A 458,517-nucleotide genomic window follows, 5' to 3' on the forward strand; every position below is an offset into this window, starting at 1 on the left:
TTGGGGCAGCTGATCGGGTTCCAGTAGCTGCCGTGGTCCAGCGCCGCCACCAGAGCCACCACCTCTTCGGCAGGCCGGGACAGGTCGATGCGGGCCGCCGCGGCGGGCCGGTCCAGGCGCGCGTGGTAGGTGCGCTGGCTCAGGTCCTGGGGGCGGCGTTGGGGGCCTGCACCGTGCAGATCCGCCAGCAACTCGGAGAAGCTTTCGATGGCTGCTTCGTAGCAGCGGGTGTTCAGCGTGAGCGCCGTTTCGTTGGGCGCCATGTCGAAGAGGCGCTGCTTGACGATGTCACCTTCGTCAATGCCGCCTTCGATCATGTGCCAGGTCACGCCATGCTGCTTTTCCCGAGCCAGGATGGCCCAGACGGGCGCGTTCAGGCCGGCGTGGCGCGGCAGGGGGCCGTCGTGGAAGTTGATGGCGCCGCGCGTGGCTTTGGCCAGCACCGGCTGGGGAATGACCGACAGGTTGGCAATGCTGAAGAACCAGTCGAAGTGCACGTCGGCCAGCCGCTCGGCAAGCCCTTCACCAGGCGCTTCCACACGCAGCCTGTGGTTGGCCGCCCACGAGCGGATGTCGAGGTTGCGTGTGACCACCGCGCCGATGCGGTCGCCCGCCCGCAGGAGTTGTTCGGCACATTCGATCAGCAGGGACTCATTGCCCATCACCACACAGGAAAAACTGCTCATGGGGGACTCCGGGATTGGTCAGTTCGGAAAATTCAGATGGAGGCGGCTTCGGGGCGGCCGACCAACCGGCGGTGCCACGCGCAGCGCAGTGCGTGCGACACCAGGTCGCCGAGGAAGCGCTCGGGCTGGTCGGAGCGCTTCCTCTGAACAAGTCGGCGGGATCTGAAAATCAGGGCGCCCGCCACATGGGCCAGCGTGGCCAGGGCCGCGTAGAGGACGCCATGGTTCTTGGTGAAGTACCACAGCCGCGAATCGAACCAGAACGGGGGAATGCGCTTCCAGGACTTCATGCCGGTGGAGACCGAGCCGATGTGCATCACGCGGCTCTCCGGGAGGTAGACAGACTGCCACCCGGCCCGGTGTGCCCGCAGGCTCAGGTCGGTTTCTTCGAAGTACAGGAAGAAGCGCTCGTCGAACCCGCCGGTCTCCTCCAAGACGCGGTGGCGGACCATGAGGCTGGCCCCGGCCAGCCAGTCCACTTCCTGCACCTCGTCGGTCTCCGGCAGGGCCACGATGTAGCGGCGCAGCAGGCGCGAGATGGGGCCTGTGGCCGCGGCGGTCTCGAACTCGCTGAACACGGTCGGAAAGCGGAACGCTGTCTGGTGGTAGGCGCCGTCTTCGCCGTGCAGGCGGCTGCCGGCAAAGCCCACCCGGGGATGGGCGTCCAGATACTCGGCGAGCACGCGGATCGCGCCGGGTTCGGGAAAAGCGTCGGAGTTCAGGATGTAGATGTAGTCGGGCGATGAGCCGTCGGGCAGGCCTTGGCGGACGCCAAAGTTGTTGCCTGCGCCGTAGCCGCCATTGCGACCAGACTGCAGCACCCGCACGCGGTTCCAGCCGCGCTCCCGGACCGCCTGCGTGAGTTTCTCGAACGACCCGTCACCCGAATCGTTGTCCACCACGGTGATGCCACCTTCCAGCCCTTCCATCTCGCGCAACGCAGCCTCCACCGACCGCAGCGTCAGCTCGGGCGTGCGGTAGTTGAGCACGATCGTCAGCACGCGGGCCTTCGTGGGCTGGCTCATGGGCGGGCCTCCGGTTGTCGGACGGCCTCGATGCAGTCACGCATCAGACCCGCCAGCACGCGCACATTGGGTTCCAGCACCATGGAGTCGTGGTCGCCGGGCACCTCCAGCACGCGCAGCGACGGCAGGTAGCGCGTCCAGTCGTTGTCGGCGTACACATATTCGCGTTCGGCCGAGACCCAGCGCCCACCCGTCACCTTCCAGCGCAGGTCGAGGGGCGGGCGGAAGAGCACGGCGTTGCCGTTCCAGACCTGCAGCTGGTAGCGGGGCAACGCCGCCAGGAACGCCGCCTGGATGGCTTCGTTGTTCAACTGGTTCGTGCGGGGCTGGATCGGCGCGGCATTCCTGTTGCGCAGGCGGTTGAGTTCCCAGTCCAGGCGCCCGCGTGCCCAGGTCCACAGGTAGCCCAAACCCTTCTTGCGCAGTTCCGCCAGCTTGATGATGGCCTTGTCCAGCCGGTTGATCTGGGGCCGTACCGGCAGCGGTGTGTCCAGCAGCACGAGCAGGCGGACCTGCTCGCCAGCCGCTTCCAGCTGGCGAGCGATCTCGTAGGCGGTAATGCCACCGCCCGAGAAGCCGCCCAGAAGGTAGGGGCCGTGCGGCTGCACCTGGCGCATCTCGGCGATGTAGTCGGCCGCCGCCGCTTCAAAGGTCTCGTGCGGTGCCTGGTCACCATAGAGACCCCGCGCCTGCAGGCCGTAGAACGGCCGTTCGGTGCCGAGCAGGCGCGCCAGATGCCGCAGGTTCAGCACGTTGCCGAACATGCCCGCCACCAGGAAGAACGGTGTCTGTTCGCCGCCTTCGCCGTCGTGCATCGGCACCAGGTGGACGAAGCGGCGCCGGGCGGGTGTGGCCACGCTGGCTTCGCCGGCCGGGGCGTCTGCCGTGCCACCGCTATCGCCAATGCGTTCGCGGATCAGGGCGGCGCACAGGGCAATGGTGGGGGCCTCGAACAGCACGGAAATCGGAAACTCGACCCGGTAGGCCTTCTTGATCATGGCGAACAGGCGCACTGCGATCAGCGAATGCCCGCCCAGGTCGAAGAAGCTGTCCTGCACACCCACCTGATCGACGCCCAGGAGCTCTTCCCAGAAACCGACCAGCGTGCGTTCCACATCGTTGGTGGGTGCCACGTAGTCGCTGTCGAGGTCGGGGCGCTGGAATTTCTGGCCGAACGCCGTGTCGGCTTGCGCCACCTCGCTGGCCTTGTGCACCAGCGCGTCCAGGCTCATGGAAGAAACGATGACCTGCGGCAGACCCGTGGCCAGCGCGCGGCCAAAAGCATCAGCGCCTTCATGCGGCAGGATGCCCTGCGACATCGCGTGCTGGAGTTGCTCTTCCGCCGGTGACAGCCGGCTATGCGCGCTGTCACCGGCGCTCTTCTCGAACAACACCTCGCGCGCATCAAGCCGGCTGTTCGAGGCCGAGAAGCCGCCTTCCTGCAGCCGCTTGATGGAGAAGCCGCGCACCTCGACACAGACCTCGCCCTGGGCGTCGCACAGCGTCACGTCGAACACGGCGAAGGGCGCGTCGGCGTGGTTGGCCTGGGCGTTGCGCACCCAGCTCCAGACCGTGCCGGGCAGGGGGCGGTGCACCTGGACCGACTGGTACGACACCGGCACCCACAGGTGATCGGCCCGGTAGCCGTCGATCAGGTGCATGGCCCAGCCGGTGGCCAGGTCGAGCAGGGCTGGGTACAGCAGGTAGCCGGCGCTCAGATCGCCTTCAAACGCGGGCGGCAACTGCAGCAGTGCGATGCCCTCGTTGTCACCATAGGCCACGGAGCGCAGCACGCGCCAGCGCGGCCCGAAGTTCAGGTGTTCTTCCTGGGGCGACCTCAGGCCATCTGCGGCTTCGTCCCGCTGGCGGGCGCACCGGGCCTGCAGCGCTGCGGTGTCCACCCGCGCCGCGGCCGGCAGCGCGCCCGGCACCAGCGTGGCCTGCGCATTGAGCTGGAAGCCCTTGCGCCCTTCGTACTGCACATCGCTGCGCACTTCCAGGGCATAGCCCTCGTCGCTGCGCGCCAGCTTGACGCGCACCTCGCGTGTCTGGTCGTCGTTGACTTCCAGCGGGCGGAAGAAATACAGGTCTCTGATGGTGAACGGGCCGGTCTCGCCGTTGCCCCGGAGCGCTTGGGCCGCCAGCTCCAGATAACCCGTTCCGGGCAGCAGGGCCTGGCCTGCCTTGGTGCGGTGGCCATCCAGGATCCAGCGGTTGCTGGTCTGCCAGCTCGCAGTGAACAGTCGGTGCCCTGCAGCGTCGAAGGTCGCTTCGTCCAGCAAGGGACTGCCGGCGGGATGGCGCGGAGGCGGTGCGGCGTCGCCCAGGCGGCTGGCCATGGCCTTCGCGGCCATGCCGACCTCGTTCCAGATGCCCCAGTCGATGGCCAGCACCTTGGTGCGCTGCCCGGCGCGGCTGGCGGCGTAGGCATTGAGGTACTCGTTGGCCGCCACGTAGTCGACCTGGCCGGCCGGAGCCGTCACCGTGCTGGTCGACGAGAACAGCACCAGCCAGTCGATGCTGCCGTCCGGGAACAGGTCGTGCAGGATCTGCACCCCGTGCACCTTGGGTGCGAACACCTCTTCCACACCGCCCGAGGTCTTGGTCATCAGCGGGCCGTCGTCCACCACGCCCGCAGCGTGGATCACTACCTCGATGCGGCCGAAGCGCTGCCGCGCCTGTTCGGCGGCATCGCGCATGTCCTTGACGTTGCACACGTCGGCCGCCACCACCAGCACTTCTGCGCCCAGGCCTTGCAGACGGCGCACGGCCGTGATTCGCTGGACCACCGGGTCCAGTGGGTCGTTGCTGCGCAGGCAGGCGTCCCAGGTGTCGGCCGGCGGCAGGGGCTGGCGCGCGAGCAGCACCAGGCGCGCCTGCTTCTCGCGCGCCAGTCGCTCGGCCAGCGTCAGTGCAATGCCACCCAGGCCACCGGTGAGCAGGCAGACACAGCCCTTGGGGAGTCCGGCCAGCTCTTCGGACGGTGGAAGGTGCAGGGGGACGTGCGTCAGCTCGAAGCGCTTGTCGGCCCGGATCGCCGCCACGCAGTTGTCAGGGGCAGCAAAGAGCTCCTCCAGCACGCGATCGGTCAGGGCCGACCAGTCCTGTGCATTGGGTTTGGCGCGCCAGCCCTTGTCGACAGTGGGCAACACCAGGTCCAGCACCGAGCAGGTCAGACCCGGCAATTCCCGCGGGGCGACCTTGGCAGGTCCCATGAGGGTCGACTTTTCCGGGTAGCGCAGTGTTTCGTTGCGCACGCGCACGGCGTCGGAGCTCAGCACGGTCAGGTGCTGGGGGCGCGGCAGGTTTTCTTCTGCCATCGCCTGGACCAGGAACAGCAGGCTGAAGAAACCCTGTTCGATGTTCCGGTGAAAAAAGCTGCTGCCGGGACGGAAGCGCTCTTCCTGGGTGACCAGCCAGGCGTGCACGATGTGCTGGGGCGTGTTGCCCGAGGCCACCAGGTCGCGCAGGAGTTCGTCGTAGCCCTCGCGGCCACGTTCCGGCGCCAACAGGTACTCGTTGTCGTTCAGGCGTGCGAAGAGGTCACCGGCCCGCACCACGGTGACGCGGTGGGAGGCGTCCCGCAAGCGGGCCACGAGCCGGTCGGCAAGGCCTGCTTCATCGGCAAACACCAGCCAGTTTTGAGGAGACGTTTGGCCCAGGTCCAGGGTCACGTCGATGTCGACATTGGCCTGCCGCGGGCGCCAGCGGGGCTGGTAGCCCCATGCGCCGACGTCGTCGTTTCGCAGCAGTTGCGGCGCTTCTTCCGCGGCGGCCCGGGCCTTGCCGGGCTCGATGAAGTAGGGCTTGCGCTGGAAGGCGTAGGTGGGCAAGGGGACACGAAGCCTGCGGGCCTCGCCCCAGATGGGTTCCCAGTCCACCCGGACCCCGTTGGCCCACAGGCGGCCCAGGGTGCCCAAGAACCACATGTCGTCGGGCACCACGTGGTCTGCATGGCGCAGCGAATTGATCACCTGGGAGGAGGGGACTCCGTTGGCCTGCGCAAGCGAGCCCAGCGCCTTGCCGGGGCCGACCTCCAGATAGACCCGTTGACTGGTTTTCTTCAGCGTGGTGAGGCAGTCGGCGAACTGCACCGTGTTGCGCAGGTGCCGCACCCAGTACAGCGGATCGATGGCGTCGGCCGCGCTCAGCGGCTGCCCGTCGCGGTTGGAGATGATGGGAATCTTGGGAGGGTTGAGACGGATGCTGCGCAGGTAGGCCTCGAAGCGGCCCAGGATCGGCTCCAGCATGCGCGAGTGCGCTGCGATGTCGATCTGTATGCGCTGCGGCTCCACCTCGCGCGCGCGCAGCCGCGCTTCCAGCGCGTCCAGCGCCGCCTGCGGGCCCGAGACCACGCACAGCTCCGGCGCGTTCACGCTGGCCATGTCCAGCTCCGGCCCCAGCAGGCCACGCACCTCGTCCGCAGCCAGCGGGACGCTGAGCATCCCGCCCGGCGGCACCGTGTCGAAGAGCCGGCCGCGCAGAAGCACCAGGCCGATGCAGTCCTCGAACGACATCACACCCGCCAGACACGCCGCCGTGTTCTCGCCCATGCTGTGCCCGACCAGTGCCGCCGGCTTGACACCCCAGGACATCCAGAGCTGCGCCAGCGCGTACTCGACGATCATGATCAGCGGCAGCTGCACCGAGGGCTGCTTGAGCTTCTCGACCGCTGCCGCGTGGTTCTCGGCGTCGGGCAGCCAGAGGGCGCGCACGTCGTAGTCCAGTTGCCGCTGAAGAATCTCCAGCCCGCGGTCCATCCAGTCCTGGAAGACCGGTTCGGTTGCATACAGCTCCCGGGCCATGCCGGCGTACTGCGCGCCGCCGCCCGGGAACATGAACACCACCTCCGGATCGTCTTCCAGATGGGTGTGGGTGAACACCCGCCGGGTGTCGCTCCCTTCCAGCAGGGCGGCGGCTTCTTCGTGGCTCTCGGCCACGAGCACGCGCCGGTGCTCGAACGCGCGCCGACCTTCCTTCAGCGTGAACGCTACGTCCGCGAGGGCTTGCTCCGGGTGGGCCCTGAGGTGGGCCGCCAGTGCCTTGGCGTTGGCATCCAGCGCGGCCCGCGTCCGGCCCGACACGACCAGCAACTGGAAGGGCCAGTCCGACGGGGGAGAGGGCTCGCGCGCGGGTGCCTCCTCGACCACGGCGTGGGCATTCGTGCCTCCCACGCCCAACGAGTTCACGCCGGCGCGGCGCGGACCCTTGTGCGAGTGCCAGGGACTCAGGGCATGGTTGACCTGGAACGGGCTGGACTCGAAGTCGATCGAGGGGTTGGGCTTCTCATAGCCCAGGCTCGGAGGGATTTCCTGGTGTTTGAGCGCCAGCGCCACCTTGATCAGGCTTGCGACCCCCGCGGCCGTATCGGTGTGGCCGATGTTGGTCTTGACAGAACCGATGCGGCAGAAGCCCGTGTCCTGCGTCGTCTCCCGGAATGCCTGCGTCAGGGCGGCCACTTCGATGGGGTCGCCCAGGTAGGTGCCGGTGCCATGGCATTCGATGTAGTCGATGGTGTCGGCGCTGACACCGGCCACGGCCTGCGCTTCGGCGATCGCCTTGGCCTGACCGTCCACGCTTGGCGCCAGGTAACCGGCTTTGGCCGCGCCGTCGTTGTTGATGGCTGTGCCCTTGACGACGGCCCAGATGTGGTCGCCATCCTTGAGGGCATCGGCCAGACGGCGCAACACCACCACGCCGGCGCCCGAGCCGAACACGGTGCCCTGGGCCCTGTGGTCGAAAGCGTGGCAGTGGCCGTCTGGCGAGAGGATTTCGCCCTCTTGAAAGATGTAGCCGCGCGCGTGAGGCAGTTCGATGGTGACCCCGCCAGCCAGGGCCATGTCGCACTCGCCCAGCAACAGGGACTGGCAGGCCTGGTGCACCGCCACCAGCGAGGTCGAGCAGGCCGTCTGGATGTTGACGCTGGGACCCTTGAGGTCAAAGATGTGGCTCACCCGGGTGGACAGGAAATCCTTGTCGTTGCCGGTGTGGCGCAGCAGAAACATGCCTGTGCTGGCCACCAGGTCGGGGTTGGAGCAGATGTTGAAGTAGAAGTAGCTCCCCATGCCACAGCCGGCGTACACGGCGATGGGACCGGAGAAGGTCTCGGGCGGGTGCCCGGCGTTCTCCAGCGCCTCCCAGGCCACCTCCAGAAACTGGCGGTGTTGGGGGTCCATGATCGCGGCTTCCTTGGGGCTGAAACCGAAGAAGTCCGCATCGAACTGTTCGAACCCGTCCAGCGGCGCTGCGGCTGGCACATAGTTGCGATGCCGCATGCGTTCGGGACTTTCACCCGCAGCCAGCAACTCGCTTTCGCTCAGTCGCCGAATGGACTCCACCCCCTCCCGCAGGTTGGACCAATAGGCCGTCAGGTTGGCGGCGCCTGGTAGATGGGCGGCCATGCCGACAATGGCGATGTCGTTCGAATCTTCTGAAGGCGTGGTCACACAGATCTCTCAGGTATGGCACCCGGTCCTACTCCCATCGGGTAAACCATTATGACTCAACAAATTGTTACCTCACGTGAGGCAACTCACACTTTTGGGGGATCTGATGCGGAGGGGAAATTGCTATCCCCCCATTGGCTGTTGCCAGTCTGTCCGACGTTGAAATTGGTGTCGCCCAGCACGCCGTAGTCGCTGCGGTCCCGCAGCACTTCATCGATCACATGGACGTCGATCAGCCTTGCTTCCGACGCAAATCCGTACACCAAGGCCATGTCGCAAAGGATGTTGATGCTTCGGGGGATGCCGTGAGTCGCTTTGGCAATCTTTGCCGCCGCGTACGGCGTGAACAATTGCCTGTCACGGCCGGCCACTTTCAGCCGGTGCTCGATGTAGTCCCCGACCTCGACCGTATTCAGCGGCGAAATGAAAAAATCGGCCGCCACTCTCTGGGCGAACTGTTGCAGTTCGGGGCGCCTGAGCAAATCGCGCAACTGGGGCTGTCCGACCAGCACCACTTGCAGCAACTGGTCCTTGTCAGCATTGATGTTGGAGAGCATGCGCAAAGACTCCATCGCGGCGGAGCTCAGGTTCTGCGCCTCGTCGACGATCAGAACCACCCTGCGATTCTTCCCGTACTCACTGATGAGATACCGCTGGAAGGCATCGTACCGCGCGACCGGTGACAGGCCATCGTAGGGGAGGCCAAAGGCCAGCATGATCCACTCTGTCAGGTCGGCCAGGTCGGGATGGGTGTTGGTGACCAGTCCCACCGACACCTCGTCCCCGAGCTCCCGCAGAAGGCGGCGGATCAAGGTCGTCTTGCCGCAGCCGATGTCACCACAGATGACCGTGAAACCAGCGCGGTTGTAGATCGCGTACTGCAGCATCGTGTAGGCCAGCGAATGGCGCTTGCCCATGTAGAGGAAGTCCGGGTCCGGCTGGATGGAGAACGGCTTCTCTCGAAGCCCATAAAAGTGTTCGTACACGCTGAAGCCTTGAAAATTGTGCTGACTACCAGTGTCCTGCACACACGCTAGTTGCCATCTTTGCTTGTGCTTTGATGTACACGACGAGATCAAATCCGTGTTGTGCTGCCGTCAGCGCACTTGCCACGCGGTGCAATCTTATGAACGAAATTCCTCTGAGGAATGGCCAATCAGATCAGTGACGTGAGGTCTCGACGCGGGGCTTGAAGCAATCTCGGAGCAGCAACCCAAGGCCGGCGGGGTAGTGCACAAGATAGCGCCTCCACAAGCGACCGGGTTCTCTCGTCAGCCGGAACAGCCATTCCAGGCCTGCGTTCTGCATCCACCGGGGGGCTCGACCGCCCTGCGGACCCAGAATTTCAAAGCTGCCGCCAATGCCTGCGACGACCAGATCTGGCACGGCCTTTCTGAGCGTGAACGCCAACTGGTCCTGTTTTTCGCCACCCAGGGCCAAGAAAAGCATTCTCACTTCCTTCTCACGCAGCGCACCCGCAAACTCCTGGACTTGGTCGGCACTCAGGTCCACCCGACCATCAAACAGATATCGACAGGCTCGAACGGCTGGCTCTCCATACAGAGCCAAGGTGGCCGCCGGATCGACACCACCAATGACTGCGTAGGCCGGAATGGAGGGGAGCCTGAGGTAGGCGTCCACCAGGTCCACCCCCGTCGTGCGTTCGGGGATCGCTTGGTCCGGTCCTTTGAATCGGGATGCCCAGACCAGGGGCATGCCGTCGGCGGTGATGATGTCCGCCTGGGACAGGAGATCGTGGGAGCTTGGATTGCGCGCGAAGCGCGCAATCATTTCGGTGTTGAGAGTGAGGACCCAGGTTCCCCTTTTCTGGCCTATGCGCGCAAGGATCTCTTCCAGCGTTTGCTTCATGTGCGCTCGCGAAACGGGCAACCCGCACAGGACACAGTGTTCACTCATGGTCGGTATTCCAGTTGGATGGAGCCAGGGAGGGCTGCTTCAGCCCGTCCGCCAACATTCCTTTTGCACAAGGTCTGCACCACCCCATCCCCGATGCAGAAACCCCCTTGAGTATTGTCCACCTACTTGTATTCGATGATGTGGCGGGTTTGGCCTCTTAGGCGCGAGAGGTGGAATTTCACGGCTCCCTGGGCCTCGGCGAACTTGCCCAGAATCATGAAGGTGCTTTCCCGAGCAGAGCCGTTTCGCGCCAGCAGGCGTACCCACTGCAATGGATAGATGGCCGCAAGGAGCCCCGCAGGGGCCCCAGCCAGGAGCATGGCAAGGCCGATTGAAGCAGGGATCCACACTCCCCAGAACCAGGCGCGACGGGCCTCCCGAATCCAGAAGCGTTCCGGTGACGATCCATGCAGCCAAGCCCCTTCGGCAAAAGCATGGCCTGACCGCACCGTGCGCACCCACCATTGCCGCAAACGCGTGATGTTCGCATCGTGCAGCGTCATGTCTCTGTCAAGCCGGTGGATGTGCCAGCCGGCCTGGCGCAGACGAAAGCACAACTCCGGCTCTTCCCCGGCAATCATGCTGTCACGGTAGCCTGAGGCGGCCTTGAGCGCGTCGACCCGCATCATGGCGTCACCACCACAGGTCTGGGTGTCGCCGATGGGGGTGTCCCACTCCCGGTCGCACATCGCGTTGTACATGGAGCGTTCAGGGTGGCGCTCGCGGCGTCTGCCGCACACCACGGCATATGTTGGGCGCTCCGCCAGGAAACTGCGCGCCGCCTCCAGCCAGCCGGGCACCACTTCACAATCCCCATCCACAAACTGGACGAGGGTGACATCGGGGAACTGCTGAAGCAACTGCTGAAAGCCGGTATTTCTGGCTCGCGCAGCTGTGAATGGTTGCGACATGTCGAGATCAACAACCACCGCTCCCATTTCGGCGGCCATCTGGCTGGAGCCATCAGTGGATCCCGAGTCGACGTAGACGGTGGCTGGCACCACTGGCAGCAGAGACAGCAGGCACCTGCGCAGTCGCTCCCCTTCGTTGCGCCCGATCGCAACCACGCCCAGCTTGTGTTCTTGCATGTGAATTGACTTCCCGATGACCGGGAGAGCGACAGACGCAACGCCTTCCGCATTTGCCGGAGTTCAGAAGTATTAAAACTTCCGTTCAATCCTAGCATTGATCTCGAGGTCACCCGGAGTGCCTGCAATGGCTCTCTTGGGCTCATTGTTCGCGGGCCGCGCTCGCCTATGTGGCAGGCAGAATATGGCAACTGATGCAGGCGCGCAACGCCTCATGGCTTCGCTGCGGAGCCTGTAAGCGTTTCGTAGTGCCGGTGCTATGCTGCCGGCGAGCTTCCCCCGAGTTGCGTGTCAATGAACCACAGGTGCTGAGAATGCAGATATCCAAGTTGCGTGCAACCGGTCTGATTCGGCGAAATTCCCTCTCCTTTATAGAGAATGTATTTGCGCTGAACGAGAAGCGCCAGCCGCTGGTCAGCTTTCAGGATGAGGCCTCTGCCAAGGAGCCGGTGGGCATCGCCATTGATGACTGCATCGTTCCCGAAGCGGGGGGAGGCTGGTTCCGGCAGCAGCATGCGTTGATCCGTGACGATCTTCCTGCGCAGGTGACCTTCACGTCGGGCACCGAGGGCAAACCCAAGGGCATTGTGCTCAGCTATGCCAATCTGGCAGACGCTGCCGACAGGATCATCGACCAGATGCAGCTGACGGCGGAGGTTCGCGAGTACGTCGGTGTTCCCGTCACACACAGCTTCGGCATGGCGCGCATTCGCGTCATCAGTGCCGTGGGGGGTCAGTCTTTCATACCCTCGCGCGGCTTCGACCCACTGGAACTGGCGCGCATGCTAGAGGCCGGCGAAGTTAATTCGCTTTCTGCTGTGCCGACCCTTCTTCGGATCCTGCTTCAGAAGCCGCAGGTCATCGGAGAGGCGGGCAAGAAGCTTCGCTGGATGGAGATCGGTTCCCAATACATGACCGCCGCGGAAAAACGGGGTGTCCGTGACCTCTTTCCCAACGCGCGAATCGTCCAGCACTATGGGTTGACAGAAGCTTCGCGCAGCACGTTCTTGCTGATTTCGGACGTTTCGGACGAGTTGCTCGAATCGGTGGGCCGGGCGGTTGGAAAAACCGAGGTGGGTATCTCCCCTGAGGGGCGCATCCGGATACGCGGCCCACACGTGGCCCAGTGGCGCATCGAAGGTGACCACTTGCAGGCGCTACCGGGAGCAGATGGCTGGCTGGTCACCGGTGATCTGGGGCATTTGAAGGACGGCTATCTGTTTTTTGACGGGAGAGCCGACGATCTGATCAACAGCGGTGGCGTGAAGATCAATCCGGACCTCCTGGAAGAGAAGATCGGCAAACTGCTGCCTCAAAGCGGGCGGCTGGTCGTGGCCAAGGTGCCCGATGCCATGCGAGGTGAGGGCGTTCTGGTGGTGGCGGAGTCGGCGGACATGGATTCCGCACAATTGCAGACAGCCGCGAACCAGGCCTTGAAAATGCTCGGTCTGGAGGTTGGTGATGCCCTGCACGTCAAGGTCATGGCCTCCATTCCGCAGACGGCGACTGGAAAGCCATTGCGTCGTCTGCTGACCGAGGCATTCGTCGCCGAGAACAAGGACTCTCGCAACAAACCTGACACTCGAGACCCGGCCGGGCAGCCAAGGGCGGACGATGTCATGGGCTTCTTCCAGCAGTTCTTTCCTGGACGCAAGATTGACGCAGGCGCGAGCTTTGAAGCGCTTGGTGGCGACTCCCTGGGCTATATCCAGTTTTCAATGGGATTCGAGGACCGGTTTGGTCCGCTGCCCAGCGGATGGGAATCGCTGACGGTCGCGCAACTGCAAAGCAGCGTTCAGTCTGAACCTCAAACTTCCTTCCTGCGTCTGGAAGCGGCCACGCTGACGCGGGCGTTTTTCATGATCTGCATCGTGGCCCTGCATCTGGACACGTTCGTCTACAGCAACAACTGGGGGGCTGCCTATTTCCTGTTCTTGCTCGCTGGCTACAGCGTGATGCGCTTCCAATGGCCTGAAATCAGCAGGACCGGGAAGGTGAGGACGATACTGGGAACGGTGGTGAGAATCGCTGTTCCGACCGTGATGGTGGTTGCGGCGCTGCAGATCTGGGCGCATGAGGCCGAGTTGAAACCCCTGTTGCTGATATCGAATCTTTTTGATCCGCGCGAATACCATGTTGCATATTTCTATTTTGCAGAAATGTACATGCAACTATTGCTTCTGGTTGCATTTTTGTTTTCTTTCAAGGCTGCGAGGGATGCATTCAGGAAGAGTCCGTTGATCAGTGGAACTGTGCTGCTTGTTTTTGCGATGGTGTTGAGCTACTTCGCCGAGCTTGTATGGGACACAAATTACATCTACCACCGCACTCCGACCTGGTATCTGTGGACTGTGGCGTGCGGCATGTTGATCGCCAGTGCCGGTGCACGTGATGTGCTGACACGCTTGTTGGTGATGGCCATTGTGTCGATCGCCGTGGTGATGCACCATGGGTTCACGTCGGCAACCTACTACATCTGCGCCGGGTGTGCGCTGTTGCTTTTCTGGCCCGAGATTTCGGTTCCTGCCCCCGTCAAGCGGGTGGTCGGTGAGATCGCCGGGGCCTCCATGTTCATGTATCTCAGTCACTACCAGGTCAAATCTGTGGTGACGCGATTGTTTCACGGGCCAATGCCCTGGGTTGCCCTGTGTGCAGCAATTCTCGCGGGCATTGTGTTTGCTCGCGTTTATTATTGGGGTGAAGGTCGGGCGCTTGCTTTTGGGCGGCAGCGGGGATGGTGGGGGCGGCAATGAGTTGCGACGGGTTCAGGCTTTATGTGGGAGCTCAGCCAGTTTCCGCATTTGATCTCTTATTGTGCCCGTGTAGGCCACGCAGATCCCCAGAAGAGGCCAGTACACCACAGGGATCGCAATGATGCTGCTTACCGTGTAGATGATAAACATGGTGGCTGACACTGCGGCGAACAACGAGCGACCCATGACGGAAACTCGCGGTTCCAACTGTCGCGCAACCCTTGCGTGCTTTCGAATTTGAAGGAGGGTGCTCAAAAAAATTCCAAGAAAAAGCACCAATCCAATCATGCCAGAGTACAAGGCGACGCCGATATATGAGTTGACGACGTCGATGATTTTTTCACCCTGCATCATTACTTGCAGTTCAGGGGCGCTCAGGAAATCAAACGAACCCAGCATGAGATGCCGTTCAATAACCGGCAAGGCAGAGGTGATGAGGTTGGCGCGGTACTCGACATTGCCTTGATCGGCAGTTCCTATAACTGGCAGCATGTCGATAAATAGCTGACCGCCCGGGATCAGGCTCATAAGAAGAAATGCAGCAACGACGCCCAGCCCCAATCCTCCCACGCGTTTGACAGCCTTGGGGCCGATGGCTATGAAGCTCGCTACAAGTAGCAAAGAACCCACCCAGGGGCCTCTCGACAATGAGGCGACAATGCCTCCAGCGAGCAGAGCCAGCCCTAGAAATCTGTGCAAGGGGCTGGATAAGAGCTCCTTCAGGTAGAGAAAGAAGCCCAGTGCAACCACCAAGACATATCCGAGGACGATCGAGTTGCCCACCGTTGCATTCGGTCGCAAGAAGCCTGATCGCATGAGATAGCCACCGAACATCCATTCGTTCACGCCCAATGCTCCGAGAACGGCTGAGTAGAGTTTCCAGCCGCGAAGCATTTCAAAGATCGCAACCAATGACAGGATCATTGACGCGACGACGAATCCGGTCATGGCGTGCCGGAGCCCCTCTTCGTTGCGAATGCTCCTGCTGGCCACATAGTACGGAAGAAAGATGTCGATCCAAAGCGACAGAACGGTCCGGAGCCCGCTGGTGACATTGCCCGGGCGAAATGCAAGCAACGACATGAGAGCGAGGTAGCCCAGCACCCACCAATCCACCGGCGAGCTGCCAACACGCGGGGTGCTTGCTCTCTGGAAAAGCGCAAACGCCACCGGCAGCAGCAGCGTCACACCAAGCAGTCTGTAGTGGTCCAGCACCCATAGATGGTCGATGATGCCCAGTCCCGGTATCTCTGCCGGTACCGGTGGAGATACGAACAGCAGAAAAAAATACAGCCCCATGACATGTTCTTCGCGCCTTCGGTAGAGAAGGAGCAGGGCTCCGGTGACCAGGATGCAAACCCACACGCTGTTCGATAGGAACAGTGCCAGCGTGGCCGCTACCCAGAGATTGCGCCAGCGCCTGAAGGTCGCCTCTGGAATCAATTGAGAAACCGCGCCTCGGACCACCTGGAAGAACACCAGGCTGAGTGCCATCAGCACGATCAGCGCACGCACATGTTCAGCCATAGCAGGGGAGTCGTGGGCTCATGTCAGGAGTTGGGGCGGTGATAGGCCCGATGGCAGCCATCGGTGGATGGCCAAGAAATACTGGGCACATCGGCTACGTGTGGCCAAGGTGCGGCCTCTGTCGGGCAAGAAGTCAGTAGTAGGCGTTCTGGGTGGGCGACTCGTCCTTGTTCAGCACGATACCCATCAGGTTGGCTTTCGAAAGCCGATTCATGGCTTCCTCGATCTCTGTCTGGGTGGACACACCACTGCCAACCACCATCAGAACGCAGTCAACCCTGGGAAGCACACTCATGACGTCATCTGCTGCCAGAACAGGTGGTAGATCAAAGATGACGATGCGGTCGCTGTAGCGTTCGCGCAGGTCTTTTATCAACTTGCCCACTTTTGCAGACGCCAGCAACTCCGACGCGCCATTGACTGGTCGGTTGGTCGGCAGCACAACAAAACGTTCAATGCCAGGGTTGACCAGCGCCTCTGCAAGGTTTGCATGCCCATCAAGAAAATCATTGAGTGACTTCGGGCGGTTCAAGCCCAGGGAGCGGGCAACACTTGGGCGGCGCAAGTCAAAATCCACCAGTAGCGCCGTGCGGTTGGTCTGCTGGGCAATGCTGATGGCCAAGTTGATGGCTACCACTGTCTTGCCGGATTCCACGCTGGGGGATGTGATTGCCAACGTCCGCCAACCGGACTCATCCATTTTCTGGAGCACTTGGGTTCGCAACACGTCGAAAGCCCAGCTCGCTGGATGGGCCTTCTGATGTGCGACAACGCGGTGGCGTTCCAGGTGTACGGGATCCATGGACACCACGGCGGTCTGTGCATACTGCACGGCACCCAGATCGTCGGGCGTGTCCTCGTCTCTTTCGGGCGAGTCGTGCTCGATGAATATTCCTGCATCGCCTGGGTGGTGCGATGAACTGCTGTTCGGTGACAACAGATCCGTCCTGGAGGCCTTCGCCTTCTCGATTGCAAGCTTGATGCGTTCCATGTGACAGCTTTCCTTCAACCCAGATGGGAGAACAAGGAGATCAAAAGGGTCTGAAGGGGGATTACCAGGAAGTGGATCGCAGCAATTCCAACCACGGCAAGGACGGCGGCAAGCTTTACAAGCCGCTTTCGCAAAACTTGAGTGGACTGGATTTCATCGGCCGTCGTGATGTATGGCACCACCACCATGGGGCGTTGACCCGTCAAGGCTGTGAGCGAGTTGACGCCGCGCACGCGCGCGAAGATCAGCTCCAGCACGGCAACAACGGCCGCTGCAGCGGCCAGCGCAAGGAAGAAGCCCAATGCGACGATCTTGCGGCGGTCAGGCTTGATCGGGTATTCGGGCAGCAAGGGTGGCTCCAGCAGGGTGAAGCGTTCGCCTTGCTGTCCACCCTCCAGGTTCTGAACGATCTGCGCGGATAGTTGCTTGGACCGGAGGTCTTCGTACTTGGCCCGGGTCGCGTCATAGTCACGCTGGAGGGCGGCCAGGTCCCGTTCCACCTGCGGGGCACGTGACACCTGGGCTCTTTGCTGGGCAATGGCACTGCGAAGGCTCCTTTGCTGCTCTGCCAGCAGGTCTGCACGCGCCCGTGCGGTGCGGCTCTGTGCTTCAAGGCGGGACACGGCCAGCTTGGCCTGTGCAGCGATGGCGTCGCGTGTCGGACTGCTGGCGGTGGCCTCAGAGCGCACGGCGCGTTCCAGAAGATCGATCTTTTGCCGCTGAGCCCTGACATCCGGGTGGTCGTCTGTGTATGTGCCTCGCAGGCGGGCCAGCTCTGCCCGGGCGCGCTCCAGATCCTGTTCTGCGGCAGACGGGCCCGATGGCGTGACCGTTCCGGGTGCCAGCACACCTGCACGCGCGCCTGCCAGCTCCACTTCCAGTGTCTGTAACTCATCCAGAGCCATTCGATGCTCACGCTCAGCGGCTCTCAGATCGCTCTCAAGCGTCTGAATGTTCGCCAGCGCGACCACTGGGCTGTCTTCCGAGACGCCTCCTTGCGAACGCTTGTAGGCAGCGATGCGTTGCTCCAGGCTCTCCAACTGGGCCTTGACCCGATCGGCTTCCTGACTCAGAAACTCGTTGGCCCTGGACGCCTGCTCGACCCGTTCCCGCACGCTGCTTTCAAGAAACAACTGGATCAGAGCGTTGGTGACTTCCAGCGCTTTCTCCGGCTCGCTGTGCTGAAAAGACACGGAGAACGCAAGGTTGTTGGTGGGTCGTTCCCAAGCCGGCATGTTTCCGACCTGCACATTGACACCAATGCTTGCACGCATTGCAGTTGCGATGTCGGTGTCTTTCAGCACGACGCCTGGGGGTGGTTCAAATACACGATGTTCGGCCGCAATGCGCAGCAGGCTCTCGCGGGTCATGATCCGCTGGCGCAGCGCCTGAACCCGTTGTTCAGCGTTGCCGCCCGAAGGCGGCTGCACCACTTCTCCTGCAATCTGTGGACCCTCTGCCAGCAGTGTTCCGCTGGCTTGGTAGGCCCGCGGCAGTATCAGCGCCACCACTACCGAGGCGCCAAGCACGACAACAAAGGTCAGGACAATCACCCAGGCACGGCGTCGGATGATGGACAGGTAGTCGTTCAGGCTCAGTTGGTAGTCGGCCGGCATGAGGAATCGTGAAATTAGAAGTCAGGGTGCGAATACACCAGCCCCACGGCCACCGAGTGGCCTTTGGCTGTGGGTCCGCCGGAGGGCTTGGCTCGCCGCTGCTCCAGGCTCATGGAAATGGCCCAGAACCTGGTGAGCTCGGATTGGATCCGTGCGTACATCATGGAGCCGGTGTCACGGTCTCCATCGAGGGACTGGGCATGGCTTACACCCAGCGAGAAGGATGTATCGATGGTAAGGGGATAGGTTGCAGAGGCGTCAAAAACCTGCGACCGCGTGTACCCAGCGACCGCACCGTCTGCACTCACCTCTCGGGACCATGCAACGGCATAGCCGATGCGTTCTCCCGTGTAGGTCAGACGCAGCAAACCGACAGGCGCCGTCTTGCCTCTCGCAGTGTTGGCGCGGACGACTCCTGCCGCTGCGTTCAGAACAAGGCCTTCACTGAGATCTCTTTCGTACCCGAGGCCGAGTTCGCTTCGTGACTCCCGCTCGCGGTCTCCGTCTGGCGTTAGGCGCGAAGCGCCCGCTGTCAGCGAATACCGTGCATTGGAGCTTGCCGAGATGCGATAGGCGACCGATCCACTCGTTTCCCCGTGGTTCACAAGCAGCGGTGTGTCGTAGGTGACGCGCTCATGCGAGAGATCCATCTCAAGGGCCGTTCCGGCCGTCAGGTTGTAGGTCCAGGTGCCTCCGACGGATCCCGTGCGTTCCTTGCTGTCCAGTGTCACCCGGCCAAAGTCGGCAAATTCTGTCTCGCGCGTGGACGCTTCTTCCAGGGAGGCCCGCAGTCCAAAGACCGCCACAGGGCTTGAGTTCTCCCAGAGCACGCGGACGCTGGGTAAGCTGCGATTGGCGCTCAGATCGGTGTTGCCAGATCGTTCGATCAGCGCACCCAGCGCCAGCTCGGTGCTGGAGGCTCCTTGGGTGGTCCGCAGCGTGAACTGCGGGTGCATCCGAAACAGAGTGACACTACCGCGGCTTTCGGGCGAGAGGTCGGGATTGCTGATCCGAACGGCCTCCAAGGGCACGGTCAGCGAATTTTGCGCAATGGCAGGAGACCAGACGAAGGCCTGGAGGACGAATGCCAGAGGGGGTGTGAGTCGTGCGTTCATGTTCAAGGAACCAGAATGGTGTCGCCGGGCATCAGAACCACGTTGGTGTCGAGCTGGTTCCCCTTGACCAGATCGTCGTAGCGAACCGGCAGCACCCGGTTGCCCTGAGGCGAACTGCGCAAGACCCGGATCGAGTTGCCATCGGCAAACCGATCCAGCCCCCCGACCTGACTGAGCATTTGCAGCACCGTGGTCTCCGATGACGTCAAGGTCACCGCTCCGGGGCGCACCACCTTGCCGAGCACAAACACCTGATTGCCATCCGTGGCTGTGATCGCCACGGTCACGACGGGCTCAGGAATGTACTTCTTGAGCCTCTCGGCCACCTTGGCTTCGACTTCCGGGGTGCTCAGTCCCACCACCGAAACACGCCCGGCCAGCGGAAAGGTGATGCTGCCGTCGGGCAGAACGCGCACCTCCATCCGCAAGGCTTCGTCCTTCCAGACCGAGACCATCAGGGCGTCGCCATGCCGCAACTTGTAAGCAGCATCAGACTGAGCCATCAAGGAACCGCTGGCGGTCAGCAAAACTGCGGTCGTCACTAAGCTGGACAGTACAGACATGGCAATCTCCAAGGATCAGAGTGGTTGCAGGGAACCCGTTGACTAGGCAGAAGATGAAATTCTCCATGCTCAGACATGGCGAGGTTTCAAAATATTACGAACTTTATCTTAAGCCAAGTCGACAAGGTCGCGGTTTCCGCAATCGTCATCCGTACCCTCCAAGGGAGTAGCGGGACCCGGGTATCCGCCCTCAGCGGGGCAAGTTGCGGGCCGTATCTCACAAACGCTTGGGACTGTTGCAGACAACGACGCTCCATCATGGTCATGGTTCTGTTGCTGCGGGGTGCGGGAATGACTCAAGGCAAAAAAAAACCCCAAGTGATCGAATCACTTGGGGCATGTTCTGGCGGAGAGGGCGGGATTCGAACCCGCGGTGGGGATTAGCCCACACACGCTTTCCAGGCGTGCGACTTAAACCGCTCATCCACCTCTCCGCGAAGCCTGCGATTGTAGCAGGCCGCAGAGCGCGTTTTTCACTCCTTGGCCTTGGTCGTGCCGATCATCTTCATGGCCGACCCGATGAGGGCCGAGACCTCGCTCATGTTGCCGGGGACGATGAGCGTGGTGGTGGCGTCGGCAGCCACCTTGCCGTAGGCGTCCACAGCCCGTTCGGCCACTTTGAGCTGGACGGCCTGCTCGCCGCCAGGCTGTCGGATGGCGGTGGCAATGCGCTCGATGGCCTGGGCCGTGGCGTCGGCCACCGCCGTGATCGCGGCGGCCTCACCCTGGGCCTGGTTGATGGCTGCCTGCTTTTCGCCCTCGGAGCGGGCAATGAAAGCTTCGCGTTCACCAGTGGCAATGTTGATCTGCTCCTGACGGCGGCCCTCGGAGGCGGCAATCAGTGCGCGCTTTTCGCGCTCGGCCGTGATCTGCTGCTGCATGGCGTGCAGGATCTCCTTGGGTGGCGTCAGGTCCTTGATCTCGTAGCGCAGCACCTTGACCCCCCAGTTCAGCGCCGCCTCGTCGATGGCCTGCACCACCTGCGCGTTGATGATGTCGCGCTCCTCGAAAGTCTTGTCGAGTTCCAGCTTGCCGATCACCGAGCGCAGCGAGGTCTGTGCGAGTTGGGTCACGGCGACGATGTAGTTGGAAGAGCCGTAGCTGGCGCGCATCGGGTCGGTCACCTGGAAGTAGAGGATGCCGTCCACCTGCAGCTGGGTGTTGTCGCGTGTGATGCAGACTTGGCTGGGCACATCCAGCGGGATCTCCTTGAGGCTGTGCTTGTAGGCGACTTTGTCGATGAAGGGCACCAGAAAGTTGAGACCCGGTGCCAACGATGCGTGGTACTTGCCCAGGCGTTCGACCACCCAGGCATTCTGCTGGGGCACGACCTTGACTGCCCGGATGATGAAGATCGCCGCGATGATGAAAAGAAACAGTGCGATTTCCATGGTGATGTCCCTGTACGGTTGGAAGATTGATGATGGAAGGTTGTTGGGAGATCAGGCCTTCTCGACCTTGAGCCGGTTGCCCACCAGTTCCGTGACCCTGTAATTGCCGGCTTCCGCCACCTGGCCTTGTTCAAGCACGGCGGTCCACTGTGCGCCCCGGTAGCGCACGCTGGCGGTGCCATCGGACTGCCAGTTGTCCACGTGCAGCGTTTCCCCGACGTCCAGGTTTACGCTGCGCAGGGACCGGACCGATGGATCTCCTTTGCGTTTGCGGCGTTGCAGGTGCCCGATGACCACGGCTGCCGCCCCGATCAAGGCTGCAGCCACCAGCTGTCCGGAGAAAGAGAGTCCCAGGTGGGCGGCGAGGGCACCGGCAGCCAGCCCGACCGCCAGCATGAGCAGGTAGAAGGTGCCGGTAAAAAGCTCAAGCGCCACCAGCGCCGCAGCCATCAACCACCACATGGTCGACTCGTCCATTGAACATCCTCCTCGATAGATGCCACACCATGTCTGGCAAGCGCCACATTCTGCGTCAAAAGCCCTGCGACAGAAGTTCAGCGTCATGTGATTTCCGTACACTTGCCCGCTTCCTGGCCCTTCCCACCCGCCCCGGCTCGCACCGGCTGGAGATACGCGATGAAATTCCGCTTTCCCATCGTCATCATCGACGAGGACTTCCGTTCCGAAAACACGTCTGGCCTGGGGATCCGCGCCCTGGCACAGGCCATTGAAAGCGAAGGCTTCGAAGTGGTGGGCGTGACGAGCTACGGCGACCTTTCACAGTTTGCGCAGCAGCAGTCGCGCGCCAGCGCCTTCATCCTGTCCATCGACGACGAGGAGTTCACCCCGGGGCCTGATCTGGACCCAGCGGTGCTGAATCTTCGCAACTTCATCGAGGAAGTGCGCCGCAAGAACGCCGAAGTGCCGATCTACGTGCATGGCGAGACCAAGACCAGCCGCCACCTGCCCAACGACGTGCTGCGCGAGCTGCATGGCTTCATCCACATGTTCGAGGACACGCCGGAGTTCGTGGCGCGCCACATCATCCGCGAGGCCAAGAGCTATCTCGAAGGCATCCAGCCGCCGTTTTTCAAGGCCCTGCTGGACTATGCGGAAGATGGTTCTTATTCATGGCACTGCCCTGGTCACTCGGGTGGAGTGGCTTTCCTCAAGAGTCCGGTGGGCCAGATGTACCACCAGTTCTATGGTGAGAACATGCTGCGCGCCGACGTGTGCAACGCGGTGGAGGAGCTCGGCCAGCTGCTGGACCACAACGGCGCCATTGGTGCGAGCGAGCGCAACGCCGCACGCATCTTCAATGCCGACCACTGCTACTTCGTGACCAACGGCACGTCGACGTCGAACAAGATGGTCTGGCACCACACAGTGGCGCCGGGCGATGTGGTGGTGGTGGACCGGAACTGCCACAAGTCCATCCTGCACTCGATCATCATGACGGGTGCGATACCCGTGTTCCTCAAACCCACGCGCAACCACTACGGCATCATCGGTCCGATCCCGCAGGCCGAGTTCGAGGTCGATGCCATCAAGGCCAAGATTCGCGCCAATCCGCTGCTCGCCGGAGTGGATGCCGACAAGGTCAAGCCGCGCATCCTGACACTGACGCAGTCCACCTACGACGGCGTGCTCTACAACACTGAGACCATCAAGAACCTGCTCGATGGCTGGGTGGACAACCTCCACTTCGATGAGGCCTGGCTGCCGCACGCGGCCTTCCATCCCTTCTACGGCAGCTTCCACGCCATGGGCAAGAAGCGCGCGCGTCCGCAGCATTCGGTGGTGTACGCCACGCAGTCCATCCACAAGCTGCTGGCCGGCATCAGCCAGGCCAGCCATGTGCTGGTGCAGGACTCCCAGAGCACCAAGCTGGACAGGCATCTGTTCAACGAGGCCTACCTGATGCACACCAGCACCAGCCCGCAGTACAGCATCATCGCCAGCTGCGACGTGGCCGCTGCCATGATGGAGCCGCCGGGCGGCACGGCGCTCGTGGAAGAGAGCATTGCCGAGGCGCTCGACTTCAGACGTGCCATGCGCAAGGTGGAGGCCGAGTTCGGGCAGGACGACTGGTGGTTCCAGGTCTGGGGGCCGGACAGCCTGGTGGAGGAGGGCGTGGGCAGGGCCAGCGACTGGGTGCTCAAACGCACCGACGCAGATGGCGTGCAGCCCTCGGATGGTGAGGAGGCCTGGCACGGCTTCGGCGACATGGCGCCGGGCTTCAACATGCTCGATCCGATCAAGGCCACCATCGTGACGCCGGGCCTGAACCTCAAGGGTGACTTTGCGGCCACCGGCATCCCGGCGTCCATCGTCACCAAGTTCCTCGCCGAACACGGTGTGGTGGTGGAGAAGACCGGGCTGTATTCCTTCTTCATCATGTTCACCATCGGGATCACCAAGGGCCGCTGGAACACGCTGCTGACGGCGCTGCAGCAGTTCAAGGACGACTATGCCAAGAACCAGCCGATGTGGCGGATCATGCCGGAGTTCTGCGCCAAGCAGCCGCGCTACGAGCAGATGGGTCTTCGCGACCTGTGCCAGCATGTGCACGCGCTTTACGCCAAGTACGACATCGCCCGTCTGACCACCGACATGTACCTGAGCGACCACACGCCGGCCATGAAGCCCAGCGATGCGTTCGCGCACATCGCCCACCGCACGACGCAGCGCGTGCCGATCGACGATCTGGAAGGGCGCATCACCACCAGCCTGGTGACGCCGTACCCGCCGGGCATTCCGCTGCTGATTCCGGGTGAGGTGTTCAACAAGAAGATCGTGGACTACCTCAAGTTCAACCGCGAGTTTGCCCGTGAATGCCCTGGGTTCGAGACCGATATCCATGGCTTGGTGCAGGAGGTCGGGCTCGACGGCGTGGTCAGCTACTTTGCGGACTGTGTGAAGGCGGGGTAAGCTGGCATCCCGACACCAGAGGAGCACCGATGTTTCCCGAATACCGCGATCTGATCACAAGCCTCAAGGGCCACGATCACCACTTCACCCGGCTGTTCGACAAGCACAACGAGCTCGATCAGCAGATCAGGAACAAGGAAGCCCACATCGAACCGGGCACGCAGCTGGAGATCGAGCGGCTGAAAAAGGAAAAGCTCGCCCTCAAGGACCAGATCTACGCGCACCTGCGCCAGGTGTCTGGCGCCTGACGGACAAAGTCAGCGGGCGGGTGGCCGGTAGTCCGGGCGCTCGCGCAGGAAGCTGGCGAACCGGGGCAGCCCGCTGTCGTGCAGACCCCGGTAGCGGTAGGTGATCCAGCTGCCGACGGAGGGCGGACGTTCACGCTGCGCGTCTGAGAAACCCGTGCCCAGCCGGAAGCGCTGGCCGTCGGGCGTCTCGACCCACAGCGCACCCATCCGCCCGGCATGCCGTCCTTTGCCGGGCACGTAGGACAGTACGCGCGCCTCGGCATCGTCAAACGGCTTGAGCTTGACCAGGTCGTCGCCCCGCACCGCGCGGTAGGGCGAATCTCCTCGGTGCAGCATCAGGCCCTCGGCGCCCGCCTGTATGTCGGTCTTGAGCCGGCGCTGCAGCGTGGTGTGGTCGGTGATTTTCTCCTGGGGCACGGCCACCACCCACGGCAGATCAAGCTGGCGCACCAGCGCCTGGTAAGCCGCCAGCCGCTCATCGAACAGGCCTGGATGGGCGGGCAGATCGAACACCATGAAGCGGATGCGACGCCAGGCCTCGTCGCTGGCCTGCAACTGGCGCACGGTGCCACTGACTTCCTCGAAACGGCCGCGCCCGGCCCACAGCTCGCCGTCCATGGGCGTGGGTGGCCAACCCTGCGTGAACCAGACGGGTGGCGACAGCGGCTCACCACCCCGGGTCCACAGGCGCTGCCCGTCCCAGTAGCCACGCACGCCGTCGTATTTTTCACTGACCCAGTAGGCCGAAAGATCCAGTCCGGGCCGGTACTTGCCCGCCAGCATCAGGGCCGGTGGCGCGTCGGCCGCCAGCGATGCCAAAGGGCACAAAAAAACACCGGCGATGGCAGCGAGGACGCTGCGTCGACCGGTGCCCATGGTAGTCATCGCGAAGGAAAAAGAACGGTCAGGAGACCGACTCGCTGTCCTTGCTGATGCCGGCGGTCTGGCTGAAGCCGCAGTCCACGTAGGTGATTTCGGACGTCACGCCCGAGGCCAGGTCCGACAGCAGGAAGGCGGCCACGTTGCCGACGTCCTCGATCGTGACGTTGCGGCGCAGCGGGGAGGCCGCGGCCACATAGCCCAGCAGTTTGCCGAAGTCCTTGATGCCGCTGGCGGCCAGGGTCTTGATCGGGCCGGCGCTGATGCCGTTGACCCGCATGCCGCGCGGGCCCAGCGATTCCGCCAGGTAGCGCACGCTGGCTTCCAGGCTGGCCTTGGCCAGGCCCATGGTGTTGTAGTTCGGGATGGTGCGCAGCGCGCCCAGGTAGCTCAGCGTCAGCAGCGCCGCGTTGGCATTGAGGTAGGGCAGGGCGGCTTTGGCCATGGCCGGGAAGCTGTAGGCGCTGATGTCGTGTGCGATGCGGAAGTTCTCGCGGGTCAGGCCGTCGAGGAAGTCGCCGGCGATCGCCTCGCGCGGTGCGAAGCCGATGCTGTGCACGAAGCCGTCGAACTTGGGCCAGGTCTGCGACAGATCGGCAAACAGTCTCTCGATCTGGGCATCGTCGCCGACGTCGCAATCGAAGATGAGGTTCGAGTTGAAATCGGCCGCAAATTCGGTGATGCGGTCCTTGAAGCGTTCGCCCACGTAGCTGAAGGCCAGCTCGGCCCCTTGCGCATGACAGGCCTTGGCAATGCCGTAGGCGATGGACCGGTTGGACAGCACGCCCGTGATCAGCAGTTTCTTGCCGGCGAGAAAACCCATTGTTCAGACTCCAGAAAAATTTCCCGCAGAATTGTCGCATGCAAGCCCATCGAGCCTTTTCCCTTCGCCTGTGGCGCCTTCTGGTGGCCGTCGGCGTTGCGATGGCTTCGCTGCCGGCCTGGGCCGCACACGGCTATGCGCTCTGGGGTGAACTGCGGTATCCGCCTGGCTTCACGCACTTCGCCTATGTGAATCCCGATGCGCCCAAGGGCGGTGAACTGCGCCTGGTCAGCAACCTGCGGGTCTCCACCTTCGACAAGTACAACCCGTTCACCCTGCGCGGCAATGCGCCGGCTTACCTGTCGTCGCTGATGTTCGACAGCCTGCTCACAGGGGCGCTGGACGAAAACGGCTCGGCCTACGGCCTGCTGGCCTCGGATGTGGTGCTGGCGCCCGACCGGCTGTCGGTGACCTTCCGCATCCGGCCGGAGGCGCGGTTTCACAACGGCCAGCCGGTGCTGGCCGCAGACTTGAAGCACAGCTACGAGACGCTGATCGGCCCCCACACCTCGCCGGCTTACAAGACGATCCTGGAAGATGTGGCCGGCGTCGATGTGGTCGACGACCGCACGGTGCGCTACCGCTTCAAGAAATTCAACCGCGAGCTGCCGCTGACGGTGGGCGGCCTGCCGGTGTTCAGCCGCGCCTGGGGCGACGAGAAAGATCCGAAGACCGGCCAGCGCAAGAGCTTCGACCAGGTGGTGATGGACATCCCCATCGGCAGCGGGCCCTACAAGATCGGGCCGGTGCGCTTCGGCAAGGACATCACCTACGTGCGCGATCCGGCCTACTGGGCCAAAGACCTGCCGGTGCGCCGCGGTACGGCCAACTTCGACCGCGTCACCGTCAAGATCTACAAGGACAACACCGCGCGGCTGGAGGCGCTCAAGGCCGGCGAGTTCGACCTGATGCGCTTCTTTTCGGCCGGCGACTGGGCGCGGCGCGTCAACGGCAAGCGCTTTGACAGCGGCGAACTGGTCAAGGCCGAGTTCGTTCACAAACAGCCCACCGGTTTCCAGAGCTATGTGCTCAACACCCGCCGCCCGCCGCTCGACGACATCCGCGTGCGGCAGGCGCTGGGCTTGGCGCTGGACTACGAATGGATGAACCGGCAAATGTTCTACGGCGCCTACCAGCGGGTGCAGGGCCTGTTCGGCAACACCGACTGCTCAGCCGAGGGGGCACCGTCCCCGGCCGAGCTGGCTCTGTTGTCACCCTGGCGTGCGCAACTGCCGCCCGCCGTCTTCGGCCCGGCCTACCGCTCGCCGCGCACCGACGGGGATGACTCGCTGCGCGGCAACCTTCGCAAGGCACAGGCCCTGCTGCGCGAGGCCGGCTGGGCGGTGAAAGACGGCGCGCTGCGCAACGCGAAGGGCGAGGCCATGGTGCTGGAGTACCTGGACAGCCAGGAAACGGGTGCGCGCGTGGTGACGCCCTGGTCGCGCAACCTCGCCAAGCTGGGCGTCCAGCTGAGTTTTCGTCCGGTGGATTTCGCGCTGTATCAGCAGCGCTTGCGCACGTTCAACTTCGACATCACATCGATCGCGTACGGTGGCACGCACAACCCCGGTCCGGAATACGCCGACCTGTTCGGCAGCAAGGCCGCCGACATCGAAGACTCGGGCAACATGGCCGGCGTGAAAAGCCCGGCAGTCGACGACCTGATCGGCCGAATGGTCGGCGCCGACACCCGCCCCGAGTTCCTGGCCGCCTGCCGTTCGCTGGAGCGTGTCATCACGCACAGCCACTACCTGGTGCCGCAATGGTCTTCCAGCACGCACCGCATGGTCTACAACGCCTGGCGCCTCGCCCGTCCGGATGCCATGCCTCCCTATGCCACCGGCGAGGACTGGGCGATCGACACCTGGTGGGCGAAACCCTGATATGTGGTCCTACATCCTCAAGCGCTTGCTGTTGATGATCCCGACGCTGTTCGGGGTGCTGCTGCTGACTTTCGTCGTGATCCAGTTCGTGCCCGGCGGGCCGGTGGAGCAGTACCTGGCGGAGGCCCGTGCCGGAGCAGGCACGGGCGCGGAAGGCGGCTCGGTTTACCGGGGTGCCCAGGGCGTGGACCCGCAGCGGCTGGAGCAGATCAAGGCCCTCTACGGCTTTGACAAACCCGCGCACGAGCGCTTCTTCCAGATGCTGGGCCAGTTCGCGCGCTTCGACCTCGGCACCAGCTTCTTCCAGAACAAGGCGGTCTCGCAGCTGATCATCGAAAAGCTGCCGGTGTCGGTCAGCCTCGGGCTCTGGACCTTTCTGATCAGCTACCTGGTGGCGGTGCCGCTGGGCGTGGCCAAGGCGGTGCGCGCCGGGTCTCGCTTCGATCTGGTGACCACATTGTTGGTGCTGGTGGGGTATGCGATACCGGGCTTCGTGCTCGGGGTGGCTTTGCTCGTGATCTTTGGTGGCCAACTGCAGTGGTTTCCGCTGCGGGGCCTGACCTCGTCGAACTGGGAGGAGCTGAGCTGGGGCGCTCGCATCGTCGACTACCTCTGGCACATCACGCTGCCGGTGACTGCGATGGTGCTGGGCAGCTTCGCCGTGACGGCCATGCTCACCAAGAACTCGTTCCTCGAAGAGATCCGCAAACAGTATGTGATGACGGCCCGCGCCAAGGGTCTGAGCGAGCGGCAGGTGCTGTGGAAGCACGTGTTCCGCAACGCCCTGATCCCCATCGTGACCGGCTTTCCGGCCGCCTTCATCGGCGCCTTCTTCACTGGCGCTTTGCTGATCGAGACCCAGTTCTCTCTCGACGGGCTGGGCCTGCTCGGCTACGAGAGCGTGATACGACGCGACTACCCCGTGGTCATGGGCACGCTGTTCCTGTTTACCCTGATCGGCCTGATCACCAAGCTGGTGTCCGATCTCTGCTACGTGTGGGTGGATCCGCGCGTGAAGTTCGACTGATGGCCGCCGCCTCGCTGTCCCCCTCCCGCCGCGCCTGGCAACGTTTCAAGCGCAACCGCCTGGGCTACTGGAGCCTGGTGCTGTTCTGCACCCTGGTGGTGCTGAGCCTGTTCGCCGAGCTGATCTCCAACGACCGGCCGCTGGTCGTGCGCTACGAAGGCAAGACCTATTTCCCGATGGTCCAGGACCTGCCGGAAACCACCTTCGGTGGTGATTTCGAGTCCGACACTGACTACCTCGATCCCTTCATCCGCGAGCGCATCACCCAGGGGGACAGCTGGGCGATCTACGCGCCCAACCCCTACGGCCCCAAGACGCTGAACTACTTCGCGAAAGAGCCCAACCCGTCCCGCCCGACCGCCGAGAACTGGCTGGGCACCGACGACCGCGGGCGCGACCTGCTGGCGCAGCTGATCTACGGTTTCCGTGTCAGCGTGCTATTCGCCCTGGCGCTCACCTTCATCGGCACTGTGCTGGGCATCCTCACCGGTGCGATCCAGGGTTTCTTTGGCGGGAAGACCGATCTGGCCTTCCAGCGTTTCATCGAAATCTGGTCCTCCATGCCCGAGCTGTACCTGCTGATCATCTTCTCGGCCGTGCTGTCCCCGAGCATTGGCCTGCTGCTGGTGCTGCTGAGCCTGTTCGGCTGGATGGGGCTGTCCGACTACGTGCGCGCCGAGTTCCTGCGCAACCGGCAGATGGATTACGTGCGCGCGGCACGCGCCATGGGGATGTCCAACGGGCAGATCATCTGGCGCCATGTGCTGCCCAATAGCCTGACGCCGGTGGTCACCTTCCTGCCGTTCCGCATGAGCGCGGCCATCCTGGCGCTGACCTCGCTGGACTTCCTGGGCCTGGGCGTGCCGCCGGGCACGCCGTCGCTGGGCGAGCTGCTGAGCCAGGGCAAGAACAACATTGACGCCTGGTGGATCTCGCTCTCGACCTTCGGCGTTCTGGTCATCACGCTGCTGCTGCTGACCTTCATGGGTGACGCGCTGCGGGACGCGCTCGATCCGCGAAAGGCCGACCAATGACGCCGCTGCTGGAGGTCAAGGGCCTGAGCGTCTCGTTCGGTGGCCACGAGGTGGTGCATGGCATCGACTTCTCGCTCGCAGCTGGTGAGAAGCTGGCGCTGGTGGGCGAGTCGGGCTCCGGCAAGACCGTCTCGGCACTGTCGCTGCTGCGGCTGATCCACAACGCCGAGGTGCGCGGCACCGCCCACTTCGGCGGCACCGACCTGCTGTCCCTGAACGAACACGCGCTGCGCGGCATCCGGGGCGATCGCATCGCGGTGATCTTCCAGGAGCCGATGACCGCGCTCAACCCGCTCTACAGCGTGGGCGAGCAGATCGTCGAGGTGCTCCAGCTCAAGAAAGGGCTGACCACCGCGCAGGCCCGGTCAGGCGCCATCGAGTTGCTGGCCTCGACTGGCATCCCCGAGCCCGCCCGGCGCGCCGGGGCGTTTCCGCACCAGCTCAGCGGCGGTCAGCGCCAGCGCGCCATGATCGCCATGGCGCTGGCGGCCCAGCCGAAGTTGCTGATCGCCGACGAGCCGACCACTGCCCTGGACGTCACGGTGCGGGCCCAGATCCTGGCCCTGCTCTCGGATCTGCAGCGCCAGCACGGCATGGCGGTGCTGCTCATCACCCACGACCTGAACCTGGTGCGGCGCTTCGCTGACCGGGTGGCTGTGATGGAAAAAGGGCATCTGGTGGAGCAGGGCGGGGTGGAGTCGGTGTATGAGGCGCCTCAGCATGCCTACACGCGCCGCCTGCTGGCCAGCGAGGCTCGGCGGGATGTGGCCGAGCCAACCGCAGATGCGCCGACGGTGATGCGGGCGCAGGGCCTGCGTGTGAGCTATCCGGTGCCGCTGCCCGGGCTCCGGGGCTGGTTCCGGCGCGGCAGTTTCGTCGCGCTGGAGGGGGCCGATTTTGCGATTCCGTCCGGCGGCACACTCGGGGTGGTTGGTGAGTCCGGGTCGGGCAAATCAACCCTGGCTCTGGCTGCGCTGGGCCTGCTGCCGCACAGCGGCGATCTGCATATCGGCGACACCGGCTGGGAGCAAGCGCGCCAGACCGGCGCCGAAAAAGCGCTTCGCCGCCAGGTCCAGGTGGTGTTCCAGGACCCGTTTTCCTCTCTGTCCCCGCGCATGACGGTGGAGCAGATCGTCGGGGAGGGGCTCGTCGTTCACGAGCCGGCGTTGGATGCGGCGCAGCGCCGCGAACGGGTGAGGGCGGCGCTGGCCGACGTCGGGCTGGTGTCCGAACCCAGTCAAGCCGACGACTGGCTGCAGCGCTACCCGCACGAATTTTCCGGCGGGCAGCGCCAGCGCCTGGCCATCGCGCGCGCGCTGATCGTCGAGCCGCAGCTGCTGGTGCTGGACGAGCCCACCAGCGCGCTGGACGTGACCGTCCAGCAACAGGTGCTGACCCTTCTGCAGCGCCTGCAGCGAGAGCGCGGCCTGAGCTACCTGCTGATCACCCACGACATCGCGGTGATCCGGGCCATGGCCCACGAGGTGCTGGTGCTCAAGGATGGTGTCGTGATGGAGCGGGGCCCCGTCGAGCAGGTCCTCCGTGCGCCAAACAACGCCTACACACAGGCGCTTGTCAGGGCCGCGTCCTGAGCTTCCATTAGGATCGGTTGCGGCGCAATCGCGTCTTGTCGAACGCACCGACCACGTCCAAACGCTGCTTTTCATGACCCAAGCCTCCAAGCCCGCGACGACACGGACCATGCCCGTGGACATGATTTCGCCGACCCGCTGGATCGAGCGCGGCTGGGAAGACCTGCGGGCCAACCCGCTTCCGGGCATGCTGCACGGGCTGGCGCTGGCACTCTTTGGCTGGCTGTTGCTCTGGCTGGCACGGGACCGCTTCTGGCTGCTGGCGGGTGCGTTTTCGGGTTTCCTCATCGTGGCACCGGTGCTGGCCACAGGTCTCTATCACATCAGCCGAGAACGCGCGGCCGGCCGCAAGGCGGGGCTGCGAGATGTCTTCGCGCTGTGGAAGTCCTTCGATGGCCGTCTGGTGCGTTTCGGCGTCTTGCTGGGCCTGGCCGGAACAGGTTGGGTGATGGCTTCGGCTGGTCTGATCACGCTTTGGTCCCCGACACCCATCCTCAAGCCGGTGGACTTTTTCCGCCACGTGGTGCTCGTCAAGGAGGTCGGCCTGTTTGAGGTTTGGCTTGTGCTGGGGTCCCTGCTGGCGGCACCTGTATTTGCATCCAGCGTGGTCGCCATTCCCATGCTGATCGACAAGAGCGTGCCCGTGAGCATGGCGGTCACGGCCAGCTGGCGCGCGGTGGCCGACTACCCGGGGCCGCTGGTCTGGTGGGCCGTGCTGATCACGATGCTGGTCGGGCTCGGCATGGTCACCGCACTGGTGGGACTGGTGGTGGTCATACCGCTGATCGCCCACGCGAGCTGGCATGCCTACTGCGACCTCACCGCGACCCCATCGCCGGTTTCGGCCCACTGAGTCCGGCCCATTTCCCAGTCATGGAAAACACGATATTTGGTCTGACCGAGGGTCAGATTGCCCAGTTCGGCCTGACCTTCGGGGTGGGGGCCTTCATTCTCTACATGCTGTTCATCGTGCTGAATCTGGCCCTGGAGTCCAAGGCCGGCAAATTCGGCACCTTCATCATCTTTCTGGTGCTGTCCCTGGGCATGATGGGTTTCATGGCCAAAAACGTCATTCAGTGGGTGCTCGGCATCTGACGCATTCCTGGTAGGTGCTATTGCAAGAACGGTGCCGCACAGAGTACAATGCTGGCTTCACGACCAAATGGGCGGGTTACTACCGGCCCATTTTTTTTGTCCAAACGCTTTCCGGAATCTCGATTCCATTCACCACAAGGCTTCAATACACCCGATGAGCTGGCAAGACACCATTGCGCAAACCGTGACCGGACTGGGTTTTGACCTGGTGGATCTGGAGCGTTCGGCTGGTGGCTTGCTCCGGGTGACGATCGATCTGCCCTGGCAGGCCCCGCAGCCCGGTGAACCCGCAGGCCCCGAACAGTTCGTGACCGTGGAAGATTGCGAAACGGTCACCCGGCAGCTGCAGTATCTGCTGGAGGTCGAGGGTCTCGATTACCGGCGCCTCGAAGTGGGTTCGCCTGGTATCGACCGGCCGCTGCGGCACGAGGCCGACTATCAGCGGTTCCAGGGGCAGGTCATTGATCTCACGCTCAAGGCGCCCATCGGCGCCACCGGCGGCGCCGTGGCGGCCAACAGGAAGAAGTTTCGCGGCACGCTGGAGCGGGCCGCCGACGGGGTGATGTGGCAGGTGGTTTGGAGTGACGAGCCGCCCGTCAAACCAGGGCAGCGCGTGAGCAAAAAGCGCGAGCCCGCACCTCTTCAGGCGCTGACGTTTGCGCTGGGCGATGTCCAGCAGGCCAGGCTGGCTCCCATTGTGAATTTCAAGGGGCGGCGTGCCGGCTCCTGAGTTTTTTTGTGATTTGAGAGAAGAGATACGGAAAGGTAGGCGACTGATATGAATCGCGAAATGTTGATGCTGATCGATGCCATCTCGCGCGAGAAGAACGTCGAACGCGACGTCGTGCTTGGTGCGGTCGAACAGGCGCTGGCCTCGGCGACCAAAAAACTCTACAAGGGTGAGGTCGACATCCGTGTTGCGATGGACCCGGACACGGGTGCTTACGAAACCTTCCGCCGCTGGCTGGTTGTGCCTGATTCGGCGGGCCTGCAGAACCCGGATGCCGAGGAGTTGCTGAGCGATGCCCGTGACGACATCCCGGACATCGAAGAGGGCGACTACATCGAGAAGCCGGTGGAAAGCGTGCCGATCGGCCGCATCGGCGCCATGGCCGCCAAGCAGGTGATCCTGCAAAAAATCCGTGACGCCGAGCGCGAAATGCTGCTCAACGACTTCATGAGCCGCGGCGACAAGATCTTTGTCGGCACCGTCAAGCGCATGGACAAGGGCGACCTGATCGTCGAGAGCGGTCGTGTCGAAGGCCGCCTCAAGCGCGGCGAGATGATCCCGAAGGAAAACTTCCGCACCGGCGACCGCGTGCGCGCCATGATCATGGAGGTCGACCTGACACTGCGTGGCGCGCCCATCCTGCTGTCGCGTTCCGCACCCTCGTTCATGATCGAGCTGTTCCGCCAGGAAGTGCCGGAGATCGAGCAAGGCCTGCTGGAGATCAAGACCTGTGCCCGCGACCCCGGTTCGCGCGCCAAGATCGCCGTTCTGTCGCATGACAAGCGCATTGACCCCATCGGCACCTGCGTCGGTGTGCGTGGCTCGCGTGTCAATGCGGTGACCAACGAGCTGGCGGGCGAGCGCGTGGACATCGTGCTTTGGTCCGAAGATCCCGCGCAGTTCGTGATCGGTGCACTCGCACCGGCCAACGTGGTGTCCATCGTGGTTGACGAAGAGCGCCATGCCATGGACGTGGTGGTGGACGAGGAGAACCTCGCGATCGCCATCGGCCGCGGTGGCCAGAACGTCCGCCTTGCGTCCGATCTGACCGGCTGGCGCATCAACATCATGACCGCCGACGAGTCTGCGCAGAAGCAGGCCGAAGAGGCCGACGGCATCCGCAAGCTGTTCATGGCCAAGCTTGACGTGGATCAGGAGATCGCCGACATCCTGATCGAGGAGGGCTTCACCAGTCTGGAAGAGGTGGCCTATGTGCCTCTGCAGGAGATGCTGGAAATCGAGTCCTTCGACGAGGACACGGTCAACGAGCTGCGTGCCCGCGCCAAGGACGCGCTGCTGACGATGGAAATCGCCCGCGAAGAAAGTGTGGAAGAGGTGTCGCAGGATCTGCGGGACCTGGAGGGGATGACCCCCGACCTGGTCGCCAAACTGGCCGACGGCGGCGTGCACACCCGCGACGAACTGGCCGATCTGGCCACCGACGAACTCACCGACATGACCGGCCAGACGCCCGAAGAGGCGACCAGCCTGATCATGCGCGCCCGCGCTCACTGGTTCTCCGGTGAGGAGACGCCTGCGTCCAACTGACCCGTGCAGGCACGAGCGGAGAACAAACACCTATGACCAGTACCACCGTTGCCGAATTGGCCGCTGAGCTGAACAAGCCCACCACCACCCTGCTGGAGCAGCTGTCTGCTGCCGGGGTGCCCAAAACCGCAGGGACCGATGTGGTCACCGAGACCGACAAGCAGAAGCTGCTGGGCCACCTCAAGGCCAGTCACGGTACCGCCGGCGCCGAGCGCAAGAAGATCACGCTGGTGAAGAAGTCCACCACGGAGATCAAGCAGGCCGACGCCACCGGGCGCGCCCGCACCATCCAGGTCGAAGTACGCAAGAAGCGCACTTTCGTCAAGCGCGACGATGAGGTGGTGGTCCCGGACGTGCCGACGGAGGCCGTCGAGCCAGCCGCACCGGCGGTGGATCCGGCCGAGTTGGCACGTCGCGAGGAAGAAGCCCGCCGTCAGGCCGAGCTGCTGCGGCGCCAGGAAGAAGAACTGCTGATCAAGCGCCAGCAGCGCGAAGCAGAAGAGGCCCGCCAGGCGGAACTCGCGCGCCAGGCCGCAGAGGCCGAAGAGGCCGCAGCCCAGGCGCGGCAACAGGCGGCGGCGAAATCCGCCGCTTCTGTCGACTCTGCCAAGGAAGAGGCTGCCAAGGAAGACCAGCGCCGTGCCGCTGCCGCGGCCGAGCGTGAAGCTGCTGCCAAGGCGGAGGCCGACAAGCAGGCCGAAGCCCGCAAGGCGGAAGAGTCGCGCGCGCAGGATCTGCTGGAGCGTCGGCGCAAGGCCGAGGCCGAGGCCGCCAACATCCGCGCGATGATGGCTGCACCGGCCAAGACCCTCGTGGCCAAGAAGCCGGAACCCACGCCCGATCCCAAGGCCATCAAGGGCACACTGCACAAGCCTGCTGGCACGCCTGCCGCCAAGACGGCCGCGGGTGCAGCGGCCGCGCCTGGCGCCGGTGGCAAGAAGGAAATCAAGTCCGAAAACCTGTCGTCGACCTGGAAGGACGACGCAGCGAAGAAGAAGGAAATCAAGACCCGTGGCGACACCAGCGCTGGTCGTTCCAACTGGCGCAGCGGCCCCAAGGGCGGCGGCCGCCGTGGCGACCGCGACAGCCGTGACAGCGCCCAGAGCAGCTTTGTGGCCCCGACGGAAGCCAAGGTCATCGAGGTGCACGTGCCGGAAACCATCACGGTGGCCGAACTCGCGCACAAGATGAGCCTGAAGTCCTCCGAAGTGATCAAGCAACTGATGAAGCTGGGCCAGATGGTCACCATCAACCAGCCGCTGGACCAGGACACCGCCATGATCGTGGTGGAAGAACTGGGGCACACCGCGGTGGTGGCGGCGTTGGATGATCCGGAAGCCTTCACCGACGAGGAAGCAGGCCAGCACCAAGCCGAACTCAAGCCCCGTGCGCCTGTGGTCACCGTCATGGGCCACGTGGACCACGGCAAGACCTCGCTGCTGGACTACATCCGTCGCGCCAAGGTGGCAGCAGGCGAGGCCGGTGGCATCACGCAGCACATCGGTGCTTACCACGTGGAAACGCCGCGCGGCATGGTGTCTTTCCTCGATACCCCGGGTCACGAGGCGTTCACCGCCATGCGTGCCCGTGGTGCCCAGGCCACCGACATCGTCATTCTGGTGTGTGCGGCCGACGACGGCGTGATGCCGCAGACCAAGGAAGCCATCAAGCACGCGAAAGCGGCCGGTGTGCCCATGGTCGTGGCCTTGACCAAGATCGACAAGCCGGGCATCAACCTCGAGCGTGTGCGCTCGGAACTGGTGGCCGAAGAGGTCGTGCCTGAAGAGTTCGGTGGTGACGTGCCTTTCGTGGGTGTGTCCGCCAAGACCGGCGAAGGCATCGACGCCTTGCTGGAGCAGGTGTTGCTTCAGGCCGAGGTGCTGGAACTCAAGGCGCCGGTGGATGCGATGGCCAAGGGTCTGGTGATCGAAGCCCGTCTGGACAAGGGCCGCGGCTCGGTCGCGACCGTTCTGGTGCAAAGCGGCACGCTCAAGACCGGCGACGTGGTGCTGGTCGGCCAGACGTCTGGCCGTGTGCGTGCCATGCTGGATGAAAACGGCAAGCCCATCAAGGAAGCCGGGCCGTCCATTCCAGTGGAAATCCAGGGTCTGTCCGAAGTGCCGCAGGCCGGCGATGACTTCATGGTGATGACCGACGAGCGCCGCGCGCGCGAGATCGCCACCTACCGTGCGGGCAAGTTCCGCAACACCAAGCTGGCCAAGCAACAGGCCGCCAAGCTGGAGAACATGTTCACCGACATGACGGCTGGCGAAGTCAAAGTGCTGCCCATCATCATCAAGGCCGACGTGCAAGGTTCGCAGGAAGCCCTGGGCGCCTCGCTGCTCAAGCTCTCGACTGACGAGGTCAAGGTGCAGCTGGTGTTCTCCGGCGTGGGCGGCATCAGCGAGTCCGATGTCAACCTGGCGATCGCCTCCAAGGCGGTCATCATTGGCTTCAACGTGCGCGCCGACGTCGGCGCGCGCAAGCTGGCCGAAGGCAATGACGTCGACCTGCGCTACTACAACATCATCTACGACGCCGTGGACGATCTGAAGGCGGCCATGTCCGGCCTGCTGGCACCCGAGAAGCGGGAAGAGGTCATCGGCTCGGCAGAGATCCGCACCGTGTTCGTGGCGTCCAAGATCGGCACCGTGGCCGGCTGTATGGTCACGTCCGGCATGGTCACCCGCAACGCCCACTTCCGCCTGCTGCGCGACAACGTGGTGGTCTACACCGGCGAGATCGACACCCTCAAGCGCCTCAAGGACGACGTGCGCGAAGTCAAGGAAGGCTTCGAGTGCGGTATCAAGCTCAAGAACTACAGCGACATCAAGGAAGGTGACCAGCTGGAGTTCTTCGAGGTCAAGGAAGTGGCCCGCACGCTGTAAGGATCGAGCACCACCATGCCCCGCAAGGCTTCTTCCGTCCCCAACCGCGGTTTCCGCGTGGCCGACCAGATCCAGCGCGATCTGGCCGAGCTGATCGCGCGCGAGCTCAAGGATCCGCGGGTGGGCATGGTCACGATCAACGCGGTCGAGGTCACACCCGATTACGCCCACGCCAAGGTGTTTTTCAGCCTTCTCACCGGCAATCCGGACGAGACGACACAGGGCCTGAACGCCGCCGCCGGGTTCCTGCGCAATGGCTTGTTCAAGCGCCTGCACATCCACACCGTGCCGACGCTGCACTTCGTGTTCGACCGCACCACCGAGCGGGCGGCGGACATGAACGCGCTGATCTCAAAGGCCGTTGCGTCGCGTTCCAAGAACGAGGAATGACCATGCAGCGCCACAGCACCAGGGTGCCACGGCGCCCTGTGCATGGGGTGCTGTTGCTTGACAAACCGCTGGGCTTCTCCAGCAACCAGGCCTTGCAGAAAGCCAAATGGCTGCTGCGCGCCGAAAAGGCCGGGCATACCGGGACGCTGGATCCTCTGGCCACAGGCGTGCTCCCGATCTGCTTCGGCGCAGCCACCAAGTTCAGCCAGCTGCACCTGAACGCCGACAAGAGCTACGAAACCGTGGTCCGCCTGGGTGTGACCACGACCACCGGCGACGCCGAGGGCGATGTTCTGGAGAGCCGTCCGGTGACCTGCAGCGTCGGGCAAGTGGTAGAGGTGCTGGATCGCTTCACCGGGCCCATCACCCAGATTCCGCCCATGCACAGCGCCCTCAAGAAGGATGGCAAGGCGCTGTATGAGTACGCCCGTGAAGGCGTCACGGTGGAGCGTGAGCCGCGCGCAGTCACCATCCACGAACTGGAACTTGTGGACCTGCGCCTCGAGGGACATGAGCCCTTCCTGCGCTTGCGCGTGCGCTGCTCCAAGGGCACCTACATCCGCACGCTGGGCGAAGACATTGCGGCGGCCCTGGGCTGCGGCGGGCATCTGAGCCTGCTGCGGCGGGTGCAAACCGGCCCCTTCGACGCCGGCCAGTGCATCACGGTCGAGGCCCTGGAGGCCTTGCCCGATGAGCAGCGCCTGCAAAGGCTGCTGCCGGTGCAGGCGCTGCTGCCCGACCACACGGCTGTCACGCTCGACAGCGACAATGCCGCGCGCTTTCTCAGCGGTGTGCGCCGCCGCGGGACCTGGTCCGACCTGTCCCGGGTGGCGATCTACGGCCCGCCAGTGGGCACCTCCCACACGCCGGTCCTGCTGGGCAGTGGCCACACACAGGCCGGCGAACTCATCCCGGGGCGGCTGCTGAGCCCCATCGAAATACAGCAAATCCTGGAACCTGCAACATGAGCAAACAGATCCGCAACATCGCCATCATCGCCCACGTCGACCACGGCAAGACCACCATGGTCGACCAGCTGCTGCGCCAGTCGGGCACCTTCGCTGAGCACGAAAAGGTCGTGGACACGGTGATGGACAACAACGCCATCGAACGCGAGCGCGGCATCACCATCCTGGCCAAGAACTGCGCCGTGAGCTGGCAGGGCACCCACATCAACATCGTCGACACGCCTGGGCACGCGGACTTTGGCGGTGAGGTGGAGCGGGCACTGTCCATGGTGGACGGCGTGGTGCTGCTGATCGACGCCCAGGAAGGCCCGATGCCGCAGACCCGCTTCGTGACCAAGAAGGCCCTGGCCCTGGGGCTCAAGCCCATCGTGGTGGTCAACAAGGTGGACAAGCCCGGCGCCAACCCGACCAAGGTGATCAACGAAGCCTTCGATCTATTTGCGAACCTCGGCGCGACCGACGAGCAGCTGGAATTCCCGGTGGTCTACGCCTCGGGTATCAACGGCTGGACCTCGCTGGAAGAGGGTGCGCCTGGCGAACAGTGGGGCCCCAACATGTCGGCCCTGTTCGACACCGTGCTCAAGCATGTGCCGGCCCACCAGGGTGACCCGGACGCGCCGCTGCAGCTGCAGATCTCCGCGCTGGACTTCTCCACCTTCGTCGGCCGCATCGGCGTCGGTCGTATCAGTGCCGGCAAGATCCGTCCCGGCATGGACGTACTGGTGATGGAGGGCGAAGACGGCAAGAGCATCAAGGGCCGCATCAACCAGGTCCTGACCTTCCAGGGGCTCGACCGCGTGCAGGTGACCGAGGCCGGCCCTGGCGACATCGTGCTGATCAACGGCATCGCCGACATCGGCATCGGCGTGACCGTCACCGACCCGTCCAATCCGACGCCGCTGCCCATGCTCAAGGTGGACGAGCCCACGCTGACCATGAACTTCTGCGTCAACACCAGCCCGCTGGCCGGGCGCGAAGGCAAGTTCGTCACCAGCCGCCAGATCTGGGACCGCCTGCAGAAAGAGCTGCAGCACAACGTGGCCCTGCGCGTGAAGGAAACCGACGAGGACGGCATCTTCGAGGTGTCTGGTCGAGGCGAACTGCACCTGACCATCCTGCTGGAAAACATGCGCCGCGAAGGCTACGAGCTGGCCGTGTCCAAGCCGCGCGTGGTGTTCCGCGAGATCAACGGCGAGAAGTGCGAACCGATCGAGCTGGTGACGGCCGACATCGAGGAAGGCCACCAGGGCGGCGTGATGCAGGCCCTGGGTGAGCGCAAGGGCGAACTGGTCAACATGGTGCCGGACGGCAAGGGCCGCGTGCGCCTGGAATACCGGATCCCGGCGCGTGGCCTGATCGGCTTCTCCAACGAGTTCCTGAACCTGACCCGCGGTTCCGGCCTGATCAGCAACATCTTCGACGGCTACGAACCGCACAAGGGCGAGATCGCCAGCCGCAAGAATGGTGTGCTGATCTCCATGGACGACGGCGAGATCTTCACTTACGCCCTGGGCAAGCTCGACGACCGCGGCCGCATGTTCGTCAAACCCAACGACCCGGTGTACGAGGGCATGATCGTCGGCATTCACAGCCGCGACAACGACCTGGTGGTCAACGCCACCCGCACCAAGCAGCTGACCAACTTCCGTGTCAGCGGCAAGGAAGACGCGATCAAGATCACGCCGCCCATCGACCTGACGCTGGAATACGGCGTTGAGTTCATCGAGGACGACGAGCTGGTCGAGATCACGCCCAAGAGCGTGCGCCTGCGCAAGCGCCATCTCAAGGAACACGATCGCAAGCGCGCTTCGCGCGAAGCTTGACCCGCCGGGCAGCCGTTGGCTGCCCGCCAAGGTCCACTCACACCCATGCCCTTCAAGCTGCTCAACCGTCTGACTCACACCCAGGCGGTGTTCCTCATGGTCGCGGTGACCCTGATGTGGTCGATCGCCGGCGTGGTCTCGCGCCAGCTGGAGTCGGCCGCGCGTTTCGAAGTCACCTTCTGGCGCAGCGCATTCACCTTTGTGTCGCTGCTGCTCATCCTGCCCCTGTGGCGCGCAGCAGACCGTGCGTCTGGAGCCCTCCGTGGTGTCCCGACGAGTCAAGGTGCGCTGCAGCGCCACTGGGGCATCCTCGCCGGATCGCGCGCCTTCTGGGTGTCCGGTGTCTGCTGGAGCGTGATGTTCACCGCCTTCATGCTGGCTCTGACCTTCACCAGTGTCGCCAACGTTCTGGTGATCATGGCGGCGGGGCCGCTGTTCACCGCGGTCATCGCCCGGGTGTTCATTGGCCAGCGTCTGCCCGGGCGCACCTGGGCCGCCATCGTGACGGCCGGCGCCGGCATCGTGTACATGTACGGCAGCCAGATGTGGGCCGCCTTCACCGACCCGGCAGCGAATGCATCAGGCCTGGTCCTGGGATCGCTGGCATCGCTCTGCGTGCCGGTGGGCGGCGCGATCAACTGGACCGTTGTGCAGCGCAGCCAGCAGCATGGGGAGTCCATCGACCTCGTGCCGTCGGTGCTGGTGGGGGCGTTGATCTCGAGCGTGCTCACCCTGCCTCTGGCATTCCCGTTTCTGGCCACAGGCAGCGACATCGCGTGGCTGGCCCTGCTGGGTCTGGTGCAGCTCGCGATTCCTTGCGCGCTGGCGGTGGTCTGCGCCCGTTCGCTCAAGGCCCCCGAAGTGTCGCTGCTGGCGCTGCTGGAGGTGATCTTTGGCATCGTTTGGGCCTGGCTCTGGGCCAACGAGACGCCTGGGAGCGAGGTGCTGCTCGGCGGCAGTGTGGTGATCGCCGCCTTGCTGCTCAACGAACTGGCCGGCTGGCGTGACCGCCAGGGTGCACTGCGCATTCAGACCCTCAGCGCCAGGAATACCGAGACATCCGTTGGAGAAACGCCATGAATGGGTCCGAACAGTTCATCATCACCGAAGTCCGTGGTCGCGTCGGTTGCATCACGCTCAACCGGCCCAAGGCGCTGAACGCGCTCTCGCTGGGCATGATCCGCGACATCAGTGCCGCCTTGCTGGCCTGGCGCGAAGACCCGCAGGTGCTGGCAGTGGCGATCCGTGGCACGGGCAAGGAGGGCGCGTTCGGCAGTTTCTGCGCGGGCGGTGACATCCGCTTCTTTCACCAGGCTGCGCTCGCGGGCAACCCAGAACTTGAGGACTTCTTCACCGAGGAGTACGCACTCAACCACCTGATCCACACCTACCCCAAGCCCTACATCGCGTTCATGGACGGCATCTGCATGGGCGGGGGCATGGGCATCAGTCAGGGAGCGAGCCTGCGAATCGTCACCGAACGCAGCAAGATCGCCATGCCCGAAACCGGCATCGGCCTGTTTCCGGACGTGGGCGGCGGCTACTTCCTCAGCCGCTGCCCGGGTCGACTGGGTGAGTACCTGGCCCTGACCGGTCTGGTGCTTGACGGCGCTCATGCGCTGGCGGCCGGCCTGGCCGACGCGGTGATGGACAGCGGCCGCCTTGCGGGCCTGTGGGACAGCCTGGGTCAGACGCCCTACGAGAGCGGCGTGGCGGTGGAGCGCTGGTGTCTCAATCACGTCCAGAAGGTGCCGCCGAAGGCGCACTTTCCGCAGGCGGACATCGACCGCGTATTTGCATTGGACAACGTGAAGGCGGTGGTTCAGGCGCTGGAGCAGGCCCAAGGCGAGTGGGCCAGCGAAACCGCACAGTTGCTGCGCAAGCGTTCACCGCTGATGCTGCATGTGGTGCTGGAGCAGGTTCGCCGGGCACGGGGTATGGGGCTGGCCGACGAACTGCGCATGGAGCGCGACCTGGTCCGTCGCTGCTTCCACCTGCGCCCGGGCGCCGCGAGCGAAACCGTTGAAGGGATCCGCGCACTGGCGGTAGACAAGGACCACGCCCCGCGCTGGAACCCGTCCTGCATCGAAGAGGTGAGCGATGCACAGGTGGTCGAATTCTTTGTTTCGCCCTGGCCTGCTCACGCGCATCCGCTGCACTCGCTGCGGTGACAGCGGGCCGGCTTTCATTCGAGCCGCGGCCTTCTCGGAGCCGATGGGCTTCGTTATATGAAAAGTCGCAGCATTTGCGTGAGATTTATTCTCAAAGTTATATTTCCGAGTTGAGTTCAATCCAACTGTCTGTTGGTTGAGCGGCTGGTCACCTCGTTTGCAGCAGCGTTCGTTTTCTTCAGGCCGTTGGGTGTGCACTTCGCATCCAGTGGCGCCCCGCGTCGGTGGACAACACCACTCGAAACTTGGAGAAAACCATGTCGCGCATCCCCCCGCTTTCCCGTCTGTCCCTGCTCGCCGCCGCGCTGGCGCTGAGCGCATGTGGCCAGAAAGAGGAAACACCTTCCCCAGCCGCCACACCCGAGGTGGCACAGACCTCCGTCTGCGGCAAGGTCACGGTGGCCAACATGAACTGGCAGTCGGCCGAGGTACTGGCCCACATCGACAACATCATTCTGTCCAAGGGCTACGGTTGCGAGGTTGAACTGGTGCCGGGTGACACCATGCCCACGCTGACCGCCATGATGGAGAAGGGGCAACCCGACGTGGCACCCGAAGCGTGGATCAACGCCGTGCGCCAACCGCTGGACGCCGCGGTGAAGGAAGGCAAGCTGCACTACGCCGCCAAATCGCTTGCGGATGGAGGCGTCGAGGGCTGGTGGATTCCGAAGTACCTGGCCGATGCCCATCCGGACATCAAGACCATCGACGATGCCCTCAAGCACCCGGAGCTGTTTCCGTCGGCCGAGAACAAGCGGAAGGGCGCGGTGCACAACTGCCCCTCGGGCTGGAACTGCCAGTTGACCACTGGCAACGCGTTCAAGGCCTGGGACGCGGCCGACAAGGGCTTCCTGCTGGTGGACACCGGCTCGGCCGCAGGGCTGGACGGTTCGATCGCCAAGGCGTATGAGCGCAAGCAGGGCTGGCTGGGGTACTACTGGGCGCCCACATCCATCCTGGGCAAGTACGAGATGGTCAAGCTAGACGCCGGTGTGCCACACGACAAAGAGGCATGGGAAGCCTGCAATGCCAAGGCGGAGTGCGACAACCCCAAGAAGAGCGACTGGGCGCGCGCCGAGGTGTTCACCGTGCTCACCGACCGCTTCCAGAAAGCCGGCGGTCCCGCTGTGGACTACCTGAACAAACGCAGCTGGAGCAACGACACGGTCAATGGCCTGCTGGCCTGGATGAGCGACCAGCAGGCCACCGGGGCCGACGGGGCAGCACATTTCCTCAAGACCCAGCCCGAGATCTGGGGAGCCTGGGTAACGCCCGAGGTGGCAGAGAAAGTGAAGTCGGCGCTCTGAGGCATCACACGCCGAGACAACAGATGGCCCGCACCAGTGACGGGCCGTTTCCCTGATTCCTGCCGGAGGAGATGCCATGACATGGCTTGATAGATTCCCCGCGCTGGGTACCGAACAGCTGTCTGCCTTGCGCCGTTTTATCGATGGTGCCTTTCGCGCATTCACGCGCGAACATGGCCAGGCCATGGAGCAACTGTTCGAACCCCTGCGCCAGTTCCTGCTCGCATCCGAGCGCCTGCTGACCCAGACACCCTGGCCGGTGGTGGTGGGTGTCATCGCCGTGGTCGCCTGGGTGGCTTCGCGCAACTGGAAAATCGTTCTCGGTGCCATTCTGTCGCTGTTGGTCATCGGCTGGCTGGGCATGTGGGACGACACCATGAAGACCATTTCGATGATCTTCGTGAGCACCGTGGTGGCGCTGGTGGTGGGCCTGCCCATCGGTATCCTGATGAGTAGATGGGATCGGATGCAGCGCATCGTCAATCCGGCGCTGGACGTGATGCAGACCATGCCCAGCTTTGTGTACCTGATCCCGGTGGTCATGCTGCTGGGCATCGGCCGTGTGCCCGGTCTGATCGCGGTGGTCATCTACGCCGTCGCACCGGTGATCCGCTTCACCAACCTGGGCATCCGGCTGGTCGACAAGGACCTGCTGGAGGCGGCCGACGCTTTTGGCTCGTCGGCCTGGCAGAAGATGCGCCAGGTGCAGCTGCCACTGGCGCTGCCCACCATCATGGCCGGCATCAACCAGACCATCATGCTCGCGCTGTCGATGGTGGTCATCGCCTCGATGATCGGTGTGCAGGGCCTTGGCCAGCCGGTGCTCAAGGCCATCTCCAACCAGTACTTCACGATGGGCATCCTCAACGGCATGGCCATCGTCGCGATCGCGATCATCTTCGACCGCGTCTCGCAAGCCTACGGCAAGCGTCTGCAGAAGCATCTGGAGGTAGTGCATGGCTGATCCCGTCATCCAGCAAGCGGCTGCGTCTGGCAATGCGGCGGTGGGCGTGAGCATCCGTGGCCTTTACAAGATCTTCGGTCCCACGCCGGAGCGCTTCATCGACGCGGTGCGCGGCGGCATGAGCAAGCAGGAACTGCGCGATGTGCATGGTCACGTGCTGGGTCTGCGCGACATCCACATCGACATGCCTGCCGGTGGAATTCAGGTGGTGATGGGCCTGTCCGGCTCGGGCAAGTCCACGCTGATACGCCACATCAACCGCCTGATCGACCCGACCACCGGCGAGGTGTTGGTGCAGGTGAACGATCAAAGCGTGGATGTGGTCAAGATGAACCCGGCGCGACTGCGCCAGTTCCGCCGTGAGCAGACCGCCATGGTGTTCCAGAAGTTTGCGCTGTTCCCACACCTGACGGTGCGGGAAAACACCGAGTACGGCCTGCAGGTGCAGGGCGTGGCGCGCAAGGTCAGGCGTGAACGGGCGCAGCGCTGGATCGAGCGTGTCGGCCTCAAGGGTTACGAGGACAGCTATCCGAACCAGCTCTCGGGCGGTATGCAGCAGCGCGTGGGACTTGCAAGGGCACTCACCAACGATGCGCCCATCCTGCTGATGGATGAGGCGTTCTCGGCGCTGGACCCGCTGATACGCAGCGACATGCAGGGCGTGCTTCTGGACATCCAGCAGGAGATCGGCAAAACCATCGTGTTCATCACACACGACCTTGACGAGGCTTTGCGCCTGGGGGATCGCATCGCCATCCTGCGCGACGGCGAGGTGGTGCAGCAGGGCTCAGGCCAGCAGATCGTACTGCAGCCGGCAGACGACTACATCGCCAACTTCGTCAAGGACGTCAACCGCGGCCGCGTGATCCGCAGCAGGACCTTGATGCGACCCGACACACCGGTCGAAGGACCGACGGTGGACATCAGTACTGTGATCGAGGAGGTCGCCCGTGTGCTCAGTGCTGAGGGGCGGGAGGTTGCCAATGTCGTCAACAGCAAAGGGCACCACCTGGGCACCCTTTCGATGGGCGACATCATTGCTGCCATGGTGCCGCCACGATCCGACTTGTCCTATCCCAATACATGACACAAGGAGAGTTCGCATGATTCAGACGCTGGCGGGCCGGGCATTCATCACCGCGATCATCGTGGTCGGTGCCTGGCTTCTGCCCGGTCCTGTTGCCCACGCGCAGCGGTTGGTGAGCATAGAAGGAGCGGAAGTGAACATGCGCTCGGGCCCAGGGACGGGCCACGAGGTGTTGTGGGTGCTTAACAAGGGCTACCCCCTCAAGGTACTGCGGCGCCAGGGGCGCTGGCTTGAGGTTCAGGACTTCGAGAACGACAAAGGTTGGGTTGCACGAGCCCTGACCGGGCGAACGCCTCACCACGTGGTCAAGTCCCGGATCGTCAACATCCGGAAAGGTCCGGGGACGGGGCACCCGATCATTGGCCAGGCGGAATACGGTGAAGTGCTGCGGACCCGCAGCAAACGGCGCGACTGGGTTCAGGTCGAACGGGCCGAGGGTCAGCCTGGCTGGGTGTCCAGGCGCCTGCTCTGGGGTTGGTGAGCACCGTCGCCCGGCAACGATCAGGCCACGCGCCGGGGCCTTCTTCGATGATGCTCAGCGCTGGCGCTGTTTCATGGCCCGCTCGACCTCCCGCTTGCCTTCGCGGTCCTTGATGGTGTCGCGCTTGTCGTGCTCGGCCTTGCCTTTGGCCAGAGCGATCTCGCATTTCACCTTGCCGCTTTTCCAGTGGAGATTCAGTGGCACCAGGGTGTGGCCCTTCTGCTCGACCTTGCCGATCAGTCGCCGGATCTGGTCTTTGTGCAGCAGCAGCTTCTTGGTTCGCACCGAGTCGGGGCTGACGTGGGTCGACGCCGTCCGCAGAGGGTTGATCTGGCAGCCGATCAGGAACAGTTCGCCTTCCCGGATCACCACGTAGCCGTAGGTGAGTTGCACCTTGCCCTCGCGCAGCGCTTTCACCTCCCAACCCTGCAGCACCATTCCTGCCTCGAAGCGCTCCTCGATGGCGTAGTTGAACAAGGCCTTCTTGTTGTCCGCGATGCGGCTGTCGGTGGTCTTGGCGGCGGATTTGCTGGGTTTGGTGGACATGGGGCGGTAAATGGGGCCGCAGGCGACCCATACAATGGGCGCCGATTGTATGAAAACGATTCAGAAGTCCGTCCTGCTCTGGCACAGCGCCCATGAGATGTTTGCGCTGGTCACCGATGTTCAGCACTACCCGCAGTTCCTTCCATGGTGCGATCACAGCGAGGTGATGGAGCGCGATGAACGCGGCATGGTGGCCCGCGTCGGCATCGCCTTCAGCGGTCTGAAGCAGAGCTTCACCACCCGCAATCAGCACCTCGATGACCGGCAGGTGCTGATGGAACTGGTGGATGGTCCTTTCTCCCATCTGGAAGGGATCTGGAACTTCACGCCGCTGGGCGATGGCAGCCAGCGGGCCTGCAAGGTCGAGTTCACGCTGACCTATGGCTTTTCAAGCCAGGCCCTTGCCACCTTGGTGGGGCCTGTATTCGACCGGATCGCGGGCAGCCTCGTGGACGCATTTGTCAAACGCGCTGACCAGGTGTACGGCGCATGATTTCCGTGGTGCTGGTTCGTTCACCCAAACCCCGAACGGTGGAAGAGCTGCATCTGCAGCTTCCGGATGGTGCCTCTGTCGCTGAGGCCCTGGCCATGGCCGGCTGGTCGATGAATATGGACGGCCCGCAGGAGCACAGGTGGACGTGCGGGGTCTGGGGCCACAAGGCTTTACCAGAAAGCGTGCTCAGGGATGGTGATCGCGTCGAGCTGTACCGGGACCTGAGGGTCGATCCCAAGGTGGCCCGCAGAGAGCGCTTCGTCGGTCAGGGTTCACGCAACGCCGGGCTGTTCGCCCAGCGGCGGCCCAACTCCAAGGCCGGCTACTGATCAGGTGCCAGCCAAGGGCCTCAGTTGACGTTCTGTGCAGATGCCGACGCAGGGCCACAATCCGAACGGATGACGCCGTCGATGCGCTGCAGTTCGGCCGCACGCGCCTTGTCGTCCATGATTTCGCGCTCGCCCTTGGCATTGGTGGTGGCAATGCGCACGCCTGAATCCAGCGTGGCCTTGGCGCGCTTGGCTCGCTCGCAGTTGCCGGCACGGGCTGCAGCAATGCGGTCGTCCTCGGCCTTCTTTTTGGCCTGTGCCGCCTCCTGGGCCTGTTTTTCAGCCTGCTTCTTCTTTGACTCCAGCTGTTCGTCGCGGCCAGTCACCTTCGGCACCTCGGCTGACTGCGCAGCGGGCTGGCCAGCTGCGGCGGGGTCTGTTCCGGTCGGCGCTGGAATTGCAGGCCCGGTCTGGCGCACGGCTCCAGGTGTGCGAAGAATGCTCTTCTCGGGCGTACCAGGCGGCGGTGCCGTGTCGCTGAAAACCTTGTTGCCGGAAGAGTCCACCCAGACCCACTGAGCCCAGGTCGATCCACTGAACAGGGCGGCTGAGGCTGCGAATGCGAGAACTCGCCAGAAAGAGGTGTGTGTGTGACGGCTAGGCATGCGAACCAGTTTAACCCGGGGCCTTCCGGCCGCACACTACACGCCCAATGCCAGGTGACGAAGTAGCACTTTTGCCGGCTTGACGGAGCTTGGGGCCCGATGTGGTGGCGTTCGCGAGGCAGCTGCTCCCCCGGTTGGACGCCGGGTACAATCGTGTTTTTGGAGCTTTACCTCATGCGCCTCCTCGGCAAAGCGCTCACTTTCGACGACGTTCTGCTCGTCCCCGCGTACTCCCAGGTCCTGCCCAAGGACACCTCTCTCGCCACCCAGTTCACCCGCAACATCCGCCTGAACCTGCCCCTGGTTTCTGCGGCCATGGACACCGTGACGGAGGCCCGGCTGGCCATCGCCATTGCCCAGGAAGGCGGCATCGGCATCGTCCACAAGAACCTCTCGGCGCAGGAACAGGCCGCCCACGTGGCCAAGGTCAAGCGCTACGAGTCCGGCGTGCTGCGTGACCCAGTGGTCATCAGCCCCTCGACCACCGTGCGCCAGGTCATGAAGCTGTCCGACGACCTGGGGGTGTCTGGCTTCCCGGTGGTGGATGCAGGCAAGGTGGTTGGTATCGTCACCGGCCGCGATCTGCGCTTTGAAAGCCGCTACGACCTGCCGGTCAGCGAGATCATGACGCCGCGAGAGCGCCTGATCACCGTGCCCGAAGGCACCACGCCGGAGCAGGCCAAGGCGCTGCTGAACAAGCACAAGCTCGAGCGCCTGTTGCTGGTGAACGACGCCTTTGAGCTCAAGGGCCTGATCACCGTCAAGGACATCACCAAGCAGCTGAACTTCCCGAACGCCGCGCGCGACGCCGCCGGCCGACTGCGCGTGGGCGCTGCGGTGGGGGTTGGCGAAGGCACCGAAGAACGCGTGGAAGCGCTGGTCAAGGCCGGCGTGGACGCCATCGTGGTGGACACGGCCCATGGCCACAGCAAGGGTGTGATCGACCGCGTGCGCTGGGTCAAGCAGAACTACCCTCAGGTGGACGTGATCGGCGGCAACATCGCCACCGGCAGCGCCGCCCTGGCCTTGGTGGAAGCGGGCGCCGATGGCGTCAAGGTCGGTATCGGCCCCGGCTCCATCTGCACCACCCGCATCGTGGCGGGCGTGGGCGTGCCGCAGATCATGGCCATCGACAACGTGGCCACCGCACTGCAGACCACCGGCGTTCCCATGATCGCCGACGGCGGCATCCGCTACAGCGGTGACATCGCCAAGGCCATTGCGGCCGGCGCCAACACCGTGATGATGGGCGGCATGTTTGCCGGTACCGAAGAGGCCCCTGGCGAGATCGTGCTTTTCCAGGGCCGCAGTTACAAGAGCTACCGCGGCATGGGCTCCATCGGCGCCATGCAGCAGGGCAGCGCCGACCGCTACTTCCAGGAAAGCAGCACCGGCAACCCCAACGCCGACAAGCTGGTGCCCGAAGGCATCGAAGGGCGCGTGCCCTACAAGGGCTCGGTGGTGTCGATCATTTTCCAGATGGCCGGCGGTATCCGCGCCTCCATGGGCTATTGCGGCTGTCCGACCATCGAACACATGCGCGCCAAGGCGGAGTTTGTCGAGATCACTTCGGCCGGCATCCGCGAAAGCCACGTGCACGACGTGCAAATTACCAAGGAAGCCCCGAACTACCGCGCGGACTGACCGGTTCCGCTCCTCAGGCCGTCCACCGCGACGGCCTTTTTCTTTTCCCTGCAGACATCCCCGAACGCCATGCAGCACCAGAAAATCCTCATTCTCGATTTCGGTTCCCAGGTCACCCAGCTCATCGCACGCCGCGTGCGCGAAGCGCACGTGTACTGCGAAGTTCACCCCTGCGACGTCAGCAGCGAGTGGGTGCGCGAGTTCGCCGCCGATGGCCAGCTCAAGGGCGTGATCCTCTCGGGCAGCCACGCCAGCGTCTATGAGGTGGACGACAAGGCCCCCGATGCGGTGTTCGAGCTGGGAGTGCCGGTGCTGGGCATCTGCTACGGCATGCAGACCATGGCCCAGCAGCTGGGCGGCAAGGTCGAGGCGGGCAAGACGCGCGAGTTCGGTTACGCCGAGGTCCGCGCCCGTGGACACACCGCCCTGCTCAAGGACATCGCCGACTTCACCACGCCCGAAGGCCACGGCATGCTCAAGGTCTGGATGAGCCACGGTGACAAGGTCACCGAAATGCCGCCGGGCTTCAAGCTCATGGCCAGCACCGACGCCTGCCCGATCGCCGGCATGGCCGACGAATCGCGCGGTTACTACGCGGTGCAGTTCCACCCCGAGGTGACGCACACGGTGCAGGGCAGGGCGCTGCTGGAGCGCTTCGTGCTGGAAATCTGCGGCACGCGCCCCGACTGGATCATGCGCGACCATATCGAGGAAGCCGTGCAGAAGATCCGCGAACAGGTGGGGGATGAGGAAGTGATCCTCGGGCTGTCCGGTGGCGTGGACTCGTCGGTGGCCGCCGCCCTGATCCACCGGGCCATCGGCGACCAGCTGACCTGCGTGTTCGTGGACCATGGCCTGCTGCGCCTGCACGAGGGCGACATGGTGATGGACATGTTTGTCGGCAAGCTGCACGCGAAGGTCATCCGGGTTGACGCGGCGGACCAGTTCCTCGGCCACTTGGCCGGGGTGAGCGATCCGGAAGCCAAGCGCAAGATCATCGGCCGCGAGTTTGTCGAGGTGTTCAAGGCCGAGGCCGCCAAACTCATTTCAAGTGGTGCTTCAACAAAAGGCGCCAAGTGGTTGGCACAAGGAACAATTTATCCAGACGTGATCGAGTCTGGCGGCGCCAAGAGCAAGAAGGCCGTGACCATCAAGAGCCACCACAACGTGGGCGGACTGCCCGAGCAGTTGGGCCTGAAGCTGCTGGAGCCGCTGCGCGACCTGTTCAAGGACGAGGTGCGTGAACTGGGCGTGGCCCTGGGCCTTCCGCACGACATGGTCTACCGCCACCCGTTCCCGGGGCCTGGTCTGGGCGTGCGCATCCTGGGCGAGGTGAAGAAGGAATACGCCGACCTGTTGCGCCGGGCCGACGCGATCTTCATCGAAGAGCTGCGCTCGACCATCGACCACCACAGCGGCAAGAGCTGGTACGACCTGACCAGCCAGGCCTTCACCGTGTTCCTGCCGGTCAAGAGCGTGGGCGTGATGGGCGACGGCCGCACCTACGACTACGTGGTGGCGCTGCGCGCGGTGCAGACCAGCGACTTCATGACCGCCGACTGGGCCGAGCTGCCGTACGCGCTGCTCAAGAAGGTGTCCAGCCGCATCATCAACGAGGTGCGTGGCATCAACCGCGTGACCTATGACGTGAGCAGCAAGCCGCCAGCAACCATCGAGTGGGAGTGATGTCGATACAGCTACTGTACAAGTATACAGTTGTTGTGCAGAATGGTACCCCCGCAATCGCAGCCCAAGGAGGTGTTGCATGGGTATCCGCCATGATCTTTACTACATGCTGCACCTGCCTTGGGCCGTCGCACAGGACATTGACCGGTTGTCCCAGTTGTTGAACCGCTCGTACCACGGACCTTCCAAGCCCATGGCCGCTGAGCGGCTGCACACCACACTGGTGCCTCTGGGGTCGTACGAAGACCGCATTCCTCCCGAAATCCTGGCGCTTGTCTTGCGTGTGGGCCCGCAGCTGGACGCGGCGCCATTCCGCGTCTGTTTTGACACCGTGCAGTCGCGCGGCCCTCAGCGTGAGGTCGGCACTGTCGAGCTGGCAGGTCACGGTGTCGGCGTTCGGCCCTTGTTCCTTCTGCGACGGCAACTGGTCACGGCCTTGCGCTCGCTCGGATGGCCCGAGGCTTGGATACGGCCCAGCTTTTATCCACACATCACGCTGGACTACGGGCGGGCGCCGGTCGGTTCCCGGCGAATCACCCCTCTGGCCTGGGACGTGACCGAAGTGCGGCTTGTCGACAGTCTCTATGGGCAGGGGCTCCATGAGGTGCTGGCAAGCTGGCCCCTGCAGGACCGGCAGCCGTCGCTGTTCGATTGACGATGGCACCCAAAGGGTGCGGGACAATGACGGCATGAACGACGCCGAGTACATGGGCCTGGCCCTGAAAGAAGCCCAGGCCGCTCGCGCCGCGGGCGAGGTGCCGGTCGGTGCGGTGATCGTGCACCAGGGCAGGGTGGTGGGCGTCGGGCGCAACGCGCCCATCGCTGCGCACGACCCGACAGCCCATGCAGAAATCGTCGCCCTTCGCGCGGCAGCGCAGACCCTGGGCAACTACCGCCTCGACGACTGCGAGTTGTTCGTGACGCTGGAGCCATGCGCCATGTGCAGCGGCGCGCTGCTGCATTCGCGCCTGCGGCGGGTGGTCTTCGGTGCACATGATCCGAAGACCGGTGCAGCCGGCTCGGTGGTGGACCTGTTCGGTCAGGCTCAGCTGAACCACCACACCCAGGTCTTGGGCGGTGTGCGGGCCGACGAGTGCGGCAGCATGCTCAGCGATTTCTTCAGGTCCCGCCGTGACCAGCAGCGTCGCGAGGGCCAGCCTCTGCGAGACGACGCGCTGCGCACGCCCGAACGCCGTTTCGACGGTTTGCCGGGATACCCCTGGTCGCCGCACTACCTGAGCGATCTCCCGTCGCTGGGCGGCCTTCGCCTGCACTACCTGGACGAAGGGCCGTCGGACGCGCCGCGCACCTGGCTGTGCCTGCACGGCAACCCGGCGTGGAGCTATCTCTACCGCAAAATGATTCCAGTCTTCACCGAGGCGGGAGATCGTGTGGTGGCGCCCGACCTGATCGGCTTTGGCAAGAGCGATAAACCCAAGAAGGACGCGTTCCACCGTTTCAACTGGCACCGCAACGTGCTGCTCGAGTTCGTTGATCGGCTGGACCTGGGCAACGTGGTGCTGGTGGTGCAGGACTGGGGTGGGCTGCTCGGGTTGACCTTGCCGATGGCCTCACCGGGGCGCTACGCCGGCCTGCTCGTCATGAACACCCTGCTGGCCACTGGCGGCGAGACACTGTCTCCGGGGTTCTTGGCGTGGCGCAAGATGTGCGCAGAGAAGCCGCTGTACGACGTCGGCCGCCTGCTCGCGCGCGGCAACCCGCACCTGGATGCCGCCGAATGCGAGGCGTACAACGCGCCGTTTCCCGACGCGGGCCATCGCGCCGCACTGCGCGCCTTTCCGAATCTGGTGCCGGAGCACGCCGAAGACGAAGGCGCAGCCATATCCCGCGAGGCCCTGCTGTTCTGGCGAGAGCGCTGGCAGGGCCGGACGCTGATGGTGGTCGGAGCACGCGACCCCGTGTTGGGTGAGCCTGTCATGCAAGCCCTGGCACGCAACATCCGGGGCTGCCCGCCACCTTGGCTGATTTCCGACGCAGGGCACTTCGTTCCCGAGCGGGGCGAGCAGATTGCACGCGCGGCCTGTCAACACTTTTCCAACTATCCCGTTTCTTTCAACGAGCCATGAGCCACATCTACATCTACTCTCCTTCCAGCGCCGTGCGCGACAAGGCCGCCTTCCGGCGCGGGGTGAAACGGCTGCAGCAACTCGGCCACGAGGTCGAGATCGACGAGGCTGCGCTCAGCAGCCACATGCGGTTTGCGGGCGACGACGCCACCCGCATCGCGGCCATCGGCCGTGCAGCGGCCAGCGGTGCCGACGTGGCGCTGATTTCACGCGGCGGATATGGCCTCACGCGCCTTCTGCCCGAATTGCCCTACAAGCAGCTCGCGAAAGCCATCGGCAAGGGCACGCAGTTCGTGGGACTGAGCGACTTCACCGCGCTGCAATGCGCGCTGCTGGCCAAGACGGGCGCCGTGACCTGGGCGGGCCCGGCACTGGGGGAGGACTTTGGCGCCGAAGAGCCTGACGACATCATGGAAGCCTGCTTTGACGACCTGCTCGATGGACATGGCGAGGGCGCAGGCTGGGTGCTGCCCAAAAAGGACCTGCCCTGTCTGCCCACGACCGCCAGGGAAGAAGCCCCGTCGCTGCACCTTCACAAGGCCCAGCTGTGGGGCGGCAACCTGTCGGTGCTGTGTTCATTGGTCGGCACGCCCTGGTTGCCCGATGTGAAGGGCGGCGTGCTGTTTCTGGAGGATGTCAACGAGCATCCCTACCGCATCGAACGACAGCTGACGCAACTGTTGCATGCGGGCATCCTGGGACGTCAGAAGCTGATCGTGCTGGGCAGTTTCAACCGCTTCAAGCCGGTTCCACACGACCGCGGGTTCAAGCTGCAGACGGTGGTCGACTGGCTTCGGAGTCAGACCCGGACGCCTGTGCTGACGGGCCTGCCGTTCGGGCACGTTCCCACCAAGGTGTTGTTGCCGGTGGGCCGGGACGTGGAGGTGATGGTGCAGGGGCGCGAGGCGCTGATGTTCTGGGGATGAGCTTGGGCTCGCAAACGCCTCAGCGTGCCGAGCGGGTGGATTCCAGGAGACCTTTGGGCAGGAGGCCATTGAACACCGGGGTCACGCTGCGGACCAGATCGACCGCCCGTGCCTCGCCATGAAGACGGCTGAGTACGGCCACCATCTCGGCCCGGGCATACCAGAGCGCTTGCACATCGTGCACATACATGAGGCGGTGTTTGAGCCTGGGATTGGCCTGGGCCCCTGCTTCACCCAGAACAGACAGCATGGCCTGGCGGACCGGCTCGAGCGACTCCGGTGCATGCTTGCGCACCTCGGTGCCCAGCAAGGCGGAGATGCTGTGGCGAATGGTGGGTTTGATCCAGCGCATTTGCGATCCCAACGATATGAAGTTATGGGGGCAGGATACGTCCGGGGAGCCCCTCGGGCAAGGCCTTGAGCTTGAGGAAAGTCAAGAAAACAACAGCCAAATCAAGCGGTTAGAAAGACTGTTTAAGATATTGCGTGTACAGGTCTGGTGACGATGCCAGTAATTGCCCCGGAAAGTGTTCAATGACGGCCGGTTCGTTTAGGTCCTTTGGGCTCAGCCATGTGGAAACGTCCAACAGCGGTACTGGGTCACGTCATTTCTGGTGCTCAAATGACTGGATGTGTGATAAACCACACACCTTGTTACCATCCACCAGCTTGTCCTTGCTTCGGTTGACACCACCAGCACCCGGCCTCGCCCAGGCCGATTTCTACTATTTTTCATGGCCGAACTGACGATTGCCTTCGTGGACCTGACCGGCAGCGTCTCCGTGTTTGAAACACTGGGCAACGACCGCGCCGCCAAGGCGGTGACCAAGCTGACCCAGTGGATCGGGGCCATGGGTCTGGAACACAACGGCAAGGTCGTCAAGATGCTGGGCGACGGCGTTCTGCTCTCGTTCACCAACAACCGGCTTGCTGTCGAGTGCATGAGCACCATTCAGCAGGAGCACTCTCAACGGGTGGCCCAGTGGCCCAACCGGCTCAAGCTGATGATGCAGATCGGCATGGCGCGCGGGCAGGTGGTGCAGGTCGACGGCGATTGCTTCGGCGATGCGGTCAACGTGGCGTCGCGTCTGAGCGATCTGGCAGGGCCGGAGCAGATCCTGGTCAACGACCTGGTGATTCGCAAGCTGGGCAAGGGGCATAACGTGCGCAGCCGCAGCCTCGGGCCAATCCGGATCAAGGGGCGCGTGGAGCCAACAGAGGTCTTCCGCATCGAGTGGCAGACCGAGATGCTGTCAGAGTTCCTGACGCTTCCAGCCGACCTGCACGCCCTGAGAAAAAGCACCGAATCGGTGTTCGGGGGCATCGAGCTGGGCTGGCTGGACACCAGCCAGTCTTTCAATCTCACGGACTTACCGTTGAAGATCGGCCGGGTGCCCGAGGCCGATTTTGTGGTGAACGATCCGCGGGTCTCCCGGATGCATGCTTCCATCGACATCCGCTCGGGCAACTACCTTCTTGAAGACACCAGCAGCTACGGCACCTGGGTTCGTTTTGCCGGCACGGACAATGCCATTGCATTGAGGCGGCAGGAGTGCCTGCTGCACAGCGATGGCGAGTTCTCGATGGGTGCACCCTTCACGGACATCAGCGCACCCACGGTGAGTTTCCGCCTGGTGGATGGCCAGATGGTGCTCGGGCACGGTCGCACGCGCGTCTGAGCCAGTCGCACGTCCGATGCACGAGCGGCACGACGCCGCTACCATCGCTCCAGCCTTGGAGGTGCTGATGCGCTGGTTGACCCGTTTTTTCTTTCTGTTGCTGCTGCTGATCCTGCTCGGAGCAGTGGCGTTGTCGATCTATGCCTGGCGCAGCCAGCCCCAGACGGATGGGGATCTGAGCCTGCCTGGGTTGCGCGGTGCCGTGCAGGTGCAACGCGACGGCAGCGATGTGGCGCACATTCTGGCCACCGACCCGCGGGACGCCTGGATGGCGATGGGTTATGTGCACGCGCAGGAACGCGGATGGCAGCTGGAGTTCAACCGCCGCCTGATGCGAGGACGGCTGTCCGAGGTGTTTGGCCGCTCCACGCTGGAGACCGACCTGCTCATGCGCACGCTGGGCATCCGGCAGGCGGCCCAGGCGCAACTTGCTGGTATGAGCGAAGAGGGGCGTGCAGCGCTGAAGGCCTACAGCGACGGCGTGAACGCATTCTTTGCTGGCCGCCAGCAAGCGCTGTCGCCCGAGTTCCAGATCCTGCGCATCGACCCACGGGACGAAGCGGCCGCCGGCCGCTACTGGGAGCCCGAGGACAGCGCTGGCTGGGCCCTGATGATGGCGCTGGACCTGGGCGGCAACTGGGGCAACGAGCTGGCCCGGCTGTCCGCGCTGCAGGTGCTGGACACCCCGTCCCTGTGGCAGCTGTTTCCGCCGTATCCGGGCGAGGCGCCCGCGGCCTCGGCCGATCTGGCAGAGCTGTACCGTGCCATGCGCGTGTTTCCGTCTGCTGAAGGCAGACAGTCGCGCGCCACCGAGAGCAGTCCTGGTGTGGATGCCCTGGCACAGGGGGTGATCGAGTGGACCCGCTCCCTTGGAGAAGTGGAGGGCAAGGGCTCGAACAACTGGGTGGTGTCGGGCGCGCGCAGCGCCAGCGGCAAGCCGCTGCTGGCCAACGACCCGCACCTGGGCCTGAGCGCGCCGGCAATCTGGTACTTCGCCCGCCTGCAGTCGCCCGACGTGCCCGGACTCAAGGGCATGGATGTGATCGGGGCGACCCTGCCGGGCACACCGTTCGTGGTGCTCGGGCGCACACCCGACGTGGCCTGGGGCTTCACCAACACCGGCCCCGATGTGCAAGACCTGTACCTGGAGCAGCTGGACCCCAGCGACCCGACCCGCTATCGCCTCCCGGCACCCGCGGGGCAGGAAGCCTGGGCGCGCTTTGACGAGCGCGTCGAAACCATCCGCGTCAAGGGCGAGCCCGACGTGGTGCACACGGTGCGCAGCAGCCGACACGGCCCCGTGCTCAGCGATGCACCGGGTCGTGCGCGTGACCTCATCGACACCGGGCGCTTCGCGCTGTCGCTGCGCTGGACCGCGCTGGAGGCGGACAACCGCAATGTGGAGGCCACCCTGGCCTCCAACCGCGCGCGCTCGGTTGACGATTTGCTGGAGGCGTACCGCCACTTTCACGCACCGATGCAGAACGCGGTGATGGCCGACCGCAGTGGCCGCATCCTGTTCAAGGCGGTGGGCAAGGTGCCCCTGCGGTCGCCGGACAACCGCATCCGCGGTGTGGCTCCCTCGCCGGGCTGGGACGCCCGCTACGACTGGACGGGCTACCTGCCTTACGAAGACACCCCGCAGGACGACGGCGCCAAGGGCTGGATTGCCACCGCCAATCAGCGCATCCATGCGGCCGACTACCCGCATTTCCTGACCCAGGACTGGGCGGCGCCGTACCGCCAGGAACGCATCGAGGTCCTGCTGGCTCAGACGGAGAAGCACGACGCGGCCAGCTTCCGCGCCATGCACGGCGATCTGCATTCGGAGGCGACGCTGCGCCTGCTGCCCCACCTGAGCAAGACCGCGTCCAGCCACCCGCTCGCCGCTGCGGCACTGGCTTCGCTCAAGGACTTCACCGGCGGCATGTCTGCCGATGCGGCTGCGCCGCTGGTCTACAGCGTCTGGATCGACGAGTTCACGCGCGGTGTGGTGGGCCAGCGCCTGGGCGTGGAGCGGTTCGAAAAGCTCTATGGCAAGCGCCTGTTCCGCAACGCGGTCGAGGGGATTCTGGAGCGCGACGACCACGACTGGTGCGGCCCGCAGGGCTGCGCTGCGGCCAGCACGGCGGCGCTGGACCGGGCACTGGACCGCATCAGTGCGCAGCAGGGAAGGGATGTGTCGCGCTGGCGCTGGGGCACGGCCCACCCGGCGATTTCCGTGCACCGTCCGTTCAGCAACGTCGGTGCGCTGGCACCCATGTTCGAGGTGCGAAAGGAAACGGGCGGTGACCCATTCACCGTGAACGTCGGCCAGTACCACCTGGACAAGGCCGATGCGCCGTTTGCCAACCGGCATGCCGCCAGCCTGCGCGCCATCTACGACCTGGCGGAGCCGGAGAACTCGCTGTTCATCTACCAGACGGGGCAGAGCGGCAACGCGCTTTCCAGCCGTTACCGCGACATGAGCGACGCCTGGGCTGCCGTGGAATACCGGCCGCTGCAAATGGCGCCCACGCAGTGGCGCAGCCGCCTGGAGCTCAAGCCCTGATCGCCGCCAGGCGTCAGGCGGATTCGTGGAGGCTGCCGCCGCTCAGCGAGGCGAGGGTGGTGTCGTTGTAGCGCTTGCTGGCGGCTTCGGCCTGGGCGCTCAGCTTGGCCACGTAGGCATTCAGCTCGGCGCCCGAAATGTCGCCGCTGCCATCGGTGTCGACGGTCTGCATGAGGGCCTGCAAGGAAGCGTCCTCGGTCTCGGCAGTCGCCTCTTCGGTTTTGGCGAACTCCGGGCCTTCTTCCGGCGTGGTGACCGCATGCACGGGAGCCTTGGTCGCCGGTGCCGTGGGGTTGGTGGCGCCAACGAGCGAGCCGGCCCCCCCGGACATCACTTCCTGTGTGGTCGTGATCACGGTCGTGGTCTGCACCACCGTGGTTTCGATGGCGGGTGTGATGCCGAACTCGGCCATCGAGATCTGGCCATCGTTGTCGGCATCGAGCTCGGCGAACCGGGCCTCATCGCCGCGCTGCTGGACAAACGCCTGGGTGTTTGAGGCGGACGAAAACAGGTTCTGCAGCAGGGTGCCCACCTCGGCGCCATTCAGCGCGCCATCCTTGTTGGCATCGAGCGAGGCATACAGCTCCGAGGCGCCCTGGCCGACTTCGACGCCCAGCTTGCCAGCGACCTTTTCAAGCGCCGCCTGGAACTCGCTCTGGCTGACGCCACCATCGCCGTCGGCGTCCATCTTCTTGTGCATCTTGTCCTGCAGGTAGCTGGACATGGCGCCACTCAGGGACGACAGGGTCTGGGACCAGGCGCTGGAGTTGCTGGTGTCGACGGTGCTCATGGAGAGGTTCCTTTCTGGCGGGTGGTTCCGGGATGGAGCAATGCTCTCCCATCCGGACCCCACAGAAACCCGCCAACAGCGGGACGGAAACCCCGCTGTTCGGCCGATTGGCGAACCTCGCCGCCGACTTACTTGAGCTTGCCCGAGAGGAACTGGGACAGCCGCTCGGACTTGGGGTTGACCAGCACTTCGCGCGGATTGCCCTGTTCCTCGATGCGGCCCTGGTGCAGGAACAGCACATGGTTGCTGACCTCGCGCGCAAAACCCATCTCGTGGGTCACCACCACCATGGTGCGGCCTTCTTCGGCCAAGGTGCGCATCACGCGCAGCACCTCGGTGACGAGTTCGGGGTCGAGCGCGCTGGTCGGCTCGTCGAACAGCATCACCTCGGGCTCCATCGCCAGCGCACGGGCGATCGCCACGCGCTGCTGCTGACCGCCCGACATGTGGGCCGGGTATTTGCCCTCGACGTCGCGCAGGCCGACCTTCTCCAGGTACTTGCGGGCGGTGGCAATGGCTTCGTCCTTGCCCTTGCCGAGCACATGCATGGGCGCCTCGATCACGTTTTCCAGCACCGTCAGGTGCGACCAGAGATTGAAGTGCTGGAACACCATGGTCAGCTTGGCACGCAGGCGCTGCAGCTGTTTTTCGTCGGCCGCCTTGAGCATGCCGTCCTTGGCGGTGACCAGCTTGAGCTCTTCGCCGGCCACGACGATGCGGCCCTGCTGCGGCCGTTCCAGCAGGTTCATGCAGCGCAGGAAGGTGGATTTGCCGGAACCGGACGAGCCGATGATGCTGATCACGTCGCCGGCCTTGGCCGTCAGGGAAATGCCCTTGAGCACCTCGTGCGAGCCGTAGCTCTTGCGGATGTCGATCGCTTCGAGTTTGGTGGTCATGGTGCGTGGGTCTGTCAGGGGCTCAGCAGGTTGCCGGAGCGGATCGGTGTTCGGCCGGCGACACGGCAAAGCTCCATGCCCGCCGTGGCCCAGCGCAGGCTGTGGCGGGCGTAGACGATGCCATCGATGCTGCTGCGGATGTCGGTTTCGCGCGGTGTCAGCGGGTCGACCACCCGCGCCAGCAGCTGGCCAGCGGCCACACGCTCGCCGACCTGGGCTACGAAGTCGATCACGCCCGGGTGCGGCGCGTGGGAGGCTTCCGTGCCGGCCAGCGGTGTCGGCTCGCACCGCGGATCGGGCAGGGCAGGGGTGGGGCCAGCCATCACGCCGACATGGCGCAGGTAACCGACGATGGCCTGGGCATCCTGGCTGGCCAGGGCGTCCGACACATCCGTCTGGCTGCGCAGCTCGACGGTGGTGCTGGCGCAGCCCAGGGGGATCGGCGCCTGGTCGGCGAAGTGATCGCGCAAACGCCACCATGGGCCGGACAGCGCCTCGTCGAACGAGATCGAAGGACCCGAGCCCCGCGCCCACAGCAGCGCCTTGGCGCCAAGCAGTCGCGCCAGCGGCGCCATCTGGTCGAGCATGGGCTGCTCGACGTACATATGAAGAATGGCCTCGAAGTCGCAGTGCAGGTCCAGCACCACGTCGGCGTCGCAGGCAAGGCCCATCAGCACCCGGCGAAGGCTCTCCAGCTCGGTGGTCACCGGCTGTTCCTGCAGCACCTCGTGCATGGCGGCCCGCACGATGCCTTTGTTTGTCTCCACATCCTGCGTGAGTTTCGGAGCGATCCGGTCTTTCACCAGATTGAAGAAGTCCGGGTAGTTCCGGTTGAAGTTCTCCATGGTCAGCAGCTCGAAGCGGCCGACCTGGTGGTGCATCAGGCTCTGGTCCAGCCCGATCGGGTTGCACACCGGCACCAGCACGACCTCGCCGGGGATCTCGCCGGCTGTCTCGGCCGCGGCCAGAAGGCCCCGCAGCTTGTGCGCGGTGAGCATGCCGGGCAGCTCGTCGGCGTGCAGGCTGGACTGGATGTAGGCCTTGCGGCCATTGGTGGCCTGACCAAAGTGCAGGCTGGTGACCTGGCGCTGGGTGCCCAGCGACGGAGAGAGCAGGGGGTGTTGGAGCTGTCGCATCCGGAGGAAGAGAAAACGGGATCAGTGAGTGCGTGGGCGCAGATAGGCCAGGAAGCGCTTTTCCAGCAGCCGGAACACATAGACCAGGGCGAAGGTCAGTATGAAATACAGCACCGCGACCACGATGAACGGCTGGAAGGCCAGGTAGTAGGTCTTGTAGATCGCGTAGGCGGCGTTGGTCAGGTCGTACAGCGCCGGTACCACGCTGGCCAGCGAGGTGGCGTGCAGCATCATCACGACTTCGTTCGAGTAGCCGGGAAGGGTGCGGCGCAGCGCACTGGGCAGCACCAGACGGAACATCATGTTCCATTTGCTGTAGCCGGCGGCCTGTGCGGCCTCGATTTCACCAGCGGGCGTTTCCTTGATGGCGCCCGCCAGCATCTCGACCGTGTAGGCGCAGGTGTTGAGCGAAAACGCCGCCACAGCGCAGAAAAACGGGTCCTTGAACATCGTCCAGGGCCAGACCGTGTCCCACATCGCCTGCACCCACTCCAGCTGGGCGATGCCGTAATAGATGAAATAGACCTGGATCAGCAGCGGTGTGCCGCGCACCACATAGGTGAACAGCCAGACCGGCGTGGAGACCCAGCGGTTGCGCGAGACCCGCATCAGCGTCAGTGGCAACGTCAGCAGCCCACCGGCCAGCAGACTGATGGCCAGCAACTCCATGGTCGCCAGGAACCCCGTCCAGTAGAGGGCCAGGTTCTGCGGCTGGAAGATGATCGCAAACTTGTCCATCAGAACTCACCCCGCTTCACGCCCACGGAGTAGCGGGCCTCGGCCTTGCGCAGCAGGATCAGGCTGATGGTGGAGATCAGGAGGTAGAGAAAACCGGCGAAGGCCATGAAGATGATGGCGGCACCGGGGATGTCGCCGCGAGCGGCCGCGCCGGCCTGCTTGGCGAGGTTGGTGATGTCGGCCAGTCCGATCACCGAGACGAGGGCGGTGGCCTTGAGCAGCACCAGCCAGTTGTTCGTGAAACTGGGCAGTGCGAACCGCACCATCTGCGGCAGCACCATGCGGCGGAAGGTGTAGAACCGGCTCATGCCGTAGGCCCAGCCGGCCTCCGACTGTCCCTTGGGCACGCTCATGATGGCGCCCCGGAAGGTTTCCGTCATGTAGGCGCCGTAGACGAAACCGATGGTCAGCACCCCTGCCACAAAGGGGTTGATCTGCGGGCCACTGCGGTAGCCCATGGCTTCAAATATGTCGTTGATCAGGATCTGCCCGCCGAAGTACAGCAGCAGCATCCACACCAGATCCGGGACACCCCGGATCACGGTGGAATAGATGTCGCCGACCCAGTTGAGCCAGCGGTAAGGCGAGAGTTTGGCCGCCGCGCCGGCCAGGCCGAGCACGGCGGCGACAACCAGCGCGCCCAGCGAGACGCCGAGTGTGACCAGCAGGCCCTGGAGGATCTGGATGAAATAGGTCGTCATCGGCGCTCGCGGTTCAGCTCAGTGGATCAGGAACCCCAGATGTCCACGCCAGGGACGTGCTTCTCGGACAGTTCCTTCCACTTGCCGTTGTCGCGAATGGCCTTGATGCCCGCGTCCAGCGCGTCGCGCAGGGCGGTGTCTTCCTTGCGGATGGCCACGCCCGCGCCAGCGCCGAAGTACTTGGCGTCGAACTCGACCGGAATGCGGCCACCGGCGCAGCTGTAGTCCTTGCCGTCCGGTGTGGACAGGAAGCCACCCTGGACTTCGACCACGTCGGCCACGGTACCGTCCAGACGGCCGGACTTGATGTCCAGATAGACCTGATCCTGGGCGTCGTAAGGCACGACGGTCGCCCCTGCGGGCTTGAGCTCACCCATGGCGTACTTTTCCTGGGTAGAAGCCTTCAGCACGCCCAGCTTCTTGCCCTTGAAACCCGCGGCTTCGGCGCCCAGGTTCAGTGCGGTCTTGACGACCACGCAGGACGGCGTGTTGTAGTACTTGCCCGTGAAATCAACCGACTGCTTGCGCTCTTCGGTGATCGACATCGAGGAAATGATGGCGTCGTACTTCTTGGCCAGCAGACCGGGAATCATGCCGTCCCAGGCCTGCTCGACGAACACGCACTTGCTCTTGAGTTCGTCGCAAAGGGCCTTGGCCACGTCCACGTCGAAACCAGCGGGCTCGCCCGCGTCGGTCTTGTAGGTGAAGGGCTTGTAGGTGGGGTCGATGGCCACGCGCAGTTCTGGCCACTGGCTGGCGGGAGCGGGTGCCGGTGCTTCGGCGGTGGGCGCAGGCGCCGGAGCGGCCGGCGCGGGGGCTTCGGTCTTGCCACAGCCCACCAGGGTGGCGGCGCCGATCATGCTGAGGGTCAGAAACAGATGCTTCATGAACGTCCTTGAGAGGGTTGAATGGAACTGGCCGGATTGGACTCCTGCCGGTGGGCGACATTGTAGGTGTGGGCAGTCCAATTAGCGGGCGCACCAAGCTGGTGTTTCCCCGGATGCATGGGGCTGCTCACGAGAGCAGGAGCAACATTTGGGCCGAACCTTGAATCATGGATTTGATGGCTCAATAATTTAACATAATATACATCGTGGAATATTGAGAAGGCCGTAAAAACGGGCCTGAGCCCGTTCAACTTTCCACGCTGTCTGCACAACTTTTGATCAGATGCCACAACTGATGTGTGACGCCCTTCGCAGGTCCCAAGCAAGTTGGTTTCCCCTGATGCACGGTTGCAATGTAGTCATCATGACTGACTCTGTCAAACTTTTTCAACGCTCCCTGTCAGATCTACCAGCCATCCAGCACCTGCGGTTCAAACGAGCTTGAGGACCGGGTTGACCGGTGGCACAGGCACGACCCAGCGGTCCGGCTGAGTGAGCACCACGGCGCTGAGTTTGCCCACAGGTACGCCACCGCGCCCAATGACCTGGTACTTAAGGATGTTGACCTTGCCGGGCCCCATCAGATGCCATCCCGACTTGATCACTTCGCGCTGCACCTGCAGCGCCTGTGCGTCGACCTGGGCATCACTGGCTGCAACAGTTTCTGCGGCGTAGGTACGAAATACCAGCGGTGAGACCAGCGCCATGCCCTCGGCCACGAAATGCACCAGCGCGCCCGTCTCGTTGTACTTCAAGGCCCGGCTGGACAGGCCTTGCTGCAGCCATTCGATGAAGCCAACTGCAGCAGGAGTGGGTTCGCTGGGCCTGCCGGCGGTCTCATGCGGCAGCTCTGGCAGGAATGGACTGAGAATGACTGGCGCAGTCTGGAACTGTGTGGGAGCCGCCCTGGCAAGTACCTCGGGCGGCTGCCCAGAGCGAGCCAGCAGCGGTCGAACTGCTGGCAGCGGAGGCAGGCTTGGAAGCGCCTCTGTGGTACGGATTGCGCCAGTGTCGGGCGATGTGGCCGCGTCTGCTCCAGGTTTGGATGCACGTTTGCCCGCTGATGCAGGTGCCTTTGGCGGTGCGGTCGCGACCGACGGCCCTCGCGGTGCGGCTTTTTGCGTTTCCAGGGGTTGATGCGGCAGCTTCGGGAAGTCTTTGAACGCTGCAGCGTCGTCCTCGAAATCCAGCCACTTGTCCAGCGGAGGCTCCAGACTCGAAGCAGCCGCCGCAGGTGATGAGGTTGGTGGTACCTGCCGTGACTCGGTCGGGCGCTGCTCACCACGCGGTGGCATGTTCGTTGGGGCGCTTGTTGCCCGTGGCGTGCCTTGAACCGGATCGCCAGGTTTGGGGCCGCCCGCCGCCTTGGTCGCTTCGGCTGGCTTGCCCGGCCGCTTGAAGGCAGGCGCTCGCAGTTGTTCGGCCTTGGGTTTGGCCTGCTTGGCCGCGCCAGAGGTCTCCTGATGACCCGCGCCGGGAGTCGGTGGCCGGGTGGCCTGGTCGACATTGCTGTTCGATGGCGCATCTGCACCCTCACTCAGAGCCGACTGGATTCCCGATCCAGAATCCTGTCGAGGCGCTGGCTCAGCGGACGATTCGTTGGCCGCCTCGCCCGAAGCTGCTCCACGTTTGACCTGCACCTCAATGCGCCCGCGCATCGGGGGTGGGTATGCCACTGCTTCCTCGAACACCTTGTCCAGCGGGAATCTGAGCATGGTCAGCGAGTGACTGTAGGCCCCATCGTTCTCCCCTGCCCCTTGCACAGGAGCCACTGCAACAGACTCGGAACCGTCCACGGCCGAACCCTGCACCAGCACATACCAGATGGCCTGTCCGCTTTGCGGGTTGGGCTGGATGCAGCCGTACTCCTGCCAGGTATCGAACAGCCGATCATTCTTGTTCTCGCCTGGCACAGCTTCATCCGGGTGGTGCTGTCGTATGTGCTGCCTCACCGCATCGGCCAGTCGCTTGGCCACAAACCAGATGCTCCCGTCGTAGACCCAGCCAGCGGCACCGGAACGGTTCAGCGGCAAGGCGGTGCCGCTCCTGAGCATCTCGCGCACCGATTGCATCAGCAGATCGATCAGCGGGATGCTCGTGGCGGTCGTGAAGCGCTCGCGGCTGCCTTTGGCCAGCGCCTGCTGTGTCGAGGTCTGGTCTGCCTTGCGCACCAGCTGGGCCAGCATGCTGCTCTTGTCACTGCCAGAGAGGTACTGCGTCAGAGCCTCGAACGCTTGCGGCCGGCGCGCCAGAAAGCTCAGTGCCGTGGCCGGCGCCACCTGTTGCAGCAGGATCGCGGCCAGGCGGGAATGTGCCGCATAGTCCCGCGCAGACTTCGGTGTGAACTCCACCAGATACTCACCACCACGCCGTGATTGCACCATGGCGGTCAGCGGCCCGGACATCGGGACCCAACGCAGCGGCGCTCCGATGCCGGTGCAGATCCAGTTGATGCGAAGGTCCGCCATGATCTTGCCCACGTCGTGAAGCAGCGCTGCGAAGAAAACCACATAGGTCCACTCGTCGCGCTGAGCGTCCATCTCCTCGACGCTTGCACCTTCCGGGAAGAAGTGACCGTTGCGCCAGGTCATCGCCGCCAGCGTCATTTCCAGCGTGTGCGACAGCAGCCCACCGACATGGGCGTGGTGATGCGACTCGGAAGCGGGCATGAGCTGCACAAACTCCGCATAGCGGTGGACCGCTGGCAACAAGTCCCGCTCCCAGACGATCTGCGCCAGACGCGACTGGCGCCACATGGTGTCAAGTGCCTTTCCGCCATGCACCACGCGCAGCAGGTCGGTCGCAGGCAGAACCCTCAGCCACCCCTCGGCGTGGCCACGGACCACCGGCATGGGGGGATTCACCTCATCGGGTGCCGCACGCGGCGGGATGGCGGTGCCTGATGCAACGCTGGATGCCGGGCGTGGCGAACGTGGGTCCCAGCGTTTGATCCAGCGCATGCAGTGACCGATCATGACCAATGCCTCAGCGCTCCAGCAGGTAGGCCATGAGCTGTTGGCGGATCTGACGTCCCTTGCGGTTGATATGTAAGGTGGCGTGGTCAGGCAGGACGATGTGCTGCCCCAGGAACGTCAGCCAGGGCTGCTCCAGCGGATTCCACGGGATGTCCATGGGCAAATCCTTGAACCTGCGTTCGAGCTTCCAGCGCGCGCCGAACAGTGTCACAGGCGAATTGGTCAGCAACACGGCGAGCCGGAACCGCAACGCCGCGGGGTCCTGTTCGGGTTGGGTGGCGCCGCTGCGCTTGCGCATGACCTCCTCGCGCAGGTCCAGGTCCGCCATGCAGGCCGCTTCGGGCATGCCGGTCTCCATCCACCGTGCCACGCCGTCGTACATGCGCAGGAAGCCGAAAACGCGCGGCAACCAGTCGACCATGCCCAACTCGTGCAGCGAGGCCGCCACCAGATAAGGTGCGTGCTGAGCATCATGGACGCTGCGCCCATCGGCCATGTGCAGGGTGTTGGCAAAACCCATCTTGGGCGAGAGCGGCTGGCGCGTGGTCATTGTTGTGAATCCGTGCGAAAAAAGACCGGATCACTCTAGGCACACCAGCCCTTTCATTCAACTCAAAACCTGCCAGCACGTGCGGCAGGTTTTCGCTTGACGCCCGCGCGCTGTTTTGCTACCCGCATCCGAGTGCAGCCGCACGCCCCGCCGTGCGGCTGCACTGCCTGTGCCCGTATCCCCCGCATTGCCCGTTCCAGTAGGCCCTTTGGCCCCCGAAACCTTGGGAGGGGGGCGCCCTTTGGATAGGGCCATTAACCGGTAAACCGCCTTTGCCCGTCCCTGCCCCGCCCTCGGGGCAGCGCACCTTTGTCGTCACTTTGCCACGACTGGAAATGGCGGATACCGCTAAAGCATTGCCCTGTCAAGCGAAAACCTGCCTTTTCTGCGGCAGGTTTTCGGTGGCGACAAACCCTCCCGATTCAGAAACTGCCCTGCACTGGCGACGCATCTCCTGGGGGCGTCATGTTTGCCTGGTGGCCCTCGCGGGTCACCAGGCGCTTTCTTCCCAGCAGGTCCCAGGCGCGTCCAGTGATTTCAACCAGTGAAGAGGCGGGTCCATGTCATTCAAAGCACTTTTCTCCCTTGTGTTGCTGGCCGTGGTCGCGGCGACAGCTCATCCCGTTCTCGCGCAGACCGTCACCCCTGACGGCAGCCAGGTCCAGGTGGGGCGCTACACCACGCAGGCGGGAGCGCCCACCGAGAGCCTGTCGGACCCGCTGTCGGTGTACGCGCAGCTGAGCTACCCGCGCCAGACGGTCAACACGGTGGGCGAGGCGCTGGCACACACCCTGGTGCGCACGGGTTTTCGGCTGGTCCCCGCCGAGGCGCTGGATGAAACCGCGCGCAACTTCCTCGCCCTGCCCTTGCCCGAGTCGCAGCGGCGCATAGGTCCGCACCGTGTGAGCGACCTGCTCAAGACCTTGCTGGGTCCCGCCTGGCAACTGCACAGCGATCCGGTGAGCCGCCAGGTTTGGTTCACCCGCTCGGCTTTCAAGGGCACCCCAGCGCCTCAACCGCCCAGACCTCAGGCGCAAGCCGTGGAGGCAGAACGTCGCGCTGATGTCTTCGGCTCGCCCTGAACCCTGCTCGCCGCGCACCGCATTCAGTTCCCTTTCGACCACTTTTCACATTCGCCGTGAGGACCGCCATGGACCCAGATGCAGAAATGCAGGAGTTTCAGCGCCAGCAGGACGACGAGTTCTGGGACAACAAACGCCGCGATGCCGAGCAGTCACGCGCGTCACGTTCCCCCCGTGCTAAGGCCGCTGCCCATCAATCCGAGGGCGAGTTGCCCGATCCGCCCGAGCCGGCACGCAGCAGCACAGACCCGACCTTCGTGCGCTCGACGTCCGTGAGCGCCGCGCCGGTCAAAAAGGGCAAGCCGGTGCTGACCGGTGCCCTGGTCCTCCTACTCATTCTGGCATCGGTGGCCGCGTTCATGATGTGGTCCTCGGACGGATTGCCATTCGCTCGCAAGAAGGAGGCATCGCCCGCAGTGGCTGCGCTGGCTGACCCCACTGCGCAGGCGGCCCCGGGTCTGCCACCTGCCTTGCCGACCACAGCGCCGGCCGAGGCCGTGCCTGTTGCATCGGTTGCGCAAGACCCCAAGCTGCAGGAACAGCTGGAGCGTCTGGAGAACCGACTGGACCAGCTGGTCGCCGGCTTCAAGGCTCAGGGCTACATCAAGGAAGGCGCCGGCCAGGATGGCGCGGGTTTGCAGGTGGCCGACTTCCTGCCCCACCCCTCGATCCTGCCGCCGCCGGCCGCACCGCAGACGGTCGCATCAGCGGCGGCAAGCCGTCCGGCGCCGCGCAAACCCGCAGTGCGCCGCCCGGTCGCTGCCGTGGCTCCCCGGCCGACCCACCAGGTGCTCAGCGTAGACATGTGGGACGGCCGGCCTTCGGTGTTGGTCGGTGAAGTCGGAGGCAACCCGGCGCAAGTGCGAGTGCTCTCGCCCGGCGATTCCTACCAGGGTGTGACGCTGACCTCCGTGGATGTGGCCGGCCAACGCGCGACGTTCAGCGACGGTGCCCGTTCGGTGAGCATCGCCGTGGAGCGTCAGCCATGAGGACCCCGCTACTTCGCCCGGTGCTGGGCTATGTGGGCGTGCTGGGCGCCGCATGCCTGCTGATGTGGGTGCTGGTGCAGCCGGCAGGGGCGCAAACCGCCACCACACGCATTCAGGAGGCCCAGACGCAACTGGGTCAGACCAATGCGCAACGCATCGCCCAGGCGCATTCGCGCCTGGATGCCAACGATCTGCTGGTGGCTCAAATCTGGGGCCTGAGCGAGGAAGAGATGATCCGCGCCAAGGTCCTGCTCAAGGGACCCCGGGCCGCGTTCTCCGTCGAAAACCTTTCTCCCGTGGAGGCCCTGGGCATCCACGCACGCGATGACGCGGAGCGCCAGCGCTACGCCGAGATGTTCGCCCGTGCCCTGCAGGCCGATGTCGAGCGCTCGCTGGCTTGGAACCGCGCGTTCCAGCAGGCCCAGTCGCGCCTGTACCCGAACCAGAAGGTCGTGGATTTCGAGGGGCTGCCCATGGTGGAGGGGCCAACCTCAGCCGCCGATCTGCTGGGCATTCCGCGCAAGCTGGTCAAGGACCCATCCCGTCCCTTGGCTCCAGCCAAGGCCGCACCCCGCCGCTGAGCCAGAAAACGGACATGCAAGCTCAGCACCACCTTTTGTCCCTCTCGAACCGCCCAGTGTTCAGGCGCGTGGGCGCGTGGGTGCTGTGCGTCGGCGCGGCCCTGGTGGGGACGCAACCCTATGCGCAGGAGTCCGAGCAGGGTGCGGCATGGATCAGCGGTGCGGAACATCAGCGCGTGATCCTGCCCCGGATGAGCAAGCAGCCCGCAGCACGGAGCCACACGGCCGCACGAGGTCTTTCTGAGCCTGTGCCGGTGGGCACAACCCTCCCCTCTGCGACCTCCGACACGGCGGCAGACGTGGCCGAGCAGCTGCTGCAGCGGCCCGTGCAAGCCAAAAGACGGGGGCGCCAGATGACCCCGGAGATGGCACAGATGCTCCAGCGAGCGTCTCACCACTTCGCGGTCGATACACACCTGGTGCAGGCGGTGATCCATGCCGAGTCGGCCTTCAATCCCCATGCCGTCAGTCCCAAGAACGCCATCGGGCTGATGCAGGTGCTGCCATCCACCGCGCGCGATCTGGGTCTGCAAGATTTGCAGGGTCTGTCGGTGGAGCAGTTGTTGGCCGACCCGCGCGTGAGCATCGTGTTGGGCACCAAGTACTTGGCCGAGCAACTGGCCCGCTTCGGCGGCGATGTCGAGCTCGCCGTCGCTGCCTACAACGCCGGACCGGGAGCGGTCATAAAGGCGGGCCACCGGGTGCCCAACTACCCGGAGACGCGGCACTACGTGCGCCGTGTGCTCAGTCTGGCGCAGACGTACCGCCGTCAGGGCTCGCGTCAAGGCTCACTGGGAGCGCCGGCATGAAGGCCATGCGCTTGGTCGCCGCCTCGTTCTGGTGTCTCATGGGAATGGGTCTACCAACGATGGTGCTGTCGCAACCGGTGGTCATTCACTCGGGGGCCGGTGCCGTACCCATGGGCACCTACCTCGGTCACCTGGTGGCAGGGGTGGACCAGGCCGGCGTGCTCGAAGGCGTGCGATTCCCGATCCGCTCGGGCATGGTGCCGGGCGTGCTCTCCGAAGCGCAGGCCCGCACCGCCAGCGGCCTGTTCCGGCCCGAATGGCTGGCTCATCCGGTGTTCCTGGTTGGCACCGATCCGCTCAGCCGCCAATGGCTGTCGCAGCACCGTCAGGCCCTGATTGCCCTGGGGGCGTCCGGTCTTGTGGTGCAGGCCGAATCCGAACGCGCTTTCAAGCAGGTCCAGCAGCTCGCTGGTGGCGCATCGCTGGCCCCCATGGTGGGCGACTGGCTCACCACCACGCTGCGACGGGCAGGCATGCAGACCTATCCGCTGCTGGTGCTCGCCGATGGGCGCCTGACCAGCTCGCCCCCTCGCGCGGCGGGCGCCTCGCCCACTGCGGCGCCGATGCAGGAGGCCAGGCCGTGAAGCCCGACGACGCACTCGAAGCGCTGCTGCGGCCTCCGGTGGAGCTGTGGAGCACGATGACCGTCTGGGGCGTGGCCCTGGTGGCCATCGTGGCGCCGTGGGCGCTGATGATGCCGCCGTGGATGGGCTGGGTGCTCGCGGCCATCGCGGGCTACTTCGGGTGGGTGCGCTGCAAGCAGGCGCTGCACATCCTGAAGTACCAGCACGGGATGAAGTATTACCCCGTGACGCGCATGGCGCCTCACGAAATCCCGGTCGAGCCCGGGCAGTTCTACCTCGGGCACGGCTTCGAGTGGTCCCAGCAGCACACCCAGCGCAAGCACGAGGCCAGCCGGCCGGACGCCGAGCGCTTCGTCAAGCCGCAAGCGCGAGAAAAGGCCCTGCGACAGCTGGGCACACGCCTGTCCGCCTGGAGCCAGGAGGCCGCAGTGGCGGCCACCTCCGATCAGGCCCCGCCCTCAAAGTTCATCAGTATCCGCATGGGTGTGGCGGGCCTGACCGCCCAGATGGTTCAGTGGGACCACTGGCTCAACCCGCTCAAGGCCTATGACGACCTGGGCGGCTCCCCGTTGCTCCATGGCGTGGGCGCCCTGGAGGAACGTCCCATCACCATGCGGCAGGCCTCGCGCACGGGCCACATGATCGTGCTGGGCACCACGCGCGTGGGCAAGTCGCGGCTGCTCGAAGTGCTGGCCACGCAGGACATTCACGCGGGCCATGTGGTGATCGTGATAGATCCCAAGGGGGACGCCGATCTGATGATGCGGCTGTACGCCGAAGCGCACCGGGCCGGCCGCGGCAACCAGTTCTACCTGTTCCACCTGGGCTATCCCGACATCTCTGCCCGCTACAACGGCATCGGCAACTTCTCCCGCATCACCGAGGTGGCCGCCCGTGCCACCAACGCCCTGCCCTCCTCGGGCAATTCGGCCGCGTTCAAGGAGTTCAGCTGGCGCTTCACCAACCTGGTGGCGCAAGCCCAGGTGGCGCTGGGCCGGGTGCCGACCTACGAGAGCCTGCTGGCCGACGTCACGGGCATCGACCCCCTCTTCATGGACTACGCCCACATGGTGTTTCGCCAGAAGGCAGCAGAGGGCCAGTACACCGATTACCAAGACCGGCTGGGCCATCTGGAGGGCCTGATCGAGAAGAAGAAATACCCGGTCTCGCGCGCGCTCTCCGACCGCGATCCGCCGCTGGTGGCCATGATCTCTCTGATCAAGGAGCTGCGGGTGCCTGACAAGGTGCTCACGGGCCTGGCGGCGGCGGTGTCCTACGAGCGGTCCTTCTACGAGAAGATCATCGCCAGTCTCGGTCCGTTCCTGGAGAAGCTGACCTCCGGCGCCGTGGGTAAGCTCATCAGCCCGGACTACTTCGACCCCCACGACAAGCGCCCGATCTTCGACTGGATGAGCGTCATCCGCCAGGGCGGAATCGTCTACTGCGGGCTGGACGCGCTGACCGACTCGGTCGTGTCCTCTGCCGTGGGCAACAGCATGCTGGCCGATCTGGTCAGCGTCGGCGGCAAGCTCTACAAGACGGGTCTGGACCCGCACCACCCCACGGGCAAGATCGTGCTGCCCACGATCTGCTGCCACTTCGACGAGGTCAACGAGATCGCCGGCCCCGAGTTCGTGCCCATGGTCAACAAGCTCGGTGGCTCGGGCTTTCGGATCACGGCCTATACCCAGTCGATGTTCGACATCGAGGCCAAGGTGGGCGACAAGGCAAAGGCCGGCCAGATCCTAGACAACTTCAACCACCTGGTGATGCTGCGGGTGCGCTCGGTCAACACGGCCAACCTGCTGGCCGAGCAGGTGCCGCAGGTGGACGTGGTGCACATCACACCCAGTACCGGTGTGAGCGACAGCGCGGCCGACGGCAGCGGCGTGGACTTCACCTCGCGCAACGTGGACATCGTCACCAGCACCAAGGTGCCGATGATCCAGCCGGCCGACATCCTGAGTCTGCCGCAGGGTCAGGCGTTCGCCCTGCTCGAAGGCAACCGGCGATTCAAGCTGCGCATCCCCCTGCCCAGGAAGGATGCCGACCCGTTCGTGCCCGAGTCCATCCGGCAGGTGGCGCTGGACATGAAGGCGCGCTACCGGACCTCCGAGCAGTGGGCGCGCGAGACCGACTGGCTGGGCAACCAGCCCATCGGCCTGGCTGGCGGCGGGGTGATCGACACGGCACTGGCGCTGCGCGACCAGATCCAGGACGAGCAGGAAGACTCGGACGGCGATGACAGCTTGGCAACGCGAACCGAGCCGCGCGAGATGGACTTCAACAGCTCGGCCAACGCCACGGGGGTGCTGGAATGAGTGCCATGGTCGCCAAGACGCCGGGCCGGCCGCGCGCACGTGGTCCGGTCGAGCTGGGCCTGGAGATGGGCTTTGGTCTGTTGTTCATCACCCTCTTCGCCTGGTTCATCGGAATGATGATCGAGATCGTGGGCTCGTTCACGCTCTGGCGCGATCTGCAGGAGAACCACGCACAGCAGATCGTGGAGCAGGACCTGGAGTACATCGCCCAGGCGCCACGCAGCCTGCTGGTGCGCGATACCGTGGCCTGGTCCGAGCAGCTGGTGCGCAATGTGCGCCTGCCCTACGAGCGGCTGGGGGTGATTGCCTGGTATGAGCGTCAGCAGGCGATCTTCCAGGCCGCGCAGGATGCGCCCTCGGGCGATCTGCGCCACAACGCCGCCCGCGCCAACCGCTCCATGCAGATTCTGCTCAGCCGCTGGGCGGTGACTTCCATGTACGTGCTGCAGGACGTGCTGCTGCGCCTGTCGGTGGCGGCGTTTGCCGCCCCGGCCTTCATCCTGGCCTGCCTCGTGGGTGTGGTCGATGGCCTGGTGCGCCGCGACCTGCGCCGCTGGGGGGGCGGGCGCGAAAGCTCCTTCGTTTACCACCACGCCAAGCGCTACACGGCCTGGGCGCTGACCGGAGGTTTCGGCCTGTACCTGGCTTGGCCGTTCGGCAACTTCAACCCATCCCACATGGTGATCGTCTTCACCGTGCTGGTCGCGTTCGCCATGTCCACCACGGTGGCCACCTTCAAGAAGTACGTCTGATGCTGCCCAGCTACCCAGCCCATCGAACCACGTCGCACTGCATCCCGTCGCTCTTCGAGCCCGGCGCCGCGCAGATCCCCCCTGTTCCAGCCCAAGGAGTCCCGATGAACACTTCTGTTTCCATGCTCCCGTCCCCGTCGCCCCTGCAGGCCACCCCAGGCACGCGCGTGCGCCGCAGCTGGGTGCTCGCAGTGCTCTATGTGGCGCTGAGCGCCACCAACGCCCAGGCGGGCGACGCCGACACCGAGCGCGAGAACCTGGCGCGCATCGCCTCGGAGATCGAGCGCGTGCAGGTGATGGTCTCCGAAGCCGCGCAGACCGCGCCCACGGGCGAGCGGGTGAAGTTCCGCTACGACTGGCTGCTGCGCGACCTGGGCCAGTTGCGAGAGGGCATCACCTCGCACGTGGACGCGCCGCGCCAGCCGCGCCCGGTGCCGCCGTTGCGTGGCGACTACCGCCAGTGAGCCCACCTCTCCCCTTTCCGACAGGAGCTGCTGCATGGACCCCACGATGAGTCTGGCATTCGAGGCGGGATCAGGTGTCTCGCCCACCGCCCTGAGGACCACGGTCCAGCTCATTGCCAGCGGCGTGATCCTGCTGGTCTTCGCCTGGGCCATGTTGGCCATCTTCAACGCCTACAAGGAAGAGCGCGCCTCACTGATGTCGGCCACCTGGTCGGCGCTGAAGGTGATGGTGATCCTGGCGGTTCTGTTCTTCGCGGTGTTCCGGTGACGCGAGTGATGTTCTGACCCATCCACCGGTTTTCCTTCCCTCATCCATCACTTCTTCAACTTCAAGGAGCACACCCATGACCCAGCGTCAACACCCACCCGCCCGGCAGGCCGCTGCCGCAGGGTTCAAACACTTGGGCGACCGCCTGCAGCGCTGGGCGCTGGCACCGGTCGTGGCCGTGATGTGCAGCCCGGCCCTGGCCGCGCTACCCACCATGCCCACCCCCGGAACGGACATGAACGGCGCCACCTGCGCCGCTGGCGACTGGATGTGCGCCATGAGCGCCTACTTCAAGGCGGGTATGGCCATCCTCGGCCTGGTGCTGGTCGCCCTGGGATTTCTCTACGTGGTCGGCGGTGCGCTGTCCAAGTGGCGCGAGTACACGGCCGGCCGCGCGCAGATCGCCGACCTCAAGGAGTATTTCATCATGGGGATGATCCTCACGGTGTTCCTCGTGATCCTGGTGACCTACGCCTTCCAGGTGATCGGGCAGACCTGACCGTCCCGCGTAGCAAATCACATCCAGGTTCAAGCAAGGGAACAGGTCATGAGCAGCACACCGACGGCGTCCGACGACACCCAGCGCAGCGCCGAGCGCAGCCATGCGCCCGAGCGGGTGCCACTGACCCACCGCGTCAACGTGGAACCGTCCGTGCTTCGCGGCATGACGGTGACCGAGGCCAAGGTCATGGCGGCGATCTCCATTCCCGTCTGCTTGCTCCTGGGTTTGGTGTTGCTGCTGTTCACGGGCCTGTGGCAGCTGATGCTGCTGCCGGCCATCTTCGGGCCGATTGCCGCCCTGTGGTTCGGATCGGCCAAGCTGCAGGACCTCAAGCGCGGTCGGCCCGACGGCTACTACACCCAGGCGCTGCACCTGTGGTTTACGCGCAAGGGCCTGAGCAAGAGCCGCTTTCTCACCTACCACGGGCAGTGGTCGCTGGGTCGCTCTCTGCCGTTCTCGCTGAGTCACCTCCTGGACCCACAGGCCGGCCGTTCCCTCTGGCGCCGACTGGCGCGGCTGCGCCGCACGCCCCATGAATCCTGAGTTTTACCAACGAGCCGATCACCATGTCCAGATACCTTGATGCCCTTGCCGCCGAACGCGCCCACAACGCCCGCCTGTTCCGGGCTCTCGTGGTGATCGGCCTGGTGGCCGTCGTCGGGATGGCCCTGCTGTGGGCCAGGCCGCGCCAGATCGACCTGCACATCAACCCTGACCTGCGCGCCGGGGAGCGCGTGTCGGTCACCGGTGGCGTGGCGCCCGTGCCCAACCCCAACGTGTACAGCTTCGCCTACTACGTCTGGCAGCAGGTCAACCGCTGGCAGAGCGATGGCGGCAAGGACTACGGCAAGCAGATCTACGACTTTCAGTCCTATCTGACTCCGCGCTGCCAGGCGCAGTTGCAGGGTGACATCGACAACCGCAACCGGGCTGGCGAGCTGCACCAGCGCACGCGTCAGATCAGCGAAATTCCCGGCCTGGGATTCCAGGACAACCGGGTGATCGGTGAAGGTCCCTCGGCCTGGACCGTGCTGCTGGACATGCAGGTGACCGAGACTTTCCGAGGCCAGGCGGTCAAGGACGCCTTCATCCGCTATCCCGTTCGCGTGGTGCGCTACGACGTCGACCGCGAGCGCAACCCGTTCAGGCTGGCCGTGGACTGTTTCGGCTCTGCCGCGCCCGCCCGGCTGGACATCAAGGACAGCGCCATAGGCGCCGCTCAGGGACTGACCCCTGCAGCACTGCCAGCGATCAGCGCCCAGGCACCGATTGCGGTGTCGCCATCGCCGACCACGACACCGCTCGCTGCCGAAAGCGCCAACACCGCGACCGGTGCGCCAGCAACCACCCCCTCCGCACCGGCATCGAGCCGATGAAACGCCATCCCCCTCTGCGCTGCAGCAGGCCATTCCACCCAAAGGACGACCCATGTCTGATCACACCCCAACCCTTGCGGGCCATGTCCTGCGCGTCAGCCTGGCGGCGCTGGCCGTGTTCGCAGCCGTGCCGTCGCTGGCGCAGCAGGTGCAGGACATCGCGCCTGCTGCGACCCAGCCACCGCTGATCGCCCTGCCTGCTGCAGGCCAGAAGCCGGTACCGGCATCGAGCACCGCCTCCCCTCCCGTGGTCGCCGAGGTGGATCTGGGACAGGCCGGCGCCGTCGCTGCCGGCGCTTTACCCGCTCCCATGCCCCAGGGCGTGGCCGCGCGCGCTGCCGCTGCGGCCCGCGACTCGGGAACGCCTGCGTCTTCGAACCAGGCCGCGCCCACCCCCAAGGCCAAGCCAGCTACCAAGAATGCCAACCGCGCGGCAGCATCGTCCGGCGCTGCTGCGCCGTCGGATCGCCCCGGTGTGGAGCGGGCGGTCTTCAACCGGCAGCCCGTTCGGGTCGGCCTGCCGGTTCAGCGCGAGCGCTTGATCACGCTCCCCGGCCCTGCCGCCCTTCATGTGCCCGCCGACATCGAGTCGGTGGCTCGCGTGGAGGCCATCGACCGCACCATCTATGTCACCGCGCTGGTGCCCTTCGCCCAAATCCGCATCGTGGCCGAGCTGATCGACGGTGGACGGCAGATCCCGCTGGACCTGGTGGCCAATGCCCAGACCTCGGGCGCCAGCGCCGAACTGGAGGTTTTCCTGGACCGATCCGGCAGCCGTGAGGCGTCTGTCGGCGCAGCAGCGGCCACCGAGGCCGGCCCACCGGCTGCGGACATGGTCGAACTCACGCGCTTTGCCTCCCGCATGCTGTATGCGCCACGTCGCCTGGCCACCACGCGGCCCGGCATCTCCCAGGTGCAGGTCAGCACCAAACCGGTACCCGGCTTGGTTCGCGGTGGCTTGGTCGAGACAGTGCCGCTGGGTCAGTGGCGCTCGGCCGGCCTGTATGTCACGGCGGTTCGCGTGACCAACAAATCGACTCAGCCCTTCGAGCTGCCACTGGAGCACCTGCGTGGGCGCTGGCTCGCAGTGACCGCGCAGCACGGGCGCATCGGTCCCGCTGGCAGCGAGACGGACACCACGGCGCTGTACCTGATCTGCGACCGTGCCTTTGACGCCTGTCTCTGAGCGGAGGAACTGTTCATGGCCATCAAACAGAACACCTTGCTGCCCGTCCTGGGCGTGCTCTCCCTGCTGATCGTGGGGGTCATCCTGTACCAGCAGTTCAGCGGCTCGCAGGGCGGCGCACCCGCTGCACCCATGAAGGCGGTGCCCCAGCCCAGCGAGCTGCCGCCCACCAAAGGCGCCGACAACGACAACGCGGGCGAGACCCTGGCCACGGTGGTGGCCAGCAACGCCGAGTTGCGCAAGCAAGTGGCCGACATCGTCGAGCGCAACAAGAAGCTCGAAGAGGAAGCGGCCCGGCGCGGCGCAGCGCGCCCAAGCGCGGGGTCTGGCCAGAAAGACGGGGAGTTCGGGGCGACCGTGGACGCTGCTGGCCAGGCCGCTGAATCGCTGCTGGGCGCTTTGCCCACCCTGCCCACGTCGCGACCTACGCCAGGTTCGCAGGTCGGTCGCACGGTCAATGGTGGTGCCGCAGCGCCCATCACGGCGGACCTGAACCTGGGCGAGCAGGAGGCGGCGCCAGGCGCCGTGGCCTACAAGACCGTGGCGCCCATGGGCTACGCGGCCTTCGAGGACACGCGCAACCGTAATCAGGGACCTCCCTCGACGCGCTACGTGCGCACCAACGCCAGCGCCCGCACCGGCACAGAACCGGCAGTTGCAGGTGGCGCGGCCACCGGGGGCGCGGCGGGTGCCGCCGAGGCAGAACAGGACGAGGCCTACTTCACGCTGCCCGAGAACTCGACGCTGGTGGGTGCAAAGGCCATGACCGCCATCATCGGCCGGGTGCCGATTGACGGCCGGGTGACCGATCCGATGCAGTTCAAGCTGATCGTCGGGCGCGAGAACCTCGCGGCCAATGGCTGGGAGCTGCCCGAAGACATCGCCGGCATGATCCTCACCGGTGTGGCCATCGGCGACATGGCGCTGTCCTGCTCCGAGGGCAAGATCCGCTCGGCCACCTTCGTGTTCAACGACGGCACCATCCGCACCGTCTCCTCGCGCGGTCGCGGAACGGCGGCCGGATCAAGCGGCGACCTGGGCTTCATCAGCGACCCGCGCGGCAACCCCTGCATCGTCGGCAAGTTCGTCACCAACGCGCCAGCGTACCTGACCGACATCATCGGTGCCAAGACCCTGGGAGTGGCAGGCCAGGCCTACGCCGATGCCGCCAAGCTGGTCACCCAGAACGCCCTGGGCTCGACCACCACCCAGATCACCGATACCAGCCGCTACGTCATGGGCCAGGCCGTCAGCGGCGCCACCGACGAGTTCACGGCCTGGCTGCTCTCGCGCCTGAAGAACTCCTTCGACGCGGTGGTCACCCCCTCGGGCCACGAGGTGGTAATCCACCTGGATCAGGAGCTGCGCCTGGACAAGGCCGTCGCCGCCCGAAAGATCGCGCACCGCGCCCAGAACACCAGCAACGCCCAACGCGGAGGAAACCATGGCCTCGAATGACACCCCACGCCACACCCACCACCGCTGGCATCGCCCAGCGCTGCTCACCCTGTCGGTGCTGGTGCCACTGGTCCTGGCCGCATGTTCGGCAGCTGGTCCGCGCGAGTCGCCTCTGATCGGCGCCACCGAGGGCAGTCCCACGGTGACCGAGGTCTACCGCGACCAGCAGTCGGGTCAGGGCGCTCAGGGCCGCAACCTGCAGGCCCGCGACAACCTGCAACTGGCCAGCCGCGCCCGCACGGTGGACGGGCGCGATGCGCGTCAGAGCAAGCACTGGGACCCGCTCAATCCCAAGCAGCAGCGCTTTGCCCGTGTGCCCAACCCCGACCTGGTGATGGTGGTCTACCCCCACCTGGCCAAGGGCAAGTACCCGGTGCCGGGCTACGTGACGGTGTTTCCCATGTACGAGACGGTGGAGTACGCCCTGCCCGGTGAGATCGAGCAGGAAGACAGCCAGGCGCGCGAGCGCTTCATCCCGTCCCGCTGAGCCGCAGAACAACCCCACCGAATCCAACCACCCGCCCATCAAGAGGGACGCCGTCCATGGCTGCTACACAAAAACTCGGTCTGTTGTCCGTGGTCCAGGCCCTGGGTCTGATGCCCAAGGGGCGTGCTGGTGCCGCAGACGCTGCGGGCACGGAGCCGAAGAAACCCAGCGCTGCCCGTCAGGAGCCCAAAGACGCTGCACCGCGCGAGCCCATGACCGTGGGACGCCGTCAGGGCATGGCCCAGCGTCCGCCTTCGTTCACCGACCTGCTGCCGTATGTCAGCTACGAGGCCGATGCGAAAACCTTCGTCCTCGGCGACGGCACCACGCTGGGCGCGCTGTTCGAGCTGGGTGCGGTGCCCACAGAGGCCCAGGCCCCGGCCTACCTGATCGACAAGGCCCGCAAGGTGCAGGAGGCCCTGCAGGCGCTGCCCGAGTCCACCGACACCCCGTGGATCGTCCAGTTCTTCGTCAACGACGACCGCGATATCAGCGGCTTGAACACCTACCTGCGCGACTACATCGCCCAGGTGCACGAGCGGTATCCCGAGCGGCGCGACGCCATCCTGAGTTCCCCCTACACCCAGGCGGTGCTCAAGGAGTTCGAGAAGCACCTGGCCCTGGTCTCTCGGCCGCAAGGGCTGTTCACCGACACCCTGGTCAGCGGGCAGCCCTGGCGCGGGCAGCATCGACGCGTGCGCTGCGCGGTCTACAAGCGCTTCACCCGCCTGTCCGAGGACCCCTCGCCCGCGCAGCAACAGATCGAGGCGGTTTCGGTCACCCTGATGGCCACGCTGCAGGAGTCGGGCGTCCAGGCCCGCCGCTGCAGCTCGCGCGAGTTCTACGAATGGCTGCTGCCCTTCTTCAATCGCAAGGTGCCTTGGGCCAGCCGCCACACCGGAGACCTGCTGGAGCAGCTGCCCTACCCCGGCGATCAGTCCCCCGCACTCGATGCCGACGGCCGCGAGGCGGCGCCGGTTTTCGGGTGGGATATGGCCGATCTGCTGAGCGTGAGCCCACCCGTCTCGGATGCCGAGGCGGGCCTGTTCGAGTTCGATGGCGTGCCAGTCAAGGCACTCACCCTCGACGGCATGCGCACCAACCCGAACATCGGGCACTTCACAGCCGAGCGCAGCCTGGGCAAGGAAGCCTTTGCGCGCTTTGACCGGCTGCCGGCCGGCTGCATGCTCTCCATCACCGTGACCGTGGAGCCGCAACACCGGCTGGACGAGCACATCGCCCGCATCCGCGACGCCTCGCGCGCCCAGACGCCGCTGGCAATGGAGACGCACAAGGAGTGCGTGCAGGTGCTCAAGCGCATGATCGAGGGCGACAAGCTGTATCCGATGCTCATGACGCTGTACGTCACGGCACCCACCCGCGAGGATCTGGGCGCCGTGATCTCGCAGGTCAATGCCCAGCTCGTGCCTTCTGGCCTTCGCTTCATCGACGCCCGCCAGGACCTAGTGGCCCTGGACAGCTTCATCCGGGGTCTGCCCTTCGCCTTCGATCCGGCCTTCGATGCCAAGCAGCTGCGCCGCACCCGCCTGACCTTCGCCTCGCAGATCGCAGCCCTGCTGCCGGTCTACGGCCGCTCGCGTGGCACGCCGCATCCGGGCATGTGGTTCTGGAACCGGGGCGGTGAACCCCTGTGGGTCGATCCGCTCAACCGGCACGACCGCAAGAAGAACGCCCACATGCTGGTGCTGGGCCCAACCGGTGCCGGCAAGAGCGCAACCTTGAACTACATCGCCATGCTGACCATGGCGGTGCACCGCCCTCGCCTGGTCATTGCCGACGCTGGCCGGTCCTTCTCCCTGCTCATGGACTACTTCAAGACCATGGGCCTGTCCACCTACAGCGTGACGCTGACCAACGAGGCGGACGTGTCCCTGCCGCCGTTCTTCCACGCCCACCGGCTGCTGGGCGACCAGGACGTGATGTCCTCCTACCGCGCCGCCGAGCAGCAGGCCCGGCAGAACGCCGGCATGCCCGACGATGCCAGCCTGGATGCGCTACTGGACGACAAGAAGCCGGACGAGATCGAGCGCGAGCCCACGGCCGCAAGTGGTGATGAGGCCGACGCCGACGACGAAGGCACCGACAAGCGCGATCTGCTGGGAGAAATGCTGATCGCTGCGATCATGATGATCACCGGTGGCGAGCAGCAGGAGGTCGAGCGCATGTCCCGCGCCGACCGATACCTGATCACCAACGCCATCATCCGCGCTGCCACCCGATCCGCAGCCGACGGCCGCAAGCACCCGCTGACGCACGACGTGGCCATCGCCCTCATGGGCATGCACGCCGATACCACGCTCTCCCCTGCACGCCAGGCGCGCGCCGAAGAAATGGGTCAGGCCATGATGAGCTTCACCCAGGGCCTGCGCGGCAAGCTCTTCAACCGCGAGGGCGTGGACTGGCCCGATGCCGATGTGACCCTGGTGGAGATGGGCACACTGACCCAGGACGGCTACGGCGATGCGCTGGCCGTGGCCTACACCAGCCTGATCGACTCGGTGCAGTCGCGCGGTGAGCGCGCACAAGCCGAGGACCGGCCGCTGATCATGCTCACCGACGAGGGGCACCTGATCACCACCAATGAGCTACTGGGGCCCAAGATCGCCAAAGGCACCAAGATGTGGCGCAAGCTCAACATCTGGTTCTGGCTGGCCACGCAGAACCTTAAGGACTTCCCCGACAGCATGAGCCGCGTGCTGTCGATGTGCGAATACTGGATGCTGCTGACCATGGACCGCTCCGAGATCGAGGAGGTGGCGCGGTTTCGCAGTCTCACTCCCGAACAGCGCGCCCTCATGGAGTCGGCTCGCAAGGAGCCGCCCAAGTACACCGAGGGCGTGCTCATCTCGGCTTCGGACCAGGCGCTGTTTCGCAACGTGCCACCGGCCCTGCCGATTGCCCTGGCCATGACCGAGGGCCACGAAAAAGCCCATCGACGCCGCCTGATGGATCAGCACGGCTGCTCCGAGATGCAGGCCGCTCAGATTGTGGCCGACGAACTGACCGCCAAGCGCGGCTGATCGAAAAAGGACGGACCATGGACCAGGAAATCACCAGCTTCAACGCCGCCCGCTGGAACGAGCAGTGCGTGCAGTTAGCCGCGCAGGCCTCGCGCAGTTGTGGCAGCGCCCATGACCGCTATCAGCGCCTGTTCTCCGAACTGGTGGACGAGCGCCTCAGGGCGATTCCCGAGGTGCATCACGCGGCGGCACTGGAAGTGGCCTACCGCTGGGACTATCTGGACCCGGAAGGTCGCGAGAAAGCGCTCCAGGAATTCGACACCGGGGGACGCTGAAATGACTCATCAAGAGGTCAACACGTTCGGTCTCAGCGCAGGTGTCGTCCGCTCTGCCCTGCTTTGCATCCTGCTGGTGATGCTGGCGCTTGGCAGCGGCATCGTCCAGGCGCAGTCCAGAGCAGCGGTCGTGGACCGGGCCGTCGCGATTTTTCAGAAGCTCCAGGGGAATTGACATGCTCATGCACAAGCCAACCACTGAGTCGAACAGGCAGCTAGCCAGAGCGCGCCGCATGCCCTGGCTAGCAGGCTGGATCCTGGCCGCTTCCGTCCACGCCCAACCTGCCTCCACGGACCTCTACCGGGGCATCACCAAGGTCGAGGTGTTTGCCAACTCGGCCATGGTCATCACCGGGGGTGAACCCCTGCGTTACCAGTTGGCCATCTACCGGCTCGACGCGCTCAAGAACGTCGAGGCGGCGATCAACCAGCGCCTGCCCAAGACCGAAGCGGCCGCGCGCGCGTACTTCCAGGCCAACCAGGCCGAAATCAAGAAGCAGATCACCCCGCATGTGCTCAGTGCCGCCAACGGCATCGCGCTGGCCAGGCACTACAAGATCGACCGTCTGCCGGCCATCGTCGTGGATGGCGCCAACGTCATCTATGGGGTGCCCGACGTACCACAGGCCCTGGCGCTGGTGCAGCAGCACCGCGCCGCAGCCGCCAAGCGCTGAATGGAGATCCTCCTTGACACGACGGCTCGACCCACTCACCCGCGCCGCCCAGGCGCTCCTGCGTGGCCTGGTGTGTGCCCTGGTGCTGGCACGGCCGGCCTGGGCCCAGTCGCCCGCACCGCCTCCGAGCACCAACACGCTCGGCGTGCTGGCCGCGACCGCTGCTTCAGCACCCAGTTGCATCTCCTACATGGTCACCGGGGTGTGCTTCTTCCTGCGCTGCACACCGTTCGGCTGCACGGTGGAAACCTCCATCCGGGTCAGCCACTACATGCCCGACGTGGTGGTCAGCACCTACAACGACCAGTACATCCACCCCTGGCGCGACGTGGGCAGGGCCGTATCCAGCATCGGCGACCGCATCGGCGCCTCAATCTTGGGAAGCCCGTTGGATGCAACAGCCAACACGTCGGCCAAGCGGCGCGGCGCGGCCGAACCCGTGACCATGAAAACGGTCGACGCCATCGGCAATCCTGCGGTACTCATCAACAACTCGGGCACGCGCATGGTGGTGCCCGGCATCACCGAGCTGATGAGCTTTCCCTCCACGCTGCCCGACATCCTGGCCGAGTGGGCCGTGGCGCCCGTGGGCCTGATGCAGCAGGCCGGCGAAGGAGTCATCAACCTGCTGACCAACCCCAGCGCCTTGATGAACACCGTGACCGGCGTTGCTAACCTCATGGGCAACGTGGGCCCCGACATGAGCAGCATGGGACCCGCTGCCTCAGGTGGGATGGACTCGGCCAGTCAGGGCGGTTTTCAGGAGCAACTGGGCCAGCTGCGCGGCATGCTCGAAGGCGCGGCCGACGCTGGCGGCGGCAACGACTTCCTGTGTCCCAGCTCGGCCGATGCCTTCGGCGTGTATTTCAGCTCCGACGTCGACTCCCTGTTCTGGCGCAGCATGATCCCGCTGGAGCTGCTCTACGTGGGCTCCTGGTTTCCCGGTTACAAGGAAGTCTCGCAGACACCGGTTTTCAGCACGTGGGGCAGCAAGTACCCCCGTATTGGCGAGGTGGTCCAGCAGCACCCGGTCAAGGCCTCGGCCGTACTGGCCGAGCGCTCGGCCCAGATCATCCTCAAGCCCTCGCAGCCGCACATCTATGCGCACCTGCGGCCCAAGAGCCCGCACTCCTACGTGTGGTTTGCCCAAGTGGCCGACCCCAAGTGGTCCATGGTGCACCCCTACCCCTCGGGCTGCCACACCTTCGGTGCTAACGACTCGGTGGCCTTGCTCGGATACGGCGACTACCGCAATACGCCCAACAACAGCTTCGTCTGGAACCTCTGGACTCGGTACGAGTGCTGCCGGCGCCGCACCGAAATCTTCCTGTTCGCGGTCCCTTGAGGCGCCGTGACGCGCGACCCCACTTCTTCCTGGAACCACCATGACCCACAACCGACTCCGTTTTCGTGTGCGGCCCCTGCTGGCCGGCTTCGTCCTGGCCGGCCTGGTGGCACTGACCTGGTCCGCGCCCGCCAGCGCGCAGGCCTCGCGCGGCGCGCTGTACTACCAGCTCGGCGGCAACTCGCCGGGTGGCAACGCCAACTACCGCTCCCAGATCCCGCTGCAGCTAAGCCTCGCGGCCAACCTGCGGCTGAACTACTCCTGCGGCAAGTTCGACATCGGTCTGTCCTGGCAGACGTTGATGAACAATATCGAGCAGTTCGGCGACACGCTCTCCAACGCCATTCGCGCCGGCATCGCTGCGCTGCCGATGTACATCTTTGAGCGTGCCCAGCCCGGTCTCTACCAGCTGTTCCAGACCTACTCGCTCAAGGCCGACGCCATGATCGCAGCTGCCTTGAAGACCTGCGAGGAGATGGAGGCCGCAATCAAGCAGGGCGACAACCCCTACGAGGAATGGGCGGGCATTGCCAAGGGTGAGTCCTGGCGCATGCGCGCCTCCCTCAACGGCGACGTGGTCGAGGCCAAACGGGCCATCAACGAGCAGGAGGAAGGCCACCGCAACGGCGTGAGCTGGATCTTCGGACAGCGGGCTGGAGGGGTTGGTACCCAGCCGCTGCGGCCGGTACGCGACCTCTCGGTCGCGGGCTACAACGTCACTCTCAACCGCCAGCCTGGCTCCTCCGGTGGTGGCCCAGCAGACGCCCGGATGGTGGCCGCGTTCCCAACGTCGGACGCGCTGGCGGTGTTCACCACCAAGGTGCTGGGCGACCAGCAGATCTACCTGTGCGAGGGCATCGCCAACTGCCCAGCGGCCACATCCACCTCGACCGCCACCGGTCTGGGTCCTCTGCTGGAGGAAGAGATCGCCCTGGTGCGCCCGCGCCTGGAGGCCATCGTCAACGGCACCACCATCCCCACCAGCGCGGCCCTCGCCGAAATCGGCGCACCTGGCATCACCGTCAACGCCCAGGTCGTGCAGGCCCTGCGCAACATGCCCGCAGAGAACCGCACCCTGGCCTCCAGCCGCCTGGCCCATGAGCTGGGCATGCAGCGGGTGGTGGACAAGGCCCTGATCGCGCGCAACGCGCTGATCACCGGCATGAGCCTGCCCGAGGTCACAGCAGCCGGCAAGGTCTCACAGGACATGCAAAGCAAGGTCGCACGCATGACGCAGCACATCGAGGACCTGATGTTCGAGCACCGCATCCGAAAGGAAATCACCGCCAACAACGCGCTGGCCATCCTGGAATCGGGCACCCAACGCGATGGCCAGGCCACCCGCGTACCGCCAGCCGGCCGCCTCGATCCCGCACCGCTCGATGGTGGCCGCGTGCGAACCACTCCCTGAGCCGAGGTACTCATGAACAACCCCCTCCCCGTCCAACCCATGCCCAGTACCAGCCGCTCAAAGCGCTGGCTGCGCAAGCTGCTGCCCGCCCTAAGCATGCTGGCGCTGGTGCTGCTCATCGGCGTGATCGTCGCCATCTTCCTCGCCCTGGACGTCCAGCTGGAGACGCAGCTGGATACGGTTCGGGTGCTCAAGCCCTGGGGCATCGCCATCCAGGGCGCGTTGATCGTGCTCATCGGCTTGGGCTGGACGCAGGTGGTGAACTGGGGGCGCCGCCGCGGCATCGTCCAGGAGTGGGAGTACGAGCAAGCCCTTGCGGCGCGCGGCAAGGGCTTGCTGATGATGCTGGCCTACTGGCTCTTGATCCCGGTGGGACCCGCGACCTTGCTGCGGGTGCTTGGCGGCTGACACAGGAAGGATCGAACCATGCAACTGGACTCCTACCTGGAAATCTTCACCACCATGTACGGCTGGGCCTTCGCCAACATCATTGGCGAGGCCCTGACGGGCACCGGCCTGGTCGTGCTGCCCTTCATGGTCATGGCCTTCAACGCCTGGCGCCAGGCCAAGGAACAGGGCGCCGAGCAGATCGGCGTCTTCGGCCTGGTCGACAGCATCGGCACCCAGCTCATCGTGGGCCTGTTCGTCTTCATGACCTGCTTTGCGACCAGCCCGCTGACCTCGCTGCATTCGATCAACCTGCGCTACCAGCCGCCGCCCACGGCGCTGGAGCCCAACCCACCCGAAGTCTCCCGCGACAGCGGGACGGGATCGACCTACGACGCGGCGCTGGTCGATGCTATCGACGGCAGCATGAGCAACGTCAGCGGATCACTGGCCCACGTGCCTGCCTGGTGGATGACGGTGTTGGCGATCTCCTCAGGCATGAACCACTCGATCAAAGCGGGACTGAATGCCAGCCAGAGCGAGTTGCGCGCGGTCGAGGAATTGGCGCGCATCGCCACCATTGAAGACCCGCGCCTGTTGCACAACATCCAGCGCTTCTACAGCGAGTGCTTCGTGCCGGCGCAAAGCCGGTTCATCCAGATGGACCCTGCGGACCTCACGGCTGCCGGCCGCGCAATCATCGCCACCACCAACACCGAGTACGGACCGGACGACACCGGCTGGATGGGCTCGCAGCTGTTCCGCACCGAGCCGGGCTTCTACAGCGACATGCGCTCGGTCAACCCGGTCACCGGCTTTGCCGTCGACTTCGGGCGCGATGTCGACTACTACAACCCCTCTTCGGGCGAGCCCTTGCCGTTCGAGGGCTTCGCCAATCCCGACTGGGGACGCCCGACCTGCCGCGAGTGGTGGGAGGACACCCGCATCGGACTGCGCGAGGCCATGATCACCCATTCTTCCGACTGGCAGGCCTTGTGGGGGCGGGCGCGCACGCTGTTCTCCAGCGAGGACCGGACCAAGGACGAGTTGGCCCGCCTGGCCCAGGTCAAGGCCAACCCGATGTTCGTCGATCCGACACAGGCGTTGGGCGACCGCTGGTACCAGAACGCACGCATCAGCGACCCAGCCGGCATCGCCGATGGCGTGGCCAGGACGGCCGGAGGTGTGCTCTCAAACGTCGGGCTGGGCATCGTCTCGTTGCTGAGCTACATCACCTCAGGGCCGCTCAAGAACGGGCTGCTGATGATGCAGGCGCTGATCCTCATGGGGATGTACATGTTCCTGCCCCTGGTGACCTTCTTCTCCGGCTACAACCTCAAGGTGATGCTCTACGGCGCCATCGGCGTCTTCACGGTGAAGTTCTGGGGCGCCCTGTGGGCGATCACGGTGTGGGTGGATGCCCACCTGATCCGCGCCATGTACCCGGTCGGCAGCTTCACCCTGACCGACATCTTCGGGTCGGCCATGCAGGGTCACAAGCGGATGCTGCTGAACCTGCTGATGCTGGGGATGTTCATCGGGTTGCCGCTGCTCTGGACGGGGATGATGGCTTGGATCGGGATCAACATCAATGCGAGCCTGACGGACATCGTCAAGGGCGCAGATGGGACCGCCCGCAACATCACTTCATCATCGGCAGGAAGAGGCAGAAGATGAAACTACTTACGGCCAACCGTGTGGCCGTAAGTAGCATCCCAATTCAGATGGGTCACGTCCGTCGCGTCCGGGAAATCGCTTCCTAGTACCGCCTCGTTTCGGCTTCCGTGCGCTGCTCCACGAGCCATACCATCGAGAACTGCACCCCCGACCGCAGGCCCGAGCACGGTCGCAGCGCGGTAGACCTTCTCGGCTGCCGCATCGACCAGGCGATAGAAGAGCTTTGCAGACATGGTGTTCTCCCTTTGGGTTTGAGGGGGATTTTCGTCGAGTCCTTCCCAGTGCGCAACCTACGTCGGCACGCGTCAATCGCTGTGATTGATCTTCACCGGTTTGCGCGGCGCCGTCACCAGCCGGAAATACTTCCAGGCCTCCGCCGGCACGGCCGTCATCGCTGCCAGGCACCAGTAGCGCCGGTCGGCCTCGGATAAGCCGTTCCACCAGGCCATGCCGGCGACGTCCAGATCCTGCATGGTGCCTTCCACAGGCGCCTCGATGTCGTCAGCGCCGGACTTGTTCAACAACATGCCCTCCTCATTGGCCAATCTGGCTGGACTCCCAAGGGTTCAAGAGCTTGAGCCCTGGGATCTGGAAGTCCGCGACGTTGCGGGTGACCAAGGTGAAACGATGCTCCAGCGCAGTCGCGGCAATCATCGAATCGCGATACGGCCGCTTGTCGGGAACATGCAGCGGTGCGCACACTATCGCGGTGGTCTCCGCGAAGGGCAGGATGCGCTGGGCAAACTCCTCGAATACCTGCGTGCACCAAGCGCGCAGTCTCTGGCCCTGCGCCGCGTCCTTGCGCTCCATGGTTCGCACCCCGACTTCCAGCTCGAACACGGTGACCGCCGAAAGGTACAGCATGGCCACGTCCTGCCCTCTCGCCCAGGCGAGCACGTGCTCATTGCGCACTGGCTTGCCTTGCCGTAGCTCGGAAACGACATTGGTGTCCAGCAGAAACATCGGGCTCAATCGAACGACGCGGGCTTGAACTCGCCGTCCATGCGGGGCACCTCGAAGTCGAAGTCACCACCCGGAATTGCGTCCATGACCTCCAGCAGGCTTCTTGGCTTGGTCTTGCTCAAGCGGTAGTAGTCCTCGATTTTGAGCAGTGCAAAGGCAGGTTTGCCCCGGTCCGTGATGAAGACCGGCCCGTCGCTGGCCAGGCGCTTGGCATTGCTCACGTCCCGGGCGAAGTCTCGGCTTGGCAGTGTGTGAACAGACATCTTGATCTCCATTGAACCCGGCAACGGGTTGATGTCGGCATGTTACGACAACAGAGCACTAAAAAACAAGTGATTTGTAATGCACAATACAAAGAATGAAGCAAGAGGGCTCCACTCCAACGGCCCAGAACTACACGGAGCTGCAGCGGGCCTACGACCACTTCAACCAGGCGCTGTTCGAGAGCGCGCTCCCGGCGTGCCTGATCACCCTGCAGCGGGAGAAGCGCACCTGCGGGTACTTCTCGCACCAGCGCTTTGCGGATCTGGACGGACGCACCACCGACGAGATCGCGCTGAACCCGGCCTACTTCGCCGTGGTCCCCCTGGTCGAGACCATGCAGACCCTGGTCCATGAGATGGTCCACCTGTGGCAAGCCCACTTTGACAAGCCTGGTCGAGGCCGGTATCACAACGGCCAGTGGGCCGACAAGATGGAGGCCATTGGCCTGATGCCCTCCTCTACCGGCAAGCCAGGTGGCCAACGGACCGGTGACTGTATGGCCGACTACGCCATCGAGGGCGGCCGCTTCCTGCAGGCTTGCGCGGCGCTGGTGACGGCTGACTTCCGGATCAGCTGGTACGACCGGTTCCCTGCGCCGGAAGTGGTGGCCGCTGGCCAGCAGTGCGAGGCGATGCAGCTGAGTGCGGCCGTCGGCGGCGGCTCGACGCCGGCGCAAGCATTGCCGGTTGCCACCAGCCTGGTGGTGCAGCCGACCGTGACCAACGGGGTTGCCGCGCCGGCCACAAACAAGTCCAACCGGGTGAAGTTCACCTGCGGCTGCGGGCAGAACATCTGGGGAAAGCCGTCCCTGCGTGTGCTGTGTATGGCGTGCGGCACTCCCTTTCGGGAGTTCCTACCAACGAATCCGACAGCTGCAGCAACCTTTGACCTAATCAACTGACGGGTGTTGTTCAACGTCGCACATGCAGCGATTGCTGCCGGTGGGTGTAGCCAGGCGAACTCACGCTACCCGCCACGAAGCGGCAGTAGGGTACAGTGACCGGGGACGGCACGAATGGCAGTTGTGCGATGTACTGCGGTCATAGAGCATTCGCGAGCGGTTGGCGCCGCGCCACCTACTGCTTCGACTGGTTCCCGACTCCAAACATCGGCTTTCACGCGCAGGGGAACCAGCGATCAACGTCGAGCCCAATCGGCCTTGCCAAGGATGTGAACCGCCGGGACGATTCGCAGCTCGATAAATTGTTCGGCAAAGTGGAGTTGTTGATGGTGCGCGAGAGCAAGCAAATCGAATTCACTTTCTAGGCCTCGCATTTCAAGCCGGGCGTCGCGCTCGCACCCAACAAGCGCGAGGTCGCGCGCGCGTTCGTGGTTGGGGTATCTCCCTGCTACTGAACAAGTATCCTCGCGAACACCATGCGAATACTACTCATCGAAGATGACTCCATGATCGGCAAGGCCGTTCGCGAAGGCTTGGTGCAAGCTGGTTTCGCGGTGGACTGGGTAACCGATGGGCATGCCGCCGAGTTGTCTATGTCCAGCGTTGCTTATGACCTGGCCATCCTCGACCTTGGATTGCCCAAGAAGGATGGCATGGCCCTGCTCACTACGCTGCGCAGGATGGGCAATCACTTACCTATTGTGATTGTCTCCGCGAGAGATACCGTACAGGACCGGATCGCGGGGCTGACCGCCGGTGCCGATGACTACGTACTCAAGCCCTTCGATCCGGACGAACTTTTGGCCCGTGTACGGGCCGTGTTGCGGCGCCATGCTGGCAGCGGCTCGTCGTTGCTGGTGATCGGCTCGCTGAGTCTCGACCCGGAGCGGCGTTCGGTGACCCAGAGCGGACGGCCGGTTGAACTGTCGACGCGGGAGTTCGCCGTGCTGGAAGCCTTGATGCAGCGCCCTGGCACCGTTGTTTCGCGCCAGAAGCTGGAGGAAACCGTGTACGGGTGGGGGGAGGAGGTCGGCAGCAACGCAATTGAGGTGCACATGCACTATCTGCGCAAGAAGCTCGGCGCGACCGTGATCATGAACGTGCGCGGCGTGGGCTACCGCGTTACGGAGGGCTGATGCGATCGATTGAAAGAACACTGTTGGGTAGGACACTTGGCACCCTGGCTTTGGGGGCCTTCCTCGTTTCGCTGGCGGTCTACTTTTTTACACTCGAAGAGATGCACGAGGTCTTCGATGCCGAACTGCAGCACGTCGCAACGGCCGTGGCGAGCTATCACCAGGCGGGTAACCAATCCGGGCAGACCGATGATGTCGGGTCGCCGACGCGAACCGACATCGCCGATGACTCGGAGATCGTGACGCTGATGTGGACAGCGCAGGGCCAGAAGATCTTCTCGTCTGACCCCCGCGTCGCACTGCCATTCTCCAACATCGAAGGGTTGTCGCAGCCCGTGGTTGGAGGCGAGGCGTGGGTCGTGTATTCCACAGTCGGCGCCGACGGCGTGACCCAGGCCGCGCAGCGTGTCGCGTCCCGCGACGAGATGGCTGGTGAGTCTGCTGAGAAGGTCTTTCTGCCTTTGGTTGGGCTCACAGTGGGAATCGGCGGATTGCTGGTGTTCGGCTTGCGACGCGGCTTCTACCCGCTGGAAGGAGCGGCTAAAGACATCGCGCGACGCAGTGCGCGGTCGCTGGAACCGATACCGGTCGAACAGGTGCCGACGGAAATCGCGCCGCTTGTGTCGTCCATCAACGAATTGATGAGCCGCCTGGCGGTTTCGTTTGCGGCGCAACGGCGCTTTCTCGCCGATGCGGCACATGAGTTGCGCACGCCAGTGACCGCATTGCGATTGCAAGTGAAGTTGCTTCAAAGATCAAAGAACGAGATTGACCGGGCACGGGCTCTGCAAGATCTCGAGGCTGGCGTAACCAGATCACAGCGACTAGTAGAGCAGTTGCTGCATGTTGCTCGTACAGAGCCGGACGGCGAGACCTCACGCGTCGAGCCGGTCGATCTTGCTGAACTCGTCCGCAGTGTTGTGGACAACTTCAGCAACAAGGCCTTGCACAGAGGCATCGACCTCGGTGCGACCACGCCAGGCAACGTTGCCACGAGCATCGTGGTGGCCGCCGATCCCGAGCAGATGACCGTGCTACTGAACAATCTGGTGGAGAACGCTCTGCGGTACACGCCGGCGGGTGGCGTTGTGGATGTTGAGGCGAGCTGCTGCAACGGCTCGCCTGAGCTGCGTGTGGTCGACAACGGTCCCGGCATTTCGGAGGGCGAGCAGGCCCGCGTGTTCGACCGCTTCTATCGAGGTGCGGATGCCACTGCGCTGGCGCACGACGGCGGTGGCAGTGGCCTCGGACTGGCCATCGTAAGGGCGATTGCCGAACGCCACAACGCGCACGTCAGCCTGCAGACGCCAGATGGCGGCAAAGGTCTGATGGTGGTTGTGCGCTTTTCTGAAGGCACGCGGCAGCCAGACCCGCCTGTTCTGGTCGGGCATCGAATCGCAACGACGCCGTCCATCGCGACGTGATCTGACCTCGACGGTTGTTATCAGTGCAAACGTCGCGCTGGCAATGACTTGACCATGTAGGTTGAGTTCAGGCCTTCATCTCGCTGGCGGAGAAACTGAACTTGCCCTTGTGCCAATTTTGAAGCTCGCATTGAGCCAACCTGTGCCGAGGCACAGCACTGACAGTGCTCATGGGAGGTTGTTAAGTCACGGTTAAGCTGCCATCGTGACCATACGGTCGCATGCAGTTCTCAGATAGCTTTTTGCGACGGTTTGGCGTGTCTGGTGTTTGCGCCATATGAAGTTGGCGCTCGAATCAAATGGCATCGACTCGGCATGGTTGCGAGTTCGCCCCAAAGTCACGACCGAAGTGCTCGCGCTGGCGGCCAGTCTGTTTTTCGCCTTCGCTTGCAACACCGCATTCATCCGCACGGCAACGGCCGACCGTTCGTGGTTGGACACCGGAACCTGGCTGTTCGGCGGTGCGATGCTGTTGTTGCTGACCGCCTTGCATCTCTTCCTGCTGTTACTGGTGTTGCACCAACGCTTCGCCCGGCCGTTGCTGGCGGTGCTGATTGTCGCGACCGCGTTCGCCACCTACTACATGCAGCGCTTCGGCGTCTTTCTGAACCCGAGCATCCTGCGTGCCGTGTTCCGCACCGATGTGGCGGAGGCGGGTGAGCTGTTCAGTTGGGGTATGGTTCCGCACCTGCTGCTGTATGCTCTGGTACCGCTGGCATTGCTCTGGCGGGTGCAGATCACACAACGCACCCTGGCGCGTGCGGTCGTTGTGCGTGCTGCCACACTCGTCGGCGCGTTTGTCTTGCTGATCGGTTCGGTGCTGCTGGTGTTCCAGGATTTCTCGGCGTTGATGCGCAATCAGAAAGACCTGCGCTACCTGATCACGCCGGCGAACGTTCTGTATTCGAGTGGACGCGTTCTGGCCTCCGACACGCACCAGGCCAGCAAGCCGCGGGCGATGGTCGGTACCGATGCGCGACTCGGATCCTCATGGGCTGCGCGCACCCGGCCGGCGTTGGTCGTGATTGCAGTGGGCGAAACGGCGCGCGCAGCGAACTGGGGCCTCAGTGGCTACTCGCGCCAGACGACGCCGGAGTTGGCCCAACTCGGTGTGCTGAACTTTCGCGACGTGACCGCCTGCGGCACCGATACCGAAACGTCGCTACCGTGCATGTTCTCGGCCATTGGCCGCCGCGACTACGACGAAGACCGCATCCGTGGCAGCGAGTCGCTCCTGCACGTGCTCAAGCGCGCGGGCTTCGGCGTGCTTTGGCGAGATAACCAGTCGGGCTGCAAAGGCACCTGCGACGGCCTGCCGCTGCAGCAGATCGATGCGAGCCAACTACCCGAGCTGTGCGCTGACGGGCGCTGCATGGATGAGGCCTTGCTGCGCGGCCTGGACACCGTGGCGCGCGATGCACAGGGCAATCTGGTGATTGTGCTGCACATGCTGGGCAACCATGGGCCGACGTACTTCAAGCGCTACCCCGATGCATTTCGTCGATTCGCACCCACCTGCGACACTGGAGAGTTGCGAAAGTGCAGCCGCGAGGAGATCGTCAATGCCTACGACAACGCCTTGCTTTACACCGACCATATCCTGGCTCGCACCATCGCCTTTCTGAAGGACCGCGAGGCGAGCTTCGATACCGCGATGCTGTACGTGTCGGACCACGGCGAGTCACTGGGAGAAAACGGCCTTTACCTGCACGGGATGCCGTATTCGATAGCGCCCAAGGAGCAGACTCAGGTTCCGATGGTGTGGTGGCTGTCTCCGGGCTTCATGCGCAGCTTCGGCCTCGACGTTGATTGCCTGGCAGCACAGACTGCCAAACCATGGGGACATGACCAGTTGTTCCATTCTGTTCTTGGGCTGCTGCAGGTGGACACCAGCGTCTATGAGCGCGAGCTCGACATCTCCGCCGTGTGTCGACGCTGATGGTGGCGCCCGTGTCACTGCCGGCAGTCTCGCACCAGGCGCAGGGCTCGGCACTGCGCAATGCGGCGACGATCTGCGCCGGCCTCGTATTGTTGGTGGCTTGGGAGATCGGCGGACTCGACCTACCCCTTGCTCGGCTGTACGGCAGCGCGCAGGGCTTCGTTTGGCGTGACCATTGGTTGACAGGTGGTGTCCTTCACAGCGGTGCGCGTGCGTTGGCTTGGGCCTGGTTCGGAGTACTAGTGATAGGCCTGTGGTGGCCATTGGCGTTTGTGCGCGGTCTGTCGCGCCGCGAGCGGGTGTGGTGGTTGGCAACGACGCTGTTGTGCGTGTCCTTGATTCCGCTGCTCAAGCGAACGAGTGCGACAAGTTGCCCGTGGTCGCTGGCCGAGTTCGGCACCGGGCTCGCTCAGTACGTTCCGCATTGGGTGCTGGGTGTCCGAGACGGTGGTCCGGGCGGATGCTTCCCATCAGGCCATGCTTCCTCGGCATTCGCGTTCCTCCCGGGATGGTTCGCGTTGCGCGACCGCTCACCCGTGGCCGCCAAACGGTGGTTGATCGTCACCGTGACCGTGGGGCTGGGGCTCGGCTGGGTACAGATGATGCGCGGTGCGCACTATCTCAGTCACTCGCTTTGGACCGCTTGGGTTTGCTGGACCGTCGCGGTGCTGTCGTTTCACCTCACCCGCTTGTGGCGCACTGCAGCAAGTCCCTCATATCTTGACTTCAGGAAAGCGAACGATGAACTCGATTGACCACCGAGCGGACAACATACTGGCAACACCGGCTGCGAAGTTGAAGAGCTCAGGTGGCCTGGGCCGCCTCTGGCGTGCCTTCGGCTACTCCGCGCGAGGCTTCGCGGCAGCTTGGCGGGTCGAAGCTGCTTTTCGGCAGGAGGTCGTGCTCGGGATTCCGCTGATCCTGATTGCGCTTGCGTGGGCACCGGACCGTTGGCAGGGTCTGTTGCTCATCGCCAGTGTGCTTCAAGTTTGGCTGATCGAACTCATCAACTCCGCCATCGAAGCATTGGCCGACGCCGTGTCCGGAGAAATCCATCCCCTACTCGGCCGCGCAAAGGACATCGGAAGCGCTGCGGTTGCGATTAGCCTAAGTTTGGCAACCGTGGTGTGGGTGACCGTTTTCTGGCCCTGAACCGCGAGTCCGTCAGAGCGCGAGCGGCGCTGGTCTCTTGTTACGACGATGTAAGTTAGGGCAGCTTCGGCCAATGTGTTCCGAGACGGACGAATAGGGAGTCGAAACACCCACCCACAACATTTCAGGACCGAAAACGTGCCGCTACAGACCTGAAGCGCGCCTGAGGCACCTCAACCCGCCACTGTGTGGGTCCGTGTGTCGCACTTCCCAGGCTCGAAAGTTGCGTTCTATGCGCCAGACATGGCGAATACCCGCCCAGGCAGGGCGCGCGGTATTTGCAAACAGTTGCTGCTTCATGGCGCCTCTTTTGTATGGCTGCAAAGCCGCTCGGCGGTGGCCGGCGTGCCCACGTTGACCACTTGAAGCTCTCCGCGCGTGAAGAATGGCTGGCCCATCAGATAGCGCCCAGTGCCGGGAGCAACCCAGGCGATGCGGCAGACCGTCACCGCCCCGGCGCTGGCCTGGAGGGTTGCAACGACGCGATCGGTGGCGGCGTCCACATCGGGCGGTGAGTGGTGCAACAGGCGCCACCGGGTAGCGGTCTGATCGCGCGCCACCCCAACAAAAACCGACGCCGATCCCAGGCGCCAGGGGGTTTCCCACAGCCGCAGGGTCTGCGTCGGCTGCCCCGGTGTGGCAGAGCGTTGGCGCACAAAGGCCAGTTCGTTCATCTGCCGGTCCCAGAACACCGGCCCCAGCGGGGCATCAACGTAGTGGGCACCTTCGCGCAGCAGCCGCAAGAGCTTGGGCAGCGTGGGTGGGTCTGCCGCCTGCCAGCCCGCCTGCTGCAGGCGCGCGCGCAGCGCCGCAGCATCCGCCGCCACCAGCGCCAGACCCAGCGGCTGCTCTGGCGCCCCCAGGGCCGTGGTGGTCCAGCGCGCCGGGGCGGCCTGCAGCGCCTGCGCCAAAGGTTGGTGGATGGCGGTGGGCGTCATGGGTTCGGGCGCTCGACGCGGCGGGCTGTGGACCGGCAGCAAAACCAGAATGCCAGCGCCCGCCAGCAGCGCCAGGCCCCCGGTGGCCCAGCGGCGCCCGACCGACAGAGGCGCCTGCCAGGTCAACAGACCGCGGGCACTGAGCCACTCATTGACGCTCACCCCCACGATCAGCCACATCGTGCCCACCAGGAACCCGGCCCACACATCGCTGAGGTAGTGCACACCCAGCAGGATGCGGCTGAGCCCGATCAGCAGCACCAGCAGCGCGGTCGCAAAGAACAGCCGCACCCGCGCGGTCCAGGTGCGGCTCAGGCGCACCAGCACATAGCCCACAAACGCGTAGAACGCCACCGCCACCGTGGCGTGGCCGCTGGGGAAGGCGTAAGAGGTTTCAGTCAGCACCGCCTCCAGGGGCCGGGGTCGCTGGAAGGTCAGTTTGGCCAGATGCCCGAACAGCGACGCACCCAGCACCGACACCAACAGCCCCGTGATCGCATAGCCCAGGCCCGACCGCCACAGCAGCAGCGCGGTCAAGGCCAGCAGGGCCGCGATCACCGAAGGTGCTCCCAGGTGGGTGAAGGCGGCCACCGGTGCCACCCAGCTGTGCGGGCGCAGCGCGGCCACCAGTTGCGCTGCGGCATGGTCGGTCGAGATGACCGCATCGGAGGTGACGACATCTTCGACGAGGCCGACAAACAGCGCCAGCACGTACACCAGGCTCAACGCCGCCAGGGTCAGGGGCAGGCCCTGGGCATGCGTGCGGTCCACGCGCAGCGCCAGAAAACGTGCCGTGGCCGGGTGCCGATGCTGCCAGCGCCGCACCCACGGGTTGGCCGCCAGCGCGCGCCGCAGCGAACGGCCCAGCGACACCAGCACCCGCCACAGCTTCATGCCCTGGCGCAGCACAAGCCGCTGCAGCCACCACAGCAGCACCCCGAAGACCAGCAGCAGCGCCAAGGCCAGGGCGGCGCGCGACATCCAGGCCTGCGCCAGCCGGATCGAATGCCCGAACAGATAGCCGCCGCCCACCCACTGCAGCCCCCAGCCCACCGCGCCCAGCACATTCCAGAACACAAACGTGCGCTGGCGCATGCCCACCATGCCGGCCACCACCGGCGCCAGTTCCTTGACCGACGGAATGAAGCGCCCGAGGAAAACGCTGCTGGCGCCGTGCCGGTCAAAAAAACCCTGCGCTTTGGCAAAGTGCTCCGGCCCCAGCCCCCACAGCCCGTTCTTGGCCCAGTGGCTGCCATAGCGCTGGCCGAGCCAGAAGTTGAAGTTGTCGCCAACGATCGCGCCCGCGATCGCGAAACACAGCACGCCGGCAAACCCCAGCTGCCCCCCGGCGGACAACGCGCCCAGCAGCAACAGCACCGTCGAGCCGGGCAGCAGCAGGCCCGCGACCAGCACAGTCTCCAGCAAGGCGATGGCAAAGGCCAGCCCGTAGCCCAGCAGGTGATGCTGCTCAATGACGGGCGTCAGCAGGTTCAGGTAGCGGTCCATCGTGTTGGCTCGCTCTCAGGGCTGCGGCGCTGCGCCCGGGGCCAGCGTCAGGCGCACGTTCAGGCCGTGCGGGTAGTGGGTGGCGTCGCGCAGCTCCAGCCGGCCGCCCAGCCGCTGCGCCAGGGTCGAGACGATGGACAGCCCCAGTCCCGAACCCGGTTCCTCGTTGCCCAGCACGCGGTAGAACGGGTCGAGCACGCGTTCGCGTTCGTCGGCGGGGATGCCGGGGCCGTTGTCTTCGACCTCCAGTACCACCTGCCGGGTATCGGCGTGCAGCCGCAGGTCCACCACCCCACCTTCTGGTGTGTAGCGGATCGCGTTGTCCACCACATTGCGCACCAGCGTGAACAAGGCCAGTTCGGGCACCTGTACCTGCGCATCCGGCCCGTCGATCATGCCCAGGTCAACGTTGCGCGCATGCGCCAGCGGCATCAAAGCCTCCAGCACGCGGCGGTAAACGTGCTGCACCGACACCGGCTGTACCGGCTCGTGGCTCACCGCTTGCGCGCGGGCCAGCGTCAGCAACTGATCGAGCAGGTTGCGCCCGCGCTCAATTCCCTGGCGCAACACCTGCAGCCGCTGCCGCGCTTCGTGTGGCAGTTCGGTGGCGGCCAGTCGCTCGGCCTGCAGCGACAGCGCCGTCAAGGGCGAGCACAGCTCGTGCGCGGCGTCGGCCACAAAACGGCGCTGGCTGTCCACGGCCTCGGCCACCCGCGCCAGCAGCCGGTTGATGGCGTTGACAAAGGGCCGAATCTCCGTCGGCAGCTGGGCGTCCTGCAGCGCTTGCAGGTCCTGATCGCTGCGCCCGTCAATGTCGCGGGCCAGCCGCGTGACCGGGCGCAGCAAGCCGTGCACCAGCAGCGTCACCACCAGCAGTAGCACCGGCACCAGCACCAGCAGCGGCAGCACGGTCAGCGCAGCGCTGTTCAAAGCAATGTCGTCGCGCAGCTGGGTCTCTTGCGCCACCACAAACCGCCGGCCATCGGCGAGCGAGGCCACCAGCACGCGGTAGCGGTCGTCGTCCAGCGTCAGGCTGTGCAGGCCATCGGCCAGCGTGGCCGGCAGGCCCAGCGCCCCGGGCGGATGTGGCTGAGCGGCCGTCGGCAGCGCCTGCACCAGCAGGTGCGATTCGAACGCCGACTCCTGGCCATGGGTGCCCTGCACGTTCAGTTGTTGCCATGCGCTGGCAGGTTGCTGCCGGATCAGCGCGGCCACCTGCCGCAGGATGTCGTCCTGCAACTCGTTGGCCTCCCGGAACGCGGTGTAGAACGCCACCGAACCGGCCAGCAGCGCCATCAGCACGATGGCCGCCGACAGGCCCCAGGCCAGGCGCCATTGAATGGAGCGCTTCAGGAGCTCTTGGAAACCATCCATCCTGCACCTCTGACATTTCGAATGACCTCACCGCCCAGCTTCTTGCGCAGGCCGTGGATCAGGAAATCGATCGCATTGCTCTCCACCTCTTCGCCCCAGCCGTAGACGCGGTCTTCCAGTTCGGAGCGCGACAGGATGGCCCCTGGCCGCAACATCAAGGCCTGCAACAAGGCGAACTCCCGGTTGGACAAGACCACCGGCGCACGCCCCTGCGCCGCTGCCTCGTGGGTGGCGGGGTCCAGCGAAAGCTGCGCACCGACGAGCAAGGGTTCCGCCTGGCCCCCTTTGCGACGCAAAACGGCCCGCATACGGGCCAGCAATTCGGACATTTCGAAGGGCTTTAGCACATAGTCGTCGGCGCCGCCATCCAGCCCCTTGATGCGATCCTCCAGCCCATCGCGCGCGGTGATGATCAGCACCGGCACCGGGTTCTGGCGCCCCCGCAGGGCCTGCAGCACCGCCATGCCATCTTTGCCCGGCAGCCCCAGGTCCAGCAGCACCACGTCGTAGTGCTGCGTTGCCAGCGCATCCAGCGCCCGCTGGCCATGGCGCACCCAGTCCACCGCGTACGACTCGTCGCGCAGGGCCGCCTGGATCGCCTGGCCGATCATGGGGTCGTCTTCCACCAGCAGCACGCGCACGCGGTTTCTCCTTCTCGGGTTGTGTGGCCCCGGTACTGGCGCGCCAAGGCGCCGGTACCGGGCAGGTGCCACAAGCCGCCCTGCCGTAGGCACAGGGCGGTTCATGCTCACTCATCGTCGCCTTCGTCAGCGCCGTCGTTCTTGTCGAGCTGGCTAGACAGCACTTTGCCAGTGCCGGCATCGATCTTGACATCGAACACCTTCTGGTCTGCCGTGGCGACCTCGACGTCGAAATACGCGCTGCCCTTTTTGCTCTCCAGCTCGGCCTTGGTGGCCTTGCCGCCAGGGTGCTGCCCCAGCGCGGAGCCCACCGCTTGCTCCAGCGTGATCTGCGCTTTGGCCAGATCGGCATGGGCGTCGTTGGTGGTGGTCGCCTGGCTGGCAAAAGCCAGTCCGCCAGCGGTGGCCAGACCGGCTGCGGCGATGATCATGGAGAGGGTGTTTTTGCGGTTCATGGTGATTTCCTTGGTAGGGTTCGTCGCAGCAAAATCGCTGTCGACGGAATGGATCATGAGCGTGCAGATATAGCGCAGCATTAGGGCAGCGATTGAAGCGTCGCTTGAGCGCTCAGCAGGGTTTTCAGCGCAGCCCGCGCAGCAGCAGCACGGCCAGTGCCAGCGCGCTGAACGCCGCTCCGGTATAGAAGGTGAAGTTCGCGCCCAGCTGGTCCCACAGCAGGCCGGCCAGCACACTGGCCGCCAGCAGCGCCACACCGCTGACCAGGTTGAAAAAGCCGAAAGCCGTTCCGCGCAGATCGTCTGGTGCGGTGTCGGCCACCATGGTCGCCAGCAGGCCCTGCGTCATGCCCATGTGCACGCCCCACAGCGCCACCCCGGCCAGCAGCGTGGCCCAGTGCGTACCGCTGGCCAGCACCAGATCGGCTGCGATCAGCACCGCCAGGCCCAGCGCCAGTAGCGTGCGGTGGTCCATGCGGTCGGCCAGCCGGCCAAAGGGGTAGGCCGATGCGGCATAGACCCCATTCATCGCCACCATCACCAGCGGCACCAGGGCCAGCGGCACGCCGCTTTGCTCGGCGCGCAGCACCAGAAAGGCCTCGCTGAAGCGCGCCAGTGTGAACACCGCGCCCAACCCCACCACCCACCAGTAGGTGCCGCCCAGGCGGCGCAGGTTCTCACGCCGGATCGGGTTGCTGCGCCGCAGGCCTGCGGGGCGCTCGGGCTCGCGCACACCCAGCACCAGCAGCGCCACGGCCAGCAAACCCGGCACCACCGCCACCCAGAACACCGCGCGAAAGTCGTTGGCCCACAGCAGCATCAGGCCGACCGCCAGCAAGGGGCCCAGAAAGGCGCCCACCGTGTCGAGCGACTGGCGAAGGCCGAAAGCGGCCCCGCGCATTGCGGGTGCCGCGAAGTCGGCGACCAGCGCATCGCGCGGAGCGCCGCGCACACCCTTTCCCACGCGGTCGAGCAAGCGCGCTGTCAGCACCAGGCCTATGCCTGGTGCCAGCGCGAACAGCGGTTTGGTCAGCGCACCCAGCGCATAACCGGCTACTGCCAGGCCCTTGCGCCTGCCCCACCAGTCGCTGAGTACGCCAGAGAACACCTTGACGATCAGTGCCGTCGACTCGGCTAGCCCCTCTACCAAGCCTACCACCAGCGCGCTGGCGCCCAGCGTGCCCACCATGAACAGCGGCAGCAGGCTGTGGATCATCTCGGACGAAATGTCCATCAACATGCTGACGAAGCCCAGTACCCAAATGGCGGACGGCAGTTTGGCGGGGTCAGTGCTGTATGGATTCATGCAGGTGTGAGCTCGGTGCAGTTGTCACGCGATCATGCACTTGTCCAGTCGCGCTTTTGTCGTCGGTTGCTCGGTCGGACCGGTGGCGCAGGTACGGAGAGATGCTGAGCGGCCGCATCAAAACCGCTGCTACCCTGTTGTGGGTTGGAGTCGCCCTCCAAGTGTGATTCACAGCTGCGTCTACCGACCGCAGCGGGTCAGGCACAGCCGCTCACCTCGGGCGCGGGAAGTCGTTCTCGAAGCGCGATCAGTCTGGCATGTGTTGAGCGCCCTGTAACGGGGGTGCAGCGGTCGTTCGACCCTTCATCCATGAATGACAGGTGACCATGGTGGCCGACCTTAAGGTCTGCTGGGTCATCGGCAGCAGCCAGCCTTGACCAGTCGTATTGATGGAAAAACAAAATGCTTCGATCGCTGTCAAAAGCACAAGCAGCACAAATCACCAAACCTCAACTCAGGTCCTCGGCGCTCAAACCAAGCTGACGCATGGTGGTGATGATCTCAACGATTGTGGCCTCTCGCTGTGCGAGCCACTGCTCATGCTGGCGCTCACGTTCTCTGGCCAGCCTGCGCTTCTCTTCACCATCATCGGCTTGGGCGAAGGCCGCACCTATCTGGCTCATCAACTGACGAAAGCGCTGCTCACCCATCGGTACATTGGGAAGGCTGTGATCAGATAGAAGGACTCGTCGGGTGCGAAGACTCTTGTCTGCAAATGGCATTTGCGCGTCAGTATGATTTTCCCAGGCGTTCGGCGTTCATCATAGTCCGCCAGTGGAGATGCGGCGCCCGCTCAGTCAATCGCACGACCACGCTCGCCATCTTCGTGTTCATCGTCATCCACGTGATGTGCACTCATGTTCGTCAGCGCGTCGGTGCCTGGTCAGCCCTGTCAACGTTTGCGTTTCCCCCGCTCCGGATCCGGCACCGAGATCAGCATGTGCGCCGGGAATTGCTTCATGAACTCCATGGACTTGGCCGGCGGCGCGCTCAGCCACTCGTCGTACTGGTGCTCGTGCAGGATCACCACCATGCGTTTCTCGTCCCCGGGCTTGTGAAAGTGCTTGAACAGCTCGTGGTCGTCGGCGTTCACCGTGAGCATGGTGAAGCTCAGAAGCTCTTCGCCTGAGTCCAGCCGCTTGGAGGCCCACAAGCCGGCAATGCCCATGGGCAGCCCATCCTTGCGCTTGATCTTGGTGGGGACGACCTTCCCACTCCGCCAGTCCGGTTCCACCACCGCCTCCACCGGCACGATGCAGTGCTGCCCCTTGCGCCATGCATCCCTGAAACTCGGCTTTTCGGCCACGGTCTCCGACCTGGCGTTGTTCTAGAACTTGTCAACAGTTAGCAACTGGAGTATCTTGAATTCGTCTCTATGAGACGAGTAGCCGGAGGGGGTCCGGGGGAGGTAACCAATGCGCCGCAGACCTGTTGATAACTTGCTACTTGATCATTGGCGAGGGCTGGATTGCGTCGTGGTCTTGCGAGAGCTTGCCGACCATGTGAAGCAGGACAAGACCTTTGTTCCACGCGAGTGCCGACAGGCAACTCGCTGGCAGGTCGGTGTCGCCGGCTTCGACTTCGAGCTGCTTTGCACGGGCCCGCGGTTCTTCGATACGCGGGCTAGCCGCGGCGGCGGCGGCGCCATCGACTTGGTCATGCACCTGTTTTGCGTGGACTTCAACCACGCGGTGGCGATGCTTCGCGGCACGGGCCTGTGATGCGCCTGATCACGGCCAACACTGACTTCCTCATTGGTCGTCAATCCTATCCGGGCTTCCCGATCCTGCTGTGGGATGACATGCGCAGCTGCCGTGAGGTCAACCAGTTCTATCGCTATTACCTCCTACGCGGCGCGATCGGCTCGTCCAAGTCCTGGGCGAGCACGGGTCGAGCCCTGTACGACTACTTCAGCTTCCTGCAGGCGCACGAGCTGATCTGGAACGACGTGGCAGCCGGCGCAGCCCGGTCGTTCATCGCGGCCTACCGGGACTACTGCTTCAAGGTCGCCGGTCTCGCTCGATCCACTGTGCGCAGCCGGCTGCTGTACGTGTGCGAGTTCTATGCGTTTGCGCATCGCCAAAGCTGGATCGCAGAACTGCCCTTTGGTTACGAAGGACGCACCCGTCGAGGTCACGGCGGCTTCCTTCGTCATGTACAGGCCGGAGACAGCATGCAGGTGCGCGATGTCATGCCGCGGCTCCACAAGCCCGCCCCGAAGTTCCTCACGCAGTTCGAGGTGCAGGCCCTGCTGGCTACCGCAGCCAACCCACACCACCGTACGCTTGTCCGCCTCGCGCTGGGCACCGGTATGCGCAAGGCGGAACTGGCCACCTTCCCACGGGCGTACGTCTTCGACCCCGACCTGGCCGGTCGACCCGGGAGGAACATCCGCGTGCGCCTCGACCCGCGTGACGGTCACGGCATAAAGACCAAGGGCGACAAGGCCCGCGACATCTACATTGAACGAGCGCTGATGAAGGAGATGAATCACTACGCGGTGCTTGTCCGTGGCTTTCGCGCATCGCTGACGTCGCATCGCCACGAGCCGCTGCTGCTCAACCAGTCCGGCGAACCCTTCAGTGCCGACGGCAAGAGCATCGACCGCATCGTCAGGCTCATTGGCGAGAGGGCCGGGCTTCAGGTCTGGACACACCTCCTGAGGCATACCTACGCCACCCATACCCTCATCGCCCTACAGCGCCACCGCGGCAGCAACCGCATCGAGCCCCTGGTCTTCGTGCAACGACAGCTCGGGCATGCGTCGATCCAAACGACGATGATTTACTTGCACCTGGTTACCGAACTGGCCGACGAGGCCGTCCTCACCTACGATGCCGAGCTCGATGAAGAGGCGCAGGTCGGCTGATGGGCAAGCGCAAAGTCTTCGTGAAGACCGCTCTCGTGCGGGCCCAGGCTGAGGGCCCAGCCGACATCGAATGGTCCGAAGCCTCCAGCCGACCGAGGAAGACCGTCGTCGAGTTTGGTCAGAGCGCCAGCACGCGCCGCAGCTTCGACTTCGCGCCTTGGTATCGCCTGGGCATTGACCCCATCGTGCTGGCGTGTCAGCAGCAGATCGAACGCTTCCTCGACAAGCGCGATGCCGATGTCGAGGTGACAACGATCATCGCGTACTGCGCGGAGGGACTGCGGCACTTTTTCCATTACCTGGCAGCGCACAGCGCCGCGATGACTAGACCGCTGACGCTCGCCGACATCACGCGAGACACGGTGGACGGCTACTTGCTCTACCTTCGCGACGGGGAATTATCCAGGAGTACCCAGCACTTGCGCTACAGCCTAGTGAAGTCCGTGCTGCTAGCGCTAGGCCGCCGGGGCCTGTTCACGCTGGTGGACTCCGGTGACGAAGCCACCTTCCCGAGCAATCCGATGCCCGGCAGCGGTCGACACGGCAAGGCGGAAGCGCCACTTCCCCGAACGCAGCGTCAGGCGTTCGCGGCCGCCGTGAAGACGGCGGTGATGCCTCTATTGAGTGGCGATGACGAGCCCACCGGCACATTGCTCGCCTACGCGCTGTTAATTGTGGCCTTACACACCGGGCGTAATACGACGCCGTTGCTCGAGATGCCAGTGGACTGCTTACGTGCCCATCCGAAGCAAGGCGCCATGTTCCTCGTGCTGCACAAGCGTCGCGGGCATACGACTTACAAAGTGGCGCTGCGCTCGGCTCGGTCAAACGACCGAACCGCCGAATCGACATCGACGTTGCGCCCCACCGTCACACAGCTGATTCACCGTGTGATCGAACTGACCGGGCCTCTGCGCCAGGAGGCCCCCACCGCGCTGCGTGAACGCCTGTGGATCTATCGATCGCGACGGATCGACGAACCCGGCACCATTACAGCGTTGACTTCCAGCTCGCTTCGCCAAGCGATCGGTAAGCTGGTGGCTGATCACCAACTTCAGGACGCAGGCGGCCAGCCTTTGAGGCTCAACGTTGGTCGACTGCGCAAGACCTTCGTGAACAGGATTCACGAGATTCTGGAGGGAGATCTTGTGGCCACCGCGGCGGCTGCGGGCAACCATCCACACATCACTGAACGATACTACCTGCGCCCCGGCGAGGCGTCCCAGCGGAACTGGCAATTCATGGGGCAGTGCCTGGTCGACGAGTTGCGTTCAGGCACGCTCGGCGCTACTGAGCGAACGCCGGTCGGCCGATGCTCCGACATCACGACGGGCGAGTTTGCGCCGAAGCATGATGGCGCGCTCTGTCGCAGCTTCCTGAACTGCCTGCGTTGCCGCAACTATGTGGTCACAGGCGATGACCTGTGGCGCCTTTTCTCGTTCTACTGGCGTGTGCTGCGTGAGCGGCCGCGGACAGATCCACGCAGGTGGCACCAGCAACTGGCCCATATCCCCCGACTTATCGAGCGCGACGTCATTGCGGCCGGCTTGGCGGGCAACTTCTTCACGCCAACCCAAGTCGATGCCGCGCGGGAACGCGCTCGGCATGACCCGCACCCTTTCTGGGCTGGCCCGACAATCCTCAGTGATCTGGAGGCTTTGGAATGAGTGGCGCCTGCGCGCGGATGTGGCTTGAAATGCAGACCGATGTCGTCCGTGGTCAAACGTCGGAAGAACGCGACGCCTTGGTCGTGTCCGCCCGGATGGTCAACGGGCATTGGTTGGTCTTGAGCCGCTACGGCGACGACCGCTGGCGCTTTTTCGGCCAGCCCACCAACAAGCAGTCGAGCCAGCTCTTCATCGATTTCAGCACCCTTCCGGCGCGACTGCGCAGTTCGATGAAGGCGATCGTCTACCGCTACCTGCGCCGCGGGCGAGAGGGCAAGAAACTGCCGTCGCACCGCAGCGTCGTGAAGCTCGTGGGTGATGCACGCCCGTTTCTGTTGCACCTCGATCAGCTGGGCATCGGCCGCTTGGTCGATGTGACGCCCGCGGTTTGCGCGTTGTACGTCGAGGTTTGCAAGCGGCACAGGCAGCGGGAGCGATCGGCGCGGCCCGGTGCTCCGTTGAATGCCGCGTCCCTGAGCCATCGTCTAGCGGTGGTGGAAGCGCTGTACGAGCTCAGCCAGCATACCGACGACGCGATGCCATCGCACCCCTGGCCCAGCACCTCGTTCAGCCACTTGGCTGGCCGATCGGGGCTAGAGACCGATCGTCGTGAGGGCACCACGCCGCTGATGCCCGATGAGGTTCTTACGGCGCTGTTCCAGCACGCCTGGGCGGCGGTTGAGCGAGGCGCTGCGCTGCTCGACCTGCGCGACGAAATCGAAGAGGTTGCACGGCGCGATGGTGCGAGCCGGTACGCGAAGCCTCGCTATCTAAGAGAGCACGGATGGTCGGGTGGATCCGAAAAGTTCAACATGGCTGTGCTCGAACTGCGCGCGGCCTGCTACATCGTGGTAGCCAGCCTCAGCGGATGCCGCAACCACGAACTCGCCTTCGTGCAATCCGGCTCCTGCTACAGCACCCCGGTCGACCCGGACCGTCCAAGCGACGCCGCGGAGGTCTACTGGTGGTTGCGGTCGCAGTCCACCAAGACCGATGAGGGCCACACAGAGTGGATGGTCCCTGAGGCCGCCGTGACCGCGCTGCGGTTGATGGAGCGCTGGGCGCGGCCGTACCAAGCCGCGATCGAGGCCGAAATCACAGCCCGACAAGCAGTAGACCCGCTCGACTCCGAGATCACCGAGGCGCGGCGACACGCGCGCGCCGTGTTCCTTGCCGCGACGCCACTCAAGGGCAACCAGGTCCGAACCGTCTCATCATCGATGTGCAACCTCTCGCTGAAGGCGTTTGCTGCGAAGCATGGCATCACCTGGGCCCTGGCTTCGCACCAATTCCGTCGCAAGTTCGCCAACTACGCCGCGCGCAGTCAGTTCGGTGACCTCAGGTGCCTTCGCGAACACTTCAAGCATTGGGCGATGGACATGACACTGGGCTACGCACTCAACGAGTCACAGGAAATCGCGCTCTATAGCGAGATCGAGCGAGAGATCCAGGACATCAAGGTGGAGGCCGTCGGTTCTTGGCTCAAGCCCGACGAACCGTTGGCGGGCGGCTATGGACGCAACATCATGGCCTGGCGGGCAACGGCGCCAGTGGCGCTATTTAAGAGCCATGCGCAGATGGTGCGCTGCCTGGCCGACAGTACCGGCATCCGCAGCAATGGGCACGCATGGTGCACGGCCAGCGACAACCAGTGCGTCGGCAACGACATCGAACCCACGCGCTGCGCCGACTGCGATCACGCGGTTGTCGGGAGGCGCCACGCGCCGCTGTATCGTGGGCTCTACGACCACCTTAAGGAGGTGACCGATCGCGACGACATTGGCCCAAGCGGGCAGGCGCTTGTGCAACGCGACCGCCAGCGCTGCCGTAGTGTGCTTGCGGCGCTCGGGCAGGATCCGGAGGAAGCGTGAGTATTGATCGCAAGACGGCCGAGGTCCGTGAGCGCGAGTTGCGGCTGGCGCTGTCGCGCATCCAGCGTGGTCGCTCCCGGACAAAGGCCAAGCGGTTGAGCATCGCCGCAGTTGCTCGCGAGGCGGGCGTGACGGCAGCGCTCATTCATAACCACTACCCCAGCCTGGCCACCGCGATCCGCGAAGCGATGGGGCGGGGCGAGCGCGCATCGCGCGACGAGAAGACCCTGGAGTTCAAGGCACTTCGGGCTAGGGTTCGGGAGCTGAACGGCGAGGTCAAGGCCTTGCGCGCCGACGTCGCCAGGTTGGCATCGATCAACGAGGTGCTCATGGCGGAAAACACGTCGTTCAAGGCCAGGGTGGGCACGGTCGGAACAGTGATACCGCTCTCACCGACGCCGCGCCGTTCGAACTCGTAGAACTGGCACGGGGCGCTACACCGCGGCGTACGATGAACAAGAGAACGCCGCACACGGGCCGGGGATTCCAATGGTGACCAGTCGCACCCGGCCACGAACAGCCGCTGAGATCTGGCTGTTCAAGGTCGGTTGAAGGCTGATTGCTGCCACTTAGGTTCGACGGCAGAGTCCATGGGCGCCAACGCAAGCGGTCGCTTACCGGTCAGGATCTCAAGCGACCGATCGATTACCTGTACCGGTCGTTCGGCACTGTAGCGAAGTGCAAAGTTCTGGAATGGCCCTTTGCGTCACGGACGAAACGGTGTTCTGGACCATGGGCAGGCCTTCTTCAAGCGCCACCAGGGAGGGCGAATCACTTCTTTTGGTCCTTCAGTGTCCGTAGCGCAATACCCGCCACCCGGGTTCCCTGTGCTCCTCAAAGTGCGTGATAGACGGGCAATAGTTCACTTTGACCTGATGCTGTTGCAACATTCTGATCATTGCTCTCGCCGCAAATAAAGAAGGAAACAAGGGGTGGCCGTTGGATCGCAATGCCCAAGACATCGCGCGCGGTATGTGGATATGCGGCAGTCTTGACGTCGCCATCCGCATCCGGCATTTGTGCAGGTGAGCCTGCCGTGAATCTCGTTGAAGGTGCGTGGATAAACTTTGAGCGCCGACTGGCGAGCTGCTCAGGCCTGACCTCGATGGAGTCACATTTCATGGCGCCGTGTTCTCGGCGCCAAATACCTGGTCGACAAATGCCAGCAGCGAAGCGGTGGGCTGTTTGTCGCGATGCACGACCAGGTGAGATTGTCGGAGCTGCCGCGGCAAGGTCGTGGAGATGCGGCACAGGCGGCCGGCCTCCAAAGCGTCGCTCACGACCCACGACGAAAGGCAGGCCACCCCCATACCCGCCTCGGCCGCATGTTTGATCGCCTCCGAACTTCCCAGCTCGATGCTTCGACGGTAGGAGCGCAAGTGGGGCAGCAGACTTTGGTCGGTGGCCTCGCGCGTTCCCGAGCCCGACTCACGCAACAGCCAGACCCCTTCACGCAGTGTCCGCATTGGCACCCGCTCGCCGGCCAGGCTCATTCGTGCCCACGCGCTGTCAGGCGATGTAACGACCACCATCTCGTCCTGGTGCCATGGCGTGACGGCCAGCGCCGCTTGGTGGCAAGGCCCTTCGATCAGGCCCACGTCCAGTTCAAACGCAGCGACCGCGTCACAGATGGCCGCCGTGTTTCCGATCACGACCTTTGAGCGCCAGGCACTGGCATGGCCCGGTTGCGCTGCGACAAAACGGGCCAGCAGCCTGGGCAGCACATAGTTGCCGATGGTGGTGCTGGCGCCGATGCGCAGCGACTGCGCCTGGGCGCTGCCATCGCGGGACATCAGCTCGATGCCGGCGGCACCGTCCAGCAGCGCCAGGGCCCGCGGCAGTAACGCACGGCCGTTGTCGTTGAGCAGCAGGCGCTTGCCCGCGCGGTCGAACAGGCGCAGCGACAGCAGCCGCTCAAGTTCATTCACGGCCGAGCTGGTGGCCGACTGCGACAGCGCAATCTCGGCGCTGGCTGCCGTGGTAGTGCCGCTGCGCGCAACCGCCACGAAGATCTGCAGCTGTCGCAGCGTGAGGCGAAGGGTATTCATGGCGGATTCGTTTGCAAAGCGATTAGATGGGTACATCTTAGCGATACAACCCGTTTGACGGGTCATCCATGAAGCCGGAAGCTTTGTCCTCACGAACTTCAACCGGAGGCAAGCAGCATGACCATCAACGTACTTCCTGAGCCACGCACATTGGCCTCTGCATCGGCTTTCGCACGCATGCTCCCCGGCCTGGCCCTGAGCGGCGCCTTGGCTGCCACCGGTATCGCGCTGGGCCGCATCGCCTGGCTGCAGGACCATGGCTTCAGTGCGCTGACGCTGGCCATCGTGCTGGGCATGATCGTGGGCAACACGGTTTACCCGTGGGCCCCGCGCTTGGCGGTAGCCAGCGGCGCCGGCGTCAACTTCTCCAAGCAGAACCTGCTTCGCCTGGGCGTGGTGCTGTACGGCCTGCGGCTCACCGTGCAGGACATTGACCATGTCGGCATCGCTGGTGTCGCCATCGACGCGATGATATTGGGTTCGACCTTCGCACTGGCCTGCCTCATCGGCACGCGCTGGCTGGGCCTGGAGCGCAAGACGGCGATGCTGATCGGCGCTGGCAGTGCCATCTGCGGCGCTGCTGCGGTGATGGCCGCCGAGCCGGTGGTCAAGGCGCGCGCCGAGCAGGTCACGGTGGCGGTGGCCACGGTGGTGGTGTTCGGCACGCTGGCGATCTTCCTGTACCCGGCGCTGTTCGAGCTGAACCGGCACTGGGCGCTGATCCCCGGCGGCGCCAACGGGTTCGGCATCTACGTCGGATCGACCATCCACGAGGTGGCCCAGGTGGTGGCCGCAGCACGTTCGGTGGGCCCGGACGCAGCCAACTCGGCCGTCATCGCGAAGATGGTTCGAGTAATGATGCTGGCGCCGTTCCTGGTGATGCTGTCGGCTTGGCTGGCGCGCGACAGCACCCTGCAAGCCCTAGTGGAGGCAGAGCATGCTCACGCCAAGGGTCAACTCGCTGTGCCCTGGTTCGCCTTCGGCTTCGTCGCGGTCGTGTTGCTCAATTCGCTGCAATGGCTGCCGGCGTCGGTGGTGGCAGTGACGACCGAGATTGACACCGCGCTGCTGGCGATGGCGATGGCTGCGCTCGGCCTGGCCACGCACATCGGCGCCATTCGCAAGGCCGGGGCCAAGCCGCTGCTGCTGGCGTTGATCTTGTTCGGCTGGCTCATCGTCGGAGGCGCGCTCATCAACCGCTGGGTGCCGGCCCTGCTGGGCTGAAGCCTCGAATTCACGGCCCAGGGCCCTGACCCTAAATTTCTTTGCACGCTCTGGAATAGACCGCATGCCGACGCCGTCTGCTCTTTTGTCGGGACCTATCTGACCCTTCGTCCCGCACTCACCCCCCTTCACTTCACACCAACCCTTCATCGGAGCCCACAATGTTCAAGACTTTCGCTTTCGCCGCCACCGCCCTGACGCTCGCCTCCGGCAGCGCCTTCGCCGCCCCCAGCGACGACGCCCGCACGCACTTCCAGGCCATCGCCTCGGGCGACACCCAGATCGTCATGCGTGCCTATGCCGACCAGGCCCAGCTGAACTGGGTAGGCGGCCCACTCGACGGCACCTATGCCACCACCGATGCCATTCGCGGCACCTGGGAGAAGTTCGGCAAGGCCGTCGGCCCACTGAAGCTCACAGTCGGCCAGATTGAAGAATCGGCCAACCCCAAGGGCGCCACCGTCTCGGCCAACGTCGTCTTCGAAGGCAAGATGCCCATCAAGGTGCGCTACGTGCTGACGTTCCGTGAAGGCAAGATCGTCAGTGAAACCTGGCAGATCGACCCCAAGCTGGCGGTGGCTGCGGCTTACTGAACGGCACGCAGCGTGGCTACTCTCCACCAGACCCTAAAGGACAACCCCATGAAGCACCTTTCGACTCTGGCCGCGCTGCTGATCACAGCGGCTTCCTTCGCGGCACCACTCACCGGCGCTATGGCTGCCGACGCGCCGGCCAAGCTCGCCAACGGCGCGCTGGTCGACGCCAAGGGCATGACGCTCTACACCTTCGACAAGGACGTGGCAGGCAGCGGCAAGAGCACCTGCAACGGCGGCTGCGCCGCGCTGTGGCCGCCCGCGATGGCCGCCGCCAGCGACCAACCCGCCGGTGCATACACGATCGTCATGCGCGACGACGGTGCGCGCCAGTGGGCCTACAAGGGCAAGCCGGTCTACACCTACCAGGCCGACCAGAAGCCCGGCGACCGCGCCGGCGACAACTTCAAAGACGTCTGGCACATCATCAAGGAATGACATTTGCTGTCGACTTCCGTCCAGTCCCTCAGGCCACGACCCCCCGATGCAAGACGACGCAAGCCTCCTGAGCTGGGTGCCGCGCCTGCGCCGCTATTCGCGCGCGCTGGTGAACAACCGTGACGACGCCGACGATCTGGTGCAGGACACGCTGGAGCGGGCCTGGGCCAAGTCGAACCTGTGGGGCGGCGTGGCCGACATGCGCGCCTGGCTCTTCAGCATCATGCACAACCTGCACGTCGATGGCGTGCGCCGTCCCAGGCTGCACACCGTGACCATGGACGACGACACGCCCGAAGTGCCGGTGGCGCCGACACAAACCGACAGGCTGGCTGTACTGGATCTGCAGGCTGCACTGGACTTGCTGCCCGTCGAGCAGAAGGAAGTGCTTCTTCTGGTGACGCTGGAAGACATGGCCTATGCCGATGTGGCGCAGGCCCTGGGTATCCCCATCGGCACCGTGATGTCGCGCCTGTCGCGAGGCCGTGAGCGCCTGCGCGGCCTGATGGAAGGCCGCGCAGAACCGGTGCGGCTGAAAGTCGTCAAATGAATATATTGCGAAGCAACCCATGAATACCGACCGTCCGCCACCGTCCATTCCCCCGGTCACCGAGGCCGACCTGCATGCGTTCGTTGATGGCCGCCTGCCCGCTGAGCGCCAGGTCGAGATCGCCGCTTATCTGGCCGCACGCCCTGAAGACGCGCAGCGCCTGGAGGCCTACCGGGCGCAGAAGCGCAAACTGCACGCCTTGCTCGATCCCGTGCTGGATGAACAGCCGCCGCAGCGCCTGCTGAAATCGGCGCGCCCGCGCGCCGTGCCGCAGACGCCTTGGTACCTCCAGCGCCTGGCCGCTGGGATCGCCATCGCCGTCATCAGCGGCGCGACTGGCTGGGGCTTGCGGGGCGGCCTGCCCGCGGGGGGCGACGATGCCGGCCGCATGGCCGCCGCGGCACCCGCCGAGCGCGGCCTGACGCTGGCGTCAGCGGGCGGCTTCGCGCAGCGCGCGGCGGTGGCTCACGCGGTATACAGTCCCGACGCGCGCCGCCCGGTCGAGGTGGACGCGGCGCACGAGGACCAGTTGGTGGCATGGCTGTCCAAGCGCATGGGCGCGCCGATGAAGCCGCCGCACCTGCAGGCCCAGGGCTACACGCTGGAAGGCGGGCGCCTGTTGCCGGGTGGCCAGGGGCCGGTTGCGCAGTTCATGTACCGCAACGAGCTCGGCAGCAAACTGACGCTGTACGTGTCCAACGATGTCGCCGACGTGGGCAGTGCCGCGGGGCCGGACAAGGCACTGCAGGCCGGCGTGAAGAACACAGACACGGCCTTCCGCTTCGCACGCGAAGGTGCGGTCAATGTCTTCTACTGGGTCGACGGTCCCTTCGGCTACGCCCTGTCGTCCGACGCCGACCGCAGCGTGCTGGCGCAGGTGTCGGCCGAGGTCTATCGGCAACTTGGCACCCCGCGCTGAAGGCCAGGGCGGCGTCGGCGCGACGCGCTGTCGGCTCGCGCCAGGGAATGAAACGGCCTGAGCCGCGCTCTTGACCTGAAGCAAGCGCTGGGCAGTGGTTCATCGGCGGCTGCCGGCTAACGACCCAAGCGATCACTCTCCACACCAACTCAGAAAGCACACATGACCACCCAACGCCGCGACATTCTCAAGTACACCCTGGCCGCCGCGGCAGCCAGCGCGCTGCCCGCAGCACATGCCCAGGCCCCGTCCGGCGCTTCAGCGGGAGCCGCAGCCACCGGCATCGACCCGCGCGACCGCGTCTTCATCACCAATGAAGACTCCAACACGCTGGTCGTCATCGATCCGAAGACGAACACCGTCGAGAGCACGATCAACCTGACCAGCTTCGACGAAGACCCGCGGCCTCCATTTCGCTACGTCACCGCCGGCGTGGCGCCGACACACGCGGCGATGATCCACAAGCCGCTGTACCACGGCTGCATCGACGCCCACGGCGCGGTGCCGTCGCCCGACGGCCGGCTGCTGGCCACCAGCGGGCGCGGCTCCAGCAACATTTATCTGATCGACGCCGAGCAGCGCCGCGTCATCGGCAACACACCCAACCCTGCGTCTGGGCCCACCACCAACCCCGAGCGCCTGAGTAGTGGCCTGCTGCTGGGCCGCGAACCGCACGAGCCCACTTTCACGCGCAACGGCCGCGAGCTGTGGGTCACGCTGCGCGGTGAAGACCGCATTGCCATCGTCGGCGTCGATCGTGCCGTTCGCCAGCTCAAGGGGGCCGACAGCCCGGGCTCCAGCGCGGTTCGCCAATACCTGCCCACACTGAGCGGCCCGGCGCAGGTGTGGTTCAACCGTGAGGGTACGTTGGCCTTTGTGGCCAGCCAGAAGGTGTCGAAGATCGACGTGTTCCGCGTCAACCCCGGCGCGGATGGCCACAGCCAACCGCAGCGGCTGACCACGCTGGACATCAGCGCACAGGACAAACCCGGCTTCACGCCCTTCATGAAGACCACACCCGACGGTGCCGAGGTGTGGTTCTCGCACAAGCTGGCTGATGCGGTGTCTTGCCGCTCGACGCAGGGTGGCTTCGACCTGATCGACACCGTGCCACTCGGCATGGGCGCTCGGCCCAACCACGTTGAGTTCGTGCGCAATGCGCGCGGCAGCGTGGTCTATGCCAGCCTGGCGCGCATCGACGATGGTGGCCCCGGCGGCGTGGCGTCGAGCCCGATCGCCATCATCGACCGCAGCGCTCCGGGCGGACAGCGCAAGGTGGTGGGCACCTTCTCCAGCCGTGGCCGCGAGTCGCACGGGTTGTGGACCAACCCCGAGAACACGCTGCTGTATGTGGCCCACGAACAGGACGAGCTGCCCGGCACGCCCAACGCGGGCCAGACCGTGTGCAGTGCATTTGATGTGAGCGACCCGCTGCGCCCGACCTTCATTGCGCAGATCCCCCTGGGCAATCTGACGCTGCCCTCTGGCGCGCTGCGCAACAAAAAGAGCATCAACCTCGTCTACGTGCGTGTGGGCGAGAAGGGCCAGACGGCATGAGCGGCGCGCACACCAGCCACGGCGCCAGCGCCGCGCACACCAGCGCATTCCAGCGGGATATGGACGAATCGATGGCCCGCATGATGCAGGCCATGCACAGCCCGGGCTACGCAGGCCAGGCCGACCAGGACTTTCTGGCGATGATGATTCCGCACCACGCCGGCGCTGTGGACATGGCGCGGCTGGTGTTGCAGCATGGGCGCGATCCTGTCACCCGGCAGTTGGCCGAGGAAATCATTGCCGGGCAGACGGTGGAGATCCAGAGCATGCAACGCCGACTGCACACCCTGCAGCAGCGCACAGCCAAAGGTGCGGAAGCGGAATTTCCGTCGCTGGGTGGGACGCGGGGGCCTTGATCGACAGCCCTAGGGAAAGTACCGATGAGCGCCACGGAATGAACCAAGCCACGCAGCGCTCTTGATCACCATGCTGTTCCAGTCTGCCGAGTCCCGCTATAACCAATGGGTGCGTGAGCACTACCGTTTTTTGCTGCGCAGTGCGTGGGCGCTCACTGGTTCGCGCGCCATTGCCGAAGACGTGGTGCAAGACTGTTTTGCCAACGCCTGGAAGCACCGGGAGCAACTGCGCGACGCTGCGCTGGCACGGGCTTGGCTCTTTCAGATCATGCGCCGCGCCGCCTTTCGCCAGGCCGCACCCAGCATGCAGTCGCTGGACGATGAAGAGCAGCCCGAGCAAGCGGCGCCCGACGCGGGGCTGGACGACAAACTCGATGTCGTCAAGGCGCTCGCGCGCCTGGCGCCCATCCACCGCGAGGTGCTGGTGCTGTTTTATTTCGACGACATGCCCACCGCCCAGATCGCCGAGGCGCTGGAGATCGCGCCCGGCACGGTGTTGTCGCGCTTAGCCCGTGCGCGCGACGCTTTGAAGCTGGCCATGGGGGTACCTGCGACACCCAAGGCCGATGTCAACGTTACCCCGTTTCGCAGGACCAAGACATGAGCCCCGATACCGACGCGCCTTTCCTGCCCGACAGCGAATTCGATTTGCGCGCGCGCGCCGAGTTGGCGATCGCCTTCGAGGCCAGCGACGCACCGGCACACCTGTACCGAAAGCCGCAGCCGCTGCTGGCGCGACGCGGCTTGCAGCGTTTTCTGGCGGCGCTTTTGCTGGCCGGTGGCACCAGCGGCGGGGTGCTCGCCGTGCGACCGCCAGCGATGGTGCGCGACGCGATCGACCACGAATACCACGAGCGCAGCTTGCGGGGCAGTTTCATGGAGCAGCGCCAGTTGCTCATGCACCTGGGCATGCGGGACGCCAACGTGGTGCCCGGGTTTCCCCAACTCATGCGGCCATGCGATATCGAAGGTCACCTCGCTTACCACCTCACCACGTTCTTCGAGAAGGGCGGCATGGTGACGGTGTATGCCTTTGACCAGCCTGTGGACCTGCGCGAGGCCAGCGGCTGGTGGAGCAACGTGCACTGGAAGGTGATCCGCTCGCGCGAGGGCAAGCCCTTGTTGCTGGTGGCCCAGAAAAAGAAGGCACTGGCGGTCGCGCAGACGGCACTGCAGGCACCTCCCGTGTCCGGGCCAGGCTGAGGCACCGCGTCCCTGTCAACGAATCAACCGCTCACCCCTTTCACCCCAACCGGCGCACGACGCCCAACCACCGGAGACCCCAGAAATGAACCAACAACCCACCTCGCTCCCCCGGCGCCACCTGCTGGCCGGCAGCGGCGCTGCTTTGGCTGCCGTTGGTCTGGCCAGCTTTGGCCGCACCGCAGCCGCTGCTGGTGAGACCGCGCCCGTCGCCGTGGCCGGTGCTGCCAAGCCTCTGCCAGCGTACGTGGGCTGGAAGGACCCGGCCAGCCTGATCGTGCACAGCAGCACCACCATTGAGACCAAGCGCAGTGTGTTCGGCACCAGCGTAATCACGCCGTCCGAGCAGCTCTACATCCGCAACAACCTGCCCGCGCCCGACGTCTCGATCCTGGGCAACCGCGATGCCTGGGAGATCAACATCGAGGGGGTGAAGAACCCGCGCAAACTCACGCTGGGCGACCTCAAGCGCATGGGCATCGAGACCACGGCGATGGTGTTGCAATGCTCTGGCAACGGACGCGGCTACTTCCCCAACAAGCCCAGTGGAACGCCTTGGCAAGTGGGCGCAGCAGGCTGTGTGGTGTGGAGCGGTGTGCCGGTGCGCTGGGTGGTGGATGCCCTGGGCGGCGTGGAGGCCGGCATGGCCTACCTCACCGGCACAGGCGGCGAAAAACTCCCCGATGGACTGGACCCCAAGAGCGTGATCGTGGAACGCTCGGTGCCTGCTGCCGCACTCGCCGATGCCCTGCTGGCCTGGGAAATGAACGGTGTGCCGATTTCGCTGGCCCACGGCGGCCCACTGCGCTTGATCGTGCCGGGTTACACGGGCGTGAACAACATCAAGTACGTCAAACGCCTGGCCTTCACCGCTCAGGAGACCGACGCACGCATCATGTCGCACGGCTACCGCATTTCACCGCCCGGCGCGAAGGGCGACCCGTCGCAGCCATCGGTGCAGGAAATGACGGTGAAGTCGTGGATCAACGGTCCCGGCACGGACGGCGCCCCGCTTAAAGCGGGTGACACACAGATCCATGGCGTGGCGTTTGGCGGCATGAACGCGGTGGCCAAGGTCGAGGTTTCTCTGGACGGCGGAAAAACCTGGCAGCTCGCGCGCATGGTGGGGCCCGACCTCGGCCGCTTTGCGTGGCGGCAGTTTGTTTTTGCGGCACGCCTGCCGGCGGGCCAGTTCACCCTGGCGAGCCGAGCCACCGACACCGCAGGCAACGTGCAGCCCGAACAACGCATGGAAAACGCGGGCGGCTACAACAACACCAGCTGGGCCGACCACGCCGTGAAAGTGAGCGTGGCATGAAGCGCACAATCCAAAAACACGCGTTGGTCGCTGCCCTGTGGTCGTTGGCATTCACAGTGCTGCCCGTGCACGCCGCCGACGATGCCGCGCAACTTCAACAAGGCAAGGTGTTGTTCGGCCAAGGCGCGGTGCCTGCCTGCGCCCTGTGCCATGCGCTCAAGGACGCGGGAGCCGAAGGCGCCGTGGGCCCCAGCCTGGACGAGCTCAAGCCCGATGCCAAGCGCGTGGCCACCGCGCTGCGCAACGGGATTGGGCAGATGCCGTCCTACAACGGCAAACTCAGTGATGCGCAAATTGCCGCCCTGGCGGCCTACGTGGCCAAGGCTTCGGGTGGATCAAAGTGATGGCTGGTTGGCCACAGCGCTGCTGCGCCAACTGACAAAAAGGACGGGATCACCTGCAAACAGCGATCCCGACTGAGTGGCTGACCCAGGGCGGGTCAGCCACTCACCATCACTTGCCTGGTTTGATGTCGGGGACCACCATCCAGCCAGCCCCCATCATCACAACCGCCGGGAACTTCTCGCCGGCCTAAGTCTTGCCCAGCATGGCCTTGTGCTCGCGGTAAGCCATCAACGCTGGCGACACGCCCAGGTGATTGATCGCACCATGCTTGATGCTGCTGCAGTCTTGCTCGTCGAGCTTGCAGATCTCTGCACGCTGTTGTCAACTCTCTAGCAATGTCAACTGCGCGCCTGAAACCTGTCTCTGCGCATTACCACGATGCATGAATAGGAGTGATCGCAATCCGGCACGCCAAGGGCATTCACGTTGAAAACTCGAACGGCAGCAACCGCTGCAAAGCCGTAGTTGGAAACCTGAGGGTCTCGTCAAGGCTGGTCTGAGTCATTCGAGACAAGCATCCCGAAGAGCAACTGCTTTCAGTTCTGACCATTGGACTGCAAACGCTTGTACGACTGCTTTGCCTCCAGGACCGGGTACCCCAATGGGCTGTCACCTTCAGGCGTTGGTCGGTATATTTCTTCAGAACCGCTCCATTCGACTATCACTCGTGACTATGGCCGTGCGCATCTTCCTTGCCGAGTAGGCCGAGCTTGTCGCAGCCTGCGAGCGAGCCGAGGAAGGTGATCATTAAAAGAATTTTGACGAGGTTTTTGAGATGTTTCATGTGGTCTTTGTCATAGCAGTTTGGAGAGCTTTCGGAAAGGCGGGCGCCGCGTTCAAGCCCACAGCGCCCTTCATTCACTTCATTCGTTTGATGTCGGTGTAGTCACCACTCGTGCGCAGGATCACCTTCACGTCTGCCTTGCCCCGGTTACGCCAGTACCAGCCGTGGTTGCCTGTGAACGCCGCTTCCAACACCCCTTCGTCAGCAGGAACGCCTCGACCTTTTTCGTAGCTGATCGACTTGCCGGGTGCATCGCCGTGGGTATCGAAATTGACTTCGCCACCCTCGACCACCCACGAGTACTGGGCCTTGGCGCCTTCATTCATCTTCAACTTGATTTCCGTTCCTTCGCCTGGGGTCAGCGTGAACGGAATCTCGTCTCGCCATTGCACCTTGGGAGCGGCGGTAGCCGCAGCAACTGGCGCAGGTGCAGGTGCTTGCGGTTGTGCTGCGTTGGCCGAAGCCATGTCGGGCATGGCTTCGGCAGGTTGAGACGGCGTTGCGGGCGCTGCCGCAGCCGCATCGGCCGCCGCTTCAGCCGCCAGCTGTTGCTTGATCTCTCCCATCTCGGTCATGCGAAGGACACGACCAATACCAGTGGGATCGATGCCGTACTCGGCTGGTAGCACGATGGCCACCAAGAGCACTACCGCCGATATGGCGGCCAGGATGGTGGAGCGCACAAGCTGCTTTGACGAAGGCAGTTCTGCGCGGGTAGGCATATCGCTGTTGTACATACTGAATATTCCTTGGGTTTTCAAGATACGAAGTAGCCGGTGAGCTGCATGCCCACCAGAATGAAGCCCGCGCTCATCATTGCGACGTTGGCTGTGTAGGCGTGGCGAGCGAAGCTGGGTGTGCGGCGCCAGTAGCTCATGCCGATCAGGATGACGGCCAGGGCCAGCAGCTGCCCGATCTCCACACCCACGTTGAAGGCGAGCAGGTTGGGCACCAGACCATCGGGCGAGATTTCGTATTCGATGATCTTGGTCGCCAGGCCAAAGCCGTGAAACAAACCGAACACGAGCGTGGCCACCTTGGTGTTGGGCTGGAACCCCATCCACCGCTGAAAGGCGCCCAGGTTGTCCAAGGCCTTGTAGACCACCGACAGACCAATGATGGCGTCGATCAGGTAGCTGTTGATCCCGACGTTGAAGTAAACGCCCAGGATCATGGTGGTGGAGTGACCTATCGCAAACAGGCTCACGTAGATGGCGATGTGCTGGAGCCGGTAGAGGAAGAAGATCACGCCGAACAGGAACAGGATGTGGTCGTAGCCGGTCATCATGTGTTTGGCGCCCAGGTACATGAAGGGCAGCAGATTGACGCCCGAGATTTCCTGGATATAGCCCTTGTCGCCTTCGGTGACGGCGTGGGCAAAGGCTTCTGCACTGCCCAGAAGCAGGCAAACAAAGGAGGTGAAAAGCAACAAAAGACGGGGATGCCCGATCGCCCATGGCGAAAGCGGCAACCTGTCGGGAACATGGTTGTGCATGAAGACTCCGGTGGTCTGATGGAAATGGGAGCGCTTCGTTGCGCGAGACGGCGCACGAGCGGAAGAAGTCAGCGAGAACCTGAGGTGGGCTTAGGCCATGGGCGGACGTTCGAGCCTGGAACCCTGGACCAATTCAGCCCAAGGCCTGACAACCCCTATCCAAATGGGAAGTTGTGGTGATGTCGTTTCCCACGCAGTGGGCAGGGCGTGGGCCTTGTCATGCGAATGATCAGCCCCGTGATGGGGGTGATCGGGCGGCGCGACGTGCCCCATCATCTCCAGGTCGTCGTCTTCCACTTCATGGGAATGACCGTGATCCCGCTCAAGCTCGTGTGAGGTGCTCCCTGATGAGGGAGCCCCATGGAACCCCACTACGAGAGCGGCAAGGCCATGAGAGTTCATGCTTCCGACGGAAGAGATGAGGGTTCCGAACAGGATCACAACCAGCACCAGCCATCGCATGCTCAGCGCTGGCCGGTAAGGGCGCATGGAGGATGGTTGGTTCGGGATCATGAATGTTTGCTGTGGCCGACTGTTGAGAGGCGATATAGTAACCTCCCCAAGGGGATACAAATTGCAATGAAACAACCGCACACACATACCTCCCATCCCGCCATCATCAAGCGGCTTCGCCGGGCCAGCGGTCACCTGAAAAGCACCATCGAGATGGTGGTTGAAGGTCGTGAATGTCTGGATGTTGCACAGCAACTGCAGGCCGTGGAGAAAGCAATCCAGCAAGCCAAAAAAGCCCTTATCCAGGATCACCTCGATCACTGCCTTGAAGACATGGTGGGTCCATTGCCTGCCGATCAACGCCATTCCCTGGACGAGTTCAAGGAAATCACCCGCTATCTCTGAGCCCGAGGTGCCAGCTGCAGCATCCTTCTCTCCGGCGCCACCACATGCTCGACATCCTTGCCAACCGCACCTACCGCCATTTTTTTGGCGCGCAGGTCATTGCATTGATCGGTACCGGGCTGGCCACGGTGGCACTGGGTCTGCTGGCCTTCGATCTGGCCGGCGACGAAGCTGGCATGGTGCTTGGTACCGCTTTGGCCATCAAGATGCTCGCGTATGTGGGTGTGGCACCCATTGCTGCTGCTTTTGCAGATCGCCTGCCCCGGCGAACCATGCTGGTTGCATTGGATCTGATACGCGCAGCGGTCGCGCTGCTGCTGCCCTTCGTTTCCCAGGTGTGGGAGGTGTATGTGCTGATTTTTGTGTTGCAGGCGGCATCAGCCGCCTTCACCCCCACCTTTCAGGCCACCATCCCCGATGTGCTGCCGGATGAGAAGGAATACACCAAGGCTCTGTCGCTCTCGAGGCTGGCGTACGACATGGAAAGCCTGATCAGTCCCATGCTGGCGGCCGCCTTGCTCACGGTTGTCAGCTTTCACGACCTGTTTGCTGGCACTGTTGTGGGGTTCCTGGTCTCTGCGGCGTTGGTGGTGTCCGTGACGCTTCCGACGCCTCCGGTTTCGCAGCGGCGCGGCATCTACGACCGCACCACACGCGGGTTGCGCATTTACCTGGCAACCCCCCGGCTACGGGGCCTACTGGCCATCAGTGCGGGTGTGGCTGCAGCGGGCTCCATGGTGTTTGTCAATACGGTGGTCATCGTTCAAGCGGGGTTTGGCTTGACCCAGAGCGCAGTGGCCCTGGCCTTGGCCAGTTTCGGTGCCGGCTCCATGGTGGCTGCATTGGGCTTGCCGCGCCTGTTGGAGAAATGGAGTGACCGCACAGCCATGCTCGGCGGTATCGGAGTGATGGTGGTGGGCCTGTTCGCTGGAAACTTGGTGGTCGGACACACTTCCCTGATGGTCCTTTGGTTCGTGCTCGGTCTGGGTTACTCCACCGCTCAGACGCCCTCTGGCCGGTTGTTGCGGCGGTCCGCGCAAGCTGGGGATCGGCCGGCGCTTTTTGCTGCTCAGTTTGCGTTGTCGCATGCCTGCTGGTTGTTGTTCTATCCCCTTGCCGGATGGCTGGGGACACGCTTCGGGATGACAGCAGCGTTCGTGGTCCTGGGCATTGCAGGCGCGTTGGCTGTCTGGGTCACCACGATGGTTTGGCCATCTCAAGACCCTGAAGTGATCGAACACGAGCATCCGGACTTGCCGCACGGGCACGCCCACACACTGGATGCTGTTCGCGATGGGGTTCGTGTGCGCCATGCCCATGCCTTTGTGGTGGATGACCAGCACCCCCACTGGCCCAGCGCTGGGCGCTGATGGCGGAACTAGGTGGCTACAGCGGATTGTTTTTCAGTGCGTTCGTCGCAGCCACGTTGTTACCAACGGCCTCGGAGGCTGTTTTGGTGGCACTGTTGCTCACCGACGCCTATCCGGTCTGGATGCTTCTTGCGGTTGCGACAGTGGGCAATGTGCTTGGGTCTGTGGTGAACTGGTTGTTGGGACGCGGGATCGAGTGCTACCGCGAGCGGTCCTGGTTTCCGGTCAATCCTGAGTCATTGGGGCGTGCACAGCATTGGTATCAACGGTATGGCAAGTGGACGCTGTTGTTGAGCTGGATGCCGGTGGTCGGCGATCCGCTCACGGTGGTGGCTGGCGTCATGCGTGAACCGCTCGGTGTGTTTCTGCTGCTGGTCACGCTGGCCAAGTTCGGGCGATACCTTGTCCTCACCGGCATCGTTCTGGGCTTGCAGTGATCGGCGCGGCGCGGCGATACACAGGCGGGGAAATTTGAGTGGAGCAGGTGAAGTGGATTGTCAGTTTCACTGCTCAGATCGGTAGCTGACAGGGTCCACGTTATGGAAGGCCCATCTAGGCAGAGGAGACTGTGCCCACGCCACAAAAGCCACGCGGTGAGACAGGACCAAAGACCGAACATACGTTCAACCAGAATGACATATGCGAGATCTACCGGCGCCTTCCCTTCTGATGCTGACAGGACTGCACCAACACCCAGGACTGCACCTGCGCCGACCACGAGGTGTCTGATGACCAATACAAGGATGGGCACCACACTCGCCAACACACCAACAGCCCCTACCGCCTTGAGGGTAGGTTGCCGATGGAGGAAGGCAATTGACCATAGGCGCCCTGTGCGGCCGCTGCAGGCCCAAATTGCGGCCCAGAGCGGGCTCCAGGATCACTCTGACGGGTCGCAGATGCGGCCCATCCGGGAAAACCGGCAAGGCTGCTAGTTCCGCCCGTGTCGAGCGCGCTCCTTGCGAGTTATCACACAGCCTCTCTGCACAGCCGCGCCTGGAACTGCGGTCGTCGCTTCAAGCCTGAACAAAGTCACTCTGTGTGTAGACATCGAGCGCCCTCGGTGTTGATCTTCGCGCACTCGGCGAAACGCGCGAGCAAGACCGCTTGGCATCAAAGTCTGGGTACTCGCCAAGCACTCGCTGCGGCTCACCGGCGGAGGAACGCGCTGAGGCTTGAGGATAGGCACCTTGGCGGTGTTGGCAAGTTCGCTGCGGCTTGAATGTGTCTTCGCCCGCTCATTCCTCCTCTTCCTGCTTGGCAACTCGCGCTGGGCCAATTTTCCGGTCAACGTGCAAATCTGAAATAGCCATAACAATATTTGTGGTGTATATTTCTCTTCATGTTGGCCATATTGATCCTGACACTTCCAACCCAACCCAACGCGGTGAGGGTGCGCGTGTGGCGTGCGCTCAAGACGCTGGGCTGCGGCGCTTTGCGCGACGGTGCCTACCTGCTCCCTTCGGAACACGCAGCGTTGTTTGAGCCACTCGCGGCCGAGGTACGCGAGCATGGAGGGTCGGCTATGGTGCTGTCGCTGTCGCCGCACGATGATGCGCAGCGCGATGAATTGCTGGCGCTGTTTGACCGCGCCGATGCCTATGCGCTGTGGCGCGACACCGCCACCGCCCTGCAGGCGGAGCTGCCCACGCTGGGGGAGACCGAAGCGCGCCGGCGCGGCAGGGCGGTGGCCGAGGCACTGCAAGCGCTGCGCCGCATCGACTACTACCCCGGCGCTGCCGCCGAACAGGCGCAGTCCACCATGGACGCGCTGCGGCAGGCGCTGGATGCCCGGTTCTCGCGGGGTGAGCCTCAAGCGCAGCTCGATCACGGCATCGAGCGGCTCGACATGCGCAAGTTCCAGGGCAAGCGCTGGGCCACTCGTGCCCGACCCTGGGTGGACAGATTGGCCTGTGCCTGGCTGATCCGACGCTTCATCGATTCACAGGCCCGATTCGTCTGGCTCGCCGTCGCCACCGGCGCGCCGACAACGCCACGTGGCGCGCTGGGCTTCGACTTTGACGGTGCCCGGTTCACCCACGTGGGCTCGCGCGTCACCTTCGAGGTGCTGATTGCAGCCTTCGGCCTCGAAGCAGACGCCCGGTTGCAGCGCATCGCCAGCGCCGTCCACTACCTGGACGCGGGCGGCATTCCGGTGCCAGAGGCAGCCGGGTTGGAAAGCGTGCTGGGCGGACTTCGCGAGCTGCACGCCGACGACGATGCACTGGCCGCCGCCGCTGCGGCCGTCTTCGATGCCCTGTACGCCGCTCCTTCGCCTTCTACGGGAACCGAAACATGACCCCCGCAACCACATCCGCCAACCCAGGCATCGAAGCACTGGCCGCACCCGCCGCGGTGAGCTTTGCCGAGGCCTTCCGCTTCTGGCTCAAGCTCGGCTTCATCAGCTTTGGCGGCCCAGCCGGGCAGATCGCAATCATGCACACCGAGCTGGTGGAGCGCCGCCGCTGGATCAGCGAACAGCGCTTCCTGCACGCGCTGAACTACTGCATGCTGCTGCCCGGCCCCGAGGCGCAGCAACTCGCCATCTACATCGGCTGGCTGATGCACCGCACCTGGGGCGGCATCGTGGCGGGTGCGCTGTTTGTGCTGCCCTCGCTGTTCATCCTCATCGCCCTGAGCTGGATCTACCTGCGCTTTGGCGACGTGCCACTGGTGGCCGGGCTCTTCTACGGGCTCAAGCCCGCCGTCACCGCGCTGGTGCTGCACGCCGCCCACCGCATCGGAACCCGTGCGCTGAAAAACCGCTGGATGTGGGGCATCGCCGCCGCGTCTTTTGTGGCGATCTTTGCATTCGACACACCGTTCCCCGCCATCGTGCTGGCAGCGGCGCTCATCGGTCACTTCGGCGCCCAGCGCTGGCCGGCCGTCTTCGCCCTTGGCGGCGGACATGGCAGTGCCAAACAAGGATATGGACCCGCCTTGATCGACGATCAAACGCCAACGCCGGCCCACGCCCGTTTCTCGCGCATCCATCTGGCAAAGGTGCTCGCCGTCGGCCTGGGCCTCTGGCTGCTGGCCATGGCGCTGCTGGTGGCCGTCAATGGCCTGCAGGGCACGCTCACGCTGATGGGCTGGTTCTTTACCAAGGCCGCATTGCTTACTTTCGGGGGCGCCTACGCCGTGCTGCCCTATGTGTACCAGGGTGCGGTCGAGACCCACCAGTGGCTCAGCGGCCCGCAAATGATTGACGGCCTCGCGCTGGGCGAGACCACCCCCGGCCCGCTCATCATGGTGGTGGCCTTTGTGGGCTTCGTGGGTGGCTGGCTCAAAGAAGCGCTCGGTCCCGACGCGCTGTTTCTCGGCGGCGCCGTGGCGGCCACGGTGGTGACGTTTTTCACCTTCCTGCCGGCGTTCGTGTTCATCCTGGCGGGTGGCCCGGTAGTCGAGGCCACCCACGGCAAGCTGGGCTTCACCGCGCCGCTCTCGGCCATCACCGCGGCGGTGGTCGGCGTGATCCTGAACCTAGCGATGTTCTTTGCATACCACGTGCTTTGGCCACACGGCTTTGGCGGGCACTTTGACACCGTGTCGGCCGTCATCGCCGCTGGCGCTGCGGTGGCGCTGTTTCGCTACAAGGTGAGCGTGATGCCGTTGCTTGGCGCCTGCGCTCTCGCCGGGCTGTTGGCCAGCCAGTTTTTTCCACTGACAACATGAAGGAACTCGTATGAACGCAATGACCCAGCCCCTGCCTTTTGACGCCGATACCTTGAATGGTCTCTCACCCAAACTGCTAAACAGCCACCACCAGAACAACTATGGCGGCGCCGTCAAACGGCTCAACGCCATCCGCGAGCAGCTCGCAGGCACCACCTTTGCCACTGCGCCGGGTTTTCAGCTCAACGGCCTGAAACGCGAAGAGCTGATCGCCACCAACTCGATGCTGCTGCACGAGCTGTACTTCGCCAGCCTGGGTGGCGATGGGCAGACGATGGAGCCCGCCTGCGCCCTGGCGCTGAGCGCTAACTTCGGCAGCGTGGAACAGTGGCGCGAAGAATTCACCGCTTGCGCCAAAGCCCTGGGCGGTGGCTCGGGATGGATGTTGCTGGTGTTTCAGCCGCGCGAAGGCACGCTGGTCAACCAGTGGGCGGCCGACCACACCCATGTGCTCGCGGGCGGCGTGCCGATTCTCGCGCTCGACATGTACGAACACGCCTACCACCTCGACTTCGGGGCAGCGGCCGGCGCCTACGTCGATGCCTTCATGAACAACATCGACTGGGCGGCTGTGTACGCGCGTTATCAGAACGCGGTACACGCCGCGAGCGAGGCCCACGGGGCGACCGCCGAAGCAGTGAGCGGCGCACTCGTGATCGATGTGCGCCGGGCGGGCGTGTACGAACAGGCCGGCACGGTGATCCCCGGTGCCCGCTGGTGTGACCCGGCCGCCGTGGGCACCTGGGCCGCCGAGCTTCCGACCGACCGTGAGGTGGTCGTGTATTGCGTCTATGGACATGAGGTGAGCCGTTCCACCACGATGCGGCTGCGGGCTGCGGGCGTGAAGGCGAGCTACCTTCAAGGCGGCATCGACGGCTGGCAAGCCGATGGTCGTCCGACCCAAAACAAAGGAGCTGCACCATGAAATGGATCACCCGCGAACGCCCGAAGATCGACCGCATCGCCTGCCCATGGCTGATCAGCCGCTTCATCGACCCGGCGGCTGAATTCCTCTACGTGCCAGCGTCTGACGTGCTGAAGGTCGCTGCCGAGAAGGGCGCCACGCCCTACGACATCCCGGGCGTCGAGATGACCCACGTGGGCGAGCTGTGCAGCTTCGATGCCTTTATCGCCAAGCACGCCTTGGACGAGCCAGCGCTGCAACAGCTCGCCACCATCGTGCGTGGCGCAGACACCTCGCGCCTGGACCTCGCGCCGCAGTCGGCCGGGCTGTACGCGGTGTCGCTCGGCCTGTCGCAGGTGTTCAAAGACGACCACGAGATGCTTCGCCACGGCATGGTGGTGTACGACGCGCTGTACGCCTGGTGCAATACCTGCCAGGCAGAGACGCACAACTGGCCTCCGCAAATGGCCTGACCGCGCCGTCTGATGCGCCAAGTTCAGTTTGTATTCGCAGTTGTGGCGTCCCTGGGTTTGCACATCCTGGGCGTGTTCATGGCGGTGCAATACGCACAGGTCCGCAACATCGTGCCGGAGGTGGATCCGCCAAAGCAGCAAGTGATTCGTCTGGAACTGGTGGTGATTCCGTCACAGCACAAAGAGGACATTGCGCCGCCTGAGCGACCCGATCAATCATCATCCCGGACATCTGCAGCGAATCGCGTCCCGGCCCCTGCCGCTGTCCTTCTCTCGCCCCAGGAGTCAGTCGCGGCGTCACCGGTGGAAGATCGTCCGCGGGCTTTTATGGACGCGCCGCCCGCTCCCACTGCACAGGAATGGGCCATGGCCGCGACCTATACGTTGAAGAACAGCAAACGCTACCGCCACAATTGGGGACAACAGGTCCGCAGCATGATGGGTACCGCCCACGATGGTCCCGACCAAGGCGCTGTGCGATTTCGCATCGAGATTGCCCCGAACGGCAAACTGGCCCAGCTCGACACCCTTTGGACCACCTCGGCCTCGGCCGAACAGAGAGCCCGCGCAGCTGTGCTGCAGATGCCACCCTTGCCGCCCACTCCCAACGGCAACCCCCTGATTTTTGAGAAGACCATTGTCTTCGACGCCTTCACCGCCGAAGTCCCGCCGCTCTACAAGAACGACTGCGAACCCGATCCGGTGCAGCACGGCAACCGTTTCGTCTGGGACGGACGCTCGCCGCAGGTGGTGGCAGAGCAGGCCGTGGCCGAGAAGCTCGACCCTGCGGCCTACGCCGAGTGTCTCAAGCAACTGCCGCAAGACAGTATCGAAGCCGAAGCCGCCAGCGACGAACGCCAACTGAAGCAGTGGGGCTCCTCCACGTTGGGGCGCTGAGGCCTCTGGTTCGGAGCAACCAGCCAAAGACACGTCACTCCCGCTCCACCTCCAGATACGTGCGGCTGCCATTGCCTGGCATCAACTCCGCGGCGTTGAGCAGATGCATGAAGGGCTTTGAGTCAAAGCTCTTGATAGCGGTGCTGATGCCGGCCCCTTCATCGACAGCCTTGCGCATGTGGGCACGAAGCGCCGTGAGGTAGTCGCGGGTTTCAACTCGCGCCTTTCCCAGATTGGACACCCGTCCGTGACCTGGGACGATGTGGACTGGTGCCAGGCGCTCCATTTCGGCAAACGTTTCCAGCCAGTGCTTGGTATTGCTGATCGGCAGCACACCCAGCATGCGGTCAACATACACAACATCGCCACTGAAAACCACACGCTGCTGCGGGAGCCAGACCAGCATATCCCCGGGCGTATGGGCGCCGCCGCGGTGCTTGAACTGAAATGTCACGCCACCGAGGGTCAACGTCACATCCTTGCCCTGTATCCATTGGCTTGGAAATGTCGGGTCGGTGCCGTCTACCTTCACTCCCAATACCTGGCGGAGGCCTGCCACGTGGTCACCACCACGACTGACCATGTCAGCCTGACCTGCTGCATGCGCTAGAACCTCCGCTCCCTGACTCAAAAAGTATCCGTTGCCAAGCCAGCGATGGTCCTGTCCGCCGGTGTTGATCACCCACTTCACCGGCTGGTTGGTAACGCGCCGAATGGCCTCGTGAATCTGGCGCGCACCTTGGAAAGTTGCTCCGCTGTCAATGAGGACTGCACCATCTGTAGTCACCACCAGACCCAGGTTGGCGTTGAGACCTTCGTTGCTCTCGCTGCGTGCACCGGTCTCGCCAATGAAGGCATAGACACCGTCCACGACCTTGTTGAACTGGACTTCAACCGCGTGAACAGGCATGGCTGCAAAAATTGCGACAAACCAGCCTGCAATCACTTTGCCAGGGGGTCGTTGCTTCCAAAAGAGTTGTTTCATGCCCAACATGCTAACGGGGCGCGCTTACGGGAGAAAAGAAAGCCGGGAAAGGCACCTTCAGTAAGCAGTTTGTGCGCTCTAGGTTGGTCTGTAAAGAGTGTCTGCATCACTCCAGATAGCTGACACCCAATCGCTGCGATTGTCAGGGCTTGTATGTCTGCAATGTGGCAAGGACCACTGAATAACCTGTACGTCCCCACCGGCAGCACCCGCTGCACTGCCGTCATTCACTGGGCCTTGCCGAACTTCAGCAGAGGGTCGTTGCCGCCAGTTCAGGCAATCCGACCGACCGCTCCCGCAGCTAACCGTGACCAAGTCATGACTACATGCAGATTTTCCGCTCCTAACTGTTAGCAGAGCTCCAGAAGCGTTGTAGGTGCGCCGCCCGAAGGCCACCTCGCCGGCCCAGTGCGGCACCAGGCCAAAGAGCCCCTGCAGCGCCTCGCGTGGTGGCACGGCATCGTCGCCCACATCGGCGTTCGGATGGCGCCGCACGAAGGGCGCTGAGTAGGTCGGCCAGACGTCCGTGCGCAGGTTGGTCCCCGGCGGCAGCGTCACCCCGAAGTGCAGGCGGAGGCGCTCGGTGTTTGTGCAGGCGTCGTAGTTGGAGCACATGTCCGCATTCTTGTCATAAACGGCCAACTGGATATACTGGATATATGAACAGTATTTGCATCAGCTCTGCACCCCTGCCGCTGGCGGCCGTGCCGCTGGTGCTGCCTATGCCGGAGGCCCGTGTTCGCGCAGGGTTTCCGTCGCCTGCAGAGGACTTCGCAGTCAACCGGTTGGACTTGACGGAGATCCTGGTTCCGCACCCCCAGGCATCCTTCCTGATCCGCGTGGCGGGTTCTTCCATGCGGGACATGGGCATCGACGACGGCGACCTGCTGGTGGTGGACCGGGCGCTCAAGGCCATGCACGGGGATATCGTGGTTGCTGTGGTGGACGGGGATTTCACTGTCAAGCAGTTGCATCAGCGCGCCGGTCGCATACGCCTGAAGGCGGCAAATCCCACCTTCCCAGACATCGTGCCCAAGGAGGGCCAGACCATCGAGGTCTGGGGTGTGGTCACGAGCGGTATCAAGCGCTTCGTTGCCTTGGCGAATCGTTCAAGGTGCTGAGGATGTGGCCATGTACGCGCTGGTCGACGGCAACAATTTCTATGTCTCCTGTGAACGGGTGTTCCGGCCCAGCCTGAACGGTCGTCCGGTCGTGGTGCTGTCGAACAACGACGGGTGCGCCATCTCTCGCAGCAACGAGGCCAAGGACCTGGGCATCAAGATGGCCGCGCCCTGGTTCAAGATCCGCCACCTCGAAGAGTCGGCCGGTCTGGTGGCGCTGTCGGCCAACTTCGTGCTGTACGGCGACATGAGCGACCGCATGATGACCCTGGCGGCGGGCCTTGGGCCGACCCAGGAGATCTACTCGATCGACGAGAGCTTCGTCGGTCTGCACGGTGTGCGCGGTGACCTGGTGGCGCGAGGCCGCAAGGTGCGCGAGCGCATCCTGCAGTGGACGGGCATCCCGACCTGCATCGGCATGGCGCCTACCAAGACGCTGGCCAAGCTGGCCAACCACATCGCCAAGACCGCCGAGCGCAAGCCGGGCAGCTACCCGAGGGAGCTGGCCCAGGTGTTCAACCTGGCCGCCCTGCCCGCCCAGGACCTGGACGACGTGCTGCTGGCGACCGATGTGGGGGATGTCTGGGGGGTGGGTCCGCGCATCTCCGAACAACTCAGGGAAGGCGGCATCCGCACGGTGCTGGACCTGACGCGGATGGACCCGGCCACTGCGCGCCGCGGCTGGAGCGTCACCCTGGAGAAGACGGTGCGGGAGCTGCAGGGCCAGCCGTGCATCGATCTGGAGGATGCCCCGGGCCCCAAGCAGCAGATCGCCTGCACACGCTCGTTCGGCAAGCCGGTTCACCAGCTTGGACCGCTGATTGAGGCCGTGAGCGAGTTTGCTGCGCGGGCCGGAGAAAAACTGCGCAAGCAAAACTGCCTGGCCACCGAGCTGCTGGTGTTCATGCACACCTCGCCCTATCGGCCAGGGCCCCAGTGCTCTCGCAGTGTGGTGGTACCGCTGCGCAGACCGACCGATGACACCCTGGCGCTGTCCAAGGCCGCAGCCGACGGCATGCGGTTCATGTACGTGGCCGGCTACCAGTTCATCAAGGCAGGCGTGATCTTGGTCGACCTGCAGCCGGCCAGCGTTCAACAGCGGGAGCTGGATCTGGGCGACCCGAACGAGGCACCCGCCACGCGCGATCGCTCTCGGCTCATGGCGGCCATGGACCTGATCAACACACGCTTCGGGAAAGGCACCGTGCACTCCGGTGGAACCGGCAAACCGGGAGCGAATCGGGTGTGGACGATGAAGCAGGAGCGCCGGACACCGGCCTACACCACCTGCCTGGCCGACGTGCCCGTGGCTAGGGCTTAGCAGTATCAATCTTCCTCGGGTAGAGACGTGGTTTGTGCCATTTACAACTAGATAGCTTGCCGATTGGTAGACCCTGCTAAAGCAGATTCCCACTCCCGTGTCAAGCGAAAACCTGCCCTTTCTGCGGCAGGTTTTGAAGTGCAAGGCCCTGCCCTTCTTCATAGATTGGAGCCATGGACCAACCCGATCCCCATCTCCTTGCCAGAGTCGCACCGGAGCAAATGCATGTCGGCGCTCAGGTACGTGAGACCCACGTGCTCTGGAGCGCCAGCGAGGGCCAGGTCAGCAATGCCGGCGTCTACCTGATCGCCATTCTCACGTTTTGGTTGGTGTTGCCAGTCCTCTACGCCGGCTACCGCTATCTGCGCACCGCGCGCCACAGGTACAGCCTGACCGACCAGCGTTTCATCGAAGAGAGCGGCATCCTGGTCAAACACGTCGAGTCCGTCGAGTTATACCGGGTCAAGGACATCTCCGTCAAAGGCACCCTTGTGCAGTCCATATTCGGCCGTGGCCAGGTCGTGATCCAGAGCACCGACGCCACCTGCCCCACCCTGCTCGTCAATGCCGTGGCCAACCCTGTGGCCGTCTCTGAACAGATTCGCCATGCGGTCGAGATTCGCCGCACCGAGCGGGGTGTTCGGGCATTCGATTTCTGACGCTCCCTGTTCCAGTTCTTCCCCAGCCCACCACCATGAAAACGCTTCAACTCTCCAAACTGCGCAGATCTCTTCTGATGTCAGTGACGGGCCTTCTCATGTCCTGCACTGCCATCGCACAGAACGCCGTTGCGGAACCCAAGGCCACGCAGATGCGCGCCACCATCGAGCGAAACACCCAGGGCAAGGTCAAGCCCGGCGCCATCCGCAGCACCCCGATTGCCGGCATGTATGCGGTCGAAGTCGGCTCGGAGATCTTCTACGTGGACGAGTCGGGCCGGTACGGGTTTTCTGGAGCGGCACTGATCGACATGCAGCAGCGACAGGACCTCACGGCTGCCCACATGGAGCAGATGCACCGGGTGGGCTTCGGTGATCTGCCCCTGCAGCATGCGATCAAGGAGGTCCGGGGCAACGGCTCCAGAAAGCTCGCCGTCTTCGAAGACCCCAACTGCCCCATCTGCAAGGTATTCACCAAGTTCGTGGACCAGCTGGACAACGTCACCGTCTACAAGTTCATGTTCCCTGTGATCTCGCCCGAGTCGGTACCCCTGGCTCGCACCGCGTGGTGTGCGCAGGACCGCGGCGCAGCGTGGCGCGCCATCATGGCCGGCAGCAGGCCCATGGGCGGCAAGCAGGACTGCGACACCTCTGGCCTACTGGCCATCCTCAAGGTTGGCGAAAAGTACCGCATCCAGAACACGCCGACGGTGTTCCTGGCGAATGGCAAGCGCCTGGTCGGCGCTACCCCCCCTGAGGTGTTCATGAGCGAACTGGAAGCCGCCAGCTTGCCTCATTAGAGTGGCGGATCTTCAGATCAATTCAGCCGGAGGAAACCATGCACTCGACCATTCCGTCCAAAATTCCGTTCGTCACGCAACGCGGCTTGCATGCCTTGTTTTGGTCGCTGATGTTCGTCGCGGCATCGCTCTGTGGCCTGGCTACCAGCGCTCGCGCCCAAGGAGGCGAAGTGCGCGCCACGAGCACCGATCAGGTCAAATTCCCCGCTGGCTTGAAGTGGGAACCGATGCGCGAGGTGCGCTTCCAGGACCCTCCCAAACCTGGCGCAAGGCCTTTGTCGAAGGACTACGCGGCAGCTCTTGCGGTGTGGTCCGATGAGGTCAAGCGCTCGTTCGATCAGGCACCCGCCTTCAGCGTGGGGGTCTTGCTGGCCCAGGCGCGAAGCGCCAGGAACTCCGTGCTGACGTTCTCCCTGTTGAGCGTCATGGACTTTGACCGTTGCGAGCCACCCCTGAATGGCAAGAACGTGGTGGACATGTTCTCCAAGTGCCTGGCCCGGGTCCACGTCGGCCACACGCCACAACCGGTGATGAAGGAGTTTGCGGGCTTTTGCTACCTGCACATCGACAACAACCCCGACACGCCGCTGGCCAAAAACCACACTGAGTTCGCCTTTGATGTCCAGTCCAACACGGGGTACTTCAGGGTGATCCAGTATGGCAAAGAGGTGTCGGCCTGCCGCAGGGCCATCGTCGTAGAGGGCGCATGATGGCTGCGATGTCACTTTGGCTGCGAAGGGTGCTCTTGCCGTTGACATGCGCGCTCGCCCTGGTGTCCACCATCGCATGGGCCCAGAGCAATACCCGTGTCACGTCCGATCAGGTGGCCGCAGCCATTCTCGCTTCGCCCAACGCCAGTTCTCAGCTGCGAGACTATGCCAACGCCATCGGCAATCTGGCCATGTTCGAGAGTGGTGGGCGACTCGATGTCTACAACGGCTCGTGCTGCTACGGCGTGCTGCAGATGAACACGGCCAACATCGCCAGCATCAGACCGCCCATAACTACCGAACAGTTTCGCAATCTGCCCCTGCAGGACCAGGTCAACGCCTGGGCAACCGTGATGTCGCAGGCTCTGCGCACCACCGCGCCAGCACAACTGGCGGCAATGACCACCTTCGATGGCCGTCCAGTCACTCCGAGCATGGTCCTGGCCTGTGTCCAGCTGGGGGTGGGCAACTGCCTGACCATGATCCGCTCCGGCCGCTGCGAAGGGTTCAACGACCGCAACGGCACCTCCATCTGCGAGATGGCCGACCGCATCGACGGCGTGACCCGTCCGCCTGTAGCCAACCCTTCGCCTTCACCTGGTCCCGGCACCGGGTGGACCCTCACCCCGCAGACACCGAACACCGCGCTCCAGAACTGCCTGACTGATGGCTACGGTAACTGTATGTCGCTCTCTTCGGCCGTGGAGGCAGGCTTCGAGAACGGCTCGGGCATTTCAATGTCCCAGCTTCGGAACACCATTCAGATGCTGACCGTGGCCATCACCTTCCTGATCTGCGCCAGCATGCTGCTGGCGATGTGGAGACAGTACGCCGATGGGCGGATTGCCACGGCTGATTTGTGGATGGGCGTTCGCCAGGTCAGCATGGTCGCCTCCATCATCCTGATCGTTTTGACAGTGGCCTGAGCACGGCTGCAGCAGCACTCCGGTACTGTCGGAGGTTGCATCAGGGAGAAAACATGATCACTCGCCGACAATGCCTGCTGGGCGTTCCTGCGCTGATGTCAGGGTGCGTCACCATTCACGGGGAAGACTCGGTCATACGGGTTGGCCAGGACATCACCAGGCAGGATTTCAAGGGGGACAAGCAGGTTCTTCGTTCCGACGGAACCTGGGCAAGCGCCGCCCGGCCAGAGGCCAACATCACCCGACAGACCGTCTGGCACCTCACCGCGCAGGAGTCGGGCTTCAAGGCATGGCGCTTCGGGTGGGAGCACGACCACAACGTGCGCTACGTGGACCCACTCTCTCCCATCGTCGAAGTCGGCGGCTTCAGTGCCACCGGCTGGGCAACGTACCTGGTCAAGGGCAGCGGGGTTCAGGACTACGTCGTGCGACGGGTCCATTTCATCAAGTCTGGCCAGCCCGAGACCATTGGCCATCTGGAGGGCTTTCGAGGGGAGTGGCGTTTCACGCCCTTGGATGGCCCAACCGCAGCGGCCTACGACTACCACCTCAGCTCCCGGGGCATCCTACTTCTGCGCAGCAGCAGCGCATTCACGTATTTCCCGACCACGAGCATTGCCACCAGACTGCTGCCTGAGAATTGGCACCTGGCATGGACGCAGCGCGCCGACATCGAGGCATCGCGCCTCGTGGTCGTGCGCCGGCATGTCCCTCAATCGATGGAACCGGCCCGTTACGAGATTGGCTTCTACGACGTGGACAAAGCCCAGTTGCTGCGCACCCGGCTTGAGATGAGCCTGATCAGGGGTTCCGAAGAGCCGAACTTCCGCAATCGTTTCTACCTGTACGACACCCCCAAGGGACCGATCACGGTGGCCAAGGAAGACGGCATCAAAAAAGTGGTGGTGCGCAATATCCGCACCGACCAACAGCGGGTGGCGTTCTCGCGCGATGCCGGTATCTCGCACATCAAGGCCGAGCAGACCAACACTGGCCGCATCACGGTGAAAGTTGCGGTGGGTTTCTCCGACGAAACGATTTATGACGCAGAAGACTTTCTCTACAACGGACGCCTGGCGCCACCCTCTTCGTGATGCGCTTGGTACGAGACTGCACCAGTACGAGAGTTCGCGAAGTGTTGGAATAGCGTTACCTGTACGGCAACTTTGCAGCGGTTGCGGATCTTCACGCTCGGAAGCCGTATGACCGATCAACGCCAGCTATTGGACGCTCAGTCCATCGGTACACCGACCCCGACAGCGAACGCACAGAGCAACCTGGCGCTGGCCGCAGGCACTACATCCGCACCCTCAGGCGTCGCGCACGCTCCTTGAAAGCCGCCTCGCCGCCCTCCAATATCTCGCAGACTTGGCGCCGGATTTCCGGGTTCTCCAACCCTCCGCTCTGATAGCTAATCTCCGGCAACTGCCCCGGACGATGCGGCCCACACTTGGCTACGATGACCTGATCGGCGTCTGTGTTGACAATGAGATTTGCGTTGTGCGTCACGATAATGATCTGACGGCGAAGGCGAGTCCTGCGGAATCGGTCCACCAGTTCATCGAAGATAGACTTTGGGTCAAGGTTTTCTTCCGGCTGGTCCACGATCAGCGGCCGATCATCCTCCTGGTCAATCGCCAGGTACAGCAGCAACAACACGATCCCGCGTGTACCGGGCGACAACTGCTCAATATCGACCCCTTCGTACTGCACGCCATACGTGATCCTGATGTGGTCGGTGCTGTAGAGCCAGGCGGAAACGCGTCCACCCCATTCCCGAAAAGCCTCGGTATCTGATCGCTCAACGGGCGCATGGTCCACCAGCTGCGCTTCATGGGAGGCACGGAAATCAGCCATCGCGCTCGCTACCTCGGCACTAGTGCCTGCCTCCCATGCCGCCAGCAGCTCTGCTTGTGCCGCCGCCAACAATGCGCCGCGCCCCTTGAAGGGGCCGGCCTTGCGAAGATCCAGCAGTTCCTCACCGCGCTGTGCCCAGGCCTCCAGATCGACGGACCGCCGGATGGAGAAGGCCAGCTTTCCCAAGGCGCCATCCTCAGCCGCGAGGCGTTGCTTCAGCGGCTCATAGAGCGCGGAAAGCTCTTTTTCCTCTTCCAGGATGCCATCGAAAACAGCGGCGTAGCTGGTGCGCCGCTCTTCGATCAACTCCTTGATCCGAGCCTCCGCCTGATTGGCCGTAGCGATGTCCCGGTCGAGTTTCGCCAGTACAGCGTCGTCTCGGGAGATCTTCTCGGACAGACGCTTGAACGCCCTAGTTGCCTGCTCATCGACATTGATCAATGCTCGAAGCCGAGCCGCCTCTCGTTCCAGAAGGCCCAAGGTCTGCTGGCTCAGGTCAGAACCCTCAGGCAAAAGAGAGACGGTCGAGGGCGGTGTTCCAGGCACCGATTCTGCTTCCTTGAAGGGAATACCGACCATGGCCATGATCTGATCATCTACCGCTTTGATGGCCGCGGTCAGGATGCCATCAACGTCGCCAGAAAAGTCCATCAGAAACGCCTTCCAAGCTTCGGTCTCCAGACCTGCATCCGCATGGACCTGCTGCAGCTGACGCAGTCGCAACGGCGCTTTGCTGGCTCTTGTGTCGGCCACTTCGTCGCGCAATGCGCCCAGGGCTTGCCGACGCCGACGCGCCTGCTCAATGCGCGAACGCACGGCCTCTGCTGCGTTAGACACGACATCGAATTGCTTGGCGCGCTCTTCGCTGCCCTTGCCGATGAGGCTCTCCCGATCCTTCCGGTCTTTCGCCAGCCCAGCCGACTTATCCGCACGCTGCCGTAGCAGCTGAGGTAATGCCGCTCGGCGCCCACGCTCCAGGTTCAACTGTGTCGTGGTTTCCACCAGCATTTCTTCGTGGCTTTGACGCATCGAGCGGCCGTGCGCTGCCTTGAGATCGAGTAACTCCTGGAATGTTGTCGTGCCCATCCGGTCCTCACTCGGATGGGCCATGTAGATGATCCGCTCAATTTCGGCGAGCAGTTCATCGGTCATCCCCTCGGCGGAACAAAGCCGATCCACGAACTGCTGGGATAGATACTGCACACGAGGCGATTCGAGCAATCCCGAATTCTCTAGGTCGCCTAAGTCGACTTCGGTCGGTGTACCGTCCTCCCACAACAACCTAGACATGCTGCCATTGAGGTGCCGGTGCGCTCGGCGAACAAACGACCGCTCGTCCAGGTCTCCGGAAAGCGCGAAGCCAGCCGCAGCGACTAGGTCAGCCAATGCGGTCTTTCCAGATCCTCTGGCACCGATGATCCCCACCAGCCCCGGGTTCAGCTGCACCGAAGGCACGCTCATCCACTGGGCGTTGGTGAGGCCTATCGAGGCGATGACCTGTGAAGGAAGCGCACCGCGTGGCGGAGAAGCGCCGATGAACGCGCGAGTGCCTGGCTCCAGACACACCTGCCGCAAAGAATCGAAACTGACATCCCCCTTGATCCAGCAGTACCGATCCAATTGCGGCTGTCCGACCTGCTCCGGTGCATGAGCATCACTGCCGTGCAGACACGGTTTGCAGCCGTTCCAATCGGAAGCCAGCTTGTCGATGGACGCTGCGCCCCTCCCCAGCCAGAACTCGCGCTGCTTAGGCTGCGACGAAAAGATGATGTGCGCGAAGCGCTCTATCTCCTTTCGTAGGATCGCCTGCGATGCATCGCTCTGCAGCCCCGATGAGCCATCGGTGCTGCCCGCAGCCACCGCAACCAGTACGTTCTCCTGCACCCATGCGCTTCGCTTCCATTCGGCACGCAGTTGCTCCGGGTTGACCTTGAAGTGGTTGGCGCCAACAGCCAATGCGGCCCGCTCGTCGATCAGTGTTGCGTCGTGGGTTCGTCCCAACCGGATCAGGTCCGAAGCATCACAGCGAAAGGTCTCGCCATAGGCCTCGAAGGTGAGCGCGCGCAAGAAACGCCGAATCTGCTCCACATGGTCGGGATCTTCCGGAGAAACCAGCAAATGGACGTTGATCGGCGAACCCTTGCTAGTGCCGATCCCATAGCGCATCTCGACATTGGCAAAGATCAGGTCCACGTCCGGCAGCCGTCCTGCCTGCTTGTGCCTCCGAACCGCGACATATGTGTCGACGCTGTAGTAGTCCGTGATGCCTATGGCGCGAATGCGCGGTGTGGCGCCTTCGAGCTTCGCAAGAAACTGCCCCCATGCATCCTCGCCGCAGTACTGGTCGTTCAGGATCGTTCCGGGCGCATGAAGATGCGGATCCCAGCGGTGCCATTTAGCCCCCTGCGGGTCAGACTTTCCAAGCATTGCTCCACCTCCTTATTGCCAAATCTTTGCTCTTGTCACGCTGCCATCAACAGCAACGCATCTGTGACAAATTGAATCACAAACGGAACCAGCTATTGAAGCGCCCAGCTGTTGGTTGAATGCAGAAAGCCTTTCGCTATTGATGCTCTCGAACCTCCGGGAGACCCGACCACCGTCAGCTCTGCGTCTACTGTTTCAGTTAGCGTTCAGCAGGTCGGCGCATCTTCGCGGCGCGCCGGCCTGCTGCTGATTTCAACAATCTTCGTCGTAGTAGTAGAAGCGCGTCAGGTCCGGGCGAGTCGCAGTAGCACTACACCGTGAGGTCGATCGGGGCCGAAGTCGAGCGACCGGTTCTGCCGACCGCCGACACTCGGCGCTGCGGATCGAATGACCGGCCCCAGCCTGAGGACTAAACCGCTCGCGCGGTAGTCTCCGAGCTGAGATGGTTGGTTGACGTCGATGGCTCACGTGCCGATGTTGTGAACCGAGGCAATTGGCCTCGGTCACAACAGGAGCACCATCATGAACGCACCCCATCCGACGGTTTCTCCGTTGCGCCAACGCATGCTCGAAGACATGCGGATGCGCAGGCTTGCACCCCAGACGCAGACCGCCTACATCCGAGCCGTGCGCCGGTTTGCAGCCTACCTTCACCGGCCTCCGGATACCGCCACCGTCGAAGACCTGCGCAACTTCCAGCTTCACCTGGTTGACGAAGGCACCTCACCCACGACCCTCAACGCCACCATCACCGGGCTGAAGTTCTTTTGCGAGATCACCCTGGATCGCGCAGAGCTGACAGCCAAGATGCAGCCAGTTCATGTGCCCCGCACCTTGCCGGTGGTGCTCAGCCGCGAGGAAGTGGCTCGTCTGATTGCCGCAACTGGAAACCTCAAGCACCAGACCGCGCTGTCTCTGGCCTATGGCACAGGTCTGCGCGCCAGCGAAGTCGTGTCTCTGAAGGTCAGCGACATCGACAGCCAACGCATGACGCTGCGCGTTGAACAAGGCAAGGGCAGCAAGGACCGCTACGCCATGCTCTCGCCAATATTGCTGGAGCGTCTTCGGGTCTGGTGGCGTGTGGCCCGAGCGCAAGGCAAGATGCTCGACGGCGGCTGGCTGTTCCCAGGCTTGAACCCGGTCGAACCGCTGACCACCCGGCAGCTCAACCGCGCCATTCACATGGCGGCCGATGCCGCGAACATCGACAAGCGCGTGTCCATGCACACCCTGCGCCACAGCTTTGCCACCCACTTGCTGGAGCAGAAGGTGGACATCCGCGTGATCCAGGTTTTGCTCGGGCACAAGAAGCTGGAGACGACGGCCATGTACGCGCAGGTGGCCACCGACATCCTGCGCGAGGTGGTCAGTCCGCTGGAGCAACTGAGCACCGCGTAGGCCCACCATGGGCACCGCTGCCCTGGAGGTGGCGGACATCTTCCGCACCCACGGGCCAGCCTGGCGGCATGCCCAGCGCTCCCACCTGAGCCTGGGTCAGCTCAAAGTCATGACAGCCATTGAACAGTGCCGCAGTGCGGCGCTGGGGGGACATGTGCTGCGCTGTGAAGACTGCCAGCGCCTGCAGGTTGCCTACAACTCGTGCCGCAACCGGCACTGCCCCAAGTGCCAGGCCAGTGCTGCACAGCGCTGGCTGGATGCACGCCAGGCCGACCTGCTGCCTGTGGACTACTTCCACGTGGTCTTCACGCTGCCTGCGCCCATCAGCGAGATCGCGTACTGGAACAAGGCCGTCGTCTACGGCCTGCTGTTCGAGGTGGCGGCCCAGACGCTGCGCACCATCGCCGCTGATCCCCGGCACCTGGGCGCGCAGATCGGCGCCACCCTGGTACTGCACACCTGGGGTTCGGCGCTCACCCACCATCCGCACGTCCACGGCATCGTGCCCGGCGGTGGGCTCTCACTCGACGGCCAGCGTTGGGTGGCTTGCCGACCGGGTTTCTTCCTGCCGGTGCGCGTGCTCTCGCGTCTGTTCAGGCGGCTCTTCCTGGAAGCACTGGAACAGGAGCACCGCGCGGGCACGCTGAAGTTCTTCTCGGAGCTCACCGCGCTGGCGGACCCGAGGGCCTTTGCGCGATGGCTCGCGCCGCTGCGACGCTGTGAATGGGTGGTCTATGCCAAGAAGCCGTTTGCGGGTCCACAGGCAGTGCTGGCCTACCTCTCGCGCTACACCCACCGGGTGGCGATCTCCAACTCGCGTCTGGTGGCGCACGACGAGCATGGGGTGACGTTTCGCTGGAAGGACTACCGTGAGAAGTGCCGAGGCCAAGGCAAAACGCGCCACAAGACGATGACGCTCTCGCCCGAGGAGTTCATGCGTCGCTTCCTACTGCACGTGCTGCCGAGCGGGTTCCACCGGATCAGGCACTACGGTCTGCTGGCCAACAACCATCGGCGGGAGTGCATCGAGCAGGCGCGCCAGCTGCTTGTGCCTGAGAAGCCAGGTGGGCAGATCGAGAGGCGCCGGTGTGCTGATGCTGAGCCGGCCCGGCCGACCTTCGTGTGCGTTCACTGCGGCGCGGCGATGCTCATCGTCGAGACGTTTGCGCGCGGGCAGTCCATTCACACACATCACCAGCGAGGTCCACCATGACCGCGTTGGAATGTGCAAGCTTGCTGGTGTCTGAAACGGGCTCACCACGGCTCGCAGAGGACAGCTGCGCCCGAATCGGAAATCCACCGCGCTGGACCCGTAAGAACAGCTGCAGTTGTTCACCTGAAACCGCGCGGCACTCGGCATTGACGACATCACTCCGGGATCAGGCGGCGCAAATACCGCTCCCCGCAACACTGCACTCCGTCAAATCACCATAGCTGCCAACTGGTACGCCCAGATTGGTACTCACCGCGGTTTCCTCCCTAGAGGCTTGTACGACGCCCACCCTTGGTGGTAAGCGTGAGTTGTCGGCGCGCCTGCACGGGAGGGCGTCCTACAACCCTTAACTATACCTGCCTCTGGTTTTACTCTGGCGGTAAGCAACACTTTTCATGATGTTGCGAGGAGATAACTGGCTTCAGGACGGGCCGACAAAACATCTATTTGATGTGGACTGCTCATAGTCGACCGTACAGGTGCCCACGGGGGTGGTGTCGTTCGATGATTTCGTGCAATCGTGGCGTCAGTGCCTGCGTATACAAAGTGGTAGTGGCCAAGTGGGCATGGCCCAGAAGAAGCTGAATAGATCGCAGATCTGCTCCCCCTTGATACAGATGAGTCGCAAAGGCTCGACGGAGTGTGTGGGCTGTAAGCAGTGGCATGTTCGCCTTCAACGCATATTCCTTGATCCGAGCTCGTAGCGTGCCGTAGCTCAAAGAAGCTGGCGTTTTCGTTGACGGAAAAACGCACCTGTCTCCCCCGGATGGAAGGGCTGCCAGGCGTCGTCTGCGCAAGAGCCTTGGGTGTACGACTTTTAGGTAGTAGCTGAGCCACTTCGCGGCCGACTCATTCAAGACCACGAGGCGCTCCTTGTTCCCCTTGCCCACGACTGCCGCTCGCCGTTCAGATGGCCACACACTATGCACCTGCATGCTCAGCAGCTCGTGCGAGCGAATCCCAGTTGCGTAAAGCAGTTCCAGCATGACTCGGTCGCGTATCCCGTCGAGGCTGACAGGATCAGGCAATTCCATCATTCTTTGCAATTGCTCATAGGTGGGCACGAACCACGGCGTCTTTGCCCTGGGTGAACGGGCCAGCGAGGCCAAGTTCAGTGCGAGGTTCGCCAGAGCATGGCCTTCCCTGTGTAGCCAGGCGTAAATGGACTTGAGGTGCCAACGGATTACACCGATGGTCTGATCAGCCAGGTGATGCCGATCACCAAGGAATTTGTTCATGTCCCCAGGTGTCGCTTGGAGCCAATTTCGCTCGAAAGCGTTTCTCCGAAGCCACGCTTCCCAAGAGCCCTGGACCGAAACCGCTGCACGTATTGAACGCTCCGCCAAGCCACGTTCGTGGCGAAGAAAAAAAATATACGCCTCCAGCGCCTCGCCTGGACTCATTACCCCCCTCCTGACCTTCAAATCGTCTTTGACCATGATTCTGAGAACAGGACCGAAGTAACCTTGAGACCAGGGCTGTCAATCTATGTAGTCTCCATCCCCCATTTGATCTATGCTACGGAAAAAAAGCCCGGACGGTGAGGTCCGGGCTGAGATCAGAAGAGGCATCACGCCTCAGCAAGAAGCTTCTTGGCCAGCGCCACTTCCAGGCTGTCGCCGCTGTCGTTGAGCACATCCAGGCCGCTGTCGGGCATGTCGCCCGACGTGGACTGGGACACCGCGATCTTCTTGGCCATCAACTTGAGGCACTCCATCTGCGAGCTGCCGGCATAGCCCAGGAAATACACCTTGACCTCCTGCTTTTGCCCGATCCGCCACGACCGCCTTGCCGCCTGCTGGACGGTGTAGACGTTGTAGCCGGACTGCATGAACGCGATGGTCGGGAACTCCAGCAGATCCAGACCGGTTTTGACCAGTTCGGGGTTGCAGATGAGCACGTCGATGCCGCGTTCGACCTGGTCGGCCACCCAGTCCTCACGCTTGGCGGCATCCACGCTGGCGCGCAGCACCGCCACCTTCAGACCATGTGCTTCAAGCAGGACCTTCAGGCGCGAGGTGGTGTCCCGCGTACCGGAATACACCGTGTACGCAAGCACCCGACGGCCCAGGGCCTTCTCGTCCTTGCAGAGCTGCAGCAGGTGCGCTTCCTTGGGAGTGACCTCCCCGTCCGCGAACACAGCCGCCTGGCTGTACAGCAGTGTCTTCGTCCGTGGGTGGCGAACCACCTCCGGCCTAAAGCAGCAATCTGGCCAGGCCAGCAGCACGTTCATCACCACGCCCAGAAGGGAGCTGTCCTTGAGGGCCAGCGCCTGTTTGAGCGTTTTGATGAGACTGCGCGACATGGTGTCGTATGCCGCCTGCTGTGCCGGCGTCATGGCGACGTCGACAAAGCGCTCTTCGTAGGGTGGTAGCACTTTCTGCCCGATGTCCTTGAGCTTCAGGAACACCGTGCAGGGAAGCACGTAGCGCATGATGCCAACCGGGCCGAAGCCTGGTGCCTTGCTGGTGCGCACCGTCAGGGCCTTGCCCTTGGCGGTGCGGTGCGACGAGTCGCTCGACTCCTTGTAGATGTCCTTCAAGACCCCGTGCTCGCGCAGGAAGCCCATCGTGGCATTGGCCATGGAGCCGGACTTGGACGGCTTGAACCCGTCTTCGATCATGGCGCCCGGGTTCAGGCGCCACAGCAGGTGGAACAGATCATCGGCATAGCCGCCCATGAGCGTGCCCGTCAGCAACACCGTTTTCTGGCACTGGCTGGCGAGAACACCCATGGCCTGGCCCTGGGCCGAACCCTCGTTCTTGTACTCGTGCCCTTCATCGACCACCAGCAACCCGAAATAGCCTCTGGGGAAGTAGCGTTTGATGAACTCGGTGGGCTGGTAGCCGCCCTCGCCGATGCTGAACTCGAAGTTGGCCAGGCTGCGCTCCATGCGCGAGGCCTGCCGATCAGAAAACACCAGGTCACCGTTCTCGTCCATGAGGTTCAGGAACTCATAGACGTTGTCTCCAAGCATGGCCCCCAGCATGTCCTCACCAAAAGCGTTCAACAGTCGTTGGGCCGTTTTCTCGCCAATGGTGGGCATCTGCTTCAAGGCGCCCAGCACCAGGTCGTGCATGGACTCGATGGCTCGGCCCGAGCGAATCAGCGTCCAGAGGGCGCTGCCGCAGTGCTGGCACTTCAGGCGCTTGTCCGACAGGATGGCATTGGCCAACGCTGCAGAGACCGGCATGGGGTGGCCATCGCCATCCTCTCGCGTGATCGGCCGCATGCAGTCCGGGCAAGCTGCCACCTCCAGGGCCTGACCGTCGAACAGGGTCCGACGGGTCATGAAGGCGGCTCTCCAGTGGAAGCCCATGCGCATGCGCACACGGCCGAGGATGAAGAACTCGGGCTGAATGGTCTTCAGGCCAATGGCCTTGCGCAGCATCAGCAGCTTTCGCAGCGTGTCCGGGCCGTTGAGAATCCAGACCTTGGCACCAGGCACGGTCTCCAGGATCTCGCGCCGCCATTTGTAGACCAGGTGGGGCGGCGAGATGACGATGGTTCGAGGGTGGGTCTGCTGCAGCAGCGCTGCCGCGCAGATGGCCATCATGGTCTTGCCCGTGCCCATCTCCGCATTGATCACGGCCGAGGGGTGGTTGTGGTCCACCAGGAGCTTGACGACAGCCTGCACGGCATCGGCCTGCGCCTGGAAGGGTTTGCGCTTGAGTGCCTCCATGAACGTCTGGCGGCGCTGGTAGACATCGCCCTGCTTTTCCAGCTCGGGATCGAAGACTGCCGGGTTCTGGGACTTGACCTGGCTGAGCAGGCCGTCCCCGAACTCGTCGATGAACTGGCTCAGGCTGACCTGGTCACTGGTGGGACCGACAGGCGTCGACTCCACGACGGTGTCGTCGAGGACGGCCAGATCGGCGTCAGAGGCGTTTTCAAGGGTGGTGGTGTCGCTCATGTGTTTCTCCATGGAAAAAGCTGCTGGACGCCCTTCTGGGCGTTCCAGCGGTGGTTTGTGATGAGGGGGATGCCGGCAGAGTCGGTGCCGGCGTGTTCGAGCTGCCCTGCACACCCGGGGGCGGGCAAGGTGGTTTCAAGAACTCAGGGGGTCAGCAGGCCGCTGCGCACCCCGTCACTGACGAACTGAACGAAGTGATCGCTCAGGCTCACCCGTGTGGCTTCAATGCGCCCGATGGCCGGGTACACCGGGTCGTCGAGCATTTCAATGGCACGCTTCTCGCGGCACCAGGTCAGCACTGGCTCCCGCCAATGCTCCAGGAGTGCCACCGGACAGAGATCGAGCACGGTGCGCCAGAGTCGCTCCTCTCTCGGGTCTGCATTGTTGGCTTCTGACGCGTTGGCGCCCGCCGGCGGGCGCTGGTGCATCACCCAGGCAATGCGGTTGGCCCGGTCGGGCTTTTGCAGCGCTTTGTCGTAGAGCCACATGTGGCTCAACTGGCCGAACAGGTTCTGCCGTGGCAAGCGCACCGAGTGCTTGGCCAGGCGGTCCGTGTTCTCAACCTCAGTGGGATGGCGCTGGCCAGCGCCCACCAGATGGAAGCGATCGACACCGCGCTCCGTGTGTCCCAGCTCCAGGGCGGAGAGGAATTGCATGATGGAGCCGTCTCGGCCGTAGAGCGAGAGGAACATCAGCCGGCCGTCGCTGTTTCTGAGACAGCCGTCGACCCAGATCTCCGGGAACTCTTCAACTTGGTACATGGTTTCTCCTGAAACCACGGGACACCCCCACGGGTGTGATCCCGTGAGGGTTGATGAAAAACGAACTCAGACCGGCGTGGCGCCGGTCTGGTCCAACTCAGCGGCAACGGTCTCACTGGCCGTCTTGCCCTGGGCATAGTGGCGCTCGATGGCCACCAGCACCCGGGACAGTTGAGCTAGCGCCGCCTGGTGCTGCGCCGTCACGATGGCCTCGGTCACCCGCGCTGGCTTGGAAAACGCCACCGTCTCGGAGAAGTCCCCGGAAGGACCGCCGAAGGCCATGGCGTGACGGAGCATGCCGCCGGCATCTGCGTTCCAGACCGTGGCCGACGTGCGCATCCCGGTGCCGCCGATCACCTTGCTGGTGGTCAGCTTGAGCACGCGCGTGGCGTTGACGTTGAATTCGGATTTGGCATGCCAACCATCGCGGTCGCGGTAGGTATGGGTTTGAACTTGGGCTTGGGACTGAACTTCTTGCATGGTGGTACTCCTTTGAGGTGAAAGAAAGGCGAACCACCGCCGAGGCGGGTGGCCCGCCGGGCTGGGAAAGAAACGGAAATGCGCGCAAGGCGCAGGGGTTTAGGAACTACGGAGCGGGGTCACATCAGGCCCATGGCGGCCATGGATGCACTTTCGCCCTCTCCGACGATGATGTGATCAAGCACGCGCACGTCCACCAGGGAGAGACACGCTTTGATGGCGTTCGTCAGCGCTTCATCAGCTCTGGACGGTTGGCTGATCCCGGACGGGTGGTTGTGCGCCAAGATGACCGATGCAGCGTTGAAGTGCAGCGCCCGCTTAACGATCTCTCTCGGATACACCGATGTCTGCGTCAGGGTCCCCCGAAACAGCTCCTCGGCGCGAATCAACCGCACCTGGGAATCCATGAAGAGAACCCAGAAGCACTCGTAGGGCAAGCCGCCGATCTTCAAACGCAGAAAGTCCTGGACAGCACGAGGCTGGCCCAGCGTCGGCCGGCATTGGATACTCTCGGCCAGTGCCCGACTCATCAATTCACGGGCACACAGCAAGAGCTGATGGCCGCTGCCGCTCATGTATCCCGTGTCATCACCGAGTTGCAGGCCGAAGGCCCTTGCCAAACTGGTGATACCCAAAGCGCCGTCTCCGACGACGCGGTGCAACAGTTCCCGGTCGGGGAGCCTGCGCAGTTCTGTGAACTCAATGTCCATGTGCTTCTCCTGAAAAAGTGAAGCACGGCCCCCGAAGGGACGCGATGCCCCACGGGGTTGGTGATGACGTGAACTCCAGCGGTTGCCCGCTGCGCGCGATTGCAGAGTTGATCGCGCGTCGAAACCAATCCTGGTTGTGGTCAGATGGTTTCCCCAAACACCCTGCCTGCAGGGCCGCTTGGGGAACCCTTCTGGGTTCCGCTGGCCGGTGCGAGCCGGCCTTGTTGTTGTACCGGCTCAGACCGGAGTCACATGAAAGTCCCAGTCGGGCGGGATGCCCTTGACGGCCAATCCTGCGGCCTCTCGGGCCTCGAACTCCTCGGCGCTGATGCTGTACTTGGACAGAGCGGCGCAGCGCGCCAGTTCCTCCGTGTCTTCACTGACAGTGCCGATGTGCTCCCCTTCGGCGTAGACGTTCCAATCTTTCACAGGCTACCTCCTTCTTTGCTCGGATCGTAGCCTTGCTTGACCAGTTCGTCATACATCGTCTTGGCGACGATGGCCCGTTGCTCTTTCAGACAGTCCTTGCATGAGGTTGCTCAGAGCCTGCGCAGACGCGAAGGCCTTCGCCACCTCGGGCCAGATGTGACGCAGTGCCTTGTCTTCCGCGCTGAAGGCCAGCCGTTTGACGAGCAGGCCCAGTTCACCCCAGCTCGGCGTCATGTCGATGGTCATAGGCATGTGCATCCTCCTTCAACTGATGCGGATGATTCGACCAAGGTCAGGACCTGGTGTGAACTCGATGGCCGTGATCACGGGCACGAACCGGTCGATCATGGTGATCGTCTGGCTCACGTTGCCTTTCTCGTCGGTCTCCATGCTCACGCTTCGGTCCTTCTTCTTGAAGGTATCGCCCTTGATCAGCAACGCCCTGCCCGTCTTGGACCTCACCATCCCTGTCACCTGACCTGCCGCAAGGGCCAACGCCAGGTGCCAACGGCTGAGATCTCGCAACGGCCTGCGATGCGTCGCCTTGACCTGGTTGAAATGCTGGTTGAACTGCGACCACAGAAGGCTGCTGTCAAAGCGCTGCAGCTCTTCTTGCAACTGCTCTGCGTCGATCCGAACCGCCCGAAAGTCGAACTCTTCCGCCGGCGCGGCCGGCAGCTCGTAGGGCTGCTCCAACCACTCCACAGGAAGCACCTGTTCCGCCAGTTCGCCAGCTTGGGCCCGGGTCAGCTGCGCCAGGGTTTCCTTGTCGGGGTGTCCGGGCTTGACCTTGATGCCAAAGATGACGCACTGTTGAAACTGCTTCTCCGGTGCCATGAAGAACCGCAAGTTGCGAAAGTTGCGGGCCAGGTAGGTTCTGATCTCGTCATCGAGCGCGTAGAACGGCACGATGTAGACCAGCACGCCACCGGGCATCAACGTGCCCACAGTTTTCTTCAGGAAGGTGCGCTCCAGCCGCTCCGCTTTTTCTTTCGCGTCGAGGTTGTTGCGATCCGGGTTCGCGGCATCGCTGACGCCAAAGCCGTAGGGTGGGTTGAGAAACAGCAGGCTCACCGAACGCGGTTTGACGACCACATCGTGAACGTCGGCATGCAACACACGGCCCAGAAGCTTCTTGGCCTCCCAGGCGCGTTCGCGGTCGAACTCGACACCCAGGGTTTCGACCTGGCTGCGGGACTGGGACATCTCCAGCACGTCCTGCAGGCCCGTGGCAATGTCGGCAAGAGCCGCACCAGTGCCACAGCACGGGTCCAGCAAGCGCAGCGTGCCAGCCTTCGAAGGTGGTGCCAACGCCGAAATCACACGAGAGAGGGTGTCCTCGTCGGTGGGGTAGTAGCCGGCCTTGACGTAGTTGTTGGCCAGCCGAGAGAAAAGCAACGCCATGTGCGTCTCCTTGAAAAAGAGGACAAGGGACGCCCGGACGGGTCGTCCCGTCCGGGGTGGGTTGAAAAGGCTCAGGCAGTACGGGAGTTCTGACCCGAGATGTAGGCTTCCATCAGGGCGTCGTGCAGCAGACCTGTCTCCAGGCTGTGCAAGGCCGACCCTTGTTCATCGAGGTCCATGTTCAGTCGCTGGCTGGCGATGTCACGAATCCGTTTCTCGGCAGCGTGCTCCTCGGCCACGTCCACCACATGATGCAGAACATCACGCATGTCGATGTGACCGAAAGCCACCGCTTCGAGGCTGGCCAGCGAGAGCGCTTCAAGCACTGCGGTCTTGCGAGACATCAACAGCGCGCGCGCAGCGTCCTTCCATTCCTGGCGTGTCACGCCCTTCATGGCTTCGATGCGCTCCGAAGCTTGCTTGTTCTGGGATGCCGCTTTCACGGCACCCAGCATCACTTGCTGCACTTCTTCGCCCAGGGTGGGCAAAGTGGGTTGAACGTCGTTAACGTTCATGGTGATCTCTCCTTGATTTAACAAAGGTGGGACCACCGCCCCCGAAGGGATCGTGTGATCCCATCCGGGGTTGATGAACTATCGAGTCAGGTCTTGGATGCGGTCTCCAGCTTCCAGTCCCGGATCATGTTTTCCCAACGGCGTCCGCCGTCGTCGAAGTAGTTGTGCACCTCCTGGACGCAGTGCCTTGCATCCATTCGCAGCGTTGACATGCAGTCCTCGAAGAGATTGCCGTCAATCGTCCGCAAGTCCGTCAGGTCGAAGGGGAAGCGCGTGCCGTTGTACAGCCCTGCCAGAAACCGCGCGATGACGCGGCACTGACCGGTGTCTCCCTGGGCAATGCCGTACAGCCGAAACAGCGCCGCTTTTCCTTTGGCCATGACGTCCTCGCGCTTGGCATCCTCCGCGCGAATCTGCTGATTGATGGGAGCCTCCTCATCACTGAGGATCTGCATCCAGAGTCGGTGGAACTGCTCTTGTTTTTCGACAGGAACGTCCACCGCTATCTTCACGTTTCGAGGTTGCATCGGTAGTGTGGTGCTCATGATGATTTCCCTTGGTTGAACCTGCGACACTCTCGGCATGACCGATACATCGCGATGGGTGGTGATTGAAGGCGGCCACCGCGACCTGGAGGCCGAGGTAGCCCGTTTGCTGGAAGACCCGGACGGGGAAGCAGCCTGGCAGGAACTCAAACGGCTCGGACGGCAAATCCGCCCTGCAGCCAATTCACCGCTTGCAGTCGTAGAGCCAGGTTCTTCGGCAGTTGCGGCCGAAGAACCGGATCGTCCAGGCAATTGCTGACCAGCGTGAGCACCGAACGCGCACCCTGGGGAGGGTGCTTGTCCAGCAGCTCGTCGAGCTGATCGGTCTCCTTCGTCGAAGCCTGTGACAGCCACGCCAGGAAGATCGCATACAGCGAGCGCCGGTTTCCTTGGGAGAGTTGGGACATGTTGACTCCATAAAAATGGAGACGCCCAGACCCCAGGGGGGACATGAGAGTCCCCAGGGGGTTGATGAAAGACATGAACTCCAGCGGTTGCTCGCTGCGCACGATTGCAGAGTTGATCGTGCGTTGAAACCAATCTTGGTATTGGTCAGATGGTTTCCCGAAACACCCTGTTGTCAGGGATGCTGCGGGAACCCATCTGGGCTCCGAGTTTGAACAGAATCATTCTACTTTCACCCCCTCGCGCATTGCCAGTGTGTCGGCAGGCACGGATCGCCGAAAGCTGAGGGTCCAGGCGATCAAAAAAAGGCGCGGGAGTCTGGTCGGAGGTTTGCGTCCCCCCGTCCGCTCAAGCCGCAAAGCCGCCGCACATCAGGTTGCAGCCACCCAAGTTTGCCGTTTTGCTTCCCACCTGCTAACCAGAAAGTCGCAGGGATGGGCTGTCCACTGGAGTCCGTTGGCCCCAGAGGACAGCCCACCTCAGTGGGCCGTCAGACGACATGGTTACGCGCCTGGATGGATCCAGGTCTGTTGTTTCGAGTCGAAGGTGTATCCCCGTGCCTTCAAGCCCGCAGTTTGCTTGCGGAACAACACACGGTCTACCGTCGGGTCCAGCTTCACGGCCTGGTGGTTTTCGATCTGCGTGGCCAGCTCCTGGCCAAAGAGTTCAATGTCGCCGGTCGATTGGCCGGCTTGCGCAACCGCTTGGCCAGCGTCTTTCTCCGACACCGATGTGGCTTCCTTGCCCAGCCGGTTGCCCCTCATGTCGGCCCAGTTGGTCCGCGTGGCGGGCTTCTGGGACGCTTTCGGGGGAACCTGAGGGGTCGGCACCTCGTCAATGGGATCTGGCTCGCTGTGCTCGTTGGAGCGCACCGGCTTGCGATCTTCTGAATCCACCTGCAGGTCATGCAGCCGAGCGCGCAGCTCGGTCACAGCCTTGCCATACGAGATGTACTGGGACATGTAGATCTCGCTGATCCACACGGTCCCCTGGTATTCCCCTTCCTCGAACTGGTCGAGCATGGGGTCCTTGACCTTGAACTCACCGAAGTCGGTGGCCAGGTCCGCGATACAGAACGCGCCGTTTCGGCTCTGTCGAATCTTCTTGATGCGAAGCGTGCCTTGGCACTTGATCATGGTGTGTGCTCCTGATGAGAAAACGCCAGGAGCACACACCAGCACCGTGCCGGGAGATGCATCCCGACAGGGTTGAAAAACAGTGAAGTGCAATTACAAGGAAACGGCCGACCCACAAGGGAGCGGGTCGGCGCCTCCGAGCTTCTACAGAACTGACAGGCTTCCGACCTGGCAGCTTTGCTGGTCTGGCGTCGAGGTGTGCATCAGCGAGGCGACCAGTGAGGACAGAAACCCCGGTTCCCGAAGGAGCGTCCACGCTTCAGGGGTTGACGTGGATCATGTGCCAGCAGTGCTGGCTCCGGCTCTTTGAAGCGATGCCGGTGAACGCTCGGAAAGTCTTGAGGATACCGCAACGCATCAATTTTGTGTGTGCCCTGACGCGATGCGGCGCCTGCTCGCCTGACTGGCCGGCGTGGTGCGGGAGCACCAGGCCCCCCGCCCTGAAGGCCAGGTGTGCCTGGTGGCAGCTACCCGATGGCGCCGGTCAACCGGTGGGCGCAAGTGCACTCACCGATCCAAACCGGGCCGTGATCCCGAAGACGCTTGAAGCACTCGGCCAGTTCTTGAAACAGCGCCCGAAACGGAGCACAGACAACGCCCTGCCCCAACACCTCGTGGGCCCCCGTCGCCGACATCCCACTGATCAGCGTTTCCGGAACGCCTTTGATCCTTGCGTGTTCTGCGGGGGTCAATTTGCGCAACAGCCTCGCATCGGTAGGATGCCGGACATACGGGTCGGTCGAGCCGCCCTTGTTGTACGCCTTGCGGATCGTTGGCACGCTGGTGGAATTCGCGTCGACCAACTGCATGGCAAAGCCCTTGCCTTCGGCCAAGTCCCTGGCCTCTTTGCTTTTGAGGTACTCCATGGACGACCAGCACGGTGCGTCGGCATCCACGTCATCGAGCAATGCCCCGAGGGTGATCCCGGGCTCCGATCCCTGTGGGGAGACTGACTCGACCACTGGCAATCCGTCGGTGGTGGCCACAAGGGCCCAACGCACCCGGTTTTCCAGCGACCCGAAGTCACGGGCACGCAGGACGTGCTCGCGCACCTGGTAGCCCATGTCCCGGAGCTGGGACCGCAGGATCTGCGCGGAAGCGCTGACCCGGTAGTCTTCGACGTTCTCCAGAACGATGGCTGCAGGTTGGAGCTTTTGGATCAGCGCCAGGGCGGCATAGATCAAATGCCCGACCTCCGGGTGGTCTTCCATCATGGACAGGCCACGCTTGGACTTCCCTGCTCGTGATGCGCCTGAGCAGGGCAAGCCCATCTCCAGCACTTCGACCCGAGGCACCTGGCGCATCAGCCATTCGTCCTGCACCAGCTCCTGGATGGGGGCACAGAAGGGTGTGGCGTTTGCACTGACCGGATTGCAGTTGAGCGACTGCTCGACGTAGGCCGCGTCGATCTCGCAGAGCACCTTCATGTCCAGCTCGATCCCGGCGTCCTTGAATCCGGCGTGCGCCACGTTGGACAGCACACCAGCACCATGTGCAATGCTGGCGCTGGCCAGCTGCTCGCCGGTAGCGAGTTTGGTCTGCAGACGCTTGATCCGCTCGGCCTTGGCCTGCTCCGATGCCACGCGCAGCACGAAGATGCCGTCAAGTCTCACAACCACACGGACCACCTGTTGTTCACCAAGAGGCGCCAGCACCTCCCGACTGTTGATGTCGATGACCGGCAGCTGTCGGCCATTGCGTTCCTTGCTGCTCACCCCGTACTGACCGTGTAAGTTCGGCACCAGTTTGATGCCATGTTCCAGTGCCACCACATCGAATCGACTGCCTGGAAGAAGGCCAGCCGACCCCAGACGATTTGTTTCAAACCAAAGGCGCGGCGAGCCGCGATGCAAACCCAGTTTCTTGAGCCAGTAGCCCTGGTGAGGCGTGAGAGTTTTCATGTCAGATGTCTAGAAAAAGAGAAACCCCACGGCCTTGCGGCACGTGGGGTCGGTTGAAGAAACGTCGTTCAGACGAGAGTGATGATTTGCAGGGCCTCGCGCGCGCCTTGCATGAGCTGCTCGCGCGTTTGCCAGCTCAGGGTGCTGTGAAAGATCACATGGCGCATCGTGTCCTCGATGCGCTCGATGTGCTCCCGGTCGGTCACCCCGGTCGCCTCTTGGATCAACGCCTGGTACCCAGTGAGCCGAACCTTGACTGCGTCAGTCATGGCCAGTTCTTCTGCGTCCAGGTGTCGTTCGTCAACGCCGCCAGAGCAAGCTCTTCGCTCGGCCAGTATTCCTGGCTTTCCCGGGCACACGGCAGTCCGTCTTCGTTGACGGTGCCGATGTACCAGCCCGCGTGGGACTTCAGGACCTGCACTTCGGCGCGGCGTGCGCAACCTGCGTAGGTCAGGTAGCCGTAGCGGCGAAAGTCGAGAACACCGTCGTCTGAGTCAGTCTTGGTAGCCATGGGAAATCTCCAGAGAAAAAGCGCGTTCGGAGACACCCCGCCCTGCGCGGTATCTCGACACCGCGCGGGTTTGCAATAACAAAAGGCCATGAAAAAACCCTCGACCGCCGAAGCGGTGCGAGGGTTTCAGAGTGCGATCAGCCTAGGCTGTCGCCGTTTCACGCGCACCCGTGCGGTGCCGCGAAAGAGAAGGCCGAGGTGCATTCGCGGGAGCCAGTGCCTGGATGCGTTGAACAGGACGGGCCTGTTCTGCACTCGCTGGCGCGGGTTCATCCTGCGATTGCTCGCCGCCGTCCAGCACGCTGTCATCCGAGCCTTGCGGCGGGATGTCATCGGCATGGTCGTCGGCACCAGGCTCTGCGTGCGCAGCAGCCTCACGCTCGTACACACGGGCTCCGTCGACGGTGATGGTGTTGATCAGGAGCAGGCGACCTTTGATGAGGCACGCCATTTCCTTCTCTCCGGTCTTGCGACCGTTCTCCTTCACATCGCGTTCGTACTGGTGCGGGTAGATGTCCCCGACCTTGAACGAGATCACGACCTTGCGGTCTTGATCGACGTCTTCCATGCACTTCTCGACGAGTTCGGCCGCTTCCTGGCCAGAGACCCGCAGGTCGAAGTAGGTGTAGTCCGGTGCTTGCGCATTGCCACGCAGCGCCGAAATGCTGCAGGCCAGGAACGGTTCAGCACTGCGACCACGTTGCTTTGGCGACACCCAGCGGACACGGTTGAGGTAACCGATGCCAGAGACGTGCAGATTGAAGTGGGAAGCTTGGGTAGAAGAAGAGGCGTTCATTTCAAAGATCTCCAAAAAAGTTGAAGACCAGGAGAACGCGCATACCCAAGCCCAGCCGTAAGGCCAAGATCGGGAAGCGAGAACATCCCGATCTGGGTTACGAAGGACAGAAACTCCAGGCCGACCTTGGGAGTCAGACCGTGCACCTTCCAGGAGTTGAGGTGCCGCGTGGTGCCCGAGGGCAGATCACGCGGAAAGAGTAACAGCGCCGATTTCGGCTGTCAACACCAGCGCCTATCGCTCACGCACACGAGGACGCCACACAGGGATCTTGGCTGCGCCGGCACGAGCGGCGAGGTCGTCGCCGAACAAAGTCCCGGGGAAGATGATCACGCCGTCGGGCGAGTAGTCCACGATCATCCTTCGATTGCGGTCGACAGCGGCCAGCTCCTGATGCTGTACCCAGTCCGCGGCACAGCAGATCGCTTCGAGTCCCAGGTCGGCGGCCCACTGTGCCGCGAACAACTCTGGGCCAGGCGTGCCCCCGTGAATGACTCTGGCGATCCGTTTGTGTTGGTGGGCTCTTTCCAGCACGGCAACGACCGACCCACGGCGGACCAGGGTGCGTGGACCGACCACCACCACGGAAAGGTCGCCGACTTTGGATGTACGCGGAGCCATGAAGCGAAAGAGACCAAAGAGGGGTACTGTTCAAATACACAGCCCTGTTTGTACAATCCCCGCAACGACCTGACAAGGAGCTTGAATGCTTGAAATCTATGCGTGGTTGACCCGTCGGTACGACGACTCCCATCACATGCGCGAGTCGGCCCGTGGTTGGGTTGCTTTCGGTGGGGGCCTCGCCATCCTGGCCGCAGGCCCCCTGCTGATCGCGCTCGCTCTCTCGTCTGGCCGGGCCGACAACTACTACATGACCATCTTTCCGGTGGTGCCGCCATGGGCCGCGCTCCTTGCCTACGCGGCGCTGGTGGTGGGCGTCTATGCGTTGATGTTCGGCGTGGTGTTGTCGCGCGCAGCCAAGTGGGCTCGTCGGTGCTATCACTTCTGAGGCGACCCCAGGTACGCCGGTCGGTCGACCGACAACGCCATGCATGAACGCATTGCCGCCCTGCGCTCAAGCGGCCATAGCATTGCCGATACGCCGAGGCTGGCCGAGTGCAGCACCAGTCAGGTTAAGCGCTTGACGACCCTCGTGCGGGCCGCCGATGGTGGCAAAGCGAGCTGATCAGGCGCACGGGCCTGTCGCCAGTGAGATAGGTAAACCATGCCTCAATTTTTGGATACACAAACGTGTATCCATGAGATACTGTCGCCATATGTCGAGCAAAGACGCTGGCCTCCGTATCCGTGTTGAGAGGGACCTCCGCGAGGCGTTCCAAGGAGCTTGCTTGGCCGAAAACAGGAGTGCGTCGGAAGTGTTGCGCGAGTTCATGCAGGCATTCGCCGACCGGCATCAAGGCGGCTTGCAACCCGACATGTTCACGGCACCAGCAGCCAGGAAGCCACGTCAATCAACCAAGAGAAAGGCGATATGAGCCAACTTAATTCTTTGGAAGGGCGCTTGACCTCGCTCGACTTGTTTGCAGGTGCGGGCGGACTGTCCGAAGGACTGCGCGAAGCCGGTTTCACGTCGCTTTACGCAAACGAGATTTCCCCGCGCTATGCGCAAACCTACGCCGCCAACCATCCGGCCACGCAGGTCGATAGCCGGGACATTCGCAAGGTCGATGCACGCAAAGTCCGAAAGCTATTGGGCTTGCAGCGGGGCGAATTGGATTTGATTGCCGGTGGCCCGCCCTGCCAAGGCTTTTCGATCAACGCGCCCAAGCGTTCCACCGAGGATTCACGGAACCACCTGTTCCGCGAATACCTGCGATTTGTCACCGAATTTCAGCCCCGCGCGGTCTTGATCGAGAACGTCCCAGGCATGGTCTCGTTTGAAGGCGGCGCAACGCTGGATGCGATCCTGGAGTCATTGAAGCAGCTCGGCTACGACGCCGACGTGCGGATTCTGTACGCGCCGCATTACGGCGTGCCGCAAACCCGCTGGCGCACGATCATCCTTGGCAGCCGTTGCGGGGTCGATCCGACGACGCTATTCCCGGAACCGCTGCGCCATGCGCCGGTTCGGGTGAATTTCACCTCGCAATTCGCCGGGAAAAACTTAGTGAACTTACCGCGCTCCCTGGAGTTGCCGTCACACGTCACGGTCAAGGATGCCATTGGTGACTTACCGGCCCTGCGCAACGGCGAGATTGGCGAACGGGTCAAAGACTACCGGCACCCGGCGGACAATCCGTATCAACAAGTAATGCGGGCGGGTTCAACGGGCGTGACGTGTCACGAGGCCGCCCGGTTAAGCAAGATCAACCTTGAACGCATGACGCACATTCCGCCGGGCGGGAACTGGACGGACATTCCCGATGCACTGTTGCCACGCGGGATGCGCATGGCGCGGCGCAGTGACCACACGAAGCGTTACGGTCGGGTCAATCCTGACGGCCTCGCATCCACCATCCTGACCAAGTGCGATCCACATTGGGGCGCTTACTTCCATTACGAGCAGGACAGAGCCTTTACCGTGCGCGAAGCGGCACGCATCCAGTCCTTCCCTGACTCCTACGTATTCTGCGGGTCGCGGGTTGAGCAATACGAACAGGTGGGTAACGCTGTGCCGCCGCTGCTGGGCGCAGCCGTCGGGCGAGCTATCGCCCATGTGCTGGGGAGTGTCCGCAAGAACGAGCGCAAAGTGCGGGTGGCGTAGTGGCGGGGAAGATTTGGGAGTTCTTCGGTTATCGCTCCGATGACCACTCTCCGGCGGCGGTGGCCGCCGCGACGGACAAGCAATGCCCCTACTTGTCCGAAGGGTGCGAAAAGCGGTTGAGTGACGGAGCCATCGCCGGCGTTTGCACCATCAAGCCGGCAACTTCTGGCCCGGTCATTTGCTGTCCTATCCGCTTGTACGCAGATAAGTACCGTGCCCTGTATGACGTGGCAAAGATCGCGTTTGACGACGATTTAGAGCTGATCGCGGGTCGGCAAGCATCAGCACGGGCGCGGGCGAAACAAGCGCCGGTCGTAGCCGTGTTCGGCAAACGCTGGGGCGGCGAGTTGCGATTGCCGCAAAAGGACGGCGCGGGCAGTTACTTCGTGGATTGGGTGCTGGCGTTGCTTGATGCCAATGGCAAACTGAAAGAGTTTGTCGCTGTTGAAGTGCAGACCATTGACACAACGGGCAACTACCGTAACGGTCGGGAAGCCCTGCTCACGCCGGAACGCACGAACCCGGCGACCACTGCCGGCCTGAACTGGGAAAACGTCAATAAGCGCATCCTTCCCCAATTGATCTACAAGGGCCAGGTGCTGCAACGTGAAGCGTTGTGCCGAAAAGGCTTGTTCTTCGTCTGCCCGCAACCTGTTTACACGCGGATCATGGCCCGCCTTGGTGGCGTTGGTGGTTTGATCCGCTATGCCTTGCAACCGGCGTCGATCACGTTCCTTGCCTATGAACACGAAGAAGCCGGCATCATCGACGGGACCACGGTGCCGCTGAAGGCACTGCCGCCACATTCGACCACGGTTTACAAGGTGCAAGAGGCGTTCAACAACGTCACCTTGCCGGATGAGAACGTCTATAAAACCGCTATTGAAGCTGCCCTTGGCTGACGTCATCAAGACAGATTCAGCGCGACCTGGGCGCGACGAACTCGGCAAGGTCGATTTCGCGCGCGATGAACCGGGCCGCGTGTTTCTCGTCGGTCTGGGACGGCTTGAAGCCCTCAAGGCCAACTGACGCGTGGGCATAGTCGCAAGCCGCCTGCCGGCAACGTCCGGGACAGGTCAATGTGGTCGAGTGGCGTTAAACTGGCTTTGAGGACATTGAACCTCCCCGCCTCTCCTCCCTGAGCGGGCCGGTCACAGTGCCGGTTGCCCGGCCCGATGGTCTTGCGATCATCGGGCGTTTTTTCCATCAGACAGGAAGAACTGACGCATGCTGGGTTGGTGGTTCACCGTACGTCTTCACACCACGGACAGTGCGCAACAAAGCAGCGAAGCGCACCACTTGGCCAGCTGGGAGACCGGTGTCTCCGGGCCGCGGTGGATCGAAGACCTGGTGGCCCAAGGCGTCGCACAGCAACTCTCTGGCGGAGGCTATCCCAACCGGTACCTCGTCCCCGCCGGTCCGGTGCTTCGCCAGTTGCACGACAACATGAAAGCTCCGTCGGCGCCACCCGGGACGGCAAGTTCGTCCCCGCTGCCATCAACGCATGCCCTGGTGACGCGCACCTGGTGGTTGAGGGCTGGGACCAAAGTTGACCCAGTAGGCCAACAACAGCCTGCCCTCACCGGATGCCTGTTGCATACTTTTCAAAGTCAACCTTGTTGCGCTCGTCCGAGTAGATCACTCTCGGTTCCGGTCGGCCGCCAGCATGGCAAACGGCGATCACGTTCGACAGCGCCTGCCCCTTGCGCAGCACCTCTGTACTGCAGCGGCCATACACGCTCTCCATGGTGTCCAGCACGTGGCGCGCGTAGGGCGAGGCCAGGCGCGAGTCCAGAATGAGATTGGCCAACAAGACCCCCTCGGGCTGCAACGTCTTCTGGGTGGCCTGCCAGAACTCCCGTGTCACCAGGTGGCTGGGAATGGCCGCACGATCACTGAACACGTCCACCACAACGGCATCGAAGCGGCGCGCAGTCTCCAGCACGTAGCGACGCGCGTCCTGCGCGACGAATTCCCCCTGGATCGGTGCCCGCAGGAAGTGATCCTCAGCGATCCGATGGATCGCCGGGTCGATGTCCACGTATGTGTAGCGATTCAAGGGCTCCTGCTGAGACAGGGTGAAGCCGCCAGCGCCCAGCACCAGGACCTCCCGCTTCCGAAACCCAAGGTCATCCAGAAGCGTTCGACGGATGTGGCTGATGTAGGGATGGACCTTGGGCGGCGTGCTGTCGTCGATCTGGGACGACAGCGAGTTGTTGGACATGAACATGCGGGCGCGAACATGCCCGACCGAATCCAGCGGCATGACCTGGTAGTCGGCATAGGCCGTGTCGGCCGCGGCGATGGGCGTGAGGTTGACCACGATCACCCCCACCCCGACCGCCACAGGCAGCATGGTCCGGCCAAGCGGCCGAGGCTGGAGCAGCAGGGCGCCTGCGAGCAGCCCGAACGTGCAGGTCAGCACGGCTGTGGACACCCCGAAGAACTGCATCACGATCACCGACAGTGAAACCGACCCGAGGAACGAACCCAGCGTGGACCAGTACAGCGCCGTGCCGCTGGCCTGGCCCACATGGTCGTGCTTCATCAAGTTGCTCAGGATCGGCACGGTCTGCCCGAGCAACCAGGCGATGGGGCACAGCACACCACCAATGAACACCAAGTAGGCCAACCACACCGGCTGCAGTTGCGCAAAGAGGGCATTGACCACCGGCCCGGCCAGGCCCACGCCGACGATGACGCCAGAGAGCAGGAAGTTTCGGGTCACGCGGGCCAGATGTCCCTGCGTGACCTTGCCTCCTGCCGCGTACCCGAGCGCCAGCGCGAGCAGGAAGAAGCCGATGGTGGGCGCCGTGACCACGATGGCACTGCCCACATGAGGGACCAGGCGGCGCAAGGCCACGATTTCGGCACCCAGCGAGCAGAAGCCCTCAATGAAGATGATCAGCGGTATCAGAGCGGGCGCGCTGATGTAGCTCTTGATGTTCATGACGTGTCCAACTTCAGGTTGTGTGCTTGCTCTACTTGCGGGCACAAGCAAACACGCTGCCCACCACCGTGCTCTTGACCGCTCCTCTGCTGTTGGGATGGGTTGAGTGCAGTGCATCCTGTGCGTGGACCACGTTGCCGCCCATGGCTGCGGCCTTGTTGCGCAGATCGTTTCGGGCACCGATGAGCAGGTTCTCGTCGGTGGTGAAGTCACCACTGAAGACGTTGCCCTGACTGCCGACCACCTCACCAAGCAGGCGGCAGCCTGCGGGCTTCTGAGTGACGATCTCGACGGCAGCGCCCTGCTGTGTCGTCTGCGTGGCCGCGCATCCGGCCAACACCAATGCGGATGCGAGCGCAGCCCATGTGACAGATTGAGTTTTCATGAAGTCCTCCTGAACGGCCGTTTCAACGAACCTGCACGCGCTGGCCAGACTGCGCACAAGCAAACAATTTCGGTGTGCCGGGCGAGCGCTCACGCGGCCTCCAACAGCAGTGCCGCATTGGCCGCGTCGACCGCGCTGGCCAGCTCTCCGGGCAATGCAGCTCTGACCGACTCGACCACGTCGTCTTCGGTCTCCTGCTTGCTCTGCAGCAGCCTCCAGACGCCGTCATCGAGCGTGTTCTCGATGAGCGGCACGATCACTATCACGTCCCGCTGCTGTCCCAGCCGATAGGCCCGGTCTTCCGCCTGACGCATCAGGGCCGGAGTCCACGGCAGTGAGGCGAACGCCACATAGTTCGCCGCCGTGAGCGTGATCCCCACGCCAGCGGCCGAGGTGGTGCCGATGAACACCGTCACCGCCGGATCGTTCTGGAAGGCGTCAATGGCCGCCTGGCGGCGTTTTGCCGAGTCGGAGCCCACCAGGGTCACGCACTGGATGCCGGCCGCGCTGAAGGCGGCTTTCATGGCCTGCACAGTGGCCATGTACTCGCAGAAGATGATGATCTTGTCGCCCTCGCCCAGTCCCTCGACCGTCTCGATCAGGAACTGGGTCTTCAAGGCCTCCAGCGCCTGACGCAGCTTGACGATCTTGGGCATGACGTAGAGCGACATGTCCGCGTAGATCTCGTTGTAGGCGCCCAGGCCCTCTGGCGGCGAGATGTAGCGCACCTGGCGCGACTTGGTGCCCAGGTCCTTGAGCACGTCCTTGCGTCGGCGCAGCATCCAGCCCTTGAGCGCTGCGGCCAGTTCGGCACGCCGCTCCTTCGAGCCGGAGTAGGCTTTGCGGAAGTCGCGCAGCGACATGCTGCCCAGGCGGTGCCCGGTCATGCGCAGCAGGGTGTGCAGCTCGACCTCTCGGTTGAGCAGCGGCGTGCCCGTCACCACGTAGCGTCTCGGTATTCGCGTGGCCAGCACGAAGGCATTGCGCGTGCGCCCAGCCTGGTGTTCCTTGAGGTAGTGCGCCTCATCAATGGCCATGACCTCGAAGGCCAACTCGGGATCACGCACCAGGCCCCCCAGCCGCTCATAGTTGGCGATCACCCAGTCGCAACCGTACAGGGTGGTATGCCGGTCCTCGCCGACGATGCCCACCATTCCCTGCGGGTAGACGGCGTGGATCTCGCGCTCCCAGTTGATGCGCAGACTGGCCGGGCAAAGGATCAGCACCCTGCCCTCCCCTGCAATCAAGCGCGTGGCCACGACGGTCTGGCGGCTCTTGCCGAGGCCCATGTCATCCCCGAGGCAAGCGCCCGATTGAGACACCAGGTGGTGAACACCCACCTCCTGGTAGTCGCGCAGGCCTGCAGCGGCGCACGCCTGGCTCATGAGCACCCCGTCAACCTCGAACCGACTGGACTCTTCGAGCTCGGCCGAGAGGAACCCTGCGCCTTCCTCGTCATCGCCCCCCGCGCCCATGCCGCGCTCCGGGGTCGCCGCCGGTACCGAGATCGGCGACTCGGCGCTGGAAGACGCCACCAGGTCTTCCAGAACCACGGGGTTCTCATGGACGAAGACATGGACATCTTCGACCAACGCCGCCTCTTTGAGCGTGTCCAGGATGTCCTCGACGTCACCGTGCACCTGCCAGGCCTTGGCGGCAGGATGGAACTGCCCGCGCAAGGCGTGCATGGCCTTGACGCACAGCGAATCGAAGTAGAAGCTGACCGCGTGGCGTCCTTTGCCCGGATCGACCTTGGCCAGCGGGAACACCTGCACATCCAGGCGTTGCGTGAAGTAGTCGGGCTGCGGCGACCGGATGGCCGCAGTGATGATGGCCAAGCCCGAATCCACGTCGACGTGCTCGCCACGGTAGAGACGTTTGAGCCAGGCCAGGGTCGAAGCGTCCGAGCTTTGTTCGCTCACCCACAGGCGCCCCGGCGCAAACCAGCAAGCGCGAGCCCTGGACAGCTCTTTGCCCATGCCTTCGATGTAGTGCAACTGCAAGCCCAGGCGCTTGCCATCGAACACCGCCTTGACCACCAGCTCCGGTGGCCGCAGCGCCACAGGCGCTGGCAGGATCGCCTGGCTCAAGCGTGGCTCACTGACTGGGATTCGATTCGGTGAACGGCTTCAAAATACTGCCGCCCAGATCGGTTGTGCCGGCGCACCAGGCCATCAACCGTCAACTGCAACAGCGCCATGCGCGTCTGGTCTTCCCCCCAGCCGGTGGCGTGCACCAGGCCGCTGAGGTGATCGGGTTCCACCTGGATCAGTTTGAGCAGGGCTTCTTTGCGCTCCTGGCTCACCGGTGGTTCTGCCCTGGTTCCCTGTGTCTGTGTTGTCGTATTTGGCTTGACTGACATGTTGGGCCTCCGTGTCGTGATGAAAGGTACTGGCGACGCTTCTCTTTGTTGGGATCGTCACGACGGCGGTGCCTGCGTATTTCAGGCAGGAACTTCTTCCTTGGCGCGCGAGGGCTGAAACACAATCGACTCGATGCGCGAGAGCTGCAGGGCCACATCGTCCGCAACGATCTTGATCACCTGCACCTGCTCGCCCGTTTCCTTGTCGGTAGCCATGAAGTCACGTTCTTCGCCCATCACCAGGACGCGGGCGCCCTTCTTCAGATGACGTGCGCAGGCCTCGGCCTTCTCGCCATAGATTTCCACCTCTCGCCAGAAGCCTCCCACCTGTTCCAGGTCGCCCTGTTCGTTCTGACCCCAACGGGCAAACATCACCCTCATGGACGCGACGACAAACTCGCCATTGCGACCATCAAGTCGCTTGAGTTCGACCGGGCCTCCCAGATTGCCCTTGCCGATGAACACGTTCTGCATTGCAGTTCTCCGTGGTGCTTGAAGAGCGGCCGCGCAGGTGCACCAGTCCTGCCCAGCCGTTGAAATCACCGTTGGGCCGGTCCGCCCGCATCGAACATGACTGGCAGTGCCATCACGGCCTTCAGGCGCTGGCTCATATCCGCCTTGACGTAGATGCCGGTGGTGGCTATGGAGGCGTGCCCGAGCAGTTGCTGGGTCACAGGGAGATCGCCACCGCTGGCCCGCAGCACCGCATGGGCAAAGGTGTGGCGCATCCAGTGGGCGCTGGCCGCGCGAAACTCCGCAGCAAGTCGTGCGTCCGTGCATTCACGCGCTGCCCGTTCACACAAGGCCTTGATCACCCGGTGAATGCCCGCAGCCGACAGGCCTCCGTTGTCCTTGGACCGGTCCAGCCCCACCGGCTTGGCCACCACTGAAATCAGGGGTGTCAAGCTCAGCTCCAACCGAGGCAGCACCCCTTGCTGTTCCAAGGCCCTGCGGTCGTCCAGATGCGCCTGCAGCACCTTCAGCACCGACGGTTTCATGGGCAAGAACCTTTCTTTGCCTCCCTTGCCGATGACACGCAGACACTGCGCCTCCTTGGCCTCACCGCCATCTTTCCAGTCGTTTTGTGTGGGCACGACATCACCCCAGGTCCCGCCCAGTTCGCCGATGCGCACTCCCGTGGACGTCATGAGCATCAGCAGCGCCTGCGCGCGGCGGCGCGCCGGCCCAGCCGGCATGGCCTGCACCACATTGACGAGCATCTGCAGGTGATGAGATCCAAATGACCGAGTTGTGTCGATCTGCGGCGTCTTGCCACGAACCGAAGAGCGTCGGATGCGAGAAAACGGGTTGGCCACCAGAAACCCCGTTTCCACCAGGAACCCGTACAGGTGCCCGATGGCTGCGAGGGCTCGCGCAGCGCTGGCATCTGAGAGCGGTCCGCGCATCGGTCGCCATCCTGCATCGGCCCTGCGCGTTGGCAGCTCGCACAGCCAGTGCGCCGGTGGATCGACCAGAAAGCGTGCGTGATCGGCAGCATCGGTCACGGTCAAGGTCGACAGCGTCTTGCCGCGCTCATGAGCCCATAACAGCAGACGCTGCGCGTCCCGAGCGTAGGCGGTACGGGTGTGCTGGGATTTGAAGCTCAGCGTCTCCAGCCAAGCCTTGACGGCGTCCAGGTCAGACTGCACCCCCAGGGCGTTGGGGCCCAGTGAGCGAAGCGACTCCCCTCCTTTGGTCGAGACCGGACCGTCGGCAAGGGCTGCTTCGCAGAACCGAGCCACCGAGCCCTGAGCGGCGCCAGAGGATGGAATGGAACAACATGCCGTATGGCTTTCCGTAGCATCCTGAACACGTTCGGTATCGCTGTCCCAGCGGCTGCGCGGAGCGAGCTTCAGGTCGAGGAAGGGCTCATGCTGCACCAGCCACCCGACCAGCCGCCTGGCGCGGTCTTGGCCGACGCCGGGGACGTGCTTGTACCAGTGCCGTCCGTGGCGGTTCACGTACTGCACCAGATCCTGCAGAAGCACGATCTGGGCATCCACCAGCCTGGTGGTCAGGGTCTGGCTGAACCACAGACGCACCGGATCGGAGGCCTTGGGCAACACCACCCCACGAGACTGGACGATGCTCAAGGCCCGGAGCACGGCGTCAAGCTTGACCGCGGCTGCAGCTGTGGCAGCTAGTGCCGGCATCACCGCCATCTGCGCCCCATAGCGTTCCTGGTACAGCTCCTGGATTTCTCGCTCGCTGAAGTCCTCGGCGCCGATCTCCTCGGCGAATTCGTCCAAGCTGGGTAAGGTCTCGCCCACAGCGCCGGCGGTGGTGACGTCAGGACGGGTCGATCCAGCAATCTGAACGTCTAGCCACGCGAGCACGGTTTGAGCGGCCACAGGCTCGCACATCCCTTCCAGTACCGCTGCAGCCGACCGCACGAGGTGGCGCAGGTGGGTCCTGGCCACCCTCTCATCCACCAACGACTCGGGCAGGTAGCGCTGCGCGGCCGCTGCTGGTGCCAAGCCCTGGACCACGGCCCGGACGAACGACAGATCGTGCAGCCGAAGGCCGGCCTCTTGCCCGACCTGGGCCTTGCCAGAGGGCCGGCCGCGCCGCGTGGATTTTTCGGCGACTTGCGCGCTCAAGATAACCTCTCATTATCTTGATGGCGGAAAAAATACCCGAAGTCGGACCACTCAATAGTGCGAGGTCTGTTGGTCGAAACTTTCCCCATTGAATTCAACAAGTTACCGCTTCGATACGGGATGCCCGGCGCGTTGTGACACTGACGTGCTGGAAGTGCTTGAGTCACGTTCACTCTCCGATCAACCCAATGGAATCGGACGCGCAAAGACCTTTGGTGCACCCTTGAGCACCACCTTGCGAGCCGTGGCAATGGCCCTGCGAAGCTCCTTGTGTCGCTCGTTGAGAAGCACCGCCTGACTGGAAGCCAGCCCATACCAATCCCGTGTCTTTGGGGCAAGTTCCGAGAAGCGCTCTTGAGCCTCCGGCCAGGGCACGTGGCGGCATGCACCGCTGCGCTCGCGCCAGCGCAGGAAGGTCAATCCACTCGAACTCTTGACGTGCAACACCAGGTGCATCTGCCCACCCGGCAACTGTTTGGTGGCTTCCGCCAGCTGCCTCATTGACTCGACGGTTCGGTCCAGCTCCGTCAACAGTTGGCGCAGCTCCAGCAATCTGCCCCTACCCGTAAAGGCCTTTGCGTCAGCCTGCTTTTGACAGGCTTGATCCGACACAGCCTGCCTTGCCCATTGGGCCGGGTTGACAACTGGCTCCAGCCGGGTCCTGTTGATCACCGCGGCCCTTTCCACCACAGCCTTTTCAACACCATCCCTTTCGACCATGGGATTCGATTGCGGCAGGTTCATGAACATTTCTTCAGACCAGCTTTGCGGCAATCTCTTGTTCGGCTGCCTCATCCAGTGCGCCCGCATCGGCCTCCCGCTCGCGGCGCAGCATCTCGTCACTGACGACTTGCAGCAGCTTGCGTTCGGCCGGTGAGATCTGGATGCGACGGCGCGAATGGCGGGGCTGGAGCTTGCCGGCATAGACCTCGGCCGGGCACGACCCGAACACCTCGGTGGCGAACTGCACACGCTTGGCGCCTTCTGGGTCACCATCTGGCACGAAGTCGGCCCGACACAGCCCTTTCATCTCGTCACGCATGAGCCAACGGTCGAACCGTGCCGTCTCGTTGAAGACGCGCCGGATGACTCGGGTCGTCTCGGTGATGATCTGCCGCACCTGCTGGTCCGAGCGCAGGTTCTTGCGCTCAAGGGTCTTCTGCAGACGCACGAAATAGTCGAAGTCCGAGACCAGTTGAGCCACCGCGTAGCCGTAGGGGGACTTGAAGCCGAGGTTCAAGACCTGCGGGCTGGATGACTGGAGCACCGAGAACGTCAGACCCCTGGTCTTCTGCTGGTCCAATGCCGCCTGAGCGTCGGCAATGTGCTTGCTGAGCAGCTTGCCCAGCTCCTTGATGGTCTGTTCATGCCGCAGCAGTCCCCAATCGGCGTAGGGGTTGTCGTTGCCGGTCAGCACCCACAAGGCCCGCAATGCCGCAGCGACACGCTTGCCGCCGATGATCGGCTGGAGCTGCTTCTCAGGATCGCGTGAGCGGCCCATGAACATGCGGAACGCTTCCTTGGTGTGCAGGGACATTTGGTCCACACCGTCATCCACCAAAGAACCCAGGAAGTTCATGGCCACCGCCTCCTTGTGCTCGACCACGGGGTCTGCTCCCTTGGAGGATTGGTACTTCGCCTTCATCCGGTCGAGCTGATCCTCGCGGTCGATCAGCTCGATGTGTCGGTCGTATAGAGGGTCGTTCTCGTCGAACTTGCGCTGCGGGTCGGCCAGGAACTCAGCCAAGACTGCTCGCTCACCGGCGATGCTGTAACCGTCCTGAAACGGCGAGTTCGGCTCGGTCTCGAACATCATGCTTTTGGCCGCGGGTATGAGGACCGGGTTGCTCAACGATGGCGAAGCGGCATTGGCTTTGCTGGCCTTCTTTCCAGCGTTTGGTGTGGTTGCGACAGTCGTGGCCATGGGTGCTTCCTCCTTTTCAAGCGTTGGGTATTTGTGGAACGTGATCGCCTTCCTGCCCAGCCGCTGGTTCGTTGGCTGCATTGGCCGAAAGTGCGTCTGTCTGCAGGGACTTCCATTCGTCCAGGAACGGGAAATGGCGCTCGTCTATGCCGGGCAGATTGCGTGGAAGTGGCTTTGCAAGGAGTGCCAGGACCGCTTGCCGATTGACGGAGAAGTGCGTGCGGGTGTTCGCGTGCACACGGGTCGAAATCAGACCAAGTTGAGTAAGTCGGACGATTGATCGCTGCACTTCCCAGCGGTTGAGACATCCGTGCAGAGCGTCAAGCGCAACCTTGATCGCGGTGGTCTTGAACTCACTTCCATCTGCTCCTTGCCGAAGCAGGTAATGCAGCAGCATCGCGTCGCTGTATTTGCCGTCTTCAAACTTCCGCAGTCGATGCAAGAGTTCGTTGAAGAGCGCTTTACTGTCCATGTCCATGAACTACCTTTCACGTTGTTTGATCAGTTGCGCGTTTTGCGCAACTTGGTAACCGTTACCAGGTTGCGCGTTTTGCGCTACGCGGAGGACTGAGGCCTTCATGCCTGACCTCCACGCTTGGCGTCGAAGGTCGCCCGCAGCTCTTGAAGCTTTTGACGGTGGGTGCGCTTGATCTCGGAGTCGGACGACGGCTGCCCTTCCGCGGTCGCCGCTGCAGGTTCCTGCAATGCAGACGTCATTGCTTTGGCCAGCCTCTGCTGATGCCGCTGGCGACTCCTTCGCTGCTCGGCTACCTGTGGAGCCAGTGCCAGGGAAACGAAGCCTTCAGCCTGCTTGCGAATCAAGGTGTGCAGCCACCCGATGGGGTTGTGGATGGTCTTGTTGGGCATGGCCAGGTGCCCAGCCAGCTCGTCCAGAAGGTCCTGCCGAGCCTCCGGTTTCGCCTGTGCGAGCGCTGCAAGTACGCCAGCACGCAGACTGGGCTCCAGCCTGTCTGGGAAGTAGAGATCAACAGGTTTCGGAGCAGCCTCGTCCTGCTGTGGTACCAACCGGTGTTGCGGGTCTGCAGGCGTTTCCTTGGACCTCCCTTGGCCCATTCCCACACGGTCGCCAAATGCGCTTTCTGCGCTCTGTCCTGTCGCTTCCCAACCGGTTTCAGGAACAACAGCGGTGTCCTTCTTCTGAGCTCCTGGACGTGAAATCCGACGACGACCAGGGAGTTCGCTGGCGGTGTCGTCCGCTGGCGGTGTCGTAGTTGTTTGTGAATACCTTGAAATACCTTGTTCTTTATAGTTTTTGAAAAAGGGCAAATTCACATCCAAAAAAGGGCGGATTGAGTTCTCAGAAAGGGCAAATTCAGGGCCTGCCAGTGCCGACGTTGTGGACAACTTCGGCACCGGCAAGGACGTTGAAAAGATTGGCGCAGCTTTGTTCGCATCGCGGTGGCGGCCGAACAAAGACGGCGCAAACAACGACCTGACAAGCTGTGCGGCACCAGCGATTGCCGCAGCAGACGAATGCTCGACGACTGGTGCGCGCTCAGTTGTGGTGTCCCTTCCACTGGGCGACATCGGGTGCGCCAGGCTCATCGGTGCAAAGAGGCTCTGTTGCCGTTGCGGCAGGGTCGTTCGACTTAGCTTGGCGACCTCTTCTTTGACTGGCTTGACGGGCTTGCGAGCCGGCACCAAGGCCAATGGAACAGCGGCAGCCACTTTGCGAGCTGACCGCTTGCGAACCGGTTGTTCCTGGGCCTGAAGGCACGAGGCAATTGCCGCAAGATTCACCCGAGTCGCCACGACCTCTTGAGAAGAACGGCCCTCGCGGATGAACCCGGCGGCCTTGAGCTTCTCGCGCGCGTTGCGCTGTGCCTTGATCCCAAGACACAGGGCGATGCGTGCATGTTCGGGCCGATAGCAGAACTCGCCAGGAAACAGTTCAACCGCGGCGGTATCGACCTGAGGATTGCGAAGAGCGAAAGATTGGCGCTGCAGGAGGTAGGACAGATACAGCCCGGCAGAAACGCCACCACAGATATCCGACAGCGGCTTGTAGAAGCGGATGCACGAGTGAAACAGCTCGCTCATGGTTTCCCAGTTGAGCTGGTCCAGGTCCAAGAAGCTTGCTGTGGCGTGCAAGTTGACCCGGTAGTGGAGGATGGCAGGGCGCCCGGCCAGGGCTTCTTCGAGCAATCCTCGACGGGTGAGTTCGCCACGGGCCGAGGCTTGCTCATGCGTACTAAGACCTGTGGCTTCGCGCCACTGCGCAGCGCTCATGAAGAACCAGCCGCGCCTGTGGGGTTGAGCGTGCGCCAGGTAGCGCGACCAGTACAGGGCGTGACCCAGGAATATCGCTGCCTTGAAACTGTCCAACCGTTGCGCCAGCAAAGGGTGGAACTGGATGAACCCGCGTGCGTTGAGATGACCAAGCGCCACGTCATGAGCGCGGATGTCTCCCATATCCACTGGAGTACCCGCTCGCGCGTCCGAAGTCTGAGCATCAGACTGCGCCAGCTCTAGATGCGGTTGCTTTCGCAGTGAAGCAGTAGATGGGAACAAGACTCTTGCCCGGTTCTGTTGGTTGACCTGGACTGCTTCAGGCGCAGCGGCTCGAAGCTCGTGCCTGAGCGCGGCGCTCCAGAGTGACCACGTCCACGGAGCTGCTGGGAACGTTCTGCTGGATCAGATCCGCCAAGCCAGAGCTTCGCGATAGAAGCAGCCGTGTCAGTGCATTCATGTCCAGCGCAAAACACGGCGTGGCATGGCTCGCCTGCTTTCTCTCAAGTGCGAGCAACTGGCTTTCGACCAAACGCCGCTGGGCCTTGCGCTGCTCTGCGTAGGTCAGTCCTGTTTGCGCCTCGCACTGGCTCGTAGAGAGTCCGAAACGAAAGATTCCCTGCGCATCCACCCTCTTCTTGCCTTGCCCGTCCAGCAGCGACAGCACCAGGGAAAGCCACACGGCGGCCGTGACGCTGCCACAGACGTCGACATAGATGCGGTGGAACGCAACGGGCTGGCTTCCCAGCCAGTCGAGCAACACCGCTTGACTGAGGTAGTGATTGGTCAAGCTTGTCGTCACCAGGGCTGCCGCACCTTGTTCTGTTGAAACTGGAGGAAGTTCCAGAGAGCAGGCTTCATTGGTCACCAGGGTCAGTTCAGGTCTGACCATGCTGCGGCGCCGAGCGCGGCGGTTTTTGAGTACCGGCCTGATTTGGCGGTACGCAGACTCGGGAACGGGAATGTTCAAGGGTTGCGGCATGGTCAGCTCCTGGAGGAGTGGGGACGGGTTAGGAGAGGTACTGCGCCTCGGCGGGCGCCGCTGGTTGTGCGGGCTCCGGCAGATGTGCGGAAGCCGTTGTGCCCGATTCGTCGAACTCGGTGATGACGCGATGCAGTGCTGCGATGGAAAAAGAACTGAATTCCTGGTGCAGCGAACAGAGGCGGTCACGTTGATGACTGTTTGGTTGCGACTGCCCGATGGCATGCCACCTCTGGTGAATCTTGTCGCGTATAGACGCCGGGGGCATGCGTGGACGGCCATTGGGGCCCACCTTGCTCAGATCAAGCTCCGTGCGCAGCCGCTGCAGCTCCTGCTTTGACAGGGTGAACAGACTGCGCAGCATCTCGATGGACGCCCCGTGTCGAACGAAATATTCCTTGAGCGTCTCGGTGTGCTTGGCGATGTCGCGACGCCACAGACAAGCTTCGAGGTTCTTGATGTCGAACTGCACCGACATGGCCAGGCCGCCATTGCGAGCGGCGTAGAAGAAGTCGCGCAACGGACGTTGTCGCAGATCGTCGACAAGTTCCGGCCGAAAGCCGCTGGCCAGCAATTGATCCAGGCCACCGGCCTCGGCCTGCTCGACCACGTGCTCAAGCAGCATCTTGGTGAGCGTCGGATCGCTGATGTTGATCATCATGTTCATGTGTTTTTTCCCTGGGGTTGGTTGAAAAAAGCGCCTCAGTCGGGCAGGTCTGGATCGGTTGTGACAGTCCGAACGAAACGCTCGGGGTGATCCAGACGCAGTTGCTCCATGGCACGCAGCAACTGCACGGTGAGGTAGCCCAGTTCGGGCTGGTTGAACATCAGATAGACCTCGGCCAGCAGCATCGCTGGGTCACCGGTCTCTGCAGTGAAGGCACGCAACGCGTCGGAATAGCTCTGCCTGAACACGTCTGGGCCCTGCAGCGCAGCGCTCGCCCAGCGCGACTGCTCACGGTCGGCAAAGGTGAACCATTGCGGGTCCACCTGACCACTCAGCGAGGCGAGGAACTTCCACGCGGCCGCGCGCAGCTGCGGGTATGTCAAGGTCTTGTCGCCAACGTTCTCCAGCGACACAGGAAGGTCCATGAAATAGCCGAATGGCATTTCAGGGACGTGGAGGATGCAGTCGTGCAACACGACCAGATCGCTGATGTCCAGCACCAGACTGAGCACATGGGCTGTGGGGTCGCCCTCTTTGACCTGGTCTGGCAGACGAGGATTGCGTTTTGCCTGCGGTCCACTGGAATCCATAGGCGCCGTCGCAGGCCGATCTGGCGAGGTCGTACCGGCCTGAAGCGATGCACCCGTAGCGGAACCGTGAATCTTGGTTGCAGGCGCTGGCGCAGCTGTCGGGTTCGCTACGAGAGGTGGTGTCGCTGCTGGCGGCACTCCGGAGAGTATGCCTCCCAGTGCTCGCTGTTGCGGTGCCGGAGCCGGTAGGCGAGCCGTGGAACCCACGTCGGAGGTTGGGTGAATGGGCTTGCGGATCTGGATCGCCCGCAGCTCTTCAGCCGTGATCCGGCTGTTGGACTCGACAGCGCTGATCATCAGCGGAACAACCTCTGGTGACACACCGACGGCGGTAGCCAGGGCTTGGTGCAAGTCGGCCACCAACTCGGCCGCATCGAGCTCTACCGGCTTCGTGTCTGGTTCGGAGGTCTCCTTGTCGACGCCGCCCTTCCCGTCACCAGCAGCGAGTCTTGTGAGCATTTGATCGCGGTGTTTGTGCAGAACAGGCTCAAACACTGCGGTTGCCACATCGAACTTTCCTGCGACCGCCATCACGCCCGTCATGCCGGGACGGATGACTTCATTGACTTCCTTCGCCTTGAGCCATTGGCCTAGCGGCTTGAGGTGCTCCACGGCGAAGGCAAAGTTCTGAATGACCTTGACTCCGAAGTTGATGCCGTGAGACTTGAGTTCGCGGGCAAGTTCTCCCGTGCTCAGCGCCACACGGTGCTCTGCCTCGAACTGGGACTTGAAATCGGCCACGCCCTGTGCGCGTTCCCAGAATGAGATCTCTCCTCGGTTCTCGTTCTCGGCAAGGTGCGCCGATATCACGTTTGCGTGCCCAGGCCACGCCTTGACGATCACCTTGAGGTGACTGAACCGGCTGTCACCGGCTTCGTACAACTCCTTGGCGATCGTCAGGCGCGTGTTACCCCCGCCGTAAGGGTGGAACTTGGCCCCATGGTTCTGCCTGGTAACCGTGATGGGATTGGTGATGCCATCGGCAATGATGCTGGCCCGCAGGTCGTCGTATCGAGGATTCCTGCCGGTGCGGGGGTTGTGAGCGTAGGCTTCCAGCTCATTGATGGGCAGCATCGAGAACGAGTCGTCCGGGTCTGCCTTCGGATCAAGCGATGGTGTCGGTACCGCCGGACGAGATGGCCGAGCAACCTGGTTCAGGTTCGCACTGACCAGAGCGTTGTACGCTGCGTTTTTGGCACCGGTGCGCGAAGTCGGCAGCTTGTTGGGGGCCATGTTCAACGCCGGCAACTGCGTACCATGACGGGCCAATGCTGCAGCCCGCTCAACCGCAGTCAGCGTCTCTGGAGTTCTCCGGGTGGCCATGCTCAAGCCTCCCGAGCTAGATCTGTATCCGGTTCGAGCGCGCTAGGCTTGGTGGGCACCTGCAGTTCGCCCTTGTGATTGGGCGTGAACTTGCCCTCCAGCGAAACAATCAGCTCCCACATCAAGCGATGCATGATGTCGCTTGACTTCCCAGGGTCGATCCAGTGAACAGGCACCTGGGCGGTCGCCGCCTTTGGGAACGCCGCGATAGCCGGAATCATGGCGTCCATCACCGTGACCTTGCCGCTGAGCTGAATGAACTGATCGCGGATGTGCTGGGTGATGGTCTTGGAGTCGACGGTGTTCTGGTAGTGGTTGATCACCGCCCGCATCGGGGGAATCGTGTATCCCATGTTGCCGGCCGATTCGTGGCGGTCGATCAGCAGCAACGATCCGCTGATGAACTCCCTGGCGGAAACAATGTCGGGCTTGGCCGGAATAAGCAGCATGTCGGCCGCGTTGACTGCTGCATCCTGTAGGTGACCTACGGCACCCTGGGTGTCGATGATTACTACGTCGTATTTCGAGGAAACGGCTTCGTTTCTGATCGCCAGGCGGATACGCACCAGGCGATCCAGCCGGTTGGACAGCCAGTCCTGCAACGCACTGTCATAGGTAAAGACACCCCGTTCTTCGTCAAAACGCTGGGTGTCTGAGCGCACCAGGTGCAGGAACCCACCCCGAACGTTCAGGACCGAGGCGTCCCCACGGAAGTTCTCAGGAGGGAGACACACGTGACTGATGCAGTCATCGGCCAGCACTCCTCTCTGAATCATGGTCGTCAGGCCATGTTCTGCTACGTGGGAGAGTTGGAAGTGCCGGGTCAGCGCGGGCTGAATGTCCGCGTCAATGAGCAGCACACGGTATCCCATGTCTGCCAGAAAGCCACCGATGTTGGCGCAGAGGGTGGTTTTGCCTACGCCGCCTTTGGTGGCGACAACCGAGAGAGTGAGCATTTGATCCTCGCTGAACGGGGTTGAACCTGTCCAGAGAAAACCAACACTTTTTGCCTGCGCTTGAACGTAACCAAATGGGGTACGTAGTACCTTATTTGGTGTTAAAGTTGTGCTATGTAATGCTATCTACTGACAACAATATACATCGTAGAACATTGGAAGCTCATTGCATCTAGAAACACTTGTTACGTTGCGCCACGCGAACGGCTTCAAGTCTGCCGTTGGGCAACCGCACTGGAGTCATCAGCAGATTTGTGACGGATCTCACATCTCGGCAGAACCCTTGGTTCATCTGAATTCACCGCCCGCAAGGAAACATCATGCTGTCCACGTTCGAGCACTACGTTGCCATGGTCATCGAGTTCCTGGTGTTCTGGGCCTGCGTCCTTTCGCCGGTCGTGGCGTTCTGGCAGGTGCTGGCCTGGGCTGGGCGCCAGCTACCAGGCTGATCCGGTCCCAAGAAAAAAACCCCGGCCAGGCTTCTGACCGGGGTTCCTGCTCCAACGAGTGGAGCTGTATCAGTCTTCAACAAACGCTTCTTCGCGCTTCTTCTTCACCGACGGCATCAGCACCACGATCAGCAGGATAGCCGCCACCACCAGCAGGCTGGCCGACAGCGGGCGGGTCACGAACACCGACCAGTCGCCGCGCGAGATCAGAAGCGCGCGCCGCAGGTACTCCTCCATCATCGGGCCCAGGATCAGACCCAGCAGCAGCGGCGCCGGCTCGCAGCCGAGCTTGATGAAGCCGTAGCCGATCAGACCGAACAGCGCCACCATCCAGATGTCGAAGCTGTTGTTGTTGGTCGAGTACACACCGATCGCGCAGAACAGCACGATGGCGGGAAACAGCCACTTGTAGGGCACGGTCAGCAGCTTGATCCAGATACCGATCAGCGGGAGGTTCAGGATCACCAGCATGGCGTTGCCGATCCACATCGAGGCGATCAGGCCCCAGAACAGCTCGGGGTTGCTGGTCATCACCTGCGGGCCGGGCTGGATGTTGTGGATGGTCATGGCGCCCACCATCAGCGCCATCACGGCGTTGGGAGGGATGCCCAGCGTCAGCAGCGGAATGAAGGAGGTCTGCGAACCGGCGTTGTTGGCCGACTCCGGCGCGGCCACGCCGCGGATGTTGCCTTGGCCGAACGGCACTTCTCCGGGCTTGAGCTTGGTCTTCTTTTCGATGGTATAGGCGGTGAAGGCCGAGAGCAGCGCACCACCGCCGGGCAGGATGCCCAGGGCCGACCCGAGCGCGGTTCCGCGCAGCACGGCGGGGAACATGTTCTTGAAGTCTTCGGCCGTGGGCATGATGCCCTGCACCTTGCCGGTGAACACCTCGCGCTTTTCGTCCGGGTGCGACAGGTTCTGGATGATTTCGCCGTAGCCGAACACGCCCATGGCGATCGCCAGGAAGCTGATGCCGTCGGTCAGCTCCGGAATGTCGAAGCTGTAACGGGCCACGCCAGAGTTCACGTCGGTGCCGACCAGGCCGAGCAGCAGCCCCAGCACGATCATCGCCAGAGCCTTGACCAGAGAGCCCGACGCCAGCACGACCGCGCCGATCAGGCCCACGATCATGAGCGCGAAGTACTCGGCAGGACCAAACTCCAGAGCGAGCTCGGTCAGCGGCGCAGCAAAACCCGCCAGGATCAGCGTGCCCACGCAGCCGGCAAAGAAGGAACCCAGACCGGCCGCGGCCAGTGCAGGGCCTGCCCTGCCCTTGCGCGCCATCTGGTAGCCGTCGATCACAGTCACCACGGACGACGACTCACCTGGCAGGTTCACCAGGATGGCCGTGGTCGAGCCACCGTACTGCGCACCGTAGTAGATGCCGGCCAGCATGATGAGTGCGGCCACCGGCGGCAGACCATAGGTGGCCGGCAGCAGCATGGCGATGGTGGCCAACGGGCCGATGCCGGGCAGCACGCCGATCAGCGTGCCCAGCAGGCAGCCGATGAAGGCGTAGATCAGGTTCTGGAAGGTGAAGGCAACGCCAAAGCCCAGAGCGAAGTTGTTGATCAGATCCATGTAGTTGTTCTCCTCGGGTTCAGTTGGCCAGGAACCAGGGCAGCACGGGGAACTGCAGGTTCAGCATCTTCACGAAGGCCAGGTAGCTACCGATGGCGAGGATGGTGGCGAGAATCACCGACTCCTTGAGCTTGGCGCCTTCGCGGGCATAGCCGGCCATGATGACCAGACCATAGATGGCCACGATCAGGCCGAATGCCGGAATGCCGAGCGAGGGCAGCCCCACCAGCAAAGCGCCGAACAGCAGGTTGGCACCCAGAATGAAGGCCAGAGGTCTCCAGGCGATGGCGCCGATCTTGTCGCCTCCCGGAGGGCCGGACTTGAACGAGTTGAAGGTGACCAGTGCACCCAGCAACACCAGGAGGAGGCCGAGCATGAAGGGGAAGTACCCCGGTCCCATGCGTGCGGCTTCTCCGATTTCGTAGTCCACCGCACCCCAGGCGAATGAACCGCCCACGGTCATGAACATGAGTCCCGAAACAAAGTCTTTTTGACTGGCTATCGCCACGGCTGTCTCCTCGGAATAAGAACATGGCGATTCTGGGGGGCATTCGTCCCGATCCCCATGTGGGTTACACCTACGGATGAGGCGGCAGTCGCTGATGCGACTGGCGGTATTTCACCGGCCCGGAGCGCGGCGCTGCCGCAGTCTCTGGGCGATCAGCTCGGCCAGGTCATCGCGCTCGGCGCGGCGGGCGAAGTCGACGGCGGTGAGTCCCTGGTCGTTGCGCAACGACGGGTCGGCCCCCTCCTCCAGCAGCAAGGGCACCAGATCGCGGTTGCCGTACATCGCAGCCAGCATGAGCGGAGTGGAACGGTTGGGCGACTCCGCGTCGATGTAGGCGTGGTGTTCCAGCAGCAACCGAACCATGTCGGCGCTGTCGGGCTCGGCCCGCGACGCCGCGTAGTGCAGCGGCGTCCATCCGGGCTTGTTGACTTCGGCACCGCGCCGGATCAGCTGGCGGGCGATGTCCAGATGCCCCTTGATGGCGGCAATCATCAGGGGGCTTTCTCCCTGGCGGTTGTGCAGCTCCACACGGACAGCACGCTGGGTCAGCAGGAAGCTCACCACCTTCAGCGAGCCTTCGCGCGCTCCGACATGAAGGCCTGAATCGCCTTTTTCGTTCTGGCTGTTGAGATCGAAGCCGCGCAACGCCAGCGCCACCACCGCCGACTCGTTGTCCAGCTCGGCTGCTTTGAAGAAGTCTTCGAATGAGCCTGCAAATCCTAAACTGAAAAACATGAAAAATACATTGAAAACAATGTACTTTTTAAATTTCCTCATGTTCAGCATCAGCATTCAGACCGCCCGGTCAAACAACTGCTCGAAGTTCCGGCTCGTCGTTTCGGCCACAGCCTCGACCTCCAGCCCCTTGATCTCGGCGATCTGGCGGGCCACATGCGGCACATACGACGGGTTGTTGGTCTTGCCGCGGTGCGGCACCGGTGCCAGGTAGGGGCTGTCGGTCTCGATGAGAATACGGTCGATCGGGACAAAGCGCGCGACCTCCCGCAGGTCGGCCGCGTTGCGGAAGGTCAGGATGCCGGAGAAGGAAATGTAGAAACCCAGATCCAGGGCGGCCCGCGCCACTTCCGCCGTCTCGGTGAAGCAGTGGAACACTCCCCGCGACACCGGACTGGATGCGCTGCCTGCGAAGCCGCCCTCCTCGCGCAGGATGGCCAGGGTGTCGTCCGACGCGCTGCGGGTGTGGATCACGAGCGGCAACCCGGTCTGCCGCGCGGCGCGGATGTGGACCCGGAACCGCTCGCGCTGCCATTCCATTTCGGCCACGCTGCGGCCGTTGAGCCGGTAGTAGTCCAGCCCCGTCTCGCCAATGCCCACCACCTTCTTGCGTGCCGCGCCCGCCAGCAGGTCGTCCAGTGTGGGCTCCTGCACGCCCTCGTTGTCGGGATGCACGCCGACCGTGGCCCACAGCTGGTGGTGGTCGCGGGCCAGGGCATGCACCGAGTCGAATTCTTCCAGCGTGGTGCAGATGCACAGCGCACGGTCCACCTGTGCCTCCTGCATCGCCTGCAGGATGGCTGGCAGTTGCTCGGTCAGTTCGGGAAAGCTGAGGTGGCAGTGGGAGTCGGTGAACATGGCGGTGGCCGCAGGCGGTGCCCGGGACAAGGCGGAAAACAGAAGGGGGGACCGGCGCCTGCGACGGTCACATCGTCTGTGTCGGCTTCTCGGAGGCCAGCGCCGAACCGAGGATTTCCTCGATCTTGATCTTCAGGTGACGGGATTTTTCGTCCGCCGGAAAACGGATGCCCACGCCCTGGGTGCGGCCACCTTGCGCCTTGGCCGGCGTTACCCAGGCCACCTTGCCGGCGACGGGGTAACGCTGCGGATCGTCGGGCAGGCTCAGGAGCACGTAGACGTCGTCACCGATCCGGTAGTCACGGGACGAGGGAATGAAAATGCCCCCGTCGGTGAACAGCGGGATGTACGCTGCGTAGAGAGCCGCTTTCTCCTTGATGGAGAGCTGGATCACGCTGGGGCGTGAAGAGGCAGGCTGGCTCGGGCTGGTGCTCATGGCGGACAAGTTTAGCGGCAAATGGCGTGGGTCAATCGGCTCGTCAGGCGCGCGCAGCACGGGGAGTGAGCACCTGTCGCGTGGCCGCCACCCAGGCTTCCTGCATCAGGCCTGCGTTGTAGGGGTGTTCGACCGTGCGTGCAGCTTCGGTCAGCGCTTTGGACCAGCGAGCCAGCACAGCCCACCGAGGCGCCGGCGGCAGGCAGTCGGCGGGAAAGAACCGCGGCGCCGCACCGGCCGCAACCGACATCAGGTCGTGGCAGAGCTTCTGCAGCATGGCCAACTGCTGCGGGGCGGACCAGTCCGACACCAGCGCCCAGTCGCCTCGCACCAGCGCCTGGGGCAACTGCGACCAGCGGGCGGCGGTCAGTCCGGACTGCGCCCAGGCCAGGGCATCTTCCGGCCGCCCGCCGGCGGCCTGCAGCCAGGCCCGGGCCTCGGCCTCACCGACCTCTTTCAACCCAGCCTTTTGGGCCCCCGCCTGGAGCCAGGCGATGGCCTCGCCGTCCGAGGGCCAGACCAAGGCGTGGGCCTGGCAGCGGCTGCGGATGGTAGGCAGCAGCTGATGGGCCGACTCGCTGGCCAGCACGAACCGGGTGTCGCCGGCCGGCTCTTCCAGGGTCTTGAGCAAGGCGTTGGCTGTGACCGTGTTCATGCGCTCGGCCGGGTACACCAGCACCGCCGTGCCACGGCCGCGCGCGCTGGTGCGCTGCGCGAAGGCCACCATGTCGCGCATGGCCTCGACGCGGATCTCCTTGCTGGGCTTGCGCTTCTTGTCGTCCACGTCTTTCTGTGCCGCCTCGGACAGCGGCCAGCCGCGCGCCAGCATCTCGGTTTCGGGCATCAGCACGATCAGATCGGGATGGGAGCGGCTGCTGATCAGGTGGCAGCTCTCGCAGATTCCGCAAGCGCCGTGGGCGGTGGGTTGTTCACACAGCCAGGCCTGGGCCAGCGACAGGCCAAGCGCGTACTGGCCCAAACCGCTGGGGCCCTGCAGCAGCCAGGCGTGGCCGCGCTGCGCCAGCAGGCGTTCGCGCTGTTTCAGCAGCCAGGGGGCGTCCAGTGCGGTGGTCATGCCGGTCCGCTGTTGGCCGCCACCATGATGGACAGCCAGCCGCGGCGCACGAAGGTCGCGGTCAGTTGCTGCCAGACCTGGTGGCGGGTCTGGTCGGCCTGGATGCGGGCGAAGCGCGCCGGCTGTGCTTCGGCCCGGGCCGCATACCCGGCGGCCACGCGCCGGAAGAACTCGAGCGGCTGGGCTTCGAAGCGGTCGGGCGTGCGGGCGTCGGCCAGGCGGGCGGCGGCGATTTCGGGTGGCAGGTCAAACCAGACCGTCAGGTCAGGCTGGCGCAGACTGTTCACGGCGGCGGGTGTGGTCTGCACCCAGCGCTCCAGGGTACCCAGCACCTCCAGGTCAAAGCCCCGCCCGCCGCCCTGGTAGGCGAAGGTGGCGTCGGTGAAGCGGTCGCACAGCACCACCTCGCCGCGCGCCAGGGCCGGTTCGATCACCGTGACCAGGTGGTCGCGCCGCGCCGCGAACACCAGCAGCGACTCGGTCAGCGGGTCCATCGGATCGCCCAGCACCATGACCCGCAGCTTTTCAGCCAGCGGCGTGCCGCCCGGCTCGCGCGAGAGCGTGACGGTGCGGCCCTGGTCCCGGAAGGCCTTGGCCAGCCCTTCGATGTGGGTCGACTTGCCTGCACCGTCGATGCCTTCGAAGCTGATGAACAGGCCGCGCGAGACGGTTGCTTCAGGACTCATGGTGGTTCACTTCTGCAGCTGGAACTTGCGCACGGCCGCGTTGTGTTCGTCAAGGTTGGTGCTGAACTGGCTGCTGCCGTCGCCACGTGCCACGAAATACAGGGCCCGGGTGTCGGCCGGTTTGACCGCCGCGAGCAGCGAGGCCCAGCCGGGCATGGAGATCGGCGTCGGCGGCAGGCCGGCACGGGTGTAGCTGTTGTAGGGGGTGTCGGTCTGCAGGTCGATCTTGCGCAGGTTGCCGTCGAAGCGTTCGCCCAGGCCATAGATCACGGTCGGGTCGGTCTGCAGGCGCATGCCGATGCGCAAGCGGTTGTTGAACACGCCACCGACCATGGCGCGGTCGGCTTCGGCACCGGTCTCTTTCTCGATGATGCTGGCCAGGATCAGTGCCTCGTCGGGCGAACGCAGCAGGGTCGCCGGGTCGCGCTGCTCCCAGGCTTGGGCCAGCCGCTGCTCCATGGCCTGGGCCGCCTGTTTCAGCACGCTGGACGCAGGGGCCTGGCGGACCATGCGGTAGGTATCCGGAAAGAAGCGGCCTTCGGGGTGGCGCCCCGGATAGCCGATCTTGGCCATGATGCCCGCGCCATCCAGCCCTTCCAGGTCCTGGGTCAGGTCGGGTGAAGCGCGCACTGCTGCCATCAGTTCGCGGAAGTTCCAGCCTTCGAGCAGCGTCAGGCTGCGCAGCGCCTGCTCACCCCGCACCAGTTGCCTCAGCAGGCTGCGCGGCGTGGCGCCGGGCTGGATTTCATAGATGCCGGCCTTGATGGCGCGCGACTGGCCCGACAGGCGGAACCAGGCTTGCAGCAGCAGCGGTGGTGCCTGAACGCCCGCGCCGGTCAGCGCGCTGGCCACGCCCCGTGCCGAGGCGCCGGGCGGGATCTCCACGGCCAGCGGTTGTTCGGCGGTGGTGGTGGCGGGCAGCACCAGCGGCTGACCGAGCCACCACCAGGCAGCGCCCGCGAGCAGCCCGGCCAGCAGAAGTGTCAACAGCAGGAGCCGGGAGAGCAGTCGTATCACAGCAGGAAATGGGGGCTTGGCGGACGCCGGGGCGGGTCGCAGGACGGCGCATGATAATCGACCGATCATGTCCCAAGCCCCCGAATTCCCCCCTGCCAACGCCCTGCGCGGCGTGGCCTTGCTGCCCCGGCTCGGCGTCATCCGCGCCCAGGGCGAAGAGGCCGCCAAGTTCCTGCACGGCCAGCTGACCAACGACTTCTCCCTGCTGGGGCTGTCCGAAGCCCGGCTGGCCGGGTTCTGCACCGCCAAGGGCCGGCTGCTGGCCAGTTTCATCGGCTTCAAGCGCACGCACGACGAGATCCTGCTCGTGTGTCATGCCGACCTGCTCCCGGCGACGCTCAAGCGCCTGTCCATGTTTGTGCTGCGCGCCAAGGTCAAGCTCACCGACGCCAGTGCCGAGTTCCAGTTGCGCGGTCTGGTCGGTGACGCGGTGCCCGCCGCCCTGCCCGCAGCGCCCTGGAGCAAGCTGGACGCCGACGGTGCGCAGCTGGTGCGCCTGTATCCCGCCGACAGCATCGCCCGTGCCCTCTGGGTTGCGCCGGCCGGGGTGGAACCGCCCGCCGGCCCGGCGCTCGACGGCGCTGCCTGGGACTGGCTGGACGTGGTGGCCGGTGTGCCGCTGCTGAGCCAGCCGGTGGTCGAGGCCTTCGTGCCGCAGATGGTGAACATGGAATCGGTCGGCGGCGTGAACTTCAAGAAGGGTTGCTACCCCGGCCAGGAGGTGGTGGCGCGCAGCCAGTTCCGTGGCACGCTCAAGCGCCGGGCCTACCCGGTGTTCGGGGATGCGCCCATGGCAGCTGGCCAGGAGGTGTTCCACGACGGCGACCCGTCCCAGCCCTGTGGCACCGTGGTCGCTGCGGCGGCCTCGCCCGCGGGCGGCTGGAGCGCCATGGTGTCGATGCAGACCAGTGCGGCTGAAGGCGGCGCGCTGCGCCTGGGCGCCGCCGATGGTCCGTTGCTCACGCTGCAGCCCCTGCCCTACCCGCTGCTGGCGGATGTTTGAAGGAACATGGGCCCCCACGCTCCTCCGCTGCGCGGGTCGCTGCCCCCCGAGGGGGCGCGAATCCGGCTTGGGGCGGCCCGGCGCCGGATTCCCCTCCCCCACGCTCCGCCGCTGTGCGGGACGCCATGTGCCTGATCGCCTTCGCCATCGGCACTGACCCGGCCCAGCCCCTGCTGCTGGCGGCCAACCGCGACGAATTCTTTGAGCGGCCCACCGAGCCGCTGCACCGCTGGGCCCTGCCCGACGGCACCGGTGTCATCGCGGGTCGCGATCTGCGCGACGGCGGCACCTGGCTGGGCATGAGCGAAGCCGGTCGGGTGGCCATGCTGACCAATGTGCGCAGTGCGAACCCCGGCCCGGGCCGCCGCAGCCGCGGTGAGCTGACCACGCGCTGGCTGCAGTCCGGCAACTCCTGGGATGCGCTGCTGTCCGGCGTGACCGCAGCCGACTACGGCGGCTTCAACCTCGTGGTCGGTGATCTGGCCAGCGGATTCTGGGCCTGGGTGAGCAACCGTGACCCGGCCCAACCCCATGAAGAACAGACCGACCACCTGCACCACCGGCGGCTGGCGCCGGGCGTCTACGGCCTGTCCAACGCGGCGCTCGACACCCCCTGGCCCAAAACCCTGCGGCTGAAGCGGGCACTGGACGAAGCCCTCGCGGCGAGGCCGGACACGCCGTCGCCGCTGGTGGCCGCGCTGGCCGACCGCGACATCCGGCCGCCGGCCGAACTGCCCAACACCGGCGTGCCCGTCGAGCTGGAGCGCGCGCTGTCCAGCCCCTTCGTCGACATGGCCGACCGTGGCTACGGCACCCGCAGCAGCCTGCTGCTGAGCGTGGCGCGCCATGACCAGGGTTTCAGCGCCGACTTCACCGAGTGGACCCACACGCCGCCGCCGGCCGGCCCGCACCGCTGGACCGACACCCAGCCGCGCCGGCTGCGCCTGGCCTGAGCGGCCGCGCCTCTCACAGCGGCAGGAACATCTCCTGGTGCGGGATGCCCGCTTCCTCGAACGCTGGCCCGCGCCGCTGCCAGCCCAGCCGGTCGTAGAAGCCGATGGCGCTGCTTTGCGCATGCAGCAGCACCTCGCGGTCGCCGCGCGCACGGGCCGCCTCGGTCAAGGCCTGCAGCACCTGCCGACCCAGCGAGCCGCCGCGCAGCACGCGTTTGACCGCCAGCCGCCCCACCTGCGAGACGCCCGGCGTGCCGGTGGGAACCAGGCGCCCGGTGGCGACCGCCTGGCCCAGGCGGTTGTGGACCACGGCGTGCACCGCAGTCGCGTCGGCCGCGTCCTGCTCCAGGTTCTTGGGGATTTGCTGCTCATCAATGAACACCTCGGTGCGGACCGCCCGCGCGTCGGCGCCGAGCGTGGCCCAGTCGCCGACGCGGACCGTTGTCACCGCCTCACCCGCCTCGTAGCCCATCAGGGTGTCGCGCAGCGCCTGCGGCACCGGGCGCGAGGTCTGGGTGGCCGGGTCGGCGAACACATAGACCAGTTCGCCCGAGATCAGGTGCTGGTCGCCGCGGAAGATCGCGCCGGTGAAGGTGAGCGACGAGGTGCCGATGCGGCTGCATTTCATGGCCACGTCGATCTGGTCGTCCATGCGCGCCGAGGCGTGGAACTCCACCGTGGCCTTGACGACGTAGAGGTCCCCACCGAGCCGGTGCATGGACTCTTCGTAGGGCAGCGCCACCGCCCGCCAGTAGTCGGTGATGGCGGTGTCGAAGTACATCAGGTAGTGGGCATTGAAAACGATTTTCTGCATGTCCACCTCGGCCCAGCGCACGCGCAGGCGGTGGAAGAAGCGGAAGTCGGCGCGGGACATTGCGGGCATGTCATTGGTCTCCGAAAGCGTGGCGCAGTGCGCGTGCGGCGTCGTTGTGGGCGGTCAGGGCGGTGGGAATGGCGCGGCCGAACTGGATGAAGCCGTGCACCACGCCGGCGTAGATCTCCAGGTCCACCGGCACACCCGCCATGCGCAGCCGGTCGGCGTACATCACGCCCTCGTCGGTCAGGCTGTCGCACTCGGCCAGGCCGATCCAGGCGGGCGCCACGCCGTCGAGATCGCGCACCTGGCCGGTCTCGTCCACCCCGTCCAGCGGTGCGAAACGCCAGTCGTCGCGGTCCTGCGGGCCGCGCAGGTAGTGGCCGAAGAAATAGCTGATGTGCGGCTCTTCGAGGATGAAGCCGTGGGCGAAGGTCTTGTGGCTGGGCGTGTTCTGGTGGCCGGCGGTGCCGGGGTAGAACAGCAGCTGCAGCGCCAGCGGCCAGCCTGCGTCTCGCGCGGCGATGGCGGTGACCGCGGCCAGGGTGCCGCCAGCGCTGTCCCCGCCGACGGCGATGCGCGTGCCGTCCAGCCCCAAGGACGTGGCCTTGTCGCGCAGCCAGGCCAGCGCGTCCCAGGCGTCGTGCACCGCGGTGGGGAACTTCCATTCGGGCGCCAGCCGGTAGTCCAGCGACACCACGGCGCAGTGCGCCAGGTGCGCGAGGTGACGGCACAGCGGCTCGTGGGTGGCGATGTTGCCGACGGTGAAACCGCCACCGTGCAGGTACAGCAGCACCGGCAGGGGCTGTTCGCTGGCGGGCGCGTACAGGCGCGCCGGCAGCTCAAAGCCATCGCGCGCGGGGATCACGAGGTCCTCGACCCGCGCCAGCTTGTGCGACGGGATGTCCACCACACCCGCGCCGGCGGCGTAGGCGGCCTTGGCCTGGTCCGGGCTCAGGGCGTGCAGCGGCGGGTGCCCGGCGCGGGCGATGCGGTCGATCAGTCCGCGCATGGCGGGCGTGAGCAGCGACCGGGGATTGGGATGGTGATGCGACATGGGCCGGCATTGTGGCTGTCTTTTGCGTGACCCGCTGCCCACTGCGCGACCTTGGTGGGCCTGTCCTGCACCCGTATAGTTTTCGCCATTCCACACAACGAGCGAGACAGGCCATGGCGCAAATTCTGTATGTGACGAACATCCTGATCGAAGACGGGGCACTGGCGCAGCTGGCCGCCGAATGCACCCGGGCGGGCATCACCCGGCCGCTGATCGTGACGGACGCGGGCGTCAAGGCCGCAGGCCTGCTGGACCGGGCGCTGGCCGCCCTGCCCGGCTGGCCGGTGGCGGTGTTCGACCAGACGCCGGGCAACCCGAACGAGGCGGCGGTGCGCGCAGCGGTCCTGGCCTGCAAGGCCGGCGCCTGCGACGGCCTGATCGCCCTGGGCGGTGGCAGCTCGATCGACTGCGCCAAGGGCGTGGCCATCGCCGCCACCCACGAAGGCCCGCTCAAGACCTACGCCACCATCGAAGGCGGCTCGCCCAAGATCACCCCGGCCGTGCTGCCGCTGATCGCCGTGCCGACCACGGCCGGCACCGGCAGCGAGGTGGCGCGCGGCGCCATCGTCATCGTCGACGACGGCCGCAAGCTGGGTTTTCACAGCTGGCACCTGGTGCCCAAGACCGCTATCCTCGACCCGTCGCTCACGCTCGGCCTGCCACCGCTGCTGACCGCCGCCACCGGCATGGACGCGATCGCGCACTGCATGGAAACTTTCATGGCGCCGGCCTTCAACCCGCCGGCCGACGGCATCGCGCTCGATGGCCTGCAGCGTGGCTGGTCACACATCGAACGCGCGACCAACGATGGGCAAGACCGGGAGGCGCGGCTGAACATGATGAGCGCGTCCATGCAGGGAGCGATGGCGTTCCAGAAGGGGCTGGGCTGCGTGCACAGCCTGAGCCACAGCCTGGGCGGCGTGAACCCGCGGCTGCATCACGGCACGCTCAACGCCCTCTTCCTGCCCGCCGTGATCGCCTTCAACGCGGGCGCCGAGAGTGTGCAGAAGGAGCGGCGCCTGCAGCGCATGGCCCATGCCATGGGCCTGCAGGACGACGGCGATGCAGCGGCGTCGGCGCAGCGGCTGGGCGAGGCGATCCGGTCGATGAATGCCCGGCTGGGGTTGCCCGCGGGGCTGGCGGCGCTGGGCGTGACCGAGGACCTGTTCGACCGGGTGATCCAGGGCGCGCTGGCGGACCACTGCCACAAGACCAATCCGCGGCTGGCCAGCGCGGAAGACTACCGGGTCATGCTGCGGGCCTCGATGTGAGGCCCGCCTGCCGCGTCAGTTGCGGCGCTTGAGGGTGTAGCGGCTTTCGTAGAAGCTGTTGGGGTAGCCCTCGGCGTCCTTGTTGGCGTCCACGTCGCCCAACTGGAGCGTGCTGCCGTCGGTGTACATGACCAGCTTGCCGTTGCCCTGGTCGGCGGCGCCATTGAACTTGTCGGCGGTCACACCGGAGATGGCCTTGGTGCCGGCGTGGTTCATCGACAGGTTGGTCAGCACCTTCTCGTCCTTGACGCTGGGACCGGAGCAAGAGCTGCCGATGTAGCCGTAGGCGACCACATTGCCGGTGAAGCTGGTGGCCGAGGCCTTGGTGAAGTCGGCGCGGACCTTGGCGGACGCGCCGCTGTCGGCGTAGCAGTCCGACTCCCAGGTGCCGATGTACTTGGCCACCACGTCGCCGGAGCTGTCTCCCTCCACCGATGGATCGTCGTCACCACCGCCACAGGCGGCAAGCAGTGCGGAGGTGGCCAGGGTCGCAGCGATCAGCGGGAAACGCAGGGGCTTGGTCATCGGAGGAATCCTTCTATTGGGTGATGGGGCGCCAGAAGCATCTTCGGGCGACGAGATTCTGCCCGATCAAGCGGCGTGGAACATCAGCGCCAGCGCCAGAGCCCCCACAAACCCGCGGCGGCCAGCAGCCCACCCAGCAGAAGGCCCACCGAGTCCTCGGCCCAGGCGCTCACCCATTCCCAGCGATCGGCGAACACGTAACCAAGTCCTCCGAACAGCGCCACCCAGATGACCTCCCCCACCATCACCGGCAGCAAGAACCTGTGCCAGGGAAAACGGGTGCTGCCGGCCAGCAGGTTGACCGGCAGCGCCAGCGGGGTCAGCAGGAAGCGGGTCAGCAGCACCGCCCAGGCGCCCTGGCGGGTAAACGTGTCGGCCGCCCGCAGCCAGACCGGACCGGTGCGCCACGACAGCGGCAGGCGCTGGCCCATCAGCCGGCCTGCGAGATAGCAGCCCATGTCCCCCGCCACCGCGGCGGCCACACCGGTCGCGGCCGACGTCACGGGTTCGAGCACACCCTGACGGGCAAAGGCGCCGGCGGCCAGCAGCAGCATGGTGGCCGGCAGCGGCACGCCCAACGCAGCCAGGAACAGCACGGAGGCCAGCAGCCACTGGCCCTGGTTGATCAAGGCCGTCAGCAGCGCACCGCTGAGGTCGCTCACCGATCAGGCTCCTGCAGCGCCGACCGGCGCGCCAGAATCAGCGCCTCGACCTTCTTGCGCCCCTCCAGGGGATCGATGCCTTGCGCGCCGAACCAGTCGTGCAGGCTGAGGTCGTCGCCGCCGGACGCCGGCAGGCCCAGCGCTTCGCGCACCTGGGCCTCCGGCACGCCATGCACCCGCTCTATATAAGAAAGAGTCATCCAGCCGCGCAGCGTCTCGACCTGGATCTCGCCTGCGGCCAGGCGCGTCTGGTAGTCGTGCTGGCGCCAGGCGCGCCAGGCGAACACGCTCATCAGCAGCACGCCCACCACCAGCGCCGCCACGGCGAGCCGGCGCGGCCAGCGCACCAGGCGTGGTGAGCCGTCAGGCTTGGCCACGCACCATCCCCAGCACCTTGCCCATGTCCAGCGTGCGCGAGAGGTCCTTCATCTGGGGCAGGTACTGGTTCTGCATCTGCTGGGCCGGGGCCAGCAGATGCTGGAAGGTCTGCTGCAGCAGGGCTGTGCTCATGACGCGACCGCCCGCGTAGTAGCGCCGGGCCACCTGGCCGAGCGCATAGGTGGTGGCAAACGACATCACCATGCCGGTGGCCACGCTGCCGATCCCGCCGATGGTGCGACCGGCCACCTTGCCCAGCAGGCCCCCGAGCAGCTTGCGACCAAACTGCTCCACGTACTGGGAGGTCAGGCCCACGCCGACGGTGGTGATGAATTCCTTGATATGGCCCTGGTCGAGTTCGATGCCGTAGGAGCGGCCGATGTTGTAGACCATGCGCACCTGCAGCGGGATGATGGCCATCGAGGCCCAGGACTGCGGCAGCAGTTCCAGTGCACCGTTCAGCAAGGCCGCGTTCAGGATGGTCTTGTCCAGGGCCGCTTCTCGGGCGGGGTCGCTGGCGGGTGCGCCTTGCGGCGCCTGGGCGGGCGCCGGTACCGGCGCGCTCACTGGAGCTGCGGCAGCCGCGGCCGTGAGCACCGCGTCGGCCTCCTGTTCGAAGGCCTGGGCGCGGCCCGCGTCCAGGGCCAGGCGCGACTTGAGGTCCGAGAGAAAGGCCGTTTCGGCTGCGTTCTGCCGCCCGTCGGCGTCGCAGACGCAGACCGCCATCTCGTAGGCCAGCTGGCGCTGGGCCGGATCGCCCAGGGCGGCCACGGCATCGGCCAGCGTCACCCGCTTGAGCAGCACATCCTGATACAAACCCGCCAGCGCCGCGCCTCCGGCCTCGCGGCCCAGCGACTCCGCCAGGCGCCGCACGGCCTCGCGCTCGCTGTCGGCCTTGTCGCCGTCGGCAAAGGCAGCGAGCAGGGCGATGGTGAGGATGGCTTGCTGTTCTTTCAGATCCATGGAACGTATTCCTTTGTAGATGACTCGGAGCACTGTAGAGCAACCCCTGCCGCCCGGGTTCCCGGTGCCAGCCCCGATAATCCCCGCATGCGTTTCCTGATCGACTTTTTCCCCATTGCGCTGTTTGTGGCCGCCTACAAGTTTGGCGACATCTACACCGCGACCGGCGTGCTCATGGCCGCCACCGTGGTGCAGACCGGCATCATCTACGCCGTCGACAAGCGGCTGCAGACGCTGCAGAAAGTGACGCTGCTGCTGGTGCTGGTGTTCGGAGCCCTCACGCTGCTGCTGCACGACGAGCGCTTCATCAAGTGGAAGCCCACCGTGCTCTACGCGAGCATGGCCATTGTGCTGGCCGCGGCGCTGTGGGTCTGGAAGAAGAACTTCCTGCAGATCCTGCTGGGCAGCCAGCTCAGCCTGCCGGCGCCGGTGTGGTCGCGCCTGACCGTGATCTGGATCGGCTATTTCCTGTTCATGGCCGCCATCAACGCCTACGTCGCGGCCTACTACTCCACCGAGGACTGGGTGAACTTCAAGCTCTGGGGCTACGTGTTCCCGGTTGTGTTCATCGTCGGCCAGGGTCTGTACATCGCCCGCTACCTCAAGAGCGACACCGAAGCGGGGACCGGCTCATGATCCCGGACCAGCTGTTCGTGCCCACCGCGGCCGCGCTGCAGGCCGCCCTGGACGCTGCCCTCAGCCCGACCCGGCTGGAAGTCATCGACGAAAGCGCGGCCCACGCCGGGCACGCCGGCGCCAACGGCCTGGGCTATGGAACCCATTTCCGGGTGCGCATCGCCGCCCCCGCCTTCACCGGCAAGAGCCGCGTGGCGCAACATCGCCTTGTGTATGATGCGCTGCGCAATTTCACCGACGCCGGCCTGCACGCGCTGGCCATCGAAATCCTCACCTGATCCACACCATGAAATTCTCCCTGTCGGCCCTGACCGCCGCGGCCCTGATCGCTGCCGCTCCTCTGGCCATGGCCCAGAACGTCGCCATCGTCAACGGTAAGGCCGTGCCCAGCAGCCGAGTCACCGCGCTGGAGCAGCAGATTGCAGCCTCAGGTCGTCCGATCGACGAGGCCACCCGCGCCCAGATCAAGGAAGAAGTCATCCTGCGCGAAGTCTTCATGCAGGAAGCCCAGAAGCGCGGTATTGCCGCCACGCCGGAATACAAGGAGCAGATGGAACTGGCCCGCCAGACCATCATGATCCGCGCCCTGTTCGCCGACTACCAGAAGAAGAACCCGGTGTCCGACGCCGACCTGCAGGCCGAGTACGACAAGTTCGCCGCGGCCAACGGCGGCAAGGAATACCGCGCGCGCCACATCCTCGTCGAGAAGGAAGACGAGGCCAAGGCCATCATCGCGGCCATCAAGGGTGGCGCCAAGTTCGAAGACCAGGCCAAGGCCAAGTCCAAGGACCCGGGCTCCGGTGCCAACGGTGGTGACCTGGACTGGGCCAATGCCGCCAGCTACGTGACCGAGTTCTCCGAGGCCATGATCAAGCTCGAAAAGGGTCAGATGACCCAGGAGCCGGTCAAGAGCCAGTTCGGTTACCACATCATCCGTGTCGACGACGTGCGCCAGGCCAAGCTGCCGACCTTTGAAGAACTCAAGCCGCAGATCGCGCAGCAGATGCAGCAGCAGAAGCTGGGCGACTTCCAGCGCTCGCTGCGCGAGAAGGCCAAGATCCAGTAAGGATCGGCGTTCTCCTAAAAAAGCGCGGCGTGGTCCGCGCTTTTTTTGTGGCCACGAGGAAGTGGATCTGGCCACGCCGATCGGATTGGATTTGATCAAATATTTGAGCCAGGTGGTTTGGATGCCACAATTCGGCATCCATTTGATCAAATCCAACCATGAACGCGCCTCCCACCGACATCCACAGCTTCCTGAGCGAGCACCGCATCCACGAGGTCGAGTGCGTGATTCCCGACATGACCGGGATCGCCCGCGGCAAGATCCTCCCCAAGGATCTGTTCCTCAGCTCCGGGCACATGCGCCTGCCCAAGAGCGTGCTGCTCAATACCGTCAACGGCCAGCAGCCCGACAACGCCGAGTTCGTCGGCGACACCGACCCCGACATGGTCTGCGTGCCCGATCTGTCGACCGCGCGCATGGTGCCCTGGGCAGCCGAACAGGTCGCGGTCATCATCCACGACTGTGAGGAGTTCGACGGCTCGCCGGTGGCCCTCTCGCCCCGCAGCGTGCTGCGCCGCGTGCTGGCGCTGTACGACGCACAGGGCTGGCAGCCGGTGGTGGCGCCCGAGATGGAGTTCTACCTGGTGGCCCGCCAGCAGAATCCGCACGAACCGCTGCAGCCGCCGCTGGGCCGCACCGGCAAGCCCGAGGCCGGCCGGCAGTCGTATTCCATCGACGCGGTCAACGACTTCGACCCCTTCTTCCTGGAGCTATCGCGCTTCTGCGAGGTGCACCGCCTGGGCGTCGAGACCCTGATCCACGAGGCAGGCGCCGGCCAGATGGAGATCAACTTCACCCACGGAGACGCCATGGACCTGGCCGACCGGGTGTTCCTGTTCAAGCGCACGGTGCGGGAGACGGCGTTGCGCCACGGCATCTTCGCCACCTTCATGGCCAAGCCGATGGAGGCCGAGCCGGGCAGCGCGATGCACATCCACCAGAGCATCCTGGACCGCGCCACCGGCCGCAACATCTTCAGCGATGAAGACGGCGCGGTGACGCCGCATTTCCGGCACTTCATCGCCGGTCTGCAGCGCTACGTGCCGCAGGTGATGCCCATGCTCGCGCCCTACGTCAACTCCTACCGGCGCCTCTCGCGCTACATGTCGGCGCCGATCAATGTTCAGTGGGGCTACGACAACCGCACCTGCGGCATCCGCGTGCCCGAGTCCGACGCTGCCAACCGCCGGGTGGAGAACCGCGTGCCGGGCGTCGACGTGAATCCCTATCTGGCCATGGCCGCTACCCTGGGTGCGGGCTACCTGGGCCTGATGGAAAAGCGCCAGCCCAGCGAACCGATGAAATCCAGCGCCTGGGACAGCGACCAGGACCTGCCCAGCCACATGGAAGACTCGATCCGCCGCATGCGCGAGTGCGACACCTTGCGCGATGTCTTCGGCGGGGCCTTCATCGACGCCTTCCTCGCGGTTAAGGAGCTGGAATACGCGACCTACAACCGCGTGATCAGCTCCTGGGAGCGCGAGCACCTGCTGCTGCTGGTCTGAGGAGGCACGAGACATGACGCAAGCACAACGACCCACCCGCGCCGGCCTGGACTGGCCGCGCGCGCAGGCCTTCCTCACGCAGGAACGCGCCCGGTTCACCAATGCCCACCCGCGCTCGGCGGCCCTCGCCGCCCGCGCCCGCGACCACCTGCTGTTCGGGGTGCCGCTGCACTGGATGAACGACTGGGGCACGCCGTTCGCGCTGCACGTCGACCACGCCAGCGGCGCCCAGGTCACCGATGTGGACGGTCACACCCTGGTCGACTTCTGCCTGGGCGACACGGGTGCCATGTTCGGCCATTCGCCCGCCCCGGTGGCCGATGCCGTCACCCGCCAGGCCACCCGCGGCTACACCACCATGCTCGCCACCGAGGACGCGGCCGTGGTCGGCGAGCAGCTGGCGCAGCGCTTCGGCCTGCCGGTGTGGCAGTTCGCCATGAGCGCCACCGATGCCAACCGCTACATCGTGCGCTGGCTCCGCGCCGCCACGGGGCGCAAGAAGATCCTAGTCTTCAACGGCTGCTACCACGGCACCATCGAGGACGTGTTCGTCGATCTGGTGGATGGTCGGCCGGTGCAGCGCGACAGCCTGCTGGGCCAGGTGCACAACCTGCTGGACACCACGGTGGTGGTCGAGTTCAACGATCTGGCCGCGCTCGACGCCGCACTGGCCGCGGGCGACGTGGCCTGCGTGCTGGCCGAGCCGGTGATGACCAACATCGGTATGGTGCTGCCCGAGCCCGGCTTCTGGGCCGAAGCCCAGAAGATCATCCGCCGCCACGGCACGCTGCTGGTAATGGACGAGACCCACACCATCAGCACCGGCCCTGGCGGCTACGCCCACGCCCACGGCATCGCAGCCGATGCCCTGGTGCTGGGCAAACCGGTGGGCGGCGGCGTACCCTGCGCGGTCTACGGCATGAGCGCCGAACTGGCGGCCCGCGCCGAACGGGCCAAGCGCGAGGCCCCACCGGGCCACAGCGGCATCGGCACCACGCTGACCGGCAACATGCTGGCCATGGCCGCGATGCGCGCGGCTCTCACCGAGGTCATGACCCCGGCCGCCTACGGGCACATGCTGGCACTGGCGCAGCGGCTGGCTGCCGGGCTGCGGGAGGTGATCGCGCGGCATGGCCTGCCCTGGTGTGTGACGCAGGTCGGCGCGCGCATCGAGTTCCAGTTCTGCCCGACCCCACCCGGAAACGGCAGCGAGGCCGACCGCATCCTCGACGGCGAGCTGGAGCACCTGATCCACCTTGGCCTGCTCAACCGCGGCGTCATGATCACGCCCTTCCACAACATGATGCTGGTCTGCCCGCAGACCACCGACGAGCACGTCGCGCAGCTGATCGGCGCGCTCGACGAGGTGCTGACCCAGATCACGCAGAAGGCATGAAGACCCCCGCCCCGACCCAGCAGGACGAGACCTATGCGCGGTTGCGCCAGTGGGTCACCGTGGGCCAGTTCCTGCCGGGGGAGCGGCTGAAAATCCACGCCATCGCCGAGAAGCTGGGCGTGGGCGTGATGCCGGTGCGCGCCGCGCTGCAGCGGCTGGCGGCCGAGGGTGCGCTGGTCAACGTGCCGCACGCCGGCATGCAGGTGCCGAAACTCTCGCTGGCCGAATTCGACGACGTGCTGCAGACCCGTCTGCTGCTCGAAGGCGAGGCCGCCGAGCGCGGCGCCCACCGGCTGGACACGGCCGGTGTGGCCGAGCTGCTGGCGCTGGAGCAGCAGATGCGCGAGGCGCTCAAGGCCGGCGATGCCAAGGGCTATCTTGACGCCAACGAGCTGTTCCACCTGCGCCTGTACCAGGCCGCCGCCTCCCCCACCCTGCTCTCGCTGATCGAGACCGTCTGGCTCAAGGTCGGTCCGCTGTCGAACAAGCTGTTCGAGGTGGAGGCCTCGCAGCGCGTGATCAACGACGCCCACGGCGATGCGGTCATGGCGCTGCGCCTGCGCGACAGCGCCGGCGTGCGGCGCGCGATCGAGAAGGATCTGTTCGTGGCCGCGCAGTTTTTGCGGCCGTTCTGCGCCTGAACCGGCTCAGCCGCGCCACCAGGCGAAGGCCGCCAGCAGGCCGATCATCACCGGCTGGTGCAGCAGGTAGTACGACAGGCTCCAGCGCCCCAGCACCACCAGAGAGCGCCGCAGCCCGGTGGCCGGCGCGTCGCCCGCGCCCAGCCATTGCGGTCGGTGTGCCAGCGCCCAGCGGCCGGCCGCAGCGCCCCACCACATCACGCCCAGCCAGGGCAGCACCGGCGCGTAGTCCTCGGTCACAGGCAGCTCGCTGATGAAGCCCAGCGCGTTCCAGCCGGGCTGATTCAGAAAAGCCAGCGACGGAAGCGCATCGATCACCAGTGGCGCGATCCACTTCATCGAGATCGCCAGCGCCCCCAGCGGCCAGAGCCAGCCGCCCCAGCCCGCGGTCAGCCGCACCAGGACCAGCATGGCCGCGATGCCGTGCAGGATGCCGAAGTAGATGAAGGTGTCCGGGAACATCAGCCAGGAGCCGGCCGACACCAGCAGCGCCCCGCCGGCCACCTGCGCCCAGCGCTTCCAGAAGCGCGGCCAGCCCTGTCCCTGCTGCAGCGCCACCGCCTGCGACAGCCCGGCGGTGAACAGGAACAGGCTCACGATGAACGTGCGCTGCCAGGTCCAGAACGGGTCGTCGTAGAAGTCCTGCTCGATGAAGCCGAAGTGGGTCAGGTCGAAGCAGAAATGGAAGGCTGTCATCCACAGCATCGCCACCGCACGCAGCAGGTCGATGCGGTCCAGGCGGGGTGTGGCGGTCACCGGCAACTGGAATGCACCTTCAGCAGCAGTTGCGCCAGCTCGCGTGGCGCGCTGACCATGGGGTCGTGCCCGGTCGCCAGTTCGTACACGGTCCAGCCCGGCTCGCTGCGCACCCGCTTGCGGGCGGCGTCGATGGTGGCCAGCGGCGGGTTGGTGCAGTCGATGAAGCTGTGCGGTATGGACCAGACCAGGGCCGGATCGAACAGCAGGGTCTCGTGGTAGAGGCGGTAGGGCTGCGGCGTCTGGCGGCGGTTGACCCAGTCGCGGTCGGCGCCATCCAGCCCGAACACACTGGCGTCCGGCGGCGGAAAGCTCAGCCCGCCGCTGCTGCGCTGCGCCTCGGCGGCCCGCTTGGCCACGGTCTCCGCCGAGTGGGGCGTGCTCCAGCTGTTGCCGGGGTCTGGAACGCCCGCATCCAGATAGACCAGGTGCTGCAGCAGGCCGGGGTGCGCGCGCTGCAGGCGGTCGGCCACGCAGGTGATCAGGTTGCCCGCGTAGCTGTGGCCGACCAGCACCACCCGCTCCAGTTCCTCGGCTTCGATCAGCCCGATCACGTCCTGGATGTGGGTGTTGATGCCGACCGTCGGGCTCAGCAGGTGGGCCCGTTCGCCCACGCCGGTGAGGGTGACGGCGTGGGTGTCCACACCGGCGCCGCGCAGCAGCGGCAGCACCCGCTTCCAGCACCAGGCGCCGTGCCAGGAGCCGTGGACGAGGACGATGGCAGTGCCGGAAGGGTCGTGGGATGCAGGCATGGGCGATCTCCGAGACAATATCGGGTTGATTTGCGGGGCCGTCAGTGGCCCCGATTCTGCCTGCACTGCCCACTTTTTTCGCGTCACCATGTTGCCCCACCAGCTCGAACTGCTTGCCCCCGCCCGCGACGCCGACATCGGCATCGAGGCCGTGAACCACGGGGCCGACGCGGTCTACATCGGCGGCCCGTCCTTCGGCGCACGCACCAGCGCCGACAACAGCGTGGCCGACATCGCCCGCCTCGCGCGGCACGCGCACCGCTACAACAGCCGCATCTTCGTGACGATGAACACCATCCTGCGCGACGACGAGCTGGAGCCGGCGCGCAAGCTGGCCTGGCAGCTCTACGACGCCGGGGTGGACGCGCTGATCATCCAGGACATGGGCCTGCTGGAGATCGACCTGCCGCCGATCCAGCTGCACGCCAGCACCCAGACCGACATCCGCACGCCCGAGAAAGCGCGCTTCCTGCAGGACGCCGGCCTGTCCCAGATCGTGCTGGCGCGCGAACTCACGCTGCAGCAGATCGCCGCCATCGACGCCGCGCTCGGCCCGAAGGACGCGCCCGGCCGCGCCATCCTCGAATTCTTCGTGCACGGCGCGCTGTGCGTGGCCTACAGCGGCCAGTGCTACATCAGCCACGCCCACACGGGGCGCAGCGCCAACCGCGGCGACTGCTCGCAGGCCTGCCGCCTGCCCTATGAGGTGAAAGACAGCCAGGGCCGCATCGTGGCGCACGACAAGCACGTGCTCTCGATGAAGGACAACAACCAGAGCGACAACCTGCGCGAGATCATCGACGCGGGCGTGCGCAGCTTCAAGATCGAAGGCCGCTACAAGGACATGGCCTACGTCAAGAACATCACCGCGCACTACCGGGTGCTGCTGGACGAGATCCTTGAAGAACGCCCCGAGCTGGCCCGCGCCAGCAGCGGGGAATGCACTTTCCACTTCCAGCCCGATCCGAACCAGAACTTCAACCGCGAGTTCACCGACTACTTCGTGCAGGGCCGCAAGGAAGACATCGGCGCCTTCGACACGCCCAAGAACCCGGGCCGCCCGATCGGTTTCGTCACTGCCACCGGCCCCAACTTCGTCGAGCTGCAGACCGACGAACAGGACACGGTCATCCACAACGGCGACGGCCTGTGTTACCTGGACCTGCAGAAGGAACTGGTGGGCCTGCAGATCAACCGGGCCGAAGCGGTCAACAAGAAGGGCCTGTGGCGGGTGTTCCCCAAAGACCCGATGGAGGGTTTCAAGGACCTGCGCAAGGGCGTGCAGATCAACCGCAACCGGGACATGGACTGGGTGCGCGGGCTGGAGAAGAAGTCGGCCGAACGCCGCATCGGTGCCTGGCTGGCCCTGGACGAAACCGCCGACGGCCTGACGCTGACCATCACCGACGAAGACGGCCACAGCGGCACCGCCACCCTGCCCGGCCCGCTGCAGGACGCCAAGGACCCCAGCCAGGCCGAAGACAAGCTGCGCGAGAACCTCTCACGCCTGGGCGACACCCTGTTCCAGCCGCTGGACGTGGCGCTGAACCTGAACGGTCCGCGCTTCGTGCCCGCCTCACAGCTCAACGCCCTGCGCCGGGATGCGGTGGAACAGCTGGAAGCCGGCCGTGCCGCGGCCTGGCACCGCCTGCCGCGCGCCAAGCCGGTCGAGCCGCCCGTCAACTACCCGGAAGACACACTCACGTACCTGGCCAACGTGTTCAACCACAAGGCGCGCGATTTCTACGCGAAGCACGGTGTGAAGGTGATCGCCGCTGCCTACGAGAGCCACGAGGAAGAAGGCGAAGTCAGCCTGATGATCACCAAGCACTGCGTGCGCTTCTCGCTCAGCCTCTGCCCCAAGCAGGCCAAGGGCGTGACCGGCGTGCAGGGCACGGTGCGCGCCGAGCCGATGCAGCTGATCAACGGCAAGGAGAAGCTGACCCTGCGCTTCGACTGCAAGCCCTGCGAGATGCACGTGGTCGGCAAGATCAAGCGCAGCGTGATGAACGCCGCGCCGGCAAGCCCGGTGACGTTCTACCGAACGCGACCGGCGACCCCGGCCTGAGTCATTAGGCGTCCTCGCGCGCCTCGATCACCAGCTCCCGCACCCGCACGCCCTTGACGGCGGCGATGGCCCGGATGCGCAGGCCCTGCTCGGCCTCCAGCCGCATCCGCTGGTGGTAGTCCAGGCTGTCCGTCTGGCCGGGGTTGTGGGCGGGAATGCGGCGCGACCACTGGCGCCGGCCATCGAACTCCACCGTCAACTCCAGCCAGGCGCCGCCGGTGTCGGCGGGCACATCGACCAGCAGCGCGGCGTCCACGTCGAACACCCGGGCCCGGCCGTTGAGGCCAGGGATGTTGAGCACCGCAACCCCGTCTGCGCTCTGGACTCGCCAGTGTTCGGGGCGGGAATCGTGAGGGTTGCCAGGGCGATTTTTCATGTCGCCCGAACTGTAGACCATGCCCGCTCAGACCGCGGCCATGGTCCACTGAAGGTGGATCAGATGTAGGCCGCCACTGGCTTGACGTGGCGCATGTGCAGGCTCAGACCCAGCGCAGCCATGTGGTTGCTGTTGCGGCCCAGGGTCACCTCCGACAGCGGCAGGAACTCGGCCTCTTCGTAGGCGGCATGGGCGGTGTACTCGGTGACCAGGCGCTGCACCTCGCCGATGTCCAGATCGGTGCTCTGGCCTTTGGCGACCTGCTTGAGGCCCTTTTCCAGCCGCTTCCACAGCGCCTCGACCATGCGGTGCTCCTCGGTCAGGCGCTTGGTCATGGCTTTCACGCGCTCCAGTTCCTCGCCGGGCTTCGCGCTGGCAATCACTGCTGGGAACAGCTCGCGCTCTTCTTCCAGATGGTGTTCGAAGATGGCTTCGCGAAAGAACTCCAGCGACTGCTCGGCAATCTGACGGGCGCGGGCAGCGGGTTCCAGCAGCGCGGGCAGCTCGTCCAGCGCATTCAGGCGCTTGAGGATGCCGCTGTGGCAGTTGGAGAAGTTGTTCAGCGGGGCGTCGGTGTCAACGGCGGTGTTCATGGCGGCTCCTCTCGGGTTGGTGTGCACCGAAGCCGGTCTTCAGCACACTCACGATCTGGATGCCAGTCTGGGCCAACCGCGTTGTTGAGGCCTTGACACAAGTCAAGGCCCGCCCTTGTTCATTCAGTGTGCGGACTGGCCGCGCAGCTTGTTGAAGGCGTTGAACAGCAGCACGCAGACGATGCCGGCAATGAGGCCGGAAACCCCGCCCGCCAGGCTGTTGACCACGCCACCGATGGCGCCCAGGCCCCCGGCCCAGTGCTCGACCGCGTGTCCCAGCGCCGGTACACCGTGCAGCAGGATGCCGCCGCCCACCAGGAACATCGCCGCCGTACCCAGCACCGACAGGGCCTTCATCAGCCAGGGCGCAAAGGCCAGCAGACCTCGGCCGAAGGCTTGCGTGGCGGATGAGCCGCTGCGGCTCAGGTGCAGGCCCGCGTCGTCGAGCTTGACGATGCCGCCGACCAGGCCGTACACGCCCAGGGTCATGATCAGCGAGATGCCGACCAGCACCGCGACCTGCTGGGCAAAGGGTGCCGTGGCGACCGCGCCCAGGGTGATGACGATGATCTCGGCCGAGAGAATGAAGTCGGTGCGCACGGCACCCTTGATCTTCTCCTTCTCGAACGCGACCAGGTCCACTTTCTCGTCGCTCACGGCCTTCACGAGCTCGGCGTGGTGGGCGTCGTCGGCTTCCTTCGCGTGGAAGAACTTGTGCATCAGCTTCTCGGCACCTTCGAAGCACAGGAACAGACCGCCCAGCATCAGCAGGGGTGTGATCGCCCAGGGTGCCACAGCGCTGATGGCCAGCGCCGCCGGCACCAGGATGGCCTTGTTCAGCAGCGAGCCCTTGGCCACCGCCCAGACCACCGGTAGTTCGCGATCGGCGTTCACGCCAGTCACCTGCTGCGCGTTGAGCGCCAGGTCGTCGCCCAGCACGCCGGCTGTCTTTTTCGCGGCCATCTGCGTCATGGCCGCCACGTCGTCGGCGGCGGACACGCTCTGGCGCGCCGCGACCTTGGTCATGGTGGCCACGTCGTCGAGCAGGGTGGCGATGTCGTCAAGCAGTGCGAGCAGGCTGGAGGCCATGGCGGTGGTTCAACTTTCAGGACCAGACAAGGGGAAACAGCGGGTCGTCCATCGCTGCGCCGTCGGGCAGGCGCTGGTCGAGGCCAGGGAATGGCGGGGAGGTGCGCCAGCGGCGAGGCGCGTGGACCGCATCATCGCCCAGGTAGCGGGCGGAAAACACGCGCCGCCGCGCGCCCGGACCGGTGCCGCTGCTGGCGTGCAGGCTGAGCATGTGGAAGGCCACGCAGTCGCCCGGCTCCAGCGCCCAGCCCAGTTGCCGGTAGGTGCCGGGCTCGGCGTCGATGGGCGGCAGCTCGGCCAGCGTGCCCTCCGGGAACCACTTGGCCTGCTGGTCGCGGAAGGTGCGCGGCATGTACCAGGTGCCGTCGTGCGAGCCGGCGACGAAGCGCAGCGTGCTGGCCAGCGGCACCGGGTCGACCGGTATCCAGAAGCTGACGTTCTGCCTGCCGCCGACGTTGTAGTACGGCTGGTCCTGGTGCCACGGTGTCGGCTGGCGGGTACCGGCTTCCTTGACCAGCAGGTGGTCGTGGTACAGGCGCGCCGTGCGGCTCTGCATCAGCTGGGCGGCCAGATGCGGCAGGGCCGACTCCTTGAGGATGCGCTGGTAGTCCGGGTTGGTCTGCCAGGTGCAGAAGTCCTCGACGAAGCGGCCGGGGTCGTCTGGCTCGCTCGCCACCAGCGCCAGTGGACTCAGGTGGGCCAGGTTGTATTCAATGCCGGCTTCGAGCGTGCGCAGCTCGTCGGCGTTGAGCACGCCCCGCAGCACCACCGCCCCGTCGCGGGCGTAGGCCTGGATGGTGTCGTAGGGCAGCGGGTGCTGGCGAGCCATGAGGTCAGCCGACGAACTTGCGAGCGTTGCGCCAGATGCGCATCCACGGGCTCAGGTCGCTGGCGCTGCCGCTGGTCCAGCTCATCTGGATGTTGCGGAACACGCGCTCGGGGTGCGGCATCATGGCCGTGAAGCGGCCGTCGGCCGTGGTGACCGCCGTCAGGCCGCCCGGGCTGCCGTTCGGGTTGAACGGGTACTGCTCGGTGGCGGCGCCGCTGTTGTCGACGAAACGCATGGCGGCGATGGCCTGCGCCGGGTTGCCGCGGTGCTTGAAGTTGGCAAAGCCTTCGCCGTGCGCCACCGCGATCGGCAGGCGGCTGCCGGCCATGCCCTGCAGGAACAGGCTGGGCGATTCCAGCACTTCCACCATGGACAGGCGGGCTTCGAAACGCTCGCTCTGGTTGGTGGTGAAGCGCGGCCAGGCCTCGGCACCGGGGATGATGTCGGCCAGCTCGGCGAACATCTGGCAGCCGTTGCACACGCCCAGGCCGAAGGTGTCGGCGCGGCCGAAGAAGCCCTGGAACTGCTCGGACAGCACCGGGTTGAAGGTGATGCTGCGCGCCCAGCCGATGCCGGCGCCCAGCGTGTCGCCATAGCTGAAGCCGCCACAGGCGACCACGCCCTTGAAGTCGGCCAGCTTGGCGCGGCCCGACTGCAGGTCGGTCATGTGCACGTCGTAGGCCTCAAAGCCGGCCTGGGTGAAGGCGTAGGCCATCTCCACGTGCGAGTTCACGCCCTGCTCGCGCAGGATCGCGACCTTCGGCTTGCTCAGGTTCAGGAACGGCGCAGCCACGTTGTCCAGCGGGTCGAACGTCAGGGCCACGTGCATGCCCGGGTCTTCCGGAAAACCGGCGGCGGCGTGTTCGCTGTCGGCGCAGGCCGGGTTGTCGCGCTGCTGGTTGATCTTCCAGCTGACGCTGTCCCAGACCTGCTGCAGGTCGTACAGGCTGGCGCTGAACACGGCCTTGGTGTCGCGCCAGACCTGCAGCTGGCCCTTGCCCACGTCGATGGACGAGGACGCCGGGCGGGTCTTGCCGACGAAGTGGCTGTGCTTGGACAGGCCGTGCTCGCGAAGGGTCTGCATCACGGCGTTGCGGTCTTCGGTCTTCACCTGCAGCACGACGCCCAGCTCTTCGCTGAATAGGGCCTTGAGCGTGAGTTCCTCGCGGCGGGCGCTGACCTGCTGCGCCCAGTTCTTGGCATCGCCGGTGTCCATGCGGCTGTCGGAAATGCCGTCGCCTTCGGTGACCAGCATGTCCACGTTCAGCGACACGCCCACATGACCGGCGAAGGCCATCTCGGCCGCCGCGGCCAGCAGGCCGCCGTCTGAACGGTCGTGGTAGGCCAGGATCTGGCCCTTGGCGCGCAGCGCGTTCACGGCGTTGACCAGGTTGATCAGGTCTTGCGGGCTGTCCAGATCGGGCACCTCGTCGCCCGGCTGGCCCAGCGTCAGGCCCAGCACACTGCCGCCCAGGCGGTTGCGGCCCTTGCCCAGGTCGACCAGCACCAGCGTGGTGTCGTCGATGTCGCGGTTGAGCTGCGGCGTGAGCGTGCCGCGCACGTCGGCCAGCGTCGCGAAGGCGCTGACGATCAGGCTCACCGGCGAGGTGACCTTCTTCTTTTCGCCGTCGGCGGTCCACTGCGTGCGCATGGACAGGCTGTCCTTGCCCACGGGCACCGACACGTCCAGCGCCGGGCACAGCTCCATACCGATGGCCTTGACAGTGGCGTACAGGTCGGCGTCTTCGCCGGGTTCGCCGCAAGCGGCCATCCAGTTGGCCGACAGCTTGACGCGCGGCAGTTCGATGGGGGCAGCCAGCAGGTTGGTGATCGCTTCGGCCACCGCCATGCGGCCCGAAGCCGCAGCGTTGATCGAAGCTAGCGGCGTGCGCTCGCCCATGGACATGGCTTCACCGGCGAAACCGGCGTAGTCGGCCAGGGTCACGGCGCAGTCGGCCACCGGCACCTGCCAGGGGCCCACCATCTGGTCGCGGTGAGTCAGTCCACCCACCGTGCGGTCGCCGATGGTGACCAGGAAGCGCTTGGAGGCGACGGTCGGGTGGCTCAGCACGTCGATCACGGCCTTTTCCAGCGACACGCCGGTCAGGTCCATCGGCTTGAATGTGCGCTGGACCGTCTTGACGTCGCGGTGCATCTTGGGCGGCTTGCCTAGCAACACGTCCATCGGCATGTCGACCGGGCTTTCGTTGCCCTCGTCCACCAGCGACAGGTGGCGCTCTTCGGTCGCCACGCCAACGACCGAGAACGGGCAGCGCTCGCGCTCGCAGAAAGCCTTGAACTGTTCCAGCGACTCGGGCGCGATGGCCAGCACGTAGCGCTCCTGGCTCTCGTTGCACCAGATTTCCTTGGGCGCCAGACCGCTCTCTTCCAGCGGCACGGCGCGCAGATCAAAGCGCGCGCCGCGGCCGGCGTCGTTCACCAGCTCGGGGAAGGCGTTGGACAGGCCACCCGCGCCCACGTCGTGGATGAACAGCACCGGGTTCTTGTCACCCTGCGCCCAGCAGTGGTTGATGACCTCCTGCGCCCGGCGCTCGATCTCGGGGTTGCCACGCTGCACGCTGTCAAAGTCCAGCGAGGCGGCATTGGTGCCGGTGGCCATGGAGCTGGCGGCACCGCCGCCCATGCCGATCTTCATGCCCGGGCCGCCGAGCTGGATCAGCAGCGTACCGGCCGGGAAATCGATCTTCTTCGTCTGGCCGGCGTCGATCTGGCCCAGGCCGCCCGCGATCATGATGGGCTTGTGGTAACCGCGGGTCACGCCGCCCACGTCCTGCTCGTACTCGCGGAAGTAGCCCAGCAGGTTCGGACGACCGAACTCGTTGTTGAACGCGGCGCCGCCCAGCGGGCCCTCGGTCATGATCTGCAACGGGCTGGCGATGTGCTCGGGCTTGCCGCCCGGCTGGTCGCTCAAACCACCCCAGAGCTTGGAGACGGTGAAGCCGGTGAGGCCCGCCTTGGGCTTGGAGCCGCGGCCGGTCGCGCCCTCGTCGCGGATCTCGCCGCCCGCGCCGGTGGAGGCGCCGGGGAACGGGGAAATCGCGGTCGGGTGGTTGTGCGTTTCCACCTTCATCAGGATGTGGTGCTGCGCGGCTTCGGCCTGGTAGGCGGGCGACGCATTGCCGCCGGCCTTGGCGACGAAGCGCTCCAGCTGGTGGCCTTCCATGATGGACGCGTTGTCCGAGTACGCCACGATGGTGTGCTGCGGACTCGTCTGGTGCGTATGGCGGATCATGCCGAACAGGCTCTTGTCCTGCGCCACACCGTCGATGGTGAACTGCGCGTTGAAGATCTTGTGGCGGCAGTGTTCGCTGTTGGCCTGCGCGAACATCATCAGCTCGACGTCGGTCGGGTTGCGCTTGAGACCGTTGAAGGCGTTGACCAGGTAATCGATCTCGTCGTCGGCCAGGGCCAGGCCCCATTCGCCGTTTGCCTTCTCCAGCGCTGCGCGACCACCACCCAGCACGTCCACATGCTCCATGGGCGCGGGGTGCAGTTCGGTGAAAAGGGCTTCGGCCTGGCTGCGCTCGGTGGTCACGGCCTCGGTCATGCGGTCGTGCAGCAGGTCGGCCACGGCGCGCAGCTGGTCTTCGCTCAGGCTGGCCTTGCCCAGCAGGCCGCTCTTGAGGCCGATGCGGAATTCGACCAGGCGCTCGACGCGGTGCAGCGCCAGGCCGCAGTTGTGTGCGATGTCGGTGGCCTTCGAGGCCCAGGGTGAGACGGTGCCCAGGCGGGGCAGCACGTAGAGCGCGGGCGCGCCGGCCTTTTCGGCGGCGACAAAGGCCTCGGTGGCCGGCTCGCCGTAGGTCATCAGCTGGCCCAGGCGCTCCACCGTGGCGGCGTCGGGCTCGGCGTCGAAGGACGCCAGGTGCACGAAGCGGGCCGAGAGGCCGGTGATCTTGTCGGAAATGCCCTGCAGACGGGGCAGGAGTTGCTGGACTTTGAAGTCGCTGATGGCGTTGCCGCCGTCAAAAAAGCGCAGGTGCAGGGTCACGGTGGGTGGCCTTGGGGCTGGATGACCGCAGGGGTCGGTGAAAACCCGAGATTTTACCTTTGCCCCTCAACCCGAATCACCCCGCAGGCGGCATCCAGGCCAGCGGGGAACCGGCTCCGCCGGGCCGCAGCTGGCGCCCCCTGGGGGGGGCGCGAATCGGCGCGGGGGGGCTAAAACTGGTAGCCGACGCTCACCTTGATGACCGGCAGCACCTTGGCGCTGTTCAGGTCGTCCTGCACCTTGCGTTCTTCCGCGGCGATGGCCGCCTGCGCGCCCGGCTGGGCCAGCAGGCCGCCCGAACCGGTCAGCCGGACCTTGGGCTTGCCGATGGACACGCCCAGGTCCAGACCGAAGGTCCAGCCCGGCTCGTTGTGCCGGCCGTGGCCCCAGCCCACGCCGATGTAGGGCATGGTGCTCGGGTACTTGATGTCGGCGCGCAGCGAGTTGCCGGTGGCGTCGAAGCGCTGGCCGTCGATGGTGACCGAGCCGTTCGTGGCCTGCGCGTTCAGCGCGGCCGAGGTGCCGCCGAAGGTGGCGCCGCCCACCAGGCGGAACGTGCCCAGGAAGGGGCGGAAGTCGACGAACACGCCGTTGCCCTTGAGCTTGAGGTCACCCTTGTAGGTGATCTGGTCTTCGGTGTAGGTGTCCGATTCGGTGAGGCTGGCCAGCTCGCCGCGAATGCCCAGCGCAGGGCCGACTGGCAGGTTCAGCCCCACCCCTGCACCACCTGTACCGACAACGCCGTATACGCCCACGCCCTGCGCCAGCGCAGAGCCCGTCAGGGCCATCAGGGACAAACCGGTGATCAATAGCTTCTTCATTCGAGCGCCTCTCTGTGGGGGTGTTGGGGAGCGGGCGAGTATAGGAGTGGCGACAGCGCCCGGGTGGCTATTTCACCCTTCGTTTCAAACCGTTGCCCGCCACGGGATAATTGCGTCCCATGAGCATCACCTACAAAGACGAGGCTGGCATCGCCGGCATGCGCGCGGCCTGCCGACTGGCCTCCGAGGTTCTGGACTTCCTGACCCCGCACATCCAGCCCGGCGTGACCACGCTGGAGATCGACCGCCTCTCGGCCGAGTACATGAAGCAGCAGGGCACGCGCTCGGCGACCATAGGTTACCAGCCCCCCGGTTACCCACCCTACCCGGGCCACCTCTGCACCTCGATCAACCACGTGGTCTGCCACGGCATCCCCAACGACAAGCCGCTGAAGAAGGGTGACATCCTCAACGTCGATGTCACCGTGATCACGCCGGAGGGCTGGTACGGTGACAACAGCCGCATGTTCCTCATCGGTGGAGAAGCGGCTTGCAGCGTGCAGGCCCGGCGGCTGACCCAGGTCACCTTCGAGGCCATGTGGAAGGGCATCGTGATGGTCAAGCCCGGCGTGCGCCTGGGCGACATCGGCCACGCGATCCAGACCTACGCCGAAGGCAACGGCTATTCCGTGGTGCGCGAGTTCTGCGGCCACGGCATCGGTCAGCGCTTCCACGAAGAGCCGCAGGTGCTGCACTACGGCCGCCCCGGCACGCTCGAAGAGCTCAAGCCTGGCATGACCTTCACCATCGAGCCCATGATCAATGCCGGCAAGCGCGACATCAAGGAGATGGGCGACGGCTGGACCATCGTCACGCGCGACCGTTCGCTGTCTGCGCAGTGGGAACACACCGTGCTGGTCACGCCCACGGGCTACGAGGTGCTCACGCTCTCGGCCGGCAGCCCGCCCCTTCCCTCGTTCGTGACCACCACCGCCTGCTGATTCCGGAGCGCTCCCATGGCTGAAGCCGCAGGCGATCTCGGCGCGCTGCGCCAGCGCTACCGCGAAAACAAAACCACCTTGTTCACCCAGCTGGGCGAACAGGGTTCATCGACCCGCGGCGTGCGCCGCACCCTGCAGCAACTGGCCCGGCTGACCGACGGCACGCTGCGCCAACTCTGGACCAATGCAGGCTTCGGTCCGGGCTTCTCGCTCCTGGCTGTCGGCGGCTATGGCCGTGGCGAGCTGTTCCCGAACTCGGACGTCGACGTGCTGGTGCTGCTGCCCGACGGCGCGACGCCAGATGGCGATGAAGCGCTGAAGGCGCGTCTGGAGTCCTTCATCGGCGCCTGCTGGGACGTGGGGCTGGAAATCGGCTCCAGCGTGCGCACCGCCGCCGAATGCGTCGAAGAGGCCGTGCGCGACGTGACGGTGCAGACCTCGCTGCTCGAATGCCGCCTGATTGTGGGCTCGCGGGCGCAGTTCACAGGCCTGGTGCGGCGCCTGGGCGAGGTCATGGACCCCAAGGCCTTCTTTGTGGCCAAGACGCTGGAAATGCGCCAGCGCCACACCAAGTACGAGAACACGCCCTACTCGCTCGAACCCAACTGCAAGGAGTCGCCGGGCGGCCTGCGCGACCTGCAGGTCATCCTCTGGGTGGCCAAGGCCGCCGGCCTGGGGCGCAGCTGGGACGAGTTGGCACGCCGGGGCCTGGCCACGCCGCTGGAGGTGCGCCAGATCAAGGCCAACGAGGCCCTGCTGAGCCTGATCCGCGCGCGGCTGCACCTGCTGGCCCACCGGCGCGAAGACCGGCTGGTGTTCGACCTGCAGACCGCAGTGGCCGAGTCCTTCGGCTACAAGGCGCAGGCACAGGCCCCCGCCGGCCCTGACGAGCAGCCACCCGCGCCCACCGCACGCCTGGCCCGCCGCGCCAGCGAGGAGCTGATGCGGCGCTACTACTGGGCGGCCAAGGCCGTGACCCAGCTCAACCAGATCCTGCTGCTCAACATCGAGGAGCGCCTGAACAGCGACGAGAGCGGCGCCGACCAGATGCGCCCGATCAACGAGCGCTTCTACGACAAGGCCGGCATGCTGGAAGTGGCCAGCGACAACCTCTACATCCAGCAGCCGCACGCCATTCTCGAAACCTTCCTGCTATACCAGACCACGGTGGGCATCAAGGGCCTGTCGGCGCGCACGCTGCGCGCGCTGTACAACGCGCGCCCGATCATGAACGGCGCCTTCCGCGCCGACCCGGTCAACCACGCCACTTTCCTGCAGATCCTGCAGCAGCCCGAGGGCATCACGCACGCCATGCGGCTGATGAACCAGACCTCGGTGCTGGGCCGCTACCTATGGGTGTTCCGCCACATCGTGGGCCAGATGCAGCACGACCTGTTCCACGTCTACACGGTCGACCAGCACATCCTGATGGTGCTGCGCAACGTGCGCCGATTTTTTATTGCCGAGCACTCGCACGAATACCCGTTCTGCTCTCAGTTGGCCGCGGGCTGGGACAAGCCCTGGATCTTCTACGTGGCGGCGCTGTTCCACGACATCGCCAAGGGTCGCGGCGGCGACCACTCCGAGCTGGGTGCGCGCGACGTGCGCAGCTTCTGCCGCCAGCACGGCATCGCGCGCGAAGACGCCAAGCTGATCGAGTTCCTGGTGTCCGAACACCTGACCATGAGCCGCATCGCGCAAAAGGAAGACCTGAGCGACCCGGACGTGATCACCGCCTTCGCCCAGCGCGTGGGCAACGAGCGCTACCTCACGGCGCTCTACCTGCTCACGGTGGCCGACATCCGCGGCACCAGCCCCAAGGTGTGGAACGCCTGGAAGGGCAAGCTGCTGGAAGACCTGTACCGCTACACCCTGCGCGCCCTGGGCGGCCGCGCCCCCGACCCGGACGCCGTGGTCGAGGCGCGCAAGCGCGAGGCCCTGTCCATGCTGGCGCTGCACGCCCTGCCCCACCAGGCGCACAAGGCTCTGTGGGACACGCTGGACGTGGGCTATTTCATGCGCCACCAGGCCGACGAGATCGCCTGGCACACACGGGTGCTCACGCGCCAGCTGGCCATCAACGCACGCAGCGGCACCGGGGTGCCCCCCGACGCCGCCATCGTGCGCGCCCGCCTCTCGCCCGAGGGCGAGGGCCTGCAGGTGCTGGTCTATTCGCCGGACCAGAACGACCTCTTCGCCCGCATCTGCGGCTACTTCGACAACGCCGGGTTCTCGATCCTCGACGCCCGCATCCACACCACCATGACCGGACACGCGCTGGACACCTTCCAGGTGGTGGCGCCCACGCTGTCGGAGCACTACCGCGAGCTGATCGCGATGGTCGAAAACAAGCTCGCCAGCACCATCGACGAGCGCGGCCCGCTGCCGCCGCCCAGCAAGGGGCGGCTCTCGCGCCGGGTCAAGAGCTTCCCGATCACGCCACGGGTGGACCTGCGGCCGGACGAAAAAGCCCAGCGCTGGCTGCTGAGCATCTCCGCCAGCGACCGCGCCGGCCTGCTCTACTGCATCTCGCGCGTGCTGGCCCAGCACCACATCAGCGTGCAGCTGGCCAAGGTCAGCACCCTGGGCGAGCGGGTCGAGGACACGTTCCTGATCAGCGGACCCGAGCTGCAGGTCAACAAGCGCCAGATCGAAATCGAGACCGAACTGCTGGAAACGCTGGAGGGCTGAGCGCCCTCCAGCTGTCCGCTCAGGCGGGGTGGCTCAGTGCGTTCGGGTCCCGCTCGTGGGCGCGCTCATCGCGCACTTGGCGGCCGAACAGGCGGGCGAAGAAGATGCTCAGGTCGTCGACGATGGTGAACACCGCCGGCACCACCAGCAGGCTCAGCAGGGTCGAGGTCACCAGACCGCCGATCACCGCCACCGCCATCGGCGAGCGGAAGCTGCTGTCCGCTGCCCCCGAACCCACCGCCACCGGCAGCATGCCGGCCACCATGGCAATGGTGGTCATGACAATCGGCCGCGCCCGCTTGTGGCAGGCATCCAGGATGGCTTCCAGCCTCGGCAGGCCGCGCTGGCGACGCGCTTCTATGGCGTACTCCACCAGCAGGATGGAGTTCTTCGACGCCACCCCCATCAGCATCACCAGGCCGATCAGCGAGGGCATGGAAAAGCTCTTGTTGGTCAGCAGCAGGGCCACGAAGGCGCCCCCGAAGGACATCAGCAGCGCCGGCAGGATGGTCAGCGGCATCAGGAAGGCCTTGAACAGCAGCACCAGCACGATGTAGATGCACAGCACGCCGGTCAGCATGGCCAGGCCGAAGCTGGCGAACAGCTCGCCCTGCACCTCGGCGTCGCCGATCTCCAGCACCTGCACGCCCGGCGGCAGGTTGCGGATGCTGGGCAGCGCGTCCACCGCGGTCTTCATGTCGCCCAGCGGGATGCCGGCGAGCTCGACCTCGAAGTTGATGTTGCGCGAGCGGTCGTAGCGGTCGATCACGGCCGGGCCGCCGCCGAAAGTCAGCGTGGCGACCTGGCTGAGCATGACCGGGCCCTTGGCGCCGGGCACGGACAGGCGGCCCAGCACCTCCAGGTTTTCGCGCGCGGCGCTGTCGAGCTTGACCACGATCGGCACCTGGCGCTGCGGCAGGTTCAGCTTGGGCAGCGCACTGTCGTAATCGCCCACGGTGGCGATGCGCAGCGTCTCGGCGATGGCCGAACTGGTCACGCCCAGATCGGCGGCGCGCTGCAGGTCGGGCGTGACGATGATCTCGGTGCGCACCAGCGCGGCCGACGACTGGATGCTGCCCACGCCGTTGATGGTGCGCAGGTCGCGCTCGATGGCGCGGGCCGCGGTCGACAGCGCGCTGGCGTCGTTGCCGGTGAGCGTCAGGATGTATTTCTCGCCCGAGCCGCCCAGGCCCACCTTGTAGCGCACGCCCGGCAGACCGGACATCACTTCGCGGATCTGGTTCTCGATCACCTGCTTGCGCGGGCGCTGGCCGCGCGGGTCGAGCTGGATGGTCAGCGCCGCCTTGCGCGACTCCTGCGCGCCCTGCGGCGCGAAGGGGTCGGTGCCGGCCGAGCCGGAGCCGATGGTGGTGTACACCGACTTGACGTGCTGCACCCCGTTCACGAGCACCCGCGCCCGTTCGGCGGTGGCCACGGTCTGCGCCAGCGTGGCACCCGGCGGCAGCTCCAGGTAGACCTGGGTCTGCGAGTTGTCGTCCGGCGGGATGAAGCCCTGGGGTAGCAGCGGGATCAGCGCCAGCGAGCCGAAGAAGAAGAGGATGGCGCCGACCAGCGTCAGCCAGCGGTGGCGGATGCAGGCCGCGGCCCAGCGCTGGTAGGTGTCGAGCCAGCCGGGTTCGTTCTGGTTGGTCATCCAGGCCCAGAGGCCGCCGAGGAAGCGGTTGCTGCGCGCCCAGGCCGGCTGCTCCTTGGCGGTCACCACCGGCTTGAGCAGGTAGGCCGCCATCATGGGCGTGAGCGCGCGCGCCACCACCAGCGAGGCGAACACCGCCAGCGCGGCCGTCCAGCCGAACTGCTTGAAGAACTTGCCCGGAATGCCGGCCATGAAGGCCGTGGGCAGGAACACCGCGATCAGGGTGAAGGTGGTGGCGATCACGGCCATGCCGATCTCGTCCGCCGCTTCCATGGCCGCCTGGTACGGCGTCTTGCCCATGCGCATGTGGCGCACGATGTTCTCCACCTCCACGATGGCGTCGTCCACCAGGATGCCGATGACCAGCGACATGGCCAGCAGCGTGACCACGTTGATGGTGAAGCCCATGTAGTGCATGCCGATGAAGGCCGGGATGGCCGACAGCGGCAGGGCCACGGCCGAGACCACGGTGGCGCGGAAGTCGCGCAGGAACAGCCAGACCACCAGCACCGCCAGCAGGGCGCCCTCGTACAACAGGGTCATGGAGGCGTTGAACTCCTCCTCCACCGGCGTCACGAAGTCGAACGACTCGGTGATCTGCAGGTCCGGACGTGCGGCCTGCAACTCCTTGAGCCTGGCGCGCACGCCCTGCCCGACCTCCACCTCGCTGGCACCCTTGCTGCGCGCCACCTCGAAGCCGACCACCGGCTTGCCGTCCAGGAAGGCCGCCGCGGTCGGCTCGGCGATGGTGTCCTTCACGGTCGCGATCTGGTCCAGCCGGATGCGACGGCCATCGGACAGCGAGAGTTCCAGCGCGGCCAGCTCCTCGGCCGACTTCATCGCCGAGAGCGTGCGCAGCGGCTGCTGGCTGCCGCCGATGTCGGCGCGGCCGCCCGCGCTCTCGATCTGCACACGGGCCAGCTGGCGCGATATGTCGGCCGCGGTGGCCCCCAGCGCCTGCAGCTTGAGCGGGTCCAGCAGGATCTGCACCTCGCGGTTGACGCCGCCCACGCGGTTGATCGCACCCACGCCACGCACCGACAGCAGCAGCTTGGCCACGTCGTTGTCGACGAACCAGGAGATGGCCTCGTCGTCCATCTTGTCCGAGCGCACCGTGTAGGCCAGCACCGCACCACCGGCCAGCTCCAGCTTGTTGACGATGGGCTCGCGCAGGTCGGTGGGCAGGTCGCCGCGCACCTTGGCCACGGCCGAGCGCACGTCGTCCAGCGCTTCCTGTGTGGGTTTCTCGATCCGGAACTCGGCCGTGATCGAGACCGTGCCGTCCTGCACCTTGGTGTAGATGTGCTTGAGGCCCTGCAGCGACGCCAGGCTGTTCTCGATCTTGCGCGCGACGTCGTTTTCCAGCTGGTTGGGTGCGGCACCCGGCAGGCTGGCGACGATGGTGATGTTGGGCACGTCCAGGTCGGGGAAGTTCTGCACCTTCATCGCCTGGAACGAGAACAGACCGGCGAGCGTGAGCATGACGAACAGCATCGCCGCCGGAATCGGGTTGCGGATGGACCACGCGGAAACGTTCATGGCCGGTCCTTCACTGCGCGATCTTCACGAGGTCGCCCTCGTTGAGGAAGCCGGCACCCTGTACCGCCACCGTCTCGTCGGCCTTCAGGCCTTGCAGCACCTCCACGCGGTCACCCGCGCGGCGCCCGGTGTCCACCTTGCGCTGCCCGGCCTTGCTGTCGGCACCGATCACGAACACGTAGTTGTGGCCGTCGCGCACCACGATGGCCTGCGCCGGCACGGTCAGCGCCTGGCTGCTGCCGATCTGGAACTGGCCGCGCGCGAAGGTGCCAGCCTTGAGCTCGGCGTGTTTGGGCAGATCGGCGAACACCAGCACGTTGCGGGTCTGCGGATCGGCCGTGGGCGCGATGGCGCGCACCGTGCCCGCCACGGTCAGGCCGCTGGCCGCCGTGACCTCCACCTTCTGGCCCACCTTGACCTGGCCGACCTCGGCCGGCGTCACCTCGGCGCGCCACTCCATGCGGCTCTGCCGCACCAGGCGGAACAGCTCCTGCCCGGCGCCGGCCACCGCACCCACCGTGGCCGTGCGGGCCGAGATCACGCCGTCGTCCGGCGCGCGCACCTGGGTGTTGCCCAGGCGCACCTGGCTGGCGGCGTAGGCGGCCTTGGCGGCTTCGAACTGCGCCCGCGTCACCTTTTCCTGCGTCAGGTACTGGGCGATCTGCGACTTGGACAGCGCCCCGGTGTTCTCGATCGAGCGCGCCCGGTCGGCGTCGGCCTTGGCGCTCTCGGCCGCGGCCTCGGCCTGCATCAGCGCAGCCTTGCCCTGCAGGCTCTCGGCTTCGGTGGTCTCTCGGGCGAAGGTGGCCAGCACCTGGCCCTTCTTCACCACATCGCCGATGTTCACGTTCACCGTCGCCAGGCGCAGGCCCGGCACCTCGGCGCCGACGCTGGCCTCCTGCCAGGCGGCGATGTTGCCGTTGGCCTGCAGCTGCAGGGCCAGGCTGGCGGTTTCCGGCTTGGCGGTGCTCACCGTCATCGCGGGCTTGGGTGCGGCGGGTGCGGCGCCATCGGCCGCGGCCGCCGCCTGGCTGGCGGCAGCCGCCCCCTCAGCGGGCTTGTCGCTGCCGCCGCAGGCCACGGCGAGCACGGAGGACAGCAGCAGGATGGCCGGGAGGCGGACCGGGGACAGGGCAGACGAGTGGCGCATGGTCTTCTTCATGAGGCTTGGCGCACCGCTTCCGGCGCGATCTGGGGGTCAAAACCGCCGCCCAGGGCGACGTACAGGGCGATCCAGGTGTTCAGGTGGTCCAGCTGCAGCGCCACGGCGCCGCTGTCGGCGTTGAGCTTGAGCCGGCGGGCCTCCTCCAGCTCGTTGAGGTTGGCCAGGCCGACGCGGTAGCGCGCCTCGGTGGCCTCGAACGAACGGGTGTAGCCCGCCACGGCCTGCTGGCTGGCCACCAGCTGGGTGCGCAGCGTGTCCAGCGCCACCAGCGACTGCTCGACCTCGGCGATGGCGCGGCGCAGCACATTGGCGTAGCCGATTGCTGCCGATTCGTAGCGCGCAGCGGCGGCGTCCGCTGACGCGTTCAGGCCACCGCGGCCGATCAGCGGCAAGTTCAGCGCCAGCGGACCGACCGACCAGGAGTTGAACGTGGTGCTCTCTCCGCCGGTGGTGAAGCGGTTGCGCAGCACATTGCTGCTCAGGCTCAGGCTGGGCCAGAGCGCGGCGCGGGCCACACCCACGCCCTCGGCAGCGGCCACCAGCTCTTGCTGCGCGCGGGCCACGTCGGGCCGCTGGCGGATCACTTCCAGCGGCACGGCCGACACCGCCAGTGCCGATCCGGCCGCAGTCGGATCGGGCAAGGCGCCGCTGGCCCCCAGGCGCTCGCGCAGAGCCGGCTCGTCGGCACCCACCAGCGCCACGATGGCCTTGAACTGCTGCTCGCACTGGCGGTGCTGTTGCGCCAGCCGCGCCTCAGCGTCGGCCTGGCCCGCCCGCGCCAGCGCCGCGGTGGCCGGCGCGAGCAGACCGGCGCGCTCGGTGTCTGCGGCGCTTTGCGCGGTGATGCTGCGTGAGGCGCGGTCGCTGTCGATCACGGCCTTCTGCGCCAGGCAGGAGCGCCAGCCCAGGTACAGCCGCGCCGTCTCGGCCGCCATCAGCACCCGGGCCTCGTGCCAGCCGGCCTGCGCTGCATTGGCCTGGGCCGAGGCCTGGCGCACCGACGAAGCGTTCTGGCCCCACAGGTCGATCGCCCACGAGGCCTGCAGGCCCACGTTCATGCCGGTGCCCAATGGCGCGCTGGCGTCCACGCCGCGGTAGGCGCCGGCCGTCAGCCCCACCTGGGGCAGCGTGGCGCTGTCGGCGCCGGCCAGTGCCGCACGCGCCGCAAACACCTGGGCCCGGGCCGCCATGATGCTGGCGCTGCCCTGCTGGGCCTGACCGATCAGCTCCGGCAGCCGGGGGTCTCCCAGGCGCGACCACCAATCGACCAGCGAGGTGGTCTGGCCCTGGTGGGGCACGGCGGGTGCGAACCAGGCCTTGGGCAGGCTGGACTCCACCATCTGCACACTGCGCTCGGGCGGCGGCCCCATGCCGGCACAGGCGCTCAGGCCCAGCGCGCTCAACAGAATAAGAAGTGGTTTCATTTGCATTCAGACGAAACGCCGCGTTGCAGCGCAACAAAGTAATCGAGCATAGCGAAGCCGCGGCCCGTTTCAGAGGACTTTTTGTTTCAGTTTTTTTCGTTTTCCGTCACACCCGGCGCCACCACTTCGGTGAAACCGAAGCGGGTGAAGTCGCGCACGCGCATGGGATACAGCGTGCCCATCAGGTGGTCGCACTCGTGCTGCACCACGCGGGCGTGGAAACCCTCCACCTCCCGTTCCAGCCGGCTGCCGTCCGCGGCAAAGCCCTGGTAGCGGATGCGCCGCCAACGCGGCACGACGGCCCGCAGCCCGGGCACCGAGAGGCAGCCCTCCCAGCCCTCCTCCTCTTCACCGCCCAGCGGGGTGATGACAGGGTTGATCAGCACCGTGCGCGGCACGACGGGCGCATCCGGATAGCGCGGGTTGGGCGCGCCGGTGCCAAAGATCACCACCTGCAGGTCCACGCCGATCTGCGGTGCCGCCAGGCCGGCACCGTTCGCGGCAGCCATGGTCTCTTCCATGTCGGCCACCAGCTGGTGCAGCTCGGGGGTGTCGAAAGTCTGCACGGGCTGGGCGATCCGCAGCAGCCTGGGGTCGCCCATTTTGAGGATCGTGTGAATGGCCATGAGAAAGCGGCGGTATTGGGGTTTTGCCCGGATGGCGCGCGATTGTGGCGCAGCTAGAGTGGGCAGAGATACCCGCCCCTGTAATTGCTGCCACCACGTTGTCAGGAGGACCCATGAAACTCGCGCTGATTGGCACCGCTTTGTCCACCCTGGCGTTCTCAGGCGCCGTCTTCGCCCAGGGCGCCGAGATTTTCAAGGGCGCCGACCTGGCGCTGGGCGAGAAGCTGATCGCCGAACACAAGTGCGCGCAGTGCCACGCCAGCAAGGTAGGCGGCGACGGCAGCGCCATGTACAAGCCAAAAGGCAAGTTCAACAACGCCGGCCTGCTGCGCGGCATGGTGGAGATGTGCAACACCCAGATGAACCTGGGCCTGTTTCCCGAAGAAGTGACGGCGGTGGCGGCGGTGCTCAACCGCGACCACTACCGGTTCAAGTAGCCAGCAAGGCCCGCATCCCGGCCTCATCAAGCACCGCCACGCCCAGTTCGCGCGCCTTGTCCAGCTTGCTGCCCGCCTCTTCGCCCGCCACCACGTAGTCGGTCTTCTTGCTCACTGAACCGGCCACCTTGGCGCCCGCGGCTTCTAGCATTTCCTTGGCCTGTTCGCGCCGGAGCGTGGGGAAGGTGCCGGTGAGCACGAAGGTCTTGCCCGCCAGCGGCTGGGCTGCGCGCTCGGCGGGTGCCCCTTCTTCCCAGTGCACGCCGCAGGCCCGCAGCTGCTCGACCACCTCGCGGTTGTGCGGCTGGTCGAAGAAGGTCCGCAGGCTCTGCGCCACCGTCGGGCCGACATCGTTGACTTCCAGCAGTTGCTCCTCGCTGGCATCCATGATCGCGTCGAGGTTGCCGAAGTGGCGCGCCAGGTCCTTGGCGGTGGCCTCGCCCACGTGGCGGATGCCCAGACCGAACAGGAATCGGGGCAGCGTGGTGTGCTTGGACTTTTCCAGCGCGTCCAGCACGTTCTGCGCCGACTTCTCGGCCATGCGGTCCAGGTTGGCCAAGGCCATCAGGCCCATGCGGTAGAGGTCGGGCAGGGTCTTGACCACGCCGGCGTCCACCAGCTGCTCCACCAGCTTGTCGCCCAGGCCTTCGATGTCCACCGCACGGCGCTGGGCGTAGTGCAGGATGGCCTGCTTGCGCTGCGCGCCGCAGAACAGCCCGCCGGTGCAGCGGTGGTCCACCTCCCCCTCTTCGCGCACCGCTGCGCTGCCGCAGACCGGGCAGGTGTGCGGCATGGTGAAGATGGCCGCACCCTCGGGGCGCTTCTCCGGCAGCACCGCCACGACCTCGGGAATCACGTCGCCCGCGCGGCGCACGATCACCGTGTCGCCGATGCGCACGTCCTTGCGGCGCGCCTCGTCCTCGTTGTGCAGCGTGGCGTTGGTCACCGTCACGCCGCCGACGAACACGGGGGCCAGCTTGGCCACGGGGGTGAGCTTGCCGGTGCGGCCGACCTGCACGTCGATGGCCAGCACCGTGGTCAGCTGCTCCTGCGCCGGGTACTTGTGCGCCACCGCCCAGCGCGGCTCGCGGGTCTTGAAGCCCAGCTCGCGCTGCAGCGCGAGCGAATTGACCTTGTAGACCACGCCGTCGATGTCGAACGGCAGCGCGTCGCGCTTCGCGGCGATCTGCGCGTGGAACGCCACCAGCCCGGCCGCGCCCTGCGCCACGCAGCGGTCGGCGCACACCGGCAGACCGAAGGCGGCCAGGGCTTCGAGCAGGCCGCTGTGGGTGTCCGGCAGGGTCCAGCCGCGCACCTCGCCCAGGCCATAGGCGAAGAAAGACAGCGGGCGCTGCGCCGTGATCGCCGGGTCGAGCTGGCGCACCGCGCCGGCGGCGGTGTTGCGCGGGTTGATGTAGGTCTTCTCGCCCTTCTCGCGCTGGCGCTCGTTCAGCCGCTCGAAATCGTCGCGGCGCATGTAGACCTCGCCGCGGACCTCCAGCACTTCTGGAATAGCGCCGTGGGTTTCACCGCCTGGCCGCCCCAAGGCGAAACGCGCCCCCTCGGGGGGCAGCGAACCACGCGAAGCGGGGAGCGTGGGGGCCAACATCAACGGAATCTGCCCGATGGTGCGGATGTTCTGTGTCACGTCCTCGCCGGTTTCGCCGTCGCCGCGGGTGGCCGCCTGGACCAGCACGCCGTGTTCATAGCGCAGATTGATCGCCAGGCCGTCGAACTTGAGTTCGGCCGCGTATTCGACCGCGGGGTCGGCCTCGGCCAGGCCGAGTTCGCGGCGCACGCGCGCATCGAAGGCCTCGGCGCCCGCGGCGGTGGTGTCGGTCTCGGTCTGGATCGACAGCATGGGCACCGCATGGCGCACCGGCACCAGCCCGTCGAGAATCTTGCCGCCCACGCGCTGGGTCGGCGAGTCAGCAGTCAGCAGTTCGGGGTGCGCGGCCTCGATCGCCTGAAGCTCCTGAAACAGCCGGTCGTATTCGGCGTCGGGGATCTCAGGCGCGTCGAGCACGTAGTAGCGGTGGGCGTGGTGGTGCAGTTGCGCGCGCAAGTCCGCGGCGCGCTCCGCCGGCGTGGGCTCGGCGGCAAACAGGTCAGGTGTCATCAGGAGAACAGGCGTCGCGCCTGCGGTGAGCCGGCGGAGAGGTCGTGGCTGTCGAGCGCGTCGTAGAGGGACTCGAGGTCGGCGCCGATCTGGTCCATGGTGTCGGCGCCCAGTGGCTGGCCGGCGTCGTCGGTGACCACACCGTCCATGGCCTCGGCCAATGCCGAGGCGGCCTGGCGCAGGCGCACAAAAGGCTGCTCGCTGCGGGGCACGTGCGTGACCTCCAGCGACAGGTTGATCTCGCGCAGCGCACTCTGCTCCGGGTCCTCGGCCATGGCCGCCTGCGGATCGAACGACAGACTGAGGATGGGGGCCTGGCCCGCGGCGCTGCCGGGCAGCACCATGCGGCCGGGCAGCACGCCCGCCACAAAACCGAAGCGCGCGGCGTTCTGCGACACATAGCCTGGGCTCCAGGCCGCGCGGCGCGCGCGCAGCGTGAAACCCAGCTGCGCGTCGTGGCCGCTGGCGAAGGCGTCCAGCTCGCGGGCCCGCGCCACCTCGGCCCGCATGTCGGGGAAGTCCGGCATGGCGCCGATGGCGTCGGCAAAGGCCTGGGCCTTCATCACGAACTCGGAGAACTCGATGTCGTTCAGGGCGCCGGCGCGGTTCGCGAGCTGCACACCCACCTGCAGGGCCTTGTAGCGCTGCCCCAACCGGGGCGCCTCCCACTCGCCGCCATCTTCGACCAGTCCTTCGACCGCGAACGGCTTGCTGCCCACGCGGCGCGTGCCCGGCAGGGCGGCGATCACGGCATCGCCCGAGACCTCGCCATCGAGCTGCAGGGGGGCGATGACGTCGATCAGCGCATCCAGCCCGGGCCGCTTGTCCGGCGTGGTGACGACGTGGTTGAGCGTGACCGCCACCGAGGGCACGGGCCGCACTTCTTCGCGCACCGACACCGCTTCCACCGGCTCGTCGCGCAGCACGGGTTCGATGCGCTCGCCGTCGCCCGTGCGATCCGCCACGGGTTCGGACTCGCCCACCGGCACGGTGTCCGCGCCCGCATCATCGTGCGACAGGTCGGCCTCGGGCAGGCCCCGGGCGGTGCGAGGGGCGCTGCGGCGCGTGACCCAGGCGTTGTAGGCGACCACGCCCGCGAGAACAAGACCGCCGACGATGGCCAGGCTGATTTGCAGGGTGCTCATGGGTGGAAATCGGCGGTGGTGGGGGATGGCCTCAGGCGGATTCGAGCATACCGGCGGCGGATTCCATGTCCACCGCCACGATGCGCGAGACCCCCTGTTCCTGCATGGTCACGCCGATCAGCTGCTCGGCCATTTCCATGGCGATCTTGTTGTGGCTGATGAACAGGAACTGCGTACCCTGCTTGCTCATGCTGGTCACCAGGCGGGCGTAGCGTTCGGTGTTGGCATCGTCCAGTGGCGCGTCCACCTCGTCCAGGAGGCAGAACGGCGCCGGGTTGAGCTGGAAGATGGCGAACACCAGGGCGATGGCGGTCAGCGCCTTCTCGCCGCCCGAGAGCAGGTGGATGGTCTGGTTCTTCTTGCCCGGTGGCTGTGCCAGCACCTGCACGCCGGCGTCCAGGATCTCTTCGCCGGTCATCACCAGCTTGGCGTTGCCGCCGCCGAACAGCTCGGGGAACATGCGGCCGAAGTGCTCGTTGACGGTGTTGAAGGTGTTGCCCAGCAGGTCGCGGGTCTCGGCGTCGATCTTCTTGATCGCGTCTTCCAGCGTGTTCATCGCCTCGATCAGGTCCTTGGACTGGGCGTCGAGGAAGGTCTTGCGCTCGCGCGCGGCGGTCAGCTCGTCCAGCGCGGCCAGGTTGACCGCGCCCAGGGCCTGGATCTCTCGGTGGAAACGGTCGATTTCGGACTGCAGGCCGGCCAGGCGCACATTGCCTTCGGTGATGCTCTGCGCCACCGCGGCCAGGTCGGCCTGTGCCTCGGCCAGCAACTGGCTGTACTGCTCGACGCCCAGGCGCGCGGCCTGTTCCTTGAGCTGGAAATCGGTGATGCGCTGGCGCAGCGGGTCGAGCTCGCGCTCCAGCTTCAGGCGGTGTTCGTCGCTGGCGCGCAGCTTGGCGGTGAGGTCGTCGTACTGGCTGCGCAGTGCGCCCAGCGCCTGCTCACGCTCCAGCTTCATGGCCAGCGCCGACTGCAGGCCGGCCTGGGCGGCAGCGTCGTCCAGGCGGGCGAATTCATCGGCGGCGCGCGCGGCCTCGTCAGCCAAGGCCTTTTCCTGCGTCCCGGCAGTCTCCAGCGAGCGCTGCAGCTCGCCCTGGCGCGCCTGAAGACTGCGCAGCGTGAAGGTGGCCTCCTGCGCCTGGCGCTCCAGCCCGCGCTGCTGTTCGCGCGCATCGTTCAGCGCCCGTTCGGCAGCGATCACCTTGTCGTCCAGCTGGGCGTGGCGCTCCTGGCTGTCGGCCAGCTGCATGTCCAGTTCCTCGAAGCGCGCTTCGGCGGTGACGCGGCGCTCCTGCAACTCGTCGAGCTGGCCATCGACCTCGGCGAGGTCGGCGGCGATCTGCTCGCTGCGGGCGCGGGTCTGCTCGGCCAGCTGGGTCAGGCGCAGCATCTCGACCTGCAGCTCGTGCGCGCGGGTGCGGGTCTCGGCACCCTCGCGGCGCGCGGCCACCAGGCGCTGCGAGGCGTCGGTGTAGGCCGCTTCGGCGCGCACCAGCGCGGCGCGCGCCTGTTCGGCGATCAGCACCTGGGCCTTGAGCTGTTTGTCGAGGTTCTCGATTTCCTGGGCGCGGGCCAGCAGGCCGGCCTGTTCGCTGTCGGGCGCGTAGAAGCTGACGCTGTGCGCCGTGACCACATGGCCGGCCGGCACATAGAGGGCTTCGCCGGCCTGCAGCTGGCTGCGCAGCGCCATGGCCTCGTCCAGGCTCGCGGCGGTCCAGCAGCCCTGCAGCCAGTCGGCCAGCAAGGCCTTCTGCCCGGCGTCGTTCAGGCGCAGCCAGTCGGCCAATGGCTTGAGACCGGCGCGGGCCGGCGCGGGCACGTCCGCAGCAGGCGGACTGTAAAACGCCAGTTTGGCCGGCGGCGCGTCGTTGCCGAAGGCGCGCACCATCTCCAGGCGCGACACCTCCAGCGCGCTCAGGCGCTCGCGCAAGGCGGACTCCAGGGCGTTTTCCCAGCCGGGCTCTACATGGATACGGCTCCACAGACCCTGCAGGCCATCCAGCCCGTGCTTGGCCAGCCAGGGCTTGAGCTTGCCGTCGGTGCGCACTTTCTCCTGCAAGGCCTTGAGCGCTTCCTGCCGGGCCGACAGGTCGGACTGCCTGGCCGACTCCTGGTTGACCGCGAGCTGCGCCGCGCGACGCTGTTCGTCCAGCTCGGGCACGCTCTCCTGCAGTTCGTGCAGCACCGCCTCGACCAGCTCGGCGGCCTGCTCGGCCTGCTGGAACGCCGCCTGGGACTGCGCCAGTCGGGCCTCATCGGGCGCGGCCAGGGCGTTGCGGTCGGCCACCAGCCGCTCGCGCCGCTGGTTGAGCTGGCGGCTCTGTTCTTCGATGTTGCGCTGCTCGGCGGCCAGCACCTGGATCTGCTGCTGCACCTGGGCCACGCTGCCGCGCTGCTCGTTGGCGGCGTTCTGCGCGGCGCGCAGCGCGTCCTCCAGCGACGGCAGGCTGCCGGCCTGCTCCTCGCCCTGCGCGGCGAGTTCGACCGAGCGTTCCTCGGCCGCGACGATGTTCTCCGCCAGCTGCTCCAGCTCGATGGCCGCGTCCTGGCTGCGGGTCGACCAGGAGGCGATCTGCTCCTTGAGCTGCGCCAGGCGCTGCTCGGCGCGCTGGCGGCCCTCGACCACGAAACGGATCTCGGCTTCGAGCTTGCCCACCTCGGCGCTGGCCTCGTAGAGCTTGCCCTGGGCCTGGTTGACCTGGTCGCCCGCGGCGTAATGCGCCTGGCGGATGGTTTCCAGCTCGCTTTCCACACGGCGCAGGTCCGCGGTGCGCGATTCCAGATCGTTCACCGCCTGGGCCGCATCGTTCTTGACCTTGACCTGATCGGCCTCGGCCTCGGCGCGCTTGAGGAACCAGAGCTGGTGCTGCTTGAGCGTGGCGCCGGACTGCAGCTCATGGTAGCGCGCCGCCACCTCGGCCTGCTTTTCCAGCTTGTCGAGGTTGGCGTTGAGCTCGCGCAGGATGTCCTCGACCCGGGTCAGGTTCTCGCGCGTGTCGGCCAGGCGGTTGGCGGTCTCGCGGCGGCGCTCCTTGTATTTGGAGACGCCCGCGGCCTCTTCGAGGAACAGGCGCAGTTCCTCGGGCTTGGATTCGATGATCCGGCTGATCGTGCCCTGGCCGATGATGGCGTAGGCCCGCGGCCCCAGGCCGGTGCCCAGGAACACATCCTGCACGTCGCGGCGGCGCACCGGCTGGTTGTTGATGTAGTAGCTGCTGGTGCCGTCGCGCGTGAGCACGCGCTTGACCGCGATTTCGGTGAACTGGCCCCACTGGCCGCCGGCGCGGTGGTCGCTGTTGTCGAACACCAGCTCCACGCTGGAGCGGCTGGCCGGCTTGCGGTTGTTGGTGCCGTTGAAGATCACGTCCTGCATGGACTCGCCACGCAATTCCGACGCTTTGCTCTCGCCCAGCACCCAGCGCACCGCGTCCATGATGTTGGACTTGCCGCAGCCGTTCGGGCCCACCACGCCCACCAGCTGCCCCGGCAGCATGAAATTGGTCGGCTCGGCGAACGATTTGAAGCCGGACAGCTTGATGGAATTCAGACGCAAAGGGGCCCCAGTCGGTGATCGGATACAGGCCCGAAATGTTACCCCAGCCGCCCTGGCGCCCGAGGGGGCGGCGCCCCGCCCCGCCTCAACCGCGCTTGGTGATTTCCACCACGCCGGCTTCGGCGTCCACCCGCACCCAGTCTCCGGTCTCGATGCAATCGAGCGGATCTCGATCGAACCCGGTCATGGCCGGTGCATGGGTCACCACGGCGCCCAGTGCCATCTTGGTGGTCATTTCATTGAACAGGAACGCCGCCGGCGCGGTCTTGAGCAACCGGGTCATGTGGAACATGGCCGACCAGCCCGAGGAGCCTTTGGCTCCCGGGAACACCAGCACCTTGCCGGCAAAACTCTGTCCCCGCAGTTCGTGGCGGGTTTCGATCACGCTGCCGGTGCGCGGGTCGATGCCGCCCCAGCCTGAAATGTGGTCGCGCGTGACCAGCGCCTCGCCTTCGCTGATGCCACCCACCACTTTGCGTCCGTGGATGACGATCACCTTTGGTTCGCTGGGCGGGGCCAGGGACGGTGTTTCGGTGCTCATTGCAGTCCTCCTTGCCAGCGGCCGGTGCATGCCGCGTCGATGCATTGCGCCGTGGTGCCGAACCAGGCCTGCACGCCGAGGATGGCGGGCAGGTAGTGCGCCTGCTTGGCCGAGTCCAGTGCCACCGTCCGGGTGCCCTTGGGCACAGCGCGGCTCATGGCAGAACAGCTGTCGGACATGAGGATGCCGCCGGCGTCTTCGATGATCTTGGTGTAGCCGTTGCGGTCGGCCAGCGCCTTGATGGCGCGGGGCGTGAAGATCCACAGCTCGCAGTCCGGATGCACGCGCCGCCCTTCCAGCAGTTGCGCGGCTTCCCAGATCTGTTCGATCGTGTAGTGCGGACAGCCCAGCATGACGTACTGGATCTCGGCCGACTGCGCGGTCATGTTGAGCTTCTCGTAAGCGAGGCGGCGCTCGGCCTCGCCGTAGCGCAACACTTCGCGCGGCGGCCGCCCCCCGAGCGCCTGTTCCAGCGTCAGGGCATCAGGGGTGATGCCGGCGATGTGGAAAAGCTCCACCCCGCCCGAGGACGCGGCGGCGGCGCCAAAGTGCTTGAGGCGCGGCAGGTTGGGCACCTGCTCCAGCCCCCCTCGCCGATGCAGCACCGGCACCCGATCCTGCACATGTTCGCCGATGAAGTAGCCCAGCAGTCCCCAGTCCTGCACCGACTCGACCTCGATGTCGAGTTCCACGAGGTGTGTGGCGTATCGGTTTTCGGGAAGGTGATAGCCCCAGTAGGGAATGCGCCCGGTCAGCATCGCCGCACCACAGCTCTCGCGTCCCTCGGTGTTGGTGCGCGCCCCCAGCACCGAGTTGCAGTAGACCACCGCGGACGACTCCATCCATGCGCAGTGCTCGCCGCGGGTGGGAATGTTGCCCACCTGATACGGGGTGCAGGTGTTCATGATCTGGGCGCCCAGACCGGCAGCGTGGCGCTCGCTCTGCTCATAGAACCGCACGGTCTCCTCGTTCACGCCCATGCGCTCGGGCTGACCGGGATCGAAGCCCAGCTGCAGATGGCTGGTGAAGACCTTGAACTTAGGAATCTGCACCACTTCCTGGCTGTCGAGGCTGAACTCGGAAAACACCGCGTCCATGCCGCCCTTGGCCAGCGCGAACTCGCGCTGGAACGGGGTGGTCGAGGTGATGGTGGCGCAGACGTTGCGGGTCTGCACCAGGCACTCGGCATCCAGCGCTTCACCGTAGCGCACCAGCAGGTCCATCGCCTTCTGAACGGCCGGCCCGTCGCGGCCGTCGTACATGGCTTTCTCTTCGTCGCTCAGTTGCATGAGGTCTCCGTATCGTGGGTGGTCGCAGGCCGCCTCAGGACGGCCGCAGTTCGGGCACGCGCCCGCCAATGGCCTGTGCGATGTCTTTGGCAATGGCCCGCAGGCGCGGCGCCAGTTCTTCGCGCAGGCGCTGTTCGGTGAACATGAACGCGGCGCCACCGCAGTTGAGCGCCATGACCTCGCCGGACGGTCCGTACAGCGCCACCGACACCGAATTGATCTCGCGGTGGAATTCGCCGAGCGACAGGCAATAGCCCAGCCGCCGGGCCTCGTCGATCGAACGGTGCATGGCCGGGGCCACGCTGTCCCATTCAGGGCCGCGCAACAGCCGCAGCGAGTCGATCAGCTGCTGGCGCTGTGCATCGTCGATGGCCGACAGGAAGGCCCGCCCCAGCGCCGACACCGGCAGTGGTGCGCGCGAGCCCACGTCCAGCCGCGCGGTGAGCATCGACGAGCGCGGACGGCATGCCTCGATGATCACCATCTCCATGCCGTCGCGCACGGCCAGATAGGTGGACACGCCCACCTCCTCCGCCAGTGCCTGGAGATGGGGCCTGGCCACGCCCCGGACGTCCAGGCTGCCGAGAAAGACCCGCGCCAGCGACACCACCCCCGGCCCCAGCATGAAACGGTCGGCCATGGGCGCGTTCTTGAGCATGCCAGCCCCCAGCAAGGTGCCGACGATGCGGTTGAGCGTGGGCCTGGGAATGCCCGTCATGCGCACCAGCTCGGCGTACCCCTGCACTGGCCGCTCCTCAGAGAAACAGCGCAACACAGAAATGCCACGCTCCAGCGCGGACACGGTATCGGGACGCTCGGCTCGCGGCGCGTCGTGGATGCCTGGACGATCGTTCGCCATGGTGGTCTCCTCTTGGAAACCCGCCAATATAAGAGGTGCCTTCATGAGGATGCGCTCACGCCGACGCGACCAACGGCTCGGGCTGCACGGCCGCGCCGGGTCGCAGATACACCCCCTGGCGCAACAACTCGGCCTGCAAGGCACCGATGTCCACCGCGCGCGGTGCGACGCCGTGGCGCACCGCCAGCGCGGCCCCCACTCCGGCGGCCTGGCCGGTCAACCAACATTGCGGAATCTCGCGCATGAATCCGTGCGAATTGCGGTCACAGGAAATGTGGCGGCCACAGGCCAGCAGCCCGTCGAGCTTCTCGGGCACCAGCGCCCCGTAGGGCACGGAGATGTTGGGGAATTTGGGCGAGACCGCCGGCGAAACCGCCACCTCGTCGGGCAGCGCACGCCCCTCGGGCCAGCGGTGGCGCCAGACGCCGTCCGTGCCGACCAGCCGGCGCGCGTGGCGCACGCCGATCTGCGGCGCGCTTTGCAGCAGATAGGCGTCTTCGAAGCCCGGCGCGTGTGCCTTGAAATAGTCCAGATGGGCGGCCATCGCCCGGTGCGAACGCACTTCAACCGCCGTCAGATCGTCCACATCGAGCGCCGAGTACCCCGACTGCCGCGGCCCCATGAACAGCGCGATGTCGTTGCGCCAGGACACAAACGGGCGTTCGAACAGTTTGAGCTGCTCACGACCTCGGGCCATGAAGGCCGCGTGATCGTCGGGTCGCCCAGTCTTGAAGTCGATCCAGCGGTTCATGTCAACGCCCCCGAACAGCCAGGAGGTGTTCATGCAGTGGTGCACGTCGGCCTGTTCGATGTCGTTGACGAACGCCGCACCGGCGCGCGCGAACAGATCACCGTCGCCGGTGGCGTCGACCACCACGTCGGCCATGATGGCCATGCGCCCTTCCTTGCTCTCGAAGACCACGCCTTTGACGACCCCCTTTTCATCCACGATGGGCAGCGCGGCCCATGAGTGGTAGATCAGCTTGACGCCACGCTCGATCACGATTTCCTGCGACAGAAGTTTCAGACGCTCGGGGTCGATGGTGGGCGACCAGGTCACGACGCCGTGGAAGCCCGCCGTGCGGTGCGACCAGTAGCCCGCCTTGTCGGGCTCCTGGGACCCCCAGTCCTCCCGGGTCGGCCCGGCGATGGCATCCGCCGGCAACCGCTCGAACACCTCCTGGGCGAAACCTCGCACAACCAGTTGCCCTTCCCAGTCGGTCATGCGGTCGATCCAGATCACCAGCCCGCCGGTTGACAGCCCGCCCAGGTGGTTGTAGCGCTCCAGAAGTGCCACGTCGGCACCGGCGGCGGCGGCGGAGGCGGCGGCGGCGGTACCCGAAGGCCCCCCACCCACGACCAGCACACCACAACGGTGGTAAATCGGGATGCGCCGCCCGGGCTCGTCCCAGGTGCCGTGATCCGGCCGCGCCACCCGCTGGTCGCGATCGAACACATCCGAGGTGAGGAAGCGTTCGTCGGTCCGCGTGAGGGTCTGCACTTTCATATCTTCTCCTTGGTTGCTCTAATTATGGACTGTGTTTTCATTTTTACAATCCAAATAGGCGTTTATAAGGGTTAACACCGACAAAACACGCTTACTGAAAGTGTTTTATGGATATACAGTCCATTTTCATCGCAACCACAACAGGAGACAACATGCCCGAACTTGGCCCTACCACCCCTTCTCGTACGGCCTCGCGCACACGCCGTCAGGTCGTGACGCTGCTGGCAGCCGCCGCACTGGCCGGCAGCACGCTGCCCGCATTCGCCCAGGATTTCCCGACAAAAGACCGTCCGATCCGCCTGGTGGTCGGCTTCACCGCAGGTGGCGGCACCGATGCCCAGGCCCGCACCGTGGCCCAGAAGCTCGGCGAGGTGCTGGGCACCAATGTGGTCGTGGACAACCGGCCAGGCGCCAGCACCATGCTCGCCGCCAGCGAGGTCGCCCGAGCCGCACCGGATGGCTACACGCTCATGTACTCGCCATCCTCCACCTTTGCGCAGAACCCCCACATGTTTGCCAAGGTGCCCTACCACCCGTTCAAGGACTTCACCCCGCTGTCGGTGGGCGGGCGGGGCCCGCTGGTGCTGTCGATGAGCACCTCCGTGCCGGCGAACAACGTGCGCGAACTGGTCGCCTACATCAAGGCGAATCCCGGCAAGACCAGCTATGCATCCTTCGGACTGGGCACCTCGTCGCACATCTACGGTGAGGCGTTCACCCGTCAGACCCAGATCGACTCGGTGCACATCCCCTACAAGGGTGGCTCCGACGCGGCCAAGGACCTGATCGGAGGTCGGGTCCAGTACATGTTCGATTCCGCACCCTCCGCGATCATTGCTGCACAGAGCGGCAAGGTGAAGATCATGGCCATTGCGGCGTCCCAGCGCGTCAGCGCCCTGCCCGACGTGCCCACGTTTGCCGAACAGGGGTACACCGGCATGGACCTGCCCAGCTGGCTTGGCTTCTTCGGCCCGGCCAACATGCCGCCCGCCGTCGTGAAGAAGCTCAATGATGCGCTGGTGAAGGTGCTGGCCATGCCCGAAGTCGCCAAGTTCTACCGGGATGGCGGCTACGAGGCGGGCGGCAACACACCGCAGGAATTCGCCGCGCTCGTGCAGAAAACCCACGACGAATGGGGCGCCATGATCAGCAAGCTGGGACTGCCCAAACAGTAAGACCTGCAGCCGGCGGGCCGCAGGCCATGGCCGATAATCGCGGCCCATGAATCCCCTGCTCTCCCGCCTGCAGCCCTACCCCTTCGAACGGCTGCGCCGGCTCTTCGCGGGCGTCACGCCCAACCCCGACCTGCGTCCCATCAGCCTGGGCATCGGCGAGCCCAAACACGCCACGCCGCAGATGCTCAAGGACGCGCTGGCCGCCGCGCTGGACACCGGCCTGACCGGTTACCCCGCCACCGCCGGCGAACCCGCCCTGCGCCAGGCCTGCGCCGCCTGGATGCAGCGCCGCTATGGCGTCCCCGTCGACGCCGCCACCCAGGTGCTGCCGGTGAACGGTTCGCGCGAGGCCCTGTTCTCGTTTGCACAGACGGTACTGGACGCCTCAAAGCCCGGCGCCACGCTGGCCTTTCCCAATCCGTTCTACCAGATCTACGAAGGTGCGGCCCTGCTCGGCGGCGCCCAGCCCTTCTACGTACCCAGCGTGCCGGCGCGCAACTTCGCGGTGGACTGGGACAGCGTGCCCGACGAGGTCTGGGCGCGCACGCAGCTGATCTTCGTCTGCTCGCCCGGCAACCCCACCGGCGCCGTGATGCCGCTGGACGAGTGGCAGAAGCTGTTCGAGCTGAGCGACCGCCACGGCTTCGTGATCGCGTCCGACGAGTGCTACAGCGAGATCTATTTCCGCGACGAACCGCCGCTGGGCGGCCTTGAAGCCGCCGTGAAACTGGGCCGTCCGGACTTCAAGAACCTCATGATGTTCACCAGCCTGTCCAAGCGCAGCAACGTGCCCGGCCTGCGCAGCGGCTTCGTGGCGGGGGATGCCGCGCTCATCAAGAGCTTCCTGCTCTACCGCACCTACCACGGCGGCGCCATGAGCCCGGCCGTGCAGGCCGCCAGCGTGGCCGCGTGGGGCGACGAGGAGCATGTGATCGACAACCGCCGCCAGTACCGCGAGAAGTTCGCCGCCGTCACACCCATGCTGGCCGAGGTGCTGGATGTGGCGCTGCCCGACGCGGCCTTCTACCTCTGGGCCGGCGTGCCGGCCTCGTTCGAGGGCAAGGTGGCCGGCCTGAGCGCCGACGAGGCCTTCGCCCGGGAACTGCTGGCTCAATACAATGTGACCGTTTTGCCCGGCAGCTACCTGGCGCGAGCCAGTGGTGGCACCAACCCCGGCGCCGGCCGCGTGCGCATGGCCCTGGTGGCCGAACCCGCCGAATGCCTGGAAGCCGCTGAACGCATCGTGCGCTTCTGCCGCGAACAGTCTCGCTGAACCACCCATTTCAACCCCAACGCCGACCCGTCTCATGACCCAACAACTGCAAACCCTGATCGACAACGCCTGGGAACAGCGCGCCGACTTCTCGCCCGCATCCGCCCCGAAGGAAGTGCTGGACGCGGTCGAGCACGTGATTGCCGAACTCAACAGCGGCAAGCTGCGCGTGGCCACCCGCGAAGGCGTGGGCCAGTGGACGGTGCACCAGTGGATCAAGAAGGCCGTGCTGCTGTCGTTCCGCCTGAAGGACAACGCGGTGATGAAGGCCGGCGACCTGGCTTTCTTCGACAAGGTGCAGACCAAATTCGCCCACCTCTCCGAGGCCGAACTCAAGGCCACCGGCGTGCGCGTGGTGCCCCCGGCCGTGGCCCGCCGCGGCAGCTTCATCGCGTCGGGCGCGATCCTCATGCCCTCCTATGTGAACATCGGCGCCTATGTCGACTCGGGCACCATGGTCGATACCTGGGCCACCGTGGGATCCTGCGCACAGATCGGCAAGAACGTGCACCTCTCCGGCGGCGTCGGCATCGGCGGCGTGCTGGAACCGCTGCAGGCCAACCCGACCGTGATCGAGGACAACTGCTTCATCGGCGCCCGCTCCGAAGTGGTCGAAGGCGTGATCGTGGAAGAGAACTCGGTGCTCGGCATGGGCGTGTACATCGGCCAGAGCACCCCGATCTTTGACCGCGCCACCGGCGAGATCAGCTACGGCCGCGTGCCCTCGGGCTCGGTGGTGGTCAGCGGCAACCTGCCCAAGAAGGCCGCCAACGGCGCCGACTACAGCATGTACGCCGCCATCATCGTCAAGCGCGTGGACGCCCAGACGCGCTCGAAGACCAGCATCAACGACTTGCTGCGCGACTGATCTCAACGCCTGACCCGGGAGCCGACATGAGCAGCGGAACGATGGAGCGCATCCTGCGCCTGATGGCCGACAAGAAGGCCTCGGACGTCTACCTGTCGGCCCATGCGCCGGCGATGATCAAGATCAACGGCCAGACCATCCCGATCAACAGCCAGGTGCTGCCGCCCGAGGCGCCGCGCAACCTGCTGTCCGAAATCGTGCCGCCGGCCCGCATCGAGGAACTGGTGGAAACCGGTGAACTCAACATGGCGGTGCCGCTGGACGGCATCGGCAACTTCCGGGTCAGTGCCATGCGTCAGCGCGGCAACTACGCGGTGGTGATCCGTTTTGTTCCGGCGGACGTGCCGTCGCTGGACTCGCTGAACGTGCCCCCGATCCTCAACGAGATCGTGATGGAAAAACGCGGCCTGGTGCTGATGGTCGGTGCCACCGGCGCCGGCAAGTCGACCACGCTGGCGGCCATGATCGACCACCGCAACGAGAACGCCACCGGCCACATCCTCACCATCGAGGAGCCGATCGAGTACATGTACCGCAACAAGCGCTCGGTGATCAACCAGCGCGAGGTCGGCCGGGACACCGCATCGCTGCAGGTCGGCCTGAAGAATGCCCTGCGCCAGGCGCCGGATGTGATCCTGATCGGCGAAATCCGCGACCGCGAGACCATGTCGGCCGCCATTGCCTACGCCCAGTCGGGCCACCTGTGCATGGCCACCTTGCACGCCAACAACAGCTACCAGGCCCTCAACCGGATCCTGAGTTTCTACCCGGTCGAGGTGCGCCCGACGATGCTGGGCGATCTGGCCGCGGCGCTGCGCGCCGTCGTGTCGCAGCGCCTTCTGCGCACCCACACCGGCGGACGAGTGCCTGCGATGGAGGTGCTGCTCAACACCGCCCTGGTGGCCGACCTGATCCAGAAGGGCGACTTCTCGGGGGTGCGCGAGGCGATGGAAAAGTCGCTGGCGGTCGGCTCGCAGAGTTTCGAGCAGGACCTCGCGCGTCTGGTGCTCGACGGCCTGGTCACGCGCAACGAGGCGCTGGTGCATGCCGATTCGCCCAACAACCTGCTCTGGCGTCTGCAGAACGACTTCAACGCCTCCAAGGCCAGCCAGGCGGCGACGCCGTCGGACGACGACCAGAGCGACCAGGCCACCTTCACCGAGTTCACGCTCGACGTCAAATTCTGATGACCGCCACGCTGCGCCTTGCCGAAGAACTGATCGCCCGCCCCTCGGTCACCCCCGATGACGCGGGGTGCCTGGACATCATCGCGGCGCGGCTGCAAACGCTGGGCTTTGCATGCGAGCGCATGGACAGCGGACCGGACGCCTTCCGCGTTGCCAACCTGTGGGCGCGCTGCGGCACCGGTCGGCGCCCCACCCTCGTCTGGGCGGGCCACACCGACGTGGTGCCCACCGGCCCGCTGGACGCCTGGACCAGCGACCCTTTCGTGCCCAGCCACCGCGACGGCAGGCTCTTCGGACGCGGCGCGAGCGACATGAAAACCTCGCTGGCGGCGATGGTGGTGGCCTGCGAACAGTTCCTCGCCGCCACGCCGCGGCCGGCCATCGACATCGCCTTCCTGCTCACCAGCGACGAGGAAGGCCCGGCCAACGACGGCACGGTGGTGGTCTGCAAGGAACTGCAGCGACGCGGTGAACGGCTGGACTGGTGCATCGTGGGCGAACCGACCTCGGTCGAGCGCACCGGCGACATGATCAAGAACGGCCGCCGCGGCACCATGAGCGGCAAGCTCACGGTCAAGGGCATCCAGGGCCACATCGCCTACCCGCAGCTGGCGAAGAACCCTATCCACCTGGTGGCCCCTGCACTGGCCGAACTGGCGGCCACGGTCTGGGACGAAGGCAACGCCTTCTTTCCGCCCACCAGCTGGCAGGTCAGCAACATCCACGGCGGCACCGGCGCGAGCAACGTGATTCCCGGCACCGTGGTCATCGACTTCAACTTCCGCTTCTCCACCGAGTCCACGCCCGAAGGCCTGCAGGGCCGCGTGGCCGAGGTGCTGGCGCGGCATGGTCTGCGGCCAGGCAGCGACTACGACCTCGCGTGGACCCTGGGCGGCCTGCCCTTCCTCACCACGCCAGGCACCCTGGTCGATGCCGTGCGCGCCGCCATCCAGGACGCCACCGGCATCGCGACCGAGCTCTCCACCACCGGCGGCACCAGCGACGGCCGGTTCATCGCGCAAATCTGCCCGCAGGTGGTCGAACTCGGTCCTCCCAACGCCACCATCCACAAGGTCGACGAGCACGTGGCCGTGGCCGACATCGAGCCGCTCACGGCCATCTACCGCGGCGTGCTCGAACGCCTGAACCGCAGCGCGGCGCTGGCCGGCTGAACACCATGACATTGCAGGAACTGCTGGACCGGTCCCAGGACCGGCTGGAGGCCGCCGGCCTCGTCTACGGCCATGGCACCACCAACGCGCGCGACGAAGCGGCCTGGCTGGTGCTCTGGTCGCTGGGCATGCCGCTGGACAGCGATCTGGACGCCATCGGGTGCCAGGAGCTGCAGGCCGCCCAGGTCGGCGAGGCCGAGGCCCTGATCGGGCGTCGGATCGAAACCCGCCAGCCCGCCGCCTACCTCACGCGCGAAGCCTGGCTGCAAGGCGTGCCTTTCTACGTCGACGAACGCGCCATCGTGCCGCGCAGCTTCATTGCCGAGCTGATCGCCGACGGCGGCTTCGACGCCTGGCTCGGTGAGGACACCCGGCAGGTGCTCGACCTGTGCACCGGCAATGGCAGCCTGGCCGTGCTCGCGGCCATGGCCTGGCCCGAGGTGCAGGTAACCGGCGCCGACCTCTCCCCCGAAGCCCTGGCGGTGGCGCGCATCAACGTCGACCGCCACGGGCTGCAGGATCGAGTCCACCTGATCGAGTCCGACGGACTTGCCGCCTGCCCGGGTCCCTGGGACCTGGTGCTGTGCAACCCGCCCTACGTCAACGCCGACAGCATGTCCGCCTTGCCGCCGGAGTTCCGCGCCGAGCCCGAGCTGGCGCTGGCCGGTGGCGCCGACGGCATGGACTTCGTGCGCGCACTGCTGCGCGACCTGCCCCCGCGCCTGTCCCCGCACGGCGTGCTGGTGCTCGAAATCGGCCACGAGCGCCCCTTCTTTGAAGCCGCCTTCCCGCAGCTGGAGGTGGTCTGGCTCTCGACCAGCGCCGGTGACGACCAGGTGCTGCTGCTGACCGCCGACGCCCTGCGCGCCGCCACTTCTCCCGCTTCCGTTTCCCCATGATCACCCTGAAAAACCTGGTCCTTCGTCGCGGCACGAAGGTCCTGCTCGATGGCGCCTCCTGCACCATCAACCCCGGCGAGAAAGTCGGCCTCGTGGGCCGCAACGGCGCCGGCAAATCCAGCCTGTTCCGCCTGCTCGACGGCACGCTGCACGAAGACAAGGGCGACTTCAGCGTGCCCACCCACTGGCGCATGGCCCAGGTGGCGCAGGACATGCCCGAGACCGACATGCCCGCGACACAGTTCGTCATCGAAGGCGACGTGACCCTGCTGGCCGCCCAGCAGGAAGTGACCGCGGCCGAGGCCAGCGACGACGGCGAGCGCATGGCCCACGCCTACATGGCGCTGCACGACGCGGGCGCGCACGATGCGCCGGCGCGGGCACAGGCCCTGATTCTCGGGCTGGGTTTCCGCAGCGACGAGCTGGAACGACCGGTCAACAGCTTCTCCGGCGGCTGGCGCATGCGCCTGCAGCTTGCGCGCGCCCTGATGTGCCCGAGCGAGCTGCTGCTGCTCGACGAACCCACCAACCACCTGGACCTGGACGCCCTGGTCTGGCTAGAAGACTGGCTCAAGCGTTACCAGGGCACGCTGCTGGTGATCTCCCACGACCGCGAATTCCTCGACGCGGTCACCGATGTCACCGTGCACATCGAACGCGCCCTGCTGACCCGCTACGGCGGCAACTACAGCCGCTTCGAGGACATGCGCGCCGAGCAGATGGCGCTGCAGGCCACGGCCTACGCGCGCCAGCAGGAGAAGATGGCACACCTGCAGAAGTTCATCGACCGCTTCAAGGCCAAAGCCAGCAAGGCCAAGCAGGCGCAGAGCCGGGTCAAGGCGCTGGAGCGCATGGAGAAGATCGGCCCGGTGCTGGCCGAGGCGGAGTTCAACTTCGAGTTCGCCGAACCGCAGAACCTGCCCAACCCCATGCTGGCCATGCACGACGTGAGCTTCGGCTACCCGCCGGCGGTGGACGGCGGCGACCCGATCACCATCGTGCGCGGCGTCAGCAAGTCGGTGCTGGCGGGCCAGCGCATCGGCATCCTGGGCGCCAACGGTCAGGGCAAGTCCACCGTGGTCAAGACCATCGCGCGTGACCTGGTCGCCATAAGCGGCGAGATCATCGAAGGCAAGGGCCTGAACATCGGCTACTTCGCCCAGCAGGAACTGGACGTGCTGCGCCCGGCCGACACGCCGCTGGAGCACATGATCCGACTGGTCAAGGACTGCACGGCACAAGGCCGCCTGAGTGGCCAGGCCACGCGCGAGCAGGACCTGCGCAGCTTCCTGGGCGGGTTCAATTTCAGCGGCGACATGGTCAAGCAGGCCGTGGGCAGCATGAGCGGCGGCGAGAAGGCGCGCCTGGTGCTGTGCATGATCGTCTGGCAGCGCCCAAACCTGCTGCTGCTGGACGAACCGACCAACCACCTGGACTTGGCCACGCGCGAGGCGCTGTCGGTCGCGCTCAACGAGTTCGAAGGCACGGTGATGCTGGTCAGCCACGACCGGGCCCTGCTGCGCGCGGTGTGCGACGAGTTCTGGCTGGTCTCGCGGGGCGGCATCGCCCCGTTCGACGGCGACCTCGACGACTACCAGCGCTACCTGCTGGACGTGGCCAAGCAGGCCCGCGAGGCGCGCCGGCAGGAGGCGCGGGCAGAGACTGCACCGGCCCCGGCACCGGTGGTGGCGTCGGCCCCCGCCCCGGCCGTGGCCGCCGCACCGGCGCCCAGCAGCGCCGAACAGCGCAAGCTCGATGCACAGAAGCGCCAGCAACTGGCCGAGCGCCTGCGACCGCTGAAGAAATCGCTGGAACAGGCGGAGAAACGTCTCGCCGCGCTGACCCAGGACAAGCAGCGGCTGGAAGACACCCTGAGCCAGCCGGCCACGCCCGCAGCCCTGGCCGACGCCGGTCGGCAGCTCAAGGCGGTGAACGACGAGATCGAGACGGTCGAGGCGCGGTGGCTTGAACTGACCGAAGCGATTGAAGCGGCGAACTCTGTCGCCTGAAGGCTGCTGCGGGATGACGTCCTGCACACACCGGGCGACGGCGCCAGGCACAGGCTGCGCCATCGAAAGAATGGCGCTACAGTGACCGACACTCAGAGGCCTGTCTCTGCGTTCTGAAAGGAGCCTTTCGCATGATGTCCATTCTCGGCACCCTGTTCATCGGCCTGATCGCAGGCCTCGTCGCACGCATGCTCAAGCCCGGCGATGACAGCATGGGCTGGATCATGACGGCCCTGCTCGGTGTCGCCGGCTCGTTTCTGGCCAGCTACGCAGGCGCCGCCCTGGGGCTCTATGCGCCGGGTCAACCGGCGGGATTCATCGCTTCCGTCGTAGGCGCCATCGTGCTGCTGACGCTCTACGGCCTGCTCAAGAAGAAGGCCTGAGCGCAGGCGCCCGGTCGAGAGCGAAGGCCGCGACCGCAAAGACTCCGCTCCTGCGGCGGATCGTGGTCATTGCACCCGGAACACCTGCACCGTGCGGGTCAGCACAGTGGCTTGGTCTTTGAGGCTCTGGGCCGCTGCTGCACTTTCCTCGACCAGCGCGGCGTTCTGCTGCGTCATCTGATCCAGCTGCGCCACCGCCACGTTCACCTGGCCGATGCCGTCGCTCTGTTCGCCCGCGGCCGAGCTGATCTCGCCGATGATCTCCGTCACCCGCTGCACGCTGGCCACCACCTCGCCCATGGTCTGACCCGCATCGCCCACCAGGCGGCTGCCGGTCTCGACCCTGTCCACGCTGGCGCTGATCAGGCCCTTGATCTCCTTGGCTGCCTCGGCGCTGCGCTGGGCCAGGCTGCGCACCTCGGCCGCCACCACCGCGAAACCGCGGCCCTGCTCGCCGGCCCGCGCCGCCTCGACGGCCGCATTGAGCGCGAGGATGTTGGTCTGGAAGGCGATGCCGTCGATCACGCCGATGATGTCGTTGATCTTCTGGCTGCTGTGGTGGATCTCCTGCATGGTGTGCACCACCTGGTCGACCACCTGACCACCGCGCACCGCAATCTCCGAGGCGCTGGCAGCCAGCTGGTTGGCCTGGCGCGCCGCATCCGCGCTGTTCTTGACCGTGCTGGTCAGCTGCTCCATGGAGGCGGCGGTCTGCTGCAGGTTGCTGGCCGCCTGCTCGGTGCGGCTGGAGAGGTCCTGGTTGCCCGATGCAATCTCCGCGCTCGCCGTGCCGATGCTGTCGCTGGCCTGGCGCACCTGCGTCACAGCCGCCTGAAGCGACACCTGCATGGACTGCAACGAGGTCAACATGGCGGCGGTTTCGTCGCGCCCATCAGTGTCCACATGGCGGGTCAGATCACCTTGGGCAATGGCGCTGGCCAGTTCGCGCGCCTGGTCCAGTGGGACACAGATGCTGCGCATGTTGAGCCAGACGAATGGCACCAGCAGTGCCGCCACGGCCACCAGCACGCCCAGGCTGATCATGGTGGCCTGCTGGACGCCCTGCTCTCGCGCGGCGCGCGCTTCGGCGGCATCGGTATCCAGCACCTGCGCCAGCGCCTGCAACGCCGCCTCGATCAGGCGCATCTGTTCCTTGGCCTGTCCCAGCATCTTGTCGGCCGTGTGGCTGTTGTCGTAGGCACCGTCCTCTACCTGCAACACGATCTGTTTGGTGGCGGCTTCATACGCCTCCAGCCTGGTGAGCGCCTCTTTGAGCGGTGGGGCCGCCTTCTCGCCGGCGCCGTCCAGCAGAACGCCCAGTTGCTTCTGCACCGCAGCCACCGCGGCTGTCCACCGATCCCGGTGCTGGTTGAGCGTGATGCGGTCGTCGTAGTAGATGACCATGTCCTTTTCCGCCCGATTGATGTCCCCGACCTTTCGGTTGATCTCACTGAGCTGGTGAGACAAATGCAGCGAGCGGTTGATGAACTCGTCGGTGCGCTGGCTTTGCAGTTGCAGGGACAGGACCCCGGCCGCGGCCACAAGGCACACCAGAGTCAGTGCGATCACAAGCAGGGCAACCATGCGTGTGCGGATTCGCCATTGGCGCAGGGCCTTGATGATCAGTCCCATGTGGTGTCCCCGTTTGATTCACTGCCCGTCCGAACAGAGCTGTATGCGTCGCAAGGAGCAGCTCCACCTTCCCCACTCCGACAATGCCTCTGTGTGGTGGAAGCACGCCAAGATGGCAATGGGGTTCTGGAATATCGGACACCCTGGCACGGACTGAAGGCCGAATGAGCACAGCCAAACCCGGCCATTCCTGCGCAGGCAGCGGGAACGCCAACAAAAAAAGCCTGCTACCAAAAAAAGTAGCAGGCTTTCTATGTCCTCAGAGAGAGGATTTTGGTAGGACGTGGCAGGCTCGAACTGCCGACCAACGGATTAAAAGTCCGCTGCTCTACCAACTGAGCTAACGTCCCATCAAATCGAACGGTGACCCTGACTTCAGCCAGGAACTTCACATACCAAATAAACTGGTGGGGCGTGAGTGACTCGAACACTCGACCTACGGATTAAGAGTCCGCTGCTCTACCAACTGAGCTAACGCCCCGCACACATTCCGTTGTCTTACGAATCGGATAGCGCGAAGCCTCAAATTATAGCGTCATTTCAGGCCGTTTCGAAAGCATGCCCAGTTTGTTTGATGCGCAATCTGCGAGAGCGTTGAGCACGCTCCCCGCCGAACACAGCCCGAAGCTTGCCGTCACGCTGACCACCGACCCGTAACCATGGCAGTTGAGCGATCCATCGGATGACGAAAGATTGCACGACGCATCGGGCGGCGCCACGGCCTCGCGGCTGAACACACAGCTCACACCCATGCGACGGGTGCGTGGCGCGCCGTGTGCCCTGCGCAGCCTGTACCGCAACTGGGCTAGCAGCGGGTCGTGGGTGACCTCGGCCAAGTCTCCAACCTCGACGGCCTGCGGCTTGCGTTTGCCCCCCGCTGCGCCCACGGACACAAAGTTGGCCCCGCACGCCATGGCCCACGCCGCCATGGCCGTTTTGGCACGCACCTGATCACAGGCATCGATGACTGCGACCGGTCCTGCATGCGCCAGCAGCCTAGCGCCGAGCACAGGCCAGTTTTCCTCCGTCACGAAGTCGTCGACTGTCTCGACCACGCATGCAGGGTTGATCTGCGCAATCCGCTCGCGCATGGCCGCGACCTTGGCCATGCCCAAGGTGTCGGTCAGCGCATGGATCTGTCTATTGATATTGGACTCGGCCACATGGTCCATGTCGACCAGCGTCAGGCGCCCCACGCCGCTGCGCGCGAGGCCTTCCACGGCCCAGGACCCCACCCCTCCAATGCCCACCACCATCACATGCGCGTCAAACACCGCTTGTGCGCCCTGAACGCCGTAGAGGCGGCGCATGCCGCCGAAGCGCCTGTCGAAATCTGCGTTCATTCGCGTTCAAGCAGCCAGATCTGGAAACGGAAGCCCAGTACAGCCCCGATCATGATGCCGGTCACTGCAATGGCACTGGTCAGGCTCAGCGTGGACAGACCCGACAGTCCCTGGCCGACCGTGCAACCCATGGCGGTCACGCCACCCACACCCATGCAGGCGGCTCCAGCAAGGTGCAACGCCGTGTCCTGGGTGTCGCGAAATCCCTCCCAGCGAAAGCTGCGAGACAGCAGCGACTGAACGAACGAGCCAACGACCACGCCGACCACCGTCACCACGCCCAGTGTCAGCACCTTGGAGGTGTCACTGTAGAAAATGAGCCAATCCAGCAGGTAGGCCATCGGCGCCGTGAAGGTCAGCGATTCCATGCGCCCGCTGTTTGTCGCGAGATACACCGATTCCAGCGTCTCGGGATGCTCTGGCACAAAGCCAAGGTGGCCACTGATCCACCACATCCATGCGATCACCGCGCCCAGCCCGACACCGGCCAGCAATCCGTCCGGCGTGCGGAAGTCCTTCCCTAGCAGCGCCCAGAACATCAGCGCGCCCCCCACCAGCAGCGCGGCAACCAGACCGGACACGTCGGGAGCAAAACCGAAAAACTGCGTCAACCACATGGGCACACTCCCGCCAGCAGCAATGTCCACGGCGACCTTGTCAACCGTATTCACGCGCAGCACGGCAAAAACTCCGCGCAGGGTGGCGAACGCAAAAAAGCCCATGACGAAGAACACCACCAGCGACTTCAGGCTGCCCGCTCCGATGCGCACCAGCGTCTTGCTGCCGCAGCCGGAGGCCAGCACCATGCCGAAGCCGAACAGCAGGCCGCCCACGAGCGCGGACAGCCAGATGATGCGCCCGGAGCTGTAGATGGTCTTGCCGGTGTCGATCCAGCCCAGCCAGCCCATGCCGTAGAAGCCGATCATGGCCACACCCACCGCCATGCCCCACATCCGCATGCGGGTCCAGGACCCCATGTTGACGATGTCGCTCACCGCCCCCATGGTGCAGAACTGCGTCCGCTGGGCGATGAAGCCGAAAAGACAAGAGGCCGCGAATGCGGCCCAGAGAACAGTGGTTTGAAGAGTTTGAATGCCGGCGAGGTCCATCCGGCGATTGTAGAAGCGGCCCTCCACCCCAGGCGGGGTGGAGGCTTCTGGCAGGATCAGCGCAGACGCGACAGACGCTCGCGGCCCGCTGCAGCTGCTTCGGACTGGGGATAGGTCCGGACCAGGGTCTCCAGCGTGCGCTTGGCCGACTTGCTGTCCTTGAGTTCAACCTGGCTGTTGGCCATCGCGAGCATGGCTTCAGGGGTGCGCATGTGGGTCGGGTACTGACTCACCAGACGCCGGTGGCTGTCAATCGACTCCTTGTAGGCACGGGTGGCGTACAAGGCATTGCCCTGCCAGTACAGGGCAGAAGGGATGTAACCACTGCCGGGGAAACGCCGCAGGAAGGCCGAGTAGGCGGAGGCGGCTCCGGCGAAGTCCGACTTGCGCAGCAGTTCCATGGCTGCGTCGTATTCGCGCTGCTCCTCTGGTGACGCAGAGAACTCCGCGCCGTCGACCGACACCTTGCTGGGCTCAACCTGTTTCAGACGCGCATCAACACCCGCCTGGACATCCTTCTGCAAGCGCTGCAGCTCGGACACCTCGCGAGCCAGTTGCTCGTTCTGGCCACGCAGACGGGCAATCTCAGACCTGAGCTGTTCGTTCTGGTTGGAGAGCTCCAGCAGGCTCCGCTGGCCGGCCGAGCCCGCATCGCGCGACTCTGCTGCCATGCGATTGAGCTTTGCATCGATTTCCAGCTTGTAAGCGTCAAATTTCTGCCGAAGGTCCAGGATCGCCTTGCGCGCCTCATCGTCGTCGAACAAGGCATGGGCCTGCAGCGGCCACAGGCAAGCGCCAACCAGCGCCATGGCAGCTGCGACTCGAACAGACAGGACAGCAGATGTGCGCACGGTCATGTCAGCGGTAGGTCATTTCCACGCGGCGATTCTTGGCATAGGACGTCTCGTCCATGCCCATCGCGGCGGGCTTCTCTTCCCCGAAGCTCACCGGCTCCATCTGGGACTCGCTCACACCCAGCAGCGCCAGCGAACGGCGAACGGCCTCTGCGCGCTTCTGGCCCAGCGCCAGGTTGTACTCACGGCCACCGCGCTCGTCGGTATGACCTTCTAGCGCCACCTTGCGGTTCGGGTTGGCCTTGAGATAGCGGGCGTTGGCTTCCAGAGCCGCGGTGTATTCGGCACGAATCTCGAAGCTGTCGTAGTCGAAATAGACGATGCGGGAGAGCGCAGCAGGCTGCTCAGAGTCCATGCCAGGAACCTGCACCCCGGTGACGCCACGCGGATCGACGCCGGAACCGGTGCCATCCTGACCGGCCTGGCCAGTGGTGGTGTTGCGGTCTTCGACCGGCGCTTCATCCAGCTTCACGCTGGAGCCGCAGGCCGCGAGCGATGCCACCAGGATCAAGGCGCCGAGCCGGGAGGCCCATTGGGAAGTTTTGCGTTGCGCAGCCGGGGTCGAGGTGTTGTTCATTGACAGGTCCCTTTCTGAATCGGGTTGGTTGGTTTTGAAAAGAGGCAAGGCACCAAAGCGGCAGGGGTCAGCGGACGAACGGACCCCACTCGGGCTCTCGGATGTCGCCCTGGGCACCGGTCAGCCGCGTCTTGACACGACCGTCGACGGTCGACGTCATCAGAGCCTCTTGGCCTCGATCACGGGTGGCGTACACGATGAGTCGGCTGTTGGGTGCAAAACTGGGGCTTTCGTCTGCGCTCGCATCGCTCAGCGCAGTGACATTGCCACTGGACAGCTCCATGACGTGCAGGCGGAATGCCCCGCCCACGCGGGAGATGAAGGCCAGCCAGCGCCCGTCGGGGCTGGGTGCCGGAGAAATGTTGTAGTTGCCGGTGAAGGTCAGGCGCTGAGGGTTTTCGCCGCCGGCACCCATGCGGTAGATCTGGGGCGAGCCACCACGGTCGCTCACGAAGAAGATCGAGCGACCATCGGCACTGAACACTGGCTCGGTGTCGATGCTGCCCGACTGGGTTAGCCGGCGCGGCTGGCCGCCATTGGCGTCCATGGCATACACCTGCGCATTGCCCGAGAGAGACAGTGTGGCCACGACCTGGCGACCATCCGGCGACCAGGAGGGCGCACTGTTGGAGCCGCGGAAGTTGGCCAGCAGGCGCCTTTTTCCGGTGGCTACATCGTGCGAGTAGATGACGGGTTTGCGCGATTCGAACGACACATAGGCCAGTTGCCCACCACCGGGCGCCCAGCTCGGGGAAATGATCGGTTCAGGACTGCTCAGTGTGGCCTTCGCGTTTTCACCATCGGAGTCAGCCACCAGCAGGGTGTAGCGCGGACCGTTCTTGGTCACGTACGCGATGCGGGTGGCGAACACCCCTTTTTCACCCGTGAGCTTCTCGTACACGTAGTCGGCGATACGGTGCGCCGCGTAACGCAGATCGCTGGCGTTGACCGGGTAGCTGAGCCCTCCAAGGTCCTGTCCGCGAACCGAATCCCAGAGCCGGAAGCGGATGTCGAAGCGTCCATCGGCAAGCTTGGACACGCTGCCGGTCAGCAGAGCGTCCGTGCCTTTCTCGCGCCAGGCAGCCAGATCGGGTCTCGAGGTCTCGTCCAGACGGACCGGCAGCGGCTCGATGAACTTGAACTGCCCACTGCGCTCGAGGTCGGCCCGGACAATCGCGACCATGTCCTGATTGGCCAGACCGTTGTCGCGGAAAGCCACGCCAGAAATCGGAATCTGGGTCACACCAGCGCCGGAGACTTCGACGCGAAATTGCGCCAGAGCGTTTTGGAGGGGAAGTGCCGCCAGCGGGAGGACGGCGGCTTGGGACAACAGATGCCGCCGCGTGGGCAGCCATTCGGGTCGATTCAAATCCAGCATGCGTCGGGTGTTGGTGTCAGCGACAGAAAGCGCTGCCGTCGGATAATACCGGAAGCGCATTCCCCGACCGTGACAAGATGTGCCATATCCTTGCTGCACGCGGGCCCGGAGCCCTCTCGCCGAGCCTCACGAACCACCGACCGCCGCCTTGACCTCGCCTTCCACCCCTGCTGCACCACCCTCCGCCACCATCCGCGAGCGCCTGGTGAGGTTCTGGCCTTACTTCCGCTCGGCGTCGGCGGGCATCGTGCTGGCGGTGATCTGCACCATCATCGGAGCACTCACCGAGCCGATGATTCCCGCGCTACTCAAGACGCTGCTGGACAGTGGCTTCTCTGAAGGAAACATCGACCTCTGGATGGTCCCTGTGGCTCTGGTGGGACTGTTCGGCATCCGCGGGCTGGCCGGCTTCCTCGCGCAGTACGCACTGTCCTACACCGCCAGCCTGGGCCTGCTCAATCTTCGACGCGCCATGTTTGCCAAGCTCAACGACGCGCAGCTGACGCTGTTCGCCCGCCAGAGCGCCAGCAAGCTCTCCAACACACTGGTCTACGAAGTGCAGACAGGCTCAACCCTGCTGGTCAACGCACTGCTGACCCTGGCCAAGGACAGCCTCACACTGCTGGCGTTGTTGGGCTATCTCATGTATCTGAACTGGAAGCTCACCCTCATCGTGCTCTTCCTGTTCCCGGCGCTGGTGGTGGTGATGCGGGTGCTCTCGCGCCGCCTCTACAGCCTCACCAAATCCAGCCAACAAGCCACCGACGAGCTGGCCTATGTGGTCGAGGAGAATGCCCTCGCCCACCGCATGGTCCGTCTGCACGGCGCGCAGGAGCGTCAGTCCGAGCGCTTCGAGTCGCTGAGCGTGCGCCTGCGGCGGCTGGCACTGAAGTCGACCATCGCGCAGGCCGCAATGACACCCTTGACGCAGATGCTGGCGGCGGTGGCGCTGTCTGCGGTGATCGCGGTGGCCTTGTGGCAGAGCAGCCGCAGTGGCGTCACTGTCGGCAATTTTGTGGCCTTCGTCACGGCCATGCTGATGCTGGTGGCGCCTATCCGGCACCTGGCCGAGATCGCCGGCCCCATCACCAGGGGCCTGGCGGCCCTGGAGCGCGGACTGGAGCTGATCGAAGACACACCCGAACAGTCCAGCGGCACCCACCAGGCCGAGCGCGTCCAGGGCGCCATCGAGCTGAAGGACGTCTGGGTGCGCTACCCGTCGCGGGACGACGAAAACACCAGCGACGACGAGGTCAACCGCACGGCGCTGTGCGGCGTGTCGCTGCAGGTGCAGCCGGGTGAGGTACTGGCGCTGGTGGGCCCTTCCGGTTCTGGCAAGACCACGCTCGCCAACCTGCTGCCCCGTTTTGTCGAGGTGCTGCACGGCGACGTATTGCTCGACGGTGTGGCCCTGACGGACTGGGATCTGCACTGCCTGCGCAGGCAGTTCGCGATGGTCAGCCAGGACGTGATCATGCTCAACGACACGCTCGCGGCCAACGTGGCGCTGGGCGCCGCGGAAGGTGCCATCGACGAGGAAAAGGTGCTCGCGGCCCTCCAATCGGCCAACCTCGGCGAGTTGGTCGCACGGCTGCCGCGAGGCATCCACAGCAACGTCGGACACAACGCGGCAGAGCTGTCGGGCGGACAACGTCAACGGCTGGCGATTGCCCGGGCGATCTACAAGGACGCGCCGGTCCTGATCCTCGACGAAGCCACCTCGGCGCTGGACAACGAGTCCGAGCGGTTGGTGCAGGAAGCGCTGGCCCGCCTCATGAAAGGCCGCACAACACTGGTGATCGCCCACCGGCTCTCGACCATCGAGCACGCCGACCGCGTGGTCGTGCTGGCCAACGGCCGCATCGAGGAGCAAGGCACCCACCAGGTGCTGCTGCGCGCGGGCGGCCTCTACGCACGTCTGCACGCCCAGGGCTTCTCACCGGAGCCCGAGGCGGCGTGAACCAGGACTCAGAGCAGGACGATGTCGTATCGTTCTGCTTGAAGAATTTTCTGCTTATACATCAATAGGTTAGCGGTCTCTTTTGCATCTTGGGTCGCCTTACCCACCCAGTTAGTCACCCACCGTCGGTGCGACGCTATGGAAAACAACGATCCACGTTGGAGAACTACCTGCATCTTCGATTCTCATCGAAGTTGACCGCATGTCGACTACGTGGATTCGGTCGTTGAAGACCGCCATCCCGTCCGGTGGCTCTTTTTTCTTCCCCCACTCGACGATTCACTCGGCCACTTTTTCCCTCTGAGATCCGTAAGCGTCTGGCCGCCCCATCTTGACGGGGCTCTATAGGCGCAGCTTGCGCATCCCGGCGTTCACGGCATTGAGGTCGAAGCCTGCAGGGTCGAACGGCCCGCCGTTCCACTCCCACATCGCCAAGTGCTCCGGATGCAAGTGCTCCGGATGCACGGGATCGACGATGGCCTGCAAGAAGTCGCTGTAGCCCGGTGGCCCGCCCACATCTTCAGGCGGACAGGCGTTGGCTCCGGCTACGCAAAGCGGGCGAGTGTTCTTCGCGCCGGGCTCCAAGGCCGCCTCGACATGGATCCGGTGGCGCCAGTCGTCGCCAAAGTCGTAGGTATAGATGAATTCGGTGGTGCCGTCGGCAAGCACCGCCCTGAGATCGAACACCCGTTCATCCCTCGTCTCGACTCTGGACGGCCAATCGGGGTCGGGTATCGCGTAGCGCACTGCGCTCACGTCGAAGGCATGCATGTGCGTGTTCATCCAGCCCATGGCGGTCTGAATGACGCGATCAAGTTTGTCCAGCGTCACCGTATCGGGCACCCAGAGCCGGCGCCAAATCGCTGGCTCCAGGTATTCGAGCTGGATGTGCAGTTGGTAGACGCGCTGCACGACGGTGGAGCGCTTGGCAATCTTGGGCTTGCTCATGCCCCAAGGCTACCAGTCTGCGACTCAGCTCATGGGCTGCCAACGGTGCGGCAGCAGCTCACCGATCTGGCTGGCGCGCTGCATGGGCAGGCTTGCCATCACATCGCGCAGGTAGGCGTAGGGGTCATGCCCGTTCATGCGCGCTGACTGAATCAAGCTCATGACGGCAGCCGCCCGCTGGCCCGCACGCAGGCTGCCAGCGAAGAGCCAGTTGTTTCGACCAATGGCAATCGGGCGGATCTGGTTCTCGATCCAGTTGTTGTCCACGGGCAGTTGCCCATCGTGGACGAACCGTGTCAGAGCCTCCCAGCGCCGCAGGCTGTAGTCCAGCGCCTTGGCACTCGCTGAACCCTCGGGCACCTTCTGGCGCTGCAGCAGCATCCACTGGTGCAGGGCATCGAGCAGCGGCTTCGCTTGTTGTTGCCGGATGACTTGGCGTTGATTGGCGCTGAGCTCCTTGACCTCGCGCTCGATCTCGTAGACACGGCCGAACTGCTGGAGCGCGAACTCTGCGATCTGGCTCTGGTTCGCCGCGTGCAGATCAAAGAACTTGCGCCGTGCGTGCGCCAGGCAGCCAACCTCGGTCACGCCACTGGCGATCAAGGCCTTGTAGCCGCTGAAGTCGTCACAGGTGAGGCTGCCTCTCCAGTCACCCAGGAAGCGCCGGGCATGTTCGCCCGAGCGCGATTCGCAGAAGTCGTAGACGACCACCTTGGTGTTCTCGAAGGCACCCGTGGCATAGGCCCAGAGGTAGGCCCGATGTGTCTTTCCGTTGCCCGGTTTGAGCATGGACACCGGCGTCTCGTCGGCATGCAGCACGCGGTGTTGCAGCAGCTCGTGTCTCATGGCATCGACCAGTGGCTGCAATTGCACGCCGCATGAGCCCACCCATTGAGCGAGTGTGGAGCGCGGAATCGCCAAACCGGCGCGGCCGAAGATCGCTTCCTGACGGTACAGCGGCAGGTGATCGGCGTACTTGGTCACCAGCACCTGCGCCAGCAGCCCGGTGGTGGGGATGCCTTTGTCGATGATGTGCGGATCGACGGGTACCTGGTGAATGGTCTCGCACTTCGCGCAGGCCCACTTGCCCCGGATGTGGCGCTCCACCGTGAACACGCCAGGCACGTAGTCCAGCTTCTCGGCTACGTCCTCTCCCACGCGCTTCATCTGACAGCCGCAGGCGCAAGTGGTCGAGTCGGGCTCGTGGCGGATCTCGCGCCGCGGCAGGTTGGCGGGAAGAGGGGCGCGTTTGGGCACCTTCTTCTCTTCCAGCTTGGCCGGCGCTTGCGCTTCCTGTAGCGCGTCAATCTCCGTGGCCACGGCCGCCAGGTCGGCCTCGATCTCGTCTTCGAGCAGGCTCTTCTGTTCGGGGTTGAAGCGTTCGGACTGGGCCGCGAACTTCATGCGCTTCAAGAGCGCGTTCTCGTGCGTGAGTTTGTCCAGCAGCGCGCTCTGGTGGCGCAGCTGCGTCATGAGGCGCGAGGTCAGCTCACGCAGCTCTTCTGCGCTCAGGCTCTGCAGGGATTGAGGCTCGACCACCATGGGCATTCACTGTGCCAGCACTGGCACACCCGCACCATTGGCGCATGCCCCAATTGGCAAGCCCTGGTCTGCCCCTCAGAGTCAGACCACGGTGATGACACCACCGTCGGCTAGGCGCTGCCAGGGTAGGCCCAGCACCAGCGCATCGAACTGGGCGCGGGTGAGCGAGGCGGTGCTTGCCGTATCACGCGGCCAGACGAATTTGCCGCTGTTCAGGCGCCGCGCTGCCAGCCACACACCGATGCCGTCGTGCACCAGCACCTTCATGCGGTTGGCGCGGCGATTGGCGAACAGGTAGGCGTGGTGCGGGCGCGCTGCGCCGAAGACCAACACCACACGGGCCAGCGCCGTCTCGGTGCCCGCTCGCATGTCCAGCGGCTCGGTGGCCAGCCACAGGGCATCCACCCGGATCACTTGAGCAGCTCTCGCATCCATACGGCGCACTGATCGGCCGCCGCCAGGGGCCAGGTCACCGAGACGGTGGTGGCGCCACGGCGCAGATCGATGCGGATGTCTGGTGCAGGCGCGTACGCCGCGGGCGGCAAAGCTACCGGCACGAATGCAGGGGCCTGCAGTGCAGGCAGCGAGCCACCCGCTCCGCGGCGCCATTTGTGAACGACATTGGCGTTGATGCCGTGCGACAAGGCGATGCTGGCCACCGATGCGCCGGGCTCGGCGCACTGACTGAGGATCTGCTGCTTGAGCTCGGCGCTGTGCCGCCGGCGGGTCTTCTTCTTGGCTTCATTCATGGTGTCCACCTAAATCGCTTGGTGGACACCATCGTTGCCGCTTAGACCAATCCCTTCAAGGGTGGGATGACCGCGCGCTTACTGAGATCCTGAGCACGGATGCGCCGGGTGGAACCAACAGCGTTCAGGAAATGGTCAGGTCTCGATGGCAAAAGATCACCTTGGCGCTGATGGCAGCTCCCCCTTTCAAGTACAAGGAGAGTCAACAAGGAGCGTGATCATCACGCTGTCACTACACCGCGCATGCCAATGCCTCTTTGGCCTGGCCTGCGTGGGCGGGGATGAATCCGGCCAGGACACTGCGTCAAGCGTAAGCCTCGCCGGAGAGGACCATTGCCGACACGTCCGGAGTGGAAGCGCGCAAAGCGGCAGTCGACACGCTGTAGCGCTTCGGCTCCGCATACGGAATTGCAACCCCGTAGTTGCCATTCACGATGTCCAGCTTCATTTCATAGCATGCCAGAGCCGCGCCCAGCGTGATCAGCTTGCTCGCAAGCGGCGTGACCACCAGTCGGCACCCACCGATAACGCTCAAGCTTCGCTGATAGCGCTTCATAGCACTCAGCAGTTGCCGATATGCCTCGAAGGGGTTGCTCTCGTGCGCGTAGAGCACATTGGTCAAGGGCGTCTTGCTCACGTCAAACAATGGTACTTTGTATTCGATCAGCAGCCGATCACCTCGACGCGGATCGCGCGACGGATGCGGTAGCACCGGGCAGATTTCCGCAGAGTCTGGAATCTGGTCGTACATCACCTTCTGCAGTTGCGACACCCTGTTCTCGCCGAGTACTGGAAACCACACGAGCGGCCAATCGCGAGTGCTTTCAGTTTGCAATGCGCTTGCAAATCCAGGAATCAAGACCAGCTCGTTGCTAGGATCCTCGGACTGGATCACGCTGTCGAGGCCCGCATCCTCGCCCACAAGGATTTGCAGATTGATCTTCGATGCCGCCAATGGCACTGGTGCGTCACGGTTCGGCACCAGCCGATCCAACAATGCGAGCATGAGCGACAAGTACGCTATACGGGGAAGTGAACTTACATCGAGAACAATGTCTGTCTGATCAGAGACTGCACGAAGCACTTCCTCGGTTCCTAGCCTGAGCGCATTGCTCGCGCTCAGGTCATCTTCTCCCTCGGCCGTTGATTCAATCATGACAGTTCGCGCTGTCCCGATCACCGCGAACCGTCTCTCCAGTGCCAGCGCATTCGCTTCCGTCTCTTCGATGAGCTCGTCGTTCAACTGGTAGCCGCGGAACCCAACAAGCAGCAACTCCGCCTTTTCGACGGAGCAACCTGACGAGGTAACGCTACCGATGAAGCGATCCATCACGGCCTGCGCCCGCAGGTCAAATCCACGACCTCCGACATACAGCAGTCGAACGCGGCTGCCGGCACGCCGACGCTGCTGGAACATCTGATCCCACATGTCCTGCACTTCGGCTCCACGCCGAAACACATAGCGGTTCCACAGCGTCATCTTGGCACCTCCACCGAGCGGCGTTTGGCCGGGGCAGAGGGGCCGTCCATCCAACCGATCAAGGCCTCGGCAGACACATCCTGCCAACCGCCATACTGAAGTGGAAGGTCGTGGTATGCGCAGAGTGACCTGTTTAGATAAAACACCGTGCCCTCCTCCCTGGACGTGCTGGCCGCGCTACCCCGCGTCGTCAACAGATTCTCCGCAACACACTCCCAGAGCACGCGGGCAAGCAGCGCGTGGGGTTCCGACGTCTTTGTCTGCTCCGGGCGCAACCTGCTCAATTCGTAGCGACTGAGACGAATGCCAGTAACACCCGGCGCGTAGGACGCCGACATCTGAAATGTTTTGTCCCTGCAGTACTGGCCGATGGCGTCCAGCAACCTCTGGGCCCTGGTTCCTTCAGTGTGACTCTTGGGTATGAAATCGCGCTTGCGCTTGGCAGTCTCTTTAATGCGACGCTCCTGTTCCACCGGGGACAAGCGAAGGTCTGGCTGCTTTCGAAGAACCTGTTTGGCAAGCATCCCCTCATACAGGCTTGCAGCGACAGCCAGAAGCTCTTCGACGTTGGACGTTGCCAAGGCACAGAGCCGATCAATGCCATAGTAATAGGGCAACTTCAGATCGTCGTGGCAGAGGATTTCGGCAGCACCGAGCACCTTGCTATCGCGTTCGTCGAGGTCCTCCGCAGGAAGCGGCGCAAGTTCGAGGGTGAGTTGTCGCCGGCCCTCCGACCTGGCAACCAGGATGCGGGTGACGTACAGCTGTATCAGGCTTTCAAACCCAATCGTCTTCTGCCCTTCGTCGGCGTGCGCCAACCAATCTGCATAGCGAATGTTTTCCCGATGGCGCTCCATCTCTCCAGTGAACAGCGCAACCGCTTTCCCGAAGACGTCGGTGAGGTCCTCAGGGGTGAGTTGGTCCTCAAGGTATTGCGAAAATGCGCCTGCGGGGATCTCGCGCTGGACGTCCAACCGGCGGTCCAAAATGCTTTGGGCGAAGGTCGCAAACTGGTGCTGACCACTCTTGCCAGTCCACATGTCCTCTATAGGGTAGTGGCGAAGGTCTCGGCCCTCGCGAGCACCCTGCGACAGCAAGGCATCCCCCAGGGCGATGCTGCGCTCGGCCAGCCACACCGGAATCGCAGGTCGAAGCTCGACAAGCTCCTCCAACATCAGCTCGCGCTGCTTCTTTCGAAGCTTCTGGAGATCATCGATCATCAGCAATCGACGCGGCGCTACCAGTTTTCCCCCGCGCAAGAATCTGACCGACTGCAGCCACAGGACGCTTTCAAACCGGACATGTAGCGGAAGATCGGCGGAAGCGTCGCCTGCGAGCGAATCGAGCTTCGCATACACGGCTCGTTCCCGCTCTTCCGCCCATCGAACCAACTCAACGGCCGAATCTGCCGTCGGAATTGATTTGAGATCACGCGCCAAGTCGTCGTACTCTAGACGCACGTCAGTGAGTTGATCGGTCGACGCGTAAGCAACTAGCGAAGCAAGACTTCGCAGGGTTCGAAGAACCACTCGACAGTCAAAAAGCGCTCGGAACAATCCCGCTTGAGCCATGGACGCGCCGGGCGGGAGGTCGGCATAACCCGAAGCACAAGACAGCAGCACGCCAAGTAACTGGGGCCCGTCAGTTTCATGCATGACCTGGCGCCCGAGCAACCGTTGGTACGACTCGTCTTGACCGGCTCGGGCATTCCAGAAAGCTCGCAGTGCCGCCGGCGTGAAAGCGCGCAGCAGAGTAGTCTTCCCTCCTCCCGGTGGACTGGTGAACAGATGCACCGCACCGTTGAAGGCGTCCTCGTGAAGTCTTTCGAAGATCTTCGGGGAAAAAAGACGAACAAACTCCTGGTCGGAGGTGCGCTCCGACATTCGCTCCAAGAAAGGATTTGCGCGATAGGCCACTCAAAACTCCTTGTGGCGGCTCACGCGAGGAAAGAGTCCATGAAAGTCATGCGCTTCAGAACCCCATAGCATGTAAACCGAATTATTAGGCGTGTTGTGCGATAGAACGACCGGCAACGCACACCCGGCAAAACCCATTTGCGCAGTGCTTGTGCCGCCTACCTCGATGTGCTCGTCGAACGCATCCGAGTCGTAGTACTTTGGATTGGTCAGTATGGACTGCAATTCAGCCGGAACATTGTGCGTAAGGCCGACGCTCGGCTCAATGATCCAAAGCACTCGCACTTGAAGCGGCTTGTAGTTGTTCTCGGACGTGAAGCGCTCAGACCAGTACTCAATATGGTCGATCGCCTGGCGCGTTGCGACGTACAGCAGAAGGAAGACTTCGTAGTGCGATGTATCGATGAGGTCGCCTTGGTGAAGGCGCTCATAGATCTTCTTGATCTTTCCCTTGAACCTGTTGCTGCGACTGTCGAAGCGAATATAGGTGTTGCCACTTCCGGAGAAATCGTCCATCAACCACACCAGCGTGAACTTCGCTGGTTGCTTGACGCCGCCGGAGTCAGGCTTCACTCGGAGAGCGTCGATCAAAGCATTGGCCTGGGCTCTGTCGCCAGACTCATACGCTTGCCAGATATCGTCGTTCTCAGGAAGATGCGTCGTCGGCGATTTTTTCAAGGCCTTTGCCAGCGCCTGCAGCATGTCTTCCGCCTTGGCTTCGCCAAGCTCGTACGCCTGCCAGATCTGCTCGTTGCTGATTTCTCCATTGCTGGCGCGTCGGAGTTCATTGGTGCGGGCGCCATCACTGAGGCCCAAGTACAAAGACTTCAGCTTCAGTTCCTTGAACCGATCATCTCGGCAGATCTCACCGACCCGGTAGGTGGGGATGCCTTTTTCTTCGGCCACAAGGCGAATCCGTTCCTGGACGATGACGTCCGGGTATGCATGCTGCACCAGGTGTGAGAGCTCGTGGTCCGACACGTAGACCAACCGCTCGAGCACAAATCCGAGCGCAGCTGCACGATCGGGCATGTCAAACTGATTGAGCCATAGAGCAAGGCTCTCGACGAATCGCCTCCCGGGTCCGAACCTCTGGTAGCCATCGTATTTGTAGTCAGCGAGCAAGCGAAGGACAGGAACATTGTCCAGGACGACGTCCTGGTCCTGCCATCCCATGACCTTGGCGAGCAAATACTGTGCGTTCTCGTCCTTCATTGCGCCTCCGTTTCCCGATCAGGTGCCTAGCTCGAAGCGAAATGAACCAGCGAGCGGGTCTATCTCTGCATGATCGAGATACCAGAGGGTGGCGTCCACGTCTCGCTTGTGGTGCGGTGCAAGCTTCCATCCTCGATCGAGTCGTCGGGAAGGCTGGTCAACGCTCAACGAAAAGCGGTGCTCAAGCAACGATGCGTCGTTGCCTGGCCAAGCGCCTTGGTCACCCATCGTCACGATCTCGTAAGGATCGATGCCACGGGCTTGGATCATGTTGGCGACCAGGTGCGACTTATTGACATTGGCGGCCAACACGTCGACGGAGTGTTTGCTCCTCACGACAGTGGATGGGTCAAGGCCTGCCTGCCGAAGCGAGTCGGCAATGACAAACCACATGTTCTCAGCGTTGGCCCCCTCCTTGAACCGGACGCTGATCTGGTGTGGGTACGTCTCGCGAACACGCTCAATCGGCACACCCAGGCTTTCAAGGCGCCCCAGAATGCGCCGCACGTGGCTAAGAAACTCGTTGGTGACAACCCCTTTGTCGATCTCTCCGTCAAGCAGGCCGATCCAGCCACCGTTGTAGAGGCCCAGGTGCACCTTCGACCATGCTTCGCGGGGAAGTACATCTCGCAAATGCCCTTGGATCGAGTCTCCCCGACCGGACGCGACACCGACAACGATGCCTGCGTCGAGTAGGCGCATCAACCGTTCGACGATAGGCCCTGAGGGCGGCGAGTCCTTGCGCTGAGAGCTGCAGAGGGTGCCGTCATAGTCGAAGACGATCGCACGGAACGGCTGCAGCGCAAGTGCCGACTCGAAACTTGCGAGCGCTCGGCTCATCGCGCCGTTCGCCCCAATCGATGGCCACCGAGCACCCAGCACTTCGAACTTGGATTGCTCGCCACGCCGCCCTGCGTCCTCAGGGCCGGGAATGAACGACGGCAGGTCCACGTAATACAGCTCCCGGCCGAATGACGGCACGTGAGGCTTGGCCGGGTCCTTTCCCATCTCCGCGGCGATGAGCGACACAAGCCGCATTTGAGCCACAAGCCCGGCTAGCAAGTCTTGTGGGCGCCCTCCTCCAAGCGGCATGGTGCAGACCGGCACACCCGACGGCAATAGCTCTTGCATCCGAGCCCAAAGCCGCTCCACGCCAGGTTCGACAAGCGCAAGAATGGCGCAGTCCTGAGCGCGCTCGGCGAGCCAGAGATGTCGCCCATGTGCGAACGAGCGGATATCGGCCAGTTGGGTATACAGAAGCGCCGATTCCGAAAGCTTCGATTCCAGGTCTGCGGCAACTGGCCGGAGCAGCGGCGAGAACACGATGATGAGGCCCTTGCGAGGAACGGCCTGGCGCACAAAATCTTGCGCGCCTGTCAGCCATTCTTGAACCGAATGGCTGCCGATGCGCAACCCATCGAGTGACTCTGGAAATTGAACTGCCTCCGAGTGCAGCGCGCCGTACGCCCGAGCAATCAGGACGGCGTCGAGCAGGAGGCTATTGGTCGCGAGATAGCCGTCCTTCTTTGCGAGTTCGAAGACATGAGGGGTAACTTCGGGAAGCTCTCTGACATGCTCCATCAGTGGACTTGATCCCCGGTTCGTCACAACGTGGACCGTGCGAGAACTGTGGCGTCGCGCTCGCTCGAGGACTTCGATGATGTCCGGATTCTTACCCTCGGCGGAGATCATGAAGACCGGACTTGAGGCGGCCAGCGTGGGATTACAAATAATCTCCAGCGGCGTTGACGGTCGCGAGACGCGCCCCGTGTACAGCTCGTGCAAATTGCACAGGAGAGAGGCGACGGTGAAAGAGCCGCCAGAGCCTACACCGATGATGCTTGACTCTGCTGCGCTGGCAATCGCAAGCTTTAACGGTTCGATGTTCGCCGACATCGCAGCAAAAAAGGTATTTCCCAGCTCTGCAAGCTCACCGTCGTAGTAGGTACCGGACATAGGGACCTGCTCGCTTACACCACGGCCGCTTTACGCTGCGAACGATTCACCGGCTTGTCGCTCCCCGCGCTCACCACCTTGCGAGGGGTACGTTTCGCTTTTGGAGCTGGCTTTGCGTACTCCGAGCGCAACTCCATCAGCATGACGCCGAGCATGTTCTGCCCCTTCCCCTCGACCTCTCCCCACAACCTGTTCACGGCGTTGTTGACCGTGCCTGCCTCGACCAGTCGCGCCTCACCAGTCGAGATCAGCAAGGCCTTCAAATCAGCATGCTGCTCGAACTTGGCACGGAGTACGGCACGCATTCGATCAAACTTGATGTCCGCCCAGTTCGGCACGACGTCCCAGACATAGAGGCCATGCGCGGCCATGGCAGCCAAAGACGGCGTGGGCGCGCTGAGGATCCAGTCACGCACGGCAGGTTTGGCCGCCTTGCCTGCCTGGTAGGCGTGCTCGGACGTTGCGTAGGTTCGCCCTTCGAACTCAACCGGTCGTGGAAAGAGATTGCTGAACACTCCGTAGGGCTTTTCGTTGGCTCGATAAAAGCGGATCTCGTCGCCTTGTGCCACGCTACCGGTGTTCGGTTGTGATTCTGATGCCGCGGGTTGTGAGACGGCACGTGCTTTGCTGGCCGCAGCCTTCTTGGCAGTCGGGGTTGGCTTCTTGGTCAATGTTTTTCCTTGGCGTTTCGTGCAGGGGTCAGCCCGACCGCCTCACAGTGATTGAGGATCAGCACCTCAATCAGACTGGTCATGCTGCGGTGCTCCCGGACTGCTGCCGCCTCGGCCGCAGCCTTGATCCGCGGATCAAGCCTGAGCGTCATCGTGGCGGTTTTCACTTTTGGACGTTGACTGGCCATCGGAGTCAGGCGTTAGCCCAGGGGTTGCGCATCGGTCTAATGTACTGCGTTTTGCAGTGCTTTTGAATGCGACTTCCAACCGTAGGCTGCCCGCCGACCGCGCCAGGACTTGCTTCTTCAGAGGAGCAAGTAGACTTTCGATACTATTCGGCCCTCGCTCAATGAGCGTCACCTATCGTCGTCATTCAGGGCGATCACAGCGCGCACGAAATGCACAGCCGACACACGCTCGAACCAAGGTGGCATAAGCGGGATCAGTTCGCAGTGCCAAGGTTGCACGGCGGCGCTGCGCCAGGGCAATCAACTGGCCCTCATCCAGCAACCGCACTTGATGGGACTGCCAGCGTCGACGTGATGTCGGACCCAGAACAGTGACAAACGCGACTGGCTCCACCACTTCGCCCGTCTGATGTTCAATGGCAACCCTCTGCGCTGATAGCTGAATGATGTCCGTCAGATAAGGCCTATCCTGTCGGCGCGTCTTCAGTTCCACGAGCACCAGCGATCCTCCTGGGAGCCGGTACACCCGATCCACCTTCGCAACAAGGCGGATGGGCTCTTCGATGCGAAAGAGCTTCTCCATGTAGATCAGTTCAGCATTGGCGAGCTCTCGCGGCCGGGACGCTCTCTCGCCAGATCCAAGGCGGCAGCGCCATCGTCGCACCAGCCATAGCACGAGCACCAGACCGGCAAGCACGTACACGGCAGACGAGGTCATGACGACCTCCTGTCGCTCAGTGACCTTTCACACCGTGCAACCACGGCGCGCAGCATGCGGCGCACCCCAGCCACGGTCGCAGGTGATCGCGCCATGATTCGACAACCCGTCGGTGCAACCCGGTAGTACGCAGCGACCAGACTCCTCCCCCAGCGCCGTCGCAGGAGCACTGCGTCACGATATGCGCGAAGCACCTGCGTCTCCCGCGCATCAGGGCCGAACACGAAGGTGGCCACAAAGCACCGGCGATCCGCCGTTGCTGCCAAGCCCTCCTCCAAGTACCGCTGATGCGCCACCCGCCCTCGAGCCATGGCTTGTCGCTGCTCGGGCGTCGCCTGGTCACCATAGAGATGTGCAAGCTGCACCCTCTTCTCGCAGAAGCCCATTTCCGCAAGCTCCGTGGCGCTCACTTCATCACGCCGCGCGTATCTTCGTGTTGGCATAGCAACCTCACTCTTCCAGGCTGGGCCCGAACACGTCGTTGGTCAAGGTCGCGGACCTCGGCACTTCGCTGGCCACGGGCGGAGGCACCTGCCTCGCTTCATCCACGGCAAACACTCCGTACTGCGCTAGGAGCCCGTCATAGGCCAGTACGCGCAGCCGATTCACGCGCTTGGCCCCTTGAGGAAACCGCGCCAGTTCGTCGTATAGGCGCGGGTTGTCGGCACGCGCCAGTTCGAACACCAGCCGGATAGGCTTCGGCTCGTTCTGAGGACGGGGATTCATACAGCCTCCCCGGCCGCACGATCCCGCCCTGGGGCCATGGCGCTGGCGGCATAGTTCTGGCCCGCGATCTGGAATCCTCGCACGTTGGCGAACATGGGCTCCTTGACCTCGTGGATCCGGTGCTTCGGAAACCCCGCCTTCACGGCCTTCTTGAACAGGAAGGCGCCACCGCCCACCAGGATGATGTTCTGCAGGCTCTCCGGGGTTTCGATCCACTGGCGCATCGTGGACACCGCCTGCTGAGCCACGCTCTCGGCCAGCGGCAGGTGCTTTTTCATGTCATACGGCTTCTGGAAGATCACGGGGGCTTTGCCGGTGCGCAGCGCCAAGTCGATGGCGTCGAAGTCACGGTAAGGAGTCCCGACGTCCTTGGAGATTTCGGCCGCCAGCAGGCGCAGCACATCGGACATGCCGCGGTTGATCGAGTGCGATTGCTTCTGCACCAGGCGCATGCCGCGCGTGACCAGCCAGTCAAAGGTGCGCGAGCCGGGGTCGATGACCAGACTCTGCTCGGTGCCGATGGTCTCGATCTTCTGGTGTTCGGCCGCGTAGTGGACCAACGCACCCTGCGGTTGGGCCACGGCCATCGCCTTGGTCACCGTCACGGTCTTGCCGCCGCCGACCTGATGGCTGCCGACCATGGCTTTCTCGAGCGCGGCCTTCTTCAGGGTGAACAGCGCCACCGGCAGGCCGACGATCAGCAGGTCGATGTGCGGCAGCTTCATCATGCTGAGCGCGCCGCGCAGCAGCGCCATGTACTCGGGCGACTCGGTGTACTCGTCGTGCAACTGCTTGGCGCGGAAGGTGTCCGCGGCCAGGCCGACATCCGGCCCGACCTCGTAGAACAGCGGGCCGACTGGGATGCAGACGGTCTTGCGCCGTTCGCTGGCCGGCCACTGCGGCGTCTCGCCGCTGGATGGATAGGCGATCGAGGGGAAGCTGGCGCAGCGGATTTCGGCTTCCGTGACGCCGGTGACGAACTTGGTGTTGCCCGATCCGACATCCACCGCTCTGACGATCAATTCCATGATGGTGCTCCAAGGTGAGGAAACATGACGGCCAGCATCGGAAAACCGGTGCGACCACGCCACCCGCAATTCGCACGAAATGACCCAGGTTTCGGGATCAGGTGCCGCTGGCTGTCACCGGAGTGAAGGAACAGTGGCATTGCAATGACGCCAGACCCGGACTCAAGCCGCTGCGAACTGCGTGTGTGTCACCACCGTCTCACCGCACTGGCAGTCGTCAACCCCCGTTGCGCGCCCATCAAGGGCCCCTTCGTGCAGATGCCCGGCAAGGGCTTGGGACTCCCGTCCGAGACCAGAGGCAGGACTTTCACCCGTCAAGCCCGCATGCAGCCTTGCTCTGCGTTCGTGCGGGACACTAAATCGCCCCTATCACGCCGTCACGTGCCCACAAGCGCCACCGGCAAGGCGCTTTCCCATGCCGTCGCATTGCCACGCCGGCATTGACCCGCAAGCCCCTTTCGTCATCCACTAGAGGCTCCCGAGGGCCATCCTTGGCCCGCTCCATCGCGGAGCAACAGGCGTCGCAGTCGTTACCTGCCCTTGCAGCCCCGGCCCAGAGCCGGGGTGGCCGTCGCCCCCGAGGCGACCGCTCCGAGGTTTATTTCGTAGAGCATGTGCCTCGACCTTTTCCAGCCCCTGTGGCTGGGCGCTCATGGAAGCGCGTCGAGGCCGTCGATCTCCCGGCCCGGTACCCGATGCCGGTTCCCGATCCCGCCATCACCCGAGCACGCGTGTTTCACGCCGCCAGCGGCTGTGCTTGCCCTTATGGGCTCCCCGCTGGTTTCCGCTCAAACGCCCGACACCGCCCTGGACTTTCGGTCAGGGGTGGACCCATGCGGTCGGATGGCGCTGCGAATTCCAGGATTGATCCACCAGTAGGCGCGAGACCCGATCTCGTCGCCGATGCGGCTGCCCGCCCTTGAGGCGGTGGCGCGTCACAACCCTCCGTGGTCGCAGAAATGCGCGGACGGAGCCGGATCACATGTTTTCATTTTTAAGACCGACCGAGCTTGCCCATGCACATGTGCTTGGCTGGCGCAACCCTTGGGTCGGCGGCACGCGGTGTGGTCCCGCGTGTTGCCGTGCTTGCCTGACCACCCGCTCCAGCGGATGACGGAATCCGTCGCTGGGGTCGGACTTCCCGGATTCCTGACGGCACGCCGTTCGGGCGGCGCGCCACTCCCTTCACCTGGAAAGCACGATGACGACACCCTCAACCCGACCGGCTGATCCTGCCAGCCCAGGACGGATCCCTGGCATGGATCGACCGCGCCCCCAGGCGTGGGCGGGCAAGACGCCCCAGGAAATCCTTGACCGCTTGCGTCCCGGCCATGCCGATCCGCTGCGGGTGCTGGACACCCTGATCGATCTGTTCAACACGCGGCACACGGCGCGCGAGAAGACCGTCTCGCACAAGACCCGCGCAGAACGAGCGCGCTTTCTGCGGCGCTTCTTCCTCGACCTCCAGTGCAAGGCGGGCTTCCACACCATGCCCGATCCGCGCAACCTGGGGCAGAAGCACCTGCACGCGATGGTGCAGGTCTGGCAGCGCGAGCGGCTGGCGCCTGCCACGATCCAGACCTACCTGAGCTTTCTGCGGGGGCTGGCAACCTGGCTGGGAAAGCCGGGCTTGGTGCGGCCACCCGCACGCTATGGCCTGAGCCTGGAGGAATACGAGCGCCACGAATACGCGCAGCGCGACAAGAGCTGGGGCGCGCATGGCGTCGATGTGGAAACGGTTCTTGCCCAGGTCGCGCAATTCGATGCGCGGATCGCGGCGTCGATACGGTTGATGGACGCGCTGGCGCTGCGGCGCAAGGAGTCGGTGATGTTCCGGCCCTTCGAGCACGTCGTGCCATTCGAGCAGACCGGCGTGCCCCTCGAAAGCCGCAAGGCGGATGAGTATGTATGGATCAAGGGCAAGGGTGGGCGCGTGCGCTGGGTGCCGCTGGAGACAGACGGTCAGCGCTCGGCGGTGGCACTGGCACGTTCACTGGTCACGGGCCGCGACGCGCACATGGGCGATCCAGCCCTGAACCTCAAGCGCAACCTGCGCCGACTCGACTACGCCCTGGAGAAGTTCGGCATCACCAAGCGGCAGGCAGGTGTCACAGCCCACGGCCTGCGGCATGGCAATCTGAACGACCTGTATGAATCGCTTTCAGGTGCGCCATCGCCCGTGCGCGGCGGCAGCTGTGTGGACGCGAATGCGGATCGGGCTGCACGACTGGCCGTATCAGAGAGAGCTGGCCATGCCAGGCAAAGAGCCGCTGGAGCCTATATAGGCCAAGCATCGCCGAGGCAAAGCGCAGGCCACAGGCAGTCCGCCGATGGGCCGGAGGCTAACCCGTCAGCCTGACGCTTCAGGCGGCGCGCAGGTCGGCTTCGGTCTTGCCGCTGGCCAGGGCCTCGGTGAACCACTTGGGCTTGGGGCCGTAGCCCGACCATGTGTGGCCCGCGTCGTCCTTGTACTTGATGCGGCCCGAGGCGCGCTGGGTCTTCGAGTCCTTGGCCTTCGCCACGCTGGTTCGGGCCTTGCGCTTTGCGGCATCCAGTCCCAGGTCGGCGGCGGTGATGCCATAGTAGGCAATGGCTTCCTTCATGCGGCCCACCACGCCAGCCTTCTCGTCCTCGCGGAGTTGATCCCGCTCCTTTTGCAATCTGGCGATCTCGGCGTCGATTTCCTGAGTCGTGCGTTGGGAAGATTTGCGAGCCATGGCAGCCTTTGTCATTGGAATGCGTTGGAATGCGTGATCGTGCGAGGCGAGTCAGACACCCAGACCACAGGCCAAGTCTATAGCAGGCCCTCGGAATCAAGTCGCGGGCGACACGTCGAACGCCTCGTCCGGGTAGATCGCAGCGCCGTGCGAACCAGTCTGGACTTGCTCCATTTCTTCTGCCTCGTCCTCGGACAAGCCATACATTGACAGCGCGGCACACCGCGCCAGCGTCTCGTTGGCCTCGGCCACCTGCCCGATATGAACGGCATGCCCGTTGCGCACCACGCGCACGTTCCATTGCTTCATGGTCATGGCGCGCACTCCTCGGCAATGGATTCCAGTTCCGGCTCCTGGCGCTCGGCATCCTCGTGGCTGAAACCGAAGCGCGCCCAGGTGCGTGGATCGACCTCGATGGGGCCGCTGCGCTTGGACTCCAGATTGATGACGACACCGTGCGCGGACAGCCGCCCTTTGGAAAACAGCTCATAGAGCAGTTGCGCGGCGTAGCGCACCGCCACGTCGTTGACGAACAGCCCCTGGGAGGCCAGCGACATGCGCACTGAGCAGGATGGCTGGTTGTCCTCCGGCGCTGCAGCGTCGAGCAGCTCAGGGAACAGCTCGGTCACGCACGGCAGGCGCGGGCCTTGCCCCTGCCGCGATGCCGCGCTGCTCTGTGGTTCGCCCAAGACCACCTGCGCGGTGGACTCGGTATTGCCCAAGTCGAGCCAGTAGCCGTAGTGGTTGGCGTCACGCCACGCGAGATGATGCAGCGTCTGTCGCGCCGAGCGGCTGTCCACGCAACTGACCAGAAGATCGGCGCTGGCCGAGTACCGGTGCCCAAGTACGAATTCCTCGTAACGCATGGGATGGGCTTCCCAATCCAGCCCATAGAACTGGTTCAGGCGGTGGATGGTCACCAGGGCCTTGTGCTTGCCGATGTCGGCGGCGCTGTAGAGTTGCCGCCCCACGTTGGCCTCGCTGACGCGATCCGCGTCGAATGCCTTGACGTGCAGTCCCATCGGATGGCCCAGGGCGCGCATCGCAATGTCCAGGCGGGCGAGGCAGGCTGCCATCTGCGCGCCGTTGCCGCCCACGCCCACCAGATGCACCGCCACGCGGCGCTCCAGCAGCTTCGGCTGAATCAGGTGTTCCAGCAGTGCCTCCAATCGAATGACCTGCACCCAGTCTCTCGCGGGAACACAGGTGTTCAAGGCAGACGGCGATCCCGCCAGCGCCACAGCACGCGCTGCATCCAGCCTTCGCTGCGCTGTGCAGCAGCGCCCTGTTCCGGCCATTCGCCTCGCGGCTCCCGCCAGGGATGCCGGTCGAGCGGCTGGTAGAGGCCATTGATCACCAGCCGGAAACAGGCCGAGGGCCGTGGCCGGTCGAGCAGGCCGAAGACGCCCGCCACCTTGATGCCCTGGTCGTCGCGGTCGTCCTCGCCCGACCAGAAGGCCGGTGCCCGGCCATGCGTGTGCAGGTCCACCGCGACCGTCTCGTCGTCGGCCATGGCGGGACGCCGATAGCGGATATGGACGGGCGAGGTCTGCTCGGGCTCGCACATCGCCAGCCGAAGGTGCCCGGTGCGGCGCGAATAGATCAGCACCCCGGCGGCTTCATTGGGCAGGCTCTCCCGGCCCGCCGCCACGAACGCTTCGATCAAGCGAATGGGCAGCACGCCAAAGCTGAAGCGCAGGTGCTCCGCGACGTCGCCATAGGGCAAGCGCATGGGCGGCGAGCCGTGGCCCAAGGCCACGATGCTGTCGAGCCAGTCGAGCCGGGTCTGCACGAACCAGCCATTGCGCGCCGCGATGACGCGCTGGCCGTTGCCCATGTCCGGCAGTGCGCCGAAGCGTGGCGCGGCGATCACCGGGCAGGCGGCGAGCAGGGCTTGGTCTCTCGGGTCCATCATGCCCCTCATGTCGCCTCTGGTTCGCCCAGCAGTTGGCCCAGCGTGGTCTTGGCATCGACCAACACCCGCTCGGGAAAGCGCGTGAAGCGTCCATCGAGCATGTCGCGCCAGAAGGCGTAGGCCCCGCCCCGGTAGCGCAGCAGCTTGCCCGCCACGTTGGGGTGCGTGAAGTAGGAACGCAGGAAGGCGTCGTTCCAGGCGCTGATCTTTTCCACGGTCGTGCCATTGGGCACCGGCACATTGCCCTGGCAGATGCGGCCCTGGCCATCGACGTTGAAATACGGGGCCTGGAACAGCGGCGTCTGCGGCGTCGGGCGGTTCTGGCCCTTGACGGCCCACACCCGCCATGTGTGGCTGGCAGCGGCGAAGATCAGCCCCGGTTGCGGCACCGTCTCGCCGCGCTCGCGCCCGCGAAACGCTTCGGCCTGCTCCGCGCCCACCCTGAACGCCACATGCCTGCGTGCCGGAGGCACCCACCACACCAGCAGGTCGCCATGGAGGTACAGCACCGTCTCGGGAAGGAAACCGCCGTGGGCCGCGCGCTGGAGCAACGCCCCAGCCAACGCCCTTGCCGCCTGGGCGGTCATCGCCCGGCCCGCGCCAATCACGGGTGCGCCATCCACGGTCGCGACCTCATGCACCGTGGCGAGTGCGCTGCCCGAGCGGCCGTGGTACAGCAGCACTGCCTGATCGAGCTCCAGCACGTTGTCCGTGGGCGTCTGAATGGAAAACTCCGCCTCGTTCATGGAAACCACCTCCTATCTATATGGATAGAGTCAGTGTCCGTGGCACAGGGCGTGGATCAAGCGGTCGATCAGCGCGATGGCCTCGAAGCGCTGTCCCATGCGCAGGAACCACGCTTGCAGCGCGCCGGGGTCGTCCAGCGGGATGAGCACCTCGCCCATGCGGTCGCAGTAGTCGGACTGGTGCGCCAGATTGAGCAGGTCGTCGTAGATGCGGGTGGTGACGTCCCCCTCCTCCCACGACAGCACCGCGCCGAAGCCGATGTACTCGCCTTCGATGTCGGGATGGAAATCGTCGGCGAGCGTCAGGCGCGACAGCGCCAACGCATCGGCGGCGATCTGGCGTTGGTGGGGGTCAGTCAGCGTCCTGGCGGCGCGGCGCAGGCTGCACGGTCGCCATGCCGGGGTGCGCCTGCGCCCACCCGCACTCTTGTCCGGCCGCACCAGCCAGCGGCGCGCCCACTCGGGGTAGGCATCGTCCAGCATCCTGCGCGTGACCATTTCCTCGCGCATGGCTTCGCGTTCGGCGTCATCGCTGTCCTCGCACATCATGTCCAGCGCCGCCTCCTCATCCATTTCCCCCTGCCAGTACACGTAGGACGCCACGTCATCGGCAACGTCCGGGGTGAACAGGGGATACACATAGCGGCCCTGCTGGCGCAGCACCTGCAGCACCGTGGCCCCCAGTTGCGGCATGGCTTCGTTCAACGCCTCCAGGCTGCGGCCCACCGGCCACTCGGCCTCGCGGTATTCGCACCAGTACACGTCCAACTGGGCATAGGGGGCTGGCGGACCGCTGCGCATGCCCGGATGCTGGCCATGCTCGTCGAGGACGTTGATGGCGAAGCGCGGCTCCAGGCAGTGCAGCGGGCCGATCTGACGCTTGATCCAGGCGTCGATGGCGCGCTGGCAGGCTTTGAGCGGGTCTGCCTCGCCATCCGGGAGGTCGTCTTCCCGTACCGCGCCCGATGCGATCAGGAAACGGCACAGCGCCGCGTTAGCGCTGGCCTGGGACGTTGAAGCGACCGCCAGCGGGATGCCGGGTTGCAGGCTGGGCAGCACCAGCATGGGCGCGACAGGCATGACGGTGGCCCTCAAGGCAGCGGGGTGAGCATTTCGCGGGGAACGCTTGCGCGCAGGGCTGCGCCTTCGTGCCGGTGCTGCTCCAGGGTCTGGTGGGCAAAGCGGCTCCAGGCCGCCGAGCGATTCGCCACGGCGCGCTGCGATATGGCGCGGGACAGCTTGGCCGTCGCGCTGGCCGGGCCGGTCTGCTGAGGCTGAACGCAAGCCAGCAGCGCCGCAAGGCGGGGGCCGGGTTGCTCGGCCTTGCCCGTGCCCTTGGTGCCCACGGCCTTGCGGAACGTGTAGTCCTGCCGCCCGTTGGCGACCGGACCGGCCTCGACCTCGGCGCTGACCAGTTCGGGGTATTGCGCGCTGTAGAGGTCGCGCACCTCGCGGGGCGAGAGCCCGGGCACATCCGGCAGCAGGATGCCGTTGTAGGTGAAGGTGCGGACAATGGGGGTGACTTCGATGGACATGGGCTGGACTCCTGGGGGATGAACGCGGCAACCGCCATGGTTGCCATGTGTTCAGTCTCCCGCTGCTGATGCCCACATCAAGGGTGCCCGCCGACTCACCCGAACAGGTCGAAGGATTCGTCGCCAGCGGTGGCGGTTGCGGCAGGTGCCGCGCCCGCCACTGCGGCCTGCGAGGCATCGTCCTCCCCCTCGTCATCCGCCGCGTTGCCCGAGGCGGATACCGCCGGGGCTGTCACAGGCTTGGCCGGGGCGGACTTGGAGGCACCCGCCTTCACGGTGGCATCGCTGGCCTTCTTGACCGATGCCGCCTTCGCGGCCTCGATCACTTCCTTGGTGGCCTCGGCCTGCTGCGCCAGGCTCTGGCGCACCTCGCGGTAGCCGCGCAGGGCTTCGATGAAACCCGCGTCGAACTCCTGCGGCGTGGCCGTGAGGCTCAGGGGCTGCGTCAGCCCAGGTTCGCCTGCATCCTGCCGGGGCTTGGGGATCACGTTGACCGTCAGGCGGCCGGATTTCTCGTCGGCGCTCACGGTCATCGTGAGCGTGGCGCTGCAAGCCAGCGCGAAAAGTTCCTCGAACATCGTCATTTGAAGCTCCTTGGTGGAATGGGCGACATGGCCCCATGCGGGGCCGTCCAGACCATGCTAGAACCGGGCTCCCTGGTGTCCAGGGGCCGGTTGGCAGGTCAGGCCAACGCAGGCTCGGGCTGCTCCTCCGGTGTGGCCTCGGTGCTCTCGGCCTCATCCGCTCCATCGGTCAGGATCGGCTGACGCGGATAGCGCATCACGGCGGGCACCGTGCCCTGGTAGACAAAGCCCGGCACCTTGAGCAGCGCCGTGATGAAGTCGGGCTTCTTGCCGGCGCGTGCCGCCTTGAAGCCCGAGCCCATCGCCTTCTTGAGCCCGACTTCTGCGGCAAGGCTCTCCAGTTCGCTCATCGTGAACAGGTCGAGGAACTCCTTGTTCCACTGGAAATACCGCCCTTCATCCACCTGGGCATAGTTCAGCAGCAGTTCGAGGTCGGTCACATTGACGCCGAACGCCGCCGAAGCGGTCGCGGCTTGCAGCAGCCGCTCCAGTTGGGCCTCGGGCGCGGCTGCGGCCCGTTGCAGCCCGCCCCGCACGCCGAACCCTGCGCCTGCGGCCTGACCGGCGAGCCGGTCGAAGGCGTTGCGGAACTGCGCTTCGCGAAGATCGGCTCCGCGACCGGCCAGCGCCAGCGCGATCAGCACCCGCTGGCTGCACTGCGGCTGCGCCATCAGGGCCTTGGCCAGCCACTTGCGCCACTCCATGACACGGTGGCTGACGACACGCTGCGGCGTCTGGTTCGTGGGTGCGGCGGGCTTGGGCTTCTTGCCGGTGGGCTTGGCTGCACCCGCCTTCACCGCGCCCTTGCCCTGCGCTTCGTCCAGCGCCGCCTGGGCATCGCGCTGCGCCTTGCGCCACAGGGCGACCTTCTGGCTGTTGCATGCGGCGTCGAAGCACAGCGAGCGCGTGACCTCGCCATAGCTGCCCGGCATCACGGATACCGCGCAGCCGAAGGACTGGCATCCCTGGCAGGACGTGTACTGCGGCGCGCCGACGCCCAGGTCGCCCTCGGCGGTCACGGGCAGCGGCGTGAAGCCATCGCCGGTCTTAACGATGCGGATGACCGGGTATTCATCGCGCAGCGCATTGGCTCGGGATTCGATGGCCTGCTGGGTCAGTTCCTCGAAGTGGCTCGGGTGCTGGCAGTAGCCCTCGCCCAGGGATTCCGCGAACAGGCCCGACTGCCGCGCCGAGTTGTGCGGACAGCCGCCGCACTGCGCGGTGTCGAAGATCGCGTCGGCCAGCCGCCGTGCGTAGCGGCCCAGTTGCGCCTTGAGCACGGCCACCGGCACTTTCTGCGCCACGATGCCGGTGAGCACACTGTCCTGCTTGTCCGGGGGAATGCCCGAGAGCAGTTCGGCGTGGCCGAGCTGGATGGTGCGGGTGGTGAGCGCCTTGAGCACGGCGGGCGTGCAGGCCAGCAGCGCCAGCCGCCGCTCCAGCACATCGCGCGACCAGCCCATGAGGCGGGCGGCTTCCTCCTTGTCGCCGCGCTGGCGCAGGAGCTGGCGCTGTGCGGCGTGGGCTTCCTCTGCGGGCGACATTGCGGCGCGGTGGTAGTTCTCGATCACCGACATGGCCTCGGCCGTCTCGTCGTTCGCGTCCTTGATGACCACCGGCATGTCGTAGCCGTCGCCGAAGACGTTTTTCGCGGCGCGCCAGCGGCGTTCACCGGCGATGATTTCGTAGAGATAGGTGCCCGGCACGGGGCGCACGACGATGGGTTCGAGCACGCCGACGGCACGGATGCCCTCCTCCAGTTCGGCCATCTCGTCGGGGTCGAAGTATTCGCGGGGGTTCTTGCCTCGGACGATCTTGCGAATCGGTAGAGTCGGTTGCATGGATAGGGTCACGTTGCCTCCTGGCTGCATCGAGTGGATTGCAGTCATCCTCTCGCGTCCCTACTCGCATGCGACTCCCCCCTGGCGACACGTGCCCGAGCGCGAAGAGCGCGTACATCTCCCGGCAGTTGACGGGAAGCAGATGGCGTTCGAACGTGCCGCTTCGCCGGGCTACGAATCGGCTGAGCTGGTCCTTTTTGGTCGATCCGATGGGCTGGAGGTCACGAATATCGTGCCCCTGCAACTCAGCGAGCTGAGCCACCGTGCCTACAACACGATCCTCGAAGATTTCGCCGAACAGATCGCGCGGCCGGCAGCGAATTCGACTGGGTTCGTGGTCGAGCTGTCCGGCAGCACGGAGCAGATCGAAGACAAGCTATTGGAGGCTTGCACACGTTCCGATCAAGAAAGCATCGCGCGCGCACGGAGGTCATCTGCTCGTTCTGCACTTGATCAAAATATACTCGATAGAATATAGTTCGTTCGTACGACCTTTTTTTGAATCTGACATGACCAAGAGTTCTAGGCACTCATGAATCGCTTGACTACCTATGCGCTCGGCCGCCATGGCCATGTACCGTCGGTCTGGTGGGCTGGCACGCAGAGCGCAGGCAGGGGCACGCAGGCGTGCAGGGTGGCTGTGCTGTCCCTCTGCGTATTTCTGCTCGCCGCCTGCACGGATGGCTCAAGCTCGCCTCGATCCGCATCCACGCCGATGCCTGCGGAAGTTGTCGTGGTACGGCAGACACGATGGCCTGTTACCAACGATGTGACTGGCAGCGTCGTCTCTGATGGACGCATCGACGTGGCTTCGCGCGTGACCGGATTCATTCGCCAACTCGATGTGCGCGGGGGCTCGCGCACATCGGCGTGCTGCGGGCCATCGAGGAGGCCGGCATCGCGATCGACTTCATCGCCGGCGCCAGCATGGGCGCGCTGGTGGGAGCTGTTTACGCCGCTGGCAAACTGAATCAACTCGAAGCGGTACTTCAGTCCTTCGACTGGAAAATCGCCCTTCCACCGACCGCTGCCACGGGCTGAGTTTGAGCAGCTCCTGCAGGCACAGGCGGCGCCCCCGAAAGCAACCCCATCCCAGAAGGAAAACACATGAATCAGTTCAAGATATCAACCCGCCTGATCGTGCTGATCGGCAGCATGGCGGTGCTGCTGATCGCCATCGGCCTGACAGGACTGCTGGGCATCAGCCGCTCCAACGCAGCCCTGCAGACCGTCTATGCCGACCGCACCGTGCCCATGGGCCAGATCGCGGAAATCCAGCAACTGCTGCTGCGCAACCGCCTGGCCATCGTCAATTCACTGATCGACCAGCAACCCCAGTTCACCCAGGCCAATGCGGCCGACGAGGTCGAGGCCAATACCGCGCGCATCGGCAAGGTCTGGGCCAATTACATGGCGACCTACCTGACATCCGAGGAATCGGCGCTGGCGAAGAAGTTTGACGAGGAGCGCAGCCGCTTTGTCCAGGAAGGCCTACGCCCGGCCGTGGCGGCCCTGCGCAGCAGCGACATGGGCGAGACCCACCGGATCGTGGTGGAGAAGATCCGTCCCCTGTTCCCGCCCGTCGCGACCAGCATCGAGGCCTTGATGCAGCTGCAACTCGACGTGGCGCAGCAGGAGTATGAACAGGCCGTCGCGCGCTACACCGTCATTCGTGCCGTTGCCATCGCGGCGATCGCCGGCGGTCTGCTGTTTTCCGTGCTGTTCGGCCTGGCCCTGGTGCGCGGCATCACGCGCTCGCTGAAGGAAGCCATCACCGCTACCCATGCCGTGTCGCAAGGCGACCTCCAGCATCGCATCCAGGTCCTGGGCCGCGACGAAGTGGCCCAGTTGCTGACGGCGCTGCAAAACATGCAGGACAACCTGACGCGCGTGGTGTCCAGCGTGCGGCAGGGCGCCGAATCGGTGGCCACGGCCTCGACCCAGATCGCCCAGGGCAACACCGACCTCAGTGCACGCACCGAGAGCCAGGCCAGCGCGCTGGAGGAAACCGCCGCGTCCATGGAGGAACTCGGCTCCACCGTGACGCAGAATGCCGACAACGCGCGCCAGGCCAACCAGCTGGCGCAGAGCGCCTCGACCGTAGCCGTCAGGGGTGGCGAGGTCGTCGCCCAGGTCGTGGACACCATGAAGGGCATCAATGAGTCAAGCCGCCGGATCGCCGACATCGTCAGCGTCATCGACGGCATCGCCTTCCAGACCAACATCCTGGCGCTCAATGCGGCCGTGGAAGCCGCACACGCGGGCGAGAAGGGGCGCGGCTTTGCCGTCGTCGCCGTGGAGGTGCGCAACCTGGCCGGCCGCAGTGCCGAGGCCGCCACGGAGATCAAGCAGCTGATCACCGACAGCGTGGACCGCGTGGAACAGGGCAGCACGCTGGTGGACCAGGCTGGCGCCACCATGAGCGAGGTGGTGGCTGCCATCCGCCGCGTGACCGACATCATGGGCGAGATCAGCGCCGCCAGCAGCGAGCAGAGCACCGGTGTGGCCCAGGTGGGCGAAGCGGTGACGCAGATGGACCAGGCCACGCAGCAGAATGCCGCGCTGGTGGAGGAAATGGCCGCGGCCGCGAGCAGCCTCAGCCAGCAGGCACAGGATCTGGTACAGACCGTGGCGGTGTTCAAACTGGATCAGAGCGCAAGCAGCGGCCACGCGCAGACCCGGCCTGCCGCGCCATGGCCGGCACGTCCAGCCACTGCCATCGGCAGCCCCGACCCTGTCGGGCGACAAAGCCTTGCGAGCAAGCCGCATGCATTGAACGCGCCCACCCCGGCTGCTGTCTCCCGTTCCAGCCCGGATCGCGAGGTCCAGGGGGACGGGGAAAGTTTTTGAGTTTGATCAGCAGTGTCCCAACGTTTTCACATCAGGACGTTGTAATTTGATGATCTGCTTACCAACTCCGGTCTGGTCTCGATTGGAACGTCAAGCGTCAGACTTGTGGCCTTTTGCCTTGTCACGCGAAGGACCGCCATGCACCAAGGCAAGCCCATGTTTACCGAGACTGTAATGACCGGCGTCCGCGCCGCCGTGGCGGGTACCCTGACCTGTGAGGCCGCGCCCGTGCAGCTTGCCGTGCGCCTGTTGCTGTCGGACCAGCAGATACCGATCCGGGCACTGGTGACTTGCAGCATCCATTCCGGGCAGCAGGGCATCAACGCCGGTACCGCGCTGGACCTGATCTACATCAGCTTGCAGCAATTGCATGCCCACGTCGATGCGGTGCGCGGCTCATCTGCGCTGCTCGGCAATGCGGCCACCGTGCTGGCGGGGGATTACCTGACCACAGGCGCCTTCCGCTTGCTGGTGCGTTGTGATGACCTTCAAGTCCTGGCCCTGGTTGCCGATGCGGTCAACCGGGCGGCTGAGTTGGAGGCCGCCAACCTGAACCATGTGCAAATCACAGGCGACGATCCAGCACAATGGTTGCGGGCTCGTCAAAGATTGGCCGTGCCGCTGGGTGAGGCGGCTGGCGCCACAGGGGCCACTCTCGCAGGCTACTCTGACCCTCTTACCAAAGTAGCACGCCGCTACGGAGAAACCCTCGTTGCAAGTTGCGTGTTGTTGCAGGAAGCCGATGTCATGGACGACTTCGTGGCGCGCACGACCGTCCAACGTTCAGCACTCGACCTGTGCCGCCAAGCAATGCAGGGAGCACGGACCATCGCGACGGCCACAGGGAACGGCCGTCCACTCGAACTGGCTGAACTGATCGCGGCAAGAATCCATGCGAGGGGGCGCCCGCGGAATCACGTGTCGGCATCCTGACCGATACCAAGTGGAATAAGAGAGTCCCATTCCATGAAAAAATCCCATTCACACGCTTGGCGCCGCCGGTGCTGTCCATGTCCTTATCTGCCCACGGGCTACATGATCGGCAGCCTATGGCTCCTGCTTTCCATTCTGCGCAGCGGGAGAGGGCGATGAGCACCACCGGAAAGATCGTCATCTTCTATTCCTCCATCGGATACGGCCACATCAGTGCCGCGCAATCCATTCGGGACGAGATACGGCGGCAATCTCCGGCGACCCCGGTGCTGCTGCAGGACATCCGCGCGTTCATGCACCCGGTGTGGCGACGGGTTGACGAGCGCCTGTACTGGTTCGTCGCCAACCATCTGCCGGAGTGCTTCGAGAGTCTGTTCCGTGCGATGCAGACGCGCGGCAGCCGTGTGCCCTCGCTGTCGATGCTGCCCAACGATTATCCGGAAGAAAGCGTATTGGCCTACCTGAGCGCACAGCAGCCGGATGCCGTTCTCGCCACCCATTACGGGGCCGCTCAGGTGTTGGGAACCTTGCGGGAGAAAGGGCTGCTGTCCGACACGAGAATCGGCTGGCTGCACACGGATTTCTTCGAGGGCTATTTTCCGCGCATCTCCAAGCGGATCGACCATACCTTTCTTGCCCACCCGGAGTTGGAAACGCGCTGGCTGGCAGCGGGCGTTGCGGCCGACAAGGTCGTCACCAGCGGCATGCCGGTGCGGATTCCAGAGAGATCCGCCGACGCCCGCCGCGCCACGCTCCAGGGCCTTGGGCTGTCGGCGGACCTGCCGACACTGCTGCTGACCGGCGGCAAGGAAGGGGTGGGCGACTATCCCGGGGTCATCGGCAGCGTGGTGCGCCACTGCCCGGGGCGCCTGCAGATCATCGCGGTGTGCGGCACGAATTCGAGGCAGCACGAAGTGCTCTCCGATCTGCAGGGAAAGCTGCCAGAGAGCGCGACACTGAAGCCGCTGGGCTTGCTGCCGCGCAGCGACATGGCGGCCTGCATGGCCGCCGCCGACATCCTGGTCACCAAGGCCGGCGGGATGACGCCGGCAGAGGCTTTTGCACTCGGGGTGCCGACCGTGCTGCTCGACGTCATCAGCGGCCACGAGCGCGAGAACGCCGCCCTGTTCCAGCGCCAGGGCCTGGCCAGGTTTGCGGCCAGCGCCGACGACGCGGGGAAGTTCGCGGTGGACCTGCTGTGCGACCCCGCCCAGCGCGAGGCAATGCTGCGTGCGCAGAGGGAGTTCCGGCAGAGCATCGACATCGCGAGCATCGTCCGGTTTGCGCTCGACGAAGGCTTCAGGCCGGCCCGCCCACTGCCCGACTTCGGCGTCGAGAACGGCGCGCCCGTCCAGGGCATCGGCCAGGCACTGGCGAAACTGGATGCCGAAGCGCCGGCAGAGGTCGAACTGCTGCTGTCCTATGCCACCTCGCAAACGCCGCAACGGGTCGTGCTCGAAAACCCGTTCGGGCATCTGGCCATCCGCATCAGCGGCATCGTCTACAGCGCGAACTACATCGCAGACCCGTCCGTCGATCCGAACTTCCTGCAGCATGTGAGCCTGACCGATTACCTGTTCGGCATCCATCGCCCGTCCCGTTCGCAAGTCCACACCAACACCTACGGCATGGCTTATGGCCGTGAGACGCTCGGGTTGCGGGTCCAGGGCATTCCCGCCGGGCGTCGTGCAGCGATGGTGGCCGAGGCGCACCGCATCGAAACCGGATTCCGGGACGCCAGCCTGCGCTGGAGCCGGAGCGAATTCAATTGCGCCGACGTGGTGGCGCGCATTCTCGCCGCCGGTGGCTACGACGGCCGTTCCCTGTACGACCGGGCGGGTTTGCCGAACATGCCGCTGGACCTGTTCGAGCGCATGCGGGCACGCTTCGAGGAAGACCCTGCCTTGCGGGAAGAGCTGGTGGCCTACCGATTGTTGCCTGGAACGCAGGCAAGCTACCGCTTCTCCCGTTTCCCGCTGTCGATGGGGCAGCCGCTGCGCTCGGTGGCGCGCGTCCTGGGCGATGCGCAGCCAGACGCGCTCGAACAGGCGGTGGCCCGGCAGGTCACCAGTTACTTCGGCGACCGGCAACTCTACGTGGAGGACCTGCGGGCATGCTGGCCCGCTTCGCCCGCCGCGGGCCGTCCCCACTTGGCGCTGGAACGGGCCATCCTCGCCGATCTGCGGCGCCTGCTCGCGGCCTACGTGAAGCTGCCGCTCACGCGGATCGAACGCCTGGGGAGCCTTCCCGCCGCAGCGACGTTCTACCGCCTCGTCGATCGCGGGATCGAACTTGCCCGACTCGCCACCGAGCATGCCGAGGATGATCCGCGCCCTCGCAGCTATCGCCTGCGTGCGCTGTTCACCCAGCTCGTGGAAGCCTACGGGCGGATCAACCCGCAGCGCTTGGAGGCACGCCATGTGCAGGCCTACCTTGCGCGGCTTTGGGCGTTCGAGTCGGCGCTGGGGCGTGACGTGCCCCCGGGCACTTCGTCGGCGCTGCTGCATGTCTGGTGGCACAGAATGGCGGCGCTCGCTCGCCCCAGTGCGCGGTCGCACCCTCGCAGCAGGGAGACAAGTGGGTTCAGCGGCATGCGGGTTGATCCGGGCGAAGTCGAGCCCAGCGGCGATGCGCAAGAGCAAGGCGCGCATGGTCTCGAAGCAGAACCGGCCACGCGCTTGACGCTTGGTGACCTGGAAGAGCCCGTTCAGGGCTTCCAGGAGGCCGCCAGCCCGGTGGGTCTGGGTCCAGGCGACGATGCCATCGAAGGAGTTTCGGATCAGCCAGGCGAAGTTCCTCATCGGCTTGATGACCCCTATGACCGTTGCCACCGATCACGGGGCTCCTGATTTTTCGCAGTTTCATTGCCATTGAAAAGCTCGTTCGTATGAACTATGCTCTTATCGGAACAATCGGAGGATGTATGTCAAGTCATGCCGAATCAACCAGCGGCCACGAGGCGCGCAGTGCCAAGACCCGATCGCAGTTGATTGAAGCGACGGTTGACGTTGTCGCCGCCGTTGGCTACGAGGGGGCAACCACGCGCGCTCTGGCCCAGGCGGCCAAAACCACGCTGTCGGCCATTCCCTACCATTTCGGCAGCAAGAAGGAGCTCTATCTGGCCGCAGCGGACATGATCGCCGAGTATGCGGCCCATCGCTTCGCGGAGGCCGCAACTTTGCTTGACGATACCTCGGACGTCGAGCTTTCCGTTCGCTTCGAACGCACACTGATCCAACTGCTCCACACCATGCTGGAGGAAGCCGAGCCGCACGCCTGGACGGCATTCGTGGCCCGCTGCGCTTACGACAACGACGACGCCTTCGCCCTGATTCATGAACGCGCGATCGCTCCGCTGCAAAAGCGTCTGGTACATGCCGCCAGCCAGTTTAGCGGCCGGTCTTCCGATGACGAGGCGCTGCGGCTGCGCGTCATCGCAATTGTGACGGCAGTTTTCAGTTTCAGGTTTCTGCGCGGCGTGATGCTCCGTGGCATGGACTGGAAAAGCATTCAGAACGAAGCCATCAGGCAAATCACGGACATGGTCCGCGATCTCTGCCGAAGCGGCTTTCTTTCCGTTCGGTCGCCTGATGATGGCGCTGACCGAAAAACAGGCCCCGCTTGATTCCATCAACCCCTCTCCCATTGAAAGGAAATGCACCATGACGCTCCAATCCTACGTACACCAGACCATCGCATGGGCGAAGCACCGTCTCGATGAGACCGATGCCATTCTCTCCCAGGTCGAGAAATCGGCCGCCGATATCAAGGAGGATGCCCGCAAGCAAGCCGATGCAGCTCGCGCACGCCTCGCGGCATCCCGCGCGAAGCTGCAGCAGTACTACGATGATCTGCGCGCTCAGGCGGACACCGCAAAGCAGGAAGCGAGCGAGATTCAGGACAAGCTCGAAGCCGAATGGATCGAGGTCGAGTCCGCCCTCCAGCAGTTTGTCAGCACGACCGGCGACGAGGTGAAAACCGTGCGCAACATCGTCATCGTCCGTGCGCGCGCACAGCGGCAAGCGTGGCAAAACTCCCTGAAGGATTTGGGTGACCAGGCGGCCGATGCCGTCGAGAAGGCCCGCGGCGAACTCGATGCCGCGTTCGATCGCCTCTCCATCGAGGCCGAGAAGTTCCAGGCGCGTATCGGTGAGGTCAAGGATGCTGGCGATGAATCCTGGCGTGCCGTCAAGCAGGGGTTTGCCGATGCCAAGGCCGCTCACGCCGTCACGGTCCAGAAGATCAAGGATGCCTTTTTTTAAGGTTCGCTGAACCTAGGCGCCACGTTGCTTTTGTTTTGACTCATCAGGAGAAATCACCATGAAACTTCGCTTTTCCACAATCGCCTTGGCGCTGCTTGCTCAGACAGCGTTGCTGTCGGCTCCTCCCGCCCTGGCACAGAATGCAGAAGCACAGGCCGATTCAGCCGCTCCACAGAAGGAGCCCTCAAAGGTTCACCAAGCACTGGCGTGGTCGCAGGACCGGCTGGCCCAGCTTGATGCCAACATCACTGCCCTGGAAAAAGATGCCAGCAAGCTTCGGGGCGAGGCGCGCACCAAGGCTGATGCGGCGTTGGCGGACCTGCGCAAGCAGCGGGACGCCTATCGCCGCCGGGCTCAAGATGCCGCAGCCAACGCAAAGAACTGGAGCGATGCCCAGGTCGCCGAAGCACGTCAGGCACTCGACAATGATTGGGCCGCCTTCCAGGCCGCCCGAGACAAGTACCTTGAAGAAAGCAAGGCCAGTATCGCTACGCAGCGTGCCGTACTGGAGGCTGAACTGAATGCGCAGCAGAAAGCGCTCGCTGGATTGCGTGCCGACGCGGCCAAGCTCGCGGCGGATCAGCGCACTGCCATTGAAGCGCGTATTGCCGCACTGAATGCAGATGTGGAGAAAACCAAGGCCCGGGTATCAAAAGCCTCGGCCGAGGTATGGGAGACCACAAAAAAGAGCTATGTGGAAGCCCAACGGCTTTTCTCCGAGACCTATGCGTCTATCCGCCAGTCCATCGACGAGGCCAAAAAGTAACTTCCCCAAGGATGGCCTGCATCACCCTCGCGAGTCGGTGGTAGTGCGGACCGGGATGGGCCACAAAGCGTCTTTTTGCGGCCAATAGCGCGGCTATTGGCAAGAAAAGCGTATGCAATGGGATGGACACCCCCACTCGTACCAATCAGCCGATAGTCATAAGCAGAACCTTGAGGCGGTTGCCGCGTACCGAAGACGGGCCCTCCGCTCATCCCCCCAATATCGAACTGTCGTTCCCATTCCGCGACGGACGCGAAATCGACCTTCGCAAATAGGCGCGGGTGCTTTGTCGGCGACAAGCCGGCAGGTCTTTCAGGAGGGTGCATCACGCGCACCGTGACATGGCCTTTTAGTGAAGGCCCTTCATGGTTCAAGTTTGCGAACTGGGTTGGCAGGCCGACCAGAGTCCAGAACGAGAACTCCTCCAGATCCTCCGCGTCCCACTGCTCCTTCCTGACCGGAACGATGCCGCTCTTTTCGAGCGCGCGCGATGCCATTGGATCCAAGAGGTACGCCCCGTAGTCCAGTCCATCTTCGTGGAAGAAGAGGATGTCCTTTTCGAGATTCACGTCCACCGGATACGCCGGGAACCCGTGATCGGTGACCATCGAATCGTCTATGGCCCAGTCCGTCAGGATCGAACCGGACTGCTTGTCTCAGCTCTGCGAAAACATGCCCGGCCGTGATGGCGAGCAGGATGACCTCCACATCGACCACAAAAGCGCTGAAGTTGTAGCGCTTCGGATTTCCGCCATTGGACGCCTTGGCAGGTTCACCGGAATCCACACAAGTCAGGTTGATGTAGTGCCGATGAAGATTTCTCAAGTCGTCATGGTTCAGAATCAGTTCGTCCGTCACCACTCTCTCCTTTCAAGGCCGATGTGCTGAGCCACTGTCCACGTGGCCAGGCCCCAGATACTCCAGCGAGAACTTGCCGAGATCGTTGGTTGAGTTCGCGACGATCAAACCTTTGGAGCTGGGTGTCCAACTGAGTGCCCCAACCTCCCGAAAGTCGGCCGTGAACACGGTGCGCTCCTTCCCTGGCCCGCCGCCAAGGCGCAATGGCGTGCCGGGCGGCATCGGGACGCCTTGCCACGCGATGGGACTCGTGTATTCGGTCGCGGCCCACGCTTGCACGGCCTGTGCGCCACCGGGCCCGTGAAAGTCGAGCCACAACGCGTGCGATTCCGGCGTCGGCCAGGTGGGTGCCGCAGACAAAGCCTGTATTTCGTCCGAAGCAAGCCAGGCCATCAGGCCACGCATCGAATCAAAGTTCGCGCCCGTGGATGTGACAGCCTGGATGGCCCCAAGCCGCGATCCGAAGCCCGCCTGAATCAATACTGCGGCGGCAACCACCAGCGTCCCCGTCTCCAATGCGGCAACGGCGTGCGCACGCGGGTAGTCGGACAGCTTGACCTCGTCCGAGAACAGGTCTTCGTGCGCCTCGGCACGCACCCGGACTGCCTCCATTGCCCAAGGCAGGTTGTAGACAAAGGCCTGTTCAATGAACTGGACGGATGCATCGTTGTCCCCGGACGAAGCCTCGGATACTGGTTCCCCGAGGAGCCAGCGTCTGAGCAAGGCCTTCCAGCCGTCAATCAGCCTCTCTGGCCGGAACGGCGAAATGCCGAACGCGATCTCTGCGAAGGCCGTGATCGCCGCGACCGCCTCTTCCTGATCACCGGCGCCGATGTTCACGTTGGCCACCAGCAGGAGGCGCTCCAGCTCCGGCGCGCGCTCGTCGAGCGCCTTTCCAGCGGAAAGCCCCACGCCAGCAAGAAAGTAGCCCAGCCGCTGCGTGGGAGTGCTGTTGCGCCAGATGTACTTGGCACGGGCATGTAGCCCCGCCTGCAGCTTCTTCCGAACGTCTTCGTTGTAGCGCGCGAGGCGTCTCTGGTACAGCGAAGCCACCAAGATCTCGTCGAGCTTGGCCTCGACCTCGGCATCGAGCACGAAGGTCTCGCCGAGCAAGCTGAAGATTGCGGTGTCCAGGCTCGCCAGATGTTGATCCCATCGCTGCCTCGCGTCGTCGGACTCCTCGTCTGCCTCGGAGGCGAGCACCGGAAACTCCCACGCGGCCTGCCCGGCGACGTACTCGATCAACTGGCCAGCATTGCGGGAACCCAACTTCTTGATCATCCGGCTGAGCAACGCCGCGACCAGCCTGAGCAGACCACTTTCCATCTCCCGGCCACTCTGGTTCGAGACCAGTTCCTGCCAGTCGGTGCGCCGCTGCCGGAAGTTGTCGAACATCGGATAGAGCACCAGGCCCTCGACATCGATGTAGGCACGCCCTGCCCGGCCGACGACATTGCGGAAATCAGAGGTATCGAGGAGATCACGGCCGCGTCTCACCCCCCGAAAAACCAGCGAGGTCGCGGCGAGGTTGAGACCTTGGGCCAATGTCGGCGATGACACCGTGACGCGAAGCACGCCCTCGCGCAACAACCGCTCGACCTCCTTGCGGTACGGCGTGGGCAAAGCGCCGTGGTGGACTGCCACGCCCAGCTTCAGGCACGCGAGGATGGCGTGGTCGGATCCGAACCATTCCGCGCCGACGGCCAATGCCGTCGCCAGCGCGGAGACCGGATGCGCCAGGACGGAATCTATGTGGCCGCGCTTGTGCATCTCGATGATGCTTGCGGCCAAGGGCAGCACCGAGCGACGCATCGGGCAGAAGACGAGGACGGTCTGGCCCTCTTCCACCAGGCGCCAGGCGGTTGCGATGCACAGTTCCCCCTGGTCGGACGGGAACAGTTTTCTGGCAAGGCCGCGCGTCGGCTTCTTCGCGACCACGAACTTCGGAATGAAGGGCTTTTCGTCACCGACGCTCACGCTGAGCTGGGCATGTTGGCCTTTCCATTCGACCTCGCCAAAGCGCAGCCGAGTCGGACGCCAGTCATCCTTGATCAGTCCGTCGGGCTGGTCGCGTGTCAGCCAGGCGGCGAAATCCTCCAACTGGTGTCCATCGGGCAAGATCGCCGAAAGACACACGATGCGCCGCGCGGCCGCGTCGGAACGCCGCATCAGGCGCTGAATCTGCGCCTCGTAGCGCACCTCGCGCTCTCCCAGGCCGATCATGTGGCCTTCGTCGAGCACCACCAGACCCACGTCATCCAGCAGCGTCGGATCACTGCGCAGTGCGAAATCGAGCTTCTCGGGCGTAGCGACGACGATGTCGGTCGAGCGCAAGGCATCGACGTCCGCGCCGCTGGCACCGATGCTGCCGTACAGGCTCGAGACGGACTTGCCCAACGGGGAGAAGGTGCGCCTCAGGCCGACCTCAGTCTGCGCGGATAGCGCCCGAAGCGGCGTGACGAAGACGATGCGCTTGCCCCGCGCCAGACAGGCCAGGATGCACAGCTCCGCGATGCGGGTCTTGCCCGCGCTGGTGGGCAGCGACAACACCAGGTTCGTTTCGGCATCCAGCACACGCCGCGCCGCCTGAAGCTGTGACGGCCAGAGCTCGACCTCCGACTTGCTCCTGCGGTAGAGCGAGGCAATGAAGAGCTTGCGCAGCCGGGCCCAATCGCCGACCTCTGCGCCGGGCGGCCCGGACAGCGGCAGGACCTTGTGGAAGCTGGTCTCCCAAAGACCGCCCAGCAAATGGATCGCCAGGCGGTGACACCACCAAGCGGGCACGAGTTCAAGTTCGCCAGCAACTTCGAGGCCGCGTTGCAGGCGCTCGCGCGCGACGGGCAACAAGGCCTCGTCGCCGCGCTCCAGGGCCAGCATCGCGACGGCCAGAGCGGCCATGAAGTTGTCCTCCAGGGCGACCAGCACGGCGCCAATCCGCCCGTCGGGAGACCCCGCGCCATCCGTGTCGTCGCCATCGCCCAATGTGTCCGGCCTGCCCAGAGCGGCAACGACCGCGCCCTCGCTCCCTTGACCCGAGACGAACCATGCGCCGACATCCCCGGCCAGGCCGTCGAGATCGCGGAGCATCAGCTTCGCCAGCCCCTTCTCCATCGCCGAGAGGTTTGCCTCGGCCAACCCCTTGTACAACAGCGAATAGGCCCGCGCCGAGAATCGACCGAGGTGATAGGCCGCCGCAGCGACGAGGCGATGGAAGTCGCGCTCCACGCTGGGCGTCCCCCGCGCAACCACAGCTTCGAGCGCCTCAGCCGCCACCTCGAAGGCCTTGCGGGCCGTCTCAGCGTCGCCGCCCATGTCGATGTAGCGCAGACCGTGCTGCAACAGCGAATAGCCGTAGGCCAGCAGGTCGTCCGACAGCTCAGCGCCGAAGTTCGGCGCGTCCTGCGGCAGAGTGCCGTCGCGCCAGATCATCGCGCGCGCCTGGCCGCGGGCGAGCAGCCGCGCTCGGTATTCAGGCACTATGGCCGCTTCGATGTTGGCTTTCAGTTCCTCGAGGGTCGCAGCCACTACTTGCCCCCCTTGCCTATGGCCGCAAAGACAGCCTTGATGAAGTCCTGGTGTCCATCGACACGAAGGCCGACGTAGTGCTGCGGCACCAGCCCGGCATAGGACTGCAGGTTGGCTTTCAAGAGCTTCAACGGGTCGTTGCCCGAGAACGTGAACAGCATGTGCGAGACCTGGGAGGCGCGGATGCCGTCCTTGAGCAGGGCCTTGTCCAACGCATCGCCGAGCACCGTGTCGCCGATTTCGTTCGAACGGTCGGCGACGAACGCGAGCGCGTGCGGCGACGGCAACCCGTTGTTGGCGCAGAGCGCTGTCCTGGCTTCGTCGATGACGGCCGTCTTCATGCCAGCCCGGCTTTTGACCTCTGCCTTGAGGATCTTCAGACCGCCACTTTTCGGATCCAAGTTGAAGGCCAGCACGTCCTCTCCGCGCATGGACATGTTGCGATGGTCCTTCCAGCGCAACCGCCTGATGCCGAGATTGAAGGGCGTGGCCTCATACACATAGGCGTTGCACAGGATCTCGCCCAGGTCGCCGGAGCGGATGGATGCCTGCGTGGGGAGCTTCTGTTCGACATGGGCGGCGGCAGCCGGCTTGCCCAGCTTTTTCAGCAGATCCGCGACGCGCTTCGGATCCGTGTAGTAGCCCGGGACAGCCTTCGCGATCGCACCAATCGCTTGTGCCTGCTTCCCAGCCGCAATTCCCAGCCCGCGCAACCTGTGCGTCTGAATGGACTCCTCGGTTTCGACGCACCACTTCGCAAACTCCATCATCTCCCCCACATTTCTTGGTGATCAGCCGCATTGGTAATGCCTCTCGCCCGCTTGTTTCCCAGGTCTGAACTACGGCGTCTCCTTGCCCGGCACGATGTCGACGCCAATCCGATCAGCCAGACTCAGCAGGTGTCCATAGGTCTGCTCGTCTTTCAGCAGGCTGCGCGAATCGCCGACCTGCTGCAGCGAGCGCTTCGGGATTCGGTCGCCGAACAACATCACCGCGCGGGCCGAATCATCCTGGCGGGAAATCCAGGACAGCCCCTGAATGTCCGGATGCTGGGCGTGGATGGCCTCCGCCCAGCGGCGCGTCTCCGGGTATTGGTTCTTCTCGGTATCGATGAGCTGCTTGCGCTGGACGCCCAGCTTGCGCAGCGCAACGCTGCTGAGGTCGGCAAGCTTCAGCGCGCGCTCGACCTTGACCTCGGAGTGCAGTTGCCCTTCCAGCTTGCGCTTGTCGTAGTGCTTGAAGCCGGGCGCATGCGAAACGTCGTGGAACACGGACTCCATGGCGGCCGCCTCGAAAGTGACAGCGGCATAGAGGGTCGGGATGAGGTCGCCCTTGGCGTCGCGGATCGGGCTGAAGCGCGCATTGCCCTTGAGGCCCGGATTGAACTGGTCGGCCTTGTATAGATCCTGATGCACACGGTGCAGCACCTGGTCGGCTGGCAACGTCCACGGAGTGACGTGAAGCGTGACCGGTGGCACGGGGGGTGGGGTGCCGTCACCCTCCGCGGGAGGTGATTCGCTGGCTGCCGACGGGGCCTTGCGCTGCTTAGGCATGCACAACGCCTTGCATCTCGTCGCTGGCGGCGGCAATGACCTGCGTCGGCTGGGTCGCCAGCACATCCTGCGGGCGTCGCCCGCCCAGGAAGCTGTTGGCCGAGAGGAACCAGTAGGCAAGTCCCCAGCCGTCCTTCTCGTCGCCAAGGACATCCAGGATGGACTTCAGAGCCTTGCGTGGCCTCCAGTCGGCGTCCGGATCCAGACCATAGCCAGGGAAGTAGTCGACGCCGTTGTGGTGGATCGCAAAGATCCGGCGCTCGCGTTTCCATTTGTTGGGCTGCGTGCTCGGATTGGTCGCGCTCAGGCCGGCCAGTTCGGCCACCTTGGCCGCAGTCAGCCAGTCCGCTCCTTCCAGCACGGCCGTGCGCGAACGCGCCAGCATCGCTGCTTCCCTGAGCACGGCCGGCGTGGGCGGCGCCTTGGGCACAACGGCGCTGATCAGTGCCTTGAGGGTCTGCTCGTTCTGCTCGCGCAGCACCGTTTCGATAAAGGGAATGACACTGGCCAGCATCTGAGCCAGCAGGCCCGCATGCTGGGCATCGGCCCGCTCCACCGGCAGGACGATCACCTGCTCGGCCTTGAACTTGTCGAGACGGCTGCGCACCTCGCTCGGGGTGCCGACCAAGGTATCGAATGCTGCGGGGTCACGGATAGCAGTCATGGCTTGCTCCAGAGAAAGATTATTTATAATATAACATATTTTGATATTTTCTCTAATCTGGCAGACTGCACAGGGCATGCGGCCTTCTGGAGTGAGAGGATCAGGTTTCGCGGCGAAGACGCTGGACAAGGCGCTGCGCCAGCGCGGCCGCCGGCGCTCCGACACTAACGCCACCGGAATTCGCCCATGGATCGGGACACTTACCGGCTGGCTTCGCATGGCCGGCGCCGCCGATCTTGGGCATCGCAGCCATACTGGAAATTCCCCTGCTTGCATTGCGCAAGCCCTCCCGGCCCTGCCGGGCGTCGCAGTCGTCACCTGCCTGAGAAGGGACAGCCGCCCTTTCGCTTCATATCCCCCTGGGAACGCTGCTCCCGTGGGGAGGGTGTTCCCGCTTTTTCCTGGAGAACACCCTTTTGTCTCATCGCCATGCCCCCTCATGTCCCCTCTGCCCAGGAGGAGGTGCGCTGCTCGGCACGCTGGGCTTGGGTACCTGGTTCCGCTGCCGCCAGTGCGGCAAGGACTTCAGCCGCACCCGCCGTCCGAGGCGCCTCGCTCCTGCTGCAGCGCCTGCGTCACTGGAACGGCCAGCATGAGCCGCCACCTCCTGCACCTGATCCATCAGGGCCGCAAGCTCACCGTGGTGGCCGGCTACGACCGGCCGCTGCGTGAGCTGTACCTGCACGTGATCCACGACAACGATGCGGATCCCCATCAGGAGGAAGCGTTCGTCTACGACAGTCTTGGCGACCCTTGCCTGGATTGGAGCGACATCAACACCGTGGCCGACAAACTGGCGACCCTGGGCATCGAGCCTCCCGCCAGCCTGATCGAAGGCATCTTCCTGGATCAGTGCTTCAACGTCGGCAACCGGGTGGTCGAACACCACTTCGACCGGCCTTCGGTCGTCCTGCACGCGCGCTGAATACCCAACTCGCATCCCGAGACTGCCGACAGGCCGTCAACGGTCCTTCTTCACCAACGGTTGCCTGATTTTCATCAGCCTCCTGGTATGCGGCCGCGCATGACTGAGGTCGGCGCCTGCGCATCCATAGCCATCGGCGCAGTGACGGCGCTGCGGCGCCTGTTCGTCACCACTGTGCCGGCCCGGCCGCAACAGCTGATCGCCTGAAGCATTCGGCGGGTGTCATGCACCTGCTTTTCCAACACAACCCCGTGGGGCTCGCTCCGCTGGGGTGGGTTCCGCTCAAACCCTGGAGGAACCCACCATGAACGTGACACTGAATCCCGAACAGAGGCTGTATGTCATCCCCTGCGGCGATGGCTACACCTGCCTGGGCTTCGACAACGCGCGCGGCCATGCAGACCAGATCGCCGCCCGGCTGCAACGGCCTGACCTGGCTTTCGCGCCCGGCGACCACGGTTCGCTGGAAGGCTACGCTAAGTACCAAGCCGCCATCGCCGCCTGGGGTCGATCACCGCTGACACAGCAGACCTACTTCGACCCAGGGACGGATCCCAAGGCAGCACGGGCACTGGAGAATTGCCGGCGTGACAGCCGTAAGGTGCGGCTGGTGCTCGGCGACACCGCCACCGGCCGAAGCTGGCTGGATGAGCATGACGTGGTCGGCCGCATTGGCCGCTCCACCGGCACCATGAAAGTGCCCCTGCTGGTCGAGCCGGGCGAGGATGGCGGCACCGCCATTCTGACGAACTGCCTGCTGCGGCTGATCGCCTGGGATTCCGGCCGGGATCTCTACCGGCACCCGGCCTATCGGGTGCCCGGTCTGGCGATCCAGCGCGCCCCGGAGCAAACCGACCTGCCCTGGCAGGTGCTCCACGACGGCACCGTCGTGGCGTGCTTTTCCGAAGTCGGCAAGGCAGGAGCCTACCTCGCCTTCATGTGCGGAGAAACCGTGGAGCCACGGGTTTTTCAGTAAACGCTGGCGACCCCACCTTCCCTATCCAGGGCCTGCTGCCGGCAATTCATACACGCGGCCTGCCCGCACCATAGGCGCCGCCGCAAGCCTTTTCCCCGACGAACCTCAACCGCCTTCGTCCATCGCATCCACCCATTGGGGCCATGCCGCCCCATCGGGCGCCGTGGCCCCTTCTTTCTTCTCGAAGGAAATCACCATGGCACTCGCAGTTCTCGTGCTTCCATCGCAAGCTCGATTCGCTTCTGGACGGATCGTCATGACCATCGGCGTCGACACGCTGATCGGCGAAGGCCGGCTCGACCCCGCGCCGTACCTGTACCGCCACCTCTGCGGCGACTGGGGCGATCTCGACGCCAGCGACCGGGGCCTGAACGACGCCGCGCTGCAGTCCGGCAACGACCGGCTGTTCTCGTCCTACCAAGTGGCGCCCGATCTGAAGCTCTGGATCATCACCGAGTGGGATCGGAGCGTGACCACGTTGCTGTTGCCCAGCGAGTATTGACTGGCGCAGGCTGGTTGGCCTCAGGCATCTTGCCACCGCCAATCGCCCCTCCTGGCCAGCATTGACGCAGGCATTCCGCCGGCTGGCACCGTGTTCAGCGATGCCAACCCCACACTGATCCTCGCACCAAGCTTTGGCCAACGCACGCCCTTCCGGGCGTTCCCGAGTCCGCTCGGACGTCGCGGTCGATACCCGCCCCATCGCCATGGCAGCCCCTCCGCTGCCCATTCACCACACGTCCTGATCCGGTCGCCCACGCACAGGGTCCAGGGCCGTGCCCATTCGTCCATCCCATCCGGGGAGCTCGCCTCCCCCGATGGGTCGGTGCGTTCCCCGCTTCCTTTCGGAGAACCACCGATGGCTCGCCATTCCACGCCTTCGCTGTGGCTGCCCGGATTCGATCCGGATAGCCCTGACCTTCCCGATCCGTCTCCCGAGATAGATCTGTTCAGCGCACCGCCTCCTGCCGAGGCGGTCACAGTCCCCTCATCCTTTCCGGTTACCGAACTGGAGCCGCCACTCGTAGCGACACCCCGTGCGAGCTGGCGCGTCATTGACGGCAAGAAGCCTGACGCCCCGCGCAGCCTGTGGCCGGCCCTCGGCCGCGAGCACCTGCTCGGACTGAACGGCAGCGCCACGAAGTTCGAGGCCAACGTGGCCGCGATCCAGGTGCTGCAGAGCCTCGAAGCCGGCCCGCAGCCTGCGAGCGCCGACCAGCGCCACCAGTTGGTTCGCTTCACCGGCTGGGGCGGCCTGCCCGCTGCCTTCAACCTCGAAGGCACGGATCCGTCCTGGCGCGCCCGCGCCGAAGCGCTCCAGGCTCTGCTGCCCGCCGAGGACTACGAGTCCGCCCGGGCCTCGGTCAACAACAGCCACTACACCGAGGTCCATGTGATCGAGGCCATGTGGCAAGCCGTGGAGCACTTCGGTTTCACCGGCGGGCGCGTGCTCGAGCCCGCGGCCGGCGTCGGCCATTTCCTGGGTGCGATGCCCCGCGCGCTCGCCGAGCGCAGCGCGGTCACCGCCATCGAAATCGACCGACTCTCCGGCCGGCTGCTGCAGGCGCTGTACGCGCCGCATGGCGCCGACGTGCGCATCACGCCGTTCGAGAAGGTGGCGCTGCCCGAGAACTGGTTCGACCTGGTGATCGGCAACGTGCCCTTCGGCAACTACCCGGCCGCCGATGCGGGCCCCAAGCCCTATGCCCGGTTCCGGATCCACAACTACTTCTTCGGCCGCGCGCTGGACCTGGTCCGCCCCGGCGGGCTGGTGTGCTTCATCACCAGCACCGGCACGATGGAGGCCCGCGACGACGCCGTGCGCGAGCACGTGGCGTCGCAGGCCGAGCTGCTGGGCGCGATCCGGCTGCCCCGGGGCGCGTTCGCCGGTCTTGCCTCGACCGATGTGCAGACGGACATGCTGTTCCTGCGCAAGCGCCACCCCGGCGAGGCCGTGAGCGGCGCCTGGATGGAGCGCGTGCTGGTCCCCGACCAGTTGAGGCACCCGCGCTTCCCGCACAAATACCTGCAGATCAACGCCTGGTACGCCAGGAACCCTGGGTTCTGCATCGGCCAGGTCACGCAGGAGAGCAACGGCTACGAGGAAGTGCCGACCGTGGTGTTCGAGGGCGACCTCGAGCCGGCGCTGGCCGAGCGCATCGCGCTGCTGCCCAGCAGCGTGTACACCCCAGCCAAGCCGGTGGTGCTGGCCTCCGTGCGCGCCGCCGTGCCGGCCGAGCCTGGCGCGCCGCCTGGGAGTTTTCGGGTCCACCATGGGCGGGTGCACCGGGTCGAAGGCGCCGAGCTGGTCGACCTGCATGACAGCCTGAATGCCACCCAGCGTGCCCGCATCGCGGGCATGTGCGCGGTCCGGGACCATGCCCGGGCGCTGCTCGACGCGCAGCTGGCGCAGGACGGCGACGAAGGGCTGGCGCAGTTGCGGGCCATGCTCAATGGCACCTACGACCGCTATATATCGCGCCACGGCTGCCTGAGCACTCGGGCCAACGCGCTGGCATTCCGGCGCGACCCGGACTACCCGCTGCTGCTGTCGCTGGAGTACTACGACGAAGAGTCGGACACCGCCCGCAAGGCGGCGCTGTTCACCCAACGCACGCTACGCCGGGTGTCAGCCCCGACGGCGGTCGCCGAGCCCACCGAAGCGCTGGCCGCATCGGTGCAGTGGCGGGGCCGGGTCGATCCCGGCTACATGGCCCGGCTGCTGTCGGCGCCCGAGGACGAAGTGCTGGCCGCGCTCTCCGAGGCCGGGCAGATCTTCCTGGATCCGGCCGACGATGCCTGGAGGACCGCGGATGACTACCTGTCGGGCAACGTCAAGGCCAGGCTCAAGCAGGCGGCGCTCTCGGGCCCTGCTCTGCGCCGCAACGTGGAAGCGCTGGAGCGCGTGCAGCCCGAGGACCTGCCGCCCGCTTCCATCGAGCCGCGCCTGGGCGCGGTCTGGATACCGGCGGGCGACGTCGAGGCCTTCATCCACGAAGTGCTGGAGCTCAAGGACTGCCGGGTCTCGTACTCGGCCGAGGCCGGCGCTTGGTCGGTGACCTATCCCGAGTGGAGCGCACGGCACAACGTCAAGGTGACCCAGGAATGGGGCACGTCGCGGATGAACGCCATCGAGCTGGTGCAGGCCGCGCTGAACGTGCAGGTGCCGACGGTGCGCGACCGCGATCCGGCCACGGACCGCTACTTCGTCAATCCGGCGGAGACGCTGGCGGCGCGGGAGAAATTCGGCGCGCTCAAGGACCGTTTCGCGGCCTGGGCCTTCGAGGACAGCGAGCGCCGCGAGCGGCTGTGCCGGGTCTACAACGACTTGTTCAACGCCACGCGGCCGCGGCACTTCGATGGCTCGCACCTGAAGCTGCCGGGGTTCTCCCAATGCTTCGAGTTGCATCCGCACCAGCGGGATTCCGTCTGGCGCGCCGTGCAGACCGGCAACGCGGGCCTGTTCCATGTGGTCGGCGCCGGCAAGACCGCGGTGTGCGTGATCGCCAGCATGGAGATGCGCCGCCTGGGGTTCCTGTCCAAGCCCTGCCATGTGGTGCCCAACCACATGCTGGCCCAGTACACGGCCGAGTTCGTGCGCCTGTACCCCCAGGCCTCGGTGCTCATGGCCGGAAAGGAGGATCTGGAAGGCGACCGCCGGCGCGAGCTGGCGTCGCGCATCGCCACGGGCGACTGGGACGCGGTGGTCATCACGCACTCGAGCTTCGAGCGCATCCGGATGTCGCCGCAATTCACCGAGGACTACATCGCGGAGGTCATCCATGAAATAGAGATGGCGGTGCGCGCCGAGAAAAGCGGTGACCGGAGCAACCGGATCATCAAGCAGCTCGAGGCGCAGAAGAAAAGCTGGAAGGCGCGGCTGGAGCGGTTGGCCGCCGACCGGAAGAAGGACGATCTGCTGACTTGGGAGCAGTTGGGCATCGACGGCCTCTATATAGACGAGGCCCACCTCTTCAAGAACCTCTATAGGTTCACCAAGATGACGCGGGTCGCTGGGCTGCCGCTCTCGAACTCGGAGCGTGCGTTCGATCTGTACCTGAAGACGCGCTACACGATGAAGCTGCATGGCAACGCGCAGCGCGGCGTGGTCTTCGCGACGGCGACGCCGGTGGCCAACACCATGGCGGAGATCCACACGATGCAGCGCTACCTGCAGCCACGCCGGCTGGAGGAGCTGGGCCTGCAGCAGTTCGATGCCTGGGCGGCGACGTTCGGGGAGTCGGTGACGGCGCTGGAGATCGCGCCGGACGGCAGCGGCTACCGCATGCACACGCGCTTCGCACGCTTCATCAACGTGCCGGAGCTGATGGCCGTCTTCGGCGAGGTCGCGGACATCCGCACCGCCGAGATGCTGAACCTGCCGGTGCCCAGGCTGCGTGGCGGCAAGCCGCGCACCGTGGCCTGCCCGGCGAGTCCAGCGCTCAAGGCCTACGTGCAGACGCTGGTCAAGCGCGCCGAGGCGATCCGCAACGGCACGGTCAAGCCGACCGAGGACAACATGCTCGCGGTCACGAACGATGGCCGCGCCGCCGCGCTGGACTTCCGGCTGATCGCGCCGACGGCGCGCTTCGACTCCGACGGCAAGGTGGCCGCCTGCGCCCGCGAGGTGCTGGCGATCTGGCAGCGCACGATGGACTTCCGCGGCGCGCAGTTGGTGTTCTGCGACCTGTCCAGCCCCAAGGGCGGCAAGGCCTTCAGCGTCTACGAGGATCTGAAGCAGCGACTGGTGGAATCCGGCATCCCCGAGCGGGAGATTGCTTTCATCCACGACGCCGAGACCGACGCGCAGAAGGCCACGCTGTTCAAGGCGGTCCGCGAGGGCCGCGTGCGCGTGCTGCTGGGATCGACCGGCAAGATGGGCGTGGGCACCAACGTGCAGACGCGCCTGGTGGCGCTGCACCACCTCGATGCGCCGTGGCGCCCCTGTGACGTCGAGCAGCGCGAGGGCCGCATCCTGCGCCAGGGTAATGAATGCGAGGAGGTCGAGATCTTCCGCTACGTCACCGAGGGCTCCTTCGACGCCTACATGTGGCAGACGCTGGAGACCAAGGCCCGCTTCATCGCGCAGGTCATGCGCGGCGACAAGGGCCTGCGGGCGATCGAGGACGTGGAGCTGGCCACGCTGAGCTACGCGGAGGTCAAGGCGCTCGCCTCGGGCAACCCGATGGTGATCGAGAAGGCCGGTGTCGATGCGGAGGTGGCCAAGCTCTCCACCCTGTTCTCGGTCTGGCGCAACCAGCGCTGGGCCAACGAGAGCGAGGTGGGACGGCTGCCCATGCTGATCGAGTCGCTGGAGCAGAAGCTGGTGCTGCAGGCCGAGGATGTGGCCCAGGTGGAGCCCCAGACCATGGCGCAGATCGCCGTGGCGCTGGGAGGCCGGCGGATCGCCGGGCCGGATGCCGTGGGCGACGCCTTGCGCGAGCTCGTCAAAACCGCCCGCGCCGCCATCCAGGGCAGAGCCCTGCTATCGGGTCAGATCCTGGGCCGCTTCGGCGGCTTCGAACTGGGCCTGCAGGCCATCGGCACCGAGGCCGTCCCGGCGTTCTTCCTCGCGGGGCGCTGCCGCTACGACGCCGAGCCCTACCAGACCGGGCCCGGGCTGGTGTCCGCGCTGCTGGCGGCGCTGGCCTCGGTCGGCGAGCAGCAGTCCAGGACGGGCGAACAGCTCGCCCTGCGGCGCAAGCGGCTGGAAGACCTCCAGCTGGAGCTGGCCCGGCCGTTCGAGCACGAGGCGCGGCTGACCACCCTGCTGGTGCGCCAGCGCGAGCTGCTCAAACAGCTCGACCTCGACAAGGACGAGGCCGGCAATGCCAGCCTGGATGGAGAAGCGATGCGCCAAGCGGCCTGAGTTCACGCCCTGTCACCGAAAGGTGGCGGGGCGTTTTTTTCTTGCGCCATGAAATCGGACGGCTCCTAAAGCCACGGCATCCATTCCCGAGTAATGCGCAGAAAGCTCCGTGCCCTCATACAATTCCGCCCAAGGCGCCCGCCCTACTTGCACGCGAGTAAAAACAGGCATCTTCTCCAGATATTGCCAATCTCCCTTCCAGGCCTCGTCGTCGGGGACTTAAACGCGTGCGTCTGACCCGATCCGGCGAGGTGACACCGAAGGAAGATGCATGTCTTTGAAACAGCTGGTGCATACCGCGCACCAATCCCTCCAGGCCCAGGCCGGCTGCGACGTCCGCCGCAGCCATGTGTACGAGTTGCTCGCCGCAGCGCTCGGCTACCAGAGCTGGGCCTCATTCCATGCCGACGCGCTCCTGGTGGATGCCGGCGCTGGCGCCACACCCGACGGAATCGCACCGCGGGTGTCAGGGCGGGCACGCCAGATGGGCTACCCCCAACCCTCTGCGGACACCTTTGCCCAGGTCCTGGCCGCGTTGACCTCCGAGCATCGGCTTGGCGCTCTGCGTTGGAGCACGCTGGAACAGGTGCTGTTTCCGCCTCGGCGGCGTGACGAAGGCGATGCCGCCGACGATGAGGCCGACGACTGGGAGGATGAGGAGGCCGACTGGGACGAGCCGTCCGTGCCGGCAAGTGCTCCAGCAGCGGTGCCGGAGCACTTCCGGTCATCGACGCTTTTGCTCGAAAGCCTGGAGCGTGCCGCTGCACAGGAGCCGCGGGCGCATTTCATGCTGGCCGCGCTCCATCGCTGCGCCAAGCCCAATCCTTATCTCTATGAGGAATCGCTCAAGGGGCGGGAACTGAACAGCACCGAACAGGGCTGGGTCGAGAACTACCTCCGGCTGGAGCCCAGGTACCGCCAGTACCAGAGCCATCTCAAGGCGGCAGCGATGGGTGGCGTGCGCGCCGCCGCATTGGAGTACGGGACGGTTTTCGGGGATGGCGAGTTCATCGCGCTGGCCGAACGGCTAGAGGGAGATGTCGATGCCCTGGAGATGGCAAAGTCGGCCGCCACGCCAGAAGCACGAGGACGCTGGCTCCGCAAGGCGGCCGAGGAAGGCTCCTGGCAGGCACTGCAAGAAATGGCACACCAGGGAGATTCCTGGGCAGAAGACCGTGTGGGGTCCAAGGCCGATAGCGGATGGCTGCGCAGGGTCGCCGAACGCGCCCTCGACCAGGGAGACGCCCACCGCGCCTGGACTTGGCAGTATGTGGCGCTGGCCCGCGGCGCCGACCTGACGAGCTCGACGCTTGCGGCCCGCCACGATGGCGGGCGCAACGACGGCCAGTTCTATGACAGCGATTTCGGCGGCCCCCTGTACGTCGATGGGGATGAAGGCCTGAACCTGCCGGAAATCAGCAAAGCTGATCACAAAGCCGCGAAGGCAAAGGCCCAGGAGATCTTGCGGCAATAACGAAGGCCTTCTCAAGGCCCGCCGCGACATGCATCTCACCTGGTCTAGCCACCCGCAACCGCCGTACCAAGCCGTCGATTGCGGTGGGTGTTTCCCTGCCCGGTGACCATATGACCGCGCGCTCGCCATACTGAAGGGGCTTCCCATGGACATCGCGTCCATAAAGCCTTCCCCGCGGCCTCGGCCGCGCCGAAGTCCAGCCCTGCTGGCGTCGCAGTCGTTACCTGCCCTCAAGTTCCCTGGCTTCTGCCGGGGCGGCTGCTTCGGCTGCCGAGAGCGTCCGTCGGCGTCAGCGCCGACCTTTCTCCGTGACACGCCGCCTCACCGTGGCGCGCCATTGAGCAAGGGCCCTTGCCGCAAGGCACAGGGCCTTCATCCCATGCCGGCCCTCAAGGCCGGTGCCGAGCCGCTTCGCGCCAGCGAGGCACACCCGAACGGGGACCCCAGTCCCTGCCAGGGTTTGGCGTTCCCCTTTTTCACCGAAGGAGAACCCCATGTCTGCTGTCCCTGCAGTCAGCGCATTGCACCGTGTTCCGGTGCTGTTGGGCGGGACTGGCCACGCCAGTCTCCGGCCCGCTCCGCAGCGCAAGCTTGCGCTGCTATTGCGTCCCCTGCCCTGCCTCGGCAAGTGCATGGGGCTCCCGTGTGCGGCGTGCCGTGCGAGAGGTTGACCATGTCGGTCGATCTGTACCGTCGGCGCATTGCCGCCACCGTCGTCGAACTGGCCCGGGACGATCCGTTCCTGGTCAAGGAAGTCATCACCCGCCTGCGCACGGCGGGCGAAATCGAGGCCGACGACCTGGTCTATCTGGACCGGATCGCCGACCGCTGGATCACGATTGCCCAGGCCAACGCACAGCGAGGCAGCTCAGCGCACCCGCGTCAAACGCACGGGTAGCGAGGTGTCCTTCGCCTGCGCCATCGCCGCAGCGATCTTCTCCAGCAGTTCCGGACGTTCCTCGGCCAGCGTGCCGGCCCATTGGGCCAGCGCCTGGTCGAGATCGTCTTGCGTTCGCGCCCCGCCTACACCGATGCCGAGCTTTCGGAGTTCATCGGTTTCGGCAGGCGTGAACCGGAGTGAGTGGCCTGCACGAAGCATGTGTGGGCTTTCCAAGGCGTGTGGGATGCCAGCTTAGCAAGGCAGCACACCGCCGCAACCCCTGGGAGACTGACGCCTCCCGTACGGGGCCTGGCGCGTGCTTCCCTCTCGCAAGGAGTAACGACCATGACTCTCAACGCCTCCCGCACTCGGCCGAAGCGCAACGCCATCGGCCTTGAGGAAGAGCGCGCCTGGGTGTCCTTCTACCGGCGCGCCGGCAAGGATCCGGCGATCGCCGCTGAAGTGGCGGCCCAGCTCGAAGCCGACATCGAAATGAAGCGCGAGCACCTGGCGCTGTACCTGTGCTGCCGCGAATCGCTGCGCCTGCACCAGGCCCGCGAGGCGCGCAATCAGCGCTTCGGGCAGTTCGTGCGCTGGCTGCTCAGTGGACTGTTCGTCCGATTCCCAGCCAACGCGCGCCGTGCCATCGGCCGGGGAAGTGACTTCGCCGCAGCATGCCTGCCCGAGAGCAGCGTTGAGCCGGCCGCTGCGCAGGTTCAGCGTTTGAGCAAAAGCCCCAAGGTCCGCGCCGCACGCGCGGCGTTCAAGGCGCGATCTATCGTTGCAGAGACACCCGCCCCACCGGTGGCTGTCGAGGCGATGGATGCGGCTCCACGAGCGGCTCAGGCCAACGGCTGAGCCTGGCACCAAGTTCTCCTGGCCCATGGCCGGGGGAACTCGGTGTTTCTGCCGCCAAAGGCACAACACCCCCATCCCCACCGCGCTCACGCCATCAGGCCGCGAGGCAACGCGCAACCTCCTGGTCGATCATCCAATGCAGGAACTGCGTGTCGTGCGACACGCCCCAGTAGTGCGCCTTGCACTTCGCCACATACGCATCGAGATCCGCGAGCGTGCGGATGCCGGCCGGCTCGATGTCGGTCAGCCATTGGAAATACTCGATTTCCTTGCTCGTCAAACGGATCTGCGCGCCCAGGCGGATCATGGTGAACCCCCTTGATGCTCACCATACTGACGCCAAAAAACAAACTTGAGGGCGAATTGGCGGAGCCTGATCAAAAAATATCTTGAGTGACACCGGAGTGACTTTTGAGTGTCACAAGACCGGCAGTGGCATGCATCAGACTCTCTCGGCATTGACGATTCGCGACACCGCGTGCAATTGCCATCCGAATTCAGCAATGAATGAGCGGTTTTTCACCGCGGTTTGCTGCCTGCACACGTTTTCCCCCTTGTGACGCAGCGAGGCCAGGGCGACACTGCCCAAACCCACTTTCTATTCAGATAAAGGCCCTCCGGCCAGTCGCCGGCGCCGCAATCGCTACGTGCAAAGACCACCGTGCCGACAACCGTTGCGCACCACATTCCCGCCGGGGACGCCGTCCTCGTGCAGCACCGCATCATCGGTGCCGAAACCATGTTTCTGGGAAAGTTGACACTCATGATGGCCTACCTCTGCAGGGTTGGTGAAGTCCACAAGGCTTCCCGAACCCCATGCCGGCATCGCCCCACAAGGAGTAACCCCCATGCACACCCAATGCATTGAACAGTTGCGCGAATTGGCTGAACCTCTGGCGGCGCTTTCGCTGACCCATCTCACGCCGGCCACGCGGCAAAAGCTGCGAGACGACGAACTGTCCGTCAATGCCTACCCGACCGACTTCGGAGGCTTCGTCTTCGTAGGCTCACCACGCTATCGCTCGCCTGCGGAATCCGACCTGGCAACAATTTTCGAGGCCGCCGAGCGAGCCGGAATCATCTGGCTCAAATTCGACAGCGAGGCCCCCGCCGTCGAGGGACTGCCGACCTTCTCTCCCCAAGATCCCCTCTTATGAGAACGCCCCGGTGCCGACTCGGCGCCGGGGACTGGCCCATCTTCATCGCCATCACTCGACGGGAACGGCACCGGCGTCCATCCGCAGCGCCTCCAGGTCAATCACTGCATCTGCCATGCCCGCCAACTCGGGCGTCTGCGAGACGAAGAACTCGCGCCGGTAGCCTCCGAGCCGCAACACCTCCCGCTTCATTGCTCCGAACATGCGCTTGCGTTCAGGATCGAGCGCGCCATCGGCCTCGTCCGAGAACAGCGTTTCATAGCGCCGCTCGCTGGTCTGCGCCAGGTACAGCGCGACGGCCCGCACCAGGCATTCGTTGATCCAGACCCTCTCCCCTCCGCTCATCAGCCGCACGCTCTTGCTTTCCCCCGATTCGGCGTCGTGCACCACGATGTCGAAATCCTCCCGCTTCTCCCCCTTGGCCGTCTCCGCCTGCGTAAGGATGGATACCGTAAAGCGCGGGCCGTAGCAAGCCAGCAGCAGGTCGTTCGCCAGACCCGACAAGGCCGGCCCCGCGTCGTCGATCGCCAGGGCGATCAGGCCGTCATTGCTCATGCAGCGTGCCAGCAGGGCCCAGTCGCCGATGGCATTCTCGATACGCTGGCTGCGCCGACGGGCCGCCGCCTGGCGTTCCGACAATGCCTCCCGCTGCTGGCGCAGTGCGGCCAAGCTCTGCACCTGTTGGAGGGCTTGTACATGGGCGCGCTGCGCGGCCTCGTGCACGGTGACGGCGTGATCCAGGGCCATATTCGCTGCGGACAGAAGTTTGTGGTCGAAGGGCTCGGGCAGCGTTGCCAGCACTCCATCCAGTCGGGCCAGCGCTTGCTGCAGTCCGGCCGACTTCTGTTGCCGCTGTGTGCCGATGGCTTGCATCGCCGCCGTGATGGCTTCCAGCTCCTCCCGCTCTGCGCGGGCTTCGGCCGAACCGTCCTCGCCGCCGGCCACACCGAGGCCTGTCAGCTCATCCCGCGCGTCGGCAAGACGCTGCCGGGCAACCTCCATGTCGTCGGCCTTCGCTGCAAGCAGCGCCAACGTGGATGCCCGATCCCGTGCACGCTCCAGGTTCCGCTCTGACAGCTCCAACTGGGCCCCAACGGAATTCATGGCCAAGACGCGTGCCTTGACGGCCCGGCCCTCACGCTCGACCCCGGCCTTCTCGTCGGCCAGCCGCTGCAGCACCGCGTCAGCACTGGGAATCAGCGCCTGGGCTTCGCGGGCGTCGGCCAGCAACTGGCAGCGCCCCTGCAACGGCATGCCGCTGCAGGGCACCTCGGCGGTCAGGCCGAAACGGCGCCGCAGTGCCTGCGCCTGCAGGGCCGCCTGCCCCGCTTCGCGCTCGATGCCCTGCACTCGCTGCGCCAGCATCCGCAACTGGCCGCGGCCCTGCTCCCGGTCTGCCAACTGAATCCTCGCCAGACGAACGCGCTCCGCGCGCTGCGTCAGAAGGTGTTCGGCCAGCGGCAGGCGCCGAATCGCGCGCCGCACCAGAGGCTCGCTGGCCAGCAAGGCATTGCACTGCGCCTGCACTCCCTTCAGACGCTCCCTGCGCAGGCCGGCCTGGGCCTGCCGCTGAGCCGCCCGGCGGGTCAGGCGTTCCAGCCGCAGGCCCTCCCCGCTCTCCCGATCCGCCAGCTCCTGCATCGCGCTACGAGCAGCGGTCTGCGCTGCTTCCCGCTCCGCCAGCAGTTGGGCCCGCCGGGCATCGGCCTCACGGGTATGGTCACTCTGCGCGGTGACCTTGGCGCAGGCATGCCGAGCGACTTCCAGTTGGGCGGCTGCGGCTGTCACGGCATCCTGGGCTCGCCCAGCCAGGGCAGGCGCATCCGCAATTTCCTCCCATGCTGCCTCCAGCCGGCTGGCCTCGGCGTCCATGCCGAGCGTTTCCTGTCGCACAGCTACCAGCCCCGCCTTCAGGAACTTGGCCGTATCGCCAGCCTTGCGGCCCAGTTCGCGGATGTGCTCCTGGCCCAGCAGGTCGGCCAGCAGCGTTTTGATTTCCGCGTTGCGGTAGTCGCTGAGCTGGCGCTTGCCCTGGGCACCGAAGACCGAGGTGAAAAAGGTATCGGCGCTGCCGCACAGGTGTTCTACGCAGCGCGTATAGGTGTCCACCTTGCCGTCCGATACCGCGCCGTCCTCCAGAATCACCGGGCGCCATGCTCCCGTATCGGAGAGAACAAACAGGAAGGCTTCCGTCCGGCGTCGGCCATTGAGCCGGATCACGATCTGGGAACGGTAGCTGCGCCCCTCCAAGGCCCAGACCAGATCCTTCTCGCTCTCCGGGAGGAAGACGTGGTCGTAGTAGCTGAAGCCGCCCGCACCTGCCGCTGCCGAGCGCGAAGGCATGGTGAGGTAGGGATGCATGTTGTCGAGCACCGTGGTCTTGCCGCGCCCATTGGCGCCGACGATGGCGACCAGCTCGGCCCCATCGCACAGGGCCTCGAAGTCCAGGGTCAGGACATCCAGCCCCAGGCCGTCGCGGATTCCGCGAAAGCCCTTGAGGGTCAGGGAAAGAAGTTGCATGGCGATGATCTCCATGGAATTGGTGCATCCCAGTTTCCCGCGAGGCCGGGGGAGATCAAGGGCTTGGAGGTGCCGATGGCTTTCTCTGCCGCTCATCGAACGGATGCTCCAACGGATGAGCGAGTCAAGATAAAAAATCCCTTTTGTAGACAGCAACTTACGGAAACCTGCAAGAGAGGTAAAATGGCCCTCCAAGGATCCACTGCTCCGCTGCCATGAACACACTCAACCGCATCAAACGCTCTGTCGCCAACCGCAGCGACGACGTGCTCCTGCGCAGCGAGTTCGATCAGTTCGGCAGTGCTGCGCAGGTGGGCCGTGCCCTGCGCGAGTTGCTGATGGACGGCACGCTGGTGCGCCTGGGCCTGGGCGTCTACGCCAAGGCCAAGCCAAGTGTGCTGACTGGCAAGCCCATTCCGGTACGGCCGCTGGAGGTTCTGGCCCCGGAGGCGCTGAACAAGCTGGGGGTGACCGTCATGGCCAGCCGCCTGACCCAGGAGTACAACGCCGGGCGCAGCACCCAGGTGCCCGCGGGCATCATCTTCAACGTCGGACGGCGCCGTATCGCCCGCAAGCTCGGCTTCAACGGCAAAGCGATCCAGTACGAACACGCATGAGGGTACTGGCGCCCGAGCGGCGGGAACTGATCGAGGCGCTCGTCGCGGAAGCGGCACCTGGCGGGATCACGGCGGGCCTGCTGGAAAAGGACGAGCACCTGACCGATGCGTTGCGGGCCCTGTTCGCCTTGCAACCCGAAGGCATGCAGTTGGTGTTCTGTGGCGGCACCAGCCTGTCCAAGGCCTATGGGCTGATCGAACGCATGTCCGAGGACGCGGATCTGAAGGTGGTGATCCCGGATGCCGGTCAAGCATCCCGCGCCGAAATCCGCCGCAGGCTTTCCTCGCTGAAAGCGCTGGTGACCGAAACCCTGACCGGCATCGGTCTGGTCGAGGACCCAGCCAAGGGGCTGGCCTTCAACGAGAACCGGTACTTCTGTAGCGAATGGAGCTACGCGCGGCACTATGGCTCCGCCGCCGGGCTGCGTCCTCACCTGCAGATCGAATTGACGGCACGCACCCCGGTTCTGCCTCCGCAGGTCTGCCGTATCACCACGCTGACCGACCAGCTCGCCGGCCGCAGCGATCCAGCCTTCGAGGCGCTGGTGGTCGCCGTGGCCGAGACAGTCGCGGAAAAAGTCCTCTCGTTCCTGCGCCGCTACGCCCAGCACCGCGCCGGGCTGATGCGCCAAGCCTGGGACACGGCCCTGGTCCGGCACCTGTACGACGTGCACAGCATTCTCCAGCGCCAGCCCGACGTGCTGGCCGACGCCCAGCGGGCATTCCCCGCGCTGGTCGCAGGCGACCAGAAGGAGTTTGGCGTCCAGTTCTCGGACTTTGCCGCGGCACCCCACCAGGTGCTGAGCGGCGCGCTGCGGCAAGCCCGTGCGGATACGAAGATCCAGGCGGAGTTCACCGGCAACCTGCTGCCCCTGGTCTATGGCGGCGGCACACCCGCATTCGAGCAGGCATTCGGGGACTTTGAGAAGGTGGCGGCCACGCTGTTGGACACGCTGCGCTGACCGGTCTGCCCCCGGCACCCCTTGCCTCAATGCCCACGTCATGACCATCACAACGACCCAGCCCCCCGAAGCCGAATTTGAAGCACGCATTGACGCCACGCTGGAGCGCGTCTTCCCGGGTGTCACCCAACTCAGACACCAGTCTCGATTCAAGCTGCGGGTCGGGCGCACCGTCCTCGAGGCTGGCGCGGCCAACTACGTCGAGGGCCATGCAGACATCATCGTCTACAGGGGAGACGTGGCAGTGGCCGTTCTGGAACTGAAACGGGAAGGGCTTGCCCTCACCGCCGATGACGAGGCGCAGGGTCGCTCCTACGCCCTGCTGGCCCAAGCCCCTATCGTGGTGATCACCAACGGCACGGACACCAGGATCTACCAGACGCACGACATGAAACGGTTGTCGGGAGCGACTGTTGACGAAGTGGAACTCGCGCGCCGGATCGAAGCTGCGGCAACCGCCGCGCAGTCAGGTGTCACAAGCGCCGTCAGCAAGCTGCTCGGGACCGATCTGGGACAAAGTGCGGTCGCGGCCATCACGTCTGGCGAGTTGGAGGAACTGACAGGGGACTGGAACTCTGGCGAGCGCTTCGTCGACCGATTCCTTGTGCCACGCCAGGCCACGAGGGATCTCAGAACCGCCCTGCGGTCGGGACCCCACAAGGTCCTTCTCCTTGCCGGCCCTCCGCTATCCGGCAAGAGTTCAGTATTGCGGGAGCTCGCACTGAAGAGCCACGACGAACCATGGAACATCCTGTTCATCGAGGGAGGCTCCTGCAGCGAGGGACTGTTCCGGCGGCTTGCAAATGTGCTCGCCATGCAGTTCGGTTGGCCAGCGACCCCGGACGAATCCAGGGTCTGGCTGCGCCAACTCGCCAGCCAAAGCCAGCGCACGCTCATCCTGTGCCTCGACTCCCTGCCAACGGCCAACCCGGCCATGGCCAGCGAACTGGACGAGATGCTGACCACCTTCGGCGAGCGCATGCGCATCGTCGTGGCGGTCGACGAGAACGACGTCGACGGGCTGACGCTCAAGCCCAACGGCAGGGAACGCACGAGATTGGGCCGCCACAGCGGGCTGGTGAAGTTCGGCAACTACGATGACGACGAGTTCGAAGTTGCCAAGCGCGAGTTGTGGGCGCTGGGTGGCGGCCTCGTCGATGGTGCCCAATATGCGCCGGAGCTTCGGGCACCATGGGTCCTGCGCGCAGCGGTCGCGAGCGGCATGCACGGCAACCCACCCGAGAAGGTCGTCATGTTGCCGCCTCTGCTCGGCGCGGAAATGTTCGAGGTTGCCGACGAGAGATTCGACAGTCTCGGTGAGTTGCGCGATGACTTCAGGCGACTTGCAGTGGCGTACCTTGAGGATCTGAACACGCATCGTCACCATGGGGATGTGCTCGCCGCCATGTACCTGTTCTCCATCCGGCAGGAGGTGGTGAAGGAGCACATCGAACGGGATGCCATTCGAGACCTGACCCGCGCCGGTCTCATTCGCCGGGGAAAGGCGTTCTCCGGCGACACGGTATATGTGGTCCGGGTTCCTGAACTCTTCGGATTCGAGGTGGCGGCTCGGCTGGCCGCGCTGCTCCCCCGGCGCGTGTCGAAAAGCGCGGATGACGCCGCGAAGTGGATCATCCAGACGTGCGCTCGAATGCCATTGGGTGACGCCATTGGTGCACGTGCCATCTCCAGGGCCATCCACGATCTGGGCAGCGCTGGCTACCTGGTACTGATCAATGGCCTCCTGAAACAGCCGTCAAGCCGACAGCAGTTGGGAGCTGGTGCACGCATGGTCACGCTCATGCCAGACCACGGCCTCGTCGACATCGAGGTGGGTGACAACGGCACGCTGACCCTGCGTTCACGCGCGAAGAATGGGGCACCGGTACAAGTGGAAGTCGACGACGAGGATCTCACCACCACGACCAGTATGGACGGCTGGCTGATCCTGTCGCAGATGCGGGAGTTTCGTCTGGCCTTCGTCGACAACGAGGAAGAACTTTCCAACGTGGCCGCGACCTTGCTCCTGGAGTTGGGAACTTGCCCCATGGTATTGCGGCGGCCCAGTCGGAATCTCGAAGGGTTCCATTCGCACGAGATCGATGGGGCTGAGATGTCGTGTTTCAGGAACGGCATTGCGGAGCCCGTCGTGTGGGCGATGTCGGAGCTCCTGCTTCACGACATTCAAGGCGTCGACCGAGACGCCTGGGTCCAGGCCGCGGCCGCGAGCGACTGTCCGCCGCTCATCCATCGTCTCGGGCTGGCGCTCACCCACATCGCCAGGCTGCAGGGCAAGAGCGAATGGGCGACGGACATGATGGAGCGGTTCTACCGGCCGGCATGGTCCGCCCTGCCCTCGTTTCACTGACTCCCGACACGACCGCCCCCAATCAGCGCATACCCGGCCTCTGTGTCACCACCAGCATCGTGCACAACCACCCTGGGTTGAGACAGCGGATCCGGATCCTCAGACCGGCTCACTCAACCGTTCCGGTAGCACATGGTGCGTCGACGGGGTTGAGTCCGTATTGCTTCCGATCAGCCTTGCCGCGATGACCTCGGGCTGCTCGTGGTCCAGCGCGGCCATGCAGGCCAGTAGGGGTTCGGGGCGAACGTCTGCCACCTTCGCCCAGGCGCGCAGTTTGTCTTCCAGGCGTGGCAGTTGGGAGATGCCGGCCGCGCGCGTGCGCACCACAGGAACGATGCGCCCCTCCAGCTTGGCCTCGGCCGCGCCTGCCAGCATGCGCTGGATCGCCTCGCGGTCGACCGCGCCGCGGTCCTCGTCCGCGACCGTCCAGCGCACGCGCACGCTGGCGCCCGTCACGTCCTGGCGCGCGATTGCGTCTCGCAGCACGTCCAGGTCCGGGCGCCCTTCGAAGACGATATCGATGGTGCGGCGCGCCAGCGTGGCTTCCAGCGTGCAGCGCGCATCGTCGGCGCCGACTTCCCAGACCAGAAATCCTTTCTCGCCCTCCTCGCCGTAGTGGAAGCGACCGATCGACCCGGGATAGGCGATGAGCTGCTCTCCTCGATCACCCTGCCGGCTCCAGGCCTGGTGCCGGTGGATGTGGCCCAGCATGAAGGCCTGGGCCTCGGATGCGAAGAGCGCGCCGGTGGTGAACTCATGGTCGAAGCCCGCCATCGGCACGCCATGCTCGCTCACGCAGCCGAACACCGTCCCGTGCGAAACGCCGATGGTGGGCAATCCTCGCTCGCGCGCCAGCCGGTGGGTGGGTGCCCAGCCGGCCAGCAGGCGCTCCAGGTGCTCGCCAACGGCTTCGGCGGCATCCACCGCCCCGACCGCAGCCGCCAACTCGGCCTTGTTAACCGTCGGCAGGCAGGAAAACAAGGCGACGGCATCGCTCGGCAGCACCTCGAAGCGCCAGTCAGGAGAGCGCCGCCAGCCCCGCCCGCGCGTCAGCACCGCCTGCCCGATGCCTTCGGCCACATGGATGGGATGGCGGCCGCCCAGCGCCCGGAAGATTCCGAGCGTGCCTGGCGGCTCGTGGGAGTAAGTGCCCTGCAGCAGTAGCACGGGACAGTGATCGGCGAGCCGCCGCACCTGCGCCACCAGCCGCCGGGCCGCCGGGGCGTGCAGGTCGAGCGCATGGTCGGTGGCATCGCCAGAGATGACGGCGGCGGCGACGCCGAGCGCCGCTGCGCGGTCGATGGCCGCACCGAAGCAGCGGTCCGCCTCGACCAACGTCCGGCTGCCGTAGTGCAGGTCGGAAAAATGGGCAATGCGCATGGTCGTCTCCTTCACGCCGACGCGCGCAGCTCGACGTCGATCTTGTCGGCATAGCCCCGCGGATCGTTGCGGTAGCGCTCGAGTTCATCCCAGGCCCGGCCCCTGCCATGCGGGTTGACCCGCCAGCCACGGCCCCATCGGCGATCCGCATAGGCCTGGTAGCGCTCCACCGGCAGGCCGATGCCGCGCACGCGCGCCAGCACCTGCTCCAACGTCGGGCGTCCCGGGGACGGCTCCGCCTTCTCCGAACCGTCGGCGTCGTACGCCTCGACTGGTGCCTGCACCTCGCCAAGACCTTGCCCGCCCGCTGCAGCACCGTCCAGGATCTGGGTCGCCAGACGGGCTTGCTGGACGATCGCCTCCTCGTCTTCGTGGTCGCGCAGGAGCGCCGTCACGTCCACGGGGGCCTCGAGCTCGATGATCCACTGGGGCACGCGCACCGCCCGTCCCTGTTCATCGATGCGCGGCACCTCCTTGAGCACCTTGGTCAGGAAGAAGGTCGTGCGGTCCCGTCCCAAAAAGCCGGAAATGCGCCCGCCGCGCATCTGGGCGATGGCCTGGAAGCGCTGGATGGCGGCGCTCATCGCGTAGAAGCTCGTGGTGGGCAGCTCCAAGGCGCTGATCGAACGGATGCCGGGAATGAAGAACAGGAAGCGGCCCGTGAGATTGCACTGGTGGGCCTGGTATTCAGGGCAGGACTCCGGGTTGCAGATGCCGCCGTTCTCCTCCCGTTGCATGGTCTTGCGCCCGCCGAAGATGCGGATTGTGCGGCGCCCGGTGTGATCCACAGGCACCGGTGCATGGTGCATGCAGTGGCGCACCAGCCCATCGGGCGAATACTGCGACCAGAACCGCTTTTCATGGGTGCTCCAGGCCGCCAGCTCATGTGGCATCACCGTCTGCCAGTGGTCGGATGGGAAAACGACCGGGAAGCGGTACAGGCGATGGCCCTGCCCCCGATCCTCGCCGTAGGTGTCGAGAATCTCGCGGGCGATTTCCGGATTGGGGAAGTCCGCCCCGCGCACCGTGAACCACGGTACGTTGCGCGGAACCAGCGGGGACTTGAGCTGGGGCAGCGCCTGCGCCAGCGCCTTCTCGATCGCCTCGAAGGATCGCCCTTCGGCCACGCCCTGGGTGTAGATGGCCTTGGCCTCGGGCTGCTCGGCCGCCTTGCGCGTGAGCACCATGATGCCGGGGCGGATCTTGCCGCCGGTAGGGATGCGCGCGGGGGCCTGGCCCAGCAAGGTCGGCAAGGAGTCCGATCCGCCCTGCACCGTGATAATGGCTTGTGCCATGGAGTGCTCCTTCATGAACATCGGGGAATTCCGATGGTTCATGCTCTCGCGCATGTGGCCGCCATCAACCCCTGGTGCCGGCCCGCAAGCGATCGCGTGCTCGAGAGCCGACGGTGTCAACATTCCCGAGTTGAATCTTCAAGATTGCCCAGGACGCAGCGTTGACGGACAAGGCGCACACTTGGCTGATGCCGAAACCCCGTGCATTTCGCCTCGATTTCGGCTGGCGCGCAGACTGGCATTTGTTCAGCATGTAGCCATGACCAAGCTGGAGCAACAAGGAGCGATAGCGTGCAAATGGAGGAACCCATCGAACCCGAAGAGGGAACACCGCAAAGTTCCTGGACGCTCGCGATCGCAATGTTGCGTGGCGTTCTGGACGGCGGCACCTATGACGCCGTCGCATCCCGGCATGGCATCACGCGCACGGCTGTCGAGAGGCGCATCAAGGCCGTCGCCATCCATGTCGCGTCCACCGCAGGCATCGAGGGGCTGAATGCCGAGGGAGCGGCCTTCGTTCGTCGTCTCCGGCTGCATCGCGACGCCATTCGCGAGGCATTGGACAGACTGGGCACTGAGCCACCTGCCCATGCACGGCCTATCCGCGTTCTCACCGATGAGGAAATCAGCTCAGGTGCCGTGCGCATTCGAGGGCGCAGTCAGCAGCCTCACGAGGATCTGGCTCTCTACTACATCCTGCTCGCCACGGGCGCCCGGCCGCTGGAGATCGCTCGCCTCGAAGTTCGCGACTACCTCCATGCCGACGGCACGGTGCGCCGAATCTCGTCTGTCCGACCTGAGGTCGCCATCACCCGGAAGGAGCGCCCGCTTTTCTTCTGCAGCACGCGGCTCGAGGAAGCCTTGAATGCCTATCTGGCGGAACGCATTGCCGCCCGGCAGGGAATGGGTGCCGATGGAGAATACCGAGGTCTCGATCCGGCCAGCCGGCTCTTTCTGTCCGCCAATGGCCAAGGCTTCGAGATCAAGCCCTATGGGTCGAATGGCCAGAAGCGGTTCCGGTGCCGAGCCGTCCAGGAAACCTACCGCAAGCTTTTCCGCTACGCCGAACTCAAGCAGGTGACCGCGCTCACGGTGCGCCATACTGTGGCCGACCGCCTCTATGCGAGAGGCGCGGACGAATCCCAGGTAGGGCTGCTGCTGGGCATTGCCGACCGCAGCGCGGTGCGGGACCAATTCCCCCGCCCTCTGCTATCGCTGGACACCCTGACCACCGACCTGGTGTAGCGGCAATGAGCGGGACCACAGCCGTTCCGTCCCCGGATGAGCAACGATTCTCCATCCGTGGCCAGGTCTGGGAGATCACCGATCTGGGCCTGCAGGAGGCACTCGCCCGGATTCATGACACGGCGGAACGGCCGCGCTGCCTGTGCATGCCCGACGGGATCGAGATGTACGTGGCGCGGCACCGCCACTACCTCGTGAAAAGGATGCCGGACACCGGCAAGTGCCACCACCCCTTGTGCCCCTCGTATGAGCCCGACAACGCCTATTCGGGGCTGGGCGACCTGGTGGGCGACGCCGTGCTCGAAACCCATCCAGGTCATGTCGAGCTTCGCGTCGACTTCCCGTGGATGCGTGTGCATGGACGCGCCGTGGCACGCGGCGAGCCGGACGAGCCGGGAGAGGTTTCGGTGCCACGCAGACGCATGACCCTCCGAGCCGTCACGCACTTCCTGTTCGAGCGAGCGGGCTTCAACCGCTGGACACCGGCGATGTCCGGGAAGCGCAATCAGGGAGTGCTGTGCAAGTACCTCCTCGAGGCCGCCGCAGAGATCGAGGTCAAGGGCAAGTCCCTGGCCGAAAGGCTCTACGTCCCCGAGCCCTTCAGCGAATCCGCGAAGGCCGACATCGCACAACGCCGGCGCGCCAAGCTGGCGCTGCTACAACCCCATGACCGCCAGACGCCGCTGGCGCTGGTACTCGGAGAGTTCAAGACCTGCGAGCGCGGTGACAACGGCTGCCGCATCTGGATCCGCCATATGCCGGATGCTCCGCTGCTGATGGATTCACGCGCGTGGGATCGCCTGTCGCGCACCTATGCGACCCTGCTGGAAGCTCGCGACGCAGACACCGGCCACCCCGTCCGGCTCGTCATGGCGGCGCTGATCCACGCCCGGCGGGAGTTCACCTACGAGATCGACGCTGCCAGTCTGATGCTGGTCAGCGAGCAGTGGATTCCCGTGGAAGGCGTCCACGAACTCCCCCTCATCGATGCCTTGATCGCGCAAAGACGGCGCTTTCTCAAACCGTTGCGCTATGACGCCAAAGCGGCGGCGGCCTTCCCCAATGGTCTGCTGCTGGACTGCGGCACCACGCCCATCCCCTTGCATCTGACCAGCGAATTCATGAGTCCCAAGGATTGGGCCCTCAAGGAAAAAGCGATTGCCGCCGGCGGGAAGTCAGGCGCTTGGCATTGGCATACCGCCCATCCGATGCCGCCGTTGCCGGCCAAAACATCGGGCCAGCTCCTCTGACCTTCACCTGAAGCTCCGGCTGCCCATGCACCCTCTGCAGCCGGAGCACGCCAGCCGTTCAATTCTGCTCCTCAATCCAGCGCCGAACATCCTCTGCGCGCCATGCCGTGATCCCAACCGATAGGCGTATCGGGGCGGGAAATACGCCGTCGTTGACGCGTCGCCAAAGCGTGGACTTGGAAAACGGGACGAAACTCAGCAGCAGCTTTTGGCGAACGAATCCCGTCTCGGGCAGTGTGGGCCGCTGCGCCTGAAGTCCGGCGGGCACAGCGGGAGAGGTGGTCGAGGTCACTTGCATGATCATTCCTTGTCTTGGCGAATGCCAAAGATGCAGGGGCATGACCAGCTCTGTCGCAGCGAAGTCGGTCTTGAAGGGCTTTCGCTGCCGAGGAACGCAAGACTCCTACCTCTGTGCAGGCGTTCCATTCAGGCACAGGGCAATTGGGGGTGTATAGGGGGTTTAATCATCAGATCACGAACACCTGCCGGCCGCGCAGCGCAAAGCAACGGGGACAGTGTTCAATACATGAGGCCGAGCAGGAACCCGGCCTGAAGGCAGGTGACGACTGCGACGCACTTGGCTTGCCAAGTGGACTGCGGGGCGAAGGTGCAACCTCAACCCCTGTGCATCACTTTACCCTCGCAGGCCCATGACGTACCGGTCGGATTCGACAAGGTGCTGGAAAGCGGCCCTGTTCGCAGCCGGTTGTCCGTGGAGACGCCCTGAGTTACGCCGGATCCACCGAGACGGTGTCGGCTTCCGGGAACGGGGATGGTGCGATGTCGTCGGCCCCGGCCACGCCCTGCCCTGCATCGGCCTCCAATATGAGGCTGGCTGCGGCATCGTCGGCTCGCGGAGCTTCGCCGGTTTGGGCGCTCTCCGCATCACCTGCGCTTCCAGCATCGCCCGCCGGGCGGCGCGCGTCGAGCGCATTCATCTCCCGCCGCAATCGGGTCGCCAGATTGCGCGCCCCGTTCGCCACGTCACGCACCTTGCGCTTGAGCGCCGCCCTTTCGACATCGACAGCCTGCTGGGTGATGATTTCGTGGATCTCGAGCGTCTGCAGCAGCGGCATCAACTGATCGAGCTTTCCCAGGATTTCCAGATACCGGCGGCTGCTCGATGAGAGGACACCCACCTCCAGATCCAAAGGGACGGTGTCGTAGGTCGCGGTGCTGGTGATGCCATTCGCATGGAACAGCGCCTCGGCACCGTCGATCGCCTTGTTGAGATCCTCGGCCACCTTGTCCATCTGCGACCGGATCAGCGCTTCGACCTTGCTGACGTCGTCGTGGTTCAGCCGGGTGCGCGAGATCACCGAGATGAAGTGAATGCCCAACTGGAAGGTGTTGAAGTAGCGGATGAACAGGCGCTTGCCCTCGGCACTGGCAAAGCTCGCCTTGATCTTCAATGAAGCCGCTTCGACGCGGCGGAAGTCGGCCTTGGTTTCCTTCGCGAGGATGCGGGCGTTGACGCCACCTTGGTCGTGCTTGACGAAATCAATGTCGGCCATGATCGAGTTCTCCTGAGGCAGCACTGCCCGGATCAATGATCGGCAATGCAGCCACGGGTCGCCACGCGAAACGGCCACGAAGTCAGGCTGCTTTCGGCATTGGCGCGCATTGCTTGCGCCTCAGGCATTGACGCGCAAGGAGCGGCCCTCTACTGTGCGAAGCATGCAGTAGCTGGCCCTGCTCCCCTGGCAAGCCCTGGAGTTTCCATCGACACGGTCTGAGCGCGACGCGCGGGATCGCTGTCTCTACGCAGCCCTTCCCGCCGGCGGCTTTCGAGGCCGGCCCCGAGGGTGACCATGCCCTCGGCCTGGCGCCGAAAGCTTCCCCCGCCGGTCGCTGGCACACCGGCCCCATGGCGCATCCCGCCGTGACCCAAGCCAGCCCAGGAATCTCCGATCCGTCTCGCGGATCCGTCCACCCATCCACCCCTTGGGGCTCATCGCCCCTTGATCGGTGCGTTGGCTCCTGCTTTTCTCCAAGGAGCCAATCATGCTGCACCCCAGCGTCGCACCCGAGTTCCGAGCTGCTTCCTCCGTCTACCCCGAGCCACAGCGGCCTTTCTTCCACGTCTTGCTCGACAGGCTTCAAACCGATGCTTCGCCGCCCCCGGCAGCAGCGGCCTTGGCTGCGCTGGATGCGGACCAAGGCTCTCCCATCGAATGGAGCGAGGAAGACGTCGTGCTGCTGCACTGGCGGCTGCTCAAGGAAATCGGCCGCCTGGCCGATCCCGAAACACCGCTGGAAGAAAAGTTCGACACCTTGCGCTGGGTCTTCACCGAGCGCGACAAGGACCTCCGGCCCTTCAGCTTCGTGTCCTGCCTGCGCGTGGTGGGCTGCAGCCCGCTGTCGCCCCTGCCGTACTGCGGCCTGGTCGATGTCGAGGAAGTGCGCGACTTCATCCGTCTCGCCATCCCCCACTGGCTGCAGCAGACCCTGAAGCGCTACCCCAGTTGGGTACGCGAGGCCATCGTGGACCACCCCGACTGGGTGGAAGCGCGTCTGGCCCGCAACCCGCAGTGGATCAACGAAGAAGTCAGGCGCTTCGCCAGCGAGGGCGACCTCTTCGCCTGACTGCCCATCAACCCCGTCCGAAAGGAGTCCGCCATGAAGGACGTTCTTTGCCTGCTGGCGATCTTCTTCGCCTACGGCCTGGCCGGCCACCTGGACTACCAGGATGCCGTCGCCATGGAAGAAGCCATGCGCCAGGACGATCCGCCGTCCTGCGCCACGCCGCAGTTCGAGCCAGCGCCTACGCGCCTGGCCCGGGCTGAACCCCACATCCCACCGGCCTGCCGGCCGGAGGATCACGAAGGGATCGAAAAATGAACCACATCGCACGCACACCAAGCCACCCGGCCGCCCTGCTCACGGTCCAGGCCCTGGGCGACATCGAGTACCTGGTGAAGGAGAGCGAAGTGCTCACCGGCCAGGCCGGCAGAAGCTTCGTCATCGCTGGAGCCGACCGCCTGTCCTATCGGGTGCACTTGCATCCGCTCGGATTCAAGGTCGAGCGCCTCGACGAGAGCGGCGATGTGCTGAATTGCCAGCACCTGCTGCCCTGGGAGTTTGCTCAGCACAGCTTGGCGCAGGCCCTCGCCTGCGGCCAGTTGTTCACGGCACCGGTGCCGCGCGCCTCGGCCGCATCCGGCGCCACCGCCTGATTTCTTTCACCCCGCCAGCGGGCTCGCCCGCTGTGCGGGCAGGCGCTGGCCTTTCAGGAGATCACCATGAAGATCCAGATCCGCTTCAACGAGGAAGGCGCACTGCGCAACCAGCGCTATGCCTTCACGGACCGGTTCACACTGGTCACCGAACTGCTGCAGAACGCCCGCCGCGCCGGCGCGCGCCACATCAGCGTTGAGCACCTCCCTGAGGAACAGGTGCTGCGCGTCGTCGATGATGGCCAGGGCGTGGGGGATTTCCAGAAGCTGCTGAGCTTTCACGAATCCGGCTGGGACGAGGGCCTCGCCGACCGGGAGCATCCCTTCGGCGTCGGCTTCACGAAGTGCCTCTATGCATCATCGCGCATCGTGGTGGTGTCTGGCCGCCAGCAAGTGGACATTGATACCGCCGCCGCGCTGCGGAGAGAGTCCTTCGACGTCACCACCACGCGGCGCGCCGTGAACGGCACGGCCATCGAACTGCATGGCGTCGAGATCATCGATCTCGCGAAGCAGATGGAGACACTGTGCGAGGGCTTCCCGGTCGACGTGGTGTTCAACGGCACTCCGATGGCGCGCCGCTATGCCGAAGACAACATCGCACTGAGCCCCACGCCGATTGGCGCGGTCCATGTCAGCGGCAACCGCGACGGCAAGGCCACCTATGCCACGCTGGTGTTCCTTCAGGGCTTTTGCGTTCATCGGCCTCCCTACTTCCAGGACGGCGCCGTGAATGTCGTTCACCTCGACCCGCAGCAGTTCATGGCCAGACTCCCCGATCGGGAGCAATTGATCGACGCCGATCAGCAGCTCAAGCGGATCGATGCCCAGGTCAAGCAGTCCTGGCGCAGCATCCTCGAGGTGGCGAAGACCCAGCTCGGGCCACAGGACTTCGTCGCAACCTACTTCGACGCGATGCTCCAGTGGCAGCATCAGGATCTGCTCAATGACATGGACGAGCTGCCCGCCGCGCTGTTCCAGCGCATCTCGGGCTACCCCATCCAGACCCACTATGGAGAGCAGGACTATCTTGAGCCTACCGCTGCGGCACCCACCCGCGCGGACATCGAGTCCGGTCAGGTCACGCTGGTGTCGATCGGCGCGGTCAGCGAAGAAAACGCCGCGCACTGGATGCTGGCCCGGCAAAAGCAGTGGCTGCTCGCAGAAGCTTACCGCCTGCACAGTGGCCACTGGCTCCATCCGCATGTCCATTACCCGGACTTGGAAAAGGCCGTGGTCGAACCGCAAGGTGAAACCGCGCGCATCACGTTGGAGGGCCGCTGGGTCTGGCCACAGGTCGTCCTCTGCGAATCGGTCCATATCCGCATCGGTGGACACGAGGCCATACTCGCGGATGACGGGGTATGCCACGACGGCAACCTCCTGATGCCCGCCAACGAAGTCTCGGGTGAAGCCATACGGCAGTTGTCCGACTACGTCGATGGAAACGATCAGTACCGCGAAGACGAAGCCGAGGCCGATTGCACGGCGCTGGCCGACCTGATCCGCAGGCTGCGGTCGACCGACCCGGTCGCCACACTCAGCTCGCTGCTATCCGAGCTCGGTCTCGGCAAGTACGCGCTGCTGCACGGCCGGCGCTTCGAAGTCACGGTCGGCGTCGGCACCATGCCGGGATGCTCGGTGGAGTTGGTCTGCGCAGAAGAGGCGCTCGCATCCAGCGGAAACGGCCATGCAGAACGCTGAATACGCTGCCCGTGTGGAGGACGTGAAGCGGCACGCTCACGGCCGTTGGACGGAGATCTTGGGAGCCCTGGGCCTGGACGAGCGCATGCTCAAGCGCAAGCCCATGCCCTGCCCCGTCTGCAAGGATGGCGTGGACCGTTTCCAGTACACCGACAAGTTCGGCGAAGGGAACTACCACTGCCGCAAGTGCGGACCGGGCGGCGGCTTCAAGCTGCTGCAGGCCTGCAGGGGCATGGACTTCCACACCGCGCTGTGTGCCGTCGAGAAGCTGGTCGGCGTGCTGCCTCCTGCGGCACCTGCTGGCGAAGCCGCGCCGGACCGCATGAAGAAGCTGGTGCAGCGCATCTGGAATGAAGCCCGTCCGGTGGCGCTGGGCGACGAGGTGGACCGCTACCTGCGCGGCCGCGGACTGGCCTTGAGCCAGTACCCCGACTCGCTGCGGTTTCACCCGGCCCTGGGCTACTACCAGAAGGAAGGCGCGGCCAAGGCCCGCAAGGTGGCCGAATACCCGGCCATGCTGGCCAGCGTGCGGGATGCCCAGAGCGCGGTGACGCTGCACCGGACCTACCTGAACGCAGGCCGCAAGCTGGATGCACCCGATGCGAAGAAGGTGCTCTGCAGTGGTTTCGTCGGGGCAGCGGTCCAACTGGCCGAGGCGACGGAGGAACTTGCCGTGTGCGAAGGCATAGAGACAGCGATTGCGGTCTTCCTGGCCACAGGCAAGCCCGTGTGGAGCGCCCTGAGCGCCGGCAATCTCGAAAAGCTCTGGATTCCGGAGACCGTCAAGCGCCTGTGCATCTACGGCGACAACGATGCCGACGGCGATTTCACGGGACAGGCCAGCGCCTACGCGCTGGCGCGCCGGGTGAAGCGCGAGGAGGCACAAAGCGGCCCGAGAACGGTCCAGGTGTTCCTGCCCAAGCTGGCAGGAACCGATTGGGCTGACGTGTGGCTGCAGCGCCAGGAATCCTCGGTGCTGCGCGCCGCGTGATGTTGGTTTCGGGGGTGGGTTCGCTCACTCCCGGGCCCTTTCAGTGCAGGTTCGAGGTGTTCGCTCTGCGCCTGTACCGAAAAGGTTTCTCCCTCTGGTCGCTGCCAGACCAGGCCGTTCACGACACCCATCGTGCGGCGAAGGCAGCCTTGGAGTTTTTCGCGCAATTCGATTGCGCATCGTGGATCGGTTTGCACCGGTCCTTCATCAGCCCATGCGGGGATGTATCCCCGTCGGGGCTCTGCCGTCCCCGCTTTTTCTGTTCCCCAAAAGGAGATTCTCATGAGAAGCGGACGTACCCTGGTCAGCCTGGCCCATGAACTGCAGCGCCAGCTTGATACCAAGAAGGATCTGGTGGTGCCCTCGCCGCTGGTGCGCCACAGCACCAGCGAGGACGGCGGCACCACCCTCGTCATCGAAGAGGCCGGTGGGCCCGCGAGCTACGGCGTCACGCCGCTGGCCCGGCGCCAGCTTGCCGACAAACTGAGCATCCCGTATGCCTATTTCGAGCGCATGCGCGAGAACCAGCCCGTGCTGCTGGACCGCAATGTGAACACCTGGCTGCAAAGCGAAGGCGACCGCCGTCTGCTGCGCACGCTCGATGGCCGCGTGCGCGCTGTGCTGTCCGACCGCTATCGCCGTCTGGACAACTACGACCTGGCCGAGCATGTCCTGCCCATCCTGCAGGGTCTGCCCGAGCTCAGATTCGAGTCTGTAGAGCTGACCGAGACGCGGATGTACCTCAAGTGCGTCACGCCGCAGCTCAAATTCGAGATGGCGCCCGGCGACATCGTGCAGGCCGGGATCGCCATCTCGAACTCCGAGGTTGGCCAGGGGACGCTGTCGGTGCAGCCGCTGCTGTTCCGCCTGGTGTGCCGCAATGGCCTGATCGTCGCCGACCGGGCGCTGCGCAAAACCCACGTCGGCCGCGCGCTCGCCCAGGAGGATGAAGGTGTGACGGTCTACCAAGACGATACCTTGCAGGCCGACGACAAGGCCTTCTTCCTGAAGGTGCGCGACGTCGTGCAAGCCGCCGTATCGGACGTGACGTTCCGGCAAGCGGCGGTGAAGATGCAAAAGACCATGGGCATCAAACTGACTGGCGATCCGGTGCAAAGCGTGGAAGTGCTGGCCCAGCGTTACACGCTGAACGATACCGAACGCTCGGGCGTGCTGCGCCACCTGGTTGCAGGAGGCGATCTGTCGGGCTATGGCCTGGTCAACGCGGTGACCCACTTCAGCCAGGAGGTCGAGGACTACGACCGGGCGACCGAGTTCGAGGCATTGGGCGGCAAGCTCATCGAGCTGACGGCCGCCGAATGGAAGCCGCTCGCCGAAGCGGCATGAACCGCGTGCGCGGCCCATAGACGAAACCGTGGCGGGAGGGGATGCCCCCTTCCGCCCGTTTTCACGCGCCTGTGCATGCCGGCGTCAGGAGAACACCTTCACGCTGATCGCGCTGCGCACCTTGCCCAGGATTTTCACGCGGCGCCTTGCGGCCGCTGTTGTCCCTGTCCACTCGTAGTCCTGGTAGGCCTTGTTGTCGCACTTGAGCACGATGCTCCGGTCCATGCGCCGTTCCACCCGCCGGATGTACAGACTGCCGTTGCAGTTGAACGCATAGATTCCGTTGCCAGCCAGTTGCGTCACGGCTGAATCGACGAAGACCAGATCACCCGCCTTCAGATGGGGAGCCATTTCGTCCCCAGGCACCTGCATTGGAATGCCCAGTTGGCCATGGTGGGCCAGAGAATCGGTGATGGCCTGGATGCAGTTGGCCACCTCGATGAGCTGGGCGCAGTGGGCCTCATCGTCAGCGAGTGGTCGCAGCGCGCCGATGATCTCGTCCGCACTGCAGCCCAGGCCCGCGCACAGCCGGGCGAACGATTCCAGATCCGGCAAACCAGGCTCGCTGGCATCGAACCATCGACGCACGCTCTGGGCCGCGCGCTGCGTGATCCCGGCCACATGCGAAACCGTCTTGTCGGCGGGAATGCCCATGGCGACCAGCCTGGCCTGCAGGCGGTCACGCACACCAGGAATCAGGTCGAGATCCCCATCAAGAGATGCTGCAAAGGAACGCCCTGCGCGGCTCACTGCACGGCTGTCCTCCAGCCTTCCACGCCGATCCACTGGCAAGCGTGGCACCACGCGGCTCGACGACGTTGTCTTGGCAGTCACATGACCTCCCGCCGAAAAAAACAAAAGCGCGTGTTTTACCGCTACTTTTGTTACCGGATGTGGCCGACTTCGGAAACGACCGCCAACCCCTGCTCTTTACGGTGGCGAATTCAGCCAGCCCTCGAGAAAGCAGCAATTGATGCGCACCAGTTCATGGTCGACAGCATATGCTGACTATGACCTTACCACCACCTCATCCCCGAATCGAGTACCCGTGAAACATTGTTGACACTCCCCTCCAGAGGGGCATCGAGGAACGATCATGTGCCACCTGCTTCTATCCGATGTGCAATCCACCAACCTTCAATTCCTCTATGCCATCCTCGTCGGCACGGAGCGCGACATGGTGGAGACCTGCCGCAAATTCAACCTGCATGCGGCCCAGGCCGAACGCCTGCGCACCCTGACACCTGCCGGGGTCTGGAGCCTGGTGCATGCGGTCGGCCAGACCTCCCTGTTCGTTCCGCGGGCCGATCTTGTCGCGCTGATCGACTCGCCGCCGGCGCTTGCGGGCACCTTGGCCGCCGCGCGTCCGCCCCGCCCAGCGCCGCCCATGCAGATTCAGGTGTCCCGATAGATGCCGGGCACCAAGATCAGCCAGCGCATGCGGGCGCTGCAACTGGCCCGCGATTGCGCGGCATTGGGCGCACGCATCCGGACGATCCACCATCTCACTGGGCTGCGACCGCGCGAGTTGCTGCACCTGCTGTTCAATTCGCATACCATGCCGCCCTGTGGCAGGGCCCCGAATTCCCGCGAGTGGTACCACCGCGCGAACCTCGTGCAGCGGATCGAGGCGTCCATCGTCATCGCCAACTTCCGGCGCATGCGCCATCTGGGTTTTCCGGCGCCTGAAGCTCTGGTTGGCGCGTACCGCTATTACCAGTCGATGTACCGGCCCCCGCCTCGCATCAGCTTTGACCGGGCATTCGATCTCGCGGCGCATACCGAGGGCTTGTGGATCGCCAAGGCCCCCAACTTCCGCCTGGCATCGTGTTCCCGCTGTGACAGCGAGTTCCTGGACACATTCGCAGGCGCCGACACATCCGCACGACCCTGCCCTTTCTGCCAGTTGCTCGATCGGCACGCCCGCGATCCGCGCCTCACCGCATCCTTCGCCGAACCGCCAACGGCTTCAGAGGAGTTGATCGCACACCTGATGCCCGTGCTTGGCGCGGTCACGGATGCCAATGGCGAAACCCCCTCCAATTCGTCTTCATTGCCGCCAGCCGAAACCTAGCCCTTCCTGAACAATGAATCTTCATGGCCCCGCGCGGGCATGGAGATTCTTCGATGGCTCCCGGCACCTCATCGTCCACCACCGGCGTACAACCGTTCGCATCCTCGGATCCCGGCTTCGAAGCACTGCCCTTGGCCGCGGTCATCGCGGGACACCAGGCGCTTCTGGGCCGGATCAAGCTGTGCTTCGGCGCGGATCGCGCCACCTTCGAGCGCGAGCTGATGCCATTGGTTCAGGGCTATGCGCGTTTCGTGCACTTGCTTCCCGCCACCGCCGACAACTATTTCCACACGCCCGGCGGTCTGCTGCAGCTCGGGCTGGAGACGGCATTCTTCAGCCTGCAGGGCACGGACGCACACATCTTCTCCGGCCGTGCGACGATCTCCGAGCGCCGTGAACTGGAGCCGCGCTGGCGCATCGCGACCTTCATAGGCGGACTGTGCTGCGAACTGCACCGGACGCTGACCCACCTCATCGTGACCACTGCGGACGGCGAGGAGTGGCCGGCATTCCTGGGAGGTCTGGCGCCGTGGCTGGAGCAGCGAGCAGCCGATCGCTACTTCGTGCGCTGGCGCGCCAATGCGCGAGAGTCCCGGGGCGTGGGCCTGTTCGCCCTGGCCCACGTCGTCCCGGCAGAAGTGCTGCAAATGCTGGGAGATGGCAATTCCCTGGTGGTGCCGCAGCTGTTGGCCAGCATCGCGGGTCTCCCCCAGTACCGCGAGCACAACGTTCTGGACGAACTCGTGCGCCGGTCGATGGCACTGGTCATCGACCGTAACCTGCTGGCAAGCGCCGACCGTTACGGCAAGCCCCAGTATGGCTCTCACCTTGAGCGCTATCTCGTGGACGCGCTACGACGCCTCGCCGCCGGCCATTCCACGTGGACGCCGAACCGCGACAAGAGCCGTGTCTGGCTGGGGCCGGAGGGGTTGTTCCTGGTCTGGCCGGGGGCTGCGGAGGATGCGTTGTCGCTGCTGGAAAGCGACCAATTGGTCGGTATCCCGAAATCGCCCCATACCCTGCTGGAGTTGCTGCTAGAGGCGAAGGTATTCGTGGCGGCCGGCGTCGGCCGCGAAACCTGGGACATCCAGCCGCCGGGAACGAAGACGTCGATCGAAGCGGTGAAGCTCGCCAATCCGTCTATCTTGCTGGCGGGCCTTGAGCCACAGCCCACCGCCCTGACAGCAAACCTCCTCGCTGCGCCTTCACCACCAACGAAGCCACCTGCTCAGGCTGCCAACGCGAAGCCCGCAGTCGCTGGAGATTCGCCCGCAGCCATGACGAGCGTGTCGTCACCTCCAACCACGCCCCCACCCGACGTATCCGCGGCAGCCGCACCAACAGAACAGCTGTCGCTGCTGGATGCCACCGGCAATACCGATGCGCCCGAAACTGCGCCGCAAGAAGCCGCTGCCGTGGTTGAAGCACCGGCTTCAGTCCCTTCGAGGGCGGAGCCAACCGCCATATGCCTGCAAGCCCCTATGCGCCTGAACCCTGCCGTGCGCAAAGCCCTGGCCGAAATCGTGGCGACCCTCAATGACGGTGCCTCTGCGTCGGATATCTCCACGGTGGCCGAGGGCGTCTTTGTGCCGCTGGCTGATTTCGAACAGCGCGGCATACAGCCCAGCATCGCGATCCGCGCGCTGGACGATACGCGGATGATCCGGCGCCTGCACCCAGACGGCCCGCCAACGGTTTCGCGCCAGATCGGCGGCACCACCGTGGTAGGCGTGATCCTGGCGTCCGCGCACGTCGAAGGCCTGGATCCTGCGGCCTTCGGCCTCGCTGCCGAAGGAGACGCGGTCACCCCTTCCGACACTACCGCCGCACAGCAGCGAGGCCGCTGACATGCTGGTGCGCAGTTACGAAATGCCCTGGCGCCGCGCCTTCGAGGCCCATTCGGGGCTGGTGTGGCTGGCCGCCTCGCTCTACTTCGCAACCATTGCGCTTGCCGGCCCATTGCCTGTCCTTCCTTCACTCGGACTGGCTGCCGCCTGCCTGCTGATGGCGTGCCGACGAATGGCCCAGGCGGTACGGATACTGCGGCTGCGCGGATCCCTCGGCGGGCGCCGCATCCAGGTGCTGAGCGCGCAGGAGCTGGGGCGACTGTGCACCGATCCGGCCCAGGTGTTCCTGGGCTTCGGCTTCGAGTGGAGGCCCGTGCATGCGCAGCGCCTCTACGAACTCTCCAAGGTGGACTACCGCGAGTTCAAAGTGCCCGAGTGGCTGCAGCATGCCATGGGGCAAGGTGGCACCGCACAGCCCGATGCCGAGATCGGCCTGCCCTACATCCACGGGGTAGAGCCGACCGAACATGCGCTGCGCCGGCCGTTGCAGAACTTCGAGGGCGGCACGCTCCTGGTCGGCACCACGCAGTCGGGCAAGGGCGTGGCGCTGGCCAACCTGATCACCCAGGCCGTGCGCCGCGGCGACGTCGTGATCGTGATCGACCCCAAGAACAGCCGCCGCCTCAAACGGGTCGTCGAGCGGGCCTGCGAGGACTACCGCGAGGCGGACACCTTCATGGAGTTCCACCCCGCCTTTCCGGAGCGCGGCGTCCGCCTGGACTTCACGTTCAACTGGCAGAAGCCCACCGAGATCGCATCGCGCATCCAGTCCATCATGCCGCCCGACACGGCCGGTGCGTTCACGGCCTTCGGCTGGGACGCCGTCAACGTGGTGGTGCAGGGCCTGGTCGAACTGGAGGAGCGGCCGAATCTCATCAAGCTCACGAAGTACATCGAGGGCGGCATCGAGCCGGTGCTGGAAGCCTCGCTGCGACGCTTCTACGAGCAGTTGCTGGGCCATAGCTGGCGCGACCAGCCCGAGATGCGCAAGCTGCTGCACGATGCGCACCGGGGGAACATGCGCAGGCCCTCCGAGGCGGCGAGCGCCGACCTGATGGGCTTCGTCGCCTACTACGAGCACCACGTCGCGCAGAACCAGCGCAACAAGGTGCTCGATGCCCAGGTGCGCACGTTCCGACACAACCGGGAGCACTACCAGAAGATCACGGCGAATCTGTTGCCGATCCTCTCGATGCTGACCTCGGGCGACTTGGGCCGCAGCTTGTCGCCCGATCCCTTCGATGCCGACGATCCGCGCCCGATCATGAACTTCGAGAAGATCGAACGCGGCGACCATGTGCTCTACATGTGCCTGGATTCGCTGCCCGATCCGTCGGTCGCATCAGCCATCGGTGCCCTGGCCCTGGCCGACCAGGCCGCCCGGGCCGGCATGCGCTACAACCTTGGCACCTACCGGCGCATCTCGCTGTTCGTGGACGAGGTCAGCAACGTCATCAACCAGCCGCTGATCGAGATTCTGAACAAGGGCGCCGAGGGCGGCATCTTCGCGACCTGCGCCATGCAGACCCTGGCCGACCTGGCGCGGCGCCTGGGCAGCGAGGATGCCGCCCGCATGGCGCTGGGCAACCTGAACAACCTGATCGCGCTGCGCACCAAGGATCGGCCCACGCAGGACTTCGTGGTCGAGACCTTTGGCAAGACGGCGATCCACACGGTACGCGTGGGCCTGAGCCACGGGGCCGACACGCATATCGGGGACTTCTCGTCGAGCTATTCGACCCAGCTCACCGAGAGCTTCGAGGAGGTGGTGCCGGCGGATATTCTGGGCAAGCTGCCGAACCTGCAGTACTTCGCGTCGGTATCGGGCGGCCGCATCATCAAGGGCCGCTTTCCGATCATCAATCCGGATGCGGACGCACAGCCACGGGGAGCGGCCGCATGATCCGGGCCGTCGCCGTCATCTCCCTCGTTCTGCTGCTCATACTGGTGCTGTACGTGCCTGCCGTGCATCCGCCCGAGCGCTTCCTGGAGCAAATGCGCAGCGAGCACCAGGTGGCTGTTGAATTCTGGGGAGCGGAACCCGCCTACCGGATGCTCGATCGCGCCATACGCCTGCAGTCCAATGCCGCCGAAGCCAGTCCTCTTCCGGCGCTGAGGGACATGCCCAAGAGCCACGGCACCAACCAAGCGGTCGCCTCCGAGATGAGATCAGTCAATCAGCGCCTGTTCAACAACGCCTACTTTCGCTCGGTCGATGCGCTGCTGATGCTCGCGAGCTATCGCCTGTCCGGTTTGCTGGAATGGCTGCCTTGGCTGATCCCCCTGGTGCTGGCCGCCAGCACTGACGGCTTCTTGCTGCGCATTGTTCGGTCGAAGGAGTTTTTGCTGCACGATCCGGAGATGTTCGCCGTGTGGTGCTCACTTCTGATCATCACCGGCTGCGCGACGGTGGTCGCATTCGTGCTGCCTGTCCAGTTGCATCCAGCCATGCTGGCCGCTTCGCCCATTGCAATGACCGTGCTGCTGGGCCGCGCGATCACGCATTTTCATCGGCGCGCATGACCGAGCCATTGCCCGCTACAACACGGCCTCCGCCATCAGTTCGGTCATGCTCATCTCCATCGCTTTCGCGATGCGAGCGATCGAGACGATCCCGGGATTCTGGCCGCCGCGTTCGATGCTGCTCATGTAGGAACGATCAATGGCACTTCGGTGTGCGAGTTCTTCTTGAGAGATGCCTCGCGCGCGCCGGCTGCGGCGAATGGCACCGCCCAGTGCGATGAGCACCGGGTCGTTGGCGTGCCGAGGCGAGGTAATGGGCATCCCCGCATGGTGGGGATATGATGCCAATCACACCACGGACGATCTTCCACATAGCCGACCAGTGGGAGAGCGTGCGACCGGTGTTGTGTCCGTCAATGCTGGACTGTTCCCGCTAACTCTGGACTCGTCTCGCATTGACGCATTGCATCATCTCTGTCGAGGGCACGACCATGAACACAGCCTGCATCGATCGCCTCCGGGAGTTGGCGGAATCCATCACCGCTCTCTCATTATCCCATTTGCAGCCAGCCACACGTGCCAAGCTGTACCGGAATGACCTGTCGGTGAATGCCTATCCCACCGAGTTTGGAGGACTGGTCTACGTCGGTTCACCACCACACCGCATTCCCGTCGAGACTGATCTGGCACTTATCGCGGGACTCTCGGCCCATGCTGGCATTGAATGGCTATTTTTCGACGCCGAGGGGCCGGTCGTTAACGGGCTGCCCGTGTTCGACACTCACCAGTCCACTCCCTGACGCCAATCAGAGTGGAAATCGCTGAGTCCTCAAGCAGTCTCGCCTCTCGCGTTCTCTATGGCATGGACACCAAAGCAGGCTGATTGCGAAACACCCCTGAGTTGAGCTTCATTTCCGGGTGACTTGCATTCAGCCCTCTCCTATTCTCTGTCCATGCGCTGACGCGCGTGTTCAATGAACTCCAGGACACGAGGACCCATGCCATGCTGATTGCCATGCCGAACACCAGCCCCGCAAGCCAGCCCCCCGAAGGAACTGCCGGCACCAGCGACGTGGTCGAGACGCGGCTCTGGCTGGAGGAGCACCACTGGCTCTATGCCCTTCTGCGCAGCGAGAGCAATGTCGCTCCCACGTTCCGCATTCCGGATCTGATGAGTGCCTGCGTGGCTCTCGTCTTCGGCAATGAAGATGCCGCGGAACGCATCTTTGGCTTTCTCGGGACCGCGCTGGTCATGCGCTCGCCTACCACGCCACGCCGGCGCGAGTCCTTGTGGCGCCCCCAGTTCGAGCTGCTCCACGATCTGCAATGCTCGCCTGCCAACAGGCATCCCAACCCCAAGTTCCAGCTCGACCAGTTGACCACCGCCTGCGTGGCGCTGTGCCAACTGCAGGATGACTCGGGCGCAGCCGTGCTCGTCCAGGCACGCCGCAACATGGTCGAGCGGCACTTGACCCACCTCGGGCCGCGGCACCAGCGATGACCGTGCGGCATGGCGCCGCTCACCCGCATTGACCCTCCGGGCCCCCGCCCGGCTTACCCGCCAAGACCTTGACCGGCACGCCGGCCCTCACCCCGTGCCCGCGCCGCAGCGGGCTTGTCATGAACCACTGGGGGGTGTTCGATGCGCTTGCTTGCCGTTTTCATGATGGCGATGCTGCCGACCGCTTCAGCCTTGGCCACGTGCTGGGACACGGCGGCGCAACGCTACGGCATTGCGCCAGAGTTGCTCTACGCCGTCGCCCGTACCGAGTCGAGCCTGAATCCGCGCGCGGTGAACCGCGCGCACGAGAAGCGCACGGGCAGCTACGACATCGGCCTGATGCAGATCAACAGCCGGCACCTGCCCCGGCTGGCTGGCTTCGGCATACGCGAAGCTGATCTGTACGACCCCTGCGTGAACCTGCAGGTGGGGGCGTGGCTGATGGCTGACAGCTTCGCGCGGCACGGCGTCAGCTGGAACGCCGTGGGCGCCTACAACGCAGCGTGCACCCAGCTCAAAGGGGCCGCCTGCACACAGGCCAGAGCCACCTATGCATGGAAGGTGTACCGGCATCTGCCGTCAGCGCGTGGTGTGGATCAGGGTACACGGCAGAAGGCCACCGCCGTCGTGGCGCAAGGCCAGGGCCTGCGCGTGAGGGTTTCGCCATGAGGTGCTTGACACCTGCGGCGCTGTACCACCGCTGCGCGCTGTGCGCGTGCCTGGCCATCTCGGCGTGCACCACGGCGCCGCCCAGCGCCATCGAGCCGCCCGCAGCGATGGCCACCAAGGCTTGGGCACGGCTGGCCCAGCACGGACATGGAGCGCAAGCCGCGTTCGCACTGTGCCGTGGCGACGCCTGTCCCCAACCCACGACCAAGACCTTGAACGCAGCACCAAGGGTCATCGCCCCGGTAGTGCCGGATCCCGTAGCCGATGCCCCGGTTCCGCTCATCGAATCGATGGGACCCGGCGAGCAGGTGGAGGAGCAGACCCATCAGGCAACGCCCATCACCGAGGGGCCGCCTGGCACGGAAACGCCACCGGCGGCGCCACAGCACGGTAGGTCACTCCCCGACCAAGAACGCTAACGAACACCCGACCGGGCCTTGGCCCCACCTCGCCACTGAGCAGACCGAACCGCACCACCCGATCGACACCCGTCTTTTCCTATTCCGGAGATTCGTCATGAGCACTGCCATCCTGTCCACTCCCACCACAGCCTCGCGGCGCGCCCCCGCGCGCAGGGTCCTCGGTTTTCTCTGTCTGGTCACGCTGGCCCTGGCCGGCCTGGCGCTGGCGTTCCCGAGCCATGCGCTGGATCTCGTCGCCTTCACGGGCATCACCGGCCCGCTCACGTCGGCCCTGACGCAGATCGCCGAACTGGGACCGGGCATCAAGGCTCTCGTGGGTTTTGTCGGCTTCGTGGTGGCGCTGATCTCGCTGTCCGCGCTGCGCAATTTCGGGCCCGTGCTGTTCTACGTGGGCCTGGCCATCTTCGCCGCCGTGGGCCTCGTGATCGCAGGCGCGATCATGGGCGCGGTCGTCTGAGCCCCCGCGCATCGCCCTCCCGGAGGCCCACATGCAAGCGGACACCTATATCCCGCGGCGCCTGGACGACCAGTGGAAGATCGGCTTCTGGGACGTCGACGTTGCCGCGCCCATCGTTCTCGCCTTCTTCATCGGCTATCTGTCGGCGAGCAAGGCCGCGTTCGCGGTCTGCATGGCCGCCGGCATCGCCGTCTCGCGCTGGATCTCGCGGCTGAAGGCGGACAAGCATCCCTCTTTCGCACTGCACTGGCTCTACTGGCACCTACCGGTGAACCCCGCCACGGCCATGCGCGTCACGCCGCCCTCGCACATCCGCCGCATGGTCGGCTGAACCGGAGCACCGCCATGGACTTCGACCGGCTCAGCGGCGACCTCAAGGACATGCGCCGGCGCAACCGGGGCCTGGGGCTGGCCGTCGGCGCCCTGGCCGCCGGCCTGCTGCTCGCGCTCGCCATCATCATCAACCTGCTGGGCACGGTGCGCACCGTCGTCGTGCCGCCCTCGCTCAGCAAGAGCTTCTGGGTCACCAGCGACCGCGCCTCCAGCGAGTACCTCGAGCAGATGGGCAGCTTCGTCGCCTGGCTGATCCTGGACGTGACGCCTTCCACCATCGACTGGAAGAAGGACATCCTGCTGGGCTACGTCGACCCCGCCCAGTACGGCCCGCTCAAGACGCGCCAGGAGGTCGAGGCCGAGCGACTCAAGCGCATCAACGCGGCCACCGCCTTCGCGCCCCAGCAGCTCGTCGCCAGCGAGGACACCCAGTCGCTCGTCGTGCGCGGCAGGCTACGCACCCTGGTCAACGGCTACGAGACGGCCAACGACCTCAAGGCCTACCGCATCGAGTTCGGCTTTGCCGGCGCTCGCATGCATGTCATTGGATTCAAGGAGGTGCCCTATGCGGTCAAGTGACAGCACGCTCACACGGCCCTGGCCTGCGTATTTCCCGCGCACGCTCTCGCGCACTTTGGCCCTGCAGGGATCAGCCGGAAGCCGCATGGCCTTGCCGCCCACTTCCCGCAGCAATCCGTCGCACCAGCGCTGGCGCCGATTGCCGCCGGCCGCGCGCAAGGTGCTCGCCGTCACCGCCCTGTCCCTCGGCCTGCACGCCCACGCGCTGCAGGTCGTGGAGGCCAGCGACGGGGTGGCGGTCGAGGCCATCGTCTCCCTCAAGGAGCCCACACGCATCCGCATCGAGGGCGCGGCGATCACCGACGTGTTCGGCAACATCCATTCCAGCCATTGCGGCGGTGCCGCGCCGGCCATCTCTGCCGCACCCAACACCCCGTCAAGCACGCCCGGCCTTGCCAGCCCGGCATCGCTCACCTCCTCCTCGGTCAACCCGGCCGGGAACGTCATCGTCGAATGCGACCGCGACAAGGGGGAGGTCTACATCCGGCCCGTCGGCGATGCGCTGCGGCCGATCAACCTGTTCGTGTCGTCGGGCACGGCCACCTACACGCTGCTGCTGCGCCGTTCGGACACCCCGGCCGACACCATCGTCATCCGGGACAAGACGCCCGTGGCGCTGCGTTCCGGCGCACCCGAGGCGGCGCCCTCCGGCCCTGCACCCAGCCATGTGCGCGCGATGAAGGGCCTCCTGGTGGCCATGTCCTCGGACCGGGTGCCCGCCGACGTGCGCGTCGAGGAAGCCTTCAAGCCCATCCAGCTCTGGGCGGAAGCGCGCTTCACGTTGATGCGCCGCTACGAAGGCCGCGGCTACGTCGGCGAAAAGTACGCCCTGCAGAACGTGAGCCTGGCTCCCATGGTGCTGGCCGAGCAGGAGTTCGACCGTCCGGACAGCCGTTCCGGCGGGGAGATCACCGGCATCGCGATCGAGCACCACAACTTGCGGCCCGGCGAGACCACCAGCGTCTATGTGATCCGGCGAGGAGGTTCACGATGAGCACTCCTTCCATGCCTTCGGGGCCGTCCGGAACCGGACGGCCATCCAGCCATGCCGTGCGCGGCTGGCTGGAGCGGCTGTCGCCGCGCCAGCGCCAGTACGCGCTGCTGACCACCATCCTGGGCGGCGGGATCGGCCTGCTGTGGATGATCTTCAGCTTCGCGGGAAGCGATGCCAAGCCGCACGGCGGCCGCGCGGCACAGACCCAGCCCGGCGACGTCACCAACATCGGCGTGATGCCGCCGGGGGGCCAGGTCAATCCGGTGGACCAGTGGGTCGGCACCGCGGGGCGCAAGCTGGCCCAGTACGAGACCGAGCGCGAGGCACAGAGCCGGGTCAACAAGGACCGCGAGGCCTTCGAGAACAAGACCCTGCAGCGCTTCGCGGAACTGGAAAAGCGGCTGACCAGCACCCAGCAGGCCGCCGCATCGCCTCCTCCCGCGCCCACGCCAGCGCCGGCACCAGTGCCCGCACCGGCAGCCCCGACCACCATGCCGCCTGCGGCCGGCCTGCCGCCAGCGCCGCCCGCCCCGGGCACGGGCGCCATGCCCTCCGGCATGCCCACGTTCCAAGGCATGGCCGCAGCCACCCCGCCAGTGCCCGTGATCTCCCGCGTGACGCTCACTGAGCGCCCTCGCTCGTCCACCACGACCGGCGGCGACGGCCCCCACAGGGCCGAGGGAGGCGGCCAGGCATCGAACGCACCCAAGACGGTGTCCACCTTCCTGCCCGTGAGCTTCACGCGCGGCATTCTGCTGGGCGGCCTCGATGCGCCCACGGGCGGGCAGTCCCAGGCCAACCCGCATCCGGTGCTGATCCGCCTGTCGGACAACAGCGTGCTGCCCAACCAGTTCCGCGGCGAATACCGCGAGTGCTTTGTGGTCGCGGCGGGCTATGGCGACATCAGCTCCGAGCGCGCCTACCTGCGCACCGAGAACCTGTCCTGCGTGCGCGCCGACGGTGCCACGCTGGAAGTGCGCATCCAGGGTTCGGTCTACGGCGAGGACGGCAAGGTCGGCATGCGCGGGAGGCTGGTCACCAAGCAAGGCCAGATGCTGGCCAACGCGCTGCTGGCTGGCGTGGTCAGCGGCATCGGCCAGGGCTTGTCCACCGCCAATACCACCTACAGCAGCTCGCCGCTCGGGACCATGGCCAGCACCGACAGCAATGCCGATGCCTACCGAGCCGGCCTGGGCAGCGGCGTCGGCAAAGCACTGGACCGACTCGCCCAGTACTACATCAAGCTGGCCGAGAACACGTTCCCGGTCATCGAGGTGGACGCCGGCCGCCAGATCGACGTCGTGATCACCAAGGGCGTGCGCATCGACGTGCCGATGACCGCGTCCTCCCATTCCCTTGCCGAGCGCGGCCAGCGCCGCACCGCTTCCCCCGAAACCCGCTACCTGGAGACCACCGATGATGGCAACTACTGAATCCGCGCGCCGGAGTCACCGCTTCGCTTCGACAGTGCTCTGCGGTGTGCTGGCGGCTGCGGCGGCGACCGCCCAGGCCGCGTCTCCCGACGAGACCCGGCTGCTCGCCGCGCTGCGCAAAGCCCATCCGGGCACCGAGTTCACCGAGGTGTCGCGCACCGAAGTCTCGGGCCTCTACGAGGTCTGGATGAACGCCAACGTCGCCTATGTCGCGTCGGCGAATCCACGGTATTTCGTGTTCGGGCGGCTGTTCGACACCCAGGTCATGCGTGACATCACGGGCCCGAGGATCGCGCAGCGCGGGGGCCAGGATGCGCGGGCGCAGGCGGAAGCCGTCTCCGCCGCGCCGGTGCCAGTCGATCAGTTGCCGCTGGCCGATGCGATCAAGACGGTGCGCGGCAACGGCCAGCGCAAGCTCGCGGTGTTCAGCGACCCGAACTGCGTCTACTGCAAGCAGCTCGAACCGGAGCTCGCCGGCCTGGACAACGTCACCATCTACACCTTCCTCGTCCCATTCCAGGGCGAGGCCCGGCCGGTCGCCATCTGGTGCGCCGCCGACCGCGAGCGCGCCTGGCGCCAATGGATGCTGCAGGCCGATGCCAGCCTGCTGCAGCCCGGCGCGCAGTGCGAGCACCCGATCGCGCGCAACCTTGAGCTGGCGCGCCGGCTCCGCGTACAGGGCACGCCGACCATGATCTGGGGGGACGGCAGCCGCACCGACGGCTATGTCGGGCGCTCTGTGCTGGAAGCCAGGTTCGCGGAGGTCGGCAAGGTGGCCGTGGCCCAGCCGGTCAAGACGGAGAAGCGGCCATGAGCGCGCGCATCGCATGGATCGCGCGCAGGGCCTCTGCCGCCCTGCTGCTGCCGCTGGCCGGCTGCATTAACATGTCGGGCCTGAGCGGCAGCTCCAAATATTCATGCACCGCGCCGGAAGGCGTGGCCTGCGACTCGGTATCCGGCACCTACACCAACGCCCTGCACAACAACCTGCCCGGCCAACAGACGTCGGCCTCCCGCGGCGCCCCACAGGGCACTGCAGCGGAAACTATCGCATCACCGCCGGTGCGCCAGCCGATGGCCGGTGCGCCGCGCAGCATCGCCGACGGCAGCGCGGATGGCGCTCCGCCCCTGGCACTGCGCTCCCAGGCCCGCGTGCTGCGTCTGTGGACCAGGCCTTGGGAAGACGCCGACGGCGATCTCTGGGACCAGGGCTATGTCTATGTCCAGGTGGATGCAGGCCGCTGGCAGATCGACCATGTGCGCCAGCGCATTCGCGACCAGTACGCCCCGCTACGCCCGCCGCCAGCAGTTGCACCCGCCACACTGTCCAGTGGCGCGCCGGCAGTTGCCGGGTTCACCCCGTCCGAGTCTGACAGCGCCGCCCCTGCCGAGGGCGCCGTTCAGCGCCCCGCCCCATTCAGTGCCTTCCCCTCGCTCGCCCGTCCGCCGGCCGGCCTGGGGGCCCGTCCGCAGTGAGGCCGCCATGCAGTTTTCCTCCACGGACACACAACCCAGCGGCGGTCGCGCCGCACCGCTGCTGCACTTTGGCGCCCCCGCGGACACGCCGGCCGAGCAGTTTGCCAACTGGCTACCGTATTCGGCCTACCTCGCCCATGAAAAGATCTTCGTGAACCGCGACGGCATGGGCTTCATGCTCGAAGTCATGCCGCAGTCGGGCGCTGACGAGCGCATGGCCGAGGTGCTGGTCTCGCTCTACGCCAACTGCCCACCGGGCACCGGACTGCAATTCCACCTGTTTGCCTCGCCCCACATCCGCCACCAGTTGCGCCAGTACACCAACCTGCGCGTCGAGGACGAGGACCAGGCCGAGAAAGCCCGCGAGTGGGGCCGCCCCGTCCCCAACGAGAACCTGTTCCGCAAGCTGGCCCGCCAGCGGGTCAACCACCTGCTGCACGGCACCCAGGATTCGCTGACCGCAGGGTTCCACTACACGCTGCGGGACTTTCGGCTGATGCTGAGCGTGACGTTTCCGGGGAGCGCCGAGGATCTGAACCGGCGCGACGCGCTGCTGGCCCTTCGCGACTCGATGGCGGCCACGCTGCGCTCGGCCATGCTGCCAAACCGGGTCTGCGACGCGGCCGACCTGATCAACTGGTGCGCGCTATTCACCAACCCGGACCGCATCGCGCATTCGGATGCCGAGGACCTGAACTACGACGATGACCACCGGCTGCGCTACGACGACGGCCGCGAGATCCGCGACCAGATCGTGGACTTCGACACCATCCAGGATCCGCACCCTTCGGGAATCACGCTTTGGAAGGAAACCAGCGCCGAGGTGCTGGAGGCACGTTTTTATTCGATCAAGAGTTTCCCCGATCGCTTTGCCCTGTGGCAGATGGGCTCGCTGATCGGCGACCTGATGCAGCCAGCGCTGCAGTACAGCGCACCGTTCCTCATCACGCTGGGCGTGCACGTGCTGGACCCGAACGCCACCAAGTCCATCATCACGGCCAACCACGTGCGCGCCACGCAGAACGCCAAGTCCAAGATGGCCGACGTGATGCCGGATGTCCGGAAGAAGCTCGACGACTGGTCTGCCGCGGCCAACGCGATCGACACCGGCGGCAGCCTGGTGAGCCTGTACCACCAGCTAGCCATCTTCACGTCGCCGGGCAAGGCCGCCTCGGCGCACGAGGCTGCAAATGCCATCTGGCGGGCCCGGGGTTTCCAGCTCAACGCCGACGCTTACATGCACCGCCAGGCGCTGCTGGCCAGCCTGCCGATGACGCTGACCCCGAGGTTCCACAAGGACCTGGCCAAGATGCGCCGCGTCACGCGCAAGACCATGGCCAACGCCATCCACATGGCGCCGCTGATCGCCGAATGGCGCGGCACGCGCACGCCGGCGCTGGTGTTCGGCGGGCGGCGCGGCCAGGTCATGACGCTGGACCTGTTCGACAACGACCTGGGCAACTACAACTTCGCGATCATCGGCGCACCCGGCTCGGGCAAGTCCGTTCTGATGAACGAGTTGGCCTGGTCGTACCGCGCGATCGGCGCCAAGGTGTGGATGCTGGATCTGGGCCGCAGTTTCGAGAAGCTGTGCCGCAAGGCCCAGGGCACCTACATCGAGTTCCGGCCCGACGTGGACATCTGCCTGAACCCGTTCACGATCGTGCACGACATCAACGAGGACATCGACATGCTGGTGCCGGGCATCAGCAAGATGTGCTCGATGCAGCACGCGCTGGACGAGGTCCAGTACAAGGCGATCTCGGCGATGGTGCTCAAGCTCTGGCGCGAGCACGGCAACGACCTCACGATCACCGGCCTGCGCGATGCCTTCAAGACCGGAACTATCGAGGAGCTGGGCGTCGCGGGCGATCAGCGCATCAAGGATCTGGCCATCATGCTCAACCCCTATGCCAGGGGCGGGCAGTACGAGCGCTTCTTCGAGGGGCGGGCCAACGTCGATTTCTCGAACGACTTCATTGTCATCGAGAACGAGGAACTCAAGCGCCGGCCCGACCTGCACGCCGTCGTCAACATCCTGCTGCTGCACCAGATCACTGGCGAGATGTACCTGACGCGCAACCGGCGCAAGGTACTGTTCATCGACGAGCTCAAGCAGCAGCTCGGCGACATCGGTGCCGACGACCCGGTCAAGGCTGCCGTGGTCGAGGAAGCCGCCCGACGGGCTCGCAAGTACGGCGGCGCCCTGGGCACCGCCACCCAGAGCGCTGACGACTACTACGGCAGTGCGCAGATGGAGGCCGCCTTCAACTGCTCGGACTGGGTGTTCCTGCTGCGCCAGAAACCCGAATCCATCGAGATGCTGGACCGCAAAGGGCGCCTGGCCATGGACGAGCCCAAGAAACGGCTGCTCAATTCGCTACGCACCGAAGCCGGGGCATTCTCTGAGCTGTACATCTCCTCGCCCGTGGGCGAAGGCGTGGCACGCAACATCTTGGACCCGGCCACGCACCTGCTGTTCTCGAACAAGCTGGAGGACAACGCGCCCATCGATGCGCTGCGCGCCCAAGGCTTGTCGATCGACGAGGCGATTGCCGAACTGCTGCGGCAGCGGGGGCATGCGCTATGACCCGGCTGCTGCTGCTCAACGCTGTGGTCTCGGCGTTGCTGGTCGCGCTTGGCATCACGGCCTATGACCGCTGGGTGCTGCGCCCGGCATTGGTGGTCGGCGTGGTCGACCTGTCCGAGGTCTACCGCGCCAAGGAAGCCGAGTTCACCCGCCTGCTGACCCAGCCCGGCAGCGACGCGGACCGCGAGCGGGCGCTCGCGCTGGCGCGCAACTTTTCGCAGCGCCTGCCCGCGGCGCTGGACGAGCTGCCCCAGGAATGCGGGTGCCTGGTCGTCATCAAGAGCGCGATCGCTGGCACGCCCCATGGGCTGGACCTGACCGCGACCCTGCGCCGCAAGGTGGATCTGCCATGACCGCACACCTGGATTCCCTCGATGCACTGGACACCCAACCTCAAAGCTGGTCGCGGCGACGTGCCAATGCCCTGCTGGACTTTCTGCGCCATATGCGCCGACGCTGGTACCTTTACCTGCCGGTGTTCGCGATCTGGGGCTTTGCCTATGTGCGGCTCTTCATCGACCCGACGCCGCGTCTGCCCCTGTTGGTCAACTGGACGCCCAGCCTGCCCTACCGCCTGGCGCTGATGCAGTACCAGCACCCGGCAGTACAGCGCGGCGACCTCATCGTCTTCGCGTTTGCAGGCGAGGCCCAGGCCCATTACCCCGGCCTGCGCGGACAACCCTTCTTCAAGCGGGTGCGGGGAGTGCCTGGCGACGTCGTCACGGTGTCGGAGCGCGCGGTCTTCGTCAACGGCGAGGCCGTGGGCCTGGCCAAGGTCCGGGCTTTCGACGGACATCCGCTGGCACCCATCGCGCCGACGGTGATTCCACCCGGGCATTTTTACGTCCAGGGCATGGGCCCCCACAGCTTCGACTCGCGGTACGCCGAAAGCGGCCTGGTGCGTGCCGAACAGGTGGTGGGCATCGTGGTGCCGATCTTCTGAGGAGCCGGATCATGTTCAGAGTTTCCACCCTCGTCGCGTTCCTGTTGGGCCAGGCGTTAGCCGCTGGCATTTCGCTCGCGCAGACCAGCCCGGCGTTCGGGCCGTTGTCCGCGACGCCCAGCCAGGACGCCTCGGGCGACATGCCCCTCGCGGACTACCTGGGCCTGCTCAAGCAGATCGCGCCAGCCGTGGAAAACGGCGCACGCACCTACCTCGGCGCCCTGCAGCTGCGCTGCGGCCGCACGCTGACCACGGCCGAGCTGCGGCATGCAGTGTCCGAGGGCGAAGGCAATCCCGCCCTGATGGGGCTGATCCGCGCCGCCCACCAGAAGGACACCGCCGCTCGAGACCGGCTCGTCGCCCAGCTTCCCTGTCCACGCGGAGGAACGCAATGAACCCCCAAGCCCGCCTTGCCCTCGCGTTCGTTGTGCTTGCCTGTTCCAGCGCTGCCTCGCACGCCACCGACCTCGGCACCCTCGGCCCCACCTACGAGATCGCCGAGCCGCATCTGCTGCAGATGATCGAGCAGCGCCTGCGCGAGAAGGAACGCAGCGGCGAGTTGGCCCGGATCGAGCAGGATGCACGCGCCCGCGGCACGGAGGCAGTGCGCAGCCCGGTGCCTGTTGCGGGTGTGCAGACCACGGCCAAGCCCCGCACCTTCTACTTCGACCCGACCTACACGCTGGACCGCAACATCCTGGGTGAAAAGGGTGAATTGATGTTCGCCGCCGGGACCAAGGCCAATCCGTTGGACGTGGTGTCACTGTCGCGGCATCTGCTGTTCTTCGACGCCCGCGACAGCCGCCAGGTCCGCCAGGCGCGCGACCTGATGGCGCGTTACCAGGGCAAGGTCAAGCCGATCCTCACGGGCGGCTCTTACCTGGACCTGATGCAGTCCTGGCGCACCCCGGTCTACTACGACCAGCAGGGACTGCTGACGCGCCGGCTCGGCATCGCGCAAGTGCCGGCCCTGGTCTCACAGGAGGGCAAGCGGCTGCGCATCGACGAGATGGAGGTGCCGCGATGACCCGCATCCTCCGCGCGCTGGCGTCAACGTTGCTGGCCGTGCTGCTCCTGGCCACGGCAACGGCGGCAGGCGCTGCGGGCGCGGCCACCTGCACGGGCAAGTTTCCGAATCCGATTACGGACATCTGCTGGAGCTGCATCCTGCCGCTGAGCATCGGCGGCGCGCGCATTGGCAACTTCGGCGACCAGGAGGACATCGACAACCCCTCGAGCCCGCTGTGCACCTGCGGCGTGAATCCCATCATCGGCCTGTCGATCGGATTCTGGGAGCCCGCGCGCCACGTCGAGGCCGTGCGCAAGCCCTTCTGCCTGGCGTCCCTGGGCGGCATCGACCTCGATCCCGGCATCCCGGCGCCCGAGGCGGCGCGCTTCACCCGCCCTGAGGGGGATGGCGATGGCGGGAGCTTCTACCAGGCCCACTTCTACGTGAACCCGGTCCTCTATTACCTGGAGGTGGTGACCGATTTCCCGTGCCTGGAGAAGGGCTCGTTCGACCTGGCCTATCTCACCGAGGTCGACCCGCTGTGGGCCGACGACGAGCTCACACTGATCATCAATCCGGACGCGGCGCTGTTCGCCAATCCGGTGGCGATCGCCGCGTGCGCCGCCGACTGCGTGGCCGCCTCGGTGGGTTTCGGGAGCCGGGAGATGTTCTGGTGCGCGGGCTGCCAGGGCGGCCTGTATCCGATGAACGGCCATGTCCCGTACCACATGGGCGGCGTGCGCACCGCGGCCCTGATGGCCCAGCGGCTCACGGCCAAGATGCACCGCGAGCTGATCGCCTGGGCCTGGCATGGACAGGCCGGCTTGTGCGGGCCCTACTTCGCGCCGGTCATGGACAAGACCGCCTACAAGACCCAGCTCACCCACCCCATCCCGAACACTGCCAAGGAAGCCGGCAAGTGCTGCCAGCCGTTCGGGCGCACCACCGTGCTCTGGGGCGCGGGCAAGGAGTACCCGGTGCGCGGCGAGGACTTCGCCTTCATGTTGTTCAGGAAAAGGAACTGCTGTGTCGGCTACTGACCTCTCCACCTTCCTGCGGCGCGCGCTCACCTCGCTGCTGGCCGCGGGCGCAATGCCAACGGCCTGGGCTGCCGGCCCGGCCATCACCGAGGCCGACATCGAGCGCGCGCGCCGCGCCCAGCCCACGGTCACCGAGCAGGACATCGAACAGGCGCGGCGCAAGCACAGCCGGCCTCCGATAGACATCCCGGCGAGCGCTCCCGCGACCACCGGCCCCACCATCGATGCCCTGCCGCAGCCCGTGACGCGCACGCCGATCGACCTCGAAGCACTGGCACGCGGCTATGCATCGCAGACGGACGCAATGGAAGCCGCCCAAGGGTTGGCGAAGGGCCCCGGCCTGTTTGTCTTTGTCAGCCTCGCGATGCCCAGGCCCACCCTGCAACGCCTGATCGACCAGGCTGCTCGCGCCCGTGCCTCGGTCATCCTGCGCGGCCTGACCAATGGTTCGCTGCGCCAGACCGTGGCCCAGGTGCAGCCACTGATCGGCCAGCGCCAGGTCGCGGTGCAGATCGACCCGCAGGCCTTCGACCGCTTCGCGATCGCGCGGGTACCCAGTTTCGTGCTGGTGCGCGACGGCACGCGGCCCGAGTCCTGCGCCGCCGGCCGCTGCGCGCCGCCGGAGGCCTTCCTGCGCACGGCCGGGGACGTGAGCCTGGACTACTCCCTCGAGCACATGCAGCGCGCCGCCCCAGCTTTCCGCGCCGATGCGGCCCCGTTCCTCGCACGGTTGCGGAACTAGGAGACTGGCATGCCTACCGCCCTTGCACTGCTGCTGCGCCGAATCGTCGTCGTCTTCACGCTGGCCAGCTTCCTCGCGACGCAAACGGCGGCTTTGGCCGGCCCGCACGAGGAAGGCACGGCCGCCGGGCAGGCGGCCAACCCGGTGACCCGAGGAACGATCACCGCGCCCAGCGCTACGTCTGTGGTGCCGGGCTACACGGCGGCACCGCCCGAGCGCCTCTACTACGGCCAGCCCAATCTCTCAGGCCAGACCAGTGCCCAGCTCGCCGCCTGCGCGCTCACGCCCAACGACCCCGTGTGCCAGGCGCTGCTGGGCGCCCGGGCTTCAGCCAACACGCCGCGGGAGCCGGTCTCGCCCTACGACCCAGCCGTGCTGGGCGCCCGGCGCATCGCGGCCAACCCGTCGACGCAGTTGGAGGACATCGCGAGCTACTACAGCGGCTGCCAGGTCGATACCGTGGCCACGCCGGCAACGGAGACCCGCGTGTGCCGTCAGTACAGCGGCGCCACGGCGCAATCCTGCGCGCGCACCCTGTCGGTGTCGATCTCGCGCACGAGCAGCTGCTCGCCTGGCGATTGGTTCGCCCAGGCGGCCTCGGGAAGAATCGCGCTGGCCGTGCAGTGCAAACCGGATCTGCCGGCCTCGGCCCAGCATTTCCGGGTCACGAGCAACGGCGTGCCGCTGGCCTTCTTCGATGTGAACATGAGCGCCGCGTACGTGTTCCCGCAGATGGTCGCTCAAGTGCCAGGTGGCAACTGGTGGGGCGGCGGCGCCAACGGTGTCTGGGTCGCCAACAACCGATGCAACGGCGACGACTGCCGCCTGATCGGCTTCATCACGCAGCAGTACCGGCAGATCTGCACCGGCAGCGGCGGGGACGCTGGTGATATGACCTGCACCACCGAGCGGCCCTTCCTGGAGGTCTACGCCGCCTGCCCCGCCGGAACGCAAAGCGGCGACCACATCGCGTACACCACCGGTGGCGGCGGTGACGGCGGCTCCGGCCAGACGACCTACCTGGACAAGGCAACCTGCTACGCGCCGACGCAGGGGCCCTCGGACTACCCCGGCTCCGACGACACGGGCGCGGTCTCGGGCAGCTACTGGACGGTGCAATCGAGCCGCCCCGTCGTTGGATTCCAGTTGAACCCGGCCTACGGCCCGATCCCGCAAATGACGCTAGCCTATGAGCGGCCGCACACCACGGTCACGGAATCGGACCAGTGGGACGATCAATGTCCCAACCTCCAGGGCGACGGTCGTTGCTCGATTTCCGGTGCGGCGCGCTGCGTGGACGGGCCGGCGACCCGGCAGATCGACGGCGCGCCGGTCACACGGGCTTGCTGGCGCTACGAGACCGCGATGTCGTGCCAGTACGGCGCACCCACCGACGAATGCGCGCCGCTGGCTGCAGCCGGCTGCACACCGGCGGGCACCAGCTGCAGGCAGACCAACCCGGCCACCGGCGCGTGCGAGATCACCGAGAACCGCTACACCTGCCCGGTGGCGCCGGGCTCGACGGTGGCGGCCAGCAACTGCCCAGCCAACGTCTTCTGCATCGCGGGCAACTGCTTCAACACGGCCTACACGAACGATGCCGACTTCGCCCGGTCCATGTCCTTCCTGGAAGCCGGGCGCCAAGCTGGTGTCTACCTCGACACCGACAACCTGCAGGTCTTTAAGGGAGAGGCCAACAGCTGCCGCGACCGCCTGCTCAAGAACTGCTGCTACGCCGACTCGGCCGGCTCGGGCATGAGCAACCAGAGCGTCTACGGCGTCGGCTCACGCCTGGTCTACGACACGCTCATGAACGCCGGCAACCGCGAGTTCGTCTACCAGGGGCTTTCGGCTCTGCTGACCGGCGGAGGGTTCTCCGGCAGCTTCACGAGCTATGGCGTCACCGTAGCGGTCAACGGCACGGCCCTGCCGGCAGGGTCGGCGGTCCTCTATTCCGGCGAGAGCTTGGTCATTGCCTTCGACCCCTGGAGCCTGGTGATCGCGGTCGTCATCTACATCGTGATGTCGATGATGTCCTGCAACGAGGATGAGGGAAAGCTTGCCATGAAGGAAGGCGCGAAGCTGTGCCACACGGTCGGCACCTACTGCTCTTCCTGCCTGCGGATCCTGGGCAAGTGCGTGTCCTGCATCGAGCACACGACCACGAAGTGCTGCTTCAACTCGGTACTGGCCCGGATCATCAACGAGCAGGGCCGGCTCCAAATCATGAAATGGTGGGGCACGGCAGAGATGCCGGACTGCTCGGGCTTCACGATCGCCCAGTTGCAGGCGCTGGACTTCTCGCGCATGGACCTGACCGAGTTCTACGCCTCCATCGTGCCCAAGCTGCCCAACGTCGGCGCAATCCAGGGCGGCAACGCTGGCCGCGCGAGCAACTGCTATTACGCGGAAGGGAGATGCCAATGAACATCCGCGCACGCATCGTCGCTGCCGCTGCATCGGCATCCATGTGCCTGCTTTGCGCAGCGGCACACGCCGAGTCGGTGCGCACTCCCGTTCCCGACGCTCGCCCCGTCATGCTGGCCGCGTTGCAATCCGCCGACGGCACGGCCCATGGTGTCTTGGCTGGAGAAATCGCGGACGCCATCACAAAGCGTTTCGAGGCGACGTCGCCGATCTACATCGACGTCTCCACCGAGCGGCGCTACCGCGAGCCAGGCTGCAGCCGGCTGAAGGTGCTCTTCTGGCAGGAAGGCGTGCGCCTGCCCGAGGCCAAGGCGCCACGCAAGCAGACGATCGAGTTCGGCATCAACTACTGCGCCACGGGCCTTCCGCCCAAGTCGCTGCTCTGAGGGGATCTCCATGTACGCACGTCTGCCTTCGATCCTGGCCACCGCCGTGCTCTCTGGGGCCACCATGGTGGTCGGCATTGCCTCTGCGCAGGGCGTTGCTCCGCCGACGCCCCTGGGTGAATCCCACCGCCCCTACTGGTCCGACGGCTGGCGCGGCTGGCACTTCTACGAGGATCCCCCCCAGGAAGAACTCGTGCCCACCGCCCGGCCCGCGCTGGCCATCCCGTCCCAGCCCACCGCGCCACCGCGCCCGCCTGAGCTGGTGGAGTTCGAGCGCCTGCAGAAGACCCTGGAGAACCTGCGCAACATCGCGATCATGCGGCCGACCGAGGGCAATGTGCGGCGCTACATGCAGCTGGAGATGCAGGTGGTGAACCGGGCCTCCTATTTCGCGGACGTGGCGCAGCGCGTGGCGTGGGCCACGCCGGAGCTCGACCCTACCCTGCAAGGTCGTCCGGTCAATGCCCAGGCGCTGGAGGTCTTCGATCAGCAGCAGCGCGCAAGCCGCTCCACCTCCGTTGAATCACTGGGCCGCGACCATGTGCTGTTCTTCTTCTACCGCAGCGACTGCCCCTACTGCCACGCGTTCGCGCCAACCCTGCAGGCCTTCGAATCCCGTCATGGCATCCAGGTAGTGGCCGTGAGCGTGGACGGAGGTCCGATGCCGGGATTCCCGAGGGCGCGCCCCGACAACGGCATTGCCACCGCCTTGAAGGTGACCCAGGTGCCGGCCGTCTTCCTGGCCCAGCCCTATACCGGAAAGATCACCCCGATCGGCTTCGGCGTGCTGTCCGAATCGCAATTGCTCGAGCGGATCGCCACCGTCTCATCGCCCAACGGCGAGGCCATGCTGCCGAGCGCCACCCAGCGCCTGGCTCTTCCGTAGGAGGTCTCCATGCCCATCCATTCCTGCACCGTTCATGCGCGCAAGGCCACCGCTGCGGCCATCGCCCTATCGCTTCTGTGCACCGCGACACCCAGTCGCGCCGATCTCAACAGCGAGGTCAACGACATGTTCAACAACCTCGGCGCCATCGGCAACTACACCGCGCCGGGTGCGTTTCGCGGTCAGACCTACAACACCTACACCGGCGGCAACCTGATGATGCGATCGCCGAACAAGGTGTACCAGCTCGCGGCCATCCAGTTCCCAAGCGCGAAGGCCGGCTGCGGCGGTATCGACGTGTTCGGCGGCAGCTTCAGCCACATCTCCGCGCAGGAGTTCAAGAACATGCTGCGGAACATCACCGCGGCTTTGCCGGGGATCGCCTTCCAGCTCGCGCTGGAGGCGGTCTCGCCGCTGCTCGGCGGACTCACCAAATGGGCCAAGGGTCTGGAGACCTGGATCAACAACGCCCGTATCAATTCCTGCGAAACGGCGAAAGCCATCGTCAGTACGGCAGCCGAGGCCGTGGGCTACAGCTCGCAGGAGACCTGCGCCGATCTCGCGATCGACATGGGCCTGGAGAGCGACCGGGACTCTGCGCGCAAACGCTGCGGCACCGACCGGCCCAACATCCTGTCGTCGGCGCGCTCGTCGGCCGATGCCAATGTGCGCAACAAGGCGCCGTTCGTCGGCAACCTCACCTGGAAAGCACTGCAGTACACCGGCACCTATCTGGACGACGCTGAGCGCGAGCTCATCATGAGCATGGTCGGCACCATCATCTACTACCCCGAGGAATCGAAGCGCGATCCGGAGCCCATCGCCCCCACGTTGACTTCCATCAGCCAGTTGCTCTACGGCCAGGCCGCAGGCTCCGGTACGAACGTCGTCCAGCACCTGCTGCGCTGCAACGACTACACGAACTGCGACGTGGTCTCACTCAACACCAACTACAGCCACGTCCCGTTCACGGCGAAGGTCGAAACCATGATGCGCTCGATCGCGGACAAGATCGCGACGCGCACGCCGATTCCCAACAACTCGGCGGAAGTGGGCTTCGTGAACCAGACCACCGAACCCGTCTACAAGATGCTCTCGGTGGGCACCAGCATCCCGGGTTCAGGCCTGGCCGACAGCCTGATCGGCCAGTACCGCGACGTGATCGCGGCCGACTATGCGTACGTCTTCCTCGAACGCAACCTGCGCCTGGGCATGGCGGCGCTGTCCAAGGACTACACGCTGCAGCAGACCCAGCGCGACCAGGCCAACCAGGTACGGCAACGCGCGCAGGCCATGCTGCTGCAGATCTCGCAGGAGAAGAACCTGCTGTACCAGAAGGTCGGCTCATTCCGGGCCGTAGCCAGCCACCTGGAGCAATTGGAACGGCAACTGCGCTCCAGCATGCCGCAGCACGTGGTGGACATGCTGGGCCAGCAGGCGGCCTACCTGTCGCGCTGACACCGATGGATGGGCTCGGCCATGTGGGAGATCTACGCTTACCAGAATGCCGACAGCCTGTTCGGCGTGTTCAACGCGGCCGCGGCCATCCATGCCTCCAGCGACTATGCCTCGGCCGTCGCAGCCGTCGCCTTTTGCGGCTTCGTCGCGGCCCTGATCGCTTACGCTTTTGCCCCGGAGAAGCTGCAGGGGTGGAAGTGGCTGGGCTCGGTGATGTTGATTTTCAGCATCCTGATCGTGCCCAAGGTAACCGTGGGGGTGGTCGACAAGACCGGTGGCTCTGCGGTCAAGGTGGTGGACAACGTGCCCTTCGGCGTGACGCTGCTGGGGAGCCTCACCAGCAACATCGGCCATACGCTGACCGGCCTGTTCGAGACGGCCTTCCAGGCGATCCCCGGCGCCGGCGCGCTGCCAATTGAGCTGTCTTACCAACGCAACGGCCTGATGTTCGGCAACCGGTTGATCCGCGAGACCGGCAATGTGGTGTTCCAGGACCCGGGGTTCAGGACCGACCTGGTGAACTTCATCCACAACTGCACGACCTACGACCTGGTCGACGGCACGCTGGATCCGGCGGCGTATTCTGCGTCGGACGACGTCTGGCCGCTGATGAGCTCGCCCAATCCGGCCCGGTTCAGTACCTTGACGGGAGCCGGCGGCACCGTAGGAGTGGATACCTGCCCAAATGTGTACCGGAACCTGAACGGGCGGTTGCCGGCGCAACTGCAGCGCATCCAGGGGCGGCTGGCCTTCCAGCTGAACCCGACGTTGCCGGGCACGGCTGCTGCTGCGACCGTAGCTGGCCAAATCCAGCAGGCCTATCTGAAGAACGGCATCGCCAATGCCTCGGCGACCACCGCCGACATCATCCGCCAGAACGCCATGCTCAATGCACTGGAGGACACAGGCAAGATCGTGGGACAGAAGGTCAATGACCCGGCGGCCATGGTGCTGGCCGTGGGACGCGCCCAGGCCGTGGCCCAGATGAATGCCTCGTGGCTGAACTACGGCAAGGTGGCCGAACAGGCGCTGCCGGTGTTCCGCAATGTGATCGAGGCGGTGACATACGCCCTCTTCCCGCTGTTCGTGCTCTTGCTATTGTTGACCAGCGGCCGCGATACCATGCTGGCCTTCAAGGGCTATGCGGCCATCCTGATCTGGATCCAGCTATGGCCTCCGCTCTATGCGATCCTGAACTACATGGCCTCGATCTATGCCGCCTACGACCTGGCGGCCGCCGCCGACCTGGGTACCGGCGGCAAGGCCCTGGCCCTGCAGACCGCCTCGGTGATCTACTCCCGGGCGCTGTCGGGAGAGGCTATCGTCGGGTATCTTGCCATCAGCATCCCTTTCATCGCCTGGGCCGCGCTCAAACGCATGGAGAACTTTGGCACGGCCCTCGTGGGTGGGCTGTCGGGCCTGCAGGCCATGCTCTCTGGCTCGACGGCGGCGTCCACCGTGGGCAATACCGCGCTGGGCAATGTCTCCATGGACCAGATGCAGCTCGCGCCGAACCGAACCTCGGCCTTCATGGGCAGTTGGCAGAACGACCTGAGCGGCAACACCTTTACCGGCAATGCGCTGACGGGGCGCACGGCCGTGAACCTGCTGCGCAACCAGGGCTTTGCGTCGCGGGTGGTGTCGATGCGGGTGTCTGAGCAGGACGTGCAGGATGCAAGCCGGCAGGTGGATGCTGCGCGCAGCGAGGCGGTGGCTGCCAGCAGCGAGCGCTCGGCGATTCTGGCAGAGGCATTTTCCAAGGGCATCGCCAAGCTGCACTCATCGCGCAACAGCACCGGCACCACATCGAGCGGCTTCGAGCAGTTTGGCGAAACGGTCAACCGTCTGGACCAGATCAGCAAGAGTGTGGCTGATACGACGGGGCTCACGCAATCTCAGGTAGCACGAATTGCCTTGGGCGCCACGGGTCAAGTGGGAATAAATACACCCATTGCGGGGCTAGGAGCAAACGCATCTGGCGACAAGAGCTATTTGACTGGGCTTTCTGCCGCAGAGCAAAAGGTATTGACCTCCATAAACAGCGAGCAACTGGCCGAGTTCAAGCAGTTCGGCGACCGGGTATCTAGGGACAAGAGCTTCATCAGCATGGTCACCAGCGACAGCCGCGAAGCCTTGGATCTGTCTGCCCGGCTGACATCGACCACTGCGCGGATAGAGCGCGCCGACGCCAGCTTGAACGAGCGGAGCGCCTTTGCTGAGCGCGTCTCGACGGCCTATGAGCGCGGCGAAACCATCTCGATCGATATCGCCCAGGATCCCTATAATCTCGCGATGTTCACCCGCTACGCCGAGCAGTATGGTGGCAACAGCGCGTCGGCGCGCGTGCTGATGGAAGCGGAGCTGGCCAGGCAGTCGCTGCAGCCCAACCGCGTGTTCTCGGACGGTATTGCAGTACCGTCCGCCTTTGGAGACCTTTCCGCGCAGCACCTGCAAGACTCGAGCAGTCCGTCGTTGGATCAGGATCTTGGAGGCCAGCACCGCGCCAACCAGGGCAGCGTGAGCGGCTCTGGCGGTGGGCCCAGGCCCGGGTCTCCGGGTGAATCCCCGTCAGCCATGCGCAGCGATGTCCAGGCAGAGGGCCTGCGTATTCGTGCAAGCTCCTCTGCGGATCAGGCCACCTTCGAGCGCAAAGCGCAGATCACCAAAACACCGGATGGAACGTTGGCATCCGAACGTTCCTTGATGAAGCAATCCGTCAATCAGGTAAAGGGAGACGCCGCACCCATCGTCGAGGACGCCAAGCAGGCTATCAAGGATGCCCTGAAGAAATAGAAGCGATAGCAGGCTGTTGAAAAACCAAAACAGCGGTTTCGTTCGGAGATGACCGACGCGGCAGAACGCTCCAATCTGCCAGCGTGCATTGACGCGGCCACCATCGCGCAGCTGTACCGCAAACGCTGGCGCATCGAGGGCCTGTCCGGACGGCTCGAATCGGTGTGCTGCAAAGCGAGATCCGGAGCTTGGGCCACCCGCGCGCGGTACTGCTGGGGTTTGCTGTGGCAGTGCTGGCGCTGCTCAAGCACTGCGTGGAGCAGGCGCACAGCGAGCGAGCCCCCGATCTGGATGTCTCGACCTACCACCTGGGCGTACATGTAGCCAGTGACTATCTATCAGGGCATGCTGATTGCGCTGCCCTCAGAGGTGTGGCGGCCGTGGTCAGAAGCGCCAGCGGGGGATGTTGTGCAGTACCTGCTGCGCCTGGCGGGCAACGTCAGCCCGGGTAGTGTGAAGCGCGGCCCCAAGAAGGAAAAGCCAAGGGGGGTACGTCGCTGGCGCTGTGGCTCGCAAGCAGTTGTCCACAGCTCGTGTCCTCAAGCAGGCCGCGGGGGCAAGACCTTGAAAGGGGTGCCTGCTAGAGGTTTTTGTCGGCATCGAGCATACGATTGCCGTACTCAGGGTGCGGTGGCTTCATGAACTGCGGATGCCCCTCGTCACGCCAATAATTCGCCGCCAGATCGCGACTGGAGGTACCCATTCCGGAGATCGGATTGAGTTCTTCTTCTGTCGGAACAGGCCGAAGCTTGTGGCGCTGCTTGCCGATCTGCGACAGCCCGCCTCCGATCGCCCCGCCGAACAGCGCTCCCATGGCCATCATCCCAACCCGCAGGCCCCAGTCGTCATGGCGTGCTGACAGGTAGCCGAGACCGATGCCCAGCAGCAGGAAGAAGAGGAAGACAGCTTTTCGCATCGAAATACCCTAGCACCATGCCGCTGCAAGTCAAGCCGTTTAGCGAACGTGATTCTGTGCGTGCCCGAGTCGCCGTGGTGCTACGGGAGCCGCACCGAGTGCTAGATCAAGTCCTTCGTGAGCTCTTCCAGGGTCGGCTGCCGACGAGGAAATCGCTCTCGGACGGCGCTGCGGTCCGCGATGCCCAGTAACAGCCCGACTTGCGCCTCGTCGGCACCGCGTGAGTACAGGCGGTCCGCTAGCGTCTGCCGCGCGGCTAGCGCCGTGAGGCCGGAGAATCCGGCGTAGCGTAACAGCTTGCGGTAAGCCTCCTGGATTCCCCTGCAGAGGAAGCGTCGCTGCCCCTTTTCCTCGTACGACGTGATCGCGAAGCCTTGGCCGCTGGGCGAGAGGAACAGGGGGCATCGCGGGTCGAGTCCGCGATAGTACGAGTCACCACCGATCCTGTCGCCGCGCCTGCCCCTGTTCCCGAGGTAATCCGCCATCACCTCGTCCAGGCGGGCACTCAGGAAATACAGGGGACGAGTCCTGCCGTTGATGGCGACCTCCGGCCGTATGAAGGAGATCCGACTAACGTCGCCTGACGCCTCAAGGTAATCCTGCACCTCCAGGCGAGCAATCTCCAGTGGCCGCGCACCTATCGCAAACAGGATGTAGTAAAGCGCCAGGTCCTCGGTTGGCTGATGACTGTGTGCCATGATGAGCTTCGCCCCGAGGGAGATCTCGGTAACGCTCAGGATACGCCTGACCTCCAGCGCGGACTCGATCGCCCCCTCATCCGGCTCAAAGCCTTCAAATGCGCTGCCCTCATCGTTTGAGACGGGCGAAAGGTCGCGTCCTCCGTCTCGTGCCGGCTCATTTGGCACCGCTGTGCTTGCAGTCATGGAACAAGAGCTCCTTCGGCGACCGGTTCCGCGGAGCGTCACCACGCAACGGACCTGTTGTTGCTTTCGACATCGGCCGCTGACGTTCCGCAGCCACTACAGGAGCTTTCACCCCATTACATGCCTTCCTTCGATGCAGCTATTCAGACGCATGCTGAGGTGGAAGGGTCGGCGGGGCAGCTGCGCCCGCTATGCGCCAGCCCTGAACGCCGCCTCCACTGCCCCTCGATTAACCTTTAGACCACCACGTACTTGCCGACGAGGGGCATGGGCTTGCCATCCTTCTTCAGGCTGATCGCAGTCGGTGGTCACGACGAACTTGCGTTTCGTCCTGGCCTTGATGCCGTGCTGCTGCATGAGTTTGCGAACTCGGTCTTTGCCCACACGGATGCCTCGGGCCAGCAGTTCCTTGTGCATGCGTGGCCAGCCGTATTCGCCCTTGACCTGGACATGGATGGCGCGGATGTGGGCCAGCACAGCCTCGTCGCTGTGACGCCCGCCGGGTCTGCCAGCCAGGTCTTGTTGTGGGCGGATCAGCCAGTTGAAGTAGCCGCTGGCGCTGACCTCCAGCACGCCACACGAGATGCTCACCGGGTACTGGCGCCTCATTTGGTGAATCCAGGCGTACCTCGCAGCGTGTCCTGCGCGAAGTACGCCGCGGCTTTTTTTTGCGATGTCACGCTCCATGCGAAGCCGGGCAACCTCAGCGCGCAAGCGCGCTATCTCCATCTGCTCGGGCGAGACCCGCGCGGCCTTGTCAGCATCACCGGCGCCACTCAATGGACCCTTGGCCGCCAACCTCACCCAGTTGCCTAAACTGGCCTTGGGAATGCCCAGCACCTTGGCCACCACCGCAATGGCCTGGCCCGCGCGCACCTGACGCATCGCCTCCAGTTTGAATTCCTGCGTGTACTGCGCACGCACCTGCTTTGCTGTCATCTCTTGACTCCTTGTCGGTATTTTCAACAAGGCCAAGAACTCCACTTTTCAGGGGCAAGGTCACGTGATGTACTGGACAGACGCACTGCAGTCCGGATTGCCCGACTGTACGGGCTTCTGCAGTAAGCGTGTCTCCCCCGCATTTTTTGGTGGATCTCGTACCTGCTCAAACTACAGGCGAAAAAGCGCTCGATCTCTCAGTTCTTTGCGCCCTGGACCGGAATCGTCGTCCTCAGTTCGCGTATACGGTTGTCGGCATCCATAAAGACCAGACGGGGCTGGACGCTGTCGAGATCGGTCTCTGCTACCAGCCCGAATGCGGCAATGATGACCAGATCGCCCACAGCTGCGCGGCGCGCGGCCGAGCCGTTGAGCGAAATTGTTCCGCTGCCACGTTCGGCACGAATCGCATAGGTGATGAACCTCTCGCCATTGGCGATGTTCCAGATGTGGACTTGCTCGTTCTCCCGCAGATCGGCGGCGTCCAGCAAATCTTCGTCGATCGCGCAGGAGCCTTCGTAATGCAGCTCACACGCGGTCACCGTCGCGCGGTGTATCTTGGACTTGAGCAAGGTACGGTACATGGTTTCACCTTCAATGCAATAAAGTTCAGCGCGCCACCAGCCCCAGCGTGTCGAACAGGCGTCGGTCGCTGGCCCAGTCAGGGTTGCCCGTAGTGAGCAACTTGTCGCCGTAGAAGATCGAGTTGGCACCGGCCAGGAAGCACAGCGCCTGCACCGCCTCGCCCATCTGCTGGCGTCCGGCGGACAGGCGTACCCGCGCATTCGGCATCGTGATCCGCGCCGCAGCGATGGTGCGCACGAACTCGAACGGCTCGAGCGCATCGATGCCGTGCAGCGGTGTGCCTTCCACCTGCACAAGGTTGTTGATCGGCACCGACTCAGGGTATGGATCGAGATTGGCGAGCTGAGCGATCAGCCCTGCGCGCTCGCGCCGCGATTCCCCCATGCCGACGATGCCACCACTGCACACGTGAATGCCGGCTTCTCGCACATAGCCGAGCGTGTCGATCCGGTCCTGATAATCGCGCGTGGTGATGATCCGGCCGTAGGCTTCGGGCGCGGTGTCGAGGTTGTGGTTGTAGTAGTCGAGCCCAGCGTCCTTGAGCGTGCGCGCCTGCGTGTTGCTCAGCATGCCGAGCGTGCAGCAGGCCTCCAGTCCATGCGACTTCACGACCCGCACCAGCTCGGCAACCTTCTCGATGTCGCGATCCTTCGGCGCACGCCAGGCGGCGCCCATGCAGAATCGGCTGGCCCCCTCCTCGCGTGCCGCCTGGGCGGCCTCGGAGACGGCTGCGGCGTCGAGCAACTTGCCCGCCTCGACTCCGGTGTCGTAGTGGACCGATTGCGGACAATACGCGCAGTCTTCCGGGCAGCCACCGGTCTTGATCGACAGCAACGTCGACAACTGGACTTCGTTGGGGTCGAAATGCTCACGGTGCACCTGCTGGGCCCGGAATAACAGGTCGTTGAACGGCAGCTCTAACAGCGCCAGTACCTCGGCCGCCGGCCAGGGGGCCTCGGCAGCATCGAGCGCAGGGGCCGCAAGGCGGCGGGTGAATTGGATCGGCTGGGCGGGCGTCTCGAAGGTGTTCATGGTGGTCGTTTTGTGCAGGTGGATTGTTATCAAGGATTCTCGGTTCAGGCACCGGGGCGGATGTGCGCCGTCGCCTCGTCTTCCACGCGCTGCCAGATCTCCACCGCCATCGGCGTCTGGCTCTCCTCGAGGATGTGACCAACCAGCCCGATTGCGCGTGCGAGCACGCCGATGCCGCGCACGATCTTCCACGGCAGCCCGAGTTCGCAGCTGATGGCACCGATGGCGCCGGTCGCATTGACGGGAAGCGACTTGCCCGCGGCGCGTTCGGCCTCGGCGCAGATCAGTTGTTCGAGCCGGATGTAATCACCGGAGAAGCCATTGTCCGCGGCGATCTGGAACAGCCGCGGCGCGCGCGGATCGACCGGCTTGTGCAGCGGATGGCCGAGCCCGGGAATGATCTGGCCGCGCGCGCGGAAAGCCGCCACGGTCTCGCGCGCGATGCGCTCCAGGTCGGCACCTTGCGTGCCCGGCGGCAGCGCCTCGTACAGCATCCTGGCGGTGCCTTCAGTCGAACCGACGAACACGCTGCCCAGGCCGCACAGGCCTGCCGCCACCGCCGCCTGCAGCGATTCGGGCGCACCGGCGTAGGTCAGGCGCGCAACCAGCGCGCTGGGCGTGATGCCGTGCTCGACCAGCGTCACCGCAATGGCATTGAACACGTTCGATTCCTGCGGCGTCGGCATGCGCCCGACGATCTGCAGGAAGGCCATGTCGCCCAGGTTGATGTGGCCGAGGATTTCGTCGGGCAGACTCTTGCCGTGCACTTCGATGCGGTCGGGGGTGCTCCAGGCAATGTCGGAGCGGATGGGTTTGTTTTTGCGCGCCATGGGGGCATCTCCAGTGGGTTCAGAAAATCAGGCTTCCAGGCCGGCGCTGCGCAGGATGGCAAGCGCACGCTGGTAGATCGGTCTATCGACCATTCGACCGTCCATCACGACGGCGGCACCAGCAGCGGCAACGAAGACATCGCGCACGCTGCGCGCCCAGTCGAGTTGCGCGGCGCTGGGAGTGAACACCGCCTGGATGGCGGCGATCTGCTTGGGGTGGATGCACAGCTTGGCGCCGAAGCCCTGGCGCCTGGCGCGCTGGGCATCGGCATGCAGCCGGTCGAAGTCATCGATCACGAGACTGACGCCGTCGATCGGCGCGTCCAGCCCGGCCAGGCGCGAAGCGAGCACGAGCTGCGAGCGGAAGCACTGCAACTCGATTTCACCCCCGTCGGGCGCGCAGTCCATGCCCAGATCCAGTGCCAGGTCGACGCTGCCAAAGGCCAGGCGCACGACGCCTGGCACGCGGGCGATGGCGCGCACCGCTTCGACACCGCGCGCCGATTCGATGATCGGCAGCACATCCTTGTAGGTGGCCTCGACCACCGCGCAGATGGTTTCGATGCCCTCGGCCTTGGGCAGCATGACGGCCGCCACGCCGGGATGGCGGCACAGCTCGATGTCCTCGTCGAACCACGGTGTACCGGCAGCGTTGACGCGCACGATGAGCGGCGCGGCCTCGTCGAGTGCGACCGCCAGCGCAGCGCGGGCACGCGGTTTGGACTCCGGCGCGACCGCGTCCTCCAGATCGACGATCACCATGTCGGCACCGGCGGCGCGCGCCTTGGCAAAGCGCTCGGGGCGGTCCCCGGGAACGAAGAGGTAGGACCGCGGCAGCCGCGTCAGGACCGGCGGCGTGCTCATGGGTTGACCTTCGCCCTGCGGGCCGCGGTATTCGCCTTTGGAACTGCCGGGCGGCTCATGCCGCCAGCCATCGTTCAACGCGCAGCGCCTCGGCAACGGACCAGATACGGGCCATCAGATCGGCCATCTCTGCCGGGGTGGCGCCCCTGCCGTAGGCCGCCAGTCGCCGCGCCTTGTCCTCCAGTTCGGCGCGCGTGAGGCTGTTGCCCGGGTCCCCCTTGGGTTCGTCGACGCGCGCCGAGAATGTTTTGCCGTCGCGCGTGCTGGCTGTCACCTTGCCGATCCAGCGCTGTGGATAAGCGCCGTCAACCTCCTCGTCGAGCTGCATTGTGACCCGGTCGCGCAAGGCCGCCACGCGCGGCGCAAGGTAGTGTTGCTCGAATTCGTCAAGCCCGGCGTACCCGTACTCGGCCACCAGCGCGAGCACGGTACCCATCGAGAACTTGGCCTGGTGCACGGTGGATGGCACGGTGACCCGTCCGAGCACATCGATCGCGCCCTGGTGCACATGGGTCGTCACCTGGACCAAATCATCCGCAACGAGCCGGTGCGTTTGCATCAACGCCAGCAGCGCGTCTGCGCTGGGGTGCGTATGACGGCACGAGGCGTGGTATTTGAACGAGGTTTCAGCCGTGGCCCAACGCTGCCCCAGACGGTCGGTGAGCCGCGCCGGGTCGGCGTCGCTGGACATGCCTGCGGCCAGACCCTGCGGCCCTTCCAGAATCTGGCGCGCGCCGGTCAGGCCCTCGCGCGCCAGGTAAGCCGAAGCCAGTCCGCTGGACGCCGCGTGCGCGGTGTGCAGTTGCTTGGAGTCGGCCGCGTCGCGCAGGAACTCCCACAGTCCGGCGGCTTGCGTGCCGGCGCTGCCGAAGGCATGCAGCATGGTCGGCGCATCCAGCTTGAGCAGCCGCCCGGCCGCTGCAGCGGCGGCCAGCGTGCCTGCGGTGGCGGTGGTGTGGAAGACACGATAGTGTGAGCGTCCGAGAAATTCACCGACGCGGATGCCGACTTCGTAGCCAGCCACCACCGCGGCCAGAAACTCGCGGCCACTCGCGCCGATGTCTTGCGCCATGGCCAGCGCCGCCGGGAACACAACGGCCCCAGGGTGGAACACCGAGCCGTTGTGCACATCGTCCTGTTCAGCAAAATGCGACGCCGCGGCATTGACCATTGCGGCGAAATGGGGTGAGGTGGTGCGGCGCGAGATCAGCACCTCGGCGCGGCCCGAGGCCGGCCCCATCGCGCAGGCATAGGCCTCGATGGCCTCGACCGGCCGCGCGCCCTTGCCGGCCAGCGCCGAGGCGTACCAGTCGAGAAACAGATCCTCGGTGCGGCGAAGCACCGGCGCCGGAATCGTGTCGAATGACAGGCCAGCCGCAAAGGCGGCCAGCGTCGCGCTCGGGTTTTTATCCAGGGTCATGGCATCACACTTTCAGTCAGATCGCTTTTTCCGCACGCAGCCGGGCAATCTCCGGCGCACCGTAGCCCAGCTCGGCGAGAATGGATTCGGTGTGCTCACCCAAAGCAGGCACCGGCCCCATCGGTGGCGGCTCGCTGCCACTGAGGTGATGCGGCGGGTACAGCGCCGGCAGTGGGCCGCTGGGCGAGCCGATATCGGTCCAGCGCCCACGCGCCGCCAACTGCGGATGACGCCACAGAGCGGCCATCTCGTTGAGCTGGGCATTGGCGATTTGCGCCGCATCCAGGCGCTCGACCAATTGCTCGGCAGTCAATGTCGAGCACACGCCTTCGATGACAGCGCGCAACTGTTCGCGCTGGGCCAGCCGGTTGGCATTGCCCAGATACGTCTTGGCCAGTTCCGGCTGAAGCAGCACCTGATCGCAAAAAATGGCCCACTCCCGGTCATGCTGCACCGCCAGCACCACCTGCTTGCCGTCGCCGCAGGTAAACGGGCCGTAGGGGTAAATCGCCGCGTGCGAGGCACCCGCGCGCGGCGGCGGCGGCTGGCCGTCCAGCGTGTAGTAGAGCGGAAAGCCCATCCACTCGGACATCGCTTCGAGCATCGAGATTTCGAGCCGCTGACCGCGCCCAGTGCGACCGCGTTGAAGCAGCGCGGCCAGCACGCTGCTGTAGGCGTACATGCCAGCGGCGATGTCGGCAATCGACAGCCCGGCCTTGGACGGCTGCTCGGGGGTGCCGGTCACCGATACAAAACCGGCCTCGCTCTGGATCAGCAGATCGTAGGCCTTCTTCTCGGTGTAGGGACCGCCTTCGCCGTAACCGGAGATGTCGCACACGACGATACCGGCATTGACAGGCGCCAGGCTCGCGTGGTCCAGCCCCATGCGCGCCGCCGCGCCAGGCGCGAGGTTTTGCACCAGCACATCGCAGCGCTCCACCAGCTTTTGCAGCACAGCGCGCGCGGCCGGCTGCTTGAGGTCCAGCGTCAGGCTCTCCTTGGAGCGGTTGCACCAGACGAAGTGCGAAGCCAGGCCATGCGCGCGGGCGTCGTAGGCGCGGGCGAAATCGCCCTCGCCCGGGCGCTCGACCTTGATGACGCGCGCACCCAGGTCAGCGAGCTGACGGGTGCAAAACGGCGCAGCGATCGCATGCTCCAGCGTGACGACCAACAATCCTTCCAATGGACGCATGGCAGCTTCTTTCAGAAAGAGCGTGGCAACCCGAGCACGTGCTCGGCCACGTAGCTCAGGATCAGGTTGGTCGAGATCGGCGCCACCTGGTACAGCCGGGTTTCACGAAACTTGCGCTCGACATCGTATTCACAGGCAAAGCCGAAGCCGCCGTGCGTCTGGATCGCGGTGTTCGCGGCCTCCCACGAGGCTTTCGCCGCAAGGTACTTGGCCATGTTGGCTTCGGCGCCGCAGGGCTGGTGCGCGTCGAACAGCTCGCAGGCGCGCCAGCGCATGAGGTCGGCGGCTTCGGTTTCGATGTGCGCCTCGGCAATCGGGAATTGCACGCCCTGGTTCTGACCGATCGGGCGGTCGAACACGCGGCGCTCGCGCGCATAGCGCGCGCTGCGCTCGACGAACCAGCGGGCGTCGCCTATGCACTCGGCGGCGATCAGCGTGCGCTCGGCGTTCAGGCCGTCAAGGATGTACTTGAAGCCCTGCCCCTCGTGGCCGATGAGGTTTTCTTCGGGAATTTCGAGGTTGTCGAAAAAGAGCTCGTTGGTCTCGTGGTTGACCATGTTGCGGATCGGCTTCACGGTGAGGCCCTTGCCGATCGCCTGGTGCAAGTCGACGATGAAGATCGACATGCCTTCGGACTTGCGCTTCACGTCCTTGAGCGGCGTGGTGCGCGCCAGCAAAATCATCAGGTCGGAGTGCTGGATGCGCGAGATCCACACCTTCTGGCCATTGACGACATACCGGTCCCCCTGCTTGGTCGCCGTGGTCTTGATCTTGGTGGTGTCGGTACCGGTGGTGGGCTCGGTCACGCCCATGGACTGCAGGCGCAGCGCGCCACTCGCGATTTGGGGCAGGTAGCGGCGCTTTTGCTCGGGTGAGCCGTGGCGCAGCAAGGTACCCATGTTGTACATCTGGCCATGGCAGGCGCCGGCGTTGCCGCCGCAACGGTTGACTTCTTCCATCACCACCGAGGCCTCTGCCAGGCCCAGCCCGGCGCCGCCGTATTCCTGCGGAATCATCACGGCGAGCCAGCCGGCCAGCGTGAGCGCATCGACGAATTCCTCGGGGTAGCCGCGGGCCTCGTCGACTTTGCGGAAGTATGCGTCCGGGAAGCGCTTGAAGAGATCGCGCAGCGCGGCGCGCAACTCCGGATAACGTTCTTGGTTCATCATGCTCGGTTTTTGGAAAATCCGTGACACTCAGCGGAACGGGCTGAAATCGGGCTTGCGTTTTTCGAGGAAGGCGCTGGCGCCTTCCTGTTGTTCGCCGGTGTTGAAGTAGTTGGGCGCCACTTCCTGGATCAGGTCGTTCATGTCGCGGCCCATGATCGGCGCCATGTGATGATAAAAAGAACGTTTGACGATCTTCAGGCAGGTCGGCGAGAGCGACAGCAACTCGTCGCAATACTTGCGCACCTCCTCGTCGAGCTTGGCCATCGGCACCACGGAATTGGCCAGCCCCCAGTCGAAGGCCTGCTGCGCGGTGTAGCGGCGGCACAGCATCCACAGCTCGCGTGCGCGCTTGTGGCCCAGCACATTGGCTGCGTGCGAGACGATGTAGCCCCCTGCGGGGGAGCCCACGCGCGGCCCGTTCTGGCCGAAGATCGCGTGCTCTGCAGCGATGGTGAAGTCGCAAAAGTAGGCGATATGGTGACCAGCGCCAATCGCGTAGCCGTTGACGCGCGCGATCACCGGCTTCGGGCACTCGGCGATTTGCCGGTTGAAATTGAACTCCAGGTCCTGCAGGCCGCTCTTGCCACCTTCTCCCTTTTCCCAGTTGACGTCGCCGCCGACGCAGAAGGCGCGCTCGCCCACACCTGTGAGCACGATCACGCCGACTTTCGGGTCGCTGCCGGCCTGGGCCAACAGGCTTTCCATTTCCTTGATCGTGTCGCCGGTGAACGCGTTCAGCGTCTTGGGCCGGTTGATCGTGATGGTGGCGACGAAGTCTTTGACCTCGTAAATGACTTCTTTGTCCGACATAACTGAATCTCCTGTTGAAGTTTGGGGATCGATGGATGACAAGGGTTCAACTCGTGTGCAGTTTCAGCACGCCGTCTCGTACGAGTTGAGTGACTTCGGCCGGGCTGTAGCCCAGCTCGCCGAGAATGGCCGCGCTGTGTTCACCGAGCTTGGGCGGCGGCGGCATGGCGTCGGGCCGGCGCATGCCCTCGGCCAACTGCGCGGGAAACGGGATCAGCGGCAGACCCGGTAGCGCCGGATGCTCGACGAAGCGGTCGGCCAGCACCGGGTCAGACATGGCCCCGGACACCGTGTTCACCGGCCCGCAGGGAATGTCCGCAGCCTCGAACGCGGCCACCCACTCGGCAGCCGGGCGTGTGACAAAGATCGCCGCCAGTTCGGCCAGCAGCGCGGGCCGGTTGGCGATGCGCGCGGCGTTTCGGTCGTAGCGCGGATCGGTCAGCCAGGCGGGCTGCTTGACAACGCCACAAAAGCGCCTGAACGCGCCTTCATTGACCACCGACACGCTGAACCAGGCACCGTCGGAACCCTGGAAGTGGCGGCTGGGCACGGCGATCGGCAAGTTCACCGAGCGAACCGGCTCGCGCTGCTCGACGGCGTGCTCGCCCACCTTGGCTGCCATGAAGTTGAAGATGGTGTCGGCCAGCGCCAACTCGACGCGCTGCCCGCGGCCGGTCTGCTGCCAGTGCATGACCGCGGCCAGCACACCCAAGGCGCCGCACATCCCAGACGCCACATCGATGATCGGCAAGCCGATGCGAACCGGCGGATCACCTTCCTCGCCGCTGGCGTAAAAAGCCCCGGCCATGCCCTGCACCACACTGTCAACGGATGGGCGCAAGCGGTACGCGCTGTCTTCGCCAAAGGCCGACACCATGGTGTAGATGATTTCCGGGTTGACCTGTCGCACGGCCTCGTAGGTCAGCGCATTTTTCTCGGCGAAATCGGGGCGAAAGTTGTGCACCAGCACCTGCGACTGGGCGATCAGTCGGCCCAGCACCTCGCGCCCTGCGTCCGTGCGGAAGTCCAGTGCCAGCGACTCCTTGCCACGGTTGCAGGTCATGAACGCAACGCTTGTATCGCCGTAGAACGGCGGGCCGAAATGCCGCCCCTCCTCACCGCTCAACGCCTCGACCTTGATGACGCGCGCACCGAGGTCTGCCAGCACCATGGCCGTGTACGGACCGGCGATCAAGCGCGACAGGTCGACGACCGTGATGCCCTGGAGGATGCCAGCCACGCCTTCGCCTCGTCTTACTTCTTGGCGCCGCGCATCCGGCTGCGGAACGCGGCGATGCCGTCCCGGTGCTCCGGCGTGTCCTCGAGGACCGCCATGTGCGAAGAAACCATGTCCAGGTGGGTGGCCAGCGCCATCGTCTGGCTCTGGTAAACCGCGCGGCGAAAGAAGCGCACTGCCTGCTGCGGTTTGGCCGCGATAGTGCGCGCCAGCGCGTAAGTGGTCGCCATCAGCTCTTCATCGGGCACCACCCGGTTGACCATGCCGATGCGTTCGGCCTCCTGCGCATCGACGGTGCGGCCGGTCCAGAACAATTCCAGGGCGCGCGCCGTGCCGATCAGCCGCGGCAGGAACCAGGCGCCCGCATCGCCGGCCATCAGCCCGATGTCGATGTAGCTCTCGGCCAGCGTGGCCGAACTGGCCATCACCCGCAGGTCGCACATCAGCGCCATGTCGCAGCCGGCGCCCCGCGCGGCGCCGTTGATGGCCGCGATGACCGGCTTTTCCATGCGCTCAAGCGTCAGCGCGATGCGATGCACGTGGCGGTACAGGAAGTTCTTGCGGCCCAGGCTGTCGAGTTCGCTGAACTTGGCCATTTCGTCGAAATCGCCCCCGGCGCAAAAGGCACGGCCGGTGCCCGTCACCACGATGACCCGCACCCGATCGTCGGCCTCGGCCGACTCCAGCGCAGCCCGCCAGGCGTCGATCATCGGCAGATCGAAGGCATTGAGTTGACCGGGACGATTGAGGGTCAGCGTGCCGATGCCGTCGGCATCGATCGTGAACAGAATGGGTGACTCAGCAGACATGAAAGCTTTCCTCTCTCTCGGTTGGGTAGCGCGAAACCTCAAGTCAAACACCGACCGGAGGATGGCATCATGGTAACATAACAGATGTTAGTTAGTTTTAATATTCCAGCAGCGCACACCTGCGCCGACGATGCGAAGGTTGTCAAACCGAGCGGACGAAATCAACGATCGATAGCGTGCCCGCGAGCACCTGTTCGCCGACCACCTTGTTCCAGCAGGCCTCCGAGCCATGGGTCATACGCCACTCGTGCAGGCGCCGGGTCAGCAACTGCAAATCGTATTCTTCAGTCACGCCGATCGCGCCATGCAAGGCATGGGCAATTGAAGCGACCAAGCCGGCCGCCTCGCTGGTGCGCGACTTGGCCATGGCGGCCGCCAGCAGGGACGGCGCTTTTCCGGCACCCTGAAAAGCTGCCTCAGCGGCCATGGATGCGGCTGCGGTGTGCTCGGCCATGACGCTCAATTGATGCTGCACCGCCTGGAACTTGCCGAGGGACTTGCCGAATTGCATGCGGTCGTTGCAGTATTGCAGCGTCATCTCGAACACCCGGCTCATGGCACCGCTGAGCAGGGCCGCATGCAGTGCGGCCCCGAAGGCGGGCAACAGTGCACCACCACGGGGCGCGCGGGCTGCGCTGCTGGCATCGGGCCAGGTGAGCGTTGCCGTCAGGCTGCGGTTCACACCCGTGGCCTGACGCCGGGCCGCCGCGCAAGGCAGCAGCAGCAAAGCATCACCGTCGCAGGCCAGCACGAAGTCCGCCAGCAGGCCATAAGGTGTGAACGCGCAAGTGATGCCTCCGCCGGTTTCACGCCGAAACGCGGAGGCCAGTGTGATCATGCCCTCGGGCATGATCATCTGCGAGGCCAGCAGCGCGCGCGCCACGATGGTTTGCGCCACGGGCATCGGTACCGTGTAGTGTCCAAAATGGCTCAGGACTGGAAACAGCTCGGCCAGGCTCAGGTCGGCTCCGCCCTCGGATTCAGGCGCCAGCAAGGCCAGAAATCCGGCACCCGCCACCGCATCCCACAAGGCTGCGGCTGAGCCACCCGCGTCGATGGCCCGCACCACAGCCGGAGTGCACTGGTCTTTGAGAATGTCTTCTACGGCTTCTGCAAACACGGCTTTGTTCTTTCTCAACGCAAGCCCAGCCCGCGCGCGATCATGCCGCGCAGGATCTCGCGCGTACCGCCGCGCAGGGAATAGGTAGGGGCCATCTGGCTCACGTAGGCCAGCGTACGGTACAGGTCGGCATCCACCGGCGCGTCCGGGTTCATGGCGATGGCCGCCTCGATGACGGCTGGAATGCTTTGCTCAAATTCTGTACCGATGTCCTTGACCAACGCGGCCTCGACGATCGGGCTGTCTCCGTTGACCAGTTTGCTGGTGACGGCGATGGACATATGGCGCAGCGTGGCCAGATGCGTGGTGAAGCGCCCAATGGTGGCGGCGTGGACAGCGGCGTCCTGCGTGTGGCGCAGGCAGGCGATCCAGTGCTCCAGCAAAACGATGCTTGAATAGATGCGTTCCGGGCCGCTGCGCTCGAAGGCCAGTTCGGCATTGACCTGTGCCCAGCCGCTGCCCTCCTGGCCGACCAGGGCGTCATCGGCCAGCAGCACATCGTCGAAAAAGACCTCTGAAAAATGTGCATCACCGGTCAGATCATGAATCGGACGCACCGTCACGCCGGGCAAGGACAGGTCGACAATAAACTGCGACAAACCCGTTTGCCGGTCCTGCGGCTCACCCGAGGAGCGCACCAGGGCGATCATGTAGTGGCAATGCTGCGCATTGGTGGTCCATATCTTGCGGCCGTTCAAACGCCAGCCACCTTCGCAGCGTGTCGCCCGGGTGCCGACACTGGCGAGGTCGGAGCCGGCATTGGGCTCGCTCATGCCGATGCAAAAGAAGGCCTCGGCGGCGCAGATTTTCGGCAGATAGAACTGGCGTTGCGCTTCAGTGCCAAACTTCAGGATGAGTGGCCCGCTCTGACGGTCGGCGATCCAGTGCGCCGACACAGGTGCGCCGGCGGCGAGCAGTTCTTCCACGAGGACAAAGCGCGAGAAGGCATCAAGGCTGGCGCCGCCGTATGCGGCGGGCAAGGTCACGCCGACCCAGCCACGCGCGGCCAGCTTTTGGCTGAAAGCGGCATCGAAGCCCATCCATGACCGCGCCCGAATGTCCGGCGGCCCGGGTTCGAAGCTGGACTGGAGAAAGGCTTTCACCTCGGCGCGAAACGGGTTTGTCGCCGCGGGAAGCTTGGCGAGCCGGAAAGCCGATAGCAGATTGCTCAAGGGCAATATCTCCGTGAATTGGTCATCGCTGAAAGGGGGGAACACCACACCGATACCGTCTTCGCCCTAGCAGGCAGTGTTCCAGGATCGCTACAGCGCAGCCACCAGTTCCGGCACCGCGGCGAACAGGTCCCCCACCAGACCGTAATCCGCGACCTGGAAGATCGGCGCTTCTGCATCCTTGTTGATGGCGACGATGACCTTGCTGTCCTTCATGCCGGCCAGATGCTGGATGGCACCCGAGATGCCGACCGCCACATACAGCTGTGGCGCGACGATCTTGCCGGTCTGTCCGACCTGGTAGTCATTGGGGGCGTAACCGGCATCGACGGCGGCGCGCGAGGCGCCGAGCGCGGCGCCAAGCTTGTCGGCCAGCGGCTCCAGCACGGCATGAAACTTCTCGGCGGCACCCAGTCCGCGTCCGCCCGACACAATGATCGAAGCAGCGCTGAGCTCCGGACGCTCGAGCTTCACCACCTCACGCCCGACGAGTCGGCTCAAGCCCAGATCAGCCGCGGCGGCCAGCGTCTCGATCACTGCCGTGCCGCCCGCGCCCACCGGGTCGAAGGCGGTGGTGCGAATGCTCAGCACCTTGATGGCATCCTTCGATTGCACGCGCGCCAGTGCATTGCCGGCATAAAACGGGCGAACGAAGGTGTCCGCGGACTCGATGGCGATCACGTCCGACACCTGAGAGGCGTCCAGCAGTGCGGCCACGCGCGGCAGCACGTTCTTGCCAAAGGCGGTGGCCGGTGCCAGCACATGGGTGTAGGCTGCATCGGAGCGCACCCGTGACCGCACCAGCTCGGCCAGATTCTCGGCCAGGTGGGCTTCATAGTGGGCTGCATCGGCGTGCAGCACCCGGGCCACGCCCGCGACCGCCGCAGCGGCCTGGGCCACGGCAGCGCAGTTACCACCGGCCACCAGCACGTGCATGTCGCCGCCCAGCCGTTTGGCGGCGGCGATCGTGTTCAGCGTTGACGCCTTGAGTGCGGTGTTGTCGTGTTCCGCAATGATCAGTGTCGTCATCAGATCACCTTCGCTTCTTCTTTGAGTCGTTTGACGAGTTCGGCCGTATCGGCCACCTTGATGCCGGCTTTGCGCACCGCCGGCTCGCTGACGCGAAGGGCAACGGTGCGCGGCGCGATGTCGATGCCGAGATCGGCCGCTTTGATCATCTCCAACGGCTTCTTCTTCGCCTTCATGATGTTGGGCAGCGTGACGTACCGCGGCTCATTGAGCCGCAGGTCGGTCGTGATCACCGCCGGCAGCTTCAACTCGAGGGTTTCCAGTCCGCCATCGATTTCGCGCGCCACGACGGCCCGCTCGCCCGCGATCTGAACCTTCGAGGCGAAGGTCGCCTGCGGCCAACCCATCAGCGCGGCGAACATCTGCCCCGCCTGCCCCGCGTCGTCGTCGATCGCCTGCTTGCCGAAGATGGCCAGTTGCACACCCTCCTTCGTGGCGACATGGCTCATCAGCTTGGCCACCGCCAGTGGTTCGAGTCCGACGTCGGTTTCAATCAGCACGCCGCGATCGGCGCCGATGGCCATCGCGCTGCGCAGCGTCTCCTGGCAAGCGCTCGGGCCGCAGGACACGACGATCACTTCCGAAGCGACACCGGCCTCCCTGAGGCGCACCGCCTCTTCGCAGGCGATCTCGTCGAACGGGTTCATGGACAACTTCTGGTTCGCGAGATCGACTCCCGAACCGTCGGACTTGACGCGGGCCTTGACGTTGTAGTCCAGCACCCGCTTGACAGCGACCAATATCTTCACTTTATCTCCAGAGGTTCAAATGATTTGCACATACGGGCCTGGGTACAGCCCACTCACCAGCACTCTCACTCCCACTTCCAATCCTTGTACATCTCGCGCAGCTTGGTCTTGAGGAATTTGCCGGTCGAGGTGCGCGGGATTTCGTTCACAAACGCAAAGCCTTCGGGCAACTGCCACTTGGCGAAGGTCTTGGCCAGATGGTCCCGAATCTCTTCACCGGTGGCACGCATACCTGGGCGCAACACCACCACCGCCAACGGCCGCTCTGCCCAGCGCGGGTGCGGCACTGCGATCACCGATGCCTCCAGCACCGCCGGGTGGCCCATCACAGCATTTTCCAGATCGACCGAGCTGATCCATTCGCCGCCCGACTTGATCAGGTCCTTGGTGCGGTCTGTCAAACGCAGGAATCCTTCCGAGTCGATGCATCCCACGTCGCCGGTACGCAACCATCCATCGGCGGTGAAGCTGCTCTCGTTGAGCGGCAGATCATGGTAGCCGCCGGTGACCCACGGACCACGGACCTGGATTTCGCCGACCGAACTGCCGTCCCACGGCACCTCACCCTCGTCGCCGATCAGGCGGATGTCGACCAGCGGCGCGGCCATGCCCTGCTTGGTGCGGAAGCCATACTGCTCTTCCTTGGACAGCGAGCGCATCTGCGGCTTGAGCACCGAAACCGTGCCCAGCGGGGAAGTCTCGGTCATACCCCAGGCGGTCGCGACCTCGAGATTGAACTCGTCAAAACCACGGAACAGCGACTCCGGCGCCGCCGAACCGCCGACCAGCATGCGCATGCCGGGCACCAAATCGTACTTGGCCGGGTTGGCACGCAGCGTCTGCAGCAACGACAGCCAGATCGTCGGCACCCCGCCGGTCACAGTGACGCGCTCACGCTGGTACAAGTCGAGCAGCGATTCCGAATCGAGATGCGGTCCGGGAAACACCTGCTTGGCGCCGACAAAGGTGGACATGAACGGCAGGCCCCAGGCGTTGGCGTGGAACATCGGCACCACTGGCAGCACAGTGTCCGTGCCAGAAACATTGATGCCGCCCGGGAGAGCCGCCACGAGCGTATGCAGCACGGTCGAGCGGTGCGAATAGACGACCCCCTTGGGGTTCCCGGTAGTGCCCGAGGTGTAGCACATGCCACAGGGCGCGTTTTCGTCGACCTCGACACAATTGAAATCGCCGGTCGCCTTGCCGATAAAGGCTTCGTAGTCCTCGTGTCCCTGTTCCACTGGTTTGCCGGTCAGCGGAACCACGATAATGCGCTCGAAGTTGACATCCTTGGCAAACTGCGCCAGCAAAGGCAGCAGTACATCGTCGACGATCAGGAAACGGTCCTTGGCGTGGTTGACGATAAACGCGATGTCGTGCGGAAACAGGCGCAGGTTGAGGTTGTGCATCACTGCGCCTGCCGCCGGTATGCCAAAGTAGCATTCCAGGTGGGCGTAGTGGTTCCACATCAGGGTGGCAACCCGATCGCCGGGCTTGATGCCGGCCGTGACCAGCGCCTCGGCCAGACCCTTGGCCCGGCGGTGGAAGTCGGCGTAGGTATGGCGATGCAGTGACTTGTCAGGCATCCGCGAAACGATTTCCACCTTCGGGTGGTACAGCCTGGCCCGCTCCAGGAAATGATTGAGCGACAGCGGCACTGGCATCATGGTCGATTGCATACGCATGGTTCAACTCCAAAAAATTGTCATTGCAGACCCAACTAAAAACTCAACTAAAAACTCAAAAGTCAGTTCCCCCTACCCGATAGGGTAGAGGTTGACTTCGCGCCCGATGCGGCCGCCACGCGAGGAAACAGCATCGCGTACATGCTCTGCGCCAGCGCATCGACATCCAGACGCCCCTCGGGCCGGTACCACTGCGCCGTCCAGTTGAGGGCACCGAGCACCGTCTGCCGCACCAGCACGGCATCGGATTCGACCAGGCCCAACACCACAGCCTCATTGATCGGCTCCATCCACAAGGCCTCGTAGGCATCGCGCAATGCCAGCACCCGGGACTGGGCGGCGGGCGACAGGCTGCGCCATTCATACAGCAGCACCGTCATCGCGTCGAGTCTCGGGCCCAGCAAAGCCTTCAGATGGCTGCGCACCATCGACAGCAGCCGCTCGGGCAAGCGGGTCTCACCGGCCAGCCCGTCGCGCACCGACTGCATGATGTCGCGAACACCGCCCTCCATCACCGCCACCAGCAATTCCTCTTTGGTGGCGAAGTGATAGAAGAGCGAGCCCGAGGTCATTCCCAGCGCCTCGGCGATATCGCGCACCGAGGTGCGCTCGAAACCGCGACGCCGGAACTGGCCCGCCGCAATGGCCAAAATCGCATCCTTTCGCCCGTTGTCACGCACTTTTGTCATGCCATATACTATATCATCTAACAAGCGTTTGATAGATTTCAGATCGCGGACTCGACACTTCCGGCGCATTCCGCATGGATGAATCAAAGCCATCGCAGCTGTCGACCGTGCCAGATTTAAACCACCTCAAAGGACAGACCCAGACATGCTGACACGCACCATCTTCGGCGAAGAACACGAACTCTTCCGCGACCAGGCCCGTCGCTTCCTGGAGCAGGAAGTCATTCCCCATCACGCCGGCTGGGAAGCTGATGGCATCGTGCCGCGTGAGGTCTGGCGCAAGGCAGGCGCTGCGGGTCTGCTGTGTCCGGCCATCCCCGAAGCCTACGGCGGCGGCGGTGGTATGCGTCTGCACAGCGCCGTGCTGATCGAGGAAGTCGCGCGCGCCGGCACGAGCGGGATCGGCTTCGGACTGCACTCGGACATCGTCGCCCCCTACATCCTGGCCTACGGCACCGAGGAGCAAAAGCTCGCCTGGCTGCCGCGCATGGCCACCGGCGAGGTCATTGGCGCCATTGCCATGACCGAGCCGGGCGCGGGCAGCGACCTGCAAAACGTGCGCACCAGCGCGGTCCGCGACGGCAATGAATGGGTCATCAATGGCCAGAAGACCTTCATCACCAATGGCCAAAACGCCGACCTGGTGATCGTGGTCGCCAAGACCGACCCGACGCAAGGCGCCAAGGGCACCTCACTGCTTCTGGTCGAGACTGGGCGCCCCGGTTTCACGCGCGGGCGCAACCTCGAAAAGATCGGCATGAAGGCGCAGGACACCTCCGAGCTGTTCTTCGACAACGTACGGGTGCCAGCGGGCAACATTCTCGGCGGCGAGGGCAAGGGCTTCTTCCTGCTGATGCAGGAGCTCGCCTGGGAGCGCATGCAGATCGCCATCGTCGCGGTGGCAGGCGCCGCGGCGGCGCTCGAATGGACGCTGGCCTACACCAAGGATCGCAAGGCCTTCGGCCAGCGCGTGATCGACTTCCAGCACAACCGCTTCAAACTTGCCGAGATGAAGACCGAGATCCAGGTCGCACAGGTCTTTGTCGACCGCCTGCTCGGCCTGCTGATGGACGGCCAGCTTGATGCTGCCACCGCCGCGATGGCCAAGTACTGGACCACCGACCTGCACTGCAAAGTGCTTGACCAATGCCTGCAGATGTTCGGCGGCTTCGGCTACATGTGGGAGTACCCGATTGCCCGCGCCTATGCGGATGCACGCGTCGCGCGCATCTACGGCGGCACCAACGAGATCATGAAGGAAATCATCGGCCGCACGCTGTAGAACGCGCGGTCCGCCGTTTTTTCGCCTCCACCGATTCAAAAAAGGAAACCCACCATGACCGATGCATTCATTTACGACGCCGTGCGCACGCCGCGCGGCAAGGGCCGCAGCTCAGGCGCTCTGCACGGCACCACGCCCATCAGCCTGGCCATCACGGCGTTGCAGGCGCTGCGCGAGCGCAACGCCCTGGACACCGCCTTCGTGGACGACATCATCCTCGGCTGTGTCGAGCCCGCCGGTGAGCAAGGCGCCAACATCGCCCGCGTGGCGGCCATCGCCGCCGCTTATCACGAGTCCGCTCCCGGCGTGCAGATCAACCGCTTCTGCGCCTCCGGGCTCGAAGCCTGCAACATGGCAGCCGCCAAGGTGATGTCGGGCCAGTCGCCCCTGGTCATCGGCGGCGGCGTGGAGAGCATGAGCCGCGTGCCGATGGGCACCAGCGGCGGCGCCTGGGCGGCCGATCCGGCGGTGGCGATTCCGACCTATTTCGTGCCGCAGGGCATTTCGGCCGACCTGATTGCCACCCTGTACGGTCACAGCCGCAAGGACGTGGACAGCTACGCCGTCGAGAGCCAGCGTCGCGCCGCGCAAGCCTGGGCCGAGGCACGCTTCGCCCGCTCGATCGTGCCCGTGAAAGACGTGAACGGCTGCGTCGTGCTCGAGCGCGATGAACACATGCGCGCCGACACCACCCTGGAGTCGCTGGCCCAGCTGGAGCCTGCGTTCAAGGTGCAGGGCGAGAAATACGGCTTCGACGCGGTCGCCCTCCAGCGCTATCCGGAACTCGAGTGCATGACGCACGTGCACCACGCCGGCAACTCGTCGGGCATTGTGGACGGCGCGTCCGCGGTGCTGATCGGCAACGCCGAGGTCGGCAAACGGCTCGGCCTGAAAGCCCGTGCCCGCATCCGCTCGTTCGCATCGATCGGCAGCGAGCCCACCATCATGCTGACCGGCCCCTCCTACTCGGCGGAAAAGGCGCTCAAGCTGGCGGGGATGAAGGCGGCAGACATCGATCTCTACGAGTTGAACGAAGCCTTCGCCTCGGTCGTGCTGCGCTTCATGGAGGTGATGAACGTCCCACACGACAGGATGAACGTCAACGGCGGGGCCATCGCGATGGGGCACCCGCTCGGCGCCACCGGCGCCATGATTCTGGGCACCCTGCTCGACGAACTCGAGCGCCGCAACCTGGCCACTGGCCTGGCCACGCTGTGCGTGGGCGCCGGCATGGGCACGGCCACCATCATCGAGCGCGTCTGACCCGGCTGCCCCCGGGAACGCGCAGGTTTCACCCCATTTACCAGGACTCTCACCATGACGATCGACTACAAGGTGGATGCCGAAGGCATCGCCACCATCACCTGGGCCATGCAGGACGTGCCGATGAACGTCCTCAACGAGCAATCCATCCCCGCGTTCAGCGAGGCCGTGCGCAAGGCCGTGGCAGACGCCGCCGTCAAGGGCGTGATCATCGCCTCGGCCAAGCCCGATTTCATCGCAGGCGCCGACCTGAACATGATGCTCGCGATCACCGAGGTGCAAGGCCTGATGGACTTCGTCGCGCGCCTGCACACTTTGCTGCGCGGCATCGAAAAAAGCGGCAAGCCCTTCGTCGCCGCGCTCAACGGCACCACGCTGGGCGGCGGCTATGAGGTCGCGCTGGCCTGCCACCGCCGCATCGCGGCCGACAACCCCAAGGCCCAGATCGGCCTGCCCGAAGTGGCCATCGGCCTGCTGCCGGGGGGCGGCGGCACGCAGCGCCTGCCGCGCCTGATCGGGCTGCGCGGCGCCCTGCCCTTGCTGCTCGAAGGCAAAAAGTTGCCTCCCGAGAAAGCCCTCGAAGTCGGCCTGGTCGATGAGGTCGTGCCGGCCGACCAGTTGCTCGCGCGCGCCAGGCAATGGCTGCTGGCCGAGGGCGTCAAGCATGTCGTCAAGCCGTGGGATCAGAAAGGTTTCAAGCTGCCCGGCGGCGCGGTGCAAAGCCCCGCCGGCTACGAAACCTTCACGGCCGGCAACGCCATGCTGCGCGCCAAGACCTTTGGCAACTACCCTGCGCCAGAGGCCATTCTGAGCGCCGTCTACAACGGCTGTCAGGTGGACATCGACACAGGCTGCAAGGTCGAAGGGCGGGAATTCGTCAAGCTCGCGACCGGCAAGGTCTCGAAGAACATGATCCGCTCGCTGTTCTTCGGCATCGGCGACGCGAACAAGCTCGCCTCGCGTCCCAAGGATGTGCCCAAAGCCAGCTACCGCAAGGTCGGCGTCCTGGGCGCGGGCATGATGGGCGCGGGCATTGCCTATGCGTGCGCCGAAGTCGGCATGCAGGTGGTGCTGCTCGACTCCAGCCTCGAGGCCGCGAACAAAGGTAAAGGCTACAGTGAAGCGCTGTGGGGCAAACGCGTGGCCGCCAAGCGCATGGGCGAGGCCGAGCGCGACGCCAAGCTCGCGCTGATCCAGCCCACGACCGATTTTGCGGCGCTTGACGGTTGCGACATCGTGATCGAAGCCGTGTTCGAAGACCGCGCCATCAAGGCAAATGTCACGCGCAAAGCCGAAGCCCAGCTTGCGCCCGGCGCCGTCTTTGCATCCAACACCAGCACCTTGCCCATCACCGGCCTGGCCGAAGCCTCGGCGCGCCCGGCGAACTTCATCGGCCTGCACTTCTTCTCGCCCGTGGACAAAATGCCGCTGGTCGAGATCATCCGCGGCAAGGCGACGAGCGACGAGTGCCTCGCGCGTGCCATGGACTTCGTCAAGGCCATCCGCAAGACGCCCATCGTCGTCAACGACAGCCGCGGTTTTTACACCAGCCGCGTGTTTTCTACCTACGTCGGCGAAGGCCTGGCGCTGCTTGCCGAAGGTGTGGCGCCGGCGCTGATCGAAAACGCCGGCCGCATGTGCGGCATGCCCGTTGGGCCGCTCGCGCTGGCCGACGAGGTATCGCTCGAACTCATGGCGCGCATCCGTAAACAGACCGCCGCCGATCTCGGCGCAGCCTACCAGCGCAGCGCCATCGACGATGTCTGCGACCGCATGGTGGACAAGCTCGGGCGCCTGGGCAAGAAAATCGGCAAGGGCTTTTACGACTATCCGCAAGGCGCGCCCAAACACCTCTGGAGCAGCCTCGCGCAGGAGTTTGCGCTGGCAGCAACGCAGCCCAGCGTGGACGACGTCAAGCAACGCCTGATGTTCATCCAGTCCGTCGAAACCGCGCGCTGCCTCGAAGAAAAGGTGCTGCTCGCTCCCGTCGATGCCGACGTGGGCGCCATTTTGGGCTGGGGCTTCCCGCCCTGCCTCGGTGGCCCGATCGGCCAGATCGACTCCGTGGGCGTGGCCGAATTCGTCCAGACCTGCGAAGCCCTGGCGCAGCGTGTCGGCCCGCGTTTCGCCCCGCCCCAGTTGCTGCGCGACATGGCCCAGCGCGACGCCGCCTTCTACCCCCGTTGAGCGAGGGATAGCCCCCATGCCCGCCATCCAAAGCCAAATCGATCCGCAATCAGAGAGTTTCCAGCGCGAGCGCGAGCAGATGCTCGCGCTGATCCACCACTTTCGTGACTGCGAAGACCGCGTGCGCAACACCTCCAACAGCCAGGAGTCCAAGTTCCGCGCGCGCAAGCAATTGCTGCCGCGTGAGCGCATCGCGCTGCTGCTCGACCGCGGCTCCGAATGGCTGGAGTTTTCCACGCTCGCGGGCCTGCGCATGCACGACGACGATGGTGACAAAAACGTGCTCGGCGGCGGCATCATCACCGGCGTCGGCAGAGTGTCGGGCGTGCGCTGCGTGGTGATCGCGTCCGACAGTGCGATCAAGGGCGGCACCATCACGCCCATGGGCATGCGCAAGAGCCTGCGTGCCGAAGCCATCGCGATGGAAAACAAGCTACCCGTGGTCCGCCTCGTCGAGTCGGGCGGCGCGAACCTCATGCACGTGGGCGAGGTCTTCATTGAAGGCGGGCGCGGCTTTGCCAACCAGGCGCGGCTCTCGGCCGCTGGCATTCCGCAGATCTGCGTGATGCACGGGCATTCGACGGCCGGCGGCGCCTATCTGCCCGGCATGTCCGACTACGTGATCATGGTGCGCGGACGTGCCAAGGCGTTTCTCGCAGGCCCGCCGCTGCTCAAGGCCGCGACGGGCGAAATCGCCACCGACGAGGAACTGGGCGGTGCCGAAATGCACTGCACCACCTCGGGCGTGGCCGAATACCTGGCCGAAGACGACGCCGACGGCATCCGCATTGCGCGCGACATCGTGGCGCGTCTGCCCTGGAACGACAAGCTGCCGCTGCGCCCCTCCAGGACCTGGAAGGAGCCGCGCTATGCCATCGACGAGATCGTGGGCACCGTGCCCGTCGATTTTCGCCACCCCTACGACATGCGCGAGGTGCTCGCACGCATCATCGACGACTCCGACTTCCTCGAGTTCAAGGCCCTGTACGGCAGCGCCACGGTGTGCGGCATGGGCGCCATCGAAGGGCAGCCCTGCGGCTTTCTGGGCAACAACGGTCCGATCGATCCGCAGGGCGCGACCAAGGCCGCGCAATTCATCCAGCTGTGCAGCCAGTCGGGCACGCCGCTCGTCTTTTTGCAGAACACCACGGGCTTTCTCGTGGGCAAGGACGTGGAGCAGGTCGGCATCATCAAGCACGGCGCGAAGATGATCCAGGCCGTCACCAACGCCACCGTGCCGCGCATCACGCTGATGATCGGCGCCTCTTTCGGCGCCGGCAACTATGGCATGTGCGGCCGCGCCTACGACCCCCGTTTTGTCTTTGCCTGGCCCAACTCGCGCGTGGCCGTGATGGGTGGCGAGCAAGCTGCGACGGTGATGCGCATCGTCACCGAAGAAAAATTTGCCCGCACGGGCAAGACGCCGCCGACCGACGCCATGCAAGCCATGCGCGCGGAAATCCTGCAGCGCTTCGACATGGAATCGCACGCCTTCTTCGCCACGGCGCGTCTCTGGGACGACGGCATCATCGACCCGCGCGACACCCGCCGCGTGCTCGCCACCACCCTGGCCGTGTGCCGCGACGCAGAAGCCCGTCAACTGAACCCCAACACCTTCGGTGTCGGCCGGATGTGAGAAAGCCCATGCGTTTCACCAAGATCCTGATCGCCAACCGTGGCGAAATCGCCTGCCGCGTGATCCGCACGGCCAAAGCCCTGGGCTACCGCACCGTGGCCGTTCATAGCGAGGCCGACGCCCAGGCCCTGCACGCCGCCCTGGCCGATGAGGCCGTGTGCATAGGCCCGCCGCCCGTGCGCGAGAGCTACCTGAACACCCAGGCGCTGCTGCGCGCTGCGGCCAGCACAGGGGCCGATGCCGTGCACCCGGGCTATGGCTTTCTGTCCGAAAACGAAGCCTTCGCGCAAGCCTGCCAGGACGCCGGGCTGGTCTTCATCGGGCCAGACCCCGAGGCCATCCTGCACATGGGCAACAAAGCCGGCGCCAAGCGCCTGATGCTCGCTGCGGGCGTGCCCTGCGTGCCCGGCTACCAGGGCGCCGACCAGTCCGACGCCACGCTGATCGCGCAAGCACGCGAAATTGGCTTTCCCATCATGGTCAAGGCCGCAGCCGGCGGCGGCGGTCGTGGCATGCGCCTCGTCGCCAAGCCCGAAGACCTGCCCAACGCACTCGCCAGCGCACGCTCCGAAGCCCAAAACGCCTTCGGCAGCGACGAGCTGATCCTCGAGCGCGCCGTGATCGAGCCGCGCCACGTCGAAGTCCAGGTGTTCGGCGACCGGCACGGCAACATCATCCACCTCGGCGAGCGCGACTGCTCGATCCAGCGCCGCCACCAGAAAGTGTTCGAAGAAGCGCCCTCGCCCGCCGTCTCGCCCGAGCTGCGCGCGCGCATGGGCGCCGCCGCCGTGGCCGCGGCCCGCGCCGTGAACTACGTGGGCGCAGGCACGGTGGAGTTTCTGCTCGACCGCGACGGCAAGTTCTACTTCCTCGAAATGAACACGCGCCTGCAGGTCGAGCACCCCGTGACCGAATGCATCACCGGTCTGGACCTCGTCGCCTGGCAGATTGCCGTGGCGCGCGGCGAGGCGCTGCCGCTGACGCAGGAACAGGTGCAGCTCGCGGGCCACGCGATCGAAGTGCGCCTGTACGCCGAAGACCCGTACGCCGACTTTCTGCCGCAAAGCGGCGACGTGCTCGTGTGGCAGGCGCCCAGCGGGCCCGGCGTGCGCGTGGACCATGGCCTGATCGCAGGCCAGGCCGTGAGCCCGCACTACGACCCGATGATCGCCAAGATCATCACCTGCGGCGCGACGCGCGAAGAAGCGCGCCGGCGCTTGATCGGCGCGCTGCAAAACACGCAGTTGCTGGGGCTGGCGAACAACCGCTCCTTCCTCGAAGCCGTGGCCGGGCATCCGGTGTTCGCCGCAGGCAAGGCCACCACGGCCTTCATCGCGCAGAACTTCGACGCTGCGCAGTGGGTGCGTCCACAGCCCGACTCGCTCGCGCTCGCACTTGCGGGCGTGCTCTGGTTCGATGCCACCACGCCCGCAGGCGCGCGCCCGTGGCGCACCACGGGGCCGGCGCGCTGGCCCATGACGCTGGGCGAAAACGGGCACCGCCACCTCATCTTCGTCACCGCGCTGGACAGGCACGACTACCGCATCGAATGGGGTGCGCAGGTGCACCAGATCCGGGTGCTCGAACGCAGCGGCGCGAAGCTCAGCCTGCTCGCCGACGGCGTGCGCCAGCAGGCCCTTGCGGTGTTCCACAACGGCTCCTTGCATCTGGAATTCAAGACGCTGAGCGCCTGTTTCGAAGACCTGACCTACGCGCCACCCGCCGGCGCCGAAGGCAGCGCCGAGGCGCGCATCGTTGCGCCCATGAACGGCAAGGTGCTGGGCGTGTTCGTGCAGCCCGGCGAGCGCGTCGAAAAGGGCCAGCGCGTGGCCGTGCTCGAAGCCATGAAGATGGAACACCAACTGCTCGCGCGCCGCGACGGCATGATCGATCAGGTGTTCGTGCGCGTGGGCGACCAGGTACCGTCCAAGGCCGTGCTGGTGTCGCTGGTGCAAGAAGAAAGCGCTTGATCGGCCGCCCGCCCCGCTCGCACACCCCTCACCACCGAAGCGAAGATCACAGGAGCCCCCCCATGTCCACCACCGCCCAGGGAGCCAGTCCTTTTTACACGGCCGAGCACGCGGCTTTTCGTGACCTCATGCGCCGCTTCGTTACAAAGGAAATCACGCCCTTCGTCGATGAATGGGACGACGTGGGCAGCTTTCCGCGCGAGCTCTATCGCAAGGCCGCCGAAGTCGGCCTGCTGGGCCTGGGCTTTCCCGAGGCCTATGGCGGCAACGACGGCGACCTGTTCATGACCATCATCGCCTCGCAAGAACTCGCGCGCTGCGGCGCGGGCGGCGTGCTGGCCAGCCTGCTGTCGCACACCATAGGCTGCCCGCCCATCGTCAACGTGGGCAGCGAGGCGCTCAAGCAGCGCGTGCTGCCGCCCGTGCTGCGCGGCGAAAAGATCAGCGCGCTGGGCATCACCGAGCCCTCGGGCGGCTCGGACGTGGCCAATCTCAAAACCACGGCGCGGCGCGAGGGCGAGCACTACGTCGTCAACGGCTCCAAGACCTTCATCACCTCGGGCATACGCGCGGACTTTTACACCGTGGCCGTGCGCACCGGCGGCCCCGGACCCGGCGGCGTCTCGCTGCTGCTGGTTGAAAAAGGCACGCCCGGCTTCACGCAAACGCCGCTGAAAAAAATGGGCTGGTGGTGCTCGGACACCGCCGCGCTGTACTTCGACAACTGCCGCGTGCCCGTGACAAACCTGGTCGGCCAGGAAAACCAGGGTTTCAAGGCCATCATGAAGAACTTCAACCGCGAGCGCATCTTCCTCGCTGCGGGCAGCAACGGTTTTGCGCGCGTGTGCCTCGACGAGGCGCTCGCCTGGGCCAAGCAGCGCGAGATGTTCGGCGGCAAGCTCATCGACATGCAGGTCACGCGCCACAAGCTCGCCGACATGGCCATGCGCATCGAGGCCACGCAGGCCATGCTCGAGCTGCTGGCCTGGCGCGTCGAACAGGGCGAGCATCCCGTGGGTGAAATTTGTCTGCTCAAGAACCAGGCCACGCAGACCATGGCTTTTTGCGCCAGCGAGGCCGTGCAGATCCACGGCGGCGCCGGCTTCATCCGCGGTGTCACCGTCGAGCGCATCTACCGCGAGGTCAAGGTCAACGCGATCGGCGGCGGCGCCGAAGAAGTCATGCGCGACCTGGCCTCGCGCCAGCTCGGTTTCCATGCATGAAATCGGTCTCCAGTGCACGAATTTCCTGCATAAGCAGCTGCATATAAGGTAGCAACAGGTTTACCCAAGATGCCCTCCACCCTTGCCACCGCAGCCGCTACCGGCGCCATGCCGCAAGACCTGCACCGTGCCCTGCGCGAGGCATTGCAGACGGCGCCTGGCATAGACGGCAGCGGCGGCTTTCCACGCGACTGGTGGGCCCACCTGGGCCGCGGCGGCATGCTGGGGCTGGGGTTTTCGGCCGATGGGCGCCCTCCTGTGGCCGACGCCGTGCAGGTCAGTGCGCTCGCGGGGCAAATCACGCACGCCACGGGCAGCCTGGGGCTGGGCATGGCCTGGATGATGCAACAGATGCTCGGGCGCTACGTGCTCGGCCCGCTCTTGCAGCAAGGCGCATCGGGCACATTGAGCGCATCGCACGCACTGCTCACACAGCTGCTGGCGTCCATGGCTGCGGGTGAATGCCTGCTCGCGCTCGCCATTTCCGAGCCCGGCGTGGGCGCACAGCCCAAGCACTTGCGCACACGCGCCGTGCTGGACCGTGATGGCGAGCACTGGATACTGGACGGCCACAAGGCCTTCGTCAGCAATGGCCCTGCCGCCGATGCCATCATCGTGCTCGCCGTGAGCGCCGAGCACGAGGGGCACAAGCGCTTCGACGCCTTCTTGCTCGACACCCAAACGCCCGGCCTCGCGCGCGAAGCGAACGCGGGCGTGCAAGGTCTGGCGCCGCTGGGGCATTGCGACCTGTTACTCGCATCTTGCCGTGCTTCTGCGAGCCGGCGTATAGGCGCGCCTGGGCAAGCCTTTGAAACCATCGCACGACCCGTGCGTGCCGTCGAGGACGCGCTGCTGCTCGGCCCGCTGCTCGGCGCCATGCAATGCGAACTCGAAGCGCTGGCGCGTGCGCTCGGCATGGCGGCCGCAACGTCGGGCGATACCAGCGTCTCCAATACAGCCGCCACCGACGCCGTGCGCGAACTCGGTGCGCTGCAGCTCGAATGGCAGGCGCTGCATGCCGTGCGCGACGCCGTCGCCCGCCAGCTCGAAACGCAGGGCTACGAGGAAGCGCTGGCCTACTCCACCGTAGGCGCGCGCCGCCTGCTCGAACGCTGGCAGACCGCGTATGAAAGGGCCTGCGAAGCGGCGTCGCAAGCCGTGTCTCTCGCACCGCTCTTTGCCGAAAACAGCGCGCAAGCCGGCGCAGCGCCGCTTTCTCTCGCCCGTGATCTGCGTCTGGTGCTGGGCATCGCGCGCGGCGTCGCGCAATCTCGTCAACGCCAAACGGGGCAGCAGTTGCTCCACTCCATCTCCTCATGAAAACAGAGCATTCCGACCATTTCGCATCCATAGACCGCGTCGCCCAGAGCTTCGCTGCCGCCAACTACATCGCGAGCCCCGCGATCGCCACCTCGGTCTATCTGGGCTTTCAGCTCGAAAAGCCCATCCTGATCGAAGGCCCGGCCGGCGTGGGCAAGACCGAGCTCGCCAAGAGCATGGCCGAAGTCCTCGACGTGCCGCTGATCCGCATGCAGTGCTACGAAGGCCTGGACGAATCCAAGGCGCTGTACGAATGGAAATACGGCAAGCAGCTGCTCTACACCCAACTGCTCAAGGACAAGCTCGGCGAGATGATGCAGGGCGCCCAGGGCCTGGCCGAATCCATGGACAGGCTGCACGCGCACGACGACCTGTTTTTCAGCGAACATTTTCTGGAGCCGCGCCCGCTGTACCAAGCCCTGCACCAAGAAAAAGGCTGCGTGCTGCTGATCGACGAAATCGACAAGTCCGACCCCGAGTTCGAGGCCTTCCTGCTCGAAGTGCTGTCGGACTTCCAGGTCTCGGTACCCGAACTCGGCACCATCAAGGCCAAGGTCAAGCCCATCGTCTTCCTGACCAGCAACAACACGCGCGAGATGAGCGATGCGCTCAAACGCCGCTGCCTGCACCTGCACATCAGCTTCCCCGAGCCGGCGCTCGAGCGCCGCATCCTCGAGCGGCGCGTGCCGGGCCTGTCCGGCACGCTCAACCGCGAGCTGGTCGCCTTCATCCAGGCGGTGCGCCAGCTCGATCTCAAAAAGCTCCCCTCGGTCAGCGAAACCATAGACTGGGCCAAGACGCTGCTGCTGCTCAATGCCGAACACCTGAGCCTGGACCTGGTGCGCGACACGCTCAACGTGTTCCTGAAGTTCGAGCAGGACATTGCCACGGCGAATGAGCAGATGGGGAATCTGTTGCAACAAGCCCGCAAGGACGCGGAGCTGTCCCATGCAAGCCACGCTTGAAGACTTTTTCAAGGCGCTGCGCGGCAGCGACCTCGAAGTGCACCTGAACGCGCAGGTCGATGCGGCGCGCGCCGTCGAGCTCGTCGGCTGGAGCGACCGCACGCTGCTGAAAAACGCGCTCGGCACCACGCTGGCCAAGACCACGGCAGACCGCGTGCTGTTCGACGAGACCTTCGACCGCTTCTTTCGCTGCGATGCGTTCCAAAAACCGACGGGCAGCGCATCCGGCGCAGGCCAAGCCGTCCCGCAAGGCGCGGATCAAAGCAACCCTGACCAGCCCAAGGACGAACCACCCCAAACGGGCTCGGGAAGCCCCGGCGGCTGCCAGGGCAGCGGCGGGCAGGCGCTGTCGCAGCTGCTGCTCTCGGGCGACTCGGCGGCACTCGCCAAGCGCATGCAGGAGGCCGCGCGCGAAGTCGGCCTGACCGACATCTGGTTCTTCACGCAAAAAGGCTACTACACGCAAAAAATCCAGCAGGCCATGGGGCTGGAGCTGCTCGACCGCGAAATCGCCGACGCCAAGCGCCAGACCATGGTGCCCGAGCGCGCCAAAGAGCTCGAACTTGCGCGCAAGCGCCTGTTCAACGAGGTGCGCAACTTCGTCGAGCGCAAGCTCGCGCTCTACGGCACCGCGCCCACGCGCCAGCTGCACGACGATTTTCTGCAGACGCAAAAGCTCTCGAACATCGAAAAACGCGACTTCGAGCGCATGCACATCATCGTGCGCAAAATGGCCAAGCGCCTGGCCGAGCGCCACGCGCGGCGCAAAAAGCAGCGCGTGCGCGGCCAGCTCGACTTCCGCAAGACGCTGCGCAAAAACGCGGCCTACGGCGGCATCCTTTTCGAGACCTTCTGGCGCACCAAGGTGGTGGATAGACCGCGCGTGATCGCCATCTGCGACGTGAGCGGCTCGGTACGCCAGTACGCGCGCTTTTTGCTCTTGTTCCTATACAGCCTGGACGAGCAATTGAGCGGCGTGCACAGCTATGCGTTCACCAACCATCTGGTCGATGTCAGCGACACCTTCACGCAGTTGCCGGTCGAGCAGGCCGTGGACAAGGTCATCCAGGCCGTGGGCGGCTCGGGCACTGACTATGGCCAGACCTTGCTCGACATCGAAGAGCAACTGCTCGACCAGATCGACCGCCGCACCACCATCCTGTTCCTCGGCGACGCGCGCAACAACCGCGGCGAGGCGCACACCGAGGTCATGCGCCTGCTCTACGAGCGCGCGCGCCGCGTGATCTGGCTCAACCCCGAGCCCACCTCGTTCTGGGGCCTGGGCGATTCGGAGATGAAGCGCTACGCGCCCTATTGCCACATCGCGCGAGAGTGCAACTCGCTCGTGCAGCTCGAAGGCACGCTCGACGCGCTGCTGCGCACGCACGCGGCCAGCGCCTGAGACGCATCCCCACGCAACCCCGTTTTTCACAGAGGAGAATTTCTTGAGTACCCCCGCCTGCCCGCAAGATCGCATCACCGCCTGGAAGCAAAAGTGGAACGAGAGCCCGTTCCTCAAAGCCCAGGGCCTCGAAGTCAAAGAAACCGGCGTGGGCCGCGTCACCGTGCGCCTGCCGCAAGTGCAGCCGACCCAGCTCGGCGGCGGCGGCACCGACAACGAGCTCAACAGCGGTGTGCTCAATGGCGGCGTCATTTCCTACATGTTCGACGGCGCGCTCGGCTGGGCCATCATGTCGGCGCTCATGGACCTTCCCGAAGCGAAAGAAATCAACCCCACCGACCTGCGCCAGTTCACCATCAATCTCGACATCACCTTCCTCGACGCCGCTATGGGCTCGCACTTCGAGGCGCATGGCCGCATCGTGCGCGTGAGCAAGTCCACCGCCTTTGCCGAGGGCGACTTCGTCGATGCCAACGGCAAGGTCTGCGCGACGGCCAAAGGCATCTGGCGCGTCTTCTGGCCGCGCAACAAGATTGTCGCAGCCCGTTGATACCAGACGGCCGCCAGCCCCTGTCCCACCACTTCACCCAACCCACCGGAGACAAACATGACCAAGACCACCCTGCGCATAGGCAGTGCCTCGGGCTTCTGGGGCGACACAGAATTCGCCGCCGCCCAATTGGTGCAGCAAGGCAACATCGATGTCCTGGTGTTCGACTATCTGGCCGAGATCACCATGTCGCTGCTCAGCCGCGCCAAGGCCAAAGACCCGGCGCAGGGCTATGCACCGGATTTCGTGGCCACCCTCCAGCCCCTGATGAAGGAGCTGAAGTCGCGCGGCATCAAGGTCATTGCCAACGCGGGCGGCGTCAACCCGTCCGCCTGCCGCGCCGCGCTGGTTGCGGCGGCCCAGGCCGAGGGCGTCGACCTGGCGATCGCCGCCGTGCTGGGCGACGACCTGATGCCGCAGGTGGAGGCACTGCGGGCCGCCGGCACCCAGGAAATGTTCTCCGGTGCGCCGTTCCCGCAGAAGGTGATGAGCGCCAACGCCTATCTGGGCGCCTTCCCGATTGCGGCTGCGCTGCAAGCCGGCGCCGACATCGTCGTCACCGGACGCTGTGTCGACAGCGCGGTGACGCTGGCGCCGCTGATCCATGCCTTTGGCTGGACCGCCGACGAATACGACCGCCTGGCGCTTGGCAGCCTGGCCGGACACCTGATCGAGTGCGGCACGCAGGCCACCGGCGGCAACTACACCGACTGGGACACGGTGCCGGGCTGGGACGACATGGGCTTTCCGATCGCCGAGTGCCGCGCCGACGGCAGCTTCATCATCACCAAGCCCGAAGGCACCGGCGGGCTGGTCTGCCCCTCGACCGTGGGCGAGCAGATGCTCTACGAGATCGGCGACCCGCGCGCCTACATCCTGCCCGACGTGGTGTGCGACTTCACCGGCGTAACGCTCACGCAGATCGGCCCCGACCGCGTCGAAGTCAAGGGCGCGCGCGGCCGCGCACCGACCGACCAGGCCAAGGTCAGCGTCACCTACGCCGACGGCTTTCGCGCCATGAGCCTGTTCATGATCGGCGGCATCGATGCCGGCGCCAAGGCGCAGCGCGTCGGCGCGGCCATGCTGGCGCGCATGCGCCGCCACTATGCGCAGCGCGGCTGGCCCGACTTCACAGAAACCTGTGTCGAAGCCATCGGCGCCGAAGACACCTACGGCCCGCATGCACGGCCTGATGCGCGTGAAGTCATGCTCAAGGTCGGTGTGCGCCACCCACTCAAGGACGCGCTCGAACTGTTTTCGCGCGAAGTGGCGCCGCTGGCCCTGATGTCGGCCCCGGCCATCACCGGCTTCACGGGCGGCAGGCCCAAGGTGCAGCCGGTGGTGCGCTTGTTCTCCTGCCTCGTTCCCAAGAAACAGGTGGCCGCGAGCATCGACATGGGCGGCCAGGCCGTCGCGCCGCCGCCGTGGCACGGCCAGCCCTTCGATCCGGCGGCCCTGCCCCCGGTCGGCGGCCCCCTGCCCCCCGCAGACGCCTTTGCGCGTGGCACCCGCACCGTGCCGCTGGTGCGGCTGGCGTGGGGACGCAGTGGCGACAAGGGCGACGCCGCCAACATCGGCATCCTGGCGCGCAAGCCCGACTACCTGCCCTTCATCCGCGCCGCACTGACGGAACAGGCGGTGGCGGCCTGGTTTGCCCACCTCGTCAAGGGCAGCGTGCAACGCTTTGACCTGCCCGGCACGCACGCGCTGAACTTTCTGATGCACGAAGCCCTGGGCGGCGGCGGCATCGCTTCGGTCCGAATGGACTCGCAAGGCAAAGCGTTTGCGCAGATGCTGCTCGATTTTCCGGTACCCATCCCGGCCGACATGGCACTTTGACAGACCCCACGACCCAACAACACGGAGACCAACACCATGACCACTTCCTCTACCCCCACCGGCAACAACACCGCCGCCGCTCTGCGCGCGCGCATCCGCGACGTGCAGGAAGCCGCGCGCGGCGTCACCGCGCTGTACCCACGCAGCTACATCCTCCAGTGCATCAAGGAAGACCGCTTCCCTGACGAACTGTGGCAAAAGCTGGGCGAGTTCGGCCTGCTCGGCCTGTCGATCCCCGAAGAATACGGCGGCTCCGGCGGCGGCGTGCTGGAGATCACCGCGCTCAACGAGGCGCTCGCGCTGGCCGGCGTGCCCACGCTGTTTCTGGTCGTCACCGGACTGGCCCGGGTGCCGATCGCGCGCCATGGCACGCCCGAGCAGATCCGCAAGTTCGTCACGCCGACCTGCACCGGCGAGACGAAGATGTGTTTTGCCATCACCGAACCGAATGCCGGCACCAACAGCTTCGCGATGAGCACACTGGCCACGCCTGACGGCGACGGCTGGGTGCTGAACGGCCAGAAGGTGTTCATCTCCGGGGCACGCGATGCCGACCACATGCTCGTGGTGGCGCGCACCACACGCGCCGCCGAGGTCAAAAACCGCACCGAAGGCATGTCGCTGTTCGTGCTGGACATGAAGACGCCCGGCATCCAGCTGACGCAACTCAACATCCAAGTCGAGACCGCCGAGCGCCAGTACATGGTGTTCTTCGACAACGTCAAGCTGCCCGCCGACGCGCTGATCGGCGAGGCCGGCAAGGGCGCCAAGCTGATGTTCGAGGGCCTGAACTCCGAGCGCCTCCTGGCCGCTGGCGCCGCCATCGGCCTGGGTGACTATGCGCTGGCCAAGGCGGTGGCCTATGCGAAGGATCGCAAGCCCTTCGGCAAGCCGATCGGCTCGTATCAGGCGCTGCAGCACCGCATGGCGCAGGCCAAGGCCCAGATCGAGGCGGCGCGCCTGATGACCTACAACGCCGCCGAACGCTTCGACGCTGGCGAAGATGCCGGCGCGCACGCCAACATGGCCAAGCTGCTGGGCTCGCAGGCTGCCGTGGCCGCCGTCGAGGCTGCGCTGCAAACCCACGGCGGTTACGGTTTTGACCGCGACTACGACATCGTGACGCTTTGGCCGATGGTGCGTCTGCTGGAGATCGCGCCGATCAACAACGAAATGCTGCTCAACTACATCGGCGAACACGTGCTGGGTTTGCCAAAGTCGTATTGAACCTGGAAACCCCAGTTGACCGGATGAACGCCATCCCCGGCATCAGGCTCCCGAACCGGGACTCGCGGCACTGCGGCTGTCGGTCGCAATTTTCAGAAATTCACGTGTTTGTGCACCGCTGCTATTGGCAGGTGCAGCCACCTGCTCTCTGAACATGTGCTCCACTCGCTCCCGACCCGCTTCCGCAGCGGCCAAGCGACCGCGAGGCCGACCGCGCAAGACACCAGACCAGCGCGACGACGGCAACCGCCGACAAGACCTCATCCAGGCCGCGGCGAATTTGTTTCGGCGTCATGGCTTCAACGGTACAAGCACACGTCACATCGCCTCTGCCGCCGGCATGCATTCCGGGTCGCTCTTTTGTCACTTCAAGAGCAAGGAGGCGCTGTTGTACGAGGTGATGCAGAAAGGCATGCGCAGCGCTCTGGCGCGCCAGACGATTGTCCTGCGTGGGAAACACGACTCTGCGGCCACGCTGCGGCAGCTGATCCGTTTGCATTTCGAAACGCTACTGGAATCGAACAGCGACTTCATGTGGGCAGTACTCTACGAGTCGCGCGCACTCAACACTCGGCAGCTCCGTCTCATCGAAGAGCTTCAAGGCAACTACGAAGCAGCATGGACGCCCGTGCTCCATGAACTCGCATCAACCGGCTGTCTGCGGGCCGAGGTACCCTTGGCGCGCCATTTGATCTTCGGCTCACTGAACTGGTCATTACAGTGGTTCGACGCAAAGAATGGAGCTTCGCTGGATGACCTGACCGACGCGATGGTGGCGCTGGTGATGCACGACACGTCGCGATAGCATATGGCGACTGACGAACCTGACACAGTTTGACTCGACCTGCCTGCTGCCAGTTTGCAACTTACCCTGGGTTGTCGGATTCTCATGGCCACAGCTTTTTGTAGTTGCCCAGTATTTTTACTGCCCGTCTGCTCCCACCGAAACAAGATAGCCAACAGAGGAGTCAGGCTCGATTCCTAGACACCCCCCTCGGAGGGCATTTGCGGGCCGACCGCTTACTTGTTGTAGTCGGCAACCACCTTCCACTTGCCATCGACAATTTGCGACAGGCGCGACGCATCGCTGCCAAGCCGCTTGGTCGGTGAAAAGATCATCTGCGGGCCGCCAAAGATGTCAGGCGGGAAGGTCATCGCATCCATCGCCTTGATGAAGCTGTCGGTCGTCAGATTCTGGCCAGCTTTTTGAGCCGCCTTGCCAAAGATGTCAATGGTGTTGTAACCATAGACCGAGAACACCCCCGGGTCTTCGTTGAACTTGGTCTTGTATTTGTTGGCCCAGAAGCGGATCGGCTGCGAATCGTCGTCCAGATAAGGGTTTTGCACCGTCATGGTCGCGTACAGCCCGTCCATGGCTTTGCCGCCGAGTTTGTGGATCAGGTCGGCGTAGGTCGCCGTGGAACCGATAAACGTTGGGTTGTAGCCAAGCTTACGAGCCGTCGCAATGCCGCCAATGGTTTCACGAATGACGGTGCCCAGCACCACCAGATCACATTCGGATGCCTTGAGCTTGGCGACCTGCGACGAAAAATCCGTGGCGCCGCGCTTGAACGTGGTCTTCTCGACCATGGTCATGCCAATGGCTTTGAGGCCTTCGTCCGCGCCGCGCTGCACTTCCAGTCCGTACTCATCGTCCTGGTACATCGAGCAAACTTTTTTGGCATTCTTCTCCTTGACGAGCCTGGGCAGGGAGAGTCTCATCCCGTCGTAGTAAGAGGCCAATTGGGAGTACTTGAGTCTGTGAAACGGCTCATACATTTCACGGGCCGCAGTCAAGGGAAAGAAGTTGATCACGTTTTTGTCAAACTGCACCGGCATGGCGGCCAGGTTTTGCGCCGTTCCGATATGGCCCATCATCATGAAAATTTTGTCTTGGTTGACCAGCTTCTGCGCGGCCAGCACGGCTTTTTTGGGGTCATAAGCCGAGTCTTCCACAATGAGTTTGAGCTTGCGGCCATTGATGCCACCCTGCTCATTGATTTCATCCACCCGCAGCATCATGCCAAGACGGGCCTGCTTTCCAGCACTCGCCAGCGGACCCGAGAGATCCTGAATCGAGCCCAGGGTGATCTCGGTCTTGCTGACGCCCTGACTTTGGGCCTGGGCAAGTGTCGCCGACAAACCAGTGGCCAGTGCCAGGGCGGCAAGCGTCATTGTCGATTTAGGTTTCATCACTTATCTCCATAAAAATCAAAAAATTACCGGTACATCGCCTCAATTTGGCAAGCGTACTTCTTTTCCACCAACTTGCGTTTTAGCTTCATCGTCGGAGTCAGTTCTTCGTCTTCTGCCGTCAGTTGCGTGTCGAGCAGGAAAAACTTCTTGATCTGTTCTACTCTGGCAAATTTCTTGTTGACCCGTTCAATCTCGGACTGGATTAATCCCAGTACTTCGGTGGTGCGCGTCAAGCTGGCGTAATTGCTGAAGGGTATGTCCCCATCCTGGGCAAACTTTTCGACGTTTTCCTGATCGATCATGATGATGGCTGTCAGGTAGGGGCGCTTGTCGCCAATGATCACGGCATCGGTGATGTAGGGCGAAAACTTCAGCTCGTTTTCGAGCTCGCTCGGCGTGACGTTTTTGCCGCCGGCCGTGATGATGATGTCTTTCATCCGGTCGGTGATGCGGAAAAATCCGTCTTCGTCCATGAGGCCGACGTCGCCGGTGTGCAGCCAGCCCTCAGCGTCAATTGCCTCGGCGGTTTTTTCGGGCTGGTTCAGGTAACCCATGAACACATTGGTGCCACGCACGAGGATTTCCCCGGTGGTGGGGTCTAGTTTGACTTCGTTGTAACTGGCCGCCGGGCCGATGGAGCCGGGTTTGATGCGGCTGGCCGGCACGCCGGTCGAGGCGCCGCCGGTTTCCGTCATGCCCCAGACCTCCAGCATGGGCACGCCCAGCGCCATGTACCACTTGACCAGTTCGGGCGAGATCGGGGCGGCACCGGTCACGCAAAAGCGCGCGCGGTGTATGCCTATCAGCTTGCGCGCATTGTCCAGCGCGATCCAGCTGGCGATCATGAACTGCAGTTTGAGCCAACGGCTGATCGGCTGACCCGCCATGACCTTGTCGGCGATCCGGCTGCCCACGCCGATGCTCCAAGCGTAGGCGGCCTGCTGCAGCCGGCTGGATTCTTTCAGGGCGATCATCACACCGGAGTAGAACTTTTCCCAGACGCGGGGCACCGCCAGAAATACGGTCGGTGCGATCTCGCGCACGTTTTCTGGAATGGTCTCGGGGTTTTCGACAAAGTTGAGTTTGGCGCCCGTATAGAGCGCAAGGTATTCCCCTCCCATGCGCTCAGCAATATGGCACAGAGGCAGAAAACACATGCGCTCATCGTGCTCGTCCTGCGCCATCAGCGTGTTGAAGCCGCGCGCCGTGAACACCAAGCCCTTGTGGCTGTGCATGGCACCCTTGGGCTTGCCGGTGGTGCCCGAGGTGTAGACCAGGATGGCCAGGTCCTCGGGCCGGCAGGCCCGGCCGCGCGCCTCGACCGCGCCCGGATGCTGGGCGAGGTACCCGCGCCCGAGCTCGCGCAGATCGGCGAGACTGATGACATCGGGCTCGTCCAGATCGCGCAGGCCTTCCATGTCAAACACCACGATCTTGCGCAGGCCGGCAAGCGCGCTGCGCACTTCGAGGGCCTTGTCGAGCTGTTCATCATCCTCGACAAACAGTATGGCGGTTCGGGAGTCTTCGCAGAGGTAATGCACCTGCGACGCAGCGTCGGTGGGGTAAATGCCGTTGGCCACGCCGCCGCAGCTCAGCACGGCCAGATCGGCCAGCACCCATTCGATCACGGTGTTCGACAGGATGGACGCGCATTGCCCCGGCGCAAAACCCAGGCTCAGCAGGCCGCCGGCGATCTCGCGCACGGCCTCGCCGGTCTGGTTCCAGCTCCAGCTGCGCCAGATGCCGAGTTTTTTCTGCCGCAGCCAGATTTTGTCCCGGCGCTGTTCGACCGCGTTCCAGAACATCGCCGGAATGGTCTCACCCTCAAGCACCACGCGGGTTTCGGGCTGGACGTGGGAGAGATCCCAAAGATTAGACATAGAGCCCCCACGCTTGCCACTGCGTGTGCTGCGCTGCCCCTCGAGGGGGCGCAGCGCCTGCGGACTGGCAAAGCCTGATCCGCGGCTCCGGCTTGGCGAATTCTTCGGTCATCTTCATCTCCATGTTTTTTTCTTCTTCCAGCGCCGCTCGCTGCGCACGCCGTCTTCCTTCATGCCCAGATAGAACTCCTTGATGTCTTCCTTTTCCCGTAGCCGGGCACAGGTGTCTTCCATCACGATGCGCCCGTTTTCCAGCACGTAGCCGTAGTCGGAAGCGTTCAGGGCCATGTTGGCGTTTTGTTCGACCAGCAAGATGGTGGTACCGCGCTCGCGGTTGATGCGCACCACGATCTCGAAGATTTCCTTGGTCAGCTTGGGCGACAGGCCCAGGCTGGGCTCGTCGAGCAGGATCAGGTCCGGATTGGCCATCAGCGCCCGGGAAATGGCCAGCATCTGCTGCTGTCCGCCCGAGAGCAGGCCTGCATCCTGCATGGCGCGCTCCTTGAGGATGGGGAAGTACCGGTACACCGTTTCCATGTCGCGCGCCACGCCGTCGCGGTCCCTGCGTGTGTAGGCGCCCATGAGCAGGTTGTCATGCACGCTCAGCAGTGGAAACACCTCGCGGCCCTCCGGCACATGACTCAGGCCCTGCTGGACGATGTAGACCGGGTCCTGCGCCGTGATGTTGCCGCCCTTGAACTCGATCGAGCCTTTGCGTGGATCGATGATGCCGGAGATGGTTTTCAGAATGGTGGTTTTGCCGGCGCCGTTGGAGCCCAGCACGGTGGCAATTTCGCCGCGGCGCACCTGCAGGCTGACGCCGCGTATGGCCTTGATCGGGCCGTAGGCACTCTCCACGTTGAGCAGCTTGAGCATGGGCTGGTCGTTGACGGGCGGCGTTGCGGCGCTCATTGGGCACCCCCGCGCAGATCAGGTGCCTGGTACGGTCGGCGCAGCGAGGACACATCGTCGATGGAGCCGAGGTAGGCCTCGATCACGCCAGGGTCGTTCTGCACTTCGCGCGGGGTGCCCATGGCCAGGACCTCGCCCTGGTTCATGGCCAGCACACGGTCGGAGACCTTGGAGACCAGCGTCATGTCGTGCTCCACCATCAGCACGGTGATGCCCAGTTCGTTCTTGATGTCCTGGATCCAGAAGGCCATGTCGTCGGTTTCCTCCACATTGAGCCCCGAGGACGGTTCGTCGAGCAGCAGCAGTCTGGGTTCGGTGCACAGTGCCCGGGCCAGCTCCACCACCTTGCGCACGCCGTAGGGGAGGCCGGCGACAAATGAATCGCGGTGGTGCTGCAGGTCCAGCAGGTCAATGACCTGCTCGGCTTTTTCGCGCGCCTGCAGCTCGGCTGCGCGGGTTTTCCCGGTGAAAAATATTTCGCTCCAGAGACCCGTCTGCCGGTGCGTGTGCCTGCCGATCAGCAGGTTGTGCAGCACCGTGGCATGTTCAAACAGTTCGATGTTCTGGAAGGTGCGCGCAATGCCCAGCGCCGCAATCTTGTGGGGCGGCTGATCCGTCAGCTTCACGCGCATGTAGTCGATCTCGCCGGAGGTCGGTGTGTAGATGCGGCTGATCAGGTTGAACAAGGTGGTTTTACCCGCGCCGTTGGGTCCGATCAGCGTGAACACCTCGCCCTGCTTCACGTCGAAGCTGACGTTGTTGACGGCCAGCACGCCACCGAAACGGACGCTGAGGTTTCGTGCCGATAGCAGGGGCTGGTCGGCAGTTTGTTGGGTGTCGGTCATTTCAAGCGATCCGATTTCTGGTAGGTTTTTTGACGCTTGAACATGCCTTTGCGGTAGAACGGAAAGGTCTGCAGGTAGGTGCGTATCTTCAACCAGCGTCCATACAGCCCCAGCGGTTCAAACAGAACGAAGGCAATCAGCACCATGCCGTACACCACGCCTTGCAGGCCCGGCGCCTGTCCGATGGCCGCGGGGAGGTAGTCCTTGACCAGCGCAATGGCCTGCGGCATGGAGATCAGGAAGATGGCGCCCAGAAAAGCGCCGTGCACCGAGCCCAGGCCGCCCACCACGATCATCAGCAGCAGGTCGATCGACTGCAGGAGGTTGAACTGATCGGGCGAGATAAACTGCAGCTTGTGGGCATACAGCGCGCCCGCAATGCCGGCCAGCGCGGCAGACAGCGCAAACGACAGCGTCTTGTAGCGGGCCAGGTGAATGCCCATGCTTTGTGCCGAGATTTCCGAATCGCGGATGGCCACAAAGGCGCGGCCGGTCGGCGAGCGCAGCAGATTGAGAATGGCCAGCGTCGCGCCGATGGCGATCACCAGGCAGAGAAAGTAAAAGGCTTCCCCGCTACCCAGTTTCCAGCCAAACAGGTCGGGCGCCTTGATGTGGATACCGGCATTGCCGCCGGTGACGGATTCCCAGCGCGCAAATACTTCTTCGATGATGAAGCCGAACGACAGTGTGGCCATCCCCAGGTAAATGCCTTTGACGCGCAGTGCCGGCAGCCCCACGATCAGCCCGACTGCGGCGGACAGGCCCGCAGCGCAGGCCAATGCGATCGGGAAGGGCAGGCCGGCGTTCGTCAGGACCGCCTGCGTGTAGGCACCGACGCCGAGAAAGGCCGCGTGGCCCAACGAAAACAGACCGGTAAACCCGACCGCCAGCATCAGTCCGAGTCCGGCGACGGCGTAGATCAGGATGAAAGTCAACTGGGCCAAGTAGTACTCGGCAAACAGCCACGGTGCTGCGAGCAGCAGCAGCAACAGGACGCTGTACCAGAACACATGGCCGCCATGCTTGGCAAGATTGATGTCCTGCCCGTAGTCGGTCTTGAAGATAAATCTCATGTCTTTTGTTTTTCTGGTTGCAGTGAGCGACACGAAGTGAAAGCGTGGGGGTTCATACTTTCTTACGGAGTTTTTCGCCGAACAGGCCGTTGGGTTTGACCATCAGCATGATCAGCACCACCACATAGGGAGCAATGTCCTTGAAGCCGTCGGGCAGGTAAAAACCCGACAGCGACTCGACGATGCCGATGATCAGGCCGCCCACAATCGCGCCGGGCAGGCTGCCAAAACCGCCGACCACCGCCGCCGGAAAAGCCTTCAGGCCGATGAAGCCCATGTTGGCGTGCACATAAGTAATCGGTGCCAGCAGCAGGCCGGCGATGGCCGCCACGGCAGCAGCCAAGCCCCACACCAGGCCGTTGAGCCGCTTGACCGGAATGCCCATGTAATACGCAGCCAGCTGGTTTTGCGACGAGGCCTGCATGGCGATGCCCAGTTTGCTGTACTTGAAAAGTGCAAACAGCATCAGGCACAGCACGGCGGTGCTGCCGATGACGGCCATCTGCTCGACGTTGAGGATCAACGCACCTTGCGCGTTTGCGTCCCCGCCGATTTTCCAGATCATGTCCTTGTACGGCACGGGCAGGGTGTGGGTTTCGGTGCCTATGCCCGGGATCATGGTGATCAGGCCGCGCGCCGTGTAGCCGACGCCGATGGTCAGCATCACAATCGAAAACGCCGGCTGGCCGAGGATGGGCCGGATCACCAGCCGCTCCAGCAGCACGCCAAACAGCGCCATGCCGGCGATAGAGCTGAGTACCGCCAGCCAGAACGGAAAACCGAGCAGGGCCATACTGGCAAGCCCGCCAAACGCGCCCAGCATCATCAGCTCGCCTTGCGCGAAGCTCACGGTTTCGGTGGCCTTGTAGATGAGAACGAAACCCAGGGCAATGAGCCCGTAAATGCAGCCTTGCGCGATGCCGCTGATGATCAGTTGGAGTAATTGCACTTTGTCTCCAGAATTTTCTTTCTAACTGTCATTTGTTTGACGAGGCGGATTCTATCGTTGAAAAAGGAGGGCACAAGAAATTTGCCCCAGGGCTAACCCTTGGGTGATTCGATGCATGGCCCAGCGAAACCCGTAGCAGTCGTTCAAGGCCTGACATCGGCCTTGGCCGCAACGAAGTCAGGGCCCGGTGACGACAGCCGCACCGCTTGCCACCAGCGCCTCGATGTCGCTGGCCGAACAGCCGCTCTCGCGCAGCACGGCGGCGGTGTGCTCGCCCAGACGCGGCGCCGGCACCAGTTCGCCCACGTCGTGACCAACCCAGCGCGCGGGCACGCCGAAGGTGCGCAGGGGGCCTTCGCTCGGATGCTCTACATGGTGGAAGAAGCCGACGGCAGACAGGTGCGGGTCATCGAGCAGGGACTCCATGGTGTTCAGTGGCATGGCGGGCACGTCAATGCGTTCGAACAGCGCCAGCCAGTGCGCCGAGCTGCATTCGCGCAGCGTCTCGCCGAGAAAGCCATACACCTCGTCGATGTGCCGGGTGCGGCTCGCCAGATCGGCGAACCGCGGATCGGCCAGCAGGTCGTCGCGCTCGACGCTGCGCAGAAAACGCTGCCAGTGTCCGTCGTTGTAGACCAGCGCACAGATGTAGCCATCGCTGGTGGCGTACGGCCGCCGCCCCTGCGACAACAGCCTCACATAGCCGCAGCCGCCGCTGGGCGGCTCGAAGGTGTGCCCGTAAAGATGGTCGGAGAGCACGACGCTGGCCATGGTTTCGAACATCGGCACGTCGATGCGGCAGCCCCGCCCGGTTCGCTCGCGCGCGTACAGCGCCATCGCAACGCTGTGCGCGGCGTGCAGCCCCACCATCCGGTCGGCGATGGTCAGCGGCACGTAGCGCGGTTCGGGCAGTCCGGCACGGCGTTGCAGATCGGCGATCCCGACAGCTCCCTGGATCAGGTCGTCGTAGGCCGGCCGGCCCGCGTAGGGGCCGTCCTCGCCATAGCCGTACATGCCGCACCAGACGATGCGCGGGTTCAGCGCCGAGACGCTCTCGAAGTCCAGTCCGAGCCGCTCGATCGATGCCGGTCGCAGGTTGTGGATGAACACATCGGCATCCGCAATCAAACGCCGCATGGCCGCCAGGCCGCCCGGCTGCTTGAGATCGAGCACGACGCTGCGCTTGTTGCGGTTCAGGTGGAGGAACATCGGACCCATGCCAGCGTTGCGGCCGGGGCCGATGTGGCGCGTCGAATCGCCCTCGGGGGATTCGATCTTGATCACGTCCGCACCATGGTCACCGAAAATTTGTGTCGCATACGGCCCCATCAACACTGCGCTAAGGTCGATCACACGCACGCCAGCCAGTGGCCCTGCGGGCGCAGCCTTGTCTTGTTCGTTCGTCATCAGCTCCTCCGATCGATTTGAGGCTTCCTCAGCGTCATGTTGTGAGGAAAACCCGGTTGACGGCTGTGCATCCTACCGATATTCTCATACTTGAATGGGTATTCCGATATCAGAACAAGCAGGGGGCATCAATCCAATGAGCATGTCAATAGCCTCCCAGCGGGAACAAACGGGCGTTGCGCACCGCGACCGCGTGGATCAGACGCCGATGTCGGTGACACGCGTTCTGCAACTGCTGCGGCTGCTGGCCGACCAGCCCGGCGGCCTGGCGCTTGCGCCTTTGTGCGTTTCAATGAATGCGCCGAAGACCAGCGTGCTCTCGCTGTTACGGGGCCTCACGGCCCATGGCTACCTGCAACGCAGCGACGCGGTGTATCGATTGGGCCCCGAATCGTTCTCTCTCGGGGCTTCGCTGTTGTTGGCACGCTCGCTCGACATCGTGGCCATGCCGTTCCTGCGCGAAGCGGCAACGCGATCCGGCGAGACGGCCCTGATCGCCACGATCGACCGCACCGCTGGCCAACTCATCTACAGCCCGATCATCGAGAGCACGAGAACGATTCGATACGCCGTGCCGGCCGGAACGACGCGACCGCTGTTTGCCTCATCCGCCGGTCGCGTACTGCTCGCGTTCCAGGACGAGGCATGGCGCCGCGAATACCTGCAAAACGCCGACCTGCGTGCAATGACCGAGCACTCTGTCACCGACCGAAAGCAACTTGCGCGCATCATCGAACAGGTCCGGGTGGACGGCGTGGCCGTCACGATCGGCGAGGTGGCTCCCGACGTTGCGGGCTTTTCAGCCCCGATCTTCGAACCCGATGGGCGCGTGAACGCGGCGCTGATCGTCGCCGCGCCGCTTGAGCGCGGTCGCGCCGCGGCCGGTGACCTGCAGCGCCTGGTGGTGGAGTTGGCAGCCAATATCTCTCATGCGCTCGGATATCCGCGCGGGACAGGCATTATGAGAGATGGCAGCTCGTCACGTCCGAAAAACGAATCGAATCCGCCGCTTGCGGCATGACGAGGCGGTACAGAAGCGCGCAACGACTTGAAAAGGAGACTGAGCCCATGAACAACGAACTTCTCTACGAGGTGAGCGACGGCATCGCCGTCATCACCATCAACCGCCCAGAGCGCCGCAATGCACTGAGCCGGTCCGTGCGCGAAGGCTTTTTCGAGGTCTGGCGCCGCTTCGAAGCCGACGCCGATGCCCAGGTGGCCATCCTCACCGGAGCCGGCGACAACTTCTGCGCCGGCATGGATCTGGTCGAAGCGGCCGATACCCAACTGCGCATCCCACCGCCGGGCTTCATGGCCGTACTCGGCGACACCGTCGAAGTCACCAAGCCCGTCATCGCCGCGGTGCAGGGCTATGCCTATGCTGGCGGCTGGCTGCTGGCGCAGATGTGCGACCTGTGCGTAGCCGACGAGACCGCCAGGTTCGCCATCACCGAAGCCAAGGTCGGGCGGGGAATGCCGTGGGCTGCGCCGGTCATCCACATGCTTCCGCAGCGCATCCTGATGGAAGTAGCAATGACCGGCGACCCGCTGACGGCGCAGCGCGCCTACGAACTCGGTTACATCAACCGCCTGATGCCCAAGGGACAGGCGCTGCAAGGTGCCAAAGAGCTGGCCGCCAGACTCATGGCCAACGCGCCGCTGACGGTGCGCGCGGCCAAGGAAATGGTCCGCATGTCCACCGAAATGGGGCGGACCGCCGCGCTACGGGCCTCCAATCGCGCGTTCGACGCCGTCTATCTCAGCGAAGACGCGCTTGAGGGTCCGCGTTCGTTCCGCGAAAAGCGCAAGCCCCAGTGGAAGGGCCGTTGAAATGAGCGCTCTCACGGCTACACGCATTCCATCGTCGGCCGCAGGCCTCCCCCCCCGCATCACGCAGGAACTGGCCGCGCGCAGCGCCGCCCTGTGTTATACCGATCTGCCCGAGGATGTGCGTCTGCGGGTCTGTCAGTGTCTGCTCGACTGGATCGGGGTGACGCTGGCTGGCGCGTGCGAGCCGCTGGTGCACATGCTTGCCGAAGAGGCGCGCGAGCAAGGCGGCCACGCCCAGGCCACGGTAGTTGGGCATGCCATGGCGACCTCGACCCGGCAGGCGGCATTGATCAACGGCGCTGCCTCGCACGCGCTCGATTACGACGACGTCAACATGGCCTGCACCGGCCATCCCTCGGTAGTCCTGATCCCGGCCTTGCTGGCCTTGGCCGAGTCGCGCGGCGTCAGCGGACGCGACTTCATGACCGCCTTCGCCGCAGGCTACGAAACGATGTGTCTGTTGGGGCTGGCTACCGGCGAGGCACAGTACGCCAAGGGTTTCCACACCACGGCCACGCTCGGTACGATCGGCGCGGCCGCAGCCTGCGCGCGCTTGCTGCAACTCGACGCCGACGACACCGCCACCGCGTTCGGCATCGCCAGCACGATGGCCGCCGGGCTGAAATCCATGTTTGGCACCATGTGCAAGCCCTTGCACGCCGGACGCGCCAGCGCAGACGGTCTGCAAGCGGCTCAGTTAGCCGCACGTGGTTTCACCAGCTGTGCCGATGCGATTGAATGTCCGCAAGGCTTCATGGCAACGCACGGCGGCAACGCATCACTGGAAACGGCCGTGCCCAACGGCGGTTGGCACCTGCGCCACAACCTGTTCAAGTTCCACGCTGCATGCTACGGAACCCATGCCGCCATCGAAGCTGCACGCCGCTTGCGCCTGCAACACGCACTGCGGCCTGAAGATGTCCGCTTCGTGACGGTGCGCGTCGGGGCCGCCAGTGAAGGCGTGTGCAACATCGCAGAGCCGCTCACCGGGCTCGAGGCCAAGTTCAGCCTGCGTCACACGGTGGCAATGGCGCTGGCCGGGGTCGACACCGCTGGCCTGGACAGCTTCAGTGACGACGCAGTGCACGCGCCCGATGTGGTGGCACTGCGCGAGCGCGTGACAGTCGAACTCGCGCCACAATGCCCGGGGCTGACGCTCGGCGAGGTGGTGATCGAGACCCATACCGGCACCATGCTGCGCCAGCGCCACGATAGCGGACGCCCGGCCAAGGACCTGCACGAACAGCAGCAGCGGCTGGAGGACAAGTTCCGTCGTCTGGTCGAGCCGGTGCTCGACGCGTCCGAGCGCGACGCGTTGATCGACATGGTGGCCCGGCTCGACACCCTGACCGATCTCTCGCCGCTTGCAGGCATGCTGGCCCGCCGGGCGTGCGCCCGCCTGCTCTGAAGATACCGCCCGCCAGCGCCCGCATGTCCACAATGGCTTTCAGAAGATAGCTCGGCCAGTCCTGTCCGACGAGCAGGTGCTTTTCCCGTGTCGATCATCGACCCGTCATTGGTTTTTGCTTGGATTGCGCTCGATGCGCCCCAGCAGCCGCTGCAGCATGGCAATCGTCTCGCCGCGCTCGCGCTGCTGAGGGTGGTGGCCCACTGCCGGTAGCGCGGTCACCTCAAGCGGCATCCGTCCGTTCTGGAACAAAGAAACCGCGCTGGGGCGCCAGCCGTATTCATCGTCACTGCCGAACAGCGCCGCCACCGGGCAGCGCACCGCGGCAATCTCGGCACTCATGTCCCATTGCAAGGCGCTTGGGCTGGCCCAGGGCTCGTACCAGCCCCAGAACATGGTATCGGTGTTGTCGCCATGGTGGCGTTTGAGCTTGTCGCGCAGTCCTTCGTGTTCGAAGGCGCGGCGCGCGCCGGACATGGCGTTGACCATGAACTGATCGAGCGCGATGGTCGGTGAGCAGGCGAGCACGCCGCACACCAGTTCGGGATGTGCCGCCGCCGCAAGCACCGACATGGCTCCGCCGTCGCTATGGCCGAACATCAGCGTCTGGCGGATGCCGAAGTGGCACAGCACCTCGCCCAACACGGGGCCGGCTTCCTCGCGCCGGTAACTCGGCTCACGTCCGCCGACCAGACGCTCGGAGCGCCCGTAACCAAAACGGTCGTAGGCCAGCACAGGCCAGCCGCTGGCCTCGGCCAGTGCCTGCGGCAGGTCTTTCCAGGTGGTGATGCAGTCCAGCCCGCCGTGCATCATGACGATGGTCGGGCGTCCGGCACCGATCTCGCCCCAGGTGGCTGCGGCGAGCCGATGGCCGCCCGCGAACAGTTCGTGTTTTTTCATCATGTCAATCGGTCCCTTTGTTGCGCACTGCAGAGGCCCGGCATGCGTTATTGATCCGGCCCTTTGATGTATCAACTTCCGTTCAGGCTGAGCTTGTCGAAGCCCTTCGACAAGCTCAGGGCGAGCGGTTCAAGCTTCACCTGGCCGGATCAATAGTCTGGGCCGGCCACAGCCTACAGGTCAGCCTGTCCGGTCAGCAGTTGGCGCGCGATGGTGCGGCGTTGGATCTCGCCGGTGCCGTCGGGGATGCGCATCACGCGCGCGAAGCGGTAGCCGTCTTCCAGCCGCAGTTCGTTGGTCAGGCCCATGCCGCCGTGGATCTGGATGCTGCGGTCCATGACGCGCCCGAGCATCTCGGTCGAGAACGCCTTGACCATGCTGACCTGCGCGGTCGAGGCCTGGCCGCTGTCGAGGCGCCAGGCGCAGTTCTGGATCATGGCCTTGGCAGCGTAGATGTCCATGGCGCTGTCGGCCAGCATGAACTGGATCGCCTGGTGCTCGGCGATCGGTACGCCGAAGGTCTTGCGCACCTTGGCGTATTCAAGTGCCTGGTCCAGCGCCCATCGCGCCAGCCCCAGGCACGAGGCGGCCATGCCCATGCGCCCGGCATTGACGCCGTCCATCGCCACCGCCAGACCGCGCCCGACTTCGCCGAGCCGGTACTCGTCGCGCACACGCACGCCGTCAAGCACGATCACCCCAGTGTCACCGCCCAAGTGGCCCATGGTGTTGATGACGCGTGGCACGGAAAAGCCGGGCGCGCGCGTGTCAACGAAGAAGCCGGTGACGCCGCCCTTGTGGCGCGCCGCAGCCTCGGGGTCGGTCAGCGCAAACACCATCGCGTAATCGGCGTAAGGCGAGTTGGTGATCCACTGCTTGGTGCCGGTGAGCACCCATTCGTCGCCATCACGCACGGCGCGGGTCTTCATGCCGAACGCGTCCGAACCGGCGTCGGGCTCGCTCAGGCCGAAGCACAGGGTCTTGTCGCCGCTGGCGATGCCGTCGCGGTAGCGGGCAAGCACCTCGGGGTTCAGGTGCCGCAGCACCGGCGATAGGCCATTGGTAAAGGGCGATGGCAGCACGACCGTCTGGACCAGCGGCTGAGCGGGACCGACGCGGTGGTTGAGGGCCTCCTGCACATGGACCATGGCCTGCGCGCCCAGCCCACCGCCGCCCAGTTTCTCGTCGCCGAACAGGGTGTAAAAGCCGAGTTCGGCCGAGCGCTTGCGCACCTGCTGGCGCAGCGCCAGCACCTCCGGGACGTAGCGGCCGCTGGCGTCGAACAGGGTGCGTTCGCTGCCCAGCAGGTCGTGATGGCGCTCCTGCAGCGGCAGCACTTCACGCTCGACGAAGCGCAACACGGCCTCGGCAATCGCCACGGTGTCGGGATCGAGGGTGAAGTCCATGCGGGCTACCTCGACACTACAACAACCGGAACTTCGGCAGCGTGACCTCGTCGGTTACATCGTCATAGTGAACCGTCACGCGCTGGCCGATGCGCACCGCCTCCACATCGTCGGTGACGATATTGCTCATCATGCGCGCGCCTTCGTCGAGGTCGATCACCGCCACCACATAGGGCGCGTCGGCCTTGAAGGCCGGGCCGGCCGGCCGGCGCGCGATGGTGTAGCTGTAAATGGTGCCCGTGCCGCGAGCATCGACCCAATCGACGGCGTCCGAGTGGCAGTGCGGGCACAAGGCGCGCGGATAGAAATGGTGCTTGCCGCAGTCATGGCAGCGCTTGAGGGTAAGACGGTGTTGTTTCAGGGCGTCCCAATAGGGGCGGCTCTCGCCATCGATGACGGGCAGGGGTTTGTCGTACATGGTGTTCACTGCGTAGAGAGGATGCAAGTGGCACCGCTGGAGAGCGTGCCGCCGGTGCCGTGGACCAGCGCGGTCACGGCGTCCTGAATCTGGCGCGGGCCGCATTCGCCACGCAGCTGGCGCACCGCTTCGATCAGCAGGAAGATGCCATACATGCCGGGGTGCGCGTAGGACAGTCCGCCGCCGTTGGTGTTGAGAGGAAACGCCCCGCCCGGCGCGGTGCGCTGGTTGGACACAAAGGCGCCCCCCTCGCCACGCTGGCAAAAGCCCAGGGCTTCGAGCGTCAGCAGCACGGTGATGGTGAACGAGTCGTAGACCTCGACCACGTCGATGGCATCGTGCCCGATGCCGGCCATGGCGAAGGCGTCGCGGCCGGCCACCTCGGCGGCCGTCAGGCGCGCCAGATCCGGCATGGCGGCAATGGTCCAGTGCGTGTGCGATTCGCCGTAGCCGCGCACGTACACCGGTTTGCGCCCGAGCGCCTTGGCGTGCTCTGCCGTGGTCATGACGACCGCGCCACCGCCATCGGTCACCAGGCAGGCGTCGAGCAGGTGCAGTGGGTCGGAGATCATCGGGCTTTTCAGCACGTCGTCGATCGACATCGGATCGCGCATCGTCGCGGCCGGGTTGAGCTGGGCCCATTTGCGCGTGGCCACGGCAATCTCGGCCAGTTGCTCCGACGTGGTGCCGTACTCGTGCATGTGGCGCATCGCCGCCATCGCGTAGCCGCCCACGGGTGTCGGCATGCCCCAGGGCGTTTCGTACTGCATGGTCAGCACCGAAGGCCGACCGGCCAGGTTGCGACTCATCTCGCTGCGCTGCAGGCTGCCGTAGGTGATCAGCGCCACCTCACAGCGGCCGGCCTCGATGGCGGTGGCGGCGTGCGCCACATGGGCCTCGAAAGCCGAGCCGCCGATGTTGGTGCCATCGACGAAGCGCGGGGTGATGCCCAGATACTCCGACAGCGTCACGGTAGGCAACTGGCCCGGACCGGGAACGCCCCACAGGCCGGCGGTCAGCAAACCATCGACCTCGCGCATGGGAATGCCGGCATCCTTGAGCGCATCGCGCGCGACCAGCGCCTGAACCTGCAAGACCGACATCGGCGTGAGGGCCTTGCCGTCCTTCAGCGGCAAGTCGGCGACGCCGACGATCACTGCTTCTCGTTTTTTCATTGTGCTATTACTCCTTGGCTGGACTGTGGGTTGCCTTGCATGTGTAGCGCGCTGACTTGTTCAGGTCAGCGACTTTGGGTTGGCCTGAGGCAGAAAGGTAATGGTTTCGGTGAAGTCAGCGATGGTCTCGCCACGCTGATTGATCACCAGGTGCTGCAACTCCATCAGGGTATAGCCGCGCGAGGTCTTGGGGAGCAGTCGGGCCTCCCCTTCGACATGAATGGTGTCGCCTGGAAACAGCGCACCACGCAGGCGCGCCTGCACACCGGTCATGCCACCGAAAGGGCCCACCTCGCGACCTTCCAGCACCTGCTTGATGATGCCTGGCACATAGGTAGCCAGCAGCCCCATGCCGAGCGAGATGACCATGGGGCCAGGCGCGAAACGGCTGCGATGTGATCCGGTCATGTTCTCCCGGATGTATTCCATGTCGATAAAAAATGGTTCATGCAATCCCACCACATTGACGAAGGTGACGATGTCCGTTTCGGTGATGGTTCGGCAGTGGGTCTTGAACCGAAGTTCTTCGGCGCGCTCAGTGTTCATGCAATGATCCTGGAAACGGCCGTTGAACGCGCTTGGCCAGTGCCGCAGCGTTCTTTGCTGGCCCCGAATTCAATGCCATCACCGGGGCCAGACGCTGAGCGTCAACGGCGGCTTGATCACACCAGGCTGACATGACCGTCAAGCCCCGCCGTGCGCGGACTTGACGGCCGCGCGGTCGATGCTATCGGCACTTGCCTTGGGCAGTTCCGATACAAACACCACATGCTTGGGTTTTTTGTAGCGCGCGATGCGACCGCCCACAAACTCGATCAATTCTTCAGCACTCAAAGTGTGCCCCGCTTTCAGCACACAGACGGCCTTGACCGCCTCGCCCCACTGAACGTCGGGCACACCGAATACCACCGCCTGCGCCAGCGCCGGGTGTTCAAGAATGGCCCGCTCGACTTCAGCTGGATAGACGTTCTCGCCGCCCGGCTTGATCAACTCCTTGGCCGGTGAGCGCCCGCTGTACCAGAGGTAGCCATCGGCATCGATGCGCCCCATGTCGCCGGTATGGTGCCAGCCCTTGCGCAACGTGAAGGCGTTGTCTTCGTTGCGGCCCCAGTAGCCCAGAAACACCATCGGGCCGCGCACCACGATCTCGCCGGTGGCGCCGATTGGCAGCGGGCGGTCCAGATCATCCAGCACCGCGACCGTGTTCAACAGGGTGGGACGACCGGCACTGCCGGGGCGCTCGTCAAAGGGCGCCTGGGTGACCGAGCCCGAGGTCTCGGTCTGGCCGTAGGCACTCCAGAAAGTCGCGCGGGGACAGCTCGTGCGCAGGCGCGCGATGGTTTCGGGCGCATCGATCCCCGACACCACGCGCAGGTTTGCGAGTTGCGAGCCCTGGGCCGCGGCAGCGTCCAGCAGTGCGCCGAGCATGGGCGGAAAGGTGCCGATCAGGCTGCCACCGTCCTCGTCGATATGTTTGACCAGGCTGGGCGGATCAAAACGTGTCAGCAGCAGCGTCGCCCCGCCCGCCTGCTGCGTGGCCAGCATGAAGCCGATGGCGGCGACGTGAAACAGCGGCAAGACCCCCAAATTGATATCCTGCGGCATCAGGTGCCAGGCCAGTTGCGTCTGCATGCCAGCAGCGAGCAGGCCGCCATGCGAGAGCAGTGCGCCGCGCGGCCTCCCACCCACGGCAGCGGTGTGGATGATGACGAACCCGCTGTCGTCGGCCACGTCTGGCAGCTCCGCCGCTGGCGCATGGGGCTCCAGATACAGCGTGCCGATGGATTGCCACGGGGCCTGTGCCGCGCCCAGCGTGTAGCGCAGCGTGTCGTCCAGGCCCTGTTGCGGCAGCAGTGCCTTGAATTCGTCGGCCACGATCAGTACACGGGGTGACACATCCTCGATGACATGGGCCACTTCTTCGGCCGACAGCCGCCAGTTGATCGGCACCACCATCGCGCCCAGATGCGCGCTGGCACCGAACAAATCGGCGTATTCCAGGCAGTTGGGGGCCAGTATCGCCAGCCGGTCACCCGCACGCACGCCAGCCGCGGCCAAACCGGCCGCCAGCCGCGCCGTGCGCTCGGCGTACTGGGCGTGCGTTACCCGCTGATCGCCAAACAAAAAAGCCGTTTTCGATGCGTGCAAGCGCGCGTTGCGCGCGATCAGATCGTGCAGCGTAAAAGATCGCAAACTCATGGCATGCTCCTGGTTCAGTTTCCACCCGCCGGGGCGTGCGTCGGCGGCATCACTTCGTGCAGAAAATCCACCACACTGGCGGCGAAGGCGTCATTGGCATCTCCGGCGATCATGTGGCCAGCACCCTTCAGGTCGACAAAGCGCGCCCGCGGCAGGGTTTGCACCAGGGCACGCGCATCTTCTTCGGATATGACGTCGCTGCGCTGACCACGCAGCAGCAGCGTGGGCGCCTGCAGCCCGCGCAAGGCCCGCTCATAGCCGTCCGGGTCGCGGCGGTGATTGTGGTTGGCTTCGCTCATCAGGCGTGGGTCCCAATGCCACACCCAGCGGCCTTGCGCATTGAGGCGCAGGTTTTTCTTCAGCCCCTCGATGGGGCCTTCCATGGGGCGGCCACGGTAGGCTGCAATATGCAGCGCGGCCTCTTCGAGTGTTGCGAATCCATCGGGCTGCGCCCGCATGAAACGCACGATGCGCTCGACACCGGCTTCTTCCATGCGCGGCGCAATGTCCACCAGCACCAGCGCGTTGATCGGTGGCGCGTCGGCGCGACCGACCGCGGCCATGCTGATGAGGCCGCCGAGGGATGCCCCCACCACGGCCAGCGGCGTCCCCAGTTCGCGCCAGATGCGGCACATGCGCTCGGCCAGGACCTCAATCCGGTAATCGCCATCGGTCGCCCAGGCACTGTCACCATGCCCCGGCAGATCCAGGGCGACCGTACGCCAGCCAGCATCGCCAAGGGTCTGCGCGGCGCGGCCCCAGGCATGGCGCGTTTGCCCCCCGCCGTGCAGCAGCAACACCGTCGGCGCACCCACCGGCCCATAAACGTCGGCGACAAGAACGCCACCGTCCAAGCCGGAGAACTCTCGTCGCTCGAAAATATTCATGCAAGAACCTTCCGTGGCCGAACGCTGCCAACCTGCAGCGAAGTCTTCCATGGATGAAATCTCATCGGGGAAGGCATGAAAGATCGCAGATTCATGTTTTTAAGGCTCCGGGGTTACGGACCAAGGCGTCTTGCTTCCTGGTCCCGATACGCAGACGACATCACCTACTGGTCATTTGCTGGTCATCGTTAATAGACGCCTGGAACGATCTTCCTGGTGCGCTTTTGGTAGTCAACATAGTCCCTCCCCAAGGCTTTCTGGAGTCCTTTTTCCTCGAAGTGGATGCCGACCAGAACGTACAAGGACATTCCGATCGAAAACACCAGGTGGCTCACGCTCATGACAGGCGCGGCCCAGAAGGCAATCAGGATTCCCAGCATCATCGGATGGCGAATTGACCGGTAGAAAAGTCGCTCGGTAAACCTCAGGTCGGTGTAAGTCCGCCGGACGTAGTGCAGCCAGACCTGGCGCAGACCGAAGAGATCAAAATGGTCGGTCAGGAAGGTGGAGATGAAAATCAATAGCCATCCCAGCGCAAAGAGCGCCCATACGGCTGCGCGCGCCGCCGGATTTTCCACGGACCACACCGTGCCTTCGATAGGTCGCCACCAGAACATCAGCAACGCCAGCACGATGGCGGAGGTCAGCACGTAAGTCGCGCGTTCAATGGTGTGCGGAATCACGCGCGCCATGAACGACTTGAAGCCGGCTCGCGCCATCACGCTGTGCTGAATGCCGAACAACAGCATCACCCCGATGTCGATCAGCAGGGCCTTGCTGAAACCGGCCGACGCCGGATGGCTGACGGATTGGGGCACGAACACATCACCGACAAAGCCCATGAAATAGACAAACACAAGGAGGAAAGCCAGATAACTGGCCGCCCCATAAATCAGGAATAAAACTCTCATGTGCCTGGCTCTATTCACAGCAAGGTTATTAAAAATTCGTTGCCGTTCAGCGGACTTCATCCTCGGGGTCCGATGTCAGGCACCCGGCCGGACATCGGATTCGAAATCGGCGCGGACGCCCAGCTTCCGCCCCCAGTCGGGAAACGAGGGATAGGCCTCGCGCCACGCGGCGATCAGATCGCCGCGCGGCAGATCGACATAGGCGCCACGGTCATGCACATACTCCATGTGACGCCGGCCGCTGGCGTCGAATTCATGAAAAACCGAATCGGCGCTGCCGTCGAACTCCAGCGGCCGAATGCCGGCTTTCTCGCACAGGGAGCGGTTGAAGGCGGGCGTGGCCTTGATCCATTGGCCATCGAGCCACAGCTCGGTGTAGCCGTGAAAGACGAACAGATCGGTGCCCATCATGTCGTACAGCCTCTGGCTGGTCAGATGGTTGCGCACGTCGGCAAAGCCGAGCCGCGATGGCACGCCCAACACGCGTGCAGCGGCGGCAAGCAGCGCCGCCTTGGGCACGCAGAAACCGCGGCCCGCCGCTATCACATGGCTGGCCTTGAGGCCGTCGATGCTGGTGTCGAAGTGGTAGGGGTCATAGAGAAACTCGTCGCGCACGGCATAGTAGAGCTTGAGCGCGATGTCATGCGGCGTCGTCGCGGCGCCGGCAACCCGGCGCGCGAACGATATCACCGCGGGATGGTCGCTGTCGACATAACGGCCAGGCGCGAGACAGTTCGACAGGTCGTTCGCATTCGTGGTTTGTGCCGGCGTGTTCATGTCCCGATCATCCCTGCGCATCTTCGCCCAGACACTTGGGTGCCTGCGACAGCGTAAAACCGTTGAATGCCTTTGAGCGCTCGTGCGCTATCAGCTTCCAGGTCGGTCTGGCATTGGGCACGCCGCCATCGACCCGAATGCATGAGCCGGTGATGAAGGCCGCCGCCTCGCTCAGCAGGAACACGATCGCCGCCGACACCTCGGACTCGGTGCCATAGCGCTGCAGCGGCACCTTGGTCTTCAGGCTGCGCAGCTCGGCCTGCATCTCGGCGCTGTAAGTGTCAAAGCCGCTGCTGGCCACCCAGCCCGGCGCCACGGCATTGACGCGCACACCCGACTGCGACCATTCGCAGGCTGCCGTCTCGGTGAAAGACAGCATGCCCGCGCGCGCCGCGCCGCTGTGCGCCATGGTCGGCATGCCCCCCCAGATGTCGGCGATGATGTTGACGATGGCGCCGCCGTTGGCCTCCATGCTTTGCACATAGACTTCACGCGCGACCAGGAAGCCGCCGGTCAGGTTGTTGCGCACCACCGCGTCCCAGCCCTTGAGCGTGATGTCGCGCACCGGCTGCGGGTACTGGCCGCCGGCGTTGTTGACCAGTCCGTTGATGACGCCATGGCGTGCGATCACGTCGGCGACCATGGCTTTCACGCCGGCTTCGTCGCGAATATCGCAGGGATGGATGCTGGCCTGGCCGCCCGCGGCGGTGATCTCGGCCTGCACCTGCTCGAGCTTCTCGACGCGGCGCCCGACCAGCGCGACGGCCGCGCCCAGATTCGCCAGCTCATGGGCGGTGCAGCGGCCAATGCCGCTGCCGCCGCCGGTGACGATCACCGTCTGGCCAGCGAAGAGTCCCGGACGGAATACGGATTGATAGACCGATTGATTCATGGGTGCATTTCCTTGATGGTTTCATGCGTCAAGCATGAAGTTGCAATGGCCGAGTGCGATCGGCTTGTCGGGACTCGACTGCCAGGCCTCGATGCGCAGGTTGGCCACGCGCCGTCCCAGCTTGACCATCACGACATTGGCAAAGGTGTCGCGCGGCTGACCGGTACGCAGGTAGTCAATGTTGAAGTCGATCGTCTTCGGCAGGGTCTTCGTATCCATTTTCCAAAGCAGATAGAACAAGCCAGCACATTCCAGAAAACCACCGGTTGCGCCGCCGTGCAAGGCGGGCAGAACAGGGTTGCCAATCAGCTTTTTCTCGAAAGGCAGGATGCAGGTGAACTCGTCACCCTTGATGTCGATGCGCAGATCCAGGAAGTTGGCGTACGGAATGGATTGCACCATCGGGCCCAAATCACCGGACGCCCTGCAGCTTGTCAAGAGGTCGGCAAACTTCATCGGGGACGCTCCTCGTTTTGAATCACAGTGGATCCGCTGGTGAACATGTAGATACCTACCGCGGTGGCGATCGGATCGTCCGGTGACTCGTGGTAGGCGCAGCCGCGGACGAAGGCCAGATCCGGCGTCAGCTTGTAGCAGACCGCGCCGCCCAGCACCGCTTTATCGGGGGTGGCTGGCCTGAGGTAGTCAATACGCAGATCCAGCGTAGCCATCGGCCGAAACTGAGGCATCTTCACAAAGATCGAGAACCCGAAGGCAGCATCCAGCAAGGCGGTGATGACGCCACCGTGCAGCACCCGCGTGTTCGGGTCGCCAACCAGGCCGTCCTTGTAGTCCACCTTCAGCACACACCAGTCCGGCCGCACGGAGTGTGGCAACAGCCCGAGCTCCCGGTTGTACGGGGACACGTCCGCAAACTTCCGCCAGCGCTGGGCGAATTCCTCTTCAGGACTCATCGTTTCTGCCATCAAAAAATTCCTCTCATTCAAATTTGAACCGTCGGCTGATCTGACCGCTGGATGGGTGCCCAGCGCAGCACGCCAGCGTCTTCGCTGGACCTGACATGACCGTCACTTTCGAGCCACAGCAGATGCGCCAGCGTCTCTCCCATCGCCAGGAACCTGTGCAGTGCCTCGGACTGTTTTCCGTAACTCGCTTCGCCAAGCTCCACGGCACTCATGCCTTCACGCAAGCCTTCCTTGAAGCGCCGCAGCGCCCGCTGGTGGTGCGCCACCAGCCCGTGCGCGCGCGCTTCACCTGCGTGGTAAGCATGGTGATGCGCCGGCAACACATGTTCGATGGGCAAGCCCGCGATCGCCCGCAAGCTGTCGATGTAGCGTGGCAGCGGATGGGTCTCGCCGTACGGCCAGACCCCGACATTGGGCGTGATGCGCTCAAGCAGCTGGTCCCCGGTGAGCAGCAGTTTCAAGGCTGGCTCGTACAAGCAGATTTGCGCGATGCTGTGGCCGCCCAGCACCAGCACGTCAAAACCGAAGTCGCCAATTTGCAGCCGCTGCCCGTTTTCCAGACTGCTGCCGGGCGGGGGTTCGTCGCAACCCAGGTTTTCATGCAACACGCCACTGACGATCTCCTCGGCCTCGCCCAGTGACAAGCCGTGACGCAGCATGAAGTCGATGCCCTGGCGGCGTGAGGTTTCATCCAGCATGCGGGTTGCACGCGCCACCTCGCGTTCCTCGGGACGCATCAGGATCTTCGCTCCGGTGCTCTGCGCCAGCCACGCGGCCAGCCCGAGGTGGTCGGGGTGGTGGTGCGAGACGATGATGCGCGTCAGGCCACCCACCAGCGGCCCCGCCAGGGCACGCAGCCACAAGGCCCGCGCCGCTTCGCAGTCGGCGCCGGTATCGAACAGGCACCAGCCTTCACCGTCGCGAATCAGGTAGATGTTGACGTGGTCGATGCCGTAGTCCACCGGCAGGGTGAACATCAGGATGCCGGGCAGGATTTCCTTGAGCGGCAGCTCGACCGGCAAGTCCATGGCTGGGGTGGGGGACGAGGTGCTCATGATCACAGGCGTTTGGCCACTTCTTCGAGCATCACTTCGGTGGCGCCGCCGCCGATGGCCTGGACACGGGCGTCGCGCACCATGCGCTCGATTGCGGCCTCGCGCATATAGCCGAAGCCGCCATGGAACTGCTGGCAGTCATAGACCACGTCGTTGAGCAGCTCGCCGCACAGCGCCTTGACCATCGACACTTCCTTGACGCATTCGCGCCCCTGTGCGTCCAGCCAGGCGGCGTGGTAGACCAATTGGCGCGCGGCCTCGACCTGCGCCGCACGCATGGCCAGGCGCTGGCGGATCGCCTGCTTGTCCCACAGTGTGGCGCCGAAGGCTTTGCGCTCGCGCACGTAGGCCAGCGTCAGCTCGATCGCGCGCGCGGCCTCGCCCATCATCTGCGCGCCCAGCACCATGCGCTCGTTCTGGAAGTTGCGCATGATCTGGTAGAAGCCCTTGTTCTCCTCGCCCAGCAGGTTGGCCGCCGGCACGCGGCAGTTATCGAACACCAGTTCGGCGGTGTCGCTGCACAGCCAGCCGCTCTTGTTGAGTGCGCGGCCGACGCGAAAACCCGGCGTGCCCTTCTCGACGATGAAGATCGAGATGCCGCGCGAGCCCTTGGCCGTCGGGTCGGTCTTGGCGGCGACGAAATACACATCGCCATGCACGCCGTTGGTGATGAACATCTTGCTGCCGTTGATGACCCAGTGGTCGCCGTCGCGCAGCGCGCGGGTGCGTATGCCGGCCACGTCGGAGCCGGCATCGGGCTCGGTCACGGCCACGGCGCAGATTTTCTCGCCGCGAATGATGGGCGGCAGGTAGTGCTGCAACTGCTCGGGCGTGCCGAAGTTGGCCAGGTGCGGCGAGGCCATGTCGGTATGCACCATCACCGTCACCGCGAAACCGCCGAAGCTCGAACGCCCCAGTTCCTCGGCCAGGATCGCGCTGTACACCGTGTCGAGCTTCGACCCCCCGTAGGTCTCAGCGTAGCGCACGCCCAGGTAGCCAAGCTCCCCCATTTTGCGCAGCACCGCGCGCGGCACCATGCCGCTGTCTTCCCAGGGTGCCGCCTGTGGCACCACCTCCTGCTCGACGAAGCGGCGCAGGTTGTCGCGGAACTGCCGGTGTTGCTCGTCGAAGTAGATCGGTTCGTTCATCTCGTTTTTCCTCGGTTTTCCTCAATGTCCATGACCACCAGCACATCGCCACCGCGCACCGCATCGCCGCTGCGGCAGCGCAGCTCGCTGACCCGGCCCGCGGCGGGCGCGCTGATCGTGTGCACCATCTTCATGGCTTCCATTTGCACCAGCGTATCGCCCGCATTCACCGTCATGCCCACGCTGGCTTGCACTTGCGTCACCAGGCCGGGCATGGGCGCGAGCAGGCGGCTGCCACCCCGCTCGTCCGCGGCCGCCGCGCCGGTGAGCGCGCGCTGCCAGCGGTCGAGCCGGCGCCAGGTGCGCGTGCGGCCGGCGCCGGCCAGCCACAGACGTTCGCCCTCGCTGGCGTGCCGTTCCAGCGCCACCGTGAAGCGGGTCGTCACGCCCTTGTGCCGCAATTCCAGGGTGTCTGCGACCAGCGTCGCCGCAACCACCCGTTCCAGCTCGCCGACGCGCACGCGCCAGCCTTCGCCCTGCGGCGACACGCTGGCCTCGTGCACGCAGCGCTGCCCGTCTTCGAGCAGCACCCGCGTGCCGCCAGCGCCGCTGCCGGGCACGCGCCAGGTCCCGAGCGATTGCCAGGCCGAGCGCCCGGCCGCAGCTGCCTGCGTGGCCAGCACGCCGTGCAGCGCGGCAGCGGCGATGGCCAGCCCGTCGTCTTCGCGCGGCTGCCAGCCTGCGGGGAAAGCACGCGCGATGTAGTGCGTACTGAGCCTTTGCGCAAAGTGCTCGTGGCGCAGCAGATCGGCCAGGAAACCGAGGTTGCTGTGCACGCCGAGCAGCACCGTGTCGTCCAGTGCGGTGGCGAGCCGTCGCGCGGCGGTCGGCCGGTCATCGGCATGGGCAATCACCTTGAGCAGCATCGAGTCGTAATACGGGGTGACCCGGCTGCCGGTGCGCACACCGCTGTCAACCCGGACGCCCTCGCCGCGCGGCTCGCGGTAGCCGACCACGGTGCCGATCTCGGGCGCGAAATCGGCCGCTGGATTTTCCGCGCATACGCGCACCTCGATCGCGCAGCCGCGCTGCGACAGCGCTGACTGACTGAAGCCGAGCGCTTCACCGGCGGCCACCCGCAACTGCCATTCGACCAGATCGATGCCGCAGGTCAGCTCGGTCACCGGGTGCTCGACCTGCAGCCGAGTGTTCATTTCCAGAAAGAATGTGTCGCCGCTGCGGCTGTCATGAATGAACTCGATGGTGCCGGTGCTGTCGTAGCCGATGGCACGCCCCATCGTCAGCGCGTGGGCAAACAGGGCCTCGCGCACCGCCGGCGACAGGTGCGGCGCCGGCGCTTCCTCGATCACTTTCTGGTGCTTGCGCTGGATCGAACATTCGCGCTCGAACAGGTGCACCAAATGCCCGTGCTTGTCGCCCAGCAACTGCACCTCGAGGTGGCGCGGCTCGTCCAGGTAGCGCTCCAGCAGCACACGGTCATCACCGAACGACGCCTGGGCCTCGCGCCGCACGGTGTCCAGCGCGGCCGTGAATTCGCCCGCGCCGCGCACCACCCGCATGCCCTTGCCGCCACCGCCGGCCGAGGCCTTGATCAGCACCGGATAGCCCACGTCACTGGCAGCCGCCTGCAAGACCGCGCTGTCCTGATCGTCAGCGTGGTAGCCCGGCACCACCGGCACGCCGTGTTCCATCGCAATGCGTTTGGATTCGATCTTCGACCCCATGCGCCGGATCGCCTCGCGCGAGGGGCCGACGAAAATGAGCCCGGCCGCTTCGCAGGCATCGATCAGGGCCAGGCTTTCCGACAGGAAGCCGTAGCCCGGATGGATGGCTTGCGCACCGGCGGCACGCGCCGCGGCCACGATCGCCGCGGCATCCAGGTAGCTGCGCGCGGCCTCAGGCGGGCCAATGCGCACGGCGGTATCACACTGGGCCACGTGCAGCGCTTCGCGGTCAGCATCAGCGTACACCGCCACGGTTCGCAAGCCCATGCGGCGCGCGGTGCGTGCGATGCGGCAGGCAATCTCGCCGCGGTTGGCAATCAGCAGCGTGTCAAACATGCACGGCTCCCGCGACGAGATCGCCTGCGCACGCTGCGCGCGCCAGGCAATTTGGCTGCGCCGCTGCGCCGACTGGTGCCGGCTGGTCGCCGCGGTTGGCAATCAGCAGCGTGTCAAACATGCACGGCTCCCGCGACGGCAATCAGCAGGGTTTCGAACATATTCATCTTGACCTCAGGCCTGCCGCCACGCAGGCTGGCGCTTGCCGAAGAAGGCGGCGATGCCTTCGCGCCCTTCTTCGGTTTCCCAGGCATCGGCCAGCTTGTCGGCGGCGTAGATCATGTTGGTGTCCAGGTCATGCGAATGCACGTAGGCGATCAACTTCTTGGTGGCCGCCACCGCGCCGGGCGCGCACTGCAGCAGGTCGGCGAGTTCGCGCTCGACGGCGGCGTCGAGCTGGTCCGCCGCCACCACCTCGGACAGCAGGCCCAGGCGCTGCGCCTCGGTCGCCCCCATGCGGCGCGCCGTCAGGAAGGTGCGCCGTGCGTTGGCCTCGCCCATGCGCGCCACCACATAGGGCGCGATGTTGGCCGGCAGCAGGCCCAGGCGGACCTCGGTCAGCGAATAGACGCCGGTATCGACCGCGATGGTCATGTCGCACACCGAGATCATGCCGACGCCGCCACCATAGGCGGGGCCGTTGATGCGGCCAATGACTGGCATCGGCAGGTCATTCAGTGCCCGCAGCATCAGCGCCAGATCGCCGCTTTCGCTGACGCGCTCGGCCCGGCTCTTCGTCATGTTGTCCCGCATCCAGCCGAGGTCGCCGCCCGCGCAAAAAGTCTTGCCGGCGCCAGTGAGCACCAGCGCGCGCACGCCCTCGGCGGCGCCCAGCCATTCGACCGCACGGCGCAGCTCGCCGATCAGGGTGGCGTTGAGCGCGTTGTGGGTGTCGGGGCGGTTCAGCGTGAGGCGGGCCACGCCGCGCGCATCGACGGCAAGTTGCAGGGTTTCGTAGGCGGGTGTGTTCATGGGACAGGTCTCTGGATGGACAGGGTTACATGCGATAGACAGGGGTGGCGGTGTCCGGCAGCGCACGGCGCGCCGCCAGCGCCAGCGCCAGGCCGAGCACATCGCGCGAGGCCGAAGGCTCGATCAGGCCGTCGTCCCACAGCCGGGAGGTGGCGTAATAGGGGTCGCTCTGGCGCGCGTATTGCTCACGCACCTGGCGTTCGGTTTCGGCCAGCCGGGCCTCGTCGGCCGGGCCGCGCAGATTGGAACGCGCCAGCTCGACCATCACATTGCTGGCGATGTCGGCGCTCATGGTCGCCACCCGGGCGCTGGGCCAGGCGAACAGGAATTCGGGCTCGAAACCGCGGCCGCACATGCCGTAGTTGCCCGCGCCATAAGAGCCGCCGACGACCAGCGTCAGCTTGGGCACGCGGGCGCAGGCCATGGCATAGACCATCTTGGCGCTGTGCTTGGCAATGCCGCCGCGCTCGGCCTCGGTGCCCACCATGAAGCCGGGAATGTTTTGCAAAAACAGCAGCGGCACGCCACGCTGGTTGGCCAGCTCGATGAAGTGCGCGCCCTTCAGGGCCGACTCGGCCAGCAGCGCGCCGTTGTTGGCCAGAACGGCCACGGGCTGGCCGTGGATCGCGCCGAAGCCGGTCACCAGCGTCTCGCCCCACAGCGGCTTGAACTCATGGAAGGCACTGCCATCGAGAAGCCGCGCAATGATCTCGCGCGCGTCGTAGGGCTGCTTGGGATCAGCCGGCACGATGCCGTCGAGTTCGCCCGGATCGTAGCGTGGCGGGCTGGGCAACAGCGGCGGCGCCAGCGCGGGCTCGGGCGGCAGGCTGGCCACGATCTGGCGCAGCATCGCCAGCGCCTGGTGCTCGTCCTCGGCCAGATGGTCGCTGACGCCGGAGACGCGGCTGTGCATCTCGGCGCCACCGAGGGTTTCGCCATCGGCCACTTCGTTGATCGCAATCTTGACGATGGACGGGCCGCCGAGGTGGATGCGCGCATTGCCACGCACCATCACCACCTCGTCGGACAGCGCCGGAATGTAGGCCCCGCCCGCGGTGCAGCCGCCAAACACGGCCGAAATCTGCGGCAGACCGGCCTGCGACATGCGGCACTGGCGGTGAAAACTGTTGCCGAAGTGGTCCTTGTCAGGGAACACGCGGTCCTGCTCCGGCAGGAAGGCGCCGCCGCAGTCCACGAGATACAGGCAGGGTAGCCGCAGACGCTCGGCGATGTCCTGCGCCCGGATATGTTTTTTGACGGTTTCATGGAAGAACGAGCCGCCTTTGACCGTGGCATCATTGGCGATGAGCATGCAGGGCCGACCGGCCACCATGCCGACGCCGGTGACGATGCCCGCGCCCGGCACCTCGTTGCCATACTGGCCCCAGGCCGCCAGCGGCGAGAGTTCCAGGAAGGCGCTGCCATCATCAACGAGAAAGTCGATGCGCTCGCGCACCAGCAGCTTGCCGCGCTCGCGGTGGCGCCGGATGTGCGCGTCGCGCCCGCCGCTCGCCACCGCGACCAGACGCGCACGCAGCGTCTCGGCCTGTGATCGGCCCTGCCCCAGCGCCTGGGCGTAGGCATCGCCGCGGGTATCGATACGGCTTTCGATCTGAGTCATCTGCGTCATCCCTTCATTGCAGCGAGCGAGCCACTGTGCATCACATGGCCCGACAATGCCCGGCCAATGATGCGCTCGGCCAGCCGAGCCGCCTCAATCAGCACCTCCAGGTCGATGCCGGTCTCAATACCGAGTTCCTGGCACATGAACACCATGTCCTCGGTGCAAATATTGCCCGCCGCGCCGCCATGCTTGTGGCCGGCGAACGGGCATCCGCCCAGACCGGCGACCGAACTGTCGAACAGCCGGACACCCATCTGCAAGGCCGCATAGACGTTGGCGCCGCCGACGCCGCGCGTGTCGTGCAGGTGCAGCCCGATGCGTGCATCGGGCACGATCTCGCGTACCGCCCCGATGCGACGCTTGATCTCCTCGGGATGGGCCCATCCCATGGTATCGGCCAGGTAAACCGCTGGCAGCGGCACGCTCCGGTCGGCGCAGGCATCAAGCAGCCAGCGTATGTGGTCGGTGACGGACGACAGCGGCACGGCACCCCCGAGATTGCAGCCAAAAGCCGTGATCACGTAGGCCTTTTCCACCGGAATGCCCAGGGCGATGTAGCGGTCCAGCCAGCCGAGCTGGCGTTCGCGCATCTCGGCCACGCTGCAGTTGTTGTTGCGCTGCGAAAACGGCTCCGTGGTGTAGAACATCAGCCTGCCGTCCAGGTCCACCTGCTCGCAGGCACGCGCACGCTCGAATCCGTTGTCGTTGAGCCAGAGCGCCGTGTAGCGGGTGCCTGGGCGCTTGACGATGGCGGCGAACAGCTCGGCGGTATCGGCCATCTGCGGCACCGCGCGCGGGCTGACAAAGGAAGCCACCTGGATGTGCTTCAAGCCCGAGGCCGCCAAAGCATCAATCAACGCGGCGCGATCGCCCAGCGGATAGGTCCGCGGCTCCATCTGGAAGCCCTCGCGCGGCCCCTCCTCATGGAACTCGACCGAGGCGGGCAAGTCACTCATCGCCGCCATCTCCTTCGATCAGACCGGACGGACTTCGGCCAGCACCTGGTGGCGCTCGACCATGTCGCCAACCCGGCAGCGCAGGCTGCTCAGGCTGCCTTCGAACGGCGCCGTGACGTGCAGCTCCATCTTCATCGATTCGAGCACTATCACGGTCTGGCCGATGGCGACCGAATCGCCAACCGCCGCCTTGACCGCGACCACCTTGCCCATCATCGGTGCGCCCAATTGCCCGCTGGAGGCGGCGTCACCGGCGGCGCCTCCCAGATAGGGTTCCGCGGTGAACACGCTGCTGCCCAGCGCGCTGGAGAGCTCGACCTGCTGCGCATCGCCCTGGATGGTCAGCTCCAGCGCCCGCCCGCCGCACTGCAACAGGCGGCGCCCACCCGGGATCGGCGACAGCGCGGCCTGCGTCACCTCGTCGCCGATGGCCAGGGTGCAGGCGCCATCGGCGGCGCGAGCGGAAAACCGGACCGGCCACTCTGCCGCGCCCGCCTTCAACACCAGGGCCGCCTGGGGCGCGGCCTGAATCGGCCCACTGCTCAGGCGCCAGCCGGTGAAACCGTCCCACAGGGTCCAGCAGCCCAGCGCGGGCGACTCCGCGCGCCGCTGCGCCAGCCAGTACAGCGCGGCCGCCGCCAGGTGCTCCACCGGCACGGCCGCGGGCGCGACCACGCCCCGCTGCGCATGACGCTCGTCAATCAGGCGGGTATGGAAACTGGCGTCGCGGGTTTCCGGCCATTCGAGCAGTTCATGCAGAAACCGCAGGTTGGTCACCAGCCCGATGACCGTGCTCTCGCGCAATCCAGCCACCAATGCCCGACGGGCCGACTCGCGGTCGGGGCCATGGGCGATGAGCTTGGCGATCATCGAGTCGTAGTGCGGCGAGATCTCGTCTCCGCTGTCCACCCCCGACTCGATGCGCACGCCCGAGCGCGAAAAATCGACGACATCGAGCCGACCCATGGCCGGCAGGAAACCGGCGTCGGCATCTTCCGCGCACAGCCGCGCCTCGAAGGCGTGACCCCGACACACCACATCGGCTTGCGCCAGCGGCAAGCACCCGGTGTCGGCAATGCGCAGCTGCAGCGCCACCAGATCGAGCCCGGTGACTTCTTCGGTCACCGGGTGCTCGACCTGCAAGCGCGGGTTGACTTCCAGGAAGTAGTGCGCGTCACCGGCAACAACGAACTCCACGGTACCCAGGCCGCGGTAGTTCACGCCGGCGGCCAGCTTCACCGCATCGGCCAGGATAGCCTCGCGCAGACGCGGGCCGAGGCCGGCCGAGGGCGCTTCCTCGATCACTTTTTGATGGCGGCGCTGCAAAGTGCACTCGCGCTCGAACAGGTGGATGGCATGGCCCTGGCCGTCACCGGCGACCTGCACTTCAAGATGGCGCACCTGCGGCAGGTAGCGTTCGACGATCAGTTCGCCATTGCCGAAGGCTTTTTCGGCCTCGCGCATGGCGCTCTCGATGCGTGCCTCCAGCCCCTCCAGCGTCTCGACCACCGCCATGCCGCGGCCGCCTCCGCCGGCCACCGCCTTGAGCAGCACCGGCAGCGTCATGCCGCGCACCAGGCGCGACACCTCGGACGGATCGCTCATGCCGCCTTCACTGCCGGGGATGACCGGCACGCCGAGCCGGGCCGCCTCGCGCTTGGCGCTGGCCTTGCCGCCCACGCGCTCCATGGTGTCGGCCCGGGGGCCGATGAAGGTCAGGCCAGCCGCTTCAAGCGCGCGCACGAAGTCCGCGTTCTCGGAGACGAAGCCGTAGCCCGGATGCACGGCGTCGGCGCCGACGCGCCTGGCCGCCGCGATGATGGCGTCGATGTTGAGGTAACTCTCGCTGGGCGCGGCGCCCCCGATCTCGACCGATTCCCCGATCTCGCGCACATGGCGGGCAAACCGGTCAGCGCTGGAATGCACCGTGGCCACGGACAGGCCGAGCTTGCGGCAAGTACGGGCAATGCGGCAGGCGATCTCGCCTCGGTTCGCAATGAGGATTTTCTTAAGCATGCCCAAGGCCTCCAGAGCGGCGAAGGAAGTTGGCCATCAAGACGGTGTGGATGCGTTGCATGGTTTGCGTCCTGGTTAGAAACGAAAAACGCCGAACGGCGTCGGTTTGGCGGCGGTGCGCGAAGCGAGGTCGAGCAACAGCCCCATGGCATCGCGCGTTTCCACCGGATCAAGAATGCCGTCGACCCACAGGTTGGAAGAGAAGTTGGTGGCGGGCTGGAAGTCTTCGTAAATCTTGCGCACCGGTACCTTGAAGGCTTCTTCTTCCTCGGGCGTCCATTCGCGGCCCTCGGTCTTGTTGATCTGCTTGCGCACCAGCGCCATCACGGTGGCGGCCTGATCCGGGCCCATGATGGCCGCGCGGCCGGTCGGCCAGGCGAACATCGCGGTCGGATTGAACGGCCGGCCACACATGGCCAGGTAGCCAGCGCCGTAAGAGGCACCCATGATGATGGTGTACTTGGGCACGTTGGCCGAGGCCATGGCCGTGATCATCTTGGCGCCGGCCTTGGCGATGCCGGCCTGCTCGGCGGCGCGCCCGACCATGAAGCCGGTCACGTCGGCCATGAACAGCAGCGGGATGTCGCGCTGGCAGCACAAATCAATAAAGTGCGCCGCCTTCATCGCGCTTTCCGGGAACAGCACGCCCTGGTTGGCGAGGATGCCAATCTCGTGGCCGTGGATACGGGCAAAACCGGTCAACAGGGTGTCGCCGTACATCGGCTTGAATTCCTGGAACCGGCTGTCATCGACGAAGCGCGCCAGAATCTCGCGCGTGTCGGTCGGAATCTTGGTGTCGCGGCTGATGATGCCGTAAATCTCACGCGGGTCGAAACGCGGCGGCACCGAGGGCTGACGCGTCCAGCGCGGTTGGGCTTGCTCGCCCAGATCGCGCACGATCTCACGCGTGATGGCCAGCGCGTGGCGGTCATCTTCGGCGATATGGTCGGTGACGCCACTGACGCTGCAGTGCATCCTGGCCCCCCCCAGCGACTCGGCATCCACCGTCTCGCCGGTGGCGGCAAACGTCAACTCGGGGCCACCGAGGTACATATAGCCCTGCTCCTTGACAATCACCGCCTCGTCGCACAGAGCCGGAATATAGGCGCCACCCGCCGTGCAGGGCCCCATCACGACGGCAATCTGCTGGATACCCTCGGCCGACATGCGGACCTGGTTGTTGAAGATGCTGCCGAACTGTCCGACATCGGGAAAGATGTTGGCCATCTCCGGCAGAAACGCCCCGCCGCTGTCAACCAGCGTGATGCAGGGCAGGCGGTGCTGCCAGGCAATCTGCTGCGCCCGCACGTGTTTCTTGCAGGTCATGCCGTAGTAGGTGCCGCCCTTCACGGTGGCGTCGTTGGCGATGATCATGCACGCACGGCCCTGCACCAGGCCAATGCCGGTGATGATGCTGGCGCCGGGCGGCACGCCGTCGTACAGGCCTTCACCGGCCAGCATGCCGACTTCCAGGAAGGGCGAACCCGGATCGAGCAGCACTTCGACCCGATGGCGCGGCAGGATCTTGTTGCGCGCCAGGTGTTTTTCCCGCGCTTTCAGAGGGCCCCCGGCAAGCGCCTGTTGGCGACGGCTCTGCAGATTCGCAATCACGGCCTCGTAGGCTTCGCGATTGAGTCGAAATTCGTCGTCCGAAGTCGACACACGTGAGGAGAGGATGGTCATTTGCGTTCTCGCACCAATTCGAAAGGGAAAGTCATCAGGACTTGAACACCGGCGTGCGACGCGCCTCGAACGCCGCCAGACCTTCACTCACATCGTCATCGAGCAAGGCGGCGCTGGCCAGATCCTCCTCGAGCTGGAGACCGGCCTCCGATGAACCCTCCATGCCCTGACGGGCGAGGCGCTTCATGGTGGCGATGCCGATCCGGCTGCGCGTGGCGAGTCTGGTGCAGTAGGCGAGCGCCGCTTCACCCAGTTGTTCGGGTTCGACCACATAGTTGACCAGCCCCCATTGCCCGGCCGTGTCGGCATCGATCCAGCGCGCCGAAAAAAACAGGTCCAGGCCGCGCCGCAGGCCGACGATGCGCGGCATGCGCTGACTACCACCCCAGCCCGGAATCAGGCCGAACTGGGCATGCTGGTCGCCAAAACGCGCGTCCTTGGCTGCAAAAATGATGTCGCAGGCCAGCATCAGTTCGCTGCCGCCCGCCAGGGTCAGGCCCTGACAGGCCGCCACCACCGGCAGATCGCTGCGCTCCAGGCGCTTGAGCACGCCATGGCCATAAGCGATGAAATGCTTCAGCCTGGCGGGATCGCCGCGCAAGGACTTCACCTCGTCCAGGTCGGCACCGGTGCAGAAATGCTTGCCCTGCGCCCGGATCAGGATGGCGCGCACGCCGGAGCCGGGCTGCTCGAATTCATCAAGAGCAGCCTCGATGCCCTCATGCACGGACATCGACAGGCAATTGAATTTTTCGGGACGGGCCAGCTCGATGATCCCGACCGTGCCGCTGCGGCTGACCACCACGGGGGATGCCTGATTCCCGGTTTGCATTATTTGCTCTCCTTGGCGTATTGCACGGCAGCGCGGCCCACACGCTCGCGGGCGATGATCAGCTTCATGATTTGCGCCGTGCCGTCGCCGATTTCCAGACCCATCACATCACGCATGCGCTGCTGGTGCGGCAGATCCATCGACCAGCCATAGTGGCCAAAGGTCAGGAGGCACTGATGGATGGCGTCAAACGAGGTCTTGGGGGCCATCCACTTGACCATGGCGGCTTCCGCGGTGTGCGGTTGACCCGCGTCGCGCAAGGCCAGACCGTGGTAACAAAGCTGGCGGCAAGCGGAAATCAACGTCTCGAATTCGACAATCGGAAAGCTCACGCCCTGGTACTGCGCCAACGGTGCGCCGAAGGTCTGGCGCTCCTTCACGTATTCCCAGGTTTCGTCGATCGAGGCCTGCGCCGCCGCCAAGCACTGCAGGGCGATCAGGATGCGGCTGAAGTCAAAGCCCTGCATCACCTGCGTGAAGCCCTTGCCTTCCGCCCCCAGCCGGTTCTCGACCGGCACCCGCACGTCGTCGAAGAACACCGAGCCGCGGCCGATGATTTTGCTGCCGACGTCGTTGAAGCGGGTGCGCTGCACGCCTTTCTGGTTCAACTCCACCAGCAAGGCCGTGATACCGCGCGCGCCATCCTCTGGCTTGCCGGTGCGCGCGAACAGCACCATGGCATCGGCCTGGTCGGCAAAGGTGATGGAGGTCTTCTCACCCGAGAGGATGTACTCGTCGCCAACGCGGCGCGCCTTGAGCTGCAGGTTGGCGGCATCCGAGCCGCCCCGCGGCTCGGTCAGACCCAGGGCGACGATGGCCTCGCCCGCCACGATCCGGCTGTTCCAGGTGCGCGCCAGCTCGGGGGACGCATTGGCATGGATGATGGCGCCCATCAGCGAGCTCAGCAACTGCATATAGCTCACGTTGAAGTCGCCATAGGCGATTTCCTCGGTAATGAGGCCCGCCGTGACGCCACTCAGGCCCAGGCCACCATACTCCTCGGACAAATCGACACCGATCAGGCCGAGGGACCCCATTTCCCTGAACAGCGCCCGGTCAATACCCGGCTGCGACTCGCGCTTTTGGTAATCGGGCCTGAGCTTCTCGCGTGCAAAGCGGCGCGCCACGTCACGCAACGCAATTTGATCGTCATCAAAAATCATGGCCATATCTCCTGGTTGACTGCTGCTGAAAACGACTGCCTCCCGCGCCCGACAGCAGCCAGAAACAAAAAAATGAAGAGAACCCCGATTGCAAAACGCGGTGGTTCCTTGTTACTATAGCACCGAACAGGCGTTAGTTAGATATGCAGGAGATTTTTTACATGACCCACAGTCCCGCAGTTCCCTTTTCAAGACTGCTGTCTCCACTGAAGGTCGGTGCGCATGTTCTTCGGAACCGGGCGCTGATGGGCTCCATGCACACGCGACTGGAGTCGCTGGATCGGCCGATAGAGCGCCTGTCCCTGTTCTATGCGGAGCGGGCGCGCGGTGGCGTCGGCCTGATCGTCACCGGCGGCTATGCGCCCTGCCAGGATGGCCTGCTGGATGAAACCGGCCCCCTGCTCGTCACGCCGGAGCAGGCCGATGCGCTCAAACCCATTCCTCAGGCGGTGCATGCCGAGGGCGGCAAGATCATTCTGCAAATCCTGCATACCGGCCGCTACGCCAAGGTCGCACGGCCGGTCGGCGCCTCCGGCATTCCGTCCCCGATCAATCCGCGCGGGCCCCGAGCCTTGAGCACGGCCGAAGTCTGGCAAACGATCGCCGACTTCGTGCGCTGCGCCGAACTCGCCCAGCGCGCCGGCTTTGACGGCGTCGAGATCATGGGCTCGGAAGGCTACCTGCTCAACCAGTTCACCGTCACGCGCACCAACGACCGCAGCGACGAATTCGGCGGCAGCATGGAAAATCGCCACCGCCTGCCGGTGGAGATCGTGCGTCGCGTGCGCGAACAGGTGGGACCGCAGTTTTTGCTGATGTACCGTGTGTCGGCACTGGATCTGGTCGAAGGCGGCGCCCCGGCGGACGAAATCGCCCAACTAGCCCAGGCCGTACAGGGCGCCGGCGCCGACATCCTCAACACCGGCATCGGCTGGCACGAAGCGCGCATACCCACCATTGCCTACGTGGTGCCACGCGCCGCCTGGCGCTTCGCGGCGGCCCGGGTCAAAAAGGCCGTATCGATTCCGGTCATCACCTCCAACCGCATCAACACGCCCGCGCTGGCCGAAGAGATTCTTGCCAGCGGCGATGCCGACATGGTCTCGATGGCGCGCCCCTTCCTGGCCGACGCCGACTTCATCGCCAAGGCGGCGCAGGGTCGCGCCGATGAGATCAACACCTGCATCGCCTGCAACCAGGCCTGTCTCGACTACATCTTCACCGACCGGCCCGCCACCTGCCTGGTCAACCCCCGCGCTGGCCGCGAACTCGAATTCTCGCGGCTGCCGCCACGGGCGGCGCAACGCAAGGTGGCGGTGGTCGGCGCCGGCGCGGCCGGGCTGGCCTGCGCGCTGAGCACCGCCGCTCGCGGACACGCGGTCACCCTGTTCGAGGCCGCGCCAGAGATCGGCGGCCAGTTGAACCTGGCTCGGGCCGTGCCGGGCAAGCAGGAGTTCAATGAACTGTTGCGCTACTTTCAACAGGGTGTGGCACGGCATGGCGTCAGGCTCAAACTTGGCAGCCGGGTTGAGGCCCAAGCGCTCGCCAAGGCCCCGTACGACCGCATCGTGATCGCCACCGGCGTGCGCCCGCGCCTGCCGCAGATCCCGGGTATCGAGCATCCGAAAGTCGTGGCTTATGCCGACCTGCTGTCGGGCCGGGTGCAGGCGGGCCGCCGGGTCGCGGTGATTGGCGCCGGGGGGATCGGTTTCGACGTGGCGGCATTCCTGCTGCACGAAGAACAGGCCGGGGACGCCAGCGCGCCGCAGGCGGTCGACCGGTTTCACGCTGAATGGGGTGTCGATACCTCACCCTCAGCCGCGGGTGGCCTCAAACCGATGCTGCCCGTGACATCGCCACGCGAGGTCACCCTGTTGCAGCGCAAACCGGAAAAACCCGGGCGCAGCCTGGGCATGACCACGGGCTGGGCGCTCAAGGCCGAACTGGCACGACGCGGCCTGCGCATGCTGTCGGGCTGCAGCTATGAGCGCATCGACGACGCCGGACTGCACCTGAGCATCCAGGGGCAGCCGCAAACGCTCGATGTGGACACCATCGTCATTTGCGCCGGCCAGGACAGCGAGAACACGCTGGCCACCGAATTGCGCGCGCTCGGCCTGGCGCCCGAGATCATCGGCGGTGCGGCGGTTGCCGCCGAACTGGACGCCTTGCGTGCCATTGACCAGGGCACACGCCTCGGCCTGGCCATCTGAACTCACCAAAAACACCCCCATGGATTTCGCACCCCACCCAGAACATGAATCGATTCGCGATGCGATCGTCAAAATCTGCGCCCGCTTCGACGACGCTTACTGGCTCGAACGCGACCGGCTGGGCGGTTTTCCGCATGAGCTGCACCGCGCCCTGGCCGAGGGGGGCTGGCTCGGCATTTGCCTGCCGCAGGAATACGGCGGCGGCGGACTGGGCATCACTGAAGCCACCGTGATGATGCAGGCCATTTCACAGTCGGGTGCCGGGCTGTCCGGCGCATCGGCGGTGCACATGAATATTTTCGGCCTGCAGCCGGTGGCCGTGTTCGGCAACGAGGAACAGAAACGCCGCATGCTGCCGCCGCTGATCGCGGGCCGGGAAAAGGCCTGCTTCGCCGTCACCGAGCCTGACACCGGCCTGAACACCACCCGATTGAAAACCCGCGCTGATCGGGTGGGCGACCACTATGTGTTGTCCGGCCAGAAGGTCTGGATTTCAACCGCCCAGGTGGCCGAGAAGATGCTGATCCTCGCACGCACCACTGCGGCCGAAGACTGCAAGAAGCCGAGCTTCGGCCTGAGCCTGTTCTACACCGACCTCGACCGCCGTTTTGTAGAGGTGCGGGAGATCGAGAAGATGGGGCGCAAGGCGGTCGATTCGAACCAGGTCTTCATCGACGGCCTGCGGGTGCCGGTGGAGGACCGCATCGGGGAAGAGGGCCGCGGCTTCGAATACATCCTGCACGGCATGAACCCCGAGCGGGTGCTGATCGCGGGCGAGGCGATCGGCCTGGGCCGCGCGGCGCTGCAGGTGGCCGTCAAGTACGCCGGCGAACGCGTGGTCTTTGATCGGCCGATCGGGCAAAACCAGTCGATCCAGCATCCGCTGGCGCAATCGTGGATGGAACTGGAAGCAGCCGAGATGATGACGATGCGCGCGGCATGGAAATACGACAACAACCTGCCCTGCGGCGCCGACGCCAATGCGGCCAAGTACATGGCAGCCGAGGCCGGCTTCAATGCCTGCCAGCGCGCCATGGCCACACTCGGCGGTTTCGGTTACGCCAAGGAGTACCACGTCGAGCGCTACCTGCGCGAGATGATGATTCCGCGCATCGCGCCGATCAGCCCGCAGCTCATCCTGTGCTTCATCGCCGAGAAGGTGCTGGGCCTGCCCAAATCCTATTGACGCTCACGCTTTGACACTCACTGCGGAACTCGCCGCCGACATTCCTGCGGCATCCAGCGTCACCCTCTTTTCACCCATGACATCCCCCACCCCATCATGACCACCCCTCCCGACAGCGAACGCGCCGACCAACTCAACATGCTGCGCGAGAGTGCGCTCGGTTTCGCCACCAAAGAGTCGCCTCTGCACCGCGCACGCGCCCTGCGCCACCAGGCACCCGGCTACGACCGCCGTTTCTGGAGCGCCCTGGCCGAGCAGGGCTGGACCGGGCTGCTGGTGCCCGAATCACTGGGCGGCTACGAACAGGGCTTCGCCGAGATGGCCGAGGTGGCCGCCGCCCTGGCCGCTCAGGTCGCGCCCGAACCGGTGGTGCCGGTGCTGGTCTTCGCCGGCCGGCTGCTGGCGCATGCGGGCGCCACCGAGCTGGCGACACGCCTGCTGACCGAACTCGCCGAGGGGCGCACCCTGCCTGCCGTGGCCTGGCAGGAGCAGGTCACCGGCGCGCAAGACCCTCTCGACCAGGCGGCCACCCGGCTGGAGCGCGCGGGCGATGGCCTGATGCTGAGCGGCGGCAAACGCCATGTGCGCCCTGGCGCCGGCGCCGACGGCTACATCGTCAGTGCCAGCGGAGCGAACGGTCTGGCCCTGGTCTGGGTGCCGGCCAATGCCTCCGGCCTCACCCTGTCGAGCCAGCCGCTGGCCGACGGCAGCTATGCGGCGCAGCTCGACTTCAACAGCGTTCGCCTGCCTGCCGGGCACCTGCTGGCCGAAGGACCGGCCGCCGTGGCCGCCCTCGCCCGCGCCTATGACGAAACCCTGGTGCTGAGCAGTGTCGAACTGCTGGCCCTGGTGCGCGGCATGCTGACCATGACGCTGGACTACCTGCGCACGCGCGTCCAGTTCGGCAAGCCGATCGGCAGCTTCCAGTCGCTGCAGCACCGCGCCGTCGACCTTCTGATCCAGCAGGAACTGACCGCCAGCGTGGTATCGCAGGCCGTCGCCCTGCTTGACGACCCGCAGGCCGACGCCACGGCACGCTCGGCCATGGCCAGCCGCGTCAAGGCGCGCGCGTCGGACGCCGGGCTGCAAGTGGCACGCGAAGCGGTGCAACTGCACGGCGCCATCGGCGTCACCGACGAATACGAGCTGGGACTGTATCTGCAACGCGCCCTGGTGCTTGCCGCCTGGCTGGGCAACGGCACGCTCCAGCGCCGCCGCTACGCCGACCTCACCCGCAACGCCACCGAGCAGGAACACGCATGAACAAGCCCTCGACCACCACCGGCACCGACTGGAACGCGCTCGACAACAGCAGCTTTCGCGCCACCGTGCGCGAATTCTTTGAAACCCGCTACCCCAAGGACTTGCGCTATCCCAAACGGCGGCTGCGCTGGGCCGAAATCAGGGACTGGTATCTGACGCTCTCCCAAAAGGGCTGGGTCGCCCCGAGCTGGCCCAGCTCCTATGGCGGCATGGGGCTGAGCCCCGAAAAGCTCATCATCTTCATCGAGGAGCAGGAGCGCTGGGGCGTTGGGCGCGCGCCCGACATGGGCATCACCATGGTCGGCCCGCTGCTGATCCACCACGGCAACGACGCGCAACGCGCCGACTATCTGCCCAAGATCCTGGCCGGCGAGCACATCTGGTGCCAGGGTTATTCGGAGCCGAATTCTGGCTCCGACCTGGCCAGCCTGCGCACCGAGGCGGTGGCCGACGGCGAGCACTTCATCGTCAACGGGCAAAAGACCTGGACCACGCTGGCACAGGACGCCACCCACATCTTCCTGCTGGTGCGCACCGACAAGCAGGCCAAGAAGCAGCAAGGCATCAGCTTCCTGCTGGCCGACATGAAGACGCCTGGCATCAGCGTGCGCCCGATCCGCAACATCGCGGGCAGCGAGGACTTCTGCGAGGTCTTCCTGGAAAACGTGCGCGTGCCGCGCGCCAACATCGTCGGCGAGCTGAACAAGGGCTGGACCATCGCCAAGGCGCTGCTCGGCTTCGAGCGCATCTTCCTGGGCAGCCCCAAGCAAAGCCAGTACGCGCTGGCGCGGGTGCAGGAAGCCGCTCAGCGCCTAGGCCTGTTTCAAGACACCGGCTTTGTGGACCGTTACACCAAGCTGGCCCTTGATGTGGCCGACCTGGGCGCGCTCTACGGCCGCTTCATCGAGCAGGTCAAACGCGGTGAAACGCTGGGACCCGATGTCTCGATGCTCAAGCTGTTCGCCACCGAAACCTACTCGCGGCTGGCCGATCTGCTGGTTGACATCGCCGGCTCGAGCGGTGGCATGCCTGGCGACATCGCCCTGCCCGGCGGCAAGACCGACGTGCTGACCACCTTCTACAACGCCAGGCCCGCCACCATCTATGGCGGCAGCAACGAGGTGCAGCGCAACATCCTGGCCGCCAGCGTGCTGCAGCTGCCGTCATGATGACGCACAGCGCCAGCCAGCCCTTCGCCGGCCCCGGCCCGGACGCGCAATTCGCGGCCGCGCTGGCGCAGGGCCGCTTTCAGATCCAGCACTGCGCCGCCTGCGGCCAGCATGTCTTTTATCCGCGCGCGCTGTGCCCGCATTGCGGCTCGGCGCGGCTTGGCTGGGTCAAGGCCAGCGGGGCCGCTCAGGTCTATTCCAGCACCACAGTGCGGCGCAAGGCCGAGGCCGGCGGCGACTTCAACGTCGCGCTGGTGGACCTGGCCGAGGGGCCGCGGCTGATGTCGCGCGTCGATGGCGTGCCACCCGAGCAGGTGCGCATCGGCATGGCCGTGCAGGCGCGCGTGATCGATGATCCGGCCCAAGGCAAACTGCTGGTCTTCGTGGCGGCGGCGCGGGGCGAAGCTTAACCAATGAGCGCCATTTCACCCCTGCGCGGCTGCGCCGCCATCGTCGGCGCCAGCCTGGGCGGCGTGCCCATGGCGCCCGGCCGCAGCGCGCTCGAAATCCTGGGCGAGGCGGTACACGGCGCGCTGGCCGACGCCGGCTTGAAACTATCCGATGTCGATGGCCTGTTCACAGGCTCGTCCTACCACTTCCTGGCCGGCCTGTCGGTGGCGGAATATCTCGGCGCCAAGCCCAAATTCTGCGAAGCCACCATGGTCGGCGGCTCGTCTTACGTCAGCCACCTGCTCACCGCCGCGATGGCCTTGCACACCGGCCAGTGCGAGGTGGCGCTGATCTGCTATGGCAGCAACCAGGGCTCGGGTTTCGGCAAGCTCAAGTCGATGGCCGAGACGCCTTTGTACGAGGCGCCCTACGCGCCACGCTACCCGATCTCCAGCTACGCCCTGGCCGCCGCGCGCCACATGCACCAGTACGGCACCACACGCGAAGACCTGGCCCACATCGCGGTCGCGGCGCGACGATGGGCGCAACTCAATCCGCTGGCCCATGCGCGCGATCCGCTCAGCATCGAACAGGTGCTGGCCGCGCGCATGGTCAGCGATCCGCTGTCGGTGCTCGATTGCTGCCTGGTCACCGACGGTGGCGGCGCCCTGGTGCTTGTAAAGAGCGAGCGGGCGCGCGACTTTCCCAAGCCGCCGGTCTATGTGCTGGGTGCGGCCGCGGCCACCTGGCACCGCCAGATCGCCTCCATGCCCGACCTGACCGTCACCGCCGCCGCCGAGTCGGGGCCGCGCGCCTTCGCCCTGGCCGGCCTGTCGCCCAAGGATGTGGACGTGCTGGAGCTGTACGACGCGTTCACCATCAACACGCTGCTGTTCCTCGAAGACCTGGGCTTTTGCGCCGAGGGCGAAGGCGGCGCTTTTGTGCGCGACGGACGCATCGCGCCGGGCGGCGTGTTGCCGGTCAACACCAATGGCGGCGGTCTGTCGTGCTGCCACCCTGGCATGTACGGCATGTTCCTGCTGATCGAGGCGGTGCAGCAATTGCGCGGCGAGGCCGGAGCGCGGCAGGTGCGCGGCGCCGAGGTGGCGCTGTGCCATGGCAACGGGGGCGTTCTTTCTAGCCAGGTGACGGCCCTGCTGGGCACGGCCGCCACCGTCTGATTTCTTTACATCTACAACCAGGAGTCATTTCATGAACAAAGGCATCATGCTGCAAGACAAGGTGGCGGTCGTCACCGGCGCGGGGCGGGGCATCGGCCGCGACATCGCGCTGCTGATGGCGGCGCAAGGCGCCAGGGTGGTGGTCAACGACATCGGCGCCTCGGTCGGTGGCGTGGGCAATGACGCCAGCCCGGGCCAGCAGGTGGTCGACGAGATCAAGGCCGCCGGCGGCCAGGCGGTTCTCAGCACCGACAGCGTCTCGGATTGGGCTGCGGCCAACCGCATCATCGAGTGCGCGGCCGACACCTTCGGCCGCATCGATGTCGTCGTCAATAACGCCGGCATCCTGCGCGACCGGCTGTTCTTCAACATGTCGATCGAGGAATGGCACGCCGTGATCGACGTGCACCTGCACGGCAGCTTCTACGTCTCGCGCGCCGCGGCGCCGCACTTCAAGACCCAGCAGTCCGGCGCCTATGTGCACATGACCTCGACCTCCGGTCTGCTGGGCAACCTCGGCCAGGCCAACTACGCCGCCGCCAAACTCGGTGTCGCGGCGCTGTCGCGCTCGATCGCCTTCGACATGCAGCGCTACAACGTGCGCTCCAACTGCATCTCGCCCTTCGCCTGGAGCCGCATGATCGGCTCCATGCCGACCGAGACGCCCGAGCAGCAGGCACGGGTCGAGAAGCTGAAGAAAATGGATACGGCGAAGATCGCGCCGATGGTGGCCTTCCTGGCCAGCGACGCCGCGCACGAGGTCACCGGCCAGATCTTCGCCGTTCGCGGCAACGAAATCTTCCTGATGAGCCAGCCCCGCCCGGCGCGCGGCATGCACACCGCCGAGGGCTGGACGCCCGAGACCATCGCCGAGCGCGTGCTGCCGGCGATGAAGCCCAGCTTCACGCCGCTGGAGAACTCGTCCGTCGTGTTCTCGTGGGACCCGGTCTGAGCGAGCCAACACCATGGCGATCAACTACGACAAACTCATGGCGTGGCCCTTCGAGGACGTGCGCCACCGCTACACCCAGCGCGACACCATGCTCTACGCCTTGGGCATAGGCCTGGGCGCCGATCCGACCGACGAAGCCCAATTGCGCTTCGTCTACGAGAAGTACCTGGTCGCGCTGCCGACCCTGCCGGTGGTGCTGGGCTATCCCGGCATGTGGCTCAAGGACCCCGCCACCGGCATCGACTGGGTGCGCCTGGTGCATGGCGAACAGGGCCTGCGCCTGCACCGGCCCGTGCCCCCCGAAGGCGAGGTGATCGGGCGCACGCGCGTCACGGGCATCGTCGACAAGGGCCCCGGCAAAGGCGCGCTGATCTACACCGAGCGCACGGTACTTGACGCCGCCAGCGGCGAACCGCTGGCAACACTGACATCAACCACCTTCTGCCGCGCCGATGGCGGTTTCGGCGGCCCGGCCGGACCGGTGAAAGCGGCGCACGAACTGCCGGAACGCGCAAGCGACCATGGCGTCGATTTCGCCACCCAGCCGCGCGCCGCACTGGTTTATCGCCTCTCGGGCGACTACAACCCCCTGCATGCCGAACCCGCAGTGGCGCGCGCGGCCGGCTTCGAGCGGCCCATTTTGCACGGTCTGGCCACCTACGGCATCGCTGGCTGGGCCATCACCCAAAGCGTGTGCGGTGGTGACCCGGCCGCCGTGCAATCGATCGACGTGCGTTTTTCATCGCCGGTTTATCCCGGTGAGACGATCCGCACCGAGATCTGGATCGAAGGCAAGGTCGTGTCGTTTCGCGCCCGGGCCGTCGAACGCGACATCGTCGTGCTCAACAACGGGCGCGCCGAGTTGCGCTGAGCGCCCATTGCCTTTCTTTTTATTTTTTTCTTCTTCAAGGACCCCAGATGAACTACGCTGACTTCCAATTTCTGAAATTCGACCACAAGCCCAACGGCGTGCTGCTGATCACCATCAACCGCCCCGAGGTCATGAACGCCACCAATGGCCGCCTGCACTGGGAGCTGACCAAGATCTGGGGCGTCGTCAACGACGACCCCAAGACCAAGGTGGCGGTGATCACCGGCGCGGGCGACCAGGCCTTCTCGGCCGGCGGCGACCTGGAGTGGGTGGCCAACATGGTCGGCAACCCGAAAGAGATCGCCAACACCATGACCGAGGCCTCGGACGTGGTCTACAACATGATGGCCTGCGACAAGCCCATCATCTCGGCCATCAACGGCGTGGCCGTCGGCGCCGGCCTGGCGGTGGCCTTCCTGGCCGACATCAGCATCATGGCCGAGGAGGCCAAGATCACCGACGGCCACGTCAAGATCGGTGTCGCCGCCGGCGACCACGCCGCGATCCTGTGGCCGCTGCTGTGCGGCATGGCCAAGGCCAAGTACTACCTGATGACGGCCGAGTTCGTCGGCGGCAAGGAAGCCGAGCGCATCGGCCTGGTGAGCCTGTGCGTGCCGCGCGCCGAACTGATGGACAAGGCCATGGCCGTGGCCAACAAGCTGGCCGCGGGCAGCCAGCAGGCGATCCGCCTGACCAAGCGCTCGCTGAACGGCTGGATGAACGTCGCGCGCCCGATCTTCGAGAGCTCGCTGGCGATGGAGATGCTGTGCTTCCTGGGCGAGGACGCCAAGGAAGGCGTGGCCTCGGTGCGCGAGAAGCGCGCGCCCAAGTTCCCCTCCGCCAACAGCTGAGCACGAACCCTATCCAGATCATCAACCTCGCACCCGCACGGGTGGGGCGAGGTTGCAACCAGCGCGCCTGAACTCATCCGCGGCGCATGGCGCTTGCCGCGATCAACACATCGAGAGGAATGAATATGGACTTCACACTGACCCAGGAACAGCGAATGATTTACGAGTACGGCGACCGTATCTCGAAGCAGTTCGACCACAACTACTGGCGCGGCTACGCCGAAAAGAATGAGAGGCCGACCGAGCTGTACCAGCAGATCACCAGCGACGGCTTTCTCGGCATCATGGTGCCCGAGGCTTATGGCGGCGCCGGCCAGGGCATGACCGAGATGCTGCTGTTCATGGAAGGGCTGGCGAACAACGGCATCCCGCTGCTCAACCTGGTGGTCGGCCCGACCATGACCATGGGTTTGCTGGCCAAGCACGCCAGCGAGGACATGAAGCGCCGGTTTCTGCCTGGCGGCTGTACCGGCGAAATCAAGTTCTGCTTCGCCATCACCGAGCCCAACGCCGGCTCCAACTCGATCGAAATCACCAGCATCGCCAAGTCCGACGGCAAGGGCGGCTTCAAGCTCAACGGCCAGAAGGTCTTCATCACCGATGCGAACTGCGCCGACTACGTGATGGTCGTCACCCGCACCACGGCGCGCGCCGAGGTGAAGAAAAAGACCGACGGCTTCACCATCTTCATGGTCGACATGAAGAAAAAAGGCATCAGCAAAACGCTGATTCCGGTCGCTTTCCCGGTGCCGGAGACGCAGTGGCAACTGTTCTTCGACAACGTTGAACTGACCGAGGCCGATGTGCTGGGCGAAGTCGGCAAGGGCTTCAACATCCTGTTCGACACGCTGAACCCGGAACGCATCATCCTGTCGGGCCTGTGTACCGGCGTCGGACGTTTCGCCTTGAAAAAGGCCGTGGCCTATGCCAACGACCGCAAGGTCTTCAACAACACCCCCATCGGCGCTCACCAGGGCGTGCAGCACCCGCTGGCGATCGCCCGCAGCGAGATCGAAATGGCCTCGCTGATGGCGCTCAAGGCGGCCTGGGCCTTCGACCAGAACCTGCCCGCCGGTGAATACGCCAACATCGCCAAGTACGCCGGTGCCGAAGCAGGCATCCACGCCGTGGACGCCGCCATTCAGACCCACGGTGGCAACGGTTTCACCAAGGAGTACGGCATCTACGACCTGTACGGCCTGGTGCGCCTGCTGCGCACGGCGCCGCTGAACCGCGAGATGGTGCTGAACTACATCGGCGAGCACGTGATGGGCCTGCCGCGCTCGTACTGATCCGCATCCATATCCATAAACATGAGCACGAGTTCTCCCCTCCCCGTCTTCGGCGCGCTGGCCGGCCTGAAGGTCATCGACCTGTCACGCGTGCTCGGCGGGCCGTACTGCGGCCAGATCCTCGCAGACCACGGGGCAAGCGTCATCAAGGTGGAGCCGCCCGCCGGCGACGAGACCCGCGCCTGGGGCCCCCCTTTCGCCGACGATGGCACGGCCGCCTACTACCTCGGTCTGAACCGGAACAAGCGCGACATCGTGATCGACCTGTCGCGCGCCGAGGGACGCGAGATCGTTCTGAAAATGCTCGCGGACGCGGACGTGCTGATCGAGAATTTCAAGATCGGAACCCTCGAGCGCTGGGGCATCGGCTATGAGCAGGCGCTGCGCGAGCGCTTCCCGCGCCTGATTCACTGCCGCGTCAGCGGTTTCGGCGCCGATGGGCCGCTGGGTGGCGCCCCGGGCTACGACGCCGTGGCCCAGGCCCTGGGCGGCCTGATGAGCGTCAACGGCTCCCCGGATAGCGGCCCGATGCGGGTCGGGGTGCCGGTGGTGGACCTCACCACCGGTCTGTCCGCCGTCATCGGCGTGCTGCTGGCGGTGGTCGAGCGCCAGCGCTCCGGGCGTGGGCAATTCGTCGAAGCCACGCTGTACGACACGGCCGTGTCGCTGCTGCACCCGCAAAGTGCAAACTGGTTGCTGTCGGGCAAGGCGCCGCAGCTCAGCGGCAACGCGCACTCCAACATCGTGCCCTACGACAAATTCCGGACCCGCACCTGCGAGGTGTTCCTGGGCATCGGCAACAACGGCCAGTGGAAAAAGCTGTGCGACTTCCTCGGACGCCCGGAGATGGCCAGCGAGCCGCGTTTCGCCACCAACGCCGACCGCTTTGGCAACCGCGACGCGCTGCGCGCCCTGCTGGAGGAGCACCTGCTCCAGGTCGATGGCGAGTTGCTGTGCCATCAATTGCTGGCAGCCGGCGTTCCGGCCGGCGCGGTGCGCGCCATCCCCCAGGTATTGGCCGACCCGCACACCCTGCACCGGGACATGGTGGTGCAAGTCGAGGGGGTGCGGGGCATTGGCATTCCGGTCAAACTGTCTCGCACCCCGGGGCGGACCCACAGCGCACCGCCACACTTCGGCCAGCACACGCGTGAGCTGCTCGCCGAGCATGGCTACGGCGACGCCACCATCGAAGCCCTGATCGCGAGGGGAACAGTGTCGCAACACGTTCCCGCTTGAGTCAATCCTGCCGATACAAGGGTAAGCCCTATATATCTAACTAATGTTAGGTTTTACATTTGAAAAGCTTTTATACAACACAGAAAGTCAACGATCTGCCCACAGGCAGACGGTCACCCGTGAAATGTCATAGGCACCTACAGTGATCAACACCAACAGTACCAGTACCACGGCGAAAGAGCATGGGCCGTCGCCAGCCAACCAACGGGCATGGGTACCCGTGCTCGAATGCCGCGACGTGGAGCGGCGCTTCGGTGGCCTGGTGGCCGTGACCGGCGTCGACATGCACATCCGGCGCGGCGAGATCTTCGGCCTCGTGGGACCAAACGGCAGCGGCAAGACCACCATGACCAACGCCATCACCGGCTTCTTCCCGCCGCAAAAAGGGCAGATCCTGCTCAATGGCGAGGACATCACCGGCCTGGCGCCGCACAAGGTGGCGCGCAGGGGCGTGGCCCGCACCTTCCAGAACCTGGCCCTGTTCAACGGCATGACGGTGCTGGACAACATCCTGCTGGGGCGTCATGTGCACATGAAGCCCAGCGTGCTGCGCACCGCCCTCTATCCCTGGCTGAGCCGGCCCGAGGAGATCGCCCACCGCGAGGTGGTGGAGGAAGTGATCGACTTCATGCAACTGGAGAACGTGCGCGACGAGCCGGTGGACGCCATCCCGCTGGGTCTGAAAAAGCGGGTGGAACTGGCGCGCGCGCTGGTGGCCGAGCCCAGCTTCCTGGTGCTGGACGAACCCATGGCCGGCATGAACCAGGAAGAAAAAGAGTACATGGCCCGCTTCATCCTCGATGCGCGCGAAGAGCGCGGCGTGACCGTGATGCTGATCGAGCACCATATGGACATCATCACCGGCATCTGCGACCGCATGATGGTGCTGAGCTATGGCGAGGTGATCGACACCGGGATTCCGAAAGACGTGATTGCCGATCCGCGTGTGATCAAGGCCTATCTGGGAGGTGCCCATGCCGTTCAGTGAGCGCCCTTCCAGCACCTGGGACCTGAACCCGGATACCACCCTGCCGCGGCTGCTGGCTGCCAACGCACGCGTGTTGCCGCAGGCGGTTGCCTTTCGCGAAAAGGACCGCGGCATCTGGCAGGAGACCACCTGGCAGACCGCCTTTGACAAGGCCCTGCGCTGCGCCGCAGGCCTGCAGGCCCAGGGACTGCAAAAGGGCCATGCAGTGCTGATCCTCGGTGACAACCGGCCCCACCTGTACCTGGGCATGCTGGCGGTGGGAATGCTGGGCGGCTTTGCCACGCCGGTGTACCCCGATGCGACGCCCGAGGAAATCATGCATGTGGTCAACAGCGTGCATGTGCAGTTTGTACTGGCCGAAGACCAGGAGCAGGTGGACAAGGCACTGGATCTGCGTGAGCGTGGTGCGTCGCTGCAGCACATCGTCTACGACAACCCGCGCGGACTGTCGCGCTACACGGCGCCCGGCCTGGTGTCGCTGCAGCAGCTGATGGCCGATGGCCACAAGCGTTTGCAATCGCAGGCCGGACTGGCCCAGCAACTGACCGAGCTGGCCACTCCGGCCGATCCGGCGGTGCTGATCCACTCTTCGGGCACCACCGGCAAGCCCAAGGGCGTTGTGCTGTCGCACCGCAACGTGCTCAGCGGCGTGGCCAATGCGTTCAGGGGGCAGTCCTTCGAGTTTGGTGAAGACATCCTGGCCTATCTGCCCATGGCCTGGGTGGGCGACTTTGCCATCACCATGGGCGCGGGGGTGGCGCTGCACTTCTCCATCCACATCCCCGAACGGCCCGAGACGGTGCTGCACAACTTGCGAGAGATCGCGCCCACCTTCTACCTGGCCGCGCCCCGCAGCTGGGACAACATGCTGACCCAGGTGCAGGTGCGCATGGAGGACACGACGTGGCTGAAAAAGAAGCTCTACGACTTCTTCATGGCCCATGCCATCTCGTCGGAGAAACGCAAACTGGCAGGCGAAACTCCGACCACACTGCAACGCTTGCTGCGCCCACTGGGCGAGTGGCTGGTGACCGGCCCCATCAAGGATCAGCTCGGCATGAGCCGCCTGCGCAACGCCTTCACCGGCGGCGAGGCGATTGGCGAGGACACCTTCGTTTTCTACCGTGCGCTGGGCGTGCGCCTGCGCCAGCTCTACGGCCAGACCGAGAGCAGCGCCTTCAACGCCATGCAGGCCCCCAACGAGGTGCGTCTGCACACCGTGGGCCGCCCCCTGCCCGGCGTGGAAGTGAAGATCAGCGACAGCGGCGAGATCCTGATCCGCTCGGGCAGCGTGTTCGCCGGTTACCACCAGAACGAGAAGGCCAGCGCCGAGACCCTGGGCGAGGGCTGGCTGCACACCGGCGACGCCGGCTACCTGGAGCCCGACGGCCAGTTGGTGGTGCTGGGCCGGCTGTCCGAGGTGGTCTATACCGCCAAGAACGAGCGCTACATCCCCAACTACATCGAGAACCGACTCAAATTCAGTCCCTTCGTGAAAGATGTAGCGGTATTGGGCAAAGGACGCGACACGCTGGCGGCCATCGTCTGCATCGACAAGGAGCCAGTGGGCCACTGGGCTGAGGTGCGGGGCATCTCCTACATCTCCTATGCCGACCTGTCGCAAAAACCCGAGGTCATCGAGTTGCTCGCCCAAGCCGTGCGCCACGTCAACGAAACACTGCCCGAGGGTCTCAAGCTGCGCCACTTCGTGAGCCTGCACAAGGAATTCGATGCCGACGACGGCGAGATCACCCGCACCCGCAAGCTGCGCCGCAACGTGGTGGAGGAACGCTACGCACCCATCATCGAAGCCATCTACGGTGGCCAGAAGCAGGTGACGATGCGCGCGCAAATCACCTACGAGACAGGCGAGATCGGCGTGACCGAACGACTGCTGACCGTGAAGGAAGTCTGAACCATGGACCTGATGTATCTCCTCGAACTCGCGGTCAACGGCGGTCTGGCCGGCCTGATGTACGCGTTGGTGGCCATGGGCATCGTGCTCATCTACAAGTCGTCCTCGGTGCCCAACCTGGCACAAGGCGGGCTGACCATGCTGGGCGCCTACATGGTGCTCGCTTTTGCCAACGGCGCTGGCCTGCCCATGTGGCTGGCCATCCCGGCGGCCATGGTCACCATGTTCCTCGCGGGCATGGGCATTGAGCGCGTGGCGCTGCGGCGCCTGGCCGGTCGGCCCATCGTCATGATTCTCATGATGACGCTGGGCATTGACATCTTCATCCGCGCAACCACCATGACCATCTGGGGTGGCAGCGGCCGGCCGTTGCAGGTCGGCATCAGCGATGCGCCGCTGTTCCTGGGCCCGCTGCTGCTCAACCGCGCCTACGTGGTGGGTGCGGTGGTCTCGCTGGTGTTGTTCGTGGCCTTCATGCTGTTCTTCCGCACGCGCCGCGGCGTGGTGCTGCGCGCCATTGCCGACGACTACACCGCCTCCTGGTCGGTGGGCATCTCGGTGGAGCGCGGCGTGGCACTGTCCTGGGCGCTGTCGTCGGTGGTGGCGACCACGGCTGGCGTGCTGTGGGGGTCGGTGCAGACGGTGGACCAGACCCTGGCCATGCTGCTGCTCAAGGGCATCACGGTGGCCGTGCTGGGCGGCATGGACAGCCTCGGCGGCGCCGTCCTGGCCGGCCTGCTGCTGGGCATCCTGGAAAGTGTGGCCTCGGGCGTGCTCGACCCTCTGCTGGGAGGTGGCACCCGTGAACTGGTGGTGGCGGCCGTGCTGATTCTTACCATCATGATCCGTCCCCACGGCCTCTTCGGTCGCCACGACATCGAAAGGATTTGAACGATGCTGTACCGTCAAGCAGGCATTTTTCACACCCACTACGCCAGCGACCGGGGGCTGTTCCCCATCCCCTTCGAGCGCAAGGCCATCATCGCGATTTTGCTGATCGCCCTGGCGGCACCCTGGCTGTTCAGCTCCCTGGTGCTGACCAGCTACCTCAAGCCCTGGCTGATCTGGACCGCCGCGGTGCTGGGGCTCAACCTCATCCTGGGCTGGACCGGGCAGTTCCACTTCGGCTACGCGGCTATCATGGGCATTGGTGCCTATGCCTCGGTGCACGCAACGCGCAACGGCGTGCCCTGGGAGTTCGCGATCTTCCTGGGCGGCATCACAGCGGCCGTGGTGGGCGTGGTGTTTGCCTTTGCGGCGCTGCGCGTCAAGGGCCTGTACCTGGCGCTGTCAACGCTGGCCATGCAGTTCGTGATGGACTGGGTGATCTCGCACGTGCCAGCCATCAGCGGCGGCGTGTCGGCCACGCTGCAATCGCCGCCCATGAAGCTGCTGGGCCAGGCCGTCACGTCCGAGGCGGGCATCTACTACGTGGTGCTGGCCTGGGTGATCTTTGTCACGGTGTTCATGCTCAACCTTCGCCGCACCGCGCTGGGCCGCGCCCTGGTGGCCGTGCGCGAGAAAGACTTTGCCGCAGCGGTGATTGGGGTACAGAGCTTCTACTTCAAGCTGGTGGCCTTCGCCACGTCCGCCTTCATCGGTGGCGTCAGCGGCGCGATGCTGATCTTCGGCTTCTACAAAGCGGTCACCCCGGAGCAGTTCGCGGTCAACGTTTCCATCGAGCTGCTGGCCATGGTCATCGTGGGCGGACTGGGCAGCATTATCGGCAGCTTCTTCGGCACCGCCTTCATCCTGCTACTGCCGGGGCAGATGAACACCTTCATTGCCTGGATCGCCAAGGTCTTCGGTCTGGACATCGGCGTCGAAACCCTGGCCCACATCCCGCACATGGTCTACGGTGCCACCATCATCGCGGTGCTGCTCATCGAGCCGATGGGACTGGGCAAGATGTACGGCAACGTGCGCAACTACCTGCTGGTCTGGCCCTTTGGCTACGCACGCAAGTGAGACAAGTACCATGAGCAACAACTACCCCATCCTCTCGCTCAACAACATCGAGGTCATCTACGACAAGGTGGCCCTGGCCATCAAGGGCGTCTCTGTTGAGGTGCCGCAAGGCGGCATGGTTGCGCTGCTGGGCGCCAACGGTGCGGGCAAAAGCACAACGCTCAAGTCCATCAGCGGCCTGCTGGTGCCCGAGCGCGGCGAGGTCACGCGCGGCGACATCCGCTTCATGGATCAGGACATCGCCGGCCTGGCGCCACAGGCGCGGGTCAAGCGCGGCATCGTGCAGGTGCTGGAGGGCCGCCGCGTGTTCGAACATCTCACCCCCGACGAGAACCTCGTGGCCGCCTCTGCGGTGGTAGGCGGTTCGCGCACCGAGATGAATCGCAACCGGGACATGGTGTATGCCTACTTCCCGCGCCTGCACCAGCGCCGCACGGCGCAGTCGGGTTTTCTGTCGGGCGGCGAGCAGCAGATGCTGGCCATTGGCCGCGCCCTCATGACGCGGCCCAAGCTGCTGATGCTGGACGAGCCCAGCCTGGGCCTGGCGCCTTTCCTCGTGGCCGAGATCTTTGACATCGTCAAAAGCATCAACCAGCATGAGGGCCTGTCGGTGCTGCTGGTGGAGCAGAACGCCATCGCGGCGCTGGAAGTGGTGTCGCACGGCTACCTGCTGGAGAACGGCCGCATCGTGATGCATGACAGCGCCGAGGCCATGAAGAAAAACCCCGACATCCAGGAGTTCTACCTGGGTGGCGCCGAGGGCAAGAATTTCCACGACATCAAACACTACAGCCGACGCAAGCGCTGGCTGAGCTGAAAGATCACCACCGCAGTCCCGGGCATGCGCGTACTTGGTGCCTATTGGACGATTCACTCCACCGTACGCAGGAGACATTCGATGAAACGAGCTTTGCTATCCACCCTCTCAGGTGTCGCCCTGCTGCTGGGCGCGTCTGCCGCATCGGCGCAGCAGGCGCCGGTCAAGTTCGGCCTCTGCTACGACCTGAGCAAGGCCTATACATTCGTAACGCCGCAGATCGTGCAGGCCGCCAAGGACTACGCAGAAATCCTGAACGCCAAGGGCGGTCTGGAAGGCAGCCCCATTGAGATCGTCGTGCAGGACCACGGCAACGAGCCACAGCGCGGCATCGAGTGCTACGAGAAACTCAAGCGCGAAGGCGTGATGATCTTCGACACCCTGTCCACACCGGTTTCGCGTGCCGTGCTGCCACGCGCCATGGCCGACGGCAACATCATGCTGCAGTCCTTCGTGGGCCGGGGCGACGCCATCGACGGTGATGTGTTCAAGTGGGTCTTCCCCATCGGCCCGACCTACTGGGGCCAGATGGCCAACAACATCCAGTACATCAAGAACCAGCACAAGGGCAACCTCAAGGGTGTGAAGATCGGGTTCATCTACCCCGATTACGCCTTTGGCCAGGAGCCCATCCCCATCCTCAAAACCCTGGCCGAAAAAGAAGGTTTCGAGCTCAACCTCTTCCCCAACCCCATGCCAGGTCGCGACCAGGCCGCCGTGTGGACCCAGATCCGTCGCATCAACCCCGACTGGATGATCACGTGGAACCTGTCTGCCATGCACGTGGTGGCCGCGCGTGAAATGAAGCGCAATGGCATCCCCATGGACAAGCTGATCAGTGTGAACTGGATCAATGAAGTGGACATTGCCAACATCGGCGCGGCCGAAGCCAAAGGCATGAAACGTGGCACCAATGTCGTCGGCGGTCAAGACCACGCGCTGATCAAGCAGATCGTGGCCGAGCTGTACGACAAGGGAAAGGGCAATGGCGACCGCAAGAACCTGCAGGACGTGTACTACAACACCGGCCTGGCCATATTTTCGGTGGCGTTTGAAGGCGTACGCAATGGCCTGAAGGCGGGCCGACCGCTGACACCGGCCAAGATCAAGACCGGTCTGGAAAAGTTGCACAACTTTGACGCAAACGACCTTATGGCCCCGGTGACCGTGACTGAAAAGGACCATGGCGGCGGCGGCAAGACCCGCATCGATATGTGGGACGGCGCTAAATGGGTGCCACAGTCCGACTGGATCTCGGCCTACAACGATGTGGTGTGGGAAGTGATCAAGAAAGAATCGGCTGAGTTCGCCAAGACGAACAAGTGATCTAGATCGCTGGCTGTCCCGGCACGGGGCAGCCCGTGGTCATTCGGCGAGCTCTCGCCGTCGCCCTCAGCAACCCCGGGCAGCCCACGTTGTACTCACCTCCATCGGGCCGTTCAAGCCGCCGCAGGGGTTGCTGGGGACGGATTACTGCCGGATCGAGGTTGAACAACCCATTGAGACTTCGAAGCTGGAAGCCAATCCAGACCCTTCAACTTGCAGCCGATCGCCCACAAGGCGGCGGGTTGCCGTGTCCAGCACACAGGAATCACCTGAAACACTAAAAAATCAAACACCAGTTTGTCTAACTATCGTTAGACAGCTACACTATGACCAAATCAATGTTGCGCCGAACGCGCGAGGAGTAAATATGGATCTCGATCTCAAGGGCAAATCAATCATCGTCACCGGGGGTGGCTCCAACATCGGACGGGGCATCGTGCTGGCGTTCGCCGTTGAGGGCGCGAATATCACCATCGGCGACATCGACACCGAACAAGCGCAAAAAACGGCCGACTTCGCCATGCAGATGGGCGCGGCTTCCACCCAGGTAGTGAAGACCGACGTCACGCAACTTGACCAAGTGCAGGCCATGTTCAAGACCGCTGTGGACAAGTTCGGCGGCGTTGATGTGCTGGTGAACAACGTGGGCTGGGACCAGCTGATGTTCTTTACGCAAACGACGCCCGAGTTCTGGCAAAAGGTGATCCAGATCAACTATGTGGGGGTACTGAACTGCACCAAGACAGCGCTGGAAGTGATGATTCCGCGCAACGCCGGCGCCATCGTCTCGATCAGCTCCGATGCCAGCCGTCAGGGCGAGCCGCGCGAAGCGGTCTATGGCGGCGTCAAGGCGGCGATCAACAGCTTCATGAAAACAGTGGCCAAGGAAAACGGTCGTTACGGCATCCGCTGCAATGTGGTCTGTCCCGGCGTGACGATCCCAAGCACCTCGGACGAAGTGGGCGGGAGCAGCATGTGGGTCGACGCCGGCAGCATGTTCACGCCCGAGCAACTCGAAAAAGTCACCAAGTCACTGCCGCTGCGCAAGGTAGGCCGTCCGCAGGATATCGCCAATGCCGTTGCCTTCCTTTCGTCGAGCAAGGTCGCCGGACACGTGACCGGGCAAGTCCTCTCCGTCTCCGGTGGCTACAGCATGATCGGCTGAACGGCTTGCGGAATTTGCCAACCGACAACTTAACCCAGAAAACTCAAGATGATTTTCGAAGACATCCTGTACGAAGAGCGTGACTCGACCGCCTACATCTCCATCAACCGGCCGCAGGTGATGAATGCATTTCGGGGCCGTACCATGGATGAACTGCTCCATGCCATCCTGAAGGCTGGCTGGGACAAAAAAATTGCCTCAATCGTCCTTTCAGGTACGGGGGACCGCGCATTCTGTACTGGCGGCGACCAGTCGGCGCACGCAGGCCAATACGACGGACGCGGCACGATCGGCTTGCCGGTCGAAGAAGTACACAGCGCCATCCGCGACGTGCCCAAGCCGGTGATCGCCCGCGTACAGGGCTACGCGATCGGGGGCGGCAACGTGCTGGCCACCCTGTGCGACATGACCATCGCATCCGAGAAAGCCGTGTTCGGCCAGGTTGGCCCGAAGGTCGGCTCGGTCGATCCCGGTTGGGGAACAGCGTATCTTGCACATGTCGTCGGCGAGAAAAAGGCGCGCGAAATCTGGTATCTGTGCCGACGCTACACAGCACAGGAAGCGTTGGCGATGGGCCTGTGCAACACCGTCGTACCGCACGAGCAGCTCGATGCCGAAGTCGCACGCTGGTGCAAGGAGATCGTTGACAAGAGCCCGACCGCCCTGGCCATCGCCAAACGCTCATTCAACGCTTCCACCGAGCACATTCGGGGCATTGGCAGTCTCGGCCTCCAGGCGCTGAGCCTGTACTATGACACTGCGGAGTCCAAAGAAGGCGTACGCGCCTTCCTGGAGAAACGCCAGCCAGACTTCCGGCAATGGACTGGTGACAGCAAATGAGCCAGAACAGACACCTCAGGCAGGCAGCACGCAAGGCAGGCAGCGTGTAAGTGCGCGGGAACACGCCTGCTAAACTCGGTCTGTTCAGCCTAACTAACAACCGAAATGACCATCAAACCACGTTCTGATGTCGCCTCCAGCAGCGCCGAAGCCGCCGACACCCGCGAGCGCATACTACTCGAAGCAGCGCGACTGCTCCGGCACCATGGGTATGCCGCCACCACCCTGCGAGAGATTGCCGATGCTGCCGGCGTCAAAGCCGGCAGCATCTATTACCACTTCGAATCGAAGGAGGAGATCCTCGGCGAAGTCTTGGACAAGGGTATTACGATCGTCGCTGATGCGGTTCGCACCCGTATCGAGGCGCTGCCGGCGAACGCAAGCTGGCGTGACCGCATCGCGGCAGGCATCGAAGGCCACCTGTGGGGAATGCTCCACTATGGCGACTTCACGTCGGCCAACATTCGCGTCTATGGGCAAATACCTACCAGCGCAAAGAATCACCACAAGATAGTCCGCCGGGCTTATGCGGACTACTGGGACCGTCTGTTCGAATCGGCACTGGCCAGCGGCGAGTTGCGTCAAGACACCGGCCTGGCCATGATTCGACTTTTCGTGATCGGCGCGTTGAACTGGACCGTGGAGTGGTACAACCCCCAGCGCGGTTCATTCCAGGACTTCGCGCGCCAAATCACAGCGATCGTGTTCGATGGAATCCTCACCCATGACAAGGTATGACATGACAAGCCATTTCGGGCGGGCATTGCCGTCCGCTTCGGTAGATCGAGCGGCACACCCGAGCCTGACAGCAACCGTCAGCGTGCCGCCCGCGGTGGTGCCGCGTGGCTTGTTGCTCCGTTGCGTCAAGGGACTCTCGGTCCGTGCAGCCTGCAACAGGAGTGGGGCATGACGGTGAAGGAAGGCTGGCGCGGCCGGTTCTATGAAGACTTCGAAGTGGACGACGAGTATCGACATGCCCTCGGGCGCACCCTCACCCAGCAGGACAACATCTGGTTCACGCTGCTGACGCAAAACACGGCAGCTCTGCACTTCGATGCCCACTACGCGGCCCAGACGGAGTTCGGTCGACCCCTCGTCAACTCCTGTCTCACGCTGGCCCTCGTGACCGGCCAGACGGTGAGCGATGTCTCGCAGAACGTCATGGCCAACCTCGGGTGGGATGAAGTCCGTCTGCCTCATCCGGTGTTCGAAGGCGACACGATCTACTCGCGCTCCACAGTGCTTGACAAGCGCGAGTCGCGGTCGCGCACCAACGTCGGCGTGGTGACGGTGCGTACCGAGGGCTACAACCAGGACGGCACCATTGTCTGCACGTTCAAGCGCACGGTATTGGTTTACAAGCGAAACAGCGCACCACGCACCGCTCCGCCATTGCCGGTCGGCAGCGGCCCCTGAACCGCCGTTTTCAACAACTTGGGCCCCACAAGGCCCCAAACTTTTCAGATTCTTTCCGTATGACGCCATCCTCCCTGATCGAGCAATACGGCCCCCGTGAAACGATGGAATACGACGTGGTCGTGGTCGGCGGCGGCCCAGGCGGGCTGGCTACCGCCATCCGGCTGAAACAGCTCGCCGCCGACAAGGGCACGGAACTCTCGGTGGTGGTGCTCGAAAAAGGCTCCGAGCCCGGCGCGCACATTTTGAGCGGCGCGCTGATGGACCCCCGTGCGATCACCGAGCTGTTTCCCACCTGGAAAAAGCTGGGCGCGCCCTTGACGCAGCCGGTCACCGGCGACGAGATGCTGTTTCTCAGCCAAACCGGCAAGCTCGGCACACCGCAATTCTTGATTCCCAAAAGCCTGCACAACGAGGGCAACTACGTCATCAGCCTGGGCAATGTGGTGCGCTGGCTGGGTCAGCAGGCCGAAGCGCTGGGGGTCGAAATCTTCCCGGGCTTTTCCGCTGCAGAAGTGCTTTACAACGAGGACGGCTCGGTCAAAGGTGTGGCCACCGGCAACTTGGGTATTGGCAAGGACGGCCAGCCCAGCGACAGTTTTCAGCTTGGCATGGAACTGCACGGCAAGTACACAATTTTTGCCGAAGGCTCACGCGGCCACCTGGGCCGACAACTGATTGAAAAATTCAAACTCGATGCCGGCAAGGACCCGCAGACTTACGCACTCGGCATCAAGGAACTCTGGGAGATTGACCCGACCAAGGCAAAACCGGGCCACGTTGTGCATTCTCTGGGCTGGCCCATGGACAACCAGACTTACGGCGGTGGCTTTCTGTATCACCTCGAAGGCAACAAGGTCACGCTGGGCTTCATCACCGGCCTGGAGTACAGCAATCCGTGGTTGAGCCCGTTTGATGAGATGCAGCGCTGGAAAACGCATCCCGCGATTCGCCAGTACCTCGAAGGCGGCAAACGTATCAGCTATGGCGCCCGCGCCATCACCTGCGGTGGCCTGATGAGCCTGCCCAAAACCGTGTTCCCCGGCGGTGCACTGGTGGGCTGCGAAGCGGGCTTTCTCAACTTTGCGCGCATCAAGGGCAGCCACGCCGCCATGAAAACCGGCATGCTTGCGGCGGAAGCGGCGTATGCAGCGGTGACGGGTGGCCGCCAACACGATGAACTCACTGCCTACCCCGAAGCTTTTAAAAAGAGCTGGCTGTTTGAAGAACTGGATGCTTCGCGCAACACCAAGCAGTGGATGAAGAAAGGCCTGTACCTGTCATCCATCATGAACGGCATCGAGTTGTGGCTGCTGCCCAAACTCGGTTTCAAAGCGCCGCCCTGGACTGTTCACAACCGCGTGCCCGACCATGCCAAGCTCAAACCCGCGGCCCAGTGCCGGCAAATCGTCTATCCCAAGCCCGACAACAAAATCAGCTTTGACCGCCTGAGTTCGGTGTTTGTCTCCAATACCAACCACGAAGAGCAGCAACCCGCACACCTGACCCTCAAGGACGCCAGTGTGCCGGTTAGCGTCAACCTGGCCACCTATGCCGGGCCGGAGTCGCGCTACTGCCCTGCCGGCGTCTATGAGTTTGTCAAAAACCCGGACGATACCGATCGCCTGCAGATCAATGCGCAGAACTGCGTACATTGCAAGACCTGCGACATCAAGGACCCGAAGCAAAACATCGTCTGGGTCACGCCAGAAGGCGGCGGCGGGCCGAATTACAGCGCCATGTAGCCGATCAATAACGAACCGCCGGCAGGGGCCCTGGGAAAGAGTCTTTGATCACAACCGGTGGCTCGTTACCAGTTCAGGGATTTCCCTAGTTGAGCAGATACCTAACTACCGTTAGATTTAAGGCATCGACAGGGGGCAATGCGTGTCTTACCTGACAAGGAAACACAAGACAGGCATCCACCCTGCCCCGACGCAGCCCACACAGGAAAAACCTTGCAAAGACTCACTGCGCCTTCGACCTATGCCCTAGACGCCAAAGGCAATGACCGCGACCGTTGCCCCGGCCCGGAGGGGTGGAGGGGCGGCTCGATGCCCACTCCCCCGCAGCGTGGCGCACGGAGCAAACTGCCATGCTGAATCTCACGAATGTTCAGATCGTTTACGACAACACCATCGAAGCGGTAAGAGAAGCGTCGTTGTCGGTCGGCAAGGGCAGCATCGTCGCGCTGTTGGGTTCCAACGGGGCAGGCAAATCGACCACGCTCAAAGGCATTTGCGGCGTGCTTTACCCGGAAGATGGCGAAATCAAGGGCGGCCAGATCATCTTCGAAGGTCGTCCACTTGCCGGGTTGCCGCCGGACGAGATTGTGCGCACGGGTGCGGTGATGGTGCCCGAGGGGCGCCGCCTTTTCGACCAGTTGACGGTCGAGGAAAACCTCGTGATGGGTGGCTACACGCGAAGCCGGGCCGACGCCAAACGCCAGATCGACATGGTGTACAGCCTGTTCCCGCGACTGGTGAACAAACGCACCACGGTGTCGGGCTATCTTTCGGGCGGCGAGCAGCAGATGGTAGCCATCGGTCGCGCCCTTATGTCGGCCCCGAAGCTACTGATGCTCGACGAGCCGACGCTCGGCCTTGCACCTCAAATCACAGAAGAGATATTCGAGATCGTCGCCCGCCTCTGCCGTCAGGACGGCATGGGCATTCTCCTGGTAGAGCAGAACGCGCAGATGGCACTGGCCATCGCCGACTACGGTTACATCATGGAAAATGGCCGCGTAGTGCTTGATGGCCCGGCAGACAAGATGCTGCGCAATGAAGACGTGCGCGAGTTCTACCTGGGCTTCGGCGAGGGCGGATCGCGCAAGAACATGCGCGACGTCAAACACTACAAGCGGCGCAAACGCTGGCTGTCCTGAGAAGCATCATGAACGACGATTTGCTGAGGGTCGAAACCCTGTCCAAGCGCTTCGGCGGCGTCGAGGCCGTGGCCGGCGTCAGCTTTCACGTCAAGCGCGGCGAGATCTATTCGCTGATCGGCCCCAACGGGGCCGGCAAGACGACAACGTTCAACATGATCAGCAGTGTGGTCAAGCCCAGCAGCGGCACGGTGCATTTCGACGGCCACGACATCACGGGTGTGCCCGCGCATCGTCTGGCCGCCATCGGCATCGGCCGAACTTTCCAGAACCTGGCAGTATTCAAGCATGCCAGCGTGGTGGACAACCTTCTGGTAGGTCGCCATTGCCACATGGCCACGAATGTGCTGGATGCCTCTTGGTTCTTCGGGCGGGCGCGGCGCGAGGAAATGGAGCACCGCCGCAAGGTCGAGGAGATCATCGATTTTCTGGAAATCGAGGAGGTCCGCAACATGCCGGTGGGCACCTTGTCCTACGGGCTTCAAAAGCGGGTCGAACTCGGGCGCGCACTGGCCACGCAACCCAAGCTGCTGCTGCTGGACGAAATGGTGTCGGGAATGAACAGCGAAGAAACCGAAGACATTGCCCGCTTCGTGCTCGACATCCGCGACGAGCTCGGGATCTCGGTGCTGATGGTCGAGCATGACATGGGCATCGTGATGGACATCTCCGACCGTATCTGTGTGCTCAACTTCGGGCGCAAGATCGGCGAAGGCACGCCCGCCGAGATATCGGCCAACCCGGCGGTGATCGACGCCTACCTGGGCAGCAAAACAAAGGAGGCTGCGTGATCTACGCCCTGGACGCCAAGCTGCGCGACGGCAACGCCACCCTCCCCCAACTCTTGCAGCATTGGGCGCAGAGCACTCCGGATTCGCTGGCCTTTCGAGAAAAGGACTACGGCATCTGGAACCGGATGACCTGGCAGCACTATTTCGAAACGGCGCGCCGCTTCGCCCTGGGACTGAAGTCCCTGGGCTTCGACAAGGGCGACCGGCTGGCCATCGCCAGCGAGGACAGCCCGGAGTGGATGTTCGCCGACCTGGCCACGCAGGCCATCGGCGGCGTGGTGGTGGGGATCTATCCCACCAATCCGTGGCCGGAACTACAGTACATCGTGCATCACTCGAACAGCAAGTTCGTGGTCTGCGGCGACCAGGAGCAGGTGGACAAGGTGCTCGATGCGATGGACAAGCACGCGACCGGTTTGCCCGATGTGGTAAAGATCATCTGCGCCGACATGAAAGGCATGCGCGGCTACAAGCTCGACAAGCTGATGTCGTTCGAGGATGTACTCGAACTCGGCGACCAGTACTTTGCATCGTCGCCCGAGAACGCGAGAGCATTTGATCGTGCCATTGAGCAAACCCAGCCCGACGACACATGCATGCTCGTCTACACCTCGGGAACCACCGGACCCCCAAAGGGCGCAATGCTCTCACACCGCAACCTGATCGTCACGGTGGACAAGCTCAAGACCCATTTCAGGCTGGACCGTCACAACTACGAGGTGGTGTGCTACCTGCCGCTGTGCCACGTGGCGGAACGCGCCTTCTCGACCGTTTTGCACCTGCTCACTGGCGGCGTGGTCAACTACGCCGAATCGATCGACACCGTCGCCGTCAATTTGCGCGAGATTGCGCCCACGGTGTTTCTGGGCGTGCCGCGCATCTGGGAGAAATTGCAGCAAGGCATTCTGATCCGCATGCAGGACGCCTCGCGCTTTCAACGCTGGGCCTTCTCGCGCTGCATGGCGGCCGGACAGCGGCTGTTCGAGCGCGTCGAGGCACGAGGAGGACGGCGCTCACTCTCCGACCGGCTGCAGTTCTTCCTGCTCTGGCTGGTGATGTTTCGCAACCTGCAAAAGTTCATCGGTCTGGACCGCATGCGCTGCGGGTTCTGCGGCGGCGCCAGCGTCTCGCCCGAAGTGCTGAAGTTTTTCCGCGTCCTCGGTCTTCCGGTGTTCCAGGTGTACGGCATGACCGAGTCCGGGGGGGTGGTCTTCTTCCAGCATGAAAAAGCGGCCAGGCTGGGCGCCACCGGACTGCCGATCGACAGCCTGAACTGGAAGATCGCCGACGACGGCGAGCTGATCGTCAAGCACCCCGCCGTGTTCAAGGGCTATCTCCACGACGATGGCGCCACCGCCAAGACCGTGGTCGATGGCTGGCTGCACACCGGCGACATCGTGGCACTCGCCGACAACGGCGAACTGATGATCCTCGACCGCAAGAAGGCCATCATCATCACCAGCGGGGGAAAGAACATCGCCCCGTCCGAAATCGAGAACGCACTCAAGGACAGCCTGTACGTGCGCGAAGCCATCATTCTGGGCGACGGCCGCCATTTTCTGTCCGCGCTGATCCAGATCGACTACGAAACGGTGGGCAAGTGGGCACAGGAGCGCAAGCTGGCCTACACCACCTACAAGAGCCTGGCCTTGCTGCCCGAGGTGCGCGAGCTGATCGACGAAGACGTCAAGCGCGTCAACAAACTGTTTGCGCGAGTCGAAAATATCCGCAAGTTCCTGATCCTGGAAAAGGAACTCGACCACGATGACGGTGAACTCACCGCCACCCAGAAAGTGCGCCGCAACGTGATCGAAAAGACTTTTTCTCGCGAGATCGCGATCATTTACGGCGGGGGAACTGCCTGATGGACTATTTTCTTCAGCTGCTCATTTCCGGTATGGCCGTCGGTCTGATCTATGGCTTCATCGGCATGGGCTTTGCGATGATCTACCGCGCCACCGGCGTGGTGAACTTCGCCCAGGGCGAGATGATGATGCTGGTGTCCTACATCGCATTCACCCTGGCGGGCACCTTGCACTTTGGCTTCTGGCCGATGCTCGCGGCAACGGTGGCGATCTCGGTACTGATCGGTCTGGTGGTCGAGGTTTTGCTGATCCGGCCCATGCTCGGCCAGCCGGTCTTTTCGACGGTGATGGTGACCATCGGGCTGGCCGTGATTCTGCGCTCGGTAGTCGTGCTCATCTGGGGCGCCGACCCGATGCCGCTGAATACAGGCCTGTCCACCGAAGTCATCAGGATCGGGCCGGCCGGTCTGTACCCGGCACAACTCTACGCCTTGGGACTCATGGCCGCGGTGCTGGTCGGTCTTTGGGCCTTCTTCCGCTATTCACGGGTCGGCATCGCGATGCGCGCGACCGCCAACCTGCAGACCGCGGCGCTGCTGATGGGGATCAATGTCAAGCGCATTTTCGCGCTGTCGTGGGCCCTGTCGGCCGGTCTCGCCGCCATTGCCGGTGTGCTGATCGGCGTCATCTACGACGTCAATCCCGGCATGTGGACAACGGGTCTGCGCAGCTTTCCGGCGGTGATTCTCGGCGGACTGGACTCGGTGTTCGGTGCCGCGCTGGGTGGCGTTCTGATCGGCGTCGTCGAAAACCTGTCCGAAGGTTACATTGGCCGCGGCATGAAAGAAATCGCCGGTTTTGTCCTTATTCTCGTCGTCCTCATGGTCAGACCCTACGGCCTGTTCGGCAAACCTGATATCGAGCGTGTCTGATGCGTAGCGGAAATTTCAAGCAAAACTATCGGGAACTGCTGGCACTGACCGACTCGGTCGCTGTCGTCTTCTGGTCATGTGTGCTGGTGGCGTTCCTGCTCGCGGCGCCGCTGGTGTTGCCCACGTACTACGTATCTGTGCTGCTGCTGCTCCTGATCACGGCGGTGGGGGTGCTGGGCCTCAATCTGCTGACCGGCACCACCGGGCTGATCTCGCTCGGGCACTCCGGGTTTCTGGCGGTCGGCGCCTACACGGCCGGCATCGTGGCCAGCAAGCTGGGTTGGTCAATGCCGCCGGCCATATTGGCCGGCGGCGTGAGCGCAGCCATCGCGGGCGTCATCGTGGGCATACCGTCGCTGCGGCTCAAGGGCCTGTACCTGGCCATTACGACAATGGCCTTCGCCGTGATCATCAACCATCTGATTCTCAATGGCGGCACCCTCACGGGTGGGTCGGAAGGCCTGACGGTCCCGCAGCCCTCCTTGTTCGGCCACCCACTTGGCGCCGAGCGCGGTTACTACTACGTGGTTCTCGCATTCCTGGTGGTGTTCACCTTCATTACCCTGAACATCCTGCGCAGTCGCATCGGCCGGGCTTTCCTGGCCATTCGAGAGCATGACATCGCCGCCAAGGCGATGGGCGTCAACCTGATCCGCTACAAGTTGCTGGCGTTCATGATCAGCGCCTTCTACACGGGAATCGCCGGCGGACTGCTGGCGTTTTACACACGCTACCTGAATGTCGACAGCTTCAGCCTGCTGATATCGATCGAGGCACTCTCGATGCTCATCGTCGGTGGACTCGGCACGGTGGCCGGAGCCTTGCTCGGCACTGCTTTTATCGTCTTGCTGAATGAAGGACTGGGTTTTGTGTTCGGCATGATCGGCGCCAGCTTCGGCGGGTCGGGCTCCACTGCCGCCTACGAAATCAAAGGCGTGATATACGGGCTCGCGATCGTGCTGTTCCTGCGCTTTGAACCCGACGGGTTGGTGGGACGCTGGCGCGACATCAAGCACTACTGGACCAACTGGCCCTTCCGCTTCTAAGCACCGCGGCGGGGGACGACCGCCGCTGCTGATGCTCAAAAGGAAACCTGAGATGCGAAAAATCCACACGTTGGCCATCCGCTATTCCCTTGGTAGCGCTCATGCAGCCGATCCAGTTGTGACCAGCGAAAAAGTGCTTGGTGTGGTGATTCCGCTCAGAGGACCGCAGAGCATCATCGGCAATCCGCCGCTCCAGACGCTGTTCAATATCGGTGTGACCTATTCCACGAGGTCGCTGCGAGCATGAAACATCTGGTGATTTCTCAAGAACTGCAGAGCACCAAGTTTGGACTGGTCTGCCAGAAGGATAGTCTCGGCACTGAGCTCCAATGTGAACACGCCCAAGCCGTGAAGGAACAGTGCATCGGCAGGCGAGCCGCACAGCCCCACAAGCACTTGAGCGCGGACGAATTAAAGCCATTGATTCGATACCCGCAGACCCAACATGTCGGCGCGCAACTCGTGGAAGCGACCCTGGTCGCCTGTGGCAACAACCCGTCGCGGGCCTGCGTGGTCGAGAAGTTGCGGCAAACGAAAAATTTCAACCGCGACGGGATCATGGCGCCGCTCACGTTTGGACCCAATATCCACCAGTCCGGCACGCGCCCCATCCTGCTGAAGGCTAACGTGACCACTGGCAAGTTCGAACGTGCATTCGATTTTCTCGTCGAGCAATGAGCTCCATCCACGTCTCACCCATTGATAGAGGAGTACCTTTCATGATTCAAAAACTCAACAGACTCGCGGTCGCCAGCCTGATCGGCATTGCGGTCGGCCTTGCCGCAACACCGGTAGCAGCGGAGCCTGGCGTGACCGACACCAAGATCGTTCTCGGCTCGGTGACGCCCGTCAGCGGCCCGCCAAGCCTGCTGGGCAAGGCCCATATGCTCGCCTTGAGGGTGTGGGAACAAGACGTTAACGCTCGCGGAGGCATCAACGGCCGCAAGGTGGATATCCGCCAGGACGACGACGGCTACGTGCCACAGCGCGCCTTGCAAGGCGTCAAGAAACTGGTCGAGGTCGAGAACATCTTCGGGCTCGTCGGCACCTCGGGGTCGGCGATGTTGCAGGCGATGCTTCCCTACATCAACGAGCAGCAGATCCCGACGATCAACGCCATGGCGGTGGCGGCAGCGCATTTCACGCCACCCAACAAGACCGTGTTCGTGGTCGGGCCCACCTATTGCCAGGAGGTCAGCACCGCGATGAAGTCCATGGTGACGAGCAGGAAGCTGCAGAAGGAGAAGTTCGCGATCGTCTACCAGGACGACGAGTTCGGCAGCGACGTGCGTTGTGGCTACCAGAAGGCCGTCAAGGAACTCGGACTCAACAGCGTGTCCGATATCTCCTTCAAACGCGGCACCAAGGATTTCTCGGCCGAGATGCTCAGCCTGAAGCAGGCCGGAGCGACCTTCCTCTTGTCGGGTGGCGTGGTGGCCGAGCACTCCATGCTGATGAAGGAAGCTGCCAAAAACCAGATGCCGCTGACCATTCTGGCGGTGCACTCGGCCCATCTGACCCCGGTGCAGGCGCTCGCCGGCGCCGCGGGAGATGGCTACTTCGTCGCCGACTACGTGCCGCCTCTGACAGACCTGTCTGTCCCGGGGATGGCCAAGTTCATGGGACTGGCCCAGAAGTACCTTTCATCAGACGAGCTGAAATCGCTCAACCGCTACTCGATCACGGCCTACGTTGGCGCGCTGTTGATGGAAGATGCCATCAAACGCTGTGGCAAGGCATTGACGCGCGCCTGCGTGGTCGACAAGCTCGAAGCGACAAAAAACTTCAGCACCGATGGCCTGGCATCACCGATCAGCTTCGCGCCCGGAGTTCGCCACTCGCCAAGCAGTATTCTGGTATTGCGCTCAGATGCCAAGAACGCCCGATTCGAGCGTGCATCCGAGCCCCTGCCGGTGCTTGACTGATACCTGCGTCGCCATTGACCTGTCCTCATATGCCGGTATTCCAAAAAGTTCTGATCGCCAACCGGGGGGAAATCGCGCTGCGGATTCACCGCAGTCTGAAGGCCATGGGGCTTTCCACCGTGGTTGCTCACCATGCGGTGGATGCCGGTAGTCCGGCTGTACTCGAAGCCGACCAGGTCGTCGAGCTGCACGGTGCGACGCCGGTGGCAGCCTACCTCGACATCGCCCAAATCGTCGAAGCTTGCCGCAGCACGGGGGCGCAGGCGGTACACCCCGGCTACGGCTTCTTGTCCGAGAACGCGGATTTTGCCCGTGCTCTGATGCAGGCAGGCATCGTGTTCATCGGGCCGCGTGCCGACACCATTGAGCTGATGGGTGACAAGGTGCGTGCCCGCAACTTTGTGGCCGAACGCGGATTTCCCGTCGCGCCTGGCGCGATCGAGGACGAGGACCCGGCGACTTTTCTCGAACGCGCCCGCCAGGTGGGCTCTCCGCTGCTGATCAAGCCTTCGGCAGGTGGTGGCGGCAAGGGCATGCGCATCGTGCGCGACCTGGCCCAGCTCGAGGCCGAGGTTGCCACCGCGCGCCGCGAGGGCGAGCGCTACTTTGGCGACGGCCGCCTGTTCGTCGAACGCTACGTCGAGCGCCCGCGCCACATCGAGGTGCAGGTGCTGGGCGATGAATTCGGCCAGGTTGTCCACCTGTGGGAACGCGAATGTTCGGTGCAGCGGCGCTTCCAGAAGATCATCGAGGAAACCCCCTCGCCCGCGCTGACCGGCAAGCAGCGGCTCGATATCTGCGAGGCTGCGGCGGGCATTGCCCGCGCATGCGGCTACCGCGGCGCCGGCACGGTTGAATTCATCTATGGCGCCGGTGGCGAGTTCTATTTTCTGGAGATGAACACGCGGTTGCAGGTCGAGCACCCGGTGACCGAGATGGTCACGGGCATCGACCTGGTGCGCGAGCAGGTGCGGGTGGCGCGCGGCGAGCCACTGGCCTTCGCCCAGTCCGATATCGCGCAGCAAGGCCATGCCATTGAGTGCCGGCTCTATGCCGAGGACGCGGCGCATGACTTCCGCCCGGCCATCGGCAAAATCCTGCGCTGGCAAGCGCCTGCGGGGCCTGGCGTGCGCGTCGACTCAGGCGTGCGCGAAGGCCAGGCCGTGACCGCCGCCTTTGACCCGATGATCGCCAAAATCATCTGCCACGGCGCCACGCGCGACGAGGCCATCGCGCGTTCAGTGCACGCGCTGCAGGACACCGTGCTGTTGGGCCTGACCACCAATGCGCGCTACCTGACCCGTGTTCTGCTGCACCCCGAATTCATGGAAGGCCGAGCCGACACCGGCATGCTGACGCGCTGCGCCGACGAGCTGCGCGCCCCACCTCAGAGCGAGGCCGACACCGACATGGCCATCGTCGCGGCCGTGCTGTCTGATCGCGAGTTGCTGCGCTCGGTGCGCAGCGTGCCCTCGATGCATGCCGCAATGGGTGCCTGGAGGAATTGACGATGCGCCGACGCTACCTGATAGACGGACAAACCCATGACGTTGTGGTAACCCGCAGCATCCATGGAGGATTTTCCATTGTGCGAGACGGTCGTCGCATTGACGCGCGCGCCGAAGGACTGCCCGACGGCCGCCAGCGCTTCCACATCGACGGACAGGAACACGCTGTCTGGGTCGCTTGCAGTGAAAAGTCGGCTTTCTTGCACAGCAACCTCAGCGGCGCCATCGAGATCGAGACGGTGGACGCCGCGGGTGGTGCCGGACAAGCCCGCACCGGCGCGTCCGACACACTGGTCGCACCGATGCCCGGGACCGTCATCGCCGTCCAGGTGTGCGAGGGCGACATGGTGAACGCCGGCCAGCCGCTGATGGTGATCGAGAGCATGAAGCTCGAAACCACGCTGTTCGCGCCCCGCGAGGCGCGCATACAGGCCGTGCATTTTGGCGTTGGCGCCACCTTCGGCCTCAAGGCAATTTTGTTGACGCTGGCCGACGCCTGAGCCCCAACACGTTTGACTCACACCATGAAACGTATCGAATCCCGCATCGACACTTCGTCCCCGGCGTACCGTGGCAACTACAAGGCAATGACAGCCATTGTCGCGAAGTACCGTGAGCGCATGCAGATCACCCGCCACCAGCGCCCGGCGCACGAGATCAAGCGTGTGCGCGATCAGGGCAAGCTGCTGGTGCGCGAGCGCCTGGATCTGCTGCTCGACCCCGGCACGCCCTTCCTCGAATTCTCGGCCCTGGCTGCCTGCGATGACTACAACGGCGAGGTCCCGGGCGCCAACGTCGTCACCGGCCTGGGTGTGGTCAGTGGCCGTGAAGTGCTGATCCACGCCGACGACTCCAGCGTCAAGGGCGGCGTCTGGTACACCCTGACGCCGCGCAAGCTCAGCCGCCTGCTCGACATCGCGCTGGAAAACCATTTGCCGGTGATCCACCTGTGCGACAGCGGCGGCGCCTTTCTCGAAGAACTCTCGGGCGTGTACATCGAGGGCGGCAAGGTTTTCCGCAACCAGTGCCTGCTGTCGAAAGCCAACGTACCGCAGGTCGCCATCGTTTTCGGCCACTGCACGGCCGGCGGCGCCTACATTCCGGCGCTGTGCGACTACAGCATCATCGTGCGTGGCACCGGCGGGGTGTTCCTGGGCGGCCCGCCGCTGGTCAAGGCTGCCACCGGCGAGGAGCACACCGCTGACGAGATCGGCGGCTGCGACCTGCACACCCAGGTTTCAGGCACGGTGGACTATCCAGCCGACAGCGAAGCGCATGCGTTTGAAATCTGCCGCGAGATCGTGGCCCAGTTCAAGCCGCCGACGCGCAGCTTCCTGCCCGAGCGCGAGCCCGAGGCGCCCTACTACGACCCGGACGAAATCCATGGCATCGTTTCGCCCGACCATAAGGTTCAGTTCGATCAGCGCGAGCTCATTGCCCGCATCGTTGATGGCAGCCGTTTCCACGAATACCAGCCGGCCTACGGCACCACGCTGATCTGTGGCTACGCCTACATCTGGGGCTACCGCGTGGGCATCCTGGCCAACAACGGCGTGCTGTTCAGCGACAGCTCCAAGAAAGCGGCGCACTTCATCTCGCTGTGCAACCAGAACCGCACGCCACTGCTGTTTCTCCAAAACACCACCGGCTACATGATAGGCCGCAGCTACGAAATGGAAGGCATCACCAAGGACGGCGCAAAAATGCTGATGGCCCAGGCTGGCAGTGAGGTACCCAAGTTCACGGTCATCACCAGCGCCGCCTTCGGCGCCGGCTACTACGGCATGTGCGGCCGTGCCTGGGACCCGCGCATGCTCTGGGCCTGGCCCAACGTGCATATGGGCGTGATGGGGCCAGAGCAGGCGGCAAACACCCTGGCCGACGTAAAAATCGCACAGTTGCGGCGCAAGGGGAACGAACCCGACGCGGATGAAATGAAGGCACTGCGGCAACGGGTCTACGAAAAGGCGGAGCGCGAGTCCAACGCCTATTTCGGCACCTCGCGCCTGTGGGACGATGGACTGTTGGCGCCAGTCGATACCCGCAATGCGCTGGGCATGGCCCTGTCAGCGGCATCGCACGCGCCCATCGCCGATCCGCGCTACGGTATCTTCCGTTTCTAAAGGCGCGCCCCATGACCGAACCCACTCCCTTCGGATTCGACGACGAGGCCCTCGCCGCCCGTCCCACCGTCTACCAGCCAAGACTCTTCGCCGGGCAGGTGGCCATCGTCAGCGGCGCTGGCAGCGGCATCGGCAAGGCGATTGCCTTCCTCTACGCACGGCTCGGTGCCCGGCTCGTGATCTGCGGTCGAGACCCGGCCAAACTCGAATCCTGCGCCGAGTGGTTGCGCCGGCTGGGCAGCCCCGACGTTCTGGTGCAAGTCACCAACATTCGCGAGCCCGAGCAGGTCGAACAGTTGATCGACGTTGTCTGGCGGCACTTTGGCCGCGTTGACGTACTGGTCAACAATGCCGGCGGGCAGTTTCCGCAGCGGGCGCTGGACTACAGCGTCAAGGGCTGGAAAGCGGTGATCGACACCAACCTCAACGGCACCTGGTACATGATGCAGGCACTGGCCCGCCGCTGGCGGGACACCGGCACCCAGGGCAACATCGTCAACATCGTCGCCACCTTCCAGCGCGGCATGCCGGGCGTGGCCCACACCTGCGCCGCGCGCGCCGCGGTCACCTACCTGTCCAAGACGGTCGCGGTGGAGTGGGCGCAATACGGCATCCGGGTCAACTGCATCGCACCAGGCGCGATTGCCAGCACGGGCTTCCGGCAGTATTCACCCGAGGCGGTGAAAGCCTTCGCCGGAGCCAACCCGATGAAGCATGTCGGCGACGTGCAGGACGTCGCCGAAGCCGTGGTGTACCTCAGCGCGCCCAGCGGCAAGTTCATCACGGGCGAGCTGCTCACGGTGGATGGCGGCGGTGTGCTCTGGGGCGAGGCCTGGACCATCGCCAAACCCGACTACTTCAAGGTGAGCACATGAATTCGGCCGCCACACAACACCCCAGGTTCGGCCCGGGCGACGAAGCCCTGGCCGCGTTGCCCACGGTTTATCGCGACGACCTTTTCGCCGGCAAGGTGGTGCTGGTATCGGGCGCCGGCAGCGGCATCGGCAAGGCCATCGCCTTCCTGTTTGCGCGACTTGGCGCCACGGTTGCCCTTTGCGGGCGCAAGGCCGACAAGCTTGAGGACTGCGCCGAAAAACTGCGGGCGCTTTCGGGCCGCGAGGTGTTCATCTACCCCATGACGATCCGCGACCCCGAGCAGGTGGACGCCCTGCTGGCCGCGGTCTGGGAGCGTTTCGGTGGCATCGACGTGCTGGTCAACAATGCTGGCGGCCAGTTCGCCGCCCATGCGATGGACTTCACCGTCAAAGGCTGGAACGCCGTGATCGACACCAACCTGAACGGCACCTGGTACATGATGCAAGGTGCGGCCAAGCGTTGGGTGGAGCAGGGTCGGCCCGGCAACATCGTCAACATCACCGCCGCCATCGACCGCGGCCTCACAGGCATGGCGCACACCACCGCTTCGCGCGCCGGCGTGATCGCGCTGTCGCGCACGCTGGCCATCGAGTGGGCCGAACACGGCATCCGCCTCAACTGCATCGGCGCCGGAGCCATCGAAAGCAACGGCTTCAACAATTACCGGGAAGAAAACGTTGCCACCTTTTATTCCTGCAACCCGATGAAACGCGCCGGCGACGTGCAGGACATCGCCGAAGCGGTGGTGTACCTGGCGGGGCCATCCGGCAAATTCATCACCGGCGAGGTGCTCAATGTCGAGGGCGGAATGCTGTTGTGGGGTGAGTTCTGGCCTGCCGGCAAGCCGGACTATTTCAAAGTGGAACCCACTTGAGCGCGCAAGACCCTTCTGCGCCGGCAAGTTACTTCCACGGGCCGTTTCAGCAGCTCGTGGGATACGACATCCTGCACAACGAGCGCGGCCTGTATTTCCAGCTGCCGATCCGGCGCGACCACCTCAACCCCCACGGCGTGCTGCACGGCGGCGTGCCCTTGACTTTACTCGATGCGGTCGGGGGCAGATCGCTGATTGACCGGCCCATCCCTGGCAGCGGCCAGCTTATACAGTCGTCCGTGACGGTCACGCTCACCGTGGATTTCATGCGTGCGGTCAACGCGGGGATTCTATTTGCATCGGCAACGCCAGACCACATCGGCAAGACACTGGCCTACGTCTCCGTGAAAGTAACGCTCGATGCACTCGACGGTGACATCGTTTCGCGCGGCATCGGCACCTACCGCATCTATACCAAGTCGCTGGTCAAAAGCATCTGATCGGTGACGCCCTCGCCCAGCACCTGGCCGGGCCCCGGCGGCGGGAGTTCGACTTCGATCATTTCCAGGGGCGACTCTGCGCATAAGGCGCGGGAGCGCCGGTGCGCATCAGAAGGCAGTACGAACTTTCTTTCAGCCAATCCCGTCATGAAAAGCCGTTGATTGGCCGCTCCCTGAATTTGGGTGCCTCCCTTGGTTGGAAATTCTGTTGCTTGTGCAAGAACGCCGACCGCAGGGAACCGGCCGACGCCCCGAAGGTTTCCGCCAGCAAGGTTTGCGGTTGGAGGGGATTAGTTGGCGGTGTACCCGCCATCGACCACCAGTTCCGCGCCGTGCACAAAGGACGATTCGTCGGACGCGAGGAAGAGCACCGCCTGCGACACCTCGATCGGCTTGGCGGGACGTTTGAGCAGCGTCGGCCCGAGAACGGCCGCACGCATCTCCGGGGTGGACAGCAGATCCTTCGTCATGGCCGTCTCGATCACACCCGGATGCACCGAGTTGACGCGGATGTTGAAGGGCGCCAGGTCCACCGCGCAGGACTTGGTGAACAGGCGGACCGCCCCCTTCGAGGCCTCATAAGCACTGGCGCTGGGGGCGCCGACCAGGCCGTAAATCGACGAGATGTTGATGATGTTGCCCCCACCGTTCCTTTGCATGGCCGGGATCACGGCGCGCGTGCCGATGAAGACGCCGCGCACGTTGACGTCGAAGATGCGATCCCACTCCTCGCTGGTGGTGTCCTGCACGGGCTTGAGGATCAGGATGCCGGCATTGTTGATCAGGACGTCGATGCGGCCCGCGCGTTCGACGATCCGGCTCACCGCGGCGTTCCAGTCCGCTTCCTTCGTGACGTTGAGCGAAATGAAATCGGCCTTGCCGCCATTTTTTCGAATACCGTCCACCGTGGCCTGGCCTTTGGCCGCATCCATGTCGGCAACAAACACCCAGGCACCCTGCGAGGCGAGCAATTCGCAGTGCGACTGCCCCATGCCCATGGCGCCGCCGGTGACGAGAATGACTTTGTCCTGTACACGTTTCATGATCTCTACTTGGTTGATATGGCGAAAATGCCTTACTGCAACTTGAAACCCTGGTAGCCCTGGTTCTTGACCTCGCTGAGCCGATGCCGGTAGGCACCGAGACCGGCCATGTAGAAGTACACGGTGGTGGTCTTGCCGGGGATGTCCGCGGTCAGCTCGCCCGGAATCCACAGCGGCAATTGTTCTGATGTGATCAATTCGCTCATTGGTTCCCTCGCTTCGGTTGCGACAGCTACTTACTGTCTCACCTTTGTGAATCTTGCCTTTGGTCATGCATCAGCCTCCGGCACCCGGACGCCGTGGCGCTCGGGTGGCGTCGCGCGACACCGCTCAATGCACATGCTCATCAGGCGGCGGCAGGATCGCCGGCTCGCGGTGGATCTGTTCGATCTGGCGCTGCAGGAACTGCAGGTCGCGCCACGCGTCATTTTGCTCCTCGCCATCTTGCGGCAGCCAGCGCGCACGCACATAGCCGAAGCGGTCGATCAGCAGCTCCATGTGCGGCGGGACCTCCCCCAGCACGGTCTTGCCGGCGTTGCCCAGCGTGCGCCTGAACAACAAGTAGGCAGCCGCTGCCTCCTGCGCCCCGTCCGTCACCAGCGGAAACGGCAACCGAACGGAC

The 458,517-nt window shown here is 64.7% G+C and carries 426 protein-coding genes, 3 tRNA genes and 6 pseudogenes (2 of these 435 cut by a window edge); 227 read left to right on the forward strand and 208 right to left on the reverse strand.

Translation table 11 applies throughout. The features are described from left to right. The 6 genes from HPF_RS11015 to HPF_RS11040 form a co-directional block, all read right to left on the reverse strand. Window positions 1-686: the 5' end (the start) of a MupA/Atu3671 family FMN-dependent luciferase-like monooxygenase gene (locus HPF_RS11015; RefSeq protein ID WP_133156613.1), read on the reverse strand. 3,943 nt of this gene lie to the left of the window's left edge; the window shows 686 of its 4,629 coding nt (coding positions 1-686); its start codon is at window positions 684-686; the stop codon falls past the left edge of the window. Window positions 687-718: 32 nt separating this feature from the next. Then, entirely contained in the window at window positions 719-1,711 is a 993-nt protein-coding gene (locus HPF_RS11020; RefSeq protein ID WP_133156614.1) for a glycosyltransferase family 2 protein, read from the reverse strand. Next, a complete protein-coding gene (locus HPF_RS11025; RefSeq protein WP_207959368.1) occupies window positions 1,708-8,157 on the reverse strand; it encodes a type I polyketide synthase in 6,450 nt (2,149 codons plus the stop codon). The genes HPF_RS11020 and HPF_RS11025 overlap by 4 nt, the downstream gene beginning before the upstream one ends. Before the next feature lie 86 nt (window positions 8,158-8,243). Continuing rightward, window positions 8,244-9,143 carry an ExeA family protein gene (locus HPF_RS11030; RefSeq protein WP_084397526.1) on the reverse strand — a complete coding sequence of 300 codons (900 nt, stop codon included), beginning with the start codon at window positions 9,141-9,143 and terminating at the stop codon, window positions 8,244-8,246. A 175-nt stretch (window positions 9,144-9,318) separates the two neighbouring features. Further along, window positions 9,319-10,026, reverse strand: a complete 708-nt coding sequence (locus tag HPF_RS11035) for a WecB/TagA/CpsF family glycosyltransferase (protein ID WP_165961689.1) — start codon at window positions 10,024-10,026, stop codon at window positions 9,319-9,321. A 170-nt stretch (window positions 10,027-10,196) separates the two neighbouring features. Continuing rightward, window positions 10,197-11,162 carry a glycosyltransferase family 2 protein gene (locus HPF_RS11040; RefSeq protein WP_133156616.1) on the reverse strand — a complete coding sequence of 322 codons (966 nt, stop codon included), beginning with the start codon at window positions 11,160-11,162 and terminating at the stop codon, window positions 10,197-10,199. Between the two features lie 314 nt (window positions 11,163-11,476). Between HPF_RS11040 and HPF_RS11045 the strand changes: the two genes are divergently transcribed. Then, window positions 11,477-13,915: an AMP-binding protein gene (locus tag HPF_RS11045; RefSeq protein ID WP_133156617.1), complete on the forward strand. Its 2,439-nt coding sequence runs from the start codon at window positions 11,477-11,479 to the stop codon at window positions 13,913-13,915. Window positions 13,916-13,927: 12 nt separating this feature from the next. Here HPF_RS11045 and HPF_RS11050 read toward each other — a convergent pair whose 3' ends face one another. The 8 genes from HPF_RS11050 to HPF_RS11085 all read right to left on the reverse strand — a co-directional run bounded on the left by HPF_RS11050 (window position 13,928) and on the right by HPF_RS11085 (window position 21,595). Next, a complete protein-coding gene (locus HPF_RS11050) occupies window positions 13,928-15,442 on the reverse strand; it encodes an O-antigen ligase family protein (protein ID WP_133156618.1) in 1,515 nt (504 codons plus the stop codon). Between the two features lie 133 nt (window positions 15,443-15,575). Further along, complete coding sequence (locus HPF_RS11055) at window positions 15,576-16,433, reverse strand: CpsD/CapB family tyrosine-protein kinase (RefSeq protein WP_066159620.1); 858 nt, start codon at window positions 16,431-16,433, stop codon at window positions 15,576-15,578. A gap of 14 nt (window positions 16,434-16,447) precedes the next feature. Continuing rightward, window positions 16,448-18,049 carry a Wzz/FepE/Etk N-terminal domain-containing protein gene (locus HPF_RS11060; RefSeq protein WP_066159623.1) on the reverse strand — a complete coding sequence of 534 codons (1,602 nt, stop codon included), beginning with the start codon at window positions 18,047-18,049 and terminating at the stop codon, window positions 16,448-16,450. A gap of 14 nt (window positions 18,050-18,063) precedes the next feature. Next, the gene (locus HPF_RS11065) at window positions 18,064-19,164 is read right to left on the reverse strand and encodes a hypothetical protein (RefSeq protein ID WP_133156619.1); all 1,101 of its coding nucleotides are present in this window, start codon (window positions 19,162-19,164) and stop codon (window positions 18,064-18,066) included. Window positions 19,165-19,166: 2 nt separating this feature from the next. Beyond that, complete coding sequence (locus HPF_RS11070; RefSeq protein ID WP_066159629.1) at window positions 19,167-19,727, reverse strand: polysaccharide biosynthesis/export family protein; 561 nt, start codon at window positions 19,725-19,727, stop codon at window positions 19,167-19,169. A gap of 344 nt (window positions 19,728-20,071) precedes the next feature. Then, window positions 20,072-20,161 (reverse strand) — tRNA-Ser (locus tag HPF_RS11075). A gap of 39 nt (window positions 20,162-20,200) precedes the next feature. Continuing rightward, the gene (locus HPF_RS11080; protein WP_133156620.1) at window positions 20,201-21,118 is read right to left on the reverse strand and encodes an SPFH domain-containing protein; all 918 of its coding nucleotides are present in this window, start codon (window positions 21,116-21,118) and stop codon (window positions 20,201-20,203) included. 51 nt (window positions 21,119-21,169) lie between these two features. Further along, on the reverse strand, window positions 21,170-21,595 hold the full coding sequence (locus HPF_RS11085) for an NfeD family protein (protein WP_066159643.1): 426 nt from the start codon (window positions 21,593-21,595) through the stop codon (window positions 21,170-21,172). Window positions 21,596-21,754: 159 nt separating this feature from the next. Here HPF_RS11085 and HPF_RS11090 point away from each other — a divergent pair, with 159 nt between their 5' ends. Next, window positions 21,755-24,049 (forward strand): arginine/lysine/ornithine decarboxylase, encoded by a 2,295-nt coding sequence (locus HPF_RS11090; RefSeq protein WP_066159646.1) that lies wholly within the window; start codon window positions 21,755-21,757, stop codon window positions 24,047-24,049. 29 nt (window positions 24,050-24,078) lie between these two features. Beyond that, window positions 24,079-24,297 carry an HP1242/YdcH family protein gene (locus HPF_RS11095; protein WP_066159651.1) on the forward strand — a complete coding sequence of 73 codons (219 nt, stop codon included), beginning with the start codon at window positions 24,079-24,081 and terminating at the stop codon, window positions 24,295-24,297. A gap of 9 nt (window positions 24,298-24,306) precedes the next feature. On the opposite strand, the gene HPF_RS11100 is transcribed toward HPF_RS11095, so the two are convergent. Both HPF_RS11100 and fabI read right to left on the reverse strand, forming a co-directional pair. Then, the gene (locus tag HPF_RS11100) at window positions 24,307-25,173 is read right to left on the reverse strand and encodes a DNA ligase (protein ID WP_127807105.1); all 867 of its coding nucleotides are present in this window, start codon (window positions 25,171-25,173) and stop codon (window positions 24,307-24,309) included. 28 nt (window positions 25,174-25,201) lie between these two features. After that, window positions 25,202-25,999 (reverse strand): enoyl-ACP reductase FabI, encoded by a 798-nt coding sequence (fabI, locus tag HPF_RS11105; protein ID WP_133156621.1) that lies wholly within the window; start codon window positions 25,997-25,999, stop codon window positions 25,202-25,204. A gap of 38 nt (window positions 26,000-26,037) precedes the next feature. Here fabI and HPF_RS11110 point away from each other — a divergent pair, with 38 nt between their 5' ends. From HPF_RS11110 to HPF_RS11195, 18 genes are all read left to right on the forward strand, one after another. Next, window positions 26,038-27,882: an extracellular solute-binding protein gene (locus HPF_RS11110; RefSeq protein WP_133156622.1), complete on the forward strand. Its 1,845-nt coding sequence runs from the start codon at window positions 26,038-26,040 to the stop codon at window positions 27,880-27,882. Between the two features lies 1 nt (window position 27,883). After that, window positions 27,884-28,909 (forward strand): microcin C ABC transporter permease YejB, encoded by a 1,026-nt coding sequence (locus HPF_RS11115; protein ID WP_079365129.1) that lies wholly within the window; start codon window positions 27,884-27,886, stop codon window positions 28,907-28,909. After that, window positions 28,909-29,943 (forward strand): ABC transporter permease, encoded by a 1,035-nt coding sequence (locus HPF_RS11120; protein ID WP_133156623.1) that lies wholly within the window; start codon window positions 28,909-28,911, stop codon window positions 29,941-29,943. Before HPF_RS11115 ends, HPF_RS11120 begins: the two co-directional genes overlap by 1 nt. Continuing rightward, window positions 29,940-31,535: an ABC transporter ATP-binding protein gene (locus HPF_RS11125; protein ID WP_133156624.1), complete on the forward strand. Its 1,596-nt coding sequence runs from the start codon at window positions 29,940-29,942 to the stop codon at window positions 31,533-31,535. The genes HPF_RS11120 and HPF_RS11125 overlap by 4 nt, the downstream gene beginning before the upstream one ends. Window positions 31,536-31,608: 73 nt before the next feature. Further along, window positions 31,609-32,388 carry a DUF2189 domain-containing protein gene (locus HPF_RS11130; protein ID WP_066159669.1) on the forward strand — a complete coding sequence of 260 codons (780 nt, stop codon included), beginning with the start codon at window positions 31,609-31,611 and terminating at the stop codon, window positions 32,386-32,388. A 20-nt stretch (window positions 32,389-32,408) separates the two neighbouring features. Continuing rightward, window positions 32,409-32,630, forward strand: a complete 222-nt coding sequence (locus tag HPF_RS11135) for a DUF2788 domain-containing protein (protein ID WP_066159673.1) — start codon at window positions 32,409-32,411, stop codon at window positions 32,628-32,630. 154 nt (window positions 32,631-32,784) lie between these two features. After that, window positions 32,785-33,360: a ribosome maturation factor RimP gene (gene rimP / locus HPF_RS11140; RefSeq protein WP_133156625.1), complete on the forward strand. Its 576-nt coding sequence runs from the start codon at window positions 32,785-32,787 to the stop codon at window positions 33,358-33,360. A 48-nt stretch (window positions 33,361-33,408) separates the two neighbouring features. Then, window positions 33,409-34,908, forward strand: coding sequence for a transcription termination factor NusA (nusA, locus tag HPF_RS11145; protein WP_066159681.1), 1,500 nt, complete (start codon window positions 33,409-33,411; stop codon window positions 34,906-34,908). A 32-nt stretch (window positions 34,909-34,940) separates the two neighbouring features. Beyond that, window positions 34,941-37,796, forward strand: a complete 2,856-nt coding sequence (infB, locus tag HPF_RS11150; protein WP_066159684.1) for a translation initiation factor IF-2 — start codon at window positions 34,941-34,943, stop codon at window positions 37,794-37,796. A gap of 15 nt (window positions 37,797-37,811) precedes the next feature. After that, window positions 37,812-38,186: a 30S ribosome-binding factor RbfA gene (gene rbfA, locus HPF_RS11155; protein ID WP_066159687.1), complete on the forward strand. Its 375-nt coding sequence runs from the start codon at window positions 37,812-37,814 to the stop codon at window positions 38,184-38,186. A gap of 2 nt (window positions 38,187-38,188) precedes the next feature. Continuing rightward, complete coding sequence (gene truB / locus HPF_RS11160; protein WP_133156626.1) at window positions 38,189-39,154, forward strand: tRNA pseudouridine(55) synthase TruB; 966 nt, start codon at window positions 38,189-38,191, stop codon at window positions 39,152-39,154. After that, entirely contained in the window at window positions 39,151-40,977 is a 1,827-nt protein-coding gene (typA, locus tag HPF_RS11165; protein ID WP_066159693.1) for a translational GTPase TypA, read from the forward strand. The genes truB and typA overlap by 4 nt, the downstream gene beginning before the upstream one ends. Window positions 40,978-41,022: 45 nt before the next feature. Next, a complete protein-coding gene (locus HPF_RS11170; protein WP_243721728.1) occupies window positions 41,023-42,057 on the forward strand; it encodes a DMT family transporter in 1,035 nt (344 codons plus the stop codon). Beyond that, the gene (locus HPF_RS11175) at window positions 42,054-43,148 is read left to right on the forward strand and encodes an enoyl-CoA hydratase/isomerase family protein (protein ID WP_066159697.1); all 1,095 of its coding nucleotides are present in this window, start codon (window positions 42,054-42,056) and stop codon (window positions 43,146-43,148) included. Before HPF_RS11170 ends, HPF_RS11175 begins: the two co-directional genes overlap by 4 nt. A 257-nt stretch (window positions 43,149-43,405) precedes the next feature. Then, the gene (locus HPF_RS11180) at window positions 43,406-44,455 is read left to right on the forward strand and encodes an ABC transporter substrate-binding protein (protein WP_079365123.1); all 1,050 of its coding nucleotides are present in this window, start codon (window positions 43,406-43,408) and stop codon (window positions 44,453-44,455) included. A gap of 76 nt (window positions 44,456-44,531) precedes the next feature. Next, window positions 44,532-45,419 carry an ABC transporter permease gene (locus tag HPF_RS11185; protein ID WP_066159699.1) on the forward strand — a complete coding sequence of 296 codons (888 nt, stop codon included), beginning with the start codon at window positions 44,532-44,534 and terminating at the stop codon, window positions 45,417-45,419. Continuing rightward, on the forward strand, window positions 45,412-46,506 hold the full coding sequence (locus HPF_RS11190; protein WP_133156627.1) for a quaternary amine ABC transporter ATP-binding protein: 1,095 nt from the start codon (window positions 45,412-45,414) through the stop codon (window positions 46,504-46,506). The genes HPF_RS11185 and HPF_RS11190 overlap by 8 nt, the downstream gene beginning before the upstream one ends. Window positions 46,507-46,522: 16 nt before the next feature. Beyond that, the gene (locus HPF_RS11195; RefSeq protein WP_133156628.1) at window positions 46,523-46,987 is read left to right on the forward strand and encodes an SH3 domain-containing protein; all 465 of its coding nucleotides are present in this window, start codon (window positions 46,523-46,525) and stop codon (window positions 46,985-46,987) included. A gap of 54 nt (window positions 46,988-47,041) precedes the next feature. On the opposite strand, the gene smpB is transcribed toward HPF_RS11195, so the two are convergent. Continuing rightward, window positions 47,042-47,533, reverse strand: coding sequence for an SsrA-binding protein SmpB (smpB, locus tag HPF_RS11200; RefSeq protein ID WP_133156629.1), 492 nt, complete (start codon window positions 47,531-47,533; stop codon window positions 47,042-47,044). Between the two features lie 49 nt (window positions 47,534-47,582). On the opposite strand from smpB, the gene HPF_RS11205 reads away from it, so the two are divergent. Next, entirely contained in the window at window positions 47,583-48,026 is a 444-nt protein-coding gene (locus HPF_RS11205; protein WP_133156630.1) for a type II toxin-antitoxin system RatA family toxin, read from the forward strand. After that, window positions 48,023-48,355 carry an RnfH family protein gene (locus HPF_RS11210; RefSeq protein ID WP_133156631.1) on the forward strand — a complete coding sequence of 111 codons (333 nt, stop codon included), beginning with the start codon at window positions 48,023-48,025 and terminating at the stop codon, window positions 48,353-48,355. The genes HPF_RS11205 and HPF_RS11210 overlap by 4 nt, the downstream gene beginning before the upstream one ends. Window positions 48,356-48,375: 20 nt before the next feature. Here HPF_RS11210 and HPF_RS24145 read toward each other — a convergent pair whose 3' ends face one another. Then, a complete protein-coding gene (locus HPF_RS24145; protein ID WP_341785657.1) occupies window positions 48,376-48,681 on the reverse strand; it encodes a hypothetical protein in 306 nt (101 codons plus the stop codon). A gap of 453 nt (window positions 48,682-49,134) precedes the next feature. On the opposite strand from HPF_RS24145, the gene guaB reads away from it, so the two are divergent. The 5 genes from guaB to HPF_RS11240 all read left to right on the forward strand — a co-directional run bounded on the left by guaB (window position 49,135) and on the right by HPF_RS11240 (window position 55,303). Further along, complete coding sequence (gene guaB / locus HPF_RS11220) at window positions 49,135-50,604, forward strand: IMP dehydrogenase (RefSeq protein ID WP_066159716.1); 1,470 nt, start codon at window positions 49,135-49,137, stop codon at window positions 50,602-50,604. A gap of 69 nt (window positions 50,605-50,673) precedes the next feature. After that, a complete protein-coding gene (guaA, locus tag HPF_RS11225) occupies window positions 50,674-52,290 on the forward strand; it encodes a glutamine-hydrolyzing GMP synthase (RefSeq protein ID WP_133156632.1) in 1,617 nt (538 codons plus the stop codon). Window positions 52,291-52,369: 79 nt separating this feature from the next. Continuing rightward, window positions 52,370-52,945: a 2'-5' RNA ligase family protein gene (locus tag HPF_RS11230; RefSeq protein WP_133156633.1), complete on the forward strand. Its 576-nt coding sequence runs from the start codon at window positions 52,370-52,372 to the stop codon at window positions 52,943-52,945. A gap of 34 nt (window positions 52,946-52,979) precedes the next feature. Then, window positions 52,980-54,377 (forward strand): tRNA adenosine(34) deaminase TadA, encoded by a 1,398-nt coding sequence (gene tadA, locus HPF_RS11235; RefSeq protein ID WP_127806708.1) that lies wholly within the window; start codon window positions 52,980-52,982, stop codon window positions 54,375-54,377. Continuing rightward, window positions 54,374-55,303 (forward strand): LD-carboxypeptidase, encoded by a 930-nt coding sequence (locus HPF_RS11240; RefSeq protein WP_127806709.1) that lies wholly within the window; start codon window positions 54,374-54,376, stop codon window positions 55,301-55,303. The genes tadA and HPF_RS11240 overlap by 4 nt, the downstream gene beginning before the upstream one ends. Before the next feature lie 19 nt (window positions 55,304-55,322). Here the strand turns inward: HPF_RS11240 and HPF_RS11245 are convergent, their stop codons facing one another. Then, window positions 55,323-55,655 carry a hypothetical protein gene (locus HPF_RS11245; protein WP_066160214.1) on the reverse strand — a complete coding sequence of 111 codons (333 nt, stop codon included), beginning with the start codon at window positions 55,653-55,655 and terminating at the stop codon, window positions 55,323-55,325. A gap of 382 nt (window positions 55,656-56,037) precedes the next feature. On the opposite strand from HPF_RS11245, the gene HPF_RS11250 reads away from it, so the two are divergent. Together HPF_RS11250 and HPF_RS11255 are read left to right on the forward strand one after the other, a co-directional pair. Then, complete coding sequence (locus tag HPF_RS11250) at window positions 56,038-56,982, forward strand: adenylate/guanylate cyclase domain-containing protein (RefSeq protein ID WP_066160217.1); 945 nt, start codon at window positions 56,038-56,040, stop codon at window positions 56,980-56,982. Window positions 56,983-57,049: 67 nt separating this feature from the next. Beyond that, window positions 57,050-59,533: a penicillin acylase family protein gene (locus tag HPF_RS11255; RefSeq protein ID WP_133156634.1), complete on the forward strand. Its 2,484-nt coding sequence runs from the start codon at window positions 57,050-57,052 to the stop codon at window positions 59,531-59,533. 13 nt (window positions 59,534-59,546) lie between these two features. Here the strand turns inward: HPF_RS11255 and HPF_RS11260 are convergent, their stop codons facing one another. The 8 genes from HPF_RS11260 to HPF_RS11295 form a co-directional block, all read right to left on the reverse strand. Further along, entirely contained in the window at window positions 59,547-60,323 is a 777-nt protein-coding gene (locus HPF_RS11260; protein WP_079365851.1) for an EF-hand domain-containing protein, read from the reverse strand. A gap of 128 nt (window positions 60,324-60,451) precedes the next feature. Beyond that, window positions 60,452-61,219, reverse strand: coding sequence for an ABC transporter ATP-binding protein (locus HPF_RS11265; protein ID WP_133156635.1), 768 nt, complete (start codon window positions 61,217-61,219; stop codon window positions 60,452-60,454). 14 nt (window positions 61,220-61,233) lie between these two features. Beyond that, window positions 61,234-62,355, reverse strand: a complete 1,122-nt coding sequence (locus tag HPF_RS11270; RefSeq protein ID WP_133156636.1) for a succinylglutamate desuccinylase/aspartoacylase family protein — start codon at window positions 62,353-62,355, stop codon at window positions 61,234-61,236. Between the two features lie 21 nt (window positions 62,356-62,376). Next, entirely contained in the window at window positions 62,377-63,093 is a 717-nt protein-coding gene (locus tag HPF_RS11275; RefSeq protein ID WP_127806713.1) for an ABC transporter permease, read from the reverse strand. Next, the gene (locus tag HPF_RS11280; RefSeq protein WP_066260857.1) at window positions 63,093-63,794 is read right to left on the reverse strand and encodes an ABC transporter permease; all 702 of its coding nucleotides are present in this window, start codon (window positions 63,792-63,794) and stop codon (window positions 63,093-63,095) included. Before HPF_RS11280 ends, HPF_RS11275 begins: the two co-directional genes overlap by 1 nt. A 26-nt stretch (window positions 63,795-63,820) precedes the next feature. Then, a complete protein-coding gene (locus HPF_RS11285) occupies window positions 63,821-64,681 on the reverse strand; it encodes a transporter substrate-binding domain-containing protein (RefSeq protein ID WP_066160235.1) in 861 nt (286 codons plus the stop codon). Between the two features lie 431 nt (window positions 64,682-65,112). Continuing rightward, entirely contained in the window at window positions 65,113-67,533 is a 2,421-nt protein-coding gene (gene mobH / locus HPF_RS11290) for a MobH family relaxase (protein WP_133156637.1), read from the reverse strand. A 133-nt stretch (window positions 67,534-67,666) separates the two neighbouring features. Then, on the reverse strand, window positions 67,667-68,206 hold the full coding sequence (locus HPF_RS11295; RefSeq protein ID WP_066260852.1) for a hypothetical protein: 540 nt from the start codon (window positions 68,204-68,206) through the stop codon (window positions 67,667-67,669). A gap of 560 nt (window positions 68,207-68,766) precedes the next feature. Here HPF_RS11295 and pilL2 point away from each other — a divergent pair. The 23 genes from pilL2 to HPF_RS11405 all read left to right on the forward strand — a co-directional run bounded on the left by pilL2 (window position 68,767) and on the right by HPF_RS11405 (window position 89,875). After that, window positions 68,767-69,288: a PFGI-1 class ICE element type IV pilus protein PilL2 gene (pilL2, locus tag HPF_RS11300; RefSeq protein WP_133156638.1), complete on the forward strand. Its 522-nt coding sequence runs from the start codon at window positions 68,767-68,769 to the stop codon at window positions 69,286-69,288. Between the two features lie 68 nt (window positions 69,289-69,356). Next, window positions 69,357-70,277 carry a hypothetical protein gene (locus HPF_RS11305; RefSeq protein WP_133156639.1) on the forward strand — a complete coding sequence of 307 codons (921 nt, stop codon included), beginning with the start codon at window positions 69,357-69,359 and terminating at the stop codon, window positions 70,275-70,277. After that, entirely contained in the window at window positions 70,274-70,858 is a 585-nt protein-coding gene (locus tag HPF_RS11310; RefSeq protein ID WP_133156640.1) for an integrating conjugative element protein, read from the forward strand. The genes HPF_RS11305 and HPF_RS11310 overlap by 4 nt, the downstream gene beginning before the upstream one ends. A gap of 14 nt (window positions 70,859-70,872) precedes the next feature. After that, window positions 70,873-71,667, forward strand: a complete 795-nt coding sequence (locus HPF_RS11315; protein WP_133156641.1) for a lytic transglycosylase domain-containing protein — start codon at window positions 70,873-70,875, stop codon at window positions 71,665-71,667. After that, window positions 71,664-72,251, forward strand: a complete 588-nt coding sequence (locus HPF_RS11320) for a PFL_4695 family integrating conjugative element protein (RefSeq protein ID WP_133156642.1) — start codon at window positions 71,664-71,666, stop codon at window positions 72,249-72,251. Before HPF_RS11315 ends, HPF_RS11320 begins: the two co-directional genes overlap by 4 nt. Next, complete coding sequence (traD, locus tag HPF_RS11325) at window positions 72,248-74,572, forward strand: type IV conjugative transfer system coupling protein TraD (protein WP_133156643.1); 2,325 nt, start codon at window positions 72,248-72,250, stop codon at window positions 74,570-74,572. The genes HPF_RS11320 and traD (HPF_RS11325) overlap by 4 nt, the downstream gene beginning before the upstream one ends. Window positions 74,573-74,577: 5 nt before the next feature. After that, on the forward strand, window positions 74,578-75,324 hold the full coding sequence (locus HPF_RS11330) for a TIGR03747 family integrating conjugative element membrane protein (RefSeq protein WP_133158089.1): 747 nt from the start codon (window positions 74,578-74,580) through the stop codon (window positions 75,322-75,324). A 104-nt stretch (window positions 75,325-75,428) separates the two neighbouring features. Further along, entirely contained in the window at window positions 75,429-75,788 is a 360-nt protein-coding gene (locus HPF_RS11335; protein ID WP_243721731.1) for an integrative conjugative element protein, RAQPRD family, read from the forward strand. 34 nt (window positions 75,789-75,822) lie between these two features. After that, complete coding sequence (locus HPF_RS11340) at window positions 75,823-76,056, forward strand: TIGR03758 family integrating conjugative element protein (RefSeq protein WP_133156644.1); 234 nt, start codon at window positions 75,823-75,825, stop codon at window positions 76,054-76,056. 76 nt (window positions 76,057-76,132) lie between these two features. Continuing rightward, entirely contained in the window at window positions 76,133-76,555 is a 423-nt protein-coding gene (locus tag HPF_RS11345) for a TIGR03745 family integrating conjugative element membrane protein (RefSeq protein WP_133156645.1), read from the forward strand. Between the two features lie 48 nt (window positions 76,556-76,603). Continuing rightward, entirely contained in the window at window positions 76,604-77,101 is a 498-nt protein-coding gene (locus HPF_RS11350; RefSeq protein ID WP_133156646.1) for a TIGR03750 family conjugal transfer protein, read from the forward strand. A 23-nt stretch (window positions 77,102-77,124) separates the two neighbouring features. Continuing rightward, window positions 77,125-77,934: a PFL_4703 family integrating conjugative element protein gene (locus HPF_RS11355; RefSeq protein WP_084383438.1), complete on the forward strand. Its 810-nt coding sequence runs from the start codon at window positions 77,125-77,127 to the stop codon at window positions 77,932-77,934. A gap of 52 nt (window positions 77,935-77,986) precedes the next feature. Then, a complete protein-coding gene (locus tag HPF_RS11360) occupies window positions 77,987-79,120 on the forward strand; it encodes a TIGR03749 family integrating conjugative element protein (protein ID WP_243721732.1) in 1,134 nt (377 codons plus the stop codon). Window positions 79,121-79,135: 15 nt separating this feature from the next. Next, complete coding sequence (locus tag HPF_RS11365; RefSeq protein ID WP_133156647.1) at window positions 79,136-80,578, forward strand: TIGR03752 family integrating conjugative element protein; 1,443 nt, start codon at window positions 79,136-79,138, stop codon at window positions 80,576-80,578. Continuing rightward, complete coding sequence (locus HPF_RS11370; protein WP_133156648.1) at window positions 80,565-81,065, forward strand: TIGR03751 family conjugal transfer lipoprotein; 501 nt, start codon at window positions 80,565-80,567, stop codon at window positions 81,063-81,065. The genes HPF_RS11365 and HPF_RS11370 overlap by 14 nt, the downstream gene beginning before the upstream one ends. Window positions 81,066-81,121: 56 nt before the next feature. Next, entirely contained in the window at window positions 81,122-84,106 is a 2,985-nt protein-coding gene (locus HPF_RS11375; protein ID WP_243721733.1) for a conjugative transfer ATPase, read from the forward strand. 17 nt (window positions 84,107-84,123) lie between these two features. Next, window positions 84,124-84,381, forward strand: coding sequence for a hypothetical protein (locus tag HPF_RS11380; RefSeq protein WP_133156649.1), 258 nt, complete (start codon window positions 84,124-84,126; stop codon window positions 84,379-84,381). A gap of 1 nt (window position 84,382) precedes the next feature. Then, complete coding sequence (locus HPF_RS23650; RefSeq protein ID WP_165961690.1) at window positions 84,383-84,556, forward strand: hypothetical protein; 174 nt, start codon at window positions 84,383-84,385, stop codon at window positions 84,554-84,556. Window positions 84,557-84,614: 58 nt separating this feature from the next. After that, window positions 84,615-85,055: a TIGR03757 family integrating conjugative element protein gene (locus HPF_RS11385; RefSeq protein ID WP_165961691.1), complete on the forward strand. Its 441-nt coding sequence runs from the start codon at window positions 84,615-84,617 to the stop codon at window positions 85,053-85,055. Between the two features lie 13 nt (window positions 85,056-85,068). Continuing rightward, window positions 85,069-86,400 carry a TraU family protein gene (locus HPF_RS11390; RefSeq protein WP_165961692.1) on the forward strand — a complete coding sequence of 444 codons (1,332 nt, stop codon included), beginning with the start codon at window positions 85,069-85,071 and terminating at the stop codon, window positions 86,398-86,400. Window positions 86,401-86,440: 40 nt separating this feature from the next. Further along, window positions 86,441-87,811, forward strand: coding sequence for an integrating conjugative element protein (locus HPF_RS11395; RefSeq protein WP_133156652.1), 1,371 nt, complete (start codon window positions 86,441-86,443; stop codon window positions 87,809-87,811). A gap of 12 nt (window positions 87,812-87,823) precedes the next feature. After that, window positions 87,824-88,219: a hypothetical protein gene (locus HPF_RS11400; protein ID WP_133156653.1), complete on the forward strand. Its 396-nt coding sequence runs from the start codon at window positions 87,824-87,826 to the stop codon at window positions 88,217-88,219. An 18-nt stretch (window positions 88,220-88,237) separates the two neighbouring features. After that, window positions 88,238-89,875, forward strand: coding sequence for a conjugal transfer protein TraG N-terminal domain-containing protein (locus HPF_RS11405; protein ID WP_133156654.1), 1,638 nt, complete (start codon window positions 88,238-88,240; stop codon window positions 89,873-89,875). 2 nt (window positions 89,876-89,877) lie between these two features. Here HPF_RS11405 and HPF_RS11410 read toward each other — a convergent pair whose 3' ends face one another. From HPF_RS11410 to HPF_RS11425, 4 genes are all read right to left on the reverse strand, one after another. Beyond that, entirely contained in the window at window positions 89,878-90,108 is a 231-nt protein-coding gene (locus HPF_RS11410; protein WP_133156655.1) for a hypothetical protein, read from the reverse strand. Window positions 90,109-90,180: 72 nt separating this feature from the next. Then, a complete protein-coding gene (locus HPF_RS11415; protein ID WP_133156656.1) occupies window positions 90,181-90,402 on the reverse strand; it encodes a hypothetical protein in 222 nt (73 codons plus the stop codon). 7 nt (window positions 90,403-90,409) lie between these two features. Next, window positions 90,410-90,838 carry a type II toxin-antitoxin system VapC family toxin gene (locus HPF_RS11420; RefSeq protein WP_133156657.1) on the reverse strand — a complete coding sequence of 143 codons (429 nt, stop codon included), beginning with the start codon at window positions 90,836-90,838 and terminating at the stop codon, window positions 90,410-90,412. Between the two features lie 5 nt (window positions 90,839-90,843). Then, complete coding sequence (locus tag HPF_RS11425) at window positions 90,844-91,101, reverse strand: type II toxin-antitoxin system prevent-host-death family antitoxin (RefSeq protein WP_066260937.1); 258 nt, start codon at window positions 91,099-91,101, stop codon at window positions 90,844-90,846. Window positions 91,102-91,196: 95 nt separating this feature from the next. Between HPF_RS11425 and HPF_RS11430 the strand changes: the two genes are divergently transcribed. The 6 genes from HPF_RS11430 (at window position 91,197) to HPF_RS11455 (ending at window position 97,654) form a co-directional block, all read left to right on the forward strand. Then, the gene (locus tag HPF_RS11430) at window positions 91,197-92,003 is read left to right on the forward strand and encodes a SprT-like domain-containing protein (RefSeq protein WP_133156658.1); all 807 of its coding nucleotides are present in this window, start codon (window positions 91,197-91,199) and stop codon (window positions 92,001-92,003) included. 476 nt (window positions 92,004-92,479) lie between these two features. After that, window positions 92,480-93,139, forward strand: a complete 660-nt coding sequence (locus HPF_RS11435; RefSeq protein ID WP_079367243.1) for a response regulator — start codon at window positions 92,480-92,482, stop codon at window positions 93,137-93,139. Next, window positions 93,139-94,563: a sensor histidine kinase gene (locus HPF_RS11440; RefSeq protein ID WP_133156659.1), complete on the forward strand. Its 1,425-nt coding sequence runs from the start codon at window positions 93,139-93,141 to the stop codon at window positions 94,561-94,563. The genes HPF_RS11435 and HPF_RS11440 overlap by 1 nt, the downstream gene beginning before the upstream one ends. A 277-nt stretch (window positions 94,564-94,840) precedes the next feature. Further along, on the forward strand, window positions 94,841-96,502 hold the full coding sequence (locus HPF_RS11445; protein WP_133156660.1) for a phosphoethanolamine transferase: 1,662 nt from the start codon (window positions 94,841-94,843) through the stop codon (window positions 96,500-96,502). Between the two features lie 11 nt (window positions 96,503-96,513). After that, window positions 96,514-97,257: a phosphatase PAP2 family protein gene (locus tag HPF_RS11450; RefSeq protein ID WP_243721734.1), complete on the forward strand. Its 744-nt coding sequence runs from the start codon at window positions 96,514-96,516 to the stop codon at window positions 97,255-97,257. Further along, window positions 97,244-97,654: a diacylglycerol kinase gene (locus HPF_RS11455; RefSeq protein ID WP_079367239.1), complete on the forward strand. Its 411-nt coding sequence runs from the start codon at window positions 97,244-97,246 to the stop codon at window positions 97,652-97,654. Before HPF_RS11450 ends, HPF_RS11455 begins: the two co-directional genes overlap by 14 nt. 296 nt (window positions 97,655-97,950) lie before the next feature. Here the strand turns inward: HPF_RS11455 and HPF_RS11460 are convergent, their stop codons facing one another. From HPF_RS11460 to HPF_RS11490, 7 genes and pseudogenes are all read right to left on the reverse strand, one after another. Next, window positions 97,951-100,098: a bifunctional DedA family/phosphatase PAP2 family protein gene (locus tag HPF_RS11460; protein WP_079367238.1), complete on the reverse strand. Its 2,148-nt coding sequence runs from the start codon at window positions 100,096-100,098 to the stop codon at window positions 97,951-97,953. A 15-nt stretch (window positions 100,099-100,113) separates the two neighbouring features. Continuing rightward, window positions 100,114-101,472, reverse strand: a complete 1,359-nt coding sequence (locus HPF_RS11465) for an ATP-binding protein (protein WP_079367237.1) — start codon at window positions 101,470-101,472, stop codon at window positions 100,114-100,116. Further along, window positions 101,448-102,113: a response regulator transcription factor gene (locus tag HPF_RS11470; RefSeq protein ID WP_079367236.1), complete on the reverse strand. Its 666-nt coding sequence runs from the start codon at window positions 102,111-102,113 to the stop codon at window positions 101,448-101,450. The genes HPF_RS11465 and HPF_RS11470 overlap by 25 nt, the downstream gene beginning before the upstream one ends. Window positions 102,114-102,220: 107 nt before the next feature. Beyond that, window positions 102,221-102,649: a PepSY domain-containing protein gene (locus HPF_RS11475; RefSeq protein WP_243721735.1), complete on the reverse strand. Its 429-nt coding sequence runs from the start codon at window positions 102,647-102,649 to the stop codon at window positions 102,221-102,223. A gap of 43 nt (window positions 102,650-102,692) precedes the next feature. After that, entirely contained in the window at window positions 102,693-103,874 is a 1,182-nt protein-coding gene (locus HPF_RS11480) for an MFS transporter (protein ID WP_079367235.1), read from the reverse strand. 449 nt (window positions 103,875-104,323) lie between these two features. Next, the gene (locus HPF_RS11485) at window positions 104,324-104,524 is read right to left on the reverse strand and encodes a hypothetical protein (RefSeq protein WP_133156661.1); all 201 of its coding nucleotides are present in this window, start codon (window positions 104,522-104,524) and stop codon (window positions 104,324-104,326) included. A 242-nt stretch (window positions 104,525-104,766) separates the two neighbouring features. Continuing rightward, a pseudogene (locus tag HPF_RS11490) lies at window positions 104,767-105,186 on the reverse strand (SOS response-associated peptidase family protein); the annotation flags it as partial. Between the two features lie 103 nt (window positions 105,187-105,289). Here HPF_RS11490 and HPF_RS11495 point away from each other — a divergent pair. The 5 genes from HPF_RS11495 to HPF_RS11515 are packed head-to-tail and all read left to right on the forward strand — an operon-like array spanning window position 105,290 to window position 110,700. Beyond that, window positions 105,290-105,595 (forward strand): hypothetical protein, encoded by a 306-nt coding sequence (locus HPF_RS11495; RefSeq protein ID WP_133156663.1) that lies wholly within the window; start codon window positions 105,290-105,292, stop codon window positions 105,593-105,595. Then, entirely contained in the window at window positions 105,595-106,743 is a 1,149-nt protein-coding gene (locus tag HPF_RS11500) for a tyrosine-type recombinase/integrase (protein WP_133156664.1), read from the forward strand. The genes HPF_RS11495 and HPF_RS11500 overlap by 1 nt, the downstream gene beginning before the upstream one ends. Continuing rightward, window positions 106,743-108,410 (forward strand): site-specific integrase, encoded by a 1,668-nt coding sequence (locus HPF_RS11505; protein WP_133156665.1) that lies wholly within the window; start codon window positions 106,743-106,745, stop codon window positions 108,408-108,410. Before HPF_RS11500 ends, HPF_RS11505 begins: the two co-directional genes overlap by 1 nt. Further along, a complete protein-coding gene (locus tag HPF_RS11510; protein ID WP_133156666.1) occupies window positions 108,407-110,281 on the forward strand; it encodes a site-specific integrase in 1,875 nt (624 codons plus the stop codon). Before HPF_RS11505 ends, HPF_RS11510 begins: the two co-directional genes overlap by 4 nt. Next, window positions 110,278-110,700 carry a TetR family transcriptional regulator gene (locus tag HPF_RS11515; protein WP_133156667.1) on the forward strand — a complete coding sequence of 141 codons (423 nt, stop codon included), beginning with the start codon at window positions 110,278-110,280 and terminating at the stop codon, window positions 110,698-110,700. Before HPF_RS11510 ends, HPF_RS11515 begins: the two co-directional genes overlap by 4 nt. A 415-nt stretch (window positions 110,701-111,115) precedes the next feature. On the opposite strand, the gene HPF_RS11520 is transcribed toward HPF_RS11515, so the two are convergent. Both HPF_RS11520 and HPF_RS11525 read right to left on the reverse strand, forming a co-directional pair. Beyond that, window positions 111,116-111,403, reverse strand: a complete 288-nt coding sequence (locus tag HPF_RS11520; protein WP_133156668.1) for a hypothetical protein — start codon at window positions 111,401-111,403, stop codon at window positions 111,116-111,118. Continuing rightward, complete coding sequence (locus HPF_RS11525) at window positions 111,400-112,329, reverse strand: LysR family transcriptional regulator (protein WP_008904225.1); 930 nt, start codon at window positions 112,327-112,329, stop codon at window positions 111,400-111,402. Before HPF_RS11525 ends, HPF_RS11520 begins: the two co-directional genes overlap by 4 nt. A gap of 117 nt (window positions 112,330-112,446) precedes the next feature. Here HPF_RS11525 and HPF_RS11530 point away from each other — a divergent pair, with 117 nt between their 5' ends. The 11 genes from HPF_RS11530 (at window position 112,447) to sorU (ending at window position 120,831) form a co-directional block, all read left to right on the forward strand. Next, window positions 112,447-113,553: a YeiH family protein gene (locus HPF_RS11530; protein WP_008904226.1), complete on the forward strand. Its 1,107-nt coding sequence runs from the start codon at window positions 112,447-112,449 to the stop codon at window positions 113,551-113,553. A gap of 161 nt (window positions 113,554-113,714) precedes the next feature. Beyond that, window positions 113,715-114,146 carry a nuclear transport factor 2 family protein gene (locus HPF_RS11535; protein ID WP_008904227.1) on the forward strand — a complete coding sequence of 144 codons (432 nt, stop codon included), beginning with the start codon at window positions 113,715-113,717 and terminating at the stop codon, window positions 114,144-114,146. 120 nt (window positions 114,147-114,266) lie between these two features. Next, a complete protein-coding gene (locus HPF_RS11540) occupies window positions 114,267-114,584 on the forward strand; it encodes a COG4315 family predicted lipoprotein (RefSeq protein ID WP_231624607.1) in 318 nt (105 codons plus the stop codon). A gap of 46 nt (window positions 114,585-114,630) precedes the next feature. Beyond that, window positions 114,631-115,134, forward strand: coding sequence for an RNA polymerase sigma factor (locus HPF_RS11545; protein ID WP_008904230.1), 504 nt, complete (start codon window positions 114,631-114,633; stop codon window positions 115,132-115,134). 19 nt (window positions 115,135-115,153) lie between these two features. Further along, window positions 115,154-116,053: an anti-sigma factor family protein gene (locus HPF_RS11550; RefSeq protein WP_067513519.1), complete on the forward strand. Its 900-nt coding sequence runs from the start codon at window positions 115,154-115,156 to the stop codon at window positions 116,051-116,053. 162 nt (window positions 116,054-116,215) lie between these two features. Then, a complete protein-coding gene (locus HPF_RS11555; protein ID WP_062405660.1) occupies window positions 116,216-117,610 on the forward strand; it encodes a YncE family protein in 1,395 nt (464 codons plus the stop codon). Then, a complete protein-coding gene (locus HPF_RS11560; protein ID WP_008904210.1) occupies window positions 117,607-117,966 on the forward strand; it encodes a DUF305 domain-containing protein in 360 nt (119 codons plus the stop codon). The genes HPF_RS11555 and HPF_RS11560 overlap by 4 nt, the downstream gene beginning before the upstream one ends. A 70-nt stretch (window positions 117,967-118,036) precedes the next feature. Beyond that, window positions 118,037-118,570 carry an RNA polymerase sigma factor gene (locus HPF_RS11565; RefSeq protein WP_165961764.1) on the forward strand — a complete coding sequence of 178 codons (534 nt, stop codon included), beginning with the start codon at window positions 118,037-118,039 and terminating at the stop codon, window positions 118,568-118,570. Beyond that, window positions 118,567-119,169 carry a hypothetical protein gene (locus HPF_RS11570; RefSeq protein ID WP_008904212.1) on the forward strand — a complete coding sequence of 201 codons (603 nt, stop codon included), beginning with the start codon at window positions 118,567-118,569 and terminating at the stop codon, window positions 119,167-119,169. Before HPF_RS11565 ends, HPF_RS11570 begins: the two co-directional genes overlap by 4 nt. 85 nt (window positions 119,170-119,254) lie before the next feature. Beyond that, a complete protein-coding gene (gene sorT / locus HPF_RS11575; RefSeq protein WP_008904213.1) occupies window positions 119,255-120,487 on the forward strand; it encodes a SorT family sulfite dehydrogenase catalytic subunit in 1,233 nt (410 codons plus the stop codon). Next, window positions 120,484-120,831, forward strand: coding sequence for a SorU family sulfite dehydrogenase c-type cytochrome subunit (gene sorU / locus HPF_RS11580; protein WP_008904214.1), 348 nt, complete (start codon window positions 120,484-120,486; stop codon window positions 120,829-120,831). The genes sorT and sorU overlap by 4 nt, the downstream gene beginning before the upstream one ends. Before the next feature lie 662 nt (window positions 120,832-121,493). On the opposite strand, the gene HPF_RS24070 is transcribed toward sorU, so the two are convergent. From HPF_RS24070 to HPF_RS11590, 3 genes are all read right to left on the reverse strand, one after another. Further along, complete coding sequence (locus HPF_RS24070; RefSeq protein ID WP_279512610.1) at window positions 121,494-121,616, reverse strand: hypothetical protein; 123 nt, start codon at window positions 121,614-121,616, stop codon at window positions 121,494-121,496. Window positions 121,617-121,690: 74 nt separating this feature from the next. After that, window positions 121,691-122,377 (reverse strand): transmembrane anchor protein, encoded by a 687-nt coding sequence (locus tag HPF_RS11585; RefSeq protein WP_341785659.1) that lies wholly within the window; start codon window positions 122,375-122,377, stop codon window positions 121,691-121,693. Continuing rightward, a complete protein-coding gene (locus HPF_RS11590; RefSeq protein WP_243721736.1) occupies window positions 122,374-123,045 on the reverse strand; it encodes a HupE/UreJ family protein in 672 nt (223 codons plus the stop codon). Before HPF_RS11590 ends, HPF_RS11585 begins: the two co-directional genes overlap by 4 nt. A 426-nt stretch (window positions 123,046-123,471) precedes the next feature. On the opposite strand from HPF_RS11590, the gene HPF_RS24215 reads away from it, so the two are divergent. The 8 genes from HPF_RS24215 to HPF_RS11630 all read left to right on the forward strand — a co-directional run bounded on the left by HPF_RS24215 (window position 123,472) and on the right by HPF_RS11630 (window position 131,288). Beyond that, window positions 123,472-123,969, forward strand: coding sequence for a metal-sensing transcriptional repressor (locus HPF_RS24215; RefSeq protein ID WP_481808305.1), 498 nt, complete (start codon window positions 123,472-123,474; stop codon window positions 123,967-123,969). Window positions 123,970-124,013: 44 nt separating this feature from the next. Continuing rightward, complete coding sequence (locus HPF_RS11600; RefSeq protein ID WP_133156671.1) at window positions 124,014-125,339, forward strand: MFS transporter; 1,326 nt, start codon at window positions 124,014-124,016, stop codon at window positions 125,337-125,339. Next, window positions 125,339-125,776: a YqaA family protein gene (locus tag HPF_RS11605; protein WP_133156672.1), complete on the forward strand. Its 438-nt coding sequence runs from the start codon at window positions 125,339-125,341 to the stop codon at window positions 125,774-125,776. Before HPF_RS11600 ends, HPF_RS11605 begins: the two co-directional genes overlap by 1 nt. 905 nt (window positions 125,777-126,681) lie before the next feature. Beyond that, a complete protein-coding gene (locus HPF_RS11610; protein ID WP_133156673.1) occupies window positions 126,682-127,638 on the forward strand; it encodes a chromate resistance protein ChrB domain-containing protein in 957 nt (318 codons plus the stop codon). Then, window positions 127,635-129,014 (forward strand): chromate efflux transporter, encoded by a 1,380-nt coding sequence (gene chrA, locus HPF_RS11615; RefSeq protein WP_133156674.1) that lies wholly within the window; start codon window positions 127,635-127,637, stop codon window positions 129,012-129,014. The genes HPF_RS11610 and chrA overlap by 4 nt, the downstream gene beginning before the upstream one ends. Window positions 129,015-129,024: 10 nt before the next feature. After that, on the forward strand, window positions 129,025-129,939 hold the full coding sequence (locus tag HPF_RS11620; protein WP_133156675.1) for a Fe-Mn family superoxide dismutase: 915 nt from the start codon (window positions 129,025-129,027) through the stop codon (window positions 129,937-129,939). Further along, a complete protein-coding gene (locus HPF_RS11625; protein WP_133156676.1) occupies window positions 129,936-130,391 on the forward strand; it encodes a chromate resistance protein ChrB domain-containing protein in 456 nt (151 codons plus the stop codon). Before HPF_RS11620 ends, HPF_RS11625 begins: the two co-directional genes overlap by 4 nt. A 12-nt stretch (window positions 130,392-130,403) precedes the next feature. Continuing rightward, complete coding sequence (locus tag HPF_RS11630) at window positions 130,404-131,288, forward strand: energy transducer TonB (RefSeq protein ID WP_133156677.1); 885 nt, start codon at window positions 130,404-130,406, stop codon at window positions 131,286-131,288. 34 nt (window positions 131,289-131,322) lie between these two features. Here HPF_RS11630 and HPF_RS11635 read toward each other — a convergent pair whose 3' ends face one another. Next, window positions 131,323-132,273, reverse strand: a complete 951-nt coding sequence (locus HPF_RS11635; RefSeq protein WP_243721737.1) for an MBL fold metallo-hydrolase — start codon at window positions 132,271-132,273, stop codon at window positions 131,323-131,325. Between the two features lie 659 nt (window positions 132,274-132,932). Here HPF_RS11635 and HPF_RS11640 point away from each other — a divergent pair. From HPF_RS11640 to HPF_RS11670, 7 genes are all read left to right on the forward strand, one after another. Then, entirely contained in the window at window positions 132,933-133,394 is a 462-nt protein-coding gene (locus HPF_RS11640; protein WP_133156678.1) for a LexA family protein, read from the forward strand. Between the two features lie 10 nt (window positions 133,395-133,404). Then, window positions 133,405-134,715: a Y-family DNA polymerase gene (locus tag HPF_RS11645; protein WP_133156679.1), complete on the forward strand. Its 1,311-nt coding sequence runs from the start codon at window positions 133,405-133,407 to the stop codon at window positions 134,713-134,715. 173 nt (window positions 134,716-134,888) lie between these two features. Further along, window positions 134,889-135,374: a PH domain-containing protein gene (locus tag HPF_RS11650; protein WP_133156680.1), complete on the forward strand. Its 486-nt coding sequence runs from the start codon at window positions 134,889-134,891 to the stop codon at window positions 135,372-135,374. A gap of 98 nt (window positions 135,375-135,472) precedes the next feature. Further along, entirely contained in the window at window positions 135,473-136,174 is a 702-nt protein-coding gene (locus tag HPF_RS11655; protein ID WP_243721738.1) for a DsbC family protein, read from the forward strand. A 38-nt stretch (window positions 136,175-136,212) separates the two neighbouring features. Next, on the forward strand, window positions 136,213-136,884 hold the full coding sequence (locus tag HPF_RS11660; protein ID WP_133156682.1) for a hypothetical protein: 672 nt from the start codon (window positions 136,213-136,215) through the stop codon (window positions 136,882-136,884). 62 nt (window positions 136,885-136,946) lie between these two features. Next, window positions 136,947-137,810, forward strand: coding sequence for a DUF3262 family protein (locus tag HPF_RS11665; RefSeq protein ID WP_207959370.1), 864 nt, complete (start codon window positions 136,947-136,949; stop codon window positions 137,808-137,810). A 53-nt stretch (window positions 137,811-137,863) separates the two neighbouring features. Further along, window positions 137,864-138,904 carry a hypothetical protein gene (locus tag HPF_RS11670; protein WP_133156684.1) on the forward strand — a complete coding sequence of 347 codons (1,041 nt, stop codon included), beginning with the start codon at window positions 137,864-137,866 and terminating at the stop codon, window positions 138,902-138,904. A 202-nt stretch (window positions 138,905-139,106) separates the two neighbouring features. Here HPF_RS11670 and HPF_RS11675 read toward each other — a convergent pair whose 3' ends face one another. Beyond that, window positions 139,107-142,094, reverse strand: a complete 2,988-nt coding sequence (locus HPF_RS11675; RefSeq protein ID WP_133156685.1) for a TrlF family AAA-like ATPase — start codon at window positions 142,092-142,094, stop codon at window positions 139,107-139,109. Between the two features lie 522 nt (window positions 142,095-142,616). Here HPF_RS11675 and HPF_RS11680 point away from each other — a divergent pair. After that, window positions 142,617-143,492, forward strand: a complete 876-nt coding sequence (locus HPF_RS11680) for a tyrosine-type recombinase/integrase (RefSeq protein ID WP_133156686.1) — start codon at window positions 142,617-142,619, stop codon at window positions 143,490-143,492. A 7-nt stretch (window positions 143,493-143,499) separates the two neighbouring features. Further along, entirely contained in the window at window positions 143,500-144,705 is a 1,206-nt protein-coding gene (locus HPF_RS11685) for an IS91 family transposase (RefSeq protein ID WP_133156687.1), read from the forward strand. 461 nt (window positions 144,706-145,166) lie between these two features. Here the strand turns inward: HPF_RS11685 and HPF_RS11690 are convergent, their stop codons facing one another. From HPF_RS11690 to HPF_RS11770, 17 genes are all read right to left on the reverse strand, one after another. Then, window positions 145,167-145,943 (reverse strand): tyrosine-type recombinase/integrase, encoded by a 777-nt coding sequence (locus HPF_RS11690; RefSeq protein WP_165961693.1) that lies wholly within the window; start codon window positions 145,941-145,943, stop codon window positions 145,167-145,169. Window positions 145,944-146,275: 332 nt separating this feature from the next. Further along, window positions 146,276-148,618, reverse strand: a complete 2,343-nt coding sequence (locus HPF_RS11695; RefSeq protein WP_133156689.1) for a DEAD/DEAH box helicase — start codon at window positions 148,616-148,618, stop codon at window positions 146,276-146,278. A 143-nt stretch (window positions 148,619-148,761) separates the two neighbouring features. Beyond that, window positions 148,762-149,379 (reverse strand): hypothetical protein, encoded by a 618-nt coding sequence (locus HPF_RS11700; protein WP_133156690.1) that lies wholly within the window; start codon window positions 149,377-149,379, stop codon window positions 148,762-148,764. A gap of 66 nt (window positions 149,380-149,445) precedes the next feature. Beyond that, on the reverse strand, window positions 149,446-149,859 hold the full coding sequence (locus HPF_RS11705; RefSeq protein ID WP_133156691.1) for a hypothetical protein: 414 nt from the start codon (window positions 149,857-149,859) through the stop codon (window positions 149,446-149,448). Between the two features lie 119 nt (window positions 149,860-149,978). Next, on the reverse strand, window positions 149,979-150,569 hold the full coding sequence (locus tag HPF_RS11710) for a JAB domain-containing protein (protein WP_133156692.1): 591 nt from the start codon (window positions 150,567-150,569) through the stop codon (window positions 149,979-149,981). A gap of 237 nt (window positions 150,570-150,806) precedes the next feature. Further along, the gene (locus HPF_RS11715) at window positions 150,807-150,998 is read right to left on the reverse strand and encodes a hypothetical protein (RefSeq protein ID WP_133156693.1); all 192 of its coding nucleotides are present in this window, start codon (window positions 150,996-150,998) and stop codon (window positions 150,807-150,809) included. Between the two features lie 48 nt (window positions 150,999-151,046). Beyond that, window positions 151,047-151,250, reverse strand: a complete 204-nt coding sequence (locus HPF_RS11720; protein ID WP_133156694.1) for a hypothetical protein — start codon at window positions 151,248-151,250, stop codon at window positions 151,047-151,049. Window positions 151,251-151,262: 12 nt separating this feature from the next. Beyond that, window positions 151,263-152,402 (reverse strand): DUF6094 domain-containing protein, encoded by a 1,140-nt coding sequence (locus HPF_RS11725; RefSeq protein WP_133156695.1) that lies wholly within the window; start codon window positions 152,400-152,402, stop codon window positions 151,263-151,265. A 71-nt stretch (window positions 152,403-152,473) separates the two neighbouring features. After that, entirely contained in the window at window positions 152,474-152,917 is a 444-nt protein-coding gene (locus HPF_RS11730; RefSeq protein WP_133156696.1) for a hypothetical protein, read from the reverse strand. Between the two features lie 86 nt (window positions 152,918-153,003). Continuing rightward, a complete protein-coding gene (locus HPF_RS11735) occupies window positions 153,004-153,462 on the reverse strand; it encodes a DUF7673 family protein (RefSeq protein ID WP_133156697.1) in 459 nt (152 codons plus the stop codon). Between the two features lie 146 nt (window positions 153,463-153,608). After that, window positions 153,609-153,869 (reverse strand): hypothetical protein, encoded by a 261-nt coding sequence (locus tag HPF_RS11740; protein ID WP_133156698.1) that lies wholly within the window; start codon window positions 153,867-153,869, stop codon window positions 153,609-153,611. Between the two features lie 501 nt (window positions 153,870-154,370). Continuing rightward, window positions 154,371-155,003 (reverse strand): DUF3275 family protein, encoded by a 633-nt coding sequence (locus HPF_RS11745; protein WP_133156699.1) that lies wholly within the window; start codon window positions 155,001-155,003, stop codon window positions 154,371-154,373. Window positions 155,004-155,470: 467 nt separating this feature from the next. Beyond that, window positions 155,471-156,904, reverse strand: a complete 1,434-nt coding sequence (locus HPF_RS11750) for a DNA cytosine methyltransferase (protein ID WP_133156700.1) — start codon at window positions 156,902-156,904, stop codon at window positions 155,471-155,473. A 68-nt stretch (window positions 156,905-156,972) separates the two neighbouring features. Then, window positions 156,973-157,173, reverse strand: coding sequence for a hypothetical protein (locus HPF_RS11755; RefSeq protein ID WP_133156701.1), 201 nt, complete (start codon window positions 157,171-157,173; stop codon window positions 156,973-156,975). Next, window positions 157,170-157,415, reverse strand: coding sequence for a hypothetical protein (locus tag HPF_RS11760; protein ID WP_243721560.1), 246 nt, complete (start codon window positions 157,413-157,415; stop codon window positions 157,170-157,172). The genes HPF_RS11755 and HPF_RS11760 overlap by 4 nt, the downstream gene beginning before the upstream one ends. 142 nt (window positions 157,416-157,557) lie before the next feature. Further along, window positions 157,558-158,211: a DUF3577 domain-containing protein gene (locus tag HPF_RS11765; RefSeq protein WP_133156702.1), complete on the reverse strand. Its 654-nt coding sequence runs from the start codon at window positions 158,209-158,211 to the stop codon at window positions 157,558-157,560. A gap of 234 nt (window positions 158,212-158,445) precedes the next feature. Beyond that, window positions 158,446-158,832, reverse strand: coding sequence for an SLOG family protein (locus tag HPF_RS11770; RefSeq protein WP_133156703.1), 387 nt, complete (start codon window positions 158,830-158,832; stop codon window positions 158,446-158,448). Window positions 158,833-158,917: 85 nt separating this feature from the next. Here HPF_RS11770 and HPF_RS11775 point away from each other — a divergent pair, with 85 nt between their 5' ends. The 3 genes from HPF_RS11775 to HPF_RS11790 all read left to right on the forward strand — a co-directional run bounded on the left by HPF_RS11775 (window position 158,918) and on the right by HPF_RS11790 (window position 161,838). Continuing rightward, entirely contained in the window at window positions 158,918-159,220 is a 303-nt protein-coding gene (locus tag HPF_RS11775; protein ID WP_133156704.1) for a hypothetical protein, read from the forward strand. Between the two features lie 513 nt (window positions 159,221-159,733). After that, window positions 159,734-160,936 carry a DNA cytosine methyltransferase gene (locus HPF_RS11785; protein ID WP_207959142.1) on the forward strand — a complete coding sequence of 401 codons (1,203 nt, stop codon included), beginning with the start codon at window positions 159,734-159,736 and terminating at the stop codon, window positions 160,934-160,936. Next, entirely contained in the window at window positions 160,936-161,838 is a 903-nt protein-coding gene (locus HPF_RS11790; RefSeq protein WP_133156707.1) for a NotI family restriction endonuclease, read from the forward strand. Before HPF_RS11785 ends, HPF_RS11790 begins: the two co-directional genes overlap by 1 nt. A gap of 16 nt (window positions 161,839-161,854) precedes the next feature. Here the strand turns inward: HPF_RS11790 and HPF_RS11795 are convergent, their stop codons facing one another. The 15 genes from HPF_RS11795 to HPF_RS11865 form a co-directional block, all read right to left on the reverse strand. Next, window positions 161,855-162,016 (reverse strand): antitoxin VbhA family protein, encoded by a 162-nt coding sequence (locus HPF_RS11795; protein WP_133156708.1) that lies wholly within the window; start codon window positions 162,014-162,016, stop codon window positions 161,855-161,857. 499 nt (window positions 162,017-162,515) lie between these two features. After that, window positions 162,516-163,886, reverse strand: coding sequence for a fused MFS/spermidine synthase (locus HPF_RS11800; RefSeq protein WP_133156709.1), 1,371 nt, complete (start codon window positions 163,884-163,886; stop codon window positions 162,516-162,518). 31 nt (window positions 163,887-163,917) lie between these two features. Further along, complete coding sequence (locus HPF_RS11805) at window positions 163,918-164,271, reverse strand: DUF4156 domain-containing protein (RefSeq protein ID WP_133156710.1); 354 nt, start codon at window positions 164,269-164,271, stop codon at window positions 163,918-163,920. 89 nt (window positions 164,272-164,360) lie between these two features. Then, complete coding sequence (locus HPF_RS11810) at window positions 164,361-166,361, reverse strand: DEAD/DEAH box helicase (protein WP_243721561.1); 2,001 nt, start codon at window positions 166,359-166,361, stop codon at window positions 164,361-164,363. Next, the gene (locus tag HPF_RS11815; protein WP_133156711.1) at window positions 166,358-166,633 is read right to left on the reverse strand and encodes a DprA-like winged helix domain-containing protein; all 276 of its coding nucleotides are present in this window, start codon (window positions 166,631-166,633) and stop codon (window positions 166,358-166,360) included. The genes HPF_RS11810 and HPF_RS11815 overlap by 4 nt, the downstream gene beginning before the upstream one ends. 81 nt (window positions 166,634-166,714) lie before the next feature. Next, window positions 166,715-167,107, reverse strand: coding sequence for a single-stranded DNA-binding protein (locus HPF_RS11820; RefSeq protein WP_066263757.1), 393 nt, complete (start codon window positions 167,105-167,107; stop codon window positions 166,715-166,717). A gap of 65 nt (window positions 167,108-167,172) precedes the next feature. Then, window positions 167,173-169,233 carry a phage integrase family protein gene (locus tag HPF_RS11825; RefSeq protein ID WP_133156712.1) on the reverse strand — a complete coding sequence of 687 codons (2,061 nt, stop codon included), beginning with the start codon at window positions 169,231-169,233 and terminating at the stop codon, window positions 167,173-167,175. Window positions 169,234-169,413: 180 nt separating this feature from the next. After that, complete coding sequence (locus HPF_RS11830) at window positions 169,414-169,977, reverse strand: hypothetical protein (RefSeq protein WP_133156713.1); 564 nt, start codon at window positions 169,975-169,977, stop codon at window positions 169,414-169,416. A 10-nt stretch (window positions 169,978-169,987) separates the two neighbouring features. After that, a complete protein-coding gene (locus HPF_RS11835) occupies window positions 169,988-171,157 on the reverse strand; it encodes a PFL_4669 family integrating conjugative element protein (protein ID WP_133156714.1) in 1,170 nt (389 codons plus the stop codon). Between the two features lie 16 nt (window positions 171,158-171,173). Further along, window positions 171,174-171,635, reverse strand: coding sequence for a hypothetical protein (locus HPF_RS11840; RefSeq protein WP_133156715.1), 462 nt, complete (start codon window positions 171,633-171,635; stop codon window positions 171,174-171,176). Window positions 171,636-171,733: 98 nt separating this feature from the next. Next, window positions 171,734-173,590 carry a hypothetical protein gene (locus HPF_RS11845; protein WP_133156716.1) on the reverse strand — a complete coding sequence of 619 codons (1,857 nt, stop codon included), beginning with the start codon at window positions 173,588-173,590 and terminating at the stop codon, window positions 171,734-171,736. A gap of 136 nt (window positions 173,591-173,726) precedes the next feature. Next, window positions 173,727-174,389, reverse strand: coding sequence for a hypothetical protein (locus HPF_RS11850; RefSeq protein WP_133156717.1), 663 nt, complete (start codon window positions 174,387-174,389; stop codon window positions 173,727-173,729). A 28-nt stretch (window positions 174,390-174,417) separates the two neighbouring features. Continuing rightward, the gene (locus HPF_RS11855) at window positions 174,418-175,056 is read right to left on the reverse strand and encodes an STY4526/YPO1902 family pathogenicity island replication protein (RefSeq protein ID WP_133156718.1); all 639 of its coding nucleotides are present in this window, start codon (window positions 175,054-175,056) and stop codon (window positions 174,418-174,420) included. Window positions 175,057-175,091: 35 nt separating this feature from the next. Continuing rightward, window positions 175,092-176,879, reverse strand: coding sequence for a ParB N-terminal domain-containing protein (locus HPF_RS11860; RefSeq protein ID WP_165961694.1), 1,788 nt, complete (start codon window positions 176,877-176,879; stop codon window positions 175,092-175,094). Window positions 176,880-176,971: 92 nt separating this feature from the next. Further along, window positions 176,972-177,925, reverse strand: a complete 954-nt coding sequence (locus HPF_RS11865; RefSeq protein WP_084383614.1) for a ParA family protein — start codon at window positions 177,923-177,925, stop codon at window positions 176,972-176,974. Window positions 177,926-178,245: 320 nt separating this feature from the next. Here HPF_RS11865 and HPF_RS24075 point away from each other — a divergent pair, with 320 nt between their 5' ends. After that, window positions 178,246-178,374: a hypothetical protein gene (locus tag HPF_RS24075; RefSeq protein ID WP_279512587.1), complete on the forward strand. Its 129-nt coding sequence runs from the start codon at window positions 178,246-178,248 to the stop codon at window positions 178,372-178,374. A gap of 69 nt (window positions 178,375-178,443) precedes the next feature. Here HPF_RS24075 and HPF_RS11870 read toward each other — a convergent pair whose 3' ends face one another. The 8 genes from HPF_RS11870 to mltG form a co-directional block, all read right to left on the reverse strand. Then, window positions 178,444-179,955, reverse strand: a complete 1,512-nt coding sequence (locus HPF_RS11870; RefSeq protein WP_133156720.1) for a tripartite tricarboxylate transporter permease — start codon at window positions 179,953-179,955, stop codon at window positions 178,444-178,446. 19 nt (window positions 179,956-179,974) lie between these two features. Then, window positions 179,975-180,463 (reverse strand): tripartite tricarboxylate transporter TctB family protein, encoded by a 489-nt coding sequence (locus HPF_RS11875; protein ID WP_066160241.1) that lies wholly within the window; start codon window positions 180,461-180,463, stop codon window positions 179,975-179,977. A gap of 111 nt (window positions 180,464-180,574) precedes the next feature. Continuing rightward, a complete protein-coding gene (locus HPF_RS11880) occupies window positions 180,575-181,255 on the reverse strand; it encodes an ankyrin repeat domain-containing protein (RefSeq protein ID WP_306292794.1) in 681 nt (226 codons plus the stop codon). After that, window positions 181,256-182,056, reverse strand: coding sequence for a TatD family hydrolase (locus HPF_RS11885; protein ID WP_066160244.1), 801 nt, complete (start codon window positions 182,054-182,056; stop codon window positions 181,256-181,258). Between the two features lie 67 nt (window positions 182,057-182,123). Beyond that, window positions 182,124-182,492 (reverse strand): PilZ domain-containing protein, encoded by a 369-nt coding sequence (locus HPF_RS11890; RefSeq protein WP_066160247.1) that lies wholly within the window; start codon window positions 182,490-182,492, stop codon window positions 182,124-182,126. A 43-nt stretch (window positions 182,493-182,535) separates the two neighbouring features. Then, entirely contained in the window at window positions 182,536-183,567 is a 1,032-nt protein-coding gene (locus HPF_RS11895) for a DNA polymerase III subunit delta' (RefSeq protein WP_133156721.1), read from the reverse strand. Beyond that, on the reverse strand, window positions 183,564-184,253 hold the full coding sequence (gene tmk, locus HPF_RS11900; RefSeq protein ID WP_133156722.1) for a dTMP kinase: 690 nt from the start codon (window positions 184,251-184,253) through the stop codon (window positions 183,564-183,566). The genes HPF_RS11895 and tmk overlap by 4 nt, the downstream gene beginning before the upstream one ends. A gap of 6 nt (window positions 184,254-184,259) precedes the next feature. Next, the gene (gene mltG / locus HPF_RS11905; protein ID WP_341785661.1) at window positions 184,260-185,267 is read right to left on the reverse strand and encodes an endolytic transglycosylase MltG; all 1,008 of its coding nucleotides are present in this window, start codon (window positions 185,265-185,267) and stop codon (window positions 184,260-184,262) included. Window positions 185,268-185,337: 70 nt separating this feature from the next. Here mltG and ygfZ point away from each other — a divergent pair, with 70 nt between their 5' ends. Further along, entirely contained in the window at window positions 185,338-186,273 is a 936-nt protein-coding gene (gene ygfZ, locus HPF_RS11910) for a CAF17-like 4Fe-4S cluster assembly/insertion protein YgfZ (protein WP_066160262.1), read from the forward strand. A gap of 125 nt (window positions 186,274-186,398) precedes the next feature. Continuing rightward, entirely contained in the window at window positions 186,399-187,226 is an 828-nt protein-coding gene (locus HPF_RS11915) for an NRDE family protein (RefSeq protein ID WP_066160265.1), read from the forward strand. A gap of 13 nt (window positions 187,227-187,239) precedes the next feature. On the opposite strand, the gene HPF_RS11920 is transcribed toward HPF_RS11915, so the two are convergent. Both HPF_RS11920 and HPF_RS11925 read right to left on the reverse strand, forming a co-directional pair. Beyond that, window positions 187,240-188,109, reverse strand: coding sequence for a YbgC/FadM family acyl-CoA thioesterase (locus HPF_RS11920; RefSeq protein ID WP_424955173.1), 870 nt, complete (start codon window positions 188,107-188,109; stop codon window positions 187,240-187,242). Window position 188,110: 1 nt separating this feature from the next. Beyond that, on the reverse strand, window positions 188,111-189,097 hold the full coding sequence (locus HPF_RS11925) for an alpha/beta hydrolase (RefSeq protein ID WP_133156724.1): 987 nt from the start codon (window positions 189,095-189,097) through the stop codon (window positions 188,111-188,113). 113 nt (window positions 189,098-189,210) lie between these two features. Here HPF_RS11925 and HPF_RS11930 point away from each other — a divergent pair, with 113 nt between their 5' ends. Continuing rightward, window positions 189,211-190,368: an iron-containing alcohol dehydrogenase gene (locus HPF_RS11930; protein ID WP_133156725.1), complete on the forward strand. Its 1,158-nt coding sequence runs from the start codon at window positions 189,211-189,213 to the stop codon at window positions 190,366-190,368. A gap of 15 nt (window positions 190,369-190,383) precedes the next feature. Here the strand turns inward: HPF_RS11930 and HPF_RS11935 are convergent, their stop codons facing one another. The 4 genes from HPF_RS11935 to HPF_RS11950 form a co-directional block, all read right to left on the reverse strand. Continuing rightward, window positions 190,384-190,893 carry a hypothetical protein gene (locus HPF_RS11935; protein ID WP_079365842.1) on the reverse strand — a complete coding sequence of 170 codons (510 nt, stop codon included), beginning with the start codon at window positions 190,891-190,893 and terminating at the stop codon, window positions 190,384-190,386. A gap of 83 nt (window positions 190,894-190,976) precedes the next feature. Beyond that, window positions 190,977-191,555 carry a DedA family protein gene (locus tag HPF_RS11940; RefSeq protein ID WP_133156726.1) on the reverse strand — a complete coding sequence of 193 codons (579 nt, stop codon included), beginning with the start codon at window positions 191,553-191,555 and terminating at the stop codon, window positions 190,977-190,979. Further along, a complete protein-coding gene (locus HPF_RS11945) occupies window positions 191,552-191,932 on the reverse strand; it encodes a hypothetical protein (RefSeq protein WP_079365840.1) in 381 nt (126 codons plus the stop codon). The genes HPF_RS11940 and HPF_RS11945 overlap by 4 nt, the downstream gene beginning before the upstream one ends. Next, complete coding sequence (locus tag HPF_RS11950; protein WP_133156727.1) at window positions 191,919-192,896, reverse strand: YcjF family protein; 978 nt, start codon at window positions 192,894-192,896, stop codon at window positions 191,919-191,921. Before HPF_RS11950 ends, HPF_RS11945 begins: the two co-directional genes overlap by 14 nt. Before the next feature lie 87 nt (window positions 192,897-192,983). Between HPF_RS11950 and HPF_RS11955 the strand changes: the two genes are divergently transcribed. The 6 genes from HPF_RS11955 to HPF_RS11980 all read left to right on the forward strand — a co-directional run bounded on the left by HPF_RS11955 (window position 192,984) and on the right by HPF_RS11980 (window position 198,140). Continuing rightward, the gene (locus HPF_RS11955) at window positions 192,984-193,532 is read left to right on the forward strand and encodes a septation protein A (RefSeq protein WP_079365838.1); all 549 of its coding nucleotides are present in this window, start codon (window positions 192,984-192,986) and stop codon (window positions 193,530-193,532) included. Then, window positions 193,529-193,810, forward strand: coding sequence for a BolA family protein (locus tag HPF_RS11960; RefSeq protein ID WP_066160293.1), 282 nt, complete (start codon window positions 193,529-193,531; stop codon window positions 193,808-193,810). The genes HPF_RS11955 and HPF_RS11960 overlap by 4 nt, the downstream gene beginning before the upstream one ends. A gap of 8 nt (window positions 193,811-193,818) precedes the next feature. Next, window positions 193,819-194,598: a peptidylprolyl isomerase gene (locus HPF_RS11965; RefSeq protein ID WP_133156728.1), complete on the forward strand. Its 780-nt coding sequence runs from the start codon at window positions 193,819-193,821 to the stop codon at window positions 194,596-194,598. 158 nt (window positions 194,599-194,756) lie between these two features. Next, window positions 194,757-196,103: a glutamine synthetase family protein gene (locus HPF_RS11970; protein ID WP_133156729.1), complete on the forward strand. Its 1,347-nt coding sequence runs from the start codon at window positions 194,757-194,759 to the stop codon at window positions 196,101-196,103. A gap of 13 nt (window positions 196,104-196,116) precedes the next feature. Continuing rightward, window positions 196,117-197,499 carry an aspartate aminotransferase family protein gene (locus HPF_RS11975; RefSeq protein ID WP_133156730.1) on the forward strand — a complete coding sequence of 461 codons (1,383 nt, stop codon included), beginning with the start codon at window positions 196,117-196,119 and terminating at the stop codon, window positions 197,497-197,499. After that, window positions 197,496-198,140, forward strand: a complete 645-nt coding sequence (locus HPF_RS11980) for a GntR family transcriptional regulator (RefSeq protein WP_133156731.1) — start codon at window positions 197,496-197,498, stop codon at window positions 198,138-198,140. Before HPF_RS11975 ends, HPF_RS11980 begins: the two co-directional genes overlap by 4 nt. Window positions 198,141-198,146: 6 nt before the next feature. Here the strand turns inward: HPF_RS11980 and HPF_RS11985 are convergent, their stop codons facing one another. Beyond that, window positions 198,147-198,896, reverse strand: coding sequence for a heparan-alpha-glucosaminide N-acetyltransferase (locus HPF_RS11985; protein ID WP_279512588.1), 750 nt, complete (start codon window positions 198,894-198,896; stop codon window positions 198,147-198,149). Then, the gene (locus tag HPF_RS11990) at window positions 198,893-199,648 is read right to left on the reverse strand and encodes an alpha/beta fold hydrolase (RefSeq protein ID WP_133156732.1); all 756 of its coding nucleotides are present in this window, start codon (window positions 199,646-199,648) and stop codon (window positions 198,893-198,895) included. The genes HPF_RS11985 and HPF_RS11990 overlap by 4 nt, the downstream gene beginning before the upstream one ends. Window positions 199,649-199,736: 88 nt before the next feature. Here HPF_RS11990 and HPF_RS11995 point away from each other — a divergent pair, with 88 nt between their 5' ends. Beyond that, window positions 199,737-201,716 (forward strand): peptidase U32 family protein, encoded by a 1,980-nt coding sequence (locus HPF_RS11995; RefSeq protein ID WP_133156733.1) that lies wholly within the window; start codon window positions 199,737-199,739, stop codon window positions 201,714-201,716. 4 nt (window positions 201,717-201,720) lie between these two features. Here the strand turns inward: HPF_RS11995 and HPF_RS12000 are convergent, their stop codons facing one another. The 6 genes from HPF_RS12000 to HPF_RS12025 all read right to left on the reverse strand — a co-directional run bounded on the left by HPF_RS12000 (window position 201,721) and on the right by HPF_RS12025 (window position 209,436). Next, entirely contained in the window at window positions 201,721-202,092 is a 372-nt protein-coding gene (locus HPF_RS12000) for a hypothetical protein (protein WP_133156734.1), read from the reverse strand. Window positions 202,093-202,151: 59 nt separating this feature from the next. Further along, window positions 202,152-202,685 carry a hemerythrin domain-containing protein gene (locus tag HPF_RS12005; protein ID WP_133156735.1) on the reverse strand — a complete coding sequence of 178 codons (534 nt, stop codon included), beginning with the start codon at window positions 202,683-202,685 and terminating at the stop codon, window positions 202,152-202,154. Window positions 202,686-202,808: 123 nt separating this feature from the next. Further along, window positions 202,809-203,774 carry a DUF808 domain-containing protein gene (locus tag HPF_RS12010; RefSeq protein WP_133156736.1) on the reverse strand — a complete coding sequence of 322 codons (966 nt, stop codon included), beginning with the start codon at window positions 203,772-203,774 and terminating at the stop codon, window positions 202,809-202,811. 16 nt (window positions 203,775-203,790) lie between these two features. Next, window positions 203,791-204,603, reverse strand: a complete 813-nt coding sequence (locus tag HPF_RS12015; protein ID WP_133156737.1) for a phytanoyl-CoA dioxygenase family protein — start codon at window positions 204,601-204,603, stop codon at window positions 203,791-203,793. Between the two features lie 4 nt (window positions 204,604-204,607). Continuing rightward, a complete protein-coding gene (purL, locus tag HPF_RS12020) occupies window positions 204,608-208,615 on the reverse strand; it encodes a phosphoribosylformylglycinamidine synthase (protein ID WP_133156738.1) in 4,008 nt (1,335 codons plus the stop codon). Between the two features lie 170 nt (window positions 208,616-208,785). Next, on the reverse strand, window positions 208,786-209,436 hold the full coding sequence (locus tag HPF_RS12025) for a hypothetical protein (RefSeq protein ID WP_127805983.1): 651 nt from the start codon (window positions 209,434-209,436) through the stop codon (window positions 208,786-208,788). 119 nt (window positions 209,437-209,555) lie between these two features. Between HPF_RS12025 and map the strand changes: the two genes are divergently transcribed. Together map and HPF_RS12035 are read left to right on the forward strand one after the other, a co-directional pair. Beyond that, window positions 209,556-210,377: a type I methionyl aminopeptidase gene (gene map / locus HPF_RS12030; RefSeq protein ID WP_133156739.1), complete on the forward strand. Its 822-nt coding sequence runs from the start codon at window positions 209,556-209,558 to the stop codon at window positions 210,375-210,377. Between the two features lie 15 nt (window positions 210,378-210,392). Further along, window positions 210,393-213,068, forward strand: coding sequence for a [protein-PII] uridylyltransferase (locus HPF_RS12035; protein WP_133156740.1), 2,676 nt, complete (start codon window positions 210,393-210,395; stop codon window positions 213,066-213,068). Window positions 213,069-213,087: 19 nt separating this feature from the next. Here the strand turns inward: HPF_RS12035 and HPF_RS12040 are convergent, their stop codons facing one another. The 4 genes from HPF_RS12040 to def all read right to left on the reverse strand — a co-directional run bounded on the left by HPF_RS12040 (window position 213,088) and on the right by def (window position 219,476). Beyond that, window positions 213,088-216,261, reverse strand: a complete 3,174-nt coding sequence (locus tag HPF_RS12040) for an efflux RND transporter permease subunit (RefSeq protein WP_133156741.1) — start codon at window positions 216,259-216,261, stop codon at window positions 213,088-213,090. Window positions 216,262-216,271: 10 nt separating this feature from the next. Next, on the reverse strand, window positions 216,272-217,423 hold the full coding sequence (locus tag HPF_RS12045) for an efflux RND transporter periplasmic adaptor subunit (protein WP_243721562.1): 1,152 nt from the start codon (window positions 217,421-217,423) through the stop codon (window positions 216,272-216,274). Continuing rightward, on the reverse strand, window positions 217,420-218,850 hold the full coding sequence (locus HPF_RS12050) for an efflux transporter outer membrane subunit (RefSeq protein ID WP_165961695.1): 1,431 nt from the start codon (window positions 218,848-218,850) through the stop codon (window positions 217,420-217,422). Before HPF_RS12050 ends, HPF_RS12045 begins: the two co-directional genes overlap by 4 nt. Window positions 218,851-218,936: 86 nt before the next feature. Beyond that, window positions 218,937-219,476 carry a peptide deformylase gene (gene def, locus HPF_RS12055; protein ID WP_133156743.1) on the reverse strand — a complete coding sequence of 180 codons (540 nt, stop codon included), beginning with the start codon at window positions 219,474-219,476 and terminating at the stop codon, window positions 218,937-218,939. Between the two features lie 113 nt (window positions 219,477-219,589). Here def and HPF_RS12060 point away from each other — a divergent pair, with 113 nt between their 5' ends. Beyond that, window positions 219,590-219,913: a hypothetical protein gene (locus HPF_RS12060; RefSeq protein WP_165961696.1), complete on the forward strand. Its 324-nt coding sequence runs from the start codon at window positions 219,590-219,592 to the stop codon at window positions 219,911-219,913. On the opposite strand, the gene ligA is transcribed toward HPF_RS12060, so the two are convergent. From ligA to HPF_RS12095, 7 genes are all read right to left on the reverse strand, one after another. Continuing rightward, entirely contained in the window at window positions 219,906-222,032 is a 2,127-nt protein-coding gene (gene ligA, locus HPF_RS12065) for an NAD-dependent DNA ligase LigA (RefSeq protein ID WP_133156744.1), read from the reverse strand. The two genes, HPF_RS12060 and ligA, sit on opposite strands and share 8 nt — an antisense overlap. Continuing rightward, window positions 222,032-223,177, reverse strand: coding sequence for a cell division protein ZipA C-terminal FtsZ-binding domain-containing protein (locus HPF_RS12070; protein WP_133156745.1), 1,146 nt, complete (start codon window positions 223,175-223,177; stop codon window positions 222,032-222,034). The genes ligA and HPF_RS12070 overlap by 1 nt, the downstream gene beginning before the upstream one ends. Before the next feature lie 31 nt (window positions 223,178-223,208). Next, the gene (smc, locus tag HPF_RS12075; protein ID WP_133156746.1) at window positions 223,209-226,730 is read right to left on the reverse strand and encodes a chromosome segregation protein SMC; all 3,522 of its coding nucleotides are present in this window, start codon (window positions 226,728-226,730) and stop codon (window positions 223,209-223,211) included. Between the two features lie 85 nt (window positions 226,731-226,815). Further along, window positions 226,816-227,271 carry an aconitase X swivel domain-containing protein gene (locus HPF_RS12080; RefSeq protein ID WP_066160351.1) on the reverse strand — a complete coding sequence of 152 codons (456 nt, stop codon included), beginning with the start codon at window positions 227,269-227,271 and terminating at the stop codon, window positions 226,816-226,818. Then, window positions 227,268-228,560 carry an aconitase X gene (locus tag HPF_RS12085; RefSeq protein ID WP_133156747.1) on the reverse strand — a complete coding sequence of 431 codons (1,293 nt, stop codon included), beginning with the start codon at window positions 228,558-228,560 and terminating at the stop codon, window positions 227,268-227,270. Before HPF_RS12085 ends, HPF_RS12080 begins: the two co-directional genes overlap by 4 nt. 34 nt (window positions 228,561-228,594) lie before the next feature. Further along, complete coding sequence (locus tag HPF_RS12090; protein ID WP_066160356.1) at window positions 228,595-229,419, reverse strand: IclR family transcriptional regulator; 825 nt, start codon at window positions 229,417-229,419, stop codon at window positions 228,595-228,597. Between the two features lie 55 nt (window positions 229,420-229,474). Next, entirely contained in the window at window positions 229,475-230,920 is a 1,446-nt protein-coding gene (locus tag HPF_RS12095; RefSeq protein ID WP_127807392.1) for an FAD-dependent oxidoreductase, read from the reverse strand. Between the two features lie 158 nt (window positions 230,921-231,078). Between HPF_RS12095 and HPF_RS12100 the strand changes: the two genes are divergently transcribed. The 8 genes from HPF_RS12100 to HPF_RS12135 all read left to right on the forward strand — a co-directional run bounded on the left by HPF_RS12100 (window position 231,079) and on the right by HPF_RS12135 (window position 239,892). Next, entirely contained in the window at window positions 231,079-232,101 is a 1,023-nt protein-coding gene (locus HPF_RS12100) for a Bug family tripartite tricarboxylate transporter substrate binding protein (protein ID WP_079365822.1), read from the forward strand. 46 nt (window positions 232,102-232,147) lie between these two features. Beyond that, window positions 232,148-233,374 carry a succinyldiaminopimelate transaminase gene (gene dapC / locus HPF_RS12105; RefSeq protein ID WP_066160359.1) on the forward strand — a complete coding sequence of 409 codons (1,227 nt, stop codon included), beginning with the start codon at window positions 232,148-232,150 and terminating at the stop codon, window positions 233,372-233,374. A 34-nt stretch (window positions 233,375-233,408) separates the two neighbouring features. Continuing rightward, complete coding sequence (dapD, locus tag HPF_RS12110) at window positions 233,409-234,242, forward strand: 2,3,4,5-tetrahydropyridine-2,6-dicarboxylate N-succinyltransferase (RefSeq protein WP_079365820.1); 834 nt, start codon at window positions 233,409-233,411, stop codon at window positions 234,240-234,242. 26 nt (window positions 234,243-234,268) lie between these two features. After that, complete coding sequence (locus HPF_RS12115) at window positions 234,269-235,429, forward strand: PilT/PilU family type 4a pilus ATPase (RefSeq protein ID WP_066160364.1); 1,161 nt, start codon at window positions 234,269-234,271, stop codon at window positions 235,427-235,429. Continuing rightward, window positions 235,429-236,601 carry a succinyl-diaminopimelate desuccinylase gene (dapE, locus tag HPF_RS12120; RefSeq protein ID WP_066160370.1) on the forward strand — a complete coding sequence of 391 codons (1,173 nt, stop codon included), beginning with the start codon at window positions 235,429-235,431 and terminating at the stop codon, window positions 236,599-236,601. The genes HPF_RS12115 and dapE overlap by 1 nt, the downstream gene beginning before the upstream one ends. Window positions 236,602-236,606: 5 nt before the next feature. Beyond that, window positions 236,607-237,500: a 50S ribosomal protein L3 N(5)-glutamine methyltransferase gene (gene prmB, locus HPF_RS12125; RefSeq protein WP_079365818.1), complete on the forward strand. Its 894-nt coding sequence runs from the start codon at window positions 236,607-236,609 to the stop codon at window positions 237,498-237,500. Continuing rightward, window positions 237,497-239,509 (forward strand): ABC-F family ATP-binding cassette domain-containing protein, encoded by a 2,013-nt coding sequence (locus tag HPF_RS12130; protein WP_133156748.1) that lies wholly within the window; start codon window positions 237,497-237,499, stop codon window positions 239,507-239,509. The genes prmB and HPF_RS12130 overlap by 4 nt, the downstream gene beginning before the upstream one ends. 131 nt (window positions 239,510-239,640) lie before the next feature. Further along, window positions 239,641-239,892, forward strand: a complete 252-nt coding sequence (locus tag HPF_RS12135) for a GlsB/YeaQ/YmgE family stress response membrane protein (RefSeq protein WP_207959143.1) — start codon at window positions 239,641-239,643, stop codon at window positions 239,890-239,892. 66 nt (window positions 239,893-239,958) lie between these two features. Here HPF_RS12135 and HPF_RS12140 read toward each other — a convergent pair whose 3' ends face one another. From HPF_RS12140 to tolB, 8 genes are all read right to left on the reverse strand, one after another. Next, window positions 239,959-241,524, reverse strand: a complete 1,566-nt coding sequence (locus HPF_RS12140; RefSeq protein ID WP_243721563.1) for a methyl-accepting chemotaxis protein — start codon at window positions 241,522-241,524, stop codon at window positions 239,959-239,961. A 274-nt stretch (window positions 241,525-241,798) separates the two neighbouring features. Then, a tRNA-Lys gene (locus HPF_RS12145) sits at window positions 241,799-241,874 on the reverse strand. Window positions 241,875-241,929: 55 nt separating this feature from the next. After that, a tRNA-Lys gene (locus HPF_RS12150) sits at window positions 241,930-242,005 on the reverse strand. Between the two features lie 46 nt (window positions 242,006-242,051). Further along, the gene (locus tag HPF_RS12155; RefSeq protein ID WP_133156749.1) at window positions 242,052-242,867 is read right to left on the reverse strand and encodes a tRNA threonylcarbamoyladenosine dehydratase; all 816 of its coding nucleotides are present in this window, start codon (window positions 242,865-242,867) and stop codon (window positions 242,052-242,054) included. Next, window positions 242,864-243,976, reverse strand: a complete 1,113-nt coding sequence (locus tag HPF_RS12160; protein WP_066150989.1) for a YeeE/YedE family protein — start codon at window positions 243,974-243,976, stop codon at window positions 242,864-242,866. The genes HPF_RS12155 and HPF_RS12160 overlap by 4 nt, the downstream gene beginning before the upstream one ends. A 56-nt stretch (window positions 243,977-244,032) precedes the next feature. After that, window positions 244,033-244,785: a tol-pal system protein YbgF gene (gene ybgF, locus HPF_RS12165; protein WP_241559549.1), complete on the reverse strand. Its 753-nt coding sequence runs from the start codon at window positions 244,783-244,785 to the stop codon at window positions 244,033-244,035. 49 nt (window positions 244,786-244,834) lie between these two features. Continuing rightward, window positions 244,835-245,407 carry a peptidoglycan-associated lipoprotein Pal gene (gene pal, locus HPF_RS12170; protein ID WP_079365802.1) on the reverse strand — a complete coding sequence of 191 codons (573 nt, stop codon included), beginning with the start codon at window positions 245,405-245,407 and terminating at the stop codon, window positions 244,835-244,837. Between the two features lie 67 nt (window positions 245,408-245,474). Next, window positions 245,475-246,785 (reverse strand): Tol-Pal system beta propeller repeat protein TolB, encoded by a 1,311-nt coding sequence (gene tolB / locus HPF_RS12175; RefSeq protein ID WP_133156750.1) that lies wholly within the window; start codon window positions 246,783-246,785, stop codon window positions 245,475-245,477. Between the two features lie 148 nt (window positions 246,786-246,933). On the opposite strand from tolB, the gene msbA reads away from it, so the two are divergent. Further along, window positions 246,934-248,745, forward strand: a complete 1,812-nt coding sequence (gene msbA, locus HPF_RS12180) for a lipid A export permease/ATP-binding protein MsbA (protein ID WP_133156751.1) — start codon at window positions 246,934-246,936, stop codon at window positions 248,743-248,745. A 342-nt stretch (window positions 248,746-249,087) separates the two neighbouring features. Here msbA and HPF_RS12185 read toward each other — a convergent pair whose 3' ends face one another. The 14 genes from HPF_RS12185 to HPF_RS12250 form a co-directional block, all read right to left on the reverse strand. Continuing rightward, a complete protein-coding gene (locus tag HPF_RS12185; protein ID WP_133155652.1) occupies window positions 249,088-249,693 on the reverse strand; it encodes a plasmid pRiA4b ORF-3 family protein in 606 nt (201 codons plus the stop codon). Between the two features lie 24 nt (window positions 249,694-249,717). Further along, window positions 249,718-251,232 (reverse strand): IS66 family transposase, encoded by a 1,515-nt coding sequence (gene tnpC / locus HPF_RS12190; protein WP_424955194.1) that lies wholly within the window; start codon window positions 251,230-251,232, stop codon window positions 249,718-249,720. Window positions 251,233-251,316: 84 nt separating this feature from the next. Then, a complete protein-coding gene (gene tnpB, locus HPF_RS12195) occupies window positions 251,317-251,670 on the reverse strand; it encodes an IS66 family insertion sequence element accessory protein TnpB (protein WP_133155654.1) in 354 nt (117 codons plus the stop codon). Beyond that, on the reverse strand, window positions 251,646-251,984 hold the full coding sequence (gene tnpA, locus HPF_RS12200) for an IS66-like element accessory protein TnpA (protein ID WP_133155655.1): 339 nt from the start codon (window positions 251,982-251,984) through the stop codon (window positions 251,646-251,648). The genes tnpB and tnpA overlap by 25 nt, the downstream gene beginning before the upstream one ends. 304 nt (window positions 251,985-252,288) lie before the next feature. Then, entirely contained in the window at window positions 252,289-253,464 is a 1,176-nt protein-coding gene (locus HPF_RS12205; protein WP_133156752.1) for a hypothetical protein, read from the reverse strand. Then, the gene (locus HPF_RS12210) at window positions 253,461-255,380 is read right to left on the reverse strand and encodes an ORC-CDC6 family AAA ATPase (protein WP_133156753.1); all 1,920 of its coding nucleotides are present in this window, start codon (window positions 255,378-255,380) and stop codon (window positions 253,461-253,463) included. The genes HPF_RS12205 and HPF_RS12210 overlap by 4 nt, the downstream gene beginning before the upstream one ends. Then, complete coding sequence (locus HPF_RS12215) at window positions 255,381-256,595, reverse strand: phosphoribosyltransferase-like protein (RefSeq protein WP_133156754.1); 1,215 nt, start codon at window positions 256,593-256,595, stop codon at window positions 255,381-255,383. A gap of 18 nt (window positions 256,596-256,613) precedes the next feature. Next, window positions 256,614-258,551 carry an HAD family hydrolase gene (locus HPF_RS12220; RefSeq protein ID WP_133156755.1) on the reverse strand — a complete coding sequence of 646 codons (1,938 nt, stop codon included), beginning with the start codon at window positions 258,549-258,551 and terminating at the stop codon, window positions 256,614-256,616. Between the two features lie 14 nt (window positions 258,552-258,565). Then, complete coding sequence (locus tag HPF_RS12225) at window positions 258,566-259,222, reverse strand: NADAR family protein (RefSeq protein ID WP_243721564.1); 657 nt, start codon at window positions 259,220-259,222, stop codon at window positions 258,566-258,568. Continuing rightward, window positions 259,219-259,389, reverse strand: coding sequence for a hypothetical protein (locus HPF_RS12230; RefSeq protein ID WP_243721565.1), 171 nt, complete (start codon window positions 259,387-259,389; stop codon window positions 259,219-259,221). Before HPF_RS12230 ends, HPF_RS12225 begins: the two co-directional genes overlap by 4 nt. Window positions 259,390-259,591: 202 nt before the next feature. Next, the gene (locus HPF_RS12235) at window positions 259,592-260,128 is read right to left on the reverse strand and encodes a PD-(D/E)XK nuclease family protein (RefSeq protein WP_133156756.1); all 537 of its coding nucleotides are present in this window, start codon (window positions 260,126-260,128) and stop codon (window positions 259,592-259,594) included. Then, window positions 260,125-260,571 (reverse strand): CFI-box-CTERM domain-containing protein, encoded by a 447-nt coding sequence (locus tag HPF_RS24150; protein WP_133156757.1) that lies wholly within the window; start codon window positions 260,569-260,571, stop codon window positions 260,125-260,127. The genes HPF_RS12235 and HPF_RS24150 overlap by 4 nt, the downstream gene beginning before the upstream one ends. Before the next feature lie 7 nt (window positions 260,572-260,578). Further along, window positions 260,579-260,854, reverse strand: coding sequence for a hypothetical protein (locus tag HPF_RS12245; RefSeq protein WP_133156758.1), 276 nt, complete (start codon window positions 260,852-260,854; stop codon window positions 260,579-260,581). Then, complete coding sequence (locus tag HPF_RS12250) at window positions 260,851-261,882, reverse strand: PRTRC system protein D (protein ID WP_133156759.1); 1,032 nt, start codon at window positions 261,880-261,882, stop codon at window positions 260,851-260,853. The genes HPF_RS12245 and HPF_RS12250 overlap by 4 nt, the downstream gene beginning before the upstream one ends. Before the next feature lie 1,258 nt (window positions 261,883-263,140). Between HPF_RS12250 and HPF_RS12255 the strand changes: the two genes are divergently transcribed. Further along, the gene (locus HPF_RS12255; protein WP_243721566.1) at window positions 263,141-264,241 is read left to right on the forward strand and encodes a phage integrase N-terminal domain-containing protein; all 1,101 of its coding nucleotides are present in this window, start codon (window positions 263,141-263,143) and stop codon (window positions 264,239-264,241) included. Window positions 264,242-264,245: 4 nt separating this feature from the next. On the opposite strand, the gene HPF_RS12260 is transcribed toward HPF_RS12255, so the two are convergent. The 9 genes from HPF_RS12260 to HPF_RS12300 all read right to left on the reverse strand — a co-directional run bounded on the left by HPF_RS12260 (window position 264,246) and on the right by HPF_RS12300 (window position 271,220). Next, a complete protein-coding gene (locus HPF_RS12260; RefSeq protein WP_133156761.1) occupies window positions 264,246-264,599 on the reverse strand; it encodes an H-NS histone family protein in 354 nt (117 codons plus the stop codon). Between the two features lie 96 nt (window positions 264,600-264,695). Continuing rightward, on the reverse strand, window positions 264,696-264,914 hold the full coding sequence (locus HPF_RS12265; protein WP_133156762.1) for a hypothetical protein: 219 nt from the start codon (window positions 264,912-264,914) through the stop codon (window positions 264,696-264,698). Continuing rightward, on the reverse strand, window positions 264,911-265,768 hold the full coding sequence (locus HPF_RS12270; RefSeq protein WP_243721567.1) for a PRTRC system ThiF family protein: 858 nt from the start codon (window positions 265,766-265,768) through the stop codon (window positions 264,911-264,913). The genes HPF_RS12265 and HPF_RS12270 overlap by 4 nt, the downstream gene beginning before the upstream one ends. A gap of 41 nt (window positions 265,769-265,809) precedes the next feature. Beyond that, window positions 265,810-266,523, reverse strand: coding sequence for a PRTRC system protein A (locus tag HPF_RS12275; RefSeq protein WP_133156763.1), 714 nt, complete (start codon window positions 266,521-266,523; stop codon window positions 265,810-265,812). Continuing rightward, the gene (locus tag HPF_RS12280) at window positions 266,520-267,260 is read right to left on the reverse strand and encodes a PRTRC system protein B (RefSeq protein ID WP_133156764.1); all 741 of its coding nucleotides are present in this window, start codon (window positions 267,258-267,260) and stop codon (window positions 266,520-266,522) included. The genes HPF_RS12275 and HPF_RS12280 overlap by 4 nt, the downstream gene beginning before the upstream one ends. A gap of 30 nt (window positions 267,261-267,290) precedes the next feature. After that, on the reverse strand, window positions 267,291-268,340 hold the full coding sequence (locus tag HPF_RS12285; protein WP_133156765.1) for a PRTRC system protein F: 1,050 nt from the start codon (window positions 268,338-268,340) through the stop codon (window positions 267,291-267,293). Between the two features lie 11 nt (window positions 268,341-268,351). Next, window positions 268,352-268,795 (reverse strand): PRTRC system protein C, encoded by a 444-nt coding sequence (locus HPF_RS12290; protein WP_133156766.1) that lies wholly within the window; start codon window positions 268,793-268,795, stop codon window positions 268,352-268,354. A gap of 95 nt (window positions 268,796-268,890) precedes the next feature. Then, window positions 268,891-269,379 carry a PRTRC system protein E gene (locus tag HPF_RS12295; protein WP_133156767.1) on the reverse strand — a complete coding sequence of 163 codons (489 nt, stop codon included), beginning with the start codon at window positions 269,377-269,379 and terminating at the stop codon, window positions 268,891-268,893. Window positions 269,380-269,477: 98 nt separating this feature from the next. Further along, window positions 269,478-271,220, reverse strand: coding sequence for a PRTRC system ParB family protein (locus HPF_RS12300; protein ID WP_133156768.1), 1,743 nt, complete (start codon window positions 271,218-271,220; stop codon window positions 269,478-269,480). Between the two features lie 91 nt (window positions 271,221-271,311). Between HPF_RS12300 and HPF_RS12305 the strand changes: the two genes are divergently transcribed. From HPF_RS12305 to HPF_RS23890, 5 genes and pseudogenes are all read left to right on the forward strand, one after another. Next, on the forward strand, window positions 271,312-271,698 hold the full coding sequence (locus HPF_RS12305) for a hypothetical protein (protein ID WP_165961697.1): 387 nt from the start codon (window positions 271,312-271,314) through the stop codon (window positions 271,696-271,698). Between the two features lie 347 nt (window positions 271,699-272,045). Continuing rightward, window positions 272,046-272,261 (forward strand): patatin-like phospholipase family protein, encoded by a 216-nt coding sequence (locus tag HPF_RS12315; protein ID WP_133158105.1) that lies wholly within the window; start codon window positions 272,046-272,048, stop codon window positions 272,259-272,261. A 66-nt stretch (window positions 272,262-272,327) separates the two neighbouring features. Further along, complete coding sequence (locus tag HPF_RS12320; protein ID WP_133156770.1) at window positions 272,328-274,070, forward strand: methyl-accepting chemotaxis protein; 1,743 nt, start codon at window positions 272,328-272,330, stop codon at window positions 274,068-274,070. A gap of 156 nt (window positions 274,071-274,226) precedes the next feature. Then, window positions 274,227-275,003 carry an isoprenoid biosynthesis enzyme family protein gene (locus HPF_RS12325; protein WP_243721568.1) on the forward strand — a complete coding sequence of 259 codons (777 nt, stop codon included), beginning with the start codon at window positions 274,227-274,229 and terminating at the stop codon, window positions 275,001-275,003. Window positions 275,004-275,158: 155 nt separating this feature from the next. Beyond that, window positions 275,159-276,145 (forward strand): annotated as a pseudogene (locus HPF_RS23890) (MGDG synthase family glycosyltransferase); the annotation flags it as partial. Window positions 276,146-277,588: 1,443 nt separating this feature from the next. Here the strand turns inward: HPF_RS23890 and HPF_RS23775 are convergent. Further along, window positions 277,589-277,813, reverse strand: a pseudogene (locus HPF_RS23775) (transposase); the annotation flags it as partial. Between the two features lie 113 nt (window positions 277,814-277,926). On the opposite strand from HPF_RS23775, the gene HPF_RS12335 reads away from it, so the two are divergent. Genes HPF_RS12335 through HPF_RS12345 form a run of 3 tightly spaced genes read left to right on the forward strand, consistent with a single transcriptional unit; the run spans window position 277,927 to window position 280,031 of the window. Next, window positions 277,927-278,628 (forward strand): CerR family C-terminal domain-containing protein, encoded by a 702-nt coding sequence (locus HPF_RS12335; RefSeq protein ID WP_133156772.1) that lies wholly within the window; start codon window positions 277,927-277,929, stop codon window positions 278,626-278,628. Between the two features lie 37 nt (window positions 278,629-278,665). After that, window positions 278,666-279,265 carry a hypothetical protein gene (locus HPF_RS12340; RefSeq protein WP_133156773.1) on the forward strand — a complete coding sequence of 200 codons (600 nt, stop codon included), beginning with the start codon at window positions 278,666-278,668 and terminating at the stop codon, window positions 279,263-279,265. 58 nt (window positions 279,266-279,323) lie between these two features. Next, the gene (locus tag HPF_RS12345) at window positions 279,324-280,031 is read left to right on the forward strand and encodes a hypothetical protein (protein WP_133156774.1); all 708 of its coding nucleotides are present in this window, start codon (window positions 279,324-279,326) and stop codon (window positions 280,029-280,031) included. Here the strand turns inward: HPF_RS12345 and HPF_RS12350 are convergent. The 5 genes from HPF_RS12350 to HPF_RS12370 all read right to left on the reverse strand — a co-directional run bounded on the left by HPF_RS12350 (window position 279,989) and on the right by HPF_RS12370 (window position 286,631). Then, the gene (locus tag HPF_RS12350; RefSeq protein ID WP_133156775.1) at window positions 279,989-280,639 is read right to left on the reverse strand and encodes a hypothetical protein; all 651 of its coding nucleotides are present in this window, start codon (window positions 280,637-280,639) and stop codon (window positions 279,989-279,991) included. The two genes, HPF_RS12345 and HPF_RS12350, sit on opposite strands and share 43 nt — an antisense overlap. Window positions 280,640-280,901: 262 nt before the next feature. Next, window positions 280,902-284,414, reverse strand: coding sequence for a DEAD/DEAH box helicase (locus HPF_RS12355; RefSeq protein ID WP_133156776.1), 3,513 nt, complete (start codon window positions 284,412-284,414; stop codon window positions 280,902-280,904). Beyond that, window positions 284,414-285,184 carry a Hachiman antiphage defense system protein HamA gene (locus HPF_RS12360; RefSeq protein WP_133156777.1) on the reverse strand — a complete coding sequence of 257 codons (771 nt, stop codon included), beginning with the start codon at window positions 285,182-285,184 and terminating at the stop codon, window positions 284,414-284,416. Before HPF_RS12360 ends, HPF_RS12355 begins: the two co-directional genes overlap by 1 nt. Before the next feature lie 69 nt (window positions 285,185-285,253). Continuing rightward, window positions 285,254-285,967 carry an RES family NAD+ phosphorylase gene (locus tag HPF_RS12365; protein ID WP_133156778.1) on the reverse strand — a complete coding sequence of 238 codons (714 nt, stop codon included), beginning with the start codon at window positions 285,965-285,967 and terminating at the stop codon, window positions 285,254-285,256. Then, window positions 285,960-286,631 carry a hypothetical protein gene (locus HPF_RS12370; protein WP_133156779.1) on the reverse strand — a complete coding sequence of 224 codons (672 nt, stop codon included), beginning with the start codon at window positions 286,629-286,631 and terminating at the stop codon, window positions 285,960-285,962. The genes HPF_RS12365 and HPF_RS12370 overlap by 8 nt, the downstream gene beginning before the upstream one ends. A 592-nt stretch (window positions 286,632-287,223) precedes the next feature. On the opposite strand from HPF_RS12370, the gene HPF_RS12375 reads away from it, so the two are divergent. From HPF_RS12375 to HPF_RS23655, 6 genes are all read left to right on the forward strand, one after another. Continuing rightward, window positions 287,224-287,556 carry a hypothetical protein gene (locus tag HPF_RS12375; RefSeq protein ID WP_133156780.1) on the forward strand — a complete coding sequence of 111 codons (333 nt, stop codon included), beginning with the start codon at window positions 287,224-287,226 and terminating at the stop codon, window positions 287,554-287,556. Between the two features lie 304 nt (window positions 287,557-287,860). Continuing rightward, the gene (locus HPF_RS12380; protein WP_133156781.1) at window positions 287,861-288,532 is read left to right on the forward strand and encodes a hypothetical protein; all 672 of its coding nucleotides are present in this window, start codon (window positions 287,861-287,863) and stop codon (window positions 288,530-288,532) included. A 196-nt stretch (window positions 288,533-288,728) separates the two neighbouring features. Further along, complete coding sequence (locus tag HPF_RS12385; protein WP_133156782.1) at window positions 288,729-289,034, forward strand: hypothetical protein; 306 nt, start codon at window positions 288,729-288,731, stop codon at window positions 289,032-289,034. Window positions 289,035-289,391: 357 nt separating this feature from the next. After that, the gene (locus HPF_RS12390) at window positions 289,392-294,401 is read left to right on the forward strand and encodes a DEAD/DEAH box helicase (protein ID WP_133156783.1); all 5,010 of its coding nucleotides are present in this window, start codon (window positions 289,392-289,394) and stop codon (window positions 294,399-294,401) included. A 271-nt stretch (window positions 294,402-294,672) separates the two neighbouring features. Beyond that, a complete protein-coding gene (locus HPF_RS12395; protein ID WP_133156784.1) occupies window positions 294,673-295,875 on the forward strand; it encodes a hypothetical protein in 1,203 nt (400 codons plus the stop codon). Window positions 295,876-296,548: 673 nt separating this feature from the next. Continuing rightward, on the forward strand, window positions 296,549-296,773 hold the full coding sequence (locus tag HPF_RS23655) for a hypothetical protein (RefSeq protein WP_165961698.1): 225 nt from the start codon (window positions 296,549-296,551) through the stop codon (window positions 296,771-296,773). On the opposite strand, the gene HPF_RS12405 is transcribed toward HPF_RS23655, so the two are convergent. After that, complete coding sequence (locus tag HPF_RS12405; protein WP_133156786.1) at window positions 296,744-296,974, reverse strand: hypothetical protein; 231 nt, start codon at window positions 296,972-296,974, stop codon at window positions 296,744-296,746. The two genes, HPF_RS23655 and HPF_RS12405, sit on opposite strands and share 30 nt — an antisense overlap. Before the next feature lie 126 nt (window positions 296,975-297,100). Between HPF_RS12405 and HPF_RS12410 the strand changes: the two genes are divergently transcribed. After that, on the forward strand, window positions 297,101-297,613 hold the full coding sequence (locus HPF_RS12410; RefSeq protein WP_133156787.1) for a hypothetical protein: 513 nt from the start codon (window positions 297,101-297,103) through the stop codon (window positions 297,611-297,613). Window positions 297,614-297,707: 94 nt separating this feature from the next. Here HPF_RS12410 and HPF_RS12415 read toward each other — a convergent pair whose 3' ends face one another. Beyond that, window positions 297,708-297,920 (reverse strand): hypothetical protein, encoded by a 213-nt coding sequence (locus tag HPF_RS12415; RefSeq protein ID WP_060987328.1) that lies wholly within the window; start codon window positions 297,918-297,920, stop codon window positions 297,708-297,710. A 541-nt stretch (window positions 297,921-298,461) separates the two neighbouring features. Here HPF_RS12415 and HPF_RS12420 point away from each other — a divergent pair. Beyond that, window positions 298,462-298,770: a DUF5983 family protein gene (locus HPF_RS12420; protein WP_060987327.1), complete on the forward strand. Its 309-nt coding sequence runs from the start codon at window positions 298,462-298,464 to the stop codon at window positions 298,768-298,770. Between the two features lie 51 nt (window positions 298,771-298,821). On the opposite strand, the gene HPF_RS12425 is transcribed toward HPF_RS12420, so the two are convergent. Further along, window positions 298,822-301,305, reverse strand: coding sequence for a DNA repair protein (locus HPF_RS12425; protein WP_243721569.1), 2,484 nt, complete (start codon window positions 301,303-301,305; stop codon window positions 298,822-298,824). Window positions 301,306-301,505: 200 nt separating this feature from the next. Here HPF_RS12425 and HPF_RS12430 point away from each other — a divergent pair, with 200 nt between their 5' ends. Genes HPF_RS12430 through HPF_RS12440 form a run of 3 tightly spaced genes read left to right on the forward strand, consistent with a single transcriptional unit; the run spans window position 301,506 to window position 305,237 of the window. Next, window positions 301,506-301,907 (forward strand): DUF6088 family protein, encoded by a 402-nt coding sequence (locus tag HPF_RS12430; protein ID WP_066788243.1) that lies wholly within the window; start codon window positions 301,506-301,508, stop codon window positions 301,905-301,907. Further along, window positions 301,904-302,869, forward strand: a complete 966-nt coding sequence (locus HPF_RS12435; RefSeq protein WP_133156788.1) for a nucleotidyl transferase AbiEii/AbiGii toxin family protein — start codon at window positions 301,904-301,906, stop codon at window positions 302,867-302,869. Before HPF_RS12430 ends, HPF_RS12435 begins: the two co-directional genes overlap by 4 nt. 40 nt (window positions 302,870-302,909) lie before the next feature. After that, window positions 302,910-305,237 (forward strand): type I restriction enzyme HsdR N-terminal domain-containing protein, encoded by a 2,328-nt coding sequence (locus tag HPF_RS12440; RefSeq protein ID WP_165961699.1) that lies wholly within the window; start codon window positions 302,910-302,912, stop codon window positions 305,235-305,237. A gap of 99 nt (window positions 305,238-305,336) precedes the next feature. On the opposite strand, the gene HPF_RS12445 is transcribed toward HPF_RS12440, so the two are convergent. Continuing rightward, window positions 305,337-306,617, reverse strand: coding sequence for a metallophosphoesterase family protein (locus HPF_RS12445; protein WP_133156790.1), 1,281 nt, complete (start codon window positions 306,615-306,617; stop codon window positions 305,337-305,339). A gap of 11 nt (window positions 306,618-306,628) precedes the next feature. After that, the gene (locus tag HPF_RS12450) at window positions 306,629-307,912 is read right to left on the reverse strand and encodes a recombination directionality factor (protein ID WP_133156791.1); all 1,284 of its coding nucleotides are present in this window, start codon (window positions 307,910-307,912) and stop codon (window positions 306,629-306,631) included. A 297-nt stretch (window positions 307,913-308,209) separates the two neighbouring features. Here HPF_RS12450 and HPF_RS12455 point away from each other — a divergent pair, with 297 nt between their 5' ends. Both HPF_RS12455 and HPF_RS12460 read left to right on the forward strand, forming a co-directional pair. Then, window positions 308,210-309,157: a site-specific integrase gene (locus HPF_RS12455; RefSeq protein WP_243721570.1), complete on the forward strand. Its 948-nt coding sequence runs from the start codon at window positions 308,210-308,212 to the stop codon at window positions 309,155-309,157. A 5-nt stretch (window positions 309,158-309,162) separates the two neighbouring features. Further along, on the forward strand, window positions 309,163-310,407 hold the full coding sequence (locus HPF_RS12460) for a DUF1173 domain-containing protein (RefSeq protein WP_133156792.1): 1,245 nt from the start codon (window positions 309,163-309,165) through the stop codon (window positions 310,405-310,407). Between the two features lie 58 nt (window positions 310,408-310,465). Here the strand turns inward: HPF_RS12460 and HPF_RS12465 are convergent, their stop codons facing one another. Further along, window positions 310,466-310,705 carry a helix-turn-helix transcriptional regulator gene (locus HPF_RS12465; RefSeq protein WP_133156793.1) on the reverse strand — a complete coding sequence of 80 codons (240 nt, stop codon included), beginning with the start codon at window positions 310,703-310,705 and terminating at the stop codon, window positions 310,466-310,468. A gap of 430 nt (window positions 310,706-311,135) precedes the next feature. Further along, window positions 311,136-311,921 carry an AcaB family transcriptional regulator gene (locus HPF_RS12470; protein WP_133156794.1) on the reverse strand — a complete coding sequence of 262 codons (786 nt, stop codon included), beginning with the start codon at window positions 311,919-311,921 and terminating at the stop codon, window positions 311,136-311,138. A 490-nt stretch (window positions 311,922-312,411) separates the two neighbouring features. Between HPF_RS12470 and HPF_RS12475 the strand changes: the two genes are divergently transcribed. From HPF_RS12475 to HPF_RS12500, 6 genes are all read left to right on the forward strand, one after another. Continuing rightward, window positions 312,412-312,993: a hypothetical protein gene (locus tag HPF_RS12475; RefSeq protein ID WP_133156795.1), complete on the forward strand. Its 582-nt coding sequence runs from the start codon at window positions 312,412-312,414 to the stop codon at window positions 312,991-312,993. Between the two features lie 33 nt (window positions 312,994-313,026). Further along, window positions 313,027-313,248: a hypothetical protein gene (locus tag HPF_RS12480; protein WP_133156796.1), complete on the forward strand. Its 222-nt coding sequence runs from the start codon at window positions 313,027-313,029 to the stop codon at window positions 313,246-313,248. Next, a complete protein-coding gene (locus tag HPF_RS12485) occupies window positions 313,245-313,583 on the forward strand; it encodes a hypothetical protein (RefSeq protein WP_133156797.1) in 339 nt (112 codons plus the stop codon). Before HPF_RS12480 ends, HPF_RS12485 begins: the two co-directional genes overlap by 4 nt. Before the next feature lie 66 nt (window positions 313,584-313,649). Then, on the forward strand, window positions 313,650-315,287 hold the full coding sequence (locus HPF_RS12490) for an ATP-binding protein (protein ID WP_133156798.1): 1,638 nt from the start codon (window positions 313,650-313,652) through the stop codon (window positions 315,285-315,287). Next, a complete protein-coding gene (locus HPF_RS12495) occupies window positions 315,274-316,278 on the forward strand; it encodes a DUF7146 domain-containing protein (protein WP_133156799.1) in 1,005 nt (334 codons plus the stop codon). Before HPF_RS12490 ends, HPF_RS12495 begins: the two co-directional genes overlap by 14 nt. A gap of 282 nt (window positions 316,279-316,560) precedes the next feature. Further along, entirely contained in the window at window positions 316,561-317,625 is a 1,065-nt protein-coding gene (locus HPF_RS12500; protein ID WP_060983776.1) for a DUF932 domain-containing protein, read from the forward strand. Window positions 317,626-317,709: 84 nt separating this feature from the next. On the opposite strand, the gene HPF_RS12505 is transcribed toward HPF_RS12500, so the two are convergent. Next, a complete protein-coding gene (locus HPF_RS12505) occupies window positions 317,710-318,459 on the reverse strand; it encodes a S24 family peptidase (RefSeq protein WP_243721571.1) in 750 nt (249 codons plus the stop codon). 262 nt (window positions 318,460-318,721) lie between these two features. On the opposite strand from HPF_RS12505, the gene HPF_RS12510 reads away from it, so the two are divergent. Genes HPF_RS12510 through HPF_RS12530 form a run of 5 tightly spaced genes read left to right on the forward strand, consistent with a single transcriptional unit; the run spans window position 318,722 to window position 324,069 of the window. Then, complete coding sequence (locus tag HPF_RS12510; RefSeq protein ID WP_060983777.1) at window positions 318,722-319,036, forward strand: hypothetical protein; 315 nt, start codon at window positions 318,722-318,724, stop codon at window positions 319,034-319,036. Further along, the gene (locus tag HPF_RS12515; RefSeq protein ID WP_133156800.1) at window positions 319,037-319,699 is read left to right on the forward strand and encodes a FlhC family transcriptional regulator; all 663 of its coding nucleotides are present in this window, start codon (window positions 319,037-319,039) and stop codon (window positions 319,697-319,699) included. 53 nt (window positions 319,700-319,752) lie between these two features. Continuing rightward, complete coding sequence (gene mobH / locus HPF_RS12520; protein ID WP_060983779.1) at window positions 319,753-321,546, forward strand: MobH family relaxase; 1,794 nt, start codon at window positions 319,753-319,755, stop codon at window positions 321,544-321,546. 1 nt (window position 321,547) lies between these two features. Then, complete coding sequence (traD, locus tag HPF_RS12525; RefSeq protein ID WP_060983780.1) at window positions 321,548-323,449, forward strand: conjugative transfer system coupling protein TraD; 1,902 nt, start codon at window positions 321,548-321,550, stop codon at window positions 323,447-323,449. After that, a complete protein-coding gene (locus HPF_RS12530) occupies window positions 323,446-324,069 on the forward strand; it encodes an IncC plasmid conjugative DNA transfer DtrJ family protein (RefSeq protein WP_060983781.1) in 624 nt (207 codons plus the stop codon). Before traD (HPF_RS12525) ends, HPF_RS12530 begins: the two co-directional genes overlap by 4 nt. A 15-nt stretch (window positions 324,070-324,084) precedes the next feature. On the opposite strand, the gene HPF_RS12535 is transcribed toward HPF_RS12530, so the two are convergent. Beyond that, the gene (locus HPF_RS12535) at window positions 324,085-324,330 is read right to left on the reverse strand and encodes a helix-turn-helix domain-containing protein (protein ID WP_133156801.1); all 246 of its coding nucleotides are present in this window, start codon (window positions 324,328-324,330) and stop codon (window positions 324,085-324,087) included. A 170-nt stretch (window positions 324,331-324,500) separates the two neighbouring features. Between HPF_RS12535 and HPF_RS12540 the strand changes: the two genes are divergently transcribed. The 23 genes and pseudogenes from HPF_RS12540 to HPF_RS23895 all read left to right on the forward strand — a co-directional run. Then, the gene (locus HPF_RS12540; protein ID WP_060983799.1) at window positions 324,501-324,809 is read left to right on the forward strand and encodes a DUF5983 family protein; all 309 of its coding nucleotides are present in this window, start codon (window positions 324,501-324,503) and stop codon (window positions 324,807-324,809) included. Window positions 324,810-325,012: 203 nt separating this feature from the next. Continuing rightward, window positions 325,013-325,510 carry a hypothetical protein gene (locus HPF_RS12545; RefSeq protein WP_060983782.1) on the forward strand — a complete coding sequence of 166 codons (498 nt, stop codon included), beginning with the start codon at window positions 325,013-325,015 and terminating at the stop codon, window positions 325,508-325,510. A gap of 141 nt (window positions 325,511-325,651) precedes the next feature. Then, complete coding sequence (locus HPF_RS12550; protein WP_060983783.1) at window positions 325,652-326,179, forward strand: lytic transglycosylase domain-containing protein; 528 nt, start codon at window positions 325,652-325,654, stop codon at window positions 326,177-326,179. A gap of 516 nt (window positions 326,180-326,695) precedes the next feature. Beyond that, window positions 326,696-327,058, forward strand: a complete 363-nt coding sequence (locus tag HPF_RS12555) for a hypothetical protein (protein WP_060983785.1) — start codon at window positions 326,696-326,698, stop codon at window positions 327,056-327,058. Window positions 327,059-327,089: 31 nt separating this feature from the next. Beyond that, complete coding sequence (traL, locus tag HPF_RS12560; protein ID WP_133156802.1) at window positions 327,090-327,389, forward strand: type IV conjugative transfer system protein TraL; 300 nt, start codon at window positions 327,090-327,092, stop codon at window positions 327,387-327,389. 14 nt (window positions 327,390-327,403) lie between these two features. Then, on the forward strand, window positions 327,404-327,970 hold the full coding sequence (gene traE, locus HPF_RS12565) for a type IV conjugative transfer system protein TraE (RefSeq protein ID WP_133156803.1): 567 nt from the start codon (window positions 327,404-327,406) through the stop codon (window positions 327,968-327,970). Between the two features lie 85 nt (window positions 327,971-328,055). Next, entirely contained in the window at window positions 328,056-328,964 is a 909-nt protein-coding gene (locus HPF_RS12570) for a type-F conjugative transfer system secretin TraK (protein WP_243721572.1), read from the forward strand. Next, window positions 328,961-330,397 (forward strand): TraB/TrbI/VirB10 family type IV secretion system protein, encoded by a 1,437-nt coding sequence (locus HPF_RS12575; protein ID WP_060983787.1) that lies wholly within the window; start codon window positions 328,961-328,963, stop codon window positions 330,395-330,397. The genes HPF_RS12570 and HPF_RS12575 overlap by 4 nt, the downstream gene beginning before the upstream one ends. After that, window positions 330,381-331,211 (forward strand): DsbC family protein, encoded by an 831-nt coding sequence (locus tag HPF_RS12580; protein ID WP_060983788.1) that lies wholly within the window; start codon window positions 330,381-330,383, stop codon window positions 331,209-331,211. The genes HPF_RS12575 and HPF_RS12580 overlap by 17 nt, the downstream gene beginning before the upstream one ends. Continuing rightward, on the forward strand, window positions 331,208-331,873 hold the full coding sequence (locus HPF_RS12585; RefSeq protein WP_133156805.1) for a TraV family lipoprotein: 666 nt from the start codon (window positions 331,208-331,210) through the stop codon (window positions 331,871-331,873). The genes HPF_RS12580 and HPF_RS12585 overlap by 4 nt, the downstream gene beginning before the upstream one ends. Window positions 331,874-331,880: 7 nt before the next feature. Beyond that, window positions 331,881-334,463, forward strand: coding sequence for a type IV secretion system protein TraC (gene traC, locus HPF_RS12590; RefSeq protein ID WP_133156806.1), 2,583 nt, complete (start codon window positions 331,881-331,883; stop codon window positions 334,461-334,463). Beyond that, window positions 334,460-334,816 (forward strand): hypothetical protein, encoded by a 357-nt coding sequence (locus HPF_RS12595; RefSeq protein ID WP_060983790.1) that lies wholly within the window; start codon window positions 334,460-334,462, stop codon window positions 334,814-334,816. The genes traC and HPF_RS12595 overlap by 4 nt, the downstream gene beginning before the upstream one ends. After that, window positions 334,813-335,406, forward strand: a complete 594-nt coding sequence (gene traF / locus HPF_RS12600) for a conjugative transfer signal peptidase TraF (RefSeq protein ID WP_060983791.1) — start codon at window positions 334,813-334,815, stop codon at window positions 335,404-335,406. Before HPF_RS12595 ends, traF (HPF_RS12600) begins: the two co-directional genes overlap by 4 nt. 11 nt (window positions 335,407-335,417) lie before the next feature. Beyond that, window positions 335,418-335,801, forward strand: coding sequence for a hypothetical protein (locus tag HPF_RS12605; protein ID WP_060983792.1), 384 nt, complete (start codon window positions 335,418-335,420; stop codon window positions 335,799-335,801). Further along, the gene (gene traW, locus HPF_RS12610) at window positions 335,798-336,433 is read left to right on the forward strand and encodes a type-F conjugative transfer system protein TraW (RefSeq protein WP_060983793.1); all 636 of its coding nucleotides are present in this window, start codon (window positions 335,798-335,800) and stop codon (window positions 336,431-336,433) included. Before HPF_RS12605 ends, traW begins: the two co-directional genes overlap by 4 nt. After that, on the forward strand, window positions 336,430-337,455 hold the full coding sequence (locus HPF_RS12615; protein ID WP_133156807.1) for a TraU family protein: 1,026 nt from the start codon (window positions 336,430-336,432) through the stop codon (window positions 337,453-337,455). The genes traW and HPF_RS12615 overlap by 4 nt, the downstream gene beginning before the upstream one ends. Continuing rightward, complete coding sequence (gene trbC, locus HPF_RS12620) at window positions 337,442-338,197, forward strand: type-F conjugative transfer system pilin assembly protein TrbC (RefSeq protein ID WP_133156808.1); 756 nt, start codon at window positions 337,442-337,444, stop codon at window positions 338,195-338,197. The genes HPF_RS12615 and trbC overlap by 14 nt, the downstream gene beginning before the upstream one ends. Window positions 338,198-338,206: 9 nt before the next feature. Further along, window positions 338,207-340,624: a type-F conjugative transfer system mating-pair stabilization protein TraN gene (gene traN / locus HPF_RS12625; RefSeq protein ID WP_133156809.1), complete on the forward strand. Its 2,418-nt coding sequence runs from the start codon at window positions 338,207-338,209 to the stop codon at window positions 340,622-340,624. Further along, the gene (locus HPF_RS12630) at window positions 340,621-341,010 is read left to right on the forward strand and encodes a hypothetical protein (RefSeq protein ID WP_133156810.1); all 390 of its coding nucleotides are present in this window, start codon (window positions 340,621-340,623) and stop codon (window positions 341,008-341,010) included. The genes traN and HPF_RS12630 overlap by 4 nt, the downstream gene beginning before the upstream one ends. 10 nt (window positions 341,011-341,020) lie before the next feature. Further along, window positions 341,021-341,896, forward strand: a complete 876-nt coding sequence (gene traF, locus HPF_RS12635; protein ID WP_066693261.1) for a conjugal transfer protein TraF — start codon at window positions 341,021-341,023, stop codon at window positions 341,894-341,896. A gap of 9 nt (window positions 341,897-341,905) precedes the next feature. Further along, window positions 341,906-343,354: a conjugal transfer protein TraH gene (locus tag HPF_RS12640; RefSeq protein ID WP_133156811.1), complete on the forward strand. Its 1,449-nt coding sequence runs from the start codon at window positions 341,906-341,908 to the stop codon at window positions 343,352-343,354. Between the two features lie 21 nt (window positions 343,355-343,375). Then, entirely contained in the window at window positions 343,376-346,147 is a 2,772-nt protein-coding gene (locus HPF_RS12645; protein ID WP_060983963.1) for a conjugal transfer protein TraG N-terminal domain-containing protein, read from the forward strand. A gap of 69 nt (window positions 346,148-346,216) precedes the next feature. Next, a pseudogene (locus HPF_RS23895) lies at window positions 346,217-346,715 on the forward strand (IS4 family transposase); the annotation flags it as partial. Between the two features lie 12 nt (window positions 346,716-346,727). Here HPF_RS23895 and HPF_RS12650 read toward each other — a convergent pair. The 19 genes and pseudogenes from HPF_RS12650 to HPF_RS12740 all read right to left on the reverse strand — a co-directional run bounded on the left by HPF_RS12650 (window position 346,728) and on the right by HPF_RS12740 (window position 365,278). Continuing rightward, window positions 346,728-347,063, reverse strand: coding sequence for a hypothetical protein (locus HPF_RS12650; protein WP_060983956.1), 336 nt, complete (start codon window positions 347,061-347,063; stop codon window positions 346,728-346,730). A 101-nt stretch (window positions 347,064-347,164) separates the two neighbouring features. Continuing rightward, window positions 347,165-347,947, reverse strand: a complete 783-nt coding sequence (locus HPF_RS12655; protein ID WP_243721573.1) for a site-specific integrase — start codon at window positions 347,945-347,947, stop codon at window positions 347,165-347,167. Between the two features lie 300 nt (window positions 347,948-348,247). Next, window positions 348,248-348,886: pseudogene (locus tag HPF_RS12660) on the reverse strand (IS3 family transposase); the annotation flags it as partial. 197 nt (window positions 348,887-349,083) lie between these two features. Then, window positions 349,084-349,470, reverse strand: a complete 387-nt coding sequence (panD, locus tag HPF_RS12665) for an aspartate 1-decarboxylase (RefSeq protein WP_060983955.1) — start codon at window positions 349,468-349,470, stop codon at window positions 349,084-349,086. A gap of 25 nt (window positions 349,471-349,495) precedes the next feature. After that, entirely contained in the window at window positions 349,496-350,503 is a 1,008-nt protein-coding gene (gene bioB / locus HPF_RS12670) for a biotin synthase BioB (RefSeq protein WP_082753111.1), read from the reverse strand. A gap of 44 nt (window positions 350,504-350,547) precedes the next feature. Beyond that, on the reverse strand, window positions 350,548-351,333 hold the full coding sequence (locus HPF_RS12675) for a citryl-CoA lyase (protein ID WP_133156812.1): 786 nt from the start codon (window positions 351,331-351,333) through the stop codon (window positions 350,548-350,550). 27 nt (window positions 351,334-351,360) lie between these two features. Continuing rightward, a complete protein-coding gene (locus HPF_RS12680) occupies window positions 351,361-352,197 on the reverse strand; it encodes an HpcH/HpaI aldolase/citrate lyase family protein (protein WP_133156813.1) in 837 nt (278 codons plus the stop codon). A gap of 55 nt (window positions 352,198-352,252) precedes the next feature. Continuing rightward, window positions 352,253-353,617: an MmgE/PrpD family protein gene (locus HPF_RS12685; RefSeq protein ID WP_133156814.1), complete on the reverse strand. Its 1,365-nt coding sequence runs from the start codon at window positions 353,615-353,617 to the stop codon at window positions 352,253-352,255. Between the two features lie 16 nt (window positions 353,618-353,633). Further along, window positions 353,634-354,809 carry a CaiB/BaiF CoA transferase family protein gene (locus HPF_RS12690; protein ID WP_067512337.1) on the reverse strand — a complete coding sequence of 392 codons (1,176 nt, stop codon included), beginning with the start codon at window positions 354,807-354,809 and terminating at the stop codon, window positions 353,634-353,636. A gap of 11 nt (window positions 354,810-354,820) precedes the next feature. Further along, window positions 354,821-355,978, reverse strand: coding sequence for an acyl-CoA dehydrogenase family protein (locus tag HPF_RS12695; protein ID WP_060983952.1), 1,158 nt, complete (start codon window positions 355,976-355,978; stop codon window positions 354,821-354,823). A gap of 27 nt (window positions 355,979-356,005) precedes the next feature. After that, on the reverse strand, window positions 356,006-356,788 hold the full coding sequence (locus HPF_RS12700; RefSeq protein ID WP_060983951.1) for an enoyl-CoA hydratase-related protein: 783 nt from the start codon (window positions 356,786-356,788) through the stop codon (window positions 356,006-356,008). A gap of 46 nt (window positions 356,789-356,834) precedes the next feature. Continuing rightward, the gene (locus tag HPF_RS12705; RefSeq protein WP_060983950.1) at window positions 356,835-358,028 is read right to left on the reverse strand and encodes a CaiB/BaiF CoA transferase family protein; all 1,194 of its coding nucleotides are present in this window, start codon (window positions 358,026-358,028) and stop codon (window positions 356,835-356,837) included. A 14-nt stretch (window positions 358,029-358,042) separates the two neighbouring features. Beyond that, window positions 358,043-358,834 carry an enoyl-CoA hydratase/isomerase family protein gene (locus HPF_RS12710; RefSeq protein WP_060983949.1) on the reverse strand — a complete coding sequence of 264 codons (792 nt, stop codon included), beginning with the start codon at window positions 358,832-358,834 and terminating at the stop codon, window positions 358,043-358,045. Between the two features lie 142 nt (window positions 358,835-358,976). Next, window positions 358,977-359,954, reverse strand: a complete 978-nt coding sequence (locus HPF_RS12715; protein ID WP_060983948.1) for an acyl-CoA dehydrogenase family protein — start codon at window positions 359,952-359,954, stop codon at window positions 358,977-358,979. Between the two features lie 14 nt (window positions 359,955-359,968). After that, on the reverse strand, window positions 359,969-361,126 hold the full coding sequence (locus tag HPF_RS12720; protein ID WP_060983959.1) for an acyl-CoA dehydrogenase family protein: 1,158 nt from the start codon (window positions 361,124-361,126) through the stop codon (window positions 359,969-359,971). Window positions 361,127-361,216: 90 nt separating this feature from the next. Beyond that, a complete protein-coding gene (locus HPF_RS12725; RefSeq protein ID WP_060983947.1) occupies window positions 361,217-362,155 on the reverse strand; it encodes an electron transfer flavoprotein subunit alpha/FixB family protein in 939 nt (312 codons plus the stop codon). Then, a complete protein-coding gene (locus HPF_RS12730; protein WP_060983946.1) occupies window positions 362,155-362,904 on the reverse strand; it encodes an electron transfer flavoprotein subunit beta/FixA family protein in 750 nt (249 codons plus the stop codon). The genes HPF_RS12725 and HPF_RS12730 overlap by 1 nt, the downstream gene beginning before the upstream one ends. Before the next feature lie 65 nt (window positions 362,905-362,969). After that, window positions 362,970-364,589 (reverse strand): long-chain fatty acid--CoA ligase, encoded by a 1,620-nt coding sequence (locus HPF_RS12735; RefSeq protein WP_243721574.1) that lies wholly within the window; start codon window positions 364,587-364,589, stop codon window positions 362,970-362,972. Window positions 364,590-364,651: 62 nt separating this feature from the next. Then, window positions 364,652-365,278: a TetR/AcrR family transcriptional regulator gene (locus tag HPF_RS12740; protein WP_060983944.1), complete on the reverse strand. Its 627-nt coding sequence runs from the start codon at window positions 365,276-365,278 to the stop codon at window positions 364,652-364,654. Window positions 365,279-365,423: 145 nt separating this feature from the next. Between HPF_RS12740 and HPF_RS12745 the strand changes: the two genes are divergently transcribed. From HPF_RS12745 to HPF_RS23905, 14 genes and pseudogenes are all read left to right on the forward strand, one after another. Further along, the gene (locus HPF_RS12745) at window positions 365,424-366,560 is read left to right on the forward strand and encodes an acyl-CoA dehydrogenase family protein (RefSeq protein WP_133156815.1); all 1,137 of its coding nucleotides are present in this window, start codon (window positions 365,424-365,426) and stop codon (window positions 366,558-366,560) included. Between the two features lie 54 nt (window positions 366,561-366,614). After that, entirely contained in the window at window positions 366,615-367,823 is a 1,209-nt protein-coding gene (locus HPF_RS12750; protein WP_133156816.1) for an acetyl-CoA C-acetyltransferase, read from the forward strand. A 54-nt stretch (window positions 367,824-367,877) separates the two neighbouring features. Continuing rightward, a complete protein-coding gene (locus HPF_RS12755; RefSeq protein ID WP_133156817.1) occupies window positions 367,878-370,010 on the forward strand; it encodes a 3-hydroxyacyl-CoA dehydrogenase NAD-binding domain-containing protein in 2,133 nt (710 codons plus the stop codon). Between the two features lie 16 nt (window positions 370,011-370,026). Continuing rightward, complete coding sequence (locus HPF_RS12760; protein ID WP_133156818.1) at window positions 370,027-371,646, forward strand: acyl-CoA carboxylase subunit beta; 1,620 nt, start codon at window positions 370,027-370,029, stop codon at window positions 371,644-371,646. An 8-nt stretch (window positions 371,647-371,654) separates the two neighbouring features. Further along, the gene (locus HPF_RS12765; protein ID WP_060983939.1) at window positions 371,655-373,616 is read left to right on the forward strand and encodes an acetyl/propionyl/methylcrotonyl-CoA carboxylase subunit alpha; all 1,962 of its coding nucleotides are present in this window, start codon (window positions 371,655-371,657) and stop codon (window positions 373,614-373,616) included. Window positions 373,617-373,678: 62 nt separating this feature from the next. Continuing rightward, a complete protein-coding gene (locus HPF_RS12770; protein ID WP_060983938.1) occupies window positions 373,679-374,839 on the forward strand; it encodes an acyl-CoA dehydrogenase family protein in 1,161 nt (386 codons plus the stop codon). A 69-nt stretch (window positions 374,840-374,908) separates the two neighbouring features. Next, window positions 374,909-376,159, forward strand: a complete 1,251-nt coding sequence (locus HPF_RS12775; RefSeq protein ID WP_060983937.1) for an acyl-CoA dehydrogenase family protein — start codon at window positions 374,909-374,911, stop codon at window positions 376,157-376,159. Beyond that, window positions 376,156-377,124 carry an AAA family ATPase gene (locus HPF_RS12780; protein ID WP_060983936.1) on the forward strand — a complete coding sequence of 323 codons (969 nt, stop codon included), beginning with the start codon at window positions 376,156-376,158 and terminating at the stop codon, window positions 377,122-377,124. The genes HPF_RS12775 and HPF_RS12780 overlap by 4 nt, the downstream gene beginning before the upstream one ends. Then, window positions 377,108-378,526, forward strand: coding sequence for a vWA domain-containing protein (locus HPF_RS12785; RefSeq protein ID WP_066788344.1), 1,419 nt, complete (start codon window positions 377,108-377,110; stop codon window positions 378,524-378,526). Before HPF_RS12780 ends, HPF_RS12785 begins: the two co-directional genes overlap by 17 nt. A gap of 43 nt (window positions 378,527-378,569) precedes the next feature. Then, a complete protein-coding gene (locus tag HPF_RS12790) occupies window positions 378,570-379,076 on the forward strand; it encodes a PaaI family thioesterase (RefSeq protein WP_060985341.1) in 507 nt (168 codons plus the stop codon). Window positions 379,077-379,133: 57 nt separating this feature from the next. Continuing rightward, the gene (locus HPF_RS12795) at window positions 379,134-380,915 is read left to right on the forward strand and encodes an acyclic terpene utilization AtuA family protein (RefSeq protein ID WP_133156819.1); all 1,782 of its coding nucleotides are present in this window, start codon (window positions 379,134-379,136) and stop codon (window positions 380,913-380,915) included. Window positions 380,916-380,951: 36 nt separating this feature from the next. Further along, window positions 380,952-382,142 (forward strand): acyl-CoA dehydrogenase family protein, encoded by a 1,191-nt coding sequence (locus tag HPF_RS12800; RefSeq protein WP_060983765.1) that lies wholly within the window; start codon window positions 380,952-380,954, stop codon window positions 382,140-382,142. Window positions 382,143-382,296: 154 nt separating this feature from the next. Next, window positions 382,297-382,527 (forward strand): annotated as a pseudogene (locus tag HPF_RS23900) (TetR/AcrR family transcriptional regulator); the annotation flags it as partial. A 12-nt stretch (window positions 382,528-382,539) separates the two neighbouring features. Then, on the forward strand, window positions 382,540-382,947 hold the full coding sequence (locus HPF_RS23905) for a TetR-type transcription factor C-terminal domain-containing protein (RefSeq protein WP_243721777.1): 408 nt from the start codon (window positions 382,540-382,542) through the stop codon (window positions 382,945-382,947). Window positions 382,948-383,162: 215 nt separating this feature from the next. Here the strand turns inward: HPF_RS23905 and HPF_RS12810 are convergent, their stop codons facing one another. From HPF_RS12810 to HPF_RS12840, 7 genes are all read right to left on the reverse strand, one after another. Further along, on the reverse strand, window positions 383,163-384,335 hold the full coding sequence (locus HPF_RS12810) for an ABC transporter substrate-binding protein (RefSeq protein WP_060983763.1): 1,173 nt from the start codon (window positions 384,333-384,335) through the stop codon (window positions 383,163-383,165). 26 nt (window positions 384,336-384,361) lie between these two features. Continuing rightward, window positions 384,362-386,218 carry an AMP-dependent synthetase/ligase gene (locus tag HPF_RS12815; protein WP_060983762.1) on the reverse strand — a complete coding sequence of 619 codons (1,857 nt, stop codon included), beginning with the start codon at window positions 386,216-386,218 and terminating at the stop codon, window positions 384,362-384,364. Between the two features lie 114 nt (window positions 386,219-386,332). Then, window positions 386,333-387,130, reverse strand: a complete 798-nt coding sequence (locus tag HPF_RS12820) for an ABC transporter ATP-binding protein (RefSeq protein WP_060983761.1) — start codon at window positions 387,128-387,130, stop codon at window positions 386,333-386,335. Continuing rightward, entirely contained in the window at window positions 387,127-387,975 is an 849-nt protein-coding gene (locus HPF_RS12825) for an ABC transporter ATP-binding protein (RefSeq protein WP_060983760.1), read from the reverse strand. Before HPF_RS12825 ends, HPF_RS12820 begins: the two co-directional genes overlap by 4 nt. Beyond that, window positions 387,972-389,048 carry a branched-chain amino acid ABC transporter permease gene (locus HPF_RS12830; RefSeq protein WP_133158107.1) on the reverse strand — a complete coding sequence of 359 codons (1,077 nt, stop codon included), beginning with the start codon at window positions 389,046-389,048 and terminating at the stop codon, window positions 387,972-387,974. The genes HPF_RS12825 and HPF_RS12830 overlap by 4 nt, the downstream gene beginning before the upstream one ends. A 52-nt stretch (window positions 389,049-389,100) precedes the next feature. After that, window positions 389,101-389,997 carry a branched-chain amino acid ABC transporter permease gene (locus HPF_RS12835; RefSeq protein WP_060983758.1) on the reverse strand — a complete coding sequence of 299 codons (897 nt, stop codon included), beginning with the start codon at window positions 389,995-389,997 and terminating at the stop codon, window positions 389,101-389,103. Window positions 389,998-390,174: 177 nt separating this feature from the next. After that, complete coding sequence (locus tag HPF_RS12840) at window positions 390,175-391,404, reverse strand: CaiB/BaiF CoA transferase family protein (protein ID WP_060983757.1); 1,230 nt, start codon at window positions 391,402-391,404, stop codon at window positions 390,175-390,177. A 142-nt stretch (window positions 391,405-391,546) separates the two neighbouring features. Between HPF_RS12840 and HPF_RS12845 the strand changes: the two genes are divergently transcribed. Genes HPF_RS12845 through HPF_RS12855 form a run of 3 tightly spaced genes read left to right on the forward strand, consistent with a single transcriptional unit; the run spans window position 391,547 to window position 394,642 of the window. Next, on the forward strand, window positions 391,547-392,425 hold the full coding sequence (locus HPF_RS12845; protein WP_243721575.1) for an IclR family transcriptional regulator: 879 nt from the start codon (window positions 391,547-391,549) through the stop codon (window positions 392,423-392,425). A 47-nt stretch (window positions 392,426-392,472) separates the two neighbouring features. Then, window positions 392,473-393,234, forward strand: a complete 762-nt coding sequence (locus HPF_RS12850) for an enoyl-CoA hydratase-related protein (protein WP_060983756.1) — start codon at window positions 392,473-392,475, stop codon at window positions 393,232-393,234. Window position 393,235: 1 nt separating this feature from the next. Next, window positions 393,236-394,642, forward strand: coding sequence for an MmgE/PrpD family protein (locus HPF_RS12855; protein WP_133156820.1), 1,407 nt, complete (start codon window positions 393,236-393,238; stop codon window positions 394,640-394,642). A 105-nt stretch (window positions 394,643-394,747) separates the two neighbouring features. Here the strand turns inward: HPF_RS12855 and HPF_RS12860 are convergent, their stop codons facing one another. The 23 genes from HPF_RS12860 to HPF_RS12965 form a co-directional block, all read right to left on the reverse strand. Then, window positions 394,748-395,545, reverse strand: a complete 798-nt coding sequence (locus HPF_RS12860) for an alpha/beta fold hydrolase (RefSeq protein ID WP_066697328.1) — start codon at window positions 395,543-395,545, stop codon at window positions 394,748-394,750. A gap of 170 nt (window positions 395,546-395,715) precedes the next feature. Continuing rightward, on the reverse strand, window positions 395,716-396,948 hold the full coding sequence (locus HPF_RS12865) for an acyl-CoA dehydrogenase family protein (RefSeq protein WP_133156821.1): 1,233 nt from the start codon (window positions 396,946-396,948) through the stop codon (window positions 395,716-395,718). Window positions 396,949-396,964: 16 nt separating this feature from the next. Further along, on the reverse strand, window positions 396,965-397,366 hold the full coding sequence (locus HPF_RS12870) for a Zn-ribbon domain-containing OB-fold protein (protein ID WP_060983768.1): 402 nt from the start codon (window positions 397,364-397,366) through the stop codon (window positions 396,965-396,967). Between the two features lie 5 nt (window positions 397,367-397,371). Continuing rightward, the gene (locus tag HPF_RS12875; RefSeq protein WP_060983752.1) at window positions 397,372-398,541 is read right to left on the reverse strand and encodes an acetyl-CoA acetyltransferase; all 1,170 of its coding nucleotides are present in this window, start codon (window positions 398,539-398,541) and stop codon (window positions 397,372-397,374) included. 60 nt (window positions 398,542-398,601) lie between these two features. Beyond that, complete coding sequence (locus tag HPF_RS12880; protein ID WP_066697334.1) at window positions 398,602-399,087, reverse strand: MaoC family dehydratase; 486 nt, start codon at window positions 399,085-399,087, stop codon at window positions 398,602-398,604. Window positions 399,088-399,225: 138 nt separating this feature from the next. Next, window positions 399,226-400,740: an AMP-binding protein gene (locus tag HPF_RS12885; RefSeq protein WP_060983750.1), complete on the reverse strand. Its 1,515-nt coding sequence runs from the start codon at window positions 400,738-400,740 to the stop codon at window positions 399,226-399,228. A gap of 14 nt (window positions 400,741-400,754) precedes the next feature. Then, the gene (locus tag HPF_RS12890; RefSeq protein WP_243721576.1) at window positions 400,755-401,678 is read right to left on the reverse strand and encodes an alpha/beta fold hydrolase; all 924 of its coding nucleotides are present in this window, start codon (window positions 401,676-401,678) and stop codon (window positions 400,755-400,757) included. A 137-nt stretch (window positions 401,679-401,815) separates the two neighbouring features. Beyond that, window positions 401,816-402,598 carry a methanethiol S-methyltransferase gene (gene mddA / locus HPF_RS12895; RefSeq protein WP_207959145.1) on the reverse strand — a complete coding sequence of 261 codons (783 nt, stop codon included), beginning with the start codon at window positions 402,596-402,598 and terminating at the stop codon, window positions 401,816-401,818. Window positions 402,599-402,613: 15 nt separating this feature from the next. Further along, entirely contained in the window at window positions 402,614-403,315 is a 702-nt protein-coding gene (locus HPF_RS12900; protein WP_060983748.1) for a transglutaminase-like domain-containing protein, read from the reverse strand. A 7-nt stretch (window positions 403,316-403,322) separates the two neighbouring features. After that, window positions 403,323-404,207, reverse strand: coding sequence for an SDR family oxidoreductase (locus HPF_RS12905; protein ID WP_133156822.1), 885 nt, complete (start codon window positions 404,205-404,207; stop codon window positions 403,323-403,325). A 21-nt stretch (window positions 404,208-404,228) separates the two neighbouring features. Continuing rightward, window positions 404,229-404,663 (reverse strand): PaaI family thioesterase, encoded by a 435-nt coding sequence (locus HPF_RS12910; protein ID WP_060983746.1) that lies wholly within the window; start codon window positions 404,661-404,663, stop codon window positions 404,229-404,231. Then, on the reverse strand, window positions 404,660-405,133 hold the full coding sequence (locus HPF_RS12915; RefSeq protein ID WP_060983745.1) for a PaaI family thioesterase: 474 nt from the start codon (window positions 405,131-405,133) through the stop codon (window positions 404,660-404,662). Before HPF_RS12915 ends, HPF_RS12910 begins: the two co-directional genes overlap by 4 nt. Window positions 405,134-405,150: 17 nt before the next feature. Then, the gene (locus HPF_RS12920) at window positions 405,151-406,161 is read right to left on the reverse strand and encodes an MBL fold metallo-hydrolase (RefSeq protein WP_243721778.1); all 1,011 of its coding nucleotides are present in this window, start codon (window positions 406,159-406,161) and stop codon (window positions 405,151-405,153) included. A gap of 29 nt (window positions 406,162-406,190) precedes the next feature. Continuing rightward, window positions 406,191-407,336, reverse strand: coding sequence for an acyl-CoA dehydrogenase family protein (locus HPF_RS12925; RefSeq protein WP_133156823.1), 1,146 nt, complete (start codon window positions 407,334-407,336; stop codon window positions 406,191-406,193). Next, window positions 407,333-409,357: an acetyl/propionyl/methylcrotonyl-CoA carboxylase subunit alpha gene (locus HPF_RS12930; RefSeq protein ID WP_133156824.1), complete on the reverse strand. Its 2,025-nt coding sequence runs from the start codon at window positions 409,355-409,357 to the stop codon at window positions 407,333-407,335. The genes HPF_RS12925 and HPF_RS12930 overlap by 4 nt, the downstream gene beginning before the upstream one ends. Then, the gene (locus HPF_RS24080) at window positions 409,350-409,478 is read right to left on the reverse strand and encodes a hypothetical protein (RefSeq protein WP_279512589.1); all 129 of its coding nucleotides are present in this window, start codon (window positions 409,476-409,478) and stop codon (window positions 409,350-409,352) included. The genes HPF_RS12930 and HPF_RS24080 overlap by 8 nt, the downstream gene beginning before the upstream one ends. 53 nt (window positions 409,479-409,531) lie before the next feature. Continuing rightward, the gene (locus tag HPF_RS12935) at window positions 409,532-410,329 is read right to left on the reverse strand and encodes a crotonase/enoyl-CoA hydratase family protein (protein WP_133156825.1); all 798 of its coding nucleotides are present in this window, start codon (window positions 410,327-410,329) and stop codon (window positions 409,532-409,534) included. A 25-nt stretch (window positions 410,330-410,354) separates the two neighbouring features. Then, on the reverse strand, window positions 410,355-411,950 hold the full coding sequence (locus HPF_RS12940; protein ID WP_133158108.1) for an acyl-CoA carboxylase subunit beta: 1,596 nt from the start codon (window positions 411,948-411,950) through the stop codon (window positions 410,355-410,357). 5 nt (window positions 411,951-411,955) lie between these two features. After that, on the reverse strand, window positions 411,956-412,909 hold the full coding sequence (locus HPF_RS12945; RefSeq protein ID WP_133156826.1) for a hydroxymethylglutaryl-CoA lyase: 954 nt from the start codon (window positions 412,907-412,909) through the stop codon (window positions 411,956-411,958). A gap of 18 nt (window positions 412,910-412,927) precedes the next feature. Beyond that, entirely contained in the window at window positions 412,928-414,925 is a 1,998-nt protein-coding gene (locus tag HPF_RS12950) for an acetyl/propionyl/methylcrotonyl-CoA carboxylase subunit alpha (protein ID WP_133156827.1), read from the reverse strand. 75 nt (window positions 414,926-415,000) lie between these two features. Further along, window positions 415,001-416,608, reverse strand: a complete 1,608-nt coding sequence (locus HPF_RS12955) for a carboxyl transferase domain-containing protein (RefSeq protein ID WP_133158109.1) — start codon at window positions 416,606-416,608, stop codon at window positions 415,001-415,003. Window positions 416,609-416,642: 34 nt separating this feature from the next. Further along, on the reverse strand, window positions 416,643-417,413 hold the full coding sequence (locus HPF_RS12960; RefSeq protein ID WP_243721577.1) for an enoyl-CoA hydratase/isomerase family protein: 771 nt from the start codon (window positions 417,411-417,413) through the stop codon (window positions 416,643-416,645). Between the two features lie 26 nt (window positions 417,414-417,439). Further along, entirely contained in the window at window positions 417,440-418,603 is a 1,164-nt protein-coding gene (locus HPF_RS12965; RefSeq protein WP_133156829.1) for an acyl-CoA dehydrogenase family protein, read from the reverse strand. Window positions 418,604-418,764: 161 nt separating this feature from the next. Between HPF_RS12965 and HPF_RS12970 the strand changes: the two genes are divergently transcribed. From HPF_RS12970 to HPF_RS13145, 36 genes are all read left to right on the forward strand, one after another. Next, a complete protein-coding gene (locus tag HPF_RS12970; RefSeq protein ID WP_133156830.1) occupies window positions 418,765-420,816 on the forward strand; it encodes an NADPH-dependent 2,4-dienoyl-CoA reductase in 2,052 nt (683 codons plus the stop codon). 19 nt (window positions 420,817-420,835) lie between these two features. Then, window positions 420,836-422,002 (forward strand): acyl-CoA dehydrogenase family protein, encoded by a 1,167-nt coding sequence (locus HPF_RS12975; protein WP_060986547.1) that lies wholly within the window; start codon window positions 420,836-420,838, stop codon window positions 422,000-422,002. Window positions 422,003-422,098: 96 nt separating this feature from the next. Continuing rightward, window positions 422,099-423,265 carry an acyl-CoA dehydrogenase family protein gene (locus HPF_RS12980; protein WP_133156831.1) on the forward strand — a complete coding sequence of 389 codons (1,167 nt, stop codon included), beginning with the start codon at window positions 422,099-422,101 and terminating at the stop codon, window positions 423,263-423,265. Continuing rightward, window positions 423,262-424,434, forward strand: coding sequence for an acyl-CoA dehydrogenase family protein (locus HPF_RS12985; RefSeq protein WP_133156832.1), 1,173 nt, complete (start codon window positions 423,262-423,264; stop codon window positions 424,432-424,434). Before HPF_RS12980 ends, HPF_RS12985 begins: the two co-directional genes overlap by 4 nt. Further along, window positions 424,434-424,844, forward strand: coding sequence for a Zn-ribbon domain-containing OB-fold protein (locus HPF_RS12990; RefSeq protein WP_424955198.1), 411 nt, complete (start codon window positions 424,434-424,436; stop codon window positions 424,842-424,844). The genes HPF_RS12985 and HPF_RS12990 overlap by 1 nt, the downstream gene beginning before the upstream one ends. A 3-nt stretch (window positions 424,845-424,847) precedes the next feature. Continuing rightward, on the forward strand, window positions 424,848-426,005 hold the full coding sequence (locus HPF_RS12995; protein ID WP_133156834.1) for a thiolase: 1,158 nt from the start codon (window positions 424,848-424,850) through the stop codon (window positions 426,003-426,005). Between the two features lie 46 nt (window positions 426,006-426,051). Continuing rightward, window positions 426,052-426,957, forward strand: a complete 906-nt coding sequence (locus HPF_RS13000; protein ID WP_133158110.1) for an SDR family oxidoreductase — start codon at window positions 426,052-426,054, stop codon at window positions 426,955-426,957. A 13-nt stretch (window positions 426,958-426,970) separates the two neighbouring features. After that, complete coding sequence (locus HPF_RS13005; RefSeq protein ID WP_133156835.1) at window positions 426,971-427,828, forward strand: MaoC/PaaZ C-terminal domain-containing protein; 858 nt, start codon at window positions 426,971-426,973, stop codon at window positions 427,826-427,828. A gap of 47 nt (window positions 427,829-427,875) precedes the next feature. Then, window positions 427,876-428,679, forward strand: coding sequence for an enoyl-CoA hydratase/isomerase family protein (locus HPF_RS13010; RefSeq protein ID WP_066697059.1), 804 nt, complete (start codon window positions 427,876-427,878; stop codon window positions 428,677-428,679). 125 nt (window positions 428,680-428,804) lie between these two features. Beyond that, the gene (locus tag HPF_RS13015) at window positions 428,805-429,971 is read left to right on the forward strand and encodes an acyl-CoA dehydrogenase family protein (protein WP_060986553.1); all 1,167 of its coding nucleotides are present in this window, start codon (window positions 428,805-428,807) and stop codon (window positions 429,969-429,971) included. A 21-nt stretch (window positions 429,972-429,992) separates the two neighbouring features. Beyond that, window positions 429,993-431,210, forward strand: coding sequence for a CaiB/BaiF CoA transferase family protein (locus HPF_RS13020; RefSeq protein ID WP_133156836.1), 1,218 nt, complete (start codon window positions 429,993-429,995; stop codon window positions 431,208-431,210). A gap of 220 nt (window positions 431,211-431,430) precedes the next feature. Then, entirely contained in the window at window positions 431,431-432,198 is a 768-nt protein-coding gene (locus tag HPF_RS13025) for an ABC transporter ATP-binding protein (RefSeq protein WP_243721578.1), read from the forward strand. Continuing rightward, window positions 432,185-434,113 carry an AMP-dependent synthetase/ligase gene (locus HPF_RS13030; protein ID WP_133156838.1) on the forward strand — a complete coding sequence of 643 codons (1,929 nt, stop codon included), beginning with the start codon at window positions 432,185-432,187 and terminating at the stop codon, window positions 434,111-434,113. The genes HPF_RS13025 and HPF_RS13030 overlap by 14 nt, the downstream gene beginning before the upstream one ends. Window positions 434,114-434,116: 3 nt before the next feature. Beyond that, window positions 434,117-435,004 carry a branched-chain amino acid ABC transporter permease gene (locus tag HPF_RS13035; protein WP_133156839.1) on the forward strand — a complete coding sequence of 296 codons (888 nt, stop codon included), beginning with the start codon at window positions 434,117-434,119 and terminating at the stop codon, window positions 435,002-435,004. Window positions 435,005-435,007: 3 nt separating this feature from the next. Further along, a complete protein-coding gene (locus HPF_RS13040; protein ID WP_133156840.1) occupies window positions 435,008-436,081 on the forward strand; it encodes a branched-chain amino acid ABC transporter permease in 1,074 nt (357 codons plus the stop codon). 10 nt (window positions 436,082-436,091) lie between these two features. Next, window positions 436,092-436,898, forward strand: a complete 807-nt coding sequence (locus HPF_RS13045) for an ABC transporter ATP-binding protein (RefSeq protein ID WP_133156841.1) — start codon at window positions 436,092-436,094, stop codon at window positions 436,896-436,898. Window positions 436,899-436,979: 81 nt separating this feature from the next. Beyond that, window positions 436,980-438,224: an ABC transporter substrate-binding protein gene (locus HPF_RS13050; RefSeq protein ID WP_133156842.1), complete on the forward strand. Its 1,245-nt coding sequence runs from the start codon at window positions 436,980-436,982 to the stop codon at window positions 438,222-438,224. A gap of 367 nt (window positions 438,225-438,591) precedes the next feature. Then, window positions 438,592-439,389: an SDR family NAD(P)-dependent oxidoreductase gene (locus tag HPF_RS13055; RefSeq protein ID WP_060986792.1), complete on the forward strand. Its 798-nt coding sequence runs from the start codon at window positions 438,592-438,594 to the stop codon at window positions 439,387-439,389. Between the two features lie 48 nt (window positions 439,390-439,437). Beyond that, on the forward strand, window positions 439,438-440,229 hold the full coding sequence (gene badI / locus HPF_RS13060; protein WP_060986791.1) for a 2-ketocyclohexanecarboxyl-CoA hydrolase: 792 nt from the start codon (window positions 439,438-439,440) through the stop codon (window positions 440,227-440,229). 105 nt (window positions 440,230-440,334) lie between these two features. Beyond that, window positions 440,335-440,967, forward strand: coding sequence for a TetR/AcrR family transcriptional regulator (locus HPF_RS13065; protein WP_060986790.1), 633 nt, complete (start codon window positions 440,335-440,337; stop codon window positions 440,965-440,967). 168 nt (window positions 440,968-441,135) lie between these two features. Further along, a complete protein-coding gene (locus tag HPF_RS13070; RefSeq protein WP_060986789.1) occupies window positions 441,136-441,645 on the forward strand; it encodes a MaoC family dehydratase in 510 nt (169 codons plus the stop codon). 59 nt (window positions 441,646-441,704) lie between these two features. After that, window positions 441,705-443,390 (forward strand): electron transfer flavoprotein-ubiquinone oxidoreductase, encoded by a 1,686-nt coding sequence (locus HPF_RS13075; protein ID WP_060986788.1) that lies wholly within the window; start codon window positions 441,705-441,707, stop codon window positions 443,388-443,390. Window positions 443,391-443,740: 350 nt separating this feature from the next. Further along, a complete protein-coding gene (locus tag HPF_RS13080; RefSeq protein ID WP_060986787.1) occupies window positions 443,741-444,532 on the forward strand; it encodes an ABC transporter ATP-binding protein in 792 nt (263 codons plus the stop codon). An 8-nt stretch (window positions 444,533-444,540) separates the two neighbouring features. Beyond that, complete coding sequence (locus HPF_RS13085) at window positions 444,541-445,323, forward strand: ABC transporter ATP-binding protein (protein ID WP_060986786.1); 783 nt, start codon at window positions 444,541-444,543, stop codon at window positions 445,321-445,323. After that, window positions 445,320-447,188, forward strand: coding sequence for an AMP-dependent synthetase/ligase (locus HPF_RS13090; RefSeq protein ID WP_060986785.1), 1,869 nt, complete (start codon window positions 445,320-445,322; stop codon window positions 447,186-447,188). The genes HPF_RS13085 and HPF_RS13090 overlap by 4 nt, the downstream gene beginning before the upstream one ends. Beyond that, complete coding sequence (locus HPF_RS13095) at window positions 447,188-448,060, forward strand: branched-chain amino acid ABC transporter permease (RefSeq protein WP_060986784.1); 873 nt, start codon at window positions 447,188-447,190, stop codon at window positions 448,058-448,060. Before HPF_RS13090 ends, HPF_RS13095 begins: the two co-directional genes overlap by 1 nt. Next, a complete protein-coding gene (locus tag HPF_RS13100; protein ID WP_060986783.1) occupies window positions 448,060-449,106 on the forward strand; it encodes a branched-chain amino acid ABC transporter permease in 1,047 nt (348 codons plus the stop codon). Before HPF_RS13095 ends, HPF_RS13100 begins: the two co-directional genes overlap by 1 nt. Before the next feature lie 52 nt (window positions 449,107-449,158). Then, complete coding sequence (locus tag HPF_RS13105; RefSeq protein ID WP_133156843.1) at window positions 449,159-449,353, forward strand: hypothetical protein; 195 nt, start codon at window positions 449,159-449,161, stop codon at window positions 449,351-449,353. Further along, window positions 449,350-449,784 (forward strand): hypothetical protein, encoded by a 435-nt coding sequence (locus HPF_RS13110; RefSeq protein ID WP_066786160.1) that lies wholly within the window; start codon window positions 449,350-449,352, stop codon window positions 449,782-449,784. The genes HPF_RS13105 and HPF_RS13110 overlap by 4 nt, the downstream gene beginning before the upstream one ends. A 41-nt stretch (window positions 449,785-449,825) precedes the next feature. Next, window positions 449,826-451,031, forward strand: coding sequence for an ABC transporter substrate-binding protein (locus HPF_RS13115; RefSeq protein WP_060986781.1), 1,206 nt, complete (start codon window positions 449,826-449,828; stop codon window positions 451,029-451,031). A 29-nt stretch (window positions 451,032-451,060) separates the two neighbouring features. Then, the gene (locus HPF_RS13120; protein ID WP_133156844.1) at window positions 451,061-452,539 is read left to right on the forward strand and encodes an acetyl-CoA carboxylase biotin carboxylase subunit; all 1,479 of its coding nucleotides are present in this window, start codon (window positions 451,061-451,063) and stop codon (window positions 452,537-452,539) included. Between the two features lie 80 nt (window positions 452,540-452,619). Continuing rightward, a complete protein-coding gene (locus tag HPF_RS13125) occupies window positions 452,620-453,039 on the forward strand; it encodes an acyl-CoA carboxylase biotin carboxyl carrier protein subunit (protein ID WP_165961700.1) in 420 nt (139 codons plus the stop codon). 24 nt (window positions 453,040-453,063) lie between these two features. Continuing rightward, the gene (locus HPF_RS13130) at window positions 453,064-454,662 is read left to right on the forward strand and encodes an acyl-CoA carboxylase subunit beta (RefSeq protein ID WP_066690443.1); all 1,599 of its coding nucleotides are present in this window, start codon (window positions 453,064-453,066) and stop codon (window positions 454,660-454,662) included. Between the two features lie 11 nt (window positions 454,663-454,673). Further along, window positions 454,674-455,537, forward strand: a complete 864-nt coding sequence (locus HPF_RS13135; protein WP_060986777.1) for an SDR family oxidoreductase — start codon at window positions 454,674-454,676, stop codon at window positions 455,535-455,537. Further along, complete coding sequence (locus HPF_RS13140; RefSeq protein ID WP_060986776.1) at window positions 455,534-456,412, forward strand: SDR family oxidoreductase; 879 nt, start codon at window positions 455,534-455,536, stop codon at window positions 456,410-456,412. Before HPF_RS13135 ends, HPF_RS13140 begins: the two co-directional genes overlap by 4 nt. Then, window positions 456,409-456,852, forward strand: a complete 444-nt coding sequence (locus HPF_RS13145; protein ID WP_060986775.1) for a PaaI family thioesterase — start codon at window positions 456,409-456,411, stop codon at window positions 456,850-456,852. Before HPF_RS13140 ends, HPF_RS13145 begins: the two co-directional genes overlap by 4 nt. A gap of 290 nt (window positions 456,853-457,142) precedes the next feature. On the opposite strand, the gene HPF_RS13150 is transcribed toward HPF_RS13145, so the two are convergent. The 3 genes from HPF_RS13150 to HPF_RS13155 all read right to left on the reverse strand — a co-directional run. After that, window positions 457,143-457,895 carry a glucose 1-dehydrogenase gene (locus tag HPF_RS13150; protein ID WP_060986774.1) on the reverse strand — a complete coding sequence of 251 codons (753 nt, stop codon included), beginning with the start codon at window positions 457,893-457,895 and terminating at the stop codon, window positions 457,143-457,145. 32 nt (window positions 457,896-457,927) lie between these two features. Next, window positions 457,928-458,101, reverse strand: coding sequence for a hypothetical protein (locus HPF_RS23660; RefSeq protein WP_156445181.1), 174 nt, complete (start codon window positions 458,099-458,101; stop codon window positions 457,928-457,930). A 124-nt stretch (window positions 458,102-458,225) separates the two neighbouring features. Then, window positions 458,226-458,517: the final stretch of a c-type cytochrome gene (locus tag HPF_RS13155; RefSeq protein WP_066786158.1), read on the reverse strand. The gene runs 1,889 nt beyond the window's last position; 292 of the gene's 2,181 nt are visible here — the last part of the coding sequence; its start codon lies off the right edge, out of view; it ends in the stop codon at window positions 458,226-458,228.

The organism is Hydrogenophaga pseudoflava (assembly GCF_004353865.1).
GTDB classification, from domain to species: domain Bacteria; phylum Pseudomonadota; class Gammaproteobacteria; order Burkholderiales; family Burkholderiaceae_C; genus Hydrogenophaga; species Hydrogenophaga pseudoflava.

Coding starts and splice junctions, on each gene's coding strand:
- HPF_RS12380 (WP_133156781.1), top strand. CDS start 287,861: ATGAACGTGACACTGAATCCCGAACAGAGGCTGTATGTCATCCCCTGC.
- HPF_RS11815 (WP_133156711.1), bottom strand. CDS start 166,633: ATGTCAGTCAAGCCAAATACGACAACACAGACACAGGGAACCAGGGCA.
- HPF_RS12135 (WP_207959143.1), top strand. CDS start 239,641: ATGATGTCCATTCTCGGCACCCTGTTCATCGGCCTGATCGCAGGCCTC.
- HPF_RS12975 (WP_060986547.1), top strand. CDS start 420,836: ATGGATTTCGCACCCCACCCAGAACATGAATCGATTCGCGATGCGATC.
- HPF_RS12080 (WP_066160351.1), bottom strand. CDS start 227,271: ATGAGCACCGAAACACCGTCCCTGGCCCCGCCCAGCGAACCAAAGGTG.
- HPF_RS11955 (WP_079365838.1), top strand. CDS start 192,984: ATGCGTTTCCTGATCGACTTTTTCCCCATTGCGCTGTTTGTGGCCGCC.
- mobH (WP_133156637.1), bottom strand. CDS start 67,533: ATGCCGGTGGTCCGTGGCCACGCCGAGGGGTGGCTGAGGGTTCTGCCT.
- HPF_RS11345 (WP_133156645.1), top strand. CDS start 76,133: ATGACCCAGCGTCAACACCCACCCGCCCGGCAGGCCGCTGCCGCAGGG.
- HPF_RS11430 (WP_133156658.1), top strand. CDS start 91,197: ATGAAGCAAGAGGGCTCCACTCCAACGGCCCAGAACTACACGGAGCTG.
- HPF_RS12915 (WP_060983745.1), bottom strand. CDS start 405,133: ATGGCAGAAACGATGAGTCCTGAAGAGGAATTCGCCCAGCGCTGGCGG.
- HPF_RS12430 (WP_066788243.1), top strand. CDS start 301,506: ATGAACACACTCAACCGCATCAAACGCTCTGTCGCCAACCGCAGCGAC.
- HPF_RS11880 (WP_306292794.1), bottom strand. CDS start 181,255: ATGCTGATGCTGAACATGAGGAAATTTAAAAAGTACATTGTTTTCAAT.
- HPF_RS11070 (WP_066159629.1), bottom strand. CDS start 19,727: ATGTCTGTACTGTCCAGCTTAGTGACGACCGCAGTTTTGCTGACCGCC.
- HPF_RS13000 (WP_133158110.1), top strand. CDS start 426,052: ATGCTGCAAGACAAGGTGGCGGTCGTCACCGGCGCGGGGCGGGGCATC.
- HPF_RS12585 (WP_133156805.1), top strand. CDS start 331,208: ATGAGCGCGCGCATCGCATGGATCGCGCGCAGGGCCTCTGCCGCCCTG.
- HPF_RS12155 (WP_133156749.1), bottom strand. CDS start 242,867: ATGAACGCAGATTTCGACAGGCGCTTCGGCGGCATGCGCCGCCTCTAC.
- HPF_RS12535 (WP_133156801.1), bottom strand. CDS start 324,330: ATGCCCATTACCTCGCCTCGGCACGCCAACGACCCGGTGCTCATCGCA.
- HPF_RS11765 (WP_133156702.1), bottom strand. CDS start 158,211: ATGAACGCCTCTTCTTCTACCCAAGCTTCCCACTTCAATCTGCACGTC.
- HPF_RS12785 (WP_066788344.1), top strand. CDS start 377,108: ATGCAAGCCACGCTTGAAGACTTTTTCAAGGCGCTGCGCGGCAGCGAC.
- HPF_RS11185 (WP_066159699.1), top strand. CDS start 44,532: ATGACATGGCTTGATAGATTCCCCGCGCTGGGTACCGAACAGCTGTCT.
- HPF_RS12130 (WP_133156748.1), top strand. CDS start 237,497: ATGATCACCCTGAAAAACCTGGTCCTTCGTCGCGGCACGAAGGTCCTG.
- HPF_RS11275 (WP_127806713.1), bottom strand. CDS start 63,093: ATGGACAAGTTTGCGATCATCTTCCAGCCGCAGAACCTGGCCCTCTAC.
- HPF_RS12990 (WP_424955198.1), top strand. CDS start 424,434: ATGACGCACAGCGCCAGCCAGCCCTTCGCCGGCCCCGGCCCGGACGCG.
- HPF_RS11175 (WP_066159697.1), top strand. CDS start 42,054: ATGAATGGGTCCGAACAGTTCATCATCACCGAAGTCCGTGGTCGCGTC.
- rbfA (WP_066159687.1), top strand. CDS start 37,812: ATGCCCCGCAAGGCTTCTTCCGTCCCCAACCGCGGTTTCCGCGTGGCC.
- fabI (WP_133156621.1), bottom strand. CDS start 25,999: ATGGGTTTTCTCGCCGGCAAGAAACTGCTGATCACGGGCGTGCTGTCC.
- HPF_RS11505 (WP_133156665.1), top strand. CDS start 106,743: ATGGGCAAGCGCAAAGTCTTCGTGAAGACCGCTCTCGTGCGGGCCCAG.
- HPF_RS12285 (WP_133156765.1), bottom strand. CDS start 268,340: ATGCCTGTCGCGCCCATGCTGGTGCTGCCCAGCCTGCAACCCGGCATC.
- HPF_RS12420 (WP_060987327.1), top strand. CDS start 298,462: ATGCACACCCAATGCATTGAACAGTTGCGCGAATTGGCTGAACCTCTG.
- HPF_RS12605 (WP_060983792.1), top strand. CDS start 335,418: ATGTTCAGAGTTTCCACCCTCGTCGCGTTCCTGTTGGGCCAGGCGTTA.
- HPF_RS11335 (WP_243721731.1), top strand. CDS start 75,429: ATGAACACTTCTGTTTCCATGCTCCCGTCCCCGTCGCCCCTGCAGGCC.
- HPF_RS11645 (WP_133156679.1), top strand. CDS start 133,405: ATGTACGCGCTGGTCGACGGCAACAATTTCTATGTCTCCTGTGAACGG.
- map (WP_133156739.1), top strand. CDS start 209,556: ATGAGCATCACCTACAAAGACGAGGCTGGCATCGCCGGCATGCGCGCG.
- HPF_RS12375 (WP_133156780.1), top strand. CDS start 287,224: ATGAGCCGCCACCTCCTGCACCTGATCCATCAGGGCCGCAAGCTCACC.
- HPF_RS12815 (WP_060983762.1), bottom strand. CDS start 386,218: ATGTCTAATCTTTGGGATCTCTCCCACGTCCAGCCCGAAACCCGCGTG.
- HPF_RS12490 (WP_133156798.1), top strand. CDS start 313,650: ATGAAGATCCAGATCCGCTTCAACGAGGAAGGCGCACTGCGCAACCAG.
- HPF_RS12445 (WP_133156790.1), bottom strand. CDS start 306,617: ATGCGCATTGCCCATTTTTCCGACCTGCACTACGGCAGCCGGACGTTG.
- HPF_RS12450 (WP_133156791.1), bottom strand. CDS start 307,912: ATGGCACAAGCCATTATCACGGTGCAGGGCGGATCGGACTCCTTGCCG.
- HPF_RS13135 (WP_060986777.1), top strand. CDS start 454,674: ATGACCGAACCCACTCCCTTCGGATTCGACGACGAGGCCCTCGCCGCC.
- HPF_RS13105 (WP_133156843.1), top strand. CDS start 449,159: ATGCGAAAAATCCACACGTTGGCCATCCGCTATTCCCTTGGTAGCGCT.
- HPF_RS12540 (WP_060983799.1), top strand. CDS start 324,501: ATGAACACAGCCTGCATCGATCGCCTCCGGGAGTTGGCGGAATCCATC.
- HPF_RS12410 (WP_133156787.1), top strand. CDS start 297,101: ATGACTCTCAACGCCTCCCGCACTCGGCCGAAGCGCAACGCCATCGGC.
- panD (WP_060983955.1), bottom strand. CDS start 349,470: ATGTACCGTACCTTGCTCAAGTCCAAGATACACCGCGCGACGGTGACC.
- HPF_RS11130 (WP_066159669.1), top strand. CDS start 31,609: ATGACCCAAGCCTCCAAGCCCGCGACGACACGGACCATGCCCGTGGAC.
- HPF_RS24150 (WP_133156757.1), bottom strand. CDS start 260,571: ATGCCAACACGAAGATACGCGCGGCGTGATGAAGTGAGCGCCACGGAG.
- HPF_RS12255 (WP_243721566.1), top strand. CDS start 263,141: ATGGATCGACCGCGCCCCCAGGCGTGGGCGGGCAAGACGCCCCAGGAA.
- HPF_RS12655 (WP_243721573.1), bottom strand. CDS start 347,947: ATGACTGCAAGCACAGCGGTGCCAAATGAGCCGGCACGAGACGGAGGA.
- HPF_RS13140 (WP_060986776.1), top strand. CDS start 455,534: ATGAATTCGGCCGCCACACAACACCCCAGGTTCGGCCCGGGCGACGAA.
- HPF_RS12765 (WP_060983939.1), top strand. CDS start 371,655: ATGCGTTTCACCAAGATCCTGATCGCCAACCGTGGCGAAATCGCCTGC.
- HPF_RS11725 (WP_133156695.1), bottom strand. CDS start 152,402: ATGGCGTTGCTTTTCTCTCGGCTGGCCAACAACTACGTCAAGGCCGGC.
- HPF_RS11180 (WP_079365123.1), top strand. CDS start 43,406: ATGTCGCGCATCCCCCCGCTTTCCCGTCTGTCCCTGCTCGCCGCCGCG.
- HPF_RS12880 (WP_066697334.1), bottom strand. CDS start 399,087: ATGAACACTGAGCGCGCCGAAGAACTTCGGTTCAAGACCCACTGCCGA.
- guaB (WP_066159716.1), top strand. CDS start 49,135: ATGCGCCTCCTCGGCAAAGCGCTCACTTTCGACGACGTTCTGCTCGTC.
- HPF_RS12215 (WP_133156754.1), bottom strand. CDS start 256,595: ATGAAGGACGAGAACGCACAGTATTTGCTCGCCAAGGTCATGGGATGG.
- HPF_RS12370 (WP_133156779.1), bottom strand. CDS start 286,631: ATGACTGCTATCCGTGACCCCGCAGCATTCGATACCTTGGTCGGCACC.
- HPF_RS12945 (WP_133156826.1), bottom strand. CDS start 412,909: ATGAGTGACTTGCCCGCCTCGGTCGAGTTCCATGAGGAGGGGCCGCGC.
- HPF_RS11195 (WP_133156628.1), top strand. CDS start 46,523: ATGATTCAGACGCTGGCGGGCCGGGCATTCATCACCGCGATCATCGTG.
- ybgF (WP_241559549.1), bottom strand. CDS start 244,785: ATGGCGCTGGTTGGCGCTTGCCTGTGGCCGCTGCAGGCCCATGCCTTG.
- prmB (WP_079365818.1), top strand. CDS start 236,607: ATGACATTGCAGGAACTGCTGGACCGGTCCCAGGACCGGCTGGAGGCC.
- HPF_RS11605 (WP_133156672.1), top strand. CDS start 125,339: ATGGCGGAACTAGGTGGCTACAGCGGATTGTTTTTCAGTGCGTTCGTC.
- HPF_RS12435 (WP_133156788.1), top strand. CDS start 301,904: ATGAGGGTACTGGCGCCCGAGCGGCGGGAACTGATCGAGGCGCTCGTC.
- HPF_RS12930 (WP_133156824.1), bottom strand. CDS start 409,357: ATGTTTGACACGCTGCTGATTGCCAACCGCGGCGAGATTGCCTGCCGC.
- HPF_RS11135 (WP_066159673.1), top strand. CDS start 32,409: ATGGAAAACACGATATTTGGTCTGACCGAGGGTCAGATTGCCCAGTTC.
- HPF_RS12965 (WP_133156829.1), bottom strand. CDS start 418,603: ATGATTTTTGATGACGATCAAATTGCGTTGCGTGACGTGGCGCGCCGC.
- HPF_RS11920 (WP_424955173.1), bottom strand. CDS start 188,109: ATGCCCGCAATGTCCCGCGCCGACTTCCGCTTCTTCCACCGCCTGCGC.
- HPF_RS12825 (WP_060983760.1), bottom strand. CDS start 387,975: ATGACCGACACCCAACAAACTGCCGACCAGCCCCTGCTATCGGCACGA.
- HPF_RS11050 (WP_133156618.1), bottom strand. CDS start 15,442: ATGGCTGAACATGTGCGTGCGCTGATCGTGCTGATGGCACTCAGCCTG.
- HPF_RS11380 (WP_133156649.1), top strand. CDS start 84,124: ATGGACCAGGAAATCACCAGCTTCAACGCCGCCCGCTGGAACGAGCAG.
- HPF_RS12925 (WP_133156823.1), bottom strand. CDS start 407,336: ATGAACGAACCGATCTACTTCGACGAGCAACACCGGCAGTTCCGCGAC.
- HPF_RS12740 (WP_060983944.1), bottom strand. CDS start 365,278: ATGACAAAAGTGCGTGACAACGGGCGAAAGGATGCGATTTTGGCCATT.
- HPF_RS12085 (WP_133156747.1), bottom strand. CDS start 228,560: ATGCAACTGAGCGACGAAGAGAAAGCCATGTACGACGGCCGCGACGGG.
- HPF_RS11060 (WP_066159623.1), bottom strand. CDS start 18,049: ATGCCGGCCGACTACCAACTGAGCCTGAACGACTACCTGTCCATCATC.
- HPF_RS12780 (WP_060983936.1), top strand. CDS start 376,156: ATGAAAACAGAGCATTCCGACCATTTCGCATCCATAGACCGCGTCGCC.
- HPF_RS12940 (WP_133158108.1), bottom strand. CDS start 411,950: ATGACTCAGATCGAAAGCCGTATCGATACCCGCGGCGATGCCTACGCC.
- HPF_RS11885 (WP_066160244.1), bottom strand. CDS start 182,056: ATGTTCACCGACTCCCACTGCCACCTCAGCTTTCCCGAACTGACCGAG.
- HPF_RS12910 (WP_060983746.1), bottom strand. CDS start 404,663: ATGAAGTTTGCCGACCTCTTGACAAGCTGCAGGGCGTCCGGTGATTTG.
- HPF_RS11660 (WP_133156682.1), top strand. CDS start 136,213: ATGCACTCGACCATTCCGTCCAAAATTCCGTTCGTCACGCAACGCGGC.
- HPF_RS12690 (WP_067512337.1), bottom strand. CDS start 354,809: ATGCGTCCATTGGAAGGATTGTTGGTCGTCACGCTGGAGCATGCGATC.
- HPF_RS12725 (WP_060983947.1), bottom strand. CDS start 362,155: ATGACGACACTGATCATTGCGGAACACGACAACACCGCACTCAAGGCG.
- badI (WP_060986791.1), top strand. CDS start 439,438: ATGATTTTCGAAGACATCCTGTACGAAGAGCGTGACTCGACCGCCTAC.
- HPF_RS11265 (WP_133156635.1), bottom strand. CDS start 61,219: ATGACCACCAAACTCGAAGCGATCGACATCCGCAAGAGCTACGGCTCG.
- HPF_RS12865 (WP_133156821.1), bottom strand. CDS start 396,948: ATGGACTTCACCCTCGATCCCGACACCGTGGCGATTGCCGAGGCCGTG.
- HPF_RS12275 (WP_133156763.1), bottom strand. CDS start 266,523: ATGAGGGGCATGATGGACCCGAGAGACCAAGCCCTGCTCGCCGCCTGC.
- HPF_RS11855 (WP_133156718.1), bottom strand. CDS start 175,056: ATGAACATGATGATCAACATCAGCGATCCGACGCTCACCAAGATGCTG.
- HPF_RS12345 (WP_133156774.1), top strand. CDS start 279,324: ATGAAACTTCGCTTTTCCACAATCGCCTTGGCGCTGCTTGCTCAGACA.
- HPF_RS12530 (WP_060983781.1), top strand. CDS start 323,446: ATGATCCGGGCCGTCGCCGTCATCTCCCTCGTTCTGCTGCTCATACTG.
- HPF_RS24080 (WP_279512589.1), bottom strand. CDS start 409,478: ATGTTTGACACGCTGCTGATTGCCAACCGCGGCGACCAGCCGGCACCA.
- HPF_RS12140 (WP_243721563.1), bottom strand. CDS start 241,524: ATGGGACTGATCATCAAGGCCCTGCGCCAATGGCGAATCCGCACACGC.
- HPF_RS12480 (WP_133156796.1), top strand. CDS start 313,027: ATGAAGGACGTTCTTTGCCTGCTGGCGATCTTCTTCGCCTACGGCCTG.
- HPF_RS11540 (WP_231624607.1), top strand. CDS start 114,267: ATGGCTGCCGACGCGCCGGCCAAGCTCGCCAACGGCGCGCTGGTCGAC.
- HPF_RS11040 (WP_133156616.1), bottom strand. CDS start 11,162: ATGCAAGAACACAAGCTGGGCGTGGTTGCGATCGGGCGCAACGAAGGG.
- HPF_RS12935 (WP_133156825.1), bottom strand. CDS start 410,329: ATGAACACACCCGCCTACGAAACCCTGCAACTTGCCGTCGATGCGCGC.
- HPF_RS11410 (WP_133156655.1), bottom strand. CDS start 90,108: ATGTCTGCAAAGCTCTTCTATCGCCTGGTCGATGCGGCAGCCGAGAAG.
- HPF_RS12980 (WP_133156831.1), top strand. CDS start 422,099: ATGACCACCCCTCCCGACAGCGAACGCGCCGACCAACTCAACATGCTG.
- HPF_RS11240 (WP_127806709.1), top strand. CDS start 54,374: ATGAGCCACATCTACATCTACTCTCCTTCCAGCGCCGTGCGCGACAAG.
- HPF_RS13080 (WP_060986787.1), top strand. CDS start 443,741: ATGCTGAATCTCACGAATGTTCAGATCGTTTACGACAACACCATCGAA.
- HPF_RS12325 (WP_243721568.1), top strand. CDS start 274,227: ATGTTTACCGAGACTGTAATGACCGGCGTCCGCGCCGCCGTGGCGGGT.
- HPF_RS12680 (WP_133156813.1), bottom strand. CDS start 352,197: ATGAGCACGCCGCCGGTCCTGACGCGGCTGCCGCGGTCCTACCTCTTC.
- HPF_RS11385 (WP_165961691.1), top strand. CDS start 84,615: ATGCCCTGGCTAGCAGGCTGGATCCTGGCCGCTTCCGTCCACGCCCAA.
- nusA (WP_066159681.1), top strand. CDS start 33,409: ATGAATCGCGAAATGTTGATGCTGATCGATGCCATCTCGCGCGAGAAG.
- HPF_RS12615 (WP_133156807.1), top strand. CDS start 336,430: ATGACCCGCATCCTCCGCGCGCTGGCGTCAACGTTGCTGGCCGTGCTG.
- HPF_RS11930 (WP_133156725.1), top strand. CDS start 189,211: ATGGCGCAAATTCTGTATGTGACGAACATCCTGATCGAAGACGGGGCA.
- HPF_RS11570 (WP_008904212.1), top strand. CDS start 118,567: ATGAGCCCCGATACCGACGCGCCTTTCCTGCCCGACAGCGAATTCGAT.
- HPF_RS11365 (WP_133156647.1), top strand. CDS start 79,136: ATGGCCATCAAACAGAACACCTTGCTGCCCGTCCTGGGCGTGCTCTCC.
- HPF_RS11425 (WP_066260937.1), bottom strand. CDS start 91,101: ATGTCTGTTCACACACTGCCAAGCCGAGACTTCGCCCGGGACGTGAGC.
- HPF_RS11835 (WP_133156714.1), bottom strand. CDS start 171,157: ATGGCCACGACTGTCGCAACCACACCAAACGCTGGAAAGAAGGCCAGC.
- HPF_RS11455 (WP_079367239.1), top strand. CDS start 97,244: ATGAACTCGATTGACCACCGAGCGGACAACATACTGGCAACACCGGCT.
- HPF_RS12010 (WP_133156736.1), bottom strand. CDS start 203,774: ATGGCCTCCAGCCTGCTCGCACTGCTTGACGACATCGCCACCCTGCTC.
- HPF_RS11310 (WP_133156640.1), top strand. CDS start 70,274: ATGAGGACCCCGCTACTTCGCCCGGTGCTGGGCTATGTGGGCGTGCTG.
- HPF_RS12640 (WP_133156811.1), top strand. CDS start 341,906: ATGCCCATCCATTCCTGCACCGTTCATGCGCGCAAGGCCACCGCTGCG.
- HPF_RS11980 (WP_133156731.1), top strand. CDS start 197,496: ATGAAGACCCCCGCCCCGACCCAGCAGGACGAGACCTATGCGCGGTTG.
- HPF_RS11415 (WP_133156656.1), bottom strand. CDS start 90,402: ATGTTGTTGAACAAGTCCGGCGCTGACGACATCGAGGCGCCTGTGGAA.
- HPF_RS12795 (WP_133156819.1), top strand. CDS start 379,134: ATGACCAAGACCACCCTGCGCATAGGCAGTGCCTCGGGCTTCTGGGGC.
- ligA (WP_133156744.1), bottom strand. CDS start 222,032: ATGACACCTGACCTGTTTGCCGCCGAGCCCACGCCGGCGGAGCGCGCC.
- HPF_RS12545 (WP_060983782.1), top strand. CDS start 325,013: ATGCTGATTGCCATGCCGAACACCAGCCCCGCAAGCCAGCCCCCCGAA.
- HPF_RS11305 (WP_133156639.1), top strand. CDS start 69,357: ATGGACCCAGATGCAGAAATGCAGGAGTTTCAGCGCCAGCAGGACGAC.
- traF (WP_060983791.1), top strand. CDS start 334,813: ATGACCGCACACCTGGATTCCCTCGATGCACTGGACACCCAACCTCAA.
- HPF_RS11935 (WP_079365842.1), bottom strand. CDS start 190,893: ATGACCAAGCCCCTGCGTTTCCCGCTGATCGCTGCGACCCTGGCCACC.
- HPF_RS11485 (WP_133156661.1), bottom strand. CDS start 104,524: ATGGGTGAGCAGCGCTTTCGTCAGTTGATGAGCCAGATAGGTGCGGCC.
- HPF_RS12575 (WP_060983787.1), top strand. CDS start 328,961: ATGAGCACTCCTTCCATGCCTTCGGGGCCGTCCGGAACCGGACGGCCA.
- HPF_RS11500 (WP_133156664.1), top strand. CDS start 105,595: ATGCGCCTGATCACGGCCAACACTGACTTCCTCATTGGTCGTCAATCC.
- HPF_RS11650 (WP_133156680.1), top strand. CDS start 134,889: ATGGACCAACCCGATCCCCATCTCCTTGCCAGAGTCGCACCGGAGCAA.
- HPF_RS13120 (WP_133156844.1), top strand. CDS start 451,061: ATGCCGGTATTCCAAAAAGTTCTGATCGCCAACCGGGGGGAAATCGCG.
- mobH (WP_060983779.1), top strand. CDS start 319,753: ATGGCTCCCGGCACCTCATCGTCCACCACCGGCGTACAACCGTTCGCA.
- HPF_RS11845 (WP_133156716.1), bottom strand. CDS start 173,590: ATGGGAGACATCCGCGCTCATGACGTGGCGCTTGGTCATCTCAACGCA.
- HPF_RS11400 (WP_133156653.1), top strand. CDS start 87,824: ATGAACAACCCCCTCCCCGTCCAACCCATGCCCAGTACCAGCCGCTCA.
- HPF_RS13010 (WP_066697059.1), top strand. CDS start 427,876: ATGAACTACGCTGACTTCCAATTTCTGAAATTCGACCACAAGCCCAAC.
- HPF_RS12500 (WP_060983776.1), top strand. CDS start 316,561: ATGAGAAGCGGACGTACCCTGGTCAGCCTGGCCCATGAACTGCAGCGC.
- HPF_RS11115 (WP_079365129.1), top strand. CDS start 27,884: ATGTGGTCCTACATCCTCAAGCGCTTGCTGTTGATGATCCCGACGCTG.
- HPF_RS11020 (WP_133156614.1), bottom strand. CDS start 1,711: ATGAGCCAGCCCACGAAGGCCCGCGTGCTGACGATCGTGCTCAACTAC.
- HPF_RS11730 (WP_133156696.1), bottom strand. CDS start 152,917: ATGAACGTTAACGACGTTCAACCCACTTTGCCCACCCTGGGCGAAGAA.
- HPF_RS11210 (WP_133156631.1), top strand. CDS start 48,023: ATGATTTCCGTGGTGCTGGTTCGTTCACCCAAACCCCGAACGGTGGAA.
- HPF_RS11735 (WP_133156697.1), bottom strand. CDS start 153,462: ATGAGCACCACACTACCGATGCAACCTCGAAACGTGAAGATAGCGGTG.
- HPF_RS11100 (WP_127807105.1), bottom strand. CDS start 25,173: ATGGGCACCGGTCGACGCAGCGTCCTCGCTGCCATCGCCGGTGTTTTT.
- HPF_RS11260 (WP_079365851.1), bottom strand. CDS start 60,323: ATGAGCACCGTCGACACCAGCAACTCCAGCGCCTGGTCCCAGACCCTG.
- HPF_RS12750 (WP_133156816.1), top strand. CDS start 366,615: ATGACCGATGCATTCATTTACGACGCCGTGCGCACGCCGCGCGGCAAG.
- HPF_RS11625 (WP_133156676.1), top strand. CDS start 129,936: ATGAAATGGATCACCCGCGAACGCCCGAAGATCGACCGCATCGCCTGC.
- dapD (WP_079365820.1), top strand. CDS start 233,409: ATGACCCAACAACTGCAAACCCTGATCGACAACGCCTGGGAACAGCGC.
- HPF_RS11695 (WP_133156689.1), bottom strand. CDS start 148,618: ATGAGCGACACCACCACCCTTGAAAACGCCTCTGACGCCGATCTGGCC.
- dapE (WP_066160370.1), top strand. CDS start 235,429: ATGACCGCCACGCTGCGCCTTGCCGAAGAACTGATCGCCCGCCCCTCG.
- HPF_RS11635 (WP_243721737.1), bottom strand. CDS start 132,273: ATGAAACAACTCTTTTGGAAGCAACGACCCCCTGGCAAAGTGATTGCA.
- smpB (WP_133156629.1), bottom strand. CDS start 47,533: ATGTCCACCAAACCCAGCAAATCCGCCGCCAAGACCACCGACAGCCGC.
- HPF_RS11740 (WP_133156698.1), bottom strand. CDS start 153,869: ATGTCCCAACTCTCCCAAGGAAACCGGCGCTCGCTGTATGCGATCTTC.
- HPF_RS11340 (WP_133156644.1), top strand. CDS start 75,823: ATGGACCCCACGATGAGTCTGGCATTCGAGGCGGGATCAGGTGTCTCG.
- HPF_RS12800 (WP_060983765.1), top strand. CDS start 380,952: ATGACCACTTCCTCTACCCCCACCGGCAACAACACCGCCGCCGCTCTG.
- HPF_RS11420 (WP_133156657.1), bottom strand. CDS start 90,838: ATGTTTCTGCTGGACACCAATGTCGTTTCCGAGCTACGGCAAGGCAAG.
- HPF_RS11285 (WP_066160235.1), bottom strand. CDS start 64,681: ATGAAGCATCTGTTTCTGACCCTCAGCATGATCGGCGCCGCCACCCTG.
- HPF_RS11560 (WP_008904210.1), top strand. CDS start 117,607: ATGAGCGGCGCGCACACCAGCCACGGCGCCAGCGCCGCGCACACCAGC.
- HPF_RS13040 (WP_133156840.1), top strand. CDS start 435,008: ATGCTGTACCGTCAAGCAGGCATTTTTCACACCCACTACGCCAGCGAC.
- HPF_RS12870 (WP_060983768.1), bottom strand. CDS start 397,366: ATGTACGACAAACCCCTGCCCGTCATCGATGGCGAGAGCCGCCCCTAT.
- HPF_RS11975 (WP_133156730.1), top strand. CDS start 196,117: ATGACGCAAGCACAACGACCCACCCGCGCCGGCCTGGACTGGCCGCGC.
- HPF_RS12300 (WP_133156768.1), bottom strand. CDS start 271,220: ATGCAACCGACTCTACCGATTCGCAAGATCGTCCGAGGCAAGAACCCC.
- truB (WP_133156626.1), top strand. CDS start 38,189: ATGCAGCGCCACAGCACCAGGGTGCCACGGCGCCCTGTGCATGGGGTG.
- HPF_RS11565 (WP_165961764.1), top strand. CDS start 118,037: ATGCTGTTCCAGTCTGCCGAGTCCCGCTATAACCAATGGGTGCGTGAG.
- tnpA (WP_133155655.1), bottom strand. CDS start 251,984: ATGAATGAAGCCAAGAAGAAGACCCGCCGGCGGCACAGCGCCGAGCTC.
- HPF_RS11640 (WP_133156678.1), top strand. CDS start 132,933: ATGAACAGTATTTGCATCAGCTCTGCACCCCTGCCGCTGGCGGCCGTG.
- HPF_RS11245 (WP_066160214.1), bottom strand. CDS start 55,655: ATGCGCTGGATCAAACCCACCATTCGCCACAGCATCTCCGCCTTGCTG.
- HPF_RS11320 (WP_133156642.1), top strand. CDS start 71,664: ATGAAGGCCATGCGCTTGGTCGCCGCCTCGTTCTGGTGTCTCATGGGA.
- HPF_RS12415 (WP_060987328.1), bottom strand. CDS start 297,920: ATGATCCGCCTGGGCGCGCAGATCCGTTTGACGAGCAAGGAAATCGAG.
- HPF_RS13055 (WP_060986792.1), top strand. CDS start 438,592: ATGGATCTCGATCTCAAGGGCAAATCAATCATCGTCACCGGGGGTGGC.
- HPF_RS11860 (WP_165961694.1), bottom strand. CDS start 176,879: ATGGCCCCCAACAAGCTGCCGACTTCGCGCACCGGTGCCAAAAACGCA.
- HPF_RS12890 (WP_243721576.1), bottom strand. CDS start 401,678: ATGGAAGACTTCGCTGCAGGTTGGCAGCGTTCGGCCACGGAAGGTTCT.
- HPF_RS13075 (WP_060986788.1), top strand. CDS start 441,705: ATGACGCCATCCTCCCTGATCGAGCAATACGGCCCCCGTGAAACGATG.
- HPF_RS12260 (WP_133156761.1), bottom strand. CDS start 264,599: ATGGCTCGCAAATCTTCCCAACGCACGACTCAGGAAATCGACGCCGAG.
- HPF_RS23650 (WP_165961690.1), top strand. CDS start 84,383: ATGACTCATCAAGAGGTCAACACGTTCGGTCTCAGCGCAGGTGTCGTC.
- HPF_RS12745 (WP_133156815.1), top strand. CDS start 365,424: ATGCTGACACGCACCATCTTCGGCGAAGAACACGAACTCTTCCGCGAC.
- HPF_RS13065 (WP_060986790.1), top strand. CDS start 440,335: ATGACCATCAAACCACGTTCTGATGTCGCCTCCAGCAGCGCCGAAGCC.
- HPF_RS11405 (WP_133156654.1), top strand. CDS start 88,238: ATGCAACTGGACTCCTACCTGGAAATCTTCACCACCATGTACGGCTGG.
- HPF_RS11280 (WP_066260857.1), bottom strand. CDS start 63,794: ATGACGACCTATTTCATCCAGATCCTCCAGGGCCTGCTGGTCACACTC.
- HPF_RS11995 (WP_133156733.1), top strand. CDS start 199,737: ATGTTGCCCCACCAGCTCGAACTGCTTGCCCCCGCCCGCGACGCCGAC.
- HPF_RS12775 (WP_060983937.1), top strand. CDS start 374,909: ATGCCCTCCACCCTTGCCACCGCAGCCGCTACCGGCGCCATGCCGCAA.
- HPF_RS11270 (WP_133156636.1), bottom strand. CDS start 62,355: ATGCGACAGCTCCAACACCCCCTGCTCTCTCCGTCGCTGGGCACCCAG.
- HPF_RS11865 (WP_084383614.1), bottom strand. CDS start 177,925: ATGCTCACTCTCTCGGTTGTCGCCACCAAAGGCGGCGTAGGCAAAACC.
- HPF_RS12160 (WP_066150989.1), bottom strand. CDS start 243,976: ATGGACCTCGCCGGCATTCAAACTCTTCAAACCACTGTTCTCTGGGCC.
- HPF_RS13070 (WP_060986789.1), top strand. CDS start 441,136: ATGACGGTGAAGGAAGGCTGGCGCGGCCGGTTCTATGAAGACTTCGAA.
- HPF_RS11805 (WP_133156710.1), bottom strand. CDS start 164,271: ATGAAAACTCAATCTGTCACATGGGCTGCGCTCGCATCCGCATTGGTG.
- traC (WP_133156806.1), top strand. CDS start 331,881: ATGCAGTTTTCCTCCACGGACACACAACCCAGCGGCGGTCGCGCCGCA.
- HPF_RS11915 (WP_066160265.1), top strand. CDS start 186,399: ATGTGCCTGATCGCCTTCGCCATCGGCACTGACCCGGCCCAGCCCCTG.
- rimP (WP_133156625.1), top strand. CDS start 32,785: ATGAGCTGGCAAGACACCATTGCGCAAACCGTGACCGGACTGGGTTTT.
- HPF_RS12595 (WP_060983790.1), top strand. CDS start 334,460: ATGACCCGGCTGCTGCTGCTCAACGCTGTGGTCTCGGCGTTGCTGGTC.
- HPF_RS12495 (WP_133156799.1), top strand. CDS start 315,274: ATGCAGAACGCTGAATACGCTGCCCGTGTGGAGGACGTGAAGCGGCAC.
- HPF_RS11350 (WP_133156646.1), top strand. CDS start 76,604: ATGAGCAGCACACCGACGGCGTCCGACGACACCCAGCGCAGCGCCGAG.
- HPF_RS11065 (WP_133156619.1), bottom strand. CDS start 19,164: ATGAACGCACGACTCACACCCCCTCTGGCATTCGTCCTCCAGGCCTTC.
- HPF_RS11360 (WP_243721732.1), top strand. CDS start 77,987: ATGTCTGATCACACCCCAACCCTTGCGGGCCATGTCCTGCGCGTCAGC.
- HPF_RS12760 (WP_133156818.1), top strand. CDS start 370,027: ATGCCCGCCATCCAAAGCCAAATCGATCCGCAATCAGAGAGTTTCCAG.
- HPF_RS11600 (WP_133156671.1), top strand. CDS start 124,014: ATGCTCGACATCCTTGCCAACCGCACCTACCGCCATTTTTTTGGCGCG.
- HPF_RS12850 (WP_060983756.1), top strand. CDS start 392,473: ATGAACAACGAACTTCTCTACGAGGTGAGCGACGGCATCGCCGTCATC.
- HPF_RS12245 (WP_133156758.1), bottom strand. CDS start 260,854: ATGAATCCCCGTCCTCAGAACGAGCCGAAGCCTATCCGGCTGGTGTTC.
- HPF_RS13130 (WP_066690443.1), top strand. CDS start 453,064: ATGAAACGTATCGAATCCCGCATCGACACTTCGTCCCCGGCGTACCGT.
- HPF_RS12290 (WP_133156766.1), bottom strand. CDS start 268,795: ATGTCCATCGAAGTCACCCCCATTGTCCGCACCTTCACCTACAACGGC.
- HPF_RS11700 (WP_133156690.1), bottom strand. CDS start 149,379: ATGTACCAAGTTGAAGAGTTCCCGGAGATCTGGGTCGACGGCTGTCTC.
- HPF_RS11475 (WP_243721735.1), bottom strand. CDS start 102,649: ATGCTGCGCTATATCTGCACGCTCATGATCCATTCCGTCGACAGCGAT.
- HPF_RS13095 (WP_060986784.1), top strand. CDS start 447,188: ATGGACTATTTTCTTCAGCTGCTCATTTCCGGTATGGCCGTCGGTCTG.
- HPF_RS11690 (WP_165961693.1), bottom strand. CDS start 145,943: ATGAACAAATTCCTTGGTGATCGGCATCACCTGGCTGATCAGACCATC.
- HPF_RS12440 (WP_165961699.1), top strand. CDS start 302,910: ATGACCATCACAACGACCCAGCCCCCCGAAGCCGAATTTGAAGCACGC.
- HPF_RS11610 (WP_133156673.1), top strand. CDS start 126,682: ATGTTGGCCATATTGATCCTGACACTTCCAACCCAACCCAACGCGGTG.
- HPF_RS12185 (WP_133155652.1), bottom strand. CDS start 249,693: ATGAGCAAGCCCAAGATTGCCAAGCGCTCCACCGTCGTGCAGCGCGTC.
- HPF_RS11720 (WP_133156694.1), bottom strand. CDS start 151,250: ATGCCTATGACCATCGACATGACGCCGAGCTGGGGTGAACTGGGCCTG.
- HPF_RS12820 (WP_060983761.1), bottom strand. CDS start 387,130: ATGAGCGCCGCAACGCCGCCCGTCAACGACCAGCCCATGCTCAAGCTG.
- HPF_RS12700 (WP_060983951.1), bottom strand. CDS start 356,788: ATGTCGGACAAAGAAGTCATTTACGAGGTCAAAGACTTCGTCGCCACC.
- tnpB (WP_133155654.1), bottom strand. CDS start 251,670: ATGGATGCGAGAGCTGCTCAAGTGATCCGGGTGGATGCCCTGTGGCTG.
- HPF_RS13050 (WP_133156842.1), top strand. CDS start 436,980: ATGAAACGAGCTTTGCTATCCACCCTCTCAGGTGTCGCCCTGCTGCTG.
- pal (WP_079365802.1), bottom strand. CDS start 245,407: ATGAACAACACCTCGACCCCGGCTGCGCAACGCAAAACTTCCCAATGG.
- HPF_RS12840 (WP_060983757.1), bottom strand. CDS start 391,404: ATGACGAACGAACAAGACAAGGCTGCGCCCGCAGGGCCACTGGCTGGC.
- dapC (WP_066160359.1), top strand. CDS start 232,148: ATGAATCCCCTGCTCTCCCGCCTGCAGCCCTACCCCTTCGAACGGCTG.
- HPF_RS13030 (WP_133156838.1), top strand. CDS start 432,185: ATGCCGTTCAGTGAGCGCCCTTCCAGCACCTGGGACCTGAACCCGGAT.
- HPF_RS11525 (WP_008904225.1), bottom strand. CDS start 112,329: ATGAATACCCTTCGCCTCACGCTGCGACAGCTGCAGATCTTCGTGGCG.
- HPF_RS11295 (WP_066260852.1), bottom strand. CDS start 68,206: ATGACCACGCGCCAGCCGCTCTCGCCCAAGATGGGTTTTGCCAACACC.
- HPF_RS12395 (WP_133156784.1), top strand. CDS start 294,673: ATGTCTTTGAAACAGCTGGTGCATACCGCGCACCAATCCCTCCAGGCC.
- traL (WP_133156802.1), top strand. CDS start 327,090: ATGCAAGCGGACACCTATATCCCGCGGCGCCTGGACGACCAGTGGAAG.
- HPF_RS12735 (WP_243721574.1), bottom strand. CDS start 364,589: ATGCGTATGCAATCGACCATGATGCCAGTGCCGCTGTCGCTCAATCAT.
- HPF_RS11850 (WP_133156717.1), bottom strand. CDS start 174,389: ATGCCGCAACCCTTGAACATTCCCGTTCCCGAGTCTGCGTACCGCCAA.
- HPF_RS12000 (WP_133156734.1), bottom strand. CDS start 202,092: ATGAAAAATCGCCCTGGCAACCCTCACGATTCCCGCCCCGAACACTGG.
- HPF_RS12090 (WP_066160356.1), bottom strand. CDS start 229,419: ATGGCGAACGATCGTCCAGGCATCCACGACGCGCCGCGAGCCGAGCGT.
- HPF_RS13100 (WP_060986783.1), top strand. CDS start 448,060: ATGCGTAGCGGAAATTTCAAGCAAAACTATCGGGAACTGCTGGCACTG.
- HPF_RS11620 (WP_133156675.1), top strand. CDS start 129,025: ATGAACGCAATGACCCAGCCCCTGCCTTTTGACGCCGATACCTTGAAT.
- HPF_RS23660 (WP_156445181.1), bottom strand. CDS start 458,101: ATGAGCGAATTGATCACATCAGAACAATTGCCGCTGTGGATTCCGGGC.
- HPF_RS11045 (WP_133156617.1), top strand. CDS start 11,477: ATGCAGATATCCAAGTTGCGTGCAACCGGTCTGATTCGGCGAAATTCC.
- HPF_RS12570 (WP_243721572.1), top strand. CDS start 328,056: ATGGCCTTGCCGCCCACTTCCCGCAGCAATCCGTCGCACCAGCGCTGG.
- HPF_RS12645 (WP_060983963.1), top strand. CDS start 343,376: ATGTGGGAGATCTACGCTTACCAGAATGCCGACAGCCTGTTCGGCGTG.
- HPF_RS11840 (WP_133156715.1), bottom strand. CDS start 171,635: ATGGACATGGACAGTAAAGCGCTCTTCAACGAACTCTTGCATCGACTG.
- HPF_RS11375 (WP_243721733.1), top strand. CDS start 81,122: ATGGCTGCTACACAAAAACTCGGTCTGTTGTCCGTGGTCCAGGCCCTG.
- HPF_RS11630 (WP_133156677.1), top strand. CDS start 130,404: ATGCGCCAAGTTCAGTTTGTATTCGCAGTTGTGGCGTCCCTGGGTTTG.
- HPF_RS11395 (WP_133156652.1), top strand. CDS start 86,441: ATGACCCACAACCGACTCCGTTTTCGTGTGCGGCCCCTGCTGGCCGGC.
- HPF_RS11895 (WP_133156721.1), bottom strand. CDS start 183,567: ATGACCACCGCACTGGACGCCCCCTGGCTGCTGAAACAGCGCGAACGC.
- HPF_RS12810 (WP_060983763.1), bottom strand. CDS start 384,335: ATGAAACCTAAATCGACAATGACGCTTGCCGCCCTGGCACTGGCCACT.
- HPF_RS12905 (WP_133156822.1), bottom strand. CDS start 404,207: ATGAATCAATCGGTCTATCAATCCGTATTCCGTCCGGGACTCTTCGCT.
- HPF_RS12830 (WP_133158107.1), bottom strand. CDS start 389,048: ATGAGATTTATCTTCAAGACCGACTACGGGCAGGACATCAATCTTGCC.
- def (WP_133156743.1), bottom strand. CDS start 219,476: ATGGCCATTCACACGATCCTCAAAATGGGCGACCCCAGGCTGCTGCGG.
- HPF_RS12695 (WP_060983952.1), bottom strand. CDS start 355,978: ATGATGAACCAAGAACGTTATCCGGAGTTGCGCGCCGCGCTGCGCGAT.
- HPF_RS11545 (WP_008904230.1), top strand. CDS start 114,631: ATGCAAGACGACGCAAGCCTCCTGAGCTGGGTGCCGCGCCTGCGCCGC.
- HPF_RS11355 (WP_084383438.1), top strand. CDS start 77,125: ATGTCCAGATACCTTGATGCCCTTGCCGCCGAACGCGCCCACAACGCC.
- HPF_RS12950 (WP_133156827.1), bottom strand. CDS start 414,925: ATGCTTAAGAAAATCCTCATTGCGAACCGAGGCGAGATCGCCTGCCGC.
- HPF_RS12955 (WP_133158109.1), bottom strand. CDS start 416,608: ATGACCATCCTCTCCTCACGTGTGTCGACTTCGGACGACGAATTTCGA.
- HPF_RS13035 (WP_133156839.1), top strand. CDS start 434,117: ATGGACCTGATGTATCTCCTCGAACTCGCGGTCAACGGCGGTCTGGCC.
- HPF_RS12900 (WP_060983748.1), bottom strand. CDS start 403,315: ATGAACACGCCGGCACAAACCACGAATGCGAACGACCTGTCGAACTGT.
- HPF_RS13115 (WP_060986781.1), top strand. CDS start 449,826: ATGATTCAAAAACTCAACAGACTCGCGGTCGCCAGCCTGATCGGCATT.
- HPF_RS12045 (WP_243721562.1), bottom strand. CDS start 217,423: ATGAAGAAGACCATGCGCCACTCGTCTGCCCTGTCCCCGGTCCGCCTC.
- HPF_RS11990 (WP_133156732.1), bottom strand. CDS start 199,648: ATGCCTGCATCCCACGACCCTTCCGGCACTGCCATCGTCCTCGTCCAC.
- HPF_RS11530 (WP_008904226.1), top strand. CDS start 112,447: ATGACCATCAACGTACTTCCTGAGCCACGCACATTGGCCTCTGCATCG.
- HPF_RS12385 (WP_133156782.1), top strand. CDS start 288,729: ATGGCACTCGCAGTTCTCGTGCTTCCATCGCAAGCTCGATTCGCTTCT.
- HPF_RS13110 (WP_066786160.1), top strand. CDS start 449,350: ATGAAACATCTGGTGATTTCTCAAGAACTGCAGAGCACCAAGTTTGGA.
- HPF_RS11170 (WP_243721728.1), top strand. CDS start 41,023: ATGCCCTTCAAGCTGCTCAACCGTCTGACTCACACCCAGGCGGTGTTC.
- HPF_RS11925 (WP_133156724.1), bottom strand. CDS start 189,097: ATGTCGCATCACCATCCCAATCCCCGGTCGCTGCTCACGCCCGCCATG.
- HPF_RS11205 (WP_133156630.1), top strand. CDS start 47,583: ATGAAAACGATTCAGAAGTCCGTCCTGCTCTGGCACAGCGCCCATGAG.
- HPF_RS11095 (WP_066159651.1), top strand. CDS start 24,079: ATGTTTCCCGAATACCGCGATCTGATCACAAGCCTCAAGGGCCACGAT.
- HPF_RS11965 (WP_133156728.1), top strand. CDS start 193,819: ATGAAATTCTCCCTGTCGGCCCTGACCGCCGCGGCCCTGATCGCTGCC.
- traF (WP_066693261.1), top strand. CDS start 341,021: ATGTACGCACGTCTGCCTTCGATCCTGGCCACCGCCGTGCTCTCTGGG.
- HPF_RS12510 (WP_060983777.1), top strand. CDS start 318,722: ATGTGCCACCTGCTTCTATCCGATGTGCAATCCACCAACCTTCAATTC.
- HPF_RS12220 (WP_133156755.1), bottom strand. CDS start 258,551: ATGTCCGGTACCTACTACGACGGTGAGCTTGCAGAGCTGGGAAATACC.
- HPF_RS12995 (WP_133156834.1), top strand. CDS start 424,848: ATGAGCGCCATTTCACCCCTGCGCGGCTGCGCCGCCATCGTCGGCGCC.
- HPF_RS11755 (WP_133156701.1), bottom strand. CDS start 157,173: ATGACTGACGCAGTCAAGGTTCGGCTCACTGGGTACCAGGCGTTGATC.
- HPF_RS12460 (WP_133156792.1), top strand. CDS start 309,163: ATGAGCGGGACCACAGCCGTTCCGTCCCCGGATGAGCAACGATTCTCC.
- traW (WP_060983793.1), top strand. CDS start 335,798: ATGAACCCCCAAGCCCGCCTTGCCCTCGCGTTCGTTGTGCTTGCCTGT.
- HPF_RS11085 (WP_066159643.1), bottom strand. CDS start 21,595: ATGGACGAGTCGACCATGTGGTGGTTGATGGCTGCGGCGCTGGTGGCG.
- HPF_RS11510 (WP_133156666.1), top strand. CDS start 108,407: ATGAGTGGCGCCTGCGCGCGGATGTGGCTTGAAATGCAGACCGATGTC.
- HPF_RS12485 (WP_133156797.1), top strand. CDS start 313,245: ATGAACCACATCGCACGCACACCAAGCCACCCGGCCGCCCTGCTCACG.
- HPF_RS13045 (WP_133156841.1), top strand. CDS start 436,092: ATGAGCAACAACTACCCCATCCTCTCGCTCAACAACATCGAGGTCATC.
- HPF_RS11330 (WP_133158089.1), top strand. CDS start 74,578: ATGGTCGCCAAGACGCCGGGCCGGCCGCGCGCACGTGGTCCGGTCGAG.
- HPF_RS11960 (WP_066160293.1), top strand. CDS start 193,529: ATGATCCCGGACCAGCTGTTCGTGCCCACCGCGGCCGCGCTGCAGGCC.
- HPF_RS11370 (WP_133156648.1), top strand. CDS start 80,565: ATGGCCTCGAATGACACCCCACGCCACACCCACCACCGCTGGCATCGC.
- HPF_RS11090 (WP_066159646.1), top strand. CDS start 21,755: ATGAAATTCCGCTTTCCCATCGTCATCATCGACGAGGACTTCCGTTCC.
- HPF_RS11035 (WP_165961689.1), bottom strand. CDS start 10,026: ATGAAGCAAACGCTGGAAGAGATCCTTGCGCGCATAGGCCAGAAAAGG.
- HPF_RS11710 (WP_133156692.1), bottom strand. CDS start 150,569: ATGGACATTGAGTTCACAGAACTGCGCAGGCTCCCCGACCGGGAACTG.
- HPF_RS12855 (WP_133156820.1), top strand. CDS start 393,236: ATGAGCGCTCTCACGGCTACACGCATTCCATCGTCGGCCGCAGGCCTC.
- HPF_RS12475 (WP_133156795.1), top strand. CDS start 312,412: ATGCTGCACCCCAGCGTCGCACCCGAGTTCCGAGCTGCTTCCTCCGTC.
- HPF_RS11950 (WP_133156727.1), bottom strand. CDS start 192,896: ATGGATCTGAAAGAACAGCAAGCCATCCTCACCATCGCCCTGCTCGCT.
- HPF_RS12265 (WP_133156762.1), bottom strand. CDS start 264,914: ATGACCATGAAGCAATGGAACGTGCGCGTGGTGCGCAACGGGCATGCC.
- HPF_RS12425 (WP_243721569.1), bottom strand. CDS start 301,305: ATGGAGATCATCGCCATGCAACTTCTTTCCCTGACCCTCAAGGGCTTT.
- HPF_RS11110 (WP_133156622.1), top strand. CDS start 26,038: ATGCAAGCCCATCGAGCCTTTTCCCTTCGCCTGTGGCGCCTTCTGGTG.
- pilL2 (WP_133156638.1), top strand. CDS start 68,767: ATGTCATTCAAAGCACTTTTCTCCCTTGTGTTGCTGGCCGTGGTCGCG.
- HPF_RS11465 (WP_079367237.1), bottom strand. CDS start 101,472: ATGGATGGTTTCCAAGAGCTCCTGAAGCGCTCCATTCAATGGCGCCTG.
- HPF_RS12015 (WP_133156737.1), bottom strand. CDS start 204,603: ATGGCTCGCCAGCACCCGCTGCCCTACGACACCATCCAGGCCTACGCC.
- HPF_RS12845 (WP_243721575.1), top strand. CDS start 391,547: ATGTCAATAGCCTCCCAGCGGGAACAAACGGGCGTTGCGCACCGCGAC.
- HPF_RS11480 (WP_079367235.1), bottom strand. CDS start 103,874: ATGAATCCATACAGCACTGACCCCGCCAAACTGCCGTCCGCCATTTGG.
- HPF_RS11255 (WP_133156634.1), top strand. CDS start 57,050: ATGCGCTGGTTGACCCGTTTTTTCTTTCTGTTGCTGCTGCTGATCCTG.
- HPF_RS12550 (WP_060983783.1), top strand. CDS start 325,652: ATGCGCTTGCTTGCCGTTTTCATGATGGCGATGCTGCCGACCGCTTCA.
- HPF_RS11760 (WP_243721560.1), bottom strand. CDS start 157,415: ATGGCTACCAAGACTGACTCAGACGACGGTGTTCTCGACTTTCGCCGC.
- HPF_RS12360 (WP_133156777.1), bottom strand. CDS start 285,184: ATGATGGAGTTTGCGAAGTGGTGCGTCGAAACCGAGGAGTCCATTCAG.
- traD (WP_060983780.1), top strand. CDS start 321,548: ATGCTGGTGCGCAGTTACGAAATGCCCTGGCGCCGCGCCTTCGAGGCC.
- HPF_RS12985 (WP_133156832.1), top strand. CDS start 423,262: ATGAACAAGCCCTCGACCACCACCGGCACCGACTGGAACGCGCTCGAC.
- HPF_RS11970 (WP_133156729.1), top strand. CDS start 194,757: ATGAACGCGCCTCCCACCGACATCCACAGCTTCCTGAGCGAGCACCGC.
- HPF_RS13085 (WP_060986786.1), top strand. CDS start 444,541: ATGAACGACGATTTGCTGAGGGTCGAAACCCTGTCCAAGCGCTTCGGC.
- HPF_RS12335 (WP_133156772.1), top strand. CDS start 277,927: ATGTCAAGTCATGCCGAATCAACCAGCGGCCACGAGGCGCGCAGTGCC.
- HPF_RS11190 (WP_133156627.1), top strand. CDS start 45,412: ATGGCTGATCCCGTCATCCAGCAAGCGGCTGCGTCTGGCAATGCGGCG.
- HPF_RS11890 (WP_066160247.1), bottom strand. CDS start 182,492: ATGAGCACCAGCCCGAGCCAGCCTGCCTCTTCACGCCCCAGCGTGATC.
- tolB (WP_133156750.1), bottom strand. CDS start 246,785: ATGCTGGATTTGAATCGACCCGAATGGCTGCCCACGCGGCGGCATCTG.
- HPF_RS12280 (WP_133156764.1), bottom strand. CDS start 267,260: ATGAACGAGGCGGAGTTTTCCATTCAGACGCCCACGGACAACGTGCTG.
- HPF_RS12710 (WP_060983949.1), bottom strand. CDS start 358,834: ATGTCTGCTGAGTCACCCATTCTGTTCACGATCGATGCCGACGGCATC.
- mddA (WP_207959145.1), bottom strand. CDS start 402,598: ATGAAGTCCGCTGAACGGCAACGAATTTTTAATAACCTTGCTGTGAAT.
- HPF_RS12390 (WP_133156783.1), top strand. CDS start 289,392: ATGGCTCGCCATTCCACGCCTTCGCTGTGGCTGCCCGGATTCGATCCG.
- HPF_RS11125 (WP_133156624.1), top strand. CDS start 29,940: ATGACGCCGCTGCTGGAGGTCAAGGGCCTGAGCGTCTCGTTCGGTGGC.
- HPF_RS11550 (WP_067513519.1), top strand. CDS start 115,154: ATGAATACCGACCGTCCGCCACCGTCCATTCCCCCGGTCACCGAGGCC.
- guaA (WP_133156632.1), top strand. CDS start 50,674: ATGCAGCACCAGAAAATCCTCATTCTCGATTTCGGTTCCCAGGTCACC.
- tadA (WP_127806708.1), top strand. CDS start 52,980: ATGAACGACGCCGAGTACATGGGCCTGGCCCTGAAAGAAGCCCAGGCC.
- HPF_RS11750 (WP_133156700.1), bottom strand. CDS start 156,904: ATGAAAACTCTCACGCCTCACCAGGGCTACTGGCTCAAGAAACTGGGT.
- HPF_RS11435 (WP_079367243.1), top strand. CDS start 92,480: ATGCGAATACTACTCATCGAAGATGACTCCATGATCGGCAAGGCCGTT.
- HPF_RS11655 (WP_243721738.1), top strand. CDS start 135,473: ATGTCCTGCACTGCCATCGCACAGAACGCCGTTGCGGAACCCAAGGCC.
- HPF_RS11705 (WP_133156691.1), bottom strand. CDS start 149,859: ATGCAAGAAGTTCAGTCCCAAGCCCAAGTTCAAACCCATACCTACCGC.
- HPF_RS11460 (WP_079367238.1), bottom strand. CDS start 100,098: ATGGACCGCTACCTGAACCTGCTGACGCCCGTCATTGAGCAGCATCAC.
- HPF_RS11120 (WP_133156623.1), top strand. CDS start 28,909: ATGGCCGCCGCCTCGCTGTCCCCCTCCCGCCGCGCCTGGCAACGTTTC.
- sorU (WP_008904214.1), top strand. CDS start 120,484: ATGAAGCGCACAATCCAAAAACACGCGTTGGTCGCTGCCCTGTGGTCG.
- HPF_RS12675 (WP_133156812.1), bottom strand. CDS start 351,333: ATGGCGCGCAAAAACAAACCCATCCGCTCCGACATTGCCTGGAGCACC.
- HPF_RS12470 (WP_133156794.1), bottom strand. CDS start 311,921: ATGGCCGACATTGATTTCGTCAAGCACGACCAAGGTGGCGTCAACGCC.
- HPF_RS12250 (WP_133156759.1), bottom strand. CDS start 261,882: ATGGAATTGATCGTCAGAGCGGTGGATGTCGGATCGGGCAACACCAAG.
- HPF_RS11440 (WP_133156659.1), top strand. CDS start 93,139: ATGCGATCGATTGAAAGAACACTGTTGGGTAGGACACTTGGCACCCTG.
- HPF_RS11770 (WP_133156703.1), bottom strand. CDS start 158,832: ATGGCTCCGCGTACATCCAAAGTCGGCGACCTTTCCGTGGTGGTGGTC.
- HPF_RS12885 (WP_060983750.1), bottom strand. CDS start 400,740: ATGAGTTTGCGATCTTTTACGCTGCACGATCTGATCGCGCGCAACGCG.
- HPF_RS12970 (WP_133156830.1), top strand. CDS start 418,765: ATGACCCACAGTCCCGCAGTTCCCTTTTCAAGACTGCTGTCTCCACTG.
- HPF_RS13015 (WP_060986553.1), top strand. CDS start 428,805: ATGGACTTCACACTGACCCAGGAACAGCGAATGATTTACGAGTACGGC.
- HPF_RS11080 (WP_133156620.1), bottom strand. CDS start 21,118: ATGGAAATCGCACTGTTTCTTTTCATCATCGCGGCGATCTTCATCATC.
- HPF_RS12320 (WP_133156770.1), top strand. CDS start 272,328: ATGAATCAGTTCAAGATATCAACCCGCCTGATCGTGCTGATCGGCAGC.
- tmk (WP_133156722.1), bottom strand. CDS start 184,253: ATGAGTCCTGAAGCAACCGTCTCGCGCGGCCTGTTCATCAGCTTCGAA.
- HPF_RS11495 (WP_133156663.1), top strand. CDS start 105,290: ATGCGCCGCAGACCTGTTGATAACTTGCTACTTGATCATTGGCGAGGG.
- HPF_RS12630 (WP_133156810.1), top strand. CDS start 340,621: ATGAACATCCGCGCACGCATCGTCGCTGCCGCTGCATCGGCATCCATG.
- HPF_RS12860 (WP_066697328.1), bottom strand. CDS start 395,545: ATGATGAAAAAACACGAACTGTTCGCGGGCGGCCATCGGCTCGCCGCA.
- HPF_RS11445 (WP_133156660.1), top strand. CDS start 94,841: ATGAAGTTGGCGCTCGAATCAAATGGCATCGACTCGGCATGGTTGCGA.
- HPF_RS11820 (WP_066263757.1), bottom strand. CDS start 167,107: ATGCAGAACGTGTTCATCGGCAAGGGCAATCTGGGAGGCCCGGTCGAA.
- HPF_RS12235 (WP_133156756.1), bottom strand. CDS start 260,128: ATGACCTCGTCTGCCGTGTACGTGCTTGCCGGTCTGGTGCTCGTGCTA.
- HPF_RS24215 (WP_481808305.1), top strand. CDS start 123,472: ATGGAACCCCACTACGAGAGCGGCAAGGCCATGAGAGTTCATGCTTCC.
- HPF_RS11055 (WP_066159620.1), bottom strand. CDS start 16,433: ATGGAACGCATCAAGCTTGCAATCGAGAAGGCGAAGGCCTCCAGGACG.
- HPF_RS24075 (WP_279512587.1), top strand. CDS start 178,246: ATGCTGTCCACGTTCGAGCACTACGTTGCCATGGTCATCGAGTTCCTG.
- HPF_RS12350 (WP_133156775.1), bottom strand. CDS start 280,639: ATGGTCACCGATCACGGGTTCCCGGCGTATCCGGTGGACGTGAATCTC.
- HPF_RS11745 (WP_133156699.1), bottom strand. CDS start 155,003: ATGATCAAGTGCCAAGGCACGCTTCGCATCAAGAAGATTCGACAGAGC.
- HPF_RS12875 (WP_060983752.1), bottom strand. CDS start 398,541: ATGAAAAAACGAGAAGCAGTGATCGTCGGCGTCGCCGACTTGCCGCTG.
- HPF_RS12515 (WP_133156800.1), top strand. CDS start 319,037: ATGCCGGGCACCAAGATCAGCCAGCGCATGCGGGCGCTGCAACTGGCC.
- HPF_RS12100 (WP_079365822.1), top strand. CDS start 231,079: ATGCCCGAACTTGGCCCTACCACCCCTTCTCGTACGGCCTCGCGCACA.
- HPF_RS12770 (WP_060983938.1), top strand. CDS start 373,679: ATGTCCACCACCGCCCAGGGAGCCAGTCCTTTTTACACGGCCGAGCAC.
- HPF_RS12115 (WP_066160364.1), top strand. CDS start 234,269: ATGAGCAGCGGAACGATGGAGCGCATCCTGCGCCTGATGGCCGACAAG.
- HPF_RS11535 (WP_008904227.1), top strand. CDS start 113,715: ATGTTCAAGACTTTCGCTTTCGCCGCCACCGCCCTGACGCTCGCCTCC.
- HPF_RS12040 (WP_133156741.1), bottom strand. CDS start 216,261: ATGAACGTTTCCGCGTGGTCCATCCGCAACCCGATTCCGGCGGCGATG.
- traN (WP_133156809.1), top strand. CDS start 338,207: ATGCCTACCGCCCTTGCACTGCTGCTGCGCCGAATCGTCGTCGTCTTC.
- HPF_RS11800 (WP_133156709.1), bottom strand. CDS start 163,886: ATGAACATCAAGAGCTACATCAGCGCGCCCGCTCTGATACCGCTGATC.
- sorT (WP_008904213.1), top strand. CDS start 119,255: ATGAACCAACAACCCACCTCGCTCCCCCGGCGCCACCTGCTGGCCGGC.
- HPF_RS11555 (WP_062405660.1), top strand. CDS start 116,216: ATGACCACCCAACGCCGCGACATTCTCAAGTACACCCTGGCCGCCGCG.
- HPF_RS11250 (WP_066160217.1), top strand. CDS start 56,038: ATGGCCGAACTGACGATTGCCTTCGTGGACCTGACCGGCAGCGTCTCC.
- HPF_RS12365 (WP_133156778.1), bottom strand. CDS start 285,967: ATGCCTAAGCAGCGCAAGGCCCCGTCGGCAGCCAGCGAATCACCTCCC.
- HPF_RS12025 (WP_127805983.1), bottom strand. CDS start 209,436: ATGAAGAAGCTATTGATCACCGGTTTGTCCCTGATGGCCCTGACGGGC.
- HPF_RS12650 (WP_060983956.1), bottom strand. CDS start 347,063: ATGCGAAAAGCTGTCTTCCTCTTCTTCCTGCTGCTGGGCATCGGTCTC.
- HPF_RS11230 (WP_133156633.1), top strand. CDS start 52,370: ATGGGTATCCGCCATGATCTTTACTACATGCTGCACCTGCCTTGGGCC.
- HPF_RS13020 (WP_133156836.1), top strand. CDS start 429,993: ATGAGCACGAGTTCTCCCCTCCCCGTCTTCGGCGCGCTGGCCGGCCTG.
- HPF_RS12035 (WP_133156740.1), top strand. CDS start 210,393: ATGGCTGAAGCCGCAGGCGATCTCGGCGCGCTGCGCCAGCGCTACCGC.
- chrA (WP_133156674.1), top strand. CDS start 127,635: ATGACCCCCGCAACCACATCCGCCAACCCAGGCATCGAAGCACTGGCC.
- HPF_RS11670 (WP_133156684.1), top strand. CDS start 137,864: ATGATCACTCGCCGACAATGCCTGCTGGGCGTTCCTGCGCTGATGTCA.
- HPF_RS12070 (WP_133156745.1), bottom strand. CDS start 223,177: ATGAGCACCCTGCAAATCAGCCTGGCCATCGTCGGCGGTCTTGTTCTC.
- HPF_RS12580 (WP_060983788.1), top strand. CDS start 330,381: ATGATGGCAACTACTGAATCCGCGCGCCGGAGTCACCGCTTCGCTTCG.
- HPF_RS11830 (WP_133156713.1), bottom strand. CDS start 169,977: ATGAACCTGCCGCAATCGAATCCCATGGTCGAAAGGGATGGTGTTGAA.
- ygfZ (WP_066160262.1), top strand. CDS start 185,338: ATGTCCCAAGCCCCCGAATTCCCCCCTGCCAACGCCCTGCGCGGCGTG.
- traE (WP_133156803.1), top strand. CDS start 327,404: ATGGACTTCGACCGGCTCAGCGGCGACCTCAAGGACATGCGCCGGCGC.
- HPF_RS11775 (WP_133156704.1), top strand. CDS start 158,918: ATGCTTGAAATCTATGCGTGGTTGACCCGTCGGTACGACGACTCCCAT.
- HPF_RS11520 (WP_133156668.1), bottom strand. CDS start 111,403: ATGAAATGTGACTCCATCGAGGTCAGGCCTGAGCAGCTCGCCAGTCGG.
- HPF_RS12405 (WP_133156786.1), bottom strand. CDS start 296,974: ATGCTTCGTGCAGGCCACTCACTCCGGTTCACGCCTGCCGAAACCGAT.
- HPF_RS12060 (WP_165961696.1), top strand. CDS start 219,590: ATGAAACTCGCGCTGATTGGCACCGCTTTGTCCACCCTGGCGTTCTCA.
- infB (WP_066159684.1), top strand. CDS start 34,941: ATGACCAGTACCACCGTTGCCGAATTGGCCGCTGAGCTGAACAAGCCC.
- HPF_RS12755 (WP_133156817.1), top strand. CDS start 367,878: ATGACGATCGACTACAAGGTGGATGCCGAAGGCATCGCCACCATCACC.
- HPF_RS12205 (WP_133156752.1), bottom strand. CDS start 253,464: ATGACGCTGTGGAACCGCTATGTGTTTCGGCGTGGAGCCGAAGTGCAG.
- HPF_RS12340 (WP_133156773.1), top strand. CDS start 278,666: ATGACGCTCCAATCCTACGTACACCAGACCATCGCATGGGCGAAGCAC.
- HPF_RS12295 (WP_133156767.1), bottom strand. CDS start 269,379: ATGACGATGTTCGAGGAACTTTTCGCGCTGGCTTGCAGCGCCACGCTC.
- HPF_RS12920 (WP_243721778.1), bottom strand. CDS start 406,161: ATGGACTTGCCGGTCGAGCTGCCGCTCAAGGAAATCCTGCCCGGCATC.
- HPF_RS23655 (WP_165961698.1), top strand. CDS start 296,549: ATGTCGGTCGATCTGTACCGTCGGCGCATTGCCGCCACCGTCGTCGAA.
- HPF_RS12555 (WP_060983785.1), top strand. CDS start 326,696: ATGAGCACTGCCATCCTGTCCACTCCCACCACAGCCTCGCGGCGCGCC.
- HPF_RS11675 (WP_133156685.1), bottom strand. CDS start 142,094: ATGCTTGGAAAGTCTGACCCGCAGGGGGCTAAATGGCACCGCTGGGAT.
- HPF_RS12455 (WP_243721570.1), top strand. CDS start 308,210: ATGGAGGAACCCATCGAACCCGAAGAGGGAACACCGCAAAGTTCCTGG.
- HPF_RS13150 (WP_060986774.1), bottom strand. CDS start 457,895: ATGAAACGTGTACAGGACAAAGTCATTCTCGTCACCGGCGGCGCCATG.
- HPF_RS11685 (WP_133156687.1), top strand. CDS start 143,500: ATGGGCACCGCTGCCCTGGAGGTGGCGGACATCTTCCGCACCCACGGG.
- HPF_RS12465 (WP_133156793.1), bottom strand. CDS start 310,705: ATGCAAGTGACCTCGACCACCTCTCCCGCTGTGCCCGCCGGACTTCAG.
- HPF_RS24070 (WP_279512610.1), bottom strand. CDS start 121,616: ATGAAACATCTCAAAAACCTCGTCAAAATTCTTTTAATGATCACCTTC.
- HPF_RS12050 (WP_165961695.1), bottom strand. CDS start 218,850: ATGAAACCACTTCTTATTCTGTTGAGCGCGCTGGGCCTGAGCGCCTGT.
- HPF_RS13005 (WP_133156835.1), top strand. CDS start 426,971: ATGGCGATCAACTACGACAAACTCATGGCGTGGCCCTTCGAGGACGTG.
- HPF_RS11680 (WP_133156686.1), top strand. CDS start 142,617: ATGAACGCACCCCATCCGACGGTTTCTCCGTTGCGCCAACGCATGCTC.
- HPF_RS12685 (WP_133156814.1), bottom strand. CDS start 353,617: ATGACCCTGGATAAAAACCCGAGCGCGACGCTGGCCGCCTTTGCGGCT.
- HPF_RS11870 (WP_133156720.1), bottom strand. CDS start 179,955: ATGGATCTGATCAACAACTTCGCTCTGGGCTTTGGCGTTGCCTTCACC.
- typA (WP_066159693.1), top strand. CDS start 39,151: ATGAGCAAACAGATCCGCAACATCGCCATCATCGCCCACGTCGACCAC.
- bioB (WP_082753111.1), bottom strand. CDS start 350,503: ATGAACACCTTCGAGACGCCCGCCCAGCCGATCCAATTCACCCGCCGC.
- HPF_RS11315 (WP_133156641.1), top strand. CDS start 70,873: ATGCAAGCTCAGCACCACCTTTTGTCCCTCTCGAACCGCCCAGTGTTC.
- HPF_RS12005 (WP_133156735.1), bottom strand. CDS start 202,685: ATGAACACCGCCGTTGACACCGACGCCCCGCTGAACAACTTCTCCAAC.